This window comes from Flexithrix dorotheae DSM 6795, from assembly GCF_000379765.1.
Classification (GTDB): Bacteria; Bacteroidota; Bacteroidia; order Cytophagales; family Flammeovirgaceae; genus Flexithrix; species Flexithrix dorotheae.
In genome coordinates, this window is the sequence record NZ_KB903430.1 from 461373 (window position 1) to 878952 (window position 417580).

The 417580-nt window shown below is 36.3% G+C and carries 357 protein-coding genes; 181 read left to right on the forward strand and 176 right to left on the reverse strand.

Features of this window, described 5'->3' with window-relative positions:
- Positions 1–219: 219 nt before the first annotated feature.
- Both A3EM_RS0101910 and A3EM_RS0101915 read left to right on the forward strand, forming a co-directional pair.
- The gene (locus tag A3EM_RS0101910) at positions 220–2232 is read left to right on the forward strand and encodes a sensor histidine kinase (RefSeq protein WP_020526470.1); all 2013 of its coding nucleotides are present in this window, start codon (positions 220–222) and stop codon (positions 2230–2232) included.
- Between the two features lie 196 nt (positions 2233–2428).
- The gene (locus A3EM_RS0101915; RefSeq protein WP_020526471.1) at positions 2429–3637 is read left to right on the forward strand and encodes a hypothetical protein; all 1209 of its coding nucleotides are present in this window, start codon (positions 2429–2431) and stop codon (positions 3635–3637) included.
- A gap of 91 nt (positions 3638–3728) precedes the next feature.
- Here A3EM_RS0101915 and A3EM_RS0101920 read toward each other — a convergent pair whose 3' ends face one another.
- Positions 3729–4208 carry a hypothetical protein gene (locus A3EM_RS0101920; RefSeq protein WP_020526472.1) on the reverse strand — a complete coding sequence of 160 codons (480 nt, stop codon included), beginning with the start codon at positions 4206–4208 and terminating at the stop codon, positions 3729–3731.
- Positions 4209–4230: 22 nt separating this feature from the next.
- Positions 4231–5094, reverse strand: a complete 864-nt coding sequence (locus A3EM_RS0101925; protein WP_020526473.1) for an RluA family pseudouridine synthase — start codon at positions 5092–5094, stop codon at positions 4231–4233.
- A gap of 228 nt (positions 5095–5322) precedes the next feature.
- Here A3EM_RS0101925 and A3EM_RS41245 point away from each other — a divergent pair, with 228 nt between their 5' ends.
- On the forward strand, positions 5323–6954 hold the full coding sequence (locus A3EM_RS41245; RefSeq protein ID WP_020526474.1) for an FAD-dependent oxidoreductase: 1632 nt from the start codon (positions 5323–5325) through the stop codon (positions 6952–6954).
- 7 nt (positions 6955–6961) lie between these two features.
- On the opposite strand, the gene ppk1 is transcribed toward A3EM_RS41245, so the two are convergent.
- The gene (ppk1, locus tag A3EM_RS0101935) at positions 6962–9037 is read right to left on the reverse strand and encodes a polyphosphate kinase 1 (protein WP_044237262.1); all 2076 of its coding nucleotides are present in this window, start codon (positions 9035–9037) and stop codon (positions 6962–6964) included.
- 175 nt (positions 9038–9212) lie between these two features.
- Here ppk1 and A3EM_RS0101940 point away from each other — a divergent pair, with 175 nt between their 5' ends.
- On the forward strand, positions 9213–9422 hold the full coding sequence (locus tag A3EM_RS0101940; RefSeq protein WP_020526476.1) for an alkylphosphonate utilization protein: 210 nt from the start codon (positions 9213–9215) through the stop codon (positions 9420–9422).
- Positions 9423–9475: 53 nt separating this feature from the next.
- Here A3EM_RS0101940 and A3EM_RS0101945 read toward each other — a convergent pair whose 3' ends face one another.
- The 6 genes from A3EM_RS0101945 to A3EM_RS0101970 form a co-directional block, all read right to left on the reverse strand.
- A complete protein-coding gene (locus tag A3EM_RS0101945) occupies positions 9476–9928 on the reverse strand; it encodes a carboxymuconolactone decarboxylase family protein (protein WP_020526477.1) in 453 nt (150 codons plus the stop codon).
- Between the two features lie 110 nt (positions 9929–10038).
- The gene (locus A3EM_RS0101950; RefSeq protein WP_020526478.1) at positions 10039–10608 is read right to left on the reverse strand and encodes a Crp/Fnr family transcriptional regulator; all 570 of its coding nucleotides are present in this window, start codon (positions 10606–10608) and stop codon (positions 10039–10041) included.
- A 61-nt stretch (positions 10609–10669) separates the two neighbouring features.
- Positions 10670–11296, reverse strand: a complete 627-nt coding sequence (locus tag A3EM_RS0101955; protein WP_020526479.1) for a GyrI-like domain-containing protein — start codon at positions 11294–11296, stop codon at positions 10670–10672.
- 255 nt (positions 11297–11551) lie between these two features.
- Positions 11552–12091, reverse strand: coding sequence for a flavodoxin (locus tag A3EM_RS0101960; protein ID WP_020526480.1), 540 nt, complete (start codon positions 12089–12091; stop codon positions 11552–11554).
- 6 nt (positions 12092–12097) lie between these two features.
- A complete protein-coding gene (locus tag A3EM_RS0101965; protein WP_020526481.1) occupies positions 12098–12430 on the reverse strand; it encodes a DUF6686 family protein in 333 nt (110 codons plus the stop codon).
- Between the two features lie 270 nt (positions 12431–12700).
- Positions 12701–14914 carry a protein-disulfide reductase DsbD family protein gene (locus A3EM_RS0101970; protein WP_020526482.1) on the reverse strand — a complete coding sequence of 738 codons (2214 nt, stop codon included), beginning with the start codon at positions 14912–14914 and terminating at the stop codon, positions 12701–12703.
- A 258-nt stretch (positions 14915–15172) separates the two neighbouring features.
- Between A3EM_RS0101970 and A3EM_RS0101975 the strand changes: the two genes are divergently transcribed.
- Positions 15173–15547 (forward strand): hypothetical protein, encoded by a 375-nt coding sequence (locus A3EM_RS0101975; RefSeq protein WP_157637703.1) that lies wholly within the window; start codon positions 15173–15175, stop codon positions 15545–15547.
- Positions 15548–15610: 63 nt separating this feature from the next.
- On the opposite strand, the gene A3EM_RS0101980 is transcribed toward A3EM_RS0101975, so the two are convergent.
- The 6 genes from A3EM_RS0101980 to A3EM_RS0102010 all read right to left on the reverse strand — a co-directional run bounded on the left by A3EM_RS0101980 (position 15611) and on the right by A3EM_RS0102010 (position 22740).
- Positions 15611–15916, reverse strand: coding sequence for a DUF4286 family protein (locus tag A3EM_RS0101980; RefSeq protein WP_020526484.1), 306 nt, complete (start codon positions 15914–15916; stop codon positions 15611–15613).
- A gap of 155 nt (positions 15917–16071) precedes the next feature.
- Positions 16072–17256, reverse strand: a complete 1185-nt coding sequence (locus A3EM_RS0101985) for a Na/Pi symporter (protein WP_020526485.1) — start codon at positions 17254–17256, stop codon at positions 16072–16074.
- A 70-nt stretch (positions 17257–17326) separates the two neighbouring features.
- Positions 17327–18607 (reverse strand): porin, encoded by a 1281-nt coding sequence (locus A3EM_RS0101990; protein WP_020526486.1) that lies wholly within the window; start codon positions 18605–18607, stop codon positions 17327–17329.
- 923 nt (positions 18608–19530) lie between these two features.
- A complete protein-coding gene (locus A3EM_RS0102000) occupies positions 19531–20745 on the reverse strand; it encodes a sodium/proton-translocating pyrophosphatase (RefSeq protein WP_020526488.1) in 1215 nt (404 codons plus the stop codon).
- Positions 20746–20997: 252 nt separating this feature from the next.
- Positions 20998–21912 carry a M20/M25/M40 family metallo-hydrolase gene (locus A3EM_RS0102005; RefSeq protein WP_020526489.1) on the reverse strand — a complete coding sequence of 305 codons (915 nt, stop codon included), beginning with the start codon at positions 21910–21912 and terminating at the stop codon, positions 20998–21000.
- A 222-nt stretch (positions 21913–22134) separates the two neighbouring features.
- Positions 22135–22740, reverse strand: a complete 606-nt coding sequence (locus A3EM_RS0102010; RefSeq protein ID WP_020526490.1) for a NifU family protein — start codon at positions 22738–22740, stop codon at positions 22135–22137.
- A 399-nt stretch (positions 22741–23139) separates the two neighbouring features.
- On the opposite strand from A3EM_RS0102010, the gene A3EM_RS0102015 reads away from it, so the two are divergent.
- Together A3EM_RS0102015 and A3EM_RS0102020 are read left to right on the forward strand one after the other, a co-directional pair.
- Entirely contained in the window at positions 23140–26115 is a 2976-nt protein-coding gene (locus tag A3EM_RS0102015) for a CHAT domain-containing protein (protein WP_020526491.1), read from the forward strand.
- Between the two features lie 48 nt (positions 26116–26163).
- Entirely contained in the window at positions 26164–26967 is an 804-nt protein-coding gene (locus A3EM_RS0102020; RefSeq protein ID WP_020526492.1) for a queuosine precursor transporter, read from the forward strand.
- Positions 26968–26978: 11 nt separating this feature from the next.
- Here the strand turns inward: A3EM_RS0102020 and A3EM_RS0102025 are convergent, their stop codons facing one another.
- From A3EM_RS0102025 to A3EM_RS0102040, 4 genes are all read right to left on the reverse strand, one after another.
- Positions 26979–27641 (reverse strand): YdcF family protein, encoded by a 663-nt coding sequence (locus A3EM_RS0102025; protein WP_020526493.1) that lies wholly within the window; start codon positions 27639–27641, stop codon positions 26979–26981.
- An 86-nt stretch (positions 27642–27727) separates the two neighbouring features.
- Positions 27728–28438 (reverse strand): hypothetical protein, encoded by a 711-nt coding sequence (locus tag A3EM_RS0102030; protein ID WP_020526494.1) that lies wholly within the window; start codon positions 28436–28438, stop codon positions 27728–27730.
- Positions 28435–30252 (reverse strand): hypothetical protein, encoded by a 1818-nt coding sequence (locus A3EM_RS0102035; protein ID WP_157637704.1) that lies wholly within the window; start codon positions 30250–30252, stop codon positions 28435–28437. The genes A3EM_RS0102030 and A3EM_RS0102035 overlap by 4 nt, the downstream gene beginning before the upstream one ends.
- 233 nt (positions 30253–30485) lie before the next feature.
- Entirely contained in the window at positions 30486–31388 is a 903-nt protein-coding gene (locus tag A3EM_RS0102040) for a Nif3-like dinuclear metal center hexameric protein (RefSeq protein ID WP_020526496.1), read from the reverse strand.
- A 223-nt stretch (positions 31389–31611) separates the two neighbouring features.
- Here A3EM_RS0102040 and A3EM_RS0102045 point away from each other — a divergent pair, with 223 nt between their 5' ends.
- Positions 31612–33768 (forward strand): outer membrane protein assembly factor BamB family protein, encoded by a 2157-nt coding sequence (locus A3EM_RS0102045; protein WP_020526497.1) that lies wholly within the window; start codon positions 31612–31614, stop codon positions 33766–33768.
- A gap of 57 nt (positions 33769–33825) precedes the next feature.
- Here A3EM_RS0102045 and A3EM_RS41250 read toward each other — a convergent pair whose 3' ends face one another.
- The 8 genes from A3EM_RS41250 to A3EM_RS0102085 form a co-directional block, all read right to left on the reverse strand.
- Positions 33826–35193, reverse strand: a complete 1368-nt coding sequence (locus tag A3EM_RS41250) for a BatD family protein (RefSeq protein ID WP_052323339.1) — start codon at positions 35191–35193, stop codon at positions 33826–33828.
- Entirely contained in the window at positions 35187–36917 is a 1731-nt protein-coding gene (locus A3EM_RS41255) for a VWA domain-containing protein (protein ID WP_044237273.1), read from the reverse strand. Before A3EM_RS41255 ends, A3EM_RS41250 begins: the two co-directional genes overlap by 7 nt.
- On the reverse strand, positions 36904–37911 hold the full coding sequence (locus A3EM_RS0102060) for a VWA domain-containing protein (RefSeq protein WP_020526500.1): 1008 nt from the start codon (positions 37909–37911) through the stop codon (positions 36904–36906). Before A3EM_RS0102060 ends, A3EM_RS41255 begins: the two co-directional genes overlap by 14 nt.
- Positions 37895–38374, reverse strand: coding sequence for a DUF4381 domain-containing protein (locus A3EM_RS41260; RefSeq protein WP_020526501.1), 480 nt, complete (start codon positions 38372–38374; stop codon positions 37895–37897). Before A3EM_RS41260 ends, A3EM_RS0102060 begins: the two co-directional genes overlap by 17 nt.
- Before the next feature lie 15 nt (positions 38375–38389).
- Entirely contained in the window at positions 38390–38761 is a 372-nt protein-coding gene (locus A3EM_RS0102070) for a hypothetical protein (protein ID WP_157637705.1), read from the reverse strand.
- Positions 38762–38802: 41 nt separating this feature from the next.
- Complete coding sequence (locus tag A3EM_RS0102075; protein WP_020526503.1) at positions 38803–39738, reverse strand: DUF58 domain-containing protein; 936 nt, start codon at positions 39736–39738, stop codon at positions 38803–38805.
- 188 nt (positions 39739–39926) lie between these two features.
- The gene (locus tag A3EM_RS0102080; protein WP_020526504.1) at positions 39927–40895 is read right to left on the reverse strand and encodes an AAA family ATPase; all 969 of its coding nucleotides are present in this window, start codon (positions 40893–40895) and stop codon (positions 39927–39929) included.
- Positions 40896–40910: 15 nt separating this feature from the next.
- On the reverse strand, positions 40911–41921 hold the full coding sequence (locus A3EM_RS0102085) for an HAD family hydrolase (RefSeq protein ID WP_169513320.1): 1011 nt from the start codon (positions 41919–41921) through the stop codon (positions 40911–40913).
- 393 nt (positions 41922–42314) lie between these two features.
- On the opposite strand from A3EM_RS0102085, the gene A3EM_RS0102090 reads away from it, so the two are divergent.
- Positions 42315–43853: an arylsulfatase gene (locus A3EM_RS0102090; RefSeq protein ID WP_020526506.1), complete on the forward strand. Its 1539-nt coding sequence runs from the start codon at positions 42315–42317 to the stop codon at positions 43851–43853.
- Positions 43854–43931: 78 nt separating this feature from the next.
- Here the strand turns inward: A3EM_RS0102090 and A3EM_RS45410 are convergent, their stop codons facing one another.
- From A3EM_RS45410 to A3EM_RS45415, 3 genes are all read right to left on the reverse strand, one after another.
- Entirely contained in the window at positions 43932–48020 is a 4089-nt protein-coding gene (locus A3EM_RS45410; protein WP_020526507.1) for a cadherin domain-containing protein, read from the reverse strand.
- Between the two features lie 312 nt (positions 48021–48332).
- Positions 48333–50657, reverse strand: coding sequence for a TonB-dependent receptor (locus A3EM_RS0102100; RefSeq protein ID WP_020526508.1), 2325 nt, complete (start codon positions 50655–50657; stop codon positions 48333–48335).
- A 39-nt stretch (positions 50658–50696) separates the two neighbouring features.
- Entirely contained in the window at positions 50697–51824 is a 1128-nt protein-coding gene (locus A3EM_RS45415) for a porin family protein (protein WP_020526509.1), read from the reverse strand.
- A gap of 254 nt (positions 51825–52078) precedes the next feature.
- Between A3EM_RS45415 and A3EM_RS0102110 the strand changes: the two genes are divergently transcribed.
- Complete coding sequence (locus A3EM_RS0102110) at positions 52079–53044, forward strand: sugar phosphate isomerase/epimerase family protein (protein WP_020526510.1); 966 nt, start codon at positions 52079–52081, stop codon at positions 53042–53044.
- 55 nt (positions 53045–53099) lie between these two features.
- On the opposite strand, the gene A3EM_RS0102115 is transcribed toward A3EM_RS0102110, so the two are convergent.
- From A3EM_RS0102115 to A3EM_RS0102155, 7 genes are all read right to left on the reverse strand, one after another.
- Positions 53100–53927, reverse strand: coding sequence for a nuclear transport factor 2 family protein (locus tag A3EM_RS0102115; protein WP_157637706.1), 828 nt, complete (start codon positions 53925–53927; stop codon positions 53100–53102).
- Between the two features lie 93 nt (positions 53928–54020).
- Positions 54021–54812, reverse strand: a complete 792-nt coding sequence (locus tag A3EM_RS46865) for a septal ring lytic transglycosylase RlpA family protein (protein WP_020526512.1) — start codon at positions 54810–54812, stop codon at positions 54021–54023.
- A 120-nt stretch (positions 54813–54932) separates the two neighbouring features.
- Positions 54933–55604, reverse strand: a complete 672-nt coding sequence (locus A3EM_RS0102130; protein ID WP_020526514.1) for a YggS family pyridoxal phosphate-dependent enzyme — start codon at positions 55602–55604, stop codon at positions 54933–54935.
- 16 nt (positions 55605–55620) lie between these two features.
- Positions 55621–56646 carry a phenylalanine--tRNA ligase subunit alpha gene (gene pheS / locus A3EM_RS0102135; RefSeq protein WP_020526515.1) on the reverse strand — a complete coding sequence of 342 codons (1026 nt, stop codon included), beginning with the start codon at positions 56644–56646 and terminating at the stop codon, positions 55621–55623.
- 264 nt (positions 56647–56910) lie between these two features.
- Positions 56911–58044, reverse strand: a complete 1134-nt coding sequence (locus tag A3EM_RS0102145) for a DNA polymerase III subunit (RefSeq protein ID WP_020526517.1) — start codon at positions 58042–58044, stop codon at positions 56911–56913.
- Positions 58045–58069: 25 nt separating this feature from the next.
- On the reverse strand, positions 58070–58942 hold the full coding sequence (locus A3EM_RS0102150; protein ID WP_020526518.1) for a GNAT family N-acetyltransferase: 873 nt from the start codon (positions 58940–58942) through the stop codon (positions 58070–58072).
- 29 nt (positions 58943–58971) lie between these two features.
- Positions 58972–60135, reverse strand: a complete 1164-nt coding sequence (locus tag A3EM_RS0102155; protein WP_157637707.1) for a hypothetical protein — start codon at positions 60133–60135, stop codon at positions 58972–58974.
- A 333-nt stretch (positions 60136–60468) separates the two neighbouring features.
- On the opposite strand from A3EM_RS0102155, the gene A3EM_RS0102165 reads away from it, so the two are divergent.
- Positions 60469–62103 (forward strand): tetratricopeptide repeat protein, encoded by a 1635-nt coding sequence (locus A3EM_RS0102165; RefSeq protein WP_020526521.1) that lies wholly within the window; start codon positions 60469–60471, stop codon positions 62101–62103.
- Between the two features lie 67 nt (positions 62104–62170).
- Here A3EM_RS0102165 and A3EM_RS0102170 read toward each other — a convergent pair whose 3' ends face one another.
- On the reverse strand, positions 62171–63955 hold the full coding sequence (locus A3EM_RS0102170) for an OmpA family protein (RefSeq protein ID WP_169513321.1): 1785 nt from the start codon (positions 63953–63955) through the stop codon (positions 62171–62173).
- Between the two features lie 364 nt (positions 63956–64319).
- On the opposite strand from A3EM_RS0102170, the gene A3EM_RS41280 reads away from it, so the two are divergent.
- Positions 64320–65054, forward strand: coding sequence for a lipoprotein signal peptidase (locus tag A3EM_RS41280; RefSeq protein ID WP_044237285.1), 735 nt, complete (start codon positions 64320–64322; stop codon positions 65052–65054).
- 41 nt (positions 65055–65095) lie between these two features.
- Here A3EM_RS41280 and A3EM_RS41285 read toward each other — a convergent pair whose 3' ends face one another.
- Positions 65096–66412 carry a PDZ domain-containing protein gene (locus A3EM_RS41285; RefSeq protein WP_020526524.1) on the reverse strand — a complete coding sequence of 439 codons (1317 nt, stop codon included), beginning with the start codon at positions 66410–66412 and terminating at the stop codon, positions 65096–65098.
- Positions 66413–67012: 600 nt separating this feature from the next.
- On the opposite strand from A3EM_RS41285, the gene A3EM_RS0102190 reads away from it, so the two are divergent.
- A complete protein-coding gene (locus A3EM_RS0102190) occupies positions 67013–68662 on the forward strand; it encodes a hypothetical protein (protein WP_020526526.1) in 1650 nt (549 codons plus the stop codon).
- Here the strand turns inward: A3EM_RS0102190 and A3EM_RS0102195 are convergent.
- From A3EM_RS0102195 to A3EM_RS0102205, 3 genes are read right to left on the reverse strand one after another with little or no spacing between them, the layout of a single operon-like run.
- The gene (locus tag A3EM_RS0102195; protein ID WP_020526527.1) at positions 68659–69945 is read right to left on the reverse strand and encodes a hypothetical protein; all 1287 of its coding nucleotides are present in this window, start codon (positions 69943–69945) and stop codon (positions 68659–68661) included. The genes A3EM_RS0102190 and A3EM_RS0102195 overlap by 4 nt on opposite strands.
- Positions 69926–70483, reverse strand: coding sequence for an RNA polymerase sigma factor (locus A3EM_RS0102200; protein WP_020526528.1), 558 nt, complete (start codon positions 70481–70483; stop codon positions 69926–69928). Before A3EM_RS0102200 ends, A3EM_RS0102195 begins: the two co-directional genes overlap by 20 nt.
- 52 nt (positions 70484–70535) lie before the next feature.
- Positions 70536–73076 (reverse strand): Ig-like domain-containing protein, encoded by a 2541-nt coding sequence (locus A3EM_RS0102205; protein WP_020526529.1) that lies wholly within the window; start codon positions 73074–73076, stop codon positions 70536–70538.
- Positions 73077–73335: 259 nt separating this feature from the next.
- Here A3EM_RS0102205 and A3EM_RS0102210 point away from each other — a divergent pair, with 259 nt between their 5' ends.
- Together A3EM_RS0102210 and A3EM_RS0102215 are read left to right on the forward strand one after the other, a co-directional pair.
- Positions 73336–73827 carry a hypothetical protein gene (locus A3EM_RS0102210; protein ID WP_020526530.1) on the forward strand — a complete coding sequence of 164 codons (492 nt, stop codon included), beginning with the start codon at positions 73336–73338 and terminating at the stop codon, positions 73825–73827.
- A 266-nt stretch (positions 73828–74093) separates the two neighbouring features.
- Positions 74094–74345, forward strand: a complete 252-nt coding sequence (locus tag A3EM_RS0102215; RefSeq protein ID WP_020526531.1) for a type B 50S ribosomal protein L31 — start codon at positions 74094–74096, stop codon at positions 74343–74345.
- Between the two features lie 261 nt (positions 74346–74606).
- Here the strand turns inward: A3EM_RS0102215 and A3EM_RS0102220 are convergent, their stop codons facing one another.
- The 4 genes from A3EM_RS0102220 to A3EM_RS0102235 all read right to left on the reverse strand — a co-directional run bounded on the left by A3EM_RS0102220 (position 74607) and on the right by A3EM_RS0102235 (position 78719).
- Positions 74607–75269 (reverse strand): response regulator, encoded by a 663-nt coding sequence (locus tag A3EM_RS0102220; protein WP_020526532.1) that lies wholly within the window; start codon positions 75267–75269, stop codon positions 74607–74609.
- 96 nt (positions 75270–75365) lie between these two features.
- Complete coding sequence (locus A3EM_RS0102225) at positions 75366–76028, reverse strand: DUF4468 domain-containing protein (RefSeq protein ID WP_020526533.1); 663 nt, start codon at positions 76026–76028, stop codon at positions 75366–75368.
- Positions 76029–76105: 77 nt separating this feature from the next.
- Positions 76106–77155, reverse strand: a complete 1050-nt coding sequence (locus A3EM_RS0102230; protein WP_020526534.1) for a porin — start codon at positions 77153–77155, stop codon at positions 76106–76108.
- Between the two features lie 220 nt (positions 77156–77375).
- Positions 77376–78719, reverse strand: coding sequence for an ammonium transporter (locus tag A3EM_RS0102235; protein ID WP_020526535.1), 1344 nt, complete (start codon positions 78717–78719; stop codon positions 77376–77378).
- Between the two features lie 648 nt (positions 78720–79367).
- Between A3EM_RS0102235 and A3EM_RS0102240 the strand changes: the two genes are divergently transcribed.
- The 3 genes from A3EM_RS0102240 (at position 79368) to A3EM_RS0102250 (ending at position 82018) form a co-directional block, all read left to right on the forward strand.
- Positions 79368–79910 carry a MotA/TolQ/ExbB proton channel family protein gene (locus A3EM_RS0102240; protein WP_020526536.1) on the forward strand — a complete coding sequence of 181 codons (543 nt, stop codon included), beginning with the start codon at positions 79368–79370 and terminating at the stop codon, positions 79908–79910.
- Positions 79911–79969: 59 nt separating this feature from the next.
- Positions 79970–80791, forward strand: coding sequence for a hypothetical protein (locus tag A3EM_RS0102245; RefSeq protein WP_020526537.1), 822 nt, complete (start codon positions 79970–79972; stop codon positions 80789–80791).
- Positions 80792–81028: 237 nt separating this feature from the next.
- A complete protein-coding gene (locus A3EM_RS0102250) occupies positions 81029–82018 on the forward strand; it encodes an AAA family ATPase (RefSeq protein ID WP_020526538.1) in 990 nt (329 codons plus the stop codon).
- Here the strand turns inward: A3EM_RS0102250 and A3EM_RS0102255 are convergent.
- Positions 82015–82800, reverse strand: a complete 786-nt coding sequence (locus A3EM_RS0102255) for a segregation and condensation protein A (RefSeq protein WP_020526539.1) — start codon at positions 82798–82800, stop codon at positions 82015–82017. The two genes, A3EM_RS0102250 and A3EM_RS0102255, sit on opposite strands and share 4 nt — an antisense overlap.
- Positions 82801–83005: 205 nt before the next feature.
- Here A3EM_RS0102255 and A3EM_RS0102260 point away from each other — a divergent pair, with 205 nt between their 5' ends.
- Positions 83006–84013: an SIR2 family protein gene (locus A3EM_RS0102260; RefSeq protein WP_020526540.1), complete on the forward strand. Its 1008-nt coding sequence runs from the start codon at positions 83006–83008 to the stop codon at positions 84011–84013.
- 42 nt (positions 84014–84055) lie between these two features.
- Here A3EM_RS0102260 and A3EM_RS0102265 read toward each other — a convergent pair whose 3' ends face one another.
- The 4 genes from A3EM_RS0102265 to A3EM_RS0102280 form a co-directional block, all read right to left on the reverse strand.
- The gene (locus tag A3EM_RS0102265; protein ID WP_020526541.1) at positions 84056–84493 is read right to left on the reverse strand and encodes a Dabb family protein; all 438 of its coding nucleotides are present in this window, start codon (positions 84491–84493) and stop codon (positions 84056–84058) included.
- Between the two features lie 168 nt (positions 84494–84661).
- Positions 84662–85483 carry a DUF4349 domain-containing protein gene (locus tag A3EM_RS0102270; protein WP_026210055.1) on the reverse strand — a complete coding sequence of 274 codons (822 nt, stop codon included), beginning with the start codon at positions 85481–85483 and terminating at the stop codon, positions 84662–84664.
- Between the two features lie 36 nt (positions 85484–85519).
- Positions 85520–86083, reverse strand: a complete 564-nt coding sequence (locus A3EM_RS0102275; protein ID WP_020526543.1) for a DNA-3-methyladenine glycosylase I — start codon at positions 86081–86083, stop codon at positions 85520–85522.
- Positions 86084–86223: 140 nt separating this feature from the next.
- Positions 86224–86466, reverse strand: coding sequence for a DUF2492 family protein (locus A3EM_RS0102280; RefSeq protein WP_020526544.1), 243 nt, complete (start codon positions 86464–86466; stop codon positions 86224–86226).
- A gap of 590 nt (positions 86467–87056) precedes the next feature.
- On the opposite strand from A3EM_RS0102280, the gene A3EM_RS0102285 reads away from it, so the two are divergent.
- Together A3EM_RS0102285 and A3EM_RS0102290 are read left to right on the forward strand one after the other, a co-directional pair.
- Entirely contained in the window at positions 87057–88829 is a 1773-nt protein-coding gene (locus A3EM_RS0102285) for a sulfatase family protein (protein WP_020526545.1), read from the forward strand.
- Positions 88830–88850: 21 nt separating this feature from the next.
- Entirely contained in the window at positions 88851–89444 is a 594-nt protein-coding gene (locus tag A3EM_RS0102290) for a methyltransferase family protein (RefSeq protein ID WP_020526546.1), read from the forward strand.
- Positions 89445–89495: 51 nt separating this feature from the next.
- On the opposite strand, the gene rpsJ is transcribed toward A3EM_RS0102290, so the two are convergent.
- The 4 genes from rpsJ to rpsL all read right to left on the reverse strand — a co-directional run bounded on the left by rpsJ (position 89496) and on the right by rpsL (position 92919).
- The gene (rpsJ, locus tag A3EM_RS0102295) at positions 89496–89801 is read right to left on the reverse strand and encodes a 30S ribosomal protein S10 (protein WP_020526547.1); all 306 of its coding nucleotides are present in this window, start codon (positions 89799–89801) and stop codon (positions 89496–89498) included.
- Between the two features lie 86 nt (positions 89802–89887).
- Complete coding sequence (fusA, locus tag A3EM_RS0102300; RefSeq protein ID WP_020526548.1) at positions 89888–92023, reverse strand: elongation factor G; 2136 nt, start codon at positions 92021–92023, stop codon at positions 89888–89890.
- A gap of 5 nt (positions 92024–92028) precedes the next feature.
- Positions 92029–92511 (reverse strand): 30S ribosomal protein S7, encoded by a 483-nt coding sequence (gene rpsG, locus A3EM_RS0102305; protein WP_020526549.1) that lies wholly within the window; start codon positions 92509–92511, stop codon positions 92029–92031.
- 24 nt (positions 92512–92535) lie between these two features.
- Positions 92536–92919 (reverse strand): 30S ribosomal protein S12, encoded by a 384-nt coding sequence (gene rpsL / locus A3EM_RS0102310; protein ID WP_026210056.1) that lies wholly within the window; start codon positions 92917–92919, stop codon positions 92536–92538.
- Positions 92920–93266: 347 nt separating this feature from the next.
- Between rpsL and A3EM_RS0102315 the strand changes: the two genes are divergently transcribed.
- Positions 93267–94670: an NCS2 family permease gene (locus tag A3EM_RS0102315; RefSeq protein ID WP_020526551.1), complete on the forward strand. Its 1404-nt coding sequence runs from the start codon at positions 93267–93269 to the stop codon at positions 94668–94670.
- Between the two features lie 8 nt (positions 94671–94678).
- Here A3EM_RS0102315 and A3EM_RS0102320 read toward each other — a convergent pair whose 3' ends face one another.
- The 10 genes from A3EM_RS0102320 to A3EM_RS0102370 form a co-directional block, all read right to left on the reverse strand.
- Positions 94679–95551 (reverse strand): hypothetical protein, encoded by an 873-nt coding sequence (locus tag A3EM_RS0102320; RefSeq protein WP_157637708.1) that lies wholly within the window; start codon positions 95549–95551, stop codon positions 94679–94681.
- 67 nt (positions 95552–95618) lie between these two features.
- A complete protein-coding gene (gene larB / locus A3EM_RS0102325; protein ID WP_020526553.1) occupies positions 95619–96368 on the reverse strand; it encodes a nickel pincer cofactor biosynthesis protein LarB in 750 nt (249 codons plus the stop codon).
- A 14-nt stretch (positions 96369–96382) separates the two neighbouring features.
- Positions 96383–97192: an ATP-dependent sacrificial sulfur transferase LarE gene (gene larE, locus A3EM_RS0102330; protein ID WP_020526554.1), complete on the reverse strand. Its 810-nt coding sequence runs from the start codon at positions 97190–97192 to the stop codon at positions 96383–96385.
- 58 nt (positions 97193–97250) lie between these two features.
- Complete coding sequence (locus A3EM_RS0102335) at positions 97251–97886, reverse strand: urease accessory protein UreH domain-containing protein (RefSeq protein ID WP_020526555.1); 636 nt, start codon at positions 97884–97886, stop codon at positions 97251–97253.
- A 174-nt stretch (positions 97887–98060) separates the two neighbouring features.
- Positions 98061–98237, reverse strand: a complete 177-nt coding sequence (locus tag A3EM_RS47420; RefSeq protein WP_020526556.1) for a hypothetical protein — start codon at positions 98235–98237, stop codon at positions 98061–98063.
- Between the two features lie 230 nt (positions 98238–98467).
- Positions 98468–99166: a response regulator transcription factor gene (locus A3EM_RS0102350; RefSeq protein ID WP_020526558.1), complete on the reverse strand. Its 699-nt coding sequence runs from the start codon at positions 99164–99166 to the stop codon at positions 98468–98470.
- 192 nt (positions 99167–99358) lie between these two features.
- A complete protein-coding gene (locus tag A3EM_RS0102355; protein WP_083925154.1) occupies positions 99359–101644 on the reverse strand; it encodes a peptidylprolyl isomerase in 2286 nt (761 codons plus the stop codon).
- 273 nt (positions 101645–101917) lie between these two features.
- Positions 101918–105091, reverse strand: coding sequence for a translation initiation factor IF-2 (gene infB / locus A3EM_RS0102360; RefSeq protein WP_020526560.1), 3174 nt, complete (start codon positions 105089–105091; stop codon positions 101918–101920).
- A gap of 165 nt (positions 105092–105256) precedes the next feature.
- Entirely contained in the window at positions 105257–106504 is a 1248-nt protein-coding gene (nusA, locus tag A3EM_RS0102365) for a transcription termination factor NusA (protein ID WP_020526561.1), read from the reverse strand.
- A 39-nt stretch (positions 106505–106543) separates the two neighbouring features.
- The gene (locus A3EM_RS0102370; RefSeq protein ID WP_020526562.1) at positions 106544–107014 is read right to left on the reverse strand and encodes a ribosome maturation factor RimP; all 471 of its coding nucleotides are present in this window, start codon (positions 107012–107014) and stop codon (positions 106544–106546) included.
- A 262-nt stretch (positions 107015–107276) separates the two neighbouring features.
- Here A3EM_RS0102370 and A3EM_RS0102380 point away from each other — a divergent pair, with 262 nt between their 5' ends.
- The 5 genes from A3EM_RS0102380 (at position 107277) to A3EM_RS0102405 (ending at position 113696) form a co-directional block, all read left to right on the forward strand.
- Positions 107277–108995 carry a GMC oxidoreductase gene (locus A3EM_RS0102380; protein ID WP_020526564.1) on the forward strand — a complete coding sequence of 573 codons (1719 nt, stop codon included), beginning with the start codon at positions 107277–107279 and terminating at the stop codon, positions 108993–108995.
- 130 nt (positions 108996–109125) lie between these two features.
- Entirely contained in the window at positions 109126–109986 is an 861-nt protein-coding gene (gene hisG, locus A3EM_RS0102385) for an ATP phosphoribosyltransferase (RefSeq protein ID WP_020526565.1), read from the forward strand.
- Between the two features lie 138 nt (positions 109987–110124).
- Positions 110125–111432 carry a histidinol dehydrogenase gene (gene hisD, locus A3EM_RS0102390; protein ID WP_026210059.1) on the forward strand — a complete coding sequence of 436 codons (1308 nt, stop codon included), beginning with the start codon at positions 110125–110127 and terminating at the stop codon, positions 111430–111432.
- Positions 111433–111495: 63 nt separating this feature from the next.
- Positions 111496–112548 (forward strand): histidinol-phosphate transaminase, encoded by a 1053-nt coding sequence (hisC, locus tag A3EM_RS0102395; RefSeq protein WP_020526567.1) that lies wholly within the window; start codon positions 111496–111498, stop codon positions 112546–112548.
- Between the two features lie 365 nt (positions 112549–112913).
- Positions 112914–113696 (forward strand): SPOR domain-containing protein, encoded by a 783-nt coding sequence (locus A3EM_RS0102405; RefSeq protein ID WP_020526569.1) that lies wholly within the window; start codon positions 112914–112916, stop codon positions 113694–113696.
- A 69-nt stretch (positions 113697–113765) separates the two neighbouring features.
- On the opposite strand, the gene A3EM_RS45420 is transcribed toward A3EM_RS0102405, so the two are convergent.
- Together A3EM_RS45420 and A3EM_RS0102415 are read right to left on the reverse strand one after the other, a co-directional pair.
- Positions 113766–114986: a hypothetical protein gene (locus tag A3EM_RS45420; protein ID WP_020526570.1), complete on the reverse strand. Its 1221-nt coding sequence runs from the start codon at positions 114984–114986 to the stop codon at positions 113766–113768.
- Positions 114987–114988: 2 nt separating this feature from the next.
- Entirely contained in the window at positions 114989–115465 is a 477-nt protein-coding gene (locus tag A3EM_RS0102415; RefSeq protein ID WP_157637709.1) for a T9SS type A sorting domain-containing protein, read from the reverse strand.
- 181 nt (positions 115466–115646) lie between these two features.
- On the opposite strand from A3EM_RS0102415, the gene A3EM_RS0102420 reads away from it, so the two are divergent.
- The 7 genes from A3EM_RS0102420 to A3EM_RS0102455 all read left to right on the forward strand — a co-directional run bounded on the left by A3EM_RS0102420 (position 115647) and on the right by A3EM_RS0102455 (position 122705).
- Positions 115647–117071, forward strand: coding sequence for an oligosaccharide flippase family protein (locus A3EM_RS0102420; RefSeq protein WP_020526572.1), 1425 nt, complete (start codon positions 115647–115649; stop codon positions 117069–117071).
- 62 nt (positions 117072–117133) lie between these two features.
- Positions 117134–117856, forward strand: a complete 723-nt coding sequence (locus A3EM_RS0102425; RefSeq protein WP_020526573.1) for a methyltransferase domain-containing protein — start codon at positions 117134–117136, stop codon at positions 117854–117856.
- A 6-nt stretch (positions 117857–117862) separates the two neighbouring features.
- On the forward strand, positions 117863–119026 hold the full coding sequence (locus A3EM_RS0102430) for a glycosyltransferase (protein WP_020526574.1): 1164 nt from the start codon (positions 117863–117865) through the stop codon (positions 119024–119026).
- A gap of 4 nt (positions 119027–119030) precedes the next feature.
- Positions 119031–119798 (forward strand): TylF/MycF/NovP-related O-methyltransferase, encoded by a 768-nt coding sequence (locus A3EM_RS0102435; protein ID WP_044237303.1) that lies wholly within the window; start codon positions 119031–119033, stop codon positions 119796–119798.
- A 196-nt stretch (positions 119799–119994) separates the two neighbouring features.
- Complete coding sequence (locus A3EM_RS0102440; RefSeq protein WP_020526576.1) at positions 119995–120660, forward strand: hypothetical protein; 666 nt, start codon at positions 119995–119997, stop codon at positions 120658–120660.
- 267 nt (positions 120661–120927) lie between these two features.
- The gene (locus A3EM_RS0102450; protein WP_020526578.1) at positions 120928–121443 is read left to right on the forward strand and encodes an HNH endonuclease; all 516 of its coding nucleotides are present in this window, start codon (positions 120928–120930) and stop codon (positions 121441–121443) included.
- Positions 121444–121664: 221 nt separating this feature from the next.
- On the forward strand, positions 121665–122705 hold the full coding sequence (locus A3EM_RS0102455) for a S66 peptidase family protein (RefSeq protein WP_026210060.1): 1041 nt from the start codon (positions 121665–121667) through the stop codon (positions 122703–122705).
- Positions 122706–122785: 80 nt separating this feature from the next.
- On the opposite strand, the gene A3EM_RS0102460 is transcribed toward A3EM_RS0102455, so the two are convergent.
- On the reverse strand, positions 122786–123547 hold the full coding sequence (locus A3EM_RS0102460; RefSeq protein WP_020526580.1) for a metallophosphoesterase family protein: 762 nt from the start codon (positions 123545–123547) through the stop codon (positions 122786–122788).
- Between the two features lie 353 nt (positions 123548–123900).
- Positions 123901–124164 carry a hypothetical protein gene (locus tag A3EM_RS0102470; RefSeq protein WP_157637710.1) on the reverse strand — a complete coding sequence of 88 codons (264 nt, stop codon included), beginning with the start codon at positions 124162–124164 and terminating at the stop codon, positions 123901–123903.
- Between the two features lie 279 nt (positions 124165–124443).
- Here A3EM_RS0102470 and A3EM_RS0102480 point away from each other — a divergent pair, with 279 nt between their 5' ends.
- On the forward strand, positions 124444–125772 hold the full coding sequence (locus A3EM_RS0102480; protein WP_020526584.1) for an aspartate kinase: 1329 nt from the start codon (positions 124444–124446) through the stop codon (positions 125770–125772).
- Positions 125773–125784: 12 nt separating this feature from the next.
- Here the strand turns inward: A3EM_RS0102480 and A3EM_RS0102485 are convergent, their stop codons facing one another.
- A complete protein-coding gene (locus A3EM_RS0102485; RefSeq protein WP_020526585.1) occupies positions 125785–126174 on the reverse strand; it encodes a VOC family protein in 390 nt (129 codons plus the stop codon).
- A gap of 155 nt (positions 126175–126329) precedes the next feature.
- Here A3EM_RS0102485 and A3EM_RS0102495 point away from each other — a divergent pair, with 155 nt between their 5' ends.
- Positions 126330–126686: a phage holin family protein gene (locus A3EM_RS0102495; RefSeq protein WP_026210062.1), complete on the forward strand. Its 357-nt coding sequence runs from the start codon at positions 126330–126332 to the stop codon at positions 126684–126686.
- Positions 126687–126824: 138 nt separating this feature from the next.
- Here the strand turns inward: A3EM_RS0102495 and mazG are convergent, their stop codons facing one another.
- Entirely contained in the window at positions 126825–127625 is an 801-nt protein-coding gene (gene mazG, locus A3EM_RS0102500) for a nucleoside triphosphate pyrophosphohydrolase (protein WP_020526587.1), read from the reverse strand.
- Between the two features lie 285 nt (positions 127626–127910).
- On the opposite strand from mazG, the gene A3EM_RS0102505 reads away from it, so the two are divergent.
- Entirely contained in the window at positions 127911–128750 is an 840-nt protein-coding gene (locus A3EM_RS0102505; protein WP_020526588.1) for a hypothetical protein, read from the forward strand.
- A 57-nt stretch (positions 128751–128807) separates the two neighbouring features.
- On the opposite strand, the gene A3EM_RS0102510 is transcribed toward A3EM_RS0102505, so the two are convergent.
- The 4 genes from A3EM_RS0102510 to A3EM_RS0102535 form a co-directional block, all read right to left on the reverse strand.
- On the reverse strand, positions 128808–129935 hold the full coding sequence (locus A3EM_RS0102510; protein WP_245576480.1) for a family 10 glycosylhydrolase: 1128 nt from the start codon (positions 129933–129935) through the stop codon (positions 128808–128810).
- 3 nt (positions 129936–129938) lie between these two features.
- Positions 129939–131036 carry a carbohydrate-binding family 9-like protein gene (locus tag A3EM_RS0102515; protein ID WP_020526590.1) on the reverse strand — a complete coding sequence of 366 codons (1098 nt, stop codon included), beginning with the start codon at positions 131034–131036 and terminating at the stop codon, positions 129939–129941.
- A gap of 166 nt (positions 131037–131202) precedes the next feature.
- Entirely contained in the window at positions 131203–131967 is a 765-nt protein-coding gene (locus A3EM_RS0102520; RefSeq protein ID WP_020526591.1) for a hypothetical protein, read from the reverse strand.
- 178 nt (positions 131968–132145) lie between these two features.
- Entirely contained in the window at positions 132146–134413 is a 2268-nt protein-coding gene (locus A3EM_RS0102535) for an aconitate hydratase (RefSeq protein WP_020526592.1), read from the reverse strand.
- A 536-nt stretch (positions 134414–134949) separates the two neighbouring features.
- On the opposite strand from A3EM_RS0102535, the gene A3EM_RS45425 reads away from it, so the two are divergent.
- Entirely contained in the window at positions 134950–135687 is a 738-nt protein-coding gene (locus A3EM_RS45425; RefSeq protein WP_020526593.1) for a DUF5655 domain-containing protein, read from the forward strand.
- Positions 135688–135696: 9 nt separating this feature from the next.
- Here the strand turns inward: A3EM_RS45425 and A3EM_RS0102545 are convergent, their stop codons facing one another.
- Positions 135697–136101 (reverse strand): hypothetical protein, encoded by a 405-nt coding sequence (locus A3EM_RS0102545; protein WP_020526594.1) that lies wholly within the window; start codon positions 136099–136101, stop codon positions 135697–135699.
- A 58-nt stretch (positions 136102–136159) separates the two neighbouring features.
- Positions 136160–136585 (reverse strand): hypothetical protein, encoded by a 426-nt coding sequence (locus tag A3EM_RS0102550; RefSeq protein WP_020526595.1) that lies wholly within the window; start codon positions 136583–136585, stop codon positions 136160–136162.
- 164 nt (positions 136586–136749) lie between these two features.
- On the opposite strand from A3EM_RS0102550, the gene A3EM_RS45430 reads away from it, so the two are divergent.
- Positions 136750–138129: a lactate racemase domain-containing protein gene (locus A3EM_RS45430; protein ID WP_020526596.1), complete on the forward strand. Its 1380-nt coding sequence runs from the start codon at positions 136750–136752 to the stop codon at positions 138127–138129.
- Between the two features lie 29 nt (positions 138130–138158).
- Here A3EM_RS45430 and A3EM_RS0102560 read toward each other — a convergent pair whose 3' ends face one another.
- The gene (locus A3EM_RS0102560) at positions 138159–138635 is read right to left on the reverse strand and encodes a peptidylprolyl isomerase (RefSeq protein ID WP_020526597.1); all 477 of its coding nucleotides are present in this window, start codon (positions 138633–138635) and stop codon (positions 138159–138161) included.
- Positions 138632–139339: a response regulator transcription factor gene (locus A3EM_RS0102565; RefSeq protein ID WP_026210063.1), complete on the reverse strand. Its 708-nt coding sequence runs from the start codon at positions 139337–139339 to the stop codon at positions 138632–138634. The genes A3EM_RS0102560 and A3EM_RS0102565 overlap by 4 nt, the downstream gene beginning before the upstream one ends.
- A gap of 366 nt (positions 139340–139705) precedes the next feature.
- Here A3EM_RS0102565 and A3EM_RS45435 point away from each other — a divergent pair, with 366 nt between their 5' ends.
- Positions 139706–140485, forward strand: coding sequence for a DUF1570 domain-containing protein (locus A3EM_RS45435; protein WP_020526600.1), 780 nt, complete (start codon positions 139706–139708; stop codon positions 140483–140485).
- A gap of 14 nt (positions 140486–140499) precedes the next feature.
- Here the strand turns inward: A3EM_RS45435 and A3EM_RS45440 are convergent, their stop codons facing one another.
- The 3 genes from A3EM_RS45440 to A3EM_RS0102590 are packed head-to-tail and all read right to left on the reverse strand — an operon-like array spanning position 140500 to position 143838.
- Complete coding sequence (locus A3EM_RS45440; protein ID WP_020526601.1) at positions 140500–141915, reverse strand: peptidoglycan DD-metalloendopeptidase family protein; 1416 nt, start codon at positions 141913–141915, stop codon at positions 140500–140502.
- A 58-nt stretch (positions 141916–141973) separates the two neighbouring features.
- The gene (locus A3EM_RS45445; protein ID WP_083925156.1) at positions 141974–143413 is read right to left on the reverse strand and encodes a peptidoglycan DD-metalloendopeptidase family protein; all 1440 of its coding nucleotides are present in this window, start codon (positions 143411–143413) and stop codon (positions 141974–141976) included.
- Between the two features lie 53 nt (positions 143414–143466).
- A complete protein-coding gene (locus A3EM_RS0102590) occupies positions 143467–143838 on the reverse strand; it encodes a BlaI/MecI/CopY family transcriptional regulator (protein WP_020526603.1) in 372 nt (123 codons plus the stop codon).
- A gap of 219 nt (positions 143839–144057) precedes the next feature.
- Here A3EM_RS0102590 and A3EM_RS0102595 point away from each other — a divergent pair, with 219 nt between their 5' ends.
- The gene (locus A3EM_RS0102595) at positions 144058–144552 is read left to right on the forward strand and encodes a GyrI-like domain-containing protein (protein WP_020526604.1); all 495 of its coding nucleotides are present in this window, start codon (positions 144058–144060) and stop codon (positions 144550–144552) included.
- 78 nt (positions 144553–144630) lie between these two features.
- Positions 144631–144900 carry a hypothetical protein gene (locus A3EM_RS0102600; RefSeq protein ID WP_020526605.1) on the forward strand — a complete coding sequence of 90 codons (270 nt, stop codon included), beginning with the start codon at positions 144631–144633 and terminating at the stop codon, positions 144898–144900.
- A 12-nt stretch (positions 144901–144912) separates the two neighbouring features.
- Here the strand turns inward: A3EM_RS0102600 and gloA2 are convergent, their stop codons facing one another.
- From gloA2 to A3EM_RS0102615, 3 genes are all read right to left on the reverse strand, one after another.
- Positions 144913–145302: an SMU1112c/YaeR family gloxylase I-like metalloprotein gene (gene gloA2, locus A3EM_RS0102605; protein WP_020526606.1), complete on the reverse strand. Its 390-nt coding sequence runs from the start codon at positions 145300–145302 to the stop codon at positions 144913–144915.
- Between the two features lie 95 nt (positions 145303–145397).
- On the reverse strand, positions 145398–146219 hold the full coding sequence (locus A3EM_RS0102610; protein WP_020526607.1) for a hypothetical protein: 822 nt from the start codon (positions 146217–146219) through the stop codon (positions 145398–145400).
- A 27-nt stretch (positions 146220–146246) separates the two neighbouring features.
- Positions 146247–146597, reverse strand: a complete 351-nt coding sequence (locus tag A3EM_RS0102615) for a hypothetical protein (protein WP_020526608.1) — start codon at positions 146595–146597, stop codon at positions 146247–146249.
- A gap of 294 nt (positions 146598–146891) precedes the next feature.
- On the opposite strand from A3EM_RS0102615, the gene A3EM_RS0102620 reads away from it, so the two are divergent.
- Both A3EM_RS0102620 and A3EM_RS0102630 read left to right on the forward strand, forming a co-directional pair.
- Positions 146892–147347, forward strand: coding sequence for a hypothetical protein (locus A3EM_RS0102620; protein WP_020526609.1), 456 nt, complete (start codon positions 146892–146894; stop codon positions 147345–147347).
- 182 nt (positions 147348–147529) lie between these two features.
- On the forward strand, positions 147530–148078 hold the full coding sequence (locus A3EM_RS0102630) for an REP-associated tyrosine transposase (protein ID WP_020526610.1): 549 nt from the start codon (positions 147530–147532) through the stop codon (positions 148076–148078).
- Between the two features lie 73 nt (positions 148079–148151).
- On the opposite strand, the gene A3EM_RS0102635 is transcribed toward A3EM_RS0102630, so the two are convergent.
- From A3EM_RS0102635 to A3EM_RS0102645, 3 genes are all read right to left on the reverse strand, one after another.
- Positions 148152–148769, reverse strand: coding sequence for an AbiU2 domain-containing protein (locus A3EM_RS0102635; RefSeq protein ID WP_020526611.1), 618 nt, complete (start codon positions 148767–148769; stop codon positions 148152–148154).
- Positions 148770–148857: 88 nt separating this feature from the next.
- A complete protein-coding gene (locus A3EM_RS0102640) occupies positions 148858–149871 on the reverse strand; it encodes a threonine aldolase family protein (RefSeq protein ID WP_020526612.1) in 1014 nt (337 codons plus the stop codon).
- Positions 149858–151069 (reverse strand): saccharopine dehydrogenase family protein, encoded by a 1212-nt coding sequence (locus tag A3EM_RS0102645; protein ID WP_020526613.1) that lies wholly within the window; start codon positions 151067–151069, stop codon positions 149858–149860. Before A3EM_RS0102645 ends, A3EM_RS0102640 begins: the two co-directional genes overlap by 14 nt.
- A gap of 444 nt (positions 151070–151513) precedes the next feature.
- Between A3EM_RS0102645 and A3EM_RS0102650 the strand changes: the two genes are divergently transcribed.
- The 3 genes from A3EM_RS0102650 to A3EM_RS0102660 all read left to right on the forward strand — a co-directional run bounded on the left by A3EM_RS0102650 (position 151514) and on the right by A3EM_RS0102660 (position 153662).
- The gene (locus A3EM_RS0102650) at positions 151514–152317 is read left to right on the forward strand and encodes a hypothetical protein (protein WP_020526614.1); all 804 of its coding nucleotides are present in this window, start codon (positions 151514–151516) and stop codon (positions 152315–152317) included.
- A 122-nt stretch (positions 152318–152439) separates the two neighbouring features.
- A complete protein-coding gene (locus A3EM_RS0102655; protein WP_026210065.1) occupies positions 152440–153228 on the forward strand; it encodes a hypothetical protein in 789 nt (262 codons plus the stop codon).
- A gap of 26 nt (positions 153229–153254) precedes the next feature.
- Positions 153255–153662: a hypothetical protein gene (locus A3EM_RS0102660; RefSeq protein ID WP_020526616.1), complete on the forward strand. Its 408-nt coding sequence runs from the start codon at positions 153255–153257 to the stop codon at positions 153660–153662.
- A gap of 327 nt (positions 153663–153989) precedes the next feature.
- Here the strand turns inward: A3EM_RS0102660 and A3EM_RS0102670 are convergent, their stop codons facing one another.
- Positions 153990–155513, reverse strand: coding sequence for a hypothetical protein (locus A3EM_RS0102670; RefSeq protein WP_020526618.1), 1524 nt, complete (start codon positions 155511–155513; stop codon positions 153990–153992).
- Positions 155514–155700: 187 nt separating this feature from the next.
- Between A3EM_RS0102670 and A3EM_RS0102675 the strand changes: the two genes are divergently transcribed.
- Positions 155701–156027: a Rieske (2Fe-2S) protein gene (locus A3EM_RS0102675; RefSeq protein ID WP_020526619.1), complete on the forward strand. Its 327-nt coding sequence runs from the start codon at positions 155701–155703 to the stop codon at positions 156025–156027.
- Positions 156028–156047: 20 nt separating this feature from the next.
- On the forward strand, positions 156048–156473 hold the full coding sequence (locus A3EM_RS0102680) for a GNAT family N-acetyltransferase (RefSeq protein ID WP_245576481.1): 426 nt from the start codon (positions 156048–156050) through the stop codon (positions 156471–156473).
- 40 nt (positions 156474–156513) lie between these two features.
- Here A3EM_RS0102680 and A3EM_RS0102685 read toward each other — a convergent pair whose 3' ends face one another.
- On the reverse strand, positions 156514–157323 hold the full coding sequence (locus A3EM_RS0102685; RefSeq protein ID WP_020526621.1) for an outer membrane beta-barrel protein: 810 nt from the start codon (positions 157321–157323) through the stop codon (positions 156514–156516).
- 397 nt (positions 157324–157720) lie between these two features.
- On the opposite strand from A3EM_RS0102685, the gene A3EM_RS47425 reads away from it, so the two are divergent.
- The 7 genes from A3EM_RS47425 (at position 157721) to A3EM_RS47430 (ending at position 166610) form a co-directional block, all read left to right on the forward strand.
- Positions 157721–157885 carry a hypothetical protein gene (locus A3EM_RS47425; protein WP_020526622.1) on the forward strand — a complete coding sequence of 55 codons (165 nt, stop codon included), beginning with the start codon at positions 157721–157723 and terminating at the stop codon, positions 157883–157885.
- Between the two features lie 26 nt (positions 157886–157911).
- Positions 157912–161367 (forward strand): two-component regulator propeller domain-containing protein, encoded by a 3456-nt coding sequence (locus A3EM_RS0102695; protein ID WP_044237072.1) that lies wholly within the window; start codon positions 157912–157914, stop codon positions 161365–161367.
- Between the two features lie 294 nt (positions 161368–161661).
- A complete protein-coding gene (locus A3EM_RS0102700) occupies positions 161662–163659 on the forward strand; it encodes a transglutaminase family protein (RefSeq protein WP_020526624.1) in 1998 nt (665 codons plus the stop codon).
- Positions 163660–163697: 38 nt separating this feature from the next.
- On the forward strand, positions 163698–164597 hold the full coding sequence (locus A3EM_RS41320; RefSeq protein WP_020526625.1) for a polysaccharide deacetylase family protein: 900 nt from the start codon (positions 163698–163700) through the stop codon (positions 164595–164597).
- Positions 164598–164669: 72 nt separating this feature from the next.
- Positions 164670–165563, forward strand: a complete 894-nt coding sequence (locus A3EM_RS0102710) for an alpha/beta hydrolase (protein ID WP_020526626.1) — start codon at positions 164670–164672, stop codon at positions 165561–165563.
- Between the two features lie 104 nt (positions 165564–165667).
- On the forward strand, positions 165668–166126 hold the full coding sequence (locus A3EM_RS0102715) for a thioredoxin family protein (protein WP_020526627.1): 459 nt from the start codon (positions 165668–165670) through the stop codon (positions 166124–166126).
- 109 nt (positions 166127–166235) lie between these two features.
- A complete protein-coding gene (locus A3EM_RS47430; protein ID WP_157637711.1) occupies positions 166236–166610 on the forward strand; it encodes a hypothetical protein in 375 nt (124 codons plus the stop codon).
- An 85-nt stretch (positions 166611–166695) separates the two neighbouring features.
- On the opposite strand, the gene A3EM_RS45450 is transcribed toward A3EM_RS47430, so the two are convergent.
- Both A3EM_RS45450 and A3EM_RS0102735 read right to left on the reverse strand, forming a co-directional pair.
- On the reverse strand, positions 166696–168339 hold the full coding sequence (locus A3EM_RS45450) for an ATP-binding protein (protein ID WP_020526630.1): 1644 nt from the start codon (positions 168337–168339) through the stop codon (positions 166696–166698).
- A gap of 250 nt (positions 168340–168589) precedes the next feature.
- A complete protein-coding gene (locus A3EM_RS0102735; protein WP_020526631.1) occupies positions 168590–171094 on the reverse strand; it encodes an ATP-binding protein in 2505 nt (834 codons plus the stop codon).
- 243 nt (positions 171095–171337) lie between these two features.
- On the opposite strand from A3EM_RS0102735, the gene A3EM_RS0102740 reads away from it, so the two are divergent.
- From A3EM_RS0102740 to A3EM_RS41335, 5 genes are all read left to right on the forward strand, one after another.
- A complete protein-coding gene (locus A3EM_RS0102740) occupies positions 171338–171847 on the forward strand; it encodes an RNA polymerase sigma factor (protein WP_020526632.1) in 510 nt (169 codons plus the stop codon).
- Complete coding sequence (locus tag A3EM_RS45455; RefSeq protein ID WP_020526633.1) at positions 171837–172358, forward strand: hypothetical protein; 522 nt, start codon at positions 171837–171839, stop codon at positions 172356–172358. Before A3EM_RS0102740 ends, A3EM_RS45455 begins: the two co-directional genes overlap by 11 nt.
- Positions 172355–172867, forward strand: coding sequence for a DUF4252 domain-containing protein (locus A3EM_RS0102750; RefSeq protein ID WP_020526634.1), 513 nt, complete (start codon positions 172355–172357; stop codon positions 172865–172867). Before A3EM_RS45455 ends, A3EM_RS0102750 begins: the two co-directional genes overlap by 4 nt.
- Before the next feature lie 57 nt (positions 172868–172924).
- Positions 172925–173440, forward strand: coding sequence for a DUF4252 domain-containing protein (locus A3EM_RS0102755; RefSeq protein WP_020526635.1), 516 nt, complete (start codon positions 172925–172927; stop codon positions 173438–173440).
- Positions 173441–173536: 96 nt separating this feature from the next.
- The gene (locus tag A3EM_RS41335) at positions 173537–174484 is read left to right on the forward strand and encodes a diacylglycerol/lipid kinase family protein (RefSeq protein ID WP_020526636.1); all 948 of its coding nucleotides are present in this window, start codon (positions 173537–173539) and stop codon (positions 174482–174484) included.
- Positions 174485–174490: 6 nt separating this feature from the next.
- On the opposite strand, the gene A3EM_RS0102765 is transcribed toward A3EM_RS41335, so the two are convergent.
- The gene (locus A3EM_RS0102765) at positions 174491–175075 is read right to left on the reverse strand and encodes a hypothetical protein (protein WP_020526637.1); all 585 of its coding nucleotides are present in this window, start codon (positions 175073–175075) and stop codon (positions 174491–174493) included.
- Between the two features lie 193 nt (positions 175076–175268).
- Here A3EM_RS0102765 and smc point away from each other — a divergent pair, with 193 nt between their 5' ends.
- The 4 genes from smc to A3EM_RS0102790 all read left to right on the forward strand — a co-directional run bounded on the left by smc (position 175269) and on the right by A3EM_RS0102790 (position 181317).
- Positions 175269–178805 (forward strand): chromosome segregation protein SMC, encoded by a 3537-nt coding sequence (smc, locus tag A3EM_RS0102770; protein ID WP_020526638.1) that lies wholly within the window; start codon positions 175269–175271, stop codon positions 178803–178805.
- A gap of 120 nt (positions 178806–178925) precedes the next feature.
- On the forward strand, positions 178926–179657 hold the full coding sequence (locus A3EM_RS0102780) for a polyprenol monophosphomannose synthase (protein WP_020526640.1): 732 nt from the start codon (positions 178926–178928) through the stop codon (positions 179655–179657).
- Entirely contained in the window at positions 179654–180583 is a 930-nt protein-coding gene (locus A3EM_RS45460; protein ID WP_020526641.1) for a CPBP family glutamic-type intramembrane protease, read from the forward strand. The genes A3EM_RS0102780 and A3EM_RS45460 overlap by 4 nt, the downstream gene beginning before the upstream one ends.
- Positions 180584–180663: 80 nt before the next feature.
- Positions 180664–181317, forward strand: coding sequence for a GIY-YIG nuclease family protein (locus A3EM_RS0102790; RefSeq protein ID WP_020526642.1), 654 nt, complete (start codon positions 180664–180666; stop codon positions 181315–181317).
- A gap of 6 nt (positions 181318–181323) precedes the next feature.
- On the opposite strand, the gene A3EM_RS0102795 is transcribed toward A3EM_RS0102790, so the two are convergent.
- Together A3EM_RS0102795 and A3EM_RS0102800 are read right to left on the reverse strand one after the other, a co-directional pair.
- On the reverse strand, positions 181324–182466 hold the full coding sequence (locus A3EM_RS0102795; RefSeq protein ID WP_020526643.1) for a glycosyltransferase family 4 protein: 1143 nt from the start codon (positions 182464–182466) through the stop codon (positions 181324–181326).
- A 47-nt stretch (positions 182467–182513) separates the two neighbouring features.
- Complete coding sequence (locus A3EM_RS0102800; RefSeq protein ID WP_020526644.1) at positions 182514–183536, reverse strand: radical SAM/SPASM domain-containing protein; 1023 nt, start codon at positions 183534–183536, stop codon at positions 182514–182516.
- 449 nt (positions 183537–183985) lie between these two features.
- Here A3EM_RS0102800 and A3EM_RS0102805 point away from each other — a divergent pair, with 449 nt between their 5' ends.
- The gene (locus tag A3EM_RS0102805; protein WP_020526645.1) at positions 183986–184504 is read left to right on the forward strand and encodes a DinB family protein; all 519 of its coding nucleotides are present in this window, start codon (positions 183986–183988) and stop codon (positions 184502–184504) included.
- Between the two features lies 1 nt (position 184505).
- Here the strand turns inward: A3EM_RS0102805 and A3EM_RS0102810 are convergent, their stop codons facing one another.
- Positions 184506–185102 carry a TetR/AcrR family transcriptional regulator gene (locus A3EM_RS0102810; RefSeq protein WP_020526646.1) on the reverse strand — a complete coding sequence of 199 codons (597 nt, stop codon included), beginning with the start codon at positions 185100–185102 and terminating at the stop codon, positions 184506–184508.
- Positions 185103–185254: 152 nt separating this feature from the next.
- Here A3EM_RS0102810 and A3EM_RS0102820 point away from each other — a divergent pair, with 152 nt between their 5' ends.
- Both A3EM_RS0102820 and A3EM_RS0102825 read left to right on the forward strand, forming a co-directional pair.
- The gene (locus A3EM_RS0102820) at positions 185255–186304 is read left to right on the forward strand and encodes an alkane 1-monooxygenase (RefSeq protein WP_020526648.1); all 1050 of its coding nucleotides are present in this window, start codon (positions 185255–185257) and stop codon (positions 186302–186304) included.
- Positions 186305–186515: 211 nt separating this feature from the next.
- Positions 186516–188462, forward strand: coding sequence for a CBS domain-containing protein (locus A3EM_RS0102825; protein WP_020526649.1), 1947 nt, complete (start codon positions 186516–186518; stop codon positions 188460–188462).
- Positions 188463–188479: 17 nt separating this feature from the next.
- Here A3EM_RS0102825 and A3EM_RS0102830 read toward each other — a convergent pair whose 3' ends face one another.
- Positions 188480–189001 carry a glutathione peroxidase gene (locus A3EM_RS0102830; protein ID WP_020526650.1) on the reverse strand — a complete coding sequence of 174 codons (522 nt, stop codon included), beginning with the start codon at positions 188999–189001 and terminating at the stop codon, positions 188480–188482.
- A 134-nt stretch (positions 189002–189135) separates the two neighbouring features.
- Between A3EM_RS0102830 and A3EM_RS41345 the strand changes: the two genes are divergently transcribed.
- Together A3EM_RS41345 and A3EM_RS0102840 are read left to right on the forward strand one after the other, a co-directional pair.
- On the forward strand, positions 189136–189381 hold the full coding sequence (locus A3EM_RS41345; RefSeq protein ID WP_020526651.1) for a DUF4266 domain-containing protein: 246 nt from the start codon (positions 189136–189138) through the stop codon (positions 189379–189381).
- 221 nt (positions 189382–189602) lie between these two features.
- Positions 189603–191498, forward strand: a complete 1896-nt coding sequence (locus A3EM_RS0102840; protein ID WP_020526652.1) for a polysaccharide biosynthesis protein — start codon at positions 189603–189605, stop codon at positions 191496–191498.
- 12 nt (positions 191499–191510) lie between these two features.
- Here A3EM_RS0102840 and A3EM_RS0102845 read toward each other — a convergent pair whose 3' ends face one another.
- From A3EM_RS0102845 to A3EM_RS0102855, 3 genes are all read right to left on the reverse strand, one after another.
- The gene (locus A3EM_RS0102845) at positions 191511–193205 is read right to left on the reverse strand and encodes a hypothetical protein (protein WP_020526653.1); all 1695 of its coding nucleotides are present in this window, start codon (positions 193203–193205) and stop codon (positions 191511–191513) included.
- Positions 193206–193288: 83 nt separating this feature from the next.
- Positions 193289–194212 carry a DUF6089 family protein gene (locus A3EM_RS0102850; RefSeq protein WP_157637712.1) on the reverse strand — a complete coding sequence of 308 codons (924 nt, stop codon included), beginning with the start codon at positions 194210–194212 and terminating at the stop codon, positions 193289–193291.
- Between the two features lie 491 nt (positions 194213–194703).
- Positions 194704–195417, reverse strand: a complete 714-nt coding sequence (locus A3EM_RS0102855) for an ABC transporter ATP-binding protein (RefSeq protein ID WP_020526655.1) — start codon at positions 195415–195417, stop codon at positions 194704–194706.
- Between the two features lie 588 nt (positions 195418–196005).
- Between A3EM_RS0102855 and A3EM_RS0102860 the strand changes: the two genes are divergently transcribed.
- Positions 196006–196668 carry a hypothetical protein gene (locus A3EM_RS0102860; RefSeq protein ID WP_020526656.1) on the forward strand — a complete coding sequence of 221 codons (663 nt, stop codon included), beginning with the start codon at positions 196006–196008 and terminating at the stop codon, positions 196666–196668.
- 69 nt (positions 196669–196737) lie between these two features.
- On the opposite strand, the gene A3EM_RS0102865 is transcribed toward A3EM_RS0102860, so the two are convergent.
- On the reverse strand, positions 196738–197718 hold the full coding sequence (locus A3EM_RS0102865) for a type I phosphomannose isomerase catalytic subunit (RefSeq protein WP_020526657.1): 981 nt from the start codon (positions 197716–197718) through the stop codon (positions 196738–196740).
- 412 nt (positions 197719–198130) lie between these two features.
- On the opposite strand from A3EM_RS0102865, the gene A3EM_RS0102870 reads away from it, so the two are divergent.
- The gene (locus A3EM_RS0102870) at positions 198131–200086 is read left to right on the forward strand and encodes a transglutaminase domain-containing protein (protein ID WP_169513322.1); all 1956 of its coding nucleotides are present in this window, start codon (positions 198131–198133) and stop codon (positions 200084–200086) included.
- A gap of 17 nt (positions 200087–200103) precedes the next feature.
- Positions 200104–202014: a DUF3857 domain-containing transglutaminase family protein gene (locus tag A3EM_RS0102875; RefSeq protein WP_020526659.1), complete on the forward strand. Its 1911-nt coding sequence runs from the start codon at positions 200104–200106 to the stop codon at positions 202012–202014.
- A 35-nt stretch (positions 202015–202049) separates the two neighbouring features.
- On the opposite strand, the gene dusB is transcribed toward A3EM_RS0102875, so the two are convergent.
- Positions 202050–203042: a tRNA dihydrouridine synthase DusB gene (dusB, locus tag A3EM_RS0102880; RefSeq protein ID WP_020526660.1), complete on the reverse strand. Its 993-nt coding sequence runs from the start codon at positions 203040–203042 to the stop codon at positions 202050–202052.
- A 253-nt stretch (positions 203043–203295) separates the two neighbouring features.
- On the opposite strand from dusB, the gene A3EM_RS41350 reads away from it, so the two are divergent.
- The 6 genes from A3EM_RS41350 (at position 203296) to A3EM_RS0102910 (ending at position 207217) form a co-directional block, all read left to right on the forward strand.
- Positions 203296–204246, forward strand: coding sequence for a CPBP family intramembrane glutamic endopeptidase (locus A3EM_RS41350; RefSeq protein WP_020526661.1), 951 nt, complete (start codon positions 203296–203298; stop codon positions 204244–204246).
- On the forward strand, positions 204239–204451 hold the full coding sequence (locus A3EM_RS0102890; RefSeq protein WP_020526662.1) for a putative signal transducing protein: 213 nt from the start codon (positions 204239–204241) through the stop codon (positions 204449–204451). The genes A3EM_RS41350 and A3EM_RS0102890 overlap by 8 nt, the downstream gene beginning before the upstream one ends.
- Positions 204432–205262 (forward strand): phosphatidate cytidylyltransferase, encoded by an 831-nt coding sequence (locus A3EM_RS0102895; protein ID WP_020526663.1) that lies wholly within the window; start codon positions 204432–204434, stop codon positions 205260–205262. Before A3EM_RS0102890 ends, A3EM_RS0102895 begins: the two co-directional genes overlap by 20 nt.
- Positions 205263–205284: 22 nt before the next feature.
- Positions 205285–205770 (forward strand): GAF domain-containing protein, encoded by a 486-nt coding sequence (locus tag A3EM_RS0102900; RefSeq protein ID WP_020526664.1) that lies wholly within the window; start codon positions 205285–205287, stop codon positions 205768–205770.
- 68 nt (positions 205771–205838) lie between these two features.
- Entirely contained in the window at positions 205839–206435 is a 597-nt protein-coding gene (gene yihA, locus A3EM_RS0102905) for a ribosome biogenesis GTP-binding protein YihA/YsxC (RefSeq protein WP_020526665.1), read from the forward strand.
- Positions 206436–206683: 248 nt separating this feature from the next.
- On the forward strand, positions 206684–207217 hold the full coding sequence (locus A3EM_RS0102910) for a DUF5606 family protein (RefSeq protein ID WP_020526666.1): 534 nt from the start codon (positions 206684–206686) through the stop codon (positions 207215–207217).
- A gap of 111 nt (positions 207218–207328) precedes the next feature.
- Here A3EM_RS0102910 and A3EM_RS0102915 read toward each other — a convergent pair whose 3' ends face one another.
- Positions 207329–207718, reverse strand: a complete 390-nt coding sequence (locus A3EM_RS0102915; RefSeq protein WP_020526667.1) for an ArsR/SmtB family transcription factor — start codon at positions 207716–207718, stop codon at positions 207329–207331.
- Between the two features lie 215 nt (positions 207719–207933).
- Positions 207934–208926, reverse strand: coding sequence for a GTPase ObgE (gene obgE / locus A3EM_RS0102920; protein ID WP_020526668.1), 993 nt, complete (start codon positions 208924–208926; stop codon positions 207934–207936).
- 435 nt (positions 208927–209361) lie between these two features.
- Between obgE and tviB the strand changes: the two genes are divergently transcribed.
- Positions 209362–210624 (forward strand): Vi polysaccharide biosynthesis UDP-N-acetylglucosamine C-6 dehydrogenase TviB, encoded by a 1263-nt coding sequence (tviB, locus tag A3EM_RS0102925; RefSeq protein ID WP_020526669.1) that lies wholly within the window; start codon positions 209362–209364, stop codon positions 210622–210624.
- A 373-nt stretch (positions 210625–210997) separates the two neighbouring features.
- On the opposite strand, the gene A3EM_RS0102930 is transcribed toward tviB, so the two are convergent.
- Positions 210998–212032, reverse strand: a complete 1035-nt coding sequence (locus A3EM_RS0102930) for a quinone-dependent dihydroorotate dehydrogenase (protein ID WP_026210070.1) — start codon at positions 212030–212032, stop codon at positions 210998–211000.
- 110 nt (positions 212033–212142) lie between these two features.
- Here A3EM_RS0102930 and A3EM_RS0102935 point away from each other — a divergent pair, with 110 nt between their 5' ends.
- The 4 genes from A3EM_RS0102935 to A3EM_RS0102950 all read left to right on the forward strand — a co-directional run bounded on the left by A3EM_RS0102935 (position 212143) and on the right by A3EM_RS0102950 (position 216422).
- Positions 212143–213372, forward strand: coding sequence for an S-adenosylmethionine:tRNA ribosyltransferase-isomerase (locus tag A3EM_RS0102935; RefSeq protein ID WP_020526671.1), 1230 nt, complete (start codon positions 212143–212145; stop codon positions 213370–213372).
- 329 nt (positions 213373–213701) lie between these two features.
- Positions 213702–215369, forward strand: coding sequence for a L,D-transpeptidase family protein (locus tag A3EM_RS45465; protein ID WP_020526672.1), 1668 nt, complete (start codon positions 213702–213704; stop codon positions 215367–215369).
- A gap of 622 nt (positions 215370–215991) precedes the next feature.
- Positions 215992–216129, forward strand: coding sequence for a hypothetical protein (locus A3EM_RS47435; protein ID WP_020526673.1), 138 nt, complete (start codon positions 215992–215994; stop codon positions 216127–216129).
- A 50-nt stretch (positions 216130–216179) separates the two neighbouring features.
- The gene (locus tag A3EM_RS0102950; protein ID WP_157637713.1) at positions 216180–216422 is read left to right on the forward strand and encodes a hypothetical protein; all 243 of its coding nucleotides are present in this window, start codon (positions 216180–216182) and stop codon (positions 216420–216422) included.
- A 74-nt stretch (positions 216423–216496) separates the two neighbouring features.
- Here the strand turns inward: A3EM_RS0102950 and A3EM_RS0102955 are convergent, their stop codons facing one another.
- Positions 216497–217933: a DUF1501 domain-containing protein gene (locus tag A3EM_RS0102955; RefSeq protein ID WP_026210071.1), complete on the reverse strand. Its 1437-nt coding sequence runs from the start codon at positions 217931–217933 to the stop codon at positions 216497–216499.
- A 7-nt stretch (positions 217934–217940) separates the two neighbouring features.
- A complete protein-coding gene (locus A3EM_RS0102960; protein WP_020526676.1) occupies positions 217941–221147 on the reverse strand; it encodes a DUF1553 domain-containing protein in 3207 nt (1068 codons plus the stop codon).
- Between the two features lie 212 nt (positions 221148–221359).
- Between A3EM_RS0102960 and A3EM_RS0102965 the strand changes: the two genes are divergently transcribed.
- A complete protein-coding gene (locus A3EM_RS0102965; RefSeq protein ID WP_020526677.1) occupies positions 221360–222232 on the forward strand; it encodes an AraC family transcriptional regulator in 873 nt (290 codons plus the stop codon).
- Here the strand turns inward: A3EM_RS0102965 and porT are convergent, their stop codons facing one another.
- The 3 genes from porT to A3EM_RS0102980 all read right to left on the reverse strand — a co-directional run bounded on the left by porT (position 222233) and on the right by A3EM_RS0102980 (position 226728).
- Positions 222233–222997 carry a type IX secretion/gliding motility protein PorT/SprT gene (gene porT, locus A3EM_RS0102970; RefSeq protein WP_020526678.1) on the reverse strand — a complete coding sequence of 255 codons (765 nt, stop codon included), beginning with the start codon at positions 222995–222997 and terminating at the stop codon, positions 222233–222235.
- Positions 222946–223668: a bifunctional demethylmenaquinone methyltransferase/2-methoxy-6-polyprenyl-1,4-benzoquinol methylase UbiE gene (ubiE, locus tag A3EM_RS0102975; protein ID WP_020526679.1), complete on the reverse strand. Its 723-nt coding sequence runs from the start codon at positions 223666–223668 to the stop codon at positions 222946–222948. Before ubiE ends, porT begins: the two co-directional genes overlap by 52 nt.
- Before the next feature lie 243 nt (positions 223669–223911).
- Positions 223912–226728, reverse strand: coding sequence for an OmpA family protein (locus A3EM_RS0102980; protein WP_020526680.1), 2817 nt, complete (start codon positions 226726–226728; stop codon positions 223912–223914).
- A gap of 309 nt (positions 226729–227037) precedes the next feature.
- Here A3EM_RS0102980 and A3EM_RS0102985 point away from each other — a divergent pair, with 309 nt between their 5' ends.
- From A3EM_RS0102985 to A3EM_RS0103020, 6 genes are all read left to right on the forward strand, one after another.
- Entirely contained in the window at positions 227038–227718 is a 681-nt protein-coding gene (locus A3EM_RS0102985; RefSeq protein ID WP_020526681.1) for a response regulator transcription factor, read from the forward strand.
- A 46-nt stretch (positions 227719–227764) separates the two neighbouring features.
- Positions 227765–229063: a sensor histidine kinase gene (locus A3EM_RS0102990; RefSeq protein WP_020526682.1), complete on the forward strand. Its 1299-nt coding sequence runs from the start codon at positions 227765–227767 to the stop codon at positions 229061–229063.
- Positions 229064–229470: 407 nt separating this feature from the next.
- On the forward strand, positions 229471–230046 hold the full coding sequence (locus A3EM_RS0103000) for an RNA polymerase sigma factor (protein ID WP_020526684.1): 576 nt from the start codon (positions 229471–229473) through the stop codon (positions 230044–230046).
- Positions 230047–230165: 119 nt separating this feature from the next.
- Positions 230166–231173: a FecR family protein gene (locus A3EM_RS45470; protein ID WP_020526685.1), complete on the forward strand. Its 1008-nt coding sequence runs from the start codon at positions 230166–230168 to the stop codon at positions 231171–231173.
- Between the two features lie 35 nt (positions 231174–231208).
- Complete coding sequence (locus A3EM_RS0103010; protein WP_157637715.1) at positions 231209–233926, forward strand: TonB-dependent receptor; 2718 nt, start codon at positions 231209–231211, stop codon at positions 233924–233926.
- 177 nt (positions 233927–234103) lie between these two features.
- Positions 234104–234973 carry a hypothetical protein gene (locus A3EM_RS0103020; protein ID WP_020526688.1) on the forward strand — a complete coding sequence of 290 codons (870 nt, stop codon included), beginning with the start codon at positions 234104–234106 and terminating at the stop codon, positions 234971–234973.
- Positions 234974–235145: 172 nt separating this feature from the next.
- On the opposite strand, the gene A3EM_RS0103025 is transcribed toward A3EM_RS0103020, so the two are convergent.
- Positions 235146–235619: a hypothetical protein gene (locus A3EM_RS0103025; protein WP_020526689.1), complete on the reverse strand. Its 474-nt coding sequence runs from the start codon at positions 235617–235619 to the stop codon at positions 235146–235148.
- Between the two features lie 521 nt (positions 235620–236140).
- The gene (locus A3EM_RS0103030) at positions 236141–237340 is read right to left on the reverse strand and encodes a lipoprotein N-acyltransferase Lnb domain-containing protein (protein ID WP_020526690.1); all 1200 of its coding nucleotides are present in this window, start codon (positions 237338–237340) and stop codon (positions 236141–236143) included.
- Between the two features lie 254 nt (positions 237341–237594).
- Here A3EM_RS0103030 and A3EM_RS0103035 point away from each other — a divergent pair, with 254 nt between their 5' ends.
- Both A3EM_RS0103035 and A3EM_RS0103040 read left to right on the forward strand, forming a co-directional pair.
- Complete coding sequence (locus tag A3EM_RS0103035; protein ID WP_020526691.1) at positions 237595–239784, forward strand: T9SS type A sorting domain-containing protein; 2190 nt, start codon at positions 237595–237597, stop codon at positions 239782–239784.
- Positions 239785–239813: 29 nt separating this feature from the next.
- On the forward strand, positions 239814–240209 hold the full coding sequence (locus A3EM_RS0103040; protein ID WP_020526692.1) for a hypothetical protein: 396 nt from the start codon (positions 239814–239816) through the stop codon (positions 240207–240209).
- Here A3EM_RS0103040 and A3EM_RS0103045 read toward each other — a convergent pair.
- Positions 240181–240828 carry an LON peptidase substrate-binding domain-containing protein gene (locus A3EM_RS0103045; protein ID WP_020526693.1) on the reverse strand — a complete coding sequence of 216 codons (648 nt, stop codon included), beginning with the start codon at positions 240826–240828 and terminating at the stop codon, positions 240181–240183. The two genes, A3EM_RS0103040 and A3EM_RS0103045, sit on opposite strands and share 29 nt — an antisense overlap.
- Before the next feature lie 231 nt (positions 240829–241059).
- On the opposite strand from A3EM_RS0103045, the gene A3EM_RS0103055 reads away from it, so the two are divergent.
- Entirely contained in the window at positions 241060–242394 is a 1335-nt protein-coding gene (locus A3EM_RS0103055; RefSeq protein WP_020526695.1) for an alpha-L-fucosidase, read from the forward strand.
- A 52-nt stretch (positions 242395–242446) separates the two neighbouring features.
- Here A3EM_RS0103055 and A3EM_RS0103060 read toward each other — a convergent pair whose 3' ends face one another.
- Positions 242447–242977: a PaaI family thioesterase gene (locus tag A3EM_RS0103060; protein WP_020526696.1), complete on the reverse strand. Its 531-nt coding sequence runs from the start codon at positions 242975–242977 to the stop codon at positions 242447–242449.
- Between the two features lie 188 nt (positions 242978–243165).
- Here A3EM_RS0103060 and A3EM_RS41365 point away from each other — a divergent pair, with 188 nt between their 5' ends.
- Together A3EM_RS41365 and A3EM_RS0103070 are read left to right on the forward strand one after the other, a co-directional pair.
- Positions 243166–244080 carry an EcsC family protein gene (locus A3EM_RS41365; RefSeq protein WP_020526697.1) on the forward strand — a complete coding sequence of 305 codons (915 nt, stop codon included), beginning with the start codon at positions 243166–243168 and terminating at the stop codon, positions 244078–244080.
- A 41-nt stretch (positions 244081–244121) separates the two neighbouring features.
- Positions 244122–244379, forward strand: a complete 258-nt coding sequence (locus A3EM_RS0103070; protein ID WP_020526698.1) for an acyl-CoA-binding protein — start codon at positions 244122–244124, stop codon at positions 244377–244379.
- A gap of 334 nt (positions 244380–244713) precedes the next feature.
- On the opposite strand, the gene A3EM_RS0103080 is transcribed toward A3EM_RS0103070, so the two are convergent.
- The 3 genes from A3EM_RS0103080 to A3EM_RS41370 all read right to left on the reverse strand — a co-directional run bounded on the left by A3EM_RS0103080 (position 244714) and on the right by A3EM_RS41370 (position 247798).
- Positions 244714–245544, reverse strand: coding sequence for a PhzF family phenazine biosynthesis protein (locus A3EM_RS0103080; protein WP_020526700.1), 831 nt, complete (start codon positions 245542–245544; stop codon positions 244714–244716).
- Positions 245545–245678: 134 nt separating this feature from the next.
- On the reverse strand, positions 245679–246830 hold the full coding sequence (locus tag A3EM_RS0103085; RefSeq protein ID WP_020526701.1) for a trans-sulfuration enzyme family protein: 1152 nt from the start codon (positions 246828–246830) through the stop codon (positions 245679–245681).
- An 11-nt stretch (positions 246831–246841) separates the two neighbouring features.
- Positions 246842–247798: an EamA family transporter gene (locus A3EM_RS41370; protein ID WP_020526702.1), complete on the reverse strand. Its 957-nt coding sequence runs from the start codon at positions 247796–247798 to the stop codon at positions 246842–246844.
- Between the two features lie 184 nt (positions 247799–247982).
- Between A3EM_RS41370 and A3EM_RS0103095 the strand changes: the two genes are divergently transcribed.
- The gene (locus A3EM_RS0103095; RefSeq protein WP_026210075.1) at positions 247983–249425 is read left to right on the forward strand and encodes an aminotransferase-like domain-containing protein; all 1443 of its coding nucleotides are present in this window, start codon (positions 247983–247985) and stop codon (positions 249423–249425) included.
- Positions 249426–249502: 77 nt separating this feature from the next.
- Here the strand turns inward: A3EM_RS0103095 and A3EM_RS0103100 are convergent, their stop codons facing one another.
- Positions 249503–250228 carry a tetratricopeptide repeat protein gene (locus A3EM_RS0103100; RefSeq protein ID WP_020526704.1) on the reverse strand — a complete coding sequence of 242 codons (726 nt, stop codon included), beginning with the start codon at positions 250226–250228 and terminating at the stop codon, positions 249503–249505.
- A gap of 202 nt (positions 250229–250430) precedes the next feature.
- Positions 250431–251450 carry a pyruvate dehydrogenase (acetyl-transferring) E1 component subunit alpha gene (gene pdhA, locus A3EM_RS0103105; protein WP_020526705.1) on the reverse strand — a complete coding sequence of 340 codons (1020 nt, stop codon included), beginning with the start codon at positions 251448–251450 and terminating at the stop codon, positions 250431–250433.
- Between the two features lie 285 nt (positions 251451–251735).
- Between pdhA and A3EM_RS0103110 the strand changes: the two genes are divergently transcribed.
- Complete coding sequence (locus tag A3EM_RS0103110) at positions 251736–252425, forward strand: 2-C-methyl-D-erythritol 4-phosphate cytidylyltransferase (RefSeq protein ID WP_020526706.1); 690 nt, start codon at positions 251736–251738, stop codon at positions 252423–252425.
- 87 nt (positions 252426–252512) lie between these two features.
- Here the strand turns inward: A3EM_RS0103110 and A3EM_RS0103115 are convergent, their stop codons facing one another.
- The 3 genes from A3EM_RS0103115 to fumC all read right to left on the reverse strand — a co-directional run bounded on the left by A3EM_RS0103115 (position 252513) and on the right by fumC (position 255428).
- Entirely contained in the window at positions 252513–252734 is a 222-nt protein-coding gene (locus A3EM_RS0103115) for a DUF2795 domain-containing protein (protein ID WP_020526707.1), read from the reverse strand.
- A gap of 285 nt (positions 252735–253019) precedes the next feature.
- On the reverse strand, positions 253020–253640 hold the full coding sequence (locus A3EM_RS48035) for an SPOR domain-containing protein (RefSeq protein ID WP_020526708.1): 621 nt from the start codon (positions 253638–253640) through the stop codon (positions 253020–253022).
- Positions 253641–254036: 396 nt separating this feature from the next.
- Positions 254037–255428, reverse strand: coding sequence for a class II fumarate hydratase (gene fumC, locus A3EM_RS0103125; protein WP_020526709.1), 1392 nt, complete (start codon positions 255426–255428; stop codon positions 254037–254039).
- 256 nt (positions 255429–255684) lie between these two features.
- On the opposite strand from fumC, the gene dtd reads away from it, so the two are divergent.
- From dtd to A3EM_RS0103145, 3 genes are all read left to right on the forward strand, one after another.
- Positions 255685–256137, forward strand: coding sequence for a D-aminoacyl-tRNA deacylase (gene dtd, locus A3EM_RS0103130; RefSeq protein ID WP_020526710.1), 453 nt, complete (start codon positions 255685–255687; stop codon positions 256135–256137).
- A gap of 145 nt (positions 256138–256282) precedes the next feature.
- A complete protein-coding gene (locus A3EM_RS0103140; protein WP_020526712.1) occupies positions 256283–257332 on the forward strand; it encodes a PA0069 family radical SAM protein in 1050 nt (349 codons plus the stop codon).
- Between the two features lie 174 nt (positions 257333–257506).
- Positions 257507–262954: an ATP-binding sensor histidine kinase gene (locus tag A3EM_RS0103145; RefSeq protein WP_020526713.1), complete on the forward strand. Its 5448-nt coding sequence runs from the start codon at positions 257507–257509 to the stop codon at positions 262952–262954.
- A 4-nt stretch (positions 262955–262958) separates the two neighbouring features.
- Here A3EM_RS0103145 and A3EM_RS0103150 read toward each other — a convergent pair whose 3' ends face one another.
- On the reverse strand, positions 262959–264032 hold the full coding sequence (locus A3EM_RS0103150; protein WP_020526714.1) for a DUF4097 family beta strand repeat-containing protein: 1074 nt from the start codon (positions 264030–264032) through the stop codon (positions 262959–262961).
- A gap of 577 nt (positions 264033–264609) precedes the next feature.
- Between A3EM_RS0103150 and A3EM_RS0103160 the strand changes: the two genes are divergently transcribed.
- From A3EM_RS0103160 to proC, 4 genes are all read left to right on the forward strand, one after another.
- Positions 264610–264930, forward strand: a complete 321-nt coding sequence (locus tag A3EM_RS0103160) for a hypothetical protein (RefSeq protein ID WP_020526716.1) — start codon at positions 264610–264612, stop codon at positions 264928–264930.
- Positions 264931–265212: 282 nt separating this feature from the next.
- Entirely contained in the window at positions 265213–266448 is a 1236-nt protein-coding gene (locus A3EM_RS0103165; protein ID WP_020526717.1) for a DEAD/DEAH box helicase, read from the forward strand.
- On the forward strand, positions 266448–266966 hold the full coding sequence (locus tag A3EM_RS0103170) for a hypothetical protein (RefSeq protein WP_020526718.1): 519 nt from the start codon (positions 266448–266450) through the stop codon (positions 266964–266966). Before A3EM_RS0103165 ends, A3EM_RS0103170 begins: the two co-directional genes overlap by 1 nt.
- Before the next feature lie 436 nt (positions 266967–267402).
- Positions 267403–268215, forward strand: a complete 813-nt coding sequence (gene proC, locus A3EM_RS0103180; RefSeq protein WP_020526720.1) for a pyrroline-5-carboxylate reductase — start codon at positions 267403–267405, stop codon at positions 268213–268215.
- Between the two features lie 82 nt (positions 268216–268297).
- Here the strand turns inward: proC and A3EM_RS0103185 are convergent, their stop codons facing one another.
- Positions 268298–269119, reverse strand: coding sequence for a universal stress protein (locus A3EM_RS0103185; protein WP_020526721.1), 822 nt, complete (start codon positions 269117–269119; stop codon positions 268298–268300).
- 108 nt (positions 269120–269227) lie between these two features.
- Positions 269228–269632: a DUF2721 domain-containing protein gene (locus A3EM_RS0103190; RefSeq protein ID WP_020526722.1), complete on the reverse strand. Its 405-nt coding sequence runs from the start codon at positions 269630–269632 to the stop codon at positions 269228–269230.
- Between the two features lie 155 nt (positions 269633–269787).
- Between A3EM_RS0103190 and murI the strand changes: the two genes are divergently transcribed.
- A complete protein-coding gene (gene murI, locus A3EM_RS0103195; protein WP_020526723.1) occupies positions 269788–270582 on the forward strand; it encodes a glutamate racemase in 795 nt (264 codons plus the stop codon).
- A 121-nt stretch (positions 270583–270703) separates the two neighbouring features.
- Positions 270704–270967 carry a YtxH domain-containing protein gene (locus A3EM_RS41375; protein ID WP_020526724.1) on the forward strand — a complete coding sequence of 88 codons (264 nt, stop codon included), beginning with the start codon at positions 270704–270706 and terminating at the stop codon, positions 270965–270967.
- Between the two features lie 29 nt (positions 270968–270996).
- On the opposite strand, the gene A3EM_RS0103205 is transcribed toward A3EM_RS41375, so the two are convergent.
- Positions 270997–271827, reverse strand: a complete 831-nt coding sequence (locus A3EM_RS0103205) for an SDR family NAD(P)-dependent oxidoreductase (RefSeq protein WP_020526725.1) — start codon at positions 271825–271827, stop codon at positions 270997–270999.
- Positions 271828–272094: 267 nt separating this feature from the next.
- Here A3EM_RS0103205 and ribA point away from each other — a divergent pair, with 267 nt between their 5' ends.
- The 10 genes from ribA to A3EM_RS0103255 all read left to right on the forward strand — a co-directional run bounded on the left by ribA (position 272095) and on the right by A3EM_RS0103255 (position 279256).
- Entirely contained in the window at positions 272095–272700 is a 606-nt protein-coding gene (gene ribA / locus A3EM_RS0103210; RefSeq protein ID WP_020526726.1) for a GTP cyclohydrolase II, read from the forward strand.
- Between the two features lie 157 nt (positions 272701–272857).
- Positions 272858–273733, forward strand: a complete 876-nt coding sequence (locus A3EM_RS0103215; RefSeq protein ID WP_020526727.1) for a RibD family protein — start codon at positions 272858–272860, stop codon at positions 273731–273733.
- A 3-nt stretch (positions 273734–273736) separates the two neighbouring features.
- Entirely contained in the window at positions 273737–274696 is a 960-nt protein-coding gene (locus A3EM_RS0103220; RefSeq protein ID WP_020526728.1) for a zinc-dependent alcohol dehydrogenase, read from the forward strand.
- Between the two features lie 18 nt (positions 274697–274714).
- On the forward strand, positions 274715–275080 hold the full coding sequence (locus A3EM_RS0103225; protein WP_020526729.1) for a 6-pyruvoyl trahydropterin synthase family protein: 366 nt from the start codon (positions 274715–274717) through the stop codon (positions 275078–275080).
- Positions 275070–276107 (forward strand): glycosyltransferase, encoded by a 1038-nt coding sequence (locus tag A3EM_RS0103230; protein WP_020526730.1) that lies wholly within the window; start codon positions 275070–275072, stop codon positions 276105–276107. The genes A3EM_RS0103225 and A3EM_RS0103230 overlap by 11 nt, the downstream gene beginning before the upstream one ends.
- Positions 276108–276139: 32 nt before the next feature.
- The gene (locus A3EM_RS0103235) at positions 276140–276649 is read left to right on the forward strand and encodes a methyltransferase family protein (protein ID WP_044237080.1); all 510 of its coding nucleotides are present in this window, start codon (positions 276140–276142) and stop codon (positions 276647–276649) included.
- Complete coding sequence (locus tag A3EM_RS45475; RefSeq protein ID WP_020526732.1) at positions 276646–277341, forward strand: class I SAM-dependent methyltransferase; 696 nt, start codon at positions 276646–276648, stop codon at positions 277339–277341. Before A3EM_RS0103235 ends, A3EM_RS45475 begins: the two co-directional genes overlap by 4 nt.
- Positions 277338–278141, forward strand: coding sequence for an SAM-dependent methyltransferase (locus tag A3EM_RS0103245; RefSeq protein ID WP_020526733.1), 804 nt, complete (start codon positions 277338–277340; stop codon positions 278139–278141). Before A3EM_RS45475 ends, A3EM_RS0103245 begins: the two co-directional genes overlap by 4 nt.
- Positions 278134–278520, forward strand: coding sequence for a hypothetical protein (locus A3EM_RS0103250; protein ID WP_020526734.1), 387 nt, complete (start codon positions 278134–278136; stop codon positions 278518–278520). Before A3EM_RS0103245 ends, A3EM_RS0103250 begins: the two co-directional genes overlap by 8 nt.
- Positions 278513–279256 carry a sulfotransferase domain-containing protein gene (locus A3EM_RS0103255; RefSeq protein WP_157637716.1) on the forward strand — a complete coding sequence of 248 codons (744 nt, stop codon included), beginning with the start codon at positions 278513–278515 and terminating at the stop codon, positions 279254–279256. The genes A3EM_RS0103250 and A3EM_RS0103255 overlap by 8 nt, the downstream gene beginning before the upstream one ends.
- A 13-nt stretch (positions 279257–279269) precedes the next feature.
- On the opposite strand, the gene A3EM_RS0103260 is transcribed toward A3EM_RS0103255, so the two are convergent.
- The 4 genes from A3EM_RS0103260 to A3EM_RS0103275 form a co-directional block, all read right to left on the reverse strand.
- Positions 279270–280091, reverse strand: coding sequence for a sulfotransferase family 2 domain-containing protein (locus A3EM_RS0103260; protein ID WP_020526736.1), 822 nt, complete (start codon positions 280089–280091; stop codon positions 279270–279272).
- On the reverse strand, positions 280088–280774 hold the full coding sequence (locus A3EM_RS0103265; protein WP_020526737.1) for a CDP-alcohol phosphatidyltransferase family protein: 687 nt from the start codon (positions 280772–280774) through the stop codon (positions 280088–280090). The genes A3EM_RS0103260 and A3EM_RS0103265 overlap by 4 nt, the downstream gene beginning before the upstream one ends.
- Positions 280758–282479, reverse strand: coding sequence for an alkaline phosphatase family protein (locus A3EM_RS0103270; protein ID WP_020526738.1), 1722 nt, complete (start codon positions 282477–282479; stop codon positions 280758–280760). The genes A3EM_RS0103265 and A3EM_RS0103270 overlap by 17 nt, the downstream gene beginning before the upstream one ends.
- Positions 282480–282666: 187 nt before the next feature.
- The gene (locus tag A3EM_RS0103275) at positions 282667–283902 is read right to left on the reverse strand and encodes a Glu/Leu/Phe/Val dehydrogenase dimerization domain-containing protein (RefSeq protein ID WP_020526739.1); all 1236 of its coding nucleotides are present in this window, start codon (positions 283900–283902) and stop codon (positions 282667–282669) included.
- Positions 283903–284162: 260 nt separating this feature from the next.
- On the opposite strand from A3EM_RS0103275, the gene A3EM_RS0103280 reads away from it, so the two are divergent.
- Entirely contained in the window at positions 284163–286316 is a 2154-nt protein-coding gene (locus A3EM_RS0103280) for a hypothetical protein (protein WP_157637717.1), read from the forward strand.
- Positions 286317–286333: 17 nt separating this feature from the next.
- On the opposite strand, the gene A3EM_RS0103285 is transcribed toward A3EM_RS0103280, so the two are convergent.
- The 9 genes from A3EM_RS0103285 to A3EM_RS0103335 all read right to left on the reverse strand — a co-directional run bounded on the left by A3EM_RS0103285 (position 286334) and on the right by A3EM_RS0103335 (position 300324).
- Positions 286334–286834 carry a hypothetical protein gene (locus A3EM_RS0103285; protein ID WP_020526741.1) on the reverse strand — a complete coding sequence of 167 codons (501 nt, stop codon included), beginning with the start codon at positions 286832–286834 and terminating at the stop codon, positions 286334–286336.
- Positions 286835–287107: 273 nt separating this feature from the next.
- A complete protein-coding gene (locus A3EM_RS0103290; protein ID WP_020526742.1) occupies positions 287108–288367 on the reverse strand; it encodes an adenylosuccinate synthase in 1260 nt (419 codons plus the stop codon).
- Between the two features lie 108 nt (positions 288368–288475).
- Positions 288476–288832, reverse strand: coding sequence for an STAS domain-containing protein (locus A3EM_RS0103295; protein ID WP_063745000.1), 357 nt, complete (start codon positions 288830–288832; stop codon positions 288476–288478).
- 170 nt (positions 288833–289002) lie between these two features.
- Positions 289003–289767 (reverse strand): shikimate dehydrogenase family protein, encoded by a 765-nt coding sequence (locus tag A3EM_RS0103305; RefSeq protein WP_020526744.1) that lies wholly within the window; start codon positions 289765–289767, stop codon positions 289003–289005.
- 181 nt (positions 289768–289948) lie between these two features.
- Positions 289949–291217, reverse strand: coding sequence for a M16 family metallopeptidase (locus A3EM_RS0103310; protein WP_020526745.1), 1269 nt, complete (start codon positions 291215–291217; stop codon positions 289949–289951).
- Between the two features lie 194 nt (positions 291218–291411).
- Entirely contained in the window at positions 291412–292617 is a 1206-nt protein-coding gene (gene porV / locus A3EM_RS0103320) for a type IX secretion system outer membrane channel protein PorV (protein WP_020526747.1), read from the reverse strand.
- Positions 292618–292800: 183 nt separating this feature from the next.
- Entirely contained in the window at positions 292801–296241 is a 3441-nt protein-coding gene (gene porU / locus A3EM_RS41385; RefSeq protein WP_020526748.1) for a type IX secretion system sortase PorU, read from the reverse strand.
- 372 nt (positions 296242–296613) lie between these two features.
- A complete protein-coding gene (locus A3EM_RS0103330) occupies positions 296614–297975 on the reverse strand; it encodes a LysM peptidoglycan-binding domain-containing protein (RefSeq protein WP_020526749.1) in 1362 nt (453 codons plus the stop codon).
- A 72-nt stretch (positions 297976–298047) separates the two neighbouring features.
- Positions 298048–300324: a caspase family protein gene (locus tag A3EM_RS0103335; protein ID WP_020526750.1), complete on the reverse strand. Its 2277-nt coding sequence runs from the start codon at positions 300322–300324 to the stop codon at positions 298048–298050.
- A gap of 337 nt (positions 300325–300661) precedes the next feature.
- On the opposite strand from A3EM_RS0103335, the gene A3EM_RS0103340 reads away from it, so the two are divergent.
- The 4 genes from A3EM_RS0103340 to A3EM_RS0103355 all read left to right on the forward strand — a co-directional run bounded on the left by A3EM_RS0103340 (position 300662) and on the right by A3EM_RS0103355 (position 307574).
- Complete coding sequence (locus A3EM_RS0103340; protein ID WP_157637718.1) at positions 300662–302212, forward strand: hypothetical protein; 1551 nt, start codon at positions 300662–300664, stop codon at positions 302210–302212.
- A 255-nt stretch (positions 302213–302467) separates the two neighbouring features.
- Complete coding sequence (locus A3EM_RS0103345; RefSeq protein WP_020526752.1) at positions 302468–303526, forward strand: sensor histidine kinase; 1059 nt, start codon at positions 302468–302470, stop codon at positions 303524–303526.
- Between the two features lie 22 nt (positions 303527–303548).
- Positions 303549–304604 carry a histidine kinase gene (locus A3EM_RS0103350; RefSeq protein ID WP_020526753.1) on the forward strand — a complete coding sequence of 352 codons (1056 nt, stop codon included), beginning with the start codon at positions 303549–303551 and terminating at the stop codon, positions 304602–304604.
- A 108-nt stretch (positions 304605–304712) separates the two neighbouring features.
- Complete coding sequence (locus A3EM_RS0103355; protein WP_020526754.1) at positions 304713–307574, forward strand: glycosyl hydrolase; 2862 nt, start codon at positions 304713–304715, stop codon at positions 307572–307574.
- Positions 307575–307609: 35 nt separating this feature from the next.
- Here A3EM_RS0103355 and trxA read toward each other — a convergent pair whose 3' ends face one another.
- From trxA to A3EM_RS0103370, 3 genes are all read right to left on the reverse strand, one after another.
- Positions 307610–307912 carry a thioredoxin gene (gene trxA / locus A3EM_RS0103360; protein WP_020526755.1) on the reverse strand — a complete coding sequence of 101 codons (303 nt, stop codon included), beginning with the start codon at positions 307910–307912 and terminating at the stop codon, positions 307610–307612.
- 147 nt (positions 307913–308059) lie between these two features.
- Positions 308060–308851, reverse strand: coding sequence for a DUF5995 family protein (locus A3EM_RS0103365; protein WP_020526756.1), 792 nt, complete (start codon positions 308849–308851; stop codon positions 308060–308062).
- Positions 308852–309742 (reverse strand): carbon-nitrogen hydrolase, encoded by an 891-nt coding sequence (locus A3EM_RS0103370; protein ID WP_020526757.1) that lies wholly within the window; start codon positions 309740–309742, stop codon positions 308852–308854. It abuts the gene before it with no gap.
- A 217-nt stretch (positions 309743–309959) separates the two neighbouring features.
- Here A3EM_RS0103370 and A3EM_RS0103380 point away from each other — a divergent pair, with 217 nt between their 5' ends.
- On the forward strand, positions 309960–310457 hold the full coding sequence (locus tag A3EM_RS0103380; protein WP_020526759.1) for a metallophosphoesterase family protein: 498 nt from the start codon (positions 309960–309962) through the stop codon (positions 310455–310457).
- A gap of 78 nt (positions 310458–310535) precedes the next feature.
- Here the strand turns inward: A3EM_RS0103380 and A3EM_RS41390 are convergent, their stop codons facing one another.
- Positions 310536–310763, reverse strand: coding sequence for a hypothetical protein (locus A3EM_RS41390; RefSeq protein WP_169513315.1), 228 nt, complete (start codon positions 310761–310763; stop codon positions 310536–310538).
- Between the two features lie 647 nt (positions 310764–311410).
- On the opposite strand from A3EM_RS41390, the gene A3EM_RS0103390 reads away from it, so the two are divergent.
- Entirely contained in the window at positions 311411–312448 is a 1038-nt protein-coding gene (locus A3EM_RS0103390; protein WP_020526761.1) for a GNAT family N-acetyltransferase, read from the forward strand.
- A 61-nt stretch (positions 312449–312509) separates the two neighbouring features.
- On the opposite strand, the gene A3EM_RS0103395 is transcribed toward A3EM_RS0103390, so the two are convergent.
- The 5 genes from A3EM_RS0103395 to A3EM_RS0103420 all read right to left on the reverse strand — a co-directional run bounded on the left by A3EM_RS0103395 (position 312510) and on the right by A3EM_RS0103420 (position 320385).
- The gene (locus A3EM_RS0103395) at positions 312510–313460 is read right to left on the reverse strand and encodes a pyridoxal-phosphate dependent enzyme (protein WP_020526762.1); all 951 of its coding nucleotides are present in this window, start codon (positions 313458–313460) and stop codon (positions 312510–312512) included.
- Positions 313461–313616: 156 nt separating this feature from the next.
- Entirely contained in the window at positions 313617–315527 is a 1911-nt protein-coding gene (locus tag A3EM_RS0103400; RefSeq protein ID WP_020526763.1) for a T9SS type A sorting domain-containing protein, read from the reverse strand.
- Positions 315528–315837: 310 nt separating this feature from the next.
- Positions 315838–316683, reverse strand: coding sequence for a PASTA domain-containing protein (locus A3EM_RS41395; RefSeq protein ID WP_020526764.1), 846 nt, complete (start codon positions 316681–316683; stop codon positions 315838–315840).
- 57 nt (positions 316684–316740) lie between these two features.
- Positions 316741–319431: a D-alanine--D-alanine ligase family protein gene (locus A3EM_RS0103410; protein ID WP_020526765.1), complete on the reverse strand. Its 2691-nt coding sequence runs from the start codon at positions 319429–319431 to the stop codon at positions 316741–316743.
- A 456-nt stretch (positions 319432–319887) separates the two neighbouring features.
- On the reverse strand, positions 319888–320385 hold the full coding sequence (locus A3EM_RS0103420) for a hypothetical protein (RefSeq protein ID WP_020526767.1): 498 nt from the start codon (positions 320383–320385) through the stop codon (positions 319888–319890).
- A 230-nt stretch (positions 320386–320615) separates the two neighbouring features.
- Here A3EM_RS0103420 and ispF point away from each other — a divergent pair, with 230 nt between their 5' ends.
- The 5 genes from ispF to A3EM_RS0103445 all read left to right on the forward strand — a co-directional run bounded on the left by ispF (position 320616) and on the right by A3EM_RS0103445 (position 324216).
- Positions 320616–321092 (forward strand): 2-C-methyl-D-erythritol 2,4-cyclodiphosphate synthase, encoded by a 477-nt coding sequence (gene ispF / locus A3EM_RS0103425; protein ID WP_020526768.1) that lies wholly within the window; start codon positions 320616–320618, stop codon positions 321090–321092.
- Positions 321093–321197: 105 nt separating this feature from the next.
- Entirely contained in the window at positions 321198–322343 is a 1146-nt protein-coding gene (locus A3EM_RS0103430; protein ID WP_020526769.1) for an iron-containing alcohol dehydrogenase, read from the forward strand.
- A gap of 153 nt (positions 322344–322496) precedes the next feature.
- Entirely contained in the window at positions 322497–322940 is a 444-nt protein-coding gene (locus tag A3EM_RS0103435; protein WP_020526770.1) for a PepSY-like domain-containing protein, read from the forward strand.
- Between the two features lie 116 nt (positions 322941–323056).
- The gene (locus A3EM_RS41400) at positions 323057–323713 is read left to right on the forward strand and encodes a DUF6567 family protein (protein WP_044237084.1); all 657 of its coding nucleotides are present in this window, start codon (positions 323057–323059) and stop codon (positions 323711–323713) included.
- 176 nt (positions 323714–323889) lie between these two features.
- A complete protein-coding gene (locus A3EM_RS0103445) occupies positions 323890–324216 on the forward strand; it encodes a nucleotide pyrophosphohydrolase (protein ID WP_020526772.1) in 327 nt (108 codons plus the stop codon).
- Positions 324217–324402: 186 nt separating this feature from the next.
- Here A3EM_RS0103445 and asnB read toward each other — a convergent pair whose 3' ends face one another.
- The gene (gene asnB, locus A3EM_RS0103450) at positions 324403–326298 is read right to left on the reverse strand and encodes an asparagine synthase (glutamine-hydrolyzing) (RefSeq protein ID WP_020526773.1); all 1896 of its coding nucleotides are present in this window, start codon (positions 326296–326298) and stop codon (positions 324403–324405) included.
- Positions 326299–326609: 311 nt separating this feature from the next.
- On the opposite strand from asnB, the gene A3EM_RS0103455 reads away from it, so the two are divergent.
- A complete protein-coding gene (locus A3EM_RS0103455; protein WP_026210078.1) occupies positions 326610–328682 on the forward strand; it encodes a M13 family metallopeptidase in 2073 nt (690 codons plus the stop codon).
- Positions 328683–328867: 185 nt separating this feature from the next.
- On the opposite strand, the gene A3EM_RS0103460 is transcribed toward A3EM_RS0103455, so the two are convergent.
- Entirely contained in the window at positions 328868–331252 is a 2385-nt protein-coding gene (locus tag A3EM_RS0103460; protein ID WP_020526775.1) for a TonB-dependent receptor, read from the reverse strand.
- Between the two features lie 347 nt (positions 331253–331599).
- On the opposite strand from A3EM_RS0103460, the gene A3EM_RS0103465 reads away from it, so the two are divergent.
- The 3 genes from A3EM_RS0103465 to A3EM_RS0103475 all read left to right on the forward strand — a co-directional run bounded on the left by A3EM_RS0103465 (position 331600) and on the right by A3EM_RS0103475 (position 334981).
- On the forward strand, positions 331600–332634 hold the full coding sequence (locus A3EM_RS0103465) for a sensor histidine kinase (protein ID WP_157637719.1): 1035 nt from the start codon (positions 331600–331602) through the stop codon (positions 332632–332634).
- Positions 332635–332725: 91 nt separating this feature from the next.
- Complete coding sequence (locus A3EM_RS0103470; RefSeq protein WP_020526777.1) at positions 332726–333496, forward strand: LytR/AlgR family response regulator transcription factor; 771 nt, start codon at positions 332726–332728, stop codon at positions 333494–333496.
- 270 nt (positions 333497–333766) lie between these two features.
- Positions 333767–334981, forward strand: a complete 1215-nt coding sequence (locus tag A3EM_RS0103475) for a hypothetical protein (RefSeq protein ID WP_020526778.1) — start codon at positions 333767–333769, stop codon at positions 334979–334981.
- Between the two features lie 224 nt (positions 334982–335205).
- On the opposite strand, the gene polA is transcribed toward A3EM_RS0103475, so the two are convergent.
- Entirely contained in the window at positions 335206–338016 is a 2811-nt protein-coding gene (gene polA, locus A3EM_RS0103480; protein ID WP_020526779.1) for a DNA polymerase I, read from the reverse strand.
- Positions 338017–338100: 84 nt separating this feature from the next.
- Between polA and A3EM_RS0103485 the strand changes: the two genes are divergently transcribed.
- The 3 genes from A3EM_RS0103485 to A3EM_RS0103495 all read left to right on the forward strand — a co-directional run bounded on the left by A3EM_RS0103485 (position 338101) and on the right by A3EM_RS0103495 (position 341169).
- On the forward strand, positions 338101–339087 hold the full coding sequence (locus A3EM_RS0103485; protein WP_020526780.1) for a 2-dehydro-3-deoxygalactonokinase: 987 nt from the start codon (positions 338101–338103) through the stop codon (positions 339085–339087).
- A complete protein-coding gene (locus A3EM_RS0103490; RefSeq protein WP_020526781.1) occupies positions 339084–339740 on the forward strand; it encodes a bifunctional 4-hydroxy-2-oxoglutarate aldolase/2-dehydro-3-deoxy-phosphogluconate aldolase in 657 nt (218 codons plus the stop codon). Before A3EM_RS0103485 ends, A3EM_RS0103490 begins: the two co-directional genes overlap by 4 nt.
- Positions 339741–339837: 97 nt before the next feature.
- Entirely contained in the window at positions 339838–341169 is a 1332-nt protein-coding gene (locus A3EM_RS0103495; RefSeq protein ID WP_020526782.1) for an NAD(P)/FAD-dependent oxidoreductase, read from the forward strand.
- A 69-nt stretch (positions 341170–341238) separates the two neighbouring features.
- Here A3EM_RS0103495 and A3EM_RS0103500 read toward each other — a convergent pair whose 3' ends face one another.
- A complete protein-coding gene (locus A3EM_RS0103500; protein WP_020526783.1) occupies positions 341239–341640 on the reverse strand; it encodes a DUF1987 domain-containing protein in 402 nt (133 codons plus the stop codon).
- 29 nt (positions 341641–341669) lie between these two features.
- Positions 341670–342212 carry a SiaB family protein kinase gene (locus A3EM_RS0103505; protein WP_020526784.1) on the reverse strand — a complete coding sequence of 181 codons (543 nt, stop codon included), beginning with the start codon at positions 342210–342212 and terminating at the stop codon, positions 341670–341672.
- 213 nt (positions 342213–342425) lie between these two features.
- Here A3EM_RS0103505 and A3EM_RS0103510 point away from each other — a divergent pair, with 213 nt between their 5' ends.
- The 4 genes from A3EM_RS0103510 to A3EM_RS0103525 all read left to right on the forward strand — a co-directional run bounded on the left by A3EM_RS0103510 (position 342426) and on the right by A3EM_RS0103525 (position 345432).
- Entirely contained in the window at positions 342426–343208 is a 783-nt protein-coding gene (locus tag A3EM_RS0103510) for an alpha/beta hydrolase (protein ID WP_026210080.1), read from the forward strand.
- 11 nt (positions 343209–343219) lie between these two features.
- Complete coding sequence (locus A3EM_RS0103515; RefSeq protein WP_020526786.1) at positions 343220–343852, forward strand: HD domain-containing protein; 633 nt, start codon at positions 343220–343222, stop codon at positions 343850–343852.
- 85 nt (positions 343853–343937) lie between these two features.
- Entirely contained in the window at positions 343938–344648 is a 711-nt protein-coding gene (locus A3EM_RS0103520) for a 16S rRNA (uracil(1498)-N(3))-methyltransferase (RefSeq protein WP_020526787.1), read from the forward strand.
- A 115-nt stretch (positions 344649–344763) separates the two neighbouring features.
- Positions 344764–345432 carry a DUF4159 domain-containing protein gene (locus A3EM_RS0103525; RefSeq protein ID WP_020526788.1) on the forward strand — a complete coding sequence of 223 codons (669 nt, stop codon included), beginning with the start codon at positions 344764–344766 and terminating at the stop codon, positions 345430–345432.
- 25 nt (positions 345433–345457) lie between these two features.
- Here the strand turns inward: A3EM_RS0103525 and A3EM_RS0103530 are convergent, their stop codons facing one another.
- From A3EM_RS0103530 to A3EM_RS45480, 7 genes are all read right to left on the reverse strand, one after another.
- Entirely contained in the window at positions 345458–346348 is an 891-nt protein-coding gene (locus tag A3EM_RS0103530) for an MBL fold metallo-hydrolase (RefSeq protein WP_020526789.1), read from the reverse strand.
- A 169-nt stretch (positions 346349–346517) separates the two neighbouring features.
- Complete coding sequence (locus A3EM_RS0103540) at positions 346518–347135, reverse strand: YceI family protein (protein WP_020526791.1); 618 nt, start codon at positions 347133–347135, stop codon at positions 346518–346520.
- Positions 347136–347213: 78 nt separating this feature from the next.
- Positions 347214–347567, reverse strand: a complete 354-nt coding sequence (locus A3EM_RS0103545) for a nuclear transport factor 2 family protein (protein ID WP_157637720.1) — start codon at positions 347565–347567, stop codon at positions 347214–347216.
- 212 nt (positions 347568–347779) lie between these two features.
- Complete coding sequence (locus A3EM_RS0103550) at positions 347780–348361, reverse strand: Crp/Fnr family transcriptional regulator (protein WP_020526793.1); 582 nt, start codon at positions 348359–348361, stop codon at positions 347780–347782.
- A gap of 265 nt (positions 348362–348626) precedes the next feature.
- Complete coding sequence (radC, locus tag A3EM_RS0103555; protein ID WP_020526794.1) at positions 348627–349325, reverse strand: RadC family protein; 699 nt, start codon at positions 349323–349325, stop codon at positions 348627–348629.
- A 75-nt stretch (positions 349326–349400) separates the two neighbouring features.
- Positions 349401–349955 carry a YceI family protein gene (locus A3EM_RS0103560; RefSeq protein ID WP_020526795.1) on the reverse strand — a complete coding sequence of 185 codons (555 nt, stop codon included), beginning with the start codon at positions 349953–349955 and terminating at the stop codon, positions 349401–349403.
- A 56-nt stretch (positions 349956–350011) separates the two neighbouring features.
- Complete coding sequence (locus tag A3EM_RS45480; protein WP_169513323.1) at positions 350012–351739, reverse strand: GAF domain-containing protein; 1728 nt, start codon at positions 351737–351739, stop codon at positions 350012–350014.
- A 450-nt stretch (positions 351740–352189) separates the two neighbouring features.
- On the opposite strand from A3EM_RS45480, the gene galE reads away from it, so the two are divergent.
- Positions 352190–353224, forward strand: coding sequence for a UDP-glucose 4-epimerase GalE (galE, locus tag A3EM_RS0103580; RefSeq protein WP_020526799.1), 1035 nt, complete (start codon positions 352190–352192; stop codon positions 353222–353224).
- A gap of 93 nt (positions 353225–353317) precedes the next feature.
- On the opposite strand, the gene A3EM_RS0103585 is transcribed toward galE, so the two are convergent.
- Positions 353318–354427: a DegT/DnrJ/EryC1/StrS family aminotransferase gene (locus A3EM_RS0103585; RefSeq protein ID WP_020526800.1), complete on the reverse strand. Its 1110-nt coding sequence runs from the start codon at positions 354425–354427 to the stop codon at positions 353318–353320.
- A 263-nt stretch (positions 354428–354690) separates the two neighbouring features.
- Between A3EM_RS0103585 and A3EM_RS41410 the strand changes: the two genes are divergently transcribed.
- On the forward strand, positions 354691–355737 hold the full coding sequence (locus A3EM_RS41410; RefSeq protein ID WP_157637721.1) for a serine hydrolase domain-containing protein: 1047 nt from the start codon (positions 354691–354693) through the stop codon (positions 355735–355737).
- Here the strand turns inward: A3EM_RS41410 and A3EM_RS41415 are convergent.
- Complete coding sequence (locus A3EM_RS41415) at positions 355729–356382, reverse strand: carbohydrate-binding family 9-like protein (RefSeq protein ID WP_020526802.1); 654 nt, start codon at positions 356380–356382, stop codon at positions 355729–355731. The genes A3EM_RS41410 and A3EM_RS41415 overlap by 9 nt on opposite strands.
- 272 nt (positions 356383–356654) lie before the next feature.
- On the opposite strand from A3EM_RS41415, the gene A3EM_RS0103600 reads away from it, so the two are divergent.
- Positions 356655–356930 carry a hypothetical protein gene (locus A3EM_RS0103600; RefSeq protein ID WP_157637722.1) on the forward strand — a complete coding sequence of 92 codons (276 nt, stop codon included), beginning with the start codon at positions 356655–356657 and terminating at the stop codon, positions 356928–356930.
- Positions 356931–356932: 2 nt separating this feature from the next.
- Here A3EM_RS0103600 and A3EM_RS41420 read toward each other — a convergent pair whose 3' ends face one another.
- The 3 genes from A3EM_RS41420 to A3EM_RS0103615 are packed head-to-tail and all read right to left on the reverse strand — an operon-like array spanning position 356933 to position 362054.
- The gene (locus A3EM_RS41420; RefSeq protein ID WP_020526804.1) at positions 356933–358384 is read right to left on the reverse strand and encodes a TolC family protein; all 1452 of its coding nucleotides are present in this window, start codon (positions 358382–358384) and stop codon (positions 356933–356935) included.
- A gap of 53 nt (positions 358385–358437) precedes the next feature.
- On the reverse strand, positions 358438–359826 hold the full coding sequence (locus A3EM_RS0103610; protein ID WP_020526805.1) for an HlyD family secretion protein: 1389 nt from the start codon (positions 359824–359826) through the stop codon (positions 358438–358440).
- A gap of 35 nt (positions 359827–359861) precedes the next feature.
- A complete protein-coding gene (locus A3EM_RS0103615; protein WP_020526806.1) occupies positions 359862–362054 on the reverse strand; it encodes a peptidase domain-containing ABC transporter in 2193 nt (730 codons plus the stop codon).
- A gap of 1094 nt (positions 362055–363148) precedes the next feature.
- Between A3EM_RS0103615 and uxaC the strand changes: the two genes are divergently transcribed.
- The 8 genes from uxaC (at position 363149) to A3EM_RS0103665 (ending at position 373057) form a co-directional block, all read left to right on the forward strand.
- On the forward strand, positions 363149–364552 hold the full coding sequence (gene uxaC, locus A3EM_RS0103630; RefSeq protein WP_020526808.1) for a glucuronate isomerase: 1404 nt from the start codon (positions 363149–363151) through the stop codon (positions 364550–364552).
- 97 nt (positions 364553–364649) lie between these two features.
- On the forward strand, positions 364650–365687 hold the full coding sequence (locus tag A3EM_RS0103635; RefSeq protein WP_026210082.1) for a sugar kinase: 1038 nt from the start codon (positions 364650–364652) through the stop codon (positions 365685–365687).
- A gap of 76 nt (positions 365688–365763) precedes the next feature.
- Entirely contained in the window at positions 365764–366435 is a 672-nt protein-coding gene (locus A3EM_RS0103640) for a bifunctional 4-hydroxy-2-oxoglutarate aldolase/2-dehydro-3-deoxy-phosphogluconate aldolase (protein ID WP_020526810.1), read from the forward strand.
- Positions 366436–366559: 124 nt separating this feature from the next.
- Complete coding sequence (locus A3EM_RS0103645) at positions 366560–367552, forward strand: TRAP transporter substrate-binding protein (RefSeq protein WP_020526811.1); 993 nt, start codon at positions 366560–366562, stop codon at positions 367550–367552.
- A gap of 33 nt (positions 367553–367585) precedes the next feature.
- On the forward strand, positions 367586–368059 hold the full coding sequence (locus A3EM_RS0103650; protein WP_020526812.1) for a TRAP transporter small permease: 474 nt from the start codon (positions 367586–367588) through the stop codon (positions 368057–368059).
- Between the two features lie 87 nt (positions 368060–368146).
- Complete coding sequence (locus A3EM_RS0103655) at positions 368147–369433, forward strand: TRAP transporter large permease (RefSeq protein ID WP_020526813.1); 1287 nt, start codon at positions 368147–368149, stop codon at positions 369431–369433.
- Positions 369434–369797: 364 nt separating this feature from the next.
- Complete coding sequence (locus A3EM_RS0103660; RefSeq protein WP_020526814.1) at positions 369798–371450, forward strand: UxaA family hydrolase; 1653 nt, start codon at positions 369798–369800, stop codon at positions 371448–371450.
- 152 nt (positions 371451–371602) lie between these two features.
- Positions 371603–373057 carry a tagaturonate reductase gene (locus A3EM_RS0103665; RefSeq protein WP_020526815.1) on the forward strand — a complete coding sequence of 485 codons (1455 nt, stop codon included), beginning with the start codon at positions 371603–371605 and terminating at the stop codon, positions 373055–373057.
- A gap of 85 nt (positions 373058–373142) precedes the next feature.
- On the opposite strand, the gene A3EM_RS0103670 is transcribed toward A3EM_RS0103665, so the two are convergent.
- Both A3EM_RS0103670 and A3EM_RS0103675 read right to left on the reverse strand, forming a co-directional pair.
- On the reverse strand, positions 373143–373760 hold the full coding sequence (locus A3EM_RS0103670; RefSeq protein WP_020526816.1) for a DMP19 family protein: 618 nt from the start codon (positions 373758–373760) through the stop codon (positions 373143–373145).
- Between the two features lie 51 nt (positions 373761–373811).
- Complete coding sequence (locus A3EM_RS0103675) at positions 373812–374189, reverse strand: nuclear transport factor 2 family protein (RefSeq protein WP_020526817.1); 378 nt, start codon at positions 374187–374189, stop codon at positions 373812–373814.
- Between the two features lie 229 nt (positions 374190–374418).
- Here A3EM_RS0103675 and A3EM_RS0103680 point away from each other — a divergent pair, with 229 nt between their 5' ends.
- From A3EM_RS0103680 to A3EM_RS0103710, 7 genes are all read left to right on the forward strand, one after another.
- Positions 374419–374811, forward strand: coding sequence for a hypothetical protein (locus A3EM_RS0103680; RefSeq protein ID WP_020526818.1), 393 nt, complete (start codon positions 374419–374421; stop codon positions 374809–374811).
- The gene (gene bioA, locus A3EM_RS0103685) at positions 374801–376096 is read left to right on the forward strand and encodes an adenosylmethionine--8-amino-7-oxononanoate transaminase (RefSeq protein WP_020526819.1); all 1296 of its coding nucleotides are present in this window, start codon (positions 374801–374803) and stop codon (positions 376094–376096) included. Before A3EM_RS0103680 ends, bioA begins: the two co-directional genes overlap by 11 nt.
- Positions 376086–377198 (forward strand): aminotransferase class I/II-fold pyridoxal phosphate-dependent enzyme, encoded by a 1113-nt coding sequence (locus A3EM_RS0103690; protein WP_211211934.1) that lies wholly within the window; start codon positions 376086–376088, stop codon positions 377196–377198. The genes bioA and A3EM_RS0103690 overlap by 11 nt, the downstream gene beginning before the upstream one ends.
- On the forward strand, positions 377191–377850 hold the full coding sequence (locus A3EM_RS0103695) for a DUF452 family protein (RefSeq protein ID WP_020526821.1): 660 nt from the start codon (positions 377191–377193) through the stop codon (positions 377848–377850). Before A3EM_RS0103690 ends, A3EM_RS0103695 begins: the two co-directional genes overlap by 8 nt.
- Positions 377851–378117: 267 nt before the next feature.
- Positions 378118–378885: a malonyl-ACP O-methyltransferase BioC gene (bioC, locus tag A3EM_RS0103700; protein ID WP_044237092.1), complete on the forward strand. Its 768-nt coding sequence runs from the start codon at positions 378118–378120 to the stop codon at positions 378883–378885.
- Positions 378882–379568, forward strand: coding sequence for a dethiobiotin synthase (gene bioD / locus A3EM_RS41425; RefSeq protein WP_020526823.1), 687 nt, complete (start codon positions 378882–378884; stop codon positions 379566–379568). Before bioC ends, bioD begins: the two co-directional genes overlap by 4 nt.
- A 114-nt stretch (positions 379569–379682) precedes the next feature.
- Positions 379683–381062 carry an MATE family efflux transporter gene (locus A3EM_RS0103710; RefSeq protein WP_020526824.1) on the forward strand — a complete coding sequence of 460 codons (1380 nt, stop codon included), beginning with the start codon at positions 379683–379685 and terminating at the stop codon, positions 381060–381062.
- A 475-nt stretch (positions 381063–381537) separates the two neighbouring features.
- On the opposite strand, the gene thiL is transcribed toward A3EM_RS0103710, so the two are convergent.
- Positions 381538–382566, reverse strand: a complete 1029-nt coding sequence (gene thiL, locus A3EM_RS0103715; protein ID WP_020526825.1) for a thiamine-phosphate kinase — start codon at positions 382564–382566, stop codon at positions 381538–381540.
- A gap of 531 nt (positions 382567–383097) precedes the next feature.
- Here thiL and A3EM_RS0103725 point away from each other — a divergent pair.
- From A3EM_RS0103725 to A3EM_RS0103750, 6 genes are all read left to right on the forward strand, one after another.
- Positions 383098–383748 (forward strand): MCP four helix bundle domain-containing protein, encoded by a 651-nt coding sequence (locus A3EM_RS0103725; protein WP_020526827.1) that lies wholly within the window; start codon positions 383098–383100, stop codon positions 383746–383748.
- A 46-nt stretch (positions 383749–383794) separates the two neighbouring features.
- A complete protein-coding gene (locus A3EM_RS0103730; protein WP_020526828.1) occupies positions 383795–384367 on the forward strand; it encodes a pentapeptide repeat-containing protein in 573 nt (190 codons plus the stop codon).
- 65 nt (positions 384368–384432) lie between these two features.
- Complete coding sequence (locus A3EM_RS0103735; protein ID WP_020526829.1) at positions 384433–384843, forward strand: hypothetical protein; 411 nt, start codon at positions 384433–384435, stop codon at positions 384841–384843.
- A gap of 235 nt (positions 384844–385078) precedes the next feature.
- Positions 385079–385639, forward strand: coding sequence for a YceI family protein (locus A3EM_RS45485; protein WP_020526830.1), 561 nt, complete (start codon positions 385079–385081; stop codon positions 385637–385639).
- A 106-nt stretch (positions 385640–385745) separates the two neighbouring features.
- Positions 385746–387017: a hypothetical protein gene (locus A3EM_RS0103745; protein WP_020526831.1), complete on the forward strand. Its 1272-nt coding sequence runs from the start codon at positions 385746–385748 to the stop codon at positions 387015–387017.
- Between the two features lie 55 nt (positions 387018–387072).
- Positions 387073–387708 (forward strand): YceI family protein, encoded by a 636-nt coding sequence (locus tag A3EM_RS0103750; RefSeq protein ID WP_020526832.1) that lies wholly within the window; start codon positions 387073–387075, stop codon positions 387706–387708.
- A 19-nt stretch (positions 387709–387727) separates the two neighbouring features.
- Here the strand turns inward: A3EM_RS0103750 and A3EM_RS0103755 are convergent, their stop codons facing one another.
- Positions 387728–388879, reverse strand: a complete 1152-nt coding sequence (locus A3EM_RS0103755; protein WP_020526833.1) for a hybrid sensor histidine kinase/response regulator — start codon at positions 388877–388879, stop codon at positions 387728–387730.
- 455 nt (positions 388880–389334) lie between these two features.
- Here A3EM_RS0103755 and A3EM_RS0103760 point away from each other — a divergent pair, with 455 nt between their 5' ends.
- Complete coding sequence (locus A3EM_RS0103760) at positions 389335–390918, forward strand: amidohydrolase family protein (protein WP_020526834.1); 1584 nt, start codon at positions 389335–389337, stop codon at positions 390916–390918.
- Positions 390919–390978: 60 nt separating this feature from the next.
- Here the strand turns inward: A3EM_RS0103760 and A3EM_RS0103765 are convergent, their stop codons facing one another.
- Positions 390979–392847, reverse strand: a complete 1869-nt coding sequence (locus A3EM_RS0103765; protein WP_020526835.1) for a LysM peptidoglycan-binding domain-containing protein — start codon at positions 392845–392847, stop codon at positions 390979–390981.
- A 675-nt stretch (positions 392848–393522) separates the two neighbouring features.
- On the opposite strand from A3EM_RS0103765, the gene A3EM_RS0103770 reads away from it, so the two are divergent.
- Positions 393523–394320: a zinc ribbon domain-containing protein gene (locus A3EM_RS0103770; RefSeq protein WP_020526836.1), complete on the forward strand. Its 798-nt coding sequence runs from the start codon at positions 393523–393525 to the stop codon at positions 394318–394320.
- A gap of 17 nt (positions 394321–394337) precedes the next feature.
- Here A3EM_RS0103770 and A3EM_RS0103775 read toward each other — a convergent pair whose 3' ends face one another.
- A complete protein-coding gene (locus A3EM_RS0103775; protein ID WP_020526837.1) occupies positions 394338–395033 on the reverse strand; it encodes a 5-formyltetrahydrofolate cyclo-ligase in 696 nt (231 codons plus the stop codon).
- A 155-nt stretch (positions 395034–395188) separates the two neighbouring features.
- Between A3EM_RS0103775 and A3EM_RS0103780 the strand changes: the two genes are divergently transcribed.
- The 4 genes from A3EM_RS0103780 to A3EM_RS0103795 all read left to right on the forward strand — a co-directional run bounded on the left by A3EM_RS0103780 (position 395189) and on the right by A3EM_RS0103795 (position 398731).
- A complete protein-coding gene (locus A3EM_RS0103780; protein ID WP_020526838.1) occupies positions 395189–396190 on the forward strand; it encodes an SMP-30/gluconolactonase/LRE family protein in 1002 nt (333 codons plus the stop codon).
- A 49-nt stretch (positions 396191–396239) separates the two neighbouring features.
- The gene (locus tag A3EM_RS41435) at positions 396240–397370 is read left to right on the forward strand and encodes a glutaminyl-peptide cyclotransferase (protein WP_020526839.1); all 1131 of its coding nucleotides are present in this window, start codon (positions 396240–396242) and stop codon (positions 397368–397370) included.
- A gap of 97 nt (positions 397371–397467) precedes the next feature.
- Complete coding sequence (locus A3EM_RS0103790; protein WP_020526840.1) at positions 397468–398379, forward strand: ROK family protein; 912 nt, start codon at positions 397468–397470, stop codon at positions 398377–398379.
- A 28-nt stretch (positions 398380–398407) separates the two neighbouring features.
- Positions 398408–398731: a hypothetical protein gene (locus A3EM_RS0103795; RefSeq protein WP_020526841.1), complete on the forward strand. Its 324-nt coding sequence runs from the start codon at positions 398408–398410 to the stop codon at positions 398729–398731.
- 130 nt (positions 398732–398861) lie between these two features.
- Here the strand turns inward: A3EM_RS0103795 and A3EM_RS0103800 are convergent, their stop codons facing one another.
- Positions 398862–399155 (reverse strand): hypothetical protein, encoded by a 294-nt coding sequence (locus tag A3EM_RS0103800; RefSeq protein WP_020526842.1) that lies wholly within the window; start codon positions 399153–399155, stop codon positions 398862–398864.
- A 531-nt stretch (positions 399156–399686) separates the two neighbouring features.
- Between A3EM_RS0103800 and A3EM_RS0103810 the strand changes: the two genes are divergently transcribed.
- Positions 399687–399989 (forward strand): hypothetical protein, encoded by a 303-nt coding sequence (locus A3EM_RS0103810; protein ID WP_020526844.1) that lies wholly within the window; start codon positions 399687–399689, stop codon positions 399987–399989.
- A gap of 623 nt (positions 399990–400612) precedes the next feature.
- A complete protein-coding gene (locus tag A3EM_RS45490; protein WP_020526845.1) occupies positions 400613–402757 on the forward strand; it encodes a cache domain-containing protein in 2145 nt (714 codons plus the stop codon).
- Positions 402758–403107: 350 nt separating this feature from the next.
- Here the strand turns inward: A3EM_RS45490 and A3EM_RS0103820 are convergent, their stop codons facing one another.
- The gene (locus A3EM_RS0103820) at positions 403108–403560 is read right to left on the reverse strand and encodes a transcriptional regulator (RefSeq protein ID WP_020526846.1); all 453 of its coding nucleotides are present in this window, start codon (positions 403558–403560) and stop codon (positions 403108–403110) included.
- Between the two features lie 162 nt (positions 403561–403722).
- Between A3EM_RS0103820 and A3EM_RS47440 the strand changes: the two genes are divergently transcribed.
- The 9 genes from A3EM_RS47440 to A3EM_RS0103870 all read left to right on the forward strand — a co-directional run bounded on the left by A3EM_RS47440 (position 403723) and on the right by A3EM_RS0103870 (position 413294).
- Positions 403723–403878 carry a hypothetical protein gene (locus A3EM_RS47440; protein WP_020526847.1) on the forward strand — a complete coding sequence of 52 codons (156 nt, stop codon included), beginning with the start codon at positions 403723–403725 and terminating at the stop codon, positions 403876–403878.
- Positions 403879–404133: 255 nt separating this feature from the next.
- On the forward strand, positions 404134–405156 hold the full coding sequence (locus A3EM_RS0103830) for a CGNR zinc finger domain-containing protein (protein WP_245576482.1): 1023 nt from the start codon (positions 404134–404136) through the stop codon (positions 405154–405156).
- 129 nt (positions 405157–405285) lie between these two features.
- On the forward strand, positions 405286–405474 hold the full coding sequence (locus tag A3EM_RS0103835) for a hypothetical protein (protein ID WP_020526849.1): 189 nt from the start codon (positions 405286–405288) through the stop codon (positions 405472–405474).
- Position 405475: 1 nt separating this feature from the next.
- Complete coding sequence (gene dnaG / locus A3EM_RS0103840; RefSeq protein ID WP_020526850.1) at positions 405476–409042, forward strand: DNA primase; 3567 nt, start codon at positions 405476–405478, stop codon at positions 409040–409042.
- 685 nt (positions 409043–409727) lie between these two features.
- Positions 409728–410075 (forward strand): hypothetical protein, encoded by a 348-nt coding sequence (locus A3EM_RS0103850; protein ID WP_020526852.1) that lies wholly within the window; start codon positions 409728–409730, stop codon positions 410073–410075.
- A 14-nt stretch (positions 410076–410089) separates the two neighbouring features.
- Positions 410090–410746 carry a hypothetical protein gene (locus A3EM_RS0103855; RefSeq protein ID WP_020526853.1) on the forward strand — a complete coding sequence of 219 codons (657 nt, stop codon included), beginning with the start codon at positions 410090–410092 and terminating at the stop codon, positions 410744–410746.
- Positions 410747–410753: 7 nt separating this feature from the next.
- Positions 410754–411029 carry a hypothetical protein gene (locus A3EM_RS0103860; RefSeq protein ID WP_020526854.1) on the forward strand — a complete coding sequence of 92 codons (276 nt, stop codon included), beginning with the start codon at positions 410754–410756 and terminating at the stop codon, positions 411027–411029.
- A 184-nt stretch (positions 411030–411213) separates the two neighbouring features.
- Positions 411214–411891, forward strand: a complete 678-nt coding sequence (locus A3EM_RS0103865) for a hypothetical protein (protein WP_020526855.1) — start codon at positions 411214–411216, stop codon at positions 411889–411891.
- 188 nt (positions 411892–412079) lie between these two features.
- A complete protein-coding gene (locus A3EM_RS0103870; protein ID WP_026210086.1) occupies positions 412080–413294 on the forward strand; it encodes an endonuclease/exonuclease/phosphatase family protein in 1215 nt (404 codons plus the stop codon).
- Between the two features lie 368 nt (positions 413295–413662).
- Here the strand turns inward: A3EM_RS0103870 and A3EM_RS47000 are convergent, their stop codons facing one another.
- From A3EM_RS47000 to A3EM_RS48490, 3 genes are all read right to left on the reverse strand, one after another.
- Positions 413663–414892, reverse strand: coding sequence for an AbiH family protein (locus A3EM_RS47000; RefSeq protein ID WP_020526856.1), 1230 nt, complete (start codon positions 414890–414892; stop codon positions 413663–413665).
- A 355-nt stretch (positions 414893–415247) separates the two neighbouring features.
- On the reverse strand, positions 415248–417290 hold the full coding sequence (locus A3EM_RS0103880; protein WP_281169799.1) for a P-loop NTPase fold protein: 2043 nt from the start codon (positions 417288–417290) through the stop codon (positions 415248–415250).
- A gap of 21 nt (positions 417291–417311) precedes the next feature.
- Complete coding sequence (locus tag A3EM_RS48490) at positions 417312–417575, reverse strand: transposase family protein (RefSeq protein WP_425402054.1); 264 nt, start codon at positions 417573–417575, stop codon at positions 417312–417314.
- Between the last annotated feature and the right edge of the window lie 5 nt (positions 417576–417580).

Consider the following 417580-nt stretch of genomic DNA (forward strand, 5'->3'; position numbering starts at 1 on the left):
AATAATTGAAATAGTACTGTGGTAAAGACGTATTTCTAGAGCTACTAGCCCAAAATAAGCATAATATTACAGCAACTGAAGATACTGATTAACCATACAAAACTAGAAACAACTATTTCACGCCTGTGGTAATTAGTAAACAAATATCAATCTTCTGTTGTATGGTTTAGATTTCTAATTAAAAAAAGTTACTTTAATATAAAATTCTAAAGGTTCATCATGACCAGATTTTTGTCCAGATCATGTTTACTGCTCTTCCTGTTTTTCCTGGGTCATTTTGCCTATCCCAAAACACAGGATACAGAGCTGGACCTTAGGGATTATGATCTTGATAATAAAACAATTGACCTGAATGAGAATTGGCAATACCATGTGGGCAAACTGCTTGGAATACACGAACTGGATACTGCACATTGGGAATTGACCAACCTCCCTAAAAACTGGACTACAATGACCTGGAAAGGCCATCCTGTACCTTTAAAAGGATTGGTCACTTACCGAAAAAAAATTGTAATGCCTACATCGGCCCGGCCAGTGGCGATGAAATTATATGAATCCTTGTCGGCACATCAAATTTTCGTGAATGGGAAGTTAATTGCCACTTCTGGAAAAGTGGGGTGGAGTAAAGCTGATGAAATCCCTGATTACAATACCAATATCATCACAATTCCCGGTTATTTCCATCAGGGAGATACTTTGGATATTTTAGTGCATGTTTCCAACTGGAATTTTTTGTATGGCGGGATAAAAGTGAAGGTGACCTTAGGAGGAAAAGCACTTCTCGAGAAAGCACAGGAAAAAAAACAAATTATTGACAGCATTATGCTGGGGTTAATTTTATTGGTGGCCATTTCACAAATTATTTTTTTCGTATTTAGGAAAAAAGAATATTTCTTCCTTTATCTGGCGCTTTTTGCCATTTGTTTGTTTCTTCGTTTTTCAAGTATTGATGAAATAATACTCCGAATAATTTATCCGGAACTCAGCCATTCTACTATTGTCCATTTCAGATGGCTGTGTACTTATCTGGCCATCCCAATTCTTATTCAGTTTTCTTATTCCTTATTTCCCACCTATACCTCAAAAAAATTCACTGTAATTAGCTGGATAATTGCCAGTGTGCATGTATTGGCTCTTTTTGTTTTACCTTTCGATTCCATTATTTACCATGCTATTCACTATCATATTTTCATGTTGGGATCCACGCTTTACTTTATTTATGTGAACTTTAAAGCTGCCAGAAACAAAGAAACTGGATCGATTATACTTTTAGCAGGCATTGCTTTTGCCTTCCCTTTCTTATTGATAGATATCCTTTACGCCCAACTGGTTATCAATTTTGGCAATGTAGCCAACTGGGGAGCAATGGTCTTATTTTTATCCATGATGATTGTAACTGCCAAACGTTTTTCCCTTGCCCTTACCAATGGTGAAACTTTATCTCAGAAACTTACCGAAATGAATGACAATCTGGAACAAAAGGTGAAAGACAGAACCCAGGTAATTGAAAACCAGAAACTGGTCCTTGAAAAGCAACACCATAGCTTACAACAATTATTAAAGGATCAGGAAACTTTAATGGCCATGGTCGCCCACGATTTAAAAGCTCCATTAAACCGGGCTGCAGGATTGGCAGAGGTTATGTCACTTTCAGGAGAGCTTTCAGAAGATCAGTTGTTTCTAAACACAAAAATTATAGAAGTGGCTCAACAGGGAAGCAAATTGGTAGAGCAACTAAATGCCCTTCAGAAATACGAACAGGATAAGAAAAAGCTGGTATTTAAAGATTGTGACATTGCTCAGTTAATCCATAACCTGGTAGAGGGTTTTCAAAAAACTGCTCATAAAAAAGACATAAATCTAACTGCAGAAATTAAAGTGCCTATCCAATTCCAAACGGACAAAGATGCATTGGAAAGAATATTAGATAATTTGGTTTCCAATGCCTTAAAATTTAGTCCCAGAAATAAAACCGTGAGCATAAGCGCCAAAGTAAAGGAAGGGCAGTTAACCATTGCAGTGAAGGATGAAGGCCAGGGCTTTTCGGAAGAGGACAAAGCCAAAGCTTTTGGGAAATTTCAGACACTTTCCGCCCAACCAACTGCAGGTGAAAAATCAACCGGGCTGGGATTGAGCATTGTGAAAATTTTGGTAGAAAAGCTGGGAGGAACCATTACCCTGGAAAGCGAGCAAGGAAAGGGAGCAGTCTTTCTTATTTTATTAAAAAGCTGAAAAACTCCACTAAATATCTGTAATCACATCGGGAATTACATCAAATCCCCTTACGAAATATGAAACGTTATCTCTAATAATTTCGTAACAAAAATGGATTTTGGTATTATTCATTTTTTAGAATTTTTCTTAAAGACCCAACCTACAACCTGGCACAAACCATCTATTTTATTCTGAAAATAAAACCCCATTTTAAATGAAAGTTTTTGGTACTCTCCTCATACTATTATTTTGGTTTTCAGCTGGTTTTGCACAGGATTACATTAAATTCGTAGTAGACTCTACTGTTGATATTACCAATCATGAAAATATTAAATTTGGAGTAATCTATGACAATAAAAAGGGTAGAAAAAAACGAGTAGGTAGCCTTTACCAAAAACCAATTCTTTCGGCAAAGTTCCAGAAAATGAATTTTTATGTTGGAGAAAAAAGGTATTCATCATTCAAGAAGGAAATTTCTTTAAACAAGAGTCTAATCATTGAATATAATGGAATCGTTCCTATCAGATATAACCATCCCAGGTTTCCAGAGGAAATAATTCATGATACCCTAATTATCCCGGTAATTAAGGATTTTGAAGTTTTTCAACAACCCATTAGTTATGGTCAAAAATTCAATTTAAAAGCGAAATGTACTTATTCTAACGGTGTTATTAAATCCTATGGTGGAGATGATTTAAGATACATTATCAACAGACATGGCATTCGAATAGCATATGAAAATGCAGAATCTATAAATATGATTTCGTGCAAGACAAATCCATTCGATGGCTCTTTAGAAAATGCAAACCTGAAAATCCATATTTCTAATAAAAACTTCTCCAAATCAGTTGAAATTCCATTTACTTTTGGGGGATATCAGACTTTTAATTTCTCTGCATCCAATTCTTCAAAAACTTATGGTATAAATGGTTACAATGGCATTGATGCCCAAAGTGTGACTGTTGATGTTTCTCCTTTCAATGATTCCTTGTATACTCTAAAAATTTCAAACTGGAACACCACAAGAATTATCATTATAAATCCAGTAAAATTTAAGCTGAAAATTCTTGCAAAAGGAGGTAACGGTGCCCATGGAAGTTCAGGAAGCAGTGGCACATCAGGAACAATAAAAAATCTATCAGGAACTGCAGGTGGATCTGGGGGGAATGGAGGAAATGGAGGAAATGGTGCACATATTCTAGTGCTATATCCCAAATCATTTACCAAACATTTATCATGCATTTACTTCGATGTTTCAGGGGGAGTAGGAGGTAATGGAGGATACGGGGGAAGTGGGGGAGATTATAAATATATTGAAAATGGCAAGTTGAAAAATGCTGATAAAACTGCTCCTTCAGGTCCATCCGGAAATAATGGAAACAGAGGATATGCAGGACTAATCCAGTATATTCAAAAGGATTAAAAATGCCTAATTACACCACATATCAATATGAGCAGCTTTAAGATTATTTTTCTTTTATTCATTTTTTTTTCAAGCGTTTATGCCTAGTCATTCAATAATCCAATAACTCCCCCAAATCATGCTCATAGTCCATCTGGAGATCTTCATGAAGGGTAGATATTGACTTTTTGATAGCTACTACCTGTCTTTCATAAATATTTTTGAGAGCAACATAATTCCAGATTGGAGGTTTTATTTCCCTCAATTTTTGACAATAGTAAATCAGTAATTCAATTTCAGTTTCCTTTTTCTTGGAATATTGGATATGCTTTTTGATATGGGTTAAAATCTTTCTTGCCCTTTTTCGGATGTAATAATAACTGGCCAGATTTATTTCCTCAAAAAGATCGTCAACTTCTCTTTTGATACTTTCCACAAAAGCATGCTCATCCTCAGCCTCAAAAAGCAAATAAGTGAGCAGTTCTTTATTTTCTTTTTTAAACTTCGACATCATCAGACAAAGCTCCATCAATTCTTTAGGCGATTTTGTGCCTAATTCGTATTTTATCTCTCTTACCGAGGCCGCTTTCATTTGTTAGTATTTTTATCTGTAATTATAAAGAAAAGATCTTTTTGAATTTTTTCGGTAATGGTAAATTAAAATCAAGAATTTCCCCAGAGACAGGATGGGAAAATTTAAGGCCGGAAGCCTGTAAATACAATCCTTTTCCTTTTAAAATTAAACCTGGTTTTCCATAATCTTTATCACCCAAAATCGGTTGTCCCAGTTGGGACAAATGAATACGCAATTGATGCCTTCTCCCTGTCAGTGGTTTTAAGGCCACCAGATTCAGTATGCCAAATCGTGCTGATTCAACTGACTTTAAAACTTCAAACCAGGTTTCCGCCATTTTCCCTCCAATGGAAGCATTCAAAATCCCGGTTTTCTCCATTTTACCAATGGTAACCGCATGGTAAATTTTCTCCATCTTTTTCTCTTCAAACATCTTACTGAGTGCAACAACAGTTGAAGAGGTTTTACCAACCAGCAATAACCCACTTGTGGGAAAATCCAAACGGTGCACAGGAGCAGGTCTGGAAAGTGCATCTGTCTGCCGGCTAACCACAAGGTTGAAAGGAAGGGCATTATATATGGTTTTCAGTTGATTCCCACTTACCACTACTCCTGCAGGTTTATGGATAACAGCCAGATAATCATCTTCATAGCAAACTTCCAGTTTTAATTCAGCAATAGGCTGATCCGGAATAACGCTGGGTTTACAAAGCGAAATAATTTCTCCTCCTTTTAAAAACCTTCCGGTTTCTGCAACTTCCCCATTTACCATTACCAAGCCTTTTTTAATGGCTTTTTTCATTCCCTGTCTGGTGGTTATGGCATCAAATATTCCAATAACATATTCCGAGAGCCTGACTGGGTGATCCTGAGTTAAAACAGTATGCGATTCGATTATTTCCAAGTATATTCCTTAAGGAAGGTTTTTGTGACTATTCCTGATTTTCTTTCATGCAGAGTAAAGTTGAAAAAATAATAGGTAAAGATACGTCCATAGAAATTAACTTCTGGATTTTTCCCTATTCATTTTGCCTTTGTAATTTCAATGCTCCTATGTCCATATTATCCCTATATTTGAGTACAAATCAAATCCTTATCTCAGGGATTGCTCATTTATATATAGTAATTGAAAATGAAAATATTTACAATCATACTGCTTGCGCTGTTACTTTTTAAATGCCAACACCAGCCAGAAAACCCAAACTTAATAGAAACTGAAATTTGTATTTACGGAGAAAGTGAAGCCAGTTTTATCGCAGCTATAAAAGCAGCTAAATCAGGGAAATCAGTAGCGCTAATCTCTCCTACGGGCCACATTGGCGGTTTCATGATTGAAGGGCTTTCCTCAAGTGATATAGGGGATGGCCATGTGGATAATAAAAGATTTGTGAGTGGACTGCCATTAGAATTTTACATAAGAATTTCCAGATATTACGGACATCAAAAAGGTTTGGGAGATTTTGGATGGGAACCACATGTAGCCGAAAAAGTGATTTTAGACTGGCTGGCAGAATATCCTAAAATCGCCATCCATAAAAACGAAAGGTTGAAAGAAGGAAAAGCAGGAGTCGTAAAGGAGGGCAGGCAAATAAAAGAGATTGTAATGGAGAGCGGGAAACGATTTTTTGCTAAAATATTCATTGATGCCATGATTGAAGGCGATTTAATGGCATTTTCTGGTGTGAGTTACACTTTTGGAAGAGAGGGAAATGCCAAATATGGGGAAACTATTAATGGGGAGTTTCCCAGGCAGGTGTACCGCCAGTTTGAAGTAAAAATTGATCCATATAAAATACCGGGAGATTCAAGCAGCGGACTTTTGCCCACCATTTTGGATGGACCCTTACAAGAACCCGGAGTATCAAGTCCTTATATCATGGGATTCTGTTTTAGAATTTGCCTAACTGACAGCGCTGAAAACAGACTGCCTATTCAAAAACCTGCAGGATATAATCCTAATGAATATGAAATTTACAGAAGGTATTTTGCTGCAGGAGGTTCAAATCCTTTCCTGAATAATGGCCCAAGATCAAATGTACCTAACCGGAAAACAGATATGGGAAGCTGGCACGATCTCTCTGCAAATTTATATGGCATGAATGTAAATTATCCCGATGCTGGTTACCAGAAAAGACAGGAAATTTACGATTACCATAAAAATTTCACTCTTGGACTGATTTGGTTTTTACAAAATGATGAAGCTGTTCCGGAAGAGGTAAAAGAGAAATGGAAACCCTTCGGCTTACCCAAAGATGAATTTATGGAGCATGGAAACTGGCCAAGAAAATTTTATGCACGGTCTGCAAGAAGAATGGTTTCAGATTATGTAGTGACGGAAACTAATGGCCGGCCGGGAAGTGCTCAGGCGAAAGACCCAATTGGTGTTACGCTTTGGCCTTTTGATATGCATGCAGCCAAACGGGTAGTAAAAAATGGATATGTGTGGAACGAGGGATTTGTATTTGATAAAAATATACAGCCATATGGCGTAAGTTACAAGGCATTAATTCCCAGGAAAGAGGAATGCACAAACCTGATTGTGGCCGCCTGCCCTTCTTCATCCTATGTAGCTTATGGCAGCCTAAGATTGGTCTGGATGTTCATGACTATGGGACAGGCAGCCGGAGCTGCGGCATCTATTGCAATTGATGAAAATACTTCGGTGCAGGAAGTGCCTTATGATCAACTAAAAACAAGCTTACTGCAAGAGGGTCAGATATTAGATGCGCATCATCATGGAGATGGAAAAACCATGGTTCATTAGTAGAAAATTAATGGCTTTTTTCCTTTAAATAATGATAAATAGCCACCTGGGATCTGCATTCTTTTTCCAGTGGCTGCCGCTGTTTTTTGCAATTTTCCTGTTCAGCATTAAGTGTGACTGCCTTGCTATTATCCTGCAGTTGAAAATCCAGTATTTGAAGAATTTCTGCTTTTAAGGCCTCATTAAAAATAGGGTAACAAACTTCTACTCTGTGGTATAAATTCCGTTTCATCCAGTCAGAGGATCCTAAAATAACTTTGGTTTCTCCTCCATTTCCAAAAACAAATGCCCGGGCATGTTCCAGAAACTGATCCACTACCCTTGTCACTGTAATATTTTCACCTTGATTTTCAACTCCGGGAACCAAACAACAAATCCCTCTCACAATCAGGTCAATTTTCACTCCGGCATTGCTGGCCTCATATAGCTTGTCAATCATCACTTCATCCTCCAGGTTATTCAGTTTTATTTTGATAAAAGCCTCCAGCCCTGAAGCTTTCAACCGAATTTCATTGTCAATTAATTCAAGAAAACTTTCCTGTAAATTGACCTGAGCCACAAGTAAATGGGAAAGCTGAGGTTTTTCTCCATTATTGAGAAAATGAAATACTCCCCTTAATTCTTTTGTCAATGCTGCATTGGAAGTAAACAACCCATGATCTGCATAAATTTTCGCTGTACTTTCATTGAAATTTCCAGTTCCTAAAAAGGCAAATTCCTGCTCCTCCCCCGCTATTTCTCTTGTGATCAATGCAATTTTTGCATGCACCTTTAAACCAGGAATACTATACATTATTTTCACACCGGCTTCTTCCATCAGCCTGGCCCATTTCAAATTATTGGCTTCATCAAATCTGGCTTTCACCTCTACAAAAACAGTCACATCCTTGCCATTTTTGGCGGCACTGATCAGGGCATTGGCAATAAAAGAGTTGGCCGCAATCCGGTAAACAGTCAGTTGAATTTTGGATACATATGGATCGATAGCAGCCTCATTGAAAAACTGAAGTACATAATCATAGGATTGATAGGGAAAGTGTAATAAATAATCCTTCTTTAAAATGGCTTCAAAAAATGTTTTATGGTCATCCAGCTCTTTTAAATCCAAAGAATTAAGTTTTAGGTTTTCCAGGGCCGGTTTTTGGGGATTTGGCAAGCCAAGAAGGTCATTAAAATTATGATACTTTCCTCCAGGAACCATATCTTCATCCGACAATTCTAAATTTTCCTTTAAGAATTGTTGCAATCCTTCAGGCATATTCAAATCGAATAGAAACCGGCTGGGTACCCCAATGTTTCTTTTGGAAAGATGCTTTTTAATTTTATCCACCAAATCACCGGAAAACTCATCATTTATGAGCAAATCAGCATCCCGGTTAATTTTAATGCTATAACAGCCATTTACTTCATAGCCCGGGAAAATAAGATCCAGATTTTCCCTGATGATGTCATCCAGAAAAATATAATAGTGAATGCCATTTATTGCAGGCAGCTGGATAAAACGAGGCAGATGATCGGATGGAATGTTTAAGATTGCAAAGCTCTTTTCTGCTTCCTGATTTTTTAAATAGGTTAGTTCAAGTGCAAAATATAGCTCTCGGTTATTTAAAAAAGGGACTTTATTTTTGGATAAAACCACAGGCTGTAGGAATGCTAAAACCCTGTTCTTAAAGTATTTTCTTATGAATTGTTTATGCGTTTCGGAAGTAATTGCATCCTGATAAAGTACAATTCCGTTTTCCTTTAAAACAGGCAAAATTCCATCTCTAAAAATTACTCCAAATTCCCGTTGGTGCTGTCCTACAGTTTCCTGAATGGCATGAAATACAGCTTTTGGTTTGAAATCCAGTTTTTTCTTGATTTTCTTTTTAGGCAATTTTAAAATACTTCTCAGAGAAGCAACCCTTACTCTAAAAAACTCATCGAGATTGGAAGAAAAGATAGCCAGAAATTTTATCCTTTCATACAAAGGCACCTCAGGATCGGCAGCCTCCATTAGCACCCTGTAATTAAATGATAACCAACTTAAATCTCTATTATAATAAGAAAATACTTTTTCGGGTTTTTCCGCGATTTCGTCCATTTCGAAGGTAAAAAAATAATGAGCAATTTCTGCCCAAAACAAAACCATTCCGTGCGAAATACAAAAAAAGTTAAACGGGTTGATGGAAATTTAATATTTTATTGATTTTAAAAAATGGGAACTCATTAAGTGTAACTTTGCGAAAACAGTATTTTTACCACAAAAGGAAAAGAAAATGGATGTAAAAGATAGCAATGGAAACATCTTAAATGATGGGGACTCCGTCCATGTGATTAAGGACCTGAAAATAAAGGGCATGTCAAAAACCCTGAAAAGGGGAAACGTAATTAAAAATATCAGGCTTACAGGTGATTCTGGAGAAGTAGAATGTAGGGTAGGCAAAAGTCAGGTAGTATTGAAAACGCAATTTTTGAAGAAAGCTTAAATGGATTGAACATTGGCCAGATAAAGCCAATGTTCTTCTTTTTCCAAAATCCCTCAATTCTGAGAAGGCTCTGGCACTAATAATGTAGCCCTGCCAATGCGATTCCAGGCATTTATTCCGACAATTGCCATGATTATATCCGCCACTTTTTCCTTCCCAAAAACCTGTATAGCTTGTTCATAAACTTCACTGCTTAAGCCATTTTCAGCAATTAAGGTGATTTCTTCTGTCATTTTGATGATGATTTTCTCCTCCTCCGAAAAAAATGGGGAATCTTCCCAAAAGGGTAAAGCATGAATCCGGTATTGTTTTTCCCCATGTTCAACGGCTTCTCTGGTATGCATCTGCACACAAAATGCACAACCATTAATTTGGGAAGCCCTAATCTCAATCAAATAATACTCTGTGGTGGACAGGGAGCTTTTCTTTATCTGATTGGTCAAATCAAATAAAGGCTTGAAAATTCCTGGTTTTACACTGCTAAGTTCAATTCTTTCTGCAATCATGATTTTTAAATTTTTGGTTACAGTTCAAAATTGACTTAAAAAGAATTCTTAAAAATTAATCATGATTAAGAAATATCACTGACAATTATTTTATAGCAAAGAGTTCTGATTCACTTCTTCCCTCTTATTTTACTGATAAATTCTGGTGTAAAACCAAGATAGGAGGCAATCATATATTGGGGAACTTCCTGAACGAAGGCAGGATTTTTCGAGCAAAAATGATGGTAAAGCTCTTCCCCGGAAAACTTCAGGGAATATTCCATTTTCCGCTGATCTGCCACTTTTACTTTTTCCAGCAATATCCTGAAATAGTTACAAATAGCAGGAGAAACCGCCATCACCTTTTCTAAATGAACCCGACTAAACTTCAAGACTTCACATTTTTTTGTAGCCTGTATGTACTTTTTAGCGGGCGTGTGGTTAATCAGACTATCCAGATCAGTAATCCACCAGTTAGGTATTCCAAAGTTGAAAATCTGCTCATTTCCTCTGTCATTTATTTGATATAACCTCAAACACCCTTTCAACACGAAATACTGGAATTTGCAAAACTGCCCCTCCTTCAAAAGAAATTCCTTAGGGCCTACTGCCTTGTATTCTACCTCCTCAAAAAGCAATGCCAAATCCTCTTCAGTTGGACTAGCAAATTGTTTGATATGTTCGGTGAGTTGTGGGTTCATTGGAAAAATGGTGATTGGAAGTTCTGCAACGGAAAGTTACAAATTTTCTAATACTACCAACCTAAACCTTCACATTAAACCTTAAAGTAGTTTTTAATTTTTCCGGAGCCACTTTTCTGGTATCCGATAAATATATTTCTCTATGGATTTTGGAAACCCTTTTCAATCCATTTTTTTCAGCAAAATCTTCCATTATCCGGAAGGTTTCCGGCTCATCATCAAAACTACCTTTATGCAACATCTGCACACATTTCCCTTCCTCCATTTCTTCAAATGCCACTTCTTTTAGCAATTTAAGTGGTTTTCTAGCCATTGTCATTTCTCTTATGGTTTCCACAAAATTGGCATTTACAAAGTCCGGTTGCCTAATCATTAACTTAAAAACTAAATCGTCTTTGTTAATTGACCCATTAAAATTCTTTTTGGCTTCCTCATTAATATCCCAAACTCCTTCTAGCGGATAAACAACATAATCGTAGAAACCTTTGAGCTTCAGTCCTTTTTTTGGGCTCATTTTTATCCCATAGGAAAGCGTGTACAGAACTTCAATATAATCGGTAAATCCCGGCTCATTTGGGTTCCCTTCTCCATTGATGGTAAGAAATTTAAATTTGGGGATTTCAATTACCTCCGGTTTATTTCCGGGAATGTAGATTTTTTTCTCATTTTTTCTCCATTCATGTTTCATCTTTAGTCTTTTTTTTATGCACAGAAATTGATTCAGAACAAAGTTAGGAGCACCTGGTGACAACCCTATGTCAGTATATCCATGAGAAAAATTTCACCAAGAATTAAATTATTTATTCTCAGTAAGGTATTGTACTAAAAACTCCCACCAGCAACTTCATGCTGTGGGAGTTTTTCATTTATTTTCAAACCAAAACCGGTGGTTAAACACTGACTGGTGATACTTCAACAAAATAACATTTTCATTTGGAGAAACTTATTGGACAGGAATTTCTGTGCTAAACTCTTCAAAAACCTGCTCTAACCACGCATTTAAGCGTTCGTCTGTAAGTTCAGACTCATTATCCTCATCTAAAGCAAGTCCCATAAAATAATTTTGACCTTCATACTCAAAAACTGCCTTCGACTCTTCAAAATCATAGCCTTCTACAGACCAGGCTCCTACCAACTCTCCTCCATTTTCCATCACCACATTACCCAGTGTTCCAATACCATCCACAAAATATTCAGCATAACCAACCTGATCTCCTAATCCGAAAATTGCTACAATTTTACCTGAAAAATCAATAGTCTGGAATTTTTCAAAAAAATAATCCCAATCACTTTGAAGGTCTCCGTCAAACCAGGTGGGTACTCCTATTAGTATATATTCATAGTTGGCAAATAAATCGATCTCCTTTACCCCACTCATATCATGAATCTCCAGATTTTCCTCACCAACGATTTCTACTATTTTTTCCACTACCTCTTCTGTACGTCCAGTATCAGAGCCGTAGAATAATCCTATTTTACTCATATTTTCTTAACTTAGTATGTTTGTGATTTCTTTTTCTATTGCCAATAAAGACACTGTACCCAATAATAATTCCCTGAATTCTAAGAACTCTTTTTTCTCAAATGCATAGCCACTATTCACTCTCGGAGGAAAAATTATTATCTTTTTGGAAGGGGAAACGACCATATCGTCCAGTTTATTAATATCGGTTTCCTCTATAAAATCTTTAAACTTTTGGAGGCTGTTAAACCCAAAAACGATATGTAAATTTCCAAACTCAACCTGGTACATGTTTTTTCCAACTACTTTATGCACCACCCCTTTCGCTGTTCGAAATATTTCGCTGTACCTTTTCTTCATATTTTTTATACTTATTTATAATAAGACTAAATAAGAACAAAGATCAGGTGAAATATTAATTTTTACAATCCCTAGCATTAGGTAAATTTTCAAATGCTTTAATCATGAAAATCATCTGGAAGTTGGTTAAGAGCATGTTTAAATTTTAACTGTTTCGCTGCAAACGCCCATTATTGATATTACCATAAAAAAACTCCCACAACCATTTAAGGCGGTGGGAGTTTTTGGATTTTTTTACCTTAATCAGGAAATCCTCTAATTTTTCGTTGGCTATTTTTTCACCAGCTTTTGATCTCTTTTATTAAATTCATCCAAACCTCTGTCTAAAAATGTGACAAATGCATTTACATCAGGTTCGTAGGCAATTGGTTTGACCAGCAGGTTTTCATTATGGTCCAGCAATACATAAAAAGGCTGGGCATTTCTATTAAATCTTTCTATTTGGAAATGGGCATTGATCGCCCCAATGGTTTTCCTGATCTTTCCATCTTCACTTTTCACCCAATCCTCTTCCGGAACAACAGTCCTGTCATCTACATACAGGGCAATCACTATATAATCATTCATCAATCTTGAGAGTACCGGGGTTTCTCCCCACACATTATCTTCCATCTTCCTGCAATTTACACAGCCATGTCCTGTGAAATCGATAAAAACAGGCTTTCCTTCTTCCTTAGCCACCTTCATTCCCTGCTCAAAATCGTAATATCCCTGAATACCATGTGGCATTTCCTTCATATACTGAGCGTACTTCACATTTTTTCTATTATACCTATTTTCTCCTTCAGCATTCTGATAAGCCAGATATTGTTTGTTTTGCTGAATTTCAGCCATGATGTCGAAATCGTGGGTATTTCTTGGCGGCAAATAACCTGAAAGTCCTTTTAAGGGTGCACCAAACATCCCGGGAATCAGGTAAATCAAAAAGGCAAAACAAACCAGACTTAACAGCAACTTGGAAACAGAAACATGATCCTGTTTTTCATCATGGGGAAGCCTGATATATCCTAAATAATACAATCCCATGAATAAACTAATCGCAGCCCAGATGGCAATATAAACCTCTCTGTCTAAAATTCCCCAGTGATATACCTGATCTGCTACACTTAAGAATTTGAATGCCAGTGCCAGTTCAATAAAACCAAAAGTCACTTTTATGGTATTCATCCAGCCTCCGGATTTGGGCAGTTTATCCATCATTCTTGGGAAGAAAGCGAAAATGGTAAATGGCAGGGCAAAAGATAAAGAAAACACAAATATCCCCAGAATGGGCACCATTAAGCTGGTTTCCCCATTCGAATCGATCAGCAAGCCCAATAATAGCGCAATAATGGGACCTGTACAGGAGAAGGAAACAAGAGACAGGGTAAGCGCCATAAAAAACGGAGCGATCAAGCCGCCTTTATCTACCTGTTTATCGGCACTGGTAATCCATTTACTGGGTAATACCAATTCGTAAGCCCCAAAAAATGAGAAGGCAAAAATGATGAAAATGGCAAAGAACAATAAATTCACGAACCAGTTGGTACTCAGTTCATTGAGTATGGTTAACCCGAACAGTTTTGTCATTATGGCTACCGGAACGGTATAGATAAATATTATGGACAATCCAAAGAAAACAGCTTCTCCTTTTGCCTTTCGGTTGGTAAAAAATGACACGGTCATTGGAATCATGGGAAAGACACATGGCATTACAATCGCAGCCAACCCGCTGGTAAATGCCAACACCATCAACCAGAACAAAGATCCCTGAGATTCGTCTTTTAGTAGTTTATCATTTATAGAGGCTGACGCTTCCTGATCTTCCTCCACCTCTTCCTTTACAACCTCCGTTTTTGGCATATTTTCCTGAACTTCGTTTTCAGATTTTACCTGTTCTGAAGACTCAGATTCTGCTTCTGCAACTGGATTTTCAGTCGCCCCAGCTTTGGGAATGGCTATATCCTTATTTTTCTCAATTACAGGCTCAGTATTGCCCTGTGATCCTGCCGGAGCTTCGTTTTTTACTTTTAAACCGGAAAAATTAAACACTTCTTCAAAGAGGATACATTTTCCATCAATATCACTACAGGTTTGTCCTAGCACACCCACTTTTACATTGAAGCCATCTTTTAGCACTTTCACCTTTTGGCGAAACTCGGCTTTTTCCTTAAAATAAGTGTATTCCCCCTCCCAGATTAAAGAATCATATTTTCTTTTGGGATTAATCGGCTTCACCTCCCCTACCAGCTCATAAGTATCATTTTCCTCAAATGAAAACTCGGTGACCATTGGCCCTAAATCCGGATCGAAATCAGAAGAATACAGATACCAGTCCTTATCAATCTCCGCAGTAAATATCAGCTCCACCGACTCTCCAATTGCGGCCTCCTTTTTCGCCAACCTGGAATCCCACTCTATGTGTTTTTCCAACTGGGCAAATAGGGTAAATGGAAGAATGATTAATAACAAATTTATAATACCGAATTTGATTGTATTGTTCATGGAACTTCAAATGTTTATGCCTGCTCTTTTCTGATTGATATTTTTTGGCCTTCTTAATAACACCACCAAAACTATCTAAAATCAATATCAGTTCAAATATCTTAATTCTTTATGAATTAACCCCGGGATAACTCGCATTATTGGCCCTTCCGCTCTTTTCATTTTCCCCTTCACTACAATTCAATTTTTTGCTTTCAGAATTCTACCCAATTTTGAGACATACAAAAACAAAAAACACAATACTAAATCATAAAAGAGATGAAAAAGTTAACCTTATTATTCGCATTAATTACATTGAACCTCGGCTTAAACAACAATTTATTTGCATATCAGGAAGGAGATAAGCCTGCGAATAAGGAAATAAATGACAATAGGGATGGCAATTTAACGGAACAGGATACGGTAAAAGAAATTTTACTTGATGATGAAGATCTTGATTTAGAAAGTGAACCAAAAATGAAAATAATAGTTTACAATCAGGATGGAGATTTGGTCTATTCAGCAGAAATGGATGAAGAGGATTTTGAACAGAAAGATCTTCCTTATGGAGTGGAATTAATGATGAATTATGGTAATACCTATTATTACACAGTGGATGATTCACCAGTAGATCAGGGTCCATTATTACAATAATCTTTTTAACCTTAACCTATAAAAAATACCCCGGGATCAGTAAAAAATTTGCTGATCCTTTTTTTATACCTCTTCCAGAAGTGTTCTGAAAGCCACGTGTTTTCCCTGATATTTTTCGAAATGTTCTTTCTGTAATGCGGGAGCAAAGTTTTCCAGATAATAATTTAATTTATCAGGATTTTCACAGAAATACTGAATACAATAAGTGGTGCCGGTATTATTGGGATCTTCACTGAGTAATTTCAAAAACTTAAAATCCATAAAACAACCGGTGGCCATTACTTCTCCGATATGTTTATTTTTCATCCAGTCAATCCATTCTACTCTAATTTCCTCCTCTACATTTACAGTTACATTATATAGTATCATTATTCGAAAGCACCCGGCTTATTTAGGATTATAATTCTGATTACCTTACAAAGGTATTTCAGAGAAGGCGGTATTGGAAATAATCAAATAAAAAAGCCATTGGAAAAATCCAATGGCATAGAGGGCTAAAATAAATATCCCTTTGAATTTTCAAATTAGTGCTCTGCAGTGACAACCACGGTTTTAGGTGCAACTTTTAAGGCTTTATCTTCCTCAAGACTTGATGAAGTATAAATGAGGACAAATGGTATAATAAAAAAGGTACAAACCACATAGGCAAAACCGGTAACTTTGTTTTTTTCAGTAGCATTTCCCAAAGCTTCTGCCAGCCTGATAGGAAAATTTCTGATGAATGGAATAGGGAACAAAACCAAAACACCAATTAAATTGAATAACAAATGACAAATGGCCACAGCAAGTGCCGCTTCTGTTTGTGAAATTGCAGCTATTAATGCGGTAACAGTAGTACCTATATTGGCTCCCATTAGAAATGGAAAAGCCTGTCTTAAGCTAATCTTATTAGTAGCTACAAGGGGTACCGAAACTGAAGTAGTAACAGAACTGGATTGTACAGCAGCAGTCATTACTGCCCCCCAAAACAGGGAATAGACAGGTTTTCCAAAAATATACTTTTCCATTTTTTGCTGAGAACTTCCAATAAGCAGACTTTTCAATAAAACTGTAAAAGCCCTTAAAGAGAAAAACAATGCAATTACAGAAACCAGAATGACCAATATTCCATTTTTAGCCAATAAGTCAATAACAAATTTTGCAGTAGGTTTTACAGTAACGGCCATGATATTGAATATTTCGGTGGTTTGTCCGGCCTCAAAATAAAAGAAACCTGCTATTGTGCCACCTAATGAAGATAACAGCCCAAAGAAATATTCCAAAGGAAATAAAACAGCCACTACTAATAAATTGAAAAAATCATGAACCGTAGCAGCAGAAATGGCTTTACCAATTTCTGATCGGCTTGTCATATGGCCCAGCGCTACAATTGTACTGGTAACACTTGTCCCTATATTGGCTCCCATAATCATGGGGATGGCACTTTGTAAGGGCAAAGTACCGGCAGCCACAATGGCTACAATCATAGCGGTGGTGGTCGAACTACTTTGGACCAGTGCCGTAGCCAGTAACCCTACAAATAATCCGATAAAGGGATTAGAAGTGATACTGATGATTTCTTCAGCAATTCCTTTTCCCAATAACTTAAATCCACCACTCATTAAACTGAGCGATACCAGGAAAAGAAACAAGACTACAAATACTAAAACGACTCGCTTTATAAGGCTTAAGGTGTCAATTTCTGGTGCTTTTTTTTCTGCAGTTAACATATCTTTCTGTTTACTTCTCTCCAATTCCTTCTCAAACTTTCCGGTCCTTTCGAGATGATTAATTTTGATTTTAAAAGGATAATTCTAATTGAATTCGGTAAATATATTTGGAGGGTTTAGTCTCCTCTCTTTGGTAACTAAAATCATTTTGCACCTTTATTTTATGACCGATGATGTATTTGGAAAGCGCAAATGTATATTCGTCAATATCGTTTTTTCTTATTTCATCCTCAGGGCTGATGGTGGTAAACCTGGCGGCTATTTCCCAATTTTTCTTGAATAAATACCCTGCCTGCATATTCAATCCTGTACCTACATAAAAAAATTGAAAATCGTCAATAGCCTTTACTTCAGCCGGATTGTTATAAGAAGAGGTTCTTTTGGTATATTCTCCCATTGCAGAAAACCCATTGTATTTGAACATCGCATCCACATACCACGCAGATAAATCCCCTGGAGATTCTACATGGATGAGATCTCCCAGTCTTCCCTTTTCCCGGATGGCATTGTCATTATAATCATAGCTTACCCCTACAGATAATTTTGGCGTTTTTTCTCTCACCAAATCAGCTTCTGAGTAATCCCCTTTTTTTGAAAAATTACCAAATGGCAGGAATTCCAGTCTTCCAGTAAAGCCATAACCTTTATTTCCTTCCACATCATTTTCATTATAAGAATAGTTTTTACCTTCTCCCAAAGAGACAGCAGCTTTTTCTCTTATTAAAAAGTTGCCGATATTAAAGTGGTGATGGAGCTGAATTCCCTTATCCCTGTCAATGTTATATTGTTTATTGAGCAATGAACGGTCTACAAACTGCAAATTTTGAGAAGAAATCACCCGTTCTCGGTTACCTGGGAGCTTGGTTTGTCCTACCCACAGGGTAAAATTTTTATAGAAATTCCACTGAATTACAGCATCAAGGATTTGATTGCCTACCACATCCGCCTCAAATTTGTAGCCCAGACTCTTATGAAAAAGATAACCACTTGATTTTACCCTGGCCCGCCTTATCCAAAGTCTTCTGTCAAAGGATGGTTCTTCAGTGTGGGGCACAGAAGTCAGGTCCATTCTGGTCTGTAGTCTTGCACTGTATTTTATCCCAAATGACACTTTTCCGGTATTAATCTCAATTTTTCGGTCGGTGTCACCATTAATTAACTTGAATCTACTGTTTTCTACCCCCAGTGTATCAGAGTTTTCCTTCTGCAAGGAATTGGCGTTTTGTTGATTTTCCTTTAACAGCTCCTCTTGTTCATTTTTTTTATTTTCTGAAGCCTTTGCAATTTCTTGTGACCATGAAGTATTTGTTAGTAATAGCCCTATAAACAGACAAAATAAGGTAAATTTCATTCTATATTATTTTTTGAATCAACTCCGGCAGGCATTAATTTTTATTAAATTTTTCTTTAATTTTTTTTTACTTGAAAGCAAAAATGAAATACATTATTTAATCAATCATGAATGAAAAATTAATATAATGTTAAGTATTTTCTAACGCTTGTTTTTTAAGACAAAAACCTTAAGTAAAACAAATCAACATTCTATTTGGCAAACAAGGACAATTGTAGAAACAAAGACAGGCTATTTAAAAACACACCTTATTAAAAAACCAGAAATTACTAAAAAACCTTATTGAAGAGGAATAACTCCAAACAAACTGAATAAAATGGAAAGACGCATAAAAACAGATTAAACAAGCAAAAAACAAGCACAATTAGCCTATCTTTACCCATTATAATATTACAAATAACGGAAGGAGGTAATATTGAAAAAGTTATAATTAATCCCAATAAATTACCATCATTTCCTTACCCCTTAAAAACCCTTCTATTTCCTAATCAGGCAGACAAATACTGTAAATCCAAACAACTTTTCTTTTATTTAAATCCCAATCTTAAATCGCTTAAATATTTCTTTAAGACAAATTTCATATTACATAAAAGAAAACTAAATATTAATTTTTAACCTTAAATTAACTTACTATTAACATTAAATGATTCAAATTAACATTTAGTTAATATTAAATATCCAAAATAGCAGCCAAATAGCCTTTCTGTTCCCACTATCAACAATATTATACAGTAGCTTTCTGAAATTATTGAAGTTTTCAGCACCTTCAAAGATTACAAATAAAAAATCTCCAATCAGAATGAGTGTACTGATTGGAGAAATAAAAAATCTAAATTTTTGAGCAGCAGTGGATGCTATTAATTGAGAGAAATGAAAGCAAACCGGCCTCTGCCATTCAGCCCGATGGATCAGGCCAATCAAATCTATCCTTTTTGTTTTCTGGTTTCTGAGGGAGAGGAATTGAAAAACTGCCCAAGCAATGCATGTACATTAGGCGAAAGCCTTTCCAGTTTTCTACGCTGGAAGTAATTAATGTACTTAATGTTTTTAATATGTAGGTAATTTTTGTCAATTACCAGATTAACCCCAACATTACTGATCATACACACAAAGGCAATAGCCAGACTATACAGACCAATCATATCATAGGCCATCCATAGGGCATAAACAATAATTGCCAACGGAATTAAGGCAATTACCCCGTTGATCATCATTCGAATTAATACATTTAAAAATATTTTTTCAGAGGTTCTTTTCAGAATGAACCTGATATAACTGTTGGCAAGGTACTGATATAATCTAACCACTTTTCCGGATATAAAACCGGCAATAATCCCTACCTGCATCGCTGCTAAAACATTCGTGCTGGAATATTCCACACCATCTATCATCCAGGTGGCGGGCAACAGCCTGTTCACTAAAATTGAGGCTACCTGAATCAGAATGATTACCGATAAAAAACTGATCAGGATGAGTATCTGATTTTTCTTATTTGGATACAATTCCACAAAAACAGCCCCCATATAGGTAATTAGAATACTAAAGGCTGCAAAGTAAATAGGTAATAATACGGCCCCCATTCCTTCAAATGGATCATACTGTCCCGGTATCAGATTAAAAGTGGTACCCAGAAAAGCTGTTCCAATAATTACAGCCACAAATGTATCGTAGCGATCCCGATCAATTTTATAGGTCACTTTTAAATCTTCTATTTTGAATCCGAGAAGTTCATAAAAGATAAATGCCAAAGCAGATCCACCTAAATAGGAAGCCATGATATAGGTTATCTCATAAGCATTAATATAGGAAATCCCCAAATAACCAAACACGCCAATTATAGCCAAAAAGCTAAAAAATAATTGAGCTAAACTTTTATATGGTTTAGGGGCGAAAAACACTCCTATATATTTGTAGAAGGCACTTTGCTCCGCCTTTTTCAGGGAAACGTTTCCAATTAAGCGTACCAGAAGCAAAACCCCTGCTCCGGCAATAGCTCCGGAATAGCAGTGTACTAAATTAAAATGTCCGAAATGAATTTGGGAAAAATATATGATAAGCGCTGAAAAGACACTAATAAGCAATGCCTTTTGATAGTGGTAAATACTTGAATTACCAATTTTATTGTTGGTCAGTTTCATTATCCTCATTTTTATTGCTTAGCTGGTTGAAAAAGCAATTTTCATTGTTGATGTGCAGAAGTTTAATTGACCCAGGCACATGTATGTTTTTAATTTGATTTTATACCACAAATGTACGTCAAACCAATTGGAGAGGTTTATTTTTAAGACAAACAAATGTTAAAAAACAGGCTGAGGAGCTGTCAGAAGAGAAAATGAAGGTAGAAGGAAAGGCGGAAAAATCATCCATTTCCCCCTTTCCTCAGGTAAGATTTATAAGTTTTTCATCAAATACTGATACATTTTTATCATGCAGTCAATATCATGTTTGTGGACCTTTTCATCAGGAGTATGTACATTATCTTCCGGAGCACCCACAAAACACCAGTCAAACGGATAGGATGATTTTTGCAATTGATTGCCATCGCTTCCACCTGCATCTTCCACTTCCAGTTGAAAATCAATCCCACTCGCTTTCGCCAGTTCAATGATCTTATTCAGGTATTTCCTTCTCGGAATGCCACTATCTCTCATGGAAACTGCGACCCCCTTCCCATGTTTCACTCCGTCTGTAACCCAGGTGATATCGGAAATCAAAGCCTGCCTTACCTGATAGTTTTCAAAAATGTATTTCCCTAAATAGCCTACTGCACCTCCTCCCGCTTCTTCGTAACAGGAAAAACAAATGATGCCATCTTCCAGGGTTTCAGCCACTTTAAGCGCATTGTAAACACCAAGCCGGTTGTCCATATAGCAGGATTGCACAAACTCATCACTGGTTCGAAAGTCCGATTTAAATACAAGCTGGGTACCCCGGTCTATTTCCCTGTCATATTTGTAGTAAGCTTTCTGGCTTCCTTCGCTCACAGACATTTCACATTCAATTTCTCCTTTGGAGTCCTTTCCTACCAATACATAATTATGTTTGATTCTTGGACCTCCAATTTTCACCAGTTCCTTATTATACTTCACAGTAAACCCAATGGAGTCCAGGTGGGCAAAAATTGCCGTTCTGGGTTTCCCAAATACCAGGATAATACAATCCTGAAATTCTTCTCCCTCAATAATCTGAGGCTGCACTTTCCAGTCAGATTGGTTTGCTTTGATATAGTTTAACACAAAATCCTTCATTGGACCTTCATCTCCGGAAGGCGCCTGGATTTTGCACAATTGTTTTAATAATTCCATGCGATTTATTTATGGTTATGCAATTCAAGGTGCAATAATCTAAAAAGCAGGAGCAAATCAAAACCATTTCAGGAAAAATAAAGTCAGTTCACTATTGAATGTCAATGAAAGAAATGCCTTATACCAATATATTCCTAATTTAAAACTGTAATAGAGTTGTAAAAAAAGCACAAACAAATAATTTGCTTGTGCCTCTTAAAAAGGATCATTATTTGTTTAAACCTAAACCCCTTCAGCAATTACTTCCTGTACCTGGGGAACCATTCTTTTCATCATAGTTTCTATTCCCGACTTTAAAGTGATGGTAGAAGCCGGACAACCACTGCATGAACCCTGTAGCAATACTTTGAGTAATCCACTTTGCTCATCGAAAGAATGGAACTGAATCGCACCTCCATCCATTTCCACGGCTGGTTTAATGTATTCGTCCAAAACACCTTTTATTTTCTTTACAGCTTCAGTATCATTATTCAACTCAACAATTGTATCAGGCTGGTCTTCATTGAAAATAGGCTTTTCGGCTTCAAAATACTGCTTGATAAATTCCTTCAGTTCAGGAATTACACTTGCCCAATCGGTGGCTTCATCCTTAGTAATAGTAATGAAGTTACTCATATAAAACACCCTTGTCACATAAGGAAACTGAAATAATTCCTGAGCCAACGGAGAATTTTTCGCACTTTCTAAATCTGGGAAATCCACATTCTCCCCCTCACTCAAAAGCATGAAATTCAGCATAAACTTCATGGAGTTAGGATTAGGATTGGCCTCTGTGTAAATCGTGAGGTTTCTTTTATATAATTGATCTTTGTTATATCCTTCTGGCATGTCTCTAAAATTTTACAATTCTATAATTATTCCCATTTCATCAGTCCGGGACTGATAATGTTACAAAAGTAACAAAGAAGTGGGAAATTAATTCCATTGAATTGTTAAGAGGGCACTTTATCTTGAAATTTACCTGCTAACCTGCTGAAGTATCATTCTTAATCCCAATTAGATGGCAATTTTTAGATTAATAGTTAACTTTAACCCCGGAGCTAGTGCAACCAAAATGGAAATTTAGGAGGTATTTCAGTAAGCTAACAAACTGACGATCAACCCCGAACGAATACTGCTTATTTAATAACCTGAAGCACTGGTTAAATTGAGTTCTAAAATCCACAATCAGGTTTTAGCACAAAAAAATGGATTTAATTATCCTTTTTGGTTACTAAACAAAAACACATGAAACTTTTTTTTAACTTCATTAATTTCCCATTCTTTTTTATAATCCTAACCTTCATATCTCAACAACCTTCCTTCGGACAATCCAGTAGTGCTGAGGAAACTTTCCAAAAAGGCATTCAGTTGGAACAACAAGGCCAATTTGAACAGGCATTAAACGCTTTTGAAAAAGCTGCGGAAGGCTTTAAGAAAGACAACAACTTTGAAAAATATGGTGAAAGTCTGAATCATATCGCTGCCGCTTATATTATGACCAACCAGATGGATAAAGCGGTAACTCAACTTCAGGAAATGATGCCTTTATTCGAAGAAAACCTGGAAAAATCAGGTACACTTTATCCCAAAGTACTGCTCAATATGGGAATGGCTACTTCCAAGATGGGTAATTTTACGGCTGCCAAAGAGGCTTTATTAGAATATTTTACCCTTTATGAAGGCAAAATGGAAAAAGATGATCCTCAGTTGATCAAGGGATACCAAACCCTTGCTTTTGTATACAATTCTATGGGGGATTATCAGCAGGCGCTTGAGACGGCCAAACTTTTATTAAAATCCGCTCAAAAATCAGAAAACCCATTTTTTATTTCCCAGTCTTATCAAAATATAGGAATTGTATATCATACCATAGGTGAGTATCCAATTGCTGAAGAATATTTCAGAAAAGGCATTGCAGTAGCGGAACAGGCAGGAATTCAGGATCCCATGGCATTTATCAGAAGTTACGCCAATATGGGTGTTTCTCTTTTCAGAATGAACAAAATGGAAGAAAGTCTGGAAGTATTGGATAAGGCTTTGGAGCTGGGCAATATCGTCCAAAACCCCTACATTCTGGCCGCTATTTATAGTTCCAGGGGAAATGTTTATACCGAAACCAAACAGTACGAAAAATCTCTGGAAGCACATGGACTAGCCCTGGAAATGCTGAACAGGATGTTTAACAATCAACCGCATCCATCTTTAAATCAACCTTATTTCAACCTTGGAAAAGCACATTTGGAAAAAGGAGATTATGATGAGGCTGAGGAATATTACAAAAAAGCCCTGAATATTGATACAACCTTTTATGGGAAGTTTCATGCTTACCCTGCACAAACTTATGACGGTTTAGGACAGGTTTACATTAAAAAAGGTGAATTTGAAAAGGGAATGGAATATTTCCAGATTTCTATGCAAACAATTCATCCAAAATTCAAACCTGCAGATGTCTTTGAAAATCCACCTATAAATGAAGAAATACTGGAAAAGGGAATTTTATTGGAAACCTTAACCTCTAAAGGGGATGCACTAAAACTTTGGGCAGAAAAAGAAAAGGATAATGATTTGCTGGACAAAGCCTTTCAAACCTACAGCCAAACGACCCTATTATTAGCTGACATAAAAAAATCTCTTTCCAATGAAGAAACCAAGCTGTTTTTTAGTGAATCCACTTTCAAATTCTATGAAGGTTTAATGGAAACAGCTTTAGCGCTTTACCAAACTACAGAAGACCCACAATATGCTGAGGCTATATTTTACGCCATGCAACAAAGTAAAGCCAATTTGTTATTGGAAAATATTCTTAAAACCCAAACTGAAATAGCACAGGAAAACACAGATACCCTTTTTCTAAAAGAAGATGAATTAAAGTCCAATATTGCCGAAGCACAAAAGCTAATCATTGAAGGCGGGGAGCAGGATGAAGAAACCGTAAAGCAAAATATTTTTGAGTGGAAAAGATCTCTGGAAGAAATTCAGGAAAAAATTAAAGCAAAAAATGAGAAATACTTTGCCGCAAGGTATGAGGATGCCAACATTTCCATTGAGGCGATACAACATGATTTACTGGAAAAATCTGATCAGTATATAGAATATTACTGGGGAGAAAATCATATTTATCGCATTGAAATCAATAAAAACCAATTCAATATTTCGGCAATTGAAAATCCTGAAGACCTGGCCGTGCAAATCAGGAATTTTACCAATCAGATAAAATCGAATCAGCTGGAGGGCTATCAGCAATTGGGCTACGATTTGTATCATACGTTCCTTGCCAATGAAAATCTTACTGAGAACCTGATTATTTTACCGGATGGTTATTTACACCAGCTGCCTTTTGATGCCCTGCTCACAACCACAAAAGGCTCCGGTTTTCATGAATTCGATTATGTATTGAAAAAACATGCCATCCAATATCATCAATCTACATCTCTTTTGGTAAATCAGTTTAATGCACAAGCGGCATCTCCTGAAATTTCATTTATAGGTTTTGCTCCTGCATTTTCCGGACCGGCAAATCCACTTTTGGCTACCAGATTAGCCTCTGATAGTACAAGAGCAAGCCAATTGGTTGCACTTCCCTTTGCAGAAGAAGAAGTGAATCAAATCACCAGCCTGTTCGAGGGGAAATCATTTACCGGTGCCCTGGCTACTGAAGAAAGTTTCAAAACGAACGCTGCCAATGGAATGGTATTACACCTGGCCACCCATGCTATTGTGAATGAGGATGCACCCACTTATTCCAGGTTAATTTTTCATCAGGAAGAAAATACTCAGGAAGATGGTTTATTACACACTTATGAACTCTACAATATGCAACTCAGTGCAGATTTGGCTGTATTAAGTGCCTGTAATACAGGAAGCGGGAAATACTACAAAGGAGAAGGTGTGGTAAGCCTTGCCAGTGGATTCATGTATGCAGGGGTCCCCAATGTTTTAATGAGTTTATGGGCAGTTCCCGACCAATCCACTTCCGATATCATGCAACATTTTTATGCTGAAATAAACCGTGGCGCCTCAAAATCAGAAGCTTTAAGAAAGGCCAAACTCAAATATCTGGAAAGGGCAGATATCAATACCTCATCGCCTTATTACTGGAGTGCGTTTATTTTCCTTGGCAATACTACACAAGACTCATCAGGCCCGCTTATGTGGGTTTTTGGAGTAGGTATTATATTATTAATTATAATTGTAAACAGATTAAGGAAAAGGAAAGTTTAGGCACCCAACTTTAAATTGGTAATATTATAAAACTCAAACAAATCAACTTTGGAAAAGAACACTACCATTGATTTTGTAAAAAATAAAAAAACTAACTTATTCATCATATTAAGTGGAATTTTCCTCACCAATGCCATTATTGCAGAGGTAATTGGGGTGAAAATTTTTTCCCTTGAAACCACTTTGGGAGTACAGCCTGCCCAAATCAGCTTGTTTGGAGAATTTATTCTGGATTTTAATCTTACAGCCGGGGTAATGATTTGGCCGGTAGTTTTCATTACTACCGATGTGATCAATGAGTATTTTGGAAAAGAGGGTGTGAGGAAGATTTCATTTCTTACTGCTGGTTTTATTGCTTATGTGTTTGTAGTCATCTGGATCGTGACAGAACTTCCCCCGGCTGCCTTTTGGATAGATGTGAATAGTGAAGGCCCGGATGGCTCATTTTTTAACATTAATCATGCTTTTTCAAAAATCTTCCTTCAGGGTCTGGGAATCATCATCGGTTCACTTACTGCTTTTCTACTTGGGCAACTAATAGATGTAGCCACTTTCCAATGGTTAAGGAAATTTACTGGAAGTAAAAAAATCTGGCTAAGAGCCACTGGTTCTACATTAGTTTCTCAATGCATTGATAGCTTTGTGGTATTGGGAATCGCTTTTTATGTATTTGGCAACTGGTCACTACAACAAATTATTGCTGTTGGGATCATTAATTACATTTACAAATTTTTCATAGCCATAGTACTCACCCCATTGTTATATGTAGCCCATTACCTGATTGACAATTATTTGGGCAAAGAAGCAGCACACCAAATGACTGAAGAAGCTGCTTCTACTGACTTTTTCTAGGAAATACCGAATCAATTTTGTCCTTTATTCAGGCTTTGAAAATTCTCCCAAACAAGCGGGGAAATTTCTTCCTTTACAATCCAATCATTGTCAGGATAAGTGGCTATTCGGTGAATTTCCCCAACCAAATGCTGAATTAAATCTTCCCCTTTTTCCTGATACATTTCCAATTCCTGTTCAAATGAAGTTTCAGGTGGGCAATTGACAAATTCCATTTCAGGAAGAATTTTTTTACAAGTCAGCAAAACCCTTCTTTGCCGATAAGCATTAGCCACCAAAATCAGTTTTTTTAGCTGTTCGCCAAAATGCAATGGAGGGTTGAGATGCTTAAGAATTTCCTCACTAAACCGAATGTTCTCTCCGGTATTGGTTGAACGATCTTCAATAATCACATTTTCCTTTTCAATTTTAGGAAATTCCGCATTCAAAGCTTCCCAAAATACCTGCCCCTCCGGTTTGTTCAGCCCGGTGCTACCGGCTCCTATTCCACCTGTAAATACAATTTTTGGAGCTAATCCTTTTTCATAAAGAAAACCACATTGTTGGGGAATTTTCAAATCAAAATGCCCAAAACCAAAAATGGCATCGGCATCACTTTCAGGTTCTTTCAGATAAAGGTAATCGAAAAGTATTTTGGCTTGTTGGAGTTGGGATTGGGAATAGGTATGGTTCATATTTTCACATAAAAAAATCTATTCCAAAGGTATCACTTCAAAATAGATTTTCTAATAATTTCGACAGCAAATCCAAAATCAAGACTTCAAAATATATCATAGGCTACTCCTAAATAAGTCCTGAATCCTGACCAGTTAACACTAACTTTGTCATTAGAGGAATTTTGAATAAAGCTGCCTTTAAACCCACTTAAATACAAGCCTGTACTCGCATCTAACTGATACCCAAAACTTAAATCAAAATGGATTTTCTTCACAATTTCATAAGAAAGCCCAAGTGAAGGCTCAATAAATATACCTTCACTGCTAAAGGAATAACCCGGTAAATCAGATTGTTCATCATAGACAACTATTGATTCTTCCAACTCCAATGAAGTTAAAATACCACCTATTTTCACTTTATTATAAAGCTTCCACTTTTCATTACCTAACATTTCAGATCTCAATTGTATTCCAATTCTATAGCCCCTTAATGGCATATCCAGTTTATATTCACCAGAATAGTCTTTAACATGGTTTCTACCTCCGGTGGTAAAATATGTTAAATTTAAACCCAATAACAGGCTTCTTGAAGTTTGATAATAATCCAGATTTGCAGAATAATTAAAATAGGCAGGAAATTGCTCTACAATTTGTACAGATTTAACAGGCGATAAATCAATCAATTCTTCCTGAAATTCCTTTAGCTGCGACATCTGATATGTTCCATAACCCAAGTCAAATCCTAACCTTACCTTTTGCGCAATACTTTCATGAAAAATAAAAAGTAAAAAGAGAATATAGATTAATTTTTTCATAGTGGTAAATATTTTGCGATGTCTAAATAATAGCCTGATGTGGAAAATATTTTACTTCCATAAAGCTTCGAATTAATTTCGTTATCAGACATAATTTTCAACAATACATTTGATTTTGCCTCATCAAGAATATACAAATACTCTTTGTCTGCCATTAAAAGATAGCCCGTTTCTGGATCCTCGTTTCTAAAGGAAATTGCTCCCGTAGGTAAATTCGATTTATTCAACAAGGAAAAATCTAAGACATTTCTTTTCTCAAGGATTGGATCATTTTTTAGAGTAAGAAAGACTTCCTCAGGATTTTCCTCATTAAACATTACAGAATGATATGCTCTTGTATCGGAATATATTGAATCAACAACACCATTTTCAATTTTATATATATTAATTCCATTTTCTGTAGCCATACAAGTGTATCGACCATTGGAGGATGTGGCAATAAAACCAAATCTATCATTATTTTCTCTGGGGTAATTATCTATATCGATGGAAGCTATTTCATTTTCATCATAAAGATTATATTGAATGTATTGTTTGTCGTGGGAAAGAGCAATTAAACTATCATTAATTAGATTAAAGTAATCTAGATAAGAACCTTTGGGGTTATCAAAAGTATTTATTTCATTTAAATCCTTGCCATCATAAACATGAAATTTATAATAACCTGCCGCAGCAACCTTACCAGATTCTTTGTTAGCAGATATAGCTTTTAAATGACCAAAATCATTATTTGATACAGAATTGAGGAGAGACATTGAAGAAATATCATATGCTTCAATATCATAAATATCACTTTTTGTATAAACTACTTTATTATTAGGATCATAAACATAAAAAGCAAATCTGTATCCGGTAAGTTTTTCACCGTAATTGTAATTTCCATAAATATCTTGATTTTCAAGGTCAGACGGGTCCTTCTGGTAGTCAGGAGTTACCTTTAGGATAAAACGATTTTCCTTCCCAATAAAAATTTGCGGCACTACAATACTTGTATCAAAAGAGGACTCTAGAAACTGTTCAGATTTTCCAAAACCATATCTAATCAAGGAATATTTACAATTAAATTTAGATTTATCCCAATATACTCTTACACTATCCAGCCCTATTTCAGAATAATATAGAGTTGGGAAAGGCTCATCTACCGTAATGGAGTTTGTAGCTCCTTCTCTATTTGAATTAGATACCTTTGAAGAAATGATATAAGTCCTTGTTCCTCCATAAAAACTACTATCAATATAAAAGGTACTATCTGGGTGACTGAATATTTTTTTTGATGTATAATTGATTAATAATTCATAAGAATCAAAATTTATCTGTTCGTTCTTTTCCCAGCTCACTTTCATATACCCATCTTCGGTAATACTTGTAAAAATGTCTAGTTTAGGGGAGCTTCTCCCATCAATTAAAATGATCCATTCTTTTTCAATCAAATACCCCTCTCCTCCTGCATAGTCAGCAACACTTCCCGTACCACTTCTGACAAATATTTCAATTTTAAAATTGTAAGTCCCTGGATTTAATTTCTCAGGAGAAATATGGAAACTTCCATTTGTATAATAAAGGTCATGTTTATTTCCATTGAAAATTATGTAACCTTGTATCATCTCATATCCAGAAGTATTAACATCATATTTTAATGATGTAGGTACAAATAATTTAATTGTATCCTGGTCTGGTATTAAAGATAAATCAAACTCCTTAAAAGCTTCTGGTTTCTGAACCTCATTAAAAAACTCCTTTTCCAACTCATATTCGCAGCTAAAGAGGATTGTAAATAACACAAAAATGAGGGCGTTTTTACCAAAGTGATTCATAATTTTATTAATTGAAAACAACGGAATATTTACAACGTGATTTGATGGAAAAAAAGATAAAATTCATTAACATTTAATTCATCTTTTATCCTAATTTGGATGTTGTTTTCAATAATCCGGAGCAAATAAAATACTCATCTCAATCAAAAAGCCTATGAAAATATTTTTCCATAGGCTTTCTGAATTTCTAAATGCAATTTGTACTTTCAAAACCTAATTTTACTTTTTACTTTTTACTTTGGCGTCCAAAAAGGATCGCCAGCTTCTACAAACTCAATAGGCACTTCATCTATGAATCCTTTTAACCATTCTGCACAATATTCCATTCCTCCTTCTTCGGAATTGGCATGACCCATAATGATCAAAGCCTTCTTTTTCCCCATGTCTACTGCATCCCTCACGTATTCCACAGTTTCCCACTCTCTGGCTTCTCCTACTACCTCAAGTTGCACATCCTCCCGCTGCAGGTAGGCCATCTGCACAGAGGAGCCGTGTGCGCCAGCAACCAAAGCCACTGTAGTCAACTCCATATCAGGTTCTCCAATTACCCGCATAGGGGAAGAAGGATATTGCTTACCCAGTTTTTTAGCAAAGGCTTTTAAAGTAGTTTTGGGAAATTCAAATACCAGCTTTTCCCCCTTTTTATAGTTTTTATCCCAACCCATTTCTTTAGCCATTCCGGTGACAATCCCATCAGGCTGAATCATATGCCAGTGATCGTGGAACCTCCATACAATTAATCCATTGTCCTCAATAAATTTTTTCTTGGCTTGTAAAACCTCATTGCTTTCCAAATCTTTTATTTCATCCAGATGATTATAATAAGTAGGTTCGTGAGTGATAATCAGGTTTAACCCTTTTGCCTTGGCTCGCTTAAGCACATCAAAAGTCGCCAGAAAAGTAGTGGCGATTCCAGTCACTTCCACATCAGGATCACCAGATTTAAAAGTATCCACAGTCTGTTCTCTCCATTCAACTTTTGAGGCCGTTTTGATTTTTTCAATCACCTCACTGGCCGTAATTTTTTTAAAACCGGAATGATCAATTTCAAATGGTAGTATTTTGAAATTCATACATAAAATAGCAAAGCTAATCACCAGAGTAGTCCAGGTGAAGCCATAAATTTTCCTTTTCATATCTTGCCTTATTTTTAAAGTTCAGTTAAGCCTCATCATTTTAAACCCCAAGTTATCAATCCCACTTCAATTTAGCTAAAGCTGACAACCTTTAGGATAGAATTCTTTTGAATTCATCTTTATCATAGCCCTAACCCTCAACAAAAAATCAAGGTTTAGGAAAAGTTAAAAGGAATTTCCAAAGAAAATTGATAGTTTCAGGTTTAAACCTACTACTTAGAAAATGAAAATAAACTATCCTGTCATACTGCTTTGCCTTTCCACTTTTTTTTCCTGCCAGAAAGATGATCCATCTCTTAAAGATTTATACAGCAATTGGGAAATTTATCGGGGGACCAAGGATGCCAATCAATATTCTTCTCTTCAACAAATTAACAGGGAAAATGTAAAAAACCTTGAAGTGGCCTGGACTTACCATAGTGGTGGAAATATTGCCAAATCTACCATAGAGTGTAATCCGATTGTAATTGATGGGAAAATGTATTTGACATCGCCAGATTTAAAAGTCATCTCTTTAGATGCGGCCACGGGGAAAGAGCTTTGGAAATTTAATCCGGCTGAAGAAAATATAATGGCCAATGTAAACCGGGGTGTCACTTATTGGGAAAAAGGACAGGATAAAAGAATTTTGTTTACTGCCGGATATTACCTTTTTGCCTTAGATGCTCACACTGGAAAATTGATTGAAAAATTTGGAGCAAAAGGAAAAGTGGATTTGAGAGAAAACCTTGGGGTGCCCATTGAATCTGTAAGTTTAAGTGTCACTTCTCCCGGAGTTATATTTAAAGATATCATTATCTTGGGTTCAGCAGTTGGAGAAGGTTATAATTCTGCCCCCGGACATGTAAGGGCCTATAATGCAATTACAGGAGAGGCAGCCTGGATATTTCATACCTTACCTCAGGAAGGAGAATTTGGAGCAGAAACCTGGCCCAATACCCATTATAAAAATATTGGCGGAGCAAATGCCTGGGGAGGATTAAGTCTGGATGAGAAAAGAGGACTGGTATTTTTAGCCACCGGGTCACCAGCCTTCGATTTTTATGGAGGAACCCGTGCAGGGGAAAACCTATTTGGAAACTGTATCATAGCCCTCGATGCAAAAAATGGGGAAAGAGTCTGGCATTACCAAACCGTTCACCATGACCTTTGGGATTATGATTTACCCTGTGCGCCTAATTTGGTAACTATTCAGGTAAATGGAAAAGCTGTAGATGCTGTAGTCCAACCCACAAAAATGGGCTACTTTTTCATGCTAGACAGAGCAACAGGTGAACCGCTTTATCCCATTGAAGAAAAACCTGTGCCCACAACCGACATTCCTGGAGAAGTTACCTATCCCACCCAACCTTTTCCCACTTTCCCTCAACCTTATGCCAGATTAGGAATCACTGAGGAGGAACTAAGCCAAATTACACCGGAAGCACATGTTGATGCGACCAAAAGATTCAAAACCATGAAAGCCGGTGGGCAGTTTATTCCTCCAAGTTTACAGGGATCACTGGCCATGCCTGGCACGAGAGGTGGAGCCGAATGGAGTGGTGCTTCATTCGATCCAGAGTCGGGAATCATTTACATTAATTCCAATGAAATAGCCAATATCCTCAAATTAAAAGCAGTAGAGATGGCCATTGCCGGAGCAAATATGGATGATGAAGGGAATACCACCTTAACAGGAAGTGCTTTAGGAAAAAACCTTTACCAAATGAATTGCGCCAGTTGCCATGGACTGGAAAGGCAGGGAGCTCCTCCTACCTATCCGGGTTTAACAGGGCTTTCAGAAAAATACCGGCAAGAGGAAGTCGGCCAATTGGTAAAAACCGGAAGAGGAGGAATGCCAGCCTTTGCCCAGTTTTCTGATAAGGAAATTACTGCAATCAGTGAATTTTTATTGTCGGAAATGGAAGACGGAACTACACATGCGACCTACAAACCTGAAACTGAAACCAGGTTTATGGTAGATGGTTACAACCAATTTCTGGATAGTAATAAATATCCGGCAAGTGCACCACCATGGGGAACACTAAATGCCATTGACATGAACTCGGGAAAACTTTTATGGAAAGTTCCTGTGGGCGAATATCCTGAATTAACGGCAAAAGGAATCCCCCCTACCGGCACTCAAAACATGGGTGGATGCGTGGCCACAGCCGGAGGTTTAGTGTTTGTAGCTGCTTCTAAAGATGAAAAATTCCGTGCTTTTGATAAGAAAACCGGTGAAATATTATGGGAAACTAAATTACCAGCCGGAGGGTATGCTACCCCAAGTATCTATGCGGTAAATGGCAAACAGTACATTGTCATAGCTGCCGGAGGTGGTGGGAAAAATGCTACAAAATCAGGTGATGCGTATGTGGCTTTTGCTTTGCCGGAATTTTAGTGAAGGAAAGTCCCTCCTTTTTTCAATTTTAACCCTTATCCAAGTTTTACCATTTCTTTAAGGATTCAAATCTGAAAATTTTTCCGGAGATTTCTTTTGAGTGACCTTAAAGGTTTTCCGGGCTTTTTTTACTTCTTTTAAAAAGGCTTTATCATTCCAGCTTCCTGTTTGATGATGATTCCCGTACAATTTTTTATCAAGGTTTAGAGAAGCTTCTTCCAGATTTTCGGCTTTTGCATTTTCAATTAATGAGTCCATAGTGGGACTGAGAGATTGAGGTAGAAACCGATCCAGCCATGACATGATTTTTTGCTTGGATTTACCTGGTTCATGATGTGTAACAGCTTTGGAGAATTGCCGGAAATAATAGGCTTCAGAATTCCTGAATTGCTGCCTTCTCAGCTTTATAAATAAGTAAAGTTTTCTTGTAACTTTATATAAAATCCCAAAAACTAAAAAAGCTATGGCCACCACCACAGCAAATTGCCAGGGTTTTAACCCAAGAATTAAAAATGGTTTTTCCTCCTCCACAATAGCTTCCTGAGCTTCAGCTGCCTGAAGTGCAGCAAGGGAATCTTTCATAGATTCCAACATGCCCAAATCGGGGTTTGGTGCTACCTTTACTGTTTTGGCGGGGAGTGTCTTTTTGTACAACTGCTTTCTAAATGGATTCCACCAGGAAAATTCCAACTCAGGAATCGTGATTTCCCCTTCTTTTTCAAATAAATAAGCCGCTTTTTGTACTTGTTTGGCACTTACAGTAGAACTTCTAAATGACCGGTCTGTAGTTTGTTCAGGAGTCTGGGCATATATGCTAATGCCTTCTGTTGCCGGCCAGTTTACCTCACTTAAAAATTCTGCGAGCGTTCCTCCTGCCTGTATGGTAATGGTTCTTTCCAAAGCATCGCCCACTTTTATTTTATCCAGGGATTTATCCCAGTTTTCACTTACATACAAACTGGTAGCCACCAGCCAGGCATCTCCCTTATACTCATCTGGGATAGGATTAGTTTTGATTATTTTTTCGGGTGATTGAACGGAAAATGCAATGCCTTTATAGTCTCCTTCTGCCGGAGATTCCACTTCTATTTTGAGTGATGGAAAAATAAGATCTCCACTTTTAAATGGGAAAACCATGTAATTGAAAGCCACACCAGCATGTTTTTTTCCATTAATTTCCTCGCTGATACTCTGGTTGGGCACGGGTACTACAAACCCATTTTCTATCTGAAAATTTTCCAATTGGGGTGCACTGGTAAACCAGGTAGGTGTGAGCACTTTTACAGTAACTCTTGAAGGTTGCCCAACCAAAACTACTCCCGGACTAGCTGAAACCAACGCTAAAACCTTTGGTCTTTGTTGAGCATTTATTTCAAAGCTTCCCAGCAAAATAAACATCATAAATATGAAAACAATCCTTACCATGTGTTCCCGTTTTCTTTAATTTTTTGAGGATTTCTTTTTAACTGGAATTTAAATTTCTTTGCCAGAAACTGTCCCGGATCATCTTTTACCTTTTTCATCAACACTTTCTTAGCAGCTTCCTGCCCTGCACCTTTTGAAGTAAAATCTTCCGGAACTTCGTCCAGTTCTTTTGCCGAATGAATTTCACTTTGCACCTCCTCGGAAAGTCGCTCCTTTTTCATATCTTCTTTGGTGGCCTCCTGCCCTCCTCCACTCAAATCTTCAGGGCTATTATTTTGTTTCATTTCAGCCAAACCGTCCTCTTTTTCATCAAATTCCTGAGCAATCATTTCAGTTTTCTGCCCATCGAGTATTTGTTGAATGGCCTCACTGGTTTGTACAATCTCCTCAAGACCAGAATCCTTTTCTCCTGCAATATTTAATGCTTCCATTGCAGCCTGATAATTGCCCAGTTTGGCATAAGATAATGCCAGGTTATAATAACCCAAAGCTGAAGTATCCTGACTAAAGGCATTCACTGCTTCTTCAAAATTCCCGGCTTTATAAAAGGCAATACCCTTTCTCATTTCATCTTCATAGATATTGGCTGCTGCCAGATAATCTCCCTGTTCTAAAAGTTTTTGAGCCTGAAAATCTCTGGAATACCATAAATCCGCCCAGGTAAAATCCTGACATCCTCCAAGGAGGACCACAAATACAAGCGAAAAAACAACCACAAATCCCCGCCTGAACCAAAGCAGAATCAAAAGGGCCAAAACAAAAACTGCCCAATAGCCACGGTCCAGCCATTCGTCTTCTGTATCTTCATTATCCTCTTGAAAATCCCTGCCATCCCGGATTTTTTTTGCCAGAAGTTCCATGTCACTGTTATCCAGCGTCAATTGCAGTTTATGTACATTTTCCATTCCTGTGAATGTAGCCAGTGGCTTTTCATCCCAGAAAACCTGTACCTGTTGTCCATTTTTATCGGTTACAAACCTGCCTTTAATTCTGGTGGGAATTGGGGCTCCATTCTGAGTAGCCATAGGCAAAATAATCAATTCATCTGGTTGATTTTCAAACTCATTTTTTAATAATCCGGCATCATTCTGATCTATTCCATCGGTAATCAAAAGCAATGTACCCGGAGCCTCACTTTTCTCAAAAATTTCATTGCATAAAATTAGCCCGTTTTCCAGATTAGTCCCCGGCACTGGCATAATACCGGGGCGAAGGGCATTCAAATGAAGCAAAATTGTAGCGTAATCATCCGCAAGCGGAATCACGGTATGGGCTGTTCCCGCATAGGCAATTAAAGCTGTTTTTACTTTTGGATCTGCTTTTAACAAATCTTCTATTTTATACTTGGCCCTTTCCAATCGGTTTGGTTGTAAATCCTCTGCCAGCATAGACCTTGACAAATCCAGCAAAATGACCAGCATTTCCTGACTTTTCTTCCCTGGTTTTTCTATTTTTTCCCAGGTGGGTCCGGCCATAGCCATCGCAAAAATCACCCAAATCAATAACATTAAAACCCTGGGCAACCACATTGCCCGGGTGTTTCCTTTTTTCAGCACGAATGCCCTTAAATGTGGAGCAATGTGCTGCACCCATTTATCTTGTTTCAGGTATTGCCACCAGAAAATTAAGAAGACAAAAAAAGCAGGGACAATTGCCCATAGCCATTCCGGTCTGAGCCAGTGAAACTGATCGGGGTCAAAATTTTCCAGTTTATTCCAGTCCATAATCCACATCTTTAGGATGAAACAAAAGGGAAAAAATTCCCGCAAAAAGCATGTAAATAATAGAAATGCCAAAGGCAAGCCCAAGGGGGTAATAATAAAGCAATGTCACAGGTTTGTAAATTTCCTCTTCATATTCTACAGGTTCAAGTTTATCCAGTTCGGCATAAATATTTTTCAAATCTTCGGCATCAATTGCCCTGAAGTATTTCCCATCGGTGAGGGCTGCAATATCCAGCAAAGTTTGTTCATCAAGATCAGAATTGGCCGTTCCGGGATTTCCTATGCCAATAGTATAAATTACAATGCTGTCATTTTTAGCAAGATTAGCTGCATCCAGGGGAAGTAATTCACTGCCACTGTCTACGCCATCAGTCAATAAAAGTAAAACCTTAGTGGGCAAAGTATCACGATCGAAAAGCTCAATGGATTTCCCAATAGCTTTACCGATGTTGGTTTGCTGACCAGCCATACCCACATCAGCATCTTCCAGGAGGTCACTGACCAACTCCAGATCGGTGGTAAATGGTGCCTGTAAATATGCATTTGCTCCAAATAAGATCAAGCCCATTTTATCTCCTTCTCTTTCCACAATAAATTCTTTCATTACGGATTTTACAGCTTCCCAGCGGGTAGCTTTTTCTCCCTCAATTACCCAATCTTTTTCTGCCATGGAGAAGGATAAATCTGCCGCAATTAAAAAGTTTCTGGTCGTTTTGATGACTTTATCCGGCTCTCCTACTAATTGAGGAGAAGACAAAGCGGCTAAAAGTAAAATCCAGATGACCCAAAGCACCAACCAGCGAAACCAATTTCTTTTTGCGCCTCTTACGCCTTTTCCAGGTTTTTTACCAGTCACAGCCACAGCCTGCTGAAAAAATGGGGAGAACAAAGCTGTTTTCCTATGGCGAACAGCCGGCCAAACCAGTATGATTAATAATGGCAAAGGCAGGAAATAAAACATCCAGATATAAGCTATTTCAAAGTTTTCGGGCATGATGTAGTATCCAGTCTTCAGACCAGTTTATAAATTCATTTATATTTTTCCTTTCCAAATTCAATGTTTTCGAAGCATAAACTCCTTCCCGAATCAGGATTTCAAATTCATTATTCCAATGTCTGGATTTTGATGTTTGCTGTAAAAATTCCAGCCAGTTTTTTCCGTACAAACCAGCTACTTTTTCCCTACCAAAAGTTTGTAAAGCCACTTTTTTCAAAACAGCAAGCACTTCCTGTAAGGTTGAAATATCAGGTTTATCCCGGTCCAGCTTTCGGAGGTATTTTGCAGCATCCCGCCTATAAGCTTTTTTTCTGTAATTTCTGATAAATACAAAAGTGAGGATGAAAATACCGATAAGAAGTAAACCGCCAACGATGTACCACCCCGGAGTTTCGAATTGGAAATCCAGTGGATCGGGTTCATAAACTGGTCCTAATTTGGGTAATGAATCCTGAGGCATTTTTAAGTATTTGGACTAAATTAAAAAATCAACAATATCTAAATTGAACAAAAAAGAAAGTCCCAAACAAGGTGTCCCAGCAGGGTCTGCATTTTCGCGACCCTGCGTCTTTAAAGCTTCTGAAGCTCGATGGACGCAAGGTCTTTTTTGATTGTACCCAAATGCCTTATTGCTAAATGGGAAGCTAGGCAAGTTGATTAAGCTTTCGTCCCTTTTTCCAGTCGATGAAAAAGGGACAAAAAAATCTCTGCCTTCAAAAAGGTTTTCCGAGTAAGTTAAGTGGATACCTGCATTTCTTTCCCACCAAGGACTAGAAAAAGAATACCTGTATCTGGTATACCTTCCCCCACTAATTTTGAAGGCATTTTTACTGTTTATCATCTTCATTATTAAATCAAATAAGCCATATCCATGACTCCATATTAGTGTTATCTTTTAATACTTCCTCCAATCAGCTTTCTTAGCTGTTGTTGGGATGGTTCTTCTGTATTTATTTTTAAAACTGGAATATTGAAAGCTTTCATTTTGTCTTCAAATTCATCATGTTTTTTAGTGGAATATTCCTTCATTTTTGATTTAACCTGTTGCTTGTTGCCTTCTAAAGGAATTTGCTTTTCCCCATCGGTAATGATCAATTTTTCATTGGGGATGTCCAATTCCATATTATCGTTTACTTTCATCACAATCAGATCATTGTGTTGGGAAAATTTTACCAGATTTTTGATTACCTCCTCATCATAATGAACAAAATCACTGATCACAATCACTAAAAAATCGTGAGTCACCAACTGATGAACCCTAGCTAGTGTGTCACTTACTCTTTTGCTAAACCCGGTCTTTTGAGTTTCCTGAGCCAGTTTCAGATTCTTCTTAGCGATAAGCTGTAGAAAATGCATAAAAGCGGCCCTGTTGCGCTGTGATCTCACAAATTCTACCTCATCATTGGATATGACCAATCCACCAATTCTATCTCCACTTTTCAATACCCTGAAACCTGCCATTGCCGCCAGTTCTGCGGCCACAACCGATTTTAATTTATGCTGGCTGCCAAAAAACATGGAATTTGACTGATCCACCACAATAAGAGCAGGTCTTTCCTTTTCTTCATGAAATACCTTGACATGCGTTTTTTTTGTCCTGGCAGTCACCTTCCAATCTATATTTCGGACATCATCCCCCGGCACATAATTTCTCACTTCATCAAAATCCAAACCTCTTCCCCGAAGTTTTGAAGCATGCTTTCCCGATAAAATACTGTGAATAGAATGTCTGGGCAGGAAATTGAATCCAACCGCATAATGCTCCATCTTCATCAGATCATGGAATGTAGCAACTACTTCTGAGGGGAAATCAGTTTTTTTCATTTACGATGGTCTCATGGTTTTTAAAGCAGGAAAGTTGCAAACTTTCTTTTATTCATAGGCTCAAGTAATTGCTTCGCTTGATACTTAAGCCATGTGTCAATATTCCTCTTATTTAGTTTTATTTTAAAAGTCAAAAACCTCCCCTGTATCCTCGGAATGCCGAACCACTCCAGAGGGAAAAAATTTGATTAGGCAGGGACAGCTACCAGTTTCACTAATTCACTGATGACATCTTCTGCGGTAACTCTATCTGCATTGGCTTCATAACTCAGCATTATCCTGTGCCTCAAAATATCGTGGATTAAGGCACGAATATCATCCGGGTTTACAAAATCCCGCTCAGCAAGCCAGGCATGTACTCTGGCCGCTTTTTCCAGGGCAATTGTACCCCTGGGACTTGCCCCGAATTCCAGCCATTTGGCCAATTGTTCCGAATATTTATCAGGATATCTGGAGGCATCAACCAAATCCACAATGTAAGTCTTCATCGCATCTGAAACATGGATTTCCTTAATTTCTTCCCTGGCCTTAAAAATGATTTCCTGGGCAATGGTTTCATGCTTTTCCGTATGTTCTTTTTTACTTTCCGCTTTTACCAGATCCAGGATTTTCATTTCGGATGATTTATCGGGATAATCGATAATGGTTTTCATCAGAAACCTGTCCATTTGGGCTTCTGGTAAAGGATAAGTTCCTTCCTGCTCCACAGGGTTTTGTGTGGCTAAAACCATAAAAAGGGGTTCCATATTGTGGGTTTTCCCCGCCACAGTTACCTGTCTTTCCTCCATGGCTTCCAACAGGGCAGCCTGTACTTTTGCAGGAGCCCGGTTAATTTCATCTGCCAGAATCAGGTTATTGAAAATAGGGCCTTGCTGGAAAACGAATTTTTCTTCAGCTTCTGGTTGGTAAATTTCCGTGCCTGTGATATCTGAAGGAAGCAGGTCCGGGGTAAACTGAATTCTACTCAATCCACAATCCAGGTTTTTAGCCAGACTTTTTATAGCCCTGGTTTTAGCAAGACCCGGCAGGCCTTCCAGTAACATATTTCCATCAGCCAGAAGAGTAATAATAATTCGTTCTACTAGTGCTTCCTGCCCTATAATAGAAGCTTGCATGTTTTCTTTTAAGCCCTTAATGGCAGTAAATGTTTCGTTCATTTTTGTTTAGTTCAATTACTCCTGAAAGGCAAATATCCTTTTAAAATCATTTTTCATGCTGGCGACCAACCAGCCTTGTGCTTTGGCGATATCCCAGGCTTTATCTAATTTTCCAATATGAGATTCCCTATCATAGGCATATTCCCTTTCTGCATCATCATGGTGGACAAGCAACATCAGCCTTTTGCCATTTCCTCCGGCAGCATATTGCAACATTTGTAAGTCTCCATCAGAATTGCCAAAAGCAGCAATTGGTCTTTTCCCGATAAAGTTTGCGATCCCAACAGGCTTTCCCTCTTTGTCATCAATAAAATCCATTTCAGGTAATTTCACTACCTGTGCACCATTTTCCCCAATTTCAAACTTTGATTTTATTCTGCTGCCCACAACTTGATAAGTTGGAATGCCATAAGCCTCATAAGCATAAGTACGTATTAAATCTACACCTCCACCAGAAACAATGAAAACCTGGAAATCATTGGCTTTTAAATACTGAATAACTTCCAACATGGGTTGGTAAATCGTATTTGCAAAGGGCTGATTAAATTTGGGATGCAGGGAGTTAAATGCCCAGGTTGCTCCAATTTCATTAAATTCTTCACTGTTCATTCCGGTATGAGATGCCATAACCAATTGGAGCAAATCCATTATCCCAAAAGTTTTAAGCGTTTCATGATCGTCATCAATTACCGCTTTAAAGGGTTGCGTTTCTCTCCACTTGGGATTATTATCGGCTAATTCCTTTACCCTTTCCATGGCAAAAAATAACTGGGAATACAGTGGCTGCTCACAAATCAGGGTACCGTCATTGTCAAAAGTGGCAATGCGATCTTCAGGAGCTACATAGTCTGCTGAGTTTTCATCAGAAACCTGGCTGACAAAATTGATGATTTGCTTTTTGGTATTTCCTTCATTCCAGGAAGGCAGGGGATCTATTGTAGCCGGATTAACTTTTTCGATTGGTGTTTCCTGCATCTTGCCACAACTCAAAAAAATCAGGAGCAAGACGAAATATCTACATTTCATTTATTGGGTGGGTTCTAGTTAAAAAAATAATAACAAAATGCAGCTCAAAAGGTTTTAGCCATTAGAGAGCAAGAATATTACAGTCAGTATTCCAAATTTGAGGATCAATTTCTGGCTTAAATATAAAAAGGAGAAGGATATAAAAAAACAAATCAGGGAATATCCATGAATCAAAAATTTATGAAATATAAATAATTAAGAATAATATAAAAGGCTGGAAACAGAAAATTAATATTTGATTAGGGGTAAATAATTGTCTCAGTCCAAATTTTTTATCATCTTTAAACCTTTAACTTAATTGTAGTACTGTAATATCACAATGTTACAATTATTCACCCTCGACTGTACACTTCCAAATTTTTTTTAACCATCGATAAATTTAACTTTTCATTTATGAAAGAGAACATTCGAACAAAACCCAATACAATACTACTCTTTGTTTTTTTACTCCTAATTTCAGTAGTCACCAATTTACATGCTCAAACTAAAAAACCTAACATTCTGGTCATTTGGGGAGATGATATCGGCTGGGCCAATATCAGTAAATACAATCATGGTATGATGGGATACCAAACCCCTAATATCGACCGTATTGCAAATGAAGGTGCCATGTTCACCGACTGGTATGCCCAACAAAGCTGTACTGCAGGAAGGGCTGCCTTTATTTTAGGACAACACCCTTTTAGAACTGGTTTATTAACCATTGGGATGCCTGGCTCTAAACAAGGAATCAAGGATAATCAGCCTACTATTGCCGAATTATTAAAGCCACACGGCTATACTTCAGGCCAGTTTGGCAAAAACCACCTTGGAGACAGGGATGAACATTTACCGACCAACCATGGTTTTGATGAGTTTTTTGGTAATTTATATCACCTCAATGCAGAAGAAGAACCAGAAACATACTACTACCCGAAAGATAAGGAATTCCATGAAAAATATGGTCCAAGAGGAGTGCTACACAGTTACTCTGATGGGAAAGTGGAAGATACCGGACCACTTACCAGGAAGCGAATGGAAACAGCTGATGAAGAATTTACCGATGCAGCCATCGCCTTTATTGAAAAAGCTCATGCAGCAGGAAAACCATTTTTTGTGTGGCTAAGTGCTACCAGAATGCACGTTTGGACTCACTTAAAGGAAGAAAGTGTAGGCGTAACCGGAATTGGATTGTACCCTGATGGAATGGTAGAACATGACAAAGCGATAGGAAGAGTACTTGCCAAACTGGAGGAATTAAAGATTATAGATAACACGATTATCATGTATTCTACCGACAATGGTGCTGAAAAATTCACCTGGCCTGATGGTGGTACTACCCCTTTTGCAGGAGAAAAAGGAACCACCTGGGAAGGAGGTTTTAGAGCACCTTGTGCCATCAGATGGCCCGGTGTGATAAAACCAGGAACCATTTATAACGACATCTTCTCCCATGAAGACATGATGCCAACATTAGTTGCTGCTGCAGGAGAGCCCAATGTAAAAGAAAAATTATTAAACGGTTATAAAGCTGGGGACAAGACTTTTAACGTGCACCTTGACGGATATAACCTGATGCCATTTTTTAAAGGAGAAGTGGATGAGTCACCCAGAAAAGAAATTTTCTATTTTGATGCAAGCGGAAATTTGAATGCCATTCGCTACAACAACTGGAAATTACACTTTACCATTATGGAAGGGTCTATAAATGAGGCATACAGAAAATCTCCAAGCTGGCCTATAGCGATCAACCTTAGGGCGGATCCTTACGAAATATCATGGAAGGCTGCGCTTTATACAAGATGGTATGCAGACAATATGTGGTTATTTGTTCCCGCCCAACAATATGCTGCCGAATTTTTGGAAACATTTAAAAAGTATCCACCAGTGTTAGGATCTTCTTTAAGTATTGACAATGTTGTTCAGCAATTACTGGTAAGTCCAAAGAATTAATAAATACAGGATTTCAAATTAAAAAAAGGGGAAATGGCCGATGGCCATTTCCCCTTTTTCTTTTCAGGATAAAACTTTCTATCTTTTTATGATTCTGTAATTAGCAGAATGCTGATTTCCGGAAATATTCAACAAGTAAATTCCGGAAGGAAATTGATCTAATTTAATACCTGGGGAAATGACAGTCTGTTGCTTTTGGATTTGCCTGGTGATTAATACTTTTCCCGAGAGATCTAAAACCCTGATTTCCAAAGCTCCTACATATTCATTCTCCATTTGCAGACTAAATTCTGACTGGAAAGGATTGGGGTATATTTCAACTCCGGCAAACACCTGAAAACTTTCCTTGCCCGTAATTTGCTGGAATTCTACCCAGGTTTCAGTTGCTCCGATATTTAGGCTGACCACTACTGTATCTGCATTGGCCTGCACAGTTACCTTATTTTGGTTTTGAGCTACTTTAGCCAATTGATAATCCGCTTTAATCAGATAATCTCCTGCAGCTAACTCACTAAAATTAAATTCACCATTTTCATCCGAAAAGGTTTTATCCAGGATTTTCCCACTGCCATCAGCTAACAGGTAAATGGGTACTCCCTTTATTACTGCTGCTTCAGTTGTTCTTCCTCCTGTATTCTTATCCACATCAACTACAGTTCCAGCAATTGATTCTTCACCCGTTTCTCCATTTTCTTTTTCCAGGACTGACAGGATATAATTATTGATATGAGCTGCTGAAATTTCCAAAATTTCTGCTTCGGCCATAATGAGGGCATTTCCCGAATAAGTAGGTACACTCAATGGATTGGCTTTTATTTCAGGCAGGAACTTCAATATGAACTTACCTGGTAACAATTCGGTAAACTGAAACTCAAAGCTATTATCCAATTTGAATTCAGCCATAACTTCTGAAGTTTCTGTGTTCAGCAACACCATTGTTCCTATACTTATCTCTTCTCCCGTCTGAGTGAGCACCTTTCCGGAAAGGGTATACTTCTCCACTATATCAATCACCACAATCTGAATAATCTTTTCAAATGTAGCACCGCTTTTATCTTCTACTCTCAGGCGAATAGAAAGCTTGCTTTGTTCCTCAAAATCAATAGGTTGATTAACAATTAAAGAATCTCCGGAAATAGTAAATTTTTCATTGTCTTCACTCCCCTCTCCACCTACAAAACTGAAAGTATGTATATCTTCCGGATTGCCATCTTTAGCGGTCAGGCTTCCAATCAGGCTTCCTGTTTCCCCTTCCTCTACGATTTCATTTTTACTTAGCATGATGTCTTCCGGGGATATATTTTCGAATATATCCTTAACTCTAATTGCAAAAACCTTTTCAAAAAACCCTCCATTTCCATCCTCTGTTTTTACCCTAATTGACAATAATTGTTGTGTTTCAAAATCGAATGATTGGGCGGCCTTTAGGGAATCATTTGAAATGCTGAATTTATCATTATCGGCATCGCCTTCACCTGCAATTAGGGAATAAGTATGCGTATCCGATACATCCTCATCTTCCGTGCTTAAAAGACCAATTAAAACATTGCTTTTTTCATTTTCAAATACTTCTGTATTACTCAATGAAATATCGGAAGGATAGATATTATCAGGAATATCAATTATTTTAATCGTAAAAGATTTTTCAAATTCCCCTTCGTATTTATCGGTTGTCTTTACCCGAATAGAATATTCATTTCGATTTTCATAATCAAAAGAAGTTTTGGAAATTAACTGATCGCCTGATATTTCAAATAAATCGTTATCCAGGTCTCCTTCTCCAGAGATCAATTCAAAATTATGATCATCATCTTTATTCTCATCAGTAGCAGTAAATTCCCCGATGACAGTTTGTTCTGGTTCATTTTCCCTGATCTCATTTTTACTGAGGAGGATATCGGTGGGAATACTGTTCTCAAACATATCCGTAACTTTTATAAAAAAGGATTTTTCAAATTCCCCACCATATTTATCTGTGGCTTTTACCCTGATGTTATATTCATTTTTCTCCTCAAAATCGAAGCTGGATTTAGCCAGCAAGATATTCCCCGAGATGGAAAAAGCCCCATTATCTCCATCTCCTTTCCCTTCTACAAAAACAATAGAATGTTCATCATCGGCATTGGCATCGATTACTGAAAATTCACCTACTTTGGTATTTTCCGGCTGATTTTCGGCAATTTTATTTTCACTTAACTGAATATCTGTAGGGATGCTATTTTCAAAAATATCTCTGATTTTAATGGTAAAAGATTTTTCGAAAGCCCCACCGAGTTTGTCCGTTGTTTTTACTCTAAAATGGTATTCATTTCTATCCTCATAATCAAATACCAGAAATGCCTTGAGTTGATTTCCTTCAATCAGAAATGCTTCATTATCATCATCTCCTTCACCCAATACCATAGTATAGGTATGTTCATCATTTTCATCAGGGTCAATGGTAGAAAATTCGCCAATTAATGCGCCTTCAAAGTTATTTTCAGAAATTTCTTTGTTGCTTAACAAAATATCAGTTGGAAATTCATTTTCTTCCAAATCGGAAATTGATATAGAAAATGAATGCTGGAAAGTCCCCCCAGCCCCATCATCGGTCTCAATTCTAATGGAATATTCCTTTTTAGATTCAAAATCAAAAACCTTATTGGAATGTAAAGCAGCCCCGATTATTTTGAAATCGTTATTATCATCACTTCCGGTTCCATCAACTAATTTATAGGTATGTTCATCATCCTGATTGGGATCTGTGGTGGATAAATCACCTACTTTTGTGCCCAGGGGTTGGTTTTCAGCTAATTCAGTATTACTCAGTGCAATAGCGGTAGGAGGATCATTTTTAGGAATGTCTCCCATTCTTATCACTTCCATGTAATCCACTGCTGCCCAGTCCAGGGTTGTTTCTATAGTCAGGTAATGGTCCCCTTTTAAAAGGTTGTTTTTAATCCCTTCCATAGTTCCCCAATGTGCACCACCAAAAGACTGGTAAAATGGGGAAACTGAAGTTTCATCTCCGATCAATGTAATTGGTGTTTCATCTATTGTAAAAACATATCCATCGGGCCAATATCTGGTGGGTTTTCCGTCTTGTCCGGATCGCAGCCTTACTTTTATTTCATATTTCCCGTCCTGTTCCAGGCTAAATTTGATTTTCAGTTTATCTCCACTATCGAATAAGGCCACAGCTCTGCCCTGATTGTCATCGGTAATAAATGCATCAAATTCACTTACATCCCCATTGCTTCCAACATTAGCTAAAGGTTCGAAATTTTCTTCAGCTTCAATTCTCCCCTCAGGTTTTTCAATTGGCACTTTGTGTTGTTTAAGATAATGTCGGCTATTTTTCAAAGTGCCCAGGGCTCTGGTAAATTGTCCCTGAGAGAAATGCTCCGTACATTGAAGCGCATAAGACATTATATTTCTGGTGTCAGGTTTAAACAAATCACCATTTGCGTCCTTTTTGGTTCCCCTGTAAACACAATCACCTCCTAAAATATTATACAAATAAGGGTCAGCCGGGGTATCACAAACTTTATCTCCGGCATATTGGCAATTAGATCCGTCTACTAATTCATCGGTGAGCACTGAATTTGAGCGGCCATGGGTATGGTAAAGATGGAAGAAATGTCCTAATTCGTGGGCCAGTGTATAAGTCAGGGGAGACAAATTACCATGAGAAACAAAAGCCCAATCTTTATATCCCGGGTAGTAAGCATACCCACCCACATAACCACTTCCTTTGTAAATGGAATTTGCAAAGCAAACATTAATGGTATTTGCCTGTTCAAAGTTATTGATAATTATATCTTCATCATTAAAATTAAAGTCATAAAGGGAATCTACATCTATAAAATTGATATCTCCATCAATATAAAACTGCATATTGGCACCTTTGTAAACCTCATTGGTAGCATCCAATTCTTTTTGAATAGCGGAAACAGTAGTTCTTGAAGAACCGTCTTTTCTTCTTAATAAATGGACTTTTAAAGCTACATAGGTAATGTTATCGGGATCAAAAACGTCTTCAAAAGCGACATCTGCCATTTGATCACCCAAAAACATTTCTGCATGAGGCGGAGGAATTGACCCACAACTTTCCTGGGAAAACACCTGAGTGATCGAAATAAGGAAAAGGAGAATGCCAAAGGCTAATTTTTTTAGCTGGAAATGCATAGTGGTAATCTCGGTTTCAGTTAAGGCTCAGTAACTTAAATTTTGAATAATTCAATAAAAATTTACTGAGTAGGTAAAAACAGTTTGATAATCTTCTACTAAATTGTGCTGATAAAAAGTTCTCTCTGAAACCTCCTATCACTTAAATTAGTGGAAATGGAGTATAATTTTATAACCAATTTAAACATTTCCCACCAATTTTGCCCAATCATTAACAAGTGTTAGGAGCAAGATTACAATAATTCCCTAATTGAAACTCAGCATTTTAAGTTGGCTCCTGCGGCTTTTGTTTCTATTGCCTCAGGATAAGATTTACCTGAAGGTTAACTGATACTGAAAAGTAAAATTTCTAGGTGGTTCCAGTTTTGCGTATCTTAAGGCGTATTCATTGTTAGTGAGGTTATTAACAATTACATTGAATTTTCCATACTGCTTGAAATCGTAGCCAAACCTCAGATTGAAAAAATGTTCACCATTGGGGTTTCTTTCCAGGTACTCCCTAAAACCGGGAATAAAGGATTCCAGCAATTCATCGTATTTTTCCATTGGGCTGTTATACCGAAAATCCAAACCCATGGTGAAGTTTTTAATTTCAGTGGATAAATCAAATTTCACCAGGTGCCTGTGACGATAATTTAGCACTGGCTGCAAAGTTGATTCATTTGAGCTGAACATGCTTTTGGCCATTTCCACCGTGTATTTGCCCAGGTTTTTAAGTTCTTCATTTTCCTGTAAATCAACCGGGTAATTGTAGGTATAACCTGCCAAAATTCTCAGTGGCGTTTGATTAATTTTCCCATTACTCACAGCCGAAAATTCAATTCCTCCTACTCTTGTTCTGGGCATATTTTCGGCCTTTACTCCAACATAATCCAGCAAATTACCATCCGGATTAGAATCATTGGGCAAAAAAAGCCCCGGTCGAAATTCTATCATATCGTAATAATCCATTAAAAACAGGGCCGCATCCAGATAGGTCTTCCATGTTTGTGTACCCACCTCTTTTTTAAATCCCAACTCAGCATTCCAGCCATATTCTGGTTTTAGTTCTGGATTAGGGAAAATGGGGACCACTTCATCCGATTTATCCAGAAAAATTTCCGCAAGACTTGGAAATCTGTATCCCTGTCCAAATGAAGCCCGGATGCTTGATGTTTCAGATGTTTTGTAATTCATCCCCCAACGAAACACGGGAATCGTCCTTCTTTCTGTACCACTGACATCAAAATATTCGTATCGGAAACCCAGATTGGTATTAAATCGCCTGACTACATATTCTGCTTGTGCATATAATGCGCCTAGCGTTCCTGACCTATTTCCAGCCCCATCAGGATCATCAATCAAAACTTTTTGCGCATTTATGCCAGTGATTAATTTTATACGATCGGATAATTTAGTTTTATAATTATAATCTGCATTGAATTGCTGGGCAATGGTGTTATCCACAAAATTCAATGTCCTTAAATCATAAAACCTGGCTTTTAATTCATGTTCATTGCCATTCCTGGTTTTGTAAAGCAAATAAGGATCAATGGTCAACTGATTTCTTTCGAAAAGGATCAGTCCATTGGCTTCACCACCTGATTCATTTCCCGAAAAGGGGATATAAGCACCTTCATTGGCATTTTCCCAAAAAATAAAATCGGCTTCATCACTATGCATAAAACTTGTATTCAGCCCTAAGGTTAAACCAAAATCCTTCTCTGGCCTCCACCTTGTTTTAAGTGCAAACCGTTGCTGATCCTGATCAGCACCCATTAAATAACTATTACTTTGCAGAAAACTTCCGCTGGCCACCAAATCGAATCGGCCAAATTGCTGCATATGCCTTACAGATGCGCCATATTCATTTGGAGCAGTATTCCACCAGGCCAGTTCTTTTCTTTTAGGTTTTCCATAATGGGTATAAAAAGTTCTGATTTCAATTTCGGGAACTTCAGTAGGGAAAACCGTTCGGACATGCATCACGCCATTTAATGCAGCACTTCCGTATAAGCTACTTGAGGCACCTTTTAATACTTCTACCTGATCGATGAGTTCAATCGGGATAAAATTCCAGCGAATATCATTTCTGTCAGCTGTAATAAGCGGCATACCATCTACCACCATCTGTACTCTTGACCCCGCCCCATAAGCAAAACCACTTCCACCCCGAATGCTGGCTTGTCCATCTGTAATTTTTACCCCGGGGACTTTATCAATAGCCGAAAAAAAACGAGGAGCATTGACTTCCTTTATCAGTTGTGTTCTGAGGATATCCACCGAAATGACCTCATCAATTATATCCTTTTCATACTTACTGCCAGTAATGTTCACCAGATTGAGAAATGTGGCTTTGGGGGTTAATTTCACCACCATTTTCGCTGGGTTTTCCTGATTTATTTCAATAGAAAACTCCTGAATTTCATAGGCAATATGAGCAACTTTAACATCGTAGTTGCTAGGCGGAAGGGAAATGGAAAATTTTCCAGTTTCATCAGTTATCCCTCCTTTTCCATTATTGATTAAAATAGTGACTCCGATTATCTTTTCACCAGTAGAAGCATCTTCTACCTCTCCAGAAAAAAGAAATTCCTGAGCAAAGGCATTGGAAAGCAAACCAAACAGGAGATAGGAAGAAAGAAAAAAAATTCTCACAAAAAAATAGTTGGTGGTAGTTTATTCACAAGGCTGAATTTACCATTTTAATTTATAACGAACACCAACCATTATTAAAAAATGATTTTTAAGATCTGTAGATTCAGTGGTCGCAAATTTCATGTGTCCAAAATAGACCAGATTATTCTCCTGTTCAAAATCAATTCCTGCTCCTATATTCAATCCTGAAAAACTTTTTGAATTGGCTTGCCCATCTGGATTAACAGTCTGTTTTAAAACATTAAGCCCCAAGATAAAATAAGGCTGTGTAGAAGAATTTGTTTCAAAATAATAATTGGCATTGAGGTTAAAAGACCAGTTTTTTTGAGTGTCTTCCTTTTCATAAAAATGAAATCCCATCTGACCGACCAAATAATCAGCAAAATAATATTGACCATGAATTCCCAGCCCTACCTGATTTAAGCCAAATCCATATCCTAAACCGGCACCAATGGTAACTATTTTAGCAGAAGGAAATACAAAAGAGGAAGAAGAGCCGGATCTGGTAGGAAGGGGATCATTTGTTAAAGTAGGTTTAACTTCAGTTTTGGCTGGTAAAATATTAAGAATCTTTCCCTTTGTATTGACTTTATGGACTAGAGGATCATAAAAAACGACACTGGCAATGAGCATTTCCCAATTTCTTCCCTTCTTTTTGGCCATCAGTGTGGCTACTCTTTTTGTTTTTTGGTAGGGCTTTTTGATGGTAACATGTTTAGACTTGAACTGGCTTTCAAAATAAACCTCTAGGTACACATAATCCTTTTGCTTTACATCGGAGGCAATAATATTTGAGAATTCAATGGTTGGAGTTTCGGATTTGAGGTAAAAGATATCAAGGTCCCGTAAATAACGATCCACATTTACATCTTTCACCCCGGCATGGCTGAAGTAATTCGGATCAATATCATCTTCCACCACTACATCTTTATTGGTAAAAATCTGATTCCCGGATTTTACATAGCTGTTCCCGATAAGTTCATCCCTTTCTAGTTTGCTTAAATCGGGAAGGGCCAGCGTATTGAGCAACAATTCAAATTCACCAATAAATGATGCTGCTTCATACCGGATTTTCTCCTTATCTTCGGAGGAAAGATTTTGGGAAAATGTAGGTTGCAAACCCATAAAAACAAATAAAACTAAAACAAAAATCTTATCTCTCACCATTCAAAAAAATAATTTGCTAATTTGGAAGCTATTGGCAAGGCACAAAGAATATGCCTTAAGTAACCTTAGTGTTTTGCAAAGCACATCATTAGTTTATTATATTTAATTTTCAATCTTTTATCTTCATTTTAAAACACGATAAGGCATTGAAAACCACAAAAATAAGCAAAATGAAAGGTGAAAATGGAAATTATCTCATCCAATATTTTATAAATAAATTTTAAAGCATTTTCCAGAATAATAAACCAGACATTATGACAAATACAAACCGTAGAAATTTTCTACAGCAGGCTTCCGCAATTTCAGCAGCAGTAGCCATGCCTTATTCCTTATCCGCCATGATGAACATGAACCTATCCAAAAGGAAATTCACCCTAGATTTAAGTCCGGGCGCTATTGGAGTAAATGCCTCACAGGAGGAACTCGTGGATTATTGTATTCAATATGGATTTGAATCCCTTGCTCCTTCCACCCAATATTTAATGGAAGAAGATGCAGGCAAGCTGAAAGCTTTAACAGATAAAATGAAGAAAAATAAAATCGTTTGGGGTTCGGCAGGACTTCCGGTAGATTTTAGAAAAAGTGACTCTATATTTAAAGAAGGACTTGCCAACCTGAGTAAACATGCCAAGGCTTTAGAGAAATTTGGAGCTACGAGAATGAACACATGGATTATGCCCAACCATGCTGATTTGACCTACAGAGCTAACTTCAAACAACACACTGAAAGAATAAAAGAAATGGCCAAAGTTTTGGCAGATTCAAATGTGAGACTAGGGCTGGAATATGTAGGGCCAAAAACCCTAATGACAGCCAATAAATATGCTTTTATCCATACCTTACCGGAATGCAAAGAGTTGATTTCGGAAATAAATGAGGCAAATGTAGGGGTCGTGCTGGATAGTTTTCACTGGTTTACAGGAGGAGATACGAAGGAGGACCTTCTTTCACTTACCAATAAAGATGTAGTAGCCTGCGATTTGAATGATGCCAGGGCGAACCTGACTGCGGACGAACAAATAGATGGAAAAAGAGAATTACCCTTGGCGACAGGAGTAATTGATTTAAAAACATTTATGGAAGCCTTAGTAACCATAGGTTATGATGGTCCGGTAAGGGCTGAACCATTTAACCAAAAATTGAGAGATATGGATAATGATGAGGCACTTAAAACTACCGTAAAAGCCATGAAAAAAGGATTTGATTTGATCGGAGGATAAAAAAAAGCCCCAATAATCGGGGCTTTTCAATTTATTACTGAGCATAAACTTTTGCTTACTTTCTCAACACCAGATCAGTACAGTGCTCTGAAAATTCCGCCTTAATTAAAGTCTGGATTACTTCATATGAGTTTGTGCCAATCCCGATTTTAGTTCCCTTGCTTCCATCTTCTTTGGCTTCAAAGATATTCAGGTTATTTTCCCAAATGAAGTTTTCTCCATCCATGTTGATTAAAACCGTTCCCCTATCTTTTTTGGTTACGGTAAAATGGTTCATGTTACTGGTATAATTTTTACCGCCAGGCACAGTAGTTTTGGTAATAAAATTCCCTGTAGCGCTTGTACCTTCATATAACTCACACAGGCAACTACCCTTAAATTTTTCACTCTCCATTTCCACAACCGTGATTCTGATTATTTTCCAGGTTTTACCAAACTTTTTAGCTGTTGCAGTGATTACCTGAGAGCCTTTAGTTAACACTTCCTCTCCAAAAGTCACCTCATAATCCTCTGTATAATTTACTACTCCAATATCCTGGTGCACAATTGTTTTTAAGACATCGATATCATGAGTTCTTCCCATTCTTTCGTGGGAAAACGCATCCAGGTGAGTGGCGAATTCTTCATAAGAAATTCTCTCGTTTCTTACCTTTCCACTTACACTTATAAAGGTAAAATCGATCACCATTTTCTCATGGAAATATTTAAGGACGGCCCCTTTATCTTTTGAGGCGTGATAATTGGCAAGTGCCTTACTCGATTCTTTTACTAAATTGGCCAGAGCCTCTTCTTCAGGATCTGCTGCCATTAATTTCCCAAAGTTTAATGTTGGGACAAGTAATATTATAAGTAGGGTAATGATTCCAGGTTTAATCTTTTTCATTGGATTGTGATTCAATATGCTAATAAAAATTTTGAAATTATATATGAATTCTAAACAGTAATTCTCTCTGAAAATTGGAAGATCAGCCATTTTCTAATTATATGCTTTTACAAAAGCTTTTGGGAACCCACTTCTTTTCACTTTCCCCAATTCTTTTTTTATACTATTCTGGTTGGCAGATTCTCCATAAAATATTCTGTAATAAGTTCTGTTTTTCACCAGGCCCGGTTGAATAAAAACCTTGGTCAGGCCTTTTTTCTGTGCACCTTTAGCCGTTTTTACAGCTTGATTCAAATCTGCATAAGAAGCCAGTTGTATGCCATAGCCTTTTGGATTATATAATTTTCCGGCAGTGGTATAAGTTTTATTTAGTTCAAATTCAGGCCCGTTGCCTCCCGCAACAGGGATAGTCTTTGCAGGAATCTTACTTACTGAAGCTTCTTTGTTTTTTTTCTTTTTGGATTTTTTCTTTTTCTTCTTTTTAGACTTTTTGGTTGCCTCTGGCTTTCCATTGAAACCAATAATTTCCAATTCAACCGTAGTAACACCAGATTTAATCATGTCAAGTCGCTTTGCAGCTTCTTTGGAAACATCTATTATTCGCCCACCTTTATAAGGCCCTCTGTCGGTTATTCTAAGGGTAACAGATTTGCCATTTGCCTTGTTGGTCACCTTTACCATGGTATTAAAAGGCAATTTTTTGTGAGCAGCCGTCATGGCATTCATATTATATTTTTCCCCACTGGCAGTTTTGCGTCCATGGTATTTTCCGGCATAGTATGATGCCTTGCCTTTTTGCTTATATCCAATCTTGTACTTTTGAGAAAAACCAGCCTGGGAAAGGCATAGGAGAATGGAAAAGAGATACAAAAGCTTAACTTTCATAAGATCTTATTTAGTTTAATTGTAATTTACGTTGTTTTTAGAAAATAACGAAAAAAATGCAGGCAACAACCAAGCCACCTGCATTTTTTTAATATCCAATAAATTATACCGGGAAAAGGTTTAATTTCTTGCCCCAAAAATAGCGCTACCTACCCTGATCATGGTACTTCCTTCCTCCAGGGCAATTTTAAAATCCCCACTCATCCCCATGGAAATTTCTGTGAAATCAAGATTATCCGCAGAAAATGTACTTTTAACTTTTTCGAATAAGGTCTTCAGCGATTTAAACTCATTTCTGATAATGTCCTCGTTTTCAGTATAAGTGGCCATGCCCATCAACCCTTTCATTTTTACATTTGAAAGATTTTTGAAAGCCTCGCTTTGAAGCATATCCATTAATTCTTCTTCAGATAAGCCAAATTTGCTTTCCTCTTTGGCAATGTGCATCTGAAAAAGGCAGGAAATTACACGATTATTTTGTACCGCTCTTTTATTGATCTCCTTCAATAATTTAAAGCTATCTACTCCATGTATGAGGCTTACAAAAGGGGCAATATACTTCACCTTGTTGCTTTGCAAATGCCCAATCATATGCCATTCGATATCTTTTGGAAGCAGTTCATACTTTTCTGTAAGTTCCTGAACTTTGTTTTCTCCAAATATTCTAATGCCCAGATCGTAGGCCTCCTGCAACATGGAGGCAGGTTTGGTTTTACTCACTGCCACCAGTTTACTGGAAGTACCCTCCAGCAATTGCTCAAAGTGCTTAATATTTTCACTTAGTGAAGACATAAACTTATTTACTTAATTAACTTAAAGACTGAAACTGTCTGAGGAACCGGACATCATTTTCAAAAAACAGTCGGATATCGTCAATTTTGTATTTAAGCATGGTGATTCTCTCAATACCCATTCCAAATGCAAAACCAGTATATTTTTCAGAATCAATATTACTACTTTCCAAAACATTTGGATCTACCATACCACAACCACCGATTTCTACCCATCCTGTATGCTTACAAACTTTACAACCTTTCTGGTCACAAATAAAGCAGGAAATATCCAACTCTGCACTAGGTTCTGTAAATGGGAAAAACGAGGGTCTTAGCCTGATTTTGGTATTTTTACCAAACATTTCCCGGGCAAAATAATACAGGGTATTTTTCAGGTCAGCAAAGCTTACATTTTCATTAATATAAAGTCCTTCTACCTGATGGAAAATACAGTGTGCCCTGGCTGAAATGGCTTCATTCCGGAAAACTCTTCCAGGCATAATCGACCTGATTGGTGGCTCCTGTTTTTCCATTAGCCTGATTTGCACATTGGAAGTATGAGTCCTCAACAAAATATCAGGGTCTTTGGAAATAAAGAAAGTATCCTGCATCTCCCTTGCCGGGTGATTAGGAGGAAAATTTAATGCAGAGAAATTATGCCAGTCATCTTCAACTTCAGGCCCATCTGCCACATTAAAACCGATTCTTTGGAAAATTGTCACGATCTTTTCCCTTACCTGAGTAAGCGGATGAATTGTCCCTAATTGATGGGGAATATTTGGCAAAGTAAGATCAGTATAATCCGTGGAGCCAGTTGAATTTTTATTTTCCAGTTCGGAGATGGCTTCTTTGAATTTTGCCTGAGCAAGATTTTTCAATTCGTTTACCTCCTGACCAAAAGCTTTTCTTTGCTCCTGGGCAATTTCCCTAATCCCTCCCATCAATTCGCCAACCACACTTTTTCTACTGATAAATTTTATTCGAAATTCTTCAAGATGCTTTTCGTTTTCGATTTTTATCTTTTCTAATTCCTGCTTTATTTCTTTTATCCGCTCAAACATTTCTTATTATCTATTAAGCAATTGTATTTTTTATAATTCTATTCCAGCCTGAATCCCGGGAAACATTATTGTTAAATTCAAAAGTGACGAATAAACCTATAATGCCCAAAATAATTTGGAGGGCAAAATTAATGATTATCCTAAAAGTAATAGAGAATTTTTCCAGATAATAGTAACAGGACTTTCCCATTATTTGAAAATTCACATAAAATTTCAATAATTTATTACTGAAACTTAAAGTGGAAACACACTGATAGCTTTTTCCTAAGCCCCAATTCTAAATAATTTGCCAAGAAAAATAGAAAGGTTGGTAAACAGAATTTTAGGATTGGCATTCCTTTCTATATGGAATAATGATTGGTTGAGTTTATTTACCATCATTTCCAAATTATTCTCATTGAGCACTTTGGAAAAATTTTTCACAAACTCCAGTTCCTCATTTTCTAAACGAACTAATTCCGGATCAGCAAATTTCCACAACAATGATTCTCTGAAAATATTAAGACTATACTGGAACAAACTTTTCTGATCCTCCTTGCCCATTTTTTGGAAATCATCTGCAAACTTCAGCATGTTTGTAAAATCATTCTTAAAACAGATTCTCATCCATTGTTTAAAGAAGTCTGCACTAATATTTTTGACCTCATCACTTAATTTTACGGCTTCATTTAAGTTCCCTTCAGCCAGATAGGCAATATGTTTTGCCCGTTCCTCCTCCACCTGATATTCCTCCTGTAGAATATTAGAAATTTCCTGATCGGTAAACTGGGGAACCTGAATAATCTGAGTTCTCGATAAAATGGTAGTCAGTAATTTATCAGCATCATTGGAAACCAGAAAAAACAGGGTTTTAGCAGGGGGTTCCTCCAAAATTTTAAGTATGGCATTGGCTGCTGCAGGATGCATAAATTCAGGTAGCCAGATCAGCATTACTTTGTATTCGGCTTCGAATGCCTTTAGGGAAAGTGATCGAATAATGTTCCGACTTTCCTCTTTGGAAATGTTACATTGTTTATTTTCAGCTCCGAAAAAACCCGCCCAATCAGACAATACAGGATAGGGATTGTCAGGAATAAAACTCCGCCATTCCTTCATAAAGGACTGGCTGATTGCTTCTTTTGATTTGGTAACTTTTTTAGTGGTGGAAGTAGGGAAAATAAAGTGAAAATCGGGATGGATTAATTTACTGAATTTAATGCATGAAGGACAGGTGCCACAAGAATCATTTTCCGTTTTGGCAGTACAATTAATATATTGAGCATAGGCCAGAGCCAAAGCCAGATTAGCGCTTCCATCTTTCCCTAAAAACAACTGTGCATGAGCAATATGGTTGTTTTTTACCGAATTAATTAAAGTTTGCTTGGTATATTCTACACCTGTTATGTCGCTAAATTTCAAATCAAAAACCTTTTCTGTATGTTATTTAAATTTCAACCAACATTTCATACTGGCTAATTACATTCCTGAAGCCCGAATTTAGCAAAAACTTTTGCATTCCCCTGCAACGTTCATCTATATTTAAAATAGAATAATATTCCAGTTCGGTTTCTTCGGTAAGATAAAGTAACAAAGCCGAACCTATTCCCAGCCCTCTGTATTCACGGTGAACCGAAAGTTGGGAAATCCTGCCTGAAGAAGGTGTAAAACTAAGAAAACCTACAATTTTATGATTTACGATCAACCCTATACTTTTCTCCTTATCCTTATTCCGTTGAATAGCAAGAATAGTATTTGGCCATGAAGGTACAAAATCATTGAAACGGTCAAAATCAATCCCTTCAAGGCTTTCTAGTTTTTCAATTCTGAATTGGAGATTGGGTACTTTCATAATCTTCAGCTTTTCAGAAGAGTAAGCATGCAGTGTTCTTATAATTTCGAAGCCCAGATTCTGATAAGCTTTAATAGCAGGCTTATTCTTTGTAATTACTTCCAATAAGCAATGATTAATATTCACGGCTTTTAGTTTTGGGAAAATGAACTGATACATTTTCTCTGTTAATCTTTTCCCCCTGAACGCTGGAATAACACCTGTACCGGCATTATATGCAGTAAGTTTGTCGTTAAAAACTCCCTTTCCGTTAATAATAAAACCCACTAATTTCTGGTCCTGGTAAGCCCCAACCGAAAGGCTAAAATCAACACCCATTCTGTTTAATCTATCCTGGAACTCTTCCTGTGAAGATTTTACATTAACAAAATAGTCGGCAAAAGCCTCAAGAAAAGACTCATGGATTTGTGGGAAGTCTGATGCTGATAATTCCCGAATTCGAAAACCGGAAGAAAAACGTTTAAACAAAAGGATGGAAAATTGAAAAGTTTAAAAAATTATTTATCATCAATAGTACTATCGAGATTATTCACCAGGAATTGCCCATTTTTAAAGGTATATTCAACACCTAAAAGTGTGAAAGAGTCTCCCTCAACATTATCTGCTAAATTGGTTATATCTTCTTCCAGAGTATGGATGGATCCTTTCGAGTGGTATGCCAATTGCAAATAATCCTCATGAATCTCTTTTCCTTCATCTGCACCGCACAATATCACCCTGACAGGAACAGTAATTTTTGGCAAAAGAGGCATATCCCGAATACCGTTTTTATTATCGGCAATTAAAATCACTTCTTTAAAGTCATCATAGCGGGATAATCCATATAACAGCGCTTCCAAATCATTTTCCTCATCATCTCCACCACTGCCACTCACCATAACTTCCCGCATTACCGATATCAGATTCCTTAGATCGGCAGGGTTTGCTTCATAAATTCCCCCGGTATTCCCCAAAATTTTTTCCTCATCCTTTTTCATGTTTCCGTCATTGAAAAAGACCATATATTTTACCGGATTTTTTTCCATATTAAGCCTGTACCATAATACAGCCTGAGCACCATATTCATACATACTCCCGGTCCAGTCGTTCACGATAAGCATATTTTCCCACTCCGCATTTCGTTGGAAAACATTAAACACGATGGAATCCTCAAAATCAATTTTCCCAGTAATTATTTTTCTCACAGTGGCCAGCGATTTTTTCAATTTTTGGGGTAGTACAAGTTTGTATTTAACCACTGCTCCATGAAACAAATTTTGTGCATCAGCTTCACTGCTCACCTCAGTTTGCAGAATCAGGTTCCAGGATACTGAAGTATCTGATTCCAATTCGGGAATAACTTTGGTTAATTCCCGGATTCTTCGGGTAAGTAAGGTATCATAATTAGTTCGCCAATCTTCTTTTTGTTTGGGGTACTGGGTAAAAATCAAATCCACTTCCACCGGCTTTTTGTGCCTCCTGTCTTTTTCCCAGGCTTCTGGGTTTGAGATTTCATGCTGTGCATAGCCCATTTGAAAAATAACATGATAGGGTTTCTCCTCCACCCTATACCTGGAGGTTTCTATGTGGGAAATATGATGGATGAGAGATTGTGTTACCCCGCTAAATTGGCTCAGGACAAGATAAAACAGGAATAAAACAGCTCTAAAAAAACACCTCATTAATCCTTGTATTTTATTGATAATCAAGGGATGAACCTTACTGGAAACAAATTATAATTTTCCAAATACCCTCTCGTTAGTTAGAGAATAACGAGACAATGATAGGCTCATTAAGTCCTTAGACTATTTTAATTGAGAATTATTTCACTTTCAATCAGGCAGTTGTAGCAAGAATAGTAAAGGTTATTGCAATATGACTACCCAATAAGTAAATAAATAAACACAAATATAAGGCTAATTGATTTCAATAGTAAGGATACAATAAAAGTGAGTTAAAATCCTAATAATCTTACTAACAAAAATTATTAACGCATTAAAACATTGCAAAAAATCATGCAAACATTGAGAAAACTAATAATTTATTCTTTTCTTCTTTTATTACCAGGAATATCCTCAGCCCAAAGCTGGCAGGAGTTTTACTCAAAAGGCCAGATGGCAGCAAAGAATGAGGACTATGTGAATGCCGTAAAAATGTTTGTAAAAGCACGAATTATGGTAAGTAATGCTATGGGAGATAAAAATGAAACTTATCAGACTATAGTTCAACAGCTGGCTTCGGCTTATTACCAAATTGGAGATTATCCTAATGCTACCACTAATTACCTTGATTTAGATCGGGTTTTTAAGGAAACCAGAGCCACATCCAAAGAAGCCTATGCCGATGTGCTTTTGGGATTAGGAAAAAGTTATGAAGGGGAGAAAAAATTCAGTAATGCAGCAGGATATTACCAAAAGTCACTTGAACTGAGGGAAAAAACCAGCGGAAAAGATTCAAAGGAGTATTTCGAGACTATGCACAGATTAGCTTACTTGTGTCTGAAAGGGAAAAAATATCCACTCGCTTCTAAATTTTATTCCGAACTATATGGTAAATCAAAAACTTTATATAAACCTGCCTCCGAGCAACATTTAAATGTAACTAAAGAATTTGCTGATCTTAATTATTATACAAAGAAATCGGAGGAAGCCATAAAGTATTATCAGGAACATATTAAATATAGTAAAACTGCAAAGGCTGAAGAAAAAAGCTATCTTGATTCTTATCATAAAATTGCATTGGCTTATAATAAAGAAGGCAAAGACGATCAAATTGTGGGAGCATATCAGGAATACCTTGAGCAACTTGAATTGGTTTATGGCAAAGCAGATGAGCATTTTAATAAAGAACTTTTAAGTGCTATTGAGGTATTTAAAGAACACCAGAAATTAAGCGATGCCATTCAGTTATTGAACCAGAAAGGGGCAGTTCAAAAAGAAAAAACAGGTGAAAAAAGTTCAGAATATGCCGCTATTTTAACTGAAATTGCTTTCGTCTATGCAGATCAGGATAACTTTTCGAAAAGTGAAGAATACCTAAAAAAGGCATTAGCCATAGAAAAAGAGGTTTCCGGGGAAAAAGATCCAAAGTATGCTATAGGAATTGACAAATTAGGGCAATTAAGTCTCGATCAGAAAAAAAATGATGAAGCTGAAAAATATTTTAAAGAGGCTCAAGCGCTAAGGGTAAAACACTTAGGAAAAAAACATCCTGATTATGCAAAAGGCCTTGACAACCTTGCCTCGTTCTATTTGACCAAAAATGATTTTGTGAAAGCTGATACTCTTTTGGTGGAAGCCATTAAAATAAAGGGAGAGGAACTAGGTAAAAACCATGGAGAATATGGAAAGTCGCTTGGGTTAATGGCAAAATCCCTAACCATGCAGGAAAAATATGAAGAAGCTGAAAAATATTTATTGGGAGAAAATAAAGCCTTTATGAGTTATTATGGCAGAATGAGTTTGGAGCACGCATTGAGTTCTAAAACATTAGCTGACCTTTATATGAAAGAAACAAAATACACAGAAGCCATAAAAGTTTACCGACAGGCCCTTAATCTTTTTGATGGAATAGGAAAAGGAAAAAGTGAATATACTGATGAAATTCATCAAGCTATAAAAGACGCTAACAAAGCAATGGAAGACAAGTAATTAAAAGTTCACCAATAAAAAAGCCTTTCGCACTGGTGCGAAAGGCTTTTTTATTGGTCTATATTTTTTAATTACCCAAAAAAGTAATTTCAATTCTTTTATTTTTTGATGGTTCATCAGGAAAAATTGGCTTTTCTGAGCTATAAGTTTTATAGCTCAGGTTACTTTCAGGAACTCCTTTCTCAATTAAAAAATCATAAATCGCCTTAGCTTCTTTTTCGCTTCGGTCATTATGGTAAGTATATTTATAAATAAATTCCGGTTCAATAACTTCCTCTATCAAACTGTCCGCATTATTTAAATTACCATCTTCAAATGTTTCCTCATTCATTTCAATTACTGTATCAGTTGCTGCCAACAAGGTAGTATCCTCCTTAATCAGGCCTTCATCTGAAATAGGGTATGCCATTGAATCAGGTTGCACCACATTTTCAATAGTATCAATAATTACTTCAGTCAGGTCAGGATTGCTTTGAATAGAATCTTCTAAATATTCTCCTAGATGGGCTCCAATTTCAATTTTAGTTTGCGGGTTATGTTTTAAAAATAGAAATAACCTTTTCAACTCCAGGGTAGATTCATCACTTAATTGGGCCGAATTTGGCTCAAAAACAATATTATTTAATACTATTGAAGAACCCGACTGGGGGATTTCCATTAAAATCTCTTCTTTTTCAGCTTTGAAATGTTCCAATCCAACTAAATCGAACATTTTACTGGAAAAAAAATACTTTTTATCTGCTGGAGTAACTGAAAAATCATATTTTGCACCTTCTTTTAGGAGCATATAAAAACTTCCGTCCCTTAAATCAGGTTTTATCAAGTGAACCAGCTCATGGTTCTTTGCGTCAAAAACCTGAATTGTAGCTTTTATAGGCCCCCCGGAATCCGAATCAAGGATTTTTCCCCTTACCTGAAGCACCTTTGCCGGCTGAAGCCCTCCTGGAATTTTTGCCATTACCAGTTTGTCCTTGTCCTTTAGTTTCATAGAATATACCAATAAATCTGATCTGGCGGGCACACTCACATACTGATCGTCAGCTTCTGAATTTACAAAATCATAAGGTACCGGTTCCGACCAAATTCCGTATGATTTTCTGGACATGTAAACATCTACACCTCCTTTCCCTCCAGGCCGGGTAGAACCAAACAACAAGGTATTATTATCAGGCATTATCCTCGGGGTCATATCATTTCCTGTATTTATTGGTGCTGGAAGCTCCACTGGTTCTCCCCAGAACACATTATTTTTCTTTTCAGAAACATAAATTTTACACCCACTTGCTCCATTCATATCCATTTGATCACATCTCATAAAATACAAAAACCTACCATCAGGAGAAATAGAAGGATCCCCTTCATGTGCTGGCGAATTTAAAGGCTTACCCAAATTTTGAGGATGTCCCCAGGTATTTCCAGACCGTGTAACATACCAGATGTCATAGCCTCCAATTCCCCCGGCCTTAAGAGTTGTATAAAACAAAGTTTTCCCATCATAACTAAGACTGTAACCCCTCAGGTGATTCAATTCAAAAGAATTATCAATAATGGTAAGCCTTTCGGCATCAGCCCATCGCTCAGGTCCTGTCTTATAGGTGAATTGCATATTTAGCCTTTTGCTGGAAACTTCATCCGATAAAAATACCATCGTATTTCCATCGCCACTTATACTCGGAGCAAGTTGATTGAGGTAAGGCGTATTGATATTTCTGGGGAAAAGCTTTTTGGCTGTTTCCTGACTAAAACAATTTTTCGGAACTATAATACCTAAAAAACAGATTAGTATGGAAAACTTAATGGTTTCAACTAATTTTTGGGGTTGGGCAGACATATTGGATTTGTTAATTTTCAAAAACTGAGAAATGGTATTAGATTAAATTTTTTACTTTACATTCAAAAAAAAATTAAAAGCATACTCTTAACTGAATAATTTATATTTTTACGCAAAAAATATGCATTTAATTTTATTAACACTTTAATAAAATGCATATACTACGTTTAGAAGCTATACTAAAATTGAAATTATGCTTTTCAACCTCCTAAATTTAATTTCGGTTATTTTTATGGAGATTTTAGAAAGGCTAATTTTAATGATTAGCATGAAAGATTTGGTTAACAAGACGTTTATCGCGTTTATTTGTTGATCATCCAAAAGCAATTTTTTTTATACAGAAAAATTGCCTGAATTAAACCACAGCTTGTATAGAAAGTTTAAAATGAAGTATTTTAGATATTATTTAATAGCCATCATTGTAATTATCATCGATCAGGTGACCAAATTATTAGTCCATAATAATATGGAATTAGGCTATGGAGGGCAGATTTCGGTAATTGGTGACTGGTTCAAACTTTATTACGTACTCAATCCGGGCATTGCTTTTGGAATTAATTTCGAATCTGAGTACAGTAAATTTTTTCTGACTGTTTTCAGGTTAATTGCAAGTTTTGGAATAGGATATTATCTATTAGTTAAAATAAAAGAACAAGCCCATACCGGCTTATTAATTTGCATCTCATTAATATTAGCAGGAGCTGTAGGTAACGTAGTTGACTCAGTGTTTTATGGCGTTTTTCTTGAAGGAAATGTAATCGATAATGCTTTTACCCCCTGGTTCCACGGACAGGTAATCGACATGCTTTATTTCCCCCTCATTGAAGGTACAATTCCATCCTGGTTACCCATTTGGGGAGGCGAACATTTTCTATTTTTCAGTGCTATTTTTAATGTTGCCGACTCTTCCATTTTTATTGGTGTGGTTACCATCCTTATTTTTCAAAAGAAATTTTTACCGAAAGAAGACGAGCTACAAGAAGGAGAGTATAGTTTTGATGGATTTAATCCACAAAGTTCTTCCGAAGAAGAAGGCCAGCCTTCTTCTACATCCAATGACATCGCCAGTAAAACGGTGAGCAGCAAGGAACAAGGTGATCTCAAAAATAACCCGGAGTAATCAAATCAATTTTTTTGATCTCCTTTCCCAGTGTATTTTCCTTAGTTGGGTGTATTACTATTTTCCTGGTTGGCCAGCGAAATAGAATCATCTAAAATAAATTCTGCTTTGTAATATTGGTTATACCGCTGTACAAATAATTTAATTTTCTTCCCTTCTTTACTGTGTAGCAACCTGACAATATCATTGAGAGAATATTTCGTTGCATTTACCCCATTGATCATAATAATCTGATCACCTTTTGCAAGCCCTGCAGCCATTGCAGGTGAGTTATTCCTGACTTTTGATATTTCGTAAATAGGCATCCCAGGCATAGGAGTGGTAATTTCCAGACCGCTCATATTGTACTGAAATTCTTTTTTGAAATTAGAATTGGGTTTTAATTGAATATGCCCCTCCGGATAATTAAAAATCACCCTAAACCTTTTAAGGACTTCTGCGCCTAAACTCCCGTTTCTGTCACTATAATCCAACGCCCTCTGAATCCCATCCTCATCAGGAAAAGAAGTAACAACCTTATCAAAAGAAAATTCGGCAATATTAAACTTTTGGACTCGGCCAATTTCCCCAAAAATATCTCCACTTAACCCAGCTCCTAAAAAGGAATGAACTGTATTATTGGGCACGTTAATTTTATCGTTGGTGATATCATAAATAGAAAGGGCATGACTGGCTCCGGAATCCACTAATAGTTTTACCCCAACAGTATCTCCATTTTCCTGCTCAATGCTTGCATTTATATAAGGCTTAAACTTCTCGATTTCAATGGGGACTATACCCTTTTGTTTTCCCGAAAATCGCTTTTTCCAATTTTTTCTTCTATACCTCTTCGGCTCATGTAACACCAATAATTCTTTTGGGTAATTTACTTCTACTACAAAGTTTTTAAAAAAGTCATAGCCAATTAAACCATGAACATAGGTTCCCATAGATGAGGAAAGGTGAAATACATCGTCCAGTAAATAAAGAATCTCGTGATTGTAACCAATAGCCCCATCAATTTCCAGTGTATTCCCGGTAGAATACAATGCTTTTACCGCCTCTCCTTCTCCAAGTCCGCTCAACTCCAGTTCTTTCATGTACTTCAAATTTAACTCTTCCCCATTGGGTAGCCCGGTGATGATGGTAGTGCTCACTCCGGTATCCAGGATAAACTGAAGCGTATCAGAACCATTAATTTGAAGAGGTATGATAATTAAATTATGAACTAGTTTAAAGGGTACAACCAGCGATTTCCTATTCTTTTTTTTAAATTTAAAGCTCTTAATTTCATACTGGGCATAAACATCGGCCGAAAAGCCTGTAAAAAGGAATAGTAATAATATTACAGAAAATTTTTTATATGTTGTTGAAACCATTTTTGTGACACAGTTTTCGGTTTTTAAAAGCAATAAATAACTTTAGTTTAGTCTGTAATGGCGTAGTAAATGATTGGGGAGTGCGAAATAATCAGCATTTCCCGTTTCTCTATGATAATCATCTGACCTGGAAAAATTTCCTCTGGTTTTATCCTATAATTTATAAAAATAAAGAACAAATCCCAAGACAAGTTTATACCAGGAATCCTTTTTTATGATAAAACAGGCTATACCAGGTATGAATGAATTTTCCTCTAAAAGAAGGGAACTACCTTTAAGCTACTTTTACTTTTTTCCTCAACACCTTTCCAATAAAAAAGGTAATTTAAGGTAGTCCATTTCTAAAACAGCCAATAGGAAATAGCTAAATGGAAGAGAAGAACATTTTCATATTACCAGTATCTTCAGTCCGTTCAATTTAAAAGGCGAACCATTTATTCCACCTTTCTTTGTTAGTTTTACCCCATAATGCAATTTTTTTTATTTGGTTACACTTTAGGCTATATTTTTTGATTTGCTATTTTTACAACCCGGTAAAACTATTGTTTTTTTATAACCTGAATTGAAAAACAACTCCTAAGAATTCACTAAAAATAAAATATGAATATAAGGCTGGGGCTCTATTATGTGGTAAGGTTTTACAGAAGAAATATTAATTTATTTTCATTTCTTTCTGTGTTGCTATTAATCCTGGTTTTGGATTTTTTGTTTAAAATAATAGTGCCTGATTCAATATTGGCCACTCTAAAAGGTATTTACCAAAAAGAGGGAGGAGGAATTGATTATGTGCCAGAAGTATGGCTGGGCCTGTTTGCTTTGGTATTAGGTACACTCATTATAGTGATTTCAATTGCCTCCCAAAAAACACCCAAACTAATAGATCTTTATATAGGAGACCAGGTAAGTTTGTTTTATATCTGGTTTATAGCGCTCGGCCTGGTGCACAATATGTATTTACAGCTGTACAAAAATGAATTGGACAGTGTAATTTTTAATACTTATTTTCTGCTTCCACTGGCCATGGTTTTCTCCACTCCTTATGTGCTGAGTATGTTGCACTACACCAAAACCAGCAATGTAATCCGGAAGATTTTTAAAACCAACAAGCAATTATTAAGCAGGCTGAGCAACGCAGGATATTACAATGCCATAGCTCATGAAGAATTGCAGGGTGGACTTTTCAATACCCTCAACCAATTGGACGAACTCCTTCAATTTGTGGAATTTAAGGAACCAAAAGCAGATATCATTCAGAAAATAAGTACTTCGGTCCAGAGTTTTATCGCCATCAAGGGAAAAATTAATCCTAAACTGTTTGATTGCGGAAAGCTGATCCAGTCGGATGTATCCTTCAAAACCATGACCGGCTATATGGAGGAATTATCCCAAAACCGTACTTTTTATGAATTAAAAGGCTTCCGATTATTATCCAATGCTTATTTAAAACTGATAGAGTCCGGAGAGTTTGACCTTGCTGCACTTTGTGCCCATGAGTTTAAAAAATGCGGAGAGGCCGCCATAAAGGCTGAAAATGAAAAATCTATCAATTTGGTTTTCATCCAGTTTAACACCCTGCTGAGATTTGGTATAAAACAAGGCACAAGAGAAAATGAAGCGCGTAATTTATTTAATACCATATTCCATTATGGTGAATTAATTCAAATTTTGATTCGATATAATTCCCCTGTCTTCGGAAAAGAATCCCAGGAAGCATTGATCAAAAAAAGCTGCCAGTACCTCCATCTTTACACTTTGGAAATGTACCGACTTGGACAGGAAAAATCAAGTTTTTTATTTCTGGTGGATGTATTCACCTGGGAACTCAAAACCATTCTCAAACTATTATTTCAGTTAAAATTTAATGATGATTTGCAAAAGGAGATGCTTTTGCTCTTTTTAAAGTTTGATGATCGGCCCGACCTTATCGTTCAGGAAAATATTTATACTTATAATTATGGTGTAAGAACCCTTCAAATCATTCTTGCCCTTTTTTATATTCATTTTGAGAAAACTGAATTCGCCATCCTGATTATTGATGACATTCTGGAAGATCACCAATCTACAGGAAAGGCTTCACTAAATCAGGCGGTGGAAACAACCTGTGAACGTATCTCTAATACCGGTCCTGGATTTTGGGAAGAGACCGACAGGGGAAATGCCAATTTCTATCATTCTGACTACAAAGATGCCTTACCAAAATTCAAGGAAATATTTCAAAAGGAAATGGATAAATTTTTCAATAATTCCTAAAAACTCCATTTTTTGCTGGTTAATCGATAGGATAATCCGGTATTCAGTTGAAAGCTATACAGGTGCAGTGAAAACTTCCCAGATTCACTTTGGAGAGGATTGAGATATCCCACCAAACCTGGTTCCACTCTAAATCCAAACCTTTCTCCGATTTTGTATTCCATTCCATATGCTAAAGAAACAGTGAAGTTTCCTGCATTTCCTAAATCCTGTTTATGCAGATTTTTAGTTTTACCGTCCACCTTAAAAACCGCCAATGGGATTATCCTTGCCCCTGCATCAGCCTTTAGGTAATTTTTTACTTTTCTGGCGCTTATAATATATTTTGCTCCGAAATCTATACCTACCAAATGGTAAATATTTTGGGTTTTGGCTTGCCGGGTTTCAAAGTAAGGGTTCACAACCAGCTGATTATCTGGTGTTATAGTGGTTGTCACACTATCTGGCACCACACTTTGGTAATTAAAACTTGTCTGGTAATTTATCATCTGATAGGAAATTCCTCCATAAAGTGAAATTTTTTCATTTAGCATTTTTTCCACCCCCAAATGTGCTGAAAAACCCATCCTTTCCCGGCTAAATCTCCTGTATGGTTCAATTCCGGTAATTAAAATAGGGTCAGCCTGATTGGAAGAAAAGTTACCATAGGAGAAAAGAGGAGCCACATAAGCCTGCAAATACCAGGGATTCGAATTTTTCTTTAAGGTGGAAAAAGGTTTTTCCTGCTTTTCAACTTCAAAAGAAGAGAAAGAAAGAGGTTCGGGTTTGTGACCAACATACAAAAGTGTTAGGTGTAAACTTTTAGGCATTACATCCCGTCTTTGCGATTGAATTGAAGCTAAATCTTGGTCATTGGTCAAACCCTCCCCTACTTTTCCCCTGTCATGATCTTTATTACTGTCTAGTTGCTGAATTTCATTTGATTTTAATTTCCCAGTTTCGTGAAGTTGTTCAACTACATTTAGCCGGGCATCTGGCATTTCCTTACTTTTGGAAACCATATTACTTTTATATCCATCCACGGATACTTTTTCGTTTTTCCACAGCAGTTCATTTTCATGAAATGCAATTTTCTCCTCCACCCCAAATTCCGAGGGTAAGGAAAACAAAACCACAGATAATATGGCCACTGAAAATAGTTTGATTCCCTTAATAAAAGGCCCTGGCCCGGCTATATTTCCCTTTATATTAGCCCAACTATCAGGGGAAAAATCTCCCTCCAGATCATGCAATCTGTTTTTCAACAGCTCATCAAAGCTCCGATTATCCGATTTGTTTTTCATATTTCAGAAAACCTAATGATTTCAGTTTTTTCATTAATAACCTCCTTCCTTTCAATAACTGAGATTTGGAGGTGCTAGTCGTAATTTTAAGCATTTTGGCAATTTCCTTATGCGCATATCCTTCTATCACATAAAGATTAAAAACCATTTTATATCCTTCAGGTAATTCATCGATTACCGACAGAATCTGATCTGTAGAAAGTTTCTCTATGGCTTCATCTGCATACCCATCCGGCTCATCCAGATCTATCACATCAAAATGCCCATGATGCTTTTTGTGTTTGTGGTAATAGTTAATCGCTACATTTATGGTAACTCTTCTAATCCAGGGAAATAGAGGCGTATCCTTTTTCAATTTATGGATTTGACTAAACACCATGCAAAAAGCTTCCTGAAACATATCATCTGCTTCAGCCTTACAATTGGAGTATCGTATACAAATACCCATCACCCTTTTCCCAAACACCTGGAAAAGCGTCTTCTGGTATTTCTCTTTACCCGCTTTGCAACCTTTTACAAGCTCTATTTCATTAATCATATATAGAAGCAACCCTGCATTTTTCTGGTCAATCCCGTTTCATTATTATTTATTATTCCTGTTTTACCTTAATATAAAGTCGTGCCTCCTTACACCTTCCATCTGTAAGGCATATTTTATAAGCCAATTTATCCACTCCTTCAAATCCTTCTTTAGGCAGGTAATAGATCACGCCATCCTCAACTACCGCTTTACCATGTCCAGGCTCAACACTAATTTCAAAATCTACATCTACATCACAAAGTCTGTCATTTTTCAACACATCAAACTTTTGCTGCTCAGGTTCGCTGCCCTTTTTGTAAGTCACTACAAATTCGTCATCCTTGGGAATAAAAATGCAATCATCAGGTTCACCAAGTCTGCCAAACACCTTTATAAATACTTCCTTACAATTGCCGTCCTTTAAACATAACTTGAAGCCAAATTTGTCCAAGAAAGTGGAATCAGATTTGGTGATATAAATTAATTTGTGGGCTTCCACAGAAACCTCACCCTGCTCAGGCTTTTGGGTAATTTCAAGGGTAGACCAGTCTACCGAATCCTTGCAAACTTTGTTGTACTCCAGAATATCATAAACAATTTCCTGAATTTCTTTTTCCCTATTTATTTTCCAATTCAACACCATATCCTCCAACATTAAGCAGTCCCTGTCTTCCCAGTGCCTGTCAACTTTCACTTTAACTTCACCTTCCTTACATTCTCCGTTTTTCAAACACAATTCATATTTAAAATAGTCCTCTCCACTAAAACCGGATTCTGGTTTATAAAAGATCACCCCTTCTAAAATTTTTATCTCCCCATGTGCTGGCTCGGAAGTTATTTTTAGCGATTCCCAATTGATGGAATCATTACAGACTCTGAGGCGTTTGATCAGGTTAATCTCACCATAAGGATTCCTCCAGGGACTAACTTCCATTGAAATTGGCATAAGTTCAAACTTACACTCCTCATCAGGACGACCATCGTAAACAAGAATTTTTATTTTTCCTACCTGGCAATCACCATTCTGATAACAAACCTGATAAGTAAAATAATCCTCTCCGGTAAATCCTTCAGCTGGCTCATATAAGATTGTTCCATCTTTAATTTCTACGTCCCCATTTGCGGGTTCATCCACTACTTTAAATTCTTCCCAATTAATTGAATCTTTACACAACCGGTTAAACTCCAATATGTCGAATTTCAACAAATGAGATTCTTTCAGATTTAGTTTAGCTACTTTATCCTCCAGATTTAGTTTACATTCCTTTTCTCTCTTGAAAACATAGATTTCCAGACTTCCTGTTTTACATTCCCCATTTTTGTAGCATATCTCATAAGTGAGTTTATCTTCCCCTTTATAACCTTCCTCCGGAGTATAAATAATGGAAGACTCAACAATCTCTGCTTTTCCATGCATGGGTTCGTCCACAATCCTGAATTTATCCCAGACTACAGAATCCTCACATAAATCATTATCCCTCAATACATTAAACGCTACCGAATCATGTTCATTCAGGTTCAATTTAAGGAAAGCATGCTTCAGTTCAATTCTGCATTTATCTTCATCTATTCTGTCTTTTAAAATAATATAGAGGGTCATTTCAAAGCATTTTCCATCTCCATTACAAATCTTGAATGTCAGTTTATCCGCCTCCGGGCTGTCCATTTTAGGATAATAATAGATTTTTCCATCCTCCCATTTCACTTCCCCGTATTCAGGCATTTTAGTCAATTCAAAGGAATCCCATTTCACACTATCTCCACATAATTTAAGGACATTTCTCAACTGGTACTCAAAAATTCCGTCAGCATTTCTTTCAAATTTTGCCCTGATTTCATTTTTAGGCACAAACTTGTCACAATCGTCCTTATCATCTTTAATGTTATCCCTAATGAAAATATGCATGATTCCAGGTAGTGTTTTCCCATTTTCTTCATCCACTAATTCATACACAATTCTGTCCTTGCCTTTAAAATCAGGATCGTTTGGCGAATAATTTATCAGCAGTTCCTCCACCTCAATATCTCCATATTTGGGTGATTCAATAATATTCAGGGTTAAATCCCCAATTTCATCTTCATCACACCTTAATTTTCCCAACAGTTTCTCTACATCAATTTGAAGAGAAGCTTCATAACTAATGGCATAATGGCTGAAAAGTCTTTTTTGATTACACGGAATTTGAGTGGAGTCCTTAGTAACCCGGCATAAAATTCTGCTCAACCTACAGGTTTTACCATTAATACAGAGATCGATGCCTATGGAATCAATCCCTTCCAGAAAGGTAGAATCCGGAGAATAAATAATAAATCCGTTTTTCAGTAATTCGGCTGTGCCCTTTTCCGGTGGGGTAACTATTGAAATAGAAGCCCCTGCATTTAGATTTTTTTTATCCAGAATATTGATGGCCGTGGCCTCATTGGGTAAAATCAAAATATCATCTTCTCCCTCAGGAACTGTAAGTATTTTGGAATTATCGGCTAAATCATCTTCCACAAAATTATCACAGCCTGCCAGCAACAGGAAAAAGGGCAGAATCCATAAAAAACCATGACCGGGAAATGATCTTTTGGGACCTTGAGGAAAGGATGAAGTAAAGGTGCGTTGCATTATATATCTCAGTTTTAAAAAATCTTCTTTCAAAAAAATTAAAGACGGGGTAAGAAAAAAATAAAGTTGATGGATCCATAAAAAGGCTTCCTACCCCTCTATAAAAGCAATACAAGAAGAATTACAAAAAGGCTGCCTGTGTTAATTTTTTTTTGAAAAACTTTGAATTATTGATGAGTGGGGAATTATGAATTACATTTGCCGCCAATTAAAATTTCAACTTAAAAATTAAATCATTCATTAACCAATCAAATTAACTATGGATTTTCAAACCAAAAACTATATTTTGTCTAAAAACCAATTCATTAAATCCGCACTGGTTTTATTGCTGGCCATACTTTTGAAAAGTAGTGCCTTTGCACAAAAGCCAGGCCTGGGTTTAGGGGTAATGATTGGTGAACCTACTGGTATTAGCTTCAAAAAATGGACTGGTGGTTCTTCTGCTATTGGAGGAGGTGTGGCCTGGTCGTTTTATGGAGAAGGTTCATTACATATTCATGTAGATTATTTAAAACATTTCATGAATACCGTAAGCGTAACTAAAGGACAATTACCTTTATATATTGGTTTAGGAGGAAAAATAAATTTTGCCAGTGAAACCCAATTGGGTGTCAGGGTACCATTTGGTGCGAATTATATTTTTGACGATGCCCCATTTGATGTTTTTATGGAGGTGGTACCTATCCTCAACCTGGCCCCCGCAACCGATTTTGACCTGGGGGCTGCCTTAGGAGCACGCTTTTATTTCTAGTGCGATCATCAAGAAATAGACATGAAATAAAATGGTGTTATTCAACTGATTATCAATACCAAATTGCTTTTACGTGATTAGTGTCTGTGGCACTAGCAAAGAGCCTGAGTTACTCCGGTTTTGCAGCCAATCCGAATGGATTGGCTTTTTTTATCAAATTATTAAAATCACTTCTCATTTAATATTTGTTATCTTAAGTAATTTCATTAATTTTGCAAATTCAAATTTACAGCGACTTATTTGCTAGTTTATAGATTTATTATATTATGAAAAAAGATATTCATCCGGATTACAAATCTGTTATATTTTATGATATAACAAGCGGTTATAAGTTTTTAACCAAATCAACAATGAATTCTCAGGAAACTGAGGAGTGGGAAGACGGTAATTCTTATCCATTAATTAAAGTGGAAATCAGTTCAGAATCTCACCCTTTCTACACTGGAAAAACCAACTTTGTAAGTAAAGCTGGTAGGGTTGAAAGATTTAACCAAAAATATAAGAAAGCAGCAAAATAAGACTGCTTGTTGGAGTAGATAGATTTCCCGGCAATGTGCTTTTGTCCGGATATTATATCAGGCTATTAAGAGACCACTGTTTAAAAAAAAGCAGTGGTTTTTTGTGTTTTTCACCAAATCATTATTCTAATCCTTTTTCTATTCACCAGCTGATAGCAGGAATAAAAAAAATCGATACGCAGGTACCGATTCCATCACTAATTTCCTCTGGGCATATTTATCCTATCCGATTCTGGCGGTTAATCAACTTCTCAGGAGACTTTAAGCTACTTGTTCAATCAGATTATTGGCAAATGCAATGTTGATCAATTCCACTACATTTTTCACGCTCAGTTTCTTCATGATGTTAAATCTATGTACCTGAACGGTTCGGATACTGGTATTGATCTGCGCAGAGATTTCCCTGGAACTCATGCCGTTGGCAATTAACTGCAAAACCTCCAATTCCCTTTTAGTCAGGTCAAAATCTTTTATTGTTTTTGATTCCTTAGGATTCCTGATTTTCAGGTAATTATTCACCAAAATCCCGGAAATAATGCTGCTGAAATATTTTTGCCCTTCATTCACCCGCTTAATTGCTTCTATCAATTCCCCTTCATTAGCATCCTTTAACAGATACCCTTCAGCCCCTGAATCAATAGATTGCATTACATAATCTTCAGATTTATAAGTAGTTAAAATTAAAGATTTGGTTTGATCGGAATATTCCGGGACCTTTTTAGTCACCTCAATTCCGTTAGGATTGGATAACTCAATAGCTAACACCAATACATCTGGCTGAAGAGCTTTCACTTTCTCCAAAGCTTCATCTCCATTGGAAGCCTCACCAACTATATATATTTCTTTCTCTTCTTTCAAAAGAGATTTTATTCCGTTTCTAACTAAAATTTGTCCATCAGCCAACAAGACTTTTATGATACCCATAGTTTTAAACTATTCAAAATTTAATGGTTGAATACAAAATCATTGTTCTTTAGTTATAAACCTCTCTTGTAAATGGTAATAATGTGTGCTTCCCCCCTACCAATCAACCTGATCAACAACAACCGGCTTTTGGTTTTTATTGACTTCGATGTTACTCATAGGCTTTTCCAGCATTTTTAATTTCAGGCTGGTAATCAGCCCGTTAATTTTTTCCTCTGTCGCTAACTTGTGCTTATTCCAGTTTTTATTTCCTTCGTAAGGAGGCCCTTCAAGGGGCTTGTAAATTCCTGAAACAGCAGTATATTTTCCATACCTGTTTAAGGAATAAGGCTGGAAAATAAAGTTGGTGAAAATATATCTATACCTGCCTTCCTTTACTTCAATTGTGAGATTATAGGAAATCTCCCCGTCTGCATGTTTGGCATATTCTCCCTTATATACTTTAAAAGCATACCTGGACTGAACTTTTCCGACTGCAGAATCTAATTCAATTGGCAATCCTGCTATTTTTTTGTCAATCTTTTTGGGATTTTTTTTCTTCTTATGTGTGGCATTCAATTCTGGTAAATGTAGCCCTGCCAAATATTGAAAAGCATTATTTAATAATACCTCTTTTTTAACAGAATCCACTTCCACAACTTCGTAAAATGTGATTTTACCTGTTTCACTTAAAGGCAAACCGGCTTGTTGGGCATTGAGATTTAAGCAAGAGATAAAAGCTAAAATGCTTATTAATATTGATCTGGTTAAGGAATGCATAGTGCAGATAGTAAAAAGAATATAACAGGAAAAACCCTACCTTTAAGCGAAGGTAAGGTTTTTCTTTGAAATGATACTTAAAAAGCAAATACTGCAGCCATCAGGAATTGTACAGCACTTCCTGTAGCAGCGCCATCGCCATCAACAAAAATATCTTTTTCTGCAGAATCTAATCTTAATTCAGGGATGAATTTAAGTGGTCCTGAACCAATATTTGCAGATACTGTAAATGCAGTAACAGAACTTTTTTCACCTTCCATTAGAATATTTAATTTATCATCAGAGAAATACTCACCTCTGAATCCCAATGCAAAAGCATCTGAAAGAGCATAGTTTACATATAAAGCACCTCCGGCAAAACCTCCGCCATCAGTTTCAGAACCATCGCCATTATCAATTTTAGGAGCAGAGTAAGAAGCCGCATTTAATCCTAGTAATAATGCATCTGAAACCTGATAAGTAGTGGTTAAATCAATTTCATTACCGTTATTTTCACCAGTTACAAAGTTGATGTAGGCATCCCATCCATCAACAGGAGACAGATATAATTGAGCACCAAATGAATTTACATCCATATTTCCGGCAGCATCATTCATGGTATATACGTTCCAGTCATTGAAAACACCTACCATCAAAGCAACTCTGTCAGAAACAGCATAGTCAAACTTCAAACCTGCATTTTGGAATGGACCGTTAGTGAACAGGTAAGAAGTAGAGTAGTTGAAGTTTGCAGTCGGAGAAATTACCTCATAACCGACAAATGTACCCATATACCCACCAGTTACACTTAATTTATCAGTAAGGGCATAAGAAACATATAAATTTTGAATATGAAAATCAGCATTTGGAATAGAACCATTACTTCTTGGTCCGAATGATAAGTCAGCTACGAAAGATGCTTTTCCCACTTCTTTAGAGGCAATTAAGTTTGCCATACCAATAGAGAATGAGTTCTGATCTTCTCCAAAGCTTGTTCCAATATTTGGATTTCCTGAAAAATCATACTTATAATAAGTATCAACTGAACCTGAAAGCGACAATGGAGCTTCTTCTTCTTCCTGAGCCTGAGCCACCATTACATTTGTAAAAATGAAAGAAAGTAAAATGATTAGATACTTGTTTTTCATAAGTCTTTAGATTAAAATAAAATGTTTGAGTTAATAAAAATCCTCTCTGAATAGAATAAAAAATCTCCACCATGCTTTTGGATTAGAAAGCAAAATCAGGTACGCTGAAAATTAGGTGAAGTGAAATTATTAAGGGTGCACTTTGTTGTAGTGCTGTATTTTTAGGGAGAGGCAGGATTTAAAATCCTACCTCTTTAAGTTTATAAGTTATTGCTCTGGACTATTCATCAAAAGTAATAGTGTAACCTCTGATTCCGTGCTCATGGCTATCCATACCAGCCTTCTCATGCTCAGCACTTACTCTCAATCCGAAAGTTTTGTCTAGTACGAAGAAGATGATGAAAGCAGAACCAAATGCAGCAACACCACAGGCAGCAACACCAATTAACTGAGTAATGAACTGCTCTACACCAGCCATAGCACCGAACATTCCTACAGCTAAAGTTCCGAATACACCACAAGTTAAGTGAACAGATACTGCTCCCACACAATCATCAAGTTTTAATTTGTCTAATCCTACAGCTGAAAGTACTACTAAACCACCAGCGATTAAACCGATAACCATTGCAGCAGTTGGAGACATTTGGTCAGCACCAGCAGTAATACCTACTAAACCGGCAAGAATACCGTTCAATGCCATTCCAAGATCTAATCTTTTGAACACTACAAAAGCCATCAATACTCCACCAATAGCACCAGCAGCGGCAGCTAAGGAAGTAGTAACCAATACTAAAGAAACTAATGCAGGATCAGCAGAAAGGACAGAACCTCCGTTGAAACCGAACCATCCTAACCATAGTAAGAATACCCCCATAGTAGCCAAAGGCACGGAAGAACCTGGGAAGTCGTTTACTTTTCCGTTTACATATTTTCCAATTCTTGGACCTAATACGATGATACCTGCTAAGGCTCCCCATCCACCAACAGAGTGAACTAAAGTAGAACCAGCAAAATCATAGAATCCCATACCATCAAGGAATCCACCTCCCCATTTCCAACTACCGATGATAGGATAAACAATTCCTACAAAGAAGAAAGTAAAAATAAAGTAACCTGAAATTTTAATTCTTTCAGCTACAGCACCTGAAACAATAGTAGCAGCCGTAGCAGCAAACATTCCCTGAAATAAGAAATCAGTCCACCAGGTATACCCAGCATCTGCATATTCGGCAGTCATTCCATTTTCTGGAGGAGCGATACCAAAACCAGCAAAAGCAAAAATACCTGCGCTTCCTTCTGCAAAACCAGGGTACATTAAGTTAAAACCAAAAAATGCATAGGTCAAAAGCCCTATTGCAGGAGTTAAAGTATTCTTAAACAGGATGTTAACAGTGTTTTTGGCTTGTGTAAATCCAGCCTCAACACCCGCAAATCCTAAGTGCATGATGAATACTAATGCAGTTGACAACATCATCCAGATGTTATTTGCAGTGAGCGTAAGGGTAGTAATTTGAGTAGCTACCTCAGCCTCAGCGCCTTCAAGAGTAGATGCTGTGCTTGCCATTTCTGGAACCATACCCAAGCTTGAAACATCAAGTAAAAGGTTTGTAAAAACGTTCTCCATAATACGGTATTAATTAAAAATTAAGTGAATTGTGAATAATCTAGTTAATAAAAATAGTAGTAGGGATTGAAGGAGCTGACCCTTCAACTCTATTGTTGAAAATCTTTGTGTGTTGTATCGAATGTGATTGGTAAGGGTTGGGATAATCCCAAATAATAATTATGAAACGGTTAGTTGAAGGATGAAAGTTACTTTGGCCTAATAAGCAGTACTTAATTTAACTTTAAGTACTTGTACTTACATAATTATAAAGCAAATATAAATTCAAATTTTTAATAAACAATAAACTAGGTAAAAAAAATACCAAATTTTTTAAATTTTATGTTTTTACATGTTTTCAAATCAAAAAAACACCCATATCATTAACAATTCACAAATTTTTTAATTTTCTAAGATAATTTATCAACTATATCATTAAAATAAGTACAATTAACTAATAAGGGGTTAATTTTTACTACCATTCTTTCATTTTTCCTGTATTTGCCTGTTTTTCGGTTGAATGATCTCATTTTTACCCAAATCCCCGGAATTCCCGTACTTTTTGGTTTTATGCTTACATTTTATTAGCTATTCTCCCATAAAACTCTCCAGGATTTCCTGAAGATTACATTAATGGTTAAATTGGGCGTATTACTTTTAATCATTTTTATGCAAACCACAACCCTATTAATAGAAGGTATATTTAATAATACCTTCAATCTCCTGATTATAGTCCTGGCCGGATTAAACACGTATTTCTTTTTTAAAGCCAACCATGAAATTCTCCAGTTAAAAAATGATATACTGGCTGGAGAAGATTCTCTACTGGAAAAACTTATTCAAAAAAGAGTAGGGATTCAGGAAGACATTGAGAAGAGAATAGGCACGAGTTTTAGTAAATGGGAAAATAAATACCAGCAGTCTACCACCTGGTATTATTTATTTAGTAATACCATCAGCATTTTTCCCCTCATGGGGATTGCCGGAACAATTTTAGGGATTATTCCTGCCCTAACTGATTTTTCTACTGTAAAGCCTGCCTTCTCTCTGGCACTAACTTCTACCCTGCTGGGCGTATTTTTTTCTATTGTATTTAAATTATTTGAAGGGAAAGTTTCAGCTAACTATGCATTGGTATCGGAAAGGATGAGCACTTTAACCAAGGATGTAGCCAGATATCTTATTGAAAAGGAAAGGCCTACAATAGAGTAATTTCTGCTGCATCAACCTTCACTACCATACAATTTTTACTTTTCCGAATCAAAAAGCTGATGAAATTAAAAAATTTACTTGAACTCACTCCTTTAATAGATGTTTTCCTTATTCTCCTTTTTGTATTTATGATTAATCAAAAGGAAGGAGAGCAAGCCTTTGAAACAGAAAAAAACCAAATAGAGGGTGAATTAAAAGCCTCTTTGGAAAAACTTGCCGATCAACAACAAAAAAGCCTGGCCTATGAAAGTTCTTTGGACGAATCGGAAAGAAAAATAAAAATGTATGAACAGGAACTACTTGCCCAAAAAGAATTGCTGGAAAAAAGTACTGCGGAGATTTCCAGAAAACTTATGGATTTATTTGGGCAAACTTCCTACAGCCTTGAAAATAAAGTACTGGATGGTGAACTCACTCCCGATTTTTATTACCAATACCTGGATCAGTTGCAAAACACCGATATCGTGGATAGCACTAAAATAATTCAGCAAATTATGGTGCTTGGGGAATTGAAAGCATACTCCACTATTATTAATATATATGTAAATAATAACAACCAGGTTTTAATCAATGGAAAAACACTTTCCATTTCCTTGGGAGAATTTGATGAAAATACAGGCGACTTTGCACCGGAGATGAAAGAAAGTTTTGAAACAGGACTGAAAAATGAACTAGAAAACCATTATGAAGTTCAGAAAAAAAGCAGGGAAAAGTTGGGGGAAATAGTAATGATTACATTCGGGCATGCTGAAAAGACCCTTACCGGGGTCATCAAATTAACCGATTCAATCAGCAGGGCGTTTTATAGTGAAACCCGACAAATTGAAGGCAATTCCAAAAAGATATTTTACAGTAATTTAGGTTACTTTCCCTTTCTGTAAATTCGTCTTTCCGCTATGGCCAAACAATGAAAGAATCCTTTTGCATGCTTAAACCCGGAACTAACTCTATTTCTGATATTTACAGTTGTCATGAGACTTGATTATAATTGTTAAAAAATGCAAAAAACATTTTACTTCATCTTATTGACTGTAAATTTCCAATTTAGAATCCAGCACTTACTTTTGTAGCATAATAATAAATGGAATTCTGACACTTATTTTTTTAATTAATATAAAATGGAGAATTACGAATATTCGGAAGGTACCCAGTCACTTCATGAAAAAATCCATCAGGTCATCTCAGAAGTTGGGAAAGTTGTTGTTGGTCAGGAATATATGATCAATAGATTGTTGGTTGGTCTTTTTACCAATGGGCACGTGTTGCTGGAGGGTGTACCAGGTCTGGCTAAAACACTTACCGTAAATACCCTGGCCAGAGTGATTCAGTCAGATTTCCAAAGAATTCAGTTTACTCCAGACCTGCTCCCTGCCGATTTGATCGGTACTATGATTTACAACCAGAAATTTGGGGAGTTTGAGGTAAAAAAAGGGCCCATTTTCGCCAATCTTATCCTTGCAGATGAAATTAACCGTTCTCCGGCAAAAGTTCAGGCCGCTCTTCTGGAAGCCATGCAGGAGCGACAAGTAACCATTGGAGAAACTACATTTAAGCTGGACAAACCTTTTTTGGTACTGGCCACTCAAAACCCTGTAGATCAGGAAGGAACTTATCCACTTCCAGAAGCCCAGGTAGACAGGTTTATGTTAAAAATTTTCATTGACTATCCGAAAAGAGAGGCTGAACTGGAGGTGATGAGAAGAATGTCCAACCTTGCTTTTAATTCTGAGGTTCGCCAATTACTTACCAAGCAGGACATTTTCGATATCCGTGATGCCATTAATCAGGTTAGCATTTCCGAGAGCCTTGAAAAATATATAATTGAATTAGTATTTGCCACCAGGTTTCCTAAAGAATTTGGTTTGGATCAACTCTCTGAATATATACAGTTTGGAGCTTCTCCAAGGGCAAGTATTAACCTCAACAGGGCATCCAAAGCCATTGCTTTTCTCGATGGCAGAGATTATGTACTACCAGAAGATATTAAAGAAGTGGCTTATGATGTGTTTAATCACAGAATTTTGTTGAATTACGAAGCTGAAGCCGATGGAATCTCTTCCAAATTTATCATCGAAACGATTTTGAATAAAATCGAAATCAGTCACTAATCATTTTCAGAAGGCACAGGATCAGTATTTTGGGGAGCTTCCTCATTTTTACTGATCCAAAAATTATTGTAGCCCAACCCCAGGCTTATCGTTATCTTACTGATAGCCAGTAGCTCTAATATTGACAGGAAGTTAAAAATTACCGCAATTTTATTCCTGTCCTCATTAATTAACTCTTCAAAAGATAGTTTTTCCTGAAAGGCAAGTTTCCCCAAAATTAAAGTTTTCTGTTCCTCTACTTTATAGGGATACGGAGTCACCTTATGTCTGGGCTGCTCTCTTTGTCCCTCCTCAAATTTTTTGAGTGTCTTCTGAAATACCTTTAATAACTTATACAAATCAATATCCTGAAGCTCGACTTCTACATTATTTACCGAAGCCAGGGATTTTAACTCTTTAAGGATATTTCCCCGCTTCTCGTGCTGTAGCATTTTGTCTTCCCAGTCAGCCAATTGACCTACAACCGATTTATATTTTTTATATTCCAGCAGGTGCCTTACCAATTCTTCCCTGGGGTCAATCTCATTTCCTTCTTCATCCTTTTCTACGCGTGGCAAAAGCATTTTGGCCTTAATCCTCATCAAAGTAGAAGCCACCAAAATAAATTCGCTGGCAACCTCCATGTTCATTTTTTCCAATTGGTGTAAATAATCAAGGAAGTCTTTGGTAATTTTTGAAATGGGAATATCATGAATATCCAGCTCATCCCTTTTGATAAAAAATAATAAAAGGTCAAAAGGACCTTCAAAAAGTGGAATTTTTACTTCAAAATGTTCTTCCATGTATTGGGGCTTCTACCTAAAATTTCGCAGTTGGTAAAATTATAGTATTGCAACCAAGCAGACAAACTTAAAAACAGAGAATTTTTTAGATGATCAAATGGAAAACTTTTACAACTGAAATTTCATAAGTTAATAATTATACTGGTGTCAATTTCCTTTCGGAATTGCTTACATTTATCCTTGTGATTTTTAATACCCGACCACTATGCTAAAAGGCGTAAAATATAATAAGATATTCATTCTGGGTGCTGGATTTTCAAAGTCAGTATCCACCAATAATCCTACACTTAGTGACCTGACAAATGCCTTAATTCTGGAAAAAGACAAGCACTTGTATTACGATCTGATCCAATTTGTTTCTTCCTTGAATGAATTGTCAAATGGGTCGGAAGAAATAATGGAAATTGAAAAAATTGCCACGGTAATTTTATCCAAGAGGCTATTTTATAATAATGAGGAAAAACTACTTTATGACAAATTAAGGCATCAGTTACTGGATTGGATTTACAACAAAATAGAGGAAAATTCGCCAAAGGTAGATGATGACAAAAAAGAATTGCTTACCCGGTTTCTGGATCAGGCCAGTTTTTTAAACAACTCGGAAACACATGCCTCTCCTTCCCTTATGATGACCTTCAATTATGACTTATTATTGGAGCGATTACTGTTTGAGTTTCAGCAAGAAGACTGGACAATTGATTACATCATCAGGCTGAATAATTACCTGAACAGCTACCCGTCCAATATCGATCTTTCTACCAAAAAAGTATTGGAATACCTGAAATTACACGGTTCATTCAATTGGTTTGCCGTACCAGGTGCACAGAAAATAGATTTAAGCAATGTCTATCTGGTTTCGGAAAATGATCCCTCCAGAAATTTAATTCACCAAAGTGATATCCCTGTTTATATTCCCATGGCATTTTCGAAAATGCAATTCCTGAGTGGTTCACTTTATAATGTCATCTGGAATATAGCCCAAAGCTATCTGGAAGAGGCATCAGAAATTTACTTTATTGGCTACGGATTTCCACAAACTGATATCGATAACCTGATTTTTTTCCTGAAGTTTAAATCAAAAATTAAGGATATTGTCATTTATGAGCCACCCGAATCGGAAAAGCTAAAACGACTGAATAAACTTTTCCCAGATTCTAATATTATCAATCAGGATGCTTTTCAGTACATTGTAGAGAATCATTTGGGGGAATAAGTTTAGCCCTTCCTTAGAAAGAGCTAAACTTACTGTGGTCAATTAATTTTTAGTAAAATAATCTACCACACAAACCTTATCAATACTTGGAGAAGCCAGATCAACAAATGCCTTATGCGCAGGATGAGGGAGGTAAATATCACGTGCTTTAGCATCTTTAAAGGTCACAAAAAAGCAATGAGTGAAGCCTTGCTGAAGGTTTTCAGGACTCACATCAGTTCCCCATTCAAAATCGTGAATTTCTTTAATTTTGGAAGGCAACTCCCCGAAGGCATCTGTTATGGCCTTCAATTGTTCCTCAGTAGTATCATCCTTAAATTTCATTAATACCACATGCCTCAATAGTTTTTGAGGTTTTAATTCGGTGGTTGAATTAGCTTCAGTGTTTGTGTCAGTTCCCATATTTTTTAGTGAAAAGGCAGATATTAAAAAGACAAAACCAAGGGCAATTAGGATAGATTGTAAATTAATTTTCTTCATATGAATTAAAATAAAAATTGGAAAAATTAAATATATTCAATTTTGCCCAACTCTGTGAAAATGAAATGATTTATATCCATTTTAATGGTCATTTTTACTTCTTCTGTAAATTAAAACTGTATCCAGGTTTCATAGAAAAGTTGTGGTATTCTCATTATCCCAGCATTTTTAGTTGTTAGTTTTTTTCGACTTCCTCCACCTATTTATTCCCCAGACAACCAAAATGATGAGGATCAGAAATGGCCAGATATTTACCAACCCAATAAAAACAAAACCCAAATTCTCCCATCCATTTGAAAAACCATCTTTTATCTGAGAGAAAAATCCCTCACCACCTGAAACAGTCTGATAAAAGCTTACCGTAAGAGTGGAAAAATTAACCTGATTAGAAAGGTATTTTAATCGTCCTTCTACCGATTCTATTTCTTCTCTGATTTTGCCTAATTCTCGTTCAATTTCTAAAATTTCCGTAACCTTTTTGGCCTCTTTCAACAGATCAAGGTATCGGTTTTCAAGTTCCTTTTTTGTTTTGATTCTGGCGGTAATATCCAAAAACTCCTCTGTCACATCCTGAATTTGAATATTTCGCTGATCGAAATGTCCTACTCCTTCGGCTATGGCAGCCAGTAAACTATCAAAATTTTGGGAGGGAACTCTTATGGTTAAAGTCTGACGGATACTTGTGTCATAATTATAGGAATTTTCACTTGCCAGGTATGCCTTATATTTTTTAATGGCAACATTTATTCTGGTTTTGGTGTGTTCAAGGTCATCAGTCTCAAAAGAAATATTTCCTTCTTTTATTAATTTTCGTTCCATTACTTCGCCCTCAATCTCACTTTCATTTTGAGGCATTTCCCCCTCTTCATATTCTTCATCCAATACCATGTCTGAAGAAACTACACTTTCTTTATAAGCCTGATTGCTTTGGCAAGCGGCAGCCATAATCAGAAATACAAATAAAATTTTGGGAAAGAAGTTTAATTTCATTTTGGTTAAAAATTTCATAAAAACCTGGTGTATTTTTTAATCCAATCTTTTCCAACAAGAAAGCAAATGGTCGTTTACCATTCCGGTGGCCTGCATAAATGCATAACAAATAGTGGACCCCACAAACTTAAACCCTCTTTTCTTAAGTGCTTTGCTCATCTCATCAGATTGCGGAGTTTTAGCCGGTACTTCTGAAAGTGATTCAAATTGATTTACAATGGTTTGGTGGTTGGTAAATTGCCAAATGTACTGATCGAAGCTGCCAAACTCTTCTTTTATTTTCAGATAGGCTTTCGCATTGGAAATGACTGCATTTATTTTCAGTCTGTTCCGTATAATTCCGGGATTTTGCAGTAATTCCATGATTTTGGCCTCATCATAATAAATTATTTTTGTGGCATCCCAATTATCAAAAGCCTTCCTGTAATTTTCCTTTTTCACCAAAACGGTATACCAACTTAATCCGGCCTGTGCACCTTCTAAATTGATAAATTCAAATAGCTTTTGATCATCATGCTGAGGTTCCCCCCAAATTTCATCATGATAGGCTTTATAAATATCATCTTTGAGACACCAGGAACATCTAGGTTTATTTTCCATTAAAAAGTCTTTGCTTTTAAGGTGAAAATTACCCTGATATTAGAAAAAAATAAAGGAATAGACAAAAAATCAGAATATTCATTCTATCTATTTTTGCTATTCCTCAAAAGGAAATAGGATCCCCTAACTGTCCAAAAAAATTAATGCTCGCAAGATACTCCTGCCATTATAATTTTACCATCAGGGGAATATTGAATTTTTCCTTTCATTTCCAGAAAAGAGATCACTTCATTAATACGGATATAGGGAATAGTACAACTGGAAAACATAACGTCTATTCCAAATTTTGAAGCCAACTGTTCCTCAAAGTTAGCTTTGGTAAGTTTGCCCTGTTCTTCCGTAATAAAATCGAGCGTATCGTGGATATGATATGTATTTGCCATTTTTCAAAAATTTAATTTCAATCAAAAATCAGCATTTAACCGGCTTTAAATTATGATGTGGATCATAGAGAAAAGATATTATTTGGAAAAGAATTGACTCTGTATTAAAATGAAATTTGGAAAATAATTCTTGATTTGAAATGGCAATATTATTGTCCTTATTAACCATTATTTGAATGAAAGGCTTAATTTATTCAATATTTTTTATTACCTTTTTAAAGTATTAATATGAATAATTTAATATTATTCTATACTTTTTCAAGATTAGTACTAACCAACAACATTATCCAATTCACCTTGCATTAAATTGAAAAATTTAAAATACTGGAACAAATTGTTTTTGTATCTTGAGATTTTTCAGTATTTATCCAAGAGTTCAATTGTCTGTCCATCTTTTTTCAGGTAATCAGTTTGTTTGAAAAATAAAGACAATGAAGAGGTTTACCCATATTTCTTTTTACTGGGTTGTGCACGGCAGTGTCTTCCTGGTTCATGAACCTCAATTCGAAGAGACCGTTAACTGAACATTTTCGCTTTCAGGCAAGGAACTTAAATTACTTCAATATTTTTTAAGATATTAAACAAGGAAAATGAAAAAGACCACGATCCTTTTGCTGAAGATAATGATATTATTTTCCTTATTTTCATGCAATAAAAATGAAATTGAGACTGAACGAAAAATTCCAATGCAGCAAAAATGGAATATACTCTGGATTCTTGCAGATGACATGAGCCAGAATCTCAGCTGCTACGGAGATACCATTATCAATACTCCCCATATTGATAAACTGGCTAAAGAAGGTTTAATATTCAAAAATGCCTTCACCAATGCGCCTTATGATGGTACCTCTGAATCCGTTTTGTTTACTGGAATGTACCCACAAACAATAGGAGCGCAACATCAGAAAACTGAGGAAAAAGGTTATTATGCTGTTCCGCCTCCCGAAGTGAAAATTTTCACTGAATACCTTCGGGCCTCGGGATATTATTGTTCTATAAAAGGGGAGGCAAATTACCAATTCGGTGAAATCCCTACCGCATGGGATGATCACCAAAAGGACATCAGTGATGAAGATTACAGGCCTCTTTGGAAAAAAAGAAAAAACGATCAACCATTTTTTAGTGTGATTAAACTCAATCAATCTCACGAATCAAGGAGCCTGCCCAATGAAGATTTGATAGATTTTTTACTACTTAAGGATAGTACCCTTTCAAGAAAGCAATTAAGCATTGAGTTGAAACATCTTGATTCTACCCGTTTCGCCCAATCCAATTTAAACCTTGATAAAATAAAGGTTTCACCTTATTTGCCCAGCACAAAGGAGCTCAAACAGGATTTGGCCAAAATGTACTCCAATATTTCCAGGGTTGATGTTCAGGTTGGAAAAATAATAGAACAATTGGAGCAGGATACGCTTCATCATAAAACTATAGTAATGTTTTTCAGTGATAATGGCCAGGGATTATTCAGAAGCAAAAATTGGTTGTATGACTCAGGAACCAAGGTCCCCTTAATTGTAAGATGGCCATTACAACATCATCCTGAAAACCAGATAGACGATCTTGTAAGTTTTGTGGATTTTGCCCCAACAATGCTGTCATTTGCCGGTGTAAAACCTCCAAAACACCTCCAGGGAAAGGTTTTTATGGGCAAACTGAAAGGCTCTACTCCTAAAGAATATGTATTCCTTTCAAGAGACCGAAGTGGAGGTGTGGATGAAAAAATAAGAGGAGTAAGGGACAAACAATATAAGTATATTAAAAATTATAAGACCAATCTACCCTATTCCGCTCCAATGGTTTTAAGGGATAAATTAACCTCAACTGAAAAGGTGCTTGCAACTAAAGGAATGGCCAATAAAACACTCCAATTAGAGTATTTTTTCTCACAAAAAAAACCAAAAGAAGAGTTGTATGATTTATTGCACGATCCTTTTGAGATGCACAATCTTGCCAAACGGACATACTTTTCGGAAGACTTGGCAAGGTTACAGGAAGCCTTAAAAAACTGGGAAGCCAGCCTGGGTGAATATAATGTAATTTCGGAAAAGGAAATGATTACTAAAATGTATCCTGAGGGATTTCAACCTGATACGGAAATTCCTGAATTTTCAGTTAAAGGTGGGACATTTACAGCTCCTGTAAAGGTCAGTTTGTCCTGCAATACCGAAGGAGCCTCCATTACTTTTGCTATCCTTCCAGATGGTGAATCCAAAATTCAATGGCAACTTTACACCGGGCCATTTGAAGTAAACACCAACAGCACTGTACTTGCCAAGGCAGTAAGATATGGGTATAAGGTTAGCCAGACCAGGTCGGCTGGATTTTCTTTTGGGAAGGAAGTGAAAGATTTAGAAATGTGATCACAATTTAAACCTTTCCACGTGCCAGTAAATAATTATTTTTTTCTCATCCTATTTTGGGGTATATACTTCTTATTTCATAGCCTTCTGGCTTCCGATAAGGTAAAAGAAAGACTGTCTTTTGTAGGCAAATACTACAGGGTATGCTATAATTTAATTGCTACAGGAGGGTTGTTGTTTATTCTTTTTTATGCTGCACTAATACCACCAATCAAGTTTTACGAAACCACTGATCTAACGAAATTCCTTAGTTTAATCCCGGCAACCTATGGAATTTTGGTGATTAAATCGGCTTTTAGAATTTACAGTCTTAGGGAATTTATCGGGATTAACCAATTGAAAGATTCTGATTCGATGGAGGAATTCAAAAAAGAGGGGATATTAAAAAAAGTGCGCCATCCGCTTTATTCAGGAAGCATATTAATCCTTTTGGGTTTTATCATCTTTTCCCCAAGCCTGGGAAATTTCATCAATTTCACCTGTATATTGATTTACATTTTTATAGGAATAAAATTAGAAGAGAAAAAATTGGTGAAGATTTACGGTCAGAAATACGCTGAATATAAAACAAAAGTTCCTATGCTCATTCCAAAACTGAATTTCAAAAACAGATAAAAAAAGGCCTTGTAATTTCTTACAAGGCCTTCTTAATAATATTTTCTCTTATCACACCTTAATTTCAACATCAACTCCACTTGGTAACTCAAGTTTCATTAAAGCATCAACAGTTTTTGCAGAAGAAGAATAAATATCAACTAGTCTTTTATAAGTACAAAGCTGAAATTGCTCCCTTGATTTTTTGTTTACGTGAGGAGATCTCAATACTGTAAATTTTTCCTTAACAGTCGGTAATGGAATAGGACCACTAACTACAGCACCTGTTGCCTTTACAGCTCTCACAATTTTCTCAGATGATTTATCAACCAAATTGTGATCGTACGATTTTAATTTAATTCTTATTTTCTGATTCATGTTTTTTTTATTAGCCGTCTGCCAATACTTTTTTATGGTTTATCCGGGAGAAAAATTTCTCCCGGATTAATGTTTAATTTTTAAAATTAAGCCTTTGAAGCTGCGATTACTTCATCAGCAATGTTCTTTGGAACTGGATCATAGTGTGAGAAAGTCAATGATGCAGAAGCCCTTCCTGAAGTAATAGTTCTCAAATCAGTTACATATCCAAATAGTGAAGATAAAGGAACATCAGCCTTAATTACCACAGCACCACCTTTCACTTCCTGACCTTTTGGAAGTCCCCTTCTTTTATTCAGGTCACCAATCACACTACCAGTATATTCATCTGGAGTAACAATTTCAACAGCCATAACAGGCTCCATCAAGGTAGGTGAACATTTTTTAGCAGCCTCCTTAAAGCCCATTTTAGCAGCCATTTCAAAAGATAAACTATCTGAATCGACATCATGGTAAGAACCAAAGAATAATCTTGCTCTCATAGATTCCACTGGGAAACCTGCAAGTACACCATTCTTCATTGCCTCTTCAAATCCTTTCTGAACAGCAGGAATGTATTCCTTAGGAATCACACCACCTTTAATTTCATCCACAAACTCAAGTCCTAACTTCACGTTTCCATCCTCATCAGGAGTAGCAGGGCCTAATTCAAACTGAATGTCGGCAAATTTACCTCTACCACCAGACTGTTTCTTAAATAACTCTCTATGTTCAGCTGAAGATTGAAGAGCTTCTTTATAAGCAACCTGAGGAGCACCCTGGTTGATTTCAACCTTAAACTCTCTTTTCAATCTATCGATGATAATTTCAAGGTGAAGTTCTCCCATACCTCTCAATACCGTCTGACCAGTTTCATGATCAGTTTTTACAGTTAAGGTAGGATCTTCCTCCACTAACTTAGCAATTGCAGCACCTAATTTATCAACATCAGCCTGTTTCTTCGGTTCGATGGCATATCCAATTACTGGCTCAGGGAAAGTCATTTCCTCTAAAACAATAGGCTTACCAACCTCTACCAAAGTATCTCCAGTCTTAATATCTTTAAAACCTACACCAGCACAAATATCACCCGCATCTACCTTTTCGATAGGATTCTGCTTATTAGAGTGCATTTGTAGTAATCTGGAAATACGCTCTTTCTTTCCAGTTCTCATATTGTAAACATAAGAACCTGAAGGTAAGCTTCCAGAATAAGCTCTCATAAAGCACAGTCTACCTACGAATGGGTCAGTAGCAATTTTAAATGCTAATGCTGAAAATGGCTCACTGGTTTCTGGCTTTCTCACTTCTTCTTTTTCAGTATCAGGGTTAATTCCTGTTACCGGAGGAAGATCTAAAGGAGAGGGAAGGAATGCTGCAACAGCATCCAATACAGCCTGAACACCTTTATTTTTGAAAGCAGATCCACATAATACAGGAGACATTGACATATCAATAACTGCTTTTCGAATAGCAGCCATCATTTCCTCCTTAGTAATTGATTCTGGATCATCAAAGAATTTCTCTAATAAAACCTCATCATACTCTGCTACTGCCTCTACAAGGTTTTGTCTCCATTCTTCCACAGTATCCACCAATTCCTCAGGAATATCAACAACTTTATAAGTCATTCCTCTATCCTCCTCATTCCAGATAATTCCCTGGTTGGTAATTAAATCAACCACACCTCTAAAGCCTTCTTCCGCACCAATTGGAATTTGAAGAGGAACTGGATTCGCACCTAACTTTTCTCTAATTTCTGTAACTGCCTTAAAGAAATCAGCACCTGATCTGTCCATTTTATTCACGAAACAGATTCTTGGTACTTTATATTTATCAGCTTGTCTCCAAACTGTTTCAGATTGTGGCTCTACACCGGATACAGCACAAAAAAGAGCTACAGCACCATCAAGTACCCTTAGCGATCTTTCTACCTCAACTGTAAAATCCACGTGACCAGGAGTATCAATGATATTTACCCGGTATTCTTCAGTTTCGTCAACTGGTTGCCCCTGAACTGTTGGATAGTTCCAGAAGGTTGTAGTCGCAGCAGAAGTAATGGTAATACCTCTTTCCTGCTCCTGCTCCATCCAGTCCATAGTAGCGGCACCTTCATGTACCTCTCCTATTTTATGACTTAGACCGGTGTAATATAAAATTCTTTCTGTTGTAGTGGTTTTACCGGCATCAATGTGCGCCATAATACCGATATTCCGCTGTAATCTTAAATCTTTGGTAGCCACTTTTATTAAAATCTAAAATGTGAAAATGCTTTATTTGCTTCTGCCATTCTATGGGTATCATCCTTTTTCTTCACTGCTGCTCCTTCACCTTTGGATGCGGCAATAATCTCTCCTGCCAACCTCTCTTTCATGGTCTTCTCATTTCTTTTCAAAGAAAAGTTGATCATCCATTTAATTCCCAATGATACTTTTCTTTCAGGTCTAACTTCAGTTGGAACCTGAAATGTTGCACCACCAACCCTTCTACTCTTCACCTCTACCCCTGGCATAATATTATTAAGAGCTTTTTTCCATACTTCTAATCCATTCACAGAAGGATCATCTTTCCCTAATCGCTCTTCAACAATATCAAGGGCATTATAAAATATGCCATAAGCCAAACTTTTTTTGCCTGATATCATCAAACTATTAACAAACTTAGTAACAAGAGTGTCACCGAATTTTGGATCAGGCAACACATAGCGCTTTTTAGGCTTACTCTTTCTCATTTCACCTTATTATTTATATAATTTTTATTTCTTAGCATCTTTAGGTCTCTTCGCTCCATATTTGGATCTCCTTTGAGTTCTACCGTTTACACCAGCAGTATCAAGAGCTCCTCTGATAATATGGTATCTTACACCAGGTAAATCTTTTACCCTTCCACCTCTGATTAGCACAATAGAGTGCTCCTGAAGGTTATGTCCCTCTCCAGGGATATAGGCGTTAACCTCTTTTCCATTTGTCAATCTTACCCTGGCCACTTTTCTCATTGCTGAGTTTGGCTTCTTTGGAGTAGTGGTATACACCCTCGTACAAACTCCTCTTCTCTGAGGACATGAATCTAATGCGGGAGACTTTGATTTTGATAATAAATTCTTTCGTCCCTTCCTTACTAGTTGTTGAATAGTAGGCATTTATATACTATTTATTTTACGTAACTCAATTTTTAGAACTGCAAAGGTAGAAATTATGTAAACTATTACAAAATAGAGTTGTAAATATTTTTTCAACTCTATTTGAATTTATAAGTAACATTTCTACAAGGCCCTAAACACCCCCTCTATCTCTCTCTAAAAGCCTTTTTTAAGGAGCATTTAACATAAAATGTGACTTTATTTTTTATGTTAATTTTTTTTCCTGAATAAACTACAAGAATATTCTCTTTAAGATTCCCAATCTTGCTTAAAGAATTTAATTTAGTATTTTCTTACCCTTATCAAACTATCACTATTTTTTTTCCTCTAGATTTTCAAGCTTTCAAATGAACAACTTCTTTAAACTAAAGGCAAACAAGACTGATTTTAAAACAGAAGTCATAGCTGGTATTACCACTTTTTTTACTATGGCTTATATCATTTTTGTAAATCCGGCTATACTGTCAAAAGCAGGAATGGATTTCAATAGTGTAATGCTGGCCACCTGTATTTCTGCGGGTATTGGAACATTAATTATGGGACTAATGGCCAATTACCCTTTTGCCCAGGCTCCCGGAATGGGATTAAATGCTTTTTTTACATTTTCCGTGGTACTCACCATGGGATATACCTGGCAGGAAGGTCTTGCAGCAGTTTTTATTTCCGGGATTATTTTTATTATCCTTACCTTTTCAGGGTTCCGAAAAACAATTGTAGAAGCTATTCCCGATACCATTCGAAATGCCATTCCTGCAGGAATTGGTTTATTTATCGCTTTTATTGGATTAAATAATGCTGGGATTGTAAAGGTGAACCAGGGACCAATATTAGATATCATTTATGGCGCTGAAACCCTCGAGAAAAATCAGTTGGCAAACCAGGTACTAAATGCCCCTTCCCAGGTATTAGAATTTGGTAATTTAGGCCAGCCCGATATTTTGCTGGCCCTCATTGGATTCTTTATCCTTGTTATATTAATGGTCTTGAAAGTCAGGGCAGCATTGCTATTGGGAATTATTCTAACGGTTATAGCCGGCATCCCTTTGGGAGTAACCCAAATTCCAGAAGCATTTACCCTTGATTCATTTAGCATTACCCCTACATTTCTTCAACTCGATATTCCCGGATTATTCAAAAATGGCACTGGAGATCATTCCCTTTTTGATTTAGTGATTGCCATTATAACCATTATCATTTCCTTCACACTAGTGGATTTATTTGACACCATGGGCACCCTGATGGGAACTGCTGCAAAAGGAGGATTTCTGGATAAAGAAGGGAAACTTCCCAGAATTGAAAAAGCTCTCATGGCGGATGCATTTGCAACTACAATTGGTGCTTTATTGGGTACTTCTTCAGTAACTACCTATATAGAAAGTGGTTCTGGAATTGTAGCAGGAGGGAAAACCGGACTGACTGCGGTAGTTGTTGCGGTTTTATTCTTTCTCTCCATTTTTCTGGCACCCATTGCCGGCATCATTCCAGCGGCTGCCACTTCACCTGCACTCATTTTGGTTGGGGTATTAATGATGGGAACTTTAAAAAACATCAACTTTGAAAATCTTGAAGAAGCCGTACCCGCATTTATGATTATTGCCATTATGCCATTTTCCTATAGCATAGCCAATGGCATAGGGGCTGGCCTGATTTTTTATACCTTAATTAAAATGGTAAAGGGAGAATTTAAAAATATTCATCCGGTAGTTTATGGAATTACCTCCTTGTTCATTATCCGTTTTGCCATGGTTTAGGCAATTGCCTAAACCTTTAGCTTTTTCTTCTGGCCTAATCTATAAATCTGATAAGAATTATAAAGGTTATGCCAAAGAATATAAAACATGGGACCAAGTGCTGCTAATGGACTGAGGTATGTCAAGGCAATCCAAATGGAAAACATGGTATTTTTCCTTCCAAGGGCCTGCCTGGATTCTTCCGGATTCGTGTTTTTCCCAATCCATTTCCCTATTGCAAAACTGGTTACACATATGAATAAAGCCATAATGGCAATCCAGTTTAGTATAGTAATAGCGCTTGAACCTTCCATTATAAATCTTGTGGCGGTAGAAGTAGCAATATAAATGTTAAGGTTAAACATAATAAAAGATAACCCTTTTATTTTCAATAAATGGGGTTGTACCACAGGCAAAAATCTTTTCACCATCCATGATAATAATAAAGGAATAAAAACCACTGACAATACCGGAGCCAGTATATCCAATACATTAAGGGAAATATCTCCGGAAACCATGGAGGGCAAAACAAAAGGAATAATCAGGGCGATTACACTATTGGTAAGCACTACCGAAAATGTTACAAAAGCCACTTTTCCCTCTAAATAACTGATTATGGCCGGAGCTGCTGCTGCAGTTGGCATTATCCCTGTGATAAAAGCAATTACTGCTAATTCCGGGTTAAATGGGAGAAATATAAAATAGAAAACAAATGCTATTAATATATTGGCTAAAAGGATTAGAAAGTGACTTTTGGTTATGATATTTCGGGAAATTTTAATATCCAGATAGGCAAAAAATAACATCCCCATTACCAGATACCTCACCATAAAAGTAAGCTGATCACCAAAAGGGAGCACCACCCCAATGAGCATCGACAGAATTAACGCAGCATGTTTCATAGTGCGAAAATACCCATTCCTCAGGCAAATACAAGAAAGGCTATTGTCATTAAAGCAAAAATTTTTGCTACTTATTAATCATGGCGGCAAAATATCCAGCCCCAAAACCATTGTCAATATTCACCACTGTGATTCCGGGGGAACAGGCGTTGAGCATGGAAAGTAAAGGTCCGACTCCCTGAAAACTCGCCCCATATCCCACAGAAGTTGGAACTGCTATTACAGGTTTATCTACCAGTCCTGAAACCACAGATGGCAATGCCCCATCCATTCCTGCCACTACTACTATTACATTAGCAGCATCAATTTTATCCATATTATTGAAAAGCCTGTGAATTCCGGCAACTCCCACATCATACAAACTTTCCACTGTTTGTCCCATGCTTTTTGCTGTCACCACCGCCTCTTCAGCCACAGGCAGATCTGAAGTACCGGCACTACAAATCAGGATTTTTTTGTGAGGATCCGGCTCTACTTTTTTTTCAGGATGCGTGATTAAAAAGGTACGGGCAAGTTCATTGATTTGGGCCTGGGGAAACTTTTCTTTAATGGCTCCAAGCATCTCATTCGTAGCCCTTGTGGCCAAAACAGTTGAATTTACCAGCATTGACTGGGCAATCGCCAATACTTGCTCCGTAGTTTTGTTCTGACAAAAAATTACTTCAGGATATCCCCTTCTTATGGTCCTGTGATGATCGATATTAGCAAAGCCAAGGTTTTCAAAAGGCAATTTGGTAAGTTGTTGAAAGGCTTGTTCAATAGGTAATTTATCTTCTTTTACAGCCTGTAAAAGTGCTTTTAGTTTATCCTGATACATGTGTTAATAAGGATTTAATCTTTTAAATCTTTTATTAAGGCATTTAGCGCCCCACTTTTAAATTGTTTCCATTCCGTATTTTCAAACCCAAGCTTTTTAAAATAATTCGAAATGGCTTCGAAATGATTTTCTATCGTAGGCAAATCAGTTCTTGGAGTTTCGATTCTGGCGGTTCCTCCAAAATGTCTCACCCTTAATTCTTTTAAGCCGTAGGCTTTCAGAAAAACTTCTGCTTTTTCTACCATGGCAAGTTTTTCAGGTGTGACGGTGTTTCCATAAGGAATTCTTGAAGCCAGGCAGGGGCTGGCAGACTTATCCCAAATCTTTAAACCCAATTTTTTGGCTAAAGTCCTTACATCAGCTTTATTTAAGCCAGCTTCTTTTAAAGGGCTCACCACCTGAAATTCTTTTGCAGCTTCCAGTCCCGGCCGATAATCACCCAAATCATCCAGATTAGTTCCATTAGCTACAACCTTGATTCCCTCTTTCCTAGCCACATGGATTAAATGTGAATACAGTTCAAATTTGCAGTAATAGCATCGGTTAACGGGATTTTGGGAGTAATTATCGTTTTCAATTTCATTGGTCGCCACCAATATATGCCTGGCCCCGATTGATTCGGCAATAGATTTTGACTCCTCAATTTCAACTCTTGGAACTGAAGGAGAATCAGCGGTCACTCCAATAGCTTTTTTGCCAAGCACTTCAGTAGCTACTTTTAACACAAGAGCACTATCCACCCCACCGGAATATGCCACCACCAGTGCACCCAGCTCACCGATGTAGTCTTTTAAATTTTCATATTTACGGTCAATAGCTTCCATAAAACATTAATTTTTTAAGAATTATTAGAGCTTATTCCAATCGAATTAAAAAAATATGCTAAAACACCCAGTTTTCCCGAATTACATGGACTCCAATTCCGATAGAAATTAAAGCAATTATGATCAGATAAGCATTCCCAAACCGCTTATATCTCTGCGTTAAAAGGAATGAATACCCGATAATTGTCCCACTCACCATCATTCCCAAAATAGTTCCGACTCCAAAACAAAGCAAAAAAAGCAATCCATCCATCATAGAATCAATGCTAGACAATACCAGCAGCATCACAGCAGCACTTCCTGCCAGTCCATGAAGAATTCCTATAAAAAAGGATTTGTGAATATGCTGATGTCTTGGATTGGCCTCTCCGGGCATCACCGACTGATCCTTTTTCAAATAATAACTTCTCAACATAGCCAGACCCAAATAAACCAGGAGCACCCCAACTGCCACATCAAAATACTGAGATATGATATCAGGCAAAGTGATTTTAAAAACTAATACCAAAACCCCAATGGCTAATAAGGACAGGGAATGCCCAAACCCCCAGTAGGCACCGACCATTGCCGATTTCCTCAGGTTTTTATTTTTAGTAGCAATAGTTGAAACTGCTGCTACATGATCTGCGTCAAAACTGTGTTGTATTCCAAGAAAAAAACCGGTGGTTAACAAACCAAAGAGCTGAAAAAACATTTATAAATCAGTTTGAAATTTTTCAAAGATCAAGATAACCATAATATTTATCAAATCTACTGATGGATTACTAAAGGTTCAATTAAAAATTGGTTGAGTAAACCAAAAACTTCTAACAAAGGAAATGAGGGGATTTGACCGGGAAAGGATTACTTTGAATTGTGCGTTTAATTATCAGTGAGGAATTTTCCCGGTTCTGTAAACCCTTTTTTGTGTCAGAATTTTATAGGTAAGAATAAGTAAGCTTATACCAACCACCGACATTAAAATGATTAAGACCCAATTAATCAAAATGGCATCGGGTTCTTTCACTAATCCATCTATTAGTAAAAAATAGCTCAGAAGTATCATGGTTTTAGGGGTTGATGTGAAAAATACTGGTACTAAATCTAAAACCCCGATTTTAACCGAAATGTTTAAATTTTCCGGGCAGATAATTCAGGCATTATTTTCATCAAGAAATGCTCCTCATTTTTATTCCCAAAACCCGGTCCGGTCACAGTTAATTTTTCATTTTGCAAAAAAGGCCTGTTTCCCAATGGCTAGGAAAACAGGCCTTTTCTTATTTAATACCAGAAAGATTAAACCTGATCTGCCATATCAAATTTATATCCAACTCCTTTTACCGTCTTAATATATTGACTTCCGATTTTTTCCCTTACTCTTCGGATATGTACATCTACCGTTCTTGCTAAAACATAGACATCCGATCCCCAAATACTTGCCAGTAACTCATCTCTTCCATAAACTTTATTGGGAGATTCAGCAAGGAAATAAAGTAATTCAAATTCTTTTTTGGGCAGGTTTACCTGAAGATCTTCGATATGGAGGGTATAACTGGATCGGTCAATTATGAATTTCCCGATTTTGATAATATCCTCTTCGTTTTCTTTATTTTTTAATTCTCTTCTGAAGTGTGCATTAATCCGGCTCATTAAAGCCCTGGGTTTAATTGGCTTTATGATGTAATCATCTGCTCCAACATCAAATGCCGCTACCTCAGAATATTCCTCAGCTCTTGCGGTTAAGAAAATAATATAGGCAGATTTCATTTCAGGAATATCTCTTATCTGCCGGCAAGACTCCACTCCATCCATTACCGGCATCATAATATCCATCAGCACCAATTCAGGAAGAAATTTTTTAGCTATTTCAAGACCTTTCTTTCCATCATTAGCTGTTTTCACCTCATATCCTTCCTTTTCAAGATTATAGCGCAGTATTTCAACAATATCCTGTTCGTCATCAACTACTAAAACTTTATGCTTTTTCTTACCCATTTTTATTATTTTAGTTTACCAAGGTTATCCAAAATTAAATGATAAGCTTATTTAAATAAGGCTTCACTTAATTTATTGATAAAATGTAAATAATAATGTAACAATTGGGTAACATTAAAAATTGATACCATTACCGTTAAAATAAGGCAAAAACACCGTCAATACCCAATTACAATAATTTAATATAAAAAATTATTTCCGGATAAGCTCTTGTAAGGTCGAATTATTTACCGTTACCTTATATTTTTCCCTGAGATTTTCCAGCCATTTTTTTTCAATATAATTCTGATAATCTGATATCACCTGACCTCTTGTTTCATCAAGTTGCTTCGGTCCCGGGGGTAAAATTTCGAGCACATTTACCTGAATTACCCTTTCATCATTTTCAATTCTGTGGTTCCCTATTTCCCAGGGGATATCATCCACAAGTTCACTTTCCCCTTGTTCAAATAACCTTTCAGTAATTTTTAAGGCAAGAGGATCCTCTTCATTCATCTTTTTCTCTAAAATTTCAAGGTTTTTCGAGAAATATTTGATGGTCACCCTACCTCCTACAAGCGTATCTGAAACGGCCAACTTTAACTTGCCTCCATTTTCATAACCCAACACTCTGGTAGAATCACATCCCTTAGCATCCAAATAGGCTTTTATTTTTATCAGTCTTTTTTCAGCCAGATCTTTCTTTTCCTTTTTGGTATAAAAAGCCTTTACACTAACCAGATAATCCGGATTTGCCTGTAATTTTTTAATTACCTCATCTATCTGATTTAATATAGTATCTCCCCAGCTGTTTTTATTGTGAGGATAGAAGCATTCCACCGTTGGCTCCTTATCCAGTTCAAACATGGAATCTTTTAAAGCCACAATTGCCTTATCCAGTACTTCCTTATTTTTGGCATCAATTACAATAGCCTTTACTCGTTCATCCCACTGATAATTTTCCTTATTTTCTTCAAAGAATCGGGCAATCCCGGAAGTATCCTTCACTGCAGGGTTCCAGACTTTTTCTTCCATTATTTTAAATAAAAGCAACCCCTCTCTATATTCCTTAACCAGGTTTTTGTATTCTGGATACTTATCAGCAAGTTGGGTTTCTTCAAAAGCAATACAGGATTCGCTTTTAAATTTTTCATACAATTCTTCCCCATATTCCAAAAGTGTCATGTTATTCCTTTTCGCCTGATTTTTCATCACATAGGATAAAAAAGATTTTGCAGAAAATTGCTGACCACCAATTGAAAACATAGGTGTTTCAAATGATTTATTCAGGGTATCAGTTTCCCAGTTTCCCTCTAAAAGTTTGTCATTAAATTGTTGAAAAGCCAGTTTTATCCCCTTCGGGTACTCCATAAAATTATTTTCTTTTTTAATTTTCTCCAGGAAAACCTTTTGAGTAATTTCTGCTCTGGCATCTCTTTCTACTTTTCTTTTGAGTTCTGGTGCCATCTTTTCAAATGGTTCAATACCTTTTCTTTCCAGTAATTTAATAATATGCCAGCCAAAAGCAGTCTTCACCGGTGGGGTAATATCTCCCGGGTTTTGAAGCTTAAAGGCAGCCTCGGCAAAATCTTCAACCATTGTGCCCGCAGAAAACCATTTCAATTCCCCTCCATTATCCTTACTGCCTCTGTCGTCCGAAAAGGTTTTGCACAAATGATCCCAATCCTCACCATCTTGAAGTTTTTTATAAATTTCCTCCGCCTTTTTATAAGCACTAATTGAATCCTCCCGGGGTAACCCATCAGGGGCTTTTATCATAATATGAGCGGCATGTACGGAACCATTGGAAGGTCTCTTATCTTGTATTTTTATGATATGATAACCAAATCTGGTCCTTATAGGGTCGGTAATGTCATTAATTTCACCATTGTACACCGCATCCTCAAACTCATGTACCATTTGCAGGGAAGTAAAGTAGCCTAATGATCCCTTGTTAGTTTTGGCAGAAGGATCATCTGAATATTGCACAGCCAGCATTCCAAAATCTGCCCCGTTTAGTGCCTTATTTTTAATTTCCAGTGCTTTTTTAAATGCTTTTAAGGTATCTTCAGGAGAAGCTTTCTGATCTGCTTTTATTAATATATGAGAGGCTTTTACTTCAGTTTTCAATCTTTCATAGGAAGCTTTAACCAAATCTTCAATTCCTTTTTCGTCCGTCAGATATGGTTTTGCCAATTGTTTTCGATAAGTTTCAAATTCATTTATAAATTCAGGATCCTTATCATAATTCAGTGCGAAAGCCTCTGTTACTTTTAATTTGAAATTGATAAATAAATCAAGGTAATCTTCCAGACTCTCTTTGGTAAAGGCATTTACAGAATCATTATGATTTTTACTGTATAAATACACAAATTCCTCAGCCGAAACATTATTCGAATCAATTTCAATAATATACTTTTCTTCCTTTTGTTGAGCCACTGATTGAAAAAAGGAATGAAACAAAAACAAATAACAAATGATCAATCGATAAGCTTTCATAATTAATTTATATGTATTTTAAGCTCAGAGCCTGTTTTAATTTTATTGTATTAACCGCAAACAACAACAGCTATTTCTATCTGGTTTTGGGAGCCTGTAGCTGATAAAATTTTAAGTGGTCCGCTATTTCGGAAATATCAAAACTTAAACCAGCTCCTAATAAAAAAAGTCACCAATGCTAATTAGTGACTTATTCATTATATATTTCCCAGTATCAATTCTTTACTGAATTCAAGACCTTAGTCTGATTTTTCCTTTCTGCCTGAAGGATCATTATTTAAGCGTTCGTTTAATTTCTTTTTCTTCGTACGCTTCAATCACATCCCCAACCTTCAGGTCATTGTAATTTTTAATACTAATACCACATTCAAAGCTTTGTTTCACTTCAGAAACATCATCTTTAAATCGTTTTAGTGCTTGTATTTCTCCACCTGTTTCTCCTCCATAAATTACAATACCATCCCTAATCAGCCTGATCTTAGAATTTCTCTTAATGTATCCTTCTGTTACATAACATCCGGCCACAGTACCCACTTTGCTAATTTTATAAACTTCCCTTACCTCTACCGTTCCTACGATTTCCTCTTCAATATCAGCAGACAACAGTCCTTCCATTGCAGCTTTCACTTCTTCAATAGCATGGTAAATTACAGAGTACAACCTGATCTCTACATCTTCTCTTTCAGCCAGTCTTCGAGTATTTGGTGTAGGCCTTACCTGGAAACCAATCACAATTGCTTCGGAAGCCGATGCTAAAAGGATATCATTATCAGAGATAGGTCCTACAGCTTTATGGATAATATTAACTTCCACTTCATCAGCCGAAAGTTTTTGAAGCGAATCAGAAAGTGCTTCCACAGAACCATCCACATCACCTTTAATAATCACATTAAGCTGCTGGAAATTACCCATGGCAATTCGTTTTCCAATATCACTCAGGGTGGTTCGCTTAGTAGCTCTAATACTTTGCTCTCTAAGAATTTGTTCCCTTTTATTGGAAATCTCTCTGGCTTCTCGCTCAGATTCCATCACATTCATCTTATCTCCAGCCTGTGGGGCACCATTTAAACCAAGTACCTGCACTGGTGTGGAAGGGCCGGCTTTTTTAAGCCGTTTACCCCAGGAATCTGTCATGGCCTTTACTCTTCCATAATGATGGCCTGCCAACATTATACTTCCAATTTTCAATTCACCTGATTGCACAAGGATTGTAGTCACATAGCCTCTACCTTTATCAAGAGAAGCTTCTACAACAGTTCCGATGGCCTTTTTATTTGGATTAGCTCTTAACTCAAGTATATCAGCTTCCAGCACAACCATTTCCAGCAAATCGTCAATGCCAAGCCCGGATTTTGCCGAAACTTCCTGACACTGCACTTTTCCACCCCACTCTTCTACTAATATGTTCATTTGCGACAATTCCTCTTTTATTTTATGAGAATTTGCCCCTGGTTTATCTATTTTGTTGATCGCAATTACAATTGGAACACCTGCAACCTGTGCGTGGTTAATCGCTTCTACCGTTTGAGGCATTACGCTATCATCAGCCGCAATTACAATAATGGCTACATCCGTCAATTTAGCACCCCTTGCCCTCATCGCGGTAAAGGCTTCGTGACCAGGTGTATCCAGGAAGACGATGTCTTTGCCACTTTCAGTTTTCACCTTGTATGCCCCAATGTGCTGGGTAATTCCCCCTGCTTCAGCATCAGCTACTTTCGAATTTCTGATGTAATCAAGAAGAGAAGTTTTACCGTGGTCAACGTGCCCCATAATGGTAACAATCGGAGCCCTTGGTTCTAAATCTTCTTCTTTATCCTCCTCTTCTAGAACCAATTCTATTTCTTCTTCAGCACTTGTGAATTCCACACTAAAGCCGAATTCATCCGCCAACATGGTAATGCTATCTGCATCCAGCCTTTGATTAATGGAAACAAACATTCCCAGCTTCATGGCATTGGCTATTATTTCATTTACACTAACTTCCATTAGTGTGGCCAAATCATTCGTAGAAATGAATTCTGTTACTCTTAATAAGGTATGATCTACTGCTTCTTCCTGCTCTTGTTCCTTTGCAGCAATAGCATCTCTTTTCTCTTTCCTGTACTTACTTTTTGAGGACTTTCCAGAGCTTGACCCACTCATCCGGGCCATAGTCTCTTTGTACTTCTCCTGTACTTCTTTTTGGGAAACTTCTTCTTTCTTAAATGGCGTTCGTTTATTCTTCCCTCTTCGATCATCTCGGCCATCTCTGTCCCTGCCTTGATTCCCATCAAAATCTTTCCCTCCGGAAGGCTTATCATGTCTTTTACCTCCTTTGTCTCCTCCGGAAGTTTTATCATAATTCTTGTTTACCGTGTCCTTTTCATTCTCTTTAGAAATACGAACACGTTTCCTCTTCCTTTTCTTCTTATCCCGTTGATCATCCGAAGAAGCAACAGGTTTGGCTTTCTTCTTATCCTTACTTGGTAAATCAATTTTACCTAAAACAGTAAGCCCTTGTAATTTATCAGCTTTGGCCTCAATTACTTTTGCTGGTTTACTTTCCTCTTCTTGCTCATCAACTTCTTCTTCAACCTCTGCCTCAGGTGTTTCTACATCTTCAATAATATCTTTCTTAGTTTGTTCTTCAACTACTTTTTCTACTTTACTTTCAGTTTTTTCTTCTTCAGCCTTTTCTTCTTTCTTCACCTCAGCAACAGGTTTTTCCACAACAGGAGGCTGCTCTATTTCCACCTTAGCCTCAACAGGCTTCTCTTCCTCCTCCACTTTTTCCACAGAACTTTCTTCCTGTTTCTCCTCTTTTTCTACTTCAGCAACAGGTTCCTCTTCTTTTACAGGTTCTTCCTTCACTTCTTCTATTGGAGGTTCTTCCTGCTTCACCTCAGCAACAGCAGGCTCTTCTTTCACTTCTTCTACTGGTTCCTTTTCAACAGGCTTGCTTTTAACTGGTCTTCCTTTAGCATCCAATTCTATTTTATCCAGAACTGTTAGTCCTTTTAATTTGGATGCCTTTTCAACCTGATCGGGTTCCTCCTCCGCTTTTGGCTCTTCAACTTCTGGAACAGGAGCCTCCTCAATTTCATTTTTAGCAACGGAAACAGGCTCTTCTTTTTTCTCTTCCTCTACAGCAGGCTCCGCTTTAGGGGCCGATTCATTCCCGGACTGGTCAAGAATAAAAATTTCGTCATCTTCTGACTCATCCGCTCCTTCTGGTTTCAAATCAGATTTAATAATCACATCTTCGTGACTTGAACCTATATTAATCCCGGCAGCTTTTCGCTTTATGGCCATGGACGACTCGAATTCTTTTTCCAAAACCTCATACTCCTCAGGAGTAATTTTGGCATTAGGTTTAGCATCTACACTAAACCCTTTGGAAGCAAGCAATTCTGCAATCCTAGCTATTCCAACATTAAATTTTCTTGCTGCCTGACTTAATCTCATATTTAATTATCTACTGAACTAATGAAATTTAATAGACCACAAAAATGGAAAATCAATCCCAATTTATGGCCTGTGAACTCATATGATTTTATAAAAATTTATGCAAAGATAGAATATTGTTTTAATTTCTTTTAAAGAATAGATTTATTATGACCACATAAAACATCAATCGAACTCTTTTCTGAGCGTTTCTCTGATAAAATCTATGGATTCTTCCTCCAATTCGGTCCTTCTCAGCAAATCCTGAGGACTAATCGCCAACACCGTTTTTGCGGTATCAAGACCAATTCTCCTCAACTCATCTATCATCCATTCATCTATCACATCCACAAACTCCCTTAATTCCACATCTTCTTCGTCATCTTCAAAATCTCCGAGTTCTCTGAATACATCTATTTCCATTCCTACCAGTTTACTGGCAAGCTTAATATTCTGTCCTCCCTTACCTATAGCAAGTGACACCTGATCTCTGTCAAGAAAAACCGAAACCCTCCCATTATCCGCATCTACCTTAATGTTATTGATTTTGGCTGGGCTTAATGCTCTTGCTATGTATAAATCGATGTTATCAGTATAATTGATCACATCAATATTTTCATTTTGTAATTCTCTTACAATACTGTGAATTCTTGATCCCTTCATCCCCACACACGCTCCTACCGGATCAATTCTGTCATCATAGGATTCTACGGCTACTTTTGCCCTTTCTCCCGGTTCTCTCACCACTTTCTTGATGGTAATTAACCCATCAAATACTTCGGGAACTTCACCCTCAAATAACCTTTCAAGGAAAACAGGAGAAGTTCTAGATAAAATAATCTTAGGATTATTATTTACCATTTCCACACGGTGGATAATCGCCCTCACATTATCTCCTTTCCTAAATCTGTCTTTATAGATTTGTTCTGTTTTAGGTAGAGATAATTCATTTTTCTCACTATCAATTAAAATTAATTCTCTACTTAAAACCTGGTATACCTCACAAGTTACCATCTCTCCAACCAAATCCTTATATTTTTGAAAAAGGATATCTTTTTCTAAGTCTTTTACTTTTTGAATAAGAGTTTGTCTGGCTGTTTGAACCTGCCTTCTGCCAAAGTCAAGAATTTTTACTTCTTCGGCCACTTCCTCTCCCACTTCAAAGTCAGCTTCAATCTTTTTAGCCTGAGAAAGCCGAATAGTAAGATTTTCATCTTCTACTTCAGCATCATCCTCAACAATCTCCCGATACCTCCATATTTCCAAATCACCCTTATCCACGTTGATAATCACATCAAAATTTTGGTCGGTACCAAACTTCCTTCTTACCATTGTCCTGAAGACATCTTCCAGGATTCTGATCATTGTAGGACGGTCAATGTTTTTGAGCTTTGCAAAATCGGCAAAACTTTCAATAAGAATAGAACTGTTCATTGTTCACCTCGTTTTAAAATCTTATTACTTATCAGCAGATTATTTGAATGAAACTAAAACCTTAGCTTCCTTTATATTTTCAAAATTTAATTCTACTCCTTTTACAAATTTAACTTTCTTCTTTTTTTCAGCTATTTCCTGCTCTATTACCACTTTATCTTCCGAAACTTCTTCCAGTTTACCAACAGCCTTTTTTCCATCGTTTAACTGGAATTCAAGTTTCCTTCCAATGTTACTCTTATATTGTCGTAACATTTTTAGTGGCTGGCCAATTCCCGGAGAGGACACATCTAAGGTATAGGCTTCTTTAATCAGGTCATTTTCTTCCAGGTAATTTCCCAATTTTCTGTTCACCCTGACACATTTATCAATCCCAACTCCATTATCGCCATCAATTATTACATTGATTTTCTTCTTGTCAATTCCACTAATTTCGATATCTACAATAAAAAGTGAAGTATCTGGCAACACACTTTCTACAATCTCCCGAATCAATTTTTCTGTTTCCACTTTTATTTATTTAGCTAAAAAAAATAGGGAGCGAAGCCCCCTATATCTTTCAATCTCAAAATATTTCTTACAAAAATAAATCTTTTTTGAATGAAACCAAAAAAAACAGTCCTTTCCCTAATATATTTTTAAAAGTGTGCCTAATTGTACACCAACCGACTATCCTCTCCAAAAAAATACTTATCCAATTTGTTGGAAAAAAAAATTCAGCTTCCCCTATATTTGAAGCACAAAAAGTAACTAAAATAAACCGACAACACATATGCAAGTAAATAACCAGACAACCCAGGAAATGGATAATACCTTCGATGCCATAGTAATTGGCTCAGGAATAAGTGGAGGCTGGGCCGCGAAAGAACTATGTGAAAAGGGATTAAAAACGCTTGTTTTGGAAAGGGGCCGCCCTGTAAAACATATGGCCGATTATCCCACCGCCATGAAAAACCCCTGGGATTTTAAATACCGGGGAGATTTATCCAAACAAGTGAAGGAAAATGATCCGATTGTTGACAAATGCTATGCCTATGAAGAGGCTACTGAACACTTTTTTGTGAAAGATCACGAACACCCTTATGTCCAGGAAAAACCTTTTGACTGGATAAAAGGCTATCAGGAAGGAGGGAAATCTTTAATCTGGGCCCGACAAACCCAACGGTGGAGTGATTTTGAATTTGAGGCGCCCAAGAGAGATGGATTTGCCGTGGACTGGCCAATCAGATATAAAGACCTGGAAAAATGGTATAGCCATGTGGAAGAATTTGTGGGCATTAGCGGAAATAAAGATGGCATAGCCAATCTGCCCGATAGTGAAGTGCTTCCGCCTTTCGAATTGAATTGTGTTGAGAAAGCAATTCAGGAAAAAGTAAAGGAAAATTATGAAAACAGGCATGTAATTATCGGCCGGTGTGCGCACTTAACCGAACCTAAAGAGATTCATATCCAACAAGGAAGAGGTAAGTGTCAGGCCAGACACCTATGCTACCGGGGTTGCCCCTTTGGTGCCTATTTTAGTTCTAATTCCTCTACCCTGCCCTGGGCCGAAAAAACCGGAAATTTAACCATAAGAACAAATTCAGTTGTCCATTCTATTATTTATGATGAAACCCAAAAAAAAGCAATTGGGGTAAAAGTTATTGATACAGAAACAAAAGCGGAAACTGAGTTTTATGCCAAAATCATTTTTGTGAATGCTGCAACGCTTAATACCAACCTGATTTTGTTAAATTCTAAATCGGAAAGATTTCCCAATGGCTTGGGCAATGACAATGGTTTGTTAGGGAAATATGTGGGGTTTCACAATTATAGAGGAAATATCCTGGCGGATTACGATGGTTTTGAAGATCAATATTATTATGGCCGAAGACCCACCACAGCCTTTATACCCTCTTTCAAAAATGTGTTCAAACAAGACTCAGATTTTTTAAGAGGTTATATGGTAGCCTTTGGAGCATCCAGAAAAAACTGGGGACAGGGAAATGGAAAAGAAGGTTTTGGAGCTGATTTTAAAAATGACCTGACCAAACCGGGAGGCTGGCAGGTTTTCATGATGATACAGGGAGAAACCATTCCGAAAGAAGCAAATCATGTTCGGCTTAGCGAAACGGAAAAAGATGATTGGGGAATCCCTCAACTGGTTACTTCCATTGAATATGATGACAATGACGAAAAAATGCTTCAGGATTTCTTTAAAGAAGGAGAAGAAATGCTGGCTAAATCGGGCTGTACCAACATCAGGCCATGGGATACCAAACAGGCTCCCGGGCTGGATATTCACGAAATGGGTGGGGTAAGAATGGGACACGACCCGAAAACCTCCCTTTTAAACAAGCACAATCAATTGCATAATTGTAAGAATGTTTTTGTGACCGATGGGGCCTGTATGACTTCCATGGGAAACCAAAATCCTTCCCTCACTTTCATGGCTATCACGGCCAGAGCAGCGAATTTTGCTGCTGAGGAAATAAAAAAGGGGAATCTTTAAATTTATTTAACCTATAATACCAAATTGTGAATCTTTTAAAGGAATCGAACAAAAGGTTATGATTTTATCATCCTTAATGCGACTTTTGCGAAAATTTTAAAAGCATTTGGCAAGGAAAAACTTATTACTAATGAATTCAACAGTACGTCTCGCAGTTCAAAAATCAGGAAGATTAAGTGAAGGATCAATGAAACTGATAAGTTCCTGCGGGATTCATGTTTCCAATGGGAAAGGGAAATTAAAAGCCATGGCGAGCAACTTCCCTATAGAGTTTTTATTTTTAAGAGATGATGACATTCCGGGTTATGTAGCCGATGGTGTAGCAGATTTGGGGATTGTTGGAGAGAATGTGGTGGCTGAAAAAGACAAGGATGTTAAAGCTATTAAGAAATTAGGGTTTTCCAGGTGCAGACTTTCCATAGCCATTGAAAAGTCAAAACCATATAAGGGTATTCAGGATTTGGAAGGAAAAAATATTGCGACTTCCTACCCTAAAATTTTAGGCGACTATTTATCTAAAAACGGGGTAAAAGCTGATATCCATGAGATTAGTGGATCGGTGGAAATTGCGCCAAGCATTGGGCTTGCTGAAGCCGTTTGTGATATTGTTAGCTCAGGCAGTACGCTTTTCACCAATGGCCTGAAAGAAGTTGAAACCATTTACAGGTCTGAAGCGGTTATGATTGCCAATCATAATCTTGATGCTGAAAAGGAAGAAATTATCAACAAACTACTTTTCAGAATTGAAGCCCTTCAGTCGGCTCAAAACAATAAGTATATTTTATTAAATGCTCCTGAACAATCATTGGATAAAATCATTTCCCTTTTACCGGGAATGAGAAGCCCTACCGTGTTACCCCTTGCGGAAAAAGGTTGGGTTTCAGTTCATTCGGTGATTAATGAAAATGATTTCTGGGAGAAAATTGAAGGATTAAGAGAAGCAGGAGCCGAAGGCATATTGGTAGTGCCTATTGAAAAAATGATCCTATAAAAAGAGAGGACTTAGTTTAGCCATATCAATCGCATTGAAAGATATAACTACCTATTAATTTTGCCATAACTAATTGATATTGAGATAAAGTTGCTCAATATCAAAAAAGTATGGGACTTACTAATTAGCGGAAAGGACATGGAATTAATTAAATTTCCACCAAAGGAAGATTGGAATAAGTTACTGGAAAGGCCGGTAATGAATTTTGAAGAAATTGAAGATCGGGTAAAACCAATTTTAACAAGAGTTGCAGAGGAAGGGGATAAAGCATTAAAAGCTTTCACTGCCACTTACGATAAGGTTGAAATCGAAGAACTTTTAGTTTCAAAATATGAAATAAAAGAGGCGGAGAAGAAAGTTGATAAAGACCTCCAAACGGCTATAAAAATAGCGAAAAGTAATATTGAAAAATTCCATGTAGTTCAAAAAGAACTGGTGAGGAAGGTAGAGACTATGCCTGGGGTGACCTGTTGGCGAAAAAGCATTCCCATTGACAAAGTTGGTTTGTATATCCCCGGTGGAACTGCACCTCTTTTCTCTACAGTATTGATGTTAGGCATTCCTGCAGTTTTGGCTGGTTGTAAGGAAGTGATACTATGTACTCCTCCAGACAAAAATGGAGAAATTCACCCTGCCATCCTTTACACTGCCAGTTTAATTGGAATTGACAAAATATTTAAAGTTGGTGGAGCACAGGGAGTAGCTGCGATGGCTTTTGGCACTGAATCAGTCCCCAAAGTGAACAAAATTTTTGGTCCCGGAAATCAGTACGTAACTGCCGCCAAACAACTGGTAACCAAAACAGGTGTAGCCATAGATATGCCTGCTGGCCCATCTGAAGTCGCTGTTATTGCAGATGCTTCGGCCAATCCCGATTTTATTGCCTCTGATCTTTTATCGCAGGCTGAACACGGTGTTGACAGTCAGGTGTTATTGGTCACTAATGATAAGAAATTACCTAAAAAAGTGGTAAAATCCCTAAATGAGCAGCTAGAGGATTTGCCCAGAAAGGAATTCGCCATAAAAGCACTGGAAAACAGCAAAACTATCCTGATGAAGGACATGGAGGGAATTTTAGAATTAATCAACCAATATGCTCCGGAACATTTGATTATATCCACAGAAAATGCCGAAGAACTTGGCGAGCAAATCACCAATGCCGGTTCGGTATTTTTAGGTCATTTAACTCCGGAATCTGTGGGAGATTATGCCTCAGGCACCAATCACACCCTTCCTACCAATGGTTATGCCAATGTATATAGCGGTGTTTCACTGGATAGTTTCTTCAAAAAAGTAACCTTCCAAAAGATTACCGAAAAAGGTCTGGAAAATATTGGAAAAGCGGTGGAACTTATGGCTGAAGCAGAAAGTCTTCATGCCCATAAAAATGCAGTGACTTTAAGATTGAAAAAGATTAAGGAGGATAAAATTAAAGATAAGATTTAATTTAAAATCACTGGACGCTATTCATTATCTATTCACAAATTTCCAAATAACTCTTCCTGAGGTATGAAATCCATTGATATAACAAAATTTGCCCGACCTCATATTCTGAATTTAAAGCCCTATTCTTCTGCAAGAGATGAATATACTGGGGTGGCAGGCACTTTCTTGGATGCCAACGAAAATCCATTAGGTTCAGCCACTGATGAAAATTTTAATCGCTATCCGGATCCTTATCAATGGGAAGTAAAAAAAGCTTTATCTCCCATAAAAGGAGTCAATCCGGAGAATACATTTTTGGGAAATGGAAGCGATGAAGCCATTGATTTGTTGTTTCGGGCTTTTTGTGAACCCAAAGCTGATAATGTGATTACCCTGCCACCAACTTATGGCATGTATCAGGTCTGTGCAGACATTAATTTGGTGGATGTGATTACTGTTCCGCTCACTACTGATTTTCAATTAGATGTGGATGGAATTCTTGAAGCTGTTACCCCGTCCACCAAGCTTATATTTATTTGTAATCCGAATAATCCTACTGGGAATAAATTAGATGAAAAGGCAATTTTAAAAATTTTGGATGAATTCAATGGATTGGTTGTAATTGATGAAGCCTATATTGACTTCTCAGACCATACCAGCTTTACCAACCTTCTTTCCGAGTACCAAAACCTGGTTGTACTTCAGACATTCTCAAAAGCATGGGGATTGGCTGCTTTAAGGATTGGGATGGCCTTTGCTTCAAAAGAAATTATTACCCTGCTCAACAAGATCAAATACCCTTACAACATCAACCAACTGACTCAGGAAAAAGCACTTGAAAGCCTTAAAAATGTAAGGAAGAAGGAACAAATGGTAAGGGAAATTCTTCAGGAAAGAGCTGAACTTATTAAAGTATTTGAACAGCTGCCTCTGGTGAAACATATTTATCCAAGCCATGCCAACTTTCTTTTAATTAAGGTTGATGAACCCGTAAAAATTTATCAATTCCTGATAGATAAATTAATTATTGTAAGAGACAGATCGAAAGTCATGTTATGTGAAGGTTGTTTGAGAATTACGGTGGGAACTGCCAAAGAAAATAAGGATTTAATTGAAGCGCTGAAGGCTTTTCAATAAAAATAAAGAAGTTATTACCTGTTCCGATGCCTTTTAATTCTATTTTCAGTGGGAAACATAAAATCAAACCTGATTTGAGGGAAATTTTACTTAAACTTCAAAAAAAAACTGATCTCTGTATAATTTTTACACTAAAAATTGGATTATTAGAAGAATAAGCCTTTAATTTAAAGTAAAATTACTGTTATAATATTAATTATCGGTGATTTAGCAACAAACTAAAACAAACACTTCCTCAGAATAGAAAGATAACTAACCTTGTTTTTTCAACAACATTTTTTTTAACTGGGAAATTTTCATTCACATTTTTTTATAGCTGAAATTCTTTCAATTTAAATTTCCCCATTACCTAAAACCAAATCAAAATGAGAAAATTAATTCTTTCAATAATTACTTCATTTCTTATTCTTTCAGGATTTTCAGGATACTCTCAATCAGATAAATTTTATTTTTTTGATGGAAGCTATAAACAATTACAAACCAGGGCCTTGAATTCTAACAAGCCGTATTTTATATACTTTTATGCCAATTGGAGTAGGATTGCCAAAAAGATGAATGATGAAGTGTTTGCCAGCAGTTCATTTGTAAACTATGCGGAGCCAAAATACCTGGGTTTAAAAGTAGATGGGGAATCTATTATTGATGAAGGAGAAGCCCTTGCCACACAATATGGTGTTTTGTATTTTCCAAGTATCCTCATCTTCACTCCTGAAGGTAAACTGATGGACAGGATTTCAGGGTTTCAATCTGCTGATAAAGTAATTGCCAAATTGAAACAATATGAAAATGCCACCGGAGCACCTGAACCTTCCATTAGTGAATCGGAAATCCAGTCCGTTTCCAATGAAAAACCAGGCGAGCATCTATTTAAAATTTCAGCCAAAAGACAAGCCCGAAGCGGTTTTGGTGTTCAGGTAGCTACTTATAGTAATTACCGCAATGCTTTCACCAAACTTTTAGAATTGGAAAATGAAAAATTCCACAAAAATGTATTGGTATTCATCAAAGAATCCGATCCGCAAAATCTGCAATATAAAGTCGTTTTAGGCCCTTTTATTAACCAGGAGCAAGCCGATGCTTACCTGAAAATATTACAAAAACAACCCTATTACAAAGGAACTGTTTTAGTGGAGCTTAGTGATTTGTAAGAAAAATAATAAAGAAAAAAAAGTCCTTCTGGTTATTCAGAAGGACTTTTTTGATTAGACAAAAATAAACTAAGGGCAGGTGATTTGGTTTTTCACAAAGTCCCCATTATCATCAATAGTAACCCTCCAGCAATTTCCATTTGGTGATTTCATAATAATTCCCTTATCAATATTTTCAATATATATATCTCCATCAGTTACCTGAAGTTTAGCCTGAGGAGACATAGTACCAATTCCCAAATTTCCATCATTAGATAAACGCATCCATTCGTAAGATTCTGGTCCATTTATACCTGTTTGAAAACTAAGGATGCCATTTGTAGAGTAAGCCCTTAAAATCAACCCTTTTCCAGTCGACATTACTTGGCCAAAATCTGCCAGACTTAAATTTCCATAAGAAGAAGAATGATGTCCTAAAACTGTTGTACTTCCACTACTTCCGGAATGCAATTTAACACCAACTGCCGATCCATAATCAATTGATTTATTATCCAGTGTAATAAAATATCGATTAGAATCTAACCCTGTGGTATTATCTTCAATATGAAGACGGCTTGACGGAGAAGCGGTTCCTAAACCTAATTTTCTATTCAAAGTAAAAATGATATCTTGATTTTTATAATGCCAAAATGAATCAGGCTGTGGAAATAAAATCGAGTTCCCTTTTGAAAGGCTTAATCGATTATTTTCATAACTGAGATATTGAATTTCATTAGTAGAATCAATATCACTTGTAACTATTGAATCCTTTGTATAAATATTAAAATATGGATAACTTCCTGAAACCTCAGTAGATCCACTTCCGGTTATTTGAATTTCCTGATCTGGAAGTGAATTTATTAAAGAATCACCATCAAGCTTAATCCCTTTTCCTGCAATTAAATTATTTTTTGTTTTTTCAGCATATAAGGCATAAGGAACACTCAAAAACTGAGTAACTCCAAGCAATTTATAGTTTTGTCTTCCACTTTTATCAATTTCTAATTTTAAGAATTTAGGAGCTTTCCCCCATTCTATTTGAGAAAAATCACCATTTTGACTTTCTCCTTTCCCTATGGTTAAATTGAATAATCCAAAAGAACTGGTTTCAACTTGATGTTGTTCAGCATAGATGGTTGCCCCTTCAATAGAGCTTGTTAAAATGCTAATCCTAATCCCAATTTCTTTATTTCTAATAGGTTTCTCTTCTTCATCCAAAGCAAGACCCTGATAATTAATACCCATAGGTGCCTGACCATACACTGAATAACTGAATAAAAGCAGTAAAATTAAATAGGTAGTTTTTTTCATTATTAATTTTTTAATATTGAAGCTGATTGAATTATTTTATTATCATTTCCCATTAAAAGAATTTTATAAATGCCAGACGGTAACCTTTCAAGATTTATGCTGTTTCCATTCATTTTTTTACTTTCGAAAACCATGTTTCCCATTAAATCGAAAATTATAACACTTGAAATGACTTCTGTTCCCTGATTAAAATATAGGTCTGAGTTTATTGGATTTGGGTAAAGGGTATACTGATCAGAGCTTGATTCATTTAATCCTGTTATAATGGACACCTCTTGAGAAATTACAAGGCCTGAAATAAATTCTGGGTCAGAAGAATCGTGAGGAATACCAAGGGGGTTCCCGACTGTGGAAATAAAAGAATCTTCTCCATCGGTAAACTCAAATTGAATACTAGAAATAGAATAGTGCATTTGACTAAAAACTGGAGGCGAAATGAACATTAATATCAATAACCATTTAAAATTAAATATATTCATAAATATAATTTTTGTGGAAATTACAAATGATGGGTCAGGGGAATTTTCCCCACTCCTTTTATTGAAATAACTCATAAAAATATATGAATATTTCAATTTTTTATTAAATATTTCATCTTTCTAATTCTTCGTTTTTTTATTTAAAATTGAAATTAACTTTATAGCTCCCCCTTTACTCCTGATGAGTAGCAAAAAAAATTTCTTTAAAAACCTTTTAACAGTTGGCTCCTATAATCAGATTGCATTACTGATCGGATTTTTCACCTCTTTTATTGTCCAAAGATTAGTTTCTCCCGAAGCTTATGGTACCATCGCTTTAATAACTGTATTTTCCGGATTTATAGCCATATTTTCAAATGCAGGATTTAGCTTCGCTGTGATAAAAAATGATTATAGCAGTGCTTTTCTCAATCAACTTTCTTCACTTTGCACCTTAACAGGATTTATCCTTTGCATGATTTTATGTGCGCTGGCTTACCCGATTTCATTGTTTTACAATAATGCAGTTTTAATTCCTATTGTTTTTGTAGTTGCCTCTAATTTCATTGTTCAGGCAATATCCATTATTCCCAAGGCCAAGCTTCAAAAGCAACACCAGTACGGGTACATTGGTAAAATATTATTGATTGGCCAATTATTTAATACCGGGTTTTCAATTGTTTTGGCCTACCTGGGATTTTCCTATTGGGCTATTATTATTCCCCAAATTATTTCATTTGCGGTACAATCTTATTTCCTGATTAATAAAACCAGTATACTCCCCGGTTTCTATTCTATGAGTACAATCCGGGAAACATTTAAAGAAATAAAATCACTTTTTGGCAATATTTCAGGTTTCAATATTCTTAATTATTGGGCAAGAAATGCAGATAACCTACTCATTGGAAAATTATATTCGGAAGCTCAATTGGGGATTTATAACAGAGCCTATTTTCTATTGACCCTGCCCCTGAATACCCTTAGCAATGTTATTGGCCAGGTACTACTCCCTACATTCAAGGAACTAAAAGATAAAGAAAATACTATTGAGCCTCAGCTTACCTATTTATTAGGTATGCTCAGTATTTTGGTTTTCCCCATATCCGTTGTACTTATTACTGTCCCAGATTTACTCATATCCATCATTTGGGGGAAAGACTGGCTTGATGTAGCCATTTATCTGCCTTTTCTTGGAATAGTACTTTTTGTACAGGCCATGTTATCCCCGGCCGGGCAAATTTTTATTTTACATAATGAGGAAAAAACGCTCTTTAAAATGGGAATCGTAAATAGCTTTATACTTGTTGCCTCAATCGCCTTTGGTGCAATTTACTCCATCAGGCATATTGTATTGTTTTATACAATTTCGAATATTTTACTTACGACACCCATCATAATAATTGTTGGGTTCAAAAACACTTTCCATTTTGGAAATAGCAACCTCATAAAATTCTGGATACCCAAACTTTTTCTACTATTTTCAATATGCCTATCAGTCTGGTACAACATTACTTATTTAAAAGTATTATTTTTGGGCCTTTTAAGTATCCATTTACTTCTTTCTGAATGGCAAAGGTTGGGTTCATTTAAGGAAATGGTCATAAATATTATTAGCAAAAAGAAATAAAACATCAGGAAGCTATTTCTTTTTAGTAAACATCTCAAATTATAGGTTTTCGGGAAAATTTTATGCAGAACAAAGACAACTGGAAGGAAACAAAGTATTTTTTAAATAATGGAAAAATCAAACTTAATTTAAAACACATCAATAGCCGGTCGGTTTTTCTAAATTTCACCATTTTAAAGGCCTATCACAGGATTATTAACAAATATTCCTCAGGGCTGTTGTTAGATTGCGGTTGTGGACATGTTCCCTATTATTCCATGTATAAAAACCTGGTAAAAGATAATTACTGCGTGGATTGGGATACAAGCAGCAATAAAAATCAATATCTCGATAAAATCGCCAACCTTAACGAATCTATCCCCTATCAGGACGATATGTTTGACACAGTGCTGCTGACTGATGTTTTAGAACATATTTCCAACCCCAAAAATCTCGTTTCCGAAATAAACAGGGTCCTTAAAAAAGGAGGAAAAGTTATTATAACGGTACCTTTCTTTTACTGGATTCATGAACCACCTCATGATTTTTTCAGGTATACTGAATTTTCTTTGACCAACTTTTGTGAGGAAAATAACCTAAAGATAATTGAACTCGAATCTTATGGTGGACTTCCCGATGTTATGCTGGATTTATTTAATAAAGCTTTCATCAGCAACCCCCATATTGCCAAACTTTACTTGTCTTTTTGTAAAATAATTTCAGGTACATTTTTTTACAAAAGATTTAGGAAGAACACACTTCGATCTTTCCCCCTTGGATATTATTTGGTGGCCGAAAAAATGTAATAACTAATGAGCAGACTAACAGTAGTTACCGATTATTATCCCTACTTAACAGAAACCTTTATCTCCAGGCAGATTAATTATCTCCAGCCAATTGTAATTTCAAAAAGAATAGATAATCATATTTTTAGCAAATTCCATCCTAACTACAAACCTGAATATATAGCCCTGGAAAAAGGGGAACCTTCTTTCCAGAAAAAAGTATTAGATTTTCTGAATCTCCTTCAATGGAAATTTTTAAATAAACCTGTATTTTATTGGAATAAAGATTTAAAGAAAAATTTATGCAGAAACCTGAAAAGGATAAATCCGGATGTATTACTTGCACATTATGGTACAACAGGGATTAATTGTATGGAAACCTGCAAAACGCTTAAAATTCCATTAGCTGTCCACTTTAATGGTGTTGACGCATCTTCTTTACTGGACAATCCATATTATTCCCAGGATTTAAAAAAACTTTTTCAGAATGCTGAAAAGTTGATTGTGGTAAATAGTGTAATGAAGAAAGAATTTTTAAGATTAGGTTGTGCTCAGGAAAAAATAGAAATAATTCCATATGGAATACCATTGCAAGAATTCCCATACCTCAAAAGAAATTTTAATGGCACTTTTGAATTTATTGCGGTAGGTAGGTTAGTTCCAAAAAAATCCCCGGTTAGCCTTGTAAAAGCCTTTGAAATTTGTGCCTTAGCAAATCCAAATGTTAAACTTACCATTATTGGAGGAGGAATATTAGAAGAGGAACTACGCTCCTACGTAGGAAAAAGTATTTATAAGGAAAAAATTGACATTCTTGGAGCACAACCCCTTGAAGTCATCAAATCAGAATTAGCCAAAGCTCATACCTTTTTACAACATTCTGTTACACCCAAAAATAAGGACAAGGAAGGTTGGCCACTGGCAATAGCAGAGGCATGTGCCAGTGGCTTACCCGTTATTTCTACCAATCATACAGGAATAAAGGATCAAATTATTCATGGAAAAACAGGATTCCTGGTGGATGAATATGATTATAAATCTATGGGTAAATTTATGATTGAAATTTCGAGTAGTTTTGAAAAAGCAATGGAAATGGGGCAAAGATCAATGGAAAATATCCACCTGAATGGAAATTTTACCACCCAAATTCAAGCATTAGAGGAAGTATTAAGTAAGATTGCAAAAAATTGATCAAATGAAAAAATTAATAGCCAACATATTAAGTAGTTTAGGATATGAAATCATCAAGAAATCTCATTTCTTAAATTTAAAGAAAACACCACCTGACATAGAATCGGATGAGGAATTTATGGAAATTTATGCGAAATGCTACCCATTTACCATGTCCTCAATTCCAAGAATGTATTCCCTTTATCAGGCAGTAAAGTATACTGTGGCTAAAAATATTCCTGGTGACTTTGTAGAATGTGGGGTGTGGAAAGGTGGTAGTTCAATGATCATCGCCCATACGTTAATGAAACTGGGCATAAACAATCGAAAAATTTATTTGTACGATACATTCGATGGTATGAGCGAACCTACTCAAAAGGACATAACTGTAAGAGGAGAGGATGCAGATCAACTTTTAAAATCGGCTGAAAAAGAAAGTGATTATTCTGTATGGGCTTATTCCCCAATTGAAGAAGTAAAAAATAATTTATTTGAAACGTCTTACCCTAAAGAAAATCTTGTGTTCGTAAAAGGAAAAGTAGAAGAGACTATACCACAAACAATCCCTCCTAAAATTGCCTTATTAAGGTTAGACACTGACTGGTATGAATCCACTTATCACGAATTAGTCCATTTATACCCTATTCTAGAAGAGAAAGGGGCATTAATTATTGATGACTATGGCCATTGGCAAGGGGCACGAGAAGCAGTTGATACCTATTTCAAAGAAAATGGAATTATTCCAATGCTGAATAGAATTGATTATACTGGTAGGATTTTTATTAAAAATTAATGCATTAAGGTAAAATAATCAATTGTAGATTAGGGGTATCGTGTAATTTATCTGTAATATTAAAAGAAACCTTATTGGAGTTTTTAGAATTATTTCAAGAAATTCTATAAAGTTTTCTTTTCTTTTAAATAGAATACATTTTTCAAATATTATATAGATTAAAATCACTACTACCTAACTTCAATTATATTTTATTTTGGCAAGATTACTACCTTTTCCAATTTCAAAATATTTCAGAGTCCTGTTTTTTACAGTCTTTTTCGGCTGTTGGCAAAATCTTGTGGCACAGGAAAACGATACAATTCCAAAAGATAATGAGGTCCAAAACTTTTTATCTCAGACCAGGCAGGGAAAGGGATATTTGGGTTTTAACTTTGGTATTGGTTTAGGTTTTAGAAATGAAAACCTTACTTTTTCAAATAGCACTGTTTTGGTGGAAGTGAATTTTATGCCCACCATTGGAATTTTTGTGTTCAATGGTCTTCTTATTGGAGCCAGTTATGACAATTTCAACTCTGTCGCCAGTTTCGGATACCAGGATTTTTACGCGCTTTATCTTCAGAATATCAATTTTACCACCAGGTATTATACAAAAGGAGGATTATTTTTGGAAGGTCAACTAGGTGTTGGTCAGGGCAATGAAAATTTCAAAAGATTCAATAATGAAACTATCAATGAATTTGATTCCAAAAAAATTGCTTTCGGAATAGGGCTGGCCAACTTCTGGACAAGAAAATTCAACTTTGAATTAATGCTAAAATATTCTGTGATGGATGCAGAGTATAATTCCATCTCTGATGATTTTTCATTAAATGGATTAAGACTTTCGGCAGGGATTTCCTATTCATTAGGAAAATATTAACCCCCAACTTCTTCTTTTGGCTACATTAACTTAGGTTGTTTGGAATTGCATGATAAACAATCCATATTTTCTATTGTTTTATTTCTTTAAATTGCTTGTTTTTAATTTTTGATACTTATATTTATACAGTATTGGCTTCTTATCTCTGCTGGTACACAACTCACAATTCACTGGTATTCAAGCATAAAACCAAATTACTAATTTTAGTATCAATTATTTTTAAAACATTTTTTACTTTATCTTCAATAATTAACAGGAGCATTGACTATGCAATCAAGGAGACAAAAAGTTCTTATCCTCAATGGCGATTACCGTGCTTTATCCATTTGTAGTGTTTATAAAGCATTTCTCCTTGTTTATCTCAATAAGGCTGAAATTGTACATAAAGCTAAAAATGCTTATCTCCATACCGTAAATAAAGCATACGAAATTCCCTCGGTTATCCGGCTTCATAAATATGTAGCCATTCCTTATAAAGGAGTAATGATGAGCCGGCAAAATATCTTCAAAAGAGATGGAATGAAATGCGTTTATTGTTCCTCGAAAGACGATCTTACCCTTGATCATGTGTTACCCAGATCCAGAGGTGGAGGTACCAACTGGAATAACCTTGTGACCGCTTGTAAAAACTGTAATGCAAGAAAGGGTGATTATCTGCCTGATGAAATAGGAATGGAACTTCCTTATAAACCTTATAAACCTTCTTTTATCATGTTCTTAAGGGATTTCTCTGGGATAAGTGATGAAAGCTGGAAGCCCTTTCTTCAGATTAACAGGAATTAATTTTTCGTACAATTCAGGAACTATTTATGCCATCCAGCCTTGCTTCAATAACCTTATCCCAGTTTTTTTAATAAAAAATTGAAATTTCTAATATAATTAATCCCCCTTCACTATAATTTTACGTGGACGATTTTTCCATAACAACAACTATAAAATTAATACTGGCTCACAACTCCCTATGCCTAATTAGTGAGGGAAACCAGTGATCAAACACAAAAACATTGAAAAACAGACGACACTTTTTAAAAAAAGCAGGAATCCTTACCACCGGCCTGACAATGGCAGGGCAACTTGGGTTTCCGGCAAATGAACACAAACAAATTATTAAACCACAGCCACTAAAAAAGGGAGATACCATTGGAATTGTAGCTCCGGCTTCTGCTGTTCCAGATCCTGAAAGGGTTAAAGAATTTGTTTCTTTTTTAGAATCCAAAGGGTACAAGGTTATGATCGGAGAGCATGTATTCGAAAGATTTGGGTATCTGGCGGGTACAGACGAGCAAAGAGCCTCTGATATTAACAAAATGTTCGAAAATCCAGAAGTGAAGGCCATTATTGCCGCCAGAGGAGGATGGGGAGGTGCCCGGTTGCTGGAACTAATAGATTATGAGCTGATCAAAAATAACCCTAAAATTATTATGGGTTATAGTGATGTTACTTCCTTGTTATTAGGCATTAATCATAAAACTGACCTGATTACATTTCATGGCCCTGTAGGCATTTCGGACTGGAACAAATTCACCCTGAAAAATTTCACCAAACTGGCCATTAAAAATAAAACGATAAAACTGAAAGGCCACAAAAAAGATGAAGAAGACCTTGAAAAAGGCCGGTTTATGATTAATGGAGGAAAAGCTACAGGAAAATTGTATGGAGGTAACCTGACCGTATTATGCACCATGATAGGTTCCGAATATCTACCCGATTTTAGCGGAAGTATATTGTTAATTGAAGATGTAGGGGAAAGAGTTTACAAGGTGGACAGGTATCTGGTACAATTAAAACTTGCCGGAGTTTTAGATAAGGTAGCCGGAATAGTTTTTAGTTCCTGTAATAGCTGCGACCCGGAGGAAATTCCCGAGAAAGGATTTTCCCTCAAACAAATCCTGCAACAAAATATTGAGCCATTGGGTATTCCAGCATTTTTTGGAACCATGATAGGTCATATCGATGAGCAGTACACGCTTCCCATAGGAATGGAGGTGGAAATTAATGCAGATAAGGGTAAAATTAAATTATTGGAACACGCCCTGAAAGATTAAAGCATCAAAAAAATAATGGTACCAACCTCAAGGAATTATTTGAAGTTGGTACCAATTTTATTTATCACGAAAAGGATGGATCAATTAAAATCGATATTTTCCTGTTCGTGTAATTCCATTGTATCTAAATCCAGGCAAAGCAACTTTCCCATAGCTTCTATCTCGCCAGCATATACACAGCCATTATCCAATGGAATAATGTGGCTATTAGTGTCTATAGCATTTTTAATGAATTCATATTCTACAGGCGTGTGGCCATGAACCACCTTTTTGCCCAACTCTATTTTATCTGCCCAGAAACCCCTCATCCAAATCATGTCTTCGTAATTCTTAAAAGGCTTTTTGGAATTGAAGTTAAATCCTGCATGAACCAGGTAATAATCATCAAGGATATAATAGTAAGGCAATTTTTTACAGAACTCAATATATTTCTGTCGGATGTGGCCTTCACCACACATCAGGTCAGAAGCATTATTTTTTTCTAAACTCCATCTTACCAGATTTTCATCCTGAATAGCCAGTTCAATAAGCATTTGCTCGTGATTTCCCCTTAGCGGAAACACCTGGAATTCATTTTTTAATAAAGAGAAAATAACGTTAAAGACACCACTACTGTTCGGTCCTCTGTCTACAAAGTCTCCAAGTAGAAAAAGCTGGTCTTCTTTTCTTAATTCAATTTTCTTTATTAAGGCCTTAAAGCTTTGATAACATCCATGTATATCTGCTATTACAAACCTTCTGCCTGTTTCTGGTTTGGGAATATGAAAATAATATGGGAAAGAATTGTTATTTGAGCTCCTATACAATTTCCCAATTACCGATTTTAATTTTTCTAATGCCAATAGTTTATAAGTTATAGTTGTTAGTAATAATGTCAGTTGTGTACCGGGTAATAATTGGATATTGGCAACAATAATTCAGCCTATTTATTACCTGTATACACTTTTTAACAAAATGCGATAAAAATAAACTGATGCTAGTAATCTTAGTGTGAAGTCAGATTTTATTTTTTAGCAAAAAAAACAGCCCTGGCTTTTGGATAATAGCAATTTGTGGGTTTTTCCTTAAATTTCCTTCCCTTAATGTAGGTATTTTTTCTCTAATTTCCACAATTGATTGCCTTAATTTCAAAATTGGATTTTATTCCAATTTTGAAAAAAAAGTAAAAATCTTGATCAAAAATTACATTCCCAATTTACATATTTTCATAGTCCAATGTGGCGCATTCATTGCATCCGGCCACAGGCGTCCAGATTACATTATCATAGGTAATTCCCAAAAAAGTATTTCCTGAAACAGCATATTCCTGCCTGGTAATACAGCCAATAAAAACACGATTGTTACTTCCGGGATATAACCCTGATAAACAACCAAAACTTTCTACTCCTGCATTTTCACTACAAGCGGAAAACATCAGCAACATAATGAAAAAAAATATCAGTCTTTTAAAAAGTATCATATGCAATCCTCTGATTATTAATGCCTTTTAACAGGCTCTCTTAAAGTCTTGTAAAATTAAGCTACCGGGAATTGATAAAAAGATAATTATGAAAAAATTTCGAACTCGTCTCAATTGAAAGTTTAAAATAAGTTAAATTGCAACCTTTTTCAGTCCTTTTACAGGATAAAAACGGCAGATTTTGAATTCAAAAAAATGCAATAAATCAACCCCAATTGTATTTTTTTTCCAATATTTGCGACAATTTTTATAAACCGTGGAAATCAAACCATAATAATAATGAAAGTTTTAAAATTTGGAGGAACATCAGTTGGATCTCCAAGCAGGGTGAAGCATGTGGCGAACCTTATTACAAATGGTGAAAAGAAAATTGTAGTACTATCAGCAGTATCGGGCACTACGAATAGCCTGGTTGCCCTTTGTGAAGCTTATCAGAAAGGAGATACAGCAGAAAGTGAAAAAATAATACTACAATTCCGGGAAAAATATACGGGATTTATAAATGAATTATACGCTGGAGCTGATGAGAAATATGCAAAAAAAGCCAGCGAAAAAATTAATGAGATCATTGATCTGTTAGCCTCATTTTCCATTGAGAAATTCTCCAATAAAACAGAAAGAATTATTCTGGCTCAGGGAGAACTTATGTCAACCCAATTAATGCAGTTTTACCTTGAATCTACCGGGGAAAACTCTGTTTTGTTGCCAGCGCTGGAGTTTATGAAAACTACAGAAGAGGAACCAGATGATGAATTCATAAAAGAAAATTTGCAAAAGCAACTTACTCAATATTCAGATTGCCCTCTTTTTATCACTCAAGGGTATATTTGCAAAAATGAGTTTGGTGAAATTGACAATTTAAAAAGGGGGGGAAGTGATTACACTGCTTCAATCATTGGAAAGGCTGCCGGTTCCAGCGAAATCCAGATCTGGACTGATATTGATGGTATGCACAACAATGACCCAAGAATTGTGGATAAGACATTCCCTGTTCGTGAATTAACGTTTGAAGAAGCTGCCGAGCTGGCTTATTTTGGTGCAAAAATTCTGCATCCATCCAGTATTTTACCTGCACAAAAAGCCAATATTCCGGTAAAGCTGCTAAATACAATGGAACCGGAAAAAGAAGGAACCAAAATTTCTTCCGAGGTAAAACGAGAACGGAAAATTGCTGCTGTTGCAGCAAAAGATGGGATTGTAGCCATAAAAATCAAGTCTTCAAGAATGCTTTTTGCTTATGGTTTTTTGAGGAAAGTTTTTGAAGTTTTTGAACAATTTAAAACTCCAATTGATGTCATTACTACCTCAGAGGTAGCCGTTTCTGTTACCATAGACAAAACAAATCATTTGGAAGAAATCTTAACTGAACTAAAGATTTTTGGCGAAGTAGAATTTGATCAGGACCATACCATTATTTGTGTAGTGGGCAAATTTCTTCAAAAAGATACAAGAATTGCCGCACAGGTAATTTCTGTGTTGAAGGATATTCCAATCCGGATGATTTCTTACGGTGGAAGTAAAAATAACATCACTATTTTAATTCATAAAGACTATAAAGTTCAGGCACTGAAGGCACTGAATGAAGAAATCTTTTTAATTGAAGAATAAAAAGGACTTGGGCTAATCCCACAGCCCAGGCTCCACAATTTCAATACAATGGTGGTCAGGATCTCTAAAATAGAATGATTTGGTACCATTTCCCCAAAGGTGCTCGTGCTCAATGGATATTCCGGAGTCGAGCACTTTCGCTTTATAAGCCTCATAATCCTTTTTCTCACACTCAAATGCCAAATGCAAATTTCCAGAACCAAAATGAGGGGGAATCTCTTTCTCATTTTTGGTGGATTCTGAATTAAAACAAAGAAAAACCGATGTTCCCGCCCTGAAAAATACATGCCTTCCTGGAACAAAAGATATCATTTTCAAACCCAGTTTTTCAGTATAAAATGCCTTGGTAATTTCCAGGTCATTTACATACAAACAGGTTTCCTTTATTTGTGTAAAATTCATAATCGTTTTATTTATTAATAATGAAAATTTTAAGGGCATTTTTTGCAAAGATCCCCAGAAAAGTGATGAATGGTATGATAAATTTAGATGGTAATACCTAAATTTGATTTTTCTTATATACTCATTACCAATTCATCCAAAATTATTAGAATCGCTTGAAAACACTAGTTAGGTTTATCTTTTCAGCATTGGCTATATTAGTAGCCTCTTATCTCCTTGAAGACTTTGGCGTACATGTCAATAATTTTACAACCGCTGTTGTAGGGGCAATTGTTCTCTCTTTACTTAATTTTTTCATTAAACCTATTATCACCATTCTCACCATTCCTCTTACCATCCTTACTTTAGGATTATTTTTATTTATCATCAATGCCCTGATTATTTACATGGCAAGCGGGCTTGTAGGAGGATTTGAAGTAGAAAATATATGGAGTGCCCTGTTATTCAGTATTGTATACTCCATTACCATGTCCTTTTTCGATTTTCTATTGGGATATAACAAAAATGATTAATCTACGATAATACCAGCAGAAAGTCTGTCCAAACAAAATTCATAAGGTTTATAGTTGAATTTACATTCTGATCGAACGCTCATGCTACTCTTAATTATTTAATGAATATGATACTGGACTTTTGGGGAGGGAAAGCAGCTAAATATGCTTTGCTCTTTCCCAATATTCATCCATTTCTGCCAATGTCATTTCCCCCATTGACTTCCCATCTTTTTTAGATTCTGATTCCAGAAAGTTAAATCTTTTAATGAATTTCTTATTCGTTTTCTCCAAAGCCGTTTCCGGGTTTATCCCTACAAACCGGGCATAATTAACCAATGAAAAAAGCAAATCTCCAAACTCGGATTCCGCTTTTTCTTTATCAATTTCTTCGTTTTTGGCCACATTAAATTCTGCTTTAAATTCCTGCATCTCCTCTTCCACCTTCTCCCAGACTTGTTCTTTTTTCTCCCAGTCAAAACCTACTCCCCTGGCTTTTTCCTGAACCCTAATGGCTTTCACCATGGCTGGCAATGATTTGGGCACTCCGCCCAGAATGGTTTTATTTCCTCCTTTTTCTTTTAATTTTAATAATTCCCAATTCTGTTTTACTTCCTTTTCTGAATTTACAGTTTGATCACCAAAAACATGTGGATGCCTGGAAATCAACTTATCACAAATCCCAAACAACACATCAGCGATATCAAAATCATTGGTTTCTGAAGCTATTTTGGCATAAAAAACCATGTGCAGCATCAAATCTCCCAGTTCCTTTTTTATTTCGGGAAGATTTTTTTCCAAAATAGCATCTGACAATTCATAGGTTTCTTCAATGGTGAGGTAGCGAATGGACTCCATGGTTTGTTTCCGGTCCCAGGGACATTTTTCCCTGATTTCGTCCATAATGTACAATAGTTTTTGGAAGGCTTCCGACTTTTGTGCTTTCGTAGAATTTGGCATGCTTAATTTCAATAAGAATTATTAGAAGCCCAAATTTAGAAGTTTTGAATTTGGATTTTTAGCTCCACAGCTAAATTTTTAGGGTTGTAATATATATCTGATCAGACATGGGAACTTTAAATTTAAATACTACGCCAATTCAGTTCATTTAATAATTCAGAAAAGAAAATTTTAATTACCTGTAATCACCACTGGTTGATTTTATACTCAATTTGGTAGAAAATTCCTGGATTAAATAAATTCAATTCTTAATTTTCCAGTATAAAGCATTTTTAAAATTTCAATATGAGAAGATTAATTATAGCCGCCATTTTTCTGGGAAGTTTTCAGTTTTCAATTGCCCAGAAAAATCAATCCATAAAAAAAAGTAAAACCGCACCTGTAATCGATGGGAATATTTCCGATTGGGAGTTCGACTGGCAGGGGGATGAAAAGCTCGCCTACACCATTTGCGAACATGAGAATGTTTTTTATGTCAGGTTAAAACCTTTGGACGAAACTACCGAAAGGAAAATAATCATGTTTGGATTAACTCTAATGCTGGATGGCAGAGGCAAAGAGGAAGGAGAATTTGGCATAACTTTCCCAACCAGTAACCAGGAAAGAATGATGCAGTACCGCCAAAATAACAGACAAAATAATGCAAATAGCCGCCAAAGGACGAGATCTGGTGCACCTAATGAGGAAGAAAGGGCACAAAGGCAACTTGTTATTAAACAAAAATTAGTGGAAACTTCCAAGGAATTTATCATTTCTGGGCTTACTGACAATCCTATAGTGGGTAATATTGAAAATGAAAATAGTGGAATCGAACTTGCCCTTGGCCTGGATGAAAACAATATGGTTGTATATGAAGCCAGAATCCCCAGAGAGGTGATTAAAATAAAAGAAAAGAAAACCGGATCTGAACTGGCTATAGGCTTTGAAACTGGCTTTTTGGACGTAGAAGCCATGAATGCAGCCAGGGCACAAAAGGCAGATGAAAGAAGATCCAGGGCAGGACAGAACCCCACTGCAGAAGGGGCTCCCAGAACTGGAAGACCTCAGGGAGGGGGAAGAAATGGAATGAATACCGAAGAATTATCTGTCCCTACTGTAGTCTGGGAAACAGTTACGTTAGAATAAAATTTTCAACCCAAAGGAAAACTCAGATTGGTATAAATCCAATCTGAGTTTTTTTTCTTATGAAAGTAGTTTTTCCATAACCTCCCAATGTTCATCTTTCAGGGAATAAAGATCGAAGAGGGCAACTCCACTTCCACCTGATTTTAAAGAAATCTGATAAGCTTTTTTCAACTCTTTAGGTGAAAGAGAAGGCACAAACAAACCAGAATAGATCGGCTGGTTATTGTTTACAAAAGCAACTTCCTCTTTGGTTTTTTCCCCAACCCAGCTCAGTTTTTCATTGTAGAAATTATGATAAAGCATGGGAAGGAAAGCATCCAGATTCCAGGTTTTCCATTCCTGACGAACTGCGGGCCAGTTCGGAAAAACTGCAGCAGTTACCATTTTATTTTGCTTTCTGGCTTCAGGGGCAAGTTTTCCATTAACCAGATTGGAAACACTATCCTGACGGAACTGCTTCCACTCTACATTGGCTGATGGATCTTTCAAATCTTTTAATGGATCAATACCTGTTTGGGCTTTAAAAGCTTTTCTGCAATGCTCGGAGTAAGAATAATCGTATTGGGGATATTCCTTATCCTGCACGATGTTGTATTTTGGTTGTAGCGCCTCTGCAAGAATAACATCGGGTAACCTTACATAATCCAGATGAACGCCATCCAGGCCTTCTACTTTTGCCAGGTTCTCTACATTTTCTCTGATAAATTCCTGAGCCTCAGGGTGGCAGGGACACAAAAATTTGTAATACCCTACATAAGCCGGTTTAGTGGCAGCAGATTCACCCAGACCATTTACCGCATACCACTCAGGATGCTCTTTCACGATTTTTTCGTTGGTGCATGGCATAGTCCACATCCAGCCATGCATTTCCAGACCAATTTCCTTACAGATAGGAATTAGCTTTTCCAGCAAAGCCTCTTTTACGGGAAATTTACTATTCTCAAAATAAGTCACATTTCCATTATACACTTCCAGTAAAACAGCATCAAAACCCGTCTTTTTTACCTTCTCCAGGTCCCTTTTCCAGGCCTCAATAGATTGCTCTTTTGGCCTCGCCCAAATCCAGTTTTTAGTGTTTTTTTTTGCCAATGGGTTAAAAGCGGTATTTTCCATTAAATAGGGACTGGCTAATAAACCAAGGCTGGTTTTCCCAGCCATTTCAAGAAATTTTCTTTTGTTCATCATGTATTATTTTTTTAATGTTGTATCCCAGCATTTTCCATCTTCCCGGATATGCCAGACTTTCTGTTGGTCTATTATTGGAAATTTAATTTCAAATTTTGAAGCAGTAGCCTCCATTTTTAAATCTTCTGAGAAACGCCATTCCGATTCTTTTTGGAGGGTGGTCAGATCCTCACTATACTTTTTATGCTTTTTGAAATAGGCTTTTTGCAGGTAATAAAGCTGCCGCAATTCCCATTTCACTTTTTCTTCTGCTTTCTCCACAAAGTCCGCTGGGCCCTCTCCTGCCACTATTTTAGAAAATTGCACAAATCCCCACATCTCGGGTTTGTGCATGGCAATTGCCCCCTGAGGCGCCCAAACCCAATTGTATTCCGGAAGATTTTTTCCCGTTTCCGGATCTGTCTTTTTGATGTATTGCCCTTCTTTCCACTCTGTATCCCAATGCACTCTTGAGAAATTCACGCGCCATTGTTCTCCATTTTCAGGGCTTTTTTTGTTTGAGTAAAAATCATTAAAAGCTTTCCACGGGATAGCCAGTTCTACCGTCCATTTTTCATCAATATCTTCCCCATTATTTAAAGTCCCATCCAGGTGGATTCCTTTTTTCAATCCATCAATATCCCAGGAAGAATCGGCCGGACCTCCATCCCTGTAAGGTTTCTTTAAGATCAAATCCCAAACAGTTCCCAATGCATTGATTTCAATTTCATAATAATGGTGTGTATCTCCATCAGGATCTATAAATACCTCAAAATCATTTTCATGAAAAATCACTGCATCTCTTTTAGTGATTTCACTCCAAAGATTTGGTTCTTCCAATTCTGCAGCTATATAGAAATATTTCTTGTCCCAAAGCATTTTCACCCTTGTGCTGAACTTTGGAGCAGGATGGTCCCTGCCAATTATATTAATAAAATCTGAGGTCCAGGCAACCTTCCCCCATTCTTTTTCTTCCAGTTTTCCGTCAATTGATATGGAGGAGGCAGGCTGGTAGGCCACATAATGGCTATTTGGCATTTTCTCCTGTGCACTTAAAAAGCAGGGAAGGAACATCCCAAAAGTAATGATGAAGTAAATAAATGGATTCCTGTTTTTAATCATACTTATTTGATTTACGAAAATTCATGCAATAAACCGCTGATTTATTGTCCAAAAATAGCATAATTTTAATTTAATATGCTTGTATGATCAGAATTTACCTTGTTGTAGCCATAAAAAAAGCATCCCAATCGGATGCTTCCTCAATTCTTAAGATAAAAATCTCTCTTTATAATTTATCTTCCAAAGCCTCCATTTTGGCAAAGGCTTCCGTTTTGCCCAACTCAAATGATTTCTTATAAAGATCGTAAGCCTCTTGCAAAGCTTCCTTTTTCTTTTTTGGCGCCAGTTTTATTTTTGAGGCCACTTCTTCGGTTTTTTCGGCTCTGGCAAAATAAGAATCTGCCTCTTTTTTAACAGCTTCCTCACCCAATGCTTCTATTTTTTCCTCCAGGGTCATCAACTCTTCTTGCTTTTTCTGAATAGCAAGTTCCTGCTCTGCCAGTTGCTGTTTTTGCAACTCCACGGTAGAAATTAGACCATCATTTTCTGTTTTAAATCTTTCCACCTGTGCACTTAATTCCACAATATTTTTTTCTTTTTCATCCAAAGATTTTCTCAACTTGTTGATCATACCAGAAAGTGTCTGATTTTTTCCATCACTTTTGGCCAGTTGATCCTCTAATTCTTTTAACCTGCTCTTCGTATTTTCAATATTACTATTGATATTGTTCAGTCGATCAGTATAATCTTCATAAGTGGTACCTAATTCAAGATTGAAATTAAGCACATCCTGAGACGATTCTATGGAATCAAGCATAATATCGATTTCCCCAAATTGATCGAGCATAGTCGTATTTGCTACATTCGTACTGTCCAGAGCGGCCTGGGCCTTAGCCAATTCAGCTTTCAACCTCTCTTTTTCACCACAGGAATTTAATAAAAACAAAAAAGGTAAAAATGTAAGTATCAGGAATTTAGATTGATTTTTCATGGGTTTTATTTTTGATGTTAGAAGTCAGAAATTAAAAATTGGATTTAAAAGTAATGTGCTGCAATTTCTTATTTTTTAAGAACCCTGCAAAAGATTTATGTATTTTTCGAATTACCTGGATACAAAAAAAGGCCGGAAACCTTCCGACCTTTATATTTTTTTGAATCTGATAATTTAATTATCCTTTATTCTGAAGTTTAATCAAATTCAATGCAGATCCTGCTTTAAACCACTCAATTTGTTGCGCATTATAAGTATGGTTCAATTTGATGCTATCTTTCGATCCATCCGCATGAACAACCTCTAATGTCAATTGTTTTCCTGGCGCAAACTGATCCAAATCAAGGAAATTGAAGGTATCATCTTCCTGGATTTTATCATAATCAGCTTCATCATCAAAAGTTAAACCCAACATTCCCTGCTTCTTTAGGTTGGTTTCGTGAATTCTGGCAAAAGATTTCACAATTACCGCTCTAACTCCTAAATGCCTTGGTTCCATAGCTGCATGCTCTCTGGAAGAACCTTCACCGTAGTTATGATCGCCCACAACTATCGTTGGAATACCAGCAGCTTTGTATGCTCTCTGAGTAGCAGGAACTTCACCATACTCTCCAGACAATTGGCTTTTAACTTTATTAGTTTCCTGATTATAGGCATTTACAGCACCAATCAGACAGTTATCGGAAATATTATCCAAATGTCCTCTAAACCTTAACCAAGGACCAGCCATTGAGATATGGTCGGTAGTACATTTTCCATGAGCTTTAATTAATAATTTAGCTCCGGTAATATTTTTACCATCCCAGGCGGCAAAAGGCTCTAATAACTGAAGTCTTTTTGAATCAGGTTTTACCACTACTTCAATTCCACTTCCATCCTCTGCAGGAGCCTGATAACCAGGATCTTCTACGTCAAATCCTTTTGGAGGCAATTCCCAACCAGTAGGTGCGTCTAACTTCACTTGTTCTCCCTTATCATTGGTAAGGGTATCAGTCATAGGGTTAAATCCTAAATCACCTGCAATAGCCACAGCAGCAACAATTTCCGGAGAGGAAACGAAAGCGTGTGTATTAGGGTTACCATCAGCTCTTTTTGAGAAGTTTCTGTTAAAAGAGTGGATAATGGTATTTTTCTCCTGCTTTTCAGCACCAGCCCTTGCCCACTGACCAATACATGGTCCACAAGCATTGGTAAATATTTTAGTGCCTAATTTTTCGAAAGTCTCAATAAAACCATCTCTTTCAATCGTAAATCTCACCTGCTCCGAACCAGGGTTGATGCCAAATTCAGCTTTGGGTACCAAACCTTTTTCTACAGCTTGTTTGGCAATAGAAGCAGCTCTGGAAATATCCTCATAAGAAGAGTTAGTACAAGAACCAATTAATCCCCACTCCACTTTTTCTGGCCAATCGTTAGACTGTGCCTCTTTCCTCATTTCCGAAATAGGGGTAGCTCTATCCGGAGTAAACGGACCGTTCACATGTGGTTCCAGTTCAGAAAGATTAATTTCAATTACCTGATCAAAATACTTTTCTGGTTCAGCATAAACTTCAGGGTCACCAGTAAGGTGATCAGCTACCTTATCGGCAAGATCTACAATATCAGCTCTTCCGGTTGCCTTAAGATATCTTCTCATAGAATCATCATAACCGAAAGTAGAAGTGGTTGCACCAATTTCTGCACCCATATTACAGATAGTACCTTTACCAGTACATGACAATGATTCAGCACCTTCTCCAAAATATTCTACAATTGCACCAGTTCCTCCCTTTACGGTAAGAATTCCGGCCACTTTCAAAATCACATCTTTTGGAGCAGTCCATCCGCTTAATATACCAGTCAATTTCACCCCGATTAATTTAGGGAATTTTAGTTCCCAGGCCATTCCGGCCATCACGTCTACAGCATCAGCACCACCTACACCAACAGCTACCATACCTAAACCTCCTGCATTTACAGTGTGAGAGTCGGTACCAATCATCATTCCACCAGGGAAAGCATAATTTTCCAATACTACCTGGTGAATAATTCCTGCTCCAGGTTTCCAAAATCCAATTCCGTATTTATTGGAAACAGAAGAAAGAAAATTAAAAACTTCGTTATTTTGATTCAGCGACTCCTGTAAATCTTTACTTGCACCAATTTTAGCCTGGATAAGGTGGTCGGCATGCACAGTTGAGGGCACTGCAGCTTTACTTTTTCCAGCCTGCATAAATTGTAACAATGCCATTTGGGCGGTGGCATCCTGCATAGCCACTCTGTCGGGGGCAAAATCAACGTAGGACTCTCCACGGCTGAAAGCTTCAGAAGCATTCCCGTCATACAGGTGAGTATATAATATTTTTTCAGCCAGGGCCATTGGTTTCCCAACAACTTTTCTTGCAGCTGCAATTCTTTCATCCATGCGGCTATACACCGCCTTAATCATTTCAATATCAAATGCCATAGTACATTTACGAGATTAAATTGTATTTAATAGTAACCAATCCGTTTTCAGATGCAAATCTACAAATTATAAGAAATCTTATTCACCTCTTGTTTTATTTAAAATTTTTAAAAATAGTAAAATCCCAGATTTTAGTAGATAAGTACCCGATTTTTTATTATTATTTTTATAAATAAGTTTAGATTATTAATTTTTAAACAAAAAGAAAATACCAAGTTGTTCCAACTCGCTCCACTATAAAAGTAATTGCCCTTTTATTCCAACTTAAGTGGTTGGACAGAAATAACTACCTTATAGTTGGTCACCTGGAGCAGAGCTCCATTCCGGGAGCTCAACTGATCGATACTAAGATGTAGTTACTCTACAATAAAAAAATACCCGAAGTGGGATTCTGGTTCCTAGTTCGATTAAATTTTCACCATGATATTCCTCAGAAAAGGTTCTACAAATGTACGGTTAATTATTTGATTTTTCACTTGTCGGTAATTTGGAGAGATTATTTACCTTCGTAAAATCAATTCCAAATTTTCAAAAGAATGGCGGATCAAGCTCTTGTAAAAAAAATTCGGTTTAAAGACGATCAGAAAGCGCTGTTAATGAATGCCCCGGCCAATTTTGCCAACCGGCTTTCTGACCATGAAATAAGCGCTGCTATTCCCCTCGAAGCAGAAAAATTTGAATTCATTTTGCTGTTTGCTACCAATCAGCAGGAGTTAAATCATTTTGGTCCGCTTTTATTTAATGCCCTGGAGCAGGATGGTTTACTTTGGGTGGCTTATCCCAAAAAATCTGGCAAAATCACAACTGATCTTACCAGAGATACAGGTTGGGAAATTTTGAAGGATTATGCACTTACTGGAATAAGTATAATTTCCCTTGATGACACCTGGTCGGCTTTAAGACTGGGAAAAGTGAAAGGAGGTTCTTCAGGCATGCTGGCAGAACTGTATAAAGGTGAGCATGAGAAATTAAGGACTTTATATGAAAAGGTAGAAGAATTTACGCTGTCCCTTGATAAAAAAATCATCCTAAAACAGCGGAAAAATTATTCTCCTTTTTATGCCAAAAGGCAATTTATGGCTATCAAACCAGTAAAAGGAAAACTGGTAATCGGTTTACGCCTGCCTGCTTCTTTTCAATCGGCCTTACCTGCAATTGACATTATTCCATTTAAATTGAATGAATCCTTAAATTTCGCTTTGATAATGGAAAAGGAAGAAGAATTTAATGATGCAGTAAAAAATCACATTAAGGCGGCTTTTGAATTTAAGTAAGCAAATAATTTACTTTGTCAACCAATCCCGTGCCTCTTTCTCAGATTCGAAATGCTGGGTCTCCGTTACAATTTTACCCACTTCATCAATTGTTTGCACGATGGAAATCCTGGCGAAAAAATCCTTACTGACTATAAAAGCCTGTTTCTGCACATTATTACTGACATAATACGGATAAATTTCTTCTGCCATCCAGGTTTGGACTAATGGATCTATGGTAAATCCAAGCTCCCTTGAATCAACTAATAATTTTTCCGGTCTAAACTTTTTAATTCCCCCTACCCAATGGCTGAGATTTTCCTTAAACTCCATTTCGTTCATTTCCTTGGAGTCCTTAAACCATATGGATTTTAATAAAGATTCCTCTTTGTCAAAAGTGATTTCTTTATATCGACTTCGATAATATTCCTGCATACTTATAAAAATTCATAAAACAGATTCAACACATCCCACAAGTGGGATTTCAAATCAACTAAGGATTTGGCTGATTAACTTCAGCCATAAGCCAATGGAGAGCCTGTTCCTCTAACTCAAAAAATTGAGATTCAGTGGTTATATTTCCTACTTCCTGCACACCCTGCATAATAGAGATTCGCGCAAAAAAATCATTGCTCACCAAAAACGCCTGCTTTTTCACTTCATTCTTTGTGTAAAAAGGATAAATATTTTCTGCCATCCAAATTTGCATTCCGGGTGAAATAGTAAATATAAACTCCCTGGAGTCAACTAATAAACGTTTTGGTAAAAATTGTTTAATTCCATTTGCCCAATACAACAATTCTTTTTTCAAAAGCTCCTCTGTCATGTTTTCAGATTCGGAAAACCAGGTTGCTCTTAATAATGAATTCTCATCATCAAATTGGATAGAAATATTTGCACTTTTGTAAAAATTAAACATTACCAGTTGGTATTAAAAAAATCTTAAAAGTGGGAATTTATTGGAGTTTTAAGTTAATGAAATAACTTAATTTGGGCTTATCCGAGCCCGGTTGGTACAGGGTGGCTGGCTAAATGTTTTTTTGTAAAATTACAAGAATTTTCAATATATCCTATATTAAAAAGATGGAAAAACGAATAATAGAATATGGCAAGTCATTTCTGAAAATAAACCAAAAATTTAATCTGGAAGCAAAGGGTATGAATGTTACTCCTCCTTCTGTTTCAGGGGAGACTACTATTCCCTTTGCCTTGAAAAACCCTATTGCCTCAGCCTCCCTGGAGGCCATAGCAAAGGGGAAATTAGATCAAAACACAAATGCTAAAGCTGTAATAGTGGTCTCTGACAATACCAGACCAGTTCCTTATAGGGGAAAAAATGGTCTGATGTTGCATATCATTAGAGAATTACTGGATGCGGGTTTTACCCAACAACAAATTACTGTAATTATTGGAGCGGGTTCTCACAGGAACATGGAACCAGTGGAAACAGAGGAAATGATGGGATTGAAAGAATCAGGATTTGGAAAGGTAAATATTGAAAACCACGAATATGACAATGAAAATCACCTGGTAGAATTGGGACATACCCGAACAGGTTCATTAGTGAAGCTCAATAAATTATATATAGAAGCCGATCTGAAAATTGTTACCGGATTGGTGGAAAGTCATTTTATGGCAGGTGCTTCCGGAGGAAGAAAGGGAATTTGCCCGGGAATTGTGGGAAAAGAAACATTGAAACTATTCCACGGACCTAAGTTTTTGAGTTCCTCTCAGGCAGCGGATTTAATCTTGGAAGGAAACCCACTTAATGATGAAGCCCTTGAGGTAGCACAAATGGCCGGTTGTGATTTCCTGGTCAATGTAACCATTGATGCGGCAAAAAACCTGACCGGGGTTTTTGCCGGAAATCTGCTCAAAGCCCATCAGGAAGCTGTAAAAACCATTAAAAGTTATGTTACCGTACCTCTGGCAAAAAAATATGACATTGTCTTAATTCCTGCAGGGTTCGTTGGCATCAATCATTATCAGGCTGCAAAAGCCGCAATTGAGGCCGCAAGGGCTGTAAAGCAAAATGGGAAAATAATAATTGTGGCAAAAAATACAGACACTGACAAAGTTGGGGGCCCCGGCTACAGAAAAGCACTTGCTTTGCTCAATCAGCATGGGAAGGACAAATTTATGGAAATGATCAAAGCTCCGGGATGGGAAATGATTCAGGAACAATGGCAGGTTCAAATGTGGTGTAAAGTTTTTGATGTTATTGGCACTCCTGAGAATCTTATTTATTGCAGCCTGGATATCGCCAAAGAAGAATATAAAAATATTCCCGGAATTGCTGGCTTGGATTTTATTGCCAATGAGGAAAATGGGAAAGATGAAATAGAAAAAATGGAACTAATGCTGGAAAAGGCCATGGATTTCGCAATTGAAAATAGTGAAGGAAACCCGGAAATTTTATTACTAAAAGATGGCCCTTATGGGGTACCGGAAGTAAAAGAATAAAATTATTTCAGGGTTGGAGGATAAAATTACTACTGGTAATCCCGTTCGTTCATTTCAAAAACTTCCTCTATTTCACCAAGCTCAATGCTTTCAATTACATCGAAACGCCTTAATTTGGATAGCACCTCAAAACCTGTTTTTCTCAATTTCCCGAAACAGGTATGGTTGCCATCCAGGTGTTTCACATTGGCCTGGTCAAGGCAAATAATAAATTGTGAGCCATTGGTATCCCGACCGGAGTTGGCCATAGAAAGCACGCCTTTGTCATGGAATTGCTTTTTCCCTTTCAACTCACATTTTATAAAATAACCAGGGCCACCCGTACCATCTCCGTTGGGGCAGCCCGTTTGTATCAGGGTGTCAGGAATATACTGATGGAAAATCAATCCATTGTAAAATTCCTGATTGACTAAATCACAAAAATTTTCTACAGTACCAGGGGCATCATTCTCATAAAGTTCAAACTCCATCAGGCCCTTGCTGGTATGAAATCTGGCGACTTTCAAGCTACAATAAACTTAAATCCGATTGCATGAACATTGATAATCTGGATGGCCGGGTCATCCTTTAAATACTTTCTCAACCTTGACATAAATACATCCAGACTTCGTCCTTTATAGTAGTCATCATCACCCCAAATCTCCTGAAGGATATATTCTCTACGGATCAGGTCATTTCTGTGCTTAAACAAGAACCTTAGCAATTCCGCCTCTCTTGTAGTCAGTTTCCTAAAATCATCACCAAGGTATAATTTCTGATAAGGAAAGTCCAACACGTAATTGCCGATTTGTAATTTCACATTATCATTATCCTCCTCCACTGGAGTTTTGGGCTTACTTTGCTGCCTCTTAAGAATTACCTCTATTCGAAGCAACAACTCCTCCATATCGAATGGCTTGGTAATGTAATCATCCGCACCAATCTTAAATGCCTTAATTTTGTCCTTGGTTAGCGTTTTAGAGGTAATGAAAAGAATTGGAACAAACTCATCAATTTTTCTTACTTCCTGGGCTAAGGTAAATCCATCCTTATACGGCATCATCACATCAAATATGCAGATGTCGAAATTATAATTGTTAAATGTGGTAAGGCCGGCTTTTCCATTGTCACAATAAATGACATCATACCCACGGATATCAAGATATTTTTTTACCAGTTTGGCAATGATTCTATCATCCTCAACAAGTAGTACTTTAACTTTTTTACTCATCTTAAATAGCTGTATGATTAGATATTTACTTTTACTATTTTTATAATGATTCCCATAGTTGGGATTCATATAATTATCTTAACTCACAAATTGCCAATAAATTACAATTTGTTAATAAATACCAAATTGTATTTTTTTATTAGCTAATTAAAAATTGAGTCTTTCTTATTTACATTTATTAACAAAACATAAACATACACTCATTATTTTAAATAGTAAAATTATTTCAAATAAAAATCATCCAAATTATATCCTTCTAAAATATGTTGTGGGTTTAAACAGCTCAATCATTTCCAAGTTTCTGAAGAAAATTAATTTAAAATTCCACAAAATCCGGATAAATAAAGCTTGAGCAAAAACTGATTGATGAAGAGGTTATTAAAAATATCACTGACCTACCTGGTTCCTGCTATTTTTATAGCAATATTGATCTATGGGCTAAATTTCAATCACCAGATTCGATGCATTTTGGTGGAATATGACCTTTCTTCTCTAAGAAAAGAAACTGATAATTTATATGTTTCTGCTGGAATGGATAAAATTGATGCAGCCCTGCTCAAGGAAAATATTGAGGCATCAAGGAAAAGGCTGAGCCATTTCTTTGATACAGTTTATGCCAATCCTGTCTTTTTAGCTGGAGATTCAGAAAATTTTATGCGGACTTATGGCGCTCAACTTAATAGTCCTGGAATGAATCACATTACCCCAATCGGTTCTTATATTGTTTTAGGTCCCAAAGGATTGAATAGGGATGTCATTAGTCATGAACTGGTCCATGCAGAACTGGTGTACCGGGTAGGCTGGTGGAACAGGGAAATGGAAATTCCCACCTGGTTCGATGAAGGTCTGGCCTTAATGCTGGATTACCGCTACAAAGATTCGGATGCTATGTGGAATATTTTAACTAAAAAAGGGGAAGAGGCTCCATCTTTAAAAGAACTGGAAAAAATGAAGGACTTTATCCGGATTACACAAAAAAGCCCCTACTTGTCTTATGTCACTTCTATGCGGGAAGTTTCCAGATGGTGGAATGTAGTAGGTTTAAATGGTTTTGCAGAATTTACAGACCGCATAAAAAATGGAGAACATTTTCCGTCTGCCTACAAAGAGACAGAAAATAAGTTCTCCAGAATGACTAAAAAATAATTTGGGGGCTTCTCCTATTCAAACTTCACTCCTTCTCCAAAATAATCGGCCGGGTCTACAGGTTGATCGCCTTTTAGTATTTCATAATGCAAATGAGGTGCTGTAGACATTCCCGAAGAACCTACTCTGCCAATTAGGTCGCCTCTTTTCACCTCTTGTCCTTCTTCCACTAAAATCTCATCTAACTGGGCATATCTGGTAAAATAATTTTCATCGTGAGCCAGTGTTATCAGCTTACCATAGCCACCATTTTTAATTTCAGCTCCCTTCACCTCGCCATCCGCAGTAGCATAAACCCCAGTTCCGGTGGGGGCCGAAAAATCTACTCCCCGGTGCATTTGTCTTTTCTTATGAATAGGATGGGTACGCATGCCAAATCCTGAAGTCATTTTATGCATTTCTTCTCTTTTGAGGGGTAACATATCCGGGATACCCTTGTCCTGCTGAGGCTGGTGAGCCACAGAAAGCATTTCCGGAGCAGGTTGTTTAACCAATTCATTTTGATTGACATTTTCGTTTTCCTGTTTACAAGAGAAACAAAACATTAGCCCGCCAATAAGGGGCATTACGATCAGGTACTTTAATTTTTGCATAGTTTGTATTTGATTTTGATTGATTTTCTGTATTCTTCTTTTGATGGGAATATTAGCAAAATGATTAGCAACAGTACTTTTCTGCTGCCTGATCGCCATTTTTAATACCAGCTGGAAATAATTGGAGATGCCAAATTTCCCGGCAGTTTGTCCATCGGCAATAAACTCATGATTTTGTTCAATAGCCTTCTTATAAAGTCCCAGAAGTGGATTGAACCAAAATATCACTTTTAGAACTTCTACCAATAATATATCTAGTGAATGCCATTCCCGAGCATGTACTTCTTCATGGGCAATTACCTGTGCCTTTTCACTTTCGGTCAATCCTTCAGGATTAAGAAAAATCAACCTGAAAAATGAAAATGCAAAGGGTTTATGATGAATTTCCACCAAAGAAAAGGATCCATACTTTGTTACTTTTCCATTCAAAGCCATCCTGATAATACTCAAGATATTCCTCTTCAATTGAAAAAAAGCAATGGAGAAACCTGTTATATAGATAAGCAGACCTAGCCAATAATATACTCCACTTTCTGAGTTTTCTACATTCCCAAACTCTTCCATAGGCATTCCTTCTTCTATTACCAGCAGTACCAGTTGGCTTTCAACATGCTCTACTACTTTTCTGGAATCTGTCATTCCATTTGGTAAAAGATCATTAAATATGTTTGGATCAATTTGAAGTAAAGGAATAAAAAAGCTTAATCCCAGTGCCAATAGCAGGAAAATTCTATTCCATTGGTACAAACCAACTGATTGTAAAACCCATCGATAGAAAAGGTAAAATACAATTAGGCAACAAGTGGAAGAAAGTAAGTAAATGATAAGGTTATTCATGAAAATTAAATCTGGTTGGTTGAATTTCTAAATCTTCTGTAGGCAATAAAGCAATAGTTTAATACTGATTTTCAAGCACTTCCACCTGACTTCCGAAAAAATCTTTTGGGTCTACTTTTTTATCTCCTTTTTTGATTTCGTAATGTAGATGCGGTTTTACCGACAAGCCAGTGGAGCCAACAGTGCCAATAACATCCCCTTTCTTCACTTCCTGCCCTTCTTCCACTAAAATTTCTGATAAATGAGAATAGAAAGAGGAAATTTCTTCATCATGCTCCAATTCTATGCTGTTGCCATATCCCTTTTTACTTACCTCTGTTTGAGCAACTTTTCCATTAGCAGTAGCAATTACCGGAGTTCCTTCAGGAGCGGTAAAATCTACTCCTGTATGCATCCTTTTTACTTTTAGGATAGGGTGAAATCTCATTCCAAAACCTGATCTAACTTTTTTGAACCCTTCATCACTTAATGGGAAAATATCTGGAATAGCTTTTTTTGGAATATGAGGGGAATCTTCTACTAATACCTCAGGCAATTGTAAAACTGCAATTTCCTTTTCTTTTGGTTTTAATTCCTGTATTTCTTCTTCACAGGAAAAGCAGGCTAAAAGTCCTCCAATGAGGGGAACTGCAATAAAGTATTTAAATTTTTGCATAGGTTGAATTGGATTCTGATTAATTTTTTGAATTCTTGTTTTTATGGGAATATTGGCAAAGTGATTCGCCAATACACCTTTTTGCTGCCGGATAGCCATTTTCAAAACCAGTTTGAAATAATTGGAAACGCCATACTTCTGTGCAGTCTGCTGATCGGCAATATATTCGTGGTTTTGCTCAATAGCTTTTTTATAAAGTCCTAAAATTGGATTGAACCAAAAAACTACCCTGAGCATTTCTACCAACAAAATATCAAGTGAATGCCATTCCAATACATGTACTTTTTCATGGGCTATTATCTGAGATTTTTCCTCTTCTTTTAATCCTTCCGGATTCAGGAAAATCATTTTGAAAAAAGAAAAAGCATATGGTTTATGTTTTATTTCTATAAGGTAATAGCTTCCCTTCCTGGTCACTTTCCCATTTAATGCTATTTTCAATATGCTGAAAATGTTCCTTTTTAAACTGAGAAATGATATTACATAACCAATAAGGTAGACCGCAAGCCCTATCCAGAAATAATAATAATCTGCGCTTCCTGAACTTTCTGCTACTGGCAAATTTTTAGACGGGGCAGCTTTCTCCCACATCAGATAGACGAATTGATTTTCAACTGCCTCAACCATTTCCCCTGACTCCGAAATAGATGCGGAAAAAACTTTGCTAAATGCTGTGGAATCAATTTCCAAAACAGGAATTAAGAAACTGAGCCCAAGTGCGATCAATAAGAAAAACCTGTTCCACTGGGGTAAACCTGCAGATTGCAAAATCCATCTGTAAAAAAGATAGAATACAATGAGACAACACGCTGAGGAAAGGGCGTACAATAAAAAGCCATTCACTGTGAAAAATTTTAAATGGATAAGAAGGGTTTAGGATGTTAAACTAAGTAAGATTATTTGTCAATCTTCCCAATGATGTCCTTAATTTCCTCAATCTCTTTCTCGCTGAGTTCCTCTTCCTGTACCATAAAAGAAACCAGTTTTTCATACGATCCCTCAAAATAATTGCTGATCATATTTTTAAAGGTAAATTTTTTATAGGCTGACTTGGAAACTATGGGGAAATACTCATGTGTTTTACCATAAGCTTTATGATCTACAAAACCTTTTTTCTCCAAAATCCTCACTACGGAGGAAATAGTATTATAAGGCGGTTTTTCTGGTGCCATCTTAGCAATGACATCTTTCACAAAACCCTTTTTAAGATCCCAGAGGATTTGCATCACCCGCTCCTCTGTTTTTGTAAGTGCTTCTAATTTTTTCATAAAGCAAACATATAACTTAATTTTAAGTTTTACAACTAATTTTTACGTTTTAAAACTTTTTGTGCAGTTTTAGAAATTAAAAACTCACTTAAAACACTAATAATCAAACTACTAAAACTAACATTTTTTTTATTCTGAAAACGCTAAATCCATTAATCCAGAAAAAATATATTTATTAAAATCTTATTTTACCTTTACCATTAAAAATCGACATAACCGATGAAACCAAGAATTGAAGAAATTACCGCCAAAAAATTGATTGGAATGCGCATAAAGACTTCTTTGGCAGAAAATAAAACTGCCCATCTTTGGCAGAAATTTATGTCAAGGAAGGATGAAATTAATAGCCAAAAGAATTCTGGATATTTTTCTGTACAAATATTTCCGGAGGACCTGAGTTTTAAGGATTTCGATGATAAAGTTATTTTTGAAAAATGGGCGGCAGTGGAGGTAAAAGATGTGGACAAAATCCCTGAAGATATGGAAACACATACTTTATCCGCAGGGAAATATGCAGTTTTTGTCCATCACGGACCAGTAAGTGCTTTTGGGGAAACACTCAATTATATTTTTGGAATTTGGTTACCAAATTCGGATTACTTACTAGACAATAGGGAACATTTTGAAATTATGGGTGAAAAATATTTCGGTCCAACTCATCCCGATTCTGAGGAAGAAGTCTGGATTCCAATTAAAGACAAGCTCCCTGAATAAATTTAGCCTATGGATTTACCTGCCCCAAAAAAATCCGGGATCAGCTCAAAATATTTATAGGCAGGTATTTACCCAATAATGAAAGGAAGGCTTTTGCGTTGGGAAGGCATGAAAGCAAATGAATTCGAAGTATTATCAAAGGAAGACAAGGTAAAATTGGTTCAGAAATATGGTGAATTTCTGGAGGAAATACAGCATTATAACCTAAAGATTTTCCTTTATCATATCGGGACACTTTTGGTTGAAATTCACTTTAGTCCTCACCTGGAAAAAGTGATTGAGGTGAATTTGGCAAATAATGATCGTTTGCCTGATTTTTCAAGAGTGGACATTTCAAGCCTGATTTAATAGATCTTCAATTTAGGACTGATAAAGTTCTACTGGCAATTGATCAGGATCAAAAATAAAGGTGAAAGATTTGCCTGTAACCGCATCTACCCTAATTGGTTCATAGCTAATATTTTTTGCGGCCAGCTGTTCCACACTTTTCTGAATATCATCCACCTCAAAACAAATATGCCTTAATCCGGCTGCTTCAGGCTGAGTCAATCTTTCCGGAGGATTGGGAAAAGAAAACAATTCAATCACATAATTTCCATTCAGCCCAAGATCAAGTTTGTAGGAATCCCTTTCTTCCCGATAAACTTCCGAAAGGATTTCCAAACCAAGAATTTCTGTATAAAATGCTTTAGACTTTTGATAGTCGGAAGCAATAATGGCAATATGATGTACCTTGTTGATTTTTAGCATTAAGTACCCGTACTTTTTTAATGTGGAGAAATTACATCTCAGTATCAATCAGTTGTGGCAAATTAAATATAGGATAGTTATTTCTATCCAACCACTTACAATAAAATAATCATCAATACAAAAACTCTGTAAAGTACCCACGATAAAGATGCAATCCAATGAATTTCTAAAATTTTCACCCTTCGCATATGCTCTATCAACATGAAGGAAACCACTCCACAGAAATAAGCTAACAATATAATTTGTGGAATTTCAGGGTAAAAACTACCTGCTAGAATTGCAGGAATTAACAACACAGCTCCGATTAAAGAAACGGTCATCATATTACCCAAATAATGGACAATTCTGTCTTTCTTTAGGAAAAACATCAATGCACCTTGCCACAAAATTGGTCCTCCGCAAATCAGTAACTCTCTTCTAAAACTTCCCTGTGAAACCAGGTGAACAAGCAATTGGGCAAAAGCCCCCACTATCCAGGAAATGAATAGCCAGACTAAACCAATATAGAGCCATCTGTAAGTCAGACTAAAATCGGGGGTACAGCTATTTGGTTCTTCAAAATGCTTCCCAGGAGCAATTACTTTTCTATTCAGGGAAATAAATGCATACACTTTGTCTATTCCAAAGCGAAAAATTTTGTTGGCAAAAAGCGACTGGAAAATAGGGAAGCTATTCCCGATAATTTTGAACAGGCTATCCTTCCCATAAGTCACTTCCTGGGAATCGGTATTAATCAGGGCGATTTCATTGCAAGCCAGATGCATATCTATCTGAGGGGGAGGATTTTCCATCAATTTATGATAAGGAATTCTCCCATTTTTATCCAACATTTCAGTTTTGATGAATGCCCCGGTGTACAACTGGCACATAGGGCATTCTTCATCATAAACAATCACATGGTTTTTGAGCGTATTCATTGTTGAAAGGTTCTGGGGTGGTGTAAATCAATTTAACACTGCTTTTTTTCGCAATCGGAAAAACACGAAAAGATTGAAGAAATGCATGGCGCCCAGGATTAGAATAATCCCTCCAATTTTCACACTCAGTACTTCAATCACCAGTTGGTAATTGGATATCACTTCCATGATTTTCAGGGTATAAACTGCATAGCCAATATTGATCAGGTAGAACCCAACCACCAGTAATTTGTTGACACTATCCGCCAAAAGCTGATTGCCATGGAAAATATCCAGTAGGAAAATTCGACCATTGTTGAAAAGTGTTTTCGCTACCCAAATGGTGAGAGCAATGGTAATGGGTAAATAAAGTCCGTAAGATAAAATAGTAAAGTTCATAGTGGTAAGTTTTTGCTTAAATTTTTCAAAACTTTCAATTTTTATTGAAATTTATCTTTAAAAATAAAGTCATCTTCAAATGGATGACAAATATTGATACGCAACAAAAATACAAAATGTTTTTAAATTTTCAATTATTTTTGAAAGTTTAAAAATAAACAATTTTGAATTTGAAGGTTGACAGTTGCAAACTTTAGCCTGCGGCCGAGAAAAAATAATGGTTTAAGTATAAGCGAAGCAACTACTTAAACCTATAAATAAAAGTAAGTTTGTAACTTACGAAAAAACCAGTAAATGAAAATAAAAGAGAAAGCATTAGAAATAACCCAATTAGAAAATAAGATTATAATCAATGACAGAATGGAGTTTCAATGGAAAGAAATTCTGATTTTTGCCATTCCCCTACTCGCCATTACCCCATTTTTAACAGGCTTAATCATCAGTTTTGTCATATCTGCCCTTGGAATTTTAGCCTATATTCTATTTCGGTTTTCCGCATGGGTATTTTATCAAAGAATTATTATCGACCTGGAACAGACAAAACTCACCGTGGAAAGGAAACTGATAAACAAAGTCATCTCTAAGAAATTAATCACTAAAAAATACAAATCCGAAAACTTCCACTTCAAAGCCCTTACCCGAAGTGGCATGACGAAATATTTATTTTCCTACAAGGAATTCAAAAGCTATGATCTTATGATTATCCAAAATGAAGCTGATGTGAAAAAAATTAAAGAGGCTTTAATGTAATGGTTTCTGGCAGTTTCAAACTGCCTTTTATTGTAAGGCTAAAGTTGCAAACTTTAGCCAGAGGGAAAAAACTGGTTTAAGTATAAGCGGAGCGGGCGGCTACTTAAACCTACTAATAAAAGTAAGTTTGTAACTTACGTTCCAGGCATAAAATTTTGACCTAAGAATACAGTTTTCTTAGTATGCCTTCAAAATACATTATAAACAATCCCCAATCGCTCCACTTCATTACATTTTCTACGGTGCAATGGGTAGATGCTTTATCCAGACCGAGTTATAAAGATATCATTATTGAAAGTCTTCGGTACTGTCAAAAAAATAAGGGATTAATGCTTTACGCCTATGTAATCATGAACAATCATGTCCACCTGATTGCTTCCGCAAAGGGAAATTATAACCTTTCAAATATTCTTCGTGATTTAAAGAAACATACCAGCAAGAAACTATTTGAGGCAATTCAAAATAATATTCAGGAAAGCAGAAAATCATGGATGATGTGGATTTTTAAAAGTGCAGGTAAAGCCAACTCAAACAATAAGTATCATCAACTTTGGCAACATGATAACCACCCTATCGAACTTAGTTCTAATCATTTGATACAGCAAAAATTAGATTATATCCATCGAAATCCGGTAAAGGCAGGAATTGTTTACGAACCCCATCATTATATTTATAGTAGTGCTTTTGATTATGCCGGAGGTACTGGTATTTTGGAAATTGACTTTCTTTAATGGTTTTCGGCAGTTACAAACTGCCTTTTATTATAAGGCTAAAGTTGCAAACTTTAGCCAATGAGGATGTACTTTACTTTTTGCGATCAATTCGAAGTTTTAATAATTCTAATTCTTTAGATTGTAAATCCACCATCCTTTTTATATGTCGTTCAGCAATTGTAATTTCTGGTATTATATCAAATTTAAAATCCTCATCTTCTAAACAAAGATAGATTTGTCTGATAATTTCTTTTGCAGTACTCAATACTCTACCAACTTCGTCTAAAGTTAAATTATTTTCAGAAAAAAAATCTGAATTAATATTATCTTGATGAGCATAAAGTTTATCTCTTAAGTTTTTTAATGAACTAATCGATCTTGAATTTATAGCATTTAGCATGTTTTTCAATTCAAGTATTTTCTCTTTTGAAATTTTATTATTTATTTCATTTTTATTATTCTCCAACAAGTTTATCAATTTAAACAAATTATATTTTTGGCTTTGATTATTTATAACAAGTTTATTTAACTCAATAACCAGCATATAAAAATAAGAATACTTTGAAAAACGTAGGAAATCAGAATTAAGGATTATTCCGGCATGGTCATCATTTTTGGGTTCATGTAAATACCTAGTAATAAAATAAGCTCTATTAGCTATTCCTAAAATTTTTACTATTCCTTTCAGTTTGCTCTTAATTTCATTCATTTCTTAAATTTGAAAATTTTTTAGCCATACCTTTTAGCAAAAACTTAAGATTTATTATTAATTTTTCCAATAAAAGTAAGTTTGTAACTTACGAAATCCCCTTCAAAATCTGGACAGCCTCCTCCAACATCTCATCTGTAAAATCAAGATGAGTTACGAACCGGACGTGTTGCGGGCCGAATGAAACTGATTTTATGCCTTTTTGCTGCAGTGTAGCGACCATTGTAGCGGAATTTTCTACTTCAAAAATGACTATGTTCGTTTCCACTGGCAGGACGTCTTTTACAAAAGAGAGCTGTTTTAAAGTGGCTTCTAGTTCCTTTGCTTTTTGGTGGTCTTCTTTAAGTCTTTCAATGTTATTTTCCAAGGCATATAAACCTGCTGCTGCCAGATAACCGACCTGCCGCATTCCCCCTCCAAAAACTTTTCTTATTCTTTTGGCTTTTTTCAGGTTTTCATTTTTGGTTAATAGCACCGAACCGATTGGGGCGCCTAACCCCTTGGAAAGGCAAATGGATATGGAATCGAAATGTTTGCCATAATCAGCCGGACTTTCCCCTGTTTCTACAATGGCATTGAAAAACCTTGCCCCATCCAGATGCAATTTCAATTGGTTTTCCTGACAAACCCTGGCGATTTTTTCTATTTCAGAAAGTTCGTAATAGCATCCTCCCCCCTTGTTCATGGTGTTTTCCAAAGCCACCAGACTGGTTTGTGGGAAATGCACATCATCCGGATTGATATTTTCTTCTACCATTTTGGCGGTAATCCTTCCCCCGTCGCCATCCAGCAATCTGGTGGAAATGAGGGAATTATAAGCAATTCCCCCACCCTCATAATTATAAATATGAGATTTTTTATCACAGATCACCTCATCCTGTGGCTGGGTAAGCATCCGAATGGCAATCTGATTGGTCATAGTTCCGGAAGGACAGAAAAGTCCGGCCTCCATTCCGAACATTTCTGCCAGATTTTTTTCCAGTTTACGTACCGTAGGATCTTCCTCAAAAACCTCATCCCCAACTTCAGCCGACATCATAGCCTGAAGCATTTCAGGAGTTGGTTTGGTGAGGGTATCACTCCTCAAATCAATCATAATCATGCGGTAATTCCGGATTTATTTCTTCATTCCAGGGCAACCCATGAATATTCAATTGTTCCATAAATGGATCAGGATCAAATTCTTCCACATTGAACACACCTGGTTTCATCCACTTCCCTGTCAGCATCATCATGGCGCCAATCATGGCTGGAACACCAGTAGTATAGGAAACCGCCTGTCCTTTCACTTCTTTGTAAACCTCACCATGGTCACAGTTGTTGTACACATAAAAAGTCTTATCCGCTCCATTTTTCACACCTTTTATCTGGCAACCAATGGAGGTTTTACCGGAATAGCCTTCTCCCAGAGTACCTGGCTCTGGTAAAACTGCTTTCAAAAACTGAAGGGGTACAATTTCTTGTCCTTCGTAAATAATAGGCTCGATACTGGTCATGCCTACATTTTGCAATACCCTCAGGTGGGTGATATATTCCTGCCCGAAAGTCATCCAGAATCTTGCTCTTTTTAAGGATGGAAAGTTTTTGGTAAGTGATTCCAATTCCTCATGGTACAACAAATAAGATTCTTTTGGGCCAATTTCCGGATAACTAATCGGCTTGTGAAATTCTAATGGTTCTGTTTCCACCCATTTTCCATTTTCCCAATATTTTCCTTTTTGGGTAATTTCTCTGATATTGATTTCCGGGTTGAAGTTGGTTGCAAAGGCTTTTCCATGATCTCCGGCATTACAATCTACAATATCCAGGTAATGCATTTCATCGAAATGATGTTTTTGGGCATGGGCAGTAAATACACCTGTAACGCCCGGATCGAAACCACAACCTAAAAGTGCCATCAAACCTGCTTCCTTAAATTTATCCTGGTAGGCCCATTGCCAGCTGTATTCAAACTTAGCTTCATCAATGGGTTCGTAATTAGCCGTATCCAGGTAATGTACTCCGGTTTCCAGACAGGCATCCATAATGGTCAGATCCTGATAAGGCAGAGCCACATTGATCACCATTTTTGGTTTAAAAAAATTGATTAGTGCCACCAGCTCAGGAACATTATCCGCATCTACCTTGGAAGTTTGTATTTCTACACCATGCATTTCCTTCACAGTTGCGGCAATGGCATCACATTTGGAAACCGTTCTGCTCGCCAGCATAATATCACTAAAAACATCATTATTCATAGCACATTTATGCGCTACCACACTGCCTACTCCTCCAGCTCCAATTATTAAAACCTTACTCATTTATCTCGTTTTTTAAATCAGTAGTCTGACCACAATTTTAAGAAACTAAAATACATGCCATAACTACTTGGTTGTAAGTAAAATAATTCTCAATTAAATTAGTCCAGGGACTTACTTTTAAAAATAAAATCTCCCGAAAAATCCTTTCACTTTTCAGGGGAATACAAAACAATAACTTTTTAAGAAAATAAGAAATAAAACGAACAAATCTTCCCCTAAAAATTGGAAGACCATTTTTACCTAAAATTAGTTGAATTAACTATCAGGATTCAGAGAATGTTTGCATTTTACCCAATTGGTCTCAAAAAACAATACTTAAACAAGCCTTAGCACCGACAATATTTCTTTACAAATTCAAATATTTTTTTTAATTTCATTAAGGGTGGGAAGAGAATATTTTGACTACTAAAAAAGACCTCATTTTTACCGAAAACTATTATACCCATGAAAACCCAAAAATTACAATACCATTTTACCCTCCTTCTATTGCTGGCCCTCCCTGCTTTGGGCGTTTCACAATCCTTCGATAATCCTGATTTTAAAGCATTGGAAGACAACAAATGGCGGGTAAGAGATTTTAATTTTATGTTTGGTGCTGACCTAGATGTATATGATAAAATGTCCATGGATTATATCAGGGAATATGCCATTACCGACCAGTTTTTTGATATTGATTTAAGCAATGCCTCAGAGGAGGTATATCAGGAGGTTGTTGGTGGTATGATTAGTTTCAACCTGACCTTTTCCCAACCCTATAAAAACAGAAAAATAGGTCAGGAATTCAGAGTGGGTGTGGACGCCACATTGGGAAGAGAAGCGATGGTAGAATATTACGATAATGAGAAAGAGGATTACCTGAGATATACTTATTGTACCATGCAAAATGTATATTCATTGAGTGCATCCTATCAATTTAGGTTCAGTACTTATAATTCAAAATTTAGCTTTTACACCGGAATAGGAGGTAGAATAGGCACTACTTCAAATAGCCAGATTCTTTTAATCGCCTCCGAAGGCAATCTTCAATATGCTGCTGGTGATTATTATGCAAAAGCCAGAAATGCACAGTTTTACAAAGCATTTGCCCCACTGGGTTTTGATTTTGCCCTGTCCAAAAGAATTATGTTCAACACTGAATTTCGATTTGGTGTTGGTTATGAAAAGGTTAATTCCGGGAAAGACTATTTCATCAATGAAAGTTGTGGTTTTCAGTTCGGGTTGAGGTATAACTTATTCAATTATTATTAATCAGATAAAATTAGGACTAAATCTTACGAGAAAGGCTGTTTTTTAATAAATTGGGAGTGAAAAATAAAGGAATTAAAAATCCGGTTTTTCTCTCCCATTTTTTATTCAATCATACTTCATCAATGAAACGCATTCACCTATTTGAGTTTGAGGATTACCCCTGGTTTCCCAATATGCTACGCACTTGTATGACCAGGTATATCATGGCTTTCCACAAATTACTTGGTTCTGCAGAAGAACTTTCTGAACTCATCGCCCGGGCATTTAAACATACCAAAAGCCATAAAGTAATTGACCTTTGCTCCGGTGCAGGCGGACCCATGTTAGAGGTTATTCAAATACTTAGGAAAAAACATGGAATCAACGATTTGCAATTCACTTTCACAGATTTGTACCCTAATTTAAAGGCTGCAAAAAATATTAATGGTAATGGAGACTCGAATGTCACCTACCTCACCGAACCGGTAAATGCTTCAGGTTTGGGAAAAGATAACGATGGGGTTCGCACCATGGTTTGCAGCATGCATCATATGAAACCCGACATTGCCCGGAGTATTTTAAAGGATGCACAAGAAGCCAGACAACCTATTTGTGTATTCGAAATTAGTGATAACAGCTTCCCCGCCTGGATTTGGTGGATTGCCTTTCCCATTAATATCATCACGACTTTGTTATTGACTCCTTTGGTACGGCCAATGACCTGGCAACAACTTGTATTCACCTATATCATCCCAATTCTTCCCATTTGTATTGCCTGGGATGGGGCTGTTTCCAATGCCAGAACTTATACACTAAAGGATATGGATATTTTGCTGGAGGGATTGGAATCTGAGCATTACCAGTGGGAAAAAGATACGATTAAGGGCAAGGCTAAGAAATTGTATTTGCTTGGGCTTCCGATTGGGGCATGAACTGATTGAAATTAGAATTTCAACATATGGAAACATGTTATCATTTTAGTGTTTTGAAAGGTTCTTGGGGAATTTCAATTTCCCTTAAAGCTGAATTTGTCCCTTTTCATTTCTCGAAAAGTGAATCCACTTTTGTAACAAAAAATATTCAGGTAATATTCAGTCCAGAAATTAAACTCCTACAGGATGAAATCCAACTTTTAGTAAAAGGTATAAAGGAATATGAAAAACAAATTATAGAAAATGTAAGATATAAAGAAATCGGAATTCGAATTAATGAAATCGATTTTGCTGAAACAGACTTTCAATGTGAAGCTTTGTATTTTGCGGTTATTGGCTGGATTTGCAAAACTTTAAATCTAAATGAACCTGAAATTTCTGTGCTTTTTGATAATCAGAAGAATAAATATTTAATTGAAATGGTAAACAAATAGTAAGCCCAATCAATTTCAACAACTTTAATGGCCAAATAAGAAAATTTTCTTTCTGTTTAGCATTTGTCATTTTTCCAATCGATGAAAAATGATGAAAAAAGTCTCTGCCTTCAAAAAGGTTTTCCACGATATGATTTCCTGGACCTGAATAATTTCCCCACTATGGACTTGAGATATGATCTCGTATCTATTACCTTTTCCCACCTTGGTTTGAAGGCATTTTTTTAATTCAAATAGCCTTCTGACTATGGTTTAAGTATATAGCGAAGCAATTACTTAAGACTTTTCATAAAAGAAAGTTTGTAACTTTCCTGAAGCGTTAAAATTTCAAAAATCTTCATCTTCCTCGTCATCTTCAAAATCTGATGGCATGGAAAACATACTGCTGAGCAAATCGGAAAAGTGCATTCCGTTAGTCAGGATTTTTTTGCTTAGCATGGAATATTCTGCCAACCCATGCAGGGCAAATTCCATTAAAAATACCTGCTCGGATTCATCCATTTTTTTGAACTTTTGCTTCACCATTTCCTTCAGTCCTGGCACTTCAAATAATGCATTTTTATATTCCTGATTGCTGGCTTCATTTAAAATATCCAGTGTTTCCCCATCTCCAAACCAATCTAAAATGCGCTTATAAATATTTTCCTTCTTTTTTTTCTTTTCCTGTTCCGGGTTTGGAAAATAATTCAGAAATTGAGTTCTGAAAGCCTTACCAATCAGGTTTTGCGCCACAATACCAGCACCTTCCTGCTCACCTTCATATACTAATTCTACTTTTCCGGTAATAGCCGGAATCAATCCCCAAAAATCAGAAACTCGAATATGTGTTTTTTTATCTCCATTTAACAGCGTTCGCCTTTCTGCTCCGCTAATCAGGTTTTCGTAAGCAGAAATCGTTAACCTTGCCGAAACACCGCTTTTCTCATCGATATATTCGCTGTTTCTGGCTTCAAAAGCAATTTGTTCCACCAAATCTTTTGCTATTTCATTGGAATAAACCAGGGATTTTTGTTCATCTTTAATGTGAGCCTCCTGCTGGGTAATTTTCTTCCCGATTTCCAAAGTTTTCGGATAGTGGGTAATGATCTGACTATCAATCCTGTCTTTTAGAGGTGTTACAATACTTCCCCTGTTTGTATAATCTTCGGGATTGGCAGTAAACACAAACTGAATATCCAGTGGCAACCTCAGTTTAAATCCCCTGATTTGAATGTCTCCCTCCTGTAATATATTGAATAAAGCCACCTGAATTCTGGCCTGCAAATCAGGCAACTCATTAATCACAAACAAACACCGGTTAGAGCGGGGAATCAGGCCGTAATGAATTACTCTTTCATCAGAATAAGGCAATTGTAAACTAGCAGCCTTAATAGGATCAACATCACCAATTAAATCCGCAACCGAAACATCGGGAGTGGCCAGTTTTTCATTATACCTTTCGCTTCTGTGCATCCAGGAAACTGGCGTTTCATCTCCTTTTTCCCCAATTATGTCTCTTCCAAATTTGGACAGTGGCCTCATGGGATCATCATTCAGTTCAGCTCCTTCTATAACCGGAATATATTCATCCAGTAAATCAACCATTTGCCTTGCCAATCGGGTTTTTGCCTGTCCTCTTAATCCAAGTAAATTGATATCGTGCATGGAAAGAATTGCTCTTTCCATATCCGGGATAACGGTTTCTTCATAGCCGTGAATCCCTTTAAAAACCTCTTCTTTCTTTCGGAGTTTCTCAATTAAATTTGATCTTAATTCCTGTTTAATTGATTTAGGAGCATATCCGGAAGCTTTTAATTCTCCTAGTGTTTTTATTTGTTTGAGTTTACTGTGTGGAATATCCGAGTATTTCATGTGAATTAATTGAGTATCAATACTAATTTAAGAGGAGAAACAACATTTCTATATCACTAACCACCGCCCTGTCTCCAAATCAATTTCTTTTTTGTATAATTATAAAAATATTTTAGGTAAAACACCCGAATAAAGACAAAAGTTTGAAAAAAACTAAAGTCCGGAAAAGACAGTAAGATTGTGGTTTATGAATTGGTATAAAATTTTTGAATCGGAAAAAGATGCCAACAGGGAAGTTCCCGAACGAAGCATTATGCGTTTAAAAATAAAGGGGAAAGCCATTAGTTTTGCCCATACAAAACACGGCTATTTCGCTGTGGATGACGAATGCCCGCACCTTGGGGAATCTTTAAGCAAGGGCACCGTAAATTACCTCAATGAAATTATTTGTCCCTGGCATAGCCATCGGTTCCATATGCAAAGTGGCACAGAATGTAAAGGCAGGTCTGGAGATTTAAAAACCTATAAAGTGGAAATTAAGGAAGATGGGGTTTTCATTGGTATGGATGATTGATAAGTTTAAAATTGTGGAAATTGGAGATAAAAATCAGAACAATTGAAGCGGGCGAAACCTGGCCCTTGAGACAGAAAGTAATGTGGCCCGACCGTGAAATATCTTATGTAAAATTGCCAAATGATGAGCAGGGAATTCACTTTGGCTTATTCTTAGATACACAACTGACTTCTGTAGTTTCCCTGTTTGTAGATCCTCGGGAGAAAAGTGCACAGTTTAGGAAGTTTGCCACGCTCCATTCATATCAGGGCAGAGGACTTGGCTCAAAATTGCTCAAATACATGCTGGATCAGGCGGAAAACATGGGAATTAGTATAATCTGGTGTAATGCCAGAACCAATAAATCAGGTTTCTACCAAAAGTTTGGTTTCCAAACTACTCATAAACATTTCGAAAAGGGAGGAATCAGTTACGTAATTATGCAAAAAAAGGTGCCAGTTCGCTGACACCTTTGAGGATATATTTGGTTATGCTAAGTCTTCAGGTTTAATACCTAAACTTATATCTTTTGTTACTTCTTCTTCTTTTAACTTTCACAGGGTTATCCATATAAAATCCTTTATTCCAAATAATATATTGAAACTTCACGGTGAACATCCAGTATAAGTCATCTGCATCCGGGTTTCCTCCGGCAATAAATTGAGGAGATTCAAAATCAGGAGCAATTGGCTTTGATCGGATGGAATTGTGATAGGAAATTGCTTCAGCGCTTAAATCATTCACCGGAATGGATTTTCTGCTTACCGCATCCAACTGATCAGTATCTGTGATTCTCAACGATCCGTCCAGTACAATGGCTATTTGTGGAGTGGCTAAAAACCTTAGCCCAAAACCAACTGGTAAGATAAGTGCATATTCAGGCATGGCCATCGCTTCAGGCTCCATTTTATACAAATTAGTATAGCCATTAGGCGTTTTACCTTCCGGGTCTACCTTAGTGACACCAAGCCCCACATAGGTAAAAGGCTGAACAGTTTTGGTAGGAACTGTGAAATTTAATCCTGCATAAGCGTCCCACAAGTTGGCTCGAAAATCTCTGTTCCTGCTCATTACATGATCCTCAGCATATAACTGATATATGCTGGCTCCTGCTTTAATTTGCACCACGTTGTTAAAGTGGTACCAGGTCTCAAAATTCGCAGCCGGACGAATAGTATTTATACCAGTATTACCCAGATCACCAATATAACCTGATGCCCCCAATCCTCCTGAAATACTCCATTTGGCCTGAGCTGATGCCTGATAAAATGTAATTGAAAATAAAAAAATGAAAGCAATTAGTAGTTTTTTGTACATTTTTTTCTCTTTTATAGGTTCAGTTATATTTCTTTATTTACCTGGATAATAAAGAATTAGTTAGGAAAATACTTTCTGTGGAAAGTCTTTTCTCATTTCCCAGTATTGTTGGTAGATAGTATTTGTCTGAGACAAATCTTAGTTTAATTGAAGGATTTGTTCCTTATCTAATAAAGATACAAAATCTTAAAAGTTAGTTGGGGATTTTAGTAAAATGAAATAGTATACTTAAGACTTTTCTAAATGTTGGGTAAATATAGAGGGATTTGCAATTGAGGTCAAAGAAAATAAAGTTATCAGGTGTTAATAAATTTAAACTCTGGCAATAAATATATGTTTTTTTTAAATTGCAGTATTATTTTTTTAACCTGGCAATTAATATAACATTAGATTTTATATGAAAAAACCAAAAATTAAATCAAACTTACTAGATCATTTGGATTTTCAAAGTGAGGGAAAAGTGAATAAGGAGGAATCGAATATTAAAGATTATCTTGAGAATGTAAAAGTTTTTAAAGTAAAGAAAAGCCAGGAGGGGAATGACAAAGGAGAGGAGAAATAGGCTATAATCCCTTATCTGGAAATTTTATGTTCTCCTCCCATTTATTAGAATTGAACAGGGCTTTAAAAATCTCCAGGTTTTTACTTTTTGCCGTTTTTTGGATAGCTATCCATTCCAGCTCAAGTGCCCAGATAGCGAGATTTGAACATATCACTACAGAAGCAGGTATTTCTTACAATACTATAAATGCTATAGAAAAGGATAATGCCGGTTTTATGTGGTTTGGAACGGATAATGGCTTAAATCGGTACGATGGCTACCAATTTAAAATTTATAATCATAACCCTTCAGATTCTACCTCCCTTTCTGACAATAGAATCAACGGAATCTTAAAGGATAAAGATGGAGATTTATGGATAGCTACTCTAAATGGGCTCAATCTTTATCACAAAAAACACGATCACTTTCAACAATTTTTAAAAACAAAAAATCAGGAAAATTCCTTAATGGAAAACCCCGTTTCCTGTCTTTTTCAGGATAGTAGGGGAATTATTTATATTGGTAATAACGTAGGGTCAATTCAGACTTACCACAAAAAAACCGGAACATTCCGGGCATTTCCTTTCCCAGATAAAAACCCCGATTTTAAATTTGGCAGGGCCAACATTGAAGAAATAGTAGAAGATAAAAAAGGAAATTTAATTATCGGTACTTCTCTGGATGGATTGTGGTATTACGACTATAACCTAAAAAAAATATCACTCTTGCAGGTATTCTTGAGAGATAATGAGGACAACAAAAAGCCTTTAAAAAGGATTAGATCACTTAGGCTTGATGATAACCAAACACTTTGGATTAGTACAATGGTAAATGGAGTAATTACATTTAATCTCCATTCAAAAGAAACCCGGTACTTTACAAAAGAAAACTCAAAATTAAAATCAAATTTTATGGTTTGTTCCGAAAAGGCGGGCCATAACATGTGGGTGGGAACAGATGGCGGTGGTTTATATAAATTTAACACCTCTACTTTTGAAGTGGAAGTTTTTAATTATGATCCGGGAAATCCATATAGCATAAATAACAATGTGGTCAGAACTATCTATGCGGATGAAATCGGAAATATATGGCTGGGCACCTATACGGGAGGAGTTAATTTACTGAAGAAGTCCTTTAAGGAATTTGGGGCGGTAGATTTAGGTAAATATTCAACAGATGAATTATCCTATCAGTCATGTCTTTCTTTTTATGAAAGATCGAATGGAAATTTTTGGATAGGAACGGATGGCGGGGGCATTGTAGAAACAAATGATAAATTCCAACCAGTTAAATTTATAAGTAAAAATGAGGGTTACCCTACCGGAATTTCTCACAACGCAGTCATTACTGTTCATGAGCATGGCCAATTTCTATGGGCAGGGACCTATCTTGGGGGATTAAACAAAATTAACCTCACTACCGGGCATACAGAATTATATACCAGAGAAAAGGATCAGAACAGGAAAATTTCACATAATATCATTTGGGATATTAAAACGGATAAAGCAGGCACCTTATGGGTGGGTACAAATTCCGGTCTTAATCGTTACAATCCCAAAACCCAAAGTTTTAAGGCTTATTACCCCGGATCTTATGAATCCAATTCTGTAAAGGTAATTTGTCCGGATGCATCCGGGCATTTATGGTTGGGCACACAGAATGGATTATTTTATTACGATTTTAAGGAATTTCAACAATTTGCTCCACCCACGCTCAAGGATAAGGATTTTAAAATTCGGTCAATCTATCAGGATAAAAATGACATGTTATGGCTGGGGACACACAATATTGGACTTTTCAGGTTTGACCCTAAGGAAAAATCTTTTAAAGGGTACTCAACCGAGGATGGTTTGCCCAATAATATAATCGTAGGAATACAAGAAGATGAAAACGGAAATTTATGGATCAGCACTGGAAATGGATTAAGCCGGTTTAATCCCAAGCACAATACTTTTAAGAATTATTTCATACACGATGGATTACAAAACAATCAATTCAACAATGGAGCAGATTTAAAAACCGGCTCGGGGAAACTTCTCTTTGGAGGTATAAATGGATTTAACGTTTTTCATCCTGACAGCATTTCCTATAACCCGAATCCACCACCTGTTTCCATTACCAGTTTTAAAATTTTTAACAAGGAAAAGGAGGATATTGAGCAGCATACGGCTATCTATAATCAAAATATCATTACCGTGGATACCATTAATTTGAATTATGATCATTCCGTATTTACCTTTGACTTTGCCGCATTAAATTATTCCAACCCCAATCTCATTTCATACGCCTATAAGCTGGAGGGTTTTGATTCCGACTGGCAATATGTGGGCAGTAAAAACTCAGCTACCTATACCAATCTGTCTCCAAAAACCTATATTTTCAGGGTTAAAGCTGCCAATTCTGATGGCATTTGGAATGAAAAAGGGAAATCTGTTATTGTGATCGTAAAGCCTCCTTATTGGGCAACTGTTTGGTTCAGGCTGGGACTGGCTACTGTAGTCCTGCTTACAATTTTTTGGTTTTATCAGAAGAAATCAAAAGATATCGCCAGAAAACATACTGAACTCGAAAAAAAGGTGGAGGAAAGGACCACAGAGGTTACTGCTCAAAAGGATGAGATTTCTAAGCAAAATACCATTTTACAGGAGAATAAGGAACAACTCAACCAACAATATCTTGAATTACAAAGCACGCTTGAAAAGCTAAAAAAAGCACAATCTCAGATTATACAATCGGAAAAGCTGGCTTCTCTAGGGGTACTCACAGCCGGGATTGCCCATGAGATCAATAATCCTGTTAATTATATAAATAACGGGATTGTCGGGCTTAAAAAAGTACTGGATAAAATCATAGAGGTTTCAGAGAAATATGATGAAATTAACCAAGAAAATTTCGCAAAACAACTGGAAGATATTCAACAATTTAAGGAACAAATCCGGTTTTCCTTCATGCTGAAAAAAGCAAAAGAAGTAGCTGATAATATCGCGCTGGGGGGGACAAAAACAGCTGAAATTGTACAAAGCCTGAGAACTTTTTCCCGTTCTGAAGCCCCGGATTTCAAATTGGAAAACCTCCATCACAGTATTGATTCAACACTTTTATTGTTGAATAATGAGTATAAAAACAGAATTGTGATTCATAAAAAATATGGTAAGATTCCGGAGATAGAATGTAACCTGGGCAGGTTGGGCCAGGTATTTATGAACCTGATTTCCAATGCCATACATTCCATTGAAAATGAAGGAGAAATCACAATTAGTACTACAGGATACAATGGGTTAGTTGAAATAGGGATAAAAGACAATGGTTGCGGTATCCCCCAGCATATTAAAGAAAAAATATTTGAACCATTTTTCACTACCAAGGATATTGGGCAGGGAATGGGATTGGGTTTGTCCATCACCTTAAATATAATCAAGGAACACCAGGGGGAAATAGATGTGTATTCCAAAGAAAATGAAGGCACTCAATTCCTGATAAAGCTTCCGGTAAAACAGGTTTAATTTCCAAAATACAGCAATATCAGTATTCCTAAAAAATTCCGGAGGGATATTTTACGCACAAGCAAAAGCTTACCACTTAATGATAAGTCCATTTCGTATTCTTTAATCTCGAAAATGGATTAGATTAACCAAATAGTACAAATTATTAGTTTTTTCGTTATTAACCAGTCAAGTATTGAAACCTAAAACTACATTGAATTCAAAAATATTTATATACAAAACATTAATTTACAAAATTTCCATACTGTACTTAGGAAAAGTCCTAAAGGCTAATTGAAATAATTAAAAACAACAATGAAAATTTTTACCAGTGGTGTGCCACTTCCAGCTTTATTAAAGATTAGTTTTACCATATTCATTTTCTTTTTAAACCTCAGGAATTCAATCGCGGATAACGAAATTCCTGAATTTGGAAAAATCACCAAAGAAGAAATATCAGCAAAATATTATGAGGAAGATAAATCTGCTGAAGCAGTATATTTATATGACATAGGTAATGCCAGATTCCTTTACACGGGTGATCAGTTCCAAATTATTTTTGACAGAAGAGTCAGAATCCAAATATTCAAGAAAGAAGGCTTCGAACAAGCTAATATTGAGCTTCCCTACTATGTGGAAGGCTATAGCTCCAAAGAAGAAATTAAGGATATAGAAGCTTATACCTATAACCTCGAAGAAGATGGGGCTATAAGAAAATATGGCATTCAGGAAAATGAAATTTACAATGAACAGGCTACTGAAAAATGGCATATCAAAAAATTCACCTTTCCGAATATAAAAGAAGGTTCGATTATAGAATATAAATATTCGGTGATTTCACCCTTTATTTTCAATTTGAACGACTGGCAGTTTCAATACGAAATCCCCGTAAAATGGAGTGAATTTTTTGTAAAACTTCCTCCTTTTTTCGAATATATGATGACTGCAAAAAATGTAGGAAATTTTCATATTAAAAATCAGGAAGAGGATCGGAAACGAAAAGAATTTAGGGGTTATGAATATAAAGACATGAATTTCAGGTGGGTAAAAAAGGATGTTCCGGCCTTCAATGATGAAAGTTATATCACTACAAGGAAAGATTACCTGGCCACCATGGAATTTCAGTTGAGCAGGGTGACTTATCCGGGCCAGGGAACTCATAAATATTTGGAAAGCTGGGATAAAGTGGCTAAAGATTTTTTGCTTCTTACCGATTTTGGGAAAAACATGGGTAAGAAAAATTCCAAAAAAACGGTGGAAGAACTTATTAGGGGTTGTAAAACTGAACTGGAAAAGGCCAGGAAAATTTATGATTACGTAAAGGCAAATTTTAAATGGAATGGAAAAAAAAGAATGATTCCCGAAAATTCTACCAAACATTTCCTTGAAAAAAAAGAAGGAAACAGTGCTGACATCAACCTTGAACTACACAATATGTTATCAGTGGCCGGGTTGGAAGTTAAACCGGTGCTTATAAGCACTCGTGATCACGGGCAAATCAACAAAAATTATCCTTTTATAGACCGGTTTAACTACCCTCTTGTTTATACAAAGGCGGAAGGAAAAGAATATTTACTGGATGGCACCCACAACTTATTACCTTTTGGTATGCTTCCCGATTATTGTATGAATGGGCAAGGGCTAATTTTGGATAAAAAACAATTACTTTGGGCAAACCTGGACAGAGGGACAAGTTTTAACACCGGCACTATCGTTTCCATGAGAATTGACATGGAAGAGCAAAAAATACTCTCTACTGTCAAAAGAAAGGCATCTGGTTATGCAGCACTCTATGAAAGAGGGTTATTGACCCAGAAATCGCAAACTTATAATGAGGAATTAAGTGCACTAATCATGAAAGATTTGGTAGTGAAAGATTTGGAAAACATTGAAGCTCCGCTTATTACCACTTTTAAATTGGAGGAAGAATTTGACGAAAATCCGGATATGATTTATATCAGTCCTTTTATGCTGGATGTAATTGAGAATAATCCTTTGAAGGCAGAAAAAAGGACTTATCCTATAGATTACGGATACAGAAAAAATCAGAAATACCAATTCTCTTTAGCAGTACCAGAAGGTTACGAAATTCTCGAAATCCCCGAAAGAAAGGAATTCACTCTTGAAGACGGATCAGTTTCTTTTTCCATGGTAAGTCAGAAAGATGATATTTCCGGAGTAGTTCAGTTGATAAGTTTCTTTGTCATAAAACAGCCTTTGGTAGGACCCGAACACTATTCAAAACTCAGGGAAATTTATACACAACTTATCAGTTCCCAGAGTTCTCACATTGTATTAAAGAAGAAAAAATAACCCTTCAAGGTTAGCTGTTTTTTTGACCACAAAAATTAATGCTTAAATTAGCTATTCCGGAAGCATCAATTTTTGTGGTTTTATTTTTTTACTTATTAAGAGTACCAATGACACCCATCCTTAAGCACCTTCTTTGGACTGTAATATGTGTAAGTCCTTTATTTTTTCTTTCCTGCAATCAAAAAAGAGAAAATCAGCAAACAACAAAAAAATTTACCTGGCCCGACAACAAGAAGGCCGCTATTTGCCTCACTTATGATGATGGCATGCAAACACACCTGGATCATGCAATTCCCCAATTGGATTCCTTTAGCCTTCCAGGAACCTTTTATTTAAATGCTGTTCAGGCCAGAGATATGGTAGTTGGATGGAAAAATGTGGCCACATCGGGCAACCATGAATTAGCTAACCATACACTTTTTCATCCCTGCCCTGCAGATATGGGCTGGAAAAAAGAAGTTGCTACAGATTTTTATACCAAAGAAAAAATCCTGACGGAAATTGCAGGCATGAATACCTTGCTGACAGCCATTGAGGGAGTGGATAGGAAAAGAAGTTTCGCTTTTCCCTGCAACAATACAACTGTAGGTGGGGAATCATATCTGGAAGATTTAGAAAAATCCGGACTGATTTCTTTTGCAAGAGGTGGAGGAGATAATACCAGTATCATCACTAATGTAGCAAACCTGGACCCCTTCCATGTACCTTCATGGCCTGTTCCTGAAGGAAGCAATGGTGCCACACTAATTACTCATGGAGAAAAAATTCTGGCAAGTGAAGGGTTTGGCATTTATCAGTTTCATGGAATAGGCGGGCAATGGATTAGCATTTCAGACGCTGCCCATATCAGTTTTCTCACCTGGTTAAAAGCAAATGAAGACCAAATTTGGGTGGGCACCTTTTCAGAAATCATGACCTATATCCAGCAATTTAAATAATCAATATTCTATTTAATTTAAATCATTTCCCTAAATTTAGAGATTTCCTAATTTCACCAAACAAACTTTTTTATGTTTTCCATAAATAAAACTTTCAGCGCCCTTACTTTTTTTATCCTGTTATCTCCCCTTTTAGTTTTTGCACAAATTCCCAAGGGAAAAGTAATTGAAAAACAAAAACATTCCAGCAGCATTTTGGGCTATGATGTAAACTATTCCGTTTACCTCCCGGCAGATTATGATCATTCGGAAAGAAGTTATCCTGTTGTTTATTTATTGCATGGCTATACCGACAATGAAACAGCCTGGGTACAATTCGGGGAAGTGGACAGAACAGCTGATCAAGCTATTGCCAGTGGAGAAATTCCACCAATGATAATCATTATGCCGGATGGTGGCGTCACATTTTATATTAATGACCACAAAGGAAAAGAAAAATGGGAGGATATGTTTGTGGAAGAGTTTATTCCCAGCATTGAAAAGAAATTCAGGATTAGAAGTAAAAAAGAATTCAGGGGAATAGCAGGGCTTTCCATGGGTGGCTACGGTTCGGCTATTATGGCTATGAAACATCCTGATATGTTTGCCGCAGCGGCTCCTTTTAGTGCCGCCTTCTTCCCAAGTGAAGATTTTGCCAAAATGCCTAAGGAAAATTATGACAGAACCTTTGCCAAATTATTTGGTGAAGGTTTAGAAGGAGAAGATAGAATTAATGCGCATTTTAAAGCAAACAGCCCTTTTGAAGTGGCCAAAAATAATACGGAAGCAATTAAAAAAGTGAAATGGTATATTGACTGTGGAGATGATGATTTTCTTTATAAGGGAAATGATCAAATGCATTCACTATTAAGAGACCTTGAAATTCAACATGAGTACAGAGTGAGAGATGGAGCACATACCTGGTCCTATTGGAGAACACATATCATCAAAGGATTAAAATTCATAGGGGAAAGCTTCCATCGATAGAATAATTCTAACAAAATTGTGCATTAGTTTGGTTAACTTTAAATCAGAATAAGCGTTATTGAATAAAATGCGTTTATTCTGATTTAATTTTTTTACTTATTAAAATGATTTCCCAGCTCAAATCAATTACTACTCTTACATTAGCCTTTTTTTTATTTGCCTTTTTTACCCCTGAAAATGAAGTAAAATGGCTTATGGATTATGATCAGGCCAGGCTTGAGGCCAAACAAAACGACAAAATCATCTTGTTGTATTTTTCAGGATCTGACTGGTGCAAACCTTGTATCCAATTGAAAAAAGAAGTTTTTGAAAGTTCAGATTTTAAAGCATTTGCGGAAAATAAGTTCATTCTGGTTCAACTTGATTTCCCCAGACTCAAGAAAAACAGGTTACCTGCTCCACAGGTAAAGCACAATGAATCGCTGGCCAAAAAATACAATCCCAAGGGAGAATTTCCACTGGTTGTTTTGCTCAATTCTAATGAAGAAATAATAGGCAAAACCAATTACAATGGAGCTGGAGCAGACGCCTTTATTTCCACACTAAACGCTTATTTGGAGTAAAATCTCTTCCACTCTTTACTCCTTCCCTTTCACGGATTTTTTGTTTCAAATCCTGCTTAAAAGCATTTTTTAGCCATATAATAAATGGTTAAACTAAACAAGAGGAGCCATGTTACCAGCAATCATTTTTTTCTCAGGATTTGTATTTATCGTCATAGGAATTATTCTATTAAATACACCAGATATTTTCAATAATACAATCAGGTATTTTATTGATAAAAAACTCATGTGGATAGCCACTTTAAGCAGACTTGGTCTTGGTATGATATTCATGGTTGGTGCATCATACACTCAACTTCCCGGTGCAATTTTCTTCCTGGGTATGTTAATTTTTACAGCAGGACTTCTCATTCCAATATTTGGTAAAAAAAGAATAAAATCCATAGCCGGCTGGTGGATTGAAAAATCAGGAAAGTTGAAAAGAACAATTGGCTTATTGATGGGAATAATCGGAGGAATTATCACCTGGTCCGTTATTTCATAATCCGTATAAAATAGGAAAGGATGGAAGCCAAATCTTTCCATCCTTTTAAGTAATGCTAATCAATAAAAGTATCAGGCTTCAAACCCTATACCGGTACTTCATTTTGTTTTACAGGAAGCAAAATTTCGAAACAAGCCCCTTTTCCATCCAGATTTTCCACCTGGATACTCCCTTTTAAATTTTGAATGATCCCTACGGAAATAGATAAACCCAGGCCTGTCCCCTCTCCTACATTTTTAGTGGTAAAAAATGGTTCAAAAATCTTATCCTTCACGTCTTGCGGAATACCTTTTCCGGAATCAATTATTTTTATACTGACGTAATCTCCGGGTATCGAGTTATGGAGAAATTGGTGCTCATTTACCACCAAACTCCATTTTTCTTTTTCTAAATGTTGGGTAATAATTTCAATTCTACCTTCTCCCTCTATGGCCTGAATAGCATTCATGAGAATATTCATAAAAACCTGATTAAGTTTTCCGGGAAAACATTCTACCAAAGGCAAATCGCCATAACTCTTCTCAATTTCAATAATATTTTTATATTTATTCTTTAACAAAAGCAGGGTAGATTCCAAACCCTGATGCAGGTCAGCTTCCTGCAAGGAAAGGCCATCAGTTCTACTAAAATTCCGGAGTTCTTTTACAATTTCCGCTGTTCGGTCAGCCCCCACAGAAATATCATTAGCCACTTTTAAAATCAAGGGAATCAGTTCTTTAAAGTTCCTGGAGCCTTTTAACCGGATGAGCTTCCTGTATTGTTCGTCAAAGTTTTCTTTATTTAGTTTATCATATTCTTTTGCCAGAATAAAGAAATGATTTAGTGTTTTCCTTAAACCTACAATTCCAGCACTGATAAAATTAACCGGGTTATTTATTTCATGGGCTATTCCCGCAGTTAAAAAACCTATGGAAGCCATTTTTTCTGTTTGAACCAACTGGGCCTGAGCCTGTTTTAGTTTTTCAAAAGCGGTTTTCAGTTCAACATTTTGAGCATTTAATTCATGCTGCTTTTTATTCAATTCATCATTTCTTTGTTGAAGATTAAATCGACTTTGTTGTAAATCCGCATTCTGATTTTCAATAAGAGACTGTTTTTCTATAATTTCTTTATTTTTTTGCTTCACTTCATTTACCAGTTTCCAGTAACCCACCTCCGATTCAAAATTGCATTTTTGCATAAAATACAGGCCAGACAGAAAAATGATAAAAGAAATCAGGTAGGCAAAAAATACAATTAAGGGGGTTTTGAAAACCTGTGGATCAATATCGGTTTCAAAAAAGTGATTAAACTGGTTTTGAGTACATAACACCAATACACAAAAAGCGGTAGTGCTCAGGAGCAGTCTTTTTTCCCTAATATCAGCCAGAAGCCATGGAAATATTAAAATCGCACATTGCCCAATAAAAAAATGTGAATTGAAGGGCTCGCCAGCAGGAACAGTATATCCATGAAAAATGGCAGACAATAAAATTCCACTGACAATCAGGAAAGTTCGGGAACTTACATGAAAGCCGTAATAATTCAGCAGATACACTAATGATGCAAAAATACAGGCGAGTACTGGTAGGAAAATTATTTCAGGAAACCAGATTAAACTATAAAAAGTATAGAATAATCCTATCCCAAACATCACCAGTGTTACCTGATTGGAAATTTTTATTTTATCATTAACATACCCACCATTTTCTTTTTTCAAGCCAATGCTGAAAAGATCGGTGAATGACATAAATTGTTAGTTGCAAACAAGCAGATGCCCTATTTTTATTGTAATGATTTGGATATTTACCGAAAAACGTTCTTTTTGGAATTCAAAAATCCCTCGCAAACCGATAAACTTAACAATATCACGGTTTTAAATTATAGATTCTACCTGTCCTGGTTATAAATAGTGTGAACATTATCAGCGGCAAAACTGATGGTTTAAGTTTGTTATTAGCAGTTTTTGGATAGCAGTAGAACATAAGAGAAAGGAGTTTTTAAACTGTTTTTATCCCCTTTAGTTCGTTAATCTTGGCTAACAACAAAGGTATAAAAATTTTTGACTCTACCATTAGTTTATCAAAAAGCCTTTCTAACTCCTGACTCGATTCAGTATTTTTTACTTGTTCCAGTTTTCTCAATACCTCACTACTCTCTTTGATTTCCAGGCTCATGTAAGCATTGAGCATTTTATGGGCAATAGCCGAAACCTCTTCAGTATCTTTTGCTTTTATAGCCTTTTCAAGTGTTTCCAGGTTTAATTGTGTATTCTGGATAAATGAAGAAAGGATTTCAATAAGTGCCTCGGGATCGTTCTGGGTAAATCCTAAAAAGTTATGAAGGGAGAAAACAGGGGCTTCCTCCTTAGGCTTCACCTCCAATTCAGGAGTTTTATTTGCGGCATCTATCCCCAAAATCTGGATAAACTTATTAAACATTTCCTGCTCTTTTATAGGCTTCAGCAGATAATCCGTCACTCCTGCCATTTTGTATTGATCCAAATCATCTTTCATAACGTTTGCTGTAAACGCAATTACCGGAGTATTGGCTTTGTTAGTATCCGTTTGTTCCCTTAAAAATTTGGTGATTTCCAATCCACTAATTTCGGGCATTTGAATATCGGTGAGTATTAAATCAAATTCATTTTCCCGGATTACATCAAGGGCAGTTGAGCTTCCCAATAAAAAAGTCGCATCCATCTCCCATTTATTGAGCAGGGTTTTGGAAAGCATGATATTGAAATTGTCATCATCAATCACCAAAATTTTCGTCCCTTTCAATAGTCCGGAATCTGCTTCTACCTGTCCTTCGTTCGGTTGAAAAATAGGTTTATTGGAAATTTGATAAGGAATCTCAACTATAAACGAAGTTCCTTTATTCAATTCGCTTTCCACGGAAATTTTTCCTTTTTGCAATGAAACCAGTTTCTGGCAAATGGAAAGCCCCAGACCTGTACCACCATATTTTCTGGTGGTACTGGTATCTGCCTGATTAAATTTATCGAAAATAGTGTTCAATTTTTCTTTCGAAATTCCAATTCCGGTATCATTTACCCTCAACACCACCCTGATTTTTGAGTTATGAATAGGAATAGCCTCTCCTTCTATTTCCACAAAACCCTCAGAAGTAAATTTCAGGGCATTATTCACCAGGTTAATCAGGATTTGTTTAAGTCGGAATGGGTCACCCTTCAGGGGCTGTTTTAAGGATTCATCCAGGGAAACATCCAGTTGTATTCCTTTTTGGCCAGCCTTAATTTTTAAAGTATGGCGCACCTCTTCCACTACATCATACACACTGAATGGAATTTTTTCGATATTCAGTTTACCCGCCTCAATTTTAGAAAAATCAAGAATATCATTTACAGTGTGTAGCAGGTGATCTGATGAGGCACTCACCGCTTTCAGGTATTCTCTTTGCTCATCCTGTAACGATGTTTGTTTTAACTGTTCGGAAAATCCAATAATAGAATTGAGCGGTGTCCTGATTTCATGGCTCATATTTGCCAGAAACTCTTCTTTGGCCTGAGATAACTTTTCGGCTCTTTGTTTTTCAGCCAATAATTGCGACCGGTAAAATGCGCTTTTTGAGATATCACTTATCACAAGTAAGATGAAAATAATACTAATAAGCAAAGCGACAAAAGCCACCATAGCCAGTTTAAAATAAGATTCCTCAACCACATTTTTTGCTTCTTCTTTTTCATCTTCCGCAAGCTGAATTTCCTCTTCTTCCAGCTCTCCCAAAATTCCCCTGATCTGTTCGGTAATTTCAGAATTTTGCCTTAACAAATCCAACTCTTTAGTGGTGAGATCAGCTATATCCCTGCTTTCTTTTACCCGTACATTTTCCAGAATGGTTTTGAGGTTATCCATTTCCAAAACCTCCTGTGGTGAGACCTTTAGCCGCATGTATTCCTTGTAATAAGACAGCATCTGTCCTTTATATTTTCTATAAATTTTGGGTACAGAAATACTTCCCTCACCACGCGCACTTTCTGCACTATCAATTTTTACTCTTTTTATCGGCTGGATTCCCTTATCCTGGATGGCTTCATCCATTACTTCTTCCAGCGCATCGTATTTTTCTACTTTTTTCCGGATGGCAATAAAAGCTTTAAATGCTTTTTCCTTATCCCGAAGGAGGGTTTTCATTTTCCCAATTCTCTCCAGTTGCTTTGGATTATCCGTTGAAAAACCTTTAAGAGAATCCAGTTTATAGTCAATTTCTTCTACTATTTCCTGAAAAGCGGGAAGTGGGTTATTATTTTTAGACAAGGCAAGTCGCCTGATCTTATTCTCCGACTCATGAATTTCTACAATAATTCTGCTCAGCAGACGCACCTTATTTTTCGGTTTGGTTAAATCTTCTACTGAACCTCTCAAAGTATTGAAACTCTGGAAGGTTAAGAACACGCCAAGCCCAAAAACAATAATGACAAGGGCAAACCCAAAAAAAACTTTTTTCTTGGCTAAAGAAACATTTGGTGCTGGTTGCGCCATCCTTTTAAAAATTGAGAAATACGCTAAAAAATTCCAAAAATAAAGATACGTAAATTTTTTTTATGAATATTTACTGAGCACAACCAGGGTGAAAATAGAAAGAAAATCCTTCAGCCATTTATCAGGATAATTCCCCCTTTATATCTTTAATTCCATCCATAGCTCCAAAATCCCGTTAATTTTCATTTTCAGCTGTAACAACCTGAGAGGTTAGTCGTCTTGCCTGTGAAAATGACTTAGAAAATGTTCTTAGAGGATTTTAAAAATAGAGTACTTCCTACCAAAAACAAACTTTACCGGTTTGCCTTCCGCATTGTGGGCGACACCGATGAAGCTGAGGATATTGTGCAGGAAGTCTTCTTGAAAGTGTGGAATAATCGAAGTGAAATGCATCTGTATAGAAATATGGAAGCCTGGTGTATGCGATTAACCAAAAATTTATCCCTGGATAAAGTAAAATCGAAATCCTTTAAAACAAGCAGGGAAAAACAGGAAGTAGATCTTCCGCTGAACGGCTATTCTCCCCATCAGCAAACAGAATGGAATGATGTGTTACAAAAAATTGATGTTTTCATCAATGAATTGCCTGAAAAACAAAAACACATTATTCAACTGAGAGATGTGGAAGGCTACTCCTACAAAGAAATTGCTGATATTTTGGAGTTGGACCTCAATCAAATAAAAGTCAATTTATTCAGAGCAAGGAAAACAATTAAAGATAAACTACAAAAAACAGAATCTTATGGACTTTAAAAGGATAAGATATTTGCTTGAAAAATTTTGGGAAGGAGAAACTTCTCTTGCTGAAGAGAAAGAGCTCAAGCGTTTTTTCAACAGGAAATATGTACCGGAGGAATTCCGGGAATACCAAGCCTATTTCATTTTTCTGAACGAAAGTAAAAAAATCACGCTAAGTAATGAAGAAAAACTAGAAACGAAAATTGAAGGAATTACGGATGTATCGAAAAAGCTGAAGGTTTACAGGAGAAAACGAACCATCTTCAATTACACAAAAGTAGCAGCCACCTTCTTAATCCTGCTGGTAGCTACAATAATCTATCAGACTGAAATAAAAGTAAAAAAAACTCCTCAGGTTGTCAGGGAAGACACTTATAAGGATCCGGAAGTCGCCCTGGCGGAGGCAAAAAAAGCCTTATTACTGGTTTCTGCTCAACTGAATTCAGGTTCGAAATATGTGGTGGAAATATCTCATCTCAGTGCAGCAGACAAATATTTCAAAAACACTAAACAAGAGAAAAAATGAAAAAGATAATCATGGGAATTATACTTTCCCTTATGACAAATCTGGCCATGGCCCAGGATGATGCCATCAGTAGGTTTTTCGAAAAATACACTGAAAATGAAGAATTCACACAAGTGTACATCACCAAAAAAATGTTCTCCCTTATTGCTGGGCTTACCGATAGCGAAGAAGACAAAGAGCTAAAAGATGCCCTGAATAAACTGGAAGGAATCAGCATACTGGCCTCTGACTCTACCGATGGGATAAAACTTTATCAGGAGGCAATTGCCACTATTCCTATCAAAGAATATGAAGAACTGATGATTGTGAAGAAGGGAAAAGGGGGGGTAAAGTTTCTGATTAAAGAGGAGGGAAAAACCATAAAAGAATTACTCATGCTGGTGGGTGGAGATGATGAATTTGTGATCATGAGTTTTGTGGGTGAAATAGACCTGAACCAGATTGCCAAAATTTCCAAGAAAATGGATGTAGATGGTATGCAGCACCTGGAAAACCTGGATAAGGAGTAATCAATAAAAGATCAATCATTTTAATAAAACAACACCACTTTAAATCAATATATAATTATGAAAAAGTCATTTTTAATCGCCATTTTTTTCATTTTTTCAGGATTTTTTTGTTTTGGACAAAGTAAAAGCATTAGTCAATTTTTCGATAACCATCAGGGAGATGACAACCTTTTCACCATGAGTTTCAGTGGCAACTTTCTTCAGTCCATGTTTGAAAATGAGAGCGGTGAAGATGAGGTAGAACAGGCGATTAAGGGAATTACCGATTTCAGGATTATTTCCGCTAAAAAAGAACTTAATAGCATTTCCAGCCTGGAAAAGGACAATTTGAGAAAGGGCCTGCAAAAAGAAAGGTTTGAAGAACTGATTAAAATAAGAAATGGAAAATCCAGAATTGATTTTATGATTTTGGAAAAAAATGGCATAGTCACCGATTTTATGATGCTGGTGGATGATGATGACGAATTTGTAGTACTTTCATTTCAGGGAGAAATAGATTTGGACCATTTGGGCGAAATTACCAAAAATATGGAAATTGATGGAATGGAGCATTTGCAAGAATTGAAGAAATAAAAACAAATTCCAATTAATTAATTTTCAATTACATACCCAAAAATTTGGAAAGGTTAATTAAATTCATCCTTAGGACCTATTACCAATAAACTAAGGATGAAAACCTTTCAAAAATTACTTTTTATTATCAATCCCATTTCAGGAGGCTGGTCAAAAACAGCCTTTATTGATTCCCTTGAAGCCTACTCCAAAAAGTACAATTTCCTTTATGAGATTTACCTTACCACAGGGAATAAAGACAAGCAAACCCTTCAGCAAATCATTTCTTTAAATCCCCCGGAAATTCTGGTTGCCGTAGGAGGAGATGGGACCTTAATCCTTGCGGCTGGTTTGATCCTACACACGAATATAAAATTGGGTATTATTCCATTTGGGTCGGCAAATGGAATGGCTGCAGAGCTCAATATCCCTACCAACAAGGAGGAAGCCTTCAGGGTATTATTTCATGGAAAAAACATCAAGATTGATGTCATCAAAATTGATAACAAATACAATTGTGTGCATATAGGAGATATCGGATTCAATGCCAAAATGGTCAAGGCTTTTGAAAAGGAAAAGAAAAGAGGAAGATTGAGCTATGCCCGGCAATTTTTAAGGGAATTTAAATTTTCCCAAACGGTAAAATTTAAAATTGTTTCTGAAAATGGCTCCTATGAATCTTCAGCGCATATGATTGCTTTTGCAAATGCCAGAAAATATGGAACGAAAGCCGTAATTAACCCAATTGGCAAATTAGATGATGGCTATTTCGAGCTATGCATCATCAAGAGAATTTCCTTTAAAGTTTTTCTACTTATTTTACTGGCCACAATCACAGGTTCGCTTTATAAATCCAAATTTGTGAAAATTATAAGATGTAAAAAAGCGAAAATAGTCCTGAAGAAATCCAAAAAAATGACGCTCCAGGCAGATGGGGAAATTTTAGGAGAAAGAAATAAAATTCAACTGGAACTAAAACCAGTTTGCTTAAATATCATGGTTCCTGAAAGGGGAGAAAGGTCCAGTTTGAGTACTCTGGTTTCCAATGTCACCACAAAGCTCTAATATCAATTAATAATCAAAATATTTTCTGTCAAACACTTCTTTGGCAATAAAAGCATTTCTTATTCCCTCAGGATCTTGCAGCATTTCCACAATCTTGGCTCTTTTCCTTTTTCTTATTTTAAACTTATCGAACCTGTGCTTGGGTGGGGAAGTTAAAATATTGGTATGTTCATCATCATCTTCGAGCCGGAATCCCTGTCCGTATTTTTTTATACTTTGCCTTGCCAGTTCTTCTTTTTCCTTAAACTCCCTTTGTTTCCTTTTAATTTCTTCCATCTCATTCCTGAAATCTTTAGGTTCCTCTACGGGTTCAGGAGTGGGGATTCTTTTTCTTCTGGGCTGGGTAAACTCTTGAAGAATTTCTTCAAAACTGGAATATGGTTCGGGTTCTGGTTCTCTTTGTTCCTCTTCATAATCAATTTCGGGAAATTCTTCCTCCATGGGTTCAAATTCTCTTTCCCTCCTCCTTTCCGGAGCATTTACCTCTTCTGGTTTTCTTTTTACCTTTTTCTGTTTGTTTTTTCTGGTGGTAAGCAGCCAGTAGATAATGAGGCCTGCCATAGAGGCTAAAATCTCAAAAATTTGTTCCATAGAATCAGAATTAAAAAATCAGTAAACAAATCTAATAAATAATTTTATTTTTGCGGGTCTGTCCTTAGTGCTTGTTTATATTTTAGCCATGAAATACTCTTCTGGCTTAAGTTCCAAACTTAAACTAGTGGAGTGGATAAGTTTAAGGGTCACGAGGGTTTCAACCACTCTTTAAAAAAGTATCATTTTCAACATGTTACTACAGAAATTAGAAATAAAAGGATTTAAAAGTTTTGGCGATAAAGTTGTTTTCAACTTCGATGAGGGAATTACAGCAGTAGTTGGCCCCAACGGAAGTGGTAAATCCAATGTAGTGGACGCAATCCGATGGGTATTGGGCGAGCAAAGTACCAAAGCACTAAGATCGGAGAAGATGGAAAATGTGATTTTTAATGGTACCAAAAATCGCAGGGCCCAACAGATGGCTGAAGTGACACTCACTTTTAAAAATACTAAAAACCTGCTTCCTACCGAATATTCGGAAGTTATGATTTCCCGGAGGTATTACCGATCGGGCGATAGCGAATATTTGCTGAATGGTGTAGTCTGCAGGCTTAAAGATATACAAACACTTTTCTTGGACACTGGAATTGGGTCCGACAGCTATGCCATTATTGAGTTGAAAATGGTGGATGAAATTCTGAATGACACGAACCAGTCGAGGAGAAATTTGTTTGAAGAAGCTGCCGGGATTTCCAAATTCAAAAAAAGGAAAAAGGAAACTTTTAAAAAACTGGAAGAGACTTCAGCCGATTTAGAGCGGGTGGAAGACCTGCTTTTTGAGATTGAAAAAAATATGAGAAGTCTGGAACGACAAGCCAGGCAAGCCACTCAGTATCTCAAAATCAAAGAAGAGTATCGCAGATTAAGTATAGAACTCGCCCGAAAATCGGTAAGTACCCAGGTAACGGATTTAAAAAATCTTGAAAAAAGGATAGAGGCAGAAAACGATAAAAAAATATCGCTTCAGAAACAGGTGGCTGAATTCGATGCCAAACTTGAAAAGGAAAAAGCTGATCTGGTAAAAAAGGAACAATTATTAACTACCAGGCAAAAAACTTTGAATACTCATGTGCATGGTATCCGGCAATTTGAAAGCGATAAAAAAATAAAAAATGAACGGCTGAAATTCCTGAGTCAGCGGGCTACTACTTTGCAAGAGCAACTTACAGAAGATACCAAAAGTAGCGAAAGGGCAAAATTCAGTCTGGAAAGCCTGGAAAAAGAGCAACAGCAACTGGATAAAATGCTGCGGGAAACCGAATTTGTGCTGGAGAATCTGAAAAAGGAATATGAAACACAAAAAGTAAGTACGGAAGGATTAAAGCAGGAATCTCAGGAAATTAATATCCAAATTAAAGCCCGTCAAAATACGCTTTATCAACTTAAAAAAACTTTGGAAATCAGCCTGGTACAACAGGCTACGCTAAGGCAGGAACTGGAACGAGAAAGTTATGATTCTTCGGAGAAAACAGCCAACCTGGAAGAGTTTGATAAAAAGATCGTTGAACTCGAATCCGAACTCAAGGAAAAGACAGAAAAACTTTCTGCCATGAAAGCCAAGCAGGAAGAATTGGAAAGGAAAATAAAATCCTCCGAAGCTTCTCTGCAGTCCCTGAAAGAGGAATTTGCCAAGTCTTCCCGTCAACTGGATGCCCGGCAAAATGAGTTCAACCTTACCAAATCCATGGTGGACAACCTGGAGGGTTATCCTCAGGCCATTAAGTTTTTGAAAAAAGGCACTTCCTGGGGAAAAGATGCACCACTTCTTTCCGATATTATTACCTGTGATGAAAAATACAGGGTTTCTGTGGAAAATTACCTGGAGCCTTACCTCAATTATTATATTCTGGATAATGAAGGTCATGCCATGGAGGCCGTCAATCTTTTGAGTGATTCTGCAAAGGGGAAGGGGAATTTCCTGCTTTTGGATAAATTCAAAGATTACCACACCAAACCACAAAAGCAATTTGAGGATGCGATTCCAGCCATTGAAATTGTGGAATATGACGAGAAATACCGCTCCCTGGTCAATTATATTCTGGAAAATGTATATATCGTCACTAAAAATCAGGACGATCCACCAAAAGATGACGAGCTGATTTTCATTACGCAGAATGGGAAAACCATCAAAAGAAAGTATAGTATTTCCGGTGGGTCAGTAGGACTATTTGAAGGGAAGAAAATTGGTAGGGCTAAAAACCTGGATAAACTTGCTGTGGAAATCAAACAGCTTCAGGTTAAAAATAAGGAACTGGAAAAGGTAATTGAGCAACACCAGGAAGATATTGCCAGCCTGAAGGAAGAATTGGCTGGTGAGGAAATTCAGGACTTACAAAAAGAAATCAACCTGATTAACCAGGAGTATGTAACCATAAAAACCAAAAAGGAACAATTTGTTGACCTGCTCCAGGACAAGGAAAATAAAAAAGAAACTATCCTGGAAAAAATCGCCCAGCTTTCTGAAACCATTGAAGAAAATACACCTAAAGTAGCGGAGGAAGAAGAGGTTTTAAAAACAATAGAGGAAAGGCAGGAAATCATTAATGAAGATTTAGAAGAGCAAAATGAATTGCTGGCCAATAAATCGGCTGCTTTTAATCAACAAAACATTCTTTTCCACCAGCAATCCAATAAACTGGATAGCATAGAAAAGGAAATTGGCTATAAGCAAACTTCTTTTGAAAGAGGAAAAGCCAGGATTGAAAATAATCAGGAAGAACTCAAGCATACCGAAAAGGAAATTTTACAGGTGCAGGAATCCTCCGGGCAGCATGAGCAACAGCTTATTGAGCTTTACGAAGAAAAGGAAAGTATAGAAGCAGGTGTAAATGAAGCAGAAAAAGATTATTACAATGCCAGAGGAATTATTTCCGAAGTAGAAAAAGAAATAAGGGAGGTGCAACGGAGCCGGGAAACCTCCGATACACTGCTGATGGAAATGAAAGAAAAAGTCAATAACATCAGAATGGGTATTTCTTCAGTAAAGGAGAGGATGTCTATTGAGTTTGAGGTAGACATTGAACAATTGCTTCGGGAAAGTAATGATGTGATCGAACTTTCGGAAGAACATTTAAGACAGGAGGTTGAGCGCATTAAAACCAAAATGGAAAAAATGGGTGCGATCAACCATATGGCGATTGATGCATTCAATGAAATAAAAGAAAGGCATGTTTTCATAGTAGAACAAAAAAAGGATTTGCTGGAAGCCATTGAATCTCTGAAAACAACTATTGAAGAGATTGATACAGTCGCTAAAGAAAACTTTATGAATGCCTTTACCCAAATCAGGGAGAATTTCATTGAGGTATTCCGGTCTTTATTCACGGCTGAAGACAATTGTGATCTAATTCTTGTGGATCAGGATGATCCTTTAAATTCCAAAATAGAGATAATCGCAAGGCCGAAGGGGAAAAAACCTTTAACAATCAACCAGCTTTCTGGTGGGGAAAAAACACTTACGGCAACGGCATTGCTTTTTTCCATTTACCTGTTGAAACCAGCTCCTTTTTGTATTTTCGATGAAGTAGATGCACCACTTGATGATGCCAATATTGACAAGTTCAATAATATCATTAAGAAATTCTCAACGAATTCACAGTTCATTGTAGTTACGCATAATAAGCGAACTATGGCCAGTACTGACGTAATTTACGGGGTAACAATGGTGGAACAGGGAGTTTCTACAGTAGTTCCTGTGGATTTAAGAACAATTGAAGAAGAAAATTAATATTTTTAAAGCCAAAAGGCTTTTTTATAAAGAAATCAATTTTACCAGCAGGAGATTGAAATCCTTTTCTGGTAGAAATTTACCTAAAGCAATTATACTATTTACTTATACTGATTAACTTTGAGCAACCAGGTCGTAATTATCCCTACTTACAATGAAATTGAGAATATAGAAGCCATTATCCTCAGGATTCTGGATCTTTCTATCCATCCCCATATTCTTATTGTTGATGATGGTTCGCCTGATGGCACCGCAGATAAGGTAAAGGAATTGCAAAACAAACACACAGGTAAAATTCACCTAATTGAAAGAAAGGGAAAACTTGGTCTGGGCACGGCCTATATCCGTGGCTTTAAATACGCGTTGGAGTTGGGTTATAATTACATCTTTGAGATGGATGCCGATTTTTCCCACAATCCAAATGACCTCATACCATTGTTTGAAGCTTGTTCAAAAGAAGGTTATGATCTTGCCATAGGCTCCAGATATGTTACCGGGGTAAATGTAGTGAACTGGCCAATGGGCAGGGTAATTATGTCTTATTTTGCCAGTAAGTACGTGAAATTCATCACCGGAATGCCGATTTCCGATGCTACCGCGGGTTTTAAATGCTATAAAAAAGAAGTGCTCCAAACCATTGATCTGGATAAAATCAGGTTTGTAGGCTATGCCTTCCAGATTGAAATGAAATTTAAAATCTGGAAATATAAGTTCAAAATAAAGGAGGTGCCTATCATCTTTACTGATAGAACCAAGGGACAGTCGAAAATGTCGAATAAAATTTTTACGGAAGCCTTTTTTGGTGTAATTCATCTGAAAATCAACAGCCTTTTCAGAACTTTTCAGCGATGATCACCATTTTTGATTACCTTAAAAAACATATACAGGCATCTTTCAATTGGAAGTTTTTTTCCATCTGGGCCATTTTTATGGCGACCCTTATTTTTATTAAATATTGCTATGGTATAAAAATCACTTTTCCCGGGGAAAACTTCCGGCTGCTTTGGGGAATGCTGTTTTATTCTATCCCTTTTATTTTCACTATTTTTCTGGTAAAGCAGTTTTTCAAACCCCATTTTTCCTGGAAATCCCCTGGTTTTTATATACTCTCTTTCCTGATTATTCTTGGACTTTTTTTCAATCAATATACTTTTTTTTATAAAGAATTCCTTTTGCTTTTACCCACAGAAATTCATCATTTCTTCAATAGAATAGGCTACAATTTGCATGTATCATTTTTTTATTTGGCCATTCCTGCTTTGTATTGGTTTATTAGGGGAAAGTCAGAAAATACCAGTTTTTATGGCTTAACATTTAAAGGGTTTAAAGCTCGTCCATATTTGATAATGCTGTTAATTATGGTTCCTATTTTATTTTGGGCATCATTTCAGCCCGCATTCATCAAAACTTACCCACTTTATAAAATGGGTATGGCTGAAGCCTATTTAAACATTTCCCCTATCCTTACAGTCGGAGTTTTCGAATTCACCTACATTTTGCAATTCATCGCATTGGAAATTTTTTACAGAGGATTTATTATCTACAGCCTTTCTCCTTACTTAAAGGAAAATTCGGTTTGGGTAATGGTAACCGTTTACGGCCTTTTACATTTTACCAAACCCCTACCCGAGTGTATTGGTTCTATGTTTGGCGGCTATGTATTAGGCGTTATTTCCTACTATTCCCGGAGTGTTTTTGGAGGAATAATAGTCCATGTAGGTTTGGCATTGATGATGGATTTATTGGCTTTCTGGCAGCTTTTTTCTTTAAATTTGTAATTCTGTAATGAAGTTTGTTTATTCCAGATTCATCAAAAACTAAATAATCGACAACCCTACTAAAAAAGGCAATTATTGCAATGGACCAAATCCGAATTGGAAAATGCGTTTATATCCTTAAAACTACCAAGAAACTATACAAAATTGGGAAGACTAAAAACCTTATTGAAAGAATTGCCGCCTACAAAACCCATATGCCTTCCGATTTTAAGGTTATTCGTCAGTATCATGCTGAAAACATGGATGAATTGGAACAAAACCTCCATGTGGTTTTTCAGCACAAAAGAATAAAAGGAGAATGGTTTCAACTCACCAAAGATGATCTTGAAATTTGCGATAATATTTTCCGGAATTTTGCACTGGAAAAAACCAGGAAAGGAAAGCCTTACCCACAAATCAGGTTTATTAATAATCCACAATTACAGGTAATGGAAGCCAATGAAAAATACCTGAGGGATTATTCCAGAATTGTGGAAGAAATAAAACTGGGTCTTAGTACCAATGAAATTTTTGAATCCATGAATGGGGAAATCAGCAAAACCACTATTCAGACCGTTCGGAAAATTTTGCAATACAAAACTCCTAATTCAGACTTTCTAATCAAGTGGGCATTTGTGGTAGAAGACCTGGAAGCCGGGCTAACCATTGACCAGGTGAGGAAAAAGTATAATGGAAAAATTACTAAAGCTACCATTCAGACCATCAGAAGGATTTTGAGAAATCAGCTCTATTAGAAGCGATCAGGAAGTTTTTGCTGCAATTACAGACAAATAATACTCATAAACTTGTTTGCTGTAATCTTCTATGGTAAACCTGGACAATGCAGATTTCTGACCATTTTCGCCCATTGAAGTAATCAGACCAGGATTGTTCATAAACTTTTTCATCATGGCATAAAGTTCTGTTTCAGATTCAAATAAAAAGCCATTGATCCCATCTTCAATTAACTCCGGAGTGGCCCCTCCCCTAAATCCAATCACCGGCTTGCCATAACTCATGGCTTCTACCGTCACCCTGCCCATGCCTTCATTTTTTGAGCACATCAACACTATATCTACTTCATCATAAATCGCACTTGGTTTAGGTACATACCCTTTAAATTCCACGCTATTTTCAATATGGAGTTCTTCTACCAAATCTTTTAAATAAACATCATAACCAACGGCACTATCCCCAAAAATTTTCAATTTGGAAAATGGAAATTCTTTCTGAATTTTCTGAAAAGCAAGAATGGCTGTTTCCTGCCCTTTTTCTGGTTGTAGGGAACCAATTATTCCAAAATTGGTACCGTCTCTTTCTGTTTTATTATCCCTCTTAATTGGAGGAATTTTCGATTTAAATACCGTTCCATTATAAATTACTTCAACCCTATGATTTACATCGGCAAGTGCTACATTTTTAATGGCTTCCGAAATGGCAATAATGCCATCAGACCGGTTTATCCATTTCAAATAATTTTTTCTTCCCAGATTAAATTTTTGCCTGTAATCCAACTCCCCAAATTCCCGAATATGCCAGATATGAGGAATACTTAATTCATAGGCAATATGACAACCTATATGCAGCCCGGAAGTATTGGTATGTATAATATTGGGATTTATTTCCTTAATAATCTGCTTAATTTTCGGATATGCCAGTTTATTTAGAATGTGCCTTTGAAATCCCTTGAGCCGGGAAAATCCACGCATATAATACAATTCTGTATGAAATGAGGCTATTTTAAATGGAATCTGCTTTTCCTTTAATTCTTCAGTTAAATCGCCTTTTCCGGGGCTTAGAACTATCCCTTCTACATCAAATGCTCTCAGTCCTTCAATCAGATTGATTAAAGAGCGGTTTGCTCCATATAGTTTTGTATAATGGGTAAGAAATAAGACTTTCATTGCTGTTGATAATATTGGTTTAATTAAAGTTGAAAAAGACCCTTTAATTATGCCCAGACTTTAGTGCCTTCTGAGCAATTTTTACACATTTCGATTTCTTTTCGGGACTTTAACAAGGTACTGCGAAATTGGTTATATTTTTTACTTCGCCAAAGCTGGTGGAAAGAACTTTTTTGCATATCTCCTAATTTAAACTCGGCATCCTTGTCAAAACAACACGGCACTACTTTCCCATCCCAGGTAATCACACAAGAATGCCACATTTTCCAGCATCCTGAGATGAGTTTATTTTTTATTTTAAAAGTTCCATCTTTCAGCTTTTTATAGCGGGAGTATTTTTCGATTGAAGGAATAAGAGGAGAACCATTTTCATAATCGTAGATTTGAGCAGTTTTCAATCCTACTTCATCTACTTCAAGCTCTTTGGCTAATTTATAAACCTCATCAATTTGGTGTTCATTAGGTTTTACCACCAAAAACTGGAAAACCACATGGGGAGTCCTGGACTTTAACTTTTTCTTCCATTTTACAATGTTTTTTGTTCCTTCAATTACCTTTTCCAAATTCCCCCCAACTCTATAGGATTCATAGGTTTCCTGAGTTGTCCCATCAATGGAAATGATTAATCTGTCCAGACCTGATTCCACTGTTTTTCTGGCCATTTCATCTCTTAGATAATGTGCATTGGTAGAGGTAGCAGTATAGATTTTACGTTTCGCAGCATATTTTACCAAATCCAAAAACTTTGGATGCAAATATGGTTCTCCCTGAAAATAAAAAATGAGGTACAGCAAAGAGGAAGATAATTCATCAATTGTTTTTTTGAATAACTCATCCTGAAGCATGCCTGTTGGTCGGGTAAATGCCCGCAAACCACTGGGACACTCAGGACATCTCAGATTACAGGAGGTAGTTGGTTCAAAGGAAATACTCATGGGATTACCCCTATGCAAGTTTTTTCCAGTCCACTGAGATAAGTAAAAACTGGAAAGAATTTTAAAGGCATTGATACTTCTTTTAAAAGTGATTTTAGATAAAAAATTCAGGCCATCAGCCAGGTTTTGGTTCATAATTGAAATTAAATAATTTCTTATTCACCAAAGTAAACCAATCCTGGTATTTAAATGCAAGGATTGATACAATTGTTTTAAATTGGCAGGTAGTTAAATAAACCTCAGCCTTGGTAAATTCAACTAAAATATTTTAGACTCTAGCATTATTAATTTTCTTACCTGGCGAATAACACATGAAGATCAGATTTGGAAGGTTCTTTTCAGAAATTAATGACTCAAATCCAGCTTAACCTTTTCTGGAAATTGAAATAAAACAGCAAACGGTTTAAGCATTTCGCCCTTTTTCCGGTTTGAATTAGGGAAGCAAACAACCTGTATAATTCCATTTCATTTTCTCCTGCCTTCTTGCTCTTCCAATAAATCTTTCCTTATATTTAAAGATCAATTTCCCTAAAAAAATAGTTAAGCCTTTTTGCTTGGAAACTTAGGGCAAAAAATACTTTTACATGCGTCTCTTTCTGATATTTATATTTTTTATAGCTTCCCAATTAGCTTATGGCCAGCGAGATGATTATTTCTCCAGGCAGTATGTACCTATGTGGCAAAGGGCTATGGAATACACACTGGAAGTGGCAGAAGCTATGCCTGAAGAATATTACAATTATCGACCAAAACCAGAAATGCTCTCATTTAGCCAGCAAATGACTCATTTGGTAAAAAATCTTTACTGGTTAAATTCCACCTATGTAAAAGGAGAGGTAAACCCCTTGAAGGACGATGATTTGGAGGGGAAAACAAAAGAGGAAATTGAAAAACTACTGGAGGATGCCTTCGATTATGTGCTGCAAACAGCCATGGCAATACAGGATAAAGAATCGAGGGCTCCAGTAAAATTTGCCGGGGAAATTATGAATAAAGAAAGGATATTTTACCTTATGCGGGACCATATGAGCCATCACAGGGGACAATGTATTATTTATTTAAGGATGAATAATATCCGCCCCCCGCTATATCGGGGCTGGTAATCTATTTTACCAAACCAAAAAACTTCAATTGCAGATATTGCTCGAAGGCTTCCTGAAGGGAAAGACCTGAAGTTTCCAAAAACGCTGGATCGGTTAGTGTTCTAAAAAACATTTTATCACTCATTACCAAAATGTAGGGATTGATATTTTTAAATTCCCCCTCCTGAATTCCCTCTTTATAAAACCTTTCTAAAATTAAAGTTGATTCATCTAAAAAATCTTCCACATTTTGCCATAAGGTGGGATGTAATTCTTTTAGCTCAGATAAAAATAAATTGCTAATTCCTGAAATACTTTTGGCGAGATGTTCCAAACAAAGATGATAGCGCTCGAGGAAGGAGAATTGGCGGTTTTCCAAAATTCCTTCAAACTTTCTGATCTCTGTTAAACGTTCAGAAATGATAAAATCCAATAATTCTTCTTTGGTTTTGAAATAAGCATAAACGGTAGCTTTGCTTTTGTTGAGCACTTCTGCCAGTTTATCCATGGTTATCCCTTTCAGGCCATGCTCCTGGAAATAGGGAAAAAGTATTTCCCTCCAATCCTGAATTTTCTCTCTGTTTTTTTTCCTTTTTCTATCAATTGCTTTTCTTCCCATAAAACTAAACTATTACAAATAAAATAGTTTGATTTTAACAAACACATTTTTTAAATTGTACTGTTATCGGCTTACAAGCCGCAAATATAAAGAAGAAAAATTAGCTGCCTTAAAAGCTAATTTTTATCCATTTTTATTAAATATGAAAATTAATGAAATCCAAAATTAGTGCGTTAAAATACCTGTCCATTCTCACTGTTCCCTTAACGGTTTTTATCTCTTTCACTTCCCGTGGATGGCTTACATTTATTCCATTCCTTTATATTTTCGCCTTAATTCCATTAATAGAATTATTATTCAAACCAGTTGCAAAAAACCTAGAAAAGGCGGAAGAAGCAATTTTAAAAGAAGATCCGGTTTATGACTGGATGCTATACATCATAGTTCCGATTCAATACCTGTTTTTAATATTTTTTCTTTTCCAAATAAGTGAACCAGGATTGAAACGGTGGGAAATGGTTGGGAGAATTACTGCAATGGGATTCCTATGTGGGAATTTTGGAATAAATGTAGCCCATGAACTTGGACACAGGAAATCAAAATTTGAACAATTTTTGGCAAAAGCGTTATTGTTAACGTCTCTTTATATGCAGTTTTTTATTGAACACAACCGGGGGCATCATAAAAAAGTATCTACACCCGAAGACCCTGCCTCTGCACAATACGGACAGACCCTTTACCAATTTTGGTTTTCTTCAGCCATATTCGGTTATCTTTCTGCCTGGAAACTGGAAAATGAACGATTAACAAGAAAAGGATTAAAAGCATATAGTCTGGGTAATGAAATGTTGCAATATCACCTTATTAAAATAACTTTTCTGGTAATTATTTATTTGATTTTTGGGCTTACTCCCCTACTGGCGTTCGTTGGAGCTGCGTTTATGGGAGGTTTTTTACTGGAAACAATTAATTATATTGAACATTACGGACTTACCAGAAATAAGATAAATGAGGACCATTATGAACGGGTTTTGCCAATTCATTCCTGGAATTCCAATCATATTATTGGAAGGTTACTGTTATTCGAATTATCCAGACATTCTGATCATCATTTTAACGCCAGTAGAAAATATCAGATTTTGAGACATCATGTAAAAAGCCCACAGATGCCTACGGGTTATCCGGGCATGATGCTGCTTTCCACCATTCCCCCTATTTGGTTTTTTGTGATGCACAAAAAGCTAAAGCAATTAAAAGCCTAATTTTGTTAAACTTGAATTGAAAAAGCTATCTGTTAATTGGATTTATCAATCGCCCAATTATCCCAACAACTCTATTTCAAATAACTATTAACCAAATTTTTCTTTAAAAAAAGGATAATTTAATGTATCATTAAAGACCGTTTAAATTTATGCTGATGTTGAAGAAAAATATTGCGCACTACCAACTACCATCACCAAAACCAATAAAACTATGGGTAGCAAAGGGGTTAGAATTGCCAAAACTCAGGAAGAGTTAAACTCTTTTACCAAAAATCTTTTGTCGGATGTAAAAGCATTGGAACAAATGCTGGAGGAGGATTGGTTTGAAGTGGACGAAATGAAAATTGGTGCAGAACAGGAAATTTGCCTGGTAGATGATAATTTCAAGCCAGCTCCCATGGCAATGGAAATTCTCAAAAAGCTTAATCATAAAAACTTTACAACTGAACTTGCCAGATTTAATATTGAAGCTAACCTAAGTCCAGTTCCTTTAAAAGGATCCTGTTTTTCCGCTCTCCATGCCGAAACCCAGTTATTGATTGATCTCCTTGCCAAGACTACCCAGGAATTTGACATCACACCGGTATTAACCGGCATTTTACCCACCATCAGAAAGTTTGATTTAGAAATTGAAAACCTTACTCCTATTGATCGGTATTATGCATTAATAGAGGCTATCGAATCTCTTCGGGGAATATACGAATTGAAAATTGAGGGAATCGATGAATTAAATATCAAGCATAAATCAGCACTTTTAGAAGCTTGCAATACCAGCTTTCAGGTACACCTTCAGGTAAGGCCTGATGAATTTGTAAACAAATATAACATAGCACAGGTAATTGCTGCACCTGTACTCGCCATTAGTTCAAATTCACCTATTTTATTTGGAAAAAGACTATGGAACGAAACAAGAATTGCGCTTTTCCAGCAATCAGTGGATACAAGAGTAACCGGAGAACATTTAAGGTACACAAGCCCCAGGGTGACTTTTGGAAATTCCTGGCTTAAGAACTCCATCCTGGATCTGTACAAGGAAGATATTGTAAGATTTAAAATTCTCCTGATGACAGATGTAAATGAAGATGTATTTGAATGTCTTGCACAGAAAAAAACGCCTAAATTAACCGCTCTGAATATACATAATTCAACTGTATACAGATGGAACAGGCCCTGTTATGGGATTAGTGCGAATGGGAAACCACACTTGAGAATAGAAAACCGAATACTTCCTGCAGGACCTTCAGTAGTAGATGAAATAGCAAATTCTGCCTTCTGGATTGGCCTGATGACAGGATTTGAAGACATCTACAAAAATATTACCCAAAGGATGGATTTTGATGAAGCCAAATCCAATTTCCTAAAGGCTGCCAGATCCGGGCTTGGTTCTAAGTTTTATTGGGTTGATCAAAAAATCATTACAGACACTGAATTAATTGAAAAAGAGCTACTTCCAATTGCAAGAGAAGGTTTAAAGAAAAATAATGTAGACAAAACCGACATAGATAAATACCTGGATATTATTCAGGAAAGGAATGAAAAAAGCAGGACTGGAGCCAGATGGACTTTAGAATCTTACGCCAAACTGATTAAAACCAATTCTCGTGAGGAGGTCACTACAGCACTTGTGGCAGCAATGGTTAAAAATCAAAAAAAAACCAATCCAATTCATGAATTAGGGCTAGCTAATATCGAAGACATTATAGAATGGGCTCCAAGTCATTTTTTGGTAGAAGAGTTTATGACTACAGACCTTTTTACTGTGAATAAAGATGACATTCCGGAACTTAGTGCCGATATGATGGACTGGCAACAATTGAGGTATCTGCCCATAGAAAATGACAAGGGTGAATTAATTGGTCTGGTGACCCATAGAGAGTTATTGCGATATTTCTCTAATAACAATCAAAGTAAAACAAATAAAACTGTAAAAAGACTAGGGGAAATAATGCTAAAAAACCCCATCACAATCCGGCCAGAGCAAACAATTGTTGAAGCCATGGACATTATGATGGAGCATAAAATAGGTTGCTTACCTGTGATTAATAATGGGAAACTGGTAGGCTTAATCACAGAAACTAATTTTTTAAATATTACAGCAAGTCTTCTGAAAAGATTCAGGAAAGGGAAACTGCATAAAATGGATAGCAGTAACCCATAACAACCATCCTTTTGATTTTATTGAATTAAAGCAGTAAGCTCCGGATCATCAGGTTTGGTTTTACTTCTAAAACGAGCAACTAACTTTCCTTCATCATCAAAAAGGAATTTTTCAAAGTTCCAGTTAATATCTCCGGTAAAGCTGGGATTTTCCTGTGCAATCAGCCACTCAAACAGCGGCTCAATATCATCCCCTTTGACAGAAACTTTTTCAGACATTAAAAAAGAAACTCCATAATTTTTCTTACAAAAAGATTTAATTTCTGAATTACTCCCTGGTTCCTGCCCCCCAAAATTATTCGCGGGAAAGCCAATAATTACTAATTTAGAATTATAGGTCTTATACAGATTTTGGAGGTTTTCATATTGTTTTGTATAGCCACATTTGCTTGCCGTATTCACAATCAAAATGTGTTTGCCTTTAAATTCTGCAAAAGATTTTTTTTCACCATCTATTGTGGTGAACTCAAAGTCATAAATAGATTTGTCCATGGAAGTTATGAATGGGAAAATAAGAAAGAAAAAAATGGCTGTTTTCATAAGATTATATAGTCTATCAGGTTAATTTAAAAAGCGAAACAGAAAAATTAATAAAATGTTTATGACCCTAATATTCATTTTTTTTGAATTTACCAAAATAATCCTACATTGCACCAAAAATTACAAACCGATTCATGGATAAATCCTTTTTCATCTTCCAAAAATCATTTTTTTTAAATATTTTAATATTTATTTTTTTTATTTCCTGGAATTTTAGTTGCGTTTCTGTGGCATCCTACCAAAAAATGTATTTGAATGACGAGGATATGGAACTAAAAACTAGAGGGGTTGAAAATTACGAATTAAGCTTTGAGAGCTACAGAGAAGGGGCTTCAGGAGCAAATGGAGGTAAATCAGGTGGGGGTTGTGGTTGTAACTAAACCAAAAATGATGAAAAATCACTTTTAAATTACATTATAACAAGTTCACCTAGGATATTGTATTATTTTTATATTACTTTGCGAATATTAATTCTATTCGCTATAATTAAGGTATTAAACGACTAACTAACATTTTTTCGATCAAACTCAAAATTTTTTTTGGAATTACTTGCCTAATTGTTTCTGATTCAGCGTTTAAGTCGTCTTTGAATTTTACCTAAATGAACCTTAACAGATATTTTTCCTCTGCCTACACAACAAGGATTTTAATTTTAACTTTTGATGTATTATTTGCCTGCTTTTCCTATGCATTGGCTATTTCATTAAGAATTAATTTTAAATTTGAAATGGTGGAAACCTCCTTACTTCCCCAAACTTTAATGGTAATCGCAATTACCCGATTGATATCCTTCAAGGTTTTCAAAACTTATTCCGGTATCATCCGGTTTACTGGGGAGCAGGATGCTATGCGCGTTTTTATGGCTGTTTCTGCTAGTTCTGCTTTTCTCTTTATCCTAACTTTTGACTTTGAAACATTTGGGAATTATTTCTTTTTCCGAAAATCAATTCTAGTCATTGATTATCTCCTTTGCCTTTTTATTTTAATTTCCTATCGATTTTTCATGCGCATTGTTTACAGGCATATCAGGAAAGAAAGAGATGTGAAATTAACTGAAAATATTGTGATCATTGGCGCAGGGCAAGGCGGTCATCTTACTAAAAGAGCTCTCGATTCAGATTCAAATACAAAAATGAACGTAGTAGCTTTTTTTGACGATAATCCAGGTTTGGAAAGGCAATTACTAGAAGGTATTCCAATATTTAATATTGAAAATAGTTTCAAAGATGTTGTTCAAAAGCGGAAAATTAGCAAGGCAATTATCGCTATTCAGAAAATTTCCCAACTTAGGAAGCAGGAAATCGTGGATTTATGTCTAAGCTTAGATATTATGCCAATGATCGTCCCTCCTGTTGAAAAATGGCTACATAATAACCTGAACACAAATGCAATCCGAAAAATTAATATTGAAGATTTATTACATAGAGATCCCATTAAACTCGACTTTTCTAAAATCTCCTCCGAATTAAATAATAAAGTCGTTTTAATTACAGGTGCTGCCGGATCTATAGGTAGTGAAATAGTGAGGCAGGTCCTTCAATTTCATCCCCAAAAACTATTAATGCTTGATCAGGCTGAATCTCCTCTTGTGGATTTACATTTGGAAATTCAGGAATTAGAAACATCTGAAACAAGTATTCCTCTTATATCAGATGTGAGGGATTTAAAGAAACTTACTCATATATTCGAGCTGTATAAACCCGATTATGTTTTCCATGCAGCCGCTTATAAGCATGTTCCAATGATGGAATATCATCCACAGGAGGCCATTAAAACTAATGTAGTCGGTGTAAAAAATATGGCTAATCTTGCGGTAAAATATGGGGTAAAGAAGTTTGTGATGATTTCAACTGATAAGGCTGTGAACCCGACTAATGTGATGGGTGCCAGTAAGAGAATAGCAGAACTTTACTGTCAATCATTAAATTTCTTTGAAAAAAATCCTCAAACCAAATTTATTACAACAAGATTTGGGAACGTGTTGGGATCAAATGGATCTGTTGTACCAAGATTTAAAAAACAAATTGAAGCGGGAGGTCCTATCACTATTACTCATCCAGATATTACCCGATATTTCATGACAATTCCAGAGGCATGCCAACTAGTTCTAGAAGCTGGAGCAATGGGATCTGGAGGAGAAATTTATCTTTTTGATATGGGTCAGCCAATTAAAATAGTTGACCTTGCCAAAAAGATGGTGAAACTCTATGGTTTAGAAGTTGGAAAAAATATTCATATTAGTTTTACCGGCCTAAGAGCAGGGGAAAAACTTTATGAGGAATTGTTGAATAATTCGGAAAATACTATTAAAACCAATAATCCTAAAATTATGGTTGGGGTAGTTCAGGAAACTGTTTTTGAAAAAGTTTATGAAGAAATTAATCTTTTAATAAAATCTTTGGAGTCAGGTAATGATTTAAAAATAGTTGAAAATATGAAGATGATGGTTCCTGAATACATTAGCAATGCTTCAAAATACGAAGTTTTAGATAAATGATATAAACTTTTACTAAAACTCATTCAGTCTTTGAGCAATGTTCCACCTTAAAGACATATTAATAAAATTTGTATTAGTATTTAAACCTGGCTCTTCATTTATGGTTTCTTTTCTTATTACGTTTTTCAAATCAATAAAGAAATTGTGTTTGAATTGATAAGAAAGGGTAAAATCAACAAATAGTATTCTGGTATCTAGACCCTGTCCAATCTTATTATTATATTCTTGCATTCTTGTATCGTAGTTAAGGAAAATGTTATGGCCCCAATTTTCACCTTGCCTATCTTTTCCAATCTTTACATAAATCCCTTTAGCCGTAAGGCTTAGTTTGGGAAAAGGTTGATACCTTATTATTCCAATTAATTCATAAAAATTTGCTCCAAGGGGATGTGCCAGAGCCTGGTCATAATGCTGGTAATTGGAATATTTTTCATCACCATAATGAGTAAACGTGTATGGTCTTACCAGATTAAGTTCAGCCTGCAAGTCCAGGTTTTTAATTTTGGCAACATCGATATATTTTATTCCAGTTTGAACTCCAAACTTATTTCCCCACCATCCACTATTTGAAAATAATTCACTTACAATTAATTCATCCAATACAAATTGCCCATACCATTGTATGGAGTGCCATAAATTCCACTTATAGTCTAATCCAACAAAGGCATTTCCATAATCGCCTGTATCATGTTCCACAGCTCTGTAAAAAATTATTGGATTGAGGTAATTTACATCAAATTGATTTCCCAGGGAATCCTGGACCCCAAAAGTTACATTTTCGAAAAGTCCAATATTAAAGTTATCGGTAATATTTATTCCAAGCCGGTGAAAAGCATTATATTTTTTGGGAAATGGCTGCTGTGGACCATTATCAGCTCTTTGGCCTGCCGCCATCATACTTGAAAAGATATTCGTGTAATTAATCTTCCAAATTCTAGTATTAAGCTTCAGGAATAAGTAATTATTGGAATAGTCCGACAATACCAAAGACCTATAGCCATTCCCAATAAAATTTTTATCATGACCAAATTGGATACCGATAATATCCTTAATTGCACTAAATTGAATATAACCCCGAGCAGTAAAAAAATCCGTTTCATTTTCCCCAAAAGGTTTCCAAAAACCTTCACCAGGAATAGCCCCTCTTTTACTAATTTCATTATTGACATAACTTGGAAATCTAATCTGATTATCCGCCAAAAAAGTATAGAACCCAAGCTTCTTACCAATACTTCCTCTTATGTCCACTCCTCTTGTATTAGTATAGGTTAATTTATCTAAATCCTTGTCGGAACCCATTGATACATAGATAACTGGGTTCACATGAAGATTAAAATCTTTTTCATCGACTGCATAAAAGTCTGATTTTTTTTTGTATAAAGCTTTTAAGAATCGCTTTTTACTCTCATTATTCTCATTTGTGGTCCAATCCCAATTATCATTTAATAGGTATTCTAGGTTGAATTTATCTGAAGAACTTCCATTATTAAAAACTTCAACTGGTAAAGAATCTAAAAATACGGCTACTCCTTTCCTATTGAAAGGTTTAATTGCAGTTTCAAAAGATTTGGAAAATCTTTTTTGCTTAATCTCATACCGGTCAATTAAATGATAATAATCCTGGTTTAGGGGAATATTGGCACTTTGGGAATAACAAAGAATTGAAAGTGAAGGCAAGACAATGAAAAGGAGTAAAAACTTTTTCATCAAAAATTGAAATAAGATTAAAAAATTTTACCCAGCTCAAATAAATCGAACTGGGTAATTAATAACAAATGTAAAAACTTTTATTATCTTCTTCTATACTTGGAAGCATATCTGCTTGACCCAATGATATAATTCACACTGAAACTTGTTACCAGATACATATCATTAGCTGAACCACCTCTACCCTTACCAGCTTTTGATTCTATAGGAGCCGTAGAAACAGCACCAGTATCTCTAATTCCCCCAGTCATCATGGCTTTTGTTTCAGTACTTCTATTTGACATTGCTTTTGCCAAATCACTCATATCTGACATATTAGTAGGATAAGAATCACTAACATCGTCCAAATAATCTGTTAAAGCATATCTTAAACCAACCTCTACAGCAATATCGATATTAGAACTAGCCTTAAATTTCACTCCTCCTCCAAATGGAATAGCTAAGGCCATTTTTGAATACGCTTTACCTTCAGTCTGTAATGGTTGAAGATTCACCCAGGTACCTCCAAAACTCTCTGGTGTCACAGCTTGAGGATTGCTATATAAAGCAGATAACCCTAAAGTAACATATGGTGTAGGAATACTAGTCCTTTTATAGTAATAGCTATTATTCTTAAAAAAGTCTATTACAATTCCTCCATTTAACTCAATTAGCCTATTTCTAAAGTGTAAATTCCTTTTATATCTTCCATATCCACCATTTTGAGTATCAGAAAAATCACTTGCAAAATCATCACCTTTAATTGCCCCATAGGACAATCCGAATCTGGCCGAAACCATCGAATTTAATTTCCTGTTAGCTACTATACCAAGTCCTAACCCTGATTTACTAAAGTCAGTACTCATCATACCAGTCTGAGGTACTAAATCACCAAAATAATTCAGAAGATTAAGTGATGCTCCTACGCTCCAATATTGCTTACTAGAACCATATCTTTGTGCAAAAGTCTCTTGACCCGTAAAAAAAACCACGGCAAAAAATACCAGAAAAATTTTAATACTTTTCATTCTAAAAATAAATTTTGTTACAAATACAGTAAATTTTTTATCATATTCCTGAATGTTAGTTATCATATCCTCTTTTTTTGAATAGTTCCAACAGTTCAAAAAATTTCACCCACCCTTTTGGTCTGGCTTTACTAACTAACTGGAATTGTTAACATTTATTGAATGAAAAATTGTAGACGCAATTTTTTTTGAGTAATTAAAACTTTTTGAAGGGATAATCATTCACCATCATTTGGGAAATTGATCATTCAAAGGTGGTAAGATCAACAAAACTCGATCAGTTTATGCTTAAATTATAATATTTCGCCTAAAAAATTATATTATACTAAGATTAGCATCTATTACACACCAGGAAGGAAAGGCCATATAGAGGGTTTGTACTTAGAAGTATTTAAATGTAGGTTTTTTATTTGAATAGATAAGCTGAGTATTTAATGTTTGATTCCAGCTAAAATAATTTTTAACCAATTTCAAGATTAGAAAAGAATTGTTTACACTGGTCTAATTTCCCTTACATTTTCATTTATCTTATCCGTTTCGATGAGACCATCACGCAACCTCACAATTCGGTGAGCATACTCTGCAATATCGTCCTCATGAGTTACCATAATAATAGTGTTCCCTTTACTATAGAGCTCCTCAAACAAATCCATAATTTCGTAAGATGTTTTTGAATCAAGGTTTCCTGTTGGCTCATCGGCTAATATAATACTAGGATTATTCACAAGAGCCCTTGCAATAGCAACCCTTTGCCTCTGCCCTCCTGAAAGTTCATTTGGTTTATGTCCAGCCCTTTCCCCTAACCCTACATTTACCAAAGCCTGCATAGCCTTCTCTTCTCTTTCTGATTTTTTAAACCCTGCATATACTAAAGGTAGTGCCACATTTTCCAATGAAGTTGATCTCGGTAACAAATTAAATGTTTGAAATACAAATCCTATTTCTTTATTCCTAATTTCAGCCAATTCATTTTCAGTCATATTACTCACATCCTTTCCTGCAAGATGATAACTTCCGCCTGTAGGAGTATCCAAGCAACCTACAATATTCATTAATGTAGATTTTCCCGAACCTGATGGGCCCATAAAGGCGACATACTCCCCTTGATTTATTGTTATGGATATAGATTTCAAGGCATGAATAGTTTCACTTCCCATTCTATACACCTTTGATATTTCCTTTGTTCTTATTACTTCCTGGCTCATTCAGATTTTTATTATTGATTTATGCAAGATAGCTTAAAAAAGCTAATCCTAAAATTTAAAACTCACCTATATTTTACACCAAAATATAATCTTTTTTTCATTTTAAATTTCAATTAAAAATGAAATCGGAAAATTTATATTTAGGGAAGGATAATTTAACAGTAAAAGAAAATATATGAAATAAATATTCAAATGAATTTTCCACCTATGAAAAATTATGGGTATGAAAAGACATATTTCCATTTATGTGGGAATTTAAAATTGAAATTAATTTAGCTTTTAACATTTATTATAGGGTATAATTATTTGTGAATCAGGTTTTCATTACAAAGAAATCTTATGTAATATTTTTATAACATTAGCTGGTTTTTTACAGGCTTGCCTATTTAATTGTTAAATCCACAAAGAATTAGTGGAAAATTATAATTTTATTTACAAGTAATAATATAGAAACTTATCAATTATTTTTTCTATTTATCTCGCTTTTCCGATAAACCTCGCCATCACCTCAAGATATTTAAAAAATCATAGGTCAACATTAAGGATTTATTCTTGTATATAAAGTTTCTAAACTAACAAACATGCTATATGAAATTTATATACTTAATTTCTTTTATTTTTATCAGTAGTAACATTCTGGCCCAGGACGAGGATTATTTAAACCTTGGAAGTCCCTCGGCTCAATCTCCACTGAGTGTTTTTACAAATCAAATTAGTGAGGAGGAGGAACAAAATTACCTCCTTGAAAAAAAATCGTATGGAAATCCTGATGATTTATATGAAAATCCAATCTCCTTATCAAAATTGGAATTTAAAAACCTTGAACATATAAATACCAGCAATAGTTGCTCTGATTACAAAATGAGTGATAAATCTATAAACTCGGTTTTTGGTTCTCTTTTAGAGGAAGAACCCTATTTATGCTTTTACCAAAATCAACTTTATAAAATAAACTTCAAATTATTTGCTGAAGAAAAAAATAAAGGTGAACTATTAAAAAACCTTACTAAAAGATACGGAAAACCCAACAAACACAAATATGAAATAGACGACAAAGACGTAAAGTCGTATAGTTGGGAAGGTTATAAATTAGATATACAATTGGTAACTTTCCAAAATAAGGGAATGACTGAACAACTAATGATTGTGGAAGACAAGTTAATTTCAAAAATTGCAGAAGCAGACAAAGAAAGAAAAACTTTGGTTAAAGAAGCAAGACTTTACTCCGACATTGAAAGCCTTTTCAGATAAAACCCCAAATTTAATACACAAAAAGCCAGGCAAATGCCTGGCTTTTTGTGTATTAAACCTTCCCCTTTTTCAAGGCACATAAGCCTCCAACATCTTATAGTAAGGCTCTGGGGTAACCTTTACATTTTTAATGTTCGCTGGAACCAAAACAGCATCTCCTTTCATAACCTTTAACCTACCAGTCCCAAAATCTAATTCAAATCCACCCTCAAAACAAACATATAAGACGAAAGAATCCAGTTTTCTATAGTCCCGCTCAGTGGTTTCTGTAAAGTGAAAATAATTTGTCTCAAAATATTGACATGAAGTGATTTTTACAATCTCATTCTCTTTTTTATCATAATCCGTTTTGTACTGATCATAATGCTTATAATCAATGGCGTCCAAAGCTTCCTCTGTATGTAACTCCCTTTTATTTCCTTCGGTATCCGTCCTGTCAAAATCATATATCCTGTAGGTAATATCTGAAGTCTGTTGAATTTCAGCCAACAAACATCCTTTTCCAATGGTATGCACTCTTCCGGCAGGAATAAAAAAAGCATCTCCTGCAGTTACTTCTTCCTTATTTAAGATTTCGTCAAGAGACTTTTCATTTAAATGCTTCAGATAAGTTTCCTTATCCACATCCTGATTAAACCCGGAAATTAATTTCGTACCCTCATCAGCCTGAAAAATATACCACATTTCAGTTTTTCCAAAAGAGTTATGTCTTTCTTTAGCAAGTTTATCATCTGGATGAACCTGAATAGACAAATCTTCATTAGCATCTATAAATTTCACTAATAGCGGGAAATCAGTTCCAAACTTTTTGTAAATTTTATTTCCAACTAATTCTCCCTTGAATTCCTCAATCAATTCAGTCAAAGCTTTCCCACTAAGAGCCCCTCCATTTACTTCAGAAACATTTCCTTTAACTCCAGAAATTTCCCAGGTTTCACCGCAATTTGGCAAGGGAGAAAAATCCTTACCCAGAACAGTATTAATTTTATTACCACCCCAAATCTTGTCTTTAAATATCGTCTTAAATTTTAAAGGATATAATTGAGCCATTTCTTTTCAAATTTTGATTTCTTTCAAATCTAGGGAAAAGTCAATAATAATAAAAAAGTTGAGTTATAATGTGTATGCGGCTAAATCGTTACCTGCAATAATTCTGATTTTACAATTATTAACAGTCTCAACTACACATTGTTTTAACTTTGTTATTAGTTTGCGTAATTGAGATAACAATAAATAACTTGCATTTCTACCAACACCAAAACCCATAAAACAAGGCCGAGCCTTCATTTAACTTACAATGCTTATGGTTTTATATTCTGATTGTCTGGAATATGGTTTCATATCCTATCCAACAATTGATTTGATGTAAAATCATAAATATTTATTTGTGTACCATCAAGTATTTAAATTTATGAGAATCCAGAAAGTTATAGGAATTAGTTTTTTCCTATTATTACTCCAAATGAAATTTGCAGCATTTTCCCAGGAAGAAAAGTTTGGGAAAATCGAAAAAAAAGATTTAGAAATGAAATCTTATCCGCTGGATACAGCGGCAAGTGCAGTTGTACTTTTCGATGTTGGTAAAACCTATTTTCAATATACTGATAATTCAGGTTTTCAGCTTATTTTCGAAAGACACCGGAGGGTTAAGGTGCTTACTAAAGATGGATATGATTACGGAAATTTTGAAATCTATGTAGCAGATCAAGGAGAAAGTGATGAAAAAGTTTCTGGCCTAAAAGGTTATACTTATAAGCTAAAAAATGGAAAGATAGAAAAGGTAAAGTTAGAAAAAGAAGCCATTCACAAGGAAAAATTTAACGATAATTTGAATATAGTTAAATTCAATATGCCAAACATTGAAGAGGGTGTTGTTTTTGAATTTCAATATAAAATAGTTTCTGATTTTATCACCTACTTAAAACCCTGGCAATTTCAGGAAGAAATCCCTGTAGTTTGGAGTGAATATACCACTGAAATACCTGAATACTTTTATTATCAAAAAAATCAGCAAGGATACCTGCCAGTTGAACATTCTACAGGTGAAAAAACTGGGTCCATAAGTCAGATGTATAGGACTGACAACGGATCACGCGGCACTTCAAAAATTGATTTTAGAATTGAAACTGAAAGTTGGGTTCTAAAAAATGGACCTGCTTTTAACGGAGAAAGCTATATCACTACACCAGATGATTATGTTTCTAAAATCACTTACCAATTGGCCACCACAAAATTCCCAAATTCACCAGTGAAAGATGTGTTAGGCTCATGGGATAAAATAAACCAAACCCTTCTGGAACACGAAAGGTTTGGGTCCCAAGCCAAGAAAAAAAGCTATTTTAATGATATTGCCAAAGAAATAAATGCCCAACACACTGAACCAGAAGCTAAATTAGTTGCAGCATATCAATACATAAGCCAAAATATCAAATGGAATGAATCCCATTCCTTCCTTTCAAAAGAAAATGTAAAAAAGGCATTAGAGAAAAAAACTGGAAATGTTGCAGATATTAACCTTGCCCTAAATTCACTATTAAACAATTTGGGATTTGATGCTAATCCTGTTATTTTAAGTACAAGACAGAATGGGAGAGTTAATGTTTACCAGCCCATGCTTGATAATATGAATTATGTAATTGTTCATGTTGCCGTGGGTGAAAAAAATTTCCTGTTGGATGCCACAGATAGATTTTTGCCTATTGGACAAATTCCATTTAAATGTATGAACGGACAAGGTCGGTTAATTTCAGAAACTAATTCTAGGTGGATTAATCTGGATACAGGAGGGGACTATACAAAAGCCACAAGTGTTAAACTTCAAATAAAAGAAGAAGGAAGCCTGGAAGGGACCATGTCAAATACCTACAAAAACTATTATGCCAAAATTGTAAGGAAATCTGTATTGAGCAAAGGGGAAAAAGAATATTTTAAGGATAATTGGGAAGATAAAGTAGTAAACTTCACCGTATCAGATCCCAATTTTGAAAATGTAAAAGAACTAGGAGAACCACTTATTACAAAATTCAATATTTCTATTGAAGAGGCTGAGTTAGGTGGTAAAATCTATTTGGATCCAATCTTTTCAAAGTTTTATGAAGAAAACCCGTTTAAACAGGAAAAAAGAGAATATCCTGTTGATTTTGGATGTCCTACGCAAAAATTCTATTCTTTAGAATTAGAATTACCAGAAGGTTATGATGCAGAAGAGTTACCCCAGGCAGTAGCTTTAACATTACCGCAAAAGGCAGGAAGATTTACTTATCAGGTTATTAAAAATGGTAACAAATTACAAATTATTTCTTCCATTAAAATTTCAAAGCCAGTATTCCTCCCAGATGAATATGCCTATTTAAAAGAGTTTTTCACACAGGCTATATCAAAACAGTCTGAGCAAATTGTACTTGTAAAAAAGACATAAACCAACAAAATATTAAAATGAAATTTATATCCAATTTAACCCTATTAGGACTTATATTATTTAGTTTCCCTGCAATTAGTGGGGAAATTAAATACCCTATAAGCGAAATTCCTGAAGAGTTGCTAAAAGATGCTAATGGAGTTTTAAGATTAGATGAAACTGAATTTACGCTGAAATCAATAAAAGAAGGCACATTGCGCAGGAAATATGCAATTACCATTCTTAATAAAAAAATGGAAGATTGGGCTTCAATCCAATTGGTTTATTCTGATATTATTGATATTTCCAAAATTGAAGGGACATTGTATGACGCCTATGGAAATGAGGTCAGATCCTTAAAAAAGAAGGACTTTAAGGATCAGAGTGCAACTGGAGGAGGAACTTTTGTAGGTGATTATAGGGTAATTTTTGCTGATCTCCTATATAATCAATTTCCTTATACAGTCGAGTTCGAATATGAAAAAGATTACGATGAACTTTATCAATATGAAAGTTGGGACCCGGTTCCGGAAAATTATTTAGCCGTAATGAATTCTTCTTACAAACTGGTTTTTCCTAAGGACATTGAAGTAAGAATAAACGAAAAATATTTAAGAAAAGACAGGAAAGAATTTATTCAGGGAGATAATCAGGTTTATTTGTGGGAAGAAGGAAATATCCAATCCGTACTTCCCGAGGATTTATACAATGATTATGAATTACCCCAGGTAGAAATTGCTCCCGGTAAATTTTACTACGGAGGATATGAAGGTGATTTTTCATCCTGGAAATCATATGGCATTTGGTATAATAACCTGCTAAAAGGACGTGATGAACTTTCCGAAACCACTAGGACCAAAATTCGGGAAATGGTGAAAGATGCTCAATCAGATGAAGAGAAGGTGAAAATTATCTATGAATACCTGCAATCAAAAACCAGATATGTGAGTATACAGCTTGGCATTGGTGGATTACAACCATTTGAGGCTTCCTTTGTAGATGAAAAGGGATATGGAGATTGTAAAGCCTTATCAAATTATACTTTGGCAATGCTAAAAGCGGTGGGAATTACTTCCTACTTTACGGTTATTTATGGAGGAAAATATGCGCCAAAAGTGAAGGAAGACTTCCCTATGGATAAATTTAATCATGTAATTTTATGTGTTCCGCTGGAAAAGGATACTATTTGGCTTGAATGTACCAGTCAAACGGAGGCATTTGGCTATCAGGGAGGTTTTACGGATGATCGAAAAGCAGTTATCATCAAACCAGATGGAGCTGAACTGGTTCACACTTCGGTAATCAAAAAAGATGAAAATTTACAAATTAGAAGTGCTGAGGTATTTATCGATGAAAAGGGAAATGCTTCGGCAAGTTTAAAAAATACTTATAAAGCTTTACAGGAAGGGAAAAGGAAATTTGTTGCTGAACTCCCCAAAGAGGATCAGAAAAAGTGGTTATACGAAAACCTGGATATTTCAAATTATGAAATTCAGCAATTTTCCATGAATCGCGTGAAATCCAAAATTCCTGAAACCCACGTTTCCTTGGATATAAATATCCGCAAATGTGCCTCAATAAATGGAAAAAGGTTATTCCTTAAGCCAAACCTATTAACCAAAATGTCATGGATCCCAGAAAGCCTTGAGGAAAGAAAAACAGAAATTGAGCTCAATAGATTTTATGACTTTATAGACCATGATACTGTGGTTTACCACCTGCCTGAAAATTTTCATGTAGAATACAATCCTGAAAAAATTCAGTATGAATCTCAATTTGGAAAATATGAAGCTTCAATTACTGTGGATAAAAATAAAGTGACATACATCCGGAGAATGGAAATGAACCAGGGAATCTACCCTAAAGAATCCTATGGAGAGCTTAGAAAGTTTCTGAAGGATGTGGTTAAAGCCGATAAAACGAAAATGGTTTTTGTAAATAAGACATAAAAAAAGGAGTTTTTAAAAACTCCTTTTTTTATGTCTTAGGAAATTAACATTTCTCCTTTCAATTCAATAATACTTTCTAAAATTTCCACTACTTCTTCATAAGTCCCTGCTTCTACCAGGTTTTTTCTGTAAGGTTTAAAATTTGAAATACCTTTAAAATAGGCAGTATAATGTCTCCTCATTTCAAAAATACCTTGTCTGGGGCCTTTCCATTCTAAAGAAAAATCTAAATGTTTTTTACAAACTTTTATCCTTTCCTCCAATGAGGGAGGGTCAAGGTGTTCCCCTGTTTTTAGAAAATGCTTTATTTCATTAAAAATCCACGGATAGCCAATAGCTGCTCTACCTATCATCATTCCATCAGTGCCAAAAGTATTTTTATAATCCTGAGCTTTTTCCGGAGAATCAATATCTCCATTCCCAAAAATTGGAATATGTATATCCGGGTGCTCTTTTACCTCTTTTATAAATGACCAGTTCGCTTCCCCTTTATACATTTGTTTTCTGGTACGCCCATGAATTGTAAGCGCCTGAATACCAACATCCTGAAGCCTTTTAGCTACTTCTACAATTTTTATGGTATCGTCATCCCATCCCAAACGGGTTTTTACGGTTACGGGCAATTTGCAGGTTTTTACAATTTCCTCAGTCATTTTCTGCATTTTAGGCAAATCCAGAAGAATACCTGCTCCAGCGCCCTTGCAAGCTACTTTTTTCACCGGGCAACCATAATTTATATCTACCAATTCCGGGTTTGCGGCCTCTGCAATTGCAGCAGCTTCCCGCATTGATTCTATTTTTTCTCCAAAAATTTGGATTCCTATTGGCCGCTCATAATCATAAATATCCAGCTTTTTCACACTCTTTACTGCATCTCTTATCAAGCCTTCAGCCGAAATAAATTCTGTATACATTAAATCCGCACCATTCTCTTTACAAACTGCTCGAAATGGGGGATCACTCACATCTTCCATTGGAGCCAATAATAATGGAAAATCCGATAATTCTAAGTTTCCTATCTTTACCACAATTCAAATATTATGATTTCACTTTAACCTTTTTAGAATATTTTCTTAGTTTTCAACTTCATTTAAAATGGCATTTTTTATCTCCCTTTTTTTCATCCTTCCATTAGAAGAAGATTTTTCAGGGTAATTTGGTTTGCCGATTATGTATGAAAACTATATTGTTTTATTTTTACCCAATCTTTGGAATACAATAAATCTATCAGGTTACTTTCTCCTTATCTTAGGCAGAATAAAAATGCAAAAATAATTTAAAATGATTTATACGGACAATCAATCAAACCTTTTAATTAAAAAAAACACATTTGTCTCCTTATTAGTGCTTTTTGGGGTAATGTTTGCCGGATTCTGTCTTGCTCAGTTTTTTAGCCTGGTGGTAGCTTTTATTTTAGTAGGATTTGACCTTAGCGCAGCCTATCAGGTAATTTCTCCACCGTTTGAGGGAGACAATCAAAGAAATATCCTTTTGGTAGTTCAGGGGGTAAATAGTTTTATATTGTTTATTGTCAGCCCTTTATTTTACCTGAAATATTACGAAAACAGTCAGGCAAGCCGTGCATTTGACTTTGGGGAAATACCACTCATAAAAAGTTTTCCACTGACTTTGCTTTTGGTATTTCTCTATTTTCCATTTAGTGCCTATGCAGTAGGACTTAATGAAAATTTCCAATTTCCGGAAGGATTTGCGGCCTTTGAAGAATTTGCAAGGGCCCTTGAGGAACAATTACAACAAGTAACTAAATTTCTAATCAACTTTGATTCGCCCTGGGGGTTGATTTTGGGTTTAATTGTAGTGGCTGTACTTCCCGGAATAGGAGAAGAATTATTTTTTAGAGGAGTTTTGCAGAATAAGTTAAATGGGCTTTTTGGGAATGTCCATGTAGCCATTTGGGTAACTGCATTTCTTTTTAGTGCCTTTCATTTCCAGTTTTATGGCTTATTGCCCCGGATGCTCCTCGGAGCCTTATTCGGATATTTATATATTTGGAGTGGTACACTTACCGTCCCTATGTTTGCGCACTTTTTAAATAATGGTGTTACTTTATTAATGGTTTATTTGTATAATCAGGGATTAATTGAAACTAATATTGAATCTTCCGGGGATATTAGCATAGGTTTGGCATTAGTCTCCTTAGTTTTGGTTAGTATTGTTTTATTATTTTTCAGAAAACTAACTAATTCACAAACACCTGTAATGCATGAATAATTGGAAAAAAGTTTATAGCACCAATGAAACACATAAGGCGGAAATCGTAAAATTGACGATTGAAAACCACAACATTCCTGCAGTAATTCTTAATAAAAGAGATTCATCTATCTATAATTTTTTTGGGGAAAGGGAAATTTATGTGGCAAATGAAAATGAAAATGAGGCTTTAAAAATTATTGAGAATGAGATCAGCTTTACGTAGGCAATCAGAATTAAAACAAAGAATTATAGCAGCCCTTGCAGGAGTTTTTGTAATCCTGAGTGCTATCATTTGGAGTGAGTGGGGATATTTTGCCATATTTTTTCTTATTTGCATGTTTTCCATGTTGGAATTCTACAAACTTCTAGGTCTGGATGGCAACCTTCCATTAAAATCATACGGTACCTTCAATGGACTGTTTATGTTCACCCTAACCTTTTTGGTTACAAAGGGAATAATTCCCCACGAATATTATTTACTCCTTTTCCTTGGAATGTCAGTGGCTTATGTCATTATTCTTTATAAAAAGAAAAGTGAAAAGCCTTTTTCCAGCATAGCCTTTACCTTTTTGGGGATAATTTATGTTGGAGCCCCATTTTCATTACTCAATTTGTCCATTGTAATTGATGGGGTTTATCATTATGAGATTATCATGGGACTATTATTCATTCTTTGGTCCAGCGACACAGGTGCCTATTTTGCCGGAAAGAATTTTGGGAAAACGCCCTTATTTCCAAGAGTTTCCCCTAAAAAAACCTGGGAAGGAAGTGTAGGAGGAGCTTTGCTGGCACTTTCTATGGCATTGGTTTTTGCCTATTATTTCGATGTTTTGGAAATTTGGCAATGGCTTTCAATTGCCTTTATTATTGTAGTTGCAGGAACTTATGGTGATTTAATTGAGTCTTTATTTAAAAGAAGTATCCAAATAAAAGACTCCGGAGATAGTATTCCCGGCCATGGTGGATTTCTCGACCGATTTGACGGTTTATTAATTGCCTCCCCTTTTATTGTTGTTTTTATCAACTTCTTTTAAACCATTTTGAAAATATAAAATAATGGCAGAAGAACTTTTAATTCCTGAAAACACCTCTAAAGCAGAGACTTATCAAGCATTAATTCCTCAAATTAAAGCCTTAATTGAAGCTGAAAAGGATTTAATAGCCAACCTGGCAAATATTTCTGCAGCACTCAAAACAGGATTTAACTTTTTTTGGGTAGGTTTTTATATATTAAAAAATGAACAACTGGTTTTAGGCCCTTTCCAGGGACCTATTGCCTGCACCAGAATTAATCTGAATAAAGGAGTTTGTGGAGCAGCTTTTCAGCAAAAAAAGACCATTCTTGTGCCAAATGTGGATGAATTTCCTGGTCATATTGCTTGTAGTTCGGATTCAAAATCTGAAATTGTTGTTCCTGTTATAAAAAATGATAAAGTGGAAATGGTGTTGGATATTGACAGTGACCAGCTAAATGATTTTGATGAAACCGACCAAAAATCTCTTGAGGTGTTAATGGCACTTTTAAGTAATTCCATCGAATGAAAATCTCATGGAGAGAAAGAATCATATAGAAATTTCCCTCCATTCTTTCAAGTTCAAAAAAACAAATTATGAAAATTCCCTCCGCCAGATTTTTGGTGAGTAATTCTGATTATAAAAAATGCCCTAAACCGGATTTACCTGAATATGCTTTCATTGGTAGGTCAAATGTGGGAAAATCCTCTTTAATAAATGCCTTGTTTGACAATAAAACGTTGGCCAAAACCTCTTCTAAACCAGGGAAAACCCAACTAATAAATCATTTCTTAATAAATGAAGAATGGTACTTGGTAGATTTGCCTGGGTACGGATATGCCAAAGTAAGTAAATCTGTAAAGGCAGAATTTCAGAAAATTATTTACCAATACCTGGAACACCGAGAAAACCTGCAATGTGTTTTTGTGCTCGTGGATATCCGAATTCCTCCGCAGAAAATAGATTTGGAATTTATGGAATGGCTTGGGAAGACACAAATCCCATTTTCCATAATATTCACAAAGGCAGACAAGCTAAAAAAAGGCGAAAAGGAAACCTCTATTGCCAGATTTAAAGAGGAATTTTTGAAAAGCTGGGAGTTTTTCCCTGATTATTTTGTAACTTCTTCCAACACCAAAACTGGTATGGAGGACATATTCCAGTTTATTACGGAAATAAATCAGGGCTTTTAAAACCTTAAAAACCGAAAGAACGCTTCATTTTTCCAAGGTTCATTTGCACAATAAAGAGTTTAACCAGATTAATGCTCTAAAAGGGCCTTATTTTAAAGATAAATATTTTTTATTTTAATATTACTTATTTTGTTTTGCTCCTTCAAATATCCAATTGAAGGTTATATAGCCTCAATTTTTCATATTTGATTTTTGATTACAGACACATCAAAAATCCATTACGTATTTAATTTTATAATAATAATTTAATGACACTAAAAGACATTGCCGCAATAGCTGGAAAACCTGGTTTGTATAAGATTCTTAAACCCACCAGAAATGGAATGATCGTAGAAGCGATGGTTGGAAAACCCAATAAATTTGTGGTAGGAACCAACCACAGAGTTTCGGTCTTAAAAGAAATATCCATCTACACCACTGGCGAAGAAGAATCAGTACCCTTATTCGATGTTTTCTCAACAATTAAAGAAAAACATGGCGATCAGGTAGAAGTTGATACTAAATCGTCTGAAAGTTTATTTGGTTTTATGGAAGAAATCCTTCCAGACTATGATACAGAGAGGGTTTATAACTCGGATATTAAAAAACTGATTAGCTGGTTTAATTTACTTTCCAAAGAAGCTCCGGACGTTTTTGAAAAGGAGGAGGAAGAAAAAGCGGTGGAAGAATCTGAAACCAAAACGAAAGAAACATCAGAGAAGGAGACCAAAGTAGAAGAACCTTCAAAGGAAAAAGCTCCTAAAAAAGCGGCCAAAAAGCCAGCTGCAAAAAAGTCTGAGTAAATTATAAAAAATAAGGGTGGGTAAATGAATTTTACTTTACCCTTTTTTGTCTTCCTTTAAGAAGAGGTAATACAAATTGGAAAAATATCCAATTTTACTAAAAAGCTTCTTTTAGTCCTGAAAAGACCACTTTCTACTGTGTAATCTACTGACAGCCAACTCTCTGTTGTTATAAAGAGTTTTGTAAGTCTCCAGGTCTTTGTCCAGGTTTTGGTCCTTATCCAGGTACTTATAAATCATCTCTACAAAATCGGAAACTTCTTCTTTTACAGAGTAATATGTCCATTGGTCCACTTTCCTTGAATCTACTAAACCGGCATTTTTAAGGTAAATTAGATGGCGGGAGGTTTTGGTTTGGGTAAAATCTAAAACTAATTCAATATCTGAAATACACATTTCCTTATTTCTGAATAAGAGATGTACAATTCTAATCCGGGATTCATCACTAAAGGCTTTTAAAAATTGACATCCTAATTGCAGATTGAAATGTTTTAGTTTCATATTTTATTTATAGATGCATTTTAACGAATATTATCACTTGCGCACAACCGCTTTCACAAATAAATGGTATTTTTTTTAAAAATCCAATTAAGTATTAAGTCAAATTAAAATTATTATTAAGAATTTTTCTAAATCGGGAAATCAATTGAATTTCAGTGGTCTTCTATGTTATATAATTCTTAAAATGAAGTAAAAATAATCCAGAAAGAGGGAAATTAACCCTGAAGCGCCTCCCACAATTTATCTTTCAAAACATCAAGGCCTTTTTGAGCAACAGCGGAAATAAACACTACGGGAATACCTGAAGGCAATTCTTTTCTGATCAATCCTTCTAATTCGTCATCTATTAAATCAGATTTAGTAATGGCCAATACCCTTTCTTTATCCAATAGTTCAGGATTAAAGGTTTTAAGTTCCTTCAGTAAAATTTCGTACTCTTTTTTAATATCCTCTGCTTCTGCCGGAATCATAAAAAGTAAAACTGAATTTCTTTCAATATGTCTTAAAAATCTTGTGCCTAACCCCTTTCCTTCCGCAGCTCCTTCAATTATCCCCGGAATATCCGCAATCACAAATGACCGATGATCTCTGTAGGAAACAACTCCCAGGTTTGGCACAAGGGTAGTAAAAGCATAATCAGCAATCTTTGGCTTAGCTGCAGAAACCACTGAAAGCAAAGTTGATTTACCGGCATTTGGAAAACCTACCAGTCCTACATCAGCAAGGACCTTAAGTTCCATTATTATAGTTTTTTCAATCCCTTCCTCTCCTGGCTGAGCATAATGTGGTGCCTGATTAGTGGCAGATTTAAAATGGTCATTCCCGAGACCTCCCCTACCCCCTTTCACCAATATAGCCTCCTGACCATCATCAAGAATTTCTAAAATTTTTTCTCCTGTTTCGGCATCTCTGGCAACTGTCCCCAAAGGAACTTCTATGATTTCGTCAGCTCCCTGTGCACCGGTTCGGCATCCACCTTCGCCATGAGCTCCGTGTTCGGCAAAAATATGTTTTCGATATCTTAGGTGAAGAAGGGTCCACAAGTTCTTATTTCCTTTTAAAATAATATGACCTCCTCTTCCTCCATTTCCACCGTCTGGCCCTCCTTTTTCTATAAATTTTTCCCTTCTGAAATGAGCGGAACCAGGTCCGCCATTTCCCGATCTAAAATAAATTTTTACGTAATCAATAAAATTTGAAGATGCCATTGTATAATTTTTGATTTAGACCTTTAAAGTCCATCTTATGTCAATATGAAATAAAGGGCAAAGTTCTGTAAAAAATATTTAGCATTGAGGATTTTTAAACTTGTTTTAAAGGCCTGTTAAATTGAGCATTACTTTTTGGTGGATTAAACGCCAGAATAAGCTACTTTTGACACACTGGTGATCAAATCTTTAATTATCACCGGAAATTCGTTTTTTTCTTATTTTTTGATGTAATTTTTTTTAAGCTTATTAGTTTAATTAGAAAGACTTTTTAGACTTAATTTTTTTCAACTTTATCACTTTTTAATATAATTTATCCCATAACTACTTAAAACAATTTTCACTGAATTTTCTAATAGTCCTATTTTTAAGCCTGTATTTATGGTATTCCTATTAAATACACAGAAAGGTTCAGTGAATCCAAATTAAAATTTTATGAAGAAGATCGCAGTAATTGGATTAGGATATGTGGGTTTGCCACTAGCAGTCGAATTTGGAAAAAAAAGACCAGTAATTGGCTTTGACATTAATGAACCAAGGATCAAAGAGCTTTCTGAAGGCTTTGACAGGACAAGAGAGGTTGAATCTGAAGAATTAAAAGCCACAAAACATCTAACTTTCTCCTCTAAATTAGAAGATTTGCAGGATGCTGATATTTATATAGTAACTGTACCTACCCCTATTGATGAATTTAAAAAACCTGATTTAACCCCATTAATTAGTGCGAGCAAAACCGTAGGAAGATGTTTATCAAAAGGGAATATTGTCATTTATGAATCTACTGTTTATCCGGGATGTACTGAAGACGATTGTGTTCCGATTTTGGAAAAGCACAGCAATTTAAAATATAACCAGGATTTCTTTTGTGGATATTCTCCCGAGAGAATAAATCCGGGAGACAAAGTTCACAGGTTGCCAAATATCAAAAAGGTGACCAGTGGAAGTACTCCTGAAATTGCTGAAGAAGTAGATCAATTGTATAAAAGTATTATTACTGCCGGGACACATAAAGCATCTAATTTAAAAGTTGCTGAAGCGGCCAAAGTAATTGAAAACTCTCAAAGGGATATTAACATTGCATTTGTTAATGAACTCGCCCTAATATTCGAAAGATTAGGTATTGATACCATTGAAGTACTAGAGGCAGCAGGCTCGAAATGGAATTTCTTGCCTTTCAGACCAGGCCTTGTGGGTGGACACTGCATTGGTGTTGATCCATATTACCTTACTCATAAAGCCGAAGCAGTAGGTTACAGGCCAGAAGTTATTCTCTCAGGAAGGAGAATTAATGATAACATGGGAATGTATGTGGCTAATCGGGTAATCAAACTTATGACCCAGAAAGGAATGGTAATTAAAGGTGCCAATACACTAATTATGGGAATTACCTTTAAGGAAAACTGCCCTGATATTAGGAATTCAAGGGTAATTGATATCATTGAGGAACTTAGAGAATTTGGAGTGAACATCGATATATTTGATCCACATGCCGATCCTGAAGAAGTAAAAGAGGAGTATGGAGTGGAATTGATTACCAATTTTGATCAAATTGCGGCAAAACCTTATGAGGCGGTTATTCTATCAGTAGCACATGACGAATTCAAAGCCATTGACATCAAGAAATTGAAAAAGGAAAATACAGTTTTTTATGATGTGAAAGCTGTAGTTGAAAAAGATTTGATTGATAGCCGATTGTAAAAAGTTTTTTGAATTTAGTTCAATAATTTAAACCACTTAAAATCCTTGTTCTTAAGAACAGGGATTTTTTATTTCAAAAAATTTGTGCTGGACATAAAATGGAAAAAGCCGTTTCAAAGAAACGGCTTTTAACAACCACAATTATTAAAACTACAACAATCAAATATTTTTATAAAGCTTAAAAGCTTTTTGAAATTCTAATCTTATTTATTTTAAATTAACCAATTGGTGTGCCACAAGACCTAAACAACTGATTATCAATACCTTTTTATCTTTCTTCAGTACACCTAAAATAGTATTACCTGTCCGGTTTTGTAAGCATCATGTCCGAATCCGAACAAAAAAACCAAACAGTTTCTTGATTTTACTCATTTTATTTCAAAAAGTTGCCTATTTTACTATTTATTTTTTTAATCAGATCCGGACCTTCATAAATAAACCCGGTATAAACCTGCACCAAACACGCCCCAGCCTTAATTTTTTCTACAGCATCTTCTACAGAATGAATCCCGCCTACACCAATTATTTTTAATTGTTTCCCAGATTTGTCATAAAGATATTTGATTACTTCAGTAGATCTTGATGTAACAGGTTTGCCGCTCAGTCCGCCATTTCCGATTTTTTCAATCTCCTTTTCACTGGTTTTTAATCCTTCCCGGCTTATAGTGGTGTTGGTCGCTATGATGCCATCTATTTTTGTTTCTGTTACAATTTCGATAATATCGTCCAGTTGGCTGTTTGTTAAATCAGGCGCAATTTTTAATAAAATGGGTTTTGGATTGGTTTTTTTAAGATTTTCGGATTTTAGGGCAAAAAGCAATTTTTTCAAGGGCTCCTTTTCCTGTAAATCTCTTAATCCAGGTGTATTTGGTGAACTGACATTAACCGTAAAATAATCCACATATTCGAAGAGCTTTTCAAAAGCGATCAAATAATCATTGATAGCCTCCTCATTGGGAGTCACCTTATTTTTCCCAATATTCCCACCCACAATTACATTGCTCTTCTTATTTTTTAGCCGTTCTACCACAGAATCAAGGCCATCATTATTGAACCCCATCCTATTAATAATGCCTTTATCCGCTTTTACTCTGAATAATCTAGGCCTGGGATTGCCATCCTGAGGTTTGGGTGTCACTGTTCCGATTTCAATAAACCCAAACCCAAAAACTGAAAGTTCATCAATCAATAAAGCATTTTTATCGAACCCAGCCGCTAAACCCACTGGCCCGGGAAATTTTAAACCAAAGACTTCCCTTTCAAGTTGCTTACTTTCCGGAACATATACTTTTTTAAGTATTCCTTTGACAAAGGGAAAATTTACCCCAATTTTGATCAATTTAAACATGAGATGATGAATAAACTCAGGGTCAAACAGGAATAGAAAGGGGCGAATAACTTTATACATTTCCGCGGATTAATTTTTTGTTTTGGGAAATTATTTTGGAGGGAATCAAGATATGGCTGTTCTCCAAAATTGTGCAATTATACGGCTTTTGAGAATTAAGAAGAATGTAAATGGAAAATAATTTAATTTTAAACAGAAATATAAAACTAACAGATTATAATTATGAACTTCCTGATAATCGGATAGCCAAATATCCATTAAAGAAAAGGGACGAATCCAGGTTGCTACTATATAAAAATGAGGAAATTGAGCATCGTAAATTTAAAGATCTGCCAGATTTTATTTCCGATGAATACCAATTGGTTTTTAATAATACCAAAGTACTACCTGCCAGAATATATTTTCAGAAGGAATCAGGCGCAACCATTGAAGTTTTTCTTTTACATCCGGTATTACCCACCACTTTAGTCCAGGAAGCTATGCTTGTTCAAAAGGAAAGCACATGGGAATGCACAGTAGGTAATTTAAAAAGATGGAAAGATAACCAGATTTTAAAAAGATCTTTAAAAGTCGGGGAAAAGGAAATAACACTTCAGGCCAAATTAATTGACAGAAGTAAAAGACATGTTCAATTTTCCTGGGAAGGAGTAGGAATACCCTTTGTGGATGTAATAATTGCTGCTGGAGAAGTTCCCCTTCCCCCTTATTTAAACAGAAAACCTATTCAGGAAGATAAGGAAACCTACCAAACAATCTATTCAAAGGAGGAAGGGGCAGTGGCAGCACCCACAGCAGGGTTGCATTTTACCCCCGAAGTTTTAGAGGGTATTAATAAAAAAGGCATTTTAACTGATGAAGTAACTTTGCATGTAGGTGCAGGGACATTTCAACCCATAAAAACTGAAAATGTGCTTGAGCATACCATGCACAATGAGCAGGTAGTAATATCGAAAAAAAGCCTTCAATTGCTTTTGGAAAACAAAAAAGTAATACCTGTAGGAACCACCTCCATGAGAACCCTCGAAAGTCTTTACTGGTATGGAGTGAAATTATTAGAAACAACCGAAAATAATGATTTTTTTATAGAGAAGCTTTTTCCCTATCAAGATAGAAATACGCTTCTTCCGGATAAAATACAAGCATTTAAGGCTATCCTAAAACTGATGGAGGAGCGCAACCTTGAACAAATCACAGGTGAAACTGAAATTTTTATCTTTCCCGGTTATCAGTTTAAAGTATGTGAAGCACTTATCACTAATTTTCATCAACCATCAAGTACATTAATACTACTAGTGGCTGCCTTTGTGGGTGATAATTGGAAAAAAATTTACAATTCTGCTCTGGAAAATGATTACCGCTTCCTGAGTTATGGTGATTCCTCACTATTATTTAGGCCATAAATCCCTGTTTTTTTTACTTTTTTGAATAATTCTTACATGGAGAAATATCTCCTTATTCCATGGAAGATTCAGGCCATCTTGTTAACAAGACTTAAAGAAAACCGATTAAATATTCAGAATATTTAACCACAAAAACATAAAAACAAAGAATAATAATTACATAAATACTAAAATAATGACTCAATATATCTGAAATTAAATTTCATTAATCTCAATAAGGAAGAATTAAGTGAGTGTAAGGTTTGCTTAGGTTAGGTTACTTTTGAAACTGGATATGATTAAAAACGTACAAGAACTTAACTAGCATAAATAAATCATAACTGAATTTTATGAAACCTCAATCAGCAATAAACACAACTTCTTTCTTAATAGTTATTTTACTGATAATAACTACCACAGAAATTTTTGCCCAAACTTATTTTGCAAATGAATTAAAGCAAAAAGTTAGTACTCATTTGCAATTACAGTTAGCAGTCTCAGAAGATAAATTTAAACTGGAACACCTGAATCAAAGGGAACTTGAAGTTCAGCACAATACCATTTCATTTTACCAAAATAGAAATTTCATACCTGTCTGGTTTAATCAGGATGGTAAATTAAAAAACACTGGTTACGAATTATTGGAGGAAATAAATGCCACCAAAAATCCGGCACTTTTCTTTGAAGGTGAATTAGGAAAAACTCTTGGAGCTTATAATAATATAAAGCCTGAAAATTATTTTGTACAGGCAAATCAAATTGCACAAACAGAAATCGCCTTCACCAGAGTATTTTTCCAGCTTTCTCAAATAAATCTTTACGGATATGTAACCCCTACTGATGTTCCATCGGTAGCATGGCATTTACCATCCCGGGTCAGAAACTTTGTTTCGGCCTTGAATTTTGCGGTTGATCATGATAATGTACATGCAGGTTTACGTTCCATTCTACCCCAAAATCCTGAATATGACGCTTTAATCCAATTTAAAAATAAATATGAATTAATTGCTCAAAAAGGAGGCTGGCCTACTCTTCCAGAGGAAATAACTAAATTGGAGCTGGGAGATACCAGTTCAAACATTCTTATCTTAAGAATGAGACTGATCATCACTGACGATCTGGACAGACAATTTGAAGATGGCATTGAATATGATGAAAATGTGGCCCTGGCCATTAGTCATTATCAAAAAAGAAATGGGTTATTGGTAGATGGAAGAATTGGAAAAAACACATGGGAAAATCTAAACGTACCGGTAGAAGACAGAATAAGACAACTAATAGTTAATATTGAAAGATACAAATGGTTGCCAGAAAATAAAGGGGAGAAATTTATTTGGGTAAATATTCCAGATTACACTCTTCAATATATGGAGCACGGACAGTTGGTAAGAGAGCATATTGTAGTAACAGGAGCTAAAAAACACCAAACGCCATGTTTTAACAGCTATATCACCAATGTAGTATTAAACCCATACTGGAACGTTCCTTACTCCATTACCAAGGACGAAATTGCACCTAAACTAAGTGAAGATGCAGAATATCTGCTAAATAAAAATTACGAAGTTTTAAATGGCTGGGGGCCAAATAATGTAGTTGAACCAGGTGAAGACCTGAATCTTAAAAATGGGAACTATAGGGTGCGACAAAAGCCAGGACCGGGAAATGCACTTGGCAGAGTAAAATTTAATTTACCGAACAAATGGAGTATCTATTTACATGACACTCCTTCTAAAAGTTATTTCCAGAGAACACACAGAGCCTATAGCCATGGCTGTGTAAGAGTTAAAGATCCAAGAGATTTAGCTGCAGCAGTTTTAAATTCTTCCGGATCATGGGACAGAAATGAGATTGATGAGGTAATCAATTCAGGAAAAACTAAGGAAATCGGGATAAAAGACCACATTAATGTTTACATAGTGTATATGACTGCATTTATTGATGGAGATGGGCATTTACAACTCAGAGAGGATGTTTATGGAAGGGACAGGGAAATTGATCACGCACTTTCTCAAATATAATTCCTGAAAAATCAGTACACCTCCTCATTTTTTAAAATAATAATAGAAGATAAATTTACTATCGACCGACCACCTCAAAATTGAGGTGGTTTTTTATTACATTAGGATTTGCAACCTTGAAAAACCAAATTTATTGCCTTACAATAATGGAGTCCTGAAAATTAAATGTAAGTTTTTCTTAAAAAACTATTTTTTTCAATACTACAAACCACTTAAAATCAACAAGTTACACAAATCAACCAGTCCACAAACAGCAAAATATCAAAATAATTTAATTTAAAACTTGAATAATTATATTTTTCTATATATACTTGTACTATACGATTGAGATTCGTATTTCTCTTTCAATGTAAGACAGAGAAATTTTTTTAGCTTTTTGCATTTTATACCTACAAAAATTTTCAAGGGCTAACCAACCAAGAGTGTAATATTTTTACATGTTGGTCTGTGTGTTGACTGAAATATTTACACCTCCAAATATTTGTAATAACTAACTATGCACCATTGTGCAGCACGGAAGATAACTATAATTATTTTTCGGCAATAAGAATTTATTGCCTGAATAGAAGAAGATAATACTATAATAACATTATTTATTAACTAAATTTAAACTGAAACAATTATGAAAAAGTTAGCATTACTTATCTCTGCCCTTGGATTATTATTCATGTTTTCTTGCGAAGATCCTAATGAGGATATTGCTCCTAAGAAAGAACAAACTAATAGCGGACATGATTTTGATTTAGAGTCTGACTTCTAATTTAAGTGACTCCTAAATTAATAATCCCACTTTCCAAAAAGATTCCAATTATGAAATTTTTCGCTCTAATAGCCACAGGTTCAATGTTTTTCCTTATGTCATTTCAAAACGGCAATGGAGAAACAACTCCCGAAGAGGAGCAGAAAAATAAATCTGCCAAAGAAGAAAAAGTTGAAGTTCTTGATGTGGACAAAGCTTTAAAAGATTTAGAGAAAAAAGAATTTAGAGCTGTAAAACAAAAGCCTTTGGATAAGAAAAAGGCACAGGACTTTGATACTGACTCAGGTTGGTAATAAATAACCTACTTAGAAAAACCATCAGGATACTTTAGTTATCCTGATGGTTTTCTACTTAATTGCATTCTCGCTTAAACCAATATCTCTTTCACCACTTCGCCTGCTACATCCGTTAGCCTATATCTCCTTCCCTGATGTTTGAAGGTTAGCTTTTCGTGGTTAACTCCCATTAAATGCAGAAGGGTCGCCTGAAAATCATGCACATGAACAGGGTCCTTTATAACATTGTAACCAAACTCATCGGTTTCACCGAAAGTAAATCCTGGCTTCACCCCTCCTCCGGCCATCCACATGGTAAAACATCTTGGATGATGATCCCTTCCGTAATTGTCCTTTGTCAGTTTGCCCTGAGAATAATTAGTTCTTCCGAACTCTCCACCCCAAACAACCAGTGTATCCTCCAATAAACCTCTTTGCTTAAGGTCTTTTACCAGAGCAGCAGATGCCTGATCAGTGGCCTTACATTGGTTTTTGATGCCTCTCGGCAATGAATTATGCTGGTCCCAGCCCTGATGATATAATTGAACAAACTTTACATCTCTTTCTATTAATCTTCTTGCTAATAAACAATTAGCGGCATAAGTCCCTGGATTTTTTGAGTCTTCCCCGTAAAGGTCAAATACCCAGTCAGGTTCATCTGACAAATCGGTTACCTCTGGCACAGATGTCTGCATTCTGAAAGCCATTTCGTATTGGGAGATCCTATTATTTATTTCAGGATCCCCAAACATTTCGTATTGGGCATTATTCAAATCTTTTAAATGTGAGAGCATTTCTCTCCGGTCTCCGTTGCCATAACCATCCGGATTATTAAGGAAAAGTACTGGATCTTTACCCGACCGAAATTGAACTCCCTGATGCTTTGAAGGAAGGAATCCATTTCCCCAAAGCCTGGCATAAAGTGGTTGGCCACCTGCATTTTTAGAAACAAGGACGATAAAGGAAGGTAAGTTTTCATTATCGGATCCAAGCCCATAATTTAACCATGAACCTATACTTGGCCTACCGGGTTGTTGAGAACCTGTTTGAAAAAACGTGATAGCAGGATCGTGGTTAATAGCCTCAGTATGTAAGGATTTAATAAAGCAAAGGTCATCTACTATTTCGCTGGTGTAGGGAAGCAATTCACTTACCCATGCCCCCGATTGCCCGTATCTGGCAAATTTATAATGCGATCCCGCCAGGGGAAAAGAGGATTGGCCGGCACTCATTCCAGTTAACCGTTGTCCCATTCTCACCGAGTCAGGCAATTCCTGACCATGTCGGGATTCAAGGGTAGGTTTATAATCAAAAGTTTCCAATTGAGATGGTCCCCCACTCTGAAAAAGGTAAATTACTCTTTTTACTTTTGGCGGGAAATTAGGAAAACTCACCGGGGCGGATTTGCCGATCAGGGCGGTTGGATTGAGTAAAGAACCAAGAGCAAGTGAGCCCAATCCCAGAGAAGACTTCTGAAGAAAAGTTCTTCGGTTGATTACATCAGCAATATACTTATTTTCTCTTTTCATATTTTTGTTATCTTCTGGTAATAAATGCATCCGAATTAATAATGGCACTATTGACTATAGCCAAAGCAGCCAGTTCAATTTTTTCCTGCTGTCCAATTGATGAAGCTACATTCATTTCACCAGCAGTAAGCCATCCAGCCATTTTCCCGGAATCTTTATTAAACTTTTCTACTTGTTTTTCATACAAACTCAACAGAGCATTTAATTCTTTCCCATTAGGTTTTCTGGCAGTCAACAATCTAAATCCTCTGCCTATTTTTTCATCTATCTCCCCTTCCATATTCATTTGTTTGGTTGCTAAAGCTTTTGAAGCTTCCACAAACTGGGGATCATTTAACAACACGAGAGCTTGTAAAGGAGTACTTGTTTTCTCCCGATTAACCACACAATAACTTCTGCTTGGAGCATCGAAGGTATTCATAGATGGAGGGGGAACAGTTCTTTTCCAAAAAGTATACAAACTTCTTCTGTATAAATCATCGCCTTTATCCTGTTTGTAAGCCGATCCATTCACTTTCCACAAGCCTTCCGGCTGGTACGGTTTTACACTTGGCCCTCCCTGTTTTTCATTCATCAGCCCACTGGCAAACAAGACATTATCTCTTAGCATTTCTGCTGACAACCTGAACGCAGGCCCCCTTGCCAATAGCACATTGTCAGGATCGATTTCCCGTAACTCCGGTGTTGAAAATGATGATTGCCTGTAAGTCGCGGACATTACAATTAATTTCTGAATTGCTTTAATATCCCAGCCTGATTCAATAAACTGATTGGCCAACCAGTCTAAAAGCTCGGGATGGCTTGGCAACTCTCCCTGGTTTCCAAAATCTGCAGTGGTACTGACTAAACCTCTACCAAAATAATTTTTCCAAAACCTGTTTACAAAAACCCTTGCTGTAAGTGGATTATCCTTGTGCATCAACCATTTAGCTAATCCCAACCTGTTTTTTGGCAGTGACTCTGGAAATGGCAGAATATTTTCCGGTGTTCCGGGAATAACCTCCTCCGATTTTGCGTCATAAACCCCTCTTTCCAGAATAAAAGTTTTTCTGGGGTTTTCCAACTCATCCATTACCATCGCTTCTGGGATATCTTCGAGCAATTTATTTTTTTTCGCTCTCAGCTCATTTAATGATTTGAGGTTTTTACGATAAGCAATAGAAAAATTATTCAAATAAAAATCATAAATATCATCTGGCTGTTGAGACCTATTCTCCTGATGAGCTAAAATCGATATTTCAGGAAGTGTTAATTCCGAATCAAAAACTTTTATTTCATCTACAATAGCGCCCTTGATTCCAGTACCTCTCCATCGGGCTCCAATTTGCAATCCGGGTTCCTCCTTCAGGCTAGGAAAAAGGATATCTTTATAAAGCTTATCCTTTTCCACCTCAAATACCAATTCTTCTCCATCCACAAACAATTTAAAACCGTCTGCCTTACTGGACCCATCATAGGTTACTGTCAATTGAATCCATTTATCCTTGGGAACTTCATCTTTAGAAAGTTTGATAATATTGTTGTAGGGCCATGTATGAGCCATTAATAACTCAAATTTATTATCCCTGATAGCCAGATGATAACCCCGGAAATTATAAATAATAGCGCCATTTCCTTTATGAAATATTACCCCCTCCTTCAAGGAATTGGGAATATTGATCCACAAGCCTACTGTGAAAGGCTGCGACCGATTAAAAACCCCAACTTTCCTCAAATTCATTTCTTCATCCCCATTTAACCTTACTCCTTTTCCAAACTTCCCCTCTACAAACACTGGTTCAACAAGAGTTGCCGAATCTTTATTAGAAATCCGGCTAACAAAATTTCCCCTCTTGAGCTCATCGAGAGGAAAATGTGCAATAGGTTTTTTATTTAATTGTGTGGTTTTTTGAATTTCTTTACTTTGAAACCCTTCCTTTTCCTGGGCTTTAATTTTACTAAGTTCCTTTTCGGTTTTAGTGATTTCTCCATCCAGAAAAGCAATTATACTATCTTGTTTTTCATCGGTTAGCAAAATAGTAGGCACTGGCATGGCATCATCCCAGGAAATCTGACCGGCTTCATCTACATTATTAAAATATCCGAAAAGCTGGAAATATTCTTTTTGTGAAATAGGATCATATTTATGATCATGGCATCGGGCACATTCTACGGTAAGCCCTAAAAATGCCGTTCCCAGAGTGTTGGTCCTGTCTGCTACATATTCTACCCTAAATTCTTCATTCACAATCCCTCCCTCCATATTTTGGGCATGATTTCTATTAAAACCGGTAGCCAAAATTTGCTCTCTGGTAGGGTTTGGAAGCAGGTCACCTGCCAATTGCCATTCCACAAATTGATCGAATGGCATGTTTTCATTAAATGATTTAATCACCCAGTCTCTCCAGGGCCACATTGGTCTGTACCGGTCTACTGAGTACCCGTGTGTATCGGCAAATCTGGACAAATCCATCCAGTCTACTGCCATCTTCTCTCCATAATGAGGGGAGGCTAATAATTTATCCACCATTTGCTCATATGCATCCGGGGAATTATTATTGAGAAATTCTTCAATATCTTCCAGCGATGGTGGCAACCCGGTAAGGTCAAGAGAAACTCTCCTGATAAGGATTTCCTTTTCGGCTTCAGATTGTTGGGTAAGGCCTTCCTTTTCTAATCGGCTTAGCACAAAATTGTCAATAGAATTATAGACAGTACCTTGGTTTATTTCCGGAATGGGGTGTTTTTCAGGTTTAATAAATGCCCAATGAGGTTTATATTTAGCACCCTGTTCAATCCATTTTATCAAAATTGCCTTTTCCTCATCTGAAAGAGTAAGGTTAGATTCTAAAGGCGGCATAACCAATTCCTGATCATCAGTTGCAATTCGATGGAATACCTGACTTTTGGATAGTTTTCCCGGCACAATGGGAAAATGACCAGGATTTTCAGATAATTCGGCAAATGCCACATCACCCGAGGTAAGCTGAAGCCCACCTTTTACTCCTGCCTTATCAGGCCCATGGCAGGCAAAGCATTTATCAGAAAGAATTGGTTTGACATGGATATTGAAATCAATGGTTTCTGGTAATTCAGATTTGGCTTTTGCTACTTCCGGTGGCAATTCCACCCCACAAGAAGAAAAGAAAAGGGTTGCACAAATCAAAAAGCAAAAAAATGCATAGGAGTACTGATGATGACAATATTTTTTCAGTAGATAATCATTCATTTTCATATAAACGAAAGAAGATTTAATAGCCAATAATTGAAACAAGTCCTAATATTAAAACAAAGATCAGATCTAATAGATTTGGGTTGATAAATGTTAGTTGAAATTTAGATTATAAGTAATTACAAGAATAAGGTAAATAAACTAACTCTTCAATACATAAAAAAGGGCTATTTTTGCACAAATCCGATTTTTTACATCAAAAACCTCAATTATTAATGCACAAATCCCATAACAGTTTAAATATCCAGCTATTACATACAGATTTTTCCGAGCTGAATGATAGTTGGAATTATGATAATGTATTTAGTCCTTTTTCAAGGATTTATCTGATTACCAAAGGGGAAGGCTGGGTTTGGCATAGTAATAAAAAATACTGCCTAAAACCAAATCATTTATATTTAATCCCAAAATTCACCTTAAGCAGATACCGTTGTGACCAATATTTATCTCAATTCTATATTCATTTCTTAAGTGAACCAGATGATAAACCAGAAGTTTTCGAAGCATTTTCTTTTCAATATGAAGTAGAAGCCAGCCCATTGGATTATGAGTTATTTGACAGACTATTAAAGTTAAATCCTGAAAAAAATTTAAAAGCAACTAATCCAAAGGATTATGATAACAGGTCCAATCTTTTAAGCTTCAATCAGCCTTATGAAACTCAAAACCCACAAGGTTTTCTTGAAAGTAAGGGTATTTTGCTCCAGTTATTCTCCAGATTTATCGTAAACTCTTCCCCTGAAAAAGAAAAAGATATAAAACTTAATCATAAAATAGGCTCAACGGTATCCCATATTCACAAGAATTTAAAGGAAAAATTAACGGTGGAAGAATTGGCAGAAAGGGTATTTCTCAGCCCTGATTATTTTTCAAAATGCTTTATGGAAGTTATGGGTATCAGGCCTATTGATTATATCAATAATAAACGCCTTGAAAGGGCTCAACTTCTTCTCACCACTACGGGCAAGTCTATGCAGGAAATTGCCGAAGAAATTGGCATTCCCAATTTATCCTACTTTTCCCGATTGTTTAAACGAAAGTTCGGTATTCCTCCAGCAAGGTTCCGGACACAAAAATGGGCGATTTGATTAACCTTCAAAGTTAAAATACAGTCCAATTTTATGGGTAGTGATTCTATCCAGATTGTTGGTGTAGATATTGTCATTTGGTTTGAGCATATTCACCAAACCATGGGAAAATCGAAGCTCTGGGGCAAAATTAAACAAAGCCATATAGCCATCAATTCCAATTCCGTAAGAAACTTCAAAATTGAACTGGTTTAGTCCAAGGTTTCGGGGATCTTCTCCACCCTTCTTTCCGCCCACGCCTACACCTGCTGTAAATCCACCCACTAAATAAACCCTGAAATTTTTCCGCCTTACCGATTTATATTTGAGCAAAACAGGGATCTCAATAAAGGTAGTCGTATTTTCAATTTTCTGGGTTTCTTTTTCCAATATTGGCCCTTCATCTCCTTCTCCCTGATAAAAATAATAATCCACTGTATGGGCATAAAAAGCCACATTAGGTAAAATTCTTAAATCCCAAAGTTCATCTGCCAACGATTTATTATATATAAAACCTAATGAAAAACTGGTATGTCTTTGGGGAGAGATAACAAAGGTGCTATCCAAATCGTCAGCAAAATGCTGGGAATGTTTGATATTCATATTGGAAGAAAACAATCCAATTTGAAAACCATAATGATTATTTCTATTGTCGTAATTAAGCCTTCTAATATTTTGCGTATACTGCGCAAAACTATTAAATCCCAACCCGAGGAACAGAAGCGTAATTACTCCTATTTTTTTCCAAGGTAAATCGAGCTTATTCCAAATGTTAGCGGTGTGCATTTTACTGATTTAAAACCCAGATTTTCCATTATTCCCACAAATTTTTTCCCATAAGGAAATTCATTTACAGATTCGGGGAGATAAGTATATGCTGAGTTGTCTTTCGAAATAATTTTACCAACTAGTGGCAAAATGTTTTTAAAATAAAAATTGTAAAATTGCTTCAGTGGAAATGTGGTTGGTTTTGAAAACTCTAAAACAACTAAAGTGCCATTATTCCTGAGCACTCTTTTAATATCAGTTAAACCTTTTTCAAGGTTTTCAAAATTTCTAACGCCAAAAGCTACAATTACAGCATCAAAAGAATTCTCTTCAAAGTCAAGTCCTTCAGAGTCTCCTAAATGTAAGGAAATTTTATTTTCATAACCCAGTTTTTTCATTTTCTTTCTTCCGATTTCAAGCATACCGGCAGAAATATCCACCCCAATCACCTGGTCGGGATTTAGGGCAAGCGCTTCAATTGCAAAATCTCCTGTGCCCGTAGCCACATCAAGAATTTTTCTGGGTTTTTCCTTTTGAAGCAGTTTAATAGCTTTTTTCCTCCATAAAATATCAATTCCCAAACTTAAAAAATGATTAAGGAAATCGTATTTACCTGAAATGCTATCAAACATTTTGGCAACTTGCTGCTTTTTTGATCCTGCTTCTCCTTTATATGGTACTACTGTCATTTTGCAATTGTTTTTTATCCTTCTTAAATAAGTTGGGCCTGGCCCAAAATGTTTTCAAAAAGATAACTTTCCATTTAACATCCGGGAAAATCAAGTAGTTTCAATCACTATTTATTAAAACAAAAATAATTAATGAAAAACACACCTCAGCTATCCCAAAATAATCCGTGCAAAAATGATAAAATATATCCAGAAATTATAATCTATGTTTCGATGCCTGTTTTTTTAGTTCTTGTAACCTCATTATTCCATTTCGGTTACAATGAATTCACAACGTCTATTCAGACTTCTTCCCTTAAGAGAAGTATTTTCTGAAACTGGTTTGGATGATCCATAAGCCTTAATAGATATCCTTTCCGGAGAAATTTGTTTTTTATAAAGCCATTGGGCAATGGTCCTTGCCCTGTTGTCAGATAATTTAATATTGTAATCTTTTGAACCGCTGTCATCGCTATGTCCTGCAACTTCAATTTTCATTTTAGGATATTTTTTTAGAACACTTACCAGTTTATCAATATGGTTCAAATCGGTATCCTTCAGGTTATGGGCATTTACAGGAAAGTAAATGGATTTCCCAATCAGATCGCCCACTTGTGGAATTGGGTTTCCATCTTTATCCATACTTTTTTGATAATGATTTTCCTCAACCTTAAACTCCACCCTAGAATTTTTTGATTTCTCCCCTTTGGCAGGTTGAGTATCACCGTAACCTTTTATAGCCAGTTTATTCCGTTCAATTCCTTCGAAGACAATTTTTTGCGCCACTTTCCTTGCCATTTTCTCTGAAAGTTTTTGTTTGAATTCTTCGCTTCCTTTATTGTCGGTATGTCCTCCTATTTCCAGTTTTAAATTGGGGCAATTGTCCATCAGCCTTACAATTTCAGCAATGGCCTCATCAGCTTCGTCATTCAGGTTGGGGGAAAGTGAAGAATAAACTATTTTATTGGCCAGCTTAACCAATTCCCCTACATTATAATCGCTACAGGGTTTCTCTTCTGTTTTGGTAAGAAACTCATCATAAATAATCTGGTAATTGAATTGCTTTGGTTTTGGCACATCCTTCCTGACAATATATTCAATTCTATTATTCTTTTTTCTTCCCAAAAAAGTATTATTTGAAGCAAGTGGAAATTTACCACCCAGCCCGTAGCCTTTGCCCAGAAGTTTTTCGTCAGGAGTACCATAACTTTTGAGTTCGGCAATAATGGCCTCAGCCTGTGCCTGAGATTTCACCAAACTCAATACTGTATCTCCCGAATTATCGCTATGCACCGCAATTTCTATAAAGTAGCCAGGATTTCTTTCTATCAAATCCTTTACAGCCTGGAGTTCCACCCCTGATTTTATATCTATTTCGGCATCTCCCACAATGAAAATATTATTTAACTTTTCAATCTGAGTATCATCTATTGGCTTTAGATTGAAGTTCTTTTTCACTTCCAGGTACTCAAACTGATCGGGCACATGAATATTGATGGATTTAAAAAGATAACCCTCTCTTAAAACCCTGATGCCATAATTCTTTTCAGGATCAAGATATAAGGTATATTTCCCGTTTTCTCCATTAGATTCCACCGTCTTAATTAACTCCTGCTTTTCGTTATCATAAACTTCAATAGCCGCCTTCAGCGATTCATTGGTATCATCATCATAGACCCTACCTTTAAGGGCAATAAGTTTATATTCTTTCTCAGGCACCATCACTACATATATGTCATGATCTCCGTATCCACCTTCCTTTCCGGAAGAAAAATACCCTCTTGTTCTGTCAGGTGACCAGACCATGAAAATATCATCATCTGCAGTGTTCACCGGGTAGCCCATGTTTACCGGAGCGGACCAGGTATTAGATGCTTTGTCAAATTCAGTATAAAAAATATCAAATCCCCCCATGCTGTTATGCCCCTCAGAACTAAAATAAAGTGTATTTCCGTCAGGACTGACAAAAGGGCTATCCTCATCAAACGGTGTATTTATCACCGGTCCTAAATTTTCCGGCTTCGCCCAGGAATTGTCAGGAAGTCTTCTCACAATATAAATATCCTTGCCACCCATGCTTGTTTCCGTTTCACGATTACTCGACAAAAACATTACATTTCCTTCTGCATTAATAGAGGTATGGGTTTCCATTTCTCTGGAGTTTACCCCTTCCTGCATTTTCTCAGGAACCATCCATTCATCATTTTCCTTTTTCGACATATAGATATCCCCTGAAGTATCCCCAAACATATTCCCTCCATTTCTGTAAATAAATAGTTTATCCCCCTCAGGAGAAAGACTTATGGAAGCATCATGGTCTTCTGTATTTATACTTGTCATATTCACAGGTGCCATCCATACCCCTTCTCCATTTCTCACAGACATGTAAATATCTTCATATGGTTTTTGGTCAAATGGGTCTATTTCCCCACCTTTAGAATCAGGTCTTCTTGAAGTAAAAATGATGGTGTTTTCATCGGCTGAAATTACCGGGGCCAACTCTGGATATTCGGTATTAATTTCCGGACCCAGATTAAATGTTTCAATATTTGTTTTTTCCTCTACATACTGTTTCCCAATTTCACATTGATTGATGAAGTAATCGGAATCTTTTCTATAAGAGGCCTCATATCTTTTCTCATAAAACTGACGGTGAAGCTCAAAGAAATGAATTGCAGAATCGAACTGATGAGACAGCTGGAAACACCGGGCATAGTAAAAATAGAATTTATCGGATGGCAAAGTCTCGTATTCTTTTTCACTTTTAGCCCACACAAATTTCAGCTTTTCCAGGGCCGCCTCCTTTCTCCCAAGCTCGTATAAAGAAATACCGAGCAGGTAATTACACTTTAAATCTTTCGGTTCTAAAGAATCATACTCAAGTAAAATAGGAATGGCATGGTTATATTCCTCCACTCTGCAAAATTCCTCAGCATCGGCCAGTAATCTTTTTAGATTAGTTTTTTTATGTTTTTCCTTGGTTGGCTTAGTCTGTCCGTAGACATTAATTTGAAAACTGACGAAAGCAATAAAAAAGAAGGAAAAAATAGTTGAAAAAGCAATTTTAATCAGGGTTCCCATCTACGGAAAAAATTTAATGAAACAATTACTAAGGACTAACGGCATTTCCCCTATTCTCTTATAATTAAAATCCTCTTAAAGTGCTTCAAAATCTCTTCAGATTACTTTTTTATCTTGCTTAAAATTTTAATTTTCCAAAAAATACCGGAACTTGTACCTGTATTTTAATTCGACTAAGTTTAACAAAATCCAATTTCCTGAAGCCTTTTTTAGATGAGCAATTCTAGCAAAACACAACTCAATTGGAATTGAAATTAGAATGATTATTCAACTCAGGCTTTTTGAAAATTTAAGGATTAATCAAGTTTTATGAAGATTTTAATAGTAGAGGATAATAAGGATCTTTCCGAAAATATATTCAATTATCTTTCTAAAGAAGGGAACTCTTGCACTCAGGTTTTTTCTCAAAGTGAGGCCATAGATGCTATTGTTTCATTTCCCTACGAAATTGTGATTTTAGATATAATGTTGCCAGACGGAAACGGTCTTGATGTGCTGCAATCATTAAAGGCTGAACAGAAAGACTCTGGCGTGTTAATTATTTCTGCTAAAAATTCGCTGGATGATAAACTTAAAGGCCTGGATTATGGTGCTGATGATTATATTACCAAGCCATTTCATTTGCCTGAACTCAATGCCAGACTAAAAGCGATTTACCGCAGAAGGCATTTCGATGGAAGTAATGAAATCATTTTTAATGAAATCAAAATAAATACCGATACTTTTGAAGTATTCGTGAACGATACCAACCTGATTCTTACCCGAAAGGAATATGAATTGCTAATTTATTTCCTCGCCAATAAAAACAGGGTTTTGACCAAACAATCCATTGCCGAGCACCTTTGGGGTGACCATGTCGATTTATACGATTCCTTTGATTTTGTATACCAACACATTAAGAACCTCCGGAAGAAAATTACTCAACTGGATGGTAGGGATTACATTAATACAATTTATGGAATGGGATATAAATTTAATACGAACATTTAGATATTACGCGAAATGAATTTCCGACCAGTTAGCGCTTATTAGCCCTATGAATTTATTACTTAAGACCACATTATATTATCTGATTATAGCTTTAGCTGTTTTTGGAATTGGGATTTGGATTACTTTCAGTGTCATTAAAAAGGATGTTGACCTGGAGACTGACCGTTATTTATGGGAAAAACACAAGGATATTACCCAAGCCATTTCGAGAGGAGTTGCTGTTACAGATATCAATAACGAAAAAATTAATATCTCCCTTCTGGAGGGTAATAATCTTCAGGCAGTAAAACCCTATTTTTCAGACACTATCGTTCAACACCGTATTTTAAAAAGAGAAGAGCCCCACAGAAAACTTAATGCCATTGAAAAAATAAATGATCAGTTTTATCAAATTACCCTTTATGATGTAATTCTTGAAACTGATGATATTTATGAAAGTAGTGTTTATTCCCTTTCCATGATTTTTCTGCTGCTTGCTCTTGTTTTGGTGATGTCCAGTTTTTTAATTTCTCAAAAGCTACTAAAGCCATTCGAAATGACCCTGGATATTATTAAAAAATTCAAATTGCAAAACAAGGAGCCCCTTAATCTTCCTGAAACCAATATTAAGGAATTCAATGACCTGAATAATTTCATCACTGAGATGACCAGAAAGATTAGCCAGGACTATATCAACCTGAAGGAATTTTCCGAGAATGCTTCACATGAAATGCAAACCCCCTTAGCGATTGCCAAAGGGAAAATGGAACTACTGCTGGAATCGCCTAATCTAAATGATGAGCAACTGCAGCTAATTGGCTCTACCCATCAGGCCATTTCCAAGCTTTCAAAACTGGGCCAGTCCCTGTCAATTCTAACCAAAATTGAAAACAAAGAGTATTCAAATCTGCAGAAAATCAACCTGACCAGGATAATTGAAAATATGATTTTCAATTTTAAAGAATTGATAGAATTGAAGGGAATTCGGTTGGAAAATGAGCTGGAAGAAAATGTGTTTATTAATATGGACCCTTACCTGCTCGACATGCTACTCACCAATCTTCTTCAAAATGCGATAAGGCATAATTTTGAAAATGGGAAGATCAAAATTGACCTCACTTCTTCAAAATTGGAAATATCCAACACAGGAAAGCCCCTAAAAGTTGATCCCGAAAAACTTTTCGAGCGATTTAGAAAAGATAATCAGTCGCAGGAATCTATTGGTTTAGGCTTATCTATAGTGAGCAAAATATGTGATGTAAACCAGATAAAGGTTATTTATAGCTATTCTGAAGAAATGCATTCAGTTATCCTGAAGCTGAAAAAAATAAAATGGACCTCAACTTCAGAATTCCTTCAGAATTAACTCAAATTTACCTCAAAGTCTACTTTTAAACTTGTATTATACATGAGCAAAAAAAATTTTGGTTCATATATAGTTTCTCTAATTAGTTCCTATTCATTCAAGAATTTGGAACTTTAGGTAGTAATGAGTAATGGGAAAGCCAACGGAAAATTACCGTTGGTTTTTTTTGTGCCATTCATTTAATATTTAACCCACCATCAGTTTTCCCAAAAAAGATAGGAATAAAAGATAATTGTTCCTTTTCTCAGCGACCAACGCCATACAAAGTGTATAATTTCCTTCAAAATTAATAGTACTGGCACTTAAATTTTCCGAAAACTTTCCTTTTCCAAAATTGTCCAATAGCTTTAGAAACTGTTTGGGAATTATAAGTAATTAAGTTACTTAAACAGGAGAATACTTAGCGCATGGAAAACCTGAATTTATGGAAAGAATTCAAAGAAGGCAACCAAACTGCCTTTGCTGAAATCTTCAATCAAAACATAAGGATTTTATATAAATACGGGAGCAAATTCACTCCAAATGGGGAAATTGTGGAAGACTGTATCCAGGATTTGTTCCTTGACTTATGGCGGAATCGCAAAACCATTGGCGAAACAGATTCCATTAAAAACTACCTTTTAGGAGCTTTGAGGAGAAGAATCATCCGAAAAACTCAAAAAAGCAAACAGCTCAATACTGAAATGGAACTTGAGAATTACGATTTTCAGCTGGAGATAAATACAGAGGACCACCTGATAAAAGAAGAACTGCAACAAGAAGGCAAAGATAAATTAAAAGGGGCTATGGCAAATCTCTCTAAAAGACAGAAAGAAGCCATTTATATGAAATATTTCCATGAAATGAATTACGATGAAATTTCCAAAGCACTAAATATCAACTACCAGTCAGCAAGGAATTTGATCTATGGTGGATTAAAGGCCCTGAAGGAAAATATTAAGTATTTAAAAATTATTATGATTTTTTTCTTTATTAAATTCTAAATACTATCCACTGTAAATCAACAACTTATAAATAAATCACATTTTTTTTGAAAAAAAATAAAAAAATTTTGAGTACAAAATAAGAACAGTTTACTTATCTGTTCAAAGCTGCTAAAGTTATGGCTGAAGAAATTAATAAATATAGAGATTATGGGTTGGAAGACTTTGCTCAGGATGAGTTCTTCTGCAAATGGGTGAAAAATCCATCAGTAGAAACCCGATCTTTTTGGGAAATATTTATCCAAAATAATGAGGATAAGAAAGCATTAATTTCTGAAGCCAGAAAACTAGTTTTACTAACGACTACTAAAGAAAAAGAAATTTCCGATGTGCAGATAAATAAAATCTGGAAGGGAATTGAAGCCGGAATTGGGAGAGAAACAAAAGTGGTGGAAATGGATAGCAGAAGTTTTATCAGTAGAAATTGGTATAAATTTGCTGCTGCAGCTGTAATACTTATTGGGATTTTCTTTGTAATAAATCAAAATGAAGAAGCCCCGGTTCCTTTGCTTGTTATAGCAGAGACAGGCCAACAACTTAATTGGGACTTACCAGATGGCTCAAAGGTAAAATTAAATGCCGGCTCAGAAATTAGTTTTACCGAAGAAACCTGGAATAAAAACAGAATGGTGAAACTAAAAGGAGAAGGTTTTTTTGAGGTAGAAAAAGGGGCAAGGTTTTCCGTAATTACTGACTTAGGAACCGTGGAAGTTTTAGGAACAAGTTTTAATGTTTTTGCAAGGGAAGGAAAAATGGAAGTTGATTGTTTTACTGGTAAAGTGAAAGTCAGTACTCCCGATCAGGCAAGTTCAAAACTACTGACTCCGGGATTGGGTGTGAAGATAGCAAAACAACAAATATCGGAAACTTATAAATTTGAACAGGAGGAAAAAGCGACCTGGAGAGTAGGTGAATTTAATTATGACGACAGGCCACTACAGGAAGTTTTTGCCGAATTGGAAAGACAATATAACCTGAAAGTGGATATTAAAACTGAAATAAAAGATAAGAAATACACAGGAGTTTTTACTAATGATGATTTAGAAGTAGCCCTGGAAATGATTTGTTTTCCAATGGAATTAAATTACAAGGTAGAAGGCAAACAGGTAGAAATCACGAAAGAGTAAGTTCGAGTTCATTTGAATTTTCTTTTTACTTGCAGATGAAGATGATAAGCATGCGAATTAAAACTTCAATATTAGAAAAACTGATGCTTTATGTAATCATCATGCTAACATCGTATAACACTTTTGGAAAAGAACCCATTATCGTAAATGAAAAATTTGAAAATATCAGTCTTCTGGAGGTAATTGAAGTACTTAAAAGGGAATATCACCTGAAAATTGCCTTCGAAAAAAAATTAGTTAAAACCATTAATATTAATCAGGAAATCAATCAGCTTCCCCTGAAGGAAGCCTGGGAGAAGATTTTAAAAGATACCGGCCTGACCTTTAAAATTATAGGAGAAGATCGGGTGGTCATCAGAAAAAAAAACGAAATGAAGCATTTAAATCACCATACTGAAAACCCTACCTATACCCTCACAGGTGTAGTAAAGGACAGTGAGACGGGGGAAACCCTGCCTTTCACTTCAGTGAGCCTGAAGGGTACTTCCACTGGGGTGATTGCCAATCAGGATGGTTATTTTACGCTGGCTGATTTGCCAAAAATGGCTGATTCCATAGAAATTAAGCACCTTGGTTATGAGCCCATTTCAGTGGACATAGAATCATTAGATGGTGAAGATTTAATTGTGATAGAGGTGAAGCCCAATCTTGCGGTTTTGGAGGAAGTTGAGGTAAATGAACAAAATAAAGCCATGCTGGATGTGGCGGAAAACCCGGGACAATTTACACTGAACCCTACTCAAATCAGCAATTTACCTCAAATTGGTGAAAATGACCTGATGAGGGGCATACAAATGCTTCCAGGAATTAGCAGTACCGGTGAAAAAGCGTCCAGCATGAATATAAGAGGCGGTTCGCCAAATCAAAACCTGGTATTATTCGATGGTTTTACCATTTATCACCTCGACCATTTTTACGGATTATTCAGTTCTTTCAATACTGATGCCGTAAAGGACATTCAGGTTTACAGAGGAGGATTTGATGCCAAATATGGCGGAAGAGTTTCCGGATTGGTAGATATCACTGGAAAAGCGGGAAATAGCAATAAGCCTGCAGCCAGCATAGGTTTGAATATGCTAAGTGCCAATCTGGCTGTAGAAACGCCTGTTGGGGATAAAGCTACTTTTTTTCTTTCTGGAAGAAGAGCTTATACCGATATAGTACAGACTGATTTATACAATAAACTATTCAACTATGCGAGACAAAATAACCCTCAGTTGAATGCAAATACCAGACAAAACGAAAACCGAATAGAATCTCCAAAATATTATTATTACGATATCAATACCAAAGTTTCCTTTAAGCCAACTTCCAAAGATTTAATCTCCTTGAGTTTTTACAATGGACAGGATGATTACGCCTCCACCACAAACTTTTCAGTAGAAAATCGGCTGGGAAGTTATCAGGAACAAACTTTGGAAAAATATCTGGTGGGAAACACAGGTTTAGGACTGAGATGGAACAGGGTTTATAATCAAAAATTATTTGGAACGCTCAACCTGGCTTTGTCTAAATACTTTAGGGATTATTCCCTGGAAAGGTATTCCGAAACCAATATTCTGAGGCAAAGAGAAGAAAGATATTGGGCTATCCAAAGGGAAAATCAAATAGACGAAATTTCCGGGAGGTTCAACTTTGAATATACCGTAAATGATAAAAATTATCTTGAATTTGGCTTATTCACCACTTTTAATAAAATAGATTATTCCGATAAAGCTACTGATAATTTAAATCTGGTAAATTTCTATGCAGAGGGTTCACAGATAGGTGGATTTATTCAAAACACCTTTTCCCCTTCTGATAAGGTTTCATTCACTTTAGGCTTGAGGGAAACTTATTATACACTAACAAATGAATTTTATCCTGAGCCCAGGTTTTCACTAAGTTATCAGCCTGATGAGAACTGGAGGTTTAAGGGAGCCATTGGCAGATATTACCAATATATAAACCAAATTGAGCATAGTGCTACTTCCATTATCAATCAGGATTATTGGGTTCTGGCCAATGATAAAAACATTCAGGTACTTTCATCCGATCACTTTATTGTGGGCGGCAGCTATGAAAAAGAAAATTTCCTGATTGATGTGGAATTTTATTACAAAAACCTGGATGGATTAATCACAACAGTATTAGATAATGTAACAAGAGGAAATGACCTTAAACCAAGCTGGAGAGTAAAGGATGTCTTATTCAATGGCGAAGGATATGTAAATGGAGTTGATGTCTTGATTTACAAAAAAGGGAAGATTTATAGCCCATCAGTTGGTTATACTTTATCGCAAGTAAAACACCAATATAATAATTTAAATGGCGGACAATATTTCTTTGCCAATAATGATCAGCGTCATCAATTTAAATTTTACAATCAATTCAAACTGGGGAAATGGGATTTATCTGCAAACTGGGTATTTCATACAGGCCAGCCTTATTCCATCCCATCGGATACGGTGACTCAGGCAAATGGAAATGTGAAATTTACCTACGATTCCAGAAACAATGGCAGACTCCCCGGTTATCATAGATTGGATTTATCGGCCAGCTATAATTTTAAATTGGGGAAGAGCCTGGGGAAAATTGGAGTATCTGTTTTCAATGCCTACGACCAGGATAATATTGGAAGTCGTGAGTATGTTCTGGATCGTTATGGGGTATTTCAGGAAGGACAACAAAATGTAAATATTCAAAATGTAACTACTTATGATGAATTACTTTTAGGAAGAACGACAAGTTTATTTTTAAATTTTCAATTTTAAAATATAATATTCAACAAGGTATGTATTAAAGAACAAATCCTCATAGCACTCTAAAAATCAATTAGTTAATAAAATAATTTCAAATATTATTCTTATCCGGTTCCAAAATTTAAGGAAAGGGTAAGCCTGGAAATCTATTTCCAATTCACAAAAATTTAATCCAAAAATCAAATCAAAATGAAAAACTCGAAAATCATGAAAAACCAGTTAGTGAATATTAAATCAATTTTTGCGGTAATCATTTTTAGCATTGCATTAATTGGTTGTCAGAATGAGGGAGATAATTTATCATCGGATGAAGTATTGGATGCTACAGCCTTCTCCGAAAATGCTTTCAATGATCTTGAATACGATATTGAGGATGCCACAGCCGATATAGAATTCAGTAACGGAAGAAGAGGAATTGGATTTAAGGATTGCGCCACCAGAACCATTGATGAGCCTGAAGAAGGAGGTTATCCCAAAACCATTACTATTGACTTTGGAGATAGTTGCACAAACCCGGCAGGACATTCAAAATCAGGGAAAATTATCATCACCTTAACAGGAGCAAGAGATGAAGTCGGCTCTCAAAGAATTGTGGAATTTGAAGACTTTTATGTGAATGACAACAAGGTAGAAGGCAAAAGAACCATTACCTTCCTGGGGGACTACACTTATTCAATTGTAATGGAAGGGGGCAAAATCACTACCCCAGAGGGAGAAATAATCACCAGGGAAGCCAATAAAGAAAGAAAAATGATTGAAGGAATGGATACCGAAATCAGAAGTGATGATGTTTTCCAAATAACCGGAACAGCCAGTGGTTCTGCTGAAGGCACCAGCTATTCTAAAGAAATCACCACTCCATTAATTACTTCTTTGAACTGTCCATGGATAAAATCAGGTGTGATCGAAACCACAATTGGAGAATCCACCGCAACCCTTGATTTCGGTGACGGCACTTGTGATAACCTTGCAGTAAGAACTGTAGATGGAGAATCTGAAGAAATTGAAATGGATTTTAGAATCAGAAGAAGGGTGTGGAAAAGATTAAAAAATAGATAAAATTGATAAAACACAGTTGAAGTTTTGAAGTGGGAATCCTTTCTGTATTTTACGGAAAGGATTTTTTTTTATTCTTGTCACGAACACACCTCCCCACATGTACAAAACTTAATAGCAGGTCTTGGACACACGCGCAATGTCGTACTTTTCAATATAATTTATCTAAGAAGTTTTATTTACACCAAAGTCTTTCATTTGCTGCAATTTCTAAAATCGGTAAGCTTATGACATTATTTGCATCTTTAAGGCAGTTTCCATGATCCATTTGATGAGTGTCCTTTTCACATTGCATTTTACCTGTTTTAAAATATAAACGGATTTTATTTTTATTAGTAAATTTTAATTTTTCCTGATCTGTATAATCAAAAAATCTTTTTTTATAATCGAATGCATAGAATACATCAACATTAACTTTTCTAAAAGACTGATCAATTAATACAACTTGCATGGGGTCAAAATAAATTGTGTCTTTCACTTGATTAAATTCATAATCCACCATTAAGTTATTATGATATCTGTTAATCTTAATCGCTAAATCAAATTTCTCTGTTTTATATAAAAATTTATCAGAACCATCTATGGTGTAAAAATAGGGTTTACACCCAAAACAAAATAAAAGTAGAATTAATAGTTCTTTGTTATACATTTTGATCAGTAACAAGTCTCTGCTGGTTCACGCATTCGCCAACTTGTGGAAAGTTATTAATTTTTAGTTACGAATTACCTTGATTACTCTCCCTATACAATGAAAAAAAAAGGACTATTCCACAACAAAATAAAATTATATAGCTAACCCAATCATAAATATTTAGAATTAAATAAAAATTTAATATTCTAAATATGGAATAAATAATAAAGCTAACTCCTAAAAATTTATAAAATAACTTTCTATTTTTCATTTTGCTTAGCTAGGGTTCATTCAAAATATTTTGGATCTAAATTATTTCTCCCTCCGCTGGTTCACGCATGACCCGTGGACTCCAATAATAATTATCCAGAATTAAGAAACAAAAAACCCCACTCGTTCGGAAACGAGGAGGACCGAGAAAAGCGTTTGTAACGCTTTGAATTGCAATTATTTAAATCAAATACTGGCACACACATGCCCTGTATGCCTCTCAACCAACCTCTTTCAAAATCCATAAATCCAGGCTATCCTAATCCCAACTATTTCATCACCACTCGAAAATTAAATGCAGCTCTCACCAAAAGTGCCAATACAATCGGGATGATGGCGAAATGCAATGCCTGTGGAAGGAAATTCCATCCAGCCAATACGATGATATTCAATACAATGGTGAAAACCAGATAGCCTTTTACCCAGCTACTAGGCTGTTTTTTCAACAGGGCAAATGCGAGAAATACATGGGTAGGCAGTCCCCAAAGGATATTGAAATTATTGACGGTGGCTTTATGATCAGTTAAAAACCAAAGGAATACGATGAGCATGCCCACCAACCCGATACTAAAAAACAGGATAAAATCAACTGCCTTAAATCGTTTGTTTTTTACAATTCCCAAAACCGTAAAAAGTGTTACCAGTACAAAAACCGTCCAAAAAATCAGACTAGGGGTAATGGTGGGTGTATATGGAGGCCAGGGTTTGTGTACATTCACAATATTGGTTTCCGCTACCAGTGGTAATACTTTTCCCTCACTTTTTATAGTCGCTTCGTCAAAACCTTTTTTTACAAATTGTGGCAGGAACATATATTGCCATCGAGAAGCAATCTTATCGCAGGGCAGACCAAGTGCCAGGTCAATGCCCAAATCTCCCCATGGATGCGTTTCCAAATCTGGCTGAATCAATTGCCTGAACGACAATTGCTCATCTGGAGGAGAAGTATTAAAATCCACATCATCACCCAGAGCAGTTTTTACCACTGCTGGGAGTTTGGTGGCACAATTGTCATAAAAAAAATCATACAGGTAATACCTGTTTTCAGGCTTATAATTTTCTTCCAAAAAATTAAAAATTACCTGTCTTTGAGCGGAATCCAAATTTAAAACCTGCTCGGTCAGGTCCCTGTTATAGTATTTATAGCGATACTCAAATCTTTCATATTCTGCCTTTGCCAATCTGTACCGGAGTTGTCCTCTGGCGAATTTGAGGTAGAAGAAAGGCTCGTCAAAGTCAAACACACCATAATCATACACCCAGTCAATTCTATTAAGTGGATCATTTACCCTGATGCCACTGTGTCCGAACTGTGTAAAAAGTTCGTCTTGCGGACCTCCCTGGCCAATGGTAAAAACACTTATTTTAGCTCTTGGACTAAGCTTTACCTGGGCATTTACCAGGGAAATGGAGCATAGGAAAATAACCAGAAAAAGATGGAATCGGACAATTGATGGGTTTAACTTCATTACTTTTAACAAATAAAGCCGGTATAGTTTGGATTGTCCGCAAATTAAAGCATTCACAGTATTTCAACAAAAACTTTGGACAGTTAAGGATAAATAATTCTCTTTCCTATCTAATTCATGATTTAAAATCCTTTCGCCAAAATTTTCAGAAGAAGCCCGCAAAAATCTCCAGGCTTAAACCAAATAAAATTTCTGAGTGTCCTAAATTTACCACCCAAAACAATTACGAATTTTTACAACCAGGTAATTTCCCCATGCAAAAACAGACCTTATTTTTCATTCTCCTATTAAGCTATTCCTTCCATGGATTTACACAGGAAACCAGTTTTGTTTTTTATGATTCTATTGAGGTAAGTATTGGAGGAGAATCCTTAAAAAATGCATGGGCTGGCGGATTAAATGCATCACAATTTAGCAAGGTTGACTTAAACGGGGATGGCAGTGAAGATTTGGTCGTTTTTGATCGTACCACCCAAAAACTGAGTACTTTTTTAAGCCAAAATAATGAATTCAGTTATGCCCCGGAATATGAAGACCTCTTTCCAAAATTTCAGTTTTGGATGCTTCTGGTGGATTATAATTGCGATGGGAAAAAGGATTTGTTTTTTGGGACAAACAGCGGCATTACAGCTTATACCAATATTGCAGAAGAAGGAGAAAATGTAGCTTGGGAATTGGCCAAAGACCCTATAAAAAGCACCGGTTTTTCAGGTGGAAGCTTAACCCTGAAAGTGGATATTACCGATATTCCCGCTATTGTAGATATAGATAATGACGGTGACCTGGATATCCTGAATTTTATTCCTACAGTTGGAGGAAGAGTGGAATATCACAAAAACCTTAGTATGGAAAACTTTGGTAATTGCGACAACCTGGAGTTTCAGAAAATTACCAATCGCTGGGGAGATTTTGAAGAATGTGGCACATGTGACTCCTATATTTTTGGAAATGAAACCAGTTGCAGAGTGGCCAAAACAAATCATGCAGGTTCAGCTCTTTTAGCTTTGGATATGGATGATGATGGCGATAAGGACTTAATTCTTGGGGAGGTAAGCTGTAATCATTTGGTTTATTTTGAAAACAAAGGGGATGAAAATGAGGCGGTATTTGATTCAGCAATTTTAGACATTCCCATTACCAAACCTGTCAATTTTCATGTATTTCCAGCTTCTTTTTATGAAGACGTAGATTTTGATGGAAAAAATGATCTTTTAGTAAGCCCTAACCTTTTTTCGAATGATGCCGGGTTTATGACCAATTTTTCCCAATCCAATTGGTATTATAAAAATATTGGGACCAATGCCATTCCTGAATTCAATTTTGAAAAGAAAGATTTCCTGCAAAATGAAATGATTGATCTGGGTGAAGGGGCCTCTCCCGCAATGGCTGATGCTGATGGTGACGGAGATTTGGATTTATTTGTAGCTAATAAAGGAGATCAGCAATCGGATAGCAGTTTTTATGCTACCATTAAATTATTCGAGAATACTGGCTCAGATTTACAACCAGCCTTTGAATTGAATAATGTTGATTATCTGGGTTTATCTCAACTCAATTTTATTGAAATAAAACCGCAATTTGCAGACCTGAATAATGATGGCAAAACCGATTTTGTTTTCACTGCCTTGGTTAAAAATACCAGCGATCTGGCTATTCGGTACATGCTCAATGAAGCAGCTAACCCGGCTGATCCACCTATTTTTCAATTGGAAAATATTCAGCTCATTGATGTAGATATTGAAAGGCTGGATGAAGCCCATTTTGCTGACCTTGATAACGATAATGACATGGATTTACTTTTAGGTAAAAATAGAGGAGGAGAATTAATTCAATATGAAAACACGGGTGATTTAAACTTCACAAAAGTACGTTCAGCTGCAGGAGGAATCGGTTTTGACAATACAAAAAGAGAACTCAGCCTTGATGTGGCCGATATGGATGGAGATGATTTGCCCGATCTGATCACCGGAGACCGTTCCGGAGAATTTAAAGTTTATACGAACTTTATTGAGGACCTGGATGGCACTTTTACCGCAATTGAGAACCTGTTTTTTAACAACACTTTAGGAAAAAATATACAGCATCATTTTGGATCAGGAATTTTCCCTATCGCCTACGAGAAAAATCTGATTATCGGATCTGAAGCAGGAGGATTAACTTTCCTCAAAAATAAAAGTATCGTCAGTGGAATTGACGACCCTAAAGTTGCATTTAAGGTACAGGTATTTCCCAACCCCGCCAAAAATAGTTTTAAAATTTCCTCAGCGGAAACCCTGAGTTTTCAGATTTTTGATTTGCTAGGCAGAACCATTTCTAAACCTCAGGTTATTTCTCCCGACAGTGAAGTAAATATACAAACTGAATACTGGGTGGCGGGTTTGTACCTGATTAAATTTCAGAAAGGGAATTATAGTTTTTCAGAAAAGATTATCATAAAAAAGTAAAGCCATTGACTTTTTTTAAATCCCATCCTATGCATTCAATTATTTTTATCTCTATCTTACCAGTCAATGATTTTGCTTTTAGCAATACCTTATTAAAATCTATTCGGGAAAATTTCCCTAAATTATCCGTATTTGACTTTGATAATCATTCAGATAGTCTGGTTGTAAATTATGCCATCGAATTCATTGAAAAGGCAGAATCACCCATAATTGTCATTGATTGCATGGCTGATGAGCAGGCAAACTTTCGTGCTTTTTTTAATGCCTTAGTCAAAAAGAAAAAGGAGGTGGAAATTTTGGTGAAAGGCAGCAATTCCCTCCTGGATAAATTCATCAAACCTTTCCCTAAAAAAACACTTGGATTTAAAGCAAATGAAGATGTGATCAAACACCTGACTAAAATTTCAACGGATCAAAATATTTAAAATGTCCGTTAAGTTTTACTTTCTCCTTCGATTTTTCAGCGGCTCTGATGGCCGGAATGGTCCGAATAAGATGATCTATAATTAAGTCCATTCTCTGGGTTTCTTTTTCCAGGCTCAAAAGTCTGAATTCCTGTTTGAGGGTTAACCCCACATGATGGCCTATTTTAAATGAAAGAAATTCCATTTCCGGTTGTAAATCGTTTTTATCTATTTGCAACAGCCTGAAAAGTTTTTGCACTGTTTCAATTAAAAGGACTCTGTCTGAATGGTTTGAATTATCCGAGATTTCTAAAAACTCCACCTCTCCCCCTGCATAAAGTTTGCTGCCCATTTCTGGTTCGAAATTCAACATTCGAAATTTTTGTTCCGCTTTAGTGATGATATCCATCCTTCCATCAGGATACTTATTTACGATTTTCACCAACCTCACAGTAGTGCCTGTATTTTGCACTTTGCCATCCAGATAGGCTGGAATTCCAAACGAAATACCTGTTTCAATACAATCCTTTATAAGTGCCTTGTATCGGGGTTCAAATATGTGCAAATTAAGATCTTCACCAGGGAAGACTACTACATTTAAAGGAAATATTGGTATTTTACTTGACTTCTCTCCGTGCATCTCTATTTTGATTTTATAGTAGGTATTATCTAAACAGGAATACCATGATTTAGTTTAAATTTAAATAACTGACTGGGTTTAATTCCGGATTACCCCCAGAGGTTTATCGATTTCAGGAAAAAGAATTTCCCATTGGCTAACTTTGAAGGTAAAGAAAACCTGATTTCTATACACTTTTTGATAATTGTATAGCAAGGAAGAAAAATAATTGAAACTATAAAACATCTGATAATGAGAACTTTATGGAATAGGGTATTCTACCTATTTGCTTTAACCGTATTTTTTAATACCCCGGCATTTTCACAAGATAAATATACTCCTACTGAAGAAAACCTAAAAAACCGAGAATGGTTTCAGGATGCAAAATTTGGCATGTTTGTGCACTGGGGAGTTTATAGTGTGATGGGTGGTGGCGGAGACAAAGGAATTGCCGAATGGATTATGAACCAAAAGCAAATTCCCATCAAGGAATATGAAAAATTGCCTGCGTTTTTCAATCCAACATCCTTCGATGCCAAAGAATGGGTGAGTATGGTGAAAGCTGCTGGCATCAAATACATTACGATTACCAGTAAACATCACGATGGTTTTGCCATGTATGACTCAAAAGTTTCTGACTACAATATTGTAGACAAAACTCCATATGGCAAAGATGTACTTAAAATGCTAAAGGATGAATGTGACAGACAAGGCATTAAATTATTTTTCTATTACTCCCAGTTAGACTGGCATCATACCGATTATTTCCCAAGGGGAGTAACCGGAGGAGGTTATACCGGAAGACCAGAAGAGGGAGATTGGGATAAATATCTACAATATCAAAACGATCAGCTAACAGAATTACTTACCAATTACGGTGATGTAGCAGGCATCTGGTTCGATGGCTGGTGGGACAGGAAAAAGGCCAACTGGAAACTTGAGGAAACATATGAACTCATCCACAAACTTCAGCCAGGGGCACTTATTGGCAATAATCATCATCAGCCTCCATTTGAGGGGGAAGATTTCCAAATGTTTGAAAAAGATTTGCCAGGACACAATACCACTGGTTTTTCAGGGGAATCGGAAATTGGAAATCTTCCACTGGAAACCTGTGAAACAATAAATGGCTCATGGGGATTTAACCTGAAAGACAGAAATGACAAATCAGTCAAACAACTGATTCAGTATTTGGTGAAGGCAGCTGGTTATAACAGTAATTTTTTGCTTAATGTGGGCCCCATGCCCAATGGAGAAATTCAACCAGAACACTCCCGATTATTAAAAGAAATGGGCAAATGGCTGGAAAAAAATGGGGAAACCATTTACGGAACCAGAGGAGGTCCGGTGCATGCTAGAGACTGGGGTGTGAGTACTCAGAAAGATGGTAAAGTTTACATCCATATTCTTAACTGGAATGATGAATCTCTTTTAATTCAGGGACTCAGTAAAAAAGTAAAATCAGCAAAGCTTTTTAGTGACAAAAGCGCTTTAAAATTTAAGGATACTGATTTCGGTTTGGCTGTAGAAGTTCCTTTTGAAAAAAGAGACGAAATAGATACGATTATTGAACTGGAATTCAAATAATATAAAAAAGGCGGCTCAATAATGGGCCGCCTTCCTTTTTTGAAACATTCTGCTATTTACTCCTTTGCTTGAATGACCAGGTAAACCAAAAATTGGAAACCACCGTCCCGTCAGCCATTTTCCCCACTGTTTTTAACTTTACTGTCACCGCTTCTCCGGTAGTTTCACATTCCTTTACCGCTTTAAAAACTTTTGCGCCTTCTTCACATGTAAAGTAAGTTCTGCCTGTAGCTTTTTTTACAAATTCCGCTTCCAGCCCCACAATGATTGTGGCAATAGATGGCTTTTTCCCCTGTATGGCTAACAAGGCTAAAGATGCTGTGGAAAGCTCTGCAGCCATACTTTGAGCCGCAAAATAAATGGATTTAAAAGGGTTTTGAGTTAACCATTTAAAAGGCATAGAGGCCTGAGCTTTGTGAGGATTGAGCTCCAATAATTTCATCCCTGCAAAAAAACCAAGGGGAACTTTAGTTAAAAGGAAGAGCTTAAACTTAAAGGATTTTAATACACTATTTTGATAAGCCAGCTGTTTGGGGTTCAGTTCAAACACTTCATTTTCTATGGATGTGGTTTGATTTTCCATTTTCTATCATTTTTATTGGTTAAAGTCAATTGGGGTGGATTGAAAATCAGGCCAATCCGGTATTCAATATTTAAAAACTACTTGTTCTTAAACAAGAATTTCTCAGAAAATAATCCTTAATTTGTACTTTAAATACCAAATAAACAGCATCTACTGCTAAAAGACCAGAAAAATTAAGGAGAACTACAATGAGTGAACCTGAAAGTAAACATGAGCCTACAAAATACGAACTGGAGGTAATTGAACAAATAAAAGTTAAACAAAAACCCGCAAAAAAAAAGTTTGGCACCATGCTAAGTGCCATGAAATCCCCTTTAAAAAAAGCAGGTAACTTGTTTTCCAAAATACCTGGGATGGATGCCATTATCCAGAAAACCAACCAGAAATTTCTCGATTTTTTTCAGGATTTATCCAAATGGTCGGTTGATTCAGAGCGGATTTTAAGCGAATATACCAAAGCCGGCTATAGCCAGATCCAATCTACAAAAGACATATCCAAACTCCATCTGGAAGACGTAGAACAGGTCATCGGAGATTTATGCAAAAAATATAAAACACTGGCCGGAGAGGAAGAGGAAAGCAGTACGGCACTGTCATTACCCAGTATGCCATCAGATATCATTGCGTTGGTGAATCTTAACCACAAAGCTATCAGCGAATATGCCACCTATTATGGTTTTGATATAAATAAAGAAGAGGAAAAACTCTTTGCCCTAAATATATTAGAATATGCGTCCTGCTCCAATGAAGGGGCAAAACAGGAAGTCATGAACCGGTTAATTGTAAAAGCAAAAAAAATGGTGGGACTGGACCAAAATCAATCTCTGGATAAACCTACTTTTCTCGATATGTTTTCAACCCTTACTTCCTCCATTACCATACAATTACTGAAAGCCAAAATAGGAGATGTTATTCCCATAAACGGGGCGGTAATTGGAAGTGGATTTAATGCCTATTTTACAAGTGAAGTTTGTGATACTGCCGAATTTATTTATAAACAAAGGTTCCTGGCAGAAAAATACGGACCACAAATTATTGATCTGACACTTGATGAAGAGGAAATTGAAAATCTTAATGAGGAAGAAAAAAAGCACAAAGATTAACATAAATTAAACTAATTTTACAACCAGTAAACCCATAAAAAATGGAATTAGAAAAAGAATTTGAAGAAGCTCAAAAGCTTGTAAAAGAATTGAGCGAAAGACCGACAAACGAGGAACTTCTAAAATTATATGGACTTTTTAAACAAGCTACTGAAGGAGATGTTCAGACTGAGCGTCCGGGAGGGTTTGATTTTAAAGCTCAATTTAAACATGATGCATGGGCAAGCCTTGCAGGAAAATCAAAGGAAGATGCCATGACAGAGTATATTGAACTGGTTTATCAACTGAAGAAAATCTAAACCTTAATTCAGTTGAGCCGGAAAAAAATAAGGTGAAAAGCTTAGAGGATAAATTTTCTAAGCTTTTTTTTCTGGGGAATAAACCTAATTTAAATCAGTCAGTTAAGATTGGCATTAAGGGCAAAAAAAAACCTTTACCAATGGTAAAGGCTTTAATTAACTTATTGCTTACTTTGATTGTACTTTTCATAGGTTCTATAACTAATATTGAAAATGGTAACCCTTTTAAATAAAAAAAGGGAAACGAAAGTCGATTCCCCTTTTAGTCAAACTAGATTTTAACATTTATAAGACGTTGCACATAGCAATTTCATTGGTTGAAAGTTGTCGTTTTCTATATATTGAGATAGCCTCCCAATACAATTACAGCCTCTCCCCTAATTTTGATTCTATTATTTTCTGTAATTGATAATCCCAACTCCCCTGTCCTTTCAGAGCATTGCAAGGCATTCAATGTCTTTTTATTTAATACTTCTGCATAATAAGGTCCTAAAACCGTATGGGCAGAGCCAGTAACCGGATCTTCATCTATGCCCACCCAGGGCCCAAATACCCGCGAAGAAAAATCAAAAGGAGCGTTACCGGTAGAAGTTACAATAACGGCTTCTAAGTCGATACCGGCTGAGATATTGAGTAGCTGGCCATAATCAGGCTGAATCTGTTTCACTGTTTCAACATCTTCCACCCGCAGTAAAAGGAAATTTGTATTTACTCCAAACTTCGAGTCCACCACTTTTTTCAGACCCAATACCTTGAGCAATTCTTCAGAAGGAGTACAATCCACCAGCTCATCCAGTGGGAAATCCATTTCAATTTTACCTTCTTGCTCTGCAATGGTTAAAATTCCCCTTTGTGTTTTAAACCTTATCTCTCCGGAGGTCACTTTTTTCAGGTGGAAAAGTAACTTTGAAGTCGCCAAAGTAGCATGACCACATAAAGGGATTTCAACCGTAGGAGTGAAAAATCTCAGGTTATAAAAATCTTCCGGATAATCGGGATCGTTCAGGATTGGATAAAAAAATGCAGTTTCAGAAAGGTTCATTTCAGCTGCAATGGACTGCATTAGAGACTCTTCCAAGGGTTCTTCCAACACGCACACACCAGCAGGATTTCCTTTAAATGGCTGGTTGGTAAAAGCATCTATCTGGTAGGTTTTTATTTTCATGTCACAGAGTTTTTGATTAGAAAAAAACTGGCAATAGTGTGCCAGGGGTAATTTTTACCCAATTTAAAATTTGCAAAATTTCTGTTATTATTCTTTTGTAGAAGTTGCCTGTAATTTAGGCCGTAAATTGAATGTTAAGTTTTATTCAGCGCAAAATCTAATTCCATTTGTAAATCCTGGACATTTTCAATACCCACACTAAGCCTCAATAAGCCATCTGAAATTCCGGCCTTTTCCCGATCAGCCTTCGACATTTTTATATGGGAAGTCAGGGCTGGAGAACAAATAATGGTTTCTACCCCTCCAAGGCTAAGTGCCGGCTTGATCAAATTCAACGCATCCAGGAAATGATTGACCTGGTCTATTCCATCAGCTTTCAATTCAAAGGAAAGCATTCCGCCAAAGCCTTTCATTTGTTCACGGGCTATTTCATATCCAGGATGATTTTTTAAACCAGGATAATAAACCCTTCCAACTTTATGATGTTTTTCCAGAAATTCAGCAATTTGAAGGGCATTTTCATTCTGTCGGTTCACCCGAACATCCAAAGTTTTCAAGCTTCTTTCTATGAGATAAACATCAAGTGCATTTAAACTTCCTCCCTGATTAATAGCAGATTTAAGAATTTTATTATTTAATTCTTTTGATGTGACTACAGCACCAAAGGCCAAATCACTGTGTCCGCCCAGGTATTTTGTTCCACTGTGAAGGGAAATATCAATTCCCAAAGCAATAGGAGTCTGGTTGATAGGAGTAGCAAAAGTGTTATCAATAATAGAGATCAGCTGATGCTTTTTGCTTACCTCAGCAATACTCTTTATATCCAAAATATCCAGTAATGGATTGGTGGGAGACTCTATATATACAATCTTTGTATTTGACTTAATTGCCTTTTCAAAAGCCTCAGGTGCCTTTTCTTCAACAAATGAATATTCAATCCCAAATTTTTCAAATTCAGTTTTTATAAAACTAAAAGTTCCCCCATAGATTTTCTGGTAAAAAATGGCATGATCCCCTGTTTTTAAAAAAGAAAAAAGGATAGAAGAAATGGCAGCCATTCCTGAGCTAAAAAGCAAACCAGTCTCTCCTTTTTCCAGCGCTGTCAGTTTTTCCACTACTACCTTTTGATTGATAGTATTGTAATACCTTGGGTACACGTTTTCCTCAAATCCTCTGTATTGAAAGGCTGAGGAAGGGTCAATAGGTGTATTCACCCCTTGTATAAATAATTCATAATCCTGCTGAGTATGAATACAGTTTGTTTCTTTTGAAAAGGTCTTTTCCATGGAAGTTTAAGTTATCGATTCACAAATCTAAATTTCCGAAAAAATGCCCTAAGCTTTACTTTTCCCTGTGCTTTTTTTCCAACAGTAATCATAAATACTGCAGAAATGAGTAATGCAGCGGCAAAAAGAGATTGGGTAGAAAAAACTTCTCCTCTAAAGCTCCAGCCTAAAAACAAGGCAATTACCGGGTTTACATAAGCAAATGTAGCCACTTTGCTAGGCGATTCCACCCTCATTAACCAACTGAAGGCGGAAAAAGCTATTATGGAACCAAATATAATCAAGTAGAAAAATGCCAAACCTGACTCAAAACTTATGGCTGTTACTTCAAAATGCTTAAGGTCCTCGAATGTAAGGCTAAATACAAATAATAATGCTCCACCCGCCAACATTTGCATTGCAGTATTTTGAATAGGATGGCTGGATAAATCGGCTTCGGATGAATATACCGAACCGATTGACCAGGAAATCGCAGCAAAAATTATAACGGTTAGTCCTACAGGGTGGAGATGCTGTGCATTGGCAATTTCCACGGGACCAATTAATAAAAACATCCCAATGATTCCTACAAAAACTCCGAACAAACTTATTAAGGATGGTTTTTGCTTTTTATAAATCCACATGATTAATACAATCATCAAGGGCTCGGAGGTAATGATAAGTGCAGCCATCCCTGAATCCACAAATTTCTCCGCCCAGGCCACTCCCCCATTTGCCCCCAATAACAAAAAACCACCTGTAATAGTAGCGCTTTTCCAATTATTGAATGTTGGTTTTGGAACTCCCTTAAAATAGGCCCAGGCATACAGAATTCCTCCGGCTATCAGAAACCTTATTCCCGCCATTAAGAAGGGGGGCATGGTTTCAATAGCATATTTCATAGCAAGGTAAGTAGAACCCCAGATGATGTAAATGGCTCCAAAAGCCAAAACCAATTGCCAGATAGCTGGTGTGTTTTTTTGTTGCATTTTATAGCCTGATTAACGTATATGTAAAAAGATTGAAAGAAAGAGTAAAACAACAATCAGATTTTAACTTCTAATTTTCTATTATTTTTTTTCGTTTTTTTCCAATCAATAAATTATTTCACAAAAATGATGGTTATTATTGAAGCATAACAGATTCAGTTTTTTTAATTTTAACCATATCAGTTTGAATCTATCCCTACAAAATTCGAAAGGCTTTTTATATGAAGAAATCGCCTTAAAGATTGAACAGCAAATAGAAACAGGCATCCTGGCACCAGGAGAAAAGCTAACTTCAGTGAGGAAACTCAGCCAACAGTTGGACGTGAGTATGTCCACTGCATTCCAGGCCTACTTCTCACTGGAAAACAAAGGACTCATTGAAGCAAGGCCAAGATCAGGCTTTTACGTCAGGTGCCAGATTCAACACCGACCTGTTCCGCCTAAAAAATCAATCACCTCAAAAGTGCCCACTGAAGTAAATATTGATGACCTGGTGAGTCGATTAGTTGGTGTTTCAGAAAATAAAGTAGAAGTTCCTTTTGGTACAGCCAGGCCTGATAGCAGGTTATTGCCTACGCATAAACTCAATAAAACCTTACTTTCTGTAGCGAGGAACAGTGAAAAAGAAATAATTGAATATGATTTTACCAGTGGAAATTCCTTCCTCAGAGAACAACTTTCCTTTCTTTCCTTCAATTGGGGCAAAAACCTAATGCCAGAGGAAATTGTGACAACTACGGGCTGTATGGAAGCATTAAATTTGTCATTGCGTGCAGTTACAAAACCAGGAGATACCATTGCAATCGAATCCCCTACTTTCTATGGCGTTTTGCAATGTATTGAAAGTTTAGGGTTAAAAGTAGTGGAAATTTCAACTGACCCCGATACCGGAATTTGCCTGGATGAGCTTGAAACAGCTATCACAAAACAGGATATTAAAGCCTGTCTGGTCATTTCCAATTTTAATAATCCATTGGGTAGTTGTATTCCTGATATTAAGAAGAAAGAACTGGTTCAATTGCTCTTCAAGCACAATATTCCTTTAATAGAAGATGATGTTTACGGTGACCTTTATTTTGGTTCCAAAAGACCTATTACAGCAAAAGCTTTTGATGAGCACGGCATGGTTCTGCTTTGCTCCTCCTTTTCCAAAACCTTAGCTCCAGGTTACAGAGTAGGCTGGGTTGCTCCTGGAAAATTCCTGAATCAGATCAAAAGATTGAAATTTATGACCAGTATTGCCTCCCCTTCCTTGCAACAAATGGCCATTGCCGAGTTTATCAAAAAAGGAGAATATACCAAACACCTTAAAGTTTTAAGAAGTACCTTTTCCAGGCAGGTACTTCTGGCTACACAAATCATTATAAAATACTTTCCTGAAGGCACAAAAGTAACCCATCCCAAGGGAGGGTGCTTTCTGTGGATTGAACTTCCGGGAAATATCAATACCTTAAAACTATATTATAAGGCGATGGAATTTAATATTGAGTTTCTGCCCGGAATACTATTTTCAACTCAAAAGAAATTTAGAAATTTCATGAGAATTAGCTGCAGCCTGGTTTGGGAAAATAAGGCAGAAGAAGCGCTGAAGACTATTGGGCAAATTTTATTAAAAGAACTAAAATAAAAGAAACTGTAAACAAAAAAAGCGACCTGAAATGAATTTATTCAGGTCGCTTTCCGAAAAGGAGAAAAATTTCACCCTTATTTTTGGGCGATTCTCGCTAAATATTTTTTAGCCTTTGTAGCCTCCTGAGAATCTTTGTAATCGTCAATAATTTCCTGGTAGGCTTCTTTTGCAGCTGCTAAATCATCCGCAGATTCATGTGCGATGGCCAATTTCATCAAATATATTGGCGTAAATTCCTTATTAGGATCTGTTTCGCTCGCTTTTTTATAATTGGTGATAGCATTTGCATAATCGCCCTTTTCCATATAGGCATCACCTAAAAGACAATAATCTCTGGCCTCAATTAACACACCCGACTCATCGAATTGCTGTAAATAATTGATTGCATTATCATATTCACCTAATTTCAAATAACTCACACCCGCATAAAAATTTGCCAGGTTTCCGGCTTTTGTACTGCTGTAGTCTTCTGCTATAGCTACAAAACCATCGGTAAAGTTACCATCACCATCCAATGCCTTATTTAGGGAGTCTTTTTGAAGATAGAAAATAGCAGGGAATAATTGCTCCTGAGCAGTAACTTCCTGATTTGAATTATACCATTGATAGTAGAAAAATCCTCCTAATAATAGGATGATTGCAGCAAAAATACCCGTAAGTAAATTCTTATGAGAGGTTGCAAATTCCTGAGATTTGCTTAATGATTCCTGAATTGCTTCAGGATTTTCCATATAATCAGTTACGGTTGGCGCATGTTGTTCTGCACTCTTTTTACTCGCTACTTTACTTTTCTTTGCCATTGCTAAATTTAATTAAGGGTGCAAAAATATATATTTTCTCTTTAATTAGGAATTTTGGTCAAAAATTATGACAATAAAAAAACAGACTAATATCTAAAATAGTAGTCTGTTTTTAATAAAATTCAGCTAAAAACCTTTATAATCAATTTACCAGGGTTAATTAAAGCAGTTATTTTAAATAAATGAAATCTGACTGCTGTCATTAATCAATTGTAAATGGATAATCATCCTCAGCATAAATATCTTTATAAATTTCACTAGGATCAGGGAAAGGAGATTCTTCCGCAAATTTTACTGAATCTAGAACACGTTGCTTAATATCCTTATCAATTTTCTTCAATTCCTCCTCAGTAGCAAAACCCTGCTCAATTAAAGCAACTTTTACCTGCTCAATCGGATCTTGTTTTTTATAGTCAGCGACTTCCTCCTTAGTTCTGTATTTTGCCGGATCGGACATTGAGTGACCTTTATACCGGTAAGTTCTAAGTTCTAATAAAGTTGGTCCTTCACCTGCTCTGGCTCTTTTTGCAGCTTTTTCTATTGCAAGATGTACATCGTCAACCCGCATTGCGTCAACTGGCTCTGAAGGCATATCATAGGCAGCTCCCAGTTGGTATAGATCAGTTACGTTAGATGTTCTTTTCACAGAAGTACCCATAGCATAGCCATTGTTTTCAATAGCGAAAATCACAGGTAATTTCCATGACATTGCCATGTTAAATGCTTCGTGAAATGCTCCTTGTCTCACTGCACCATCTCCCATATAGCAAATACAAAGTTTTCCTGTTTTGTTGTATTTTTCGGCAAAAGCAAGACCTGCTCCAAGTGGAATTTGTCCACCTACAATCCCATGTCCTCCTACAAAACCTCTTTCCTTATCAAACATGTGCATAGATCCTCCCTTTCCTTTCGAACATCCGGTTACCTTTGCAAATAACTCGGCCATAATTGCATTAGGATCAGAACCTAGTGCTAAAGGATGACCATGATCTCTATAAGCAGTAATATATTTGTCACCCTCCTCTAAAGCTGAAACAGCACCCACAGCACATGCTTCCTGACCAATATACAAGTGGCAAAAACCTTTTATCTTTTGCTGCCCATATAATTGACCGGCTTTTTCTTCAAACCTTCTGATCAGTAACATTTTCTCATACCAAAACATGTATGTTTCCTTTGAGAACTCTACTCCTTTTGATTTTGCTTTTTCTTCCGTTAACATTATTTATCTAAGTTTCGCCTTTTAACTTTTTACCTTGCAGCCAACCAATATGAAATGGCCAATCCGGCTGCTGAACAAAAATTTAGCTAAAGTTATAAAATCAACATTTAACTCATTTGAAGTTTCTGCAAAAATGTTAAAAGAATTTTAATTTTGATAAGAAAATCCCAAAAAAGGATTTGCAAGGGTAGTTTCTTTTTAATATTGTAAAAATTAGTCCCAGATATTAATATAATTCTACTAGGAGGACCCAGGAATAATTTTACAAAATACCTTGAATTTAATATGGATATTCCAAAATATGCGATAATTGTGGCAGGAGGAAAAGGCAACAGGATGAACACCCAAATTCCCAAACAATTCATCCCTCTTCTAGGCAAACCTGTTTTAATGCATACCATTGAAAGATTTTACTTTGCAGCCTCAGAAACCAAAATCATACTGGTTTTACCGCAACATCATGTAGAATTTTGGAACAACCTGGTTGAAAAACACAATTTCAAAGTACCTCATCAAATCGCCATTGGAGGGGCTTCCCGTTTCCAATCGGTGAAAAGTGGGTTAAATAAAATAGAGGAACAGGAAGGCCTTGTGGCAATCCATGACGGGGTAAGGCCATTTATTAGTAAAGAAATTATTGATTTGGCTTATCAAACGGCAAATAAAAAGGGAAATGCCATTGTGGCTGTTCAGCTAAAAGATTCTATAAGGGAAGTATCCGAAACCGGAAATGATGCAAGAGACAGAAACCGGTACAGGCTTATTCAAACCCCGCAGACTTTTAAAATTGGCTTGATAAAAACTGCTTATAACACTCCTGAAACCAGTTTCTTTACAGATGATGCAAGTGTGGCTGAGGCAAGCGGAAATGAAATAAATTTGGTGGAGGGATCCTATTACAATATCAAAATTACCACACCAGAGGATTTACAAATAGCCGGAATTTTTGCCAAAAAAAAATGGAACAACGAATAGGTTCCATTTAATTTAATACGTTTTCAAAATTTCCTTTTTAAAGTTAAAGATCCTGAGTTAAAGGATTAAAAGAAAGATTTACAAAGGTTAATACTCATCCTCATTAAAAAAGAAGTCTTCTTTTGTAGGATAGTCAGGCCAGATTTCCTCGATACTTTCATAGGGTTGACCGTCATCTTCTAATTCCTGAAGATTCTCAACCACCTCCATAGGGGCACCAGTTCTTATTGAATAATCAATTAATTCATCTTTGGTCGCTGGCCATGGCGCATCTTCAAGGTATGATGCTAATTCTAATGTCCAATACATAGTCTATAGTCTTTTTATCATTTAATTTAAAATATTTCAACCAAAACAATTATAAAAAACTTTATATAAAAATTATTCCAAAAAAACAATTTTTTTGTGCAAAGTTTTTTTTTGATACCATGAACGACATCCCTTTCTAATTGTTTTACTCAAAACCTTTTTAGGCATTAAAGGGTTCGAATTTTTGGCCTTTTGGTATTTTGCGCAAAAGTAACTTTATAAAATTAAAAAAAGCAATACTTTTAAGGTATTGCTTTTATTTTTATTTCAAAAGTATTATAAGGCTTATCTTCCCGATGCTCCTTCTGCTCCTCCTTCAAGTACTTCTTTAATATCTTTTCTTTGATTGTCTTCATAAGCTACAATCCACGCATCTTTTACCCCCATCTCTCTCAGGTACTTCTTAAAAGTATCCGCTTCCCAATAATCTCTAAAAAATCCAATAGTATATTTTTTAACACCATCTTCATCCTCAGTCCAGAAGTTTCCTTTTTCCTGAAATTGCGATAAATCTTTATTTCTAAAAGCACCAATCTGAACTTTATACACAACACCTTTTGTGTAATCATCTCCACCTTCAGTTACATTTTTACCACAATCCGCCTGGATAGCCTTAAGCTTATTATGCAAATCGGAAATTTCCTGATCCTTAGAGGCTGTTAAAGATTGTTGATCTTTCAATTGGCTTTCCATTTTAGTAATATTCTTTTTTAAAGCTCCATTTTCAGCCTGTAATGAATTTACATCTTCATACATAGCTTTAAACTTTAATGGATCCATACTCTTCATTTTCTGTTTCCATTTTTTAGCTTCCTTTTTTTCTGCCTTAGTCAGTTTTTGAGCTGAAACATTTGTGGTAAAAATAATTCCTACACAAAAAGTTAAGATGGTTAATAAGATTCTCATGATCAATAATTCTAATTAATATTAATTTTTTTGCTAATAATTTTCAAATTGGGAAAAATCCAAGTATAGGAAATTCACTTTTTAAACAAGGTAAGTAAAGAAAATATTTTAACAAAACTGACTTTTTTACCTTTTTTATGAAACCTATTCGACATAGCTCCCATTTCGGAATACGAATTATTTGATTTTAAAGCCGAAGAAATAATTTAAGTAAAAAGGGAGGAAAAATTTTACGCTAAAATGTTTAGGTAAATAGTTCAAAAAATATCAACTCTCCCCGAAAAAGTTGATTTGGTAAATAAAAATAATAATTTTCTAATAAACAAAAGTATGAAGCTTATAAAACATAAACAATAGTCGGGGCAAAAGGCGCCCCAACTATCGCCTTGTATATTGTTATAAATTTCCAATCATTTTTGATGGAATAACCCATTCATCAAATTGCTCATTGGTTAACAGTTTTAATTCTAAAGCAGCTTCTCTTAAAGTAGTTCCATCGGCATGCGCTTTTTTGGCAATTTTTGCTGCGTTGTCATAGCCAATATGCGTATTTAAGGCAGTTACAAGCATCAGGGAATTTTCCAAATGTTCCTTTATCGCTTTGTGATTGGGCTCAATTCCTACAGCACAGTTTTCATCAAAGGACTGACAAGCATCTCCAATAAGTCTCGCTGCTGTTAGTACATTAAAGGCCATCATTGGTTTGAAAACATTCAACTCAAAGTGTCCGGTAGATCCACCTACACTCACAGCTGTATCCAGTCCAATCACCTGAGCACACACCATAGTTAATGCTTCGCACTGCGTAGGGTTCACTTTTCCAGGCATAATGGAAGACCCTGGCTCGTTGGAAGGAATTATTATTTCTCCAATTCCCGATCTTGGTCCTGAAGACAACATCCTGATATCATTGCCAATTTTCATCAGGCTAACAGCTACTTGTTTTAGTGCACCTGACGCGCCAACCATGCCATCATGAGCTGCAAGGGCCTCAAATTTATTGGGAGCTGTTACAAAAGGCAATCCGGTTAATTCAGAAATTTTCTTGGCAACTAATTCTGCATAGCCTTGAGGGGCATTCAATCCAGTTCCTACAGCGGTTCCTCCCAGTGCCAATTCAGACAAATGTCCCAGGGAATGCTTTAATGCAGCAATTCCGTGATCCAATTGGGAAACATACCCACTAAACTCCATACCCAAAGTAAGAGGTGTAGCATCCATAAAGTGTGTCCGGCCAATTTTAACCACATCTTTAAATGCCTTTGCTTTTTTATCCAGGGTATCTCTTAATTGCTGAACTTTAGGAATAGTTTGCTCCAAGATATATTGATATGAAGCAATGTGCATGGCCGTTGGGAAGGTATCATTAGAAGATTGTGACTTATTTACGTCATCATTGGGGTGAATTTTCTTAGCTTTATCTTCCAGGCTTCCACCCAGTAACACATGTGCTCTGTTGGCAATTACCTCATTGGAATTCATATTGGATTGGGTTCCGGAACCGGTTTGCCAAACAACAAGAGGGAATTGATCATCCAGTTTACCTTCCAGAATTTCCGCACAAACCTTCGAAATAATTTCTGCCTTATCGGTATCCAAAACGCCTAAATCGGCATTGGTTAAAGCTGCCGCTTTTTTTAATATGGCAAATGCCCTTATGATTTCCATAGGCATGGTATGCCCGCCAATTTTAAAGTTTTGTATTGATCTTTGCGTTTGGGCTCCCCAATATTTTTCGGCAGGAACCTGAACTTCTCCCATCGTATCTTTTTCTATTCTGTATCCCATCTTGAAAAAAGTTTTGAATTTTAATTTTATATTAAGTCAATTTACTTCACCGGATTTTATTCCCCAAAATTCAGTTTAAATTTGAGCTATCTTCCTTCATAAATCATTGCAAAGCTAACTATTAAGTTGAAATATATATTGATTTTTATCAGGCTTTCCACCTGAAACTGGTATTTGGTCTTCTCAAGTCATTTGAATCTGCTCCTATACTCTTTTTTTTAAATCAGATAGCTAAATTTGGGAAAAAAATCCACCAATGATCGTAGTAATTCAGAAAGTAACTCAGGCCGCTGTTAATATAGAAAACAAGTTAAATGGGAAGATTAATGAAGGTTTAATGATATTATTAGGTATAACCCATGATGATAATGAAAGTGATATTGAATGGCTTAGTGGAAAAATTGTAAACCTTAGGATTTTTAATGATGAGGACGGCAAAATGAACCGTTCAATCTTAGATGTAGGTGGAGATATTTTATTGGTAAGTCAGTTTACCCTGCATGCCAGTACAAAAAAGGGCAACAGACCTGGTTATAATGATGCCGCCAAACCTGACATTGCTATCCCACTTTATGAAAAAATGATAGTTGCATTGGAAGATAAACTTGGTAAAAAAATAGAAACCGGGGAGTTTGGGGCCATGATGGAAGTAAGCCTTGTGAATGACGGTCCCGTTACTATTATTATAGATTCTAAAAATAAAAAATAGAACCGAAAAATGGGAACTTTCCAGGCATACCGGAAGTTCCCTTGCTAATTCCACTATCTCATTTTACTTCATTTCTGTTTTTTTTATTTATCCATCTTTCATTAAGGCTTTTTTCCATAAAATTTAATTGCACCAACCCTAATTTATGAAAGAAGATTACCAAAAAGGCCGGGGAGCTCAGAAAAACACAGCCAACCGTTTTTCAAAAACCTTTTATGAATTTGAACCAACTGACCATGAAGATGAAAGGATAAATGCACCATCTACCAGGATTTATAAAGAATCCCCTAAAAAAATTATTAGCTCCAATAAAAGCCCTGATATTCCTTTTAATTATTCTATAAATCCTTATCAGGGATGTGAACACGGCTGCATTTACTGTTATGCCAGGCCCACTCACGAATATTGGGGTTTTAGTGCCGGTTGGGATTTTGAAAGCAAAATTGTGGTGAAGGAAAACGCAGCCAGGTTATTGGAAAATCAGTTTTTAAGCAAAAACTGGAAACCCACTCCTATTATGCTTTCAGGAAATACAGATTGTTACCAGCCGCTGGAAAAGAAGCTGGAAATAACTAGGTCTTTACTTAAAGTTTTTATGAAATATGGAAATCCTGTGGGTATAATTACCAAAAACAGCCTGATTTTAAGAGATCTGGACATTTTGAAAGATTTGGCCAAAGAAGGTCTGGTTCATGTTGTCATAAGCATTACCACTCTGGATGAAAATTTAAGGCGCCTGATGGAGCCAAGAACAGCCTCTGGAAAAAAGAAACTGGAAACCATTCAACAACTTACATCCGCAGGTATTCCTGTTGGAGTAATGACTGCTCCAATTATCCCCGCATTGAATAGCCCGGAAATTCCAGAAATTTTAAAGCAATCTTCAGCGCAGGGTGCTTTGATGGCAGGCTTTACCCTTGTCAGGTTGAATGGCGCTTTAGAAACGCTGTTTAAGGACTGGCTTGAAAAGAATTTCCCGGACAAAGCTGATAAAGTCTGGAATCAAATTATGGATATTCATGGAGGGAATCCTGGCGATTCAAGATTTGGGACCAGAATGCGAGGAGAAGGTAAAATTGCAGAAAGTATTACCCAGTTATTTAAGATTTCCAGAGCAAGGTATTTCAAAAACAAAAAACTTCCTCCATTCAATTTAGATAGGTTTCGCAAAGGTGGAAATCTTACCTTGTTTTAGATACTAAATCACCTATACCAAAAATGCAGATACTTTTCTGCCATTTTAGTTAGTTTACCATAAATGGTATTATCTTCATTTTTTTTTATATTTTAATCATTTAAAACCTATGCCTTACTAATAAGTTCAATTTGCTTACCACAATAATTCCACTACTTGGTTCTATTTTTATCTATGGAGGAACTAGAAAAAGGTTTAAAACTATTACACTCAAGTGAAGATTCGTTGGTTTTTCATGGGAAAACTGAAGAATTTGAAAATGAATTTACATTAAAAGTACCTAATGGAGATTTTCCTTCTATTTCCCAGATTAACAGGTTTAATAATGAGTTTGAAATACTTTCCAAACTAAAAATTCCGGGAGTCAGGAAAGTAATTAAACAAGAAAACAAGGAAAATAAGCCCAAACTGTTCCTTGAGTTTGTAGAGGGGCAAACCTTAAAAAGTCTATTCGCGGGAATCGGAACAGGAAGTGAATTCAGCCTGAAATTCTTCCTTGAAATTTCAATAAAAATCACCCGAATTTTAGCCGATATCCACAAAGAACAAATCATCCACAGGGATATTAACAGCTATAATATCCTGATTGACAGAAAAACCAATGAGGTAAAATTTATTGATTTTGGGCTTGCCTCGAAGGTAAACCTCAAAACCCAAAGTTTAAATAGCGAAGAGAAGTTTGAAGGTACCATCCATTATATTTCACCGGAACAGACTGGGAGGATGAATCGAAATGTGGACCACCGAACGGACTTATACTCTTTGGGCATTACTTTTTATGAGATGCTAACCGGAAATCTGCCATTTTATTCCGATGATCCAATGGAGATTATCCATGAGCATCTGGCAAAGATTCCACCTACTCCTGACCAAACAAATCCGCATATTCCTCCAATCCTCTCGGAAATAATACTTAAACTAATTTCTAAAAATGCAGAAGAAAGATACCAATCGGCAGAAGGGCTTTTATATGACCTGGAAAACTGTTTAAAACAAATAGAAATTAACGGCAAAATTGGTTCTTTTCCTCTGGCTTCCCAGGATTTTTCAGAGCAATTAAATATCCCACAAAAACTTTTTGGCAGAGAAACAGAAATCCAGTTACTCTTAAATCAGTTCCAGCAGGCACATGATGGCGAAAAAACTATAGCCTTTGTCTCAGGGTATTCAGGAGTTGGCAAATCTACCCTAATCAATGAACTACAAAAACCAATCAGTGTTCATAATGGCCATCTGATAAAGGGGAAATATGATTCTCAACACAGGAATACTGCCTATTTTGGAATTATTAGTGCCTTTAAAGAACTTACTGTGCAGTTATTAGGGCTTTCCGAACCTCAAATTAACAAGTGGAAAGAACGGATTCTGAATAAACTTGGAAACAAAGCCAGTATTATCATCGAGGTTATCCCGGAGTTGAAATTAATAATAGGAGATCAACCTCCTTTGGAAAAACTGGGCCCTCTGGAAACCCAGAACAGATTCAATCTCACCTTCCAGAGGTTTATGGAGGTATTCGTAGAAAATAAACAAACGCTGGTTTTAGTTTTGGATGACTTACAATGGATTGACCAGCCTTCAATTTCATTACTCAGACAAATTCTTAATGATAAAAACCTTTCTCATTTTTTATTTATTGGAGCTTATCGTGAAAATGAAGTAAACCAACATCATCCGGTAAGCCAACTGATAGAAGAGCTACCCACCATATACTACAACATTTCCACAATTCAGCTTCAGCCATTGGATATGGAAAGCTTAAACAACTGGATGAGTGAAACCTTTTCTTCCACTACAAATCAGGAGACCAGGGATTTTACAGCGCTGGTTTTTATGAAAACTGAAGGTAATCCTTTCTATGTAAAGGCCTTTCTTCAAACATTATATGAAGAAAATATCCTTCGAATTTACAATCCGGAAAAACTGACAAGCTGGGATTCCGGGAAAGAAAGAATTGGAAGATGGATTTGGGAAAAAGAAGCGGTGAAATCATTGCCCGCCAGTGAAAACCTGGTCGATTTTATGGCTGGGAAAATTCAAAAACTTCCAGAAGTTTCTAGGCAGCTGATAACAATCGCTTCCTGTTTTGGGTTAAAATTCAGACTGAAAGCTCTGGCAGATATTCTTGAAAAAGGGGAAAATGAAATTTTCGGTATTTTCTATCCTATCCTCAGCGAAGGTCTGGTGTGGTTTTCCGATTCCACTTACTCCTTCATCCACGATAAAATTCAGGAAGCGGCTTACAACCTTTTATCCGTGGAAGAAAGAGAAAAAATTCATTACAAAATTGGGAAAGTCCTGCTCAGCCACGAAGAAAGGGATAATTTCACTGGAAAAAGCATTTTTGAGATTACCCATCATTTAAATTTAGCCAGAAAAATTGTAGAAGAACACAACGAAAAACAGTTATTGGCAGACTTAAATTTCCAATCGGCTATAAAAGCCAGGAATACCTCAGCTGCAGCAATCTACTTCAATTATTGCAAGCAAACTATTTCCCTACTCCCTGAAAATACCTGGAAACTTAACCACAAAAAGATACTAAAAATTTATGAAGCCGCCACTGAAAGCGCATACATGGCCGGGATGTTTGACGAAATGGACTATTTCGCAGAATTATTTCTTCAAAATTCTACGGACCTCCTTGATCAGGTAAAAATTTATCACCTGCTGATTAACAAACAACTTGCCCTGAATGCCCCTCTTAAAGGCCTTGAGATTGGAAAAGCATTTCTAAAAAAACTTGGTGTTTCCCTTCCTAAAAAGCCAGGTACACTTCACATTCTAACAGGTTTTTTGCAAATTAAACTGGCACTTTTAGGCAAGAAAATCCCAGATTTGATACATCTGCCTCATATCAAAAATGAAAAACAAAATGCCATAATTGACACCCTTGGAAATATAGGTTCTCCAGCCTTGATTGCTCTTCCGGAATTATTGCCCATTATTGTTTTTGAACAGGTAAAAAGAGCATTAAAATATGGAAGTTCTCCAGCTGCAGCCGATGCATTTTCCACCTTTGGAATTATCCTCTCTGGTTTTATGGATGAATACAATAATGGATATGAAATGCAAAAGTTATCCATAAAACTGGTTGATCAGCTCAGCGCAAATTTTATTAAGGGCAGAGTGATGGCTGCAGGTGTGGGAGCCAATAACCACTGGAAAGAACCTTTCAGTAAGGTCACGAAAGATGCCAGAATTGCCTACCAGCTATGCCTGGAATCCGGAGATTTAGAATTTGGGGCCTACAACGCCTATATCATCGGCATGAATCAGTTTTTCGAAGGAACAAGTCTTGATAAACTTAAAAGTGAGACGAACTACTTTAATCAGGTTATAAAAGACTTCAATCAGGAAGGCCCATTCAACTGGAATAATATTTATCGGGTGGTCATCCAAAATTTGCGGGGAGAATCGGAAACCCCGTCACTTCTTCAGGATGATACATTTAATGCCGAACTTATTTTATCTCAATTAAAAGAGAAGAATGAGGGAATAGGAATTTTTCAAATTCATTTAGGCAGATTATACCTAAATTATATTTTTGGGAATTTTGGCCTTGCCTTCGAACAAATTGCCGGAGCATTGCCCCAGCTGGAGAATGTATCAGGAATGCAGATGGTTCCTCAATTCTATTTTTATTCTGCACTTACCTGCTTTTCCCTTGCCGGTCATCAAAAAGGATTTCCTCCCAAGGCTAAGAAATACATTAAAAACGCCAAAAGTAAATTCAAAAAGTGGGCTAAATTATGCCCCGAAAACTATGGAAATAAGTTGGCCCTTATACTGGCAGAAGAAGCCAGGCTGGCACAAAAATTCAAGGAAGCCATTACCCATTATGAAAATGCCATCAATTTATCCAAATCCAACCAGCTAATTCAGGAAGAAGCATTGGGATATGAGTTGTTTGGCAGATTCTGGCTGGCCAGAAAAAATGAGGAAACTGGAGAAATGTACATGCGCAAAGCGTTTCAGGCTTACCGCTTTTGGGGCGCCCATAAAAAAGCAGAGGCTATTGAAATAGAATTAAACGAAAAACTCACTAACAAAGGAACAAAATCAGGCCTTGGAAATCCCCTGAAATCGATCCATTCCACTTCAAATTCTCTGATCACCACCAACAACCTATTCAATTTCCTTTCTATTCTAAAGGTAAATCAGTTGATTTCAGAAGAAGTGAAACTGAGTTCTTTACTGGATAAAATGCTGGATATTGTGTTGGAAAATGTGGGCGCTTCAAGGGGAGTATTGCTCATCAACGAGAATGACAACTGGAAAATAATTGCTGAAAAGGATATTAATAACCCGAAAGAGAGTATTTTCAAACGGGAATGCATTGATTTTAATAATGACCAGACAGAAAACCTTCCTCTTTCCATTGTCAACTTTATCCGAAAATCACTGAAAAGCTTTTTTACAAGTGATGCCAAAAATGACCATTCATTTGGAAATGACCCTTACATTAAGCAAAATGAAATAAAATCCATTATTGCTCTTCCACTAAAGCATAAAAATTCGCTTACAGGAATTCTTTACCTGGAAAATAACCTAACGCATAAGCTTTTTACCGACAAACATCTGGAAATGCTGGAGCTGTTATCTTTCCAAATGGCTGTATCGCTTGACAATGCACTTCTTTATGAAAATCTGGAGAAAAAAGTCAAGGAAAGAACAATTGAAATTGAAAAACAACAACATGAAATCAGCAGTCAGAACCAAAGGCTTTTCAAGCAAACCGAAATTTTGGAAAAGCAGAAGAACTCATTAACTGAGACGCTTAAAAAACTCCAAAACGCACAAGCTCAACTGGTTAATTCAGAAAAAATGGCCTCTTTGGGGATTCTCGCAGCAGGAATTGCACATGAAATAAACAACCCGATAAATTTTATAAGTGCGGGAATTGTAGGCCTCCAAAAAACATTTGACAAATTCTTTCTATTAATGGAAGAATACGAAAAAATAAAAATTGAAAATGTAAAGGAACAACTGGACAAAATCGAGGCACTCAAAAAGAACATGAGTTATGAAGAATTGAAAGCCCTCGTAAAAAAAGTATCGGGGGATATTAATATTGGGGCCTCCAGGACAACTGAAATTATAAAGGGATTAAGGTCATTTTCAAGATCGGGAGAAGGTACTTTAAAAATCACAGACATTCACGAATGCCTGGATTCTACCTTACTATTGGTTCGAAATCAGGTAAAAAACAAAATTTTAATCCAAAAAAATTATGGCCAAATCCCCAGAATAGAATGCTATGAAGGGAAAATAAATCAGGTTTTTATGAATCTGATTACCAACGGGATACAGGCCATTGATGGAGAAGGTGAAATTTCCATAACCACTTTCGATAAGGGTAGTGAAATTGGGATAACTATTCAGGATACAGGTTCGGGTATTCCGGAGGATGTAAGAAAGAAAATATTCCAGCCCTTTTTCACCACAAAGGAAGTAGGAAAAGGAACCGGATTAGGGCTTTCCATTGCGCTGGGTATCATTGAAAGCCATCAGGGAAGTATTCAACTGGAAAGTGTTCCCGGAGAGGGAACTTCATTCACCATTTTTCTGCCTAAAAAATTCATCAAAAAGCCTGCAGAGGATGAAAGAAGGAATGGATAATTCCTTACCTTTCCTTCAATTTAATGGTTACACTCCCGCTTGGTTCGGTAATGTCCAGTTTGGCTTGAGCAGCTTCATTTTCCCCAAGATAGCCCGTGATTTTCATCATTTTCTTTTTTTTGTCTGCATATCCCACACTCAGGTAACCACTTTCTGGTATAGTCAGTTTTTCACTTTTGCCTTTAATATCAGCCTGCAAAGAAGCTCCTTTGGCAAAGCTCAAATCAATATCGGTGGATTTACCCACAAGCTTTATATTGGTGAATTCCTTTTGTATATTTTCTGCCAAAAAACTTCCATTGGTCATATTGAGGTCGGCCTGCTCGGAAAGATCCAGAATATTCACTTTTGAAAAGGAAAAAGTACCGCTTATTTTGTTGAGTTTCCTTACCCCAATCTTGTCATTTTTTGAATCAAGATAGAGCTCTAATACTTCTCCAAGTTCCACTGTGGAGCTGGAATTTGTGCTATTGATATCAATTTTATCCGCCTTATCTACGGTAACAGTACTTGAGGAAAGCGCAAAAAAAGCATAACCGAGTTTTTCAATTTTTACTGTGGCATTGTTCAGGTCAAAGGAAACATTTTCTGTTATTTCTTCAATGGTCAGTTCACTGTCAGTTAAATTAAGTTTGGCTTTACAGGACAGTTTTTCTGTTTCAAATTTTCCTTTTCTCAGTGTGACAGACAAATCTGAAGTAGTTGGTAAAAACAATTCATAATCAATATCAAAATCATCACCACTGGTAATCAGGTTTTTCACCATACTGCCTTCCATCTCTGTAATCCCCGAAATTATCTTTCCATCTTTTTTCAATTCAATTTTCACCCGACTGTAATTTTTTTCAGCAGCCTCCTTATCCTTGCCTTTCACTGTAGCATTTACCACAACTGAGACCGAATCTTTTTCCCAATGGTTTATTTTAATTTTCCCATAAATATTCCTGATATCAATTTGTTCTCCCTGCTGGTAAGCAAATGTTTGTTTGAAGGTTTCAGAAACAGTCTGAGCTAAGCCAAGGTTTCCGATAAAAATTAAACAACACGTCAAAAAATTCAATTTCCAGATGATTTTCATGCTTTTTTAGCTTTTTTTATTTCGATTCCGTAACAAATATCAGTACCTTTTCCTAAATATTACAATTGGGAAGAGAAATGGTAAAAATAAAGCAACATTTAATTTTTTAAAATAATGGGAAAAACCTCAGGCATAATTCAATTTCTAGTAGTAGCCATCATCTTGATTTCCATCACAATCTTCCTTTTCAAAGCTTTAATCAAATGGGCAATTTTTGCACTTCTGATTTATGGAATCATCAGATTTATTATCCCGATGTTTTCGAAAAATTAGGCAAAAACAAGACAAATGTCCTAAATATTGGTTATATTAAGTGAAGATCTTCACAAACCCAATCAGATTTTCCTATTTAAAAAGCAAAGGGCGTTTTTTAAACCCGGGAGCAGGAATTCTGGTCGCCTCAAAAAATAAAGATAAACAAGACTACACTAAAACAAACCATAACCAATTTATTATAGAGAAAGCAGTAAAGGTTAACAGATTGTTAATAAAATCTGCTTAAATTTGTAATTCGCAAACAATATTTGTCTTAAGCATGCTATATTTTTTAGTTATTATAATACCATTTTTAATCGCAATGGCTTATTTAATTCATTTAAATAATAAGCTAAAGAGGCAATATGAGGAAATTGAAAAAGTATTATTAAACATAAGAAATGACCTTGATTTGCAACACATCAAATTCCCTTTGGGCATTAACAGAGATTTTGTGGTAACAGACAACGCCATTAAAAGGCTGGAAAGTTTTTTAATGGCCCTTGAAGATTATTTTGAAATCAAAAAAACTGTCATTTCCAAAACTTACGCTCCGAAAAGGAACAAACTTGAAGCACTGCAAAAAAGAGCTCGGGAACTGGCCAAAATTTCCCAAAAAGTGAACGAAGAAGTTACCAATTAAATCAATCTAATCTTTTCAAAATCACGTTTTTTTTTAACCAGAGCAGGTAAAAACCGGCACACTACATATACAAGATTACCGGAAAATACTTCCTTTTCGTCAACTATCCAGTGGTTTTCTGGCTATATGCAAAAATATTTGAGGCATAATAGTAGGTTTGAACTATAAATTTGAGAAATTTGGATTTGATATCCAGAGGTTTAGCTTTACAACCATAACAATTAAGCGGTTTGAAATGCCTTTGGGATATTAAACCAATATAGAGAATTAAAGGGCGAGATTTTGAAATTTGAAGATTTAAACTTAGAGGAAGATCTGCAGGAAGGAATAGATGCTATAGGATTTTCCAATGCTACCCCTATCCAGGAGCTGGCAATACCCATTATACTTGATAACAATGATTTAATTGCATGTGCCCAAACCGGAACAGGAAAAACGGCAGCATATCTTTTACCAATATTAAATAAACTAGTCACAGAACATGGTGACTACATTAATACGGTAATTATTGCACCCACCCGTGAACTGGCCAAGCAGGTAGACCAACAATTGGAGGGACTGGCTTATTTCACAAACACCAGCTCTATTGCCATTTACGGAGGTGGAGATGGGGCTTCATGGTCCAGAGAAAAAAAGGCACTTAATGAAGGCGCTGATGTGATAATCGCCACTCCGGGTAAACTTATCTCTCATTTGCGTCAGGGCTTTGGAGATTTCACCAAACTTAAGCATTTGATTTTAGACGAAGCAGACCGGATGCTGGAAATGGGTTTCTATGAAGATATCATGGAGATTATCAGTTATTTTCCTAAAGAAAGACAGACGCTGCTTTTTTCGGCCACCATGCCTGAAAGAATTAGGAAACTGGCCAACAATATCCTGAAAGAACCTAAGCAGGTAAATATTGCGATTTCGAAACCTGCAGAAGGCGTAGTGCAAGCCGCTTTTCTTACTTATGACGACCAGAAAGTAGAACTGATCAAATGGTTGCTTCAGGATGATGATGTACCCAGCGCAGTAATTTTTTCTTCTACCAAAGCCAATGTGAAGAAAATTTGCAGTACCCTAAAAAAGATTGGACTAAAAGCGGAAGAAATTCACTCAGATCTGGAGCAAAGCGAGCGGGAGGAAGTTTTGAGAGGGTTCAAAAACCAAAATTATTCTATCCTGGTGGCAACTGATATTATTTCCAGGGGAATTGATATCGATTCGATAAGCCTGGTAATCAATTACGATGTGCCGCAGGATGCAGAAGATTACATCCACAGGATTGGAAGAACTGCCAGAGCAGAATCTACAGGAGAGGGAATCACCTTCATCAATGAAAAAGACCAGTTTAACTTCAAAAAAATTGAAGATTTAATTGGAAACGAAATCCGAAAAGTGCCCTTACCCAAACACCTGGGTGAAGGACCAGAGTATAATCCCGGTAGAAAAGGTGGGAAGAAAAAGTTTGGAAAAGGGAAGTTTTTTAAGAAGAAAAAAAAGCCCTATAGAAATGATAACAGGAATAAGTAATGTCAAGAATTAGCTTTTTTATTCTCCTCCTGGTGCTTGTGGGATTAGCAGTGGTAGCTTATTCTTTTTTAGGTGGGTTTAAGAAAATTACCATTAATGAAGTGGAAGATATTTCCATAGAAGTAGTTGGAAAAGAAGTGAGAGGTAGTACTCAGGGTGTTGACCTGAATAAGCAAATGTATGAAATCCGGAAAAAGCTGGACGAGGATAAAATTGAAGGAACCTTTACAGCCATATTTGAGGGAAATCCAGATGAACTGGATACCATAAACGGTTTCGTAGGAGTAGTTCCTAAAGTGAGTAAAAGTATTCCCGAAGGTTTTAGTACTAAAAATATAAAAGCGGAAAAAGGGGTAATCGGAATCATGATTGCCCATGTTTGGGTAGCTCCAAATCCTGTTGAGGTCAATAATCAATTAATGGATTTTGCAAAGTCAAAAAATCTTTCCTTCCAGGATTTAATTATAGAGCAATATTTTGCTTCAGATTCTGTAGTGACTACTATATTGGTGGAATAAACACGGAGGTGTATTTTTTCATATAAACAACACTTTGGCCGGTCTTTTCTAAACAAATGACCCTGTTACCCCCCTGTTTAAGGGTATAATTTAACCAATTATACAGCAACATTCCTTTTTGTTCCCCTTTGTTTTTGATCTTAAAAATTAATCCTTTTGTTTAGTAGATTCAAATAGAAAGTTAATCAACATATAATGGGAATTGGCATAAATGAATTGCTGTTTATCCATTCATATTTTACTCACAAATTGGAATAAAAGGGACCTTTTCCCTCCAATTTTATTTTACCACAATTATCCGGCAATCAATAACAACTGATTATCTTTATTTAATTACTATTTCTTAAATTATATAAAACCCTAAGCATCAATTTTTTAGAATTTTTAAGATGCTTAAATATTTCTACACAACTACTTAATAAATAATTACCTGGTTATGAAGTCTCATAAAATTGCCATAATTGGAGGAGGAAATCTTGGTGCCTCTATTGCTGAAGGAATCGCTAAGAGTGGTTTAATTTCACCTGAAAAAATTACAGTTACCAGAAGGAAACTGGATAAAATCACCCATTTAAAGGATATTGGTATAAAAACAAATAATAATAACAGGCTGGCAGTGGAAAGTGCAGATATTATTGTGCTTGCAGTGAAACCCAAACAGCTAAAGGATGTACTTTATGAAATCCAGCCTAAATTAAAATCAGGCAAACATATTCTTATTTCTGTGGTGACGGGAGTCAGCCTTGCGGATATGGGCAGTGTGGTAGGAGAAAATATATCGCTGGTAAGGGCAATGCCAAACACCGCTATAGCAATTCAGGAATCTATGACCTGTATTGCCACCAACAATGCCTCAATTGAACAACAGGCTATTGTATTGTCTATTTTCAACAGCCTGGGGAAAGCAGTGGTAATAGATGAAAACCTAATGGCAGCCGCCACTGTTTTAGGGGCTTGTGGGATTGCCTATTCCTTAAGGTTTATCAGAGCTGCCTCACAAGGAGGCATTGAAATTGGTTTTAATGCTGAAATAGCCCAGCTTATTGCGGCTCAAACCGTAAAAGGAGCCGCTTCATTGTTATTAGAAAGGGGACAACATCCGGAAAGAGAAATAGACAAAGTAACCACTCCACAGGGCTGTACTATTGCCGGACTTAATGAAATGGAACACCAGGGATTTAGCTCTGCCCTCATCAAGGGAATTGGTACTTCTTTCAGTAAAATTGATAAAATTTCTGAGGATTTTTAAGAATTAATTTTCCAAAGGGAAGGGCTTAAAGTTTCAGGAATGAATCTTTAAGCCCTTTATATTTTATAGGATTCCCAATAATTTATTTATGAAAAACAAGCACAGGATACTCCGCCAGTAATGTCATTTTTCTGGTCATACTGGTATGGAAAACTTCCTGGAAAAAGTTCCTATGGTGCGTAAGCATGGCCAGCACATCCCCATTATTTACCCGCATATATTCCCTCAGTCCTTCTTCCACATCGTCATAAACCACCTGTTCTATTTTCACATCCAGATCGTAATAAAATTCATCGAACACATAATCTCTGTACGATTTAAAAATCTCCAGTTTGGCCGGGTTGCCCTTATGACTCACATGAATAATAGTTAACCTGCAATCAAGGCTATTGGCAAAATGAAGCAACTGGGTCAGGCTTTCATCGTCCCCTACCTGATAGTTAGTCGCATATACGATATTGTTTATTTCAGATTTATAATGCTCTGCGGGAATGGCCAAAACAGGAATATCGGCATGTTCCATCACATGTACTGTATTACTTCCCCCCAGGTATTCAGCTACATTCTGCACCCCTTTGGTTCCCATTAAAATTAAATCTATTTCACGTGACTTAGCCACTTTGGTAATACCATGATTCAATGTATCCAGTTCTACAATATAATCACAGTCAATGGCAAATTCCTTTGAAGTTTCAGTACAGACTTTTTCCAAAGTCTCCATCGCCTTGTTTTGCATTTCAAGCAACTCATTTGAAGCAAAATCTTCTCTGGTAATCAAATTGGCCTCCGGAACCGCATGAAACAAGGTGAGAGAACCTCCTAACTTTCTGGTAAAATTCCCCGCAAAATTAATCGCATTTAAAGACGCTTCACCTAAATCTACAGGACACAATATTTTTAACATAATCCTCTTCCATTTGGTTAATCAGACTAAAAATACAAAATTTCTCAGTCATTTTTATTGATTTAAATCAGCTTCTGTTTTGATTTCTTTCAATCTATAATAAAAAAATCATATCACTTTCGAGCCTTCTTTCAAATCACTCAACTGAATTTTAAGCGCATTGGCTGAAATTTGAATTTCTCGGATGGAAAAAGCCAGAGAAATCATGAGTAACAAAAGACTGATGCCGAAAGTAATTTTCCCTAAAAAAATTTCGCCAGCAAATAAAAGAAACATACAAAAGACACAAAGGAATAAACTGGAAATACCAATAGCCTGCATGCTTCTTATAAGATAAAGCCTTTTATTTAAGTTTTCAATCTGGCCCATGATTTTTCCATTTGGCTCTTCAGTATATTTAGAATGTAAATTCCGAATAAGAGAAGCAATGGCCAGAAACCTATTGGTGTAAGCCAAAAGCAAAAGGGAAATTGCCGGGAATAGTAATGCTGGTGTTGTAAGTGTGATTTCCATAAAATCTTATTTCAATAAAAAGTGGGGTTTTCAGCTTTTTTTTAAAATTTAAAAGTACCACAATCTTTTAATTTTGGGAATTTGTTATTCAAGTTATTACAATTGTAAAAAAGGAATTTTTACTTTCAAATCATCAAATTATTCTCAAACAAAAAATGGACAACAGACCTATTGGCATTTTTGATTCAGGTGTTGGAGGATTATCGGTTTGGAAGGAAATGGTGGCAACCTTGCCAAGGGAGTCCATTTTTTATTATGGAGACACCAAAAATTGCCCCTATGGGCCTAAAACTACTATTGAAGTCCAAAACCTTTGCACCTATATCACTAACTTCCTTTTAGAACAAGACTGCAAAATGATAGTGGTTGCCTGCAATACAGCCACAAGTATTGCGATATCCAGCCTGAGAAATTCCTTCAATATTCCATTTATTGGAATTGAACCAGCTATAAAACCTGCCGCTTTACATACCAAAACCGGAAAAATTGGCGTGCTTGCCACACTTGGAACCATAAAAGGCGACTTGTTCAATGCCACCAAAAGTAAATATGCAGAAAACATTGAGGTGATAGAACAAATTGGCCATGGATTAGTTGAGCTCATTGAAGCCGGGAAAGGAGAAACCGATGAAATGGAGCAATTACTGAAAAAGTATCTTTCACCAATGATGGCAAAAGGGGTAGATAAAATTGTGCTGGGCTGCACGCATTATCCCTTTATAAGTGAAATGGTGCTCAGGCTGATTGAAAATAAAGCGGATTTAATTAATCCGGCCCCGGCAGTCACACAACAAATAATCAGGGTTTTAGAAAAAAACAAGCTCCAGGCTTCCACTTCCAATGAGCCTGATTATAAGTTTTTTATTTCAGGAAATAAACAGAATTTTGAGCAGTTTTTTTGTCGGGCTTTTAGTAATTTTGATAAGAGAACTAAATTTCTTGAAATTTAATTAATTTCGAAATATTACTATTTACCAACTATTTTATACCTGATTACCGGGTATGGTTAGTATAATCGATTAAACTTACATCCATCAATTCAATAATTTTTAACCAAAAAATTTAAACATCATGAGTCAAAATTCAAAAGTATTATTAGCAGCTATAGCCGGAGCTGCTGTTGGGGTAATTGCAGGTATCCTGGTAGCACCAGCCAGCGGAAAAGACACCTTTGAGGACTTGTCAAAAAAGGCTGAAGAATTAAAGGATGATTTAGAAGATATTGCCGCAAAAGGAAGAAAATCGGTAAGGGAATTAAGTGACACGGTCACCGATAATTTGCAAAAAAATATCAATGGCCTGAAGAAAGAAGTTTCCCGGGCAAAGGACAGCTAAAGATTGGGGGAATTTTAAGTTCCCCTTTTTTATTTCCCCATCATTCTTTTCATCCTCACTTTCAGGTCCTTAAAAATTATACCTTCATAAATCCCTGGAAATAACCTTACAATCTTGTCAATTTTCCAGGCATCAGATCCGATAAGCAATCGTGGTTTATCTTTCCTGAGTGCTTTAACAATTTGCCTGGCAGCCTCTTCGGCAGTAGTTAAGGCTACTTTGTCAAACTTTTTGGCCTCATACTCCTTATTCTTTTGATTCCCCCCTTTCGAATTTCTCACAATATTGGTTTTTATCCCACCGGGGTGCACAACCATTACCTTCACATTTGTATTCACCAACTCCTGGCGAAGATTTTCCGAAAACCCTCTGACAGCAAACTTTGTGGTGGAATAGGTGCCATGGCCGGCAAATCCGGTAATTCCAAAGATGCTGGAAAGGTTGATTATGCTTGCCGCAGGCCGTTTTTTTAGGTGAGGCAAAAAACATTTTGTCATATAAATCACACCCCACAAGTTGATCCCAAAAATCCATTCCATTTCATCATAAGTAACCTCTTCAAGGCTCACCTCTCCCAAAGAAACTCCGGCATTATTAATCAGTACATCAATTTCAAATTCACTTAAAATTTCCTTACTTAGGGACTCCACTCCTGCTCTATCTGAAACGTCCAGCAAATAATGATTTAGCACATTTCCTCCCTGATCTTTTACCTCATTTACAGTTTTTTCCAGGTTGGGCGCATCAAAATCAATAAGCAAAAGCCGGGCACCAGTTTCACCCAATTGCAAAGCAAGTTCCTTCCCAATACCACTCGCAGCCCCGGTAATTATGACAGTTTTTTCGTTTAGTTTATCCATGGTTTGCTGTTAAGAAATTCTATGTGATTTCAAATTAAATAAGGATGATGATCAAAAAATGAATGAAATAAATTTAAAGCCAATTTAAGGAAAGGAAAAAAGAAAAACAGTTATTGTTGACTTTTTGTATACCTCCTTTTTTAGTGATTATTAAAAAAAACAAGCACCATTGTAGCCCAACAAACAAATAGTTTACAAACAGTTGAGACCAATTGAGGTTTTATTTTAATGTACACTAATATATAGATTAAAGAATCATTCAAATTTATGAATTCATTGTCAAGAGCCTTAGTAGAAACCAACCTGCCCACCAAATTTGGCCACTTTAAATTAAAAGCCTATCAAAGCGAATATGAAGCCTTTCCACATCTTGCCCTTTATACAGAAGATTACCTCAAAAAGGAAACAGTGGATGTAAGAATTCACTCCGAATGTATGACAGGTGATGTCTTCGGTTCGGCCAAATGTGATTGTGGCGAACAATTAGACTTTGCACTGAAGTGGATCCAGCAAAATGGTGGCGTAATTTTGTATTTGCGTCAGGAAGGGAGGGGGATTGGTCTGGTTAATAAACTTCTGGCTTACAACCTTCAGGAAGAAGGGAAAAACACGCGTGAAGCCAATTTAGAGTTGGGTTTTCATGCAGATTCCCGAAACTATGATCAGGCCATTGAAATATTAAAAGATTTGGAGGTGAAGAAGATCAGATTACTGACCAATAATCCAGAAAAAATAAATGCTTTTGAAGAGGCCGAAATTCAACTGGTGGACAGAATCCCAATTGAAATCAAACCCAGATCAGAAAATTATGATTACCTGGAAACTAAGCAAAATGAAATGGGTCATTTCCTCAGTATATCTAAAATAATCTGAAATGGGTGTTTCAAAGTTGATTTAATAAAATCAATTAGCTATTTTGTTAAACATCCCACTAATCCACCCGAATACTTTCAAACAAGCTACAATTCTCACTTGAAAACTAAAACCTATGATTTGGGAACTTTTACTTATTCTAAAGTCAAAGATTCAAATGGAAACATCTGATTTCCATTTTTTATCGGCAAAATTATCCGATCAAATAGAAGTTGAATTCGATCAGGTTCAGGAAGAATCTTCCCTTGTAATTGATTTTTCTGATTCTTTACGAAGCACCAAAAACCTGACAGTTCTTTCCTCCAGCATTCCACTGGAGATTGAGGTAAAATCCAATTTTCATTTTAGTGAGAAAGAGCTGGAAATGCTTCGGCTGTATCTTCCATATGCCCTTCTGCCCTTTTATGCTGCTAAAAACAAAAAATGTTATGCCATTTCCCATTTTGCCCAAACCCTGGATGGAAGGATTGCCTCACATTCGGGAGACAGTAAATGGATAGGAAATGAAGAAAATTTAATCCATGCCCACCGAATGCGTGCTTTATGTGATGCTATTCTAATCGGATCAAAAACCTTAAATCAGGATAATCCAAGGTTGAATGTAAGGCTTGTGAAAGGTAAAAATCCGGTAAAAGTTATTATCGGTGGAGATGATTTAGCCATTGACGATTACCAGGCTGTTGATGACAATACCATCATGTTTTGTCAAAATCATTTTGAACTTAACCCTTGCTATGAGAAAATTTCATTGAAAAAAAATGTGGTTTATAGCGCTTCCCAGATTTTAAAAAGCTTGTGGGAAAAAGGGATTAATTCGGTTTATATTGAAGGCGGATCCTTTACCACTTCCAACTTCTTAAAACAGGAGGCACTTGACCAAATTCAATTACATATCTCTCCTAAAATCATTGGGTCTGGTACAAACTCCTTTGCTTTTTCCGGGATCATACAAATGGATGAAGCCATCCAATTTAAACAGTCAAAATTCATTGCAATGGGCAGTGAAATCATGTTTATGGGTAATTTGGGATAAAATATGCAGATCATCAAAGCACTATGGCATAATATCAATCAATCCTGGCTGGAGGAAAGCAAACTCTTGCATGATGAAGGAGAAGTGCTCATAGAATCGAAATATTCCCTAATCAGCCTTGGGACCGAAAAAACAATTATCACCCAGTTGCTGGATAGCAAATTGGCAGGGAAGATGAAGGTTCCCTATATGCTGGGAGATTTTCAGGAAGATTTCACTTATGGATATTCCCTGGTGGGGAAAGTAATTGAAGGTCCTGACCAGCTTAAAAATAAATTCGTCCATTTAATGCATCCACATCAGGATCTGGTTAGTGTAAAGCCCTCAGATGTTTTTCCCATTCCCGGTGACATTGCGCTTCAAACAGCCTGCCTGGCCAGCAATATGGAGACTGCTGTAAATGCCATTTGGGATGCTGATGTGGAAATAGGGGATAATATACTGGTATTTGGATTTGGGACTATTGGGGCTTTAACAGCACTTGTGGCCAAAAATATTCCCGGTGTTGAATTAACGGTAATTGAAACGGATGAGGGAAGAAGGAATTTGGCAAAACAACTAGGATTTCAGGTCCTTTCCGATATTGATGAGGGAAATTTTGAGGTAGTATTCAATACCACAGGTCAGCAAAAAGTGTTGCAGAAAGCATTGGAACTCACCAGGCAGGAAGGGAAAGTCATAGAGATGAGTTGGTATGGAACCAGAGAAATACAAATCAGTCTTGGAACTGATTTCCATTATGGCAGAAAACAAATTATTTCTTCACAGGTAAGCCAAATTCCCAAAAGGAAACTTGGACAATGGGATTATTCTTCCAGAAAACATCTGGTATTTAAACTTTTAAAAGCACTAAAACCAGATTTTTTAATTGATAGCGAAATACCATTTTCCCAATCACCAGACTTTTTCCATCAATTGAGAATGGGGAAAATCAAGGGGACGGGAATTGTCATTAAATATTAACCAAAAAACAAATTGACTATGTTTTCAATAACTGTAAAAGATCATGTCATGATTGCCCATTCACTTCCGGATCCGTATTTCGGACCAGCACAAAATATGCATGGGGCTACTTACGTGGTGGAAGCAAGCTTTAAAAGTCCATCGCTCAATGAACAAAATGTGGTGATTGACATCGGTGAGGCCACTGATATCCTAAAGGATGTTCTTCAGGAAATGGCCTACCAAAACCTGGACGAACTTCCTCAATTCAGGGGGATTTTAACCACCACTGAATATTTAGCACAATATATCCACGGAAAAATAAAATCAGCTTTGAGAGAGGATTTGATATTGAAGGTGGAGCTTTTTGAGTCTCATGTGGCCTCAGCTGCTTATGAAGAATGATCATGGCAAATTTGGGTTTCACCAAAAACCGCATCTGGTAATTCTAACCACCCACTTTGGCAACAACTTTTCAGGGGGATCTACAGCCACCTGTGAAATTTTTTACAGAATAGAGGATGAATTTGAGGATATCACGGTGTTGGGAACACAATTAGGCACACACCCATTTAAGGAAATTAAATTCATTAAGTATCACTATTGGTTTCAGGCTTTTTTTGAATTGAAGAAACTGCACAAACCGAATACTATCTTTTATGGGGATTTTTATAATTCCTTTTTATTCGTGCTGGCCGGTGTGCCATATTACTTTACTTATCATGACAATTGGCCTGAATTATCCCGGGAAAGTACAAATAGCAAATGGCTTTCATTTTTTTATACGCCAGTTTATCAACAGATTTTTAAAAAGGCAGGAATGGTATTTACAGTTTCAAAATTCAAATATGAGTACATACTAAACTTTACCCCAAAAGTGCAATTGGTTTATAATGGATTTGAAAAAAAGCATGGCGCTAAACAAAACCACCATTCTCAAAACAAAAAGGCTGTAATGATGGTGGGAAATATTGATAAACGGAAATATAAAATGGCCCTACAGTTATTCCGGCAATTCAGTGAGGATGAGGAAATAGAGATTGATATTTACGGGAACAAAGTGGATAAAGGTTTAGCACAAAAGCTGAGTCAATTCCATTTTGTAAACCTCAAAGGATTTCACAAAAACATCCCATTTTCAAACTATAAATTGTTGTTACACACTTCCATTTCCGAAAGCTTTGGAATGGTTTTCTGTGAAGCCATACACGCAAAAATTCCTGTGTTGGCTTTTGATACTGGTGGAGCAAAAGAACTGATTAATAAGGAAAACGGGATACTAATTCCACCCTATAAAATTTCAATAATGAAGGAGGAATTGATGAACATCCTTGAGGGAAAAATTCCTTTCAGGTTCAATTCTAATTCATTGGAAAAATTTTCCTGGGAAAATGCTGGTAAGAATTATTTAAACTATATGCTATCCAATTGATAATTATAATTTTCATATATCTCAGCTTTTTTTTGGATTTCCTCGTTTGGCCTATCCCCAGTGAGGCATCTACTGGTGCTCTGATCACAGCTTCTGAGCAAAGCAATTTGCTGAAAAAGACAGGATTAGTTTTAGTTTTTAGCCTAAACTTACTGTTTTATCTCGCCCCTTTGGGTATTGCGGTAATCAATATTTTCGGACAAGATTTTCAATCTATTGGGATGCGCCAGGTTACAGGTCTGATCATTTCAATAACCGGCAGATATATTTCATTACTAGGCAGTTATTCGCTAAGAAAGAATTCTGCAGAATCCCTGAAGACTTCTGCCATTTTTAAGTTTAGCAGAAACCCAATTAGCCTGGGGATGCATTTCACGATTCTGGGTTTAGTACTATTTTTTAACATATGGTATTTGTGGATTGGTTTCATTTTTTACCTGCTCAATATCCATTTCAAAATTCTGATTGAGGAAAAATTCCTGGCTGAAAAGTTTGGACCTGATTATATCAAATACCTGAATAAAACTCCAAGATATTTATGATAGCGGATTCACAATTAGAAGTAAAAAACTGGTTTGATCAAACTTACAGCAAAAAGGGTTTTAAATATCTCAGGCCTGTAAGTGCTTATCATATTTTTGCCACGCTTCTGAAACCTAAACCTGGTTCCAAACATCTGGATGTAGCTTGCGGGCCCGGGCTCATGCTAAAAGCTTTAGAGAAATATGATGTGCAAACTTATGGCATTGACCTTTCAACAGAGGCTATAAAACAGTGTAAAAGCTTTTGCCCAAATGCACTGGTGCAGGAAGGAAATGCGGAAAATTTACCTTTCAATGATGATACTTTTGATTCTATTACCTGCATTGGCTCTTTGGAAAGAATGCTTCACAGAGAAAAGGCACTTGCCGAGCAGTTCAGAGTAGCAAAAAGTGGGGCTAAAGTTTGTTTTATGGTGAGAAATGCTGAAAATTTCACCTGGAAATATTTATTAAAGCCAATGAACCTTTACAATAAAAAAGGACATCAGGATGCACTTAATTTAGAGAACTGGAGTGCCTTGTTTCTTAAGACCGGGTTTCAGATTGAAAGCGTTTACCCGGACCATTGGCCTTACTATAAATTCATCAAAGCATTTTTTCCCTGGGCGAAAATTGATCCCGGAAAAATCAGAAAATTTCCTTTCAATCTTAATCTGGCTTATGAATTTATTTTTTACCTGAGAAAACCATGAAAAGACTTTCTCAGCTTTACGACCAGCTGTTTGAATTTGAAGCTGTCAAACAAACGAAATACTATCCTATCCACAAAAAGCTGAAATTTCCGGGGAAGAATAATGGATATGATTTGGTGGACTGGCTAATGGAAAAACTTGAATTTCGGAAAGGGGAATTTGTGCTGGATGCTGGATGTGGCACGGGAAATACGCTTTTTAGGCTAGCCAAAGAAAAATGTGTGAAAGGGAAAGGTATTTCTATAAGTAAAAAAGAGATTGAATTTGCAAATTCATGGAGAGCAAAAGAAAATTTAAAGGGAGAGGTTGAGTTCCGGGAAACCAGCTTTGATGCGCCCTTAAAAACTAAATTTAATAAAATCATTGCGATCGAATCACTGAAACATAGTGAACAGATTAAGCATACTATGGAAAATCTGGCGGATGCCATTTCACAAAATGGTAAATTTATTATTATAGATGATTTTCTTGAAATTCCTTCTCCCATTGCCACCAAACAAAAGCAGCTTTGGAATGCCAATGGATTTGTTTCCCTAAAGGAAATGATTGCATTGCTGGAAGAAAATAAGGCATTTGAAGTGGTAACTTATGACCTCACAAGTCAGGTGATTCAGCGACCTTTCAGTAAACTAATATTTATGCTCTTTTGGGTTAGAAATATAAGGTTTTTTGCATTTGGTAAATTTCGACTTAATCTGGATATTTATTTAGGAGGTTTGTTGCTGGAATTGCTTTACCATAAGCAACAGGCCTCTTATATTGCGATAATCGCCACCAAAAAATTTGATAATCATGATTAAATCAGACGCTTCAAAGAAAAGATTAATTGCCATAAAAATTTACTTCGACAGGGCTAAAATGTACCTTGGATATATCAATTTTTTCATTTTAAATATCGTCTTAATTAATTCTATTGATAATCCGGCAATCAAGAATTATATCAATGATTATAAGCTCATTCTTATTCCCATTATTTTTGTACTTTATATGGCGGCACTGATTTTTATAGGTTATCTTGATACTAAGCTTGGTTTTAGAAAGGAGGAAATGAGAAATAACGCCATGATGAATCCTGTACTGGCGGATTTGTTGCATTCTGTGAAAAAGATAGAAGTGAATATTACTGAATTAAAAAATAGCCAAAACTCCACCCTTAAATCAGAAAAGGAAATTGATTAGAATCCATGCTTCTTACCACAAATGCCTGACGATGTATTTTATAAAGGTAATGAGTGGTTTGTACAATCCCTTGCGGGTTTTCCCGGAAAAATACAGGCATTTTGAAAGTATTGAAGGAGTGTTTTATAATAATTTAAAAAACTATAAACTCCTCTCTACCAATGGCTTTGCCATAGATCTCAGCAAATTACCTGAAAATGAAGATTTCCGAATAACAAGATTCGTTCGCGACCCCAGGGATTTAATTGTATCCGGATATTTTTACCATAAACGTGGGGCAGAACCCTGGTTCAGGTTTAAAGGACCTACCTTAAAATACTGGTCCCCTATTAATGGGAATGTGCCGGAAAATTTCCCTTCACAAACTTCCTTTTCAGAATATTTACAAAATCTCAGCCTGGAAGATGGGCTAATCGCAGAAATAGAATTCAGGAAATTTCAGTTGGATTCTATGCGAAATTGGCCTAATGATGAAAGGATTAAATTATTTAAATATGAAGAAATTCTGGGAAATGAAGGACAGGTTTTCGAACAGCTATTGAAATTTTTAGAAGTTCCAAAAATTGAACAAATGGCCGGAATCTGGCTGGCTAAAAAACATGCCTTAAAACCAAACTCTAAATCCAAACACGTGAGAAATGCCAGCCCCGGACAATGGAAGGATTATTTCACACCGAAAGTCAACAATCATTTTATTGATAATTATGGTGATGTATTGGAAATTTTGGATTACTAAAGGTGGCTGCTTTTCAGACTAATCTGGAATGCATAATTTTGCTTAGAATTTTCAAGTAAATTTTATAAGTTATTCCCTGATTGCCCATTTGTTTTTTTATAATTTTAAGTTTGGATTGTTGTTTATCTACTTCTTTTTGGAAAATCTCCAGCGCCTGCTGATATAACTGTATATCGAATTTTTCCCTTTCTTCAATGGCTTTTATCGTACTTTCCGGGATTTCAGTGCGGTGTGTTTTTTGCTCATTCGAATTGGAAGTCAGGTAATATGGAATCCTTTTCCACCCGAATTTCTGGTAAAATAAGGCAATGCTATCTTTCATATTTTCGGTAATTCCGATTGCCTTAAAAGCTTCCAGATGGCTGAGCGCTTTTTCATACATTTCCTGCGTAACCAGCTCACCGGTCTCATATTTTTCACCAGAAATTAACCGTGTTTGTAAATTATTGAGGTAAGTTGTTTCAGGATGATGGAGGTAATCCAATAAACTGAGATTTTCCCCTTCAATCAAATCCTGGTAATACATTCCTTTGTATTTCATGAAATAATACTCTGAAATTACCCTTTCCACCGGATCTCTCAGAATCGTAAAATGGTCTTCCGGATTACTTAATTCAGGATGGGCTTTAAACCCAAAGTGTCCACCAATTATTTCAAAATTTTCTTGTGCTAAAAGCTCCTTATCCAGCAAGCCCTCTACCTTAGACAGAAATTCTTTTGGATGAGTATTCCTGGTAGGATTTACCCTCCTAAATTTCTTGAAATAAATCTGCCTGGAAAGAATGTCTATCATAGTCGTTCCGGCAGTTTTTGGGATATGGATAAAAACCTTCAAAGTTTTTTGAAATTAATTTGGTGAATAATAGAAATAGAAAAGGATAATATAATGAGTATCCCGGAAATGTAAAGCAGGAAAATATAAGGTGTTGCAGTGGTAATAAATGGAATTAACAAGGTTAGAAAAAAAGAAACTGCAATCGTAGCTCTCACAATTTTGGGTAACAATTCCGCTTTCCAATTGGATTTCCAGAAAAAAAGTATCTCATAAGCATAACGCAGTCCTCCGGGAATCAAAATCCACCACTCCACCCGCTGCTGTTCTACATGAACCCAAGACAATATTAAAACCAATAAGGCATCAGTTTCCATGTCTAATATTCCCCCAGCCTTACTGACATGGTTAAATTTCCTTGCCAGGAATCCATCCAATCCATCAAAAATGATGGCTATCAAAAACAAGCTGAAAAGGAGGAAATCATTTAATGCTGTATAAAAAACAAATAACACGAATACCATCAACAGTCGGATAATACTCACCCAATTGGCATATCCCAAAAGCAAAGGCATAGGCTTTAAAAAAGATGGCATTTTCCTTAAGAAAAGCATAAACGAAATGAATATTCCAGCCTGCCATAACCAAACATTTTGAAGGAATAAGGTTAAGATTAATCCTGAAATATTAATTAATGAATTGGTCAGAGCCCACCTTCTGTTAAATTGCTCAAATTTGTAATCCATCTGGTTCATAGTCCGGAAGTTGGTCAAAATTTTTCCCGTAATTTTTCATAAATGCCCGCAGAAATATGGAATAAATGCCTTCATGCTTTACAGTATTTTCGCATTTACCTATATCTTCCTGAAAGCCAAAGGATTCAAATTCTTTCAGAAAATCTGAATTTTTAGAAATCACATGAGTGGGAGTAAAAAATCCATACTTTTCCGGTTCACTCAACACTGGAGGCTGGTGATCTCCAATTAAATAAAAAATATCATTGTCCTGTCCATGATCCAGAATAAACCTCCCTATATTTTCAAACTGATAACAAATGGAATCAAAGTAATCCTCTTTTTCAGGTGCTTTTAGAAACCCCCTGTGTATATGAGTAGAACCGTTGGAATGGTTCAGGCTCCTCCAGTCCTCTACCATTTTCGGGCTAATAAATGGGGTATGGGAATTTTTAGTGAGATAGAAAAAAGTATAAGGCTCCTGTTTTTCCTTTTTTATCAATTCCATGGTGTAATTCATGGCATATTGGTCAGGAGGACATTCCCCAAACCCAAAAACATCCCCTTTATAATTTAAAATGTCATTCAATATCCATTTGTCAATACTGTAAAAATCCTTCATTTCATCATAAGGCACATTAATTCCCTTGATTGGATTTATCGGGTTTAAATTATAATTCTTGTACCCCAGATTTTTAAGGATTCTAAGTAAACTATTGCTTTTATTAAAATAGGGATCAGTTAAATAATTTTCAAAATAGGTATTGCTACCCATTTTCAACCCAAAAAGAAAGGAAGAATAAGTGAGCCAGGATTGCCCACCTGTAGTTGGGGAAACACTAAAGTTGGATCGGGATTGCCATCCTTTCTCCTTTAAGCCATCACTAAAATTATTAAATTTTTCATGAGATTTTAAGGCAAGTGTTGCTTCTTTAAAAAAATAGGCGCCATAAGACTCTATAAAAATAAAGTGGATATTAGGGGGATTTTCCTGTAAATCAAAATCAATAACTTTACGTTTTTCATAGAATTCTTTCCCTATTTTTTTCTTGTAAATTTTCCTGTTTACCAGGCTCCGCTTCATATTCTCAATGATCTCAATTGTAGCAAAATGATACCTTAAATAGAGGTCAATAGGGTAATTGATGTAAAACCTTTTCTTCTGAACTACTCTAAATAGCGGAAAGGCCCAAAAGCTTAAAAAGACGTAAAACAGGAAATTGGGAGGAGTTTTTTGTGCAAACTCCAGGTAAGTGATTATTCCAAAGGAAAACCCAATAATTCCCAAAATAGCCAAAACACCATAAAAAATCACCTTCCACTTCGACTCATGCCACACAATGGCTATTCCCGATTTTATCAGTTTGGAATCATTATAGAAATTAGGTTCATATTCGTAAATCTTCCGGAAAGAATATTGATACAGATTAAAGAGGAGTATCAAAAAATAAAAAATAATGAAGGGGACAGACAGGATGGAAAGATCAATCATTCTGGATAAAATAAGGAATAGGGAAATTTCCACCACATAGCGAAAGATATCCTGATTGACACTAAAAGAAATTCCTAATTGCCTAATGGATTTGTAATCGGAAATAAATGGCCAAAAGGAGCTGTTATGGATATTAAAAATATAATTAATTAAATAATGGATGCCATTCAGAAAGATGAATATAGTCCAAAAAATAAGTTCATTGATTAGCACAGGTGTTGACATTAATCTACTTTGAAATCAATAAATAGCATTTCCTTTAAGATAATAACATCTGAGGTATTCTGCGCCATTGAAGACATTTATTATTTCCTGCATCCTATTTTTTTCAATTCAGGTGTATTTTTGATGGCCAAATAAAAAGGGTACAAACCCTGAAATTTGTACCCTTCTTTTCTCGTAAACCTGAATTTTACTTCACCAATTGCTTTAAAGCCAGCTCCAGCGAATATTTACTGATTTGTGTTTTTGTTGAATTGACTTCATGGCTTTTCTTTAAGGCAGATTTTATGGTTTGGGAAACGTCCTCAAAAATGGCTTCATCAGTTACTTGTAACTCATCATCGGCTTCCATAAGAAAAGCAAAAACCCTGGCCATTCCACAATTGGCAATGAAATCGGGAATAAGGGAAACATTATTATCCACAAACTCTGCGATGGGTCCGAAGAATATTTCTTTGTCTTTAAAGGGAACATTGGCCCCACAGGAAATCACTTCCAAACCATTTTTGATCATTCTTTGGGCCTGATCCTGCGTTACCAGTCTGGAAGCTGCAGCAGGAATAAAAATGTCTGCAGGTATGTCCCAAATCTTTGCATTGACTTCCTCAAATGGAATAGCTTCCTTTGAAATCAGGGAATTTCCCTCCTTATGGTGAAAAAGTTTTTTTACCGCACTTAAATCAAAACCTTCCGGATTAATCAGACCCTGATCTTTATCGATAATGCCCACTATTTTCACCCCATAATTAGCCAGATATAAAGCCGCAGCGGCCCCCACATTTCCCCATCCCTGGATAATAGCACTTTTTTCGGAAATATTTCCACCCCATAAATTATAATAATGTTTCACCGATTCGGCTACGCCATAACCCGTAATCATATCGGCTACCGTATATTTTTTACCGGTATCGGGAACGAAGGCTCTATCTTCCAAAATTTTGGAAACGCCCATACGCAACCGGCCAATCATGTGGATCTGCCTTGGTAAAGATGCATTAAAATGCCCATGGACAATTCCCTCCTGTGGGTGCCATAAGCCATAATCTTCAGTTATCGGAATGACATCTTCTATTTCATCCACATTCATATCCCCACCTGTTCCATAATAATTTTTGAGTAAGGGAATTACTGCTTTGTACCATCTTTCCAAAACCCCTTTTCTTCTGGGATCTTTAGGATCGAAATCAATCCCGGATTTTGCGCCTCCAATAGCCGGACCCGAAACGGTAAATTTCACTTCCATGGTTTTAGCCAAAGATTCCACTTCTCGTTTATCCAGTCCCGGACGCATCCTGGTACCTCCTCCTGCAGCTCCTCCTCTTAATGAATTGATCACTACCCAGCCTTTGGCTTCAGTTTCTCTATCGTGCCATTCGAATACAATTTCTGGCGGGGTATGCTCAAACTTATTTAATAAATGCTTCATGTGTTGGTAATTTTATTGGTATAGGTTTTATGCATGACAAATTTAATTGTTTTAACAACAATTTCTAAAACAATTAAATAGGTAAAAAGTCTTATTTATTGATAATCAGATAACCTGCTCACATTTTTTGTTGTTCCGGGAACAAATTTTTGTTTAAAAGTATTCACTACCTTTTATCCTTAATCAAAATTTTAAACAGCCTCTTAGTTTATTTGGGAAATTGCCCGTAAAATTGAGGTGATTTTTTGAGCACCTTAACTATGCTGATCTTACGATTTTACAGAAATATTATAATTTCATTATGCACCTTGCTTTACCTTGTAGGTTTTGCACAGCTTTTTGCTCAAGGCAACGATGAAAAACCCGTGATTAGTGAGCTAGTCATGAAAATTGGGGAGAAAAGGTATTCCCTGGGGAATGATCTCATCTCCTACAATGGAGATAAATACCTCGCTTTTGAATATTCTGAAGGAGATGAAGTGGTAGAGGTAAAATTGTATTTGTATTCGGTAAATAATGTAGCAAGACTGGAGCTCGTCAATTCAAACGATTATAATGTAGTTGATTCTTTAATTAATTTTAATGATCAGTATTACACCTTTAAAATTAAATTCAATAACCTTTCACAAAGTAATTACCTCAACTTCACTTTCAAAGTTTTTAATGAAGAAGGAGAAGAATATTATCAGAGAATTAATCTTTTCCCATTTACGCAGACAGCTGTTACTTTTATTCCGCAGGGAGAGGAATTGTTTGTTGGAGAGGTAAAAACTTTTGAACTACTTACCAATAACATCCAGAATATCAATACCAAGGCCATTATTACCGAAGGTGAGGACATCAATTACTGGTTATCCCAAAGGGGAGGCAAACTCATGCTCCATGTTATTCCAAATGAAATAGGGAAAAAGAGGCTAAACTTAAAAATTCGCGTCTTAAAACCATTTCTTGATGAGGATGGGAAGCCCACTTATGAATTGCCCGTAATCAATAGAGAATTTACCATCAAAGAAAGTAGATTAACATTTCTGGAACTCGACAAAAATGATATCATTCTGGATGAAAATACTCAGCAAACCGGAATAGAAATTCAGATTGAAAATAATCCCAAGCTCAAACTGGGGAAAACCTACCGAATTGAGGCTCAGGAAGAACCTGGCGGTGCACTGGTAGCCGAAATTTTCACCAGAAGCTCCCTGAGTAATAACAGGGTACTTTGCTGGCTCAGGGTTTACGCTTATCATAGAATTGGGGATGGATATCTTTATATAAAAGATGGGGATGAAGCGCAGTTTATTACCAATTTTAGAATTGGCCATAAAACTAAAATCACCAAAGTAAGTATTTTGCGAAGTGGAGAAGAATGGACTGATAACCTCAGTATTTACCCGGGAGAATTGGTAGATGTGAGAGTTGAAGGAGTCGCCCTCGATAAAGCCAATTTGCGTTTTGCAGGCCTCTACAAACTGTTAACGGATTCGGCTCAGAGCAATGAGCGCAGACAGGTTTTTACCCTTTCCATTCCTATTACCATCTCTAAAAGGCGTATTTTCCTCACAGATCATGGAGAACAAACGGATTTCTCCTTACTGGTAAAGGAATTCCAAAAGCCCATGCCATTGAATTTTGTGAAGGTAAATTACGGTGAAGGAGCCAAACCTATTACCGATTTCGATGGTCCGGTTTTGTATAATAAAAACATTCAGGATGTAATTATTTCTTTTGATGCTTCCTTACTCGACCAGACGGAAAAACTCAACGGTAAGCAATACCTCACTATAGACATTCAGGTGACGGGAAACAGGCGGGAACTCATTGATTTGAAAACTATAAATGATGTAGTGATTTGCCCAACCGAAAATTCTTATCGGTTTCCTTTTTATTCCAAAAATGATTGCAACCGGGAAAATATTACCCTCAATAATCACATCAGGAGGAAAACCCATGAACTTTATGAATGGTCTAAAATTGAACTGACCATCCAACACAGAAAAGACAAATACAGCGAACAGGGATATGTACAAAAATTCGAACTTATTCTGGCAAGAAAAGCCAGTTTCGATATTGACATTTCCTTTCCTGCAGGTCTATTAATCCAAAAAGCCGGGGAAAAAGATATTGGGTCATTTAGTGGTATTAGTATAGCAGCTATTGCGCAGTTTAAATTCTACAAACCCAAAAGCATAGCCCAGTTAAAACCATATAGAATTGGTGCGGGCTTTCTGGCTATCAATTCTTTTAATTTCAATGATGATGCCGACAGAGATCTGGCCCTGGTAGTGCTGGGCTCAGTGTATCCAATCAAAAGAGAAGACAGTAAATTAAATTTTCCCCTGCATGTAGGCGGAGGTTTTTTAATGGGTGATCAGAAATGGTTTTACCTGGTGGGTCCGGGAATTAAGATCAGGTTTTAATGATATCATTAATGATATCAATCAATCTCCTGAAACTTAATACCTTCCTGCTCCAGCTGATCTTTTATCACTTTCCCTTCAGCATAAGTTACATTTCCGGCAACTTTCAATACTACAGGAATGTCAGGTAATCTGTTCTTCAGTTGAGTAATCAGGCTATCGGTTGGTTCACCATTTAACTTCACCATCAATTGGGAGTCTTTTTTTAATACATCAATCCGGTAAAATTTAGGCACAGGAATTTCCTCCACAACTGAATCCTCCTCAATTACAGGGATAGAATCAACCACAACAATTTCTGGTTCGGAATCCTCAATAAGGGAATCTTTCGTATCTTCAATCCTTTTTTGGGGGATGGCTTTTTCCACAATGGAATCAATTTTTACGAAAGTTGAATCCTGCTTTAAGTTGGAAATGGCTTCCTCCAGGTTTCCGGGCCCACCTGTTTGGTTGTACAGTAGATAAGCTATAATTACAGCCAGAATTATGAAAGTAACGGGTAGACCTTTTTTTCGCATGAGCTTAAATAATTTTCCTGATGGTAACACTTCGTGGATCCTATAATCCAGAAAAAGTAATTCTCAGCAGAGTCTTCATTTTTGCGACCCTACATCCAATATAGCACTGTGCCATAATTCAGGATTTCTCTGAAGAGAAGAACCTGCAAAGAATTTTTTTGTTTTGGGTGCTAAAAAATTTAAACCATTAGCCTCTTTACAAATTTCAATAAAAAAACAAAAAACCCTGATTAATTAAAAACCAGGGTTCATTTTTATATTAATTTATAACAATTATCTCAAAAGCGTTTCACTTCTATCCGGACCAAATGAGATGATTTTAATAGGAACTTCAAGCTCTTCTTCCAAAAATTTAATATACGTTTTTAAAGCTTCAGGAAGATTTTCCTCACTCAATTCCTTTGGAAGTTCTCCCCAGCCTTTAAAAGACTTTAAAACTGGTTTTACACCCGATTTATCCAGGTCATAAGGAAAATCATCGGTTTGGCTGCCATCAGGCATTTCATAATGCGTACAGGCCTGAATTTCCTCAAAAGAATTCAATACATCGGCTTTCATCATGAATAACTGTGTTACGCCATTTACCATAATGGCATATTTCAATGCTGGTAAATCTATCCATCCACATCTTCTTGGTCTACCAGTAGTGGCACCAAACTCATGTCCTTCTTTTCTTAGCTTTTCTCCTGTTTCGTCAAATAGTTCGGTAGGAAACGGGCCTGAGCCTACTCTTGTACAATAGGCTTTAAAAATCCCAAATACTTCCTTGATTTTGTTTGGGGCAATACCCAAACCTGAACATGCACCGGCACTGGTAGTGTTTGAGCTTGTCACAAATGGATAAGAACCGAAATCCACATCCAAAAGTGATCCCTGCGCACCTTCCGCAACAATTTTCTTATTCTCCTTTACCGCCTTATTGATAAAAGCTTCGCTATCTACAATATTTAATCCTCTGGCAAACTCAATGGCTTCAAAAAAGTCTTTTTCCAATGGCTCTAAATCATAATCAAACTCCAGTCTTTTCAGAATTGCTTTATGGTTATCTACCAGCCCCTGATACTTTTCTTTGAAATTTGAGTCAAGGATATCACCCATTCTCAATCCCAATCTGCCAATTTTATCCTGATAAACCGGACCAATCCCTTTTAAGGTAGAACCAATTTTTTTATCCCCTTTCTGTTTTTCCAAAGCCGCATCCAGAAGTCTGTGTGTGGGTAAAATGATATGCGCTTTTTTTGAAATAAATAGGTTTTTATTGACCTGATGGCCATATTTTTCAATTTCAAGAATCTCTCTTTTCAGGATTACGGGATCCAGTACCACCCCATTTCCGATAATATTGGTAATTGATTCATGGTAAATTCCCGAAGGTATTTGATGAAGTACATGTTTTCTTCCTTCAAATTCCAGGGTATGGCCTGCATTTGGTCCTCCCTGAAAACGGGCTACAACATCATATTTTGGTGCCAGGTAATCAACTATTTTCCCTTTCCCTTCATCTCCCCACTGTAATCCTAATAAAATATCCATCTATCCTAATTTTTTACTGGTGTATAGGGCGTATAAATTTATCCGTAAATCCGATTTGGAATTGGCGATGAAAGCCTGAAATTTACTCCATTGAAGCGCCCGCTTACACTAATCCTTTTTATTTTTTGAATGTATAAACTCGAATGCCAATTCCTTTGATTCTGCAATATTACAAATCAATTTTAATTTAGTAATGGAAAATAATTTTTGAACATGGTAAGAAGGGTGGGCAATTACAAAATTTCCTTCGATTTCGTTAAATTTATTATGCATTCTGATTAAATAGCTCAGACCTGTACTGTTCATATGTTTCACCCCTTCTATATCCAGAATACAGTTGGTTATTTCCATGGATGAATAATTTTCTACCAATTTTAAAAGATCCATTTCATCACTTCCCCCCAACAGGTCCCCTTTCACAGAAATCATTAAAATATCGTCATATATATAATGGGTATATTCCACGGCACAAATTATTTAAGTCCTCAGACTATTTTAATTGAGAATTATTTTATCTGCCAATGATTTTGGTAGCAAAATATGAAATAATTATTGCCTTCCAAATACTTATTGAAGAAGTTCTTAAATGTGATTTTAATGCATCTCAATATTTACTACTAAAATACTTTTTTGATTTAACTATTCCAGATTTCCCATGATTTTTCGGCTTGTAATACCAACATTTCCAGACCATTTTTCACATTGGCTCCTTTTTCCTTGCCTTTTTTCATAAAAACAGTCTCTTCCGGATTATAAACCAGATCATAAAGGAAATACTCACTGTTCAATTCCTGATATGGAATATCAGGAGAAGCATCCAGATTTGGGCTCATTCCCAAAGGAGTGGTATTTATAATTAATTTATAATCCTTGAAAACTCCGGTTTTCAAATCATCATAAGTATAGCAATTGACCTGTTCCTTTTCACGCACTTTTTCAGCCGAACGGGAAACATAAGCAAAATCAATGTTTAAATCTTCTAAAACCGTTTTCACAGCCAGAGAAGCTCCTCCATACCCTAAAATTAGTGCCTTTATTTTGATATTTTCTGAATAACCAATAAATTTTTTAAGGGATTCCATAAAGCCATAATAATCTGAATTAAAGCCCTTAATTTTTCCAAATTCACCAACTTTCAGCACATTTACCGCCCCGATTTTCCTGGCCGAATGGTCAATTTCATCCAAAAACTTTAAAACATCTTTTTTATAGGGAATGGTTACGTTAATTCCTTTAAGCTCAGGATTTTGTAATAAAATTTGAGGTAGCTTATCCACTTCTGGTATTTCATAAAGTTCATAAACACATCCTTCTATTTTCTCATTTTCAAATTTCTCGGTAAAATATTTCTTTGAGAAAGAATGGGATAGTGGAAATCCTATTAGTCCAAATTTTTTCATTTGCAATGGTTTTTCAAATCAGGTCCCCTGAAAATCAACAAATTTTCAATTGGCCATGCTACATGTAAAACAGGGTGCAACGATCATAAAATGATTGGTAAATTCCAAATTACCGGCAGGATAGGAATACAGCAGTCACTAAAAAAAGTTTCAGCGCAAATCTCACCAAAGGCAGGAAAACTTATCCTACAAGAATTTCATACAAATCTGATTTCAGGTATTTGTTTGCCATTTCCATAATATCTTCTGCACTTACATCATTTATTTTTTTAATGTAATTATCATAGTAATTCTCAGGGAGTTTACTAAAATAAAGCGTTTTATTGTGCTCAGAAATGGAAAATGGGGTATTAATTGATTTAATATGACTTCCCGCCAAATAGTTTTTCACTAAATTTAATTCCTCCTCAGGAACCGCCTGGGTGCATAAAATATTTATTTCTTTATAAATTTCTTCCAGGGCAATATCTTTTTTGTCTTTTTTCACATCCGTCCCAATAACAAAATAACTCCCATTGTGTAGGAAAACCATATTGGAATGGATGCCATAAGTAAGGCCTTTTTCCTCTCTGATATTTTTCATCAGACGCGATCCAAAATATCCTCCTAATACTTCATTTAAAACCTCAAATTTCAAAGCATCCTCATGTTTTTTAGGGAATAGCTTTTTGCCAATACGAATTGAAGTCTGAACAGATTCAGGCTTCTCTTCATAATAATTAAATTCATCCGTTAAAGGATCCTCGGGCAAACTTGGCTTTCCCAGGGGTTTGATAATAGGTATTTTCCCCAATTCTTTATTCACCTGCTTAATATGAGCCTCTTCAACCTGGCCGGAAAGAAAAATTTCGAATGGGCAGCCACTTATTTTTTCATCAAAAAGTGATTTTACTTCAGCATGCTGGACTTTTTCCATCAATTCAATATCAGTGGCATAGCCATAAGGATGATCTTTGCCAAATATCGTTTCTTTCAACTTCGCGCTGGCTACATAGTTGTTCTTTTGCAAGTTGATACTGAGTTGCTGAATAAACCGATCTTTCAGACCCTTAAACTCCACTTCAGGAAAGGTCGCAGTAGTAATGAGTTCATTTACAAGAGGGAGCAATTTTTCCAAATGCTGATTCAGGCAGTAAACCTCAACTCCAACCAAATCATAGCCCGAGGATACTTCCAAAAAAGCACCCAATCCATCAAATTTCTGACTAATCTGCTTTGACGAATGAAGTAAACTACCTTCCGGAATCATTTTGGCAGTCAGAAAGGAAGTGCCTTTTATATGCTCATGCCAGCGACCTGCCTTAAAGTAAATTTGCATATTAATTACAGGCTGTCTGCCAGCATTCACCACATGTATTTTCGCCTGGTTATCAAGCTGATATGATTTTGCTTTAATTAATTTAAAATCCTGAATAGGAGAAAATGATGGTGGTTGTTTTCTATCTAGCATCCGCACAAAAGGATTATCCCGGGTTAAAAAATTCCTGCTATTTTACTTCAAAAATGAAGAAAAACCTAATCTGGGAAAAGGGGAAGTCCCAAATGGTTTTCTTTAAAAAAAATTATCCTGAAATATGAGGCCATTTTCGAAAATTAGCCAAATATTTCAGGACAACAAAAATTTATTCAAAAACAGTTAGCCTGTTACAATTTTGCTTCTTCTTTTTTACTATCCATGTTGAAAGATAAGGTAAATCTCATTGTATCGGTAAGAGGGTGATTTTGTTGCTTGGAAATCAAATAAGAGAAATCAATTCCAAAAACCTGATATCTTAATCCCACACCAACAGTGAAATACTGTCTGTTACCTTTTGTTCTAGCTTCGTGGAAATATCCTCCTCTTACAGCAACCAAATCATTATACCAGTATTCCAAACCAGTACCAAACATTAGCTCCTGAAATTCTTCTTTGGCACCTCCCGGAGCATCGGCAAATGAAATAAACATACCAGCCAACATTCCTTTATCAGAGGAATCTTTCCCTTTAACAACCACGGGGTTTCCATCTTCATCTTCTCCATAAATTGGAGGAGTTGGCACCAAAAGTTTATTTACATCAAAAGCAAAAGTCAACTTGTTGTATGGATCAAATTCAGTGGTTAAAGCAGTTCCTATTCTTAAATTGGTTGGAATAAAGTCTTTATTATTGTCACTTGTGTAAGTGATTTTTGGACCGATGTTGGAAATATTTGCACCAAAAGATAATTTAGAATCGTACCCTTTAATCACTAAATCTGTAGTATAAAAACCAGAAATGTCAGCAGCAAGGGAGTTGGCCGGTTTTGCATCAGTATTCGACTGACCATTACTAAAGTTACCTGAAAGGTTAGAGTAGATATATCTCATTGTCACACCCATACCAAATTTCTGAGAAAGCTTCATGGCATAAGTTGCATCAAAAGAAAACTCTCTTGGATTGAAATCCGCAATAATGTTTCTGTTGATATCTGTAAACTGCATACTTCCAAGATCGAAATACCTCATGGAAGCAGAGAATGTAGAGTTTGCATTTATTTTTTTATAACCCGAAAGATAGTACAGGTTCATATCTCCAACTATCTGTTTTAACCACGGAGTAACTGAAAATGCTGCTCCCATGTCCTTTTCCACAAATGCCAATTTTGAGGGATTCCAGAAAGCTGAATTTGCATCTGGCGAAGTAGCGACACCAACATCTCCCATACCTGATCCCCTTGAATCAGGACCAATATTAAGGAAGGGAACTGCGGTAATAATTGGATTACTACCATCTACCTGTCCTCCAACTTGATTGCTACCGATTTGGGCGATTAATGATGTAGAGGCAAAAAGAGATGATAATAGGAGTAAAAAACTAAATTTCTTCAACATGATTTGTAATTTTTATTGTAGTATGACAACTATTTCCATTTAATTACCAATGAAAAACCAACAAATTTCCTTTTTTCCTTAAAAATAGGATAATAGTAATTTTAAATTAGATTTTAAGAAGTTTTTCTTAATAGTAATAAGTAGAATTTATATCATACACAATAAAATGAATAGTGTAAAAAATTAATCTGAAATTACAAATTTACCACCATTTGAGGAAGAAGCCCCATCTTTCGGAAGGTAAATATACAATTTATAAAAATATATTCCACTTTTTAAATTGTCATTAATATCCTCCGAACGGTCCCATTGGATATTATTAACATTCTCAGAAGCGAACGGAATTTCCTGCTGCAATTCTTTTACCAATTTTCCATTTTGGTCATAAATAAATATGGTTACATCTATTTCTTCCCCCGCCCTATTGTGGGAAAAGCTAAATTCAGTGAGTTCTTTAAATGGATTTGGATAATTCCTTACGTCACTTAGCACTACCTCTTTTTGAGCAGTTACATAAAATGATATCTCTTTTTCGGAGGAATTATTATGTGTATCCCAGGCTTTTAACCAAAGTGTATGGTTCCCTGGTTCAAGATTATTTAATGGAAAATTAATCTTTCCGTTTTTATAATCATCCATTACAGCCTGATAATAATTATTCAAAACAAACCTGGTTTCCCCATCCAAAATCATTTCAATATCATGACCAGGACTTACGCCAGATGTATTGATGCCATTTTCATCAAATAATTTTACAATTAAATCGGTTTCTGTATTAACCTTTCCGCCAGTCTCAAAGTTTTCATTATCAAGGAAAAGCTGTATATCCGGGGGCGTATTGTCCGGAACAAAGGATGCTTCGCTGCCTCCTATCACCAATTGACTTTCGTGTCCTGAGGCATCCCGCAATTGAGTAGCGTGTCTGGCATAGAAGCTAACTTTCCCGAAATCAAACTGATAGGAAATATCTTTTGGGACTACAAATGAAAATTCAAATTTACCATCCACCACCGAGGCCTCTCCCCTGAATATCACATCCTCAAAGGTTTGGTAATTCATTTTTGTATGGGCCCCATATTCTCCCAGCGTAGTTTTGGTCGTTTTCTTATCCAGTACTTTTACAAATAAAGTCCCGTTAAAATCGGATGACAATACATCATTTTTCCTAATTTCCCCGGAAAGTGTCACAGTTGAAAGGGCTTTAATGGTATCACTTTCGGTCAGTTCAACCCCATTAATTTTATTTACCACCACTTCTTCATCGGAAAAGGCAAGTTGCATGGAAGGATCACCTAATAAAGTAAAATTTCTATTATTCACCCCACTAATACTATTGTTTTTAGTAACTTTTATGATATCCCCTAAACCCGCCTTTCTACCATTATAGGGCTCAAAAACCGTATTGAAAAAAGCCTGATTAACTGTAAAATTAGTATTGGAAAAAACCGGCCTCGTAGTGGTTAATAAACCAATTGCCCCACCTTTTGGATTTAGCACAGCGAACTCAGCTCCGCATTTTGTAAAAGGACTATCAAACCGTCCAAACTCACAAGTTGCAGTGACGAATAATGGCATTTTGGTAAAATTGTCCCATTCTACAATCTGATTCAATAAGAGAATATCTTTTTTAGACCAGCCATTCTCTGCACCATGCCCTGTATAATTTACAATCAAAGTCCCTTCATCTAAGTATTCATCAATTTTCTCTCTCACAATCGGTGATATTCTCTTTCCATTAATAGTTGAGGTCACCTGTGGATAATCATCAATAAACAGGCGGTTAACATCAAACTGTTGGTAATTACTTTCCACTAATCTGGCAAGTCGGTCTGCGTGAATCTGGTGCGTATTATTATCTCCATCGTCTGCTACAAAAACTATTTTCTTTTTCCAATCCCCAATAGTCAATTCATTTGTAGCATAATTAATCAGTTTATCCACCACATTTTTTGCCTCCGACACATGGCCGATTGGCAACCTCCCTATCCCCAGTTCCAAATCGTGAATCACAGCGGTGGAATTCTCAGACCATTCACCTTCATCCGCATCCATAAATCCAAAAAAATCATCGGAAGAATAACTGTAAATGGGATGCAGTGGCTCATCAGATTCATAAACAGGGATAAAGTTGGTATTTCTTGTAGGGCTTGTCTCTTTTTCCATTTTATCCTTGTAATCGTAAGATCCATCCCCAAAAAGTAAAACATACCTTAAACCCGATTCCGGATCACTATTTCTTAAATAGAGCATCCGTATGAAATCTCTAATGGCAGAGATATCCTGTTTCCCGGATGAAAACTCATTGTAAATTTGAGGCGGGGTAACCACTTCTACGGTTAATCCATCATGATTTCTTCTGAATTCGGCCAGTCTTTGTGCTTCCTGTTCAAATACGGGGAAAGCAATGATAATTAGATTAGGAGAAGACAACCCGTGGAGATTTTGATTTTTTATTTTGCCCAAACTGATTGGATTTGGGAAGTCTGACCCGGAAAAAGCGATGAATTCTTTTAGGGTTTTCGTTTCGACACTAAAAATTACATCATTACCAGATTGAGAAAAACGTTGATTTTTTGGATTAACCGGATTGGAAATATCCCAAACGATAGCGGATTCTCCAGTATTTTTTATTCTAAAAGTTGAGTTTGCAACGGAAATACTTTCAAAACTTCGGAATTGAACCTGGTTATTATAAAACCTTAAGTCCCTTTTGTAATTAATTCCTAAATAATCCAGATACCCTACATGTTTTACAGAGTTACCAGCTTTATTGTAAGTCAATTTCAATTTGAAACCATTATCCAGGTTTAAATTATCCCCCGGAATAGCTTCCGAAATATTATTTATTCTTCCTTTTATGCCATATTGTGTTTCGGCAGTTGCAGCAATATTCACATCCGGAAGTTCAAAACCATTTAAAGCCATGGAAAAAGAACTGGCTGATGGGGAGGTAGACATCAATGATGAGGCCACCTGCACAGGATATGGTTTTAAAGCTCCCTCAAGAGGGAAGTCAAATTCCATTTCGTTCAGAAAATCAAATTTCTCCCCAAACCATCTTTTCCCAGCCTTAATGATATTATAAGTCTCTTCTTCGTGGTATACATAATCATCAAAAGAGGTTATTTCAATATCTCCTCCACTCAGGTTCACTATATCCTCTAATCCCTTGGCTTTGGTTTCTGCTATTTCAATGAAATAATAATTAGTATCGGCATAAATATTTTTTTGATGGGAAATTTGGGCATTCAGCGTATCAAAAAGGATTTTATCCGGGCCTTCTGCATAAAACAAAATATAGTCTCCATTTTGAAAACCGCCATCCCCTCCTCCATTTTTCAAAGTAGGATTTTCTACCAGATCGTCATATCGGAAACTGGCATTAGCTTGAGGCAGCATTCCTCCTCCGTTTCCATAGATTTTCACATTTTCCGGATCAATAGTCGCTGCATTTATGCCCAGGTTATCTAAAAATGCAGCATCAATCTTATAGATTCCATTCCCGGTAATACCAATTTTATAAATTGCTCCTTCCGCCAAAACCGATGTTGAGGTAAATACCTGTGAGAATCCCACACCTGAAAGCAGTAATAAACCAATAAGTAGTAGTAATCGATTTCTCATAATAGAGACTGGATTTTTGAAAGAAAGTACTTGAGTTCCACTCCTGGTATTTTTTTAATATTGAGTAATTTCCTCTCGATATCAATAAGTTAAGGCAAATTAAAAGGTTGTTATTTTTGTCCAACCACTAAAAAACAAGTTGGTGGGTTTAAGTTCCATTGGGAGAAAAAATGAATTCCCGGTGTAATATATTATCAATAATCGTGTAACTTTTTACAAAGTTCAGCAATTTTTTATAGAAGTTGAAAAGCACAATAAAAAAACAGCTTCTTTATAAAAAGTTAAAAGAAGCTGTTTGTTGTAAATTCTTGTAAATGATGTTGAAGTCAAAATGGTGTCGGCTAAAGAAGGTTTCCATCCAAAAGCCCTTTCTTAATCCAGGGGATTAAACCAAATTTTTTCTCCTTCTTCAGGTTTTAACCCTCCAGTAAGCCCATTATATTGATTTAGTGCCTTTAAGCTAATACCATACTTTTGAGAAATCCCCCATAAGGTTTCCCCATTTTCAAAAATATGATAGGAAAGCGGCAAAGAATCTGGTTTATGTTCCAAATAATAAATTCCTGACTTCAGGCTTTTCTTCAAATGCGTATCATTAAATTCTGCCAAATCTTTTTTGGAAACACCCCAATTATTAGCAATTTGCTTTAATTTCACTTTTCCGTCCACCTTAATAGCCTTTAGTCCGTTCGCCCTCACTTCACGATACCCCTTTCCACTTTTTTCCAAAGGAACAATAAATGGATATTCATGTTTAATGCTATCCCGGTAAAAATAAGTCTTTTTCCCACGCACTTTTCCCTGGTAGGCATATTGGCTTAGCTTTCCTACAAGCTCATTTTTTCTGGTGGGATGGATAGGCAAAATCACAGAATAATACTTATCATCGGGTATTCTGGCACCAATTAACCAGGGATTGACGGACTGAATACTGGCAAACCAATGTTGCAATTCCACTTTAAAGTTGGGAGAGTTTCTGTAAGCATCACTAAAAGTAAAATTAGCGATTTCCATCAGTGTATTATTTGTTCCTCCCACATATTCCAAAAGATAAAGTGGAGGTCTGGAGATATGCGTATCGTTGATTTGAGAACTGAATGCCAGATAATTTGCCACAAAATGCAAAAGGTAAAAATGGCTATTCTTATTCAATACTACCCGAGTTGGGTTGATCTTATTTTCCGCAAGATAGTTTTTGGTCCCAGTCAGCCCGGAATGAAAACTCAATAAAGCATATATCCAGTTACCCAGGTATTTTTGGCTTTTCTTAATATAGGAACCAGCAGCCCTGGTAGAGGAAATGATATTTTTCCTTTCATCTACCAAATAATCTACCCGGAGGTTAAACTCTTCTGCAGTTGGCGCTTTGAATTGCCAGTAACCCACCGCATTTGATCTGGAAACCGCATTTCCATCAAGTGTACTTTCCTGAACTGCAAGGTACTTCAGGTCATTGGGAACTCCTAAATTATCCAGTTCCCTTTCCATGGCCGGGAAATACATATAGCAACGGGTAAGCAAATCGTAGAACCTTGTGGGATTGATGGTAAGATTATGGATTTTGCTTTCTATTAATGGCTTGGCGCTTTCTTCTATCTGGATATTAGTACCCAGCAGGTTAAGCTGGTCAGGAATATATATTTGGGAAAAAACCGGAATACTAAGAAGAGAAAAGGTAAAAATCAATAAACTCACTTTTCTCAACATTCCTTTCTTTCTAATTTTAAGCATCATTTATCAGGTTAATTTTAAGGATGGATTAAAAATCAGGGTCTGTTTAAATTATCAACAGGTTCTCAGGAACCGTTATCTTGATACACTTCTGATATGTAATTTTTCAATGGACCAGTTCGGTGCAGAATGGTACCCAACAGTCCTTAACGTAGCATTTCCAGTAACATCCAATAAATTGAATAAGGAATCAGGGCTCTGGGTCATACTCCTGGTCACCCCTTCCTGCTCTAGTAAATTTGGTGCTGGTAATGGCTGGCTGCTTGTGATAAAAATATAGTGATCCATTCCAAAAGGGGCGGTCACTCTAAACAGGCGAGAAGGCCCTAATTTAATTTCATCCATATAGCCAATCCCCGGTCGGGTGCCGATATTTTCAAGAGAATTTTCTACATTTCCTCCCATACTTGGAAATAAAAGCTGAATCTGTCCTTCCTTATCCATGGAATAAACATAAACAAAACGATTCTCTCTATTCCATAAAGCCATTTTTTCAGGGTCCTTATTCAACACCAAACCATAAATTTCCCCATTCATAGCAGTCCCATTCCTCAGTAATTTCCCTGTATTGGCATTCTTTAAAGAAAGGCTATAAGGGAAATTGGCTTCATTTGGGGGAGAATCCAACACAAACCAGGCCCGGATTTTTCCCAATTTTCTGGATTGTTCCACCAACTCTGAAGATTCACTGCTTTTCACCCATTTGGTCTTTAAAGGCAAATAGTGGACAGCGGTATCTTCGGAAATCTGAGGATTTACCCAGGAATATGCCAATTCATTCTCTTGTATCCTACCGGCAAGACAATAGTGAGCCTTTCTGGCATCTTCTGTAAACCTCACTGCACTTCTTTTTAAATCCAAAGCTTTTTTCAATTCAACTGAAAGATTTTTACTCATCGGGAGGTTAAGAAAAATACCAAGGCTCTTCCCCTGTCTGGAACAATCCTCTAAAACCACACTTGAGAGCCCTTCCCTTAATCCTTCCTCTGTGATATTCTCTCCTATTTCCACCACTTGTCCGCATAAATTATAAACCTCCCATTTCCCTTCATTATAATCAATTATATGGGTGAGGTTTTTATCCTGATAATCTTCCAGTAAACTAAAATGAAATTTTTCCTGCAGGCTAGCCACTTGTTGGTATAAGGATACCAATTCTCTATTCTCATATGTCGATTCACTTCCCCAAAGTAATAAGGACGGGTTTTGAACCTCTACCCAGCTGATCACTTTAAAAACATCTCCTGAATTTACTTTGGAGATCAAACTACCTTCTTTCACCTTGGCTTTACATCTCACTAAATTAACCACCTCAGTAACCTGAAGTTGTAAAGCCGTATTTTTATAATTTTCCAATACACAGCCAGCACTTATGCCCAAATCATGTCCTCCTTCAAGGATAAACTCTCCATTTTCCTCTTTTATAAGTGTGAGGAAAGTCTGCCCATTATTTCCATCATTATGGTCTCCAAAAAGGCTGGCATTTAATCTGGATCTTGGCCCTTCAATTACCGGGTACTGAAAAGCCACCCCATTGTATTCCATAATGGCTCTTACTTTTTGAATAAGCACAACAGAAGGCTCCATGGATGAGGAACTCTGCATCGCCTTTAAAAGGGCATAAGTAAAAGCCCCATGGCTGGTATTATTTTCATCAATAAATTCCTTAGCGTATTGGTAATCCTGAGTAGAAGAAATCACCAAGGCACCCAGTGCGGTAAGGTCTTCCGGAACTGTTGGGTCTGCTGCATCTTTGCCATCTCTTAACAAATACCTGGATTTAAATTCCCTGTTTTTCAATCCTCCTCTTGTCACAGATCCGCTATTACAGCTATCAAAAATTACGGTAAGCCTCACCCCTTTTTTCCCCAATGCAGAAAAATATTTATTCAATTCCTTATCCCGGATATCATCTGCACCTGCATAAGCATCGGCAGGAATAATCGATTCATCAAATTTATCATCCTCATTGGCTGATTTCGAATTAAATACCTGCGAACCGTGTCCGGCATAATAAATAAAAACCTGATCACCTGATTTGGCTTTTTTTACCAGCTGATCTAGCTGATCAAAAATGGCGGCTCTGCTGGCCTCCTGGTTTAAAAGCAGTTTTACATTAGGTTTCTTAAAACCAAACCTTGAAATGATCATACTTTTTATACCTAAAGCATCATTTACAGCCCCATCAAGATTCTGCCAGTTTCGGTTTTTAATTCTTACTCCTTTTCCCTGTGGCACATATTCATTTATGCCAATCACTAATGCCAGTTTATCATTGGCTAATACATTTGCAGAAAAACTACATTGAAGAAAAACAGCAAAGATTATCAGATTAATTTTTGGTATGCTCATAGCTAAATAGTAGGTTATTTTGATTATGGAATTTAGTAGGATAAACCCTTTTTTTATCCTTTAAAATCACAGTTTTGCCAATAGGAAGACAGCCTTTCCAAATTGTTTGGCAAAAGAACTAATGATTAATTTTAATGGATATTTCAGTTACTTAGGAAATGTTCACTTCATGGAATTTACAGTTCATTACATTTTTTCAACAATTCAATTCAAATGTTTTTTTTAATCTGAATCAAGAGTATTAATTGCATTTGTAGAAATCAGTTCATGCCCAGATAGGAGGAGTTTTTAAACTGGTTTACAATAGTAATGATACAAGCATATAAAAGTGAATATAATGATGTGGAAATTTAAAATACTACTTACGATATTTTTGGCCCAAGGGATATGTTTTTTTTCAAATGCGCAATCGGTAAGCTACAGTTCGCACAATAGTGTACATACTTATAAGTCAAAAGATTCTTTTTCTTCCTATGAAATTCAGCATAAAGGGAAAATTGAAGTTACCGAAAACGACCAAAGCATTAAAAGTATCTCTCCGGGAGGTTTTTTAAAGGTGAGTAAAACCACTTTTGGCAATAAAAGGGCGGTAGTGATTGAAAGTACTTCTTCCGGAAACATGCAATACACCTATTATGTGGGAAAAAAAGAGACTCCTTTTACCCCGGAAGGAAAAGCATGGCTAGCCGACATCATGCTTGACGTCATTCGGAAAACAGGGATTAGTGCCGAAAGCCGGGCAAACAGAATTTACAGAAATAAGGGAGTGGATGGTGTGTTGGATGAAATTGGTGAAATAGAAAGCAGCAGGGTAAAAAGCTTGTATTTTTCAGCTTTGTTGGAGAATAATAATATCAGTATTAAGGGATTGGCCAAAACTGCCAAATCTATTGGGGTTTCCATTAGTTCATCCAGTGAAAGAGGGAGACTGTACAGAAAATACAGTAATAAATTTTTCAGTAATGATGAAGTGGCCGTGGCTTATTTTGAGGGGGTAAGGAGAATTAGTTCCAGTAGTGAAAAGGGCAGTATTTTAAGACATGTATTAAAACGCCATAAGCTTTCGGACAATATGATGGTGGCTTTACTCGAAACCACCTCTAATATTTCCTCAAGCTCTGAAAAAGGCGCTGTTCTAAGGGAAGTGAATGATTTATTTAGCAATAATGAAAAAGTAGTGGAAGCCTATTTCGATGCAGTTGATAACATCAGCAGTAGCTCAGAAAGAGGAAGTGTTTTGAGAGGATTATTAAAGAATAATCAACTGAATGGTCCTGCTATGAGTGCCTTGCTGAAAAGTACCGGGAACATTTCCTCTACTTCGGAAAAAGGATCGGTTTTAAGAATGGTAATTGAACATCCATTACCCAAAAATGAAGCAGCTTATCAGGAATTTTTTAAAATGGCAGACCGCATTTCCAGTAGTTCAGAAAAAGGCTCGGTAATGAGAAAGTTTTTAGAATACAATGAACTGCCTTCTTCAAATATTGGTGTCTGGTTTTTTGAATCCACAGCCAGTATTTCTTCCGATTCTGAAAGAGGAAGTGTGCTAAGAGCCTCATACAAGTATTTAGGCAGGTATCCTGAAGTGGATAAAGAATTTTTTCAGACTTTAAAATCTATATCAAGCAGTTCTGAAAAAGCTTACGTACTGAGAAAATTACTCCATAGCCAGAATAATATTTCAGCATCATTGCTTCTTGGAATAGTGCAAACTGTACCCAATATTTCTTCGAGCTCTGAAAAAAGCAAATTGTTGATGGATGTAATTGAAGTGATGCCTAAAAATAATCAGCAAATAAAGGACGAAGTTTTAAGTGCAGCCAAAACCATTAGCTCCGATTCGGAGTATAGAAGGATAATGGAAAAACTCCATAGCATGGATTAAACTTCCTAATTTCCCTTTCACCTGGCTTTTTACCCTGATTTTTAGCAACAATCAGGACTATCAGTACTTTGTAAAAGTAATGTTCTTATGTTATTAGAAGACCATAATTATAGGCTGGAAGCTAGATTTTTTCTAAGCTGGTTTTCCAAAAAAATTCAGTCCTCAGGCTTCTAATTTATACTCACTAACTGAGTTAATTAAGCAATGTATTAAACTACCTAAATTTAATCTAACTGATCATCATCCATTAAGGAAATGAGAAAATTCTGGCTGGGAATTCTTATCAATACTGCATTAGGATTATTATTTTACTACTATGCCTACTATGGCCAGAGAGGGGAGATCCCCGATTTGGTCGAGTCTGGCTGGTATATTCCCGGAGTTATTTTTCTGGGCAATCTGGCAGGTTGGGGCGTATTTGGCATAAGCCGTTTGCTCAACAAATTCATTGCCTGGGAAAAGAACATTACCCTAAGGCTTGTCATTGAGTTAATACTGGACAATATTGTAGCCCTTACCCTGATTTTCCTGCCATTTGCGGCTTATCAGGGTTTGTGGATGAATGCCGAAGAATTGGGTTATTATTTCTCCATGCATCGGGAAATAATCACAAAACTGGTGGTCATTATTTTCTTTACTATTTTCATTTATGTAATCATTGATTTCACCGTTTATTCCTATTTCCAATATGCTGTTGTAAAAATTCAGAAAGTTCAGGCGACCAGGAAACAGCTGGAGTTGCAATTTGAAATGCTCAAAAGTCAGTTGAGTCCACACTATTTGTTCAACTGCCTGAATACCATTTCATCCCTGCTGTATAAAGATGTAGATCTGGCAGAAAATTTTATTAGAAACTTTGCTCAGACTTATCAATACATATTGGATACCAATAACAAAAAACTGGTGAAACTGGAAAATGAAGTAGAATTTGTAAAAGCCTATATTTTCCTCTTAAAGGTACGATTCGATGAAGGATTGAAGGTAGATATTGATTTGCCTTCTGAGGTGTTGCAAACGGAAATCCCACCGCTTACGCTGCAACTGCTGGTGGAAAATGCTGTAAAACACAATGTCATTTCGGAAGATGCACCCTTGCAGGTTTCCATCAGCATGACTAAGGAAAAAAGGCTGGCCATCAGTAATAATAAAACCAGTGTACCTTCTGATACTTCTTCATTCGAAATTGGCCTGAAAAATATTAAAAGAAGATATGGTTATTTCACCAAGTTACCAATACAGGTAATCAATGATCAATTGTTTACTGTAAACCTGCCACTTCTTTCTGAAAATCAACCTGTTACTATTCTGAATTAAGAATGTTTTTAACCTTAAAACGATGAAAAATAACTTCATTCATAATCTTTTCTTCAGGTTATTCAGCCCGCCAATTTATGGGCTAATGCTCTATATTTTGGTCCTTTTAATTAATGATCGAATTGGTCAGCTAAACGAAAACTTTGAGTTATTTGAAGCCTTACTTTGTGTAATACTCACCTTTCTGGTATTTGAAGGAATGCGCTTTTCCATCATCACCCTGGATAAAATTTATCCTTTTTCCCGAAATATCCAGTTTAGGATAATCATCCAGCTTTTGTCATGTGGATTGGTAGCTATTTTGATAACCTCCGCGGTAATTTCCCTGTATTTTATCTATCTGGTGGGCTTCAGCACTTTTATGGAGGAACTACTGATTTTCAGCTCTTTATGGCTGATTACCAGTATCTTTTTCAATCTGATATATTTCAGTATCTTCTTTCTGAACGAACAAAATGAAACGGAACTCTCTAAGGAAGTTGCTTTAAGGAAAAATCTGGAATTTCAATTGCAAACCTTTAAGAATGAAGTCAATCCGGATTTGTTGTATTCCAGTCTGGAAGATGTCATCAGTCTGATGCATGAGGATGTGGACAAGGCAGATGAATACATTAATCGACTATCCACAGTTTATCGCTATACGCTGGACAACAAGCAGGATGAACTGGCCACTTTAAAAAGTGAGATCACAGCAACAGAAAATTTATTGGAGTTGCTGAATATCACCCATAATGGCAACATTCAATTTAGTATTGAAGCCGAAGAGCAGGATTTGTATAAAGAATTAATTCCAGGTACTTTACCCACTCTGATGGAATATCTGGTGCGAACCACCATCATTTCCAATGTACAACCCTTAAAAGTACATTGCTATCTGGATGGAGATAATTATGTGGTATTGCAAAGCCTGTTAAACGAAAAATTAAAACCGGTTCGAAATCCATTAAAGGAAATCAAAGCAATCCAAAAAGCTTATTCTTTCTATACCGATGAACCTGTAGTAAGGGTAAAAGCCTATCACGAACAACTGTTGAAAGTACCTTTGCTTTCCCTTGAGGTAGAGGAATTGGCAGATTAAATTTATCGCAACCGACACTACAGTACAGCAAAATTCTTTTTCTGATTTAATTTTTCTCTCATATTTGAAGAAGACGAATTCTTCATTTTCAAAATATGAAAAAAGAAAATGCGAAAAATTAACAGACAAAATTCTACTAAAAGGAGAGATAGGAGATTATTTATCAAAAAAATGGGATCAGGGATGGGGTTCCTGCTCACGGGCTTTCCCACTTTAAGTTGCCATCCTGAAACCGATAAAAACTCCAAAAGTTCTTCCGATTTATTTTTTGAACAGTTTAAAAATCCCGAAGCAGTTGCCAAGCCCTTTATGCGATGGTGGTGGAACGGCAACAGGATCGATAAAGCAGAAATAAAAAGGGAACTGCAGGTGATGGCAAAAGCTGGTGTGGGAGGGATTGAGATCAACCCCATTGGATTTCCGGAACAGGCGGAAAGTTCAAATGTCCCGGAAATGGACTGGCTAAGCGATGAATGGAATGAAATTTTAAAATTCACCTGTGAAGAAGCACAAAAACTGGGCATGGTTACCGATTTGATAGTAGGAACCGGCTGGCCTTTTGGAGGAAAATTCCTGATTCCGGAAGAAACACTTCAAGGCATAGAACTGGAAGTTTTTTCAGTAAAAGGACCCTCAAAACATAAAGCTCTCTTACCAGAAGAAAATAATCCATCTGAAAAATTATTTGACCTTAAATTATTTCCTCAAAATATCAAATCTATAGAGGATGGCATTTCTCCTCAAATACTTGAAAGCAAAGGAGAACACTCCGAAATAGAAATTCCGGCAGGTGAATTTAAATTATACAAGCTGACCTGGAGAAATAACTTCAGAGATGTGATGCTGGGTGCTCCCGGTGGGGACGGGCCAGTAGTCGATCACCTGAATGGCCAGGCAGTGGAAAAATACCTCCACCATATGTCCGATAAACTTAAGCCGGTTTTTGGCGGAAATATTGGAAAATATGTGCGCTCTTTATTTTGTGACAGCATAGAATTGGAAGGCGCCAACTGGACGGATGATCTTTCCCAGGAATTTGAAAAAAGAAACAATTATAAAATTGAACCTTACCTTCCTCTGGTGCTCGAAAGGGAGGGGGATTTTGATGCATTCAATGCCAAAGTGGCTGATGAAGTTAAAAGAGCCAGATACGACTACAGTAAATTACTCGCTGATTTATTTACCGAAAGATTCATTATTCCCTATCACAAATGGTGTAATGCCAATGGCACTGAAAGTCGCTATCAGGCTTATGGACATCCATGGTTGTACACAGACTTATTAGATGGGAATTTGATTCCCGATATCCCAGAAGCAGATCAATGGCTGTTTAATGGCGGCTGGCAACCCTATGCCGATGTAGACCAGATTCGATATGCAATCTGGAATAAATATTCCTCCTCAGCCGGACATCTTAAAAACCGATCAATCATCAGTACCGAGGCCATGACGAATACCAGTGGTGTTTTCGAAGCTTCTCTGGCTTATATCAAGCAGGCTACAGATATGAATTTTGTTTCAGGAATAAATCATCTGGTTTTGCACGGATTTAATTATTCCCCACCTTCAGTTGCATTTCCCGGCTGGATACGATTTGGCACTTATTTCAGCGAGAAAAATCCCTGGTGGCCGTATTTCCACCACTGGGCCAGTTACACGGCCAGACTCTCACAGGCCTTCCAAAATGCTAAAGCAATTTCACAGGTAGCCATCATGGGCCCCACTCCGGATATCTGGTCCAATTATGGGCTGGACAGAAATCCATTTAATCTGCAGCCATGGTACCTGCATGCTATCTGGCAGGCATTTAATCACAATGGCTATTGCTCCGATTATGTGAATGCCACCATACTGAAGGATGCTATTGTGGAAAATGGAAAAATCGTTTACGGGGAAATGTCTTATGAAGTGCTTTTAATCTGTGATGTAAAAACACTCACTACTAATACTGCTCAAAAAATCAATGAACTCGCCAGAGCCGGTGGGAAAATTATTTTTATTGGGGAGAAGCCCTCCCAGGCTCCAGGAATAAATGGAAAGGGAAAAAACGAGGCAGTTGCCAAGGCCATTTGGGAAGTACTTGAAGACGATTTTTTAGTTAAATACACTCCGGCTCCATCCGATGAACTTCAGCCTTCACAGGACGAACTTTTGCAATGGGCACTGGAACTAATGGGTAAATATGATATTTCCCCAGGTGTGGAAATTTCCAATCCAGATCCAAAATTATTTTTTATTCAATATCAAAAAGAAGGAAAAGACCTGTACTTTTTTAACAATGCCAGCAGGGAAAAAACCATTCATTTTAATGCCCAATTTCCTTTCTCAGATAAGCAGGCAGGGTTACTAAATCCGGAAACAGGTGGTTTCTCACTTTATCCCCCTAACGGGAATCTAAATGAATTGAAAATTTCCCTGGCTCCATTAGAATCCAAATTATTTGTTTTTGAAAAAGAAATAAAAGGTGAAAAATCCATTGAAAAAAAAACCAACGGAGAGGAAATTCTTCAAATTGAAGGAGAATGGCATGTAGAATTCATTCCGGTGGAGGGAGCCAAATTTTCCCAGAAACTTCATAAGTTGATTGATTTTGCGAAAGATGATCAGTTAAAGAATTTCTCAGGTCAGGCAATTTATAATATTACTTTCAATGCTGAAATTGCAGAACACATATTCCTGGATTTGGGTGAAGTTTATGAAATTAGTGAGGTAAAACTCAATGGAGAAGCACTCGGCACCAGATGGTATGGCGATCATATCTATCCTGTTCATAATCAATTAAAAACTGGAAAAAACACACTGGAAATCAAAGTCACCAACTTACTTTTTAACTATGTAAAATCCCTTGAAGGAAATCCGGTGGCGAAATATTGGATGGAAAGAGGAAAAGCAAGGAGGAAAAGAAATATTGAAGGGCCATTTGAGCCATTGGCTTCAGGTCTCTTCGGACCGGTTCGAATTATAAAATAACAAAGAAAGGGTTCTGAAAAAGAACCCTTTCTTTATCAAGACACAAATGTTTTCAATTTATCGGTAAGTACCCCGGCAGGCATAGCTCCGGACTCTCGCCAAAGTATTTTTCCTTTATGAAATAAAATCATGGTAGGAATCCCTTTTATCTGATACTGCTGCGAAACAGCAGGGTTTTTATCCACATCCACTTTAATAATTTTCAATTTATCGTCCATTTTCCCGGCCACTTCCTGTAAAACCGGTGCCATCATTTTACATGGGCCACACCAATCAGCATAAAAATCTACCAGTACGGGAACATCCGAATTATTTAATAAGTCATTAAATTTTGACATGATTGCTAAAGTTAAATATTAATATATTTACATTTTTTCATACAACCCATCCGGGTATAGAAAAATTCCAAATTTATTTTTTCATGATCCAAGTAAAAGGAAAAGATTCAGGTTCAAGAGGTTTAAAAAGCTTTGTTAAAAATAATTTTACTCCAACTCCCCATCCAGCCACTTCACCTGACTTCCAATAGATCCGATCTCTCCTACTTTCACGAATAGCAAAATGGAAGAAAGCAAAATTCCCGGACTGAAAATTTTCCTGCCAAATTCAGCCGTCATTCCATCCCTGTCATTTATAAGCTCATTTAATTTTTTTTCATCTTTTGCCAGGGCAAGCGCAAATTCCCAGGCTTTATTTCGAGCAAATAGCATCCCAATATCCGATAGCTTTTCATCCCATTGGCCGGCAAGCCAATCCAGAACCTTTAGCAAAGGCCAGATTCCTGAAAGTTCTTTCTGAACCAGATCCACCAGGTCTGAAAGAATTTCATTGATCTTCTTAAAATCGTTTTCCAGCTCGCAGATCTGCTTACCGGGAGCAACTTGAGCCGCAGCAATACCCAAATCCAGATCGATATGGGCATTCATTCCGGCCAATAAGTGCTGCAAAACAATTGGGCGGGCCAGACTGGCGGATTCAAAGGCAATATTCCATGAGCCGCTTAACTTCGTTTTGTTTTCAAAACAAGAATAAGCATCCAGGTAGCGATTGGCAAATATGATATCCAGTTGCTCCATTCTTTCCCCATTTTCAAAAATTCCATCGGCTATCCCATCCTTTACCTTTATAGTCACTTTTTTGTAAAGGGCAGCAAAATAACCAAACCGGCTTTGGTGCGCAATCGACCATTGGATGATCTTGTCCAACTCCTCAATTACACCATCGATGGTAGTGGCAGGTTTTACACCACATAAAATTTTGGGGGTTGAATTAGTCATTTAGTCCAGGTATCTTTTTAATAATCCATTATAATTTTCAATTCTTCTGTCCCGGAAAAACGGCCATATTCTTCTCACATCCTCACTTCTGGAAATATTTATTTCTGTTACCAGATTTTCCTCATTTTCATTGCCCGCCTGAGCCAAAAATTCCCCCTGAGGACCACAGACGAAGCTATTCCCCCAAAACTTTATCCCTGAGGTAATCCCTGAAAAGTCTGCTTCATGCCCAATTCTATTTACAGAAATGACTGGCAAACCATTGGCTACTGCATGGCCTCTTTGAGAAATAATCCAGGCATTTAATTGCCTTTCCTGTTCATCAGGGGTATCATTTATATCCCAGCCAATGGCTGTAGGATAAATCAAAACTTCAGCCCCTGCAAGTGCCATCAGCCTGGCAGCTTCCGGATACCATTGATCCCAGCAAACCAAAATCCCAAGTTTGCCCACAGATGTCTGTATAGGTTCAAAACCCATATCTCCCGGGGTGAAATAAAATTTTTCATAGAAAGCAGGATCATCTGGAATATGCATTTTTCGATATTTCCCGGCCATACTGCCATCCTTTTCCAAAACTACCGCTGTATTGTGGTAAATTCCGGGAGCCCTTTTTTCAAAAAGCGAAAGCACCAACACTATGCCCAGCTCTTTGGCAATTTGCCCAAATTCCTCCGTAGAAGGCCCGGGAATTGTTTCCGCCAAATCAAACTTATTCACATCTTCTGCCTGGCAGAAATAAATATTGGTGTGGAGTTCCTGAAGAATTACCAATTGAGCACCTTCTTTGGCCACCTCTCTTATCTTTTGAATAGATTTTTTCACATTATCCATTCTCACATTATTGCAGGTTTGTTGGACCAACCCAACTTTTATTGTTTTTTCACCCATGGATTATCAGCTTGATTATATTTAATTTGTCCAATTCGTCAGAGTATGTTTCATTTTTATCTTTTTCCACTGCAAATGACCAGGAAGCACCAGCCCGATTTATGAATCTCAAACTGATCAATTTCAACCTGGTCCTACATTTGGGAAAAATAAAACTTAAAACAAGCTCTGAATACGCAAGTTAAAACCAAACAAATTACTTCTAAAAAAATTCCGGATGAAAATAGGATTATTATCTGATACACACAGCTTTTTAGACCCAAGAATTTACGATTATTTCAAAGATTGTGATGAAATATGGCATGCAGGAGATATTGGCTCCATTGAATTATTGGATGAATTGGAGAAGTTTAAACCTTTGAAGGCTGTTTATGGAAATATAGATGGAAAAGAAATCCGGACTGAAGCTCCGGAGGAGCAAATTTTCGAATGCGCAGGTATGAAAATCTGGATGATTCATATTGGAGGATACCCACCAAAATATACCAGAATGATAAAGGAAAAACTAACCGAATATAAACCTGACATTTTCATTTGCGGTCATTCCCATATTTTAAAAATAATTTTTGATAAAGAAAGAAAAGTACTCCACATAAACCCGGGAGCAGCAGGTAACCATGGGTTTCATCAGATCAAAACCATGGTAAGATTTGAAATCAATCAGGGAAAGGTTGAAAACCTTGAAGTAATTGAATTGGGAAAAAGGGGGCGTTAAATTGAAGATAAAAAAATCGCAGGCAAACTTTGGTTAAGGTAATTGCCTGCGATAAAATCTATTAAGCTTTTGTGCTTTTTATTCTTCTGATTTCTCTTCTTTTTTAGCTGCTTTTGGAGCCTCTTTTTCAGCTTTTTCTTCAGCTGCAGGAGCCTCTTCCACCTTTGCTGCTGCCTTAGGAGCTGCTTCTTTCTCTTCTTTTTTTGCCGCTGCTTTTTTCTTCGGAGCTTCTTCTTTTGCAGTTGTTGCAAAAGATTTCTTCAACTCCTCAATATCTATATTTTTAATCACAGGCTTGGCATTCAACCTTTTTATTCTGATCGATTTATTCTGACCTCTAAAAACGTTTTTTCTCGATTTCCTTTTTAATTTATGCGATGCCATAATCTCTTTGCTTTTCGATTTTTAAAGGCGCAAATTTAGTTTTTTATTCCTGATAAAGGAAGCCTTTCCCGATTTTATTTTATTAAATTTTAGATAAAAAGCTGGTTTTCCCACTGTTATTATTTCAAAAAATAATTATTTCAGTATCCCTTTGAAAAAATAAGCCTTTTAGGATTTTCTTGCTATTTTTGCCTGACCCCAATTTTTTAGGGAGATTTATCACATTTTAGTAGATCATTTGGCGGCTAAAGTATTTTTTGAAAATCGTTTTACATTCTGCCAAATATAATTTTATTTATTTATCCTAACAGTGTTTTTTATTTATTGAAAGCAGATTTTCGGGGATTTTCACCCATAACTTTGCTTAGAGCTTGTTTAAAATTTAATTTTTCAAGCGAAAATATTCAGTTTAGGATTTTCGTGAAACAAGAAAATTATTCAATAGCAGCGCTATTTTAAAATTTTATTTTGAATCGAGGTTCCTAAAATGGGCATTTGCAGCGAAATACGTAAAACTTAGACATGCTCTTTTTTATCAATTACAGGACAAACTAACCCTACCATAATTTATGAGTGATCTGATATACCACAATATTGACAGTCAAAGGTTCGGACTGGTAATTTATAGAGCGGAAAGTGCCGAGGAATTAAATACTCAAAACCTTTTAACTCAAATTCTGGATAATAATATTGATACGGCAATCATTAGGATTCCTACAATTCACCTTTCCCAGCTATACAAGTTACAAAGAACTGCCATGCCTTTTATCGTGGCAGACACACTGGCCTATTATACCAAAAACATAAAAGATTTAGGGAGAAAAGAATTAAAAAATAAAGATCTGGAATTTAAAAAAGCTGGAGTGGAAGACCATCATGACCTAAATGCCATCGTCAAAGAAACATTTGGGAATTATGTGAACCATTACCGAATGAATCCTTTCTTCGATAATCAGCATGTAACCGATGGGTACCTGGACTGGATGAGGAGTTATGCCGAGAATGATCCCAACAGAATTTGCTGGTTAATAAAAAGAGATGGAAAAACTATTGGATTTTCTACCTTCAATTTCCAGACAGAAGGTATTGCAAAAGGCATATTATACGGAGTATCCCCTTCAGAAAGAGGAAATGGTATTTTTAAAGATATCATGACATTCGCTCAGAATTACGCCTTGGAAGAAAGAGAGGAAATTGAGCAAATGGAAACCATTACCCAGATCGAGAATGTAGCGGTACAAAAAGTTTGGGTTTCCGATGGATTTGTTTTGGATCATACTTCAAACACAATTCACATCGATGCCATGCTTACCAAATCGGTTTTTGATACTTTCACCATACCGTTAACCATCCAGGGGCATGATTCCGATACGCCAAAAGTATCAAACAGGCATATATTAAAGCAGATTAACTGGCAATTTGATTTTAAGCAAAATATGGTGACCCAAAACCACAAGTTTGTAAATATCGAGCCACTGCATGTAGATGTGGAATATCAATTACATTTCTCTTTCCCAACAGGAAGTAAGGGATTATTAAGGGTTACGGATGAAGAAGACAAAACCTATGTACTGGTTTATTTTGACCTCAAACACTTCCTTGCCTGATCAAAAAATAAAATAATACCAAAAGGCTTTTATCATCAGTTTGGTAAAAGCCTTTTTTCTTTCAGAAAGGGAGCTTGCCCAAATCAACATTTCCTCCGGAAAGAATTATTCCTGCTTTTTGCCCCTGAAAATTTTCTTTTATTTTAATAAGTGAGGCAAAAGGAACCGCACTGGAAGGTTCTATAATAATTTTCATCCTTTCCCAGATTATTCTCATTGCAGCCACAATTTCCTCATCTGAAACGGTAATAATGTCCTCAACAAATTTTTGGATAATAGGGAAATTCTTTTCCCCAACAGAAGTCAGGAGGCCATCTGCAATGGTATTGGGTTTATCTGAAGGAATTAAACTTCCGGCTTTAAAAGATTGATAAGCGTCATCCGCACCTTTTGGCTCTCCGGCAATTACTTTAGTCTGCGGGGAAAAATAATGCGCTGATAAAGCTGTTCCCGCCAATAATCCTCCACCTCCCACCGGAGCCATAATAATGTGAAGCACATCTGTTTGTTCAATTAATTCTTTGGCTGCAGTAGCTTGCCCGGAGATAATTTCATAATCATTGTAAGGATGGATAAATCTGGCTCCCGTATCTTCCACCACTTTCTTTAGTCCCTCTTCTCTTGCCTGCAAATTGGGTTCACACATCACCACTTTTGCCCCATAACCTTTCACTGCATTTACCTTTACTTTTGGTGCAGTTTTGGGCATTACAATATAGGCTGGGATGTGGTTTACTTTGGCGGAATAGGCAATGGCCTGCGCATGATTACCGGAAGAATGTGTAGCAATTCCATACTTTTTTTCTTCCTCAGATAATTTTAAAACGGCATTAGTTGCTCCCCGAATTTTAAATGCACCAATTTTCTGAAAATTTTCACATTTAAAAAAAACTTCCAGGCCAAGCATTTCATTGATAGCCGAGGACTTTAAAACTGGTGTACAGTGAATAAAGGGGGAAATTTGCTGATGAGCATTATTGATATCCTCTCTGGAGGGGAAATTATTTTCCATGATTTTTTCTGATTATAATATCTAGCGGTGATCCTAAAATTCGGATACAGAAAATAAATATAAGACTCAGCAGGGTCTTTCCAATGAGAATACACTGAAAAGGAATTGGGCATTTTGGATATCCTCCCTTTTTCAATTTATGGGCAGGGAAAACGACTATTCAATTTTAATCTTCTTTACCAGCTTTGCTCCTTTATTTACCATATTTAAAAGATACAATCCCTGTGGAAGTTGATAAACATCCAGCGTTTTCTGCTCATTTGGCCTGAATGTTTTAGTCAATATGACTCTTCCTGTAATATCCAAAAGTTGAATTTGGGAAACTTCACCATCAATATTTAAAATATCCTTTACCGGATTAGGATAAACCATTACTTTCTGCAATGCCAATAATTCCTCCTCCACACCCAATAAGGTAGGATCTATTACTATCGGCCGAATCATTACACTTCCGGAGATACCCATATTTTGTTGCCATTCAGCAAAAACATTGAAGTAAGTCCTGTGATTGGAATTAGTGGTTTTATCCCAACCAATTAATAATGGCACCTCACTCAATTGTTCTACTCCAATGTAAAATTTCCCATTTACCATTTGGGGCCCACCGGGAATTTTAAATACCGTAAATTTATTGAGGGTATCTTGATAAGTTACCGCTGTGGAAAACTGGGTCAGAATTACATCATTTTCCGGATTTTCAAAATCCAGACTTTCCCAAAGGGTAATACCGAATGTTCGTCCCTGGAGACTTTCACCAATTTGTGGAAAATAAACTGCCACCGAATCGATAAAGGCTTCCTGAGTAGTTTCGAACTCAACCGCCAATAATCCATACCTCTGGAAAATGCCCACTGCGTATTCCCCTACCCCATCATCATAGGCAAAATAATTACTCAGCACTGTTTTCCCGGAAATGGTATCATTATAATGTGTAGGAATTTTGAAGCCTGGCGGAACTGAAGCGATATCATCAAAATAGAAAAACTCTGCGGAAAGGGAATCAATCTGAAAGGAAAATTCCAGTTCCTGAAAACTGGTATCCGTCACAAAATCAAGTGTATTATTAACGGCATATAAATCCATTCCCAGTTCATTTTTATCCATTACAAATGTAGTATCACCGGGTTTAGAAGAAAAAATGCCATCTCCAATTGTACTTAATTTATCGAGTACCATTCCGGTTTTCCCATCTTTTATTAAAAAGGTTGGGGTAATAATATGCAGGTTGGAACTCAGGTTATTGATTTTCCCAAAAATGGTATCCGCCACCACCAGCTGCGGATTGGCCAGAAACTGCTTCTTGGGCATGGCCGTCAGTTCTTTTAACAGGGAAGTAGGCTGTCGACTCATAGCCACATCATTTTCAATGGCTCTGTCATTTCTGAAAAGGTTAATATAATCCAGGTTCCAGGTATCAAAAGCACCATATAACTTTCCATAATTCTGAAACCTAAACTGAAAATCTTTATGATAGAATGCAGGATCTTCGATGGTATAACTGGCAAAGGAAAAGGGCTTCAGGTCCAAAACAGAATCCCCTACCACCGACCAAACTGTTACCCAGCGACTGGCAGTATCCTTCAGCTGTAATTTCAGGGAATCATCAGGGGAAGGTCCCTCTCCCAAACCTTCTTCCTGCCAGAAAAAAGATATATCCACACTTCCGGGAGTTTCCGCTTCCAGGTTAAAAAATTGAGAAGTCAATTCATCCGCTATTCCCTCAGCAAAAGCATTTTGATCTTCATATCTTTCACCCAGAGCATTAGCACCATCAAAAGTGGCCATATTTACTGTTGGGGGATCATGATCAAAACCACTGCTTATAAAAGGTGTAGTATCATCAATCAGCCATAAATCAGCATCAGGACTTCCATTGGTCACACTGGCAAAATCATCAAAAAAAGGCAACTCCAGATATACTGTATCTGCATTAGCTTTTTTCCGAACTTTTTGTGATGTGTTTTGGTGAGGCAATGGCACCAGCCTGAGTTGGGCAATACTTTCCTGAACAATGGAAAAACAAAGAATAAAAAAAAGATATAAAACCTGTTTGTTTTTTCTGATCACAAGAATGTTGAATTAAGCACCCGTGCTATTTAAGCATTTCAGCAAATAAATACACGGTTAATTTTGAATTACTAAGTACCTGAGTTCCATTCCAGAAGCTCCACTTCGGAAACTCCACTCTCTTGATAACAAATTAAAAGGTTGCTATTGCTTCCCAACCCTTTATTTAAAAAATCCTAATGAAGTGATTTAATATATTAGACAGTTGAAATACCCCTTTCGCTAAAACTAATGTTTTTAATTTTCAGCAATTACCAAATGAATCTGTTATAGCTGCTACACAAATAATTCAGTCCATAAGGAAAATTCACTATTTATCTTCTTTTCCTTCCTCCAGGGTACCCTCCTCTGCTTCTTCTCCAATTACATTTTCTGGGTAATATCCAGACACCCACAAGTCCATTAAGGCTCCTTTTTTAATCACGGTTCCCCTCTCCGGCTCAGGGCTCTGCCTGATAATTTGCCCTATTTCTACACCAACTGTATCAATATACTCAATCTGACCTACCTTCAGACCAATTCCTAAAAGGAATAATTCCACCTCGTCCAGGGGCATTCCCACTACTTCAGGAATACTCAATTCATCTCTTCCCAACCCATTACCAGCATAAATTTTAATTTTTGTACCCTGTTCCACCATATAACCTTCCTGTAATTCCTTCTTGGAGAGAATTTCTCCATTTACTTCCACTTTCAATACAGTGTTTACATATTTATCCGGGATGTATTCAATTTTACCTAATTCCAGATCGGCACTTTTTAAAATTCGTGCAGCACTTTTCACAGTTCCGTCAATTATATCAGGAATTTTGGTTTTTGGAGCATTCACTTTATTGACTGTGAGGTAAATTTTCCGGTTTATTTTCACCTTTTCATTGGGGGCAGGATGTTGCGCCAAAACAGTGAGTGGAGGAAACTCAGAGGAATAAGTGGAATCGGCAATAAAGTAGCCCAAATCCTTCCCGGAAAGATCTTCCATCGCCTTTTCTACCGGATTTCCTGTAACATCAGGAACCGTAATTGACTGTCCGCTATTGGTGGCTTTTGGCAAATACCAATAAAAGAAACCACCCACAATACCTGCTGTTAATATCAGGATAATCAGGATATTAAGCAACAATCCCAATTTTGTGTTTTTACCTAAAATACCTATCATAACTATTGAAAATCAGGCAAAATGCCATTATTCTAAATCAAATCATTTACTGTAGCATCAATTCACCGATTCGATGCCAAAGGTTAAAATATTATCTATAAAATCGTAAGGTTTGTACTGATTTATAGCAGCCTGATGAAAAATACAGGTAGCCGGAGTCATTCCGGGCAACGAATTTACCTCAATAACAATAGTCTCTACCTTATCCGGGTAAATTCTTACAAAGGCATCGATTCTGGCATAACCCGTTACATTTAGAATTTCCGCTGTTTTTTGCAAAGTTTTCCTCACTTCCTGAGAAATAAAACTATTTCTTTCCGGATTTTTACTAAATCTTGCCGGAGTGATATTTTGTCCCTCTCCAGCGAGAAATTTTTCCTCCAACGAAAGAATATCTCCACTTGCCAGGGCTTCGGAAGGTTCGAATATTTCATAACTCACCTTGCCATTTTCAATATTGGTGAGAAGACCTCCCGTAATTTCCAAAAAGTGGTCTGCCTCCGCTTTGGTAATTAATTCTTCAACCAAAATATAAGCCTTCCGGGGAAATTCTTCATTTCGGTGTAAGCCCAATACTTTAGAAGGCGCTGGAGCTATATCAATACTCTCTCTAAAAATTAATTCGGAAAATGCCTCCAGTTCTGCTCTGTTATTTACCTTTTTTACCGCTGAGCTACATCCATCATCAGCTGGTTTTGCAATAAATGGATAAGGGAACTCACGCTCCACAGCATCAATAAACTCAGTCCGGTTTGCCTGAAATTCTTCCTTGTAAAATAATTTATGTCTGGCTACACTGATTCCGTTTTCCTTTAAAATCTCATTGGTTTTGTATTTATCAATGGTGATTTTTGAGCTATCAGCACTAGAACCATTATGGGGAATTTTAAGTTTTTCCAATTCTTCCTGCACTTCCCCATCTTCTCCAGGCCTTCCATGCAAAGCAATAAAAACCACATCCACCAGCTCTTTCAATTTGTGGTAATCAATTCTTTCCGGCTGAAAATATACCTCTCCCACATATTTATTGGTAATGCCTTTCGCATCTTCAATATTTTCAAGAATAGTTTCTGGCTTTTCCGTAGTAAATGCAGCCGCAATTTTATCCTTTATATCATCGGCATTATCCTTCAACATGATGTTGATTGGTGTAATGTATAATTCGTGGTTTCCGGCTGATCCTGTTAGGAAAATGGGAATTGGCTGATATTTTTCGGAAGAAGAAAGTTTTTCATAAATGTTCCGGCCACTTTCTATGGATATATGTCTTTCAGAAGAATAACCTCCCATGATTACCCCCGCCTTCATTTTCTCCTTTTTATCCTTGTGAAGCGCCAGAATTTCCGCATCCAGCGTCCTTAATTGTGCTTTAATTTCATGCCCATTTTTCCCGGACTTCACCCTTTCTGCCAGTGATGTTCTGATGATATAAGTGAGAAATTGTGAAGGGTTTAAACCAATTTCAGCCGCCTGATGGAAAAAGAATGACGAAGGCAACATGCCCGAAGTAGTATTCGGATCATTTAAAAAAACCTTGCCTTCATTTGTGAGAAACCCATCAATTCTGGCATAAACATTAAAGTGAAGCATTTTAAATAACTTCCGGCATTCATCCTGAATTTTTCGAATATTTTCAGATGAAGTATTCACCGGAGTAAGCTTCCGTGACATTCCGGGCAGGTATTTTGACCGATAGTCGAATACCTCCTCATATTTAATAATTTCCGTAGGTGGAAGGGGAATAGGCTCTCCTTCTTCATTCTGAATGATGATACAGGAAAATTCCTGGCCACCGATGAAAGTTTCAAACAGCACCGCTTCCTCACTGTCTCTGGATTGCAGCACTACTGTGTCTGTATGGTGATAAAAATAATCATCCAGTTTTTTCAACAATTCCTCCGGATGATAAATCAATTCTATATTTAAAATATCAGACTTGGTGGAAAAAAATACCGGCATACCTATGCCCTGTCTGATATCAATGAGTTCCTGTAAAAATTTTATTTTTTGTTTGTCGGAAAATCCTGACCATTTTTTGTACTCAATTTCCTCTACAAACAAAGCCCTGTTCACTGCTTTTACAAACTTCTCCGGATTATTTTCAGTGATAATTGAAACGCCAATGGAAGAACCCTGCTGGGCAGCTTTTACCACCAGGGGTAAGCCCATTCTTTCCTGCAATTCTGCAAAAAATTCTTCATGATCTTTTTCCAGCCATTTGTCTTTACCGATATGCTCGGCTCCTGGTTTGGTAAATTGCAGACTTCGGGAAAGGTCACTCTGGGTGATTTTATTTATACCAATAGCCGATGGCAAAATTCCCGAACCGGAATACGGTATTTTATACCATTCCAACAACCCCTGAATACTTCCATCTTCACCATAAGGTCCGTGAAGTGCTAAAAAAGCGAAATCGAATAAGGATGAAAATTCTGAAGGCTGAACCTGTCTGCCTACTTTTGAAATAATTTCATCAAGTTCCTTTTTAGATAACTCCCCAAGCGACTCGATATAAGTCTGGAAACCATGAGGAGAATCGGGCAACTGGCTGGCCGGGGGGTAAAAATCCCTGATAGTTCCTTTATAAATATATTCCCAATTCAGTAAAATAAAGTTTCCAAGACTATCTACAAATATGGGTACAGCATCAAAAAGACTTTTATTCAGATTGTCATAAACTGTTCGTCCTCCTGCAAATGATACTTCCCTCTCTCTTGAAAGGCCTCCAAAAAAAATCCCGATTTTCATTCCTGCAAATATAAGTTATATCCCTACGGGTATTAAATTAAAAAATCAGCCACTGCTTTGTAGTTTCCTGAAAACTGCTTTAATACAGTTGCTTTTAAAAAATTGCTAACTAGTTGAGTGTTTTATTTGAGCTATTTGCACACAAAGTTAGAACAAAAAGGAATTGGGCAAAAAATGAACCACCCAAATATTCAAATCTGTAACGAAGGAAATTATTCGGTGGTTTATAAGTACCAGTACTTTTTTGATATTGAGTAATTTCAGTTCAATATCAATTTCGTTACAACAACTCAAATGAATGTTAATGTGGTCCAACTACCGATATAAGCACCAGTGCTATTATTTCCGAGAAATAGTAATCTCTCTATCAGCCTTTTATGGCAAAATAATTCACGGTTAATTTTGAATTACTACTTTAAGTAAAAATACCAGGAATTTGAGAAAAACTGGTCTGATCTACATTTCCGAACGGACAAACCCTTCTTCAGTACCAAAGAAAAAGCTCAGGTGTTTGTTTTTTAAAATGAATTCCTGCAATGCCTCACTAGTTTCAAATTCTTCTCTGATGTAGTTGGATAGCGGAAAGAGCACAAAATTATCTTTATCGGTAATTTCAATTTTATGCAGGTAGTATTCCTCATCCTCCTCGGCAGAAGAATTGAAAACACACAAAAAGATTTCTCCATCCAAATTATTCAAAGTGCCCTCATATAGGGTAATTTCGAAGGCATCTTCCTCAGGATTGTAGGCATTTTCTACAATTTTATATTTCCTGTCAGAAGATTTTTCAATGATATAATAAACCTCTTCTTCCTCGGCTTTTTTCCATTTCCCCAGAAGGTCCTGGTTTACCAGGTCACCATGAGCACTGATGGGAACCAGAGACTTATACGGACAGCCAGTACAAATTAAAAGTATGGCTAAAATATAGATTAAATTTTTTAGGTATTTCATTAGCGCAAATGACTAAACAGCATTATGTTTATGCAAAATTTTAGGTTTGAGGACTAAATTGTAAATTTTGGGAAACCTACCTATTTCTCCAATAGGCCTTTTTTTCCTTATTCATTAAGTCAATCAAGACCTATAAAATTAGTAAATAAAAATTTAATCATTTTTGATCAAACAGGGTTTTGTATAAACAAGAATAAATTTATACTTCCTCCTTATCGAATTTAGATATTATGAAAATTAGAGTTGGACAGGGTTATGATGTACATAAACTGGAAGAAGGGGCAGATTTTTGGCTTGGTGGCATAAAAATACCCCATACCCACGGGGCAATTGGGCATTCCGATGCGGATGTACTCATCCACACCATTTGTGATGCCCTTCTGGGTGCGGCAAATATGCGTGATATAGGTTTTCACTATGCAGATACGGATCAGAAATTTAAAGGAATTGACAGTAAAATTTTGCTCAAAGATGTAGTGAGAATGGTGAAAGAAGCCGGCTATGCAATCAGTAATGTGGATTCTACCATTTGTTTGCAAGCGCCAAAAGTGAATCCCCATATTCCGGACATGAAGAAATGCCTGGCCGGTGTGATGGATTTGGATGAGGAGGATATTTCCATAAAAGCTACTACTACAGAAAAGCTTGGTTTTGTAGGGAAAAAAGAGGGAGTTGCAGCTTTTGCAGTGGTGCTTATCACCAAATAAGGTTGAATAATAAGCGCATTTTTGGGGAGAAATGGTGAAGTAATTTTTCAACAATCAGTTACAACGATAATTATTTAAAATAAAACACCCACTACTTTTTATATTATGGACTTTTCCCAAAGATACTCTTACAGTTTCCCCACAAATATCCGCTTTGGAGCCGGGGTAATTGATGAACTTCCAGCGCATTTAAAAAATAAAAAAATCCGAAAACCACTGGTAGTTACTGATGGTACTGTAAAAGAATTACCTTTTTTCAAATCCATTATAGTTGACCTGGATAAAAGTGGCATTCAGGGAGTCGTATTTTCCGAAATGCAAAAAAATCCCGTCAAAACTGATGTTTTAAATGGTGGGGATGTTTACCATGAAAATAAATGCGATGCCATCATAGGATTAGGAGGAGGAGCTCCTCTGGATGTGGCCAGAGCCATTGCACTTAGGGTAAATCACACCAGGGATTTATTCGATTATGATGATTTATTGGATGGCTGGAAACTGGTTACCAATGAAGTTCCTTATTTTGTGACTATTCCAACCAATGCGGGCACAGGCAGCGAAGTAGGCAGAAGTACAGTCATTTCTGAAGATGAAAGCCATAAAAAAAGGGTATTATTTGCTCCTCAGTTGCTTGCCAGTCAGGTTTTTGCAGATCCATTGCTTACCATGGATTTACCTCCATTTTTTACAGCAGCAACGGGAATGGATGCACTTTCCCACAATGTAGAAGCCTTCCTGGCAAAAGGTTTCCACCCTATGGCCGATGGCATTGCATTGGAAGCCATTAGCTTAATTGCAGAGAGTATAGAAAAAGCCACTTTCAGTCCTGATACTGAATCCAGAAGCAAAATGCTCATTGCCTCACTTATGGGAGCTGTTGCTTTTCAAAAAGGCCTGGGAATTATTCACTCTCTGGCACATCCACTTTCCACGATTGTTGATGCTCACCATGGAACGGCTATCAGCCTGATGTTCGGACATGGGCTGGAGTTCAATACGCCTGGAAATGAGGCTAAAATGAAAAGACTGGCTGAAGCCTTAAAAATTGCAGACCCAGAAACTTCTGTATCTGCACATATTATGCATTTAACTCAAAAACTGAATTTGCCTCAGAAAATAAGTGAAATTGGGGTGAAAAGTGACCATATTGCTCCGCTGGCACAGCTGGCTTCTGAAGATTTCTGTTTGCCCTGTAATCCAAATCCAGCCACCAAAGAAGATTTTATAAGTATCTACCAAAAAGCTTTATAACAGCAGCGTAATTTTTTATTTGGGAAATATTATCTTTAATTTAAGATAAATTATTACTCATATTTAACTACCTGCCTAATTTTGAAATAACCCTTATTTTCAGAATAAGGTAATTTTTTAAACCCGAAATACTAAAAACCAAACCCAAAAATTATGAATCCAAAAATCATTGCTTCGGCATTTATTTTTTTCCTCATTTGTACTTTTTCATGTGCTCCAAAAACTGAAAAAGCAGAAGTCGTAATTCCTGAGGAAATTAAGCAAAAAATCAGTACCACTATTGGAACTGAAGCTCCTGAAATTAAGATTAAAAATTATTACGCAGTGGAGGTTGGCGATGGCCCCGGTGAAAAAGAATATTTGTTTAATGATGAAGGGAATCTCATTTACTCTAAAATTGAATTGGAAACCAGAGAAGTACCTGAATACATCAAGACCACTGTAGAAGAGAAGTTTAAAGATTTCACTATTGATGAACTGGAGGTTATTGAATCTGACTATGGTACGTTCTACGAATTGGAAATCAAAAAAGGAGAAGAGGAATTAGAACTTACTTTCGACCTGGATGGCAATTTATTGCGAAGTGTGGAAGATTAAAAATTTAAAAATGCTCTAAAAAACAGGCTTTACAGCCTGTTTTTTTATTTATTATTTTGAATAAATATCAATTCATAGATTATTATTGCGAATATTTACAATTCAATAAAATAGCTATGAATAAAATAATTCAATTTTCATTTCTTTTAGCTTTCTGTTCTTCATGCGCTTTTCACAATGGCATGATGACTGGAAATGCAGTATTAAGCAACAACAATTTTAAAGTAACCGGAGTAACCACCAGCAGTGCGCAAACTACAAAAGTTTTAGGCATAGGGGGACTGAATAAAGAAGCCCTGGTTTATGAGGCGAAAATAGGATTGTATAAGGGCATCAATTTAAAGCAGGGAGAGGCCTTAGCTAACATTTCTGTAGACTGGAAAAATGCATTTTACATTCTGTTTTCCAAAACTACATTGACACTTTCAGCAGACATCATACAATTTATGGACGAGCCAGTTGATAAAGAAGAATTGGTTTTGCCCCTGAATAGCGATAAGGAAAATAAAAAAACAAATGCAAATACCACAAGTGAAATAGATATTGAACAGTATAAAATACCTGCAGAATTAATGGGTAAATCAAGCTATGGTTTTGAAATTGGGGAAATCGTTGAATTTAAAAATAACTTTAAAACAACTAGAGGAAGAGTGACTAATTTTTACAAAAGGGGAATGTTGGAAGTGAAGTTTTTTGATGAAAACATGGTTTCGCATACCAAAAAGATAGCTTTCGATAAGTTGCACAAAACTGAGAATAACACTGCTAAATAATTATTTCTAATCATTTTCTAACCTCTGATAATTTAAAGCCCTGGATGACAAGCTTTTGAATTGCCTAAATGATTAAGCCTTCAACCCATGATAGATTCCCTTCCTTCTTTTTAAAAACAAACTATATTTGAGTGTAGATTTAAGCTAATCTTAATGATTTATAAAATACAAAAACAATGACAATAGAAGAAGCGCAAAAAGTAGTGGATGAATGGATAAATACAACTGGAATCCGGTACTTCAATGAATTGACCAATACGGCTATTTTGATGGAAGAAGTGGGGGAAGTAGCCCGAATTATGTCCCGAAAATATGGGGAGCAATCTTTTAAAGAATCGGATAAAAAAGTGGACCTGGGAGATGAAATGGCTGATGTGCTTTTTGTATTGATCTGCCTTGCCAACCAAACAGGAATTGATTTAACAGACGCATTGAAAAAGAATTTGAATAAAAAAACCAAAAGAGATTCCGACAGGCATAAAAATAATGAGAAGTTGAGATAGAGCTTGTTTCAGCACCCCCTCTTCACCTAGCTTAAGTATAAACAAAGCGACTACTTAGGCTTTCATAACAATTTGGGAGTTTGCCACATCCATTCCCCACTAGTTACAAACTAGACTTTATTTTTAGGCTAAAGTTGCAAACTTTAGCCAGCGGTGGTGCTATGGACGAGAATACATAAACACCCCTCAACTCCTAAATTTCCTCCACCAGTGTTGCAGGGCCAGAATTCCCCAAACCTGGTTCTGGTCGAAATTATTAGTTTTGAAAATGGTTTTCTTTAAGTTTTGAATGTATTCCGGCTTAAAAAGTTTTTGCTCCCTGATAAAATCTTCTTCCAGACACTCATTTTCTATCCAGTTTCTAAGTTCTTTTTTATATCCTTTGGCTAGTGGAACATCAAATCCTTTTTTCGGTCTGTTGTACAATTCTTGGGGTAAAAGTTCTCTTACGGCATCCTGAAGGATTCGCTTTTTCATCCCCCCATTTATTTTATATGAAGCGGGCAAAGAAAAGGCAAAATCTACTACTCGATGATCCAAAAATGGCACTCTGACCTCCAAACTATGCGCCATGGACATGGAATCCACCTTATGGAGCATGTCATTGGTGAGTAATAATTTGGCATCGGCAAATAATACCTCATTAAAATCCTTCCCTTTTATGGAGCTTAAAATTTCACTTTTCCTATCCAGATACCCATTTTGATCAATTTTTTCCATTACTTCTGGCAACAAAACTCCTCTGGCAGCACTTTCTTTTTGCCAACTGCTTAAGTACCAGTATCGCTCCTCCGGGGAATGTGTCATGCTTTCGGCAAAGCGGTGCATTTGCCTGAATTTATTGCCCAAATAAGAATTTCTTGTTTTAGGCAAAGCATTCAATACTGGCAAAGCTGTTTTGAGCATTTGGGCGGCAAATCCATTTTCCCTGGCCTTAAATTCTCCCTTATATTTGTTATAGCCTGCAAATATTTCATCCGCTCCATCACCTGAAAGTGAAACTGTAACTTTCTGCCTGGTTTTTTTACTTAAAATATAAAATGGAATGGCTGAGGAATCGGCAAATGGTTCTCCATAAAAATCAAGCAAATTGAAGATATGATCGAAAAAATCATCAGTGGTAAGCTTGAAAACTGTATGGTTGGTTTTGTACTTTTCTGCCACCAGGTTGGCATACCTGGTTTCATCAAACAGGGGTTCGTCCCGATAACCCACAGAGAATGTATTAAGTTTATCGGTAAATTTGGAAGCCAGCGCCACTACGGTAGAAGAATCAATTCCCCCACTTAGGAAAGCACCAAGCGGCACATCGGAAATCATTCGGTCATGCACTGATTGTTCCAATAATTCCAGTAAGCGTTTTTTAGATTCTTCGTAACCCAGATAAGCCAGTTTTCCTTCTTCCTGATAGGGAATTTCGTAATATTTCCGGATAGAGACTTCCTTCTTTTTAATCCTGATATAATGCCCGGGCAGGAGTTTGTGCGTGTTTTTATAAATGGTTTTGGGAGCAGGGATATAGTTAAACTGTAAGTATTGGAAGATACTGGTATAATCCACTTCCAGCTCCAGATTGTAGGCCATCAAACCCCTCATTTCAGAGGCAAAAATTAATTTATCATCATCCAGGTAGTAGAAAAATGGCTTTATGCCATACCTGTCCCTTGCCAGAAAAAGCTCATTCTCTGCCTTATCATAAACTGCAAACGCAAAAAAGCCATTGAGTTTTTCCAGACATTTTTCTTTTTCATGTATATATAAATAGAGTAATACTTCAGTGTCTGAATGAGAATCGAACCGTACACCCTTGCCCTCAAGCTCTTGCCTCAGTTCGCGAAAATTGTAAATTTCTCCATTGAAAACTATGGTATATCTTCCGGAATGATCGGACATTGGCTGATGGCCATGTGCCGACAGATCGATAATAGAAAGCCTTCTATGCCCCAGCCCTACGTAATAATCGCTAAATAGCTTGCCGGCATCTGGTCCGCGATGTTTCTGGATTTCGTTCGATTGGTGGGTATTTATAGAAAAAAATCGTCCAATCTCATTGAAGGCATAAATACCTGTAATTCCACACATAAGTTAAAAAAATAGTAAGGACTGGTCCTAATTGTTATTAAGATACTAAAAAAATCTTGCCCCCTAAACGCACGACTAACATAAATTAGTACTATTTAAAGTACTGTATTTTAAAGATTAAAGATATAAATCAGTAAACGCCTTTCGTAAAAAAAGGATTAAATTTAACCGCTGGCAATTTATATTTTCCTTTCCAACAAATCTATCTTTATTCGATTTATCAAAATGTATATTTTTATCACAAAAAACTATTAACATCAAATCATGAATTGATCAGAAGTAAAGATCTGATGATTCTAAATGTAAACACAATGAATAATACAAAATTAAAATTTGCGATAATTCCGGCTTTGGTCATTGGCCTTTTTGCCAGTTGTAGTACCAAGCAGGGAACTGAAAAAGAAACACAGGTTTCAGGACTGAATCTGGAAAACATGGATTCTACCGTAAATCCCGCTAACGATTTTTTCATGTTTGTAAATGGAAACTGGATAAAAAACACAAAAATTCCAGGAGACCAGGGAAGATGGGGCAGTTTCAATGAATTGCGAGAAGACAATAATGAAGTGGTTTTGAATGTATTGGAAAATGCAGTAAAAAGCGGGAAATACCCAGCAGGAAGTGACCAGTTAAAAGCAGCTGATTTCTTTGCCAGTGGCATGGATTCTGCTCTTTCTGACCTGACCGGGGTTACACCTCTAAACCCGATGTTTGATAAAATTGAGGCCATTAAAAATGTACAGGACTTACAGGCTTACCTGGCTGAAGATCAAACTTATGGGGGAGGTTCATTTTTTGGATTTGCCATTTTTCCTGACCTTAAGGAAAGCAGTGTAAATGCCGCTTATCTGGGACAGGATGGTCTGGGTCTTCCGGAAGTAGATTATTATACCAAAACCGATGACAGGTCCGTAGAAATCAGAGAGAAATATGTGGATCATATTTCCAGGGTTTTCCAAATGAAAGGCATGGATGCATCCAAAGCCCAGACCGAAGCTCAAAAAATTCTGGAGCTTGAAACCAGACTTGCCAACGCTTCCATGACCATTGAGGAAAGAAGAAATATTCCAGCGCTTTATAATAAAATGTCAATTGAAGGGGTAAGCCAACTCACTCCGTCTATTGATTGGTCAAAATATTTTTTGGATATGGGACTATCTACCGTTCCTGATACCATCATTGTGATGCAACCAGATTTTCTTCAGGAATTTGACAAAGTAGTTAATACAGTGCCAGTATCTACATGGCAGTCTTACTTAAGCTGGCATCTGCTAAAAGGGGCTTCCCCTTACTTAAATGATGACTATCAAACAGCAAACTTCGATTTTTACTCTAAAGAATTAGGTGGCTTGGAACAAATGAAACCCAGATGGAAAAGGGTATTACAAACCACCAGCGGGTTTATGGGAGAAGCCATAGGGAAATTATATGTGGATGAGGTTTTCCCCCCTGAAGCTAAAGCCAAAGCGCAGGAAATGGTGGAAAACATAAAGGAAGCCTACAAAATCAGAATCAAAAATCTGGACTGGATGTCTGATGCGACTAAAGAAAATGCCCTGAAAAAAGTAAATACCATGCGGGTAAAAATTGGCTATCCTGATAAATGGAAGGATTATTCCGCACTGGAAGTTGGGGTTGGACCGGAAAAAGGATCTTATATCCAAAATGTGATGAATGCGGCCAAATTCGATTTCCAGAAAGATTTGGAAAAATATGGTAAGCCTGTGGATAGAGAAGAATGGGGTATGAGTCCGCAAACGGTAAACGCATATTACAATCCACTTAATAATGAAATTGTATTTCCCGCTGCTATTCTCCAACCTCCATTTTATAATTACAAAGCTGATGAAGCTGTGAATTATGGTGGAATTGGAGCAGTGATTGGCCATGAAATTTCCCACGGATTTGATGACCAGGGAAGCAGATTCGATGCGGTGGGAAATATGGAAAACTGGTGGCAGGAAGAAGATTCGAAAAACTTTCAGAAAAGGACAACGAAATTAGTTAATCAGTTCGATGCCTTTGAGCCTATTAAAGGGGTAAGAGTGAATGGCAGGCTCACCCTTGGCGAAAATATTGGCGATTTGGGTGGCGTACAGGCAGCTTACGATGGTTTAAAACTCTTTTATGAGAAAAATGGTAAACCTGAACCAATGGATGGTTTCACTCCTGAGCAAAGATTCTTTATTTCCTGGGGAACCATCTGGAGAATAAAATTCAGGGATGAAACTTTAAGAACACAGGTTACTACAGACCCACATTCTCCGGGAATGTACAGGGCAAATGGACCTTTATCGAATATGGAAGATTTTTATACCGCTTTTAATGTGACGGAAAATGATGGGATGTGGCGTCCTGATAGTGTAAGAGTGAAGATTTGGTAAGGTCAAATTTAACCTCGTAAAAGTTTATTAATTCAGTTGTAGAATAATCAAACTTCAATGCTAAATTAATATCCTTAACTGATCTATTTAGCATTGTTCCTGTATTATTAAAGGCAAAAAATTTATATTAAGTAAAAGCCACCAGTTCAGCAATTGAAATGGTGGCTTTTTTACTTAGATTTATGCTAAAACAAAATCCTATATTGAGGTACGGGGAATATGCCTAATTGATATTGTTTGGTAATGGCATTTGTTCTTGGATTGAAACTTTGCCTGTAAATATTTTCCCTGTTGGTGACATTCTGAATATCCAAAGCAAATTCTTGTGTAGATTTTTTCTTATTCATTCTGAAGGCAATCTTCACATCTGTTCTAAAATAATCATCGTATTGCTGAGAAAAGGCATCCTCATTATTTAAAATTTCTTCCCCTTCAGCAATTGACTTTTCTAAATCGATCGGAGTATAATATCTCCCTCCTGCAGAGGTCATTTTCAGGTCAATGGCCAACACATTATTTTTGTTTCCAATTCTCCATTCTTTTCCCCCCAATAAATTAAATACATAGTTTCCATTAAAAGCAGTATTTCTTCTCACATTATCACTTCCTGTATATTCTGAATTAAATAGTGAAGTAGTGGCCAGGAAATAATAGTTTTTACTAAAAACTTTTTCCAGCGTTAATTCCAGGCCATAATTCCAGCCTTCTCCCCCATTTACCAGATTATCATTGTCAGGGGTGCCAAACTCTGCACCTGCATTCAACATGGAAAAAGAGCTTGGAAACCTTTCTACAGGTGCATTATCCAGCTTTTGATAATAACCCTCTGCTTTCAGCCTGAAATCCGGAAAAATCCTGAAATCATATCCCAGTACAAGATGATGGCTCTGGGTAAAATCCATATTTTCATTCAGGCTGGCTGTACTTCCATCAGGCAATTCGGTTTGCGTGTAGTAGGTAGGTAATGGCTGAATCTGATGGTGAAACCCATAACCAAAACTAATGGTTTGCCTTGAATTGATGTCATATTTTAGCCCTAACCTTGGCTCAATAGCGTTACTACTGCTCAACGTAAAATACTGATAATGAAGCCCTGCATTTAAAACCAGATCCTGGGTAAATTTGTGTTGCCAGGTAGAATAAGCGCGCAACAATGTGCTATAACCACTACCCTTTTTAATGGTAAACCAGCCATTTTCGGTTAAGGTACTGTCGGCAAAACTGATATCGTATACATCAGTAATTACCCCAGCTACCAGATTATTCTTAGCATTAAATTTATGGTTAAACATGAGGTGAGCACTGTAGGTATTTTGTCTCAGGTTTATGCTATTATTTCTGGTAATAAAATCCCGGTCCACTATGCTAATGGAATCGATGAGTACTTCCTCCTTTTGGTGGCTTGCCGCTACAGAGAGTTTATAGGAGGTATTGGGACTAAAGAAATAAGTATGTGAAATCCCCAAAACGCCTGTGTTGGTTTTATTGTAAATATCTATATTTTCATCTCCGTAAAGATCATTTTCACTTTCCTCATCCAGATTTACTTCACTTCCCAACAATTCAATATTACTTTTTCCCCAAAGTCCAAATACCGTAAACGTTCCGGATTTTTCAGTGGGGAGATTCAGTTTAAAATTCAAATCCTGATATTCCGGAACTGCTGTTCCGGTTCCGAAATTTATCCCTATAGCTTTGAAAACTCCAAGTGTAGAATATCGATAATTAGCCACATAAGAAGCATTGGAGTTTTTGGAAAACGGACCTTCAGCGCCAAATTCAAATCCGTTGAATCCTACCTGACCTAAAAATTCTCTTTTTGCATTATTCCCATTTTTCAATCTCAAATCAAAAACACCAGCAAGGGCATTGCCATATTCCGAAGGGAAAGCGGAAGTCATAAAATCGGATTTTGCCAGCGTATTGTAATTGAGCATACTTACTGGTCCGCCCGTGCTGCCAAAAGATGAAAAGTGATTTGGACTTGGGATATCTATTCCCTCTAATCTCCAAAGCACACCATTCGGGGAATTTCCTCTCACGATAATATCGTTTCTGGCATCATTTGCCCCACTTACTCCGGCAAAGTTGGTTGCCATTCTTGCCGGATCATTTCTGCTTCCTGCGAATCGGGAGGTTTGTTCCATATCAAAAGTTCTTGCACTAACTACCGCAAGGTCATTATTTACTTCGGGAATATCTCCCCCAGCCATTACTGTTACTTCTTCCAGGCTGGTTACGCTTTCTATCAGTTCAAAATTAATCTGAGTTTCCTTGCCGGAAACCACCAAAATATTGAGGGCTGAAATTTCCTCAAAACCAATGGCAGTAACTTTTAAACCAACCCGCCCAATTGGCACATTTTTAAGAGTGAAATAGCCATTAGGATCAGTAGAACCTCCTATTAAGGGATCTGAGCCTAAAATAACCACCGTAGCTCCAATAATTGGAGATTTGGCATCCTTATCAATTACCTTCCCTCTTATGGTTTGTACGCTTTGGGCATCCGCCAAAAATGAAATCAGAAATAATACAACTATAATTAATTGGGCTTTTAATTTAAATTTCATCTGTTTAGAATTTTAGAAATGAGATGTAACAGGTTTGAAAAAAAATGATTGATTGTTTTCCAGTATTTTTACAGATGTTGCAGTGATTATGGTTTTGGCAAACCTACCCGGTTCAAACTTACGATGAGAAAAGAAAATGGTTGAATAGTATGAAAAAAGTAATGAAACGTTTTTGCTATAAGGCAGAATGAAAATCTTTCTGTTTTTTAGCTTTTCCCCACTTTCCGACAGTACAGCTATTTATTTCTACTATTCAATTCCGGAATTATCATTTTCAACTATCCCTAATTTTCAGGAAATAATTAATTAGTTAAATTGGAACTGTAATTAGATTTAGACTACTGATCATGATGAATAAATACATCAATCTATTAACAAAAGAAATAGTACTCCGGCATATCGGAATAGTAGTAGTCAGTTTACTTTTACCCCTTTTCCGTAGTGAGCATATGGGGAATATGGGCTATTGGAAAACAGTGCCAAAAGCCATTGTCTTCACTGCGATTTTTTGGGAAGGCACCTGGGCCATAATTTTTTGGTTCAGGCGAAAATATCCCCACTTTGAGCAAACTTCCAGGAGAATAATGATGACTATTATTTCCTGCATAGTATTCATTTTTATCTCTGATATTTTGTTGTGTGCCATTATTGCGGTAATCCTTGGGGAACCCATTAAGCTTTTCGAAAAATTGGGAGAGCATGCCTTCTTTAACCTTTCAATTACTGCATTTATTGGGGTGATTTATGAAAGCTCCTATTTTTTCAGAAATTGGAAAAACTCCGTTTTAATTGCTGAAAAATTAAAAACACAACAACTCAAAACTGAAGTTGCCGCCTTAAAAAACCAGTTGAGTCCGCATTTTTTATTCAACAGCCTGAATACCCTGGTCACTCTTATAAATGAGGACACCCGGCAGGCCACTAGTTTTACAGAAAAGCTTTCGGAAGTATACCGGTATATTTTACAAAATAAGGACAAGGAACTGGTGACGCTGGAGACTGAACTTCAGTTTATTAAGTCTTACGTTTTTTTATTAAAAATGAGATTTAAGGATAATTTTCAAATAGAATGTGATATTCCATCCGAGCACCAAAAGGATTTTATTGCACCGCTTACTTTGCAAATGCTTGTTGAAAATGCGGTAAAACACAATATTATGTCTACAGCTAAGCCCCTGAATATTTTTATCACCATAGAAAATGGGAAAAGTATCGTAGTAAAAAATAATTTACAACAAAAGTCTGTGGTGAATCATTCAACCAAAACCGGACTGGAAAACATCATTAAAAGGTACAAATACCTGAGTAATCAGGCTGTGGATGTGGTGGTAACTACAAGTAACTTTATTGTAGCTTTGCCCTTAATAAAACTAACCAGGTAAAAAGAAGCCATGTTTTATCACATGATCATTTCATTTTCAGTAAGTTACATCAAGGTTTAGCAATAATTATTTAGTCTATTTACGTCATCAAATGAAGGTATTATTAATAGAAGATGAGGCTCCAGCAGCAAGAAGGCTTAAAAAATTAATATCGGAAATTGATCCTGAATTTGAGGTACTGGATATTATTGATAGTGTGGAAGACGCAGTAAAATGGTTGAATATTCACCAGCATCCCGAACTTGTTTTCATGGATATTCAATTGGCTGATGGCCTAAGCTTTGAGATTTTTGAACAGGTGAAAATTACACAGCCTGTTATTTTTACCACCGCATATGATGATTACATGCTTCAGGCATTTAAAGTCAATAGTATTGATTATTTGTTGAAACCCATCAATAAATATGAGCTTCTAAAAAGCATAAAAAAATTAAAGGAGATAAAACAGGCTTATACTGAAGAGCCAAAACCTGCTATTGATATTTCTGCACTTATAAATTCTTTAAAACAACCTTCTAAACAATTCAAATCCAGGTTTTTAGTCAAAATTGGAGATAAATTAATTTCCGTTCCTGAAGAAGAAATTGCTTATTTCACTGCTGAGGATAAATCGGTACTTTTAGTAACTTCTAAAAACAAAAGATTTGTAATGGACTACACTTTGGATGAACTGGAACAGCAACTCAACCCTGATAAATTTTTTAGACTCAACAGACAATTCCTGGCCAGAATTACCGCAATTAAAGAAATCCAAAATTATTTTAATGGAAAATTAATTGTTTTTCTTAAGCCTGAATCCCCTCAGAATGTTACAGTCAGTAGGGAAAAGAATCCGGCATTTAAAAAATGGCTTGATGAATAAATGGAAAAAATGCTGTTTAATTTCCTTCCTGTGTTAATCCCCTGCCCCTGATTTTTCAAAAATAAATTTTCTTGGAACTTCTCATTAGTCTCCAATTAATTTTTCTTCCTTAAAATGCTATACAGGCCAGATATTTGGAGCTGTGGAATTGAGTGTTATTTTTGAAATAATTATTTAAAATCGGAGTTCAAAAAAACCTGGATAATCACTTTCAATTATCTCTCAATCATGATTATTATATACTAAAAAACCAGCTTATCCTGCTTTAATATGATTCAAAAATTACTTTTAGCCACTATCCTATTTTTCAACTTCATAACTCCATCCTCTGCCCAGGATTCCGAAAATCAATTGAGAGGAATTTGGGAAAATGCAGAAAAGCAACTTCAGCTTACACTTTCGGAAAACAACACCTATGAATTTCTTCTGGCAGATGGGCAAAAAGTTCTCTCGAAATTTTCAATAGATAATGGTTTCCTGATATTGGAAGATCCTGGAAAAGGAGTGAATCTCAATTATTATATTGAAGAACTCAACGAAGAAAAGCTACAATTACTGGATAATAATGGCAGCCCTATTCAATTTGAGAGAAAATTGAATACCAGAAAAACAACTGCGAATATTTCAAAAAATTCCAATTCCACCTCTCTCCATAACCACTACAAACAATCTGGAAGATATACCCTTTCAGAAAATGAAGTGCAGGCCTATGTAAATTTCATAGAATTTGTGACTGGAAATGCGATTTCAAATGAAAATAAAAACAAACTTATTCATGATAGTGAGCGGGAATTTGCCATTAATCCTCGTAATATCTTAAAGGAAACACATAGTTTTCATGTAAAAATGCGAAGTGCATATTACTTAAAAGATCCACTTCAAATTGCTTCATTAAAAAATTCCTATGCAGCGCAAGCCCACCTGCATTTTGAACAAAATGACATGGATTACCTTTCCACCGTGGGTAAAATTGTGAATGACCAAAATCTGGTTCTGGCCTTTGACAAACAATATAATCTGCTGCTCACCCATACTAACCTCAACCATTTTATTGAGTATCTTTTATTCTTAAATAACCTCCAGGTAATTCCTGAACCAGTTTCTAAACAAGAAATTGAATTATTTAAAGACAGGCTTATTCAGGATTTTTCTTCTTTACCTTTAGACATGAAAAAAGTGGTGAGTTATGGTACGATTATAAAAAATACGATTGTTGAAAACTGGGAAAACCTGAGCAATAAGGATAAAATAATTTTCTCTGCAAAAGTAAATGAACAATTGAAGGCGAAATATATGACCGGGCAAACCAATGCAACAGCAAGTAGTTCAAAAAGTTATATCGAGCAAAAAAAGGAAGTTGTGGAACTCTCCCAAAACATGTGGAAGCTTCTTCAAAACTACTCCCTTTCCGACTATAACAAGCATCTGGATATCATTACCCAGCTTGGAGGCACAAGGATTTACTGGGAGGTTAGTGATTTTTAATCTTCCTTATTTACTTGTCTAAAAAATTTTTGCGGCAAAATATCATTTCCTAAATATTTGCGTTAGCTATCCGTACTAACACTACTAAAATTAAAAACCACTTTAGAAAATTCATAACAATTAGCATTCGCTAAAATTATCTTAGAAAATTATCTTGTTTACATAAAAACCTGTCTGGCAATCCAGACAGGTTTTTATTTTTTACCTGGTTCTTTTTAGAAAATTCAATGTGCTTCGAGCCAGTTATTCCCAGTTCCTACTTCTACCACCAAAGGCACCTCAATTTCCAGCGCTTTTGTCATCAATTCCGGAATTTTCGTTTTCAATAATTCCAATTCACTATTATGCGCATCGAACACCAATTCATCGTGTACCTGCATAATCATTTTGGATTTCAGGTTCTCTTTTTCCATCCAATCGTGAATATTGATCATGGCCAGTTTAATCATATCTGCAGCACTACCCTGTATTGGTGCATTAATCGCGTTTCTTTCAGCAAATCCTCTTTGGGTGAAATTCCTTGAATTGATATCTCTCAAATATCTTCTTCTCCCCAGAATAGTTTCTACATATTCATTTTCCCGGGCGAAATTAATTACTTCATCCATGTATTTTTTGATCGCAGAAAACTCTTCAAAATAGGCATCGATAATGGCAGAGGCTTCTTTTCTGGGAATATTTAACCGCTGAGATAATCCAAAGGCTGAAATGCCATAAATAATCCCGAAGTTGGCTGTTTTCGCCTTCCTCCTCATTTCACTATCAACTTCTTCAAGGGCTACCTTATTCAGTTTACTCGCTGTGATGGCATGAATATCTTTCCCTTCTCTAAAAGCCTGTATCATCACTTCATCTTTGCTAAAAGCGGCCATTATCCTTAATTCTATCTGGGAATAATCCGCAGCTAAAAGGGTAAAATCATCTCCTCTCGGTACAAATGCTTTTCTTATTTCCCTGCCTCTATCCGTTCTAATCGGGATATTTTGCAAATTAGGATTGGTAGAACTTAACCTACCAGTAGCTGCCACTGCCTGATTATAAGAGGTATGAATCAATCCATCTTTGGCACTAATCATTTCCGGCAGCGCATCTACATAAGTGGATTTTAATTTTTGCAACTGCCTGTAATCCAATATATCCTGTACAATTTTATGGTCATTCGCCAAAGTCACCAGAATTTCTTCACCAGTAGCATATTGACCAGATTTTGTTTTCTTGGGCTTTTCTATCAATTTGAGTTTATCGAATAGAATTTCTCCCAATTGTTTTGGTGAAGCCACATTAAATTCCTGACCGGCTTGTTCAAATATTCCCTTTTCCAGCGTAATCACATCGGCCTGAATTTCTTGGGAAAATGCATTTAAGGCCGCTTTGTCTATTTTTACACCATTTTCTTCAATCCTTGCCAATACATTCACCAAAGGATTCTCCACTTCTTCAAATAACTTCCTGACCTTTTTCTCATCCAGGATAGGATCGAAATAATGCTTGAGTTGCAAAGTAATATCAGCATCTTCCCCGGCATATTGGCAAACTTCAAGTGGGTTGGCATCCCGCATATTCCCTTGTTTTTTGCCTTTTTTACCAATAAGGGTTTCAATAGAAACAGGTGTATAATTCAAATAAGACTCTGCCAACACATCCATATTATGCCGCATGTCAGGCTCAATCAGGTAATGCGCAAGCATGGTATCAAATATTTTCCCTTTCAGATTAACGCCATAACTATCCAGCACAATTCTGTCATACTTCACATTTTGCCCAATTTTGGTAATCTTCTCATTTTCAAAAACCGGTTTGAAAATATCTACAATCTTTTGGGCCTCCGTTTTATCTGCAGGGACAGGAATATAATAAGCTTCAGAGGGGACATATGAAAAGGAAATACCTACAAGTTCCGCTTCATATGGATCAACTGAAGTGGTTTCTGTATCAAAACAAAACTCTTTTTGAATGCTTAAAAAATGAACCAGTTCTTGTTGTAATTTTTCAGTATCTACTAATCTGTAATCATGTTCAGTAGTGTCAATTGTCAGCTTTTCAGCGGGAATGGCTGGAGCTTCCTCTTTATCTGCAGAAGTAGCAGGCGTATCACCGAATAAAGCAGTTTGAGTTCCTGCCCCGGTTGCTACCTTTTTGGTCGCTTTTTTTGTTTTAGTTTCCTCACCAAAAATTCTCCTGGAAAGGGTTTTGAACTCCAACTCATCAAATAAAGCTTTTACTGCTTCTTGGTTAAAGCCCGAATATGCCAATTCTTCAATATTACATTCTACCGGCACTTCGGTATTTATGGTAGCCAGTCGTTTGGAAAGAATAGCCTGCTCGGCATTTTCAATTACCCTTTCCTTTTGTTTACCTTTCAATTTATCTGCATTGGCAATAATGCCTTCTACCGTATCATATTCGGCTAATAATTTTTGTGCTGTTTTTGGCCCGATTCCTGGAATTCCAGGGATATTATCCACCGCATCTCCTTGTAAGCCCAACATATCAATTACCTGATCAATTCGCTTGATGTTCCATTTCGCCAATACTTCAGGTATGCCCATTACATCTACACCATTCCCCATAAAAGCCGGTTTATACAAATAAACATGCTCAGTAACCAATTGCCCGTAATCTTTATCAGGAGTCATCATAAAAACCTCCATTTCCTCAGAACCACACTTTTTGGCAATGGTGCCAATCACATCATCTGCTTCAAAACCTTCTTTTTCAAGTATGGGGATTTGAAAAGCTTGTACCAGTTTTTTTACATAGGGAATAGCTACAGTAATATCTTCGGGCTGAGCTTCCCTTTGCGCCTTGTATTCCGGAAACTCCACATGCCTGAAAGTAGGACCTGGCAAATCAAAGGCAACACCTAAATGGGTTGGTTTTTCCTTCCTGATAATTTCCCAAAGCGTATTGGTAAAACCCAAAACCGCCCCAGTATTCATTCCTGCAGAGTTAATTCTTGGGTTTTTACTAAAAGCAAAATGCGCACGGTAAATAAGCGCCATGGCATCCAAAAGGAAAAGTTTTTGAGAAGGCATAAAATCTATTTCTTAATTTGTGACTAGATTTGAAAAAAATGATTTGTAAAGCTAAAAAATAAGCCTATATCTTTTGGGATAAATATGAATAAATTCATTTTAAGTTGCGATTGGGGCACCTCCAATTTCCGATTGAGGTTATGGAATAATGAGGCCAATGCTGTAGAGGGAGAATTTAAAAGTGATAATGGTATTCACAAAATATCTTCTCAAATAAATGAAGGGGATAATTCCGCAACAAACAGGACAATATACTTTAAAGAATATTTGAAAACAGCATTAGGCAACCTTTCTGAATCAACGGGGCAAAATATTGATCATATTCCCATTATTGCCTCCGGAATGATTTCTTCCTCCATCGGAATGAAAGAGTTGCCATATTCCACCTTACCCTTCGATATTTCTGGTAAGTCTTTGGAAAATCATTTCATTCAGGCAGATACTGATTTTCCTCACGATTTACTGATCATTTCCGGAGTATGTAATACCAATGATGTAATGCGTGGTGAAGAAACTGAATTAGTTGGCATAGCCACAACCTTAAAAAGTGAGTTAGAAAATTTGGTTTTCATAATGCCCGGAACTCACTCCAAGCATATTTATGTAAATAACGGAAAGGTAGTTGATTTTCAGACTTTCATGACCGGGGAAGTTTTTGCGCTCCTTACTCAAAATAGTATTTTAAAGAACTCTATCTCCCCTACTGATAATCAACCTATAGAAAGTTATAAAAATCACTTTATTGACGGGTTGTCTCAATCATTGGAGAAACCGATATTACAAAGTTTATTTTCAGTAAGAACCAACCAATTATTTAAAAGGAAAAATCTTACCGAAAATTATTTTTACCTTAGCGGAATTTTAATTGGCTCAGAACTAAAGGCGATTAAATCCACAACATCGCAAAAAGTTATTTTTTGCTGTAATGGTAAAATGAAGGCGCTCTATAAATTTGGGGCAGAAAAGTTAGGTTTAACAGACTCATCCGTATTTTTATCAGCACAAGAAATGGATTTGGCAGCCTGTAGAGGACAATATACAATTTACCAAAAAATCATTGCTAAAGCATGAAAGAACATGAATTTTCATGGGAGTTATTCGAAAAACTACCCATTATCGGAATTCTCAGAAATTACACAAGGGACGAAATAAATAATATTTTACCAGTCTACCAAGAGGCAGGTTTTTTCAATATTGAAATTACCATGAATACTCCTGGAGCGGTTGAACTGATCAGGCATGCATCCAAAAATTACGGTGGTGTTTTAAATGTGGGGGCAGGCACAGTTTGTAATACCAAGGAACTAGAATCTGCTTTAAAAGCCGGAGCCCAGTTTATCGTTTCCCCAGTGGTAGACGAAGACTTAATTCAGGATTGTGTAGAGAGAAAAATTCCCGTTTTTCCTGGAGCATTTACCCCTACCGAAATTTATCAGGCCTGGACCTTTGGAGCATCCATGGTAAAGGTTTTTCCGGCAACCAAGCTTGGTTTAACTTATATCAAAGAAGTTAAAGCTCCTTTAGACCAAATAAAACTATTGCCTACCGGTGGAGTAAACCTGGATAACTTCATCGAATTCCTTGAAGCCGGTTCAAGCGGCCTGGGTATGGGTGGCCAGCTTTTCAAAAAAGAATTTATCCAAAAAAATGACTGGGATGGTTTGAAAAACTACTTGCAACAATTCGTAGCTATTTATAGTGACTACAAAAGTCAGCAAAAATAAATTGAATTTTTTCTGGCATTCTTAAGTTTATGGAGGAGCAAATGTTTAATTTTCATATTTTAATTACCTCCACCATAAACTTTCCCACGCTTCAAATATGCATATTGTAATTATTGGAAATGGAATATCAGGGATTACTGCTGCCAGACATATCAGAAAAAACAGTGATCATAAGCTTACCGTAATTTCTGCAGAAACCGACCATTTTTTTTCGCGTACGGCCCTGATGTACATTTATATGGGGCATATGAAATATGAGCATACCAAGCCTTATGAAGATTGGTTTTGGGAGAAAAACCGGATCAATCTGCTCAAAAAGTATGTTGAAAAAGTGGATACTCAAAACAATCAATTGCAATTTTCAGATGGAGGTCAGCTGACTTATGATAAATTGGTTCTGGCCTGTGGTTCCAAACCCAATAAGTTCGGTTGGCCAGGGCAGGATTTAAAGGGTGTTCAGGGCATGTACAGCTTTCAGGATCTTGAAGGAATGGAAAAATATTCGGACGGGTTAAAAAGAGCTGTGGTGGTTGGAGGGGGACTAATAGGGATTGAAATGGCCGAAATGTTCCATTCACGAAAAATTCCTGTAACATTTTTGGTTCGTGAAGAAAGCTTTTGGAATAATATACTTCCAAAGGGGGAATCCAATTTGGTGAACAGGGAGATTTTAAGAAACCATATTGACCTTAAGCTTAAAACTGAACTGAAAGAAATACTACCTGATGAAAATGGAAAAGTAAGAGCAGTAATAACAAACACCGGTGAGGAAATAGCCTGTCAATTTGTGGGGTTAACAGCCGGAGTTTCCCCCAATATATCTTTTCTTAAAGATTCTGGAATTGAAACTGACCGTGGAATTTTAGTTAATCATTATTTTGAAACCAATACAGATAATGTTTACGCCATAGGGGATTGTGCCCAGTTTAAAGAGCCTCTCCCCGAGAGAAGACCAATAGAGCAGGTTTGGTACACGGGAAGAATGCATGGTGAAACTCTTGCTCAAACCTTAACAGGAAAAAGAATTCCTTACACTCCTGGTCCCTGGTTCAACTCTGCCAAATTTTTTGACATAGAATACCAAACTTATGGCACAGTAAAAGCTGAAATTCCCAAAGACCAGGAATCTTTTTATTGGGAACATGCTGATGGCAACAAATGTATCCACTTTGTCTTTAATAAAGCCGATTCAAAAGTGGTAGGTATAAATCTTTTTGGAATTAGACATCGCCATGAGGTTTGGGATAAATGGCTAAGGGCAGGAAAAACGATTGGGGAAGTTTTAGCTAATTTAAAGGAAGCCAACTTCGATCCTGAATTCTTTAAGACTTATGAAAACCAAATTGTGGAACATTTCAATAAAAAGTATCCTGACCAGGCTGTCCGGATAAACGGGAAGAAAAGACTATTAGAATACTTTGGTTTGTAATATTTTTCCAGGCACAAAAAAACCCATTCCAAATCAATTAGAATGGGTTTGAGAATAATTTTGTCTTAATTAGTAAGCAATAAGCTGAATATCAAGTCCAGTATCCTCTCTGAAATCTTCTGCTTCCTCGATGTTATCTTCATCATCTTCAGGGTGATACCAGTTCACGGTAACGTCTTTTCCTTCCTCCTCAACACTCTTCAAGAACTTCAATAAATCCAGGATACCTTTTGAAGAACTTGTATTGAAATAAGTTAATTTTAATTCAAAAACAATTGGTTTTTCAGTCTTAGCATATGATTTTAACCAGTTAAGAAGTTTTTCATAAAACTCCCAGGTATCCTCCAGATATGATTCTCCTTCAAGAACGCATACACCGGTTTCAGCATTAAAATTCACATGAGGAGTAAAAAATGTCCCTTTCTCGCCTTCAATTGACAGGTTCTCTAATGATGTTACTTGTGTTTCCATGAATTATAAATTTTAATTTTTTTGAATTCTTATTTTGTAATTTTTACCGATAATGAAAAGAACGAAACTTCATCATTTACATTATGTACTTCCAATTCCAACGGGCTATCCGAGGTAATTGCGACATGAATTAAACCTATTCCGGCTCCTTTACTTCTTTCTTTTTGTGGTCTGTTTCTTTGCTCTCTTTTATATTTTCTTAACTCATCCCTTGAAAGTGAGTTAATGGTATCGCAACTTTCTACCAATTCCTCTACAAATTCTGTTTTCACCAAATTCCCACAAGAGAAAATATAATTATCATCAGTTTCTGTTACCAGGAGCATTCCCACACTATCCCTTCTATCTGAAAAACTAACTTTTTCGGCAGAATAGTATAAAATGTTTTGTGCAAGCTCCATAAACACTGAAAATACTTTTCTACTTGCGGTTGGATTTTCGGCTAACTTCTCCCTAATATCCGAACTTATTTCAGCCATAATCACTGGAGTAACAGGGCCTTTGTAGGAAATGACAATACTTTCCTGATGGATAAGGGAATAATACTCAAACAAACTGAATTTTCTACTCATCTTTAATTTATTGGTCTATTCCTTTTTGGATTGAATTGAATTTAATTTTGTTTTACTTAAACTCTTTGTTGTCTTTTTTATTTTTCTTATTCTTAAACGGCCTTAAATTATTTTATTTTTTTATAAGGCTATTATTATGATTTTCATCTAGTTAGCATATCGCTTTCAATAAATATGCGCTCAGGAAATATTTCTAAACTTTTAAATTTTAAAATGATTTTTGGAATAATCATCTCACTTATTAGTGTTTATATTTTAGTTTGTTTTGTATATTTCCTCATCCAGGATCGTATCATTTTTTTACCAGAAAAACTTGCTCCAGACTTTAAATACACCTTCAATTTCCCTTTCGAAGAACTTCATCTTGAGAGTAATGAAGGCGCTGTAATTAATGTGTTACATGCTAAAACCAACCAGCCCAAAGGAGTAATATTATATTTTCATGGCAATGCCGGTAGTCTGGAAAGATGGGGAGAATTAATTGAGGATTTTTTACCTTTTGGCTATGATGTATTCATGCCCGACTACAGGACCTATGGAAAAAGCACAGGAAAACTTACAGAGGAGAATCTGCATCTCGATGCTAAAATGTGTTATGAGTATCTTTCCCAAAAGTATGATAATATAATCATTTATGGGAGATCGCTGGGTTCTGGCCTGGCTTGCAAACTTGCCTCTGAAGTAAAGTCAAAATTAGTGGTGTTAGAAACTCCTTATTACAACATTCATGATGTGGCACAGTATTACACTCCTTTTCTTCCTTCCAAACTGCTGCTGAAGTTTAGGTTTAGGAATGACATTTATCTTGAAAAGATCAGCGTTCCGGTTTATATTTTCCATGGCACAAGTGACAAAATTATTCCCTATACTTCTGCTGTAAAGCTATCACATAAGCTCAGGGAAAATGGAGAATTTGTTACCATTCCTGGTGGTAAGCACAACAATCTGGCAGAGTTTGAACAATTTAACAGGAAACTTCAAGAAATTTTAAATTGATTTTCCATAACATGTCTGAGATTTTAAAAAATTACTGGCTGGAAATTCAGCATAAAATTTTTTCATCGGAAATTAAAAGTGATGAAGTTTTTAAGATTGTATTAAAAAAGCTCCTTGAAAAAAACAGGTTTTATCACAACCAAAGCCATATTGAAGATATGTTGGGAAAAGAGCGAACAATTGAAAGGTATCTTTCAAACCCTCTTGTTTTTAAATTGTCCATCTGGTTTCACGATATTATTTATAATCCGCTAAAATCTGATAATGAAGAGAAAAGTGCAGATTTGGCTATGGAATTGTTAAAAGAGTCTCTTATACCAATGACAGACTTAAAATTAATTGACCAATTCATTATGGCTACGCATAAGCATCAATTAATTTTCCCTCACCCCGATTTACCTTATTTTCTCGACCTCGATTTATCTATTTTGGGTTCACCAACTGAAAATTATAAAATTTATATGGCCCAAATAAGGAAAGAATATCGCCATGTTCCTGGTTTTTTATATAAAAAAGGAAGAAAGAAGGTTTTAAAATCTTTTTTGGAAAAAGAAGAAATATACTTTTCAGGGTATTTTAAAAACCTTTATGAGGAAAAAGCCAGAGAAAACCTGAAATTTGAAATTCAATTTTTATCGAATTAAGGACCAGTACTATTTTAATATTAAGATGAAGTTATTCTAAATAAATTAGTGCTGACATTTAATTAAATTATTCACAAGCATAGCTATGGCCACATTCTTCAAGGAAGATTTAGAAGAAAACGCAAATGAAATTACCCTTTCCCAGGAGGAATCCCGACATTGTGTGAAAGTATTGAGGTTTTCCACAGGTGATAAAATCTCTTTAATCAATGGTAAAGGATTTATTTTTCAAGGAGAGTTGTTGAATAATGACCTGAAAAAACTAAAAATCAAAATCGTCCATTCGGAGTTTGTTCAAAATGAGAATCCATTTAAAATTCACATTGCCATTGCTCCCACCAAAAATATGGACAGGATAGAATGGTTTGTGGAAAAAGCAACCGAAATCGGTATCGATAAAATTTCATTTATAAAAACCAGATATTCCGAAAGAAAACATTTAAAAACTCCACGGATTTATAATATTACCCAGAGTGCTTTAAAACAATCTGGGAATTTATTTTTGCCGGAAATATCAGAACTTCAGGATTTCAGGAATGTATTGAGCGGAATAAATGAGGAGGAAAAATTTATAGCTTATGTTCCTGAAAACCCGGAGAATACTCTTCCTAAAATGGCTTCCAAGGGGAAAAGCTATTGTGTATTAATTGGGCCGGAAGGAGGGTTTTCTGAAGAAGAACTGGAGCTTGCCCTGGCGAATGGGTTTAAACCTGTGAGCCTGGGTAAAAACCGTTTGAGAACAGAAACAGCAGGCTTCTTTTCCTGCTCCATTTTAAATATTATTAATCAACTTTAGAAGTTAAATAAGATGATTCAATAAAGTTGTTTAAAATTCACCCGTTCTTATCTATTTATTCGGAATATAAATTAAATTGCTTTGCCAATAATTCTTTAGGAAATTTAAACTTACTATGAGACCGCAAATATTTTTTATTTACCTTACCCTATTCACCTTGCTTTCAGGGAATTTATTTTCCCAGAATTATGCATTTAAAATTGCCAAACTAAAATATAATGGTGGTGGGGACTGGTATGCCAATAAAACATCACTTCCCAACCTGATAGAATTTTGCAATAAAAACCTGAATATGAATATTGCTGCAGAAGAGGATATTGTAGAAGTGGGCAGTATTGAAATTTTTTCATATCCATTTATTCATATGACTGGGCATGGAAATGTGGTTTTTTCAGCAGAAGAAGCGGAAAATTTAAGAAACTACCTTATCTCAGGAGGATTTCTTCATATAGATGATAATTATGGAATGGACCAGTTCATCCGGGTGGAAATGAAAAAAGTTTTTCCTGAAATTGAATTTATTGAACTGCCCTTCAATCATCCCATATACCACCAGAAATATGAATTCCCCAACGGCCTTCCTAAAGTGCACGAACATGACAACAAACCTCCCCAGGGCTTTGGAATAATCTATGAAGGCAGATTAGTTTGTTATTATACTTATGAGAGTGATTTGGGTAACGGATGGGAAGATCAGGTTATTTACAATGATTCTGAGGAAGTAAGAACTTTAGCGCTGAAAATGGGTGCTAATATCGTTTCTTATGCCTGCACACAATTTTAAAAAAACATTAAAAAGGGTGATCAAATCACCCTGATTTTTTTTTCCAATACCTGTATAAACCCGCTACACTCATCCATGCAGGATTGGCCGCCTCGTACTGTTTAATTCCTTTTTCATCAATTCCCCTAGACAATAATTGCTGACGGACATATTCCTGAAATTCAGGTGTAACTGTTTTAGGATCTTCATTGTTTTCAAATCTGGGTTTTATCCAGGCCGCCCACTCCAATAATATTTTTTCCAATTCATCCAGATGTTCATTTACATTAGCCACAATTCCAAAATGAGTCAGGTAAAGCTGTTCTAACTCCAGCCCTTTCATCAATTGAATGGAAACCTGCCAGTCTTCGATATTGATATCCGGTGGAGGACAGGGAGGTTGTATCATTCCAGTATCAATTTTCACTCCAGCCACATCCCCTGTAAATAAGACTTTGTCAATTTGCCAGGCAATATGGTGCACTGCATGCCCTGGTGTATGCCATGCTTTCACTGCAACATCCCCTACTTTTATTACAGCTCCATTTTCGACCGGAATTAGCTGCTCTTCGGAAATTGACCTCATTTCTCCCCATAATCTGTCCATATCATCTTTATAAATTCGCCTTGCCGATTCCATAAGTCTGGAAGGATCCGCCATATGTTTTTGCCCAAAAGGATGTAAATAAATATTAGCTCCATGATTGGCCAGAGCCCAGGCTGCCCCTGCATGATCCAGATGAATATGAGTAATGAAAACATGTTTGACCTCATCCAACTGATAACCATGATCTGCCAGGCCCATTTCCAAATATTTTAATGAAGAATGTGGTCCTGTTTCAATAATTACCGGACCTTCTGTAGTTTCTATCAAGTAGGAGGCGATCGCTTTCTCAATTTCCAGAAAATGGAGATCTATAACTTTTACTTTTGCCATATTTATAAAATTTTAATGCCTATGGAATTTGATAAAGCTATATTACCCAAACCAAATTGATTCTCCAAAAGATACTTTTTCCAAAAAGTTTGAGACCTTCAAAAACAAAAAAAGCTGTTCTGAAATTTCAGAACAGCTTCAAACATTAAAATTGTTGTAGCTAAATGGATCAGGCTTTTTTCAGCTGGATGTTACAAACTATTTCTACTTCGTCTCCAACTACTGCACCACCTGCTTCAGTCAGTGAATTCCATTTTAGTCCATAATCAAATCTATTGATAGTAGTTTTGGCTTTAAAACCCGCTTTAGTATTTCCATAGCCGTCTTTGGCAGTTCCGCCATACTTTACTTCAAAGGTAACAGGCTTAGTTACGTCTCTTATAGTAAGGTTACCTGTCATTTCATATTTTCCCTTTCCTTTCGATTTAAATCCTGTGCTTTCAAACTGCATTTGGGAAAATTTTTCAGCGTTAAAAAAGTCTTCTGACTTTAAGTGATTGTCTCTCATTTCATTATCAGTATCCACAGAGGCTACATCTACAGTAAATGAAACTTTGGCATCAGAAAAATCTTCTTTGCCTACGCTCATTTCCCCTTCAAACATTTTAAAAGAACCACTTACCTCAGAAATCACCAGGTGATCTACTGTAAACTGAACATTTGAGTGAACCACATCAGCCTGCCATTTCCCTGCTTCAATTTCATAAGGGTTTGTGGTGGTGAAAGAAGAAAATAATATAAATGCTAATCCAATTAAGGTTGACGTGATTTTTTTGATATTTTTCATTTTAAATAAAGTTTTATTAGTGATAATTTGAACATTTGATTTTTATTGAAAAGAATTTCCCAGATAAGTTCTTAGAAATTAATTAGAATAGAAAAACCTTTCGTTGATGATTTTCCCATCTTTCCAGTTCTGAACTGCAACCTGATCATATTTTCTGGTTCCCCAGTCTTTGTGATCATAATCGAAGTGCCATTCTACCACAGAAATATTATCCCCGGCAATTACATTTTTCACTTCTGCTCCTCTAAATTCTGTAATACTTGAAACAAAAGCTTCTTCATTTTTTCTACAGGCAGATTTTCCTTCTGTAGCAGGCTGGTCATTTTCCTGCATTTTTACACTTTCATCATAAAATTTATCAAATGCCTCAAGGATATTACCTTCCAAAATCATTTGATTTAGCTCATTTACCTGTTCCTTTACATTACTCATAATACTATTTATTTTTCGGTTAAAATTTTGATTTTCTGTTAATACAAAGGTAGGCTGAACCCACACACAATTTCATTGACCCATGGTAAGAAAAATGATTGATCTATGTTAAGAAAAAACATAGGCTGATTCACTCATTCTCAGCAACTTAATCAGCCACTAAAAACGGCTCGAACAAAACCATAAATTTTCCTGGAAATGCCTTTAAAGCATCATTGTTTGTGAGCCAGATCTTTGCGGATTCTGCTTAAAGATTCCGGGGTTATACCCAGGTAGGCAGCAATGTGGTATTGGGGAACTCTTTGGGTAATGAAAGGGAATTTCTTTAATAATGCCTGATAATTTTCTTCAGCCGTCTGGCTGAAATTATCCATTACCCTTCTTTGAAAAGCAATGTAGGCATTTTGGGTAAGTATTCGGAAAAACCGTTCGAATTTTGGAATTTCATGATAAATGTTTTCTAAATCATCCTTTCCAATTAAAATCACTTCAGTTTCTTCCAAAGCCTCAATAGCATAGATGGCAGGATTACCGGTAAGCAGGCTATACAAATCCCCTACCCACCAGTCTTCAAACGAAAAATTGATGATATGCTCTTTTGCATGATTATCCAAAAAATAAGTTCTCAGACAACCCTCGTTCACAAATCCGGTAAAATCACATTTATCACCTTCAAAAAGCAAATGCTGCTTTTTCCTCAGTTTTTTGGTTTTTAAAAAGGAAGTAAACCGCTGAAACTCCTCTTCTGTGAGGGAAATTTTCTTATCAATATTGGCTTTTATCTGATCGAACATATTTAGACCAACCCAAATGCTAAAGCTTAAAAGAGGCAATTTAAAGCTATTTCAATTCAAAAAAAAACAGCAGAAGTCAATTAAGTTAAAACCTGGGAACAAGTAATTCCTATTGTACCTAAGAAACTATAATATCAGTAAGGACTTTGCGCAAAAGTTTTTATCCCAATCAACCTACAGAAGCTTAAAAGTAACAAGGTAGCGAAATTTCAGACTTAAAAAGGACATACAATTTGCCTGCGCCCATATCGAAGGGGATACTCATTTACATCATTCCTTCATCATTAAAACTAAAATAATTGTCGTTGGTGAAAATGAGATGATCCAACACCGGAATTTCCAGAAACTTTCCGGCCTGTTTCATTTTTTCGGTAAGCTTTATATCAGCCTGGCTTGGGTTGAGATTTCCTGAGGGATGGTTATGTACCAGAATTAGGCCACTGGCCACATGGTCAAGAGCGACCTTAAATATTATCTTCGGATCGGCAATGGTTCCCGAAACACCTCCTTTGCTGATAGGCTCTAATTTCAATACTCTATTGGCTCTATTTAGCAAAATCACCCAAAACTCTTCGTGTTGCAAATCCAACAAATGTGGTTTAATCGCCTGGTAAGCATCGTTGGCACTGGTTATTTTAGGCTTTTCCACCGCATCTTCTACTTTTCTTCTTCGGCCCAGTTCCAGCGCACTGACAATGGTGATGGCTTTGGCCTCTCCTATTCCCTTAATTTTTGTCATGTCCTTAATGCTGAATTTGGCCAGTTCATTAAGGTTGTTTCCCGCACTTTTTAAAATTTGTTTACCTACATCAACTGCACTCAGAGATTTAGTGCCTGAGCCAATTAAAATTCCAATTAATTCTGCATCAGTAAGTACCGACTTGCCTTTGAGCAATAATTTTTCTCTGGGCCTATCTTCCTCAGCCCATTGTTTTATGCTGAGTTCAGTGTTGTAGTTGTTCATTTTGAATTAAGGTGAATCTCTATTTGAAAACAAAAAAGCCATCGGTTTTAGCGATGGCTTTTCAAAAATTATCCATTATTCCTGATCAGGAACTAACTCAATATTCATATCGAATTCCACTGTTTTCCCTACTACAGGAATTCCAGACTCCAGTTTTTGATTCCACTCAATGCCAAAGTCCAACCTATCAATCTCTCCTTTTATATGAAATACCACAATGTTATTTCCCCATAAATCTGTTGCCCCTCCTTTGTACAGTGCTGTTAACTCTATTTCTCTACATTGATCCCTAATGGTTAAATTACCAATTAACTTATAAGTATCTCCTTCAGTTTTATAGAAGGCGGTACTTTCGAATGTAATGGAAGGATAAGAAAAGGCATCAAAGAACTCTGGGGTTTTAAGGTGGTTGTCCCTCATATCGTTTCCTGTATTAAGACTATCGGTACTTAAACTAAAAGAGACTCTGGCATTTTCAAAACTTGACTCTTCCACCAATTCCAACTTTCCCTCAAACTCAGAGAAATTCCCACTTATAAAAGCTATTCCAAGGTGCCCTACCTTAAAATTGATATCCGTATGATTTAGGTCTAATTTCCAGTTTTGGGCTACAAGTGTTTTTGATTCCATTAATTTTAGATTATTTATTTAAGATTTGAATAGTTTAGATATTAACATCAATTAAATTAATTAGCTTTTTCTGCCAATTCCTTTTTCAATTTTAAAACTTCCTGCTGGCTGGCCATGTTTTTCCTTTGGGCTTCCTGAAGGGCTATGAGGTTTTTCTTCATTTGTTCCTCCTGCTTCAATTTTTTAGAAATATCTCCTACAATGGCTGTAATGATTTCCTCCCCATGAATATTTCCTACACAAAGTGTTATTTCAACCGGAAACTGAAAGCCGTACATTTTGCTTTTTCCGAAAAAACCATTTACAGTTTTATTCTTTTCCTGATTTAATCCGTCCAATTCCCCTAAAATTTTCTTCTCATCTTTGTGGAAAAAGAGATCTTCAATATTTAATTTCTCAATTTCTGTAACTTTATACCCAAACATCTTTTCAAATATTGGATTCACCTGGGATATCTTCCCTGCTTTATCAAAAAACAGAATAGTATTGGAGTAGTTGTTAAAGAAAATGTCCATTTTCTCCTTCTCTAAAGCAATCTCCTTGGTTCTTTTTGAAAGTTCTGTCTCAAGATTTCCTTTTATTTTTTCCAGTTCAGATAAGGCTCTTTCATTTTCTTGCTCCTTGGCTTTAAGATCTTTTTGGACCCGTTGCATATCCTCCTGAGTGGCCTGCAGCTCCTCCATATTCTGCCTTACTTCTTCTTCCTGAGCCCTGAACATTTCGGCATTTTCCTGAGATTCCTGTAGTAATAATTTAGTTTTTTCATTTACCCTTGCACTTACAATGAATGAAGCAATGTTTTCTCCAAGCTTTTCCACAAATTCAACCTGATAATCTTCAAACACAGTAAAGGAAGCCAGCTCCAAGATTCCCGCAACTTCTTCATTAAATTTAAAGGGAATGATTAACAGGCAACTTGGAAGTGCTTCTCCCAAACCGGAAGTAATGGACACAAAATCATTTGGAACTTCTGTCAGTAGTATGGGTTCTTTTTCCAAATAAGCCTGCCCTAAAAGTCCTTCCCCTGGTTCAAACTTTTCTTCCACAAATTTTTTACGGTCGTAAGCATAACAGGAAACCAATTCCAGACTTACCTCAGAAGTTTCATTTCCGTCATTCACGATAAATAAACCACCCTGATTTGCTCCAATGTAATTTATTAATCCGGATAGTAATTGATCGTAGGTTTCACTGCTTTGAGTATTTCTTAGCAAGTTGGAGAACTCAGCAATTCCTTCTGTAACCCAGTTTCTTTTTTGATCTGCTATTTTATTCTTATCAAGCGTAGCAATAGAATTTTTTAGTTCTTCCTCAGAATCTAATAATTTCCTGGTCTTTTCCTCCATTTCTTTTAGAATTTTGGAGGTTTTGGTTTCTGACTTTTTATTATGTAAAGTCAAAATATAGACCATAAAATACACCATCAAACAAGATAAAATAATGGCTATTGTCCCTACAAACCCTTCTCTAAACTGGTAGTCGTCAACCGGAGTTTCCAGCATAGCATTAATAGAATCGAAAAACAGAATCTGTATAAAATTAAAAAGGAGGCAACCCAAAAGCAATACCCTTTCTTTAAGGTCAAAAATTACTATGGGGAAAAAGGAAAAAGTGACCTGGAACAATGTCATCCCAATTACCCATGGGTCTCCATCTTTGGCCAAATAGCCATGGTAAACTGTGGCCAGAAGCGTTGGTAGAATAGAAATTACAACTCTGGAAAGATTATTAAGCCCTAAATAATTGAGTAATAAAACCCCTAAAGCAAGGAATGTTCCTATCAAAGGAATTGATGCAATGTTAGGCAAGAAAATATATGAAAGAATGAAAAATGGGAAAGCGATACAAGTCGAGATAAAAAATGCAGCATTATTAGTTAATGTAATTTTATGTCTTAAATATCTAGGCTGGGATTTTTCTAAACCAAGTTTGAAAATTTTTGTAATATTTATCATTCCAGTCTGGCAATTTACAATTTCGGGTTTCTGTTTTTAAATTTTTTGTTGCTAAATCTCAAACCTCAAAAGCCCCTCAATATTGTTAACAACTAGTAATGGATATAATTTATTTACGGAAAGATTAAAACAGGAAAATCCCAAAACTTTATCTTTGTTATCATCTCTTGTAGATGGGATTTTGGTTTTAATCATAAACCCTTTAAAATTGCCAAAGATTATTAGTTTCTGATCACCTTTAAAACCTTCCTAAAAAATTTTAAAAACACGCCTAAATAGATGGAGAAAAACACAATTTTAGTAACCGGAGGATGTGGATACATTGGCTCACACACCATTATTGAAATCCTTAGAAACACAGAGTTTAAGGTAATATCTGTTGATAACTGCCTCAATTCCTCACCTGATACCATGGAAAGGATTGAAAAAATCACAGGTGTAAAAGTGAAAAATTATAATGTTGACCTTACAGATAAAAAGGCAACTTTAAAGATTTTCGAAGAAAATCAGGACATCCTTGGAGTTATTCATTTCGCAGCCCTGAAAGCTGTGGGAGAATCAGTTCAGAAACCCATGTGGTATTATGAAAATAACATGAATTCCCTGCTCAGCATTCTAAATGCCTGCCAACGAAACGAGGTAAATAATTTTATTTTCTCTTCTTCATGTTCCCTTTATGGAAATGTGGCTCAACTTCCCGTAGACGAAAATACGCCTTTGAGCAAAACTGAATCTCCTTACGCCCATACCAAAAAGATAGGTGAAGAAATTATTGAAAACATTATTCATGTGAATAATATAAATGCCATTGCTCTTCGGTATTTTAATCCTGTAGGAGCTGATAAAACAGGATTAATTGGAGAAAATCCGATCAATAAGCCCAGCAACCTGGTTCCTGTTATTACTCAAACAGCAGTGGGAATTATTCCAAAACTCACTGTATTTGGAGATGATTATAACACCAGAGATGGCTCTTGTATTAGAGATTATATCCATGTAACTGATATTGCCGATGCGCATATCAAAGCCCTTCAATACTTGAAAGACGGGAAAAATACGGATAAATTTGAGATATTTAATCTGGGTACGGGTGATGGTGTGACTGTTTTGGAAGTGATAAAAGCTTTTGAAAAAGTAACTGGGCAGAAATTAAACTATGAATTAGGACCGAAAAGACCTGGAGATGTGGAAGCCATTTATAGTAACAGTGGAAAAGCAGAGAAACACTTGGGTTGGAAAACTAAAATTGGTCTTGATGAAATGATGGCGAGTGCATGGAAATGGCAACAAACTTTGGAAAAGGAGAAAAGTTAAACAATAGTACTTTTTTTTGAGGAATATATTCCCCTTTTATCAGGGTTTTAAGACAAATCAATGCTTAGGCCATTTCGATTTGCCTTAAAGTTTTCAATTTTCTTTAAAAAATCGCCAGATAATTTCTATAATATAATCCTGTTCTGATCTTTTCAAACCAGGATATACAGGGAGACTTAATTCAGTATTGGCAATTTCTTCAGTAATGGGGAAGTTGCCTTTTTTATATCCAAGGTTAGCATAGGCTTTTTGTAAGTGTGGTGGGATGGGGTAATGGATTAAAGTTTGAATGCCATGCTTTCCCATAAACTGCTGTAATTCATTTCTTCGGGGAGTTTGAATTGCAAAGACATGATGAACACTTTTCTGTAAGGTGGATTCCCAAATTACATTCAAGTCACTTATTTCTGAAAGTCCCTCCCGATAAATATTGGCCATATGGAGTCTTTCCTCATTCCATTTCTCCAAATATTTTAATTTCACTAATAAAACTGCAGCCTGCATCTCGTCCATTCGGGAATTTACGCCTACCTCATCATGCACATACTTTTCACTCGACCCGTAATTCCTTAACCGGACAACTTTTTCATAAATTTCCTGAGAATTGGTAGTAATTGCCCCGGCATCTCCAAAGGCTCCCAGGTTTTTAATGGGGTAAAAACTAGTGGCATTTACATCTCCAAAACTACCGGTTTTTCTCCCATTATAAGTTCCGCCTACCGTCTGTGCATTATCTTCTATTATCTTTAAATTATTCCTTTTTGCCACTGCCATAATTTCATCCATTTTGCATGGATTTCCATATAAATGCACTGGAATAATCGCTTTAGTTTTTCCCGTAATGGATTTTTCTATCAGATAAGGATTAATATTGCCCGTTTCAGAATCCACATCTACAGGAACAGGCTTTGCACCTGTCTGGGAAACAGCCATGAAGGTGGCTATAAAAGTATGGGCAGGAACGATTACTTCATCTCCTTTTCCAATTTCCAAAGCTAATAGGGAAAGTAATAAAGCATCCATACCATTTCCGACACCCAAAGCAAATTTGGTTTCCGAAAATTCGGCAAATTTCTGTTCAAATTCAAATAGTCTTTCCCCAAGAATATACCAGTTGGAATCAATCACTTTTCCTATTTCTTCCCTGATCTCCTCTTTGCAATCCAAATGCATTTTATCAAAAGAAAAAAAAGGAATATTCATGGGTTTCAATAAAAAATTCAGCTTTAAAAGTTGCAGGCAAAAACATTAAACACACAACAAATCTAAGTTTTTAGCAAGAAATACAATCAGAATTAATTAAATTAATGGAAAATCATCCTTAAACTCCGATTTTTTAATTTTTACTATCTGTCTGTCTCTTCATTCTACGCATTAGAAATTATCAGATGATGGGAAAATTCTATTTTATAAAAAATATACAAGGAAGTTTATATTTTCTTTTACTCTTATTCATTACTCCTTCAATGGCGCAGCAAGCCCCCCTCCACGGAGCAGAAGCTACTCCTTTGCAGACTAAAATCATATTGGAAAATATCAGCGATTTTCCCGCTAAAACCGAACTTTGCATAGCTACAATTAAAGAAGATTCTGTGAATTTTATAGGATTGAAGCTGGAAAATGACACCATAATTTACTGCCAAAACAAGAATTACCTTTTTGAAATCGGAGCGATTACAAAAGTGTTTACCTCTACACTTTTTGCCAGCCTGGTCATTGGGGGCGTGGTAAAGCTGGAAGATTCCATTACCCAATACCTGGACTTCTCCCCCAAACAAACACAAAAAGGGGGAAAAGAAATTACCTTCCTTTCTCTGGCTAATCATACTTCAGGATTGCCCAACCATCCTCCAAATTTAGTAAAATTACCCTATTACAAAATTGAAGATCCATATGCAGTTTTTGGCAAAACCCAGCTGGAAGATTATTTAAAACATAAAATGAAATTGAAATTTCCACCAGGAGAAAAATATGAATACTCAAACCTGGGCGTGGGAATTTTAGGGTATTTGCTCGCAAAAAGCACCGGGAAGTCATACAAGAGAATGATGGAGGAGGAAATATTTGCCATCTACCACATGCCAAATTCAGCCCTTGGAGAGAAATACTATTCCGGGAAACTGGCAAAAGGGCGGGACAAAAAAGGTTTTATTGTTCCCCCAGCCCATTTCAACGCCATGTTGGCCTCAGGGGGAATATTGTCCACCGCTGAAGATCTGTCCAATTTTGTATTAGCAAATTTTTCCCACGACTATGTGCTGGATTTTCAGAGGACAAAAACGTTCAGTATTTCCAAAGAAATGGATGTAGCACTTGGCTGGCATATAATGAAAAGTGGCAATGAAAGGGAATGGTATTGGCATAATGGGGCTACTGCAGGTTATAAAGCCGCCATGTTAATGGATGTGGAAAACCAAAAAGGTGTAATTATACTATCTAATATTTCGGGTTTTAACCCAATTATGGAAAAAATTGATTTGCTTACTCTGGAATTAATGGAATCCTTATATTGAATAACCATGCAACTTTAATATGCCAAAGGAAGTGGGGACATGGAAATCCGGTTCCGAAGTTTGAGGGTCAACCCAGCTTATCCATTCCATTACAGATTCCGGCTCTTTTATCTCTAAGCACCGACCTCTAAAAAGCCCTGCTTTTAATTTCCCATCCTCCAAAAGACCAAGTTTTTTCAAAGAAGCCATCGATATACTCCCGGCAACCTCATAGCCATCTGATTTTATTTTCCCAGCCACATTCAGGTTATTTTTACCAGGCCAGCCCCAGGCAAAATCAAAATCTCTGTAGAAATCCCCTATATAATCCAATACTTTGCTTTCCGGATCCATTTCCAAACAATAATAGGGTTTCATCTGATCATCCCGTTTAAAAAAAATCTCTACCCGATCTGAATAAATCACCTCCATTTTATCAGAACTGGTATTCTTCACCAAAATGTTGTGGTCTTTCACCAAAAAATGAAAATAAAACCTTTCTTCATCCCAAAGGGCCCGGAATTCTATTTTTGGAGGTTGCCCTGATTGCCAGGGATAAATAAACTCACTTAGGATTTCAGCTTTTTCCCACGATAAATGATTCAATTCTCCAGTGGTTCCGGATTCATTTTTTTTAACTAAATAAATCTTTTCTTTCTCTTTCATTTTTTTATCGAACAGATGTGGAGCAGGTAATTAAAAAGAAGAATTAACAATTGTTAACCGTATAAACAGCGTAATCATCAGGGAAATAATACAATTTAAAACTTCCTGGTTTTCACCTCCACCATTCTTAAAGAAGGGGAAACAATAAATATTTGATATTTCATTAATCCAACAAAAGTAGAGAAGTTAACCGAAAAGCAATAAAAATTACATCAGTAGTTATCCTGATGCAAATGCAGGTAATCCTCCAGCCAACCAGCCGTTTAGAGGACATGAAAAAACAACTACTCTTTTTTTTATTTAGTCTGGGAATGTTTTGTGGCAGTTACCTTGTGGGTTACAAAAACGGTCAGATCGACCACATTGAAAGCAAGCAGGCTATATTTAATATCTGCGAAGAAGAATGTTATCAGGAACTCTCCGTAAGGAAAGTGATCTCTCATAGATTTCCAGCTCCATACAATTATTACCTGGTGAAGTTTATTACCGATTGTAAAAATATTGGAAAGGAAAAGCCTGCTAAAACCTTAAGCGCACAGCTGAAATAAAATCACATTCCCAAACCTGCAGCCCAACGCAATGTAGCTTGAGACTTGGCATATTTGTGTTGCATATCATATAATTTAACTTCAGCCTCAATCAATTTTCCTTCCCGCACATTTACATAAAACACAGAACTTTCCCCATTAAAAAACTTCTGACGCTCCCCGGAAAGCATTTTTCTATAATTATTCACCATTTGTTCCTGCATCTCCAAAGTTTTTTCCAGGTTTAACATGTCGTTGTAAACTACGTATAAATCATTTAGAATTTTCCTTTCCAGTCGAATCCTTTCCAGGTTTGTCTGTTCTATTTTTATCCCTGTTTGTTTCACCTTTGCCCTTTCCTTTCTCAGAAAAACAGGCATATTAAAAGCCACACCAAATTTATAATCCTCACTAAACCTGGCTGATTCTACAGGCGCTCCACTTCGGCTTAAAAAATTATAATTTAGATTAAGTGTTGGTTTAAGCATTTCTTTGGCCAGCTTTTCATCAATACTAAGTCCTTCAATTTTCAGCCTGATCTTCTGGATTTCCGGATGGTTATTTCTGGCAAACTCGTATAAATCCTCAATAGGAGCTTCGGAAAAAGATTCTGGTAGATTAGGCGTGGGCACGAAAGTATCCGATAATTCCAATGGAACATCTTCTGGTCCCCAAATATGATTGGACAAAATCAGTCTGGAATTTTGGAGTTCCACTGAGGCATTCTGTAAATCGATTTCCCTTTGTTGCATGGTTATCATGGCTTCTACTGAATCCAGCCTGGCCAGGTCTCCCTGCCTCACCCTGATTTTAACCGCATTAAACCGGAAAAGAGCCAGTTCGTAACCATTCTGAAATAACCGGTATTTATGATAACTAAAGTACCAGGACCAATAATCTTTCGCCACTTCCAAAAGTAATTTGTTGATCATTTTCACTTTTTCTGCTTCAGCAAGACTTTCAAAGATCTCCGCCTGCTTCATTGCAGCCCTTCGCTGATCAATAAATAAACCCTGACCTATAGGGACAGATATTCCGGCAAAAGCCAGACCCTGGCCACTATCCGTATCATTCTGTGGATTAAGATACTCGCCTGTATTTTTCTCATATCCGGCTTTTAAATCAATTCCCCCAATCCATACCGGCACTTTTAACTCAGACTTCCATAAGGCGTAATAATCTTTCCCTTTGAATTGCTTTGTATCATAATCAGAAGACAATTTAGGATCAAAACCTCCTCTGGCTAAACGGATTTGTTGCCGGGCATTTTCCGATAATAAATCGGCCTGTTTGGCTACAGGATGATAAGTAAGGATTTGGGAAAACAAATCATCAATCTGAAGCACAAGGCTGTCAGGTTCGTTAAAAGGATTGGCATTTATCTGAAAACCAAAGCTCATGAGGAAAATTCCCAATAGAATCCTGTGACTTACAGCACTAGCCGAAATGGTAAAATTGAATTTATGTACAAACATTTTAAAAATCACTTTAATCTTTCACGGCATTTCAAATTCAGTTCAGCCATTCATTACAAATATTTCAATGCTTTTTGATCAGCTTCCCCTTTTTCTGTTCCTTCAGTATATGGGGTAATTGTTGGTGGGAAACCATTCAACTGTCGCCATAATTCATAATAAACAGGCACATCATCCAGCATTACCCAGCCTCTCACCCCCGAACCTAATCTCAACTGCTCAGGCCATTCCTCATCTCCTTCTATTTTATCTGGCGTAATAAGAACCCTGTATTTTCCTCCTTTACCTTTGCTATCCACCCGGTCAATCACCTGCACTTTTCCTCCAAAGGTACCCACCGAAACACTAGGCCACCCTGAAAATTGGATTACCGGCCATCCGTCAAACTGAAGCCGAACATGCCTGTTTTTTTGTAACAGGGGGACGTCCATCGCCTTTACATAAAGTGCTACAGCCAATTCAGGTTCATTTGGCATAATGGTTAATAGCGCTTCCTGTTCTTTAACTGTTTCCCCAATACCACTTTTCAGGGCTTTCACAATAAAGCCATCTTGTGGTGCCACAATATTATATTGTTGGTTCCTTATGGTCATATTGGCCAATTCATTTGTTAGTTTAGCAAGGGACGCTTCTGAGTCAGATATCTCGGCCAGTGTGGCACTTTTATCCGATTCGGCTTTGGAAATTTTATCAAATGCTTCTGCCTCAATGGTACTCAAATTGATCACTTCAATCAGGTAATCATTACGGGAGGCATCCAGTTTATTCTGAGCACTTACCACTTTGGCCTTGGCTTCCTGCACTTTAATTTGCGCACTCTCCAGTTTGGTAAGGGCTACCAACCCGCTATCATATAAATTCTGATACATACCAACCTGCCTTTGAGCCACTCCAACCAAAGTTTTTACCGCCACCAGGTCGTTACTATCCATTTCAATTTTCAATTTCTTCTGGATAATCTTTTTCTCCGTTTGGGAAAGCTTAAGTGTCAACCCGGCTTTGAGAGCATTAATTTGCCTGTTTAAGGCATCCACTTTTCCCTTCTTATTGTCAATTACTCCCTTTTTAGCATTTACCTGTTCCTGTAGTCTGGTCAACAATTGGGGATCAAAATACTTATCCTTGATTTCTGCAATTTGGACAAGCGTATCTCCCTTTCCCACAAATTGACCTTCAGAAACTCTCCAGTCCACAATCCTCCCGGCTATAGCAGTTTCTACGGTTTGAGGTCTGTCTGAAGGGGAAAGAGCTGTAAGTTCTCCCTCCGAGCGGATATTTTGTTGCCAGGGAAGAAATAAAATGATAAGGGCTAAAAACAACAAAATCCCCAAAGTTCTGGAAAGATTTTTTGTTCCACCAGGTGTTTGAAGCACCTTCATCGAATTCAGTTTTTGTTGGTAAACCGAATCATCAATTCTTTGTTTTGGTGATAATCTTAGCATTTTTTATTTTTTTTGAGATCAATTCATTTTTTGTTTTAAATCAGATCTTCTTCTTTCGGGTATTCTAATAAATCTTTAAATTCTTTTTTAGCGGCTAAATCCTTATAGGCTCCATCTTTTACAATTAAACCTTCATTTAGGATTACTACCCGATTACAACCGGCCAGCATCATAGGATCATTAGATACACACACTAAAGTCCAGGGATTTTTCTTATCCATTAAAAACCCGAGAATTTTGACTCTATCACTTTTTTCCAAATCAATAAGTTCATCATTCAGAATCAGTAATTGAGGCTTTTCAGCAATACACCGGGCAAGTATCAGCTTAATAGCCACACTTTTGGCAAATTTCTTTCCACCGGAAACCATGGAAGTCATGATACCATCAGGTAAACTACTCACCATATCAGCCAGCCCTACATTGTCCAGTGCCCACATCATATCGTCATAAGTTACCTTCGGATTCCCCATTGAAATATTTTCCAAAATAGACCCTTCAAAAATATCTTCATTAGTCACATTTTTAGCCACTAAATCTCTCATGCTGTTCACATTAATATCACGTAGTGAGATTCCATTCATCCTGATTCCACCTTCATAGCTTTCCAACAATCCGGTAATCACCTGTGCAAGTGTGTTTTTACCTGAACTATTGTACCCGGCAAGACAAATTCTTTCCCCTGCAGCAATCGACAGATTAATATCTTTAATGGCATATTCACTCGATCCAGGATATTTATAACTCAGATTTTTTATATCCACCTTCATTCCTTTGAACCCACCTTTTGGAAGAACAATTCCCCCTTTTCTTTCTAGCTTCAAATCGGTAACCTGCCCAATTTTTTCAACTGCAGTTAATACATCATACACCGTTTTTAAGCTAAGAATAAGTTTTTCTACTGCACTTAAAATTAGGATAATCACAATTTCAGTAGCAACAAACTGACCGAGGGTAATTTGTCTGTCAATTACCAAATAGCTACCAATTATCAGGAGCCCTCCGGTAACAATTGTTTTAAAACCTACTATACTGATAAACTGGGTCATTAAAACCTGGAAATGCTTCTTTCTGTACTGAAGATAATTATTCACATAACCATCCATTTTTTGCATAGGCAATGAGGTACTTCCGGCAATTTTAAAAGCATAGAGCGTTCGGGCAACCTCCTCCAGCCAGTGTGCCACTTTATACTTGTATTTTGATTCTATCAGACTTGTTTTCAAGCCCTTAGGGCCTGTAAAATAAAATACTAATGTAAGGGTAAGCATCAGGATAATTCCAAAAAGCACAAAGAAGGGGTGATAAAACGAAAGTAGAATAATCCCAAACACAATTTGCAATGCAGATCCCGTAACATCAATCAGGAGTTTAGGTAACCCTTTCTGAATCGTTAGGATATCGAAAAATCTATTCATCAATTCCGGAGCGTATTCATTGAGGATAGCCTCTGATCTGATTTTTGGAATCCGGAAACTAAACTCAAAGGCTGCTTTCACAAAAATCCGCCTTTCCAAAACCTCAACCAGAGAATATTGTATTACCTGAAGCACTCCTGCAATTAAAATTGCAATAATCACAAAACCGATTAACCAGACAATTGAATTAAAAATCACTCCCCCAGAAATCATTTCAATAATTGACTGAACGCCAATCGGAAGGGCAAGGCTGATCAGGGCAATGATAATTGAATAGAAATATATATATAAAATATCCCTCTTTTCCGCATTTAATAAGTTGAACAAACGGGATATCGGTCCGGTCACTTTTTTCAGATGGCTGGAGTCGTCATCGCTCACCATTGGCTCTACCTGATAGGGTAATCCATATGGTATTTTCCCATTCTCTTCTATAAACCAGATTTTCTCCAGGTATTCCAAATCACACACCTCTTCAGATCCGGTTTTATCAAACATATAACAATTTACCTCCCGCTCCTTTTTTTGGATCACGACTGGAATTATTTCATCTCGTATTTTGGCAAAAGTGACCAGACTACTAGGAGCCGCCTTTACAAATTCAAGAAAATGTTCCTCCTCAATGGATTCGTAAAGTACGGTGAAGTCAATCAGAAACCCTTTTTCATTTACAGCTTCAATAAACTGTTTAGGATTACTCTGATAGTCAATGGTATACTGAGAAAAACCAGTTGGCTTAATGAGCTCTGGCTCAGATAATTTGGCTTGCTTTAATCGTTCTAAAACAGCATCTGCCTGTAATGAATTCATATATTTAAAATATGGTATTTCCTACCAGGTCACATTTTTGGAAATTATTTTAATTGAGCAATTATGGCAAACTTATAATGTTTAATTTAATCTCACTAAATCAACAGAGCAGAATACTAAAATGAATTAAAATTTATGGTATTCTCCTTAGATTAATTCTTTCCCAAATAAAAGGCAGTGAATCTTAAAAAAAATCCCCAGCCTGAACAGAATCCAAACCCAAGTCATTGTTAAAGTTGATTGAGTGACTAATACAATAGATAAAAAGTGAGTTCAAAAAAGGTTTATATTCTTTCAAAACTTTTTATCTCTAAGCATTGCCAGAAATATCTGTTTCGACTAGCATGAAATAAGTGGGGTATATCAGTGTGTTAATAAACTGATTATCAACCCCAAATTCTTATTACTTATTTATTGCCTGTGTCACTAGTATTTTCAAAGCCTGAAGGATTCATATAAAATAAAAAGCGGGAAATAGGCTGAGCGTAAAAATAAGGATAAGGGTTTACGTAAGTGGTGATAGCTTTTATAAAAAATACTGTTCTGGTAATTTATCTCAGCTCGCTGAGATTGCATGTGAACATGATTAACAGCAAGTTCAATTTTTTTTTCAAAATCCGACTCTTCACTGAAGGGGATTTCAAAGTTTCCTACAATAATAGAGAAATTTTTCTGTGGCAAAAAGGCACCACAACTAAAAAGCATGATTAAAAGGAATATGGCAGCTTTCTTCAACTTTACTTATTTAGCTTTTCTCATTTTTTTACCTTAACTTTTAAAACTTAAAAAAGTTTATTTTCAGCTATATTTTTTTTAAACTTTTTTCAAATTTCAGGCCATTTTCAGAAAATGATAATCAGCAAAATTTTCGGGAACGTTTTTGGGAACGTTGCCGTTAAAAAATCCTTTTATTCCCATTACTTATTCCCACATTTTCACTAAAATTGACCTTGAATTTAATTGTAACTCCTTCTTTTATTGGAACTTACAAACACTCCCTAACAAACATCCAATTCCTTAAGCAAAAGATGTTGAGTGTGAGAATTTAACATTAGCTAACGTAAATTATTTAACCCGAATTCAACCTTTTGAAAATGAAAAAATTCCTCGATGAGAATTTTGTGCTGGAAACAGCAACTGCTCAAAAGCTATATCGCGAGCATGCGAAAGACATGCCTATAATAGATTACCATTGTCACTTATCACCGGAAGATATTGCCAACGACCGACAGTTTAAAAACCTGTATGAGATTTGGCTGGAAGGCGACCACTACAAGTGGAGAGCCATGAGAACCAATGGTGTGGATGAAAGTTTTTGTACCGGAGATAAAAGCCCGTACGAAAAATTTGAAAAATGGGCAGAAACAGTTCCATATACCATGAGAAACCCATTGTATCACTGGACTCATATGGAACTGAAAGCATATTTCGGTGTAGAAAAATTATTAAATAAAGATACTGCAAAGGAGATTTATGAACATTGTAGTGCTTTGCTTAATACTCCTGAGTATAGCGTAAGAAATCTTTTAAGGAAAATGAAGGTAAAAGTGGTTTGCACTACCGATGACCCTGCTGATACCCTCGAATTCCACCAGAAAATAAAAGATGATGGATTTGAAGTAAAAGTACTTCCTACTTTCCGGGCAGATAAAGCGATGGCTATAGAAGATGCCAATGCTTTTATTGCATACATTGAAAAGTTAGGAGAAACTGCCGGAATGAAAATTTCCAGCTACAAAGACCTGAAAAATGCACTAAGAAAACGTCATGATTTTTTCCATGAAATGGGCGGCAGATTATCGGATCATGGACTGGAGCATGTGTATGCCAGTAAGTACAACAACAATGAAATCAAAACCATTTTCAACAAAGCTCTTATTAAAGCAGAGCTGAAACCAAAGGAAATTACCAAATTCAAATCGGCCATGCTGGTTTTCCTTGCCGAAATGGATCATGAAAAGGGATGGACGCAACAATTCCACCTGGGTGCGCTAAGAAACAACAGCTCCCGAATGATGAGAGAACTCGGACCAGACACCGGTTTTGATTCCATTGGTGATTTTGAAATGGCTAAACCACTTTCCAAATTTTTGGACCGACTGGACAATAAGGATAAACTGGCTAAAACCATTTTATATAACCTGAATCCAAGAGATAATTATTTAATGGGAACCATGACCGGTAACTTCAACGATGGTTCTACTCCCGGAAAAATTCAATTTGGAACCGGCTGGTGGTTTTTGGATCAGAAAGAAGCGATGGAATGGCAAATGAATGCTCTGTCAAACCTTGGCCTGTTGAGCCGGTTTGTGGGTATGCTTACCGATTCCAGGAGCTTTATGTCCTTTCCAAGACACGATTACTTCAGAAGAATTCTTTGCAACCTGTTGGGGAATGATATCGAAAACGGATTGCTTCCGGAAGAAGAAATGAAATGGATCGGTAAAATTGTAGAGGATGTGTGCTACAATAATGCAAACGAATTCTTTGGTTTTTAATCATTTCATCACTTCAATACGATAGATATATCATTCTAATAAAAATATTAAAACTTATCATCAGAACATCTAAACAAATAATAAAACAAAAATAGAAATGGGAAAAAAAGTTGTAACATTTGGGGAGATCATGCTGAGGTTGGCAACTCCTGGTTATTTAAGATTTGCTCAAACAGATACCTTTTCAGGTACTTACGGTGGTGGAGAAGCCAATGTTGCAGTATCACTAGCCAATTATGGACTGGATGCTACTTTCGTCACCAGACTTCCAGATAATGACATCGGAAAGGCGGCTTTAATGAACTTAAGAAAATTTAATGTAGATACCAGCAAAATCGTGTACGGTGGAGAAAGACTGGGTATCTATTTCCTTGAAACAGGTGCTGTTTCAAGAGGAAGTAAGGTGGTTTATGACAGAGCACATTCCGCTTTATCAACTATCCAACCTGGAATGATCGACTGGGATAAAGTACTTGATGGCGCTGAGTGGTTCCACTGGACTGGAATTACCCCGGCTGTTTCGGAAGGTGCTGCTGCAGTTTGTTTAGAGGGAATTAAGGCTGCAAATGCTAAAGGAGTTACCGTTTCCACTGACTTGAACTATAGAAAAAACCTTTGGAAATGGGGTAAAACTGCTGGTGAAGTAATGCCAGAATTAGTAGAAGGATGTGACGTAATCCTTGGAAATGAGGAAGATGCAGAAAAAGTATTCGGAATTCACCCTGAAGGAGTAGATGTAACTGCAGGACATGTGGAAGGTGCTGCTTACGAATCGGTAGGAAAACAGTTGATGGAGAAATTCCCAAGAGCTAAAAAAGCTATTATTACTTTAAGGGGTTCAATTAATGCCAACCACAACTCATGGGCTGGTGTACTTTGGGATGGCAACAAACTTTTCCAATCTAAACAATACCAAATCACACACATTGTGGACAGAGTTGGTGGTGGTGATTCATTTATGGGTGGATTAATCTACGGATTATTAACTTATCCTGATGACGATCAAAAAGCACTTGAATTCGCAGTTGCAGCTTCTTGTCTGAAACATACCATTTATGGTGATGTAAACCAGGTAACTGTAGATGAAGTAGAGAAGTTGATGAGTGGAGACGCTTCAGGAAGAGTTTCCAGATAAGTTCAAGCAAAATTCACTTAACCTGGCGCAAGGGTCCCCTTGTGCCAGTATATGAAAAAAAATCACAAAAAATAAAATGGCAAGATTTACAAGAATACAGGCAGCACAGGCCATGGGTGAAACCGGTATCGTTCCGGTATTTTACCACAAGGATATTGAAGTGTGCAAAAAAGTGTTGAAAGCATGCTACGATGGAGGAGTAAGGGTTTTTGAATTTACCAACCGTGGAGACTATGCCCATGAGGTTTTTGCAGAATTGAATAAATATGCAGCCAAAGAAGCACCAGAAATGATTTTGGGAATTGGTTCTGTAGTAGATGCAGGAACCACTTCACTTTACATTCAGCTTGGGGCTAATTTCGTAGTTTCTCCAGTATTGAATCCGGAAATGGCCAAAGTTTGTAACAGAAGAAAAATCGGGTGGTCACCAGGATGCGGTTCACTTTCAGAGATTTCTTATGCTGAAGAATTAGGTGCTGAAGTAGTGAAGATTTTCCCTGGTTCTGAAGTTGGAGGTCCTAAATTCGTGAAAGCAGTAAAAGGGCCTTTCCCATGGTCGAGCATCATGCCTACTGGTGGTGTGACTCCAACTGAGGAAAACCTTTCAGAGTGGTTTAATGCTGGTGTGCATTGTGTGGGAATGGGTTCTCAATTAATTACTAAGGACATCATTGCTGATGGCAATTACGCTAAGCTTACCGAGCTGGTGAAAAGTGCTCTTGCAATTGTAAAGAAGATAAAAGGGTAATAAGCAATTAGAGGAACTGGACTTTCAGTTCCTCTATACCCTTATTGGCTATGAAATAAATCAGCAATTTCTAAATTGAAGTTTCCAAAGTTTTTTTTGTATTTTGGAGACAAAACTTCTGAAAATGAAAATCAAAAATATTTTAATCAAAGCTTTTTTAATCAGCACGGTTTTGTTAGGCATGCAGTCCTGTGGCGGGAAGCAGGGTGGAGTAAGGACTTTAAAGCTTGCCCATACCCTCAATACTCAACATTCAGTGCATAAGGCCATGCTTTTAATGGCTGAAAAAGTGAAAGAAAAATCCGGAGGTAAACTTGAACTGGAAGTTTATCACAGTGCCCAACTCGGAACAGAAAGCCAATGTCTTGAATTGCTCCAAATTGGGAGCCTGGCCATGACCAAAGTTTCTGCAGCGGTAATGGAAAGCTTTGCCCCAAGCTATAAAGTATTAGGCCTGCCCTATATCTTCAAGAATAAAGAACACATGTTTAATGTGCAGGATGGACCAATCGGTAAAAAAATATTACAGGATGGAGAAGAAGCCTGGCTAAGAGGTTTATGCTTTTTTGATGCAGGCAGCAGGAGCTTTTACACTAAATCCAACCCCATTGAATCTCCAGACGATTTAAAAGGTCTGAAAATTAGGGTAATGAAAAGTATCACCGCCAATAAAATGGTAAGTGCTATGGGAGCCGCACCCATGCCCATTTCATTTGGTGAATTATATACTGCACTACAGCAGGGAGTTGTAGATGGTGCAGAAAACAACCCACCAAGTTTTTACCTGTCCAAACACTATGAGGTCTGTAAATACTACTCTATTGATGAGCATTCTTCAGTCCCCGATGTTTTATTAATTTCAACTGTCATTTGGGACAGATTAAGCGATGAAGAAAAAACATGGATTCAGGAGGCTGCTAATGAATGTGTTCCTGCCCAAAGAAAGTTTTGGGAAGAGTCTGAAGCAGAATCATTAAAAGCGGTACAAGAGGCCGGGGTAAAAGTTAATTACCCTAAAAAAGAGCCTTTTTCAGAGCGGGTAAGTGATATGTATGATTCTTATAAATCTGACCCAAAAATTTATAACCTTATTCAGGAAATAAGAGCTCTGGATTAAAATCAATAAACTTAGCATACAAACTGATTTAAAATGCGAACTATAATTAATGACATTCTAGGAAAGTTTTTAGTTTTCCTGATGGCACTCATGGTGATAAACGTCCTGCTTCAGGTAGCAGCCAGAGGATTAAATCTTTCTATGCCTTTTACCGAAGAACTTGCCGGGTTTTTATTAATCTGGGTAGGTTTACTGGGTGCAAGTTATGCAACGGGAAAGCACCTTCACCTGGCCATAGATATTATCCCCAGACAATCTTCTGCTTCAACCCAGAAAAGACTCAATGTGATTGTGAATATCATTGTAATTGGATTTGCACTTACGGTGATGGTCATAGGAGGAATAAGGCTGGTGTACATCACACTTAGTCTTAACCAGATTTCCCCCGTGTTGGAAATTCAAAAAGGGTATATCTACACGGTACTGCCAATAAGCGGATTATTAATCATATATTACAGCTTTCTGAATATGAAAGATAATCCTTATACAGAATCTGAAAATGTTTGATCACTAACAAATAAACAGCTGTGAAACCTCCTTTTTTAAATCCAAAAAATCTGGTTGTCATAGTCACAAAACATCTACTAAAGAAAAATGGAAGTATTAATACTGGTTTTAAGTTTCGTAATATTATTGGCCATTGGAGTGCCAATCGCCTATAGCATTGGAATTTCGGCTATTCTTACCATGTTGGTGAGTATTCTTCCCATTCCGGCATTTACTACTATTGCTCAGCGAATGGCTACCGGCCTGGATAGTTTTGCACTGTTAGCCATACCCTTTTTCATTCTGGCCGGACAACTCATGAATAAAGGAGGAATAGCCAGCCGGCTCATTGAGTTTGCCAAAGTGATTGTGGGAAGATTTCCCGGAGGTTTAGCTTTTGTAAACATTCTGGCCTGTATGCTTTTTGGGGCGATCTCAGGATCTGCGGTAGCAGCAGCTTCTGCTATCGGAGGGTTTATGAATCCTAAAATGGCTGAAGAGGGATATGATAAATCATTTGCTGCTGCAGTTAATATTACTTCTTCCACTACAGGAATGATCATTCCTCCAAGTAATATTCTCATTGTTTATTCACTGGCAGCAGGGAGCGTATCAATTGGAGCTTTATTCCTTGCCGGGTATTTACCGGGAATTTTAGTAGGCGTATTACTGATGATTGTAGCAGGGGTTACTTCTTACAGAAAAAAATATCCTACTGCTCCTGGTGTAGGAATGAAAGAGGCATTAAAAAAATTATTTGATGCAGTTCCTTCTCTTTTTTTACTAATCGTAGTAATTGGAGGAATCGTAGCAGGATATTTTACAGCTACTGAAGCTTCTGCCATCGCAGTAGTTTATACACTGGTTTTAGCTATGATTTACAAAGAAGTTAAAATAAAAGACCTTCCAGGAATTTTATTGGATACAGTTTCCACTACTTCCATTGTAATGATTTTGATTGCCACTTCCATGGGAATGTCATGGGTAATGTCTTATGAAAATATTCCTCAATCGGTAAGTGCAGCACTACTCACTATCAGCAACAACAAAATCATTGTGTTACTGATCATTAACCTGATTTTGCTTTTTGTTGGGGTTTTCATGGATATGACTCCTGCGGTTTTAATTTTTACGCCAATTTTTCTTCCGGTAGTTACAGAATTGGGAATTGACCCGGTTCATTACGGAATAATTATGGTGCTCAACCTTTGTGTAGGACTTTGTACACCTCCAGTGGGAAGTGTGCTTTTCGTAGGCTGTAGCGTAGCGAATATTTCAATCGATAGGGTGATTAAACCACTATTGCCATTTTTCATTGCCATGTTGGTGGCTTTAATGATTGTGACTTATGTTCCAGAGCTAAGTCTTTGGTTACCAAGCTTATTCGACATGTAATTTTCTTAGAATAAATTTCAATTAAAAGACAAAGGGTTAATAACAATTTCAATTACCAGTAAAATTTACGTCCCAGCAGGGTCTGCATTTTTCGCGACCCTGTGTCATTAAAGCTCCTGAAGCCAGATTTACGCAAGGTCTCTGTCGAAGACTCTGCTGTGAAAAAGTGATTTATTGATACCTTGGGATTTAATTAAGAATTAACCGGTTAAAGGTTAAACCCCTGAACTTCTTGTGTTTACTGAATAATTGCTCAACTTTGTAAAAAGTAGCAGTACTGAAACTTTTGAGTTATTGTATACTCATTTCCAGGGACTTACAGCTAAAAATACTGAATAAATTTAGAACAACTATTTTATAGTTTATGGCACAGAAAATCTTAAAAGTACACCCGTCCGATAATGTAATTGTAGCCCTTACCGACCTCAAGAAAGGAGATCAGGTAACTCTTGACAATATTGATTATGAATTGGTTGACAATGTTCAACAAAAACATAAATTCGCTACCCAGGATTTTAATGTAGGAGATATCGTTACCATGTATGGCGTTCCAGTAGGTAAGGCCAGCCAGCCAATCAAAAAAGGTGGAGTGGTGACTACTGAAAACCTGAAACATTACTCCAGCGATTTTTCTGTAAAGGAGCGAAATACTTCCTGGACAAAACCAGATATTTCCAGGTTTGAAGGCAGAACTTTCAATGGTTATCACAGAAAAGATGGAAAAGTAGGTACCGCCAATTTCTGGTTGGTTATTCCCCTTGTGTTTTGTGAAAACAGAAACATCAATATGATAAAGGATGCCATGGTGAAAGAACTTGGCTATTCTGTTGGAAAGAAATATGATTTAAATGTAAAATCACTGGTTGAAAAATATAAAAATGGTTCTGCGGTAAATGAAATTCTGGAAGAAGAAATCATCATGACAGCGGAGGAAAGCAAGAAAAACAGAATTTTTCCCAATGTGGATGGAATCAAATTCCTCACGCATGAAGGTGGCTGTGGAGGCACAAGGATGGATTCGGATACCTTGTGTAATTTATTGGCTGGTTATATCACCAATCCCAATGTGGCAGGCGCAACTGTTTTGAGCCTTGGTTGTCAAAATGCACAACCAGAAATTCTTCAGAATGCCATTAAAGAAAGAGATCCAAATTTCGAAAAACCGCTCTATATTCTTGAGCAGCAAAAAAGCCAGTCGGAACCAGAATTGATTGCAGAAGCCGTAAAGAAAACTTTTGTCGGGCTTATACAGGCGAATGAAATTACCAGACAACCTGCGCCATTATCCAAATTGGTGATCGGTCTGGAATGTGGTGGTTCTGATGGTTTTTCAGGAATCTCCGCAAATCCGGCAGTTGGTCATGTTTCTGATCTGACTGTAGCCTTAGGGGGCACTTCTATTCTATCAGAATTCCCTGAATTATGTGGTGTGGAGCAGGAATTAAGCGACCGATGTGTGACGGATGAATTGGCTGATAAGTTCAACACTTTAATGAAAACCTACAATGAAAGGGCAGTTGCTTCAGGTTCAGGTTTTGATGCCAATCCATCTCCCGGAAATATTAAAGACGGCTTAATTACCGATGCCATTAAATCCGCAGGAGCCGCTAAAAAGGGAGGTACTTCCCCTATTATTGATGTTTTGGATTATACCGAACCTGCAGTAAAAAATGGCTTGAATTTGCTTTGTACACCTGGTAATGATGTAGAATCGACTACTGGGCTGGCGGGTTCATGGGCCAATATTATCCTGTTCACTACGGGTTTGGGAACTCCTACAGGAAATCCGGTTACTCCAACTATTAAAATTTCTTCCAATACGCATTTATCTCAAAGAATGTCTGACATTATTGATGTAAATGCAGGAACAGTAATTTCCGGGGAAGATACTATTGAAAGCAAAGGTGAGGAAATGCTGGAATACATTATTGCCGTAGCCAGTGGAGAAAAAATGCCAAATGCCATGAAACTGGCTCAGGATGATTTTATTCCCTGGAAAAGAGGAGTATCTCTTTAAACTGGAAAGTTAAGAACCTTCCCCCAAACTCGGAGTGCCAAACCACTTCCAGAAGGGGAGAATAGTTTCTCTCATTGAGGGGGCTAGGGGGAGGATTATTTAACAGCTGGCAATCATGCAAATAAAAAAATCATAAAAAATACAAATCAAAAATGGCTGAAAAATTATTAAACAGAACCCTGGAACAAAGAGAAAGACTCCCGGAAAAAATCCTTCAATTCGGAGAAGGTAATTTCTTGAGAGCTTTTGTCAACTGGATAGTTGATACCATGAACAAAAAGCTGGACTTTAAAGCCGGAGTGGCTGTAGTTCAGCCTATTGACAGAGGCCTGGTGGATATGCTCAATGATCAGGATGGGCTTTATACCCTTTACCTGAACGGCATTAAAAATGGGAAGGCAGTAAGTGAGCATCAGGTAATTGATTGTATTACCAGGGGACTGAATCCTTACAAACAATATGAAGAATACCTGGCTATCGGAGAAAGTAAGGATTTAAAATTTATCATTTCCAATACCACAGAGGCGGGAATTGCCTTCAATGAAAATGACAAACTGGATGATGCCCCACAACAAAGTTTTCCGGGAAAACTGACCGCTTTATTGCACAAAAGATTTCAAAAATTTGGAGGTAGCAAAGAAAGCGGATTGGTATTTATTCCTTGTGAATTAATCGATAAAAATGGGATTAAACTAAAGGCTACCATTCTACAATTTGCTGATTTATGGAATCTTGGAGATGATTTTAAAAACTGGATTGAGCAGGATAATATTTTCTGTAATACGTTGGTAGACAGGATTGTACCTGGTTATCCAAGAGATAAAATAGCAGAAATTACTCAGGAATTAGGCTATAAGGATAATCTTGTGGTAGAAGGAGAACAATTTCATTTATGGGTAATTGAAGCAGGAAAAGCGGTTAGTGATATTTTCCCAGCTGATCAGGCCGGACTTAATGTAATCTTCACGGATAACCAAACGCCATACAGGACCAGAAAAGTTAGAATTTTGAATGGTGCCCATACTACCATGGTACCGGTGAGCTATTTATATGGGATTGATACGGTGAGAGAAACTGTAGAAGATGAAGTGATGGGGAAATTTGCCAAAGATGCTATTTTTGAGGAAATCATCCCTACACTGGATTTACCTCAGGAAGAACTGGAAGGGTTTGCCAATGATGTGCTCGATCGATTCAGAAACCCTTATATCAAACATTTCCTGATTTCTATTTCTCTTAATTCCAATTCAAAATATGAAACCAGGGTATTACCTTCTCTGTTGGAATACACAAAGAGAAAAGGAACACTTCCGGAAAAATTAACTTTTGCACTGGCTTCCTTAATAGTCTTTTTTAAAGGAGATAGAAATGGGACAAAAATTGATTTGAAAGACGATCAGGATGTTTTGGAGCTTTACCAAAAAGTGTGGAGTGAATATGATGGCACTGCAGCAGGAGCGAAAAAACTGGTAAGCGAAGTTTTAGCCTACGAAAAAGTCTGGAAGCAGGACTTAAATAAAGTAGAAGGCTTAACAGATAAAGTAGCCGGCTACGTCCAAACCATCCTTACCGATGGAATGGAGAAGGCTGTGAAGGCAATTTTGTAATATACTGACTATAAATGAATTGGCAAGGTCTTCTGTGGGAGACCTTGCTTTTTTTATTCCGTAGGGTTTTGAATTTTTCTAAAACCTAAAACAAGTGTTTATTATCTCTAATAAATGCCACTTTTTTTCTTTTCAATACTTCAAAATCAATTTCGTTGATTTTTTGAGCTAATTCATCCAGATCAAATTCATTTACTTTTATGAAATAATCCTCATCTAAATCAAGATCATGTTCTATTCCACAAGCATCTTTTACTTCTCCTGATCTGACTAATTTAAAATAAGCACCGATACACTGTTCCATCAAATGATACATTTCCCGATTTCCTATGGCATCATATCCAACATAAGTTTCTCTTGTGAATGCTCCATTACTTTGGAAGAAGAAGTTATAAAAATTTCCATCCAATGAAATACTAGATTCAAATAAATAGGTAGCAAATATAGCCTGAACTCCTGTGGGTAGTTTTAATAAATTTTCCCTTTCACTACAATGATTTTCTTGTTCTATCTGATTGAAGGCATAACAAACAATCTTCCATTCAATTTCCTCATCTGTCCAGCTATCAATTAAATTCTCATTCAAAGAATCAACTTCCCTAATTGAATTCAGCCATAAACCTGAAAAAACCTCCCCTGGATCGTTTTTCCTTTGTTCATCCTTGTACCGCTGTTTGAGAAGTTTCTTTTGAGCTTTATCCATTTATGAGTTCATTAAATGTTCTTTAATTTAAAGTCCTGAATTAGTTTTTATTCAATAAGCCCCATTATCATGGGCAATTTTTTCCGGAATTTGTTGAATGGCATCCCAATGTTCGCATATTTTCCCATTTTCATCAAACCTGAAAAAATCCATGGTAATATATTCCTCATTTCCAGGCCAGGTTTGGTGTGTATGCAACGCCACTAAATCACTTTCCGCAATACTTCTCACAAATTCGATAGACTTTTCCGGGTATTCCTTTTGCATTCTTTCAAAATAGTTAATGAAACCTTCCTTGCCATCTTCTACATGGGGATTATGCTGTATATATTCTTCGCCTACATATTTTTCCACCGCTTCTCTAGGATTTCCTTCATAAGCCATTTTGTAAAAAGCAATTGCGTTTACTTTATTCAATTGTAAGTTCATAATATCTTAGTTTTTTGATTTTAAAAATAAGGAGACAAGTTTTTTGACTTGTTTTTATTAAATAATACAATTTGCAGTGGAAATACATTCCAACAGACAGTATGAAAAAGTTTTCCCCTCTATACCAGACTTTTCATGAGCAACTACAGAATCCTTAGGAAATTTCTTAAAACTAAATGATTTCCCATAACTTTCCAGGTTTGCTATAAATTCCTACTTTTGCTTTTTCATGGAAAGCAAAAATCTGATATCGCCCTCTTTTGTAGTCTTTTCCCGCTGGACCAGGAAAAGTTTTGCGGTATTTGCCAGTTTAGGCAAGGTGATCAATATCGCCAGACTGGCTGTAGATATTTGTGTGACTTCATTTTGCAAAATTCCTTCTGTTTTAAGATTGCTCAACTATGAAGCCCAAAAGGAAGGGGATTTTGTAACCTTTGATTTAGAGGAAGAAGGCCAAGGGCTTCCACTCTGGATTTTAGAATTATGCTTATTATCAGGTTTAATAAAATTTGATTCTTCCTATTTATTAGGAGATTGTTCAATGATAATCATCAGGCAAAGCCCATGCACTGCATTTTGCAACGCATGGGCTTTGTTATTTTCAATAGAAAATGGAAAATAATTCATTACTCGAATTCGATAAAAAACACATTTGGCACCCTTACACTTCCGCTACTCATCCTTTGGAGTGCTTTATGGTGAAGGAAGCCCATGGCGTGACTTTAACACTTGACAATGGTCAAAAATTAATTGATGGCATGTCGAGTTGGTGGTCGGTGATTCATGGATACAACCATCCTGTTTTGAATGAAGCTTTAAAAAAGCAAACTGACCAGATGGCGCATGTGATGTTTGGCGGACTCACTCACCAACCAGCTATCGAACTCGCGCAACAACTACTCTCTGTTGTTCCCAAAGGCCTGGAACATATTTTTTATTGCGATTCTGGATCTGTGGCTGTGGAAGTAGCCATGAAAATGGCCTTGCAATTCTGGCATGCTTCAGGCAAAGGGCATAAAAATACTTTTGTAACTGTGCGAAAAGGCTACCATGGAGATACCTGGCACGCCATGTCCGTTTGCGATCCTGATACAGGGATGCATCATATTTTCAATGATAAACTACCCAGGCAATTCTTTTTGTCTGCGCCAAAATCTAAATTTCATCAGGCATTTCAGGAGGATGAATTAATAGAAGCTGAAGAATTTTTAAAGAAAAATGCAGTAAATATTGCCGCTTTTATTTTAGAACCCATAGTTCAGGGAGCCGGGGGAATGCGATTTTACCATCCTGAATATTTGAAAGGCATAAAAGCCTTGTGCGAAAAATATCAAATCTTACTCATTGCTGATGAAATTGCCACCGGTTTTGGGAGAACCGGGAAATTATTTGCCTGCGAACATGCACGGATCACTCCGGATATTATGTGTTTGGGAAAAGCCATCACAGGAGGATATATGTCGTTTGCCGCCACCCTGTGCACTCAAAAAGTTGCCACCACTATTTCCAGTGGGCCTCCAGGAGTTTTCATGCATGGGCCAACTTTTATGGGAAATCCCCTGGCAGCCTCATTAGCATTGGCCAGTATCAATTTACTTCTGGAAAGTGACTGGCCACAAAATATTAGCCGGATAGAAAAACATTTGCAACAAAATTTATCCAAACTCCAGAAGCTGGATGCAGTCAAAGATGTCCGGGTATTGGGAGCCATTGGAGTAGTAGAAATGCAAGAGCCGGTGGACATGCCAGTAATCACCAAAAAGTTTGTGGAAAAAGGCATTTGGATGCGTCCTTTTGGCAAACTGGTTTACACCATGCCTCCTTTTGTCATTTCCGATGATGAGCTCAGTAAATTGACCAATGGCATTTTTTCCGTAATTGAAACACTATATGGAAATGGAAAGTAAATTCAACACAAAACTCGAAGAGCTGAAGGCAGAGGGAAATTTCCGGATTTTGCCAGAACAGCCAGGCCCCAATTTACTCAACTTATGTTCCAATGATTATTTGGGATTGGGAAATGATGAGCATTTATATAAAGAATTTCTGAGTGGTCTTTCCCAAAAAAGAGTTCCTTTTACCGCTTCTTCTTCACGCCTGTTGAGTGGAAACTCCAAGGAATATGGTCAATTGGAAAGCCTGATTTCGACTGCCTATGGGAAAGAAGCCTGTTTGCTGTATAACAGCGGGTATCATGCAAATGTGGGAATTATTTCAGCTTTGGCTGGTAAAAATGATTTGATTATCTCTGACAAATTAATTCATGCCAGTTTGATTGATGGTATCCGGCTTAGTAAAGCTAATGTGCTGCGGTTCAGGCATCTGGATTACGATCATCTGGAACAAATTTTAGTAAATCACCGCAGTGAATATGATCAGGCTTTCATTTTAAGTGAGAGTATTTTCAGTATGGATGGAGATTTGGCAGATTTGGAAAAACTGGTGGAGTTAAAGCAAAAATTTAATTGCTTTCTTTATTTAGATGAAGCCCATGCTGTTGGGGCAGTAGGGCAAAAAGGATTAGGATTAGCTGAAACCTTTGATTTAATCTCCGAAGTTGATTTTATGGTGGGAACATTTGGAAAGGCACTGGCTTCGGTTGGCGCTTTTGTATGTTGTAAAAAGCTTTTCAAAGATTACCTGGTGAATCATTCCCGAACTTTGATTTATACCACCGCCCTCCCCCCGATTAACCTTGCCTGGTCTAAATTCATTTTCGAAAGGCTTCCTGATTTTCAACCGCTGAGAACAGAACTTCAACAACTAAGTTGTCATTTCGCCCAAAAACTAAGGCAAACTCCTCAAAGCCATATCATCCCATTTGTGATTGGCTCTAATGAAGCTACAATTGCACAATCGAAGCTCCTTCAGAAAAACGGTTTTCATGTACTCCCCATCAGGTATCCAACAGTGCCAAAAGGGACTGCCAGATTAAGGTTTTCCCTAAATGCCAAAATGACAACTGCACAACTCCAACCCATTATTAAACGATTAAAAGGAAATGAATAAAACCTGGCTAAATAAAGCGGAAAACAAAAACTGCATTCTCTTTTTCAATGGCTGGGGAATGGATGAAAATGCCATCCGCCATTTAGAGCTTGGAACTTTCGACCTCTGTATGTGGAATGACTATAACCCGCTGGAAAGTATTCCTGAAGAAGAATTTATGCCTTACGAAAAAATTTATCTGGTGGCCTGGTCAATGGGGGTTTGGGCAGCAACAGGGGTTTTGGAAAACTCTTCCCTTAAGTTCCAAAAAGCTATTGCCATCAACGGCACACCAATTCCCATTCATGATGAATTCGGTATTCCTAAAGCCATATTCCATCATACTTTGGAAAACTGGAATTTAAGGAATCGGGAAAAATTTAATCTGAGAATTTTTGGAGGAAGAAAACAACTTGAGCTACATCAAAAATTAAAATCCGCAAGAGCTGTGGAAAATCAGCGGTTAGAACTGGAAAATATAGGGATATTAGCCGCTGAGGAAAAGGGAACAGGTTTCACTTTCCATTGTGCCATGATTGGTCAAAATGATTTAATTTTTTCAAGGCAGAATCAGGTGAATTTCTGGCAGGGAAAAGTAAGGCTAATGGAAAAAGACATTCCTCATTTCCCATTTGGAATATTTAAGCAGTGGCAGGAAATTATTGATTTGTAAGGGTAGAGATGATACTGGGTCGAAATCATTTCCAAGGGAATGACCCTGTTTTTTTTATGATTGGGATTAAAAAACCTCCCCTGTATCCCCTCTAGAGGGGAATGTTGCTTTCCCCAATTGAGGGGGCCAGGGGGGAGGTAGAACAAGGCAATTATTTTAGTCTTAATCTTTCAATTTCTAAAAGTTAGCGGTACAAATGATTCATCAGGACAAATGTTTGAATAAGTAAATATCACCCGAATGGAATGCGCAGACATACAACTAAAAATGATTGAAAAAGAAATTGTAAAAAAGAGGTTTAGGAAAAGTGCCGGGACTTATCATCAAAAGGCAAAAATCCAGCAGGAAGTGGTGAAAAAACTGGCTGATATATTCTCCCGGATTTATCCTTCCAGTACCATAAGCAGATTACTGGAAATTGGCTGTGGTACAGGTTTTTTAACTCAAAAAATATTGAGCAACTTCAATGTAAATCAATTTTTTATTAACGATCTGGTAAATCCTGAAAACATTCTTGAAGCTCAAATCAAAAACCAACTTTCCTCCAAAAGGGTTAACTACTGCTCTGGAGATGCAGAATCCATAATCCTGCCCACAAACTTAGGGGCAATTGTTTCTGCTTCCTGTTTCCAGTGGTTCAACGATTTGGAAAGTTTTTTCCATAAAATTTCTCCGCTGATCAATAAAAATGGTCTATTGGCTTTCAGCACTTATGGGCCGGAAAATTTCAGGGAAATCAAATCTATATTGGGTACGGGACTGGATTACCATTCCAGAGAAACAATCAGCCATTTATTAAAAAGTGATTTTGAAATTTTACATGAGGAAGATTGGCTGGATTTACTCAAATTTCAAACTCCTATTAAAGTTTTGAAACATATTAAATCCACAGGTGTCAATGGAATTTCCCATGAGTTTTTGGGCAAAGAAAAGCTGCAGAACTTCATTTCAGCATACCTGAACCTCTATACAAATCAGGATGATTCGGTGAGTTTAACCTATCATCCAATTATCGTTATTGCCAGAAAAAAATGAAAGGAAAAGAGTTTTTTATCAGTGGAATAGATACAGATTGTGGGAAAACCTATATTACAGGATTATTGGCTTACCACCTCAAAAAGTCAGGAAAAAAAATTATCACTTCAAAATTGATTCAAACAGGGTGTAAGGGCATTTCTGAAGATATTTTAGCCCACAGGAAATTGATGGAATCTGATCTTTTGCCTGAAGATAAATCTGGCCTGACTTGCCCAGTTGTTTTGTCCTATCCGGCTTCTCCGCATCTGGCAGCAGCCATTGATGAGGTGGAAATAAATTTTTCTCTATTCCGAAAATCTGCCAATGAGTTATTAGATAAATATGAAATAGTGCTTTCAGAAGGCGCAGGAGGATTGATGGTACCACTTACGCCTAATTACCTCATTTTGGACTACATTAAAGAAAATCAGATTCCGCTGATCCTGGTCAGTTCTTCCAAACTTGGGAGTATTAACCACACCCTTTTAAGTGTTCAGGCATGCCTGGATAATGAGGTAAATTTGCACGGTTTTATTTACAACCAAATGCCCAACCATGACGAAGTCATAGGAAATGATTCTTTTAATTTCTTTAAAACCTACCTGAAAGCTCATTCCCCGGAAACTCATATTATGAGTAGCAGGCAATTAGATAAAAATAGGGCTGACGATTTGAAAGAAGTTGATGGAATTTTTATGTAAGGCTTCCCTGATAAAAAAGACTCCTTCCCATTGTTTTGCGAAAATCATTCTGATACTTTTGCACTTGAATAATTTACATGCATTAGTTTTTTCTGGTGCTTTTCTGTAAAACACATGAATATAATCTACCAGCTTAAGGGAAAAATGGAGCCGAATTTTATCCGGACTCTATTGACTTTGGCCCTGCCTATCTCCCTTCAACAAATGCTTACAGCTTCATTCAGCCTGGTGGATGTAGCCATGGTAGGTCAACTGGGAAAAATTGAGTTGGCTTCCGTTGGCCTTGTCAGCAAATTCTTTTTTGTTTCCATTCATTTGCTAAGCGGCCTGGGCAGTGGGGCAGGTATTCTGGCCGCCCAATATTATGGTAAACAGGAACACAGTGCCTACATCAAGGTTTTGGCGGTGGCACTTTTAACTTCACTGGTCATTACCGTGCCCCTGGGAATTGTTTCTTTATTTTTCCCTGAGTGGCTCATGGGCTTGTTGTCCAATGATCCGGCTATTATTAGCATTGGAACCAGCTACCTTTTTTATACCTTTCCCTATCATTTTCTTACAGGAATTGTACTGGCTTTTGGTTCTTTAAGCCGAAGCATCAACTATCCGAATTTACCTATGCTGGCAGGTTTGGTGGGCATAGTGCTCAACACAATTTTCAATTTCGTGTTAATATTCGGGCACTTTGGCTTTCCCGCATTGGGTGTGCAGGGCGCAGCTTTTGCCACAGTAATTTCCCGTACGGTTGAATGTATTATCCTCATTTATTTCATCAACCTGAAAAAGCTTCCTTTGCGCTTCCACTCCATGCTTCAGTTTATAGAATCGGTAAGTGTAGCAGGCTTAAAAAAACTGGTAAAAATCACTACACCCATAATGCTGAGTGAACTCACCTGGTCTTTTGGTGTTTTTGCTTTTTACCTGATATATGGCAGAATGGGTGCTACAGAATTGGCAGCCATGTCACTTATCGATCCATTAGAGGGAATTTTCATTCAGTTTTTTGTAGGTTTTGGAGCAGCATGTACCATTCTTTTAGGGTATCAGCTAGGAGCAAATAAATTTGAGGAAGCCTTCAATCGTGCCAAGTTTTTCATGGTTATGATTCCGTTTGGCGGATTATTAGCGGGAATCCTGATGATCTTATTTTCTTTCCCCGTGTTTGCACTTTTCTCCCAAATGGATAGCGAAGTACTGGAACTAGGCAGGGAAATTATCTACATCATGGGTTTTGTACTTTGCCTCAAGCTTTTTAACATGACGACTATGTTTGGTATCCTGAGAAGTGGTGGAGATACCAAAATGATTTTACTCATTGACTTTATTTCCATGTGGGGTTTTGGTGTACCCATGGCCTATGTAGGAGGAATTGTGTTAGGTTTTCCTTTGCAATGGGTGTTCATGATGTTATTGTTTGAAGAAGTGGTGAAAATGGTGCTGTCTTTTTATAGAGTGAAGTCCAGGAAATGGTTGAAGAATCTGGTGGATAATTAAGATGGCTAAGGCACAAAGTTATTCCAAACAAATATAGAGCAAGGATCACCCTGGCGCTTTAAATAAGTAGCGTTCTGCTGTTTTATTTTAAAATGTTATATTTCAGGGAGGCACTCAATGTTGTTAACATAAGGTGTAATATATTGCAAATCAATATACTATACTATAATGATTACTCTTTTTTATCTATCCACCACACAACCTAAGGGCTGTTAGCCCTTCAACCCAACCTCCTTTTTTGTCATTGACACAAAAAAGGAGGCAAAAAAAGTCTAGTCAGAAAGATGCTTCCTCCCACAAATCCCATCACACCTCCCCGCCTTTCTGACAGCCCGCCCTATTTTATTCTGCTTACCCACTATTTTAATATTAATTTCTAAAGTTGACAGGATTGAGCGAGACGCTGAACCGGTTTGAAAGCAGAAAGAACAAGGACGACCCTACCCTTGCACTATTGTAATTTAGGAATTTAACCCTAAAAGTGCTTAAATCCCTGAGCAGTTACATCAATTAACTGTTCGGCTCTGGTGACCATTTTTACCCCCTTATCGGCTTCCTGCATATAGCCAATAAAACTGATATCCGGATGGTTCTTAATTTTCTCATAATCTCCCTGATCTACCGTGAAAAGCAATTCGTAATCCTCACCTCCATTGAGCATGCAGGTGGCCAGTGGCAAATTAAATTCTTCAGTAGCTACTCTTGCAGTATTTTGTTCTATGGGAAGTTTATCTTCATAAATAACAGCCCCTAAAACTGCCCCTTTCGTAAGATGCAAAAGTTCAGAAGCAAGTCCATCGGAAATATCAATCATGGAAGTAGGTTTCAGTTTCAGTTCCCTAAAATCATAGATCACATCCATTCTGGCCTCTGGCTTCAGTTGCCTCATCACCAGGTATTCATTCTTCTCCAAATCAGGCTGCATTTCGGGGTTAGCCAAAAACTCCTGCTTTTCCCTTTCCAGTATCTGAAGCCCAAGGTAAGCAGCTCCAAGATCGCCAGTAGCACAAATAATATCTCCTTTTTTCGCTGTATTTCTATAAGTGATTTCTTCCTTTCTGGCCTTGCCAATGGCTGTAATAGAAATCACCAATCCCGATCGGGAGGAAGTGGTATCTCCGCCAATTAAGTCTACCTTATAATTTTTACAGGCAATATTAATTCCTTCATAAATCTCCTCTACAGCCTCTTGCGAAAATCGGTTACTCAGCCCGATATTCACCGTAATTTGCTCGGGAATGGCATTCATGGCCGCAATATCCGAAACATTTACAGCCACTGCTTTATAACCCAGATGTTTTAAAGGGGTATAGCTCAGGTCGAAGTGGACACCTTCCAATAGCATGTCAGAAGAAACAATGGTCTGAAGTTCCCCGGAGTTAATCACAGCAGCATCATCACCAATCCCACAGTAGGTGCTATCGTTATAGATTTTCACCCCATTCTTTATTTTTTTAATTAATCCAAACTCTCCTAATTTTTCCAGTTCTGTTCTTTTCTCCATTATTATTTCTCAACCTAGATTATGTTAACAAAAGGTAATATACACAATAAAAGGTAACTGTATTTTAAACAATTCAGTAAACTTAAATAACATTACAAAGTTAAACTGAAACTCAATGAAAACCCGATTAACTTTATTTTTTTTAGGCATAGCTTTTTTATTCGCCTCATGTGCTCCACGCCCCGAATGCCAAACCAAAGCCGCTAAGAAAAAAAGGAAATACTACAACAGTATTCAATATAGATAAATCGTCATGAAAGCTTTAAAATATTAAAAACAACAGCCCGTCAACCAGTCAGATTAAATTTAGTTATGATAGTAGTTTCAAAACCAGGTTCTTAACCTGGTTTTGTTTTTTTTATAGCTTACTAAAAAGTTTGAGTTTCCCATTTTATTCCAATTGAAATTTTACTTGTTGAGGAGGTTTATGAACCTGGCAACCATTCCGGTGGGTATTAGCAGTGAAATAGATAGAAATTAAACATGATCTTGAAGCCAGAATTGTTTATTTTTGATTTAAAGACAATAAACATGAACTGGACTTACATTATTAACCAAAAGGCGAAGGCGGCAATAGCTTTGGGCATTGTTTTCCTTCTTGTGATCGGAACAAATTTACTGGATAAAAAATATTTCTCAGATCTTCAGGATTCATTTTCCTCCATGTATGAAGATCGGTTAATGGCAGAAATTTACGTTTACCAGTTTTCTCATTTATTCTACCAAAAAAAAGTATTGACTGAATCTCCTGCAGAATCTTCAAACTTCTTAAGTAAGAATGAAGCTTTGAACGATTCAGTTTCTACACTCCTTTTGTTATACGAAGGGACAAAACTTACCGAAAAAGAAGCGGAAATTTTTAAGCAACTCAAAGTAGAAATAAATGAATTATTAATACTTGAATCTTCTAAAATTGCGGATTCCGAAGCTCAAACAAGCAAATTGAAAAAAATTGAATTAATTCACGAAAAAATTTCGAATAGCCTCGATGGCCTTTCTGCCATACAACAATTTGAAGGCAAGGAACTGATCGATAACTCCAAGCAGATAATTGCCTCCAGTAGTATCACTTCTCAGCTGGAAATGGGGATATTGATTGTGATAGGGCTGATTATGCAGGCATTGGTATTTACCTCTAAATCCATCATTCCTAAGTTCTCCCAAAACAAGAACCTAAATTAAGGAAATTAAAACAGAGTCACCCGTAAAGAAAATACATCACCAGAAAATGATCAAAAAAATAATTGACAACGAACTTTTCGAAAATATTGATTTTGCAAACACTAAACCGGTAATCGCTGAATATGAAATGTGCCGATTTGTGAATTGTTCATTTAGCGAAGTTGATCTTTCCAATATTACTTTTTTAGAATGTGAATTTGAAAATTGCAACCTGAGTAATGCGATTCTGAATAACTCGGCTTTTAGAGAAGTGAGCTTTTCCAATTGCAAATTGCTTGGACTAAATTTTAATGATTGCCATGAATTCCTGTTGTCCTTTAATTTTTATTCCTGCCAGCTCAACCTGGCTTCTTTTTATAAGCTCGACCTGAAAGGCACTAAATTTAAGCATTGCAGCCTGCATGAAGTGGATTTTGTAGAGGCCAATCTTACTAAAGCCACTTTTGAAAATTCTGATTTGAGCGGAGCCATTTTCGATAGAACTATTCTTGAAAATACTGACTTTCAGAATGCCCGCAATTATGCCCTGGACCCTGAATTAAACCAGATAAAAAGGGCTAAGTTTTCCCTTGCCGGATTGCCAGGCCTTTTGGGAAAGTACAATATTGAAATTATCTAATTCACGGGTTGGATTAATTCCTTCCTGAAATGATCTTCATAGTCTTGTAAACTTCTTTTTTTTTCATGCAAACAGTTTTTACTAGCGAATATTTAATTATCAAAACCGATCATGAGGCTTCTATTTTATATTGGGAATGGACGGAGGAAACGAAGCACCTGACAGATGATAAATTTTTGGCACTTGCCAAAATCATTATGGATAAGGCTTATGAGCTCAAATATCAAAATGCCATTGACAATGCCCTGAACTTTCGCTTTGCCGTTTCTGTCCAACTCCAGGAAAAAATGGCTGCCACTATGTTTTCCATCAGACGATATTTCACCTCCAGACTGGCCCATGTCAATGCAAAAGAAATGGTTTCCTCTTTAAGCCAACAACAGGTTTGGGAGGAAAATAAAGAGAAAAAATATGTAGAAAAATATTTTAATAATCTGGAAGATGCCATGGAGTGGATTAGAAATAACAATCTATAATCCTTCTTTGCCATTTAAGAGAAAAGTCATGTTTTTTCATGTTTATTGTCATCTTTTTCCATTTGCCTCAATTCTAATTTTACCATATCAAATTAACTAAAACCCTTTTTAAACAAGTAGAATATAAATTTATATCAAAGCTTGACAATATTTTACTTGCACTTTAACTTACATACGATTTACTCATTCACTATTTACCAACCCTAATTTTCTCGAAATTTTAACAACAAAATTCATGAATAAGAAAATTCAGATTTTTTTTATTCTGGCAGCTTTTTTATTGCCAGGACTCATTCAGGCCCAGCTATACAAAGTTGATGAATCCACTGATGTAAAAATAAATGGAGGTTCCACCATGCATGACTGGGAAAGTGATGTAGAGGAAGTAACCGGAAGCGCCAATATTACTACAGAAGGGAATATAATAAAGGAAATATCTTCACTCAGTATCCAGTTTGTGGTAAAATCTATTGAGAGCGGAAAAGGCAAAATGAACAGTCTTACCTATGAAGCTTTAAAGGAAAAATCGAACCCTAAAATCACATTCAATTTAACGAAAGTAAATAGCATTAATGGAAGTAATCTGGATGTGCAAGGTGACCTTACTATTGCCGGAAAAACCAACTCAGTAAACCTGAAAGGAAAAGCTTCGGTATCAGGCACTACCATCACCATTACCGGAGAACAGGGAATAGACATGACACAATACGGAGTTGATCCGCCCACTGCCATGCTGGGGACCATAAAAGTAGACCCAAATGTCACCATTAAATATTCTCTGGTATTAAAAAAATAGGATTTTGTTCCTGTAATCCTAAAAAATCATACTGGCTACTTCTTTGTATTCATCAAAGCAATTGATGATCTCTAAATTAATTTTATCTAAAAAACCATTCAAACCAATGAAAAAATTATATATTTTACCGCTATTATTCACTGTATTATTTTGCCAATATGCCCTGGGGCAAAAAAAGCTGGGGTTACAACCTGAAATCCAGAACTATAGGGTACCCGGTTTTGATGGCCTGAATGTTTTCGAAGACCCGAAAGAAGATGATATTGAATTTGAAGGGCTAAAAGTAAGAATTGGAGGTGACTTTGCCATGCAGTTTCAGGGACTTAACCACTCTACCGGAAGTACTTCCGATACCTTAGTAAATCTGGGAACCAACTTTAACCTTCCCACAGCCAACCTGAATATTGATGTACAATTAGCAGACGGAGTAAGAATGCACCTGAGAACTTATCTATCATCAAGGCACCATTCAGAAGCCTGGGTAAAAGGAGGGCATATTTCTATTGATAAATTAGATTTTATTCAGGAAGATTTTCTAAGTGAACTCATGGAAATGGTCACGGTAAAAATAGGTTTGGATGAAATCAATTATGGGGATGTTCACTTTAGGCGATCAGACAATGCCAGAGCTATTTATAATCCGTTTGTAGGGAATTACATTATGGATGCTTTTTCCACCGAGGCTTTTGGAGAAGTTTATTTGAGAAAAAATGGCTGGTTAGGTATGCTTGCCATCTCCAATGGAAAGCTTAACCAAAGTGTAATCACTGATCCAAATGCTGACAGTAAACTCTCCTTTTATGGAAAACTTGGATATGATAATGATATGAGTGAAGACTTGAGGTTAAGAGTAACAGGAAGCTGGTATATTAATAATAGTGATACTCGAAAGTATATTTATGCAGGAGACAGAGCAGGCTCAAGATATTACCATGTAATGGAAACTGTAGATAGTGGTGGGGATGATTTTAGCGGGAGATTTAACCCTGGTTTTAACCAGCTTACTTCATTCCAGATCAATCCATTTGTAAAGTATAAAGGATTAGAGTTTTTTGGCGTATTTGAATCTGCAACCAGTGGTAGTGATGAGGGAGGCAGTTATACACAATTAGGTGCAGAGTTGCTTTACAGGTTTGGTTCATGGGAGCAACTATATGTAGGAGGTCGATACAATAGTGTATCAGGTAATGATACAGATAACGGTCCTGATAAAAATATTTCAAGACTGAATATTGGTGGCGGCTGGTTTTTAACCAAAAATATTGTGGCAAAATTAGAATATGTGAACCAAAGCTACAGTGGTGATGGCTGGAACGGAGCCGTATTCCAGGATGGAGAATTCGATGGATTAATGATTGAAGCTGTGATTGGCTTCTAAATAAAAATTACTTTAACTTTGGCCCGGACCTTATAACCCGGGCATTTTTTTAATTATGTTCAGAAAGCTTTTTCTTTTTGGGGTATTTCTTTTTTTTCATTTTTGCAGTTATTCCCAATCTCTTTCGGGGAATATTACCACTACCCAAGTGGTGCTGCATGAGAGAAGTGAATTAACTATTCATGGGAAAACCAATGTGAATAATTTCTCCTGTACACTTGAGGATTTCGATAATAACGATACTATTTCTTTCATTTCCAATACCAAAAATGAAATTACTTACTTTGAAAATGCCCTGCTCAAAATCCCCGTACTAAATTTTGATTGTGGTCAAAAAATGATCACTTCTGATTTTCGGGAACTGCTCAATGAACCCTCCTACCCTGAAATTAAAATAGACTTTTTAAATATTCACCCACAAAAACAATCTTCGGGGAAAGGCTCCCTAACCCAGAAAAGTGCCTTTGGTTATTTTGAAGTAGAAATTGAAGTAGCTGGGGTAAAAAGAAAAACAAAGGTTAAAATATTAAAAGAGGAGCGATTGGCTCAGGAAAGATTTATTCATGGAGAAGTGGAACTGGATATCAAAGACTTTGGGCTCACTGCTCCTGAAAAAATGATGGGATTAATAAAAGTAAAAGATAAAATTTCCATTGCTTTTCAGCTTTCTTTTTATCGCCTTCCCGATTGAGTTTGGAGAGAAAAGGGAACTAACTACCCTTTGGCATTCTAATTTCAAACTGTATTTCCCCTTCTTCCAGGGTTTTTAGTTCAATGGACGCATTTCCTTTTTCCAGCAGTTTTTTGCATAATACAAAACCTAAACCTGTTCCCTTTTCGAAAGGTTTTACTTCATTTTTCACATAATAATCAAGGGAAAAAAGATTTTCCAGTTGTGGTTCATTTACACTAAATCCCTTTACATCTACCTGCATTAAAGATACATCATCCTCATTGTATGTCCGGATGATAATTTCCCCCTTTTTCTCTATAAACCTGGTGGTACTTTCTACAAAAATATTAATGAATGATTCCATTAAACTTTTATCCATCAGGACACTCACTTCCTCTTCAGTCTCAATTTCAATACTGATGTTTTTCTTTGCCATACTCAGATCGGAAAAATCAACACTATTATTCAATATTTGGTTTAACCGGATGGAAGTAGGCATCAGTTTTTCATTTTCCTTTTCCGCATTGGTCCACTTTACCAGGTTGCCCATTAAGCTACTGATGCTGTTGAGTGAATTTTTAATATTTTCAGCCACATATTTCATTTCTTCTTTAGAGAAATTATTAATGTTTTTGAAAAGTAAATTCACAAAAGCCGAAAGAGAATTGAGTGGTTCTTTTACATCAATGGAAATTACGGAAAAGAAAATGTCTTTAATGTTATTTAACTCTACCAGCCTTTTCTCCGCACTGGTCAATTTCTCATTATAAACCCTTAAATCCTCCTTTTGCTTTACAATTTCCTTGAAATAACTATATGATTTTAGCGCAGCCCTGGCTCTGGACAACAATTCTATTTTATCAACCGGCTTCTTGATATAATCCGTTACTCCGGCTTTAAATGCCTTTTCCAAATCACTGGGTGTAGCCATGGCTGTGACCATAATTACGGGAATATCTTTGGTATCAGGATTGTTTTTCAACTTTACCAAAAGGTCCAGCCCTGTCATTTTAGGCATCATCCAGTCTGCAATAATCAGGTCTGGTTTTTTTTTAAGGGCAAGGTCGTAGGCTTTTTCGCCATCAGGGGCACCCACAATCGAATGCTCTTCCTCCAGGTCTTTCAGGTACTTTAGGTTAGTTACTAAAGAAACCTTTTCATCATCCGCAAGCAAAATTGTATAAGCCATTCCTGTTGGTTAAAAAATCAAAAAATCCAGGACTCAAAAGTCCGATATGGTTATTGAACATATTGCAAAAATCCTTGAGGTATGTAAATATGCTCTTTTTCTAAAAAACCATTAAATCTAAATAAACTCTGTATATTTCTTAGTTATTGAGTAAAGAAATTATACAATAAAAGATTAAAATAATCAAATTATGATGAACTACCATTAGAATTAGATATGAAATTATCTTGTGGGACAGGTTGGCAGGTAATCATCACCGACCACTCATATAGTTTCCAGGAACTATTTCTGTGTTGTATAATAGTTATTTCCTATGTATTTTGACCTTCATTATTTTTTTACTTAAATTCAAAGGTAACCCAAAACTAACTTTTATTTAGTTTGCTGCATTTTACCGACCAGCCCCTACAATCTTTTTTTTAAACCTAAATTGCATTACCTTAATCTTCTTAAAAATGGCTAATCAAATTGCAGACTTACATTGTCATCCTTCCGGCTGGGCTTTTAACAGGATGAGAAATACTTCCCTTGAATTAGACAAAGAAAAATTTCACCCCTGGACCATTGAGCAATCCAGTTTAAAAAAGCAGTTAAAAGGCGGAAGAGCCTATCGCTACAGTCAATGTGACTTCGGAAAGCTTGTTTTAAGTGGGACCAGGCTCGTTTTTGGTGCTTTATATCCACTTGAAAAAGGCTTTTTCGATGAACAACTCATTGGGGAAGGTCAGCGAAAATCGAAAAGGCACAGCTTGCTGGATATCATACAAAGCAAAACCCAAGGGCTTTCCAAAGCAAGAATTGCCTTTTTACAAAGCCCTGAATACGACTATTTTGAGGAACTGAAACTTGAATATAAATTTTACAAATCCCGGGATAACAAAGAGGAAGCAGCACTGGTTTTGATTTACGATAAGAATAAACCCACCTTATCCAAGGGGAAATATATTTTAGCCAAAAATAATGAGGACATCACCGCCAGTATTCAAAAGGAAAAGGAAGTGGCTATTGTACTCACCATAGAAGGCATTCATGCACTTGGTGTGGGAAATTTAAAAAATAAAGGTACAGATGTTTCTATTGAGCAGGTGAAAGAAAGGGTGAGGGCATTAAAGGGAGAAGCCAGCACTGAGGAAAATTGGGAACATCCTGTCTTTTTTATCACTTTTTCCCACCATTTTGATAATACCCTTTGTGGCCATGCCCATAGCTTTCCGGATGTCACAGAACTCATTTTTAACCAGCGGAAAGGGTGCAACGGCCCCATGACTCCGGAGGGACTGGAAGTTATCAGGGAAATGCTTGGTTTAAATGAAAACCTTGAAGGCACAGGAAGCAAAAGAATTTTGGTAGATGTGAAACACATGAGTGCTTTGGGAAGACAGTCTTTTTACAATGACGTCATTAAAAAGTACAATAATTTTGCTCCTAATCGCGCACATAAAATTCCGGTAATTGCCAGCCATGTTGGATTTTCAGGAGCCAACACACTGGATGAACTTGTGAGGGATGGCGATTTAGAAAGAGATAATTTTAAAAAAGAAGGTTTTTATGCCTGGAATATCAACATTTGCCGGGAAGATGTGGAGGTCATTCACGAAAGTGAGGGATTGATTGGACTTAGTTTTGATGCCAGAATACTGGGTGTGGACAATACTCTTTTTAATGTGATTAATTTTAGAAAGAGGAATAATATAAAGGCGTTTTCCCGAACAATTAAGAAAATAGTGGAAGTGCCTTTCCGAAAACGCCTGGATAATCCGCTGGGTATTTGGAAAAGAATTTCCATAGGTACTGACTTTGAGGGCTATATAGACCCTGTTAATAAGTATTCTACAGCCATCGCATTTGGTAATTTCGGACTCGATCTGGAAGTAGAACTGAAAAAATTTCGCAGAAAAAAGCCAGAGTATTTTGGCAACCTGGATATCAGAAAAGATATAATTGAAGGGATTTTGTTTAATAATGCCTACGAATTCGTGAAAAAGCATTTTAATAAAACTTCACCAAAGCCAGTAAGTCAGGGCGATATTGTAGCTTAACAAAACAGCCTGATTAGATTGAACTAATCAGGCTGTTTTGTTACTGTTAAAGAAATATATTTATTGAAAATCGCCTTCTCCTTTTTTCCCTACAATAATTTTATCTCCCACTTTTAGTTCAGAGCCAAATGGCAAATTATTCCAGTTTCTTAAATCACTGATAGTAGCCTTGTATTTTGCAGATAATTTATAGATATCGTCCCCATCCTGTACGGTATGATAAACTGAATTTTCATCCTGAACCGAAACAGAGCCTCCTGGCTCAGTAGCAGGTTGATTATAATTTGGAGCAGTCCCTGCCGGCTGATTGTAATTCGGCTGAGCAGGCTGGTTATAGTTAGGAACTGTGGAAGTTGCAGGGTTTACAGCAGTGTTCTGATCTGGATTATTGTTTTGTAGCGGTAATGCTCCCTGGTTTTGTGGATCACTGGGTACAGCAGGCACATTGTAGTTTGGCTGAGTAGCAGGGTTTTGAAATTCTCCCTGAGTAGGTTGAGGCTGTGTAAGTTGTGGCTGGCTGGCCACATAACCAATAGCACTCACAATCATATCATTACCTGCCAGAATCTGATCACCTGGCAGATTATTCCAGGTTTTCAGGTCATCCACACTCACCTTATATTTCCTTGCCAGGCTAAATAAAGTTTCTCCTTCTTTCACGGTATGTACTTTCGGGCTTCCGGGAATATCATTAGTCATTTTAATGATAATATTATCCCCAACATACAGCCAGGCTCCTTTTTTCAAATCATTCCAATTCAAAATTTCTTCCGGTTCTACTCCATAAGTTCTCGCCAGTTTATAAATGGTTTCTCCCCTTTTTACTGTATGGTGAATGGTTTTTACATTTACCTGAGAATAATCTATGGGGCCACTTACCGGAGTAGCATAATTTTGAGCCACTGGCTGGTTGTCGTAAGTATTCCCGGCTGGTTGTGTAGCCACTGGCTGTGCTACCTGCTGGTTCCCTAATGCTGGGTCCATAAAGGCAACCGGATTGTTGGCATTGGGTTGGGCTATCTGCTGAGATGCACTGGAAATAGAATCAGGTAGGATAATAGCAGATTCTTTTATAGCTATTCGGTTTTCTACCTGTTGCAACTGCACGCCCTGAGGCTCTTTCACCCTTATTTGGTCTCCTGCTTTTACCTGATAATTAGTCCCCAAATTATTCCAGTCTCTCAGATCCAGCACCGTTAAGTTATACATTTTGGCAATAGAAAAAATATCATCACCTTCCTGAACGATGTAAATTGGGTTATTTAAATCAATAGCAGGTTTTGCTACTGTTACTTCAGGTTTAACAGTTGGTTTTTCATTGGGAAGAAGCAGACCGAATTCTTTTCTTAAGTCAAACCAGGCATCTTTCGCATTTTTTTTACTGTCTTCAGTTACTTCTCTTATTTCTATTTGAACTTTACTGCTTCTTTTTGACCGTAAAAACAACTTTCTCCCAGGAGCTAAATTTTCATTTTCAGTCATTCTGTTTTTACTCAAAAGAGAATTTAGTTTCACGGCATACATTTGTGAAATGTCCCAGATGGTTTCCCCCGGTTTTACATAATGGTATTCTATTTCAGCCTTTGAACTTTTGGGTTTCAGGTAATAAACAGCTCCAACGATCAGTTCATCAGCAAACATTTCATCTATATCATTGTATTTGGCAAATTTCTTCATTGGAACCCCGGCAAACTCCAACAGAGAATTTACGTTCTGGTTATTTCGGGCTATAATTGCCGGCAATCCATTGGCTTTTACCAAAATGATGGAATCCCCATTAAATGTTTTGACGGATCTTTCGGTAATTACCGGATACATCCCGTTTATCGCACTGTTTTCCAGCACGGACGTATTATGATTTACATCCACTTCAGTGAATGAAGAAAAAAACAACAGGAAAAAAATGGAATAAATTAAAAGAGACTTCATACGATTCAAATTAATCAAAACAGAAAAAAGTTGTTGTAAAATTATAGCAAACCATTATTGGTTTGAAGTGAGAATTTTTTGTAGGTATGCGAATCTTAAATGGCAAACAACTTACAATATCCCAAATCAATTTCTGGTTAATATAAGTAACAACAACAGTTAGTTTTTGATTTATTTTTGAACCAAGTTTTACCCTTGAAGGGCAAGTAGTGTGTGATTTAAACAGTATTTCCTTGTTGAGAAATACCTTTTTAATTTGTCTAACTCCTTATGTTGAAGCTAAAGTAGCATAAAAAATGGTAAAATAAAATTGTTAATTTTACCATCTCTACTATTCTACACTGTATTAGGGTAAAAAAGGTTGCAAATTCACCTGAAAATTTCCTTCCTCTTAACTTTAACAGCCGATCTCCCTGGGTTTTATTGAATCATTCTTTCAGATATTTATTTACTTGATTATGCGCCTTTTATTTAAAATAATTCGGTTTAATCAGGTATTTTTCTGGAAGTTTTGCTAAACTTGCAGATTCATTTTCAGGAGGTCATAAGTAAAGGCAATTTGGTCTTTATAAAGTTTTAAAAACCAATTGATTATGATTGATTGAATCTAAGACACAATAATATAAGTATAGTACTTACTTTAAACAACTTATTATTTATCACCCCAGATAATTTATGGAAAATACAGTAGCTCAAAAGCTTGCCGCCTTAGAAAAACTGCAAAACATTGATTCTAAGATTGACGAAATCAAAAAGATAAGAGGTGATTTACCTGAAGAGGTTCAGGATCTTGAAGATGAAATTGTAGGTTATGAAACAAGGGTCCAGAAGATAAAAAATGAGATCGATCAGCTGGACGAGAACATAAAAGCACATAAGGCTGGGATAAAAGAATCTGAAAAGCTTGTTGAGAAATACGAAGCTCAGCAAATGGATGTGAGGAACAACAGGGAATATGATGCTATTACTAAGGAAATAGAACTTCAGGACCTTGAGAAACAAATCCTCAACAAAAAAATCAAAGAGACCAAAGAGGTAATTGATGGTAAAAAGGGCTTGGTAGAGGAGACAAAAGTGAAGCTGGCAGAAAGGGAAAAAGACCTTTCCAACAAGAAAGGAGAACTTGATAATATCATTGCAGAGACTGAATTAGAGGAGAAAAAATTAGTTCAGGATAGAGAAAAAGCCATGTCTAATATTGAAGAAAGACTGGTAAACTCTTACCTGAAGATTAGAAAAAACGCTAAAAATGGCCTTGCTGTAGTACACGTACAAAGAGGGGCTTGTGGTGGTTGCTTTAATATGGTACCTCCTCAAAGACAAGCTGACATTAAAGAGAAGAAAAAGATTATTGTTTGTGAGCACTGTGGCCGAATCTTCTCCGATGTAGAATTAGTAATTGAGCCTGAAAAGCCAAAAAGAGCAGGAAGGAAAAAAGCAGCTTCCAAAACTTCAAAGGCAAAAGCAAAATAAATAGATTGCCTGCTGTTTCAGGGGGAAATTACCAGATCCATTTTAATATCATGTGGCTCTGAAGGGATTTCGTCCAACAACTGAAATGGATAAGCAATTCCCATCTTAACTGCGTTTGGTTGAGATCGTAAAAATTTATCGTAATAACCGGCTCCAAATCCGAGCCGGTTATTTTTTTGATCAAATCCTAATCCCGGGATGATAATTAAATCTATCTTTCCCTCATATTTAATTTCTTCCCCCGGATGAAGAGTATTAAACTTTCCCCTTACCAGATGTTCAACAGATTTTAAGTGTAAATTTTCAATTGCCCTGTCTGCCAAAGTTTTAGGAACAATAATTATCTTTTCATTTAAAAGCGCTCTTTCAATTAAAGCATAAGTATCTACTTCATTTTTGATAGGCAAATAAGTATGGATAATGTCAATCTTATTCCGGACAACAAAATCCCAGATTTTCTCACAAATTACCTTTGAATAATTGGCTACTTCCTCTGAAGTTAGCCGGGATCTTTTTTCTGCAAGAGATTGCCTCAGTATTTTCTTTTCAGCGCGCACAATAAGTATTTCTGGTATTATTCTCACACAAATATGAATAATATTTAAATATGCCAGTTGTTTTCTCCTCAGGAATTTCACCCCCTGTTCATTTTTGCAACTCCACATGGAACATTTTACATCGGGAATGTCATTCCAGGCTACAATAAAAGCCATATATCTTTCTTCCTACTACTTAATAAGTAGCTTCTTTACTATTTGAATCTCAATGCCTTTTCTTTTTATGATTTTCAGGTTAATATTGTTTTTTATAAATACAGGAAGCCTTTATTGATCAAAGACTTTTGCTTAGGAAATTATCTTGTAAAAACATGAGCCCCAAACTTCACTTTATTTTATCCATCTGTCTGGCCAGTTGCCTTTTCGCCTGTAATTCATCAAAAACAACTGAAGAGACTTCAACTCAAACTTCTACCGAAACCGAAACTCAAGAGGAAATGGAAACCCTTTCTGCAGAAATACTAATTGATGCTAAAGCTAAACTGGGTGAAGGTGCTATCTGGCATCCCACAGAAAACAAATTTTACTGGATTGATATTGAAGGCAAAAAATTGCACATCTTCGATCCTTCTACCGGGGAAGATAGGGAAATTGATACCAAAGCGCGAATAGGCACAGTAGTGCCGGTAAAATCAGGAGGCGTACTGGCTGCACTTGAAAATGGTATCTTTAAACTGGATTTGTCTAATGAAAAGTTTGAATTAGTGACTAACCCACTGGAAGAAGGTATTCGCTTTAATGATGGTAAATGTGACCCAAAAGGAAGGTTCTGGGTAGGAAGCATGGCATTGAAAGGTACCAAAGGAGCAGCTACTCTTTACCGACTTGACACCGATGGCTCAATCCATCACATGATAGACAGTGTCACGATTTCCAATGGCATCGTCTGGTCACTTGACCAAAAGAAAATGTATTATATAGATACCCCAACAGGAAAAGTAATGGGCTATGATTATGACAATGAAACTGGCAGCATTTCCAATCCTGTAGTGGCCGTGGAAATTCCGGAAGGAATGGGTCACCCAGATGGCATGACCATAGATGCTGAAGGCATGATTTGGATTGGTATGTGGGATGGCTATGCCGTTACCCGATGGAATCCGGAAACTGGGGAACTGTTGGGTAAAATTGAAGTACCAGCCAAAAATATAACATCCTGTGCTTTTGGAGGGGAAAACCTGGAAACACTTTATATTACTACTGCAAGTATTGGCACCCCTGAAGAAGTGCTCAATAAATATCCTCAATCGGGAGGTGTATTTGCTGTAAAACCCGGGGTAAAAGGCATTCCAGCCTTCTTTTATGAAGATTAAAAGCTGTATACTACCAATTTTTCACCCAGTTTTGTAAGACCGATTATCCATGAAAATTTTTATAGTATTGAAAAAATCAACTTATTTTTTTCTTCTGATCATTGCGCTATTGGGAGGAGCAAACAGTTGTTCTGATACCGCTAAAAAAGAAGAAAAGAAAGCTAAAAAAACAGAGAAAAAAAGGGCAAAAAACCCGATCACCAGTATTTCTTCCAACCAGGAGAAAAGCGCTTTAGTCATTGGTGAAAATATTGAAGTTTCGGTGGCTCAGCTCGACACTACTATCCGAATAGATTCTGTGGTGATTGCCGTTGATGGGAAAAAACTTTCTTCTTCTCCTACCCTTCCATTTAGTTATGAATGGAATACCAAGGATGCACTTCCCGGAAAAAGAAATGTAAGTAGTATTTCTTACCTGGAGGATGGCACCAGAGATACCAAAAGGATAACCTTCGAATTACTATCTGACATCACTCCCAAAAAATATACTTATGAAGTAGTAAGGGATTATCCCCACGATAGGGAAGCTTACACCCAGGGTTTGTTATACGAAAACGGATTTCTTTATGAAGGCACTGGTAGAAAAAAAGCTTCTTCTCTAAGAAAGGTTGATCTGCAAACAGGAAAAATTGTTCAGGCACATAACCTTAGCCCCGATTTATTTGGAGAGGGAATCACTACTTTCAAAGATGAAATTTTTCAACTGACCTGGCAATCGCAGGAAGGCTTTGTATATGATAAGGAAACCTTTGCTTTTAAAAGGAAATTCAACTATCCTACTGAAGGCTGGGGGCTCACTACAGATGGAGAATACCTGATCATGAGCGATGGGTCCCATCAAATTTATTTCCTCGATCCTGTTGGCCTTACTGAAGTAAAAAGAATAGAAGTTTATGGAGATAAAGGGCCATTTTCCAATCTCAATGAACTGGAATATATCAATGGGGAAGTGTATGCCAATTCTTACCAGACAGATATTATCGTAAAGTTTGATCCTAAAACCGGAAAGGTATTGGGTTTTGTGGATTTAAAGGGACTTTTGGAAAAAGGTAGTATCAGAAGTAATAATGTAGATGTACTCAACGGCATTGCCTACGATAAAGAAAATGACAGGCTTTTTGTGACTGGAAAATGGTGGCCCAGGCTTTTCGAAATTCGCCTGAAAGAAATAAACAACTGATAATCAGCGGTTTTTACGAAAAACCAAAGTATCTGAAAATCAACCAAAAAATTATACCTGTCCGATTAACATTAATATAAACTGAAAATATCTGATTATGAGTGGAAAGCTATTTGGAATCGATCTTGGGGGAACAAAAATAGAGGGGGTAGTGCTTAAAAGTGCTATTGCACCTGAAGTATTGGAAAGAATGAGAATTCCCACTGAGGCACATAAAGGTTATGAGCATATTATTATGCAGATCAAAACTTTAAAGGAGATGATTGAGGAAAAATCAGGCACTTCATTTTCCACTTTAGGTATTGGTACACCAGGAGCACTCGATCCTGCTACACAAACCATGAAAAACAGCAATACCACGGCACTCAATGGTATGCCTTTCAAAAAAGACCTGGAAGACGCGCTTGGAATTCCAATAAAAATAGCCAATGATGCCAATTGTTTTGCCCTGGCTGAAGCTACCATGGGTGCCGTTCCGGATGCTCTGCCCAATGCTGAAGCAGTGTTCGGAGTAATTCTGGGGACGGGTGTTGGTGGAGGTGTGGTGATTCACAATAAGTTAATTAATGGCCGACATGGAATTGGCGGAGAATGGGGGCATAACTTCCTGGATGAATCTGGCGGGCCGTGTTACTGTGGATTATCTGGCTGTGTAGAAACCGTATTATCTGGTACTGGCCTGCAAAAGTATTACAAAACTATTTCTGGTACAGAGAAGAAGTTAAAAGATATTTACCAGGCTTATTTAGACAATTCTGACCCATTTTCCACCCAGACTATCGAACGGCTAATTACTTACTTCGGAAAGGCCATTGCCTACATCATCAATTCCCTTGACCCTGATGCCATAGTACTTGGCGGAGGAGTGGGTAATATTGATGTACTCTACACTCTTGGCGTAGAAGCAGCACAAAAACATGTTTTCAATGATACACTGGAAACCCTTTTCCTAAAACCTAAACTAGGCGATAGTGCCGGAGTATTTGGCGCAGCCATGCTGGTGAGTTGAATTTGGGTATAATTCAAATTTTATCAAAATGAAAAAGAGTGAATTAAGTAAATTGAATTTTAAAAGCTTTTTGCGAGTATGCTACCCTGAAATTGAACCACACCTACTAAGAGAACTTGAAAGATTAAGAGATGAAATAATTACTCTGCCGGAAAGTTCTTCTGAGAACACACTTCTTACAATATTTGAGAAATCAGTAAATAATCTCAACAGGATAGATGAAGATAATAGTATTGATGCTAGAATTGACACAGAAGAAAGAGAAGGACTTTGTAGTGTACTTTATACAATGGGTGAAACTGTAGGCCTAGATGTAAATACAGAATTTATTGATAATTGGCGAGACTGGTAGGGAAATCCTGATAAATTAAAACTATACCCAACAAGATTGTAATTCTTATTGACCCATAGTTGACCAATCCGTCATCTGGAAAGCAACATTCTCATTCTTTCCAGATGACGAATTTCTTTTTATTCCAATACTATTTCCTTTTTAATAGATCCTCTGCCATCACTTCCCATTCTTCTTCCAAAGAGTACTGCGGCATTTTCTTACCAGCTTTCGAATACCAATAAGCTGCATTTCCCAAATCTCCTTCTTTCCGGTGCAAATAAGCATGTACCCAACTGCCGTCTGCGTTATACACATCCTGCGCATAGTCATGAGCTTTATCCCAATTTCCATTAGCATCATACCACAAGGCGATAAGTACCTCCGACAATCCTCCGGGTGGCTGTGATTCTTTTAGTGATTTCTTAAATTCTTCAATTTCCATTTCCTAAATTTCTCAATATAAGAGCATGTTTAAACTTTAACTGTTTCGCTGCATACGCCCATTTATGAAACCTCACTTCAAAATAAAATTCCCAAATAGCGCTGCTATTCAAAAATTTTCTTTTTTCGTGAGAACCCAAAACTGGACGTTTTCGCTTGAAAACCTAAATTTTAAACACGCTCTAAGTGGTTTCAAAAAAATATCAGGTGTTTTTTAGCCACCGTGCTTAAAACAGAGTTTAATGCATCCCAAAAGTATTCGCACAAGCGCCTAAACAAACTTCCCAACTGACAGGCAAAATTAAGGATAATCTAAAAAACTATTGAAGTTTATAATATTAGCAAAACTCTAAAAATGTTAAAAAATTAAACTTTTGACAATCAATAACTTACTTAAATTGTCAGAAATTTTTAAATATTAAACTTGACAATGTTAATATTTTAAACAATATTTGAATATAATTTTAAACAAGTCAATAAACAATTAACTAAATAAAATACTTTACTAAAACTTTTTAAACTGGACAAAATAATGAGAAAAGCACCAATCTGGATTGAATTTAAGCATGTAGAAAATGTTTTCTGGAATTTGAATGATGCCTATAAATTGCTACTCACCAAAAGCGAAATCATGTTTGTATTGATGAAGCTTCAGGAGTACTACCAAAAATCAGAGGAAAACGAAATTAACGAAACAGCCTTTCTTGATGTATACCAATATATCACCAGAGCAACCAATATTGCCGGATTTTCTACATCTAAAACAGCTATTAAACATATCCTGGAAACAGAAACGGCTTGCTATACACAAAAAGCCGGCATGGGTATAATATAAGCTTAGATACACTTTCCAGATAATCCCTTTTTAAGCTTTTCCAATAAACTATAGCTCAATTGTTCAGGCGCTTGATCATTTAAAGATTTTAGATTGCCCTATTATTTTAATGTATATAAATGCCAGCTTAAGTACCTATTTACTTACAGTTTTAAAGATAATGACTAATTTTTTTAGTCAATTATGTAGCCTTACTGATTGTGGAATTTGTTGTGGCACAGCTTTTTAAGCTGTGTCACAATTTTTTTATACTATTCCTGTCCTCATCTCAAAAATTCCCCTTTCTCTGTATTCCAAACGAAGCCCTGTCTTACCCTACTGCACCTGCCAACACAAACAACAATTCCAATTATTTCCCGAAAATAAAACCCTGAAAATGAGCGGGTACGGTGTTACAATAAATCCCTCACTGGCTTAAAATAAGCCTCTGATGTTGGAGTTGTATATAAAGCTAAGAGCGTGTTTGAATTTTACCTGTTTCGCTGCAAATACTCACAGAGGTGTCTGCCCGGTTCAGGAACTTTGTTTTCAAAATAAAATTTCTAATAGCCCGGTATTTCGGAAAACTTAAATTTTAAACAGGCTTTAATTCCTAAAAGTGAAACAAGGAAAACGACCAGTAAATGAACCTAAAAAAGCAGGTAACCCTATTTATAAGTTCTTCATTGATTATCACCGTGGTTGTAATCAGCTCTATTGCTATTTACAACATTAAAGCAAAAGGAGTAGATGATATTGAAGAATATAAGCATGAGCAAACCTTAAAGGCCAAAAATCACCTGAAAAGCCTTGTTGATATCGCCTATTCATCCATTAATGCAAATTACCAACATTTAAATGATGATCAGTTTCTGGAACGCTATTACGGCAAGCACCTGAAAAGCAATCTGGATTTGGTAGAAGCCATTATAAATGACAAAGCCAGACTGGCACGAGAGGGTATTTTATCGAAACCTGAAGCACAGCGGGAAACAGTAAAACTGATAAAAGGATTAAGATACGATAATGGCGAAGGGTACTTCTGGATTACGGACAATACCGATCCCATTCCCAATATGGTCATGCACCCAACTATGACCAACCTGGAAGGCAGAAGCCTTGACGACCCCAGATTTGAGGTAGCCGGAAGCAACAATAGAAATTTATTTGAGGTAGCCAGGGAAATTACTGAGGCAAATGGTGAGGGTTTTTTCAGTTATAAATGGACTAAACCCGATGAAGAAAACACTGACAAGCACACAAAGAAATTTTCCTATGTAAGAGCTATTCCCAAATGGGACTGGATTTTTGGCACAGGAGTATTTGTAGAGGATGCTAAAGAAAATGTAATCAATGGGTTGCTAGGGGATTTGGAGCTCCTGAAGTTTGATGAGGGGAATAGCTACTTCTGGATCACCACCGACTCCCTTCCCCACCCTACTGTAATTATGCACGGAAAATATCCGGAATGGAAAGGCAGGATACTGACAGGAAACGAATTAGATTCCGTTAAAACTGAAAATGAGGAGAGCTTATTTGTCTCTCAGATTAATGCCAGTAAATCAGAAAAACTAAAGGGGTTTATAAATTATGAAGAAGGCAATGATACCGGAGTGACAGAAAAGAAACTTTCTTATTCCAAAAGATTTGAACCCTATGGCTGGGTCATCTCCACCAGCATAGGTACAGATGAAATAGAAGAAAAGGTAGCAAAAAAAGCAGAACTGATCACTTCACAAATCAATAATATGGTTTTGCTCATCGGCATCGGTGCAATCATTATATTAATTGCAGGCCTGTTATTAGCAAATTACTTTACCAGTAAGCTAACCATAGCCATTGCCAAGGTAAAAGATACTTTAAGGGCTTTAGCCGCGGGAAAGGCAGTAAACAAACTACACAGCAAGAGAAAAGATGAAATTGGAGAAATGACCAATTCCCTGGATGCCCTGATTGATGGCGTTTCATCTTATTCCAAAGTCGCAAGAGAAATTGGCAATCAGAATTACGGATTCGAATTTCAACCACTAAGCAAGGAAGACGTACTGGGCAATGAATTATTGAATATGAGGGATAATCTTCAGAAAGCAGCTAAGGAAGAAGAAATAAGGCACTGGCAAACAGAAGGATCGGCTAAATTCGGAGAGCTACTCAGAAAATTCAATAAAAGCCTGGAAGAACTGAGTGATGAATTCCTTAAAAACCTGGTCAATTACTTAAACTTAAACCAGGGAGCTGTTTTTATATTGACAGAATCAGCAGAGCAACAAAAAGCGCTGGAAATGATTGCCTGCTACGCTTATGACAGAAAAAAATATTTACATAAAAGAATTCGGTTAGGAGAAGGCCTTGCAGGACAATGCTTTTTGGAGAAAAAAGAAATCTATCTGAAAGAAATTCCCGACAATTATTTAAATATCCGCTCAGGATTGGGAGATGCTTCTCCACGAAATATTCTGGTAATACCTTTAATGATAAATGAGGAAATTTTAGGAGTAATCGAAATCGCTTCATTCAACCTGTTGAAAGCGCATGAAATTGCCTTTGTAGAGAAAGTTTGCACCATGCTGGCAGCCAACATCTCCACAGTAACCTCCAATGAGCGAACCAAGCAATTATTGGAGAATAGCCAAAAAATGACGGAGCAATTAAGAGCACAGGAAGAAGAACTGAGGCAAAACCAGGAAGAAATGCAGGCGACTCAGGAAGAGATGTACAGAAGGCAGGCAGAAGTTGAAAGGGAAAACGAAATCCTGAAAAATGAATTAGAAGCGACTAAGGAAAAGTAAATACTCTAATCTAAAAGAAAAGGCTTACCGAAAAGTAAGCCTTTTTTTGTATCTAATGGTTTTAAACAGGTTTCGAACCTTAGCAAAAAAACTTTCTTAAATTACCGTATACCCTCATTTAAAACTCTACCGACAATCGTGTACCCATTCATGTACCCTTTTTAGGCAGGGCCAACCTTCACGATTCCAACTCATTTTAGGGCAAAAAAAAAGGCTTACATAATGTAAACCTTTTGAATAAATGTGGGACCTACTGGATTCGAACTTAATAAAAACAGTGCCTGGGAGGTCATTTAAACCATATTTTAAATACCTATGGTTCTGGTGTATCTAAAAATGTATCTAATTTTCTATGCCGCATAGTTTAAATACATTTCTGACCTAAGATACACCCTATTCTTTCCCACAACCGCAAAATCACCCACCTGTTCCTCCAGAAAGGTTTCAATACGCTCTAAACGTGCAATTAGCTCATGATCAAATACTTTTTCAGGTACACGATTTGGTGTACTGGTTTTGTGTACCTGTTTTTTATTTTCTACCTCTTTGAACTCATCCTTATCTGGCGGAGGAGGCAGAATACTTTCATCTAAAAATGGCTCCCCTTGTTCAAAGAATAACCAATTAAGATTAAGATCAGGAAACAACTCTTTTATTGCTCTTGTAGCCTTAGTATCAGGAAAGGAGTTGTTCTTCACCCAATAATAATAATTACTGGTGGTAGTATTTACATCATTACAAAACTGCCTCATACTAAGATTCTTAGCTCTTAATAGAAAGGCCCATCTTTCTTTATAATCCATATTAGTTCTATTAATAAATTTTTATGTAGTGTATTAAATATTTGCGTAATAAATATTTATATTATATCATTGTGTTGAGTTAAATTTTTATGTAACAAATATTGTATACAAATATATAAAATTTTTGATACTACACCTTTAATTCACATAAAACGGTGAAAAATGCTGAAAAAGATTTATGAAAATATAGAAGATGGTGATTTGCTGGAAGCAAAAAAGCTATTACGAGAACAAATGAGGATAAACTCAGAGAGGGCAAAGAAGTACCAGAGAAAAAAAAGAAGGTTAGAAGCCTTGAAAAAAGATAAACAGAAATAAAAGGCAAAATTATTATAAACAAAAAGGGATATAACATTTGCCATAACCCTTTTTAAAATTAGATTCTTGAAGATGAAATTTAACATTTTAAACTTTAATGAAAAAGAAATGTCGGGTATTTTTCAAAAAAAATACAGAGATAAGAGTTTTTTCAGTCGATATATAAAATTTTATTATTTATTGACTTTTCCCGAAATTTTGGCCTTGGTAATTTCTTCAATACTTTCCTATAAGTGGTGGTCAAGCTTTGAAATATTGGAAAATGATTACGGTTTTTTGTTTGCTACCATTGCAACTTGCTGTATAAGTATTACAATTTTTCTACTTACCAACCATCTTGCCTCCCTATGGCTTAGTGAGAGAAAAATAGATGAATTTATTATCCCTCTCCTATTCCTTATTATTTTCAATATTTATACAGACTGGAATGGAGTGACACCATTAGCTGAAACAGTTTATGAAAAACCGGTATTTGCCCAGCAAAAAGAAGATTCATTAAGTGCCACGATTAGCCAAATCCTTCTCTCCTATCGTTGGTGTTCAGCGCATAATGCTAAACACAAAGTAAATGAACTTTGTGAACATACCTATGTCCCTAGTTCAGCTGGTCAATTGTTATCCAGTTACGAGAAATACGGCTATGAACCTGAAACCGATAAAAAAACTATTTCTCTGCTACAAGAGCAAATCAATAGATTAAACCAAGATTATTCAGAAGACAAGGTAATTACCGAAACTAAAAGAAAGCACTTTGTAAAAACAGGAAGAGGAGGTACAATTGCCTGCTTAATTATTTTTCTTTTCTGTGGTATTTGGAAGCACACCTTTGCAGGGAAAGTAGCTTTTTCTTCTAACCCCTCCCCTAATCCAACCCCCCCCCCAAGTATGAAGAATTTAAATTTTCCGGAAATTGAAAATTTGGATACATCAATAATTAAGGACACCCTCCCTAAAAATGGACAATCTTTAAACAATACAGCAATAAAAGGTAAAACTGATATATCCATGAGTACAACAGTTTTAAACAGTAATAAAGGGTATTTAGAGGAAAGGATTTGTTCAGCAGATCAATGCGAGAACACATTCGTTGTTGACTTGAGAAAAGAGGTCCCTGGAAGAAACAAAAGAAAATATTGTGGTTCTGAATGTTCAACCAGAATGCGATTAAAAATGAATAAGATCAATAAGTTGAAAAAGAAAAAATGGATTGTTCATTCCAATAACCACAAACATTCAACAAACATAGAACACTTTAAAACAAAGCAAACAACCGTATAATATTTTATATACGGCTGTTTAACAATTCAGAACAACGAAAGGTTATTTTCATTGCTTGGTCAATACAATTTACAAAAAACAAAATTTAATTTCAATATCTTTTGTATTAACCACATAAAAAAACATAAAATGAAAAACAACCTAACCATCACCAACTCACCCTTTGATCTAATCTTATCAAAGAATATCCAAACATTATACTATATCCAATTTAGAAGAAAACCAGCTATCAAGGGAAAAGGTAGCCAAGCATACCTTGAAGCCTTTACACTCAATGAAACACCCAAAAAACCAGTCCCTTTAACAAAACCAGAGTAGAATGTATATCAGTGAAGTAACAATCCAAAAGGTAAGGGAACTGCCTATTGGAGATATTGTATCCGGAAAAGTCCAGCTCAAAAAAAATATGGGCCTAAGTCCGTTTAACGATGAAAAGACACCCTCTTTTTCAGTCCATCCCGAAAAAAATATTTTCCATTGTTTTTCAAGTGGAAAAGCTGGAGATGGAATTACCTTCGTCATGGAAACAGAGAAACTTTCTTTCCAGGAAGCCATCATCAAATTAGCCAATGATCATCATATAGAAATTGTGTATGAAAACCTGTCACCAGAACAGGAAGAAAACATGAAAAAAGAGCAAAAGGAAAAGGAGGCCTTAAAGGTATTCCTAAAATTTGCCGCTGACCAGTTTTTTGTCAATGATATCCCTGAAACCTGGATAAAATCAAGGAGTTTAAATCCTGAGATATTAAATAAATTTCAGGTTGGTTACACCTGTGAGACCAATTCCTTTTTTAGTGTCGCCCAAAAAGCACAATATTCTTCAGAAATTATTCAAAAAGCAGGACTGGCCAAAGAAGGGAAAAATGGCTTTTTCGATACCTACAAAAATAGAATTATATTTCCCATTCATGATTATAGAGGAAATGCAGTGGCCTTTACAGCAAGAATAATTAAGGATTTATCAGAAGAAGAAAAAGAGGCTCGTAAAGCTGCTGGTAAATATATCCCTCCAAAATACATCAATTCTCCAGAAAGCATTTGGTATAAAAGTGATCATTTATACGGTATCCATAAAGCTCAAAATGCAATTACCAAAAATGCTAAAGTCTATCTGGTAGAAGGACCAACAGACGTACTCAGGTTTCACCAAAACGGGGTGGAAAATGTAGTGGCTCCATGTGGCACAGCTTTGACAGTAAATCAAATCAAACTCATAAAAAGATATACCGACACAGTATGTATAGTTCCTGATAGTGATATAGCAGGAATACAGGCCCTTCATAGAAGTGCGGAATTACTCCTAACAAATGGATTGCATGTAAGTGTTTTACTCCCTGAAAAAGACAAAGACCCTGACGAGCAACTAAAAATTAAGACAAAAGAACAGGCCCAAAGCTGGTTACACGAAGAGCAGGATTATATCAGTGAGTTTTTACTAAAAACTAAGATGGAAAAAGCCAGTGTTTCTCCCAAAGAGAAATCACAAGCAATAAAGGAGATGGGCCGAGTAGTGGAGTTACTGGAAGATGAAACCACCAGAGAAATTTATTACGAACAGTTGGTAGAGGAATGGAAAGATTTTGGGAAATACAAGCTAGAGAAGCGGGAAAAGAAAAAGGAAGAATTTCAGATCCCCAAAGGAAGCAAAGATGATTTTTTTGAGTTCGATTTTTTTGAAGAGAATAGTTGTTATTATACAAAAGAAAGAGGAAAAAAGAGACTGGTAAGCAGTTTTACAATGCAATATCTCTATTTTGTAGAAACAGATAATGATCCACTTTATGTAGTCAAGTTCAAAAATATATTTGGCAACATACATATCAAGGCACTCAACACAGACAAAACAACAGTTTTAGGAGACTTTAAAAAGGCTATTGGCAAGTTGCATGGTAGCTTTGTTTTTAAAGGCAACATGGGTCATTTAGATAGTATCAATTTTAAATTGAGAAGGAGTGTAAATAAAGCAATAGAGCCTTCAAAAATGGGATATAACCCCAACCTTAAATTTGATGTATGGGCCAATGGAATTTTAAGAAATAGCCAATTCTCCCAGCCAGACCAATATGGGGTTGTCCGGTTATTAGACCCTATTGATACCATAGGAGAATTTGAAAAAATCAGACCGGAAACCATAATAGAACTGGATGGAAAAGGAGTTTTTATTGAGAATTCTGAAAATGCTTTTAAGCAAATTGGGAAAGAAAAAATAGAACAGTTCATTCAGGAAAAAAAGGTGAATACGCTTCGTTATTTTTATCTTCCGCCTGCAGATAAAACTAAGGAACCTTCGGAGGAAGAAAAATATAAAGATGAAGCAAAGTTCTACTTCCAGCCAAATAAAAAAGTAGATTTTAAAAGGTGGTCCCGGTTATTATTAGAAGTATATGGCGAAAATACCTACGTCATGCTGGGTTATTATTTAATGTCTATAAATCATCATACAATTTTTACTCAGAATGGCAATTATGTTCCTATTCTCAATTTATGGGGAACACCAAATAATGGAAAGTCAACGGCAGCTAGAAGTTTACTCAGAGCATTTGGGTCCAATCATGGAGATGAGGATGGCATGAACGTTATCAGTTGTTCCTTATCAGGAATGATGGAGTTTGTCGATAAATTCCGTAATGGGATGGTTTGGTTTAATGAATTTTCCAGAGAATTGAAAAATGACAGGATAAAATTGGAAATGCTGAAAGGTTGTGCAGATGGCACAAACAGAAAGACCAGGAGAGGAGGAAATTACCAGCATGGGAGTGAGAAAAACCAAAACGGTACAATCATTTCTGGTCAGGATAGTCCGAGTTTTGACCCAGGGCTTCATGATCGGGTAATAACACTGAAATTTAATGGCACAACCAAAGGTGATGAATTCAGACTTGAAGAATTAATTGATCTGCAAAACAAAGGGTTAATTACTCAGGTCACCGCAGATTTAATTGCTTATAGAACCCTTATTGAAGAACAATACCGGCCTACCTATAGAACGTTAGCACAGCAGCTTTCTGAGGATCTGGATGAAGAAATTAAAAAAGGAACAATTCCAAATATCAAAGAAAGTAGAGTAATCAAGAATGCCATTTCAGTATTAGCTCCTATGAAAATATTAATGGATGCAGGGCTGGAATTTCCTTATAAATTTGAGGAAGCTTATAAAAATGTTTTTAAAAATACCCTTCAAAAAATTTCCACCAAAGCAGTATCCGATGAGGTTTCCCAGTTTTTTGAGGTAATAATGGAAGCTCAGGATATTGAACCCGGAATCCATTACAAAATTCAAAAGGAAAAAGATGGTGTGACCAAATTGTTTCTAAGAATAAGAGCCATCATGCCCCTTTATAGACAAGCCTGCATTCGCCAACAAAAATCACCATTTAATGAATCCGATTTAAAGGAAATGCTTTTATCACATCGGGCCTGCAAAAACGATGAAAATACTCAAGAGGCTTATAAGCTGGGTTTTAGAAAGAAAAATGTAGAATTTCAAGGAGTTAACTCCAGGAGAACTTCAGCCATTGTTTTGAACTATGAAATTTTAAGGGATTTGGAAATTGAAATGAGATGGGGAGAATACCTGGAAGATTTACATGAACATGATGATCCAGAAACTCAACAACTGGTGAAAGTGCCTCCTCATTTGAATGGCAAAGCTGAAGATATGATTTATAATTTTCTTATGAATTGCCTAATCCCTAATAGAGGATATGAAATTAAACAGCTATGGGTAATATACAACATGGATAAAAAACCTCCAATACCAGAAGATCGCTTCAGAGACTGTGTAACCAAATATTGCCAGGAAGCTAATGCCATGGAAGGAAATTTTACTTATCGTATTTCAGGAAATAAAATTTATCTGGAGGAAAAACAAACTTCGATTTAAAATAGGTAAAAAACATAAACAACAAATTAGGGAAGTTCAGCAATGGACTTCCCTTTTTTTTCTTTAAAAAGTACAAACCCAAACAACGAATCCAGTTTTTTAGGAGGTTCAGTATAAATCACAGCATTTCATCAAACCCCTCTAAAATATAGCTTTTTAAAAAAAGGGATATATATCTAAATATTTATCCTCATTTATATATTTTCATATTATGGAAATATATAACCACCTTATTTGCAATCACTTATACTTATTATAGAATGAGGATAGTCTGAGGATAGTCTGAGGATAAATGTGAGAAAATGAGGATAAAGGTGCAAAAATGAGGATTTAGCAAAAAATCGTTTATCCTCATTTTTAAGGCATTATCCTCAAGTATCTTCAAGTGTCCTCATTGTTATAAGGCACAATTGAAGAAATATGATTTTTAACTTTCTTAAAATCAGTATTTTATGATGATTTAAGAAAAATGAGGATAAATAATGAGGATAGTCAAAATATATAGGGGGGGGTTAAAATATGCACCTATATAATATATGTAGAAATATGATAGGTAAAAAATGATGTATGTTGGATAAGTACAAAAAACTGATGGTGTGCCTGAGAATTTGGTTACAGTTTTTTGTCACAGTGCAACTAAATTTTTAAAATCAATGAATAATCGTTATTTTGTGTAATAAAACAGTTGAATGAGATCAGAAATCAAAACAATATCAATGAAAACAGAAAAACTACTATCCAAATGACTCCAATTTACAAATACATGCCAGGGTTTTATCCAAATAACCAACCTGTTTTTCATCTCCAGGAACAAAGTGGAAAATTGCGAAAAATTATTATAGATTTTCTGGAAGGAAATAGAGTGGAAGGGAAAAATTTTGAAATACTGAAAGAATATGTCCTCCACTGGATTTTTTTTCCTGCTTTCAAGGTAGATAATGAAATTAAATCCAGCTGTATGTCAGCTAGGGATACTGCCGAATTACGGGAAGTTCATAACAAATTAGTAGAAATGGAAATGGATATTTTTTAAAATGGAAAAATGAAATGGAACATCGAGAGCCGAAGGATATTCAAATAAAATACATCGTTGAAAGCCAATTGCACGATGATGAATTTGAAGCGACCCCTGATAAATACCTGACTATTGTGAGAGGTAATATCTACCAGAGAGAGGATGTCTTTGATATGTTAGATTTACCAAACCTAATTGGTAAAATTCAGTTTTCGATTATCCATACAAACTATGCAATAATCGATGATTTTAACCTTGAAGAGGTTTTTGATTACAGTGAAGCCTATCTTTCCATAATGGACAAAATCTATGACATTGATAAATTGGAACTGGTTGATAAAATTGTAGATTTTTATGGTGATTTTTTTAATGAAGATTTCCTGATCTTTGAAAGATTAGAAATAATTAAATCACACAGAAAAAAAGGAATAGGAAGATTAGTAATCAATGAAGTTTTAAGGAGGTTTGGTGCAAGTTGCGGATTATGTGTAGCGAAAATTTTTCCTTTACAATTTGAACCTGAAAGTTCAAAAAAAACAGAGTGGAATGCAAAAATGGATTTTCAAGAATTGCCAGATGATTTAGAATATTCCACATTTAAGTTAAAAGCACATTACCTGAAAATCGGGAAATGTGATGAAATTGAGGGGTTAGAAGGTTTAATTTTTAAGAATCCTATTTATAGATAGCGTATCCATGAACATTTATGAAATGTATTATGAAAATGGGAAAAGGTTTAAATTCTATGTTAGAAGAAAGTCTTGGGAAAATACTATTGCTAAAATAATTGCAATAGAAAATGTTGAGGAAGGTGGAGAAATACCGGGTAAAAAGCCTTATCATAATTACCAGAAAGTAACTGCAAAGTTTTATAGGGGGGATTCAGTTAAAGATTGTCATCAACTTAATTTTTTGAATTGGGGTGAATTAAGTTGTCCTAATACTTATCAATATTTTTTAATTAAAATATAAGCGAGTTAACCTGCAAATAATAAAACCAACTACGAAACTTAAATTGATAAATCATAATGTCTAAGAGCATTTCATAAGAAATATTAAAATATGGATTATTCAAAGAAAATGACTCAAATAGGTAACTGAAATTGAGGCTTACCTTAAAATGATTAAAATGGAAATAAACTTATCCTAAAACTATATGACAGATAGAACAATACGAAAATATATTGATCGACTAAATAATGGAAAAGCATGTGAATCAATTTTTACTCGACAAATAAGTAAAACAGTTGATGTTGCTAAAGTATGGCATGAACAACCAAAAATGACGGATGACATTATTGGAAATTTTAATTCCTATTGTTTTTTTTTCATAAAAGATGAATCAAATAAATATGTAGGAGCTGTGCTTGACATGTATCAAGACTTACATTGGTATATTGTTCCAAAAAGCAGGAAAAAGGGTTACTTGACAATAGCATTGCAGGAATCAATTCTTCCATATTTGTTTTGTAATGATAGACAAAGTCAAATAATAACAATTTCAAGAAATCTAATTGGTGAAAAAAACTATTTAAACTCTAAAAAAGTAGCTTTAAAAGTTGGCTTTAAGGCAATTAATGAGGCAGAAACAGAATTTGAATTAAAACAAAATGAATATAATTGGGAAAATGAAAAACTAGAAGAAAAAAATTCGGAACCTAACTCAGATAGATTTAAAGAATTGAGGAAAAGAGCATTTTATGCCTACAAGATACTTTACAAAATAAGTGATGAACTTTTTATGATAGCTAACGATGATAAGGAATTAAAAGAAGTCGCAGAAGAAGTAAAAAAATATACTTGGAGAATTGAAGATATAGAATGGGGGAAATGATAATTCTAAATAATGTTAAATAAATCAGAACAAAAAATTGCTGTTTAATTATTTGAAGAGCTAGATATTTCCTAAGATAATTACTTTATTCTATAAATACACAATTTTAGGTATTTGAAAAGATAATGAAATGAGAGAACTTGCTTACTGAATTTCGATCCAAGTAAATAATTTTTTAATTCTTTAAAATGCAATTATTCAATATTCTTCAAAAGAAATCCATCCTAATTTTTTACTTTTTTTCTGTTCCATTTTGCCTAATTGGTCAAGACTATCAAATTGGAGATAGTGTACAATTGGTTACCAGATCTCAAAATATTCCGGCTCACCCTGCAGCTGGAAATTCCTCAGTCCATTTACGCTTTAAGAGTGGAAGTACAGGTAAAATCAAAAGCTTTGATTCTTCAATTGGTTGGTATAATTTGGAAGGAAATACTGTTGGTGGTGAAATGGCTTTAGGTTGGATTACTAAAACGTATATTGAAAGTGTAATTTCTTCAGAAGATGGAAATGTGGATATTGATTCTGTTTCTATTTCCTGGTGTCCTCCAAAGGGAAGTCCTGAAATCATTCATGAAAACCGCTTAAGGTTAGCCACTTGGAACTTAGAAAACCTTCATTCAGAAGATGGACAAAGTACTTATACGGGCAGTAGACCCTCAGTAATACGAAAAGCCGAAGATTATGAAAGGCTAAAATGTTATATTCGTATGTTTAATCCAGATATTTTAGCTGTACAAGAAGTAGATGGTACTGAAGCCCTAAATAGAATTATTGATTCAGATGTTTATAATGTCCATGTATCTTCTCGGCTTCAAGGTAGTTTAAATGGCAAGCAAAATACAGGGTTTATCTGGAAAAAGGGATTATCTGTAGAAATACAACCTGACTTTACTGCCTTAGATGTCTCAGGAGGAGGACGACTCCGCTATGGAGCAAGAATAGATGTCACTTTCAAGGATAAGACCATCAAATTGGTTTCTTTACATATGAAAAGTGGTTGTTTTGATAACAGTATGAGTGGTAGTAGTTGTGAAACCTTAATGGATCAAATACCTGTTTTGGAAAGTTGGATTGATACAGCAGCAACTAAAGATGAACCTTTTATTTTACTCGGAGATTTTAATCGAAGATTCAATCTGGACTCTGATAGAGTATGGTCTGAGATAGATGATGCAGAACCAGCAAATGCAGACTTAACTACTGTGACCTTAAATATGCCATTAAGTTGTCGAGATAATAGATATACAGAATACATCGATCATATTGTATTTGATAAAAAATCATTTGAGTGGGTGGATTTATCATCTTTTAGACAAGTAAATTATAGGCAGGCAGATAAGGCTGATTGGGATAAAATTTCCGACCATTGTCCAGTAGTAATTGAAATTTGGGTGGAATAATCTTGTTGTTCTAGTGCCACAGGCATTAAACGTATTACTGGATGAGGCCCCAACCATTTACATTCCTAAGGTTGGGTAAGAATGCCTCCTTTACGGAGACATTCTTACCCGACAAATATCAATCCCAGAACCATACCCTTAAAAGGGTTATACTTTCTTATTCACCCGATGAAAACTAGCAAAATAATCCTTTGCTATTTTATCATATTCATCAGACTTACCTAGCCTTTCATTATCATAAGCTGAATTAAAATCAGCATCGTATTTTAAGCGTAGTTCACCTAAAATTTCAACAAACCTATTATAATCAATTTCTTTATTTTTGTATTGTTGTTGAGCTAAATCTGATTCTTTTTTCCATAACTCACTTATTCTTTGATAATAATTTCATCTTTGTATTTTTTGTCTGGTTGTTTCATTGGGTCACACAATTCAAAATTTACCACCTTTTTTCTTAACATTTTTTTATCTTCAAAATGCCTTGCAATGGAAAAATTCTTTCTAGTAAAATCATTTTCTAATTCGGTTTCATAATAATAAGATTTTATTGAAATACAATTTTCATGTTCAAAGATTGTGTTAAGCATGGTTCTATCAGAAATTCCGCAAGAATGACCAAAAATTTGAACCTGAAAAGGATGGCCATCCATAAATTCTAAAAGCCTTCTGTAGCTATCAGACTCCAAATATTTAAATGATTTTATATGATCGAAAGCCTCATCTATTTTATAATTTTCGAAAGTTTTATAATCTTTATCCATTTCATCACCAAATCCAAAAATAGGTGGTTGACCTTCCTTTATACATCCATGAATATAATTCATTGTAGATGATTCTTTGTAATGAGGATCATGGGATGAATAAGTATAATAAATTTCCTCAGAAAATTTATACTGATCCCTATATATTTGTGCAATTTTTGTATAGTTGAAATTCAGAAAAAATGTATGATTAGGTACTTGAGATTTATCTTTTTCAATAATTTTATCAATACAATCAATACCTCGTATATTGCTCTTAAGCTGTTCTAACAAAGGTTTATAAGGCTTTTTCTTAAGTTTATTTTGCTCTTTCCTCAAATAGTCAATTAATTTATCTTTTAGGAATTCCAATTCTGAATTCAAACTATTTATATCTTTTCTTGCATCTTTAACATCACTGTTTTGAAATGATTTTTTCAATAAATCAAAATACACCACTTCTATATCCACCCATCCAAAATTTTCTATATTGTCGTAAGTATTTTTAAAAAATAGAGAAGCCCAATTTATACTAGCGTATTTCTTAATAAGGCGGTTAAATTTCAGGAAACAATCCTCAGGGTCAGATTTATCAACTCCTAAAAGCTCCTCATAGGAATAAGCCATCGGAGTTTCTTGTTTGTCAAGTTTTTCATTAATTTGAATAAGTATATCAGAATATACTTTTTTATCAATAAAAATTTCTATTATAGAAATAAGATAATTACCAATAAAATCTTTAAAGCTTGACTTAAGCCCGTGGGCCATATCAAACCCATTGCCAATCATGTTAATTCGGTTTACTACAACTTCATCCTCATTGTCTGAATTCATTAGAGTTGCTTTAGGTGATTCCATATTTTTTTAGTTTTTTAACAAATTTATTTTTTAGATTTAATCGCATATAACTTGTGTTTTATATTGCAAAATATAACTTTATATATAAAAAATTGCGCTTTGTTATAGTTATTTCTAGACACTCAATTTACCAAAACTTTACGAGTGGATATAATTCGTCAGACATACCTGAGAATAAAGTATTCCCATCAAGAAGAGGGGAGTGTGTCTCCGTAAGGAGGCATTCTTACCCGACATTGGTGCAAAATTTATAAGAGGTCATGTCCCTCTAGATTATTTAATAAATAAAATTGAATTAGTTGATCAATTGAAGTGATAAGAAAGTTTCTTTTAAGATACATTAGGCTTTAGTACTCTATCTCTTTTCGATAATTTCCATAATTTTCGATTTTATTGGATTTTGATCAGATAAATATAGAGATTGGTAGTTATTAGATTTAAATAGATAATAAAATTTTACTATTACATGATCTTTATGAGGTGGATTATTTAGATATTCTTCAAATTTATCTTCTCCTCCAAATGCTTCAAAAATCAGTGGCCTTAATTTAAATGTTTCTTCTCCTTGAAATGGTGAATCAATAAAAATTAATTGATTTAAAAATTCTTTTTTAGACCTATTTGCCAACTTAACAAGTAATTCATTAGCTTTCTCAGAAATAGTTATTTTCTTACTTTTTTTATTAAAGCTATTTGCACAATTATAAAAATAGATAAGAATATCTTGATCAAAATTATTTTGATACTTTTCAATATAGTTTTTAAATAAGTTTAAATTCATTTCTAGAAGTTCTTTTTCTTCTATAAAAAATGGTTCATCATTTTGGTAATAATAAATCTTTCTAATATTATACAATAATTCTGCATCTCCTTTTGAATACGAAGTATATTTTCCAGTAAAAACCTGTTCAAATAAAATAATCTTTTTTTCTTTATCTAAGCCTGTGAAATTAAAAGTAGGGTTTAATCTTGATTGATCTAATTCTGGATGGTTACGTTCTCCTTTTTCTTTAAAAGTTAGTAACTGTCCTAGAATTCCAGAGTAAAAAAATTTGTTGGATTTTTTTAAAAAATAAACATAACCTAAATACCAATTATCAAAAAATGGATCCTTAACCGTTGTAAAATAATATAAGAATTTTTCTTCGAGCTGTACTTTAAAATTTTCTTCGTTGAAAAGAAAATCTATACAATTAAGCATTGTATTTTTTTCTAACAATAAGAAACTATTAAATTCAGAATTTGTGATAGTTTCATTAAGAATATTGTCATTAAAGTACAGATTAAAATTACTTGGGTTACGGACTGATTTAACAATTGAAGGATCGTGTTTTTTTTCATGGAGTCCATCATATCGGTTAAAAACATCATCTATTGTTCCTTCAATTTCATCATCAAAAATTGTTTCTAAAAGGTTTTTAAGATTATTTTTAGGTTCCTCCTCTATAAAGTTATTATTATCCTCAATAAAAGACTTTAAACGAGCTTGTTTACCTTTTTCTGTTTCTTCTTTAGAAAATGAAATGGAGTTTATATTACTCGTATTAATTGAAAAAAAATATTTTTTACTCTCCTTAGCAAGTTCTTTGTAGGTTTCATTAAAGTAAACCCTTAGTAATGTAACCAGGAAAAAATCAGAAAAATTTACCTCTGTTTTAATGTAAGGGTAATACTGAATGAAGGCATTTATAAATCGTTTTACATCTCTAATATTTTTGAAATAGTAATTCCAGGAAATCTCTATTTCCTTAATATTGGAAAAAAATATTTTTATATCTTTTTCTTCATATTTAAAATACTTAAGAAGTAAGTTGTATAATTCATTTATTAGAATTTCTGTCTTAACAGGTGGTAGAGGAAATTCTAATTGGAAAATTTTTTCAATATATTCCTTAGGGTTATAAATTTTACTTTCAATGAAAGCATTTTCAACATACTTTCGGTCATTTGCGACTATGAAATAAGTGTTATTAAAACTTGAAGTATTCCTTATAATTCTTAAAACTTCAACTACTTCTTCATTATCTAATCTATCAATATCATCTATAAATATTATAATTTTTTTTCCCAATTTTTTGATTCTTTGGTTAATTAAATCATAGTGTTTATATAGACTAGACGAAGAATAATAAAGGAGTGTAGCTTCTAACAATGCAAAATAATTAGTCTTAATTAACTGGTTTAGTTTCTTAGCATATAGTAATATTTGTTTTCCAAGTTTTGCATCATAAACTCCAGTTCTTTCATGTAGAACATCAAAAAAATCTGTAATTAATAATTTTTTATTTTCAGCAAGCCAAGGATTGAATCGAATAGTAATTATGTTTGGAAAAGCTTTACACTCTCTTTCAAGCATATTCAAAAAAGAAGTTTTCCCATTGCCCCATTTATCATTAATAGAGTTGTTCTGGTATGATTATCAGTTAGTTAGACAAAAGTTCCAAATCCCTGCACAAATGCCAGCCACTTTGTTGTAAAGTGCCATACTCCTACACCTTAACCTATCAGATAAAAATCGGTATCTTTTAAGGCCTGCTATTGAATTTTCTACCAAAACTCTTATACTACTTCTGGTTTTATTGATCATTTTTTCTGTCTCTAAAAGCTCCTTTTTTGGTTTCTTTTTGATGGGAATACTTAGTTTCCCAAACTTGTAATCCTCTGTTATACCCTGAAAACCCAAATCTA

Bases quoted from the DNA above. Each gene is read 5' to 3' on its own strand.
- A3EM_RS0101910 (WP_020526470.1), top strand. From the start codon at position 220: ATGACCAGATTTTTGTCCAGATCATGTTTACTGCTCTTCCTGTTTTTC.
- A3EM_RS0101915 (WP_020526471.1), top strand. From the start codon at position 2,429: ATGAAAGTTTTTGGTACTCTCCTCATACTATTATTTTGGTTTTCAGCT.
- A3EM_RS0101920 (WP_020526472.1), bottom strand. From the start codon at position 4,208: ATGAAAGCGGCCTCGGTAAGAGAGATAAAATACGAATTAGGCACAAAA.
- A3EM_RS41245 (WP_020526474.1), top strand. From the start codon at position 5,323: ATGAAAATATTTACAATCATACTGCTTGCGCTGTTACTTTTTAAATGC.
- ppk1 (WP_044237262.1), bottom strand. From the start codon at position 9,037: ATGGACGAAATCGCGGAAAAACCCGAAAAAGTATTTTCTTATTATAAT.
- A3EM_RS0101940 (WP_020526476.1), top strand. From the start codon at position 9,213: ATGGATGTAAAAGATAGCAATGGAAACATCTTAAATGATGGGGACTCC.
- A3EM_RS0101945 (WP_020526477.1), bottom strand. From the start codon at position 9,928: ATGATTGCAGAAAGAATTGAACTTAGCAGTGTAAAACCAGGAATTTTC.
- A3EM_RS0101950 (WP_020526478.1), bottom strand. From the start codon at position 10,608: ATGAACCCACAACTCACCGAACATATCAAACAATTTGCTAGTCCAACT.
- A3EM_RS0101955 (WP_020526479.1), bottom strand. From the start codon at position 11,296: ATGAAACATGAATGGAGAAAAAATGAGAAAAAAATCTACATTCCCGGA.
- A3EM_RS0101960 (WP_020526480.1), bottom strand. From the start codon at position 12,091: ATGAGTAAAATAGGATTATTCTACGGCTCTGATACTGGACGTACAGAA.
- A3EM_RS0101965 (WP_020526481.1), bottom strand. From the start codon at position 12,430: ATGAAGAAAAGGTACAGCGAAATATTTCGAACAGCGAAAGGGGTGGTG.
- A3EM_RS0101970 (WP_020526482.1), bottom strand. From the start codon at position 14,914: ATGAACAATACAATCAAATTCGGTATTATAAATTTGTTATTAATCATT.
- A3EM_RS0101975 (WP_157637703.1), top strand. From the start codon at position 15,173: ATGAAAAAGTTAACCTTATTATTCGCATTAATTACATTGAACCTCGGC.
- A3EM_RS0101980 (WP_020526484.1), bottom strand. From the start codon at position 15,916: ATGATACTATATAATGTAACTGTAAATGTAGAGGAGGAAATTAGAGTA.
- A3EM_RS0101985 (WP_020526485.1), bottom strand. From the start codon at position 17,256: ATGTTAACTGCAGAAAAAAAAGCACCAGAAATTGACACCTTAAGCCTT.
- A3EM_RS0101990 (WP_020526486.1), bottom strand. From the start codon at position 18,607: ATGAAATTTACCTTATTTTGTCTGTTTATAGGGCTATTACTAACAAAT.
- A3EM_RS0102000 (WP_020526488.1), bottom strand. From the start codon at position 20,745: ATGAAACTGACCAACAATAAAATTGGTAATTCAAGTATTTACCACTAT.
- A3EM_RS0102005 (WP_020526489.1), bottom strand. From the start codon at position 21,912: ATGGAATTATTAAAACAATTGTGCAAAATCCAGGCGCCTTCCGGAGAT.
- A3EM_RS0102010 (WP_020526490.1), bottom strand. From the start codon at position 22,740: ATGCCAGAAGGATATAACAAAGATCAATTATATAAAAGAAACCTCACG.
- A3EM_RS0102015 (WP_020526491.1), top strand. From the start codon at position 23,140: ATGAAACTTTTTTTTAACTTCATTAATTTCCCATTCTTTTTTATAATC.
- A3EM_RS0102025 (WP_020526493.1), bottom strand. From the start codon at position 27,641: ATGAACCATACCTATTCCCAATCCCAACTCCAACAAGCCAAAATACTT.
- A3EM_RS0102030 (WP_020526494.1), bottom strand. From the start codon at position 28,438: ATGAAAAAATTAATCTATATTCTCTTTTTACTTTTTATTTTTCATGAA.
- A3EM_RS0102035 (WP_157637704.1), bottom strand. From the start codon at position 30,252: ATGAATCACTTTGGTAAAAACGCCCTCATTTTTGTGTTATTTACAATC.
- A3EM_RS0102040 (WP_020526496.1), bottom strand. From the start codon at position 31,388: ATGAAAAGGAAAATTTATGGCTTCACCTGGACTACTCTGGTGATTAGC.
- A3EM_RS0102045 (WP_020526497.1), top strand. From the start codon at position 31,612: ATGAAAATAAACTATCCTGTCATACTGCTTTGCCTTTCCACTTTTTTT.
- A3EM_RS41250 (WP_052323339.1), bottom strand. From the start codon at position 35,193: ATGGTAAGGATTGTTTTCATATTTATGATGTTTATTTTGCTGGGAAGC.
- A3EM_RS41255 (WP_044237273.1), bottom strand. From the start codon at position 36,917: ATGGACTGGAATAAACTGGAAAATTTTGACCCCGATCAGTTTCACTGG.
- A3EM_RS0102060 (WP_020526500.1), bottom strand. From the start codon at position 37,911: ATGCCCGAAAACTTTGAAATAGCTTATATCTGGATGTTTTATTTCCTG.
- A3EM_RS41260 (WP_020526501.1), bottom strand. From the start codon at position 38,374: ATGCCTCAGGATTCATTACCCAAATTAGGACCAGTTTATGAACCCGAT.
- A3EM_RS0102070 (WP_157637705.1), bottom strand. From the start codon at position 38,761: ATGAAGATGATAAACAGTAAAAATGCCTTCAAAATTAGTGGGGGAAGG.
- A3EM_RS0102075 (WP_020526503.1), bottom strand. From the start codon at position 39,738: ATGAAAAAAACTGATTTCCCCTCAGAAGTAGTTGCTACATTCCATGAT.
- A3EM_RS0102080 (WP_020526504.1), bottom strand. From the start codon at position 40,895: ATGAACGAAACATTTACTGCCATTAAGGGCTTAAAAGAAAACATGCAA.
- A3EM_RS0102085 (WP_169513320.1), bottom strand. From the start codon at position 41,921: ATGAAATGTAGATATTTCGTCTTGCTCCTGATTTTTTTGAGTTGTGGC.
- A3EM_RS0102090 (WP_020526506.1), top strand. From the start codon at position 42,315: ATGAAAGAGAACATTCGAACAAAACCCAATACAATACTACTCTTTGTT.
- A3EM_RS45410 (WP_020526507.1), bottom strand. From the start codon at position 48,020: ATGCATTTCCAGCTAAAAAAATTAGCCTTTGGCATTCTCCTTTTCCTT.
- A3EM_RS45415 (WP_020526509.1), bottom strand. From the start codon at position 51,824: ATGGTGAGAGATAAGATTTTTGTTTTAGTTTTATTTGTTTTTATGGGT.
- A3EM_RS0102110 (WP_020526510.1), top strand. From the start codon at position 52,079: ATGACAAATACAAACCGTAGAAATTTTCTACAGCAGGCTTCCGCAATT.
- A3EM_RS0102115 (WP_157637706.1), bottom strand. From the start codon at position 53,927: ATGAAAAAGATTAAACCTGGAATCATTACCCTACTTATAATATTACTT.
- A3EM_RS46865 (WP_020526512.1), bottom strand. From the start codon at position 54,812: ATGAAAGTTAAGCTTTTGTATCTCTTTTCCATTCTCCTATGCCTTTCC.
- A3EM_RS0102130 (WP_020526514.1), bottom strand. From the start codon at position 55,604: ATGTCTTCACTAAGTGAAAATATTAAGCACTTTGAGCAATTGCTGGAG.
- pheS (WP_020526515.1), bottom strand. From the start codon at position 56,646: ATGTTTGAGCGGATAAAAGAAATAAAGCAGGAATTAGAAAAGATAAAA.
- A3EM_RS0102155 (WP_157637707.1), bottom strand. From the start codon at position 60,135: ATGAGGTGTTTTTTTAGAGCTGTTTTATTCCTGTTTTATCTTGTCCTG.
- A3EM_RS0102165 (WP_020526521.1), top strand. From the start codon at position 60,469: ATGCAAACATTGAGAAAACTAATAATTTATTCTTTTCTTCTTTTATTA.
- A3EM_RS41280 (WP_044237285.1), top strand. From the start codon at position 64,320: ATGAAGTATTTTAGATATTATTTAATAGCCATCATTGTAATTATCATC.
- A3EM_RS41285 (WP_020526524.1), bottom strand. From the start codon at position 66,412: ATGGTTTCAACAACATATAAAAAATTTTCTGTAATATTATTACTATTC.
- A3EM_RS0102190 (WP_020526526.1), top strand. From the start codon at position 67,013: ATGAATATAAGGCTGGGGCTCTATTATGTGGTAAGGTTTTACAGAAGA.
- A3EM_RS0102195 (WP_020526527.1), bottom strand. From the start codon at position 69,945: ATGAAAAACAAATCGGATAATCGGAGCTTTGATGAGCTGTTGAAAAAC.
- A3EM_RS0102200 (WP_020526528.1), bottom strand. From the start codon at position 70,483: ATGATTAATGAAATAGAGCTTGTAAAAGGTTGCAAAGCGGGTAAAGAG.
- A3EM_RS0102205 (WP_020526529.1), bottom strand. From the start codon at position 73,076: ATGCAACGCACCTTTACTTCATCCTTTCCTCAAGGTCCCAAAAGATCA.
- A3EM_RS0102210 (WP_020526530.1), top strand. From the start codon at position 73,336: ATGGATTTTCAAACCAAAAACTATATTTTGTCTAAAAACCAATTCATT.
- A3EM_RS0102215 (WP_020526531.1), top strand. From the start codon at position 74,094: ATGAAAAAAGATATTCATCCGGATTACAAATCTGTTATATTTTATGAT.
- A3EM_RS0102220 (WP_020526532.1), bottom strand. From the start codon at position 75,269: ATGGGTATCATAAAAGTCTTGTTGGCTGATGGACAAATTTTAGTTAGA.
- A3EM_RS0102225 (WP_020526533.1), bottom strand. From the start codon at position 76,028: ATGCATTCCTTAACCAGATCAATATTAATAAGCATTTTAGCTTTTATC.
- A3EM_RS0102230 (WP_020526534.1), bottom strand. From the start codon at position 77,155: ATGAAAAACAAGTATCTAATCATTTTACTTTCTTTCATTTTTACAAAT.
- A3EM_RS0102235 (WP_020526535.1), bottom strand. From the start codon at position 78,719: ATGGAGAACGTTTTTACAAACCTTTTACTTGATGTTTCAAGCTTGGGT.
- A3EM_RS0102240 (WP_020526536.1), top strand. From the start codon at position 79,368: ATGCAAACCACAACCCTATTAATAGAAGGTATATTTAATAATACCTTC.
- A3EM_RS0102245 (WP_020526537.1), top strand. From the start codon at position 79,970: ATGAAATTAAAAAATTTACTTGAACTCACTCCTTTAATAGATGTTTTC.
- A3EM_RS0102250 (WP_020526538.1), top strand. From the start codon at position 81,029: ATGGAGAATTACGAATATTCGGAAGGTACCCAGTCACTTCATGAAAAA.
- A3EM_RS0102255 (WP_020526539.1), bottom strand. From the start codon at position 82,800: ATGGAAGAACATTTTGAAGTAAAAATTCCACTTTTTGAAGGTCCTTTT.
- A3EM_RS0102260 (WP_020526540.1), top strand. From the start codon at position 83,006: ATGCTAAAAGGCGTAAAATATAATAAGATATTCATTCTGGGTGCTGGA.
- A3EM_RS0102265 (WP_020526541.1), bottom strand. From the start codon at position 84,493: ATGAAGAAAATTAATTTACAATCTATCCTAATTGCCCTTGGTTTTGTC.
- A3EM_RS0102270 (WP_026210055.1), bottom strand. From the start codon at position 85,483: ATGAAATTAAACTTCTTTCCCAAAATTTTATTTGTATTTCTGATTATG.
- A3EM_RS0102275 (WP_020526543.1), bottom strand. From the start codon at position 86,083: ATGGAAAATAAACCTAGATGTTCCTGGTGTCTCAAAGATGATATTTAT.
- A3EM_RS0102280 (WP_020526544.1), bottom strand. From the start codon at position 86,466: ATGGCAAATACATATCATATCCACGATACGCTCGATTTTATTACGGAA.
- A3EM_RS0102285 (WP_020526545.1), top strand. From the start codon at position 87,057: ATGAAAAAGACCACGATCCTTTTGCTGAAGATAATGATATTATTTTCC.
- rpsJ (WP_020526547.1), bottom strand. From the start codon at position 89,801: ATGAATCAGAAAATAAGAATTAAATTAAAATCGTACGATCACAATTTG.
- rpsG (WP_020526549.1), bottom strand. From the start codon at position 92,511: ATGAGAAAGAGTAAGCCTAAAAAGCGCTATGTGTTGCCTGATCCAAAA.
- rpsL (WP_026210056.1), bottom strand. From the start codon at position 92,919: ATGCCTACTATTCAACAACTAGTAAGGAAGGGACGAAAGAATTTATTA.
- A3EM_RS0102315 (WP_020526551.1), top strand. From the start codon at position 93,267: ATGAACAACTTCTTTAAACTAAAGGCAAACAAGACTGATTTTAAAACA.
- A3EM_RS0102320 (WP_157637708.1), bottom strand. From the start codon at position 95,551: ATGAAACATGCTGCGTTAATTCTGTCGATGCTCATTGGGGTGGTGCTC.
- larB (WP_020526553.1), bottom strand. From the start codon at position 96,368: ATGTATCAGGATAAACTAAAAGCACTTTTACAGGCTGTAAAAGAAGAT.
- larE (WP_020526554.1), bottom strand. From the start codon at position 97,192: ATGGAAGCTATTGACCGTAAATATGAAAATTTAAAAGACTACATCGGT.
- A3EM_RS0102335 (WP_020526555.1), bottom strand. From the start codon at position 97,886: ATGTTTTTTCAGCTCTTTGGTTTGTTAACCACCGGTTTTTTTCTTGGA.
- A3EM_RS47420 (WP_020526556.1), bottom strand. From the start codon at position 98,237: ATGATACTTCTGAGCTATTTTTTACTAATAGATGGATTAGTGAAAGAA.
- A3EM_RS0102350 (WP_020526558.1), bottom strand. From the start codon at position 99,166: ATGGGTAAGAAAAAGCATAAAGTTTTAGTAGTTGATGACGAACAGGAT.
- A3EM_RS0102355 (WP_083925154.1), bottom strand. From the start codon at position 101,644: ATGAAAGCTTATCGATTGATCATTTGTTATTTGTTTTTGTTTCATTCC.
- infB (WP_020526560.1), bottom strand. From the start codon at position 105,091: ATGAGATTAAGTCAGGCAGCAAGAAAATTTAATGTTGGAATAGCTAGG.
- nusA (WP_020526561.1), bottom strand. From the start codon at position 106,504: ATGAACAGTTCTATTCTTATTGAAAGTTTTGCCGATTTTGCAAAGCTC.
- A3EM_RS0102380 (WP_020526564.1), top strand. From the start codon at position 107,277: ATGCAAGTAAATAACCAGACAACCCAGGAAATGGATAATACCTTCGAT.
- hisG (WP_020526565.1), top strand. From the start codon at position 109,126: ATGAATTCAACAGTACGTCTCGCAGTTCAAAAATCAGGAAGATTAAGT.
- hisD (WP_026210059.1), top strand. From the start codon at position 110,125: ATGGAATTAATTAAATTTCCACCAAAGGAAGATTGGAATAAGTTACTG.
- hisC (WP_020526567.1), top strand. From the start codon at position 111,496: ATGAAATCCATTGATATAACAAAATTTGCCCGACCTCATATTCTGAAT.
- A3EM_RS0102405 (WP_020526569.1), top strand. From the start codon at position 112,914: ATGAGAAAATTAATTCTTTCAATAATTACTTCATTTCTTATTCTTTCA.
- A3EM_RS45420 (WP_020526570.1), bottom strand. From the start codon at position 114,986: ATGAAAAAAACTACCTATTTAATTTTACTGCTTTTATTCAGTTATTCA.
- A3EM_RS0102415 (WP_157637709.1), bottom strand. From the start codon at position 115,465: ATGAATATATTTAATTTTAAATGGTTATTGATATTAATGTTCATTTCG.
- A3EM_RS0102420 (WP_020526572.1), top strand. From the start codon at position 115,647: ATGAGTAGCAAAAAAAATTTCTTTAAAAACCTTTTAACAGTTGGCTCC.
- A3EM_RS0102425 (WP_020526573.1), top strand. From the start codon at position 117,134: ATGCAGAACAAAGACAACTGGAAGGAAACAAAGTATTTTTTAAATAAT.
- A3EM_RS0102430 (WP_020526574.1), top strand. From the start codon at position 117,863: ATGAGCAGACTAACAGTAGTTACCGATTATTATCCCTACTTAACAGAA.
- A3EM_RS0102435 (WP_044237303.1), top strand. From the start codon at position 119,031: ATGAAAAAATTAATAGCCAACATATTAAGTAGTTTAGGATATGAAATC.
- A3EM_RS0102450 (WP_020526578.1), top strand. From the start codon at position 120,928: ATGCAATCAAGGAGACAAAAAGTTCTTATCCTCAATGGCGATTACCGT.
- A3EM_RS0102470 (WP_157637710.1), bottom strand. From the start codon at position 124,164: ATGATACTTTTTAAAAGACTGATATTTTTTTTCATTATGTTGCTGATG.
- A3EM_RS0102480 (WP_020526584.1), top strand. From the start codon at position 124,444: ATGAAAGTTTTAAAATTTGGAGGAACATCAGTTGGATCTCCAAGCAGG.
- A3EM_RS0102485 (WP_020526585.1), bottom strand. From the start codon at position 126,174: ATGAATTTTACACAAATAAAGGAAACCTGTTTGTATGTAAATGACCTG.
- mazG (WP_020526587.1), bottom strand. From the start codon at position 127,625: ATGCCAAATTCTACGAAAGCACAAAAGTCGGAAGCCTTCCAAAAACTA.
- A3EM_RS0102505 (WP_020526588.1), top strand. From the start codon at position 127,911: ATGAGAAGATTAATTATAGCCGCCATTTTTCTGGGAAGTTTTCAGTTT.
- A3EM_RS0102510 (WP_245576480.1), bottom strand. From the start codon at position 129,935: ATGATGAACAAAAGAAAATTTCTTGAAATGGCTGGGAAAACCAGCCTT.
- A3EM_RS0102515 (WP_020526590.1), bottom strand. From the start codon at position 131,036: ATGATTAAAAACAGGAATCCATTTATTTACTTCATCATTACTTTTGGG.
- A3EM_RS0102520 (WP_020526591.1), bottom strand. From the start codon at position 131,967: ATGAAAAATCAATCTAAATTCCTGATACTTACATTTTTACCTTTTTTG.
- A3EM_RS0102535 (WP_020526592.1), bottom strand. From the start codon at position 134,413: ATGGCATTTGATATTGAAATGATTAAGGCGGTGTATAGCCGCATGGAT.
- A3EM_RS45425 (WP_020526593.1), top strand. From the start codon at position 134,950: ATGGCGGATCAAGCTCTTGTAAAAAAAATTCGGTTTAAAGACGATCAG.
- A3EM_RS0102545 (WP_020526594.1), bottom strand. From the start codon at position 136,101: ATGCAGGAATATTATCGAAGTCGATATAAAGAAATCACTTTTGACAAA.
- A3EM_RS0102550 (WP_020526595.1), bottom strand. From the start codon at position 136,585: ATGTTTAATTTTTACAAAAGTGCAAATATTTCTATCCAATTTGATGAT.
- A3EM_RS45430 (WP_020526596.1), top strand. From the start codon at position 136,750: ATGGAAAAACGAATAATAGAATATGGCAAGTCATTTCTGAAAATAAAC.
- A3EM_RS0102565 (WP_026210063.1), bottom strand. From the start codon at position 139,339: ATGAGTAAAAAAGTTAAAGTACTACTTGTTGAGGATGATAGAATCATT.
- A3EM_RS45435 (WP_020526600.1), top strand. From the start codon at position 139,706: ATGAAGAGGTTATTAAAAATATCACTGACCTACCTGGTTCCTGCTATT.
- A3EM_RS45440 (WP_020526601.1), bottom strand. From the start codon at position 141,915: ATGAATAACCTTATCATTTACTTACTTTCTTCCACTTGTTGCCTAATT.
- A3EM_RS0102590 (WP_020526603.1), bottom strand. From the start codon at position 143,838: ATGAAAAAATTAGAAGCACTTACAAAAACAGAGGAGCGGGTGATGCAA.
- A3EM_RS0102595 (WP_020526604.1), top strand. From the start codon at position 144,058: ATGAAACCAAGAATTGAAGAAATTACCGCCAAAAAATTGATTGGAATG.
- A3EM_RS0102600 (WP_020526605.1), top strand. From the start codon at position 144,631: ATGAAAGGAAGGCTTTTGCGTTGGGAAGGCATGAAAGCAAATGAATTC.
- gloA2 (WP_020526606.1), bottom strand. From the start codon at position 145,302: ATGCTAAAAATCAACAAGGTACATCATATTGCCATTATTGCTTCCGAC.
- A3EM_RS0102610 (WP_020526607.1), bottom strand. From the start codon at position 146,219: ATGAATACGCTCAAAAACCATGTGATTGTTTATGATGAAGAATGCCCT.
- A3EM_RS0102615 (WP_020526608.1), bottom strand. From the start codon at position 146,597: ATGAACTTTACTATTTTATCTTACGGACTTTATTTACCCATTACCATT.
- A3EM_RS0102620 (WP_020526609.1), top strand. From the start codon at position 146,892: ATGAAAATAAAAGAGAAAGCATTAGAAATAACCCAATTAGAAAATAAG.
- A3EM_RS0102630 (WP_020526610.1), top strand. From the start codon at position 147,530: ATGCCTTCAAAATACATTATAAACAATCCCCAATCGCTCCACTTCATT.
- A3EM_RS0102635 (WP_020526611.1), bottom strand. From the start codon at position 148,769: ATGAATGAAATTAAGAGCAAACTGAAAGGAATAGTAAAAATTTTAGGA.
- A3EM_RS0102640 (WP_020526612.1), bottom strand. From the start codon at position 149,871: ATGATTATGATTGATTTGAGGAGTGATACCCTCACCAAACCAACTCCT.
- A3EM_RS0102645 (WP_020526613.1), bottom strand. From the start codon at position 151,069: ATGAGTAAGGTTTTAATAATTGGAGCTGGAGGAGTAGGCAGTGTGGTA.
- A3EM_RS0102650 (WP_020526614.1), top strand. From the start codon at position 151,514: ATGAAAACCCAAAAATTACAATACCATTTTACCCTCCTTCTATTGCTG.
- A3EM_RS0102655 (WP_026210065.1), top strand. From the start codon at position 152,440: ATGAAACGCATTCACCTATTTGAGTTTGAGGATTACCCCTGGTTTCCC.
- A3EM_RS0102660 (WP_020526616.1), top strand. From the start codon at position 153,255: ATGGAAACATGTTATCATTTTAGTGTTTTGAAAGGTTCTTGGGGAATT.
- A3EM_RS0102670 (WP_020526618.1), bottom strand. From the start codon at position 155,513: ATGAAATACTCGGATATTCCACACAGTAAACTCAAACAAATAAAAACA.
- A3EM_RS0102675 (WP_020526619.1), top strand. From the start codon at position 155,701: ATGAATTGGTATAAAATTTTTGAATCGGAAAAAGATGCCAACAGGGAA.
- A3EM_RS0102685 (WP_020526621.1), bottom strand. From the start codon at position 157,323: ATGTACAAAAAACTACTAATTGCTTTCATTTTTTTATTTTCAATTACA.
- A3EM_RS47425 (WP_020526622.1), top strand. From the start codon at position 157,721: ATGAAAAAACCAAAAATTAAATCAAACTTACTAGATCATTTGGATTTT.
- A3EM_RS0102695 (WP_044237072.1), top strand. From the start codon at position 157,912: ATGTTCTCCTCCCATTTATTAGAATTGAACAGGGCTTTAAAAATCTCC.
- A3EM_RS0102700 (WP_020526624.1), top strand. From the start codon at position 161,662: ATGAAAATTTTTACCAGTGGTGTGCCACTTCCAGCTTTATTAAAGATT.
- A3EM_RS41320 (WP_020526625.1), top strand. From the start codon at position 163,698: ATGCTTAAATTAGCTATTCCGGAAGCATCAATTTTTGTGGTTTTATTT.
- A3EM_RS0102710 (WP_020526626.1), top strand. From the start codon at position 164,670: ATGTTTTCCATAAATAAAACTTTCAGCGCCCTTACTTTTTTTATCCTG.
- A3EM_RS0102715 (WP_020526627.1), top strand. From the start codon at position 165,668: ATGATTTCCCAGCTCAAATCAATTACTACTCTTACATTAGCCTTTTTT.
- A3EM_RS47430 (WP_157637711.1), top strand. From the start codon at position 166,236: ATGTTACCAGCAATCATTTTTTTCTCAGGATTTGTATTTATCGTCATA.
- A3EM_RS45450 (WP_020526630.1), bottom strand. From the start codon at position 168,339: ATGTCATTCACCGATCTTTTCAGCATTGGCTTGAAAAAAGAAAATGGT.
- A3EM_RS0102735 (WP_020526631.1), bottom strand. From the start codon at position 171,094: ATGGCGCAACCAGCACCAAATGTTTCTTTAGCCAAGAAAAAAGTTTTT.
- A3EM_RS0102740 (WP_020526632.1), top strand. From the start codon at position 171,338: ATGTTCTTAGAGGATTTTAAAAATAGAGTACTTCCTACCAAAAACAAA.
- A3EM_RS45455 (WP_020526633.1), top strand. From the start codon at position 171,837: ATGGACTTTAAAAGGATAAGATATTTGCTTGAAAAATTTTGGGAAGGA.
- A3EM_RS0102750 (WP_020526634.1), top strand. From the start codon at position 172,355: ATGAAAAAGATAATCATGGGAATTATACTTTCCCTTATGACAAATCTG.
- A3EM_RS0102755 (WP_020526635.1), top strand. From the start codon at position 172,925: ATGAAAAAGTCATTTTTAATCGCCATTTTTTTCATTTTTTCAGGATTT.
- A3EM_RS41335 (WP_020526636.1), top strand. From the start codon at position 173,537: ATGAAAACCTTTCAAAAATTACTTTTTATTATCAATCCCATTTCAGGA.
- A3EM_RS0102765 (WP_020526637.1), bottom strand. From the start codon at position 175,075: ATGGAACAAATTTTTGAGATTTTAGCCTCTATGGCAGGCCTCATTATC.
- smc (WP_020526638.1), top strand. From the start codon at position 175,269: ATGTTACTACAGAAATTAGAAATAAAAGGATTTAAAAGTTTTGGCGAT.
- A3EM_RS45460 (WP_020526641.1), top strand. From the start codon at position 179,654: ATGATCACCATTTTTGATTACCTTAAAAAACATATACAGGCATCTTTC.
- A3EM_RS0102790 (WP_020526642.1), top strand. From the start codon at position 180,664: ATGGACCAAATCCGAATTGGAAAATGCGTTTATATCCTTAAAACTACC.
- A3EM_RS0102795 (WP_020526643.1), bottom strand. From the start codon at position 182,466: ATGAAAGTCTTATTTCTTACCCATTATACAAAACTATATGGAGCAAAC.
- A3EM_RS0102800 (WP_020526644.1), bottom strand. From the start codon at position 183,536: ATGAACCAAAACCTGGCTGATGGCCTGAATTTTTTATCTAAAATCACT.
- A3EM_RS0102805 (WP_020526645.1), top strand. From the start codon at position 183,986: ATGCGTCTCTTTCTGATATTTATATTTTTTATAGCTTCCCAATTAGCT.
- A3EM_RS0102810 (WP_020526646.1), bottom strand. From the start codon at position 185,102: ATGGGAAGAAAAGCAATTGATAGAAAAAGGAAAAAAAACAGAGAGAAA.
- A3EM_RS0102820 (WP_020526648.1), top strand. From the start codon at position 185,255: ATGAAATCCAAAATTAGTGCGTTAAAATACCTGTCCATTCTCACTGTT.
- A3EM_RS0102825 (WP_020526649.1), top strand. From the start codon at position 186,516: ATGGGTAGCAAAGGGGTTAGAATTGCCAAAACTCAGGAAGAGTTAAAC.
- A3EM_RS0102830 (WP_020526650.1), bottom strand. From the start codon at position 189,001: ATGAAAACAGCCATTTTTTTCTTTCTTATTTTCCCATTCATAACTTCC.
- A3EM_RS41345 (WP_020526651.1), top strand. From the start codon at position 189,136: ATGGATAAATCCTTTTTCATCTTCCAAAAATCATTTTTTTTAAATATT.
- A3EM_RS0102840 (WP_020526652.1), top strand. From the start codon at position 189,603: ATGAACCTTAACAGATATTTTTCCTCTGCCTACACAACAAGGATTTTA.
- A3EM_RS0102845 (WP_020526653.1), bottom strand. From the start codon at position 193,205: ATGAAAAAGTTTTTACTCCTTTTCATTGTCTTGCCTTCACTTTCAATT.
- A3EM_RS0102850 (WP_157637712.1), bottom strand. From the start codon at position 194,212: ATGAAAAGTATTAAAATTTTTCTGGTATTTTTTGCCGTGGTTTTTTTT.
- A3EM_RS0102855 (WP_020526655.1), bottom strand. From the start codon at position 195,417: ATGAGCCAGGAAGTAATAAGAACAAAGGAAATATCAAAGGTGTATAGA.
- A3EM_RS0102860 (WP_020526656.1), top strand. From the start codon at position 196,006: ATGAAATTTATATACTTAATTTCTTTTATTTTTATCAGTAGTAACATT.
- A3EM_RS0102865 (WP_020526657.1), bottom strand. From the start codon at position 197,718: ATGGCTCAATTATATCCTTTAAAATTTAAGACGATATTTAAAGACAAG.
- A3EM_RS0102870 (WP_169513322.1), top strand. From the start codon at position 198,131: ATGAAATTTGCAGCATTTTCCCAGGAAGAAAAGTTTGGGAAAATCGAA.
- A3EM_RS0102875 (WP_020526659.1), top strand. From the start codon at position 200,104: ATGAAATTTATATCCAATTTAACCCTATTAGGACTTATATTATTTAGT.
- A3EM_RS41350 (WP_020526661.1), top strand. From the start codon at position 203,296: ATGATTTATACGGACAATCAATCAAACCTTTTAATTAAAAAAAACACA.
- A3EM_RS0102890 (WP_020526662.1), top strand. From the start codon at position 204,239: ATGAATAATTGGAAAAAAGTTTATAGCACCAATGAAACACATAAGGCG.
- A3EM_RS0102895 (WP_020526663.1), top strand. From the start codon at position 204,432: ATGAGATCAGCTTTACGTAGGCAATCAGAATTAAAACAAAGAATTATA.
- A3EM_RS0102900 (WP_020526664.1), top strand. From the start codon at position 205,285: ATGGCAGAAGAACTTTTAATTCCTGAAAACACCTCTAAAGCAGAGACT.
- yihA (WP_020526665.1), top strand. From the start codon at position 205,839: ATGAAAATTCCCTCCGCCAGATTTTTGGTGAGTAATTCTGATTATAAA.
- A3EM_RS0102910 (WP_020526666.1), top strand. From the start codon at position 206,684: ATGACACTAAAAGACATTGCCGCAATAGCTGGAAAACCTGGTTTGTAT.
- A3EM_RS0102915 (WP_020526667.1), bottom strand. From the start codon at position 207,718: ATGAAACTAAAACATTTCAATCTGCAATTAGGATGTCAATTTTTAAAA.
- obgE (WP_020526668.1), bottom strand. From the start codon at position 208,926: ATGGCATCTTCAAATTTTATTGATTACGTAAAAATTTATTTTAGATCG.
- tviB (WP_020526669.1), top strand. From the start codon at position 209,362: ATGAAGAAGATCGCAGTAATTGGATTAGGATATGTGGGTTTGCCACTA.
- A3EM_RS0102930 (WP_026210070.1), bottom strand. From the start codon at position 212,032: ATGTATAAAGTTATTCGCCCCTTTCTATTCCTGTTTGACCCTGAGTTT.
- A3EM_RS0102935 (WP_020526671.1), top strand. From the start codon at position 212,143: ATGGAAAATAATTTAATTTTAAACAGAAATATAAAACTAACAGATTAT.
- A3EM_RS45465 (WP_020526672.1), top strand. From the start codon at position 213,702: ATGAAACCTCAATCAGCAATAAACACAACTTCTTTCTTAATAGTTATT.
- A3EM_RS47435 (WP_020526673.1), top strand. From the start codon at position 215,992: ATGAAAAAGTTAGCATTACTTATCTCTGCCCTTGGATTATTATTCATG.
- A3EM_RS0102950 (WP_157637713.1), top strand. From the start codon at position 216,180: ATGAAATTTTTCGCTCTAATAGCCACAGGTTCAATGTTTTTCCTTATG.
- A3EM_RS0102955 (WP_026210071.1), bottom strand. From the start codon at position 217,933: ATGAAAAGAGAAAATAAGTATATTGCTGATGTAATCAACCGAAGAACT.
- A3EM_RS0102960 (WP_020526676.1), bottom strand. From the start codon at position 221,147: ATGAAAATGAATGATTATCTACTGAAAAAATATTGTCATCATCAGTAC.
- A3EM_RS0102965 (WP_020526677.1), top strand. From the start codon at position 221,360: ATGCACAAATCCCATAACAGTTTAAATATCCAGCTATTACATACAGAT.
- porT (WP_020526678.1), bottom strand. From the start codon at position 222,997: ATGCACACCGCTAACATTTGGAATAAGCTCGATTTACCTTGGAAAAAA.
- ubiE (WP_020526679.1), bottom strand. From the start codon at position 223,668: ATGACAGTAGTACCATATAAAGGAGAAGCAGGATCAAAAAAGCAGCAA.
- A3EM_RS0102980 (WP_020526680.1), bottom strand. From the start codon at position 226,728: ATGGGAACCCTGATTAAAATTGCTTTTTCAACTATTTTTTCCTTCTTT.
- A3EM_RS0102985 (WP_020526681.1), top strand. From the start codon at position 227,038: ATGAAGATTTTAATAGTAGAGGATAATAAGGATCTTTCCGAAAATATA.
- A3EM_RS0102990 (WP_020526682.1), top strand. From the start codon at position 227,765: ATGAATTTATTACTTAAGACCACATTATATTATCTGATTATAGCTTTA.
- A3EM_RS0103000 (WP_020526684.1), top strand. From the start codon at position 229,471: ATGGAAAACCTGAATTTATGGAAAGAATTCAAAGAAGGCAACCAAACT.
- A3EM_RS45470 (WP_020526685.1), top strand. From the start codon at position 230,166: ATGGCTGAAGAAATTAATAAATATAGAGATTATGGGTTGGAAGACTTT.
- A3EM_RS0103010 (WP_157637715.1), top strand. From the start codon at position 231,209: ATGAAGATGATAAGCATGCGAATTAAAACTTCAATATTAGAAAAACTG.
- A3EM_RS0103020 (WP_020526688.1), top strand. From the start codon at position 234,104: ATGAAAAACTCGAAAATCATGAAAAACCAGTTAGTGAATATTAAATCA.
- A3EM_RS0103025 (WP_020526689.1), bottom strand. From the start codon at position 235,619: ATGTATAACAAAGAACTATTAATTCTACTTTTATTTTGTTTTGGGTGT.
- A3EM_RS0103030 (WP_020526690.1), bottom strand. From the start codon at position 237,340: ATGAAGTTAAACCCATCAATTGTCCGATTCCATCTTTTTCTGGTTATT.
- A3EM_RS0103035 (WP_020526691.1), top strand. From the start codon at position 237,595: ATGCAAAAACAGACCTTATTTTTCATTCTCCTATTAAGCTATTCCTTC.
- A3EM_RS0103040 (WP_020526692.1), top strand. From the start codon at position 239,814: ATGCATTCAATTATTTTTATCTCTATCTTACCAGTCAATGATTTTGCT.
- A3EM_RS0103045 (WP_020526693.1), bottom strand. From the start codon at position 240,828: ATGCACGGAGAGAAGTCAAGTAAAATACCAATATTTCCTTTAAATGTA.
- A3EM_RS0103055 (WP_020526695.1), top strand. From the start codon at position 241,060: ATGAGAACTTTATGGAATAGGGTATTCTACCTATTTGCTTTAACCGTA.
- A3EM_RS0103060 (WP_020526696.1), bottom strand. From the start codon at position 242,977: ATGGAAAATCAAACCACATCCATAGAAAATGAAGTGTTTGAACTGAAC.
- A3EM_RS41365 (WP_020526697.1), top strand. From the start codon at position 243,166: ATGAGTGAACCTGAAAGTAAACATGAGCCTACAAAATACGAACTGGAG.
- A3EM_RS0103070 (WP_020526698.1), top strand. From the start codon at position 244,122: ATGGAATTAGAAAAAGAATTTGAAGAAGCTCAAAAGCTTGTAAAAGAA.
- A3EM_RS0103080 (WP_020526700.1), bottom strand. From the start codon at position 245,544: ATGAAAATAAAAACCTACCAGATAGATGCTTTTACCAACCAGCCATTT.
- A3EM_RS0103085 (WP_020526701.1), bottom strand. From the start codon at position 246,830: ATGGAAAAGACCTTTTCAAAAGAAACAAACTGTATTCATACTCAGCAG.
- A3EM_RS41370 (WP_020526702.1), bottom strand. From the start codon at position 247,798: ATGCAACAAAAAAACACACCAGCTATCTGGCAATTGGTTTTGGCTTTT.
- A3EM_RS0103100 (WP_020526704.1), bottom strand. From the start codon at position 250,228: ATGGCAAAGAAAAGTAAAGTAGCGAGTAAAAAGAGTGCAGAACAACAT.
- pdhA (WP_020526705.1), bottom strand. From the start codon at position 251,450: ATGTTAACGGAAGAAAAAGCAAAATCAAAAGGAGTAGAGTTCTCAAAG.
- A3EM_RS0103110 (WP_020526706.1), top strand. From the start codon at position 251,736: ATGGATATTCCAAAATATGCGATAATTGTGGCAGGAGGAAAAGGCAAC.
- A3EM_RS0103115 (WP_020526707.1), bottom strand. From the start codon at position 252,734: ATGTATTGGACATTAGAATTAGCATCATACCTTGAAGATGCGCCATGG.
- A3EM_RS48035 (WP_020526708.1), bottom strand. From the start codon at position 253,640: ATGAGAATCTTATTAACCATCTTAACTTTTTGTGTAGGAATTATTTTT.
- fumC (WP_020526709.1), bottom strand. From the start codon at position 255,428: ATGGGATACAGAATAGAAAAAGATACGATGGGAGAAGTTCAGGTTCCT.
- dtd (WP_020526710.1), top strand. From the start codon at position 255,685: ATGATCGTAGTAATTCAGAAAGTAACTCAGGCCGCTGTTAATATAGAA.
- A3EM_RS0103140 (WP_020526712.1), top strand. From the start codon at position 256,283: ATGAAAGAAGATTACCAAAAAGGCCGGGGAGCTCAGAAAAACACAGCC.
- A3EM_RS0103145 (WP_020526713.1), top strand. From the start codon at position 257,507: ATGGAGGAACTAGAAAAAGGTTTAAAACTATTACACTCAAGTGAAGAT.
- A3EM_RS0103150 (WP_020526714.1), bottom strand. From the start codon at position 264,032: ATGAAAATCATCTGGAAATTGAATTTTTTGACGTGTTGTTTAATTTTT.
- A3EM_RS0103160 (WP_020526716.1), top strand. From the start codon at position 264,610: ATGGCTTATTTAATTCATTTAAATAATAAGCTAAAGAGGCAATATGAG.
- A3EM_RS0103170 (WP_020526718.1), top strand. From the start codon at position 266,448: ATGTCAAGAATTAGCTTTTTTATTCTCCTCCTGGTGCTTGTGGGATTA.
- proC (WP_020526720.1), top strand. From the start codon at position 267,403: ATGAAGTCTCATAAAATTGCCATAATTGGAGGAGGAAATCTTGGTGCC.
- A3EM_RS0103185 (WP_020526721.1), bottom strand. From the start codon at position 269,119: ATGTTAAAAATATTGTGTCCTGTAGATTTAGGTGAAGCGTCTTTAAAT.
- A3EM_RS0103190 (WP_020526722.1), bottom strand. From the start codon at position 269,632: ATGGAAATCACACTTACAACACCAGCATTACTATTCCCGGCAATTTCC.
- murI (WP_020526723.1), top strand. From the start codon at position 269,788: ATGGACAACAGACCTATTGGCATTTTTGATTCAGGTGTTGGAGGATTA.
- A3EM_RS41375 (WP_020526724.1), top strand. From the start codon at position 270,704: ATGAGTCAAAATTCAAAAGTATTATTAGCAGCTATAGCCGGAGCTGCT.
- A3EM_RS0103205 (WP_020526725.1), bottom strand. From the start codon at position 271,827: ATGGATAAACTAAACGAAAAAACTGTCATAATTACCGGGGCTGCGAGT.
- ribA (WP_020526726.1), top strand. From the start codon at position 272,095: ATGAATTCATTGTCAAGAGCCTTAGTAGAAACCAACCTGCCCACCAAA.
- A3EM_RS0103215 (WP_020526727.1), top strand. From the start codon at position 272,858: ATGGAAACATCTGATTTCCATTTTTTATCGGCAAAATTATCCGATCAA.
- A3EM_RS0103220 (WP_020526728.1), top strand. From the start codon at position 273,737: ATGCAGATCATCAAAGCACTATGGCATAATATCAATCAATCCTGGCTG.
- A3EM_RS0103225 (WP_020526729.1), top strand. From the start codon at position 274,715: ATGTTTTCAATAACTGTAAAAGATCATGTCATGATTGCCCATTCACTT.
- A3EM_RS0103230 (WP_020526730.1), top strand. From the start codon at position 275,070: ATGAAGAATGATCATGGCAAATTTGGGTTTCACCAAAAACCGCATCTG.
- A3EM_RS45475 (WP_020526732.1), top strand. From the start codon at position 276,646: ATGATAGCGGATTCACAATTAGAAGTAAAAAACTGGTTTGATCAAACT.
- A3EM_RS0103245 (WP_020526733.1), top strand. From the start codon at position 277,338: ATGAAAAGACTTTCTCAGCTTTACGACCAGCTGTTTGAATTTGAAGCT.
- A3EM_RS0103250 (WP_020526734.1), top strand. From the start codon at position 278,134: ATGATTAAATCAGACGCTTCAAAGAAAAGATTAATTGCCATAAAAATT.
- A3EM_RS0103265 (WP_020526737.1), bottom strand. From the start codon at position 280,774: ATGGATTACAAATTTGAGCAATTTAACAGAAGGTGGGCTCTGACCAAT.
- A3EM_RS0103270 (WP_020526738.1), bottom strand. From the start codon at position 282,479: ATGTCAACACCTGTGCTAATCAATGAACTTATTTTTTGGACTATATTC.
- A3EM_RS0103275 (WP_020526739.1), bottom strand. From the start codon at position 283,902: ATGAAGCATTTATTAAATAAGTTTGAGCATACCCCGCCAGAAATTGTA.
- A3EM_RS0103280 (WP_157637717.1), top strand. From the start codon at position 284,163: ATGCTGATCTTACGATTTTACAGAAATATTATAATTTCATTATGCACC.
- A3EM_RS0103285 (WP_020526741.1), bottom strand. From the start codon at position 286,834: ATGCGAAAAAAAGGTCTACCCGTTACTTTCATAATTCTGGCTGTAATT.
- A3EM_RS0103290 (WP_020526742.1), bottom strand. From the start codon at position 288,367: ATGGATATTTTATTAGGATTACAGTGGGGAGATGAAGGGAAAGGGAAA.
- A3EM_RS0103305 (WP_020526744.1), bottom strand. From the start codon at position 289,767: ATGAAAAAATTTGGACTAATAGGATTTCCACTATCCCATTCTTTCTCA.
- A3EM_RS0103310 (WP_020526745.1), bottom strand. From the start codon at position 291,217: ATGCTAGATAGAAAACAACCACCATCATTTTCTCCTATTCAGGATTTT.
- porV (WP_020526747.1), bottom strand. From the start codon at position 292,617: ATGTTGAAGAAATTTAGTTTTTTACTCCTATTATCATCTCTTTTTGCC.
- porU (WP_020526748.1), bottom strand. From the start codon at position 296,241: ATGAGAAATCGATTACTACTACTTATTGGTTTATTACTGCTTTCAGGT.
- A3EM_RS0103330 (WP_020526749.1), bottom strand. From the start codon at position 297,975: ATGATGCTTAAAATTAGAAAGAAAGGAATGTTGAGAAAAGTGAGTTTA.
- A3EM_RS0103335 (WP_020526750.1), bottom strand. From the start codon at position 300,324: ATGAGCATACCAAAAATTAATCTGATAATCTTTGCTGTTTTTCTTCAA.
- A3EM_RS0103340 (WP_157637718.1), top strand. From the start codon at position 300,662: ATGATGTGGAAATTTAAAATACTACTTACGATATTTTTGGCCCAAGGG.
- A3EM_RS0103345 (WP_020526752.1), top strand. From the start codon at position 302,468: ATGAGAAAATTCTGGCTGGGAATTCTTATCAATACTGCATTAGGATTA.
- A3EM_RS0103350 (WP_020526753.1), top strand. From the start codon at position 303,549: ATGAAAAATAACTTCATTCATAATCTTTTCTTCAGGTTATTCAGCCCG.
- A3EM_RS0103355 (WP_020526754.1), top strand. From the start codon at position 304,713: ATGCGAAAAATTAACAGACAAAATTCTACTAAAAGGAGAGATAGGAGA.
- trxA (WP_020526755.1), bottom strand. From the start codon at position 307,912: ATGTCAAAATTTAATGACTTATTAAATAATTCGGATGTTCCCGTACTG.
- A3EM_RS0103365 (WP_020526756.1), bottom strand. From the start codon at position 308,851: ATGACTAATTCAACCCCCAAAATTTTATGTGGTGTAAAACCTGCCACT.
- A3EM_RS0103370 (WP_020526757.1), bottom strand. From the start codon at position 309,742: ATGGGTGAAAAAACAATAAAAGTTGGGTTGGTCCAACAAACCTGCAAT.
- A3EM_RS0103380 (WP_020526759.1), top strand. From the start codon at position 309,960: ATGAAAATAGGATTATTATCTGATACACACAGCTTTTTAGACCCAAGA.
- A3EM_RS0103390 (WP_020526761.1), top strand. From the start codon at position 311,411: ATGAGTGATCTGATATACCACAATATTGACAGTCAAAGGTTCGGACTG.
- A3EM_RS0103395 (WP_020526762.1), bottom strand. From the start codon at position 313,460: ATGGAAAATAATTTCCCCTCCAGAGAGGATATCAATAATGCTCATCAG.
- A3EM_RS41395 (WP_020526764.1), bottom strand. From the start codon at position 316,683: ATGATAGGTATTTTAGGTAAAAACACAAAATTGGGATTGTTGCTTAAT.
- A3EM_RS0103410 (WP_020526765.1), bottom strand. From the start codon at position 319,431: ATGAAAATCGGGATTTTTTTTGGAGGCCTTTCAAGAGAGAGGGAAGTA.
- A3EM_RS0103420 (WP_020526767.1), bottom strand. From the start codon at position 320,385: ATGAAATACCTAAAAAATTTAATCTATATTTTAGCCATACTTTTAATT.
- ispF (WP_020526768.1), top strand. From the start codon at position 320,616: ATGAAAATTAGAGTTGGACAGGGTTATGATGTACATAAACTGGAAGAA.
- A3EM_RS0103430 (WP_020526769.1), top strand. From the start codon at position 321,198: ATGGACTTTTCCCAAAGATACTCTTACAGTTTCCCCACAAATATCCGC.
- A3EM_RS0103435 (WP_020526770.1), top strand. From the start codon at position 322,497: ATGAATCCAAAAATCATTGCTTCGGCATTTATTTTTTTCCTCATTTGT.
- A3EM_RS41400 (WP_044237084.1), top strand. From the start codon at position 323,057: ATGAATAAAATAATTCAATTTTCATTTCTTTTAGCTTTCTGTTCTTCA.
- A3EM_RS0103445 (WP_020526772.1), top strand. From the start codon at position 323,890: ATGACAATAGAAGAAGCGCAAAAAGTAGTGGATGAATGGATAAATACA.
- asnB (WP_020526773.1), bottom strand. From the start codon at position 326,298: ATGTGTGGAATTACAGGTATTTATGCCTTCAATGAGATTGGACGATTT.
- A3EM_RS0103455 (WP_026210078.1), top strand. From the start codon at position 326,610: ATGAATAATACAAAATTAAAATTTGCGATAATTCCGGCTTTGGTCATT.
- A3EM_RS0103460 (WP_020526775.1), bottom strand. From the start codon at position 331,252: ATGAAATTTAAATTAAAAGCCCAATTAATTATAGTTGTATTATTTCTG.
- A3EM_RS0103465 (WP_157637719.1), top strand. From the start codon at position 331,600: ATGATGAATAAATACATCAATCTATTAACAAAAGAAATAGTACTCCGG.
- A3EM_RS0103470 (WP_020526777.1), top strand. From the start codon at position 332,726: ATGAAGGTATTATTAATAGAAGATGAGGCTCCAGCAGCAAGAAGGCTT.
- A3EM_RS0103475 (WP_020526778.1), top strand. From the start codon at position 333,767: ATGATTCAAAAATTACTTTTAGCCACTATCCTATTTTTCAACTTCATA.
- polA (WP_020526779.1), bottom strand. From the start codon at position 338,016: ATGCCTTCTCAAAAACTTTTCCTTTTGGATGCCATGGCGCTTATTTAC.
- A3EM_RS0103485 (WP_020526780.1), top strand. From the start codon at position 338,101: ATGAATAAATTCATTTTAAGTTGCGATTGGGGCACCTCCAATTTCCGA.
- A3EM_RS0103490 (WP_020526781.1), top strand. From the start codon at position 339,084: ATGAAAGAACATGAATTTTCATGGGAGTTATTCGAAAAACTACCCATT.
- A3EM_RS0103495 (WP_020526782.1), top strand. From the start codon at position 339,838: ATGCATATTGTAATTATTGGAAATGGAATATCAGGGATTACTGCTGCC.
- A3EM_RS0103500 (WP_020526783.1), bottom strand. From the start codon at position 341,640: ATGGAAACACAAGTAACATCATTAGAGAACCTGTCAATTGAAGGCGAG.
- A3EM_RS0103505 (WP_020526784.1), bottom strand. From the start codon at position 342,212: ATGAGTAGAAAATTCAGTTTGTTTGAGTATTATTCCCTTATCCATCAG.
- A3EM_RS0103510 (WP_026210080.1), top strand. From the start codon at position 342,426: ATGATTTTTGGAATAATCATCTCACTTATTAGTGTTTATATTTTAGTT.
- A3EM_RS0103515 (WP_020526786.1), top strand. From the start codon at position 343,220: ATGTCTGAGATTTTAAAAAATTACTGGCTGGAAATTCAGCATAAAATT.
- A3EM_RS0103520 (WP_020526787.1), top strand. From the start codon at position 343,938: ATGGCCACATTCTTCAAGGAAGATTTAGAAGAAAACGCAAATGAAATT.
- A3EM_RS0103525 (WP_020526788.1), top strand. From the start codon at position 344,764: ATGAGACCGCAAATATTTTTTATTTACCTTACCCTATTCACCTTGCTT.
- A3EM_RS0103530 (WP_020526789.1), bottom strand. From the start codon at position 346,348: ATGGCAAAAGTAAAAGTTATAGATCTCCATTTTCTGGAAATTGAGAAA.
- A3EM_RS0103540 (WP_020526791.1), bottom strand. From the start codon at position 347,135: ATGAAAAATATCAAAAAAATCACGTCAACCTTAATTGGATTAGCATTT.
- A3EM_RS0103545 (WP_157637720.1), bottom strand. From the start codon at position 347,567: ATGAGTAATGTAAAGGAACAGGTAAATGAGCTAAATCAAATGATTTTG.
- A3EM_RS0103550 (WP_020526793.1), bottom strand. From the start codon at position 348,361: ATGTTCGATCAGATAAAAGCCAATATTGATAAGAAAATTTCCCTCACA.
- radC (WP_020526794.1), bottom strand. From the start codon at position 349,325: ATGAACAACTACAACACTGAACTCAGCATAAAACAATGGGCTGAGGAA.
- A3EM_RS0103560 (WP_020526795.1), bottom strand. From the start codon at position 349,955: ATGGAATCAAAAACACTTGTAGCCCAAAACTGGAAATTAGACCTAAAT.
- galE (WP_020526799.1), top strand. From the start codon at position 352,190: ATGGAGAAAAACACAATTTTAGTAACCGGAGGATGTGGATACATTGGC.
- A3EM_RS0103585 (WP_020526800.1), bottom strand. From the start codon at position 354,427: ATGAATATTCCTTTTTTTTCTTTTGATAAAATGCATTTGGATTGCAAA.
- A3EM_RS41410 (WP_157637721.1), top strand. From the start codon at position 354,691: ATGGCGCAGCAAGCCCCCCTCCACGGAGCAGAAGCTACTCCTTTGCAG.
- A3EM_RS41415 (WP_020526802.1), bottom strand. From the start codon at position 356,382: ATGAAAGAGAAAGAAAAGATTTATTTAGTTAAAAAAAATGAATCCGGA.
- A3EM_RS0103600 (WP_157637722.1), top strand. From the start codon at position 356,655: ATGAAAAAACAACTACTCTTTTTTTTATTTAGTCTGGGAATGTTTTGT.
- A3EM_RS41420 (WP_020526804.1), bottom strand. From the start codon at position 358,384: ATGTTTGTACATAAATTCAATTTTACCATTTCGGCTAGTGCTGTAAGT.
- A3EM_RS0103610 (WP_020526805.1), bottom strand. From the start codon at position 359,826: ATGCTAAGATTATCACCAAAACAAAGAATTGATGATTCGGTTTACCAA.
- A3EM_RS0103615 (WP_020526806.1), bottom strand. From the start codon at position 362,054: ATGAATTCATTACAGGCAGATGCTGTTTTAGAACGATTAAAGCAAGCC.
- uxaC (WP_020526808.1), top strand. From the start codon at position 363,149: ATGAAAAAATTCCTCGATGAGAATTTTGTGCTGGAAACAGCAACTGCT.
- A3EM_RS0103635 (WP_026210082.1), top strand. From the start codon at position 364,650: ATGGGAAAAAAAGTTGTAACATTTGGGGAGATCATGCTGAGGTTGGCA.
- A3EM_RS0103640 (WP_020526810.1), top strand. From the start codon at position 365,764: ATGGCAAGATTTACAAGAATACAGGCAGCACAGGCCATGGGTGAAACC.
- A3EM_RS0103645 (WP_020526811.1), top strand. From the start codon at position 366,560: ATGAAAATCAAAAATATTTTAATCAAAGCTTTTTTAATCAGCACGGTT.
- A3EM_RS0103650 (WP_020526812.1), top strand. From the start codon at position 367,586: ATGCGAACTATAATTAATGACATTCTAGGAAAGTTTTTAGTTTTCCTG.
- A3EM_RS0103655 (WP_020526813.1), top strand. From the start codon at position 368,147: ATGGAAGTATTAATACTGGTTTTAAGTTTCGTAATATTATTGGCCATT.
- A3EM_RS0103660 (WP_020526814.1), top strand. From the start codon at position 369,798: ATGGCACAGAAAATCTTAAAAGTACACCCGTCCGATAATGTAATTGTA.
- A3EM_RS0103665 (WP_020526815.1), top strand. From the start codon at position 371,603: ATGGCTGAAAAATTATTAAACAGAACCCTGGAACAAAGAGAAAGACTC.
- A3EM_RS0103670 (WP_020526816.1), bottom strand. From the start codon at position 373,760: ATGGATAAAGCTCAAAAGAAACTTCTCAAACAGCGGTACAAGGATGAA.
- A3EM_RS0103675 (WP_020526817.1), bottom strand. From the start codon at position 374,189: ATGAACTTACAATTGAATAAAGTAAACGCAATTGCTTTTTACAAAATG.
- A3EM_RS0103680 (WP_020526818.1), top strand. From the start codon at position 374,419: ATGGAAAGCAAAAATCTGATATCGCCCTCTTTTGTAGTCTTTTCCCGC.
- bioA (WP_020526819.1), top strand. From the start codon at position 374,801: ATGGAAAATAATTCATTACTCGAATTCGATAAAAAACACATTTGGCAC.
- A3EM_RS0103690 (WP_211211934.1), top strand. From the start codon at position 376,086: ATGGAAAGTAAATTCAACACAAAACTCGAAGAGCTGAAGGCAGAGGGA.
- A3EM_RS0103695 (WP_020526821.1), top strand. From the start codon at position 377,191: ATGAATAAAACCTGGCTAAATAAAGCGGAAAACAAAAACTGCATTCTC.
- bioC (WP_044237092.1), top strand. From the start codon at position 378,118: ATGATTGAAAAAGAAATTGTAAAAAAGAGGTTTAGGAAAAGTGCCGGG.
- bioD (WP_020526823.1), top strand. From the start codon at position 378,882: ATGAAAGGAAAAGAGTTTTTTATCAGTGGAATAGATACAGATTGTGGG.
- A3EM_RS0103710 (WP_020526824.1), top strand. From the start codon at position 379,683: ATGAATATAATCTACCAGCTTAAGGGAAAAATGGAGCCGAATTTTATC.
- thiL (WP_020526825.1), bottom strand. From the start codon at position 382,566: ATGGAGAAAAGAACAGAACTGGAAAAATTAGGAGAGTTTGGATTAATT.
- A3EM_RS0103725 (WP_020526827.1), top strand. From the start codon at position 383,098: ATGAACTGGACTTACATTATTAACCAAAAGGCGAAGGCGGCAATAGCT.
- A3EM_RS0103730 (WP_020526828.1), top strand. From the start codon at position 383,795: ATGATCAAAAAAATAATTGACAACGAACTTTTCGAAAATATTGATTTT.
- A3EM_RS0103735 (WP_020526829.1), top strand. From the start codon at position 384,433: ATGCAAACAGTTTTTACTAGCGAATATTTAATTATCAAAACCGATCAT.
- A3EM_RS45485 (WP_020526830.1), top strand. From the start codon at position 385,079: ATGAATAAGAAAATTCAGATTTTTTTTATTCTGGCAGCTTTTTTATTG.
- A3EM_RS0103745 (WP_020526831.1), top strand. From the start codon at position 385,746: ATGAAAAAATTATATATTTTACCGCTATTATTCACTGTATTATTTTGC.
- A3EM_RS0103750 (WP_020526832.1), top strand. From the start codon at position 387,073: ATGTTCAGAAAGCTTTTTCTTTTTGGGGTATTTCTTTTTTTTCATTTT.
- A3EM_RS0103755 (WP_020526833.1), bottom strand. From the start codon at position 388,879: ATGGCTTATACAATTTTGCTTGCGGATGATGAAAAGGTTTCTTTAGTA.
- A3EM_RS0103760 (WP_020526834.1), top strand. From the start codon at position 389,335: ATGGCTAATCAAATTGCAGACTTACATTGTCATCCTTCCGGCTGGGCT.
- A3EM_RS0103765 (WP_020526835.1), bottom strand. From the start codon at position 392,847: ATGAAGTCTCTTTTAATTTATTCCATTTTTTTCCTGTTGTTTTTTTCT.
- A3EM_RS0103770 (WP_020526836.1), top strand. From the start codon at position 393,523: ATGGAAAATACAGTAGCTCAAAAGCTTGCCGCCTTAGAAAAACTGCAA.
- A3EM_RS0103775 (WP_020526837.1), bottom strand. From the start codon at position 395,033: ATGGCTTTTATTGTAGCCTGGAATGACATTCCCGATGTAAAATGTTCC.
- A3EM_RS0103780 (WP_020526838.1), top strand. From the start codon at position 395,189: ATGAGCCCCAAACTTCACTTTATTTTATCCATCTGTCTGGCCAGTTGC.
- A3EM_RS41435 (WP_020526839.1), top strand. From the start codon at position 396,240: ATGAAAATTTTTATAGTATTGAAAAAATCAACTTATTTTTTTCTTCTG.
- A3EM_RS0103790 (WP_020526840.1), top strand. From the start codon at position 397,468: ATGAGTGGAAAGCTATTTGGAATCGATCTTGGGGGAACAAAAATAGAG.
- A3EM_RS0103795 (WP_020526841.1), top strand. From the start codon at position 398,408: ATGAAAAAGAGTGAATTAAGTAAATTGAATTTTAAAAGCTTTTTGCGA.
- A3EM_RS0103800 (WP_020526842.1), bottom strand. From the start codon at position 399,155: ATGGAAATTGAAGAATTTAAGAAATCACTAAAAGAATCACAGCCACCC.
- A3EM_RS0103810 (WP_020526844.1), top strand. From the start codon at position 399,687: ATGAGAAAAGCACCAATCTGGATTGAATTTAAGCATGTAGAAAATGTT.
- A3EM_RS45490 (WP_020526845.1), top strand. From the start codon at position 400,613: ATGAACCTAAAAAAGCAGGTAACCCTATTTATAAGTTCTTCATTGATT.
- A3EM_RS0103820 (WP_020526846.1), bottom strand. From the start codon at position 403,560: ATGGATTATAAAGAAAGATGGGCCTTTCTATTAAGAGCTAAGAATCTT.
- A3EM_RS47440 (WP_020526847.1), top strand. From the start codon at position 403,723: ATGCTGAAAAAGATTTATGAAAATATAGAAGATGGTGATTTGCTGGAA.
- A3EM_RS0103835 (WP_020526849.1), top strand. From the start codon at position 405,286: ATGAAAAACAACCTAACCATCACCAACTCACCCTTTGATCTAATCTTA.
- dnaG (WP_020526850.1), top strand. From the start codon at position 405,476: ATGTATATCAGTGAAGTAACAATCCAAAAGGTAAGGGAACTGCCTATT.
- A3EM_RS0103855 (WP_020526853.1), top strand. From the start codon at position 410,090: ATGGAACATCGAGAGCCGAAGGATATTCAAATAAAATACATCGTTGAA.
- A3EM_RS0103860 (WP_020526854.1), top strand. From the start codon at position 410,754: ATGAACATTTATGAAATGTATTATGAAAATGGGAAAAGGTTTAAATTC.
- A3EM_RS0103865 (WP_020526855.1), top strand. From the start codon at position 411,214: ATGACAGATAGAACAATACGAAAATATATTGATCGACTAAATAATGGA.
- A3EM_RS0103870 (WP_026210086.1), top strand. From the start codon at position 412,080: ATGCAATTATTCAATATTCTTCAAAAGAAATCCATCCTAATTTTTTAC.
- A3EM_RS47000 (WP_020526856.1), bottom strand. From the start codon at position 414,892: ATGGAATCACCTAAAGCAACTCTAATGAATTCAGACAATGAGGATGAA.